This is a genomic window from Streptomyces sp. NPDC001717, from assembly GCF_042892775.1.
Classification (GTDB): Bacteria; Actinomycetota; Actinomycetes; order Streptomycetales; family Streptomycetaceae; genus Streptomyces.
Genome location: NZ_JBIAUK010000001.1, coordinates 274,681 through 598,828, shown reverse-complemented (window position 1 = coordinate 598,828; position 324,148 = coordinate 274,681). Strand labels below are relative to the sequence as shown.

The following is a 324,148-nucleotide window of genomic DNA, read 5'->3' as shown; positions in this document are numbered from 1 at the left end:
CCGCCCCCCGCCCCCGCGGGGGGGGGGGGGCGGGGGGGGGGGCGGGGGGCGGGGGGGGGGGGGGGCGCGCGGCGCGGGGGGGGGGGGGGGCCGCCCCCCCCCCCCCCCCCCCCCCCCCCCCCCCCCCCGGCGGTGGTCAGTCGCTCGTGGCGATCTCGTTCACGATCCACTCGCCGAGCTCTTGGGTCATCGTGGTGTGTCCTTCGTTGCGGCCGGCACACATGAAGGCGTCGAGGGCGCTGTCGTCCCGTGTGATCGGCCGGTAGAGGGCCTTCGGGTCGTTGATGTCACCGGCGGCGACGGCACTGATGGCCGGGATGAAGCAGGACGTGGTGATGACGCCCGGGTCCACGGTGTTGCCGAGGAGCGTCATGAGCAGGGCCGCCAGGCCGAAGCTGCCCGTGTCGCCCGCGGGGGACTGCACGGTGAACAGGCCTCCGGGAGCACCGTCGATGTCGGGCAGTCCGCTCGTACGGACGGACACCGGCTCACCGCCGGTCTTCTGCAGGCGGGCGACCTGCTGGTCTCCCTGCGCCTGCGTCTTGAGCCAGGTGTCGTGCAGCGTCTCGCCGTCACACCTCACCGCGGTCGCGTCGGGCTTGACGCCGTTGCCCGTGCCGGTGTCCACCCCGTTGGCGACACCGATCTTGCGGAGGTTCCGAGGCCATCCCCCGAGCTCGTCGAGCGCCTTGAGGAACGCCACCCGCTCCGACGCCGGCTTCGGGGTCTCGCCGACCTTCCCGATGTGCCACCGCGCCATCTGCTTCGCGGCCGGGCTGTTGAGCAGCCCGGAGAACTGGCGCAGGACGGGCCCCAGGGTGGGAGAGTCACCCCACTCGTCCGTCGCGAAGTGGGTGAACGCCTGGAGCGCGACGGGGAACCACGCGCCCTCGTGCGGGGTGTCGTAGGAGAGGTGGAGGGACGTCTCGTGGTCGGGGAGCGAGGGGTCCTGCTCCATCTTGGCCAGCGCGTAGCGGGTGACCAGTCCGCCCATGCTGAACCCGCCCACGACCAGCTTCGAGCCGCCCACCCGCTCGGCGATGGCCCGGCGGATGCACTCGATGGCGGTGTCGGCGTTGTCCGTGATCGACGCCGTCCGGTCGGTGTAGCCGAGGATGATCACGTCCCGTCCGGTCGCGTGGAGTTCGGAGATGAACCGGAAGTCGTCGTTCTCCTCCAGACCGTGCCAGAGCTGGTCGAGGTCGCTCGACCCGCCGGAGAAGCCGTCGGAGAGGATGACGGGCCGGATGAGCTGCCGGCGGTTCAGCGGGCTGTAGTAGACCCAGGCGTTCCCACCGCCCAGTGCCCATTCGTCATGCGGCTGCGGTGCGGGCGGAAACGAGGAACGGGCCCCGGGGGCAACCGGGCCCCAGATGTCGACGACGGGTGCGGACATGATCAGTTGACTCCTTGCGCAGGTCACAGGCTTGCCGAACGGCTGCCTCGGAACGGACCTTAGGGAGCGCGACATCGATACTCAGAGCGACGGACCGGTGGGTTCACGTAAAGGTGTTCGGCTTCGTCGCGAAAGGTGTAAGTGCCCACGATCACGGGCATACCCCGTCGCCCTCTGCACACGCGAAGACGCCGACGCTCAACCGGACGGCTTCCTGACGCACTTCACCACGATGTGAGCACTAGCCGAACATCACGCTGTGTGGAGTGACCCCGCCGAAGTCGCGCGCCTCGCCCGGCGCCATTGCGACCAGCGGCTCCTCGCAGCCGCGGTCGGAGTAGAGGGTCGCCGTCGCATTGGTGCCGTTGAGCGCGCTGCTCGCGCCATGGAGAAGGAGCCTGCACTCCCCGTTGGCCGGGGAGATGATGTCGAGGCCCCCGGACTCGGGCGAGATGTAGCCGAAGGTACCGGTGGCTGCGCCTGCGGACGTGGGCAGGGTGACGACGAGTGCGGCGGTGGTGAGGACGGCGGCGATGCAGTGACGGAGGCGCATCGCACCAGAGTGTCGTACCGCCACGCCGTGTTGACCGGAGAAACGATCTTCCCTCACCCGTTCGGCGGCTGATGTGGCTGATGCGACTGGTGCGGTGGCTGCGGTAGCTGCGACGGCTGCGGTGGCTGCGACCCATGTGACCGATGGGGCAGCGTGGCCCAGGTGCGGGTCCCACCACCGGGCTCCCGGGAGGGGCCGAGCCCCCAGTCGCCACCGTGGTCGCGCACGAGCGCCGAGAACACCCGGAGGGTGGAGCGCCGGCGGGCCTCGCAGAGCGCGGCGAGACGGGGGTGGGCGTGGGTGGGATGGCCGTCGTAGACGATGACGCGCAGGGCGTCGTCGCGGTAGCGGACGGACAGGTAGAGCTCCCCGTACGGGTCCATCCGCCAGGCGGAGCCGAGGAGTTCGGAGGCGGCCTGCACGGCGGTCGGTTCGAGGGGATCGAGCGCGTAGGCCCGCAACGCGGCCCGCACGGCCTGCCGGGCGATGCCCGCGGAGCGGGGGGAGGCGGGCAGGGTCATGCTGCACGAGAGCTCCGCCTCGTCGGGGGCGGGGCCGGGCCCGGAATCCGGGGCGACGGGGCAGGCGGAGGGGGACGTGTAGGGGTACGGGGTGAGCATCTTCGGCTCCCAAGTCGTCAGCGTGTACGGACGGATTGGCTTCGGAAGCTCGACGCGCACGAGGGCTCACGTGTGTCCGTACGCAGGCGGCAACGCGGCGACCGTGGCTCGTCCCCCGGGCGGGCATGGGGATGCGCTTCGATTCGCCTTACGTGAGCGGTGCGTTACCCACTGTAGAGCAGCGAGGGGGTCTAGTGTCACCACATCCGGGCAATTGCCTCCCCAATGGACCCTCAGCGCCTCCGCGCGGCACACTGGCCCGCATGCCAACCAGAGCGACGCCCACCGTTCGGCAACAGCGCCTCGGCGCCGAGCTGCGCAAGATGCGGACGGCCGCGAACGTGACGACCGACCACGCCGGCGGCCTGCTGGGCTTGGACCGCACGAAGGTCTCCAACATGGAGGCGGGGACGCGGGCCACCTCGCCAGAACGCGTACGCCTGTTGGCCGCCAACTACGCCTGCACTGACGAGCGTTACGTCGGCGCCCTTGCGGAGATGGCCGACCACCGTACGCGCGGGTGGTGGGAGCAGTACCGGGGTGCGCTGCCACAGGGACTGCTCGACGTGGCGGAACTGGAGTGGCACGCGACCCGCCTGCGGACGGTCCAGACAGTGCACCTGCCCGGTCTCTTGCACCTGAGCGGCTACGCCCGTGCCGTGTTCCGCTCGGCCATCCCGGCTCTGCCCACGTCGGAGGTCGAGCTACGGCTCGCCCACCGCATGCAGCGCCAACGGATCCTCGAACGGGACGTCCCGGTGCCGTACACGGGGTACGTCCACGAACTCGCCCTGCGGATGCAGTTCGGCGGACGCCGCGCGACGCGCGAGCAACTGGAGCACTTGTGCCTCATGTCCGAGCGGGACGACATCACCCTGCGCGTCCTGCCCGTCGAGGTCGGGGAGTTCCCCGGAGCGGGCCACGCCGTGATGTACGCGCACGGGCCGGTACCTCAACTGGACACCGTTCAGCTGGACTCGGCCCACGGCCCGGAATTCAGTCATGACCCCGGCCAACTGGCCAAGTACGACGCTCACATGAACTGGATGAGCGAGCATACGCTCGACACGCAGGCCTCCAGAGACCTCATCCACACCATCGCCCGCGAACTCTGAGGAGTCACGCATGCCGGACGTCGTATGGGAAGAGCCGTATTGCGCGGAGGGCAACAACTGCTACCGGATCGGGGTCGACGGGGACGGCAACAGCTACATCGCCATCGCCGGCAGGGAGGACGCCTACCTGACCGACACCACGGACGCCCTCCGCGAACTGATCCGGGCCATCAAGGCCGGCCGGGCGGACCACCTGCTGACCGACTGACCCGGCACCACCACCTCACCGGGCCGCGGCCCGGCCGGCAGGCTGCGCTCGATGTGCACCGCGAGCCGCGAACCGACCTCCCGCCGGGCCGGCCGCTCCCGTACGGCCGCCTCGCGAGCTACCCGGCCGCGCCGGTCGCACCGCGCGGGAAGGTGATTTCGACGCGGCGGTTCTTCTTGCGGCCTTCCTCGGTGCTGTTGTCGGCGATGGGGTAGTCCTCGCTGTAACCGCGGACGTCGAAGACGACGCTGGGGTTGGTGACGGTCTTGGCGAGCTCGGCCTGGACGGCGTCGGCGCGCTGCTTGGAGAGCTCCTTGCCGTGTTCGTAGCTGCCCTGGTCGTCGGTGAAGCCGAAGACTCGGATGCGGGTGGCTTTCTGGGTGTTGATCTCCTGCGCGATGGCCTGGATGCGGGCGGCGGCCTGGGCGTTGAAGACGGCGCTGTTCTCGGGGAAGAGGACCTCGGATTGCAGCGCCATCATGACCGTCTGGTTCGTCTCCTGGCGCCGCTGCTCGCCGCCGAGGTCTTCGACGACTTCGGCGATGTCCAGCACCTTGATGGGCGCGAGGGTGCCGCCCTGGGGCATCTTGAGCCCGGGGGCGTTGGGGTCGATGGGGACGGGTGGGGAGGCCGATGGCTCCGTGCCAGGCGGTACGGAGGGCTTCACATCATCGGCGTGCGCGCTCGTCGCACCGATGAAATGAGCGCCAGCGACGACCAGCCCGACGACGACCGTAGATGCAGTGGCGCGGTGGCGTGTAGTCATGGTGTCACCCAGAGATCTTGACGGTCGCCGTGACAAAGGTCGGGAGGCTGAACTCCATCTCGCTGGTGGTAGCTGGCGGTGCAGGGAACTGGGCAAAGAAGGGGATCGCTTGGCCAGCGTCGACACTGGAAACACCTGTGGTGCACAGGCACCTGGACTCCGTGTCGCGAAGCACGTAGTAGCGCTTCTTGCCGACCTTGTCGACCAAGGTGGCCCCGGCCACCGACTCGCCAGTCCCCTTCAGCTCGATCCCACGCCAGGCAACGGTGTCGTTGTAAGGGGCGCTACCAGTGTTCTTTATCTGTCCGGTGACAGTGAGGAATCCGCCCGGGTCACGCTTCACCGAGTTGATAGCCAGGACCATGCCCGCCTGTCCATTCAACGTGGCAATCGCTTCGGTCGGTTCCGAGCTCTGACTCACGCTCGCCCCAGGTTTCTGAGATCCCGCTCCCTGGAGCTGGGACGCCGAGGAACTTTGCGGCTCACTCGGCTTCTTGCTGTCGTCACCACCGCACCCGGCCAGCGTGACGACCATGACCACTGCACCGGCAGCAGCCATTCCCCCACGGACCTTCACCATGCGCCGAATGCTCATCTATGAACGCTTCCTTGTCTCTCGTTCCATGTCAGCCGACAAGTCGGACGCTGAACAGCTTTCTGGTCAATGCAGTGAGCGAGCCAGGATTCAGGGGGTCGAGCTTCACCAGCTCCTCACCGCATTGGAAGTTCACCGTTGACGTGGTAGGCGTAGGGGCCGGTGAGCCACCCCCACCTGAGGGTGTGGGGGTGGGGCCCGGCGTAGGGGCCGAACCCAGACGGCACTTTGGTTCGATCAAGGCCGTAGCTTTTGCGGTTCCATGCATGTCGCTGGTTCCAGGAATCACCGAGTCCCCCACCGTCCGCTTCGTCTCCACGGTTACAGTGAACCGCGGGAGGGAGGGCTCACACTCTGCCGTTGCGTCGTTCTTCAAGGCGAAGGCTTGGGCTGCGGCACACGCCTCGCCAGCTTTGAAGAACTCGCCATCGACGATCTTCTTCCAGTCTTCGGGCTTAACTTCAGCAAGATCGAGTTTGAAGAGCACTCTGTCTCTAGCCTCGCGCCCAGCCGCCAAGGCCGCAGCATCTGCTGCACCCTGGGCATCGCTGCGCGTGACAGATGCTTGGCCGATGACGAAGAAGGCAAGCGCCGCGAAGAGCAGCCCTGCTACGACCAGCACATAGATCGGGAGGGCCTGACCTCGGTCAGGCCCACGCCTCCCACAGGTATCCACTAGCCAGCTTTGATGTTCGTCACCGCGTCCTTGATCCGCTTGGTGATCTCCGATCCGATGCCCGAGCCGACGATCGCTCCGATGATCACGACGACCACCAGGATGATGCCCAGGTATTCGAATGCGGTCTGGCCACGGTCGACGCCCGCGTACCGCTTGCGGATCCTCGTCACGGCCGTGTCCGTCCAGCCGTTCACCCTGATCCGTGCCTGCACAGCAGTCTTCAGCAGCACGTTCTGTGACATGGGGGTCCCCTCCCGGGCCGGTACCGGTGTCGATTCGCGGACGGTACGGCGAGTTACCTCTCGTAACCAAGGGTCCCGGGACCCAATTACGGACCCACTGCGCACTCTGTCTACCCATGACCGGACACTCCTGGACGAGCGGTTCCCAGCCACCGGGCTATCGCCTCGCTCCGCGTCGCGCTCTGGAGCTTCGCGAAGATCCGGTTGATGTGGTTCTTGACCGTCTTCTCGCTGATGAAGCAGGCGGAGGCGATCTGCTGGTTGTTCATCCCGGACGCGATCAGATCCATGATCTCCTCCTCCCGCGAACTCAAGCCGAACACAACAGAGTTGTTCAGTCGCTCAGTAGACTGTGACACATCTCGTTGCGGATGCGAAGAGGCCCGGAGCTCCGCGAGCAACGCGCTCGCCGCCGTCGGGGTGAAGTGCGGGCGACCCACCGACACGTCTCGAACCGCGCGCAACAGCTCATCAGTGGTGAACTCACCGTGTACGAGATAGCCACCGGCCCCCAACAGCAATGCCTCGCGCACGATTTCGGCCTCTTGGCTGTAAGTCAGCATCAGCACGGGAGCCAACTGCACCAGGTGCGGCAGTGCGGAGATTCCGTCCACACCCGGCATCCGGACATCCAGCAGGACCAGATCCGGCGCGTGCCGGCGCGCCAGGCTCAGCGCCTCTCGACCGTCCGCGGCCTGGGCTGTCACCTCAATGTCCTCGGTCTCGGACAGAATGGACGCCAGGCCCGCCCTGATGACCGGGTCGTCGTCGGCAATCAGCACACTCAGTCGTGCCACGGCTCAGCCACCCCCGAACAGTGCGTCGAAGTCAATGTTCGCGCCGTAGACGAAGCCGCAGACCAGCAGGATCAGCGTCCCCGGCAGCATGAACGTGGTCACCGCGAACGTCGCCTTCGGGACGGCCTTGGCAGCGCGCCTGCGGGCGTTCTGAGCGTCCGTGCGGCGCATGTCCTCTGCGATCGCGATCAGCGTGTCCACGATCGGGGAGCCGAGCTCCTCGCCCTGCTGGAGGGCCGTCACGAACTGCGCGACCTGTTCGCTGTCGTTGCGGCGGCGCAGCTCGTCGAAGGCCTGCCGGCGGCTGACGCCCATGTCCATCTGCTGGAGCGTGATGCGGATTTCGTCCGCCCACGGCCCCTCGTACTTGTCCGCCACCCGATCCAGCGCCTGCCGGAAGCCGATCCCCGCACTGACCACCACGGCGAGCACGTCCAGGAAGTCCGGCAGCGTGCGCTCGATGTGGTCCCGGCGGATCCGGGTCGCCGACCACAGGCCGACTTCCATCCAGAACAGGCCGAAGGCCACCATGAGCAACGCCAGAACCAGCTGCCCGTTGATCAGCATCGAGAAGGCGCCCAGCGCGCCCAGGAAGCCGTACACCGCCCGCCTCGCCGCATAGCGGTCGATCGTCAGGCCGGCCGGGTTGCCCGCCATGTCGATCTGGCGGCGCTTGGCGGCCACCCGGTTCGGTCCCATCGCCTTCAGGACCATCGGCGCCCACCGAATGCCCATGCGGTCGACCAGAGACCCCACCGCCGTCGTACGGGTGGCACCCACCTCCAGGGCGAGCGCGAGGTCCGTCGGGAGCTTCACGTCCGCGCGATAGAGGCGGATGCCGTGGAAGGCCCCGAGGACCGAAAGGGCCACGGCCAGTGCCAGCAGAAGTCCGATCATCGCCCCGCTCCCCTCACACGTCGATCTTCGACAGCCGGCGGATGAGGAGGAAGCCGAGGGTGAACAGACCCAGCGAGATCAGGACCGCCGTCTGCCCGACGAACGCCCCCGTCATCCGGTCCAGCGCCCCCGGCATCATCGTGTCCACCAGCAGCAGCGAGCCGAGGCCGATCGCCGGTACCAGGTACGCCGTCACCGTCACCTGGGAGAGCTGCGTGCGGATCTCGCGGCGCGTCTCCTTCCTCTGCTCCAGCGTCACCGTCAGGTTCCGCAGGCTGTCCACGATCGCGCCGCCCGCACGGGCCGAGAGGACGAGGGTCGAGACGAGGACGACCAGCTCACGGGAGGGAAGGCGTTCCGTCAGTTCGCCCAGGGAGTCCTCGATGGAGTGGCCCACCGCGAGGCGGTTCGCCACGCGCCCGAGTTCCTCCCCAGCCGGGGCCTCCAGTTCCTCCGCCGCGATCCCGATGGCCGTACGCAGGGCCAGGCCGGCCTGAGTCGCGTTGGCGAGGATGCGGGCCAGGTCGGGCAGCTGGTTGATGAAGCGTTCCGTACGACGGCTCCGCTGCCAGTTGAGGAAGGCGTTCGCCGCCCAGACGCCGATCGCGCCCGCCACCGGTCCGAAGAAGGGGGCCAGCAGGGCGGCCGCGATGAGCCAGACGCCCGCGATCGAGGCGAGCATGTAGACGAAGAACTCGCCGGGCGTGAGGTCCAGGCCGGTCGTCGCCAGCTTGAGCTCGATACGGCGGCCGAGCGTGGTCCTGCGCAGCCGACGGTCCACCCCGGGGAACCGGCGGCGTCGGCCGAGGGGCTCCGGGGCTCCGCTCGCGGAGAGTCGTTCGATCAGGGCTGCCCGCTGAGCGCGGCCGGCCGCGTACGCCTGGAGGCCGAGGATCACGAACACGCAGGCCAGCAGCGTGGCGCCGAGGGTGATGAGGATGAGTGGGTTCACAGGGCGGTCCGTGTGATGTGCGGGGTGGTGAGCGGGTCGTCCGGCAGCGCGACCCCGAAGGCCTGCGGGATGGGCTGGTTGTTCATGTAGAGCCGTTCCGCGATGCGTCGCGGCAGCGGGTAGTACTCGAAGTAGCCGTGGATGCGGCCGTCCGCGCCCAGGGGCTGGGCCGCGAAGCGGCAGACCGTCGTGATGCGGAAGGGCTCGCGGCCGTGCGATTCGAGGATGGAGATCTCCGTGATGCGGCGCGAGCCGTCGCCGAAGCGGGTCAGCTGGACGATGACGTTCACGGCGCTGTTGATCTGGTCCTGGAGCGCCTCGAAGGGGATCTCCACCTCCGACATGGAGGCGAGGGTCTGGAGGCGGGTGAGGGCGTCGGAGGAGCTGTTGGCGTGGACGGTCGCCAGGGAGCCGTCGTGGCCGGTGGACATCGCCTGGAGCATGTCGAGTGTCTCGCCGCCTCGGACCTCGCCGACGATGATGCGGTCGGGGCGCATGCGCAGGGAGTTGCGTACGAGGTCGCGGATGGTGATCTGGCCCTTGCCCTCCACGTTCGGCGGGCGGGATTCGAGGCGGATGACATGGGCCTGCTGGAGCTGGAGCTCGGCCGAGTCCTCGATGGTGATGATGCGCTCGCCCTCCGGGATCAGGCCGGAGAGGGCGTTGAGGAGGGTGGTTTTGCCGGTGCCGGTGGCACCGGAGACGATCACGTTCATCTTCGATGCGACGAGGCCGGAGAGCAGGAGCAGCATCTGCTCGTCGAGCGAGCCGAGCGCGATCATCTCGTGCAGGGTGAAGGCGCGCGGGAAGCGTCGGATGGTGAGGGTGGCGCCCGTGAGGGAGAGCGGGGGGATGATGACGTTGACGCGTTCGCCGCTGGGCAGGCGGGCGTCGACCATCGGATTGGCCTCGTCCACACGGCGGTTGACGGTGGAGACGATGCGTTCGATCGTCTGCATCAGTTGTTCGTGCGAGGCGAATCGGATGGGGAGCTGTTCGACCCGGCCGGCGCGCTCGACGAAGATCTGGTCGGGGCCGTTGACCATGATTTCGGAGATCGAGGGGTCTTCGAGGAGCGGTTCGAGGACGCCGAGGCCGAGGGCCTCGTCGACGACCCGGCGGATCAGCTGGGCGCGCTCGACGGTGGAGAGGACCGGGCCCTCGCGGCTGATGATGTGGCCGAGTACGCGTTCCAGGCGCGCCCGGCGCTCCGCGGGCGCGAGCGCGGACATCTCGGCGAGGTCGATCTCCTCCAGCAGCTTGGCCCGGTAGGAGGAGACCAGGCGGCCGTCCTCGCGGGGGCTGTGGCGGTCGTCCGGGGTGTTGACCCGGGAGCGCAGGCTCATGGTCGGGTGCCCTTCGGGTCGTCGTTGGGCATGATCGCCGTGGCCCTGGCATCGTCGAGTTCGAGGCCCGGAACGATGGTGTTGATGTGGATGGTGGCGACGGCGGTGACCGCGTCGGAGTTCTTGGTGACCGTCACCTTCACGCCGATGCCTTCCCTGACGGCCGCCACCCCCGCCGCCTCCCCGCCGCTGCCGTTGCGGGCCTCCACGCGTGCCGCCGTACGGGCCGCGGTGTCCGCCTGCTCGTGGACGTACGCGACCCAGCCCAGCTGGATCCCGCACAGCGCGACGAACAGCAGGATCGGAATGAATCCGATGTATTCCAGGGCCACTTGGCCCCGGTCGGAGCGCCGGTTTCGGTTCCGGATTCGGTTCACGTCACTCCTTCTCCATCGCCGCGCCGCCCGTGCCGTCGATGCCGCCGAAGTTGAGCCCCGGGTAGAAGACCGGGATGGCGAGGGTGACCTTGGCCCGGTAGATGTCCCCGGAGGGCCCGCAGGCGACCTTGAGGTTCCACGCCTCCCCGATGTGCTTGCGCGCCGCCGTCGAGCAGGCCGCGTCCCCCTTCACCGCCCCCGCCCGCGCCGCCTCGTCCGCCGCGTTGCCCGCCAGCGAGAACGCGTACCCGATCAGCACGCACTCCCACACCGCCGCCACGATCAGCAGGATCAGCGGGACCATGCCGACGAACTCGACCGCGACCTGGCCCCGGTCCCACCGGTCCCCCCGGCCCGCTCTCCGTGACGGCATCGCTCAGCCCTCCCGCCCGCGCCGCAGCCGCGCCACCGGCCCCGACGCCCGGACCGCCACCGCCGCGCCCGCCGGAGCCGCACCCGGTCCGGTACCGTCCGGCGCCGACAGGAGCCCCAGCTCGCCCGCCAGTGCCCACAGCGCCTGCTTCACCGTCGAGCGGTTGTCCAGGTCCTGCACGCGCCCCGCGTCCACCACCGCCTGCAGTTCCTTGAAGGCCGCCGGGACGGGGGTCCTCGTCGCGCGGGTCTTGGTGATCTTCTCGATCAGGGCGGGCTGGATCTCCGTGTGCTTGCTCCAGCGGTTGACCACCATCGCGGTGTCCTCCGGCTTGCGCACCTGGAGCCGCTCCCACATCCGGACCATCCGCTTCGCCGCCCGTACCGCGACCACGTCCGGTGTGGTGACGAGCACCGCCACGTCCGCCGTCTCCACCGCGGCCGCGTTCGCGCCCGTCACCTGGGTCCCGCAGTCGATGACGACCAGTTCGTAGCGGGCCCGCAGCGCGCCCACGATGTGGCGGGCCGCCCTCTCGTCGACCTCCTCGCCTCGCTCGCCCTCAGCCGGGGCGAGGAGGAGGGCCAGGCCGGTGCGGTCCTCGTACACCGCGTCCTGGAGGACCCTCGCCGAGATGTCCTGGATGCCGGCGAGGTCGGCGACCGAGCGGCGGAACTGGACGTCCAGGTACGAGCCGACGTCACCCGCCTGGAGGTCCAGGTCGACCAGTGCCGTACGCCGCCCCGACGCGGCCGCCGCCAGGGCGAACTGCACCGCCGTGAAGGTGGTGCCCACGCCCCCCTTGGCCCCGGTGACGGTGACCACGCGGCCGCCCGGGCCGGTGGGGACGTCGCCGCCCGCGCCCCGGCCGCCCAGGTGGCGGCGTACGCCCACCGACCACTGGGCGGCGGCCTGGACGCGGGCCGCGAGTTCCTCGTACGAGAGCGGCAGGCCGATCAGGCCTCGCGCTCCGGAGTCCATCGCGGCGGAGAAGAGGCCGGGGCCGGCGTCGGAGGAGACCAGGACGACGCCCACCGCGGGGAAGCGGAGCGCGACCTCGCGGATGAGTTCCAGGGCGGGCACCGGACCGATGCGCTCGTGGACCAGGACCACCTCGGGGAGTTCGTCGAGGGAGTCGGCGGCGAGGCGGCCCAGGGTGTCGAGGAGGGTCGTCGAGTCGGCGACCGGCGCGGCGGGTTCCGCGGACGGGAGCTGGCTGAGCAGCGTCACGATGACGCGCACGGCGTCCGGGTCGCCGACCGCGGGGAGGATTCGGGTGGTCATCCGGGCCTCACTTGTCCCCTTCGAGGGTGTACATGCGGTCGCCGGGGTTGACCGCCGAATCGGTTCCGGGGGCCACCAGGGACAGCCGCACGTGCTCCGCGAAGGACTCGGCGTAGGCGACGCGCTGGGTGTCCTTGGTGTTCAGGGCGAAGGTGATCGGGACGGCCTCGGCGGGGCCCTTCTTGTCTCCGTCCTTCTCCAGGGGCGTGAGCCGGCCGACGTTGATGACGCGCGCGTTGGCCACCATGACCACCGACACGTCGGGGTCCGTCTGCTTCTTGCCCTTGAAGGTGCCCAGGATGTTGACCTTGGCACCCGGGGTGATCTTGCCCGCCACGCCCGTCGACGCGTCGATCATGATGGCGATCTCCTGCTCGCCGGCCTGGAGCTGCGGCTTGTCGACGAACATGTCGCTCTGGAGCAGCGAGCCCTGCTTCAGCCCGGTGAGCGCGATCTTGTCCTTGAGGGCGCCGAGGTCGGTGACGGCGGTGTCGGACAGCCAGCGCTTGGGGATCTTCACTTCCTCGAACTGCCCTGCCGTGAGCGGGGTGTACGGGGCTATGTCGCCCTTGGCGCGGTAGGCGACGACCTCCGCCCCCACCTTGGAGTTGACGTCGCCGATCACCACCAGGACTCCGGCGAAGGCGGCCAGGGCGCACAGGACCGACAGGATCAGCAGGATGACGCCGCGGCGCTGGCGTGAGTTCATCTCTCGGTGGGTCCTTCGGGTCGGGTGACGTAGGCGTAGCCGTCTGCTCGTTGCAAGAGACGGAAGTACTTGTGACCGATGCCCTGAACAAGTCCGTGTGCGGTCTTGATGTTGAAGCTGCCGGTGGCGCGGACGGCGATCCGCCCGGTGTGAGTGCCGGTCTTCTTGCCACTGGGCACGACCGCCCGGGCGAGGTCTCCGGTCTGGTAGCCGAAGAACTGCTTCTGCCTCGGCAGGCGGAGGCGGGGGAAGCCGTGCTTGTCGGTGCGGGTGCGGGTGTATGCGCCCCGTCCGGTAGCGGTGACGGCGAGGACGCAGGCCGGGGCGCGCGTGATGATGTCGAGTTCGCCGACACACAGCGCGTCGAGGGTGTGAGTCCTAGGCATGCCGGTCCGCTGCCGGTTCCATGTGGTGCGGCCGCCCGATGCGGCACGCACCACGGGGAACTCGGCCACTAGGGCGTGCCACAGTGCCCAGCGGGTGGCATTGACGGCTGCCGCGCCCTGGAGCGGGGCTTTGGCCTGGGCAAGGATGCGGGCCAACTGGCGCGGGGCATTGTTGAGGAAGTCTTCGACAGGCTGGTTGGACTTCTTCTCGTTGCAGGGCACGCACGCGGTGCACAGGTTGGAGATGCGGTCGCTGCCGCCGCGCGAGCGGGGGTGGATGTGATCGATGTTCAACGGCACCCCGGTGATGCCGCAGTAGGCGCAGGTCCGGCCCCACTTGGCCAACAAGTACTCGCGGACTTCCGTGCCGTGCAAGGTGCCGTGCTGGTACTCGGCACCTTGCAACGGCCCACCGTTGGACATGGCGTGCGTGTCGAACGCGACCCGTTCCACATGCACGGCACGGACGGGCGCCCAGCGTGCGAGCCGCGACGCCCACGACATGGTGGTCTCCACGCGGTGGCGCAGCGACGGGGCGAGCCGGCCCTTGGGGCGGGTGCGGTTGGAGAAGCGGGGGGCGCGGTGGCGCAAGTTCCGGGATCGCCTGCCGCGCCGGTAGGAGGCACGAGCGGTGAGCTTGTCCCGGATGACGGCACCCCGGTGGGCGAGCTCGACCGCGTACAAGCCGCGGCGCTCACCGTCCTTCGCGGTGAATACGGCGATGCCTGTGCACTTCGAGCCGGGGTCGATACCGAGCTCCACGCCGTCCACCTGCGATTCGGCGACCGTGCGGTCTTTGAGACGGATCACGAACGGAGTGTGCCGGGCAACGACCGCCCGGCCCCTCTTGAGCAGCCTGCGAGCCCTGGCGGGGCTGGTCGGTTGCAGCGGTGTGCCGTGTACATCCAGGACGAACACGACAGGGTGGCCCTCACGGGCCTTCTCCCCAACCTTGAGGTTGGGGGTGACGCGCCCGGCATCAGGTGAAGCGTCGGGCATCTCCCCTCGCACATGTACCGCGCCGGATGCCTCACGGCCTTCGAGTCCCGTTTCGTCCCCGATCCGGGGGATGTCTGCTGACTCGAATTCGAGAGCGAGCTGCTGAGGAAGCACAGCTCGGTCGGTCTTCTGTCCTACGCGGTACGTAGCCAACTTCGTTCACCTCCAAAATGCGTTGTTGGCTGGTGCTGGTAACGGCGGCCATCAACTGCTACGGCTGACAGCCCCCTCCTTTTGGAGGAAGATCCCGTTACGGGCCTTACTGCCTCGCCGTTCTTCGTTCGTGCGGGCGTGCGGGGGTCAGGGTCTGGATCGGGCGGCCTGGGCCGGCGGCGGTGCGGCCAGGGGTGCCGAACAGAAGCCGCAACGGTCTCCGATGAGTTCGAGCCCGCACCAGCGGCATTGCTCCCGGCGGACCGAGGCGACGAGCTGGTAGAGCACCCCCAGGTCGGGGATGCCGGCGGCGAACTCGACGAGTTTCGCCGTGCCCCAGAAGCCGGGCGACCCGGCCGGCAGCGGGTTCTCCAGTACGCCCTGCACCTGCCAGGCCGGGGCGAGTTCGGTCGTGACCCACTCGGAGGCGAGCTGGCCGCGGGCGAAGGTGAGGTGCGTGGCGAACTCGGGGCCGGGCGGGATGACCTTCACGGCCTTGTCCTGCTTGCCCTGCCTGTCCTGCCTGTCCTGCTTCTCCTGCGTCCCCAGTTTCGCCAGGTGCGGTTTCGGGTGGGCCAGTACGGCGAACTGCGCGCTCGGCGACCACGAGCGGGCGTGTGCCTTGAGGCCGACGGGGATCCGGTCGAGTTTGGCGACGGAGCCCAGCAGCGCGCCCGCGTAGATGTAGTGCGACAGGAGCCGGGCCGCGGAGGCTATGACGCCGGGGCTGAAGTCGCAGACGGTGAGCTGGCGCAGCTGACGGACCAGCAGGGCCGTTCCCAGCGGCGGCAGATCGATGGGCAGGAGGGCGATCCGGTCGGTCTCCAGGATGGCCCGTACGGTGTGCAGCCGCCGGCCGGTCTCGGCGGGCAGCCAGGGCGGTACGACGGCCACGAGGTGGCCGTGCCGTTCCAGGAGCCCACTGGTCTCGGCGAGTGCGCCGTCGAGGTCGAGCTGCCCGGGCGGATGGAGCACGGCGGCTCCGGGCGTGTGCCGGTCGGGGGCCGGAAGTACCAGGTCTGCGCTGGTGACAGCGATGGCGGTCGGCACGCGAATCCCCCCGTTCACCCCGTACTCACCCGGTGCTCGCCCGGTACTCACCCCTGCGCGACCGCAAACGTGCGATGCGCATCCCCCTGGAACCAGCACCATAACCGCGCCACCCCCGGCAGGTCAGGGCCTTGGTGATTCCCGCACCGACAGCACGTGTCACAGGTGGCCGGAAACCCGGACAACAGGGATCGGCGGACCGATCACTTCAGGCCACTTCGCAAAGACTATTGACACGAGGATTGGTCTGGACCAACTTGTGAGCGGGGTGCCCCACTCACCCTGACATCCCTTCACTCCCCCCACGGAGCCCACGTGAACCGCATACGCTCCCTCGTCCTGCCCATGACAGCCGTGCTCGCCGCGGGCGGGCTCACGGCCCTCGCGACCGGTACGGCACAAGCGGCGGACGTCAACGTCGCCCGCAACGGAGGCTTCGAGTCCGGCCTGGCCAACTGGTCCTGCTCCGGCGGAAGCGGCGCCTCCGTCTCCTCCCCCGTCCACACGGGGGCCGGCGCCCTCAAGGCCACTCCGGCGGGCCAGGACAACGCCCGCTGCAGCCAGACCGTCACGGTCAAGCCGAACTCGACGTACACGCTCAGCACGCAGGTCCAGGGCAGTTACGTGTACCTCGGCGCGACCGGCACCGGCACGCAGGACGTGTCCACCTGGACGCCCGGCTCGGGCGCCGGCTGGCAGAAGCTCTCGACCACCTTCACCACCGGCCCGAGCACCACCCAGGTCACCGTCTACACCCACGGCTGGTACGGCCAGCCGGCCTACTTCGTCGACGAGTTCAGCGTCTTCGGCCCCGACGGGGGCGGCGGCACCGACCCCGGCCCGTCCGTCCCGGGCGCCCCGGCGGGGACCGCCGTTTCCGGCCAGACCTCCGACGGGCTCACCCTTTCGTGGGGCGCCGTCAGCGGGGCCACCGGCTATCACGTCTACCAGGACGGCGTCCGGGTCAAGACGGTGAGCGCCGCCTCCGCCCAGATCACCGGGCTGGCCGCGTCGACCTCGTACTCCTTCCAGGTGAGCGCCTACAACGCGGCGGGCGAGGGCCCGAAGTCCGCCCCGGTGACCGGCACCACGACCGGCGGCGGGAACCCGAACCCCAACCCGACGGTGCCCAAGCACGCGCTGACGGGTTATTGGCAGAACTTCGACAACGGGGCGACGGTCCAGAAGATCTCCGACGTCTCGGCCCAGTACGACATCATCGCCGTCTCCTTCGCCGACGCCACGACCACGCCCGGTGCGATCGCCTTCAACCTCGACTCGGCCGGCCTCGGCGGATACACCGTGGCCCAGTTCAAGGCGGACATCGCCGCGAAGAAGGCGGCCGGCAAGTCGGTCATCCTCTCCATCGGGGGCGAGAAGGGCACCATTTCGGTCAACGACTCCACCTCCGCGACCAACCTCGCGAACTCGGCGTACGCGCTGATGCAGGAGTACGGCTTCAGCGGAATCGACATCGACCTGGAGAACGGCCTCAACCCGACCTACATGACGCAGGCGCTGCGCGCCCTGTCCGCGAAGGCCGGCTCCTCGCTGGTCATCACCATGGCCCCGCAGACCATCGACATGCAGTCCACCCAGGGCGGCTACTTCAAGACGGCGCTGAACATCAAGGACATCCTCACCGTCGTCAACATGCAGTACTACAACAGCGGCTCGATGAACGGCTGCGACGGCAAGGTCTACTCGCAGGGCTCGGTGGACTTCCTGACCGCGCTCGCCTGCATCCAGCTGGAGGGCGGCCTCGATCCCTCCCAGGTGGGCATCGGGGTCCCCGCCTCCCCCAGCGGCGCGGGCAGCGGCTACGTCTCCCCGACCATCGTGAACAACGCCCTGGACTGCCTGACCAGGGGAACGAGCTGCGGTTCCTTCAAGCCGTCGAAGACCTACCCGGGGCTGCGCGGCGCGATGACCTGGTCGACGAACTGGGACGCCAAGGCGGGTGGTGCTTGGTCGAACTCGGTGGGTCCCAAGGTCCACGCCCTGCCGTAGGGGGTAGGTGTGGGGGTCGGCCGCGTCGGTCGCGTGGCTGATGGGCCGGGTTGGCCGATTCAAGGCATGCGGTCCTTGACCCGGACATGCCACGAGAGCACGCTGTGCGGCATCCGCACGGCTACCCCCACACTCCCCACCCAGGAGAACGCATGCGGCTCCACACCCGCCGGAGGGCCGCCGTCACGGCGGCCCTGCTGGCGCTCGCGCTGGGCGCACCCGCCTACGGCATGAGCGCGACGGCATCCCCACCACCCACCCCGTCCACCGCCACCCAGGACGAGGCGATCGTCCAGTACGAGATCAAGGGCCCGGCCACCCCGGCCGAGCGCACGGCCCTGCTGCGCACCGGCGCCTCCATCGACGAGGTCGACGCCCGCTCGGTCGTCGTCAGCGCGGACCCGGCGCAGGCCAAGAAGCTGCGCGCGCTCGGCTACACGCTGGAGCCGCTGCCCGGGCCCCCGGACCGCTCGATGCCCGGGATCGCGGCGAGCCCGATGGACTTCCCGTCCGCCGACTCGAAGTACCACAACTACGCCGAGGCGACGGCCGAGATCAACCAGCGCATCGCGCAGTACCCCTCGATCATGAGCAAGCAGGTGATCGGGAAGTCGTACCAGGGTCGCGACATCGTCGCCATCAAGATCAGCGACAACGTCGGGACGGACGAGGCCGAGCCCGAGGTGCTCTTCACGGCCCACCAGCACGCCCGCGAGCACCTCACGGTGGAGATGGCCCTCTACCTCCTCAACGAGTTCGGCTCGAAGTACGGCACCGACGCCCGCGTCACGAACGCCGTCAACAGCCGCGAGATCTGGATCGTCCCGGACCTCAACCCGGACGGCGGCGAGTACGACATCGCGACCGGCTCCTACCGTTCCTGGCGCAAGAACCGCCAGCCCAACGCCGGCTCCTCCAGCGTCGGCACGGACGAGAACCGCAACTGGGACTACAAGTGGGGCTGCTGCGGCGGCTCCAGCGGCAGCAAGGGCTCGGAGACCTACCGCGGCGCGGCGGGCGAGTCGGCGCCCGAGGTGAAGGTGGTCGCGGACTTCGTGCGCAGCCGGGTGGTCGGCGGCAAGCAGCAGATCAAGGCCGCGATCGACTTCCACACGTACAGCGAACTCGTGCTGTGGCCCTTCGGCTGGACGTACAACGACACGGCCCCCGGGCTGACCGCCGACGACCTCGCCGTCTACAAGAAGATCGGCACGAGCATGGCGGCGAGCAACGGCTACACGCCGGAGCAGTCGAGCGACCTGTACATCACGGACGGGACGATCGACGACTGGCTGTGGGGCAACCAGAAGATCTTCGCCTACACCTTCGAGATGTACCCGTCGAGCGGGGGCGGCGGCTTCTACCCGCCGGACGAGGTCATCGACCGCGAGACCGCGCGCAACAAGGACGCGGTGCTCCAGCTCCTGGAGAACGCGGACTGCATGTACCGCTCGATCGGCAAGGAGGCGCAGTACTGCACCGCCTAGCCCGCGCGAACGCGTGACCGGGGCGCCCCACCGCCAGGGGGGCGCCCCTCCGCCTTGCCCGTCTCAGCCCAGGACGGCGAGGGCGTCGATCTCGACGAGCAGCCCGGCGGGCAGCCCGACGTACACGGTGGTGCGGGCGGCGGGGGCCTCCTTCAGGCCCTGCTCCTCGAAGTAGGTGTCGTAGATGCCGTTCATCTCGGCGAAGTGGTCGGTGTCGGTGAGGTAGACGCGGATCATCATCACGTCGTCCCAGCCCGCGCCGCCGGCCTCCAGCACGGAGCGGACGTTCTCCAGGGTCTGGAGCGTCTGCTCGCGCAGCGTGGGCCCGGCGGGGGTGGGCGGCTGCCCGTCCACGTGCGGGAGGAAGCCGACCTGGCCGGCGACCTGGAGGATGTTGCCCTTGCGGACGCCGTGCGAGAACTTCGCGGGCGGGGTGGTGTGGGTGGCGGGCGTGATCCCGACCTTCTCGGTCCTGTCCGTCATGCGGTCTCTCCTGAGTCTCCTGAGTAGTCCCGGCTGATGGCTCCCGCGGTACGGAGCACGAGCGGCAGCAGTTCCAGCAGGCCTTCGGCGTCGATCACCACGTTGGGCGCCGACACGGACAGCGCGGCCACGACCCGCCCGTCCGGCCCGTGCACGGGTGCCCCCAGGCAGTTGAGGGACTCCTCGTGCCCGCCGAGGTCGGTGGCCCAGCCCTGTTCCCGTACGAGGTCCAGCTCGCGGAGGAACGCGGGGGCGTCCGGGGTGGAGCGGGCGGTGTAGCGGGGGTAGTCGATCCGGTCCGCGAGGGCGCGGCGCTCGGCTTCGGGGAGGTCGGCGAGGAGCAGCTTGGCGACGGCGGCGACGGTGAGGGGCACGGGCCGGCCTATGCGGGAGTACATGCGGACCGGGTAGCGGCTGTCGACCTTGTCGATGTAGACGACCTCGTCGTCCTGGTGGAGGGCGAGGTGCACGGTGTGGCCGGTGGCGTGGTTCAGCTCGACGAGGTGGGGGTGCGCGATGTCCCTGACGTCGAGGTTCTCGATGGCCTCGGCGGCCAGGGCGAAGAGCTGTGCGCCGAGGCGGTAGCGGCCGTCGGAGGGCTGGCGGTGGACCAGGCCGTGCGCCTGCAGGGTGCGCAGGAGGCGGAGGGCGGTGCTCTTGTGGACGCCCAGCGCCGCTGCCACCGGGGTGAGGCCGGCGGGGCCCTTCGCGAGCAGCGGCAGCACCGCGAGCGCCCGCTCCACGGACTGACTCATCCCTCGTCCTCCCTCCCCGGGGCTCCGCCCCAGACCCCGAGCGGCCGTTGCCCCGGCAGGGCGCCGCCACGGCCGAGATGCCGCTGCGCGGCACCCTGGGCTCCGCCCAGACCCGCTCCTCAAACGCCGGAGGGGCCGGATTTCGCCGCTGCAGTCCGCCAAGTGCAGCCGGTTTCGGCCCTTCCGACCGCCAGGTGCGACAGGTCTTGGCCCCGGGGGCGAACCCCTGCGGCCAAATCCAGCCCCGCCGGCGATTGAGGCGCCGCCGGAGGCGACACCGGCCGCGCACGCGGGTCGGGGCACAAACCCCCGGCGGCGGTGCGTTGACCCGTCGTCATGCGGGATGTTAGACAGCGTGCAGCGGTACACGCAACGACCGTTGCAGCACGTGCAACCCCCAGCACCCCCCCGGGAGGCCCCCGCATGGACAGCGACCCCGTCAAGCAGCTCGCCGACGAGCCGGTCGACCACCGGTTCAAGGGTCTCCCCCCGGACGCCCAGGCGGCCCGCCTCACCGTCGGGGAGCTCGCGCGGCAGCGGCGCGGGATCCACACCGGCGGGTTCACCACCCCCGTGCTCACCCTCGACGCCGACGCGCTGGAGCACAACCTCGCCGCCCTCGGCGCCTACGCCGCCCGGCACGACCTCGCCTTCGCGCCGCACGGCAAGACCTGCATGTCCCCGCAGCTGTTCAACCGTCAGCTCGACCACGGCGCCTGGGGGATCACCGCCGCCGTCCCCCACCAGGCCCGCGTCTACCGCGCCTTCGGCATCCAGCGGATCTTCCTCGCCAACGAGCTCGTCGATCCCGCCGCCCTGCGCTGGGTCGCCGGTGAGCTCGCCAGCGACCCCGACTTCCGCTTCGTCTGCTACGTCGACTCCGTGCGCGGGGTCCACCTCATGGACCGGGCCCTGCGCGACGCGCCGGCCCGGATCGACGTCGTCGTCGAACTCGGTGCCGGCGAGGGCGCCCGCACCGGGGCCCGCAGCGACAACGACTGCCGGGCCGTCGCCGAGGCCGTCTCCGCCACCCGCACGCTGCGCCTCGTCGGCATGGGCGGCTACGAGGCCGAGGTGCCCGACGCCGACCCCGAGCGCGTGCACGCCTACCTGCGCCGGCTCACCGCCCTCGCCGTCGAGTTCGACAAGGCCGGTCTGTTCGCCGCCGACCTGGACGAGATCGTCGTCAGCGCCGGCGGCTCCTCCTGGTTCGACGCCGTCGCCGACGTGTTCGCCGAGATCCCCGAGCTCTCCCGCCCCGTGCTGAAGTTGCTGCGCTCCGGGGCGTACGTCTCCCACGACCACGGCTGGTACAAGGGCCTGACCCCCTTCAACCGGCACCCCGAAGAGGGCGGGCTGCGCCCCGCGTTCCGGCTGTGGACCCAGGTGGTCTCCCGGCCCTCCCCCACCCAGGCGTTCGTCAACGCCGGCAAGCGCGACATCGCCTACGACCTCGGCCTGCCCGAGGCCGAGCTGGTCCGGGACGAACTCACCGGCGAGGAGCGCCCCGCCACCGGCGTGCGGGTGGTGAAGCTGTCCGACCAGCACGCCTGGTTGGAGACCGCGTCGGCCGACGACGTGCAGGTCGGCGACTGGGTGGCGCTGGGGATGTCCCACCCGTGCACCATCTTCGAGAAGTGGCCGCTGATCCCGGTGGTGGAGGCCGACGGCACCGTCACCGATTTCGTCCGCACCTTCTTCTAGGGGCGCCGGGTGGACCTGGTCATACGCGGGGCCCGCGTCGTCGACGGCACGGGCGGGCCCCCGTACACGGCCGACGTCGGCGTCCACGAGGGGCGGATCGTCGAGATCGGGTCCCTGCCCGGCGGCGGGCGCAGGACCGTCGACGCGTACGGGCTCGCCCTCGCGCCCGGCTTCGTCGACATGCACGCCCACAGCGACCTCGCGCTGCTGCGCGACCCGGATCACAGCGCGAAGGCCGCGCAGGGCGTGACCCTCGAAGTCCTCGGCCAGGACGGCCTGTCGTACGCGCCCGTCGACGACCGCACCCTCGGCGAGGTGCGGGCCGCCATCGCCGGCTGGAACGGGCCCGGGGACGACGTCGACTTCGACTGGCGCACGGTCGGCGGGTACCTCGACCGGCTGGACCGGGCCCACGGCGGTCAGGGCTGCGCGGTCAACGCCGCGTACCTGGTGCCGCAGGGCACCGTCCGCGCCCACGTCCTCGGCTGGGACGACCGCCCGGCGGGCGTGGTGGAACTGGACCGGATGCGCTCGCTGGTCGCCGAGGGCCTCGAACAGGGCGCCGTCGGGATGTCCTCCGGGCTGACCTACACCCCCGGCATGTACGCCTCCGGTGCCGAACTGGCCGAGCTGTGCCGGGTGGTGGCCTCGTACGGCGGCTACTACTGCCCGCACCACCGCTCGTACGGGCACGGCGCGCTCGCCGCCTACGCCGAGATGGTCGCGCTGGCCCGGGAGGCGGGCTGCGCCCTGCACCTCGCGCACGCCACCATGAACTTCGGCGAGAACGAGGGCCGGGCCCCCGAGTTGCTGGCCCTGCTCGACGCGGCCCTGGCCGAGGGCGTCGACATCACCCTCGACAGCTATCCCTACACCCCCGGCTGCACCACCCTCGTGGCGCTGCTGCCGAGCTGGGCGAACGAGGGCGGCCCCGAGGCGGTCCTGGCCCGGCTGCGCGACGACGCCGAGGCCGAACGGATCCGCCGCGCGCTGGAGGTGGAGGGGGCGGACGGCTGCCACGGGGTGCCGGTCGACTGGGCGACGATCGAGATCTCGGGGGTGACCGATCCCGCGCTGGCGGCGGCGTACGTCGGCCGGCGCCTGGACGGCTGGGACGCCGCCCGGCGGCTGCTGCTCGACGACCGGCTCGCGCCGACGATCCTCCAGCACGTGGGCCACGAGGAGAACGTCCGGGCGATCATGCGCCATCGCGCCCACACCGGCGGCTCCGACGGCATCCTCCGGGGCGCGAAACCGCACCCGCGCGCCTACGGCACCTTCCCTCACTACCTCGGCCACTACGTCCGCGAGCTGGGGCTCCTGTCGCTGGAGGAGTGCGTGGCGCACCTGGCCGGGCGCCCGGCGGCGCGCCTGCGGCTGCCCGACCGGGGGCTGGTGCGGGAGGGCTTCCGCGCCGACCTCGTCCTCTTCGACCCGGACACCGTCGCGGCCGGTGCCACCTACGAGAACCCGCGGGTGCTGCCGACCGGCATTCCGCACGTGCTGATCGACGGCCGGTTCGTGATGCGCGACGGGCGCCGCACGGACGTCCTGGCGGGGCGCTCGGTGCGGCGCACGGCCCCGCGCGGCCCGGCCCCGAACCGCTGAAACCCGTACGCATATCTGACATTTACGATGGTCGGCATGGTCGCCTTCGCCCTCGCCGCCGTGTTCTTCCTGGCCTTCGCCATCAGCGCACGGGAGGACCGCCGCCGCTTCCGCAACGCCGTGCTGTTCGGGCTGACCTTCATTTCCCTCTCGCTCGGCCTGCTCCTCCAGGTGGACCGGCTGCCGGGCTGGGTCGCGTACCCCATCGTCCTGATCGTCTTCGCCGTGCCCACGCTCGGCACCCTGGCGCTCGGCGTCTTCCTCGTGGCCAACGGCGTGACCATGATCCGCAGGGAGGGCGGCCGCCCCGCCAACCTGCTCTCGCTGCTCGCCGGGCTCGGGATCTTCGGGATGACCGCGCTGCTGTTCGTCGTCCGCAGGGCCGGCTCGCACGTCCTCGACGGCATCGTGGGCACGCTCACCGTGATCGTCGCCTACGTCGCCTTCCTCTTCCTCTGCTTCCTCGGCTACGCCTTCCTCTACGGCCGCATCACGGTGCGCGGCGACGTCGACCACGTGGTCATGCTCGGCGCGGGGCTGATCTGCGGGGACCGGGTACCGCCGCTGCTCGCCTCGCGGCTGCGCAAGGGACAGGAGATCTACGAGGCCCAGGTGGCCCGGGGCGGCCGCCCGCCGATGATGCTGCCCTCGGGCGGCAAGGGCTCGGACGAGAAGGTCGCCGAGGCGCGGGCGATGGCGGACTGGCTGATCGCGCGGGGCGTCCCGGCGGAGCACGTCACGCCGGAGGACCGGTCCACGACGACCGAGGAGAACATGCGGTTCAGCCGGGAGATCATGGCGGCGCAGGACCCGGCCTACCGGTGCGTGGTGGTCACCAACGACTTCCACGCCTTCCGGGCGGCGATGCTGGCCCGCAAGGCCGGGGTGAACGGGCAGGTCCTGGGCTCGCCCACGGCGAGGTACTACTGGCCGAGCGCGACCATCCGCGAGTTCGTCGCGGTGTTCTGGGAGCACAGGGTCGTGAACCTGGGGATCTGCGGCCTGCTGATCACGCTGGGCGCGGCGGCGACGCTGACGAGCTGACCTGTCGGCCCGGCGGCCCGGCGGCCCGGCGCCACGGCGGCCCGGCGGCCCGGCGCCACGGATCGTCCTTCCGGACCCGGCCCCCCTTTGCGGCCCCCGCACACCCGGCGGCCCCGTGCCCGGGGTTCCGGGACGGGGTCGGCCTGGCTGTGCGGGGCAGCGACCGTGACCGCTGCCGCCGGGACTACGGCAGGTACCGCTCGATGACCTGCGGACCCTCCTTCTCCATGAGCTGGCGCGCCTTCTCGACGCGCTCCGGAGTCGGGTCGTGGCCTGTCGCCATCACGAGGTCTTCGGGGTCGTACGGCCGTTCCCCGCCCGTGAAGAGCCGGTCCGACCGTGTGGGCTGCTCGTCGGGTTCACTGACCATCGCGTACCTCCTACGGGTTCCCCTGGCCCCATACTCCGGCCGACCGTCCATGAACGCACTTCGGACGGGTCGGCCCGGCGCGCGGGCGTGCGGTACGCGCCGACCGCATCCAGAATCGTTACTGCTCGTTAGCCGCCCGGGGGCCGGAATGCTAAGGACAGGTGAATGCACACACTCGACATCGACTGGGACCACCCCTCGGACCCGCCCCCCGGCCCGCGCCTCGACCACGTCCGCGCGTACGTGACGACGGCGGGCATCGACGGGCACCTGTGGCACGGGGTCCCGACCCTCCTGCTCACGACCCTCGACCGCGCCACCGGCCGCACCGCCCGGACCCCGCTGATCTACGGCGAGGACGTGGACCGGCTGATCGTCGTGGCCGCCGGATACGGCGCCCCGGAGCATCCCGCCTGGTACCGGAACCTCACCGCCCACCCGGAGGTCCACGTCCAGGTCGGCGCCATGCTCCTCACGGCCACGGCGCGCACCGCCACGCCAGAGGAGCGCGACACGTACTGGCCGATGATGGCCGGCCTGTGGCCCCCGTACGACGACGACCAGGCACGGACGGCCCGAGAGATCCCGCTGGTGATCCTGGAACGCTAGGCCGCCACTCGTTCGGGTCATTCCTCGGCCGATGGCCGGCGCGACCGTCCCTCCATCCGCTAACAACGGGGCGGTAAGGGGGGATGGTTGAACACGAACACCCGCAGGCAGGAGCAGCAGGGGCGCGGCGGCGACGGCCCGTTCCTCCTCGCCAAGGTCCTGGCCGACGCCCTCGTGACCGTGGTCCGGCAGCCGCAGTCACAGCCACAGCGGGAGGGCCGGCCCGCCGTGTGCCGGCTGTGCGGCGAGGCCGCGTTCTGGCACAGGACGGTCCGGGGCAAGTGGCTCCTCGTGCAGCCCGGCGAGCGGCCCTGCCACCTCGTACCGGCCGGTCGACGCTGGCGCATCGCGGGCGACGGCACCGCCGTGAACCTGGGCGCCTCCCTCCCGTCGGACACCTGCCGGGTCAGTCACTTCGACGTGTGCCCGGCCCGTCGGACGGAATCCGGGTGAAGGAGCGGCGGTAGACGCGGGGCGGCACGCCCCGGCGGCGTACGAACTGCTCGCGCAGCACGGCCGCGCTCCCGAAGCCGACCCGGCGGGCGATCTCCTCCACCGGCAGGTCGGTGGTCTCCAGCAGCTCCTCGGCGCCGCCGAGGCGCAGGTTCAGCAGCCAGGCGTGCGGGGTGGTGCCGGTGGCGGCGGCGAAGCGGCGGGCGAAGGACCGCTTGCTCATCATGGCGCGCCGGGCCAACTCCGCGACGGGCAGCGGCTCGTCGAGGTGCTCGCGGGTCCAGGCCAGCACCTCGGACAGCCGCTCGTCCTGGCAGTCGGCGGGAACGGGGGCGGCCAGGTACTGGGCCTGCCCGCCGTCACGGTGCGAGGGCAGTACGAGGTCGCGCGCGATGGCGTTCGCCGTCGCGGCCCCGTGCTCGCGCCGCAGCAGGTGCAGGCAGAGGTCGAACCCCGCCGCCGCGCCCGCGCCCGTCGCGATCCGGCCCTCGTCGACGTAGAGGGCCTCGGCCTCGACGGCGACGTCCGGGTGGCGGTCGGCCAGCAGCCCGGCGAACCGCCAGTGGGTGGTGGCCCGCCGCCCGTCGAGCAGCCCGGCGGCGGCCAGCGCGAACGCCCCGACGCAGTGGGCGGCGACCAGCGCGCCCCGCGCGTGCGCGGCCGACAGCGCGTCGAGCACGGCGGGAGGGGGCGGCGTACGGAAGTCGGCCCACGGCAGCGCGATCACGAGATCGGCGTCGGCCAGCCGCTCCAGCCCGTGTTCGACGGCGACCGGCACCCCGACGTCGGTGGGCACCGACCCGGGCCGCTCGGTGCACAACCCGAAGTCGAACCGCGGGAACCCCGCCCCGCGCACCCCGAACACCTCGGCGACGATCCCGACGGCGAGCATGCCGACCCCGGGTGGGGCGTAGGCGGCGACGGAGGTGAAGGGGGCCATGCGGGGAGTCTGCCACCGCCGCTCCCGGGCACCGTGACGGGGCTGGCACGATTCCCGCGATCACTGGCAGCAGTGCCACTCGTGAACGGCTCCTCGCCCGACCAGGATCGAGGACATGACGAACACGCAGACCAGCACGCAGACCACCGCGCAGGCCGCCGCAGGGACCGACGCGCCGCTCGGCCGCACCGCGACCTACACGATCCTGACCACCGGCTACACCCTCTCCACCGGCCCCGGGGTGGCCGCCACCGTCTCCTACGTCACCGACGGCGACCGGCACGTGATCGTCGACCCGGGCATGGTGGCGAGCCGCGACCGCATACTCGGCCCGCTCGCGGAACTGGGCCTCGGCCCCGACGACATCACGGACGTCGTCCTCAGCCACCACCACCCGGACAACACCATGAACGTCGGCCTCTTCGGTCGGGCTCGGGTCCACGACCACAAGGCCGTCTACGAGGCCGACCAGTGGACCGACCGCGATGCGGAGGGCCACGAACTCACCCCGTCCCTCCGGCTCATCCGCACCCCCGGCCACAGCCCCGAGGACATCACCCTCCTCGCCGGGACGGCGCAGGGCACCGTCGCCTTCGTGGGCGACCTGTGGTGGCGGCCCAACGGCCCGGTCGACGACCCGGTCGCCCCGGACCACGACGTCCTGCTCGGCTCCCGCCTCCGCGTCCTCGCCGCCACGGACGTGATCGTCCCGGGCCACGGCCCGGCCTTCCCGGCCGACGACACGGCGCCGCGCTAGGCCTGTCGTGACCGGAGACGTTCACGGCACTAGGCGTGGTCGTAGACGGTGACCTCCACGTCCCGCGCGCACAACCGATCGGTGATCAGCGGCTCGATCCGCGCCCACGTGCCGCCGGCGAGCCCGCACCCGATGCGGGGCATGTGCACACTGGCCCCGAGCTCGACGGCATGCTCCGCCAGGGCGGCGAGGCACCGCTCCACGGCGTCGTAACGTATCGGCGGCCCGCCGCTGCCGGTGCGTATCCCGCGCTGCCCGATCATGTTGGCGACCCACACGTCGGGCTTGACCCGCACCAACTGCACGGCCCCCAGCCCGAAGTCGTTCCCGCTGCGCCCCCGGTGCCACGTCCGGAAGGCGTTCTCGGGCTCGGGCCACCGCTTCGAAACGGCGAGCACGAACCCCTTGCCCCACCCTCCGAGGTCGTTGCACACATGGGCAATGATCTTGGGCCCCTTGGCCTGCGGACTGGTCGCGTCCCCGGCGATGATCCTGAGCGGCTTCATCCCCTCACGCTAGCCGCGCCCACTGACAACGGCCGGGGACGGTCTAGCGGGACGCGCGGCAGGCCGAGTTGGCGTCGTTCGCGGAGACGCCGGCCGCCTGGAGGCTCGAAACGCAGCTGGTCTGGTTGCCGATGGAGCCCTCGTAGCACGCCTGCGCGACATCGGCCGTGGCCGGCTTGCCGTGCGACATGACGCTCTGCTCGCACTGCTGGACGTTGGCGGAGGCGGCCGGGGCGGCGAAGAACGCGCCGCCGGCGGCGAGGGCCAGGCCGGCAAGGATGCTGGGGATACGGGCCGACGGACGCATACGGACGCACCTGCTCTCTCGCTCGGTCGCGCGGTCCGCGAGTACGCCGGACCACGGGCGGGGGCGGCGCGGAGCAGGCACTCCTGGGGGCGACCGGCTCGACGCATCGATCACCCCCGCCCTTCCGACGCTAGAACACCACCCCGTCGCCCGCACTCCGATCGAGCCGCCACCGACTCGATCGTCGGAGTGCGGGCCCGCCCCGGCCTGACCTTCCTCCGCGGGGCCTGCCGGACGAGCCGACGATCACCACGGCGCCGGTCCTCATCGGCACGGGCATCCCCTCTTCGGCGAGCTCGTCGGACCCCGAGGTGACGAGCGCAACATCGCGCGCCGCCGCTCCGGCCGCCCACACCCATTCCGCAGGCCGAAACGGGGGCCCGCCCCGGATTCCAAGGGCGGGCGGCACTGCCACCCGCCCATCGCGCGAAATGGGACATATCCCCCCTTCGCGTTCGGCCTAAATGACCCAGCGGGCCGTCGGCGGGACCCCGTAAGCTCCCGTCATGCAGGTGATCCAGTCAACGAAACTCGCCAATGTCTGCTACGAGATCCGCGGACCCGTCCTCGAAGAGGCGATGCGGCTCGAAGCGGCAGGTCATCGCATCCTCAAGCTCAACACCGGCAACCCCGCGGCCTTCGGCTTCGAGTGCCCGCCGGAGATCCTCGAGGACATGCTCCGCAACCTGGGCAGCGCCCACGGCTACGGGGACGCGAAGGGGCTGCTCTCCGCGCGCCGCGCGGTCATGCAGCACTACCAGACCAAGGGCATCGAGCTGGACGTCGAGGACATCTACCTCGGCAACGGGGTCTCCGAGCTGATCCAGATGTCGATGCAGGCGCTGCTCGACGACGGCGACGAGGTCCTCGTCCCCGCCCCGGACTACCCGCTGTGGACCGCCTCCGTCTCGCTGGCCGGCGGCACGGCCGTGCACTACCGGTGCGACGAGCAGTCCGACTGGATGCCCGACCTCGCCGACATCGAGCGCAAGGTCACCGATCGCACGCGCGCGATCGTGATCATCAACCCGAACAACCCGACCGGCGCCGTCTACGACGACGAGATGCTGCGCGGGCTCACGGACATCGCCCGCCGCCACAACCTGGTCGTCTGCTCCGACGAGATCTACGACCGGATCCTGTACGACGGAACCACGCACACGAACACGGCCGCCATCGCGCCGGACCTGCTGTGCCTGACCTTCAACGGGCTCTCCAAGAACTACCGCGTCGCGGGCTACCGGGCCGGCTGGATGGCCGTCTGCGGCCCGAAGAAGCACGCCGCCTCGTACATCGAGGGCCTCACGATCCTGGCGAACATGCGCCTGTGCGCCAACATGCCCTCGCAGCACGCCATCGCCACCGCCCTCGGCGGCCGGCAGTCGATCGAGGACCTGGTGCTGCCGGGCGGGCGGATCCTGGAGCAGCGCAACGTCGCGTACGACCTGCTCACCCAGATCCCGGGCGTGACGTGCGTGAAGCCGAAGGGCGCGCTGTACGCGTTCCCGCGACTGGACCCGTCGGTCTACAAGATCAAGGACGACCGGCAGATGGTCCTGGACCTGCTGCGGGCCGAGAAGATCATGGTCGTGCACGGCACGGGCTTCAACTGGCCCGAGCCCGACCACTTCCGCATCGTGACGCTGCCGAACGCGGTGGACCTGGCGGACGCGGTGACGCGGATCGGGAAGTTCCTCGACGGCTACAGCCAGCCGTAGGGAGAACCGCCGGTCACCGACGGGGGACGGAACGGAGCGGAACGGAACGCACTCAATCGATCAACAGGATTGAGCTCAACTTTAGAACGGATCCAATGTAGGATGGTCTCCTGACAACGCAGGAGGCCACCTCATGTACGAGCCGATCCGCACGAAGTCGTCGGTCGTCCACCGCATGGGCGCCGCCGCCGAAAGCACCACGGACTACCCGCAGCGCAGCCGCTCCGAGGCGCTGGACATCCAGCTCGCCGGACACCTGGCGGCGCTGCTCGCCGTGACCGACGAGCTCGGGCTCGCCGAGAGCGCCGCGGAGATCGCCGCCCAGGTGACGCGGCTGCGCGGCGCCGAGCCGACGCGGGCCCCGCAGGGCGCCGCGGAGGGCTCTTTGGCGCTGCACCAGCGCGCGCACGACCTCGCGGCCCGCGCGCTCCTCGTCGCCGCGTCCCGCGCCGACACCACCGTCGCGATCCTCGCCGCCGAGCGGATGGACGCGCACGCCGCCGTGCTGGAGTCCCAGGACCTGGCCGGCGCCCTCTGACGGCCCCGGTCCGGGGCCGCGGAGGCTCCGGACCGGGCGCCACGCCCCTGCGGGGGGGCTCGGCGGAACCAGCGGGCCCCTGCTGTGCCCGCACCCATACCGCGCGCCCGCACCCGCCCGGGCCCCCTGGGGCTCCGCCCCAGACCCCGCGCCTCAATCGCCGGCGAGGCTGGATTCGGCTGCTGCCGTCAGCCGAGAACGGCCGGATTGCCCGCTCGGCGGGGTCATCTCGCGGCGGTGAACTCCGCGGCGGCGGCCCCGCACCAGGGGGTCGTCGACGGCGGCCAGACCGGGCCCAGGACCTCCGCGTACTCCGTCGCGCCCGGGGCGACCCCCGGGATCTTCACCAGGGACTGCGCCCGACGGCCCCCCGCCTCCGCGGCGGCCCGGTCGCGGAACTCCACCGTGACGACGTACGCGCCCGCCCCCTCCGCGCGGCCCGTGGCCTCCACCGTCGCCGTGACCCTCCGGCCCGCCGGCTCGACGCGGCACCCCGTGACCCGTACGTACTCCAGCGCCGGCCGGGGCGCCGCCTCCCGCTGACCGCCGCCGCCGCTGGCCCACACGTACAACCCCAGCGGGGCGAAAACCAGCAGGCCCGCCAGGGTCACCAGACCCACCAGCCAGCCCTGCCACTTCAACGCGCTCTTGCTCGTGCTCATGCCCACGGCCATGCCCACGATCCTCCTCGGCGACCGGCCCGCCCACCAGCACCACCGGGCCCACACAGCATTTCGAAGTGGGACCGCCCCGTCACCCGACGTTCATTCAACTCGACGCGGAATGTGGGTTTCCGCGAGCACGCTGCACCCGTGAGACGCATCCTGGGAATCATCCTGGGCCTCCTCCTGATCGGCGGCGTCGCAGCCGTCGTCCTCCTCAAGGGACAGGGCCCGGAATCCACGGCAACGAAGACCGTGCGTGGCGTCATCGGCTCGGAGAAGTCCGACTTCTTCCGCGACCCTGACGTCGTCAAAGCCCTTGCCGACAAGGGCTACACCGTGAAGGCGGAATCCTCCGGCTCCTGGGCGATGGACAAACTCGCCCTCAAGGAATTCGATTTCGCCTTCCCCAGCAGCAGTGAGCCCGCCAAGGAGGTCGAGGCCGCCGCAGGGATCCAGGGAGCCCAGGAGGCCAAGCCCTTCTTCTCCCCGCTCGTCGTCATCGCCCGCCCGAGCGCCGCCAAGGTCCTCGCCGACGGCGGCCTCGTGAAGATGTCCGGCAAGAACACCGGGACCCTGCTCATGGGCCCCTTCCTCAAGGCGGCCGAGGAGGACCGCAACTGGCAGCAGCTGCCCGGTGCCGCCGCCCACCCCGAGCTGGCCGGCAGGGTGTTCGTCAAGACGACCGACCCGGCCACCTCCAACTCGGGCGCCCTCTTCCTCGCCCTCGCCTCCAACGTCGCCAACGGCAACACCGTCGTGGCCGACGACGCCGGGATCGAGCGGACCGCGCCGCTGATGCGCAAGCTGATCTCCGTACAGGGCGCCCTGGAACCCAGCACCGACGGCCCGTTCCGGGCCTTCGTCAGCGGCAGCGGCGAACCCCTGATCCTGGCGTACGAGTCCCAGGTGGCCTCGATGCTGCTCCAGCACCAGGACCCGGGCGAGATGGTCGTGCTCTACCCGGACACCACGGTCAACTCGGCGCACACCTTCGTGCCGCTGAACGAGAAGGCCCGTGACCTCGGCGCCCTCCTCACCACCGACCCCAGGCTGCGGGATCTCGTCATGCAGCGCGGGTTCCGCCCGCAGGAGGGCGCGGCCCAGTTCGCCGCCGCCACCGCCCCGTACGCCGACCACCTCAACTCGGGCCTGACCGGCATCCGCCAGGTCGGCACGCCCACCGTCAAGATCCTGATGGCGCTCGCACAGCGCGCCAAGGGCTAGGGGGGAACCACCACATGACACTCACGCCACCCGAGGACGGCACCTTCGTCCTCAGCGCTCCCGAGCCCGTCGCCCCCGTCCGCCGCGAGCAGGCCTCCGGCCTGGTACCGCTCCAGGACGGCGTGCGCGAGGAGATGGCCCGCCGCGCCGACGAGTACGTCGGCCGGCTCGCCGGGATCGACGCCCGCTCCCCCGAGTTCGTGACGCGGATCGGCGAGATCGCCGGGCTCGGCACGGCCGACATCCGCAGCGCCTCCCAGCAGTCCAACCGGATGCTGGAGCGGGCCGTGCGCTCCCTCGGCTCGGACGGCGGCGGCGACGCCCAGGCCCGGGTCGCCGGGTCGCTCGTCGAGCTGCGGCGCACCGTGGAGGACCTCGATCCGCGGGACGCTCCCGCGAAGGGGCTCGGCAAGCTGTTCTCGAAACTGCCGGGCGGCAACCGGTTCCGCGATCACGTGGCGAAGTACGCCTCCTCCCAGGCGACCCTGAACCGGATCGTCGGTGCCCTGCGCGGCGGCCAGGACGAGCTGCGCCGCGACAACGCGGCCCTGCACACCGAGCGGGCCCGGCTGTGGGAGACCATGGGCAAGCTCCAGGAGTACGCGGTGCTCACCGAGGCACTGGACACGGCCGTCGGGCAGCGGATCGCGGACACCGAGCTCACGGATCCGCAAGCGGCCGACGCGATGCGGGCGGACGTGCTGTTCCCCGTACGGCAGAAGCACCAGGACCTGTTGACGCAGCTCGCGGTGTGCGCGCAGGGCTACCTGGCGATGGACGTCGTCCGGCGCAACAACGAGGAACTGATCAAGGGCGTCGACCGGGCCGCGACGACGACGGTGTCGGCGCTGCGGATCGCGGTGATGCTGGCCTCGGCCCTCGACAACCAGAAGAAGGTGATCGAGCAGGTCAACGCGCTGAGGGGGACGACGGAGGAGCTGATCCGGGGGAACGCGGAGATGCTGTCCTCGCAGAGCGGCGAGATCCAGCGGATCGCGGCGGATCCCGCGGTGGGGGCGGAGACCCTGCGGGTGGCGTTCGCGCAGATCTACAAGACGCTGGACGCGATCGACACGTTCAAGGTGCAGGCGACGGAGAGCATGGCGGCGACGGTGGAGTCGCTGACGGACGAGTTGCGGTCCGCGTCCGACCATCTGGCGCGGACGCGGACCGCCTCCGCCCTTGAGGGGGGTGCGTCGCAGTGAGCGGAGCCGAGCCCGGGGGACGGCCGCTGCGCGGGGCTCTCCCCCACCCCGCCCCTTCCCGAGCCAGGGGCTGCGCCCCGGACCCCGCTCCTCCAACGCCGGAGGGGCCGGATGTCGCCCGGCGGAGCTGGAGGAGGCGGCGAAGCCGGATCCGGCGGCGGGCCTTGGTGGCCGCGTTGGCGGTCGTCGGGATGGTGGCCGCAGCCGGGTGCAGTTCCGAGTCGTCCGGGGCGGGCGGCGGGCCGAAGCCCTCCGTCTACAAGGACGGCACGCTGCGGGTGCTGGCCTCCAGCGAGATCGCCGACATGAAGCCCGTGCTGGAGCAGGCCAAGAAGGCCACGGGGGTCACCGTGGAGCTGACCTGGTCCGGGACGCTCGACGCCGTCGAGCAGGTCGCCTCCGGGAAGGCCGACGGGAAGTACGACGCGATCTGGCTGTCCTCCAACGACTACCTGCGGCTGCGCCCCGAAGCCGCCGGGAAGCTCGCCAACGAGACCCCGGTGATGTCCTCGCCCGTCGCCCTCGGCGTCAAGCCGGAGGCGCTGGCGCGGCTCGGCTGGCAGCCCGCCGACGTCACCTGGTCCAAGGTCCACGAGGCCGTCGCCGCCGGGAAGCTGACGTACGGGATGACGGACCCGGTGCGTTCCAACTCCGGTTTCTCCGCGCTGATCTCGGTGGCCTCGGGCCTCTCCGGCGCGCAGGCCGCGCTGACCGACGCGGACGTGAAGGCGGCGCAGCCGAAGCTGAAGGAGTTCTTCTCCGGGCAGAAGCTGACCTCGGGCTCCTCGGGGTGGCTGGCCTCCGCCTACGCCAAGCGCTCGGACGTCGACGCGCTGGTCAACTACGAGTCCGTGCTGCTCTCCATGAACCGGGACTCGAAGACGAACCTGCAGGTCATCCGGCCGGCGGACGGTGTGGTCACCGCGCACTACCCGCTGACCCTGCTGACCTCGGCCCCGGCCGGGGCCCGCGAGTCGGGGCGGGTGCTGACGGACTGGCTGCGCGGGCCCGAGGCGCAGCAGGCGATCACCGCGCAGACGTTCCGCCGGCCGGTCGCGGCCGGGGTGTCCCCGGCGGCCGGGCTGGGCGCGGACAAGCGGCGCGAGCTGCCGTTCCCCGGTTCGCGGCAGGTCGCCGACGGGCTGCTGGCCTCGTACGAGAACGAGCTGCGCCGGCCCTCGCGGACGGTGTACGTGCTCGACACCTCGGGTTCGATGTCGGAGGAGGACCGGATCGGGCGGCTGAAGGCGGCGCTCACCGACCTGACGGGCACGGGGACTTCGGAGACGGGGCACCGGTTCCGGGACCGCGAGGAGGTCACGCTGCTGGCCTTCGGTTCGAAGGTGAAGTCGACCCACCCGTACGTGGTGGAGCCGGGCCGGCAGCAGGCCGCGCTGGACGCGATCCGCGCCGACATCAGCGGCCTGAAGCCGGAAGGGGGTACGGCGATCTACAGCAGTCTGGAGGCGGCGTACGAGCACATCGGCAAGGGCGGGCAGGACGCCTTCACCTCGATCGTGCTGATGACGGACGGGGCGAACACGGAAGGGGTCGGCGCCAAGCACTTCGACTCCTTCTACGCGGGGCTGCCCGAGGAGCGCAAGGCCACGCCGGTCTTCGCGGTGCTCTTCGGGGACTCGGACCGCAAGGAGCTCACCCACATCACCGAACTGACCGGCGGTCGGCTCTTCGACGCCACCGGGGGCAACGGTTCGCTGAACGGAGCGTTCGAGGAGATCCGTGGCTACCAGTAGCGGCAAGGTGCTCCGGTTCCTGGAGTCGAAGAAGAACCTGGCGGGCAGCGCCTGCGGCGTGGCCGGCGTGGGCCTCGCCCTGACGGGGGTGGCCGGCGCGTGGTGGCCGGTGGTGGTGGCGGGGCTGTACGGGGCGGGCGCGCTGATCGCCCCGCCGGAGCGGACGGCGCCGCCGCCCTTCGATCCGAACGCGGAACTCGACGTGCTGCGGGCGGACTTCGGGCTGCTGCGCACGTACCTGTCCGGGGTGGAGCTGCCGCGGGCGGCCGGGGACCGGCTGACCGAGCTGTTGGGCTTCTACGAGGCGCTGCTCGATCCGGGCTGGGTGGCGGAGGTCCTCGTCGCCGATCCGGAGTCGGTGCACGCGGTGTCGCGTGCGGTGCGCCGGGACGTGCCGGAGTGCGTGGACACCTACAACCGGACGCGCTGGTGGGCGCGGCTGACGCCGGGCGGCGAGTCGCCCGAGCGTCAGCTGGAGCGGCAGCTGGACCTGTTGCACGCGGAGGCGGAAAGACTGACGGCCGACCTCCGCGAGGCGGAAGCCGGCCGTCAGCAGTCGCACACGACCTATCTGGAGGAGCGCGGACAACGCTCCTGAAGGAGGCCGGGTGCTGCGGTGGGCGCCGCTTGGTCGGGGGCTCCCACAGCGGTGGGCGCCGCTTGGTCGGGGGCTCCCACGTTCTTCGTCCCGGTGCTACCGGGTTCGGGCTATCGGCCCAGGCGCTCGACGAGCGCGTGGTACTGGTCCCACAGCTCCTTCGGCGTGTGGTCGCCGTAGGTGTTCAGGTGCTCGGGGACCAGGGCGGCCTCCTCGCGCCAGACCTCCTTGTCGACGGTGAGGAGGAAGTCCAGGTCCTCGGCCGGGAGGTCCAGGCCGTCGAGGTCGAGGGAGTCCTTGGTCGGGAGGATGCCGATGGGGGTCTCGGTGCCCTCGGCGGTGCCGTCGAGGCGGCCGACGATCCACTTCAGGACGCGGCTGTTCTCGCCGAAGCCGGGCCACACGAACTTGCCCGCGTCGTTCTTGCGGAACCAGTTCACGTAGTAGATCTTCGGGAGCTTGGACTGGTCCTTGTCCGCGGCCACCTTGACCCAGTGGGCCATGTAGTCGCCCATGTTGTAGCCGCAGAACGGCAGCATGGCGAAGGGGTCGCGGCGCAGCTCGCCGACCTTGCCCTCGGCGGCGGCGGTCTTCTCGGAGGCGATGTTCGAGCCGATGAAGACGCCGTGGTTCCAGTCGAAGGACTCGGTGACCAGCGGCACGGCGGAGGCGCGACGGCCGCCGAAGAGGATCGCGGAGATCGGGACGCCCTTGGGGTCCTCCCACTCGGGGGCGATCGTCGGGCACTGCGAGGCCGGGACGGCGAAGCGGGCGTTGGGGTGGGCGGCGGGGGTCTCCGAGTCCGGAGTCCAGTCGTTGCCCTTCCAGTCGATGAGGTGCGCGGGCGCCTCTTCGGTCATGCCCTCCCACCACACGTCGCCGTCGTCGGTGAGCGCGACGTTGGTGAAGACGGTGTTGGCGTACATCGTCTTCATGGCGTTGGCGTTGGTGTGCTCGCCGGTGCCGGGGGCGACGCCGAAGAAGCCGGCCTCGGGGTTGATCGCGTAGAGGCGACCGTCCTCGCCGAAGCGCATCCAGGCGATGTCGTCGCCGATGGTCTCGACCGTCCAGCCGGGGATGGTCGGCTCCAGCATGGCGAGGTTGGTCTTGCCGCAGGCGGACGGGAAGGCGGCGGCGACGTACTTCGTCTCGCCCTCGCCGGCCGGCGGGGTGAGCTTGAGGATCAGCATGTGCTCGGCGAGCCAGCCCTCGTCGCGGGCCATGACGGACGCGATGCGCAGGGCGTAGCACTTCTTGCCGAGCAGGGCGTTGCCGCCGTAGCCGGATCCGAAGGACCAGATCTCGCGGGTCTCGGGGAAGTGCGAGATGTACTTGGTGGTGTTGCACGGCCACGCGACGTCCGCCTGGCCCTCTTCCAGGGGGGCGCCGAGGGTGTGCACGGCCTTGACGAAGAAGCCGTCGGTGCCGAGCTCGTCGAGGACGGGCTTGCCCATGCGGGTCATGGTGCGCATGGCGACCGCGACGTAGGCGGAGTCGGTGATCTCGACGCCGATCGCGGAGAGCTCGGAGCCGAGGGGGCCCATGCAGAAGGGGACGACGTACATCGTGCGGCCCTTCATGGAGCCGCGGAAGATCCCCTTCTCGCCCGAGAAGAGGTCCTTCATCTCCGCCGGGGCCTTCCAGTGGTTGGTCGGGCCCGCGTCCTCTTCCTTCTCGGAGCAGATGAAGGTCCGGTCCTCGACGCGCGCGACGTCGGACGGGTCGGAGGCGGCGTAGTACGAGTTCGGGCGCTTGGTCTCGTCGAGCTTCTTGAACGTGCCCTTGGCGACGAGCTCCTCGCACAGGCGCTCGTACTCGGCCTCGGAACCGTCGCACCAGACGATGCGGTCGGGCTGGGTCAGGGCAGCGATCTCGTCCACCCAGGAGATCAGTCCTGCGTGGGTCGTCGGGACGGAAGTGGTGGGAGCCGCGTTGTCGCGCGCCACGATTGCTCCTTGTTGAGGGGTTTGTTTGGTGTAGGCCCCGTGGGGGCTGCGACCCGGACGCTTCGCGCTCCGCTCATCCGGTGTCGACCGCACTCATCTGATCATCCGGTGGATGTGCGCATATGTCCAGAGGGCCTCTCACGTGAGCATCGCCACGTCCGTCAATCTTCCGTAAAGAGGACCAAGGGAAAGCTACGGACCCGTAGGTAGCATGTGGCCCATGACTTCTGACGCCGCCGCCGCACCGGCAGAGCCGGAGGCCAAGCCGCTGATGCGCGGCTGGCTGCACACCGGAATGTTCCCCGCCGTGGTCGTCGCGGGCCTGGTGTTGATGGCCTTCACCGACTCGACGAAGGCGCGCGTCGCCTGCGGCGTCTACATCCTCACGGCCTGCCTGCTCTTCGGCGTCAGCGCGGTCTACCACCGCGGTACGTGGGGCCCGCGCGGCGAGGCGATCCTGCGACGGCTCGACCACGCCAACATCTTCCTGATCATCGCGGGCACCTACACGCCGCTGACCGTGCTGCTGCTCCCGCCGTCCACCGGGCGCAGCCTGCTGTGGGCGGTGTGGATCGCGGCCGCGGCCGGCATCGCCTTCCGCGTCTTCTGGGTCGGCGCCCCACGCTGGCTGTACACCCCCTGCTACATCGCCATGGGCTGGGCGGCCGTCTTCTTCCTCCCCGACTTCATGCGCACCGGCGGCATCGCCGTCCTCGTGCTGGTGATCGTCGGCGGCCTGTTGTACAGCGTGGGAGGGGTCATCTACGGGATGAAGCGGCCCAACCCGTCCCCCCGCTTCTTCGGTTTCCACGAGGTCTTCCACTCGCTGACGCTCGCGGCCTTCGTGGCGCACTACGTCGGCATCTCGCTCGCCGCCTACTCGCACTGACCGGCGCCGGTCCGGCCCGACCGCCCGCGGGCGAGGGCGCGGCCGCGGCCGCGTCGGTCAGGGCTTCAGGTCGCGGGCGAGGGCGGTCAGCACCGTCCGGGTCTTGGTCTCACCGGTCTGCGGCAGGGTGAGACCGCGCTCTTCCAAGGCCTCGCCGAGCCGGTCCTGCGCGCCGGCCGCCTCGCCGAGGTCCGCGCGCACCGACACCTCCAGGAACCGCAGCCCGTTGCCGGTGGTCCACTCCTCGATCGCCACGGAGCCGGGCAGGCCGTCCCAGTCCTGCTTCCACTTGACCGCGTGCACCGGGCCGAGCGCCGTCAGGCCGTCGAGGTCGTCCACCGCCGTCCCGGCGGCCTCCAGCAGTTCCAGCTGCGGATCGATGAGCGTGCCGTCGAGCCCGCCCGCCTCCGCTTCGAGGGCCGCCGCGAACTTCCGATCGGCCTCCAGCGAGGCCGACAGCACGGGCGTGAACGCGGGTCCGGCCCTGTCCTCCTCGGCCCGGAATTCCCAGTCCTCCTCTTCCCGCTCCTCCTGCCACTCGCCCGGAAGCGGGGGGCAGGGGCGCAGTTTGACGGTGAGGTCCGCCTTCCGCTTGGAGTCGGGGCCTTCCTCGTCCCGCCGCAGGCGCAGGATGAGCCCCCGGTCCAGCAGGGGCAGCGAGACTCCGGCGCCGGCCGCCTTCTTCGGTCTGTCCCAGAAGTGGATGACGCGGGCGCGCCCCTCGTCCCGGTCGAGCTCCAGGGCGTCGAAGGCCGCCTCCGCCTCCCCTCCGGCAAAGCTGATCTTGATCTCTGCGGCCGTGGCCGTGGGCGACTGCCTCATGATGCCGTTATCGCACGACGGGCCGGGGCCCGCATTCCGGTGGGTCGCCCCGTCGGCGCACCGGAATGCGGGTGACCCGGCTAGGAGCCGTCCCGCAGGACCCGTTCGACCAGTTCCTCCTGTTCCTCGGTGATCTTCGGGTCGGCGAATTCGACCGTGCGGTCGTCGACCGTGACGGAGTACCGGTAACCGTCGGGTACCACCGCCACGGGCCCCGGACCCGTCTGGGTGAGGACCGCGGTCGCGAGGCGCTCCAGCTCGGCCGCGTCGGGCCGACCGGTCGTGTCCAGTTCGGCCTTGACCGGGAACCCGGCGAAGCCGCCGCTCCTGGTCACGCGGATGTGCACGGCTCAGCCATGGTTGTTGCCGTTGACGCCGACGTGGGCCCACGCCTTGAGGACCGCTTCCAGCTCCAGCCCCTGCCCGAAGCGCTTCTTCGTGGACTCGACGGTGGCCTGGGCGAACTGCCGGAAGGTGGCTCGCCTGGGCAGCTCGCCGGAGGTGAGGGTGTCGTACCAGATCCGGCCCGCCTTCTCCCAGGCGAAGCCGCCGATCTGGTTCGCGATCAGGTAGAAGGCGTGGTTCGGGATGCCGGAGTTGATGTGGACACCGCCCTCGTCGAAGTCCACCTCCTGGAACTTGTCCATGTGATCCGGCTGCGGGTCCCCGCCCGGCCAGACCCGGTCGTCGGTGAAGGCGGTACCGGGCGCCCGCATCGAGCGCAGGGCCTGCCCTTGGATCAGGGGGGTGAAGAGGCCGGCGCCGATGAGCCAGTCGGCCTCCTCCGCGGTCTGACCGCGGGTGAACTGCTTGACGAGGCTGCCGAAGACGTCGGAGACCGACTCGTTGAGGGCGCCGGACTGGTCCTCGTAGACCAGGTCGGCGGTGAACTGCGTGACCCCGTGCGTCATCTCGTGGGCGACGACGGCGGGATCGAGCGTGAAGTCGTTCCAGACCAGCCCGTCCCCATCGCCGAAGATCATCGCTTCGCCGTCCCAGAGGGCGTTGTTGAACTTGCGGCGGAAGTGGACGGTGGCGTCCAGCGGCAGGTTGGCGTCGTCGATCGAGCGGCGCCCGTAGACCTCCTTGAAGAAGGTGAAGGTGAGACCGAGGAGGTTGTAGGCCCGGTTGACCGTGCCGTCCAGCACCGGGTCTTCTCCTTCGGCCCTGACCTGATCGCCGGGCAGGTTCCTGGTGTTGTGGGTGTCGAAGACCGTCCGTTGGAGGACGGCCGGCCCCGCCGGGACCGCGCCCTCCACCTCCCTGGGCGCCTCCTTGCGCTTCTGCCGGATCTCGGCGTCGGCGGTGAGGGTCTTCTCGGCGGCCTCACGGATCCTGGGGTCGTCGGCTTCGGTCAGTCTTTCGAGCATGTAGGGCGGGAGGATGCCGCAGACGCAGCGCTCGGATTCCGTCGCTCTGTGTTCCCCGCCGGCGGGGATGTGAGTGGTGTCCACGTCGAACGAAGGTGGCGGCCCCGGAACGCGGAGGTCACGCACCGCCCCGGATTCTCACCCTCACGCGCCGCCCGATTGGTCCGGATGGTCCTGTACGCACGAGGGCCCGGCCGCTGTGTGCGGCCGGGCCCCGGTCATGCGCGTGCTTCGCGGGCCGCTAGCAGGTGTAGCCGTCCCGGTCCTGGTCGAGGCGGAGCGGGTCGCTGCCGTTGACCTTCATCCGCTTCGGGTACTGGTGGGCGGCCAGCCAGTCGCAGCGGGCCTTCGTCGTCTCCTTCACCTCGGCCGGGAAGCGCGTCGGCACGCACACGTTGACCGTGCCGTAGTGCCGGTCGCAGCCCGCCACCGTCGGCGCCACCGGGGCGGAGTCCCGCCGGCCCGGGTTCTCCTTCGCGGGCGCCAGCTCGTTCGCGAAGGTGTGCTCGTGCGCGGTGGGCTGATCGGCGCCGGCCGCCGCCGCGAGCGCGGGCGGGCCGCCCAGGTGCACCCACTGCGCGATGGACGGGACGCCGTTCGCGTCGACCGCGAACAGCATGTACCAGCCGGGCGGCGCCAGGTTCGGGTTGCTGGTGACGTTGAGGTCGATGGTGGTGCCGTTGACGACCGTCATCGGCAGGTCCACGAACCGCTGGTTGGGGTCCGAGGAGTGGGTGACCGCCGCCGGCCGGATCAACTCCGCCTTGGCGACCGCCCTGTTCACGGTGATCCGCTGCGTGTCCCCGTACACCCACTGGTTGTCGATCACCGAAGTGATCTGCGGGCGGGCCCCCTTGAACAGGTAGGGCGGGGTGTAGATCGACACGTTGTGGTTGTAGGTGCCGTTGCCCGGGTTGTCGCCCACCGACATGACCCGGCCGTCCGGCAGCAGGAACGAACCGGAGTGGTAGGTCCGCGGGATCGGGTCGGTGGCCAGGCCCGCCTGGTAGGTGTTGGTGGTCGGGTCGAAGAACGAGGCCTCGTAGACCGGGTCGGCCCGGTCGTGCAGCCCGCCGCCCGTCTCCAGCACCTTGCCGTCCGGGAGCAGCACCGCGGACACGAACATCTTGCCCTCGGCCCCGGTCTGCGGCCGCTTGCCCGCACCCTGGTCGACCTGGCCCTGCGGCAGGTCGGGGCCGGCCGTGTAGGTCGGGCTCGCCGCCTTCAGGTCGATGATGTCGGTGAGGCGGTTGGCCGCCGGGTTGCGCTCGTTGTTGCCGCCGCCGATGGTCAGGACCCGCTGGTCCTGCGCGGGCGGCAGCAGCACGCTCGCGGACTCGTCGCGCTCGTCCTTGTTCCGCAGGCCCGGCACGTCGGTGATGGTGTTGGCGTCGTAGTCGTAGATCGAAGAGCCGGTACCGGGCGTGCCGTTGCCGAAGGTGTGGCTGCCCGAGTAGAAGAGCCGCCCGTCCTGCATGAGGATCATCGACGGGTACAGGCCCCAGTACGACCAGGTCTGGTTGACCTCGTTCATCGGCAGCCACTTGTTCTGCGCGGCCGAGAACTTCTCCGCGGTCACGTTGCCCGTGGAGTCCTCCTTCAGACCGCCGAAGGAGATCACGTCACCGTTGCCGAGGATGGTCGCCGACGGGTACCAGTGGCCGCCGTTCATGTCGTTGGTCTTCGTGTACGTCTCGGTCGTCGGGTCGAAGGTGTACGAGTCCTTCAGCCCCTGGTAGCCGATCTTGCCGTCGGCGGACGGGTACCCCTTGTTGCCGCTCATCACCAGGACCCGGCCGTCGGACAGTTGCACGTGGCCCGAGCAGAACATGTCCACCGGCGTCGGGATCGTCTTGACCGTCCCGTTCACCGGGTCGTAGACGGCGGAGGTGAACGTGCCCGCGTTGAACTGGGAGATGTCGTTGCCCGACCCGGCGATCAGCAGCACCTTGCCGTTCTTCAGGACGACGGCGTGCATCGAGCGCACGGGGTTCTTGGTGGCCATCACCTCCCACTTGCCCTTGGCGCACTCCTCGGCCGTGCCCGTGCAGGACGGCTGCGGCGGGACAGCGCCCACTTCCTCCAGCGCGTAGTCGTCGGTGGTGAGCGTGCCCACCCCGTAGACCGATATGCCCCAGGCGATCTTGTCGGTGTTGGGCGGGACCGCCGGCGTACGGACCTCCGTACGCGCCCACGCCGCGCTGACCGGCGGGTTCTGCAGGTCGGTCCAGTACTGCCAGCCGGCCGTCGTGTCGTGGCGGAACACCGTCACCGACACGTCCGGGGTGTTCGACTTGTACCAGGCGGACAGGTCGTACTGCTTGCCCGGCGTCACCGTCGGCGCGCACGCGGCGTTCTCGGTGACCAGGGCCTTGCGGTCGCCGGAGACCCGGCGGGTGAGCGTGACCTTCATCGCCTTGGTGCCGGTGTGCGCGTCGGCGACGGTCGCGAAGGTGAAGTCGTTGTCGCCCCAGCCGGACTTGTTCCAGCAGGACGGCATGTCGGAGCCGGGCGCACCGGCCGTCTCGAAACCGGGATTGGAGAGCAGATTGGGCGCTCCGGCCGTGGCCTGCTGCGACGCTGTCATCAGCAGGCCCGCGGTCATCGCCCCGACGGTCAGCAGGGCGGCCCGCCGCCCCGCCCTCCGCCGGATCTTCGGACGCATGAAAAGTTCCCTTCTGTGCGGCTCGGCTGGGCTCCTGCGACGCCGCTACGCCTTGGGCGCCTTGCGCGGCAGGTAGACGAGGGCCTCCGTCGCCGCGAACCGCAGCACGAAGGTGGTGACCAGCGCGAGGGCGGTGGCCGGCAGCACCGCCATCCCCAGCTTCGCGACGAACACCGCGATCAGCGGGATCCGCAGCAGCAGGTCCGCGTTGGCGAGCAGCGCGAACCGCCCGACCCGGTCCGCCCAGTGCCGGTGCCGCCTGCGGTCACGGAAGAGCAGCACCTCGATGAGTACGAAGTTCCACAGCACGCCCGCCTGGTTGGCGAGGATCTCCGCCGGGAGGTAGTGCATCCCGGCGTGCGTCAGCAGCCACAGCGCGACCAGGTTCGGCACGAAGCCCGAGAGCCCGATCAGGCCGAAGCCGATCATCCGCGCCAGCGGTGTGGCCGAGCGCAGCGAAGCCAGGTGCGCCAGGAAGCGCATGCCCTCGCGTGCCGTGGACTTGGACTCGCCCGAGAAGCGGTCCTGGAAGACGAACGGCACCTCGGCGACCTTGCCGGGCCGGCAGCGCACCGCCAGCTCCAGCAGGATCTTGTAGCCCAGCGGCTTGAGGGCGTCCGCGGTGACCACCGAGCGGCGCATCGCGAAGAAGCCGCTCATCGGGTCGCTGATCCCGCGCAGGGCGCGCGGGAAGAGGCCCTTGGTCAGCCAGGTCGCGCCCCGCGAGACCGCGATCCGGTAGCTCCCGGCCAGCCCCGCCCGGCTGCCGCCGCTGATGTAGCGGGAGGCCACGACGAGGTCGGCGCCGGTGCGCACTCCCTCGCCGACGAGTTCGGGCACCAGGTGGGGCGGGTGCTGGAGGTCGGCGTCCATGACGACGACCCAGTCGGTGTCCGCCCGCCGGATCCCCTCCACGACGGCGCCGCCGAGGCCGCCTTCGGGCACCTCGCGGTGCAGCACCGACACCCGGAAGGGGTGGTCGACGGCCGCCTTCTCGATGACGGCGGGGGTGTCGTCCGTGGAGTCGTCCACGAACAGCACGTCGCAGGGCAGGTGTTCGGGGAGCGCGTCACCGAGCCGGCGCAGCAACTCCACGATGTTTCCGGCCTCGTTGAAGGTCGGGATGATGAGGGTGACGCTGTCCGTCAGGGTCCCCGGAGCAGTGAACTCCGCTTCGACCGGGGCATGGAGGGACCTCAGGTCCTCGGTCATGTGCGATCAGCTCCCGGTCCGTTGGTCGGCGGAGGTGGCTCCTGCGGCTCGGCCGGCGGCGTCCGTCCGGCGGATCTCGATGCGGTCCTCACCCTCGCCGAAGACGGCCACAACGGTCGAGTGCTCCAGCGCCGCCTTCACGTTGGGCAGGTCCACGGCGTCGCGTCGCACCGTCGGCGAGGACACCACGTAGTCGATGTCCCGCCAGCCGCGCGGCATCGTCCGGGTGACGGCCGGGTCGAGGTCGGCCTTGTAGAACCAGATGGCCCCGGTCCCCGGTTCGAAGCCGTGGTGCACCGCGTCCAGCCACAGCGCGTCGTCGAGGAGCACCCGGGTGTGCGCCGGGTCGGGCACCTCCCGGCCCAGCCAGGCCGCGGCCTGCCGGTACGGGGCGTTCGCGTCGACGGTGAGCGCGGTGCGGTTGCCCTCGTACCAGCGCGGCAGCACGTACACCGCGGCGGACACGGCGAGCACCACCACCAACGCCCGACGCGCCCACAGCAGTGCACGCCGCTCCTCGGGAGCCCGGCGGCGGCGCAGCACGGCGTGCGTGACGCTGGCCGCGCCCCCGGCGAGGACCAGCGCGAGGAACGGCAGCGCCTGGATCACGTACATCGCCGGGAGGTAGCCGGAGCCCCGCATCGCGACGAGCGCCAGGATCACGCAGGCCAGCGCGGGGCCGGCGAGGGCACGCGCGGTCACGGACCAACGGACGGTGACGATCAGCAGCACCGCGCCGGCCAGCCCGCCCAGCGGCAGCACCGCGTCGTAGTACAACCAGGACCGGAACACCCCGTTCGAACCGGTACCCGGGGTCAGGATGAAACCGGAGCCCGGGCGGCTCATCTGGTAGGTGATGCCGTCGATGAGCGAGACGTGCCCGGCACCGGGCAGCAGCTCGCTGTTGAGGAGGGCGTACAGCGGATACGAGAGGCCTATGAGCGCACAGGCGGTGATGGCCCCCGTGACGGCGAACTTGCGGGTGTCGCGGTGGCTGTGGCGCCACATCGTCACCAGCAGCGCCGGCAGCACCACCAGCATCGTCTCCTTGGTGAGGACGGCGGTGGCGGCGGCCAGCCCGGAGGCGAAGTGGTGCCACAGGTGCCGGCTCGGGGACGCGGCCAGGCAGAAGGCCAGCAGCATCCACATCACGGCGATGTTGTCGAGGAAGATCTCGCGCTGGAGCACCACGGAGAGCGGCGACAGCCCGAACAGGCCCATCGCCAGCCCCGCCGCCCAGCGCGGCAGCCACAGCCGGCGCGCCAGCACGTACATCAGCACGGAACTGGCGGCCGACACCGCGAGCATCGCGAACCGCATCGTCGCGACGGTCATCGAGTCGGGCACGAAGAGCGACGGCAGGTACGTCAGCCCGGCGAGCTGGATCCAGCCGAGCGGCGGATGGTCGTACCAGTACGTGTAGTGCGCGAGGCCGTCGCCCTGCTGCACGGCCCAGGCCTGGGCGAGGTAGGTGCCCTCGTCGTCGCTCAGGGTCGGGAAGTGGGTGATGTTCCAGCCCTGTACGAGGACGATCACCAGCAGCAGGGCCCCGCACAGCAGCAGGTCGGGGCGGGAGGAACGGAACCGCACGAGCGGCCGGAGCGGCGCGGGCCGGACCCCGAGGCCGCCCGCCGGGCCGCGCCGCTGTGCGGGGACGGTGGCGGCGGCCGGGGACTGGAGTTCGGTGGCCGTGGGCAGGGTGGCGTTCACTGGCGGCCGTCCTCTCGGATCGCGGTGGCGGTGGCACCGGCGGTGACGCCGCCACCGGCGGTGACCGTGGAGCCGGCTCCGACGCCGGCCCCGACGGCGACCGGGGCGGCGGCACGCTGAACGGCGGGCGCGGCGACCGGGGCGGTGTTCACCGAGGTCGCGACGGCGTCCAGATGCGCGCCGGTGTGGGTCGTCAGCTCCCACTCGTTGCGACCGCGGTGCTCGCGCCAGACCGCGCGGATCGCCGCGCCGGCCAGCATCACCTGGTAGAAGGGCCCGCCGACGACGAGCTTGACGTAGTGCACGAAGCGCACGCGCAGCCCGTACTGGCGGCCGAAGTCGTGCAGCCCGACGACCTCGAAGACGAAGGTCACCATCGCCGCGAGCATCGGGAGGAAGGTGAAGAACGCGATCCCGACCGGCACGTCGAGGAAGACCGCGACGGCGAAGTTGACCGGGATGATCACCCCGGACGCGGCCTGCATGAAGGGGGTCATCAGCGTGTAGCGGGCCAGCCAGCGCTGACCGCGGCCCGGCAGCTGCTTCCAGTCCTTCTTCCGGTAGACCTGGAGGAAGCCCTGGTTCCAGCGGGTGCGCTGCTTGAGCAGGCTCATCAGGGAGCCGGGCGTCTCCTCGCGGGTCACCATGTCGGAGTCGTACGCGACGACCACCTTCTTGCCGACGGACGACAGCCGCACGCCCAGGTCACAGTCCTCGGCGAGGCAGTTCTGGTCCCAGCCGTCGGCCTCGCGCAGCACGTCGGTGCGTACGAAGACGGTGTTGCCGCCGAGCGGGATGAAGCCCTTCTCCGCGTGCAGGTGGAGGCGGGAGCGGAACCAGAAGAAGTACTCCAGGCAGTTGCGCAGGCTGTACCAGCTGGAGTGGAAGTTGATGAGCTGGACCCCGCCCTGGACCACGTCCGCCTCGGTGGAGCGGAAGGCGTGGTCGACGTGGGCGAGCAGCTCGGGGTGGACCTGGTCCTCGGCGTCGAAGACTCCGACGATGTCGCCCCGGCAGTGCGGGAGGGCGGTGTTGAGCGCCTTGGGCTTGTTCTTCGTCTCGTGGTGGTCGACGACGACCCGCACCCGGTCGGGCGCACGGCCCGCGGCGCGTTCGGCGACCGCCGCGGTCTCGGGGTCGTCGTGACCGACGATCACGATGATCTCGTAGTCGGTGTGGCTCGATTCCAGCAGCCGCTCGATGGTGTGCTCCAGCACCGCCTGCTCGTGGCGGGCCGGCAGCAGCAGCGAGAAGGACAGGCCGCCGCCCCCGTCCGGGCGGTTGAAGCGGGTCGAGGCGAGCACCTCGGGGGTGCGCCACGCATGCATCTGCCACCAGAGCGTGAACGCGGCGATCCCGAAGAGCGCAAGCGAAATGACCGTAATGAACACAGCGGTGAACAAGCGTCCCCCCACAGGCGTGCCGCAACCCCGAGCGGCGATCGTCTAACCCCCCGGAAGCTCACGGCGGGCCCCCATGCCCGCCGTCACCGGCTTCCGCTTTCCACCTCGTACGCGCACCCCTCAGCGCGCCGTCACAGTGGCCATTCAAGCCACATTCCGACAACCCTCGAAGCGATGACATTAGGCCGTGAACATGACACTCAGGTGCTCTACGGATAAAAAAGGGGTAACCGAACCCCAGTTCACCTAACCGGAATTGATGCTACTACGGTTGCTTCAGGGGCGAACCGTGCCCAACTGCTCGCCCAACTCGACCGGATCGGTCGTAGGCCGCGCGCAGACGAAGTGGCGACACACATACGCCGTCGGAAGGTCGCGTACAAGTGTGCGCTCGGCCAACAGGGGGAACTCGCCGCCGCTCCCGTCCGCCGCCTGCGGCAGCCCGACCGCCACCACCGCCCCGGGAGCCGTCCCCAGCAACGCCGCGCGGTGCAGGGCGGCCCGGCCCGGGTCCTCCGGATGGCCGACGACCGCCACCTCGCGGGGCCCGTCGAGCAGCGCCTCGGCGACCGACAGCCCGTGCCCGATGAACCGCGGCGCCCGCGGCCCGAGCGCGTGGACCACCGCGAGCGCCCGCTCGGCGGCCGTACGGTGGGCCTCCGAACCCGTGTGGGCGGCGTACGACAGCAGCGCGCCGGCGGCGGCCGTCCAGCCGGACGGAGCGGCGGTGTCGGTCGGGTCCTGGGGGCGGCGGATCAGCTTCTCGGCGTCGTGCGCGGTGTCGTACAGCGACCCGTCCTCGGCGGTGAACCGGTCCAGGACCAGGTCGACGAGGAAACCGGCGAACTCCAGCCACACCCCCTCGCCGGTCACGGACGCCAGCGCCAGGAACCCTTCGGCGACATCGCCGTAGTCCTCCAGCACCCCCGCGTTGACCCCGACCTGCCCGTCCTTGCTGGTCCGCGCCAGCCGCGCCCGGCCGTCCATGTGCACCCGAACGAGCAGATCGGCGGCTTCGGTGGCCCGCTCGACCAGGTCGGGCCGCTCGAAGTACGCGCCGCACTCGGCGAGGGCGGCGATGGCCAGCCCGTTCCAGGCCGCGACGACCTTGTCGTCCCGCCCGGGCGCGGGCCGCAGGTCCCGCGCGGCGAGCAGCCGCCGCTTGATGTCCTCGACCCGGGCGGCATCCACCACGGGCCCGTCCTGCGGGAGTTGCAGCACCGACTTCCCGTGCTCGAAGGTCCCCTCCTCCGTCACCCCGAAGTACGCGGCGGCCAGGTCCCCGTCCTCGTCCCCCAGCACCTCGCGCAACCCGGCGGCGGTCCACGCGTAGTAGGCCCCTTCCACGTGCTCGCCGCTGTCCGGGTCCTCGCTGTCGGCGTCGAGCGCGGAGGCGAAACCGCCCTGCTCCGTCCTCAGCTCCCGCACCATGAAGTCGGCGGTCTCCAGCGCGACGCGACGCGCGAGGTCCGACCCGGTGGCCCGCCACAGATGCGCGTACACCCGACAGAGCAGCGCGTTGTCGTACAACATCTTCTCGAAGTGCGGAACGACCCACTCCCGGTCCACGGAGTACCGCGCGAAACCCCCGCCGAGCTGGTCGTAGATCCCGCCCCGAGCCATGGCCTCGCACGTGTCCGCGGCCATCTGCAGCGCACCCTCGGAGCCGGTGCGCGCGTGGTGCCGCAGCAGGAACTCCAGCACCATGGACGGCGGGAACTTCGGCGCCCCGCCGAAGCCGCCGCGCGCGGCGTCGTACTCCCGCGTCAGCCCGAGCAGCGCCTGCCCGAGCTCCTCGGGCCCGGGCATGCCGGCCTTGCCGTAGTCCAACTGCCTCCCGGCCAGGTCCCGCACGATCTTCTGCGCGACCTCGTCGACCTCCTCCCGCCGCCCCTCCCAGGCGGTGCGCACCCCTTCGAGGACCTGCAGGAAGGAGGGCATCCCGTGCCGGGGCTCGGGCGGGAAGTAGGTCCCGAAGTAGAACGGCTCGGCGTCGGCGGTGAGAAACACGGTCATCGGCCAGCCACCCTGCCCGGTGGCGGCCTGGACGGCCTCCATGTAGACGGCGTCGATGTCGGGACGCTCTTCGCGGTCCACCTTGATGTTGACGAAGTGCTCGTTCATGTACGCGGCGGACGGCTCGTCCTCGAAGGACTCGTGGGCCATCACATGGCACCAATGACAGGAGCTGTACCCGACGCTGAGCAGGACGGGCACACCGCGCTCACGCGCCTCCGCGAATGCCTCGGGCGACCACGGCCACCAGTCGACGGGGTTGTCGGCGTGCTGGAGCAGGTACGGCGAGGTCTCGTTCGCGAGGCGGTTCGACATGGAGCCCATCCTGCCGCACCTGCCCTGGTGGAGCCCCTTCGACTGTCCGACGGGCGGACGTTCCGCCATCCGTGCCCGGAGGTCAGCGGCGCAGCAGTGGGGTCAGGTCTCGGGTCCAGGCGTCGCGGCTCGCGGTCCAGGTCGTGGCGCAGTGGGTGCGGGACGGGGTGGCCAGGTCCGGGTGGCGGGTGGGGGCGGCGCCCTGGACCGCGCAGCGGTGGGATTCGGCCCGGGCGGCCGGTGGGGCGTGTTCGTCCGAGGGGTCCGGGGCGGGGTCGGCCGCGGCGGCGAGGTCGTGGGCGCGGGCCGCGGTCAGGAGGGTGGTCTCGCCCTCGGGGGTGCGCAGGAGCATCAGCTGGGCGAAGCGGTCGGCGGCGTCCTCCTCGGCCCGGTCGTCGAGTGCCAGGTCCAGGGCGTCGGCGAGGGCGTGGCCCGCCTCGTGGTGGACGGTCTCGCGGACGAGTTCGGCGAGGTCGTCGTCCGGGTGCGGGGACCCGGCGCGCTCGAACAGCTCGCGGTCCTCGGCGAGGTCGTCGTAGCAGAGCTCCACCAGGTGTTCGGCCGGGTCGTAGCCGGTGCCGCCGCCCGCGCAGGAGCGGGCGGCGACGGTCACTTGGTACGGGAGGTCGAGGTACGCATTGAGGTCGGCGAGCACCGGCTCGACGAGGTTCCGGTCGCGGAGGAAGCGGGCCCCGGCCGCGTCGGACGGGTCCGGCTCCTCGTAGCGGATCGCGAACTCCGGGGTGGGGGGCTTCTGTCCGGCGCATCCGGTCAGGAGGAGGAGCGCCGTCAGGGCAGTCAGTGCTGTCGTCTTGGTGTCGCGTGCCGCCATCAGGTCCCCCGTTCCTGCCGGTCGGGTCAACGCGGGACGGCCGGGCGAGGGTTCCCGTACTGGCCAACTCCCTCTGATCTAGCTCAAGTTCCCTCGCGCAATCGACCGTACCGGCGGACACTTGTGGCACGTTGCCGGAGCTCTCTTAGGGGGATGCCGATGCGGGACAGCCATCGCGGTGAGGCCGAGCGGCTGTTGGTGCGGGCCGTCGACGAGGAGGCACGGCGGGTGGGCGCGGGTGCGCCGACCGTCGACCGGGCGGCCCTGCTGGCGCGCGGCAAGGAGGCGCTGGACGCGCTCGCCGCGAGTGCGGCGCCCGAGTACGAGGCGTACGTACGGGCCCTGGACGAGGCGGCGGCCGGGGACGAGTCCCTCGGGGAGGCGTTCCGGCGGGGGAACACGTCGACGGCGGTGCTGGTGACGGCCGTTGCCGCCGCCACGGCCGTCGGGACGGACCTCGCCCTCGGGGTCGCGGCCGGTACGGCGCTGACCACCGGGGCCGTCGTCGGCATCGCCGGGGCGGTGGCGGCGGTGGCGAAGGTGACGGCCCTGCACCTGCCGGCCGCGAACCGGCGGGCGGGTGAGCTGGGCCGGCCGGGCGGCCCGGAGCAGCTGCGGCTGCAGTGGCTGTCGGCGCTGGAGGTGCGCGGTATCCGGCCGTTCCTGGAGGCGCAGCGGAAGGTGTCCGCGGCGGCGGCCCGGGTGCCCCGCCCGGCGGCGCCGCAGCTGCGCGGTACGGACCGCAGCGCGGAGGCGCGGCGACGCAGTGCGCTGGAGCAGTCGTTCGGCCAACTCCCTGATCCGTCGGGGGTGTTCGCGGGCCGGCGGGCGGAGATGACCCGGATCGCCCAGTGGGTGCAGGCGGCGCGCGCCAGTACGGAGACCCGGCCGGTGGTCGTGGTGCTGCACGGCGAGCCCGGGGTGGGTCGTACGGCCCTGGCGCTGCGGGCGGCGCACGGGCTGCGGGACCAGTTCAAGGGCGCGTGCGTGGTGGACCTGCGCGGCGGTGGGGCGGCGGGAACGGGAGCGGGCGCGGGCGCGGAGGCTCCGCTGTCGACGCGGGAGGCGCTGCTGCACCTGCTGAACCGGCTGGGCGCGCCCCGTGAGCAGCTGCTGTTCCGCGAGGGGGCTTCGGCGGAGCAGCAGGTACGCCGCCTCGGTGAGCTGTACCACCAGCACCTGCAGGGGCTCGCGGTGACGGTGGTCCTCGACGACGCGGCGGACGCGGAGCAGGTACGGGTGCTCGTGCCGGAGCGTTCCGAGAGCCTGGTGCTGGTGACGGCGCGGGAGCCGCTGGAGCTGCCCGCGGATCTGCCGGCGTGGGTGCATCAGCTGCCGGTGGAGCGGCTGGGGCCGCAGGACGCGGCGGAGCTGGTGCGGGCGGTGCCCGCGGAGCAGGGGGCGGGCGAGGCGGCGCTCGCCCCGGCGCCGGAGGCCGTGGCGGCCGTCGTGCGGCTGAGCGGCGGGCTGCCGCTGGCGCTGCGGATGCTGGGCCCGTCGGCCCGTGCGGGCGTGGTCCCCGGCGCCGACACGGGGGCGGGCGCCGGGGATGCGCATCCCGTCGAGTCCGCGCTGGCGGCCGCCGATGCCCGGCTCGCGGAGCCGGCGCGGCAGTTGCTGCGGCGGCTGCCGTTGGCCGGCCGGGCGTCGCTCGGCGCGGCGGCGGCGGCCGCGCTGGCCGACGTACCCGAGCAGGCGGCGCTGCGTTTGCTGGAGGAACTGTGGGAGGCGGGGCTGATCGAGCGGGTGCGCGGTCAGCGGTTCCGGATGCACGACGTGGTGCGGGCGTACGCGGCGGCGCGGCCGGCGGCGGACGAGGACCGGGAGCCGGCGGTGGCGGCGCACGAGCGGCTGATCCGCGTGTACGCGCAGCTCGCGGACTCGGTGATCCGGATGGTCGACGGGAAGATGTCGACGCGCGCGAACCAGTTCGGGGTGCACGGTTTCACCTCGCTGGACGCGGCGCTGCGGTGGCTGGACGACGAGTCGAGCTTCATCACGGCGGCGCTGCGGCATTCCGAGGGCGTGGACCAGCAGGCGGTACTGGATCTGCTGGGCGCGCTGTGCGATTTCTGTCTGCTGCGCGGGGACCTGTACCGGCTGGGTGAGATCGACGAGCTGACGCAGGCCGTGGCGGCGGGCCGTACCGGGGACGGGGGCGTGGAAGAGGGCGGGTCCGGGGACCGGCAGGGGCGGCTGGTGCGGTCGGTGCAGTGGCGTACCGGTATCGCGGCCCGGCAGCTGGGCGAGCTGGACAAGGCCCGTACGACGCTGACCTCGGTGGTCGACCAGTACATGGAGGCCCATCAGGAGGCGGGGGCGGCGATGGCGCTGGTCTCGCTCGGCATCACGCTGCACCACCAGGGCAACCTTCCCGAGGCGGCGGCCCGCATCCGTGAGGCACTGGTGATGCAGGAGCCGGCGGAGCTGGCGGGTGACCGGGCGTGGGGTCTGCACGCGCTGGCGGCCGTGGAGCGGGACCTGGGTCGGCTGGCGGAGGCGACGGCCCTGTTGGAGCGGTCGCTGGCCCTGCACCGGGAGAGCGAGAGCGTGCACGGCGAGGCGTGGGCGCACTTCCAGCTGGGGCAGGTGCACCTGCGGTTCGGCGACGTGGAGCGGGCGGAGTCGGAGCTGTGGGTGGCGCTGGACCTGTACGGGCGGACCCGCGACGACCGCGGTGAGGCGTGGGCGCTGACCCAGCTGGGCCGGGCCCGGGTGGTGGACGGGGATCCGGGGGCCGCGCTGGAGCGGCTGCGGGACGCGCTGGCGCGGCACCGGGAGGCGGAGGACGCGCGCGGGGAGGCGTGGACGCTGTACCACCTCGGGCAGGCGCTGGAGGAGGCGGGCGAGCGGGACCAGGCGGTGCGGGAGCTGGAGCGGGCCCGCACGATGTTCTCGCGGATGCGGGACGTGTACGGGCTGGCGCACGCGCGCCACCACTCGGGGCGGGTGACGCGGGACCAGCGGGCGGCGCAGACGGGCAACCTGCGCAACTCCGGCTTCGCGCGGCAGCTGCTGGTGGACGCGCGGGCGGACTTCCGGCGGATCGGGCTGGCCCACGGCGAGGCGTGGACCTGCCTGGAGCTGGCGGTGGTGGACGCGGGCAACGGGCGGGTCTCGCAGGCGCTGGGGCTGTGCGAGGAGGCGGTGCGGCTGTTCATCTCGTACGGGGACCGGCGCGGGGAGGACTGGGCCCGGTTCCTGCGCTGCACGATGCTGCCGTACGCGGTGCCGGCCGCCCCGGAGGAGGCGCGGGCGGAGTTGTCCCGCCTGTCGGCGGCGCCGCATCCGGCGCGGGACGGGCGGCTGGAGGACTGCCTGGAGACGTACGGGGTGGTGCTGGGCCGGGGCGCGGACCCGGCGGAGGGCTGGCAGGCGTGGCGCCTGGGCCTGGTGCCGAACCTCCAGGCCCGCGAGGTCATGGGCGTACCGGGGCCGTCCCCGACGTAACGGCCCGACCGGCGCCGGCGGCACGGGCCACCTCAGCCTCGCCGGCGTTTGAGGCGCGGGGTCTGGGGCGGAGCCCCAGGACGGGTCCGGGCGGAGCCCGGGGAACGGTGGAAGGGCGGGTAGGGGACCAGCCCCGCGCAGCGGCACCCCGACCCGAGCCGGGGCCGGGCCGCAGGGTGGGCCGTCGGGGCCGGGCGCGCGCCGGGGCACCTCCTCGGGCGTCGAACCCCATGCGGCACCGGCAAGACCAGCGGGTTTCGTTCGACGCCCTGCGGGGGCGCCCCGCCGCACACCCGACCCCGACGGCGCGGGAGTGCCAAGGGGGGGCCGCCCCCAAGGGCACCGGCGGTCGACGCCCTGCGGGAGCCCACCGCACACCCGACCCCGACGGCGCCGGGGTACACGCAAGGCCCGCCCGCCGAGGCGCCGGCGGACACCCTGCGGGGGCACCCGACCCCGACGACGGGAGGGGCGGGCCGGGGTCCCTACTGGGTCCGGGGGGCTTCCGTGGGCGCGGAGCCCGGCTCCGGGGCCTCCTCGAAGTTCACCCGGCCCATGTGCCGGTTCATCGACTTCATCAGACCCCACGTCCCGAGGGCGAGGACCGCGAACACGATGAACCCCAGGACTCCCGGGGTCACCTTGTTCTTGTCGAAGGTGTCGGCCGCCAGCGGAAGGAACTGGGTGATTGCTGCCTGCGTAGCGCTCATGGCTAAGCATTCTCCCGGATGCCGGCGAAGAGGTCGGACTCGGGGAGGGAAGTGTCCACGAGCGACTTCGCCAGCTCGTACTCCTCCGTCGGCCAGACCTCCTTCTGGATGTCCATCGGGACGCGGAACCAGCCGCCGTCCGGGTCGATCTGCGTGGCGTGCGCGATGAGCGCCTTGTCGCGGATCTCGAAGAAGTCGGCGCAGGGGACGTGCGTGGTCAGGGTCCGCTCCTTGCGCTCGAACTCCTTCCAGCGCTCCAGCCACTCGCCGTAGGGGGACTCCATGCCGCGGGCGAGGAGCGCCTCGTGCAGGGCGACGGTGCGGGGCTTGTTGAAGCCCTGGTTGTAGTAGAGCTTCTGCGGCTGGTACGCCGGGCCGAACTCGGCCTCCGGGTACTTCTCGGTGTCGGCCGCGCCCTCGAAGGCCACCATGGAGATCTTGTGGGTCATGATGTGGTCGGGGTGCGGGTAGCCGCCGTTCTCGTCGTACGTCGTGACGACCTGCGGCTTGAACGCGCGGATCTTCTTGACGAGGCGGCCGGCCGCCTGGTCGACATCCTCCAGGGCGAAGCAGCCCTCGGGCAGCGGCGGCAGCGGGTCGCCCTCCGGGAGGCCGGAGTCCACGTATCCGAGCCATTCCTGCTCGATGCCGAGGATCTCGCGCGCCTCGTCCATCTCCTTGGCGCGTACTTCGTGGATGTTCTCCTCGATGTACTTGTCGCCCTGGAGCTTGGGGTTCAGGACGGACCCGCGCTCGCCACCGGTGCAGGTGACGACCATCACGGGGATCCCCTCGGACACGTACTTGGCCATGGTGGCCGCGCCCTTGCTCGACTCGTCGTCGGGGTGGGCGTGGACGGCCATCAGTCGAAGCTGCTCGGTCAAGACAGGATCCTCTGTGATTCGGCGCGACGGTCGGCTTCTATAGTGACCGAACCGGGGGACGGAAAATTCCGGGGGTGCCTCACCCTTCCCCAGCGAGAGGAAACGATCATGAGCGCGGTGCGCGAGGGGCTGCCCGAGGGCCGGTACGGCCGGTCGGCGGACGAGCGTGCGGACCGGAAGCTCAAGATCGTCGGGTCCGTCCTGGGCGTCGTACTGCTGGGCGTGATCGGCTGGATCGGCTGGGACTACATGGCCGGGCAGAGCGTCAGCGCCGAGGTGATCAAGTTCCAGGTGGTCTCCGACACCGAGGTGAAGGTGCACCTGGAGGTGCGCAAGGACGCCTCGCAGACCGGGGTGTGCACCTTGACCTCGCAGGACAAGCAGCACGGCGAGGTGGGCCGCGCCGACTTCACCTTCGCGCAGTCCTCGACGCGGATCGACGAGGTCGTGTCGCTGAAGACCACCGGGCGCGCGGCGATGATCGAGCTCGTCGGCTGCCAGCCCGCCGCCGGCAGCTGACGGGTCCGCCGGTCGTCCACGGGCGTCGGGTCCGTCACCGGGCTCGTCACCGGGCTCGTCCGTCACGCGGGCTCGTCCGTCACGCGGGCCCGTCCGTCCCACGCGGGCTCGTCCGCCACGCCCGGGTGGTTCATCCTGGAAGGGCGGGAGCCGCCGAGCCGCTCTGCGGGGCGGGCACGGCCCGGCCGGGGCCCTCCCCGGACATCACGGACGGGCTCGGGTCCTCCCCCTTTTCTTCCCGAATTGTTAGGCTCGTGGTTTCGCCCGCGACCGGCGGGCATCTAGTCCCCTGTACCGACGAGGAGCACCCGTGACCCAGACGAGCGAGAGCGTCACCTGGCTGACCCAGGCGGCGTACGACCAGCTGAAGGCCGAGCTGGACTACCTCTCTGGTCCCGCACGCACGGAAATCGCCACGAAGATCGCCGCCGCCCGCGAGGAGGGCGACCTGCGCGAGAACGGCGGTTACCACGCGGCCAAGGAGGAGCAGGGCAAGCAGGAACTGCGCGTCCGCCAGCTCACGCAGCTTCTGGAGAACGCCAAGGTCGGGACGGCGCCTGCCTCCGACGGCGTGGTGGCCCCCGGCACGGTCGTGAAGATCGCCTTCGACGGCGACGAGGACGACACGATGGAGTTCCTGCTGGCGTCGCGCGAGTACGCGTCCGGGGACTTCGAGACCTACTCCCCGCAGTCCCCGCTGGGCAGCGGTGTCATGGGCAAGGCGGTCGGCGAGGACGCCGAGTACGAGCTGCCGAACGGCAAGAAGGCCTCGGTCAAGATCCTCGACGTCAAGCCCTTCACCGGCTGATCACCCCACCTCTTGCGCCGATGCCCGGCCGGACGGCTCACCGTTCCGGCCGGGCATCGGCGTTCGTGCGTGCGGTACGGGGACGGGTACGGGTACGGGTCCCGCCCTATGCCGTCGCCGAGCGGTACTTGCGGACCGCCAACGTGCGGAAGGCCGCGATGATCAGCACCGACCAGAGGATCGAGGCGATCACCGGGTGCTGCATGGGCCAGGCGTCCGGGACCGGGTAGCCCTCCGGGAGGTTGCCGAAGAGCACGCGGGCCGCCTGGACCGTCGCGCTGAAGGGGTTCCACTCCGCGATGGTCTGGAGGAAGGACGGCATGTTCTCGGACGGCACGAAGGCGTTCGAGATGAACGTCAGCGGGAAGAGCCAGATCAGCCCGCCCGAGGTGGCCGCCTCCGGGGTGCGTACGGACAGGCCGATGAGGGCGCCGATCCAGGAGAAGGCGTAGCCGAGCAGGAGCAGCAGGGCGAAGCCGGCGAGGACCTCTCCGAAGCCGGTGTGGGTGCGCCAGCCGACGAGCAGCGCGACGACGGCCAGGACGACCAGGGTGACCGTGGTCTGGACGAGGTCGGCGAGCGTGCGCCCGGTCAGGACCGCGCCGCGTGCCATGGGCAGGGAGCGGAAGCGGTCGATGAGGCCCTTGTGCATGTCGTCCGCGATGCCCGCGCCCGCCCCGGCGGTGGCGAAGGTGACGGTCTGGGCGAAGATGCCCGCCATCAGGAACTCGCGGTAGGCCTGGGGCGAGGTGCTGCCGCCGACGCTGATCGAGCCGCCGAAGACGTAGCTGAAGAGCACGACGAACATGACCGGCTGGATCAGACCGAAGATGATCATCTCGGGGATCCGGGACATGCGGATCAGGTTGCGCTTGGCGATGACCAGGGAGTCGGCCGCGCTCTGGACGACGCCGCCGCGCGGGCGCGGGGCGGACAGCTCCGGCGAACGGGAGGTGAGGGTCACTTCGCCATCTCCTTCCGCGCGGCCGCCTTGCGGCCCTTGGCGCCGGCCTCGGGGGCACCGCCGCTCCCGCCGCTCCCGCCGTCGTCGCCGTGCTCGTCCGCCTCGCGTTCGGCGGCGTGGCCGGTCAGGGATATGAACACGTCGTCGAGGGTGGGGCGGCGCAGGCCGATGTCGTCGATCTCGATGCCCCGTCCGTCGAGTTCGCGGATGACCTCGGCGAGCAGCTTGGCGCCGCCGGAGACCGGCACGGTCAGCTTGCGGGTGTGCTCCTCGACCGTGGTCTCGCCCTTGCCGAAGGCGGCGAGGACCTCGCGGGCGGTGGGGATGTGGTCCCGTTCGTGGACGACGACCTCCACGCGCTCGCCTCCGGTACGGGCCTTGAGCTGGTCGGACGTACCGCGGGCGATGACCTTGCCGTGGTCGACCACGCAGATGTCGTGCGCGAGGTGGTCGGCCTCCTCCAGGTACTGGGTGGTGAGGAGGAGGGTGGTGCCGCCCGCGACCAGTTCCTTGATGATCCCCCACAGCCGCTGCCGGTTGCGGGGGTCGAGGCCGGTGGTCGGCTCGTCCATGAACATCACGGGCGGGCTGACGACGAGGGCGGCGGCGAGGTCGAGCCGCCTGCGCATGCCGCCGGAGTAGGTCTTGGCGGGGCGGTCGGCGGCGTCGGTGAGCTGGAAGCGTTCGAGCAGTTCCTCGGCCCGGGCCTTCGCGGCCTTGGCCCTCATCTGGTAGAGCTGCCCGACCATTTGGAGGTTCTCGCGGCCGGTGAGGTATTCGTCGACGGCGGCGAACTGGCCGGAGAGGCCGATGGCCCGCCGGACCTCGTTGGGGTGTTTGAGTACGTCGATCCCGGCGACGACGGCCTTGCCGCTGTCGGGCCGGAGGAGGGTGGTCAGGACGCGTACGGTCGTGGTCTTGCCCGCGCCGTTCGGGCCGAGCAGACCCAGGACGGTGCCTTCGGGGACATCGAGGTCCACGCCGTCCAGAGCCCGTACATCACCGAAGGTCTTGATGAGACCTTCGGCGTAGATGGCGCCTGGCATACGGATTCTCCCAGTGCGATTCGGGCCAGCAGAATCAGTGCAGTCGGTGCAATCAGCGCATTTCCATGCAGATCATATGGGCGCCGGGCGGCTCTTGCCCGGCCGAACGGGGGAATCTCCGTTCACCCGGGCGCACGCTATCGCGTCATATCGCGTATGGCCAGGGATCGGCCGACGGCAGCGGTGACCGGCCTAGCCCATCACCGTGTAACCGGCGCTGTGCAGCGAGCGCGCGACCTCCGTGCAGTGCTCCGGACCCTTCGTCTCCAGCTGCAGCTCCACCTCCACCTCCGTGAGGCCCAACCGCGGGTCGGTCCGCACGTGGCTCACGTCCAACACGTTCGCATCCACCACCGACAACACCCCCAGGAGCCCGGCCAGGGCCCCCGGCCGGTCGGCCACCCTCAGCCGCAGCGACAGGTACCGGCCCGCCGCGGCCATGCCGTGCCGCAGGATCCGCTGGAGCAGCAGCGGATCCACGTTCCCGCCGGACAGGACGGCCACCACCGGCCCGTCGTCGTACCGTTCGGGTTCGCTCAGCAACGCGGCCACCGGACTGCACCCGGCCGGCTCGACCACCAGCTTCGCCCGCTCCAGGCAGAGCAGCAGCGCACTGGAAAGCGCGTCCTCCGAGACCGTACGCACGTCGTCGAGGAGCTCGCCGATGATTTTGAAAGGGACGTCGCCGGGACGGCCGACCTTGATACCGTCCGCCATCGTCGTCGGGTTGTCGATGGACACCGGGTGCCCGACCAGCAGCGAGGGCGGGTACGCGGCGGCGCCCGCCGCCTGGACGCCGATGACCTTCACATCGGGCCGCAGCGCCTTCACCGCCACCGCGACACCGGCCGCCAGACCGCCGCCCCCGATGCCGACGAGGATGGTCCGCACCTCCGGGCACTGCTCCAGGACCTCCAGGCCCACCGTGCCCTGGCCCGCGATGATGTCGCGGTGGTCGAAGGGGTGGATGAACACCGCCCCCGTACGGTCGGCGTGGTCCTGGGCGGCCGCGAGGGTCTCGTCGACGACCTGCCCGTGCAGGCGCACCTCCGCGCCGTACTCCTGCGTCGCGGCCACCTTGGGCAGCGGCGCCCCGACCGGCATGAACACCGTCGAGCGCACCCCGAGCAGGGAGGAGGCCAGCGCCACGCCCTGCGCGTGGTTGCCCGCGCTGGCCGCCACGACACCGGCCGCCCGCTGCTCGGGGCGCAGGCCCGCGATGCGCACGTACGCACCGCGCAGCTTGAAGGAGCCGGTGCGCTGGAGGTTCTCGCACTTGAGGTGAACCGGGGAGTGCGTGAGGGAGGAGAGGTACCGGCTGCCCTCCATGGGGGTGACCCGGGAGACGCCGGACAGCATCTTCTGGGCTCCGCGGACGTCGTCGAGGATGACCGGCGGAACGGGAAGGGGCACTCGGTAGTTCATGCCGCCAGTCTCCCAGCCCGGGGGCCACCCGGCGCAGGGTGCGCGTGCGGCTCCCGACAAGGGGCGAAATCTCGCCATCCGGGACACCTCCGGGCGGTCGCCGGAGACCGGCCGTATCAGTTCTCGTACGGGGCGTACGAGCCGCCGCACGGCCGCGTACTCTGTCCCCCATCCTTGTCGGACCCACGCGAAGAGAGCCCACGGCCATGCCTTCCTACCCGGCCAATTCCGACCTGCCCGCGGCGCCGGACGCGCCCGCCGGAGCGGGTCTCCTCGACGCGCTCCAGCACCAGGTCGCCGTGTTCGCGCGCCGCGCCGAGCAGACCCGCCTGGGCGGCGTCGGCCAGGCCCGCAACTCCATGGACCGGGCCGCGTACCTGCTGCTGAACCGGCTCGACCTGGAAGGCCCGATGGGCGTCAAGGCGCTCGCCGGGGGCATGGGCATCGACTCCTCCACGGTCACCCGGCAGGTCGCGCCGCTCGTCGACAGCGGCCTGGTCAAGCGGACTTCGCACCCGGAGGACGGGCGGGCCGTGGTCCTCGCGCTGTCCCCGCGGGGGCTGACGCGGCTGGAGGAGGTCCGTTCCTCGCGGCGCGAGCTGATGGCTCGGGTCACGGAGGGTTGGAGCGAGGGGGAGCGCGAGTCGTTCACGACGCTGCTGACGCGCTTCAACCTGTCGCTGTCCGAGCTGATGGCCGCCGTGGCCGACGCCGGCCCGGCCTCCTGAACGCCCTCCCGAACACGCTCGCGACCGGGGTGCGTCAGACCCCTTGACCCGGACGGTCCCGCTGCCCGCACTATGTGAACCATGCGGGCGGTGGAGCAACGCTTGGGCCCCTACGTGGAGTTCGAGGCCTTCGTCGCGGGCGCGGCGGGGCGGCTCCTGCACGTCGCGATCCTGCTGACCGGTGAACCGGAGGCGGCCCGCCGGCTGCTGGCGGGCGCGCTGGCCCGCACGTACGCCGACTGGCGGCGCCTGCGGGGGGACGACCCGTACGACTTCACCCGACGGGAACTGTGCACCGCGTTCGCCCGCACCGGCCGGCGTCACTTCCGTGACGCCGGGCTGCTGGCCCGGCTGAGCCCGCTGGAGCGGCTCGTGGTGGTGCTGCGGATCTACGAAGGGGTCGCGGAGGAGGTCACCGCCGCGCAGCTGGGACTGACCCCGGAACGGGTCCGCTCGCTGTGCAACAGGGCCGTGGCGGAGCTGCGGTGAGCGGCCTCCCCGAACGCAAGGAAGCCCGGGTGCGGCGCCTGCTGGAGGGCCCGTACCCGGCGGTCCCGCCCGGCCTCGCGGCGGGCGCGGCGGCCCGCGGGGGCCGCATCCTGCGCCGCCGGCGCGCCCTGCGGCGCTTCGGCTGGGCCGTGCTGGTGGCGGTGGCCGTCGCGTTCACGATCTGGGCCGCCGTGACCCGCCCGTGGGCCGTCCCGCCGAGTGACATCTCCCCACCCCTGGACGGCTGGTAGAAGATCCGGGGCTCCGCCCCGTACCCCGCTCCTCAAACGCCGGAGGGGCTGGATCTTGGCTGCCGCCGTCCGCGGACTCCGGCCCCTCCGGGCAATCCCAGCCTCGCCGGCGTTTGAGGCGCGGGGCCCGGGGCAGCGCCCCGGCAGCGGCGCCGCACACGACGCCGCGCACACCCCCCGCCGGGCAGCAAGGGCAGGCCCGGCGCGGGGTGCGGGGGTGTCAGCCCAGGGCCTGGGTCAGGTCCGCGAGGAGGTCGTCCGCGTTCTCGATGCCCACCGACAGTCGGACCAGGTCCGCCGGAACCTCAAGGGCCGACCCCGCCACCGACGCGTGCGTCATCCGCCCCGGGTGCTCGATCAGCGACTCGACGCCGCCCAGCGACTCACCCAGCGTGAACAGCTTCGCGCGGTTGCAGACCTCGACCGCCGCTTCCTCGCCGCCGACGACCTGGAAGGACACCATGCCGCCGAAGTTCCGCATCTGCTTGGCCGCCACCTCGTGCCCCGGGTGCTCCGGCAGGCCCGGGTAGAGGACCTTGTGCACCTTCGGGTGCCGGGTCAGCAGCTCGACGACCTTCGCCGCGTTCTCCGCGTGCCGGTCCATCCGCACGGACAGCGTCTTGATGCCGCGCAGCACGATCCACGAGTCGAACGGACCGGCCACCGCGCCCATCGCGTTCTGGTGGTAGGCCAGTTCCTCGCCGAGCGCCGCGTCCGCGGTGACCAGCGCGCCGCCGACGACGTCCGAGTGCCCGCCCATGTACTTCGTCAGCGAGTGCACGACCACGTCCGCGCCGAGCGCGAGGGGCTGCTGGAGGTAGGGGGAGGCGAAGGTGTTGTCCACGACCAGCTTGGCGCCGGCCGTCCGCGCGATGTCGGCGACGACCGCGATGTCGGTGATGCCGAGCAGCGGGTTGGAGGGGGTCTCGACCCAGATGACCTTGGTCTTCGGGGTCAGGGCCGCGCGCACGGACTCCGCGTCGGAGGTGTCGGCCACCGACCACTCCACGCCCCAGCGGGAGACGACCTTCGCGAAGAGGCGGAACGTGCCGCCGTACGCGTCGTTCGGGATGACCACGTGGTCGCCCGGGGAGAGCAGCGTACGCAGCAGGCAGTCCTCGGCGGCCAGTCCGGAGGCGAAGGCGAGCCCGCGCCGGCCGCCCTCCAGCGCCGCGAGGTTCTCCTCCAGCGCCGTGCGGGTCGGGTTGGCGCTGCGGCTGTACTCGTAGCCGCCGCGGAGTCCGCCGACGCCGTCCTGCTTGTACGTGGAAACCTGGTAGATGGGGGGTACGACCGCGCCGGTCAGCGGGTCCGCCGTGTTGCCCGCGTGGATCGCGCGGGTCTCGAAGCTCTGGTGCTCGTGGCTGTCGTCGCTCATGGTCAGATGCTATGCCCCGGCGCCGGGTGCGGCCCGTGGCCAACCCCCTGTTGGCATCTGCCCATGTCGGTCTGGTTCGCTTGTGGCATGGAGATTCTGTGGTTCCTGTTCGCCGTCGGCTGGCTCGCGGTCATCGTCGCTGTGTTCGTACGGCGCAAGCGCGGCAGCGGCTTGCGCCTCGTCGAGCCGGGCAGCCCTGACGCGGCGGACCCGGCGAACTACGGATTCGACCGGCAGGAGGACCTCGACATCCGGATTCCCGGGCCCGACCAGGACCTGATGGACGCCCTGGACAACGTGCAGCGCACCGGCCAGTGGCAGGCGGCCTCCCAGCTGCTCGCCGGGACCCCGGTGGAGGGCGAGCAGCGCTGGCAGCGCGTGCAGTCCTTCGGCGGGGCCGCGGCGCTGGAACTCGCCCAGCAGCCGGGTGTGGGCGCGCAGTGGCTGAAGGCCTGGCGGCTGGAGGCGGAGAAGGACGCGGGCGGCGCTCAGGTGCACGCGGAGCTGCTGGTGCAGCAGGCGTGGCGGGCCTCGGGCGGGGTCGGCTCCGACGACCACCGGATCATCCTGGAGGAGGCCCGCGAGGCGTGCCGCAAGGCCGCGCTGCTGTCGCCGGGCGACCCGGTCCCGTACATCACGGAGCTGGCGATCGCGCGGGGCCTCGGCTACTCGGAGGCCGAGTTCGACGAGCTGTGGGCGAAGGTCATCGACCGGGCGCCGGCGCACATGGGCGCGCACCTGGCGGCGCTGCACTACTGGTGCGAGAAGTGGCACGGCTCGCGGGAGAAGGCGGACGCGTTCGCGCACGCGGCGGCGGCGCGCGCCCCGCAGGGGTCCCTGCTGGCGGCGCTGCCGTTGTTCTCCGTGTACGAGAACCTTCCGGACGTGGTCCTGACCGGCGGTTTCTACCAGAGCGCGGTGGTGACGCGGGCCGTGGAGGGCGCGCTGTACGCGGTGCACACGGCGCGGCCGGACGACCCGATGGCGGCGCACGTACGGCACATGCTGCTGTCGTTCCTGGTGAACATGGAGCGCTGGGCGGAGGCGATGGAGCAGGTCCGGCACGTGGACGGTTACGTCGGCGCCCTCCCGTGGTCGGCCTCGGAGGACCCGGCGGCGCACTACGCGGTCTTCCGCGCGCTGGCGGTGGCGGGCTACGAAGCCAACGGCGGCTCCCCGGCCACGCTCCCCCACTGAGGCCTGTCCGCCCGCGCGGCACCATTGCGCGGGCGCTAGGCACCCCCCACCAGCGAAAACGCCCTGGCAATAAGGTTGCCGTAAGTGACCCCCGGGCCGCATGATGCGGCGGTGGCCGCCTCGTCATCCGGCCACACGCACGACGCACCATCTTCATCCCGTGGGGGGATCTGTCCATATGGGCGCTTCGCTGCGCGCTCTGCGCGCCCTCGTCCTGCTCGCAGGGTTCTACCTGCTCGGCGTGGTCCTGCTGGCCGTCCTGGCCGGCCTGGACTTCCTCGCCGTCCGCGGCGGCCTGCACGGCCCGGCCGCCGTCAAGATCATCATCGTCTCCGTCGTCCTCGCGATCCCGATCGTGCGCGGCCTGTTCATGCTGCGCACCCCCAAGGACGAGCCCCCGGCCGGCATCCCCGTGACCGAGGCCCAGGAGCCCGCGCTGTGGGAGGCCGTGCGCGACATCGCCCGGCAGGTCGGCACCCGCGCGCCCGACCGGATCCTGCTGATCGACGAGGTGAACGCCGCCGTCGACGAGGAGGCCCGGCTGCTGGGCCTCCTCCCCGGCACCCGCCGCCTCTACATCGGCCTGCCCCTGATGAGCGGCATGGACGAGATGCAGCTGCGCGCCGTGCTCGCCCACGAGATGGGCCACTACGCCAATCTCGACACCCGCCTCACCCCGCTGATCGCACGCGGCCGCGCCCAGCTGATCCGTACGATCGGCCACTTCCACGAGCGCGCCGACAACAAGGTCGCCAAGGAGCGCGCGAGGCAGGAGAAGGCCGCCGAGAAGCGGATCGCCAAGGGCAAGAAGGCCAGGGAGATCGACACCTCGGGCGAGGGCGCGATGTACCGGGCCATGGCGAAGCTCTACACGGCGTACGGCAATTTCTACATGCGCGCCACCCTCTCCTCCGCCCGCCGCCAGGAACTCGCCGCCGACCTCGCCTCGGTGCGGGTCGCCGGCCGGGATTCCGCCGCGTCCGCGCTGCGCGAGCTGAACGCCCTCGGCTCGGCGCACGAGTTCTACATGAGCTCGTACGCCACCCTCGGCGTCGGCGCCGGTCTGCTGCCGCCTCCCGGCGAGGTCTTCGGCGGCCTGCGCCGGCTCCTCGAAGCCCGTCCCGACGAGCTGGAGGACATGCGCCGGGAGCTGTCCACCGAGCCCGCGTCCCCGTACGACTCCCACCCCGCGCTCGCCGAACGCGTGGCCCGCATCGAGGCGCTGGCGGACGACGGCCGCGCCGGACAGGCCGCCCGTCCGGCGCTGGAGCTGCTGTCGGACGCCGATGGGGCGCTCGCGGCGCTGGAGCAGGTCGCCCTCACCCCGGAGGCGCTCGGGCTGAAGCGGCTGGACTGGGAGGACCTGGTCCACGAGTCGATGACCCTGTACGTGTCCCAGGGCGCGGAGGAGCTCCGCGAGGCCCTCTCCGCCGAGGGCGCGGGCCCCGAACTGTCGACCCTGCTCGACGCGATCGACGCGGACCCGGCGGTGCGTTGGCGGATCGCGGACCGTTTCCCGAAGTCCGAGCAGGCGGCGGCCGCGACCGGCCGCGCGGCCCGCGAGTTCTCCCGCCCGGTGCTGCGGCGGGTCGTGAACCAGCTGGTCACGGTGGAGCTGACGGCCCGCGGCGCCGCCCGCTGGCAGCTGTCCTGGTCCGAGTCGGCCACCCTGCGTTACCCCGTCGACGGCTTCGAGGAGCGGCTCGGCCTTGCCCTGGACGCGGCCGTCGCGGACCAGCCCGACACCGAATCCCTGCGAAAGCTGGTGCTTGCCCCGTGATCGGCCTCTACGTCCTGGGCGCCGTGCTGCTGTTCGGCGCGTTCAAGGTCCTGCGCGGCGTCTACTTCATCCGCAAGGCGAAGCGGCTGCAAGCCGAGATCGCGTCGCTCGAAGCCGGCACGGCGGCCATCGAAGCCCGCACGGAGGCCACCAAGGCCGAGGAGAAGGCCCGGAAGGCGGCGGCCGTCGTCGCCTTGGGTTTCGTGGCCGAGGCCGACCTCGACACCGAGAACCCCGCCCCGGTGCCGCCGGAGCGGACCGCCGTCCTGGAGGCCGTCCGGTCGGGCGACTGGGAGGCGGGCGCCGCGTACGTCGAGGCGGCCGGGCAGGACTGGCACGAGCGGATGGAGCGGGTGCGTCCGCTGGCCCAGGCGGCCGCCGAGGAGGACTCCTGGCTGCTGGCCTGGCGCGCGGCCCGGCCCGCGGACCCGACGGCGGCCCTGGTCGACGCCGACACCGCGATCATGGTCGCGTGGAACGTGCGCGGGGGCCAGTCGGGCAGCCGCACCACGCAGGAGCAGTTCCGGCTCTTCCGCGAGCTGCTGGTCAAGGCGCGGGAGGTGGCGCACGAGGCCCAGCGCCTCGCCGACCCGGCGGACCCGACCCCGTACATCGTGGAGCAGCCCATCGGGCAGGGCCTGGGCTACTCGCACGAGCAGTACCGGGAGCTGTGGGAGCAGGTCGTCAAACGCGACCCGAAGGTGCTGTGGTCGCACATCGCCGGTCTGCAGTACTGGTGCCAAAAGTGGCGCGGCTCGCACGAGCTGGCGCTCGGCTTCGCCCGGGAGTCGGCGGCCGCCGGGGCGCCGGGTGACCTGCTGTCGCTGCTGCCGCTGATCGCGTACTTCGAGCAGGAGACGCACGAGGACGACCTGGCGGCGGAGACCTTCTTCAAGGAGCCGGAGATCGTCGCCGCGGTGGACGCGGCGCTGCTGGACCTGGCCGCGGCCGGGGACGACCACCCGGGGACGGCGCGCATCCGCCACATGCTGGCGTACCTGCTGTTCTGGCAGGACCGCGACGAGCAGGCGGTCGAGCAGTTCCGCCACATCGACGGCCACATCGGCGCGCTGCCGTGGACGTACGCGGGCTCGCCGAAGCACCGGTACCTGTACGCCCGTGACTGGGCCGTGGGCGTGACGATCCCGGACCTGTGACGGCGACGGCGGGGGCGAGCGGGAATCCCCGCCCGCCCCCGTCCGTTGAGGGGGTACCGAAGGAGGCGACCCATGTTCTCGTACCGCCGCACGCCCGAGCTCCCCACCCGCGAGGAGGCCCTGACGGGCCGCGCGGAGCCGCTGTTCCCGCTCCCCGACCGCCACACGGTGCTCGGCAACCCCCTCGCGGGCCCCTACCCCGCGCACCTGGAGGTCGCCGACTTCGGCCTGGGCTGTTTCTGGGGCGCGGAGCGCAAGTTCTGGCAGACCCCCGGGGTCTGGACCACCCTGGCCGGCTACCAGGGCGGCTTCACCGAGAACCCGACGTACGAAGAGGTCTGCTCGGGCATGACCGGCCACACCGAGGTCGTGCGCGTGGTCTTCGACCCGTCCCAGGTCTCCTACGAGACCCTTCTGAAGCTGTTCTGGGAGTCCCACGACCCCACCCAGGGCTTCCGCCAGGGCAACGACGTCGGCACCCAGTACCGCTCGGCGGTCTACACCCACTCCCCCGCCCACCAGAAGGCGGCCGAAGCCTCCCGCGAGGCCTACCAGCGGGTCCTGACCCGTTCGGGCCACGGCCAGATCACCACGGCCGTCCTCCCGGCCGAGGACCGGCCCTTCTGGCACGCCGAGGCGTACCACCAGCAGTACCTGGACAAGAACCCGGGCGGCTACTGCGGCATCGGCGGCACGGGCGTGAGCTGCCCGATCGGCGTGGCCGCGGCGGAGTGACCGGTCAGACGACCGTCACCCACGGCTGTGCCCACGAGGTGTGGTCGTAGGAGGTACGGGCGTTGGCGTCCTCCACCACCAGGTGGAGGAGGCGGACGCCCGTGACGTCCAGGTCGATGCGGGCCGGGCCGCCCGCGCCCGTGAGGGTGGCCGTCGTGTGCAGGGTGCGGCCGTCGCCGCGGACGATGGCGCGGGTGGCGCCCACCGAGGACTGCTTCGTCGAGAAGTCGTCGATGCCGACGAGCGCCGTGAAGCGGGACGCGCGCCCGCCCAGGTGGTAGACGATCTCCGAGGGGGCGTGCACGCCGAGGCCCTTGGCGTAGGTCACGCCGCCGAAGGCGATGGGGGTGCCGTCGCCCGCCGCCTGCTTGCCGTTGGAGCGGTCGATCTCGACCGGGCCCCAGCCGTTGGCGGCCGAGACCCACGGCAGGTCGCTGAGGTAACCGTCCCGGGTGGGCGGGGCCGGGAGCGGTGCGTAGCGGGTGGGGGCCGTGAAGCGGAGGTCGGACGAGGTCGTGGCCTGCGCGGTGAGCAGCGCGGCCGCCGTCGACGGGGCCGTCACCCGCCAGGTCGTGGTCAGGGCCTCTCCGGGGGCCAGGGAGGCCGCGGTGGCCGGTGTCGTGGCGGTGGCCGTCCAACCCGCCGGGACGGGGAGGGTCGCGCGTACGTCCGGCCAGGGGCGGGGCGTGCCGTTCGAGACGGTCGTGGTGACGGTGCCGGCCGACGCGTCCGCGACCGCCGTCAGGCCCCACGGGCGGCGCACGTACGTGTCCGCCCACGAGGCGCGCAGGAGGGCGGTCAGGGAGGTGACCACCGAGGGGTTGGCCGCCGCGACGTCGTGCTTCTCGGCGAGGTCCGTCGTCAGGTCGTAGAGCTCGAACGCCCACTGCGCGTCCGGCACGGTGCGGTCCCGCGCCGGGGCGAACCGCACGGCCTTCCACCGGTCCTTGCGGATCGCCTCGGCCACCTGCTTCGCGCGGCCGCCGTCCTGGGTGTTGGCGCGGCTGGTGACGCCCTGCTCGTCCCGGTACCAGTACAGGTGGTCGTGGAGCGGCGCCAGATCCGCCCGGCCCGAGAGGACCTGGGCCGCCGACAGGCCGTCGATGTCCGAGGGTGCCGGTGCGCCGCCCGCGAGGTCGGCGAGGGTGGGCAGGACGTCGTACAGCGGGGTGGGGCGGGCGCTGGTGGTGCCCGCCGCGATCCGGCCGGGGGCCCAGGCGATCAGCGGGACGCGCACGCCGCCCTCGTACAGGTTGCGCTTGTAGCCGCGCAGCGGACCGTTGGCGTCGAAGAGGTCGGGGTTGACGCCGCCCTCTTCGTGCGGACCGTTGTCGGAGGCGATCAGGAGCACGGTGCGCTCGGCGATGCCGAGGGCCTTCAACCGGTCGACGACCGCGCCGACCTGTGCGTCGAGGTGGCTGATCTGCGCCGCGTGCGCCTTGTTGGCCTGGGTCCAGGACTGTGCGGCGTACGCGCCGGCGTCGGGGATCTCGCTGGGGGCGTGCGGGAGGTTCGGGGCGAGGAAGAGGAGGAAGGGGTCGGCGCCGGCCGCGTGGGTGTCGATGAAGGCGAGGGCGCGCTCGGCGATGGCGTCGGGGGCGAAGGTGCCCGCCGGGACGGTCTCCTTGGCGCCGTTGTGCCAGAGGTAGGAGGGGTAGTACTCGTGGGCGTGGCTGTGGTCGATGTACCCGTAGAACTCCTCGAAGCCGCGCGCCGCCGGGTGGCTGGGCTGGTCCGCGGCCTCGGGGCCGAAGCCCCACTTGCCGAACAGGCCCGTACGGTAGCCGCGCGCCCGGAGCACCTCCGCGAAGGTGGTGTCCCCGGCGCCGAGACTGCCCTGGCCGCCGCTGGACGGGTTGGCGCGGACGGCGGCGTGCCCGGTGTGCAGGCCGGTCAGGAGTGCGGCGCGGGAGGGTGCGCAGACGGCGGCCGCGGAGTAGGCGTCCGTGAACCTGAGCCCCTCGGCGGCGATCCGGTCGATGCGCGGGGTGGTGATCAGCTTCTGGCCGTACGCGCCCAGGTCTCCGTAGCCCAGGTCGTCGGCCAGGATCACCACGAGGTGGGGCGGACCGGCGGGGGCGGCGTCGGCTGCCGCCGGGGCCGCCGCCGCGAGCTGCGGGAGGGCGGCGAGACCGGCGGCCGCCGCGGATCCGGCCAGGAAGTGACGGCGGCTGGGCATCGGGAACTCCTCGGCTGCGGAAGGGCGTTGCAGAGATCATCCGCAGCGGGCGCCGCCGGGGCCATGCACGGGGCATGAAGAACGTGTGACACCGGCCGGGGCCGCGGCCGGGAGCGCCGCGATCCGGCGGCCGCCGGCTACAACGTGAGCTGGAAGTAGGCCGCGTCGCGTTCGCGCCGGTAGCCCAGGGCCTCGTTCACCCGGCGCATGGGGGTGTTCTCGTCGGCGACCGTCGTGGCGATCTGCCGCAGGGCGGGGTGGCGCCGCGCGGCAAGCGCCCGCATGTGGCGCTTCACGGTCCGGCCGAGGCCGTGGCCCCGGTGGGCGGGGACGACGACGGTGTCGTACTGGAGGGCCCGTTCTCCCGCCGGGTCGGGCAGGACGAGTTCGGTGTAGGCCGCCACCTCGCCGTCCGGGGTCACGGCCGCGACCGTGGTGATCTCGCCGCCGCGGTCGAGGATCAGCTGCTGCGCCGCGTGGAGCTTGTGCGCCGTCCAGGTCTCCATCTGCTCGTCGATGTCGCCCATGGGCGCGTCCTCCATCGCCCCGTGGGCCCGGGCGAGCGGCCCTGTCCAGTCGTCAGGGGTCAGACCGTGCCAGGTCTTCAGCTCGTATCCCGGTGCGGGCTCCTCCTGCGGCTGCGACTGCCGCTCCGTCACGTCCTGTACGTACCAGGCCATCGGCAGGACGTTCTCGAAGCCGAGGGACTCCGCGAACGCCTGGCCCGGGCCCCCGAGGTCCACCAGCGTGGCGACCGAGGTGCGGCCGTCGGCGAGGAGTTCCTCGCGGACCCGCTGCCACAGGGCCGTGCCGACGCCCCGGCGTCGGGCATCGGGGTGTACCGCCAGCACGTCGAGGAACGCGGTGCTCGCGTTGGCCTCGTCGGCGAACAGGACCAGGCCCGCCACGGCGGAACCGTCTTCGGCCGCCCAGCACGCCGCGCGCCCGCGTGCCGGTTCGACGCGCAGCCGGCCGCCGACCTCGACGCGGGACGGCGGCGGCAGCTGCGGCAGGTCGGCGGCCGCGGCGGCGGCCAGGACCGCCAGCCAGGCGTCCACTTCGGGGTCGGTCGGGGGCATGGCGAGGGATCGGATCGTCATGTCGGGACCCTAGACCGGAGTCCGCCCCGCAGGTCAGGGGTTTTCTCGCCGGGGGCGCCGGGGCGCCGGGCGCGCCACCCACGCCGGCCGCGCCGCGCCGGCGCGGCCGGGGGCCGGGGCCGGGTCCGGGTCCGGGTCCGGGTCCGGACCCGGGCAACGGAAAAGGCGGGGACCCCGTCCAGGGTCCCCGCCTTTCTCGGCGCTTCACTTCGGGCACGTCACGGTCGTCAGACCGCGGAACCCGCCTTCCAGTCGGCCCAGCTCATGTTCCAGCCGTTGAGGCCGTTGTCGGGCGTGATGGTCTTGTCCGGGGAGTTGATCACCTTGACCACGTCGCCGATGAGCGAGTTGTCGTAGAACCACGCCGCCGGCTGGTTGGGGTCGTTCGCACCCTTGGCGTCGTTCAGGCCGACACAGCCGTGGCTGGTGTTGACGCTGCCGAAGACCGAGTCCGCACCCCAGTAGTTGCCGTGGATGAAGGTGCCGGAGGTCGACAGCCGCATCGCGTGGGGGACGTCCTTGATGTCGTACTCGCCCTTGCCCTCTTCGTTCTTGAAGCCGACGGTCGAGCCGTCCATCCGGGTCTCCTTGAACTTCTCGGAGATGACCATCTGGCCGTTGTACGTCGGGTTCTGCGGGGAGCCCGCCGAGATCGGAATGGTCTTGAGGACCGCGCCGTCCCGGGTGACCGTCATCTTCTTGGTCTTCGTGTCGACCTCGGAGACCTGGCTCCGGCCGATCTTGAAGGTGACCGTCTTGTTCTGGACGCCCTGGACGCCGGGCGCGCCCTGCACGCCTTCGAGCGCGAGCTTCATCGTGACGGTGGAGTTCGCCTGCCAGTAGTTCTCCGGACGGAAGTCCAGGCGCTGCGGGTTGAACCAGTGGCCGACGACTTCCTGGCCGCTGCTGGAGGAGACGCTGATCGCCGCCTGGACCGCCTTCTTGTCCTTGATCGGCTTGTTGAAGGTGATCGAGACCGGCATGCCGACGCCGACCGTCTGGCCGTCGTCCGGGATGAACGAGCCGACGAAGCTGTTCTCCGGGGAGACCGTGGTGAACGAGGCGTTCTCGTGGGCCTCGCGGCCCGCCTCGTCCTTCGCGGTCGCCGACAGGGCGTACTTCGTCGAGCGCTTCAGCGCGGCGTCGGGCTTCCAGCTCTTGCCGTCGGCGGCGATCTTGCCGGTGACGGCGGTGCCCTCGGAGGTCTTCAGCTCGACCGCGGTGAGCGTGCCGTCACTGACGGCCACGGTGGTCGCGTCGTTGAGGCCGACGTTGGTGGCGCCGTCCTTGGGCGTGATCGTTATCTTGGCCTTGGAGGCGTCCTTGGCCGCCGCGGCGTCGACGTCCGCCTGGGACTTGCTGCTGTCGCTCGCGTTCGGCTTGTCACCGCCCCCGCCGTCGTTGCACGCCGAAAGCACCAGTACGCCACCGAGCACGGCGGATATGGCCATCAGAGACCCTCTCCGCCGCTTGCTGTCCGTCCTCACACGCCACTCCATCGTTGCCGGAAACCCCGGGGCTGCCGTCCCGGGGTTGGGCCGGGCAGGGGGGATCACCCCCTGCCTCGCCCTAGACAACGCGCTAACTCCGCGGATCGGTTCCACATTCCATTCGGATGTGGGCAACCACACGGTCAGACGTTGTCGGGTTGTTCGTCGAAGTCCCCATCTTCCTCGTCGATGTCCCACTCCATCGACTCGGGGTCGTATTCGACCGGCTCGCTGCTCCAGGAGGCCTGGGCGAGCTCCACTCCGGGGATCTCCGCGACCAGGTCGGTGGGGTCGACGAGGTAGGCCAGGGCCTCCGATTCGTCCTCCCGTACGGCGGCTTCGGCGTGGCCGCGTTCCTCGTCCGGCATGAACTCGTCGGCCTCGATGTGGGCGAGCGCGGCTCCGGTGAGTGCCTGGGCGTCCGGCACCTCCAGCACCAAATCGACCCGAAGTCGCACATAGCGTGATGTCTCAGAAGGGTTCATACGACGGAGAGTAAGCCCGCGGAACCCCCGACTTTCCCACGACCCGCCCCTTTCCGTAGCATCACCGCACACGGCCAATTCGCTGCTTCCGCAAGGGGGATCGCACCGTGTCCGCACGTCGTCCGCTGCTCACCGCTCTCGGAGCGACCACCCTCCTCGGCGCCCTGTGGTTCGTACCCTCCGCGGGCGCCACCTCACCCGGGCCCGCGACGGGCCGCTCCGGCGCGCCGGCCGCCGCCAACGCCCCTTCCGCGGCCCCGCCGGTCGCGCGCCGGGATTCCGCTACGGCTCCGCAGACGGAGACCGTCTCGCTCGCCGACACCGGCTCCGTCGACACCACGCCCTACCTCCTGGGGGGCACGCTGCTCCTCGGCATCGGAGCCGGCTTCGTGACCTTCTCCGTACGCGGCTCCCGCACCTACTGAGCCCCTCCCTCGCACACGCCAAGAGCCGCCCGGGCAGCACCCTGGGCGGCTCTCGCGCCTAGTCGTCCCGTACGCGTCCGTACGCGTACGAACGGCCGTCAGGCCAGCGGACCCGTCTCCGTCTCCACGGCGGCGACGAGGGCGCCACTGCGGACGAACGCGTCGGCGGCGGCCAGGTCGGGGGCGAGGAAACGATCCGGCCCGGGACCCTCCACACCGGCCGCACGGGCCGCCGCGATGGCCGCCCGACTGGCCGGGGCCGCGGTGAGCCCGTGGCGCAGCTCGATGGCGCGGGTGGCCGCGTACAGCTCGATGGCGATGATCCGGGTCAGGTTGTCGACGGCGGTGCGGAGCTTGCGCGCGGCCGACCACCCCATCGAGACGTGGTCCTCCTGCATGGCGGAGGAGGGGATCGAGTCGGCGGAGGCCGGCACCGCGAGCCGCTTCATCTCGCTGACCAGGGCGGCCTGCGTGTACTGGGCGATCATCAGACCGGAGTCCACGCCGGCGTCGTCCGCGAGGAACGGCGGCAGGCCGTGGCTGCGGTTCTTGTCCAGCAGCCGGTCCGTGCGACGCTCGGCGATCGACCCGAGGTCCGCGGCGGCGATGGCGAGGAAGTCCAGGACGTACGCCACGGGCGCGCCGTGGAAGTTGCCGTTCGACTCCACGCGGCCGTCGGGCAGCACGACCGGGTTGTCGACGGCCGAGGCCAGCTCGCGGGAGGCCACCAGGGCGGCGTGCGCCATGGTGTCGCGGCCCGCGCCGGCCACCTGCGGGGCGCAGCGCACGGAGTACGCGTCCTGGACGCGCGGGGCGGACTCCTCCTGGAAGTGCCCGGTGAGCCCGGAGCCCTTCAGGACGGCGGCCATGTTGGCGGCGGAGGCACCCTGACCGGGGTGCGGACGGATGGCGTGCAGCTCGGGCTGGAGCACCTTCTCGGTGCCGAGCAGCGCCTCCAGGGTGAGCGCGGCGGTGATGTCGGCGGAGGTGTACAGCTTCCGCAGGTCCGCGAGGGCCATGACCAGCATGCCGAGCATGCCGTCGGTGCCGTTGAGGAGGGCGAGGCCCTCCTTCTCGCGGAGCTCGACCGGCTCGATGCCGGCTTCGGCGAGCAGCTCGCCGGCGGGGCGGACGGTCCCGTCCGGGCCCTCGGCGTCACCCTCGCCCATGAGCGCGAGCGCGCAGTGGGAGAGCGGCGCGAGGTCGCCGGAGCAGCCGAGGGAGCCGTACTCGTGGACGACGGGGGTGATGCCGGCGTTCAGCAGGTCGGCCATGGTCTGGGCGACGGAGGGCCGCACCCCGGTGTGGCCGGAGGCGACGGTCTTGAGCCGGAGGAACATCAGCGCCCGCACGACCTCCCGCTCGACGCGCGGGCCCATGCCGGCGGCGTGCGAACGGACGATGTTGCGCTGGAGCTGGGCGCGCAGCTCGGGGCTGATGTGCCGGGAGGCGAGTGCACCGAACCCGGTGGACACGCCGTAGACGGGCTCGGGCTTGGCGGCGAGGCCCTCGACGATCTCGCGGGCGCGGGCGAGCGCGTCGAGCGCCTCCGCGGACAGCTCGACGCGTGCGTTGCCGCGGGCTACGGCGATGACGTCCTCGGCGGTGGTACCGGACGTCCCCACCACGACAGTGTGCATATCCATATTCAGCAGCGTACGGACTGAATCGCATCATGTCACTAGTGACTTCCGCCAGGACCCCTTACGGCCGCACGCACCCCCTCCCGTACGCCCGGGCATGCCACCGCCCCTGGGGCTCCGCCCCCGCACCCCCACGCCTCGATCGCCGGCGGCCGGTTTGCCTCCCGCGCTTGAGGGGCGGGGTCTGGGGCGGAGCCCCAGGAACCCGGGCGGAACCCGGGCGGAGCCCGGGACGCTCACGCAGCCGCGGCCGCGCACGGAAGACCGTCACCCCGCCCGGGAGGGCTAAGGGCGGCCCCGGAAGCGACGACGTTCACCCGAGGCGGCCTCGGCGGCGGCGTCGGCCATCCGGACCACCGCGCTGTCGCGCCCCGCGACGACCGGCTTCGGGGAGCGCGCCGCCTTCGCCTTGTACTGCGCGGCGTCCGCCAGCCGGAACAGCCTCCGCGAGGACTTCACCGGCCCGATCGGGTCCCCGGTCGAGGCCACCCCGCAGGCCACCCCCTCCCCCAGCTCCAACTCCGCGGCCCGGGCGCAGAGCTCCTCCGTCACCCGTACGACCTCGTCCGCACTCGGCCCGACCCCCACCAGGCAGAACTCGTCGCCGCCGAGCCGCGCCGCCAGCGCGCCGGGGAGTATGGCCCCGCACAGGCTCAGCACCGACCCGAACCGCTCCAGCAGCCGGTCGCCCATCGCGTGGCCCAGGGTGTCGTTGACCTTCTTCAGCCCGTTCAGGTCGCACACGACGAGGCTCACCACCGCCCCCGTGCGCCGGTGCTCCTCAAGCGCCTCGTCGAGCCGCATGTCGACGGCCCGCCGGTTCGCGAGGCCTGTCAGCGGATCCGTGAAGGCGAGGCGCCGGGCCTCCTCCAGCCGCTCGTTCTGGGCGAGGCCGGCCGCCACGACGGCCGCCAGTACGGTCGCGAACTCCGCGTCGTCCGCGTCGAAGTCGGGCAGCCCCTCGTCCCGGGCCACGTACAACTCGCCCCAGGCACGCCCGCTGAGCACGACGGGCGCGACCACGCACGTCCCGCGCCCCCGCCGTCGCAGGGCGGCGCCCCGGCGCCCGGGGCGGTCGCCGACGGCACTCTCGACCCAGGCGTGGGGGCCGCCTCCCCCCGCCCAGCGTTCGTGCAGGAACTCGGTGATCTCGGGGAAGTCGTGCACGGGGTAGGACTCGTCCTCGGGGAACTCCTCCTCCCCCGGCCGCCGCTCCCCCTCGTTCACGAGGACCCGCAGGCGCCCCCGTTCCCGCTCCCAGGCGGAGATCGCGGCGAACGACCCGTCCAGCGCCACCCGCGCGCCCCGCGCGGCCGCCCGCACGCTGTCCCTCGGCGTCGAGGCCGCGGCCATCGCCTGAGCCAGGCCCACCACTGCTCGCAGCCGCCCGTCAACTCCCATCACCACAGGTTAGGGAGTTTTTTCCGATTTAGTGACAAATGGCACGACTTTGGGTGCGCGGAAGATCACGAACGGTGATCATCGCCCGGAAGCCGCAGGCCGCCGGCTCTTCACTCACCCGGCCAGTTCGGCTTGCGCTTCTCGTTGAACGCCGCCACGCCCTCCGCCCGGTCCCCGGAAAAGGCCACCGTCCGCCAGGCCGCGTCCTCGATCTCCAGACCCGCCGACAGGTCCATCCCGTGCCCCAGACGCAGCGCCCGCTTGGCCGCGCGCAGCCCCACAGGAGAGTTCGCCGCCATCCGCGCACCCAGCGCGAGGGCCTCCGCCCGGTCCTGCCCGGCCGCCACGACCGAGTCCACGAGACCCAGGGACAGCGCCTCGGCCGCCTCCACCCGGCGGGCGGTGAAGATCAGCTCGGCCGCCCGCGCCGCGCCGACCCGGCGCGGCAGCAGCTGCGTGCCGCCGCCGCCGGGGATCACGCCCACCGACACCTCGGGCAGGCCCACCACGGCCGTCTCGTCGGCGACGATCACATCGCAGGCGAGGGCCAGCTCGAAGCCGCCGCCCAGCGCGAAGCCGTGCACGGCCGCGATGGTCGGCATGGGCAGCTCCAGCACGCCCCCGTACGCGCCCCGCGTGGTCGGCCGCTGCCGCACCAGCTCGGCGTCCGACAGCGAGTTGCGCTCCTTGAGGTCCGCGCCCACGCAGAAGGCCCGCTCGGCGGTGGAGGTGAGCACGACGACCCGCACCGACGGGTCCGCGGCGAGGGCGGCGCAGGCCGCGCCGATGGACCGAGCCATCTCCGTCGACACCGCGTTCATCGCCTTGGGCCGGTCCATCGCCAGCTCCGCGACGTGCCCGTCGCCTTCCCGACGTACCGCGACGAACTCTCCGAAGCGCTGCTCAGACATGCCTGCGACCCTCCCGGTTAACGAGCGTTATCGGCGCACTGTAGTCCGCGTTCCCGCCACCGGGTCAAGAACCCACCCCCGAAGCCCCCGAGCAAGCCGGCGCTCGCGACCCTGCCGAGTCCGGGCATCCAGCCCGTCCGGCGTTCGAGGCCCCGGGGGTCCGGGGCATCCAGCCCGTCCGGCCTTCGAGGCCCCGGGGGTCCGGGGCATCCAGCCCGTCCGGCCTTCGAGGCCCCGGGGGTCCGGGGGCATCCAGCCCGTCCGGCGTTTGAGGACCGGGGGTCCGGGGGCGGAGCCCCCGCCGGGGCCGGGGCGGAGCCCCGGGAGCGGCGGCCGGGGTCGCAAGCCCCGGTTTCGGGAAGGGGCGGGGTGGGGGCAGCTCCGCGCAGCGGCACCCCGGCCGGGGCCGGGCCGCAGGGTGGGCCGCCGGGGCCGGGCGCGCGCCGGGGCACCTCCTCGGGCGTCGAACCGGGTGCGGCACCGGCAACGCGAACGGGTTTCGTTCGACGCCCTGCGGGGGCGCCCCACCGCACACCCGACCCAGCCGGCGCGGGAGTGTCACGCGGAGCCACGGGGCGGGAGCCGGGGCCGGTACGCGGGGTTCGGGGGGCGGTAAGGCCGCAGGCCAGGGGCCGCTACGCGCAAGCCCGGTAAGCGGGAGCCGGGGGGCGGCACGCGGGAGCCCAGTGCGCCGGGGTCGCGGGGTCCGGGGCGGGGCTCCGGTCCGTCGTGACGCCGCCCAGAGTCCTCAGCCCTGCGTCCGCGGCTTCCTCCGGCTCAAAGACCACGGCTCCACCACACCCAACCCACGCACCGGCCGCTGCCACATCGGCTGGAGCGCGAAGCGGTAGGAGCCGCCGCCCTCCTCGGCCTCGGCCTCCTTCTCGGACACCGGCGCCGCACCGGTGCGGCCCAGTTCCTCGGCCATCGCGCCGTCCACGAGCACCGCGTCCTTCGGCGCTATCGAGGTCAGCCGGCTCGCCAGGTTCACCGTGGTTCCGAAGACGTCGCCCATGCGGGTCGTCACCGTGCCGAAGGCGATCCCGACCCGCAGCTCCGGCATCTGGGGGTCGACTTCCATCGTCTCGATCAGCCGCAGCGCGATCTCCGCGGCCGTCGCCGCGTCGTCGGCGCAGTACAGCACCTCGTCGCCGAGGGTCTTGATCAGCCGGCCGCCGTACGCGGCGACCAGGTCCGCCGAGGTCGTCTCGAAGGACTCGACCAGCTCGCCGAGCTCCTCCTCCTCCAGCCGTCGCGTGAGGCGGGTGAAGCCCACCAGGTCGGCGAAGCCCACCGCGAGGCGCCGGTCGACCATCTCCTCGTCGTCCGCCACCTGCACCACGCGCCCGGTCGCGGCCGCCAGCTGGCGCCGCCACACGTAGACGAGGAACTCCTCCAGCTCCGGCAGCAGCAGCTCGACCAGCGGGTACGTGACCTCCGTACGGGTCATCCCCGGCTCCGGCGGCTCGGTGAGCCCCTCCAGGAAGGAGTCGATCTGCCATTCGGCCAGTCGGGCGGTGGTCTGCCCGGTGGACCGCGCCACCTGCACGGCCATCGGCTCGGACAGCAGTCCGGCCTCCACCAGACCGGCGAGCCGGCGCAGCGCCAGTACGTCCGCCTCCGTCAGGGCCTTGGCCTGGCCGATGTCGGCGAAGCCCATCGCCCGCCAGAAGCGGGAGGCGAGCTCCATGGACACCCCGGCGCTGCGGGCCGCCTGGAAGGGCGTGTACCGGCGCTCGGCGCCCAGGATCAGCTGCTCCAGCCGGATGGCGAGGGGATCCGCCGTCGGCTGGACGGTGTGGTCGACCTCGTGGTGCGGGGTGTGCTGGTCCCGCCCGATCGGGGTGCCGTGGCCCGTGGGCCCGGGGGTGGGCGCGCTGGACGTAGAGTCGTCGACGGTCAAGGGCCGCCTCCTGTCCATTCCGTGCGCACTGCCGTGCCGAACCGGTGGTCACCACGAGTACCGGGATCGCCTAAACCATACGGCAGGTGTGCCGTAGCTCACTCCCCACTCCGCAGGTAAATCGGCCCCGCCCCCGCCGAGGGCCCCGACACCGGGGCCCTGGGCCGCCGCGACCGGGCCCCGACGGCGAGAACCCGGAGGTCAGTGCACGGACCGCAGGTGCACCACGTCGCCCGCGGTGACCGCTTCGTGGCGGTCCTCGGCGGTACGGATGACCAGGCGTCCCTCCGCGTCGACCGCTTCGGCCGTTCCGGTGAGGGTGCGCCCGCCCGGGAGGTCCGCGCGGACGTGCCGGCCGAGGGTGGCGCAGCCCGCCGCGTAGGTCTCCTGGAGCCCGCTGGCCGCCGGGTCGCCGCCGGCGGCGCGCCAGTCCCCGTACCACTGCTCCAGGGAGCGCAGTACGGCCCTCAGCAGCGGGTCGCGGTCGGTGACGGCCGCCTTGGCCAGCGCCAGCGAACCGGCTTCCGGCACCGGCAGCTCGTCCTCGGTCAGCGTCACGTTGAGCCCGATGCCGACGACGACCCCGTCGGCGACCCGCTCGGCGAGGATCCCGGCGGTCTTGCGTTCCTCGCCGTCCACGGTGACGAGCAGGTCGTTGGGCCACTTGAGTGCCGTGTCCACGCCCGCCGCCCGGGCCAGCCCGGTCGCGGTGGCCACCCCGGCGAGCAGGGTCAGCCACCCCCACCGCTCCTGCGGCACCGCGTCACCCGGCTTGAGCAGTACGGAGAAGAAGAGCCCGGACCGGGCCGGCGCGACCCAGCTCCGGTCGAGCCGCCCGCGCCCCGCGGTCTGCTCCTCGGCGACGAGCACGGCCCCGCCGGGCAGCTGCCCCGCCCGGGCCGCGAGATCGGAGTTGGTCGACCCGGTGGCCGCGACCACCTCCAGGGAGGTCCACAGCCCCCCTTCGGTGACGAGGGCCCGCCGCAGGGCCTCTTCGTTCAGCGGCGGCCGGTCGAGGCTCGACCAGCGTCCGCCGGGAGCCCCTGCTGATGCGTCTGAGGGCATGATCGGATTCCTTATGTCGCTGTATGTGATCCCTTGACCCGGGGTTGCGTTCGGATCTTGACCGACCCTAGCTTCCGACCCGTGGGGAATCCTCCGGTAAAGCGGGCCTTCAAGTACCGTTTCTACCCCGACGACACACAGGCGGCGGAACTGTCGCGAACTTTCGGCTGCGTACGGAAGGTCTACAACCTGGCATTGGCCGCCCGCGCCGAGGCCTGGACACGCGGGGAACGGACGAACTACGCCCAGACTTCCGCAATGCTCACCGCGTGGAAGCGGACCGAGGAGCTCGCCTACCTCGCCGATGTGTCCTGCGTGCCCCTGCAACAGGCGCTACGCCATTTACAGAGCGCGTTCGCCTCGTTCTGGGCGAAGAGATCGAAGTATCCGCGGTTCAAATCGAAACGGCGGTCGCGGGCCAGCGCCGAGTACACACGATCCGCTTTCCGCTTCCGGAACGGGGAGCTCACGCTCGCCAAGATGGCCGGCCCACTGCCCGTCGTCTGGTCGCGCCCCCTGCCGGAGGGGGCGGAGCCAACCACGGTGACCGTGACCCGGGACTCGGCCGGCCGCTGGTTCGTCTCCATGCTGATCGAGGACGCACCTGCCCAGCTGCGCCCTGTGACACAGGCCGTGGGATCGACGCCGGGCTGACGGCCCTGGTCACCCTGTCCACCGGAGAGAAGATCGCCAATCCGAAGCACGAACTCAAGAACCGCAACCGGCTCGCGAGAGCCCAACGCGCTCTGTCCCGGAAGGAAAAAGGCAGCAAGAACCGGACCAAGGCCCGCATCCGAGTGGCCCGTATCCACGCCCGGATCGCGGACAACCGCCGGGACCACCTGCACAAACTGACGACTCGGCTCGTGCGCGAAAACCAAACGCTCGTGATCGAGGATCTGACCGTCCGCAACATGCTCAAGAACCACCGCCTCGCCCGAGCCATCACGGACGCGGCTTGGCGTGAGCTGCGGCACATGCTGGAGTACAAGGCGGCCTGGTACGGGCGCGAGCTGATCACCGTCGACCGGTGGTTCCCCAGCACGCACCTGTGCTCGGCCTGCGGTGCCGTCCCCGACAAGATGCCCCTGAACGTCCGCGCATGGACATGCAGGCACTGTGGAAGGACCCACGACCGCGACGACAACGCGGCGATCAACCTTCTGGCCGCCGGGCTGGCGGTCACTGCCTGTGGAGCGGGCATAAGACCTCGCGGGGGCACCCCCCGGCCGGGGCGGCGCGCGTCGAAGCAGGAAGCCCTGCCCGCGAGGGTGGGACCCCCTTCTCCTAGGGAAGGAACCGAGGCCAAGCAAGCCAATGTAGGTGTGTCAAACGCCGCACTGCCGAGCGCCATGCCCGCCGATACGCTACGCACCAGTAGCCAGCAGTAGTCAATCAATTGACCAGGCCGTTGACACCACGCAGGGAGCCGCGACCCCGATGCCAGAACCGTCAGAGCCGATCGACATGCACACCACCGCGGGCAAGATCGCGGATCTGCAGCGCCGCATCGAGGAAGCCACCCATGCCGGTTCCGCCCGCGCGGTGGAGAAGCAGCACGCCAAGGGCAAGCTGACGGCTCGTGAGCGGGTGGCCCTGCTGCTGGACGAAGGGTCCTTCGTCGAGCTGGACGAACTCGCCCGGCACCGCTCCACCAACTTCGGCCTGGAGAAGACCCGTCCGTACGGCGACGGCGTCGTCACCGGCTACGGCACGGTCGACGGGCGCCCGGTGGCCGTGTTCTCGCAGGACTTCACCGTCTTCGGCGGCGCCCTCGGCGAGGTCTACGGCCAGAAGATCATGAAGGTCATGGACTTCGCGCTGAAGACCGGCTGCCCGCTCGTCGGCATCAACGACTCCGGCGGCGCCCGCATCCAGGAGGGCGTCAGCGCGCTCGGCATGTACGGCGAGATCTTCCGCCGCAACGTGCACGCCTCCGGCGTCATCCCGCAGATCAGCCTGGTCGTCGGCCCCTGCGCCGGCGGCGCCGTCTACTCCCCCGCCATCACCGACTTCACGGTCATGGTCGACCAGACCTCGCACATGTTCATCACCGGCCCGGACGTCATCAAGACGGTCACCGGCGAGGACGTCGGCTTCGAGGAGCTCGGCGGGGCCCGGACCCACAACAGCACGTCCGGCGTCGCCCACCACATGGCGGGCGACGAGAAGGACGCCATCGAGTACGTGAAGTCCCTGCTCGCGTACCTTCCGTCGAACAACCTCTCGGAGCCGCCCGCGTTCCCCGAGGAGGCGGACACCGAGGTCGGCGACCTCGACCGCGAGCTCGACGCGCTGATCCCCGACAGTGCGAACCAGCCGTACGACATGCACACTGTCATTGAGCACGTGCTGGACGACGCGGAGTTCCTGGAGACCCAGTCGCTCTTCGCGCCGAACATCCTGACCGGCTTCGGCCGGGTCGAGGGCCACCCGGTGGGTGTCGTCGCCAACCAGCCGATGCAGTTCGCCGGATGCCTGGACATCAACGCCTCCGAGAAGGCCGCGCGCTTCGTGCGGACCTGCGACGCCTTCAACATCCCGGTGCTGACGTTCGTCGACGTGCCGGGCTTCCTCCCGGGCACGGACCAGGAGTACAACGGAATCATCCGGCGCGGCGCGAAGCTGATCTACGCCTACGCCGAGGCCACCGTCCCCCTCATCACCGTCATCACCCGCAAGGCCTTCGGCGGCGCCTACGACGTCATGGGCTCCAAGCACCTCGGCGCGGACATCAACCTGGCCTGGCCGACCGCCCAGATCGCCGTCATGGGCGCGCAGGGCGCGGTCAACATCCTGCACCGCCGGACCATCGCCGAGGCGGAGGCCGCCGGCGAGGACGTCGAGGCCGTCCGGGCCCGGCTGATCGCCGAGTACGAGGACACGCTGCTGAACCCGTACACGGCGGCCGAGCGCGGTTACATCGACGCGGTGACCATGCCGTCCGAGACCCGGGCGCACGTGGTGAAGGGACTGCGGCAGCTGCGCACCAAGCGGGAGTCCCTGCCGCCGAAGAAGCACGGAAACATCCCCCTCTAGGACCGGGAGGCAAGTCCAGTGGTCATCAAGGTCGTCAAGGGGAACCCCACCCCGGAGGAGCTGGCCGCCGCACTGGCGGTGGTCCAAGCGCGCGCGGCGGCGCTGGCTTCGGCACCGTCGGGCGCTCCCCGGGTACCGGACGAGTGGTCGCGGCCGGCCCGCGTGGCGCGCCGCCGCGTGCCGCGCCCGGGGCCGCGCGCCTGGGGTCGTACGTACTGGCCCGCCTGAGCGGATCTGATGCGAACGGACGGTGGCGCCTGAGTACCCGTACTCAGGCGCCCCACCCGTCCCCGGGGCCAGGATCGGGGCATGCTCTGGTCCGATCCTGAGAACGAGCCGCCCAAGGACATGCGCGACGCGCAGGCGATGGTCCGGCGGATGACGGTGGTGCTCCTCCTCGCCATGCTCGTGGCGGTCTACGTCCTGGGCGTAGGGCCTTTCTGAGGGGTGCCCGCGTCGGCCTACGATGGCGGGCATGACGACGCCTTCCCCCCGCAAGCTCGTGCTCGCCTCCGCATCCCCCGCCCGGCTGAACCTGCTGCGCCAGGCGGGCCTCGCCCCGCACGTGATCGTCAGCGGCTTCGACGAGGACACCCTGAACCACGACGAGCCCGCCGCCCTGGCCCTGGCGCTGGCCGAGGCGAAGGCGGCGGTCGTGGCGGGCCTGGACGAGACCGCGGGCGCGCTGGTCATCGGCTGCGACTCCGTGCTGGAGCTGGACGGCGAGGCGCTGGGCAAGCCGGCGGACGCCGAGGAGGCCACCGCGCGCTGGAAGTCGATGCGCGGGCGGTCGGGCGTCCTGCGCACCGGGCACTGCGTGATCGACACGGCGACCGGCCGTCAGGTCTCGGCGACGGCCTCCACGACGGTCCACTTCGGCGAGCCGACGGACGCCGAGGTCGCGGCGTACGTGGCCAGCGGCGAGCCGCTGCACGTGGCGGGGGCGTTCACCCTGGACGGCCTGTCGTCGCCGTTCATCGAGGGCATCGACGGGGACCACGGCAACGTGATCGGGCTGTCCATGCCGATGCTGCGCTCGCTGCTGGGGGAACTGGGCGTGTCCATCACGGATTTGTGGGCTTGAGCTCCCCGGCCGGTCCGGCCTGGTCGGCCTGGTCGGCCTGTCCGCGCGGTCCTGCGGCCGGAGCCCGGTCCCGGTCCTCGTAGAGGAGCAGGGTCAGTACCAGCAGGCACAGGATCAGCATCATCGTCGCGAAGGCGGCCCAGCCGACCAGTACGACGGTGAGGATGCCGAGCACCCCGTGGGTGACGGCGGCGGCGACGATCACGACGCGCGCGAAGCGGCCGGGGCGGCGGTCGCGGATCGCGGCGACGGCGGCGAACACCGCGCACAGCAGGAGGAAGGCGCCCATGCCCGCCCCCAACCCGTAGGTTGCCTTGGACATGACATCCGGATCGCTGCCCGCGATGGACATCGACTGGTTCTCGGTGGTCCGGCCCAACACGAGGTGGACGAGTACCAGCACTGCCGCTTCCGCGACCAGTACGATCGCGGCCAGTCCGGCCACGAGTCTGCGCAGCACCTCGCCCCCACCCCCCACGCGTCACAAGCCCGTTCGACGCCTGGAGGCTACTAACGGGTAAACGTGCGGACAAGGGGTGCGGGTCGCTTCGTTACGCGAGTGCCCCGGCACAGCGATCAAGCAAAGAAAAGATGCACCGTTCGTAGGGACTCGACAAAGAATCACCCGGGGCGGCTGACCCGCATGACAGAGACCTCGGCAACATGACGGGGTTACTGTGCAGTCGGGGATCCCCCTGACCTGGGGCGCCACAAGGGTTCTCCAGCGGGACGCTGCTCGCATCACACTGCGTGTGGGCAAGCTCACCACTGGGGAAGGGTCGAAAGGCCGTGTGGGCTGTCCCTAAACTCAGCTTGTTTCAAGGAGGGAGCCATCGTGCGCAAGGTGCTCATCGCCAACCGTGGCGAAATCGCTGTCCGCGTTGCCCGGGCCTGCCGGGACGCCGGGATCGCGAGCGTAGCCGTCTACGCCGATCCGGACCGGGACGCTCTGCACGTCCGCGCGGCCGACGAAGCGTTCGCGTTGGGCGGTGACACCCCGGCCGCGAGCTACCTGGACATCTCCAAGGTCCTCCAGGCCGCCGCCGACTCCGGTGCGGACGCCATCCATCCCGGATACGGATTCCTGTCCGAGAACGCCGACTTCGCGCAGGCCGTCATCGACGCCGGCCTGACCTGGATCGGCCCGCCCCCGCAGGCCATCCGCGACCTCGGCGACAAGGTCGCCGCCCGCCACATCGCCCAGCGCGCCGGCGCGCCGCTGGTCGCGGGCACCCCGGACCCGGTCTCGGGTGCGGACGAGGTCGTCGCGTTCGCCAAGGAACACGGCCTGCCCATCGCCATCAAGGCCGCCTTCGGCGGTGGCGGACGCGGCCTGAAGGTCGCCCGCACCCTCGAAGAGGTCCCGGAGCTCTACGACTCCGCCGTCCGCGAGGCCGTCGCCGCCTTCGGCCGCGGCGAGTGCTTCGTCGAGCGGTACCTCGACAAGCCCCGCCACGTCGAGACGCAGTGCCTGGCCGACTCCCACGGCAACGTGGTCGTCGTCTCCACCCGTGACTGCTCGCTCCAGCGCCGCCACCAGAAGCTCGTCGAGGAGGCGCCCGCGCCGTTCCTGAGCGAGGCTCAGAACGCCGAGCTGTACGCCGCTTCGAAGGCGATCCTGAAGGAAGCCGGCTACGTCGGCGCCGGCACGGTGGAGTTCCTGGTCTCCGCGGACGGCCTGATCTCCTTCCTCGAGGTCAACACCCGCCTCCAGGTCGAACACCCCGTCACCGAAGAGGTCGCCGGCATCGACCTGGTGCGCGAGATGTTCCGCATCGCCGACGGCGAGGAGCTCGGCTACGGCGACCCGGTCCTGCGCGGTCACTCCTTCGAGTTCCGCATCAACGGCGAGGACCCCGGCCGCGGCTTCCTCCCGGCGCCCGGCACCGTCACCAAGTTCGCCCCGCCCACCGGTCCGGGCGTCCGCCTGGACACGGGCGTGGAGTCCGGCAGCGTCATCGGCCCCGCCTGGGACTCCCTGCTGGCCAAGCTGATCGTCACCGGCGCCACCCGCGAGCAGGCCCTGCAGCGCGCGGCCCGCGCGCTGGCCGAGTTCGAGGTCGAGGGCATGGCCACGGCCATCCCGTTCCACCGCGCGGTCGTCACCGACCCCGCGTTCGCGCCCACCGACGGCAACCCGTTCACGGTCTACACCCGCTGGATCGAGACCGAGTTCGTCAACGAGATCCCGGCGTTCCAGGCCCCGGCCGCGGACGACACCGAGGACGAGCCGGGCCGCGAGACGGTGGTCGTCGAGGTCGGCGGCAAGCGCCTCGAAGTCTCCCTGCCGTCGTCCCTGGGCATGACCCTGGCCCGCACGGCCGCCGCGGGCGGCGCCAAGCCCAAGCGCCGCGCGGCCAAGAAGTCCGGCCCCGCCGCCTCGGGCGACACCCTCGCGTCCCCGATGCAGGGCACGATCGTCAAGGTCGCCGTCGAGGAGGGCCAGCGCGTCGAGGAAGGCGAGCTCATCGTCGTCCTGGAGGCGATGAAGATGGAGCAGCCGCTGAACGCGCACCGCTCCGGCACCATCGTCGGCCTGACGGCCGAGGTCGGCGCGTCCCTCACCTCGGGCGCGACGATCTGCGAGATCAAGGACTGACGTCCTTGCCGGGGCTCCGCCCCGGCAGCGGTACCTCAAACGCCGGCGGGGCAAGTCAGCCCCGCCGGCGTTTGAGGCGCGGGGTCCGGGGCGGAGCCCCGGCAGCGGTGCCGCACCCTCGGCCCCATCGCACCGCGGCTAGCGGCGCCGCATGTCCGCGACCCGCGCCCGCTCCCCCGGCTGCACGTCCGGCAGGACACCCGCGCTGCGCAGCTGGGCCGTCGGCCCGCCCCGCCGCTGGACCGGCAGGGGTGACTCCCGGCGGGGGCGGCGCCCGGGCATGCCGTCACCGGCGCCCCCGGAGGCCGCTCCACCACCGGCCACGGTGATCTGCACGCCCTGGTCCGCCAGCGCCTGCAACTCCGCACCGGCCCGGTCGTCGTGCGGCGGCGGCTCGTCCGTCACCAGGCGGGTCATCACGTCCGTCGGCACCGTCTGGAACATGGTGTCCGTACCGAGCTTCGTGTGGTCCGCGAGGACGACGACCTCCGCCGCGGCCTGGACCAGCGCACGGTCCACGCTCGCGCTCAGCATGTTGGACGTCGACAGGCCGCGTTCGGCCGTCAGGCCGCTGCCCGAGAGGAAGGCCCGGGAGACCCGTAGCCCCTGGAGGGACTGCTCGGCCCCGCTGCCGACCAGCGCGTAGTTCGAGCCGCGCAGGGTGCCGCCGGTCATGACGACCTCCACCCGGTTGGCGTGCGCCAGCGCCTGGGCGACGAGCAGCGAGTTGGTCACGACGGTCAGGCCGGGCACCCGCGCGAGCCGGCGGGCCAGCTCCTGGGTCGTGGTGCCCGCTCCGACGACGACGGCTTCGCCCTCTTCGACGAGGGAGGCCGCGACATCGGCGATGGCGGTCTTCTCCGCCGTCGCGAGATGGGACTTTTGCGGGAAGCCGGATTCACGGGTGAAACCGCCCGGCAGCACCGCACCGCCGTGCCGGCGGTCGAGGAGTCCTTCTGCCTCCAGTGCCCGCACGTCCCGCCGTACGGTCACTTCGGAGGTCTGGACGACACGGGCGAGCTCCCGGAGCGACACCGCTCCGTTGGCCCGCACCATTTCGAGGATCAATTGGCGACGTTCTGCAGCGAACACGAAACTGACAGTAACCCCAACGACCGTCTGCTTTCAGCTCCTTGCGCCGGAATACCGAAGTTGTCCATATGGCGGGGCGACTAGTGGTATACGCGGCACGAGACTTGGGTGAACGTCCGGCCACACCACCGCACCCCGCCCTCAACTCCCTTGCGGTATGGGGCGGTTGGAGGTGAATCAGGCCTCTCCGGCGGCCTTTCGCGTGTGCAGCTGGCGGGCCACCTCGGCGATCGATCCCGACAGCGAGGGGTACACCGTGAACGCGTTTGCGATCTGCTCGACCGTCAGGTTGTTGTCGACCGCGATCGAGATCGGGTGGATCAGCTCGCTGGCCCGCGGCGAGACGACCACGCCGCCCACCACGATCCCGGTGCCCGGACGGCAGAACAGCTTCACGAAGCCGTCCCGGATGCCCTGCATCTTGGCGCGCGGGTTGCGCAGCAGCGGGAGCTTCACCACGCGGGCGTCGATCTTGCCGGCGTCCACGTCCGCCTGCGTGTAGCCGACGGTGGCGATCTCGGGGTCGGTGAAGACGTTCGAGGAGACCGTCTTCAGGTTCAGCGGGGCCACCGCGTCGCCGAGGAAGTGGTACATCGCGATGCGGCCCTGCATGGCCGCCACCGACGCGAGCGCGAAGATGCCGGTCACGTCACCGGCCGCGTACACGCCCGGCGAGGAGGTGCGGGAGACCTTGTCGGTCCAGATGTGCCCGGACTCCTTGAGTCGGACCCCGGACTCCTCCAGGTTCATGTCCTTGGTGTTCGGGATCGCGCCGACCGCCATCAGGCAGTGCGTACCGGTCAGCACGCGGCCGTCCGAGAGCGTGACCTCCACGCGGTCGCCCACCCGCTTGGCGGACTCGGCGCGGGAGCGCCCGACGACGTTCATGCCGCGGCGGCGGAAGACGTCCTCCAGGACGGCGGCCGCGTCGGGGTCCTCGCCCGGCAGCACGCGGTCGCGCGAGGACACCAGCGTCACTCGGGAGCCGAGGGCCTGGTACGCGCCGGCGAACTCGGCGCCGGTGACGCCGGAGCCGACCACGATGAGCTCCTCGGGGAGCTCCTCCAGGTCGTACACCTGGGTCCAGTTCAGGATGCGCTCGCCGTCGGGCATCGCGTCGGGGATCTCGCGCGGGGTGCCGCCGGTCGCGATCAGCACCGCGTCGGCGGTCAGGATCGTCTCGGTGCCGTCGGCGGCGGTGACGATGACGTCACGCGTGCCGTCGATGCCCTGCGGACCGCCGAGCTTGCCGCGGCCGCGCACCACGCGGGCGCCGGCCCGGGTGACGGAGGCGGTGATGTCGTGGGACTGGGCGAGCGCGAGGCGCTTGACGCGCCGGTTCACCTTGCCGAGGTCCACGCCGACGACCCGCGCGGCCTGCTCGATGGGCGGCGTGTCGTCCGCGACGACGATGCCGAGCTCTTCGTACGACGAGTCGAAGGTCGTCATGACCTCGGCGGTCGCGATGAGCGTCTTGGAGGGCACGCAGTCGGTCAGGACCGACGCCCCTCCCAGACCGTCGCAGTCGACGACGGTCACCTCCGCACCGAGCTGGGCCCCCACCAGGGCTGCCTCATACCCGCCGGGTCCGCCGCCGATGATCACGATCCGGGTCACGAAAAGTCCGCCTCACGTCTACCCGGCCGGCTGCCGCCCCGGCCGGTGTTCCGGGGGGTCTCCCCGGGGGATGCATTCCGTGCCCCATTGTCCCGCACGCATCAAGGTGCTTCGCGCCCGGTCCCTTCCCGGGCCGCCGTCCGGGGTACCCCCGGCGGGACGGCAGCCGGAACGCGTCCACCGGTGCCCCTCCCGTACCCTCGGACTCATGTCGCTCTACGCCGCGTACGCCGGCAACCTCGACCCGCGGCTGATGACGCGCCGCGCCCCGCATTCGCCGCTGCGCGGCACGGGCTGGATCAACGACTGGCGGCTGACCTTCGGCGGCGAGCAGATGGGTTGGGAGGGCGCACTCGCCACGATCGTGGAAGCGCCGCGCCAACAGGTCTTCGTCGCCCTGTACGACATCGCGCCACTGGACGAGGACTCGATGGACCGGTGGGAGGGCGTCGGTCTCGACATCTACCGCCGCATGCGCATCCGCGTCCACACGCTGGACGGCGAGGAAGCGGCCTGGTGCTACGTCCTCAACGGCTACGAGGGCGGACTGCCCTCCGCCCGCTACCTGGGAGAGATCGCCGACGCGGCCGAGTCCGCGGGCGCCCCGCACGACTACGTGATGGAACTTCGCAAGCGTCCCTGCTGACGCCCCCGCCCACCCCTCCACCCGCCTGACCAGGCCCCTCAGGGCCGTCCGGGGACGATTCGGCGGAAACGACAAGGCAACGATCCGAACACCGTGAGCTGTGCCATCTACGCGCGTAGGCCGGAAGCGGCTACGCTCGTCAGCGTGAACGCATCTGTTACCGACCCCTTCGCCGCCGCCTCCGCCGCCGCCGCCCGTCTGAGCGAGCTCACCGGCGTGGAATCCCACGATGTCGCCCTCGTCATGGGCTCCGGCTGGGCCCCCGCCGCCGAGGCCCTGGGCGCGCCCGAGGCCGAATTCCCGGTCACCGAGCTGCCCGGCTTCCCGCCCCCCGCCGTCGAGGGCCACGGCGGCAAGATCCGCTCGTACAAGATCGGCGACAAGCGCGCGCTGCTCTTCCTCGGCCGGACCCACTACTACGAGGGCCGCGGCGTCGCCGCCGTCGCCCACGGCGTCCGCACGGCCGTCGCGGCCGGCTGCAAGACCGTCGTCCTGACCAACGGCTGCGGCGGCCTGCGCGAGGGCATGAAGCCCGGCCAGCCGGTCCTGATCAGCGACCACCTGAACCTCACGGCCACCTCGCCGATCGTCGGCGCGAACTTCGTGGATCTCACCGACCTCTACTCGCCCCGCCTGCGCGCGATGTGCAAGGAGATCGACGAGACCCTCGAAGAGGGCGTCTACGTCCAGTTCCCCGGCCCGCACTACGAGACCCCGGCCGAGATCAACATGATCCGCGTGATGGGCGCCGACCTGGTCGGCATGTCCACCGTGCTGGAGGCCATCGCCGCCCGCGAGGCCGGCGCCGAGGTGCTCGGCATCTCCCTGGTCACCAACCTGGCGGCGGGCCTGTCCGGCGAGCCCCTGAACCACGAAGAGGTGCTCCAGGCCGGCCGCGACTCGGCCTCCCGCATGGGCACGCTCCTGACGCAGGTCCTCGCCCGCATCTGATCGACTGATCGACGTACGAGGCCACGCAAGGTCACCAGAGGTAAGGCGGAAGCAGTGCAGGAACAGGACGACCTGATCACCCGGGCCCAGGCCTGGCTGGCGGAGGACCCCGACCCGGAGACCGCGGCCGAGCTCGCCGGGCTCATCGAAGCGTCGGCAGACGCCGAGGTCGCAGCCGAGCTCGCGGACCGGTTCTCCGGCACCCTGCAGTTCGGCACGGCCGGGCTGCGCGGTGAGATCGGCGCGGGTCCGATGCGGATGAACCGCTCGGTGGTCATCCGGGCGGCGGCGGGCCTCGCGGCCTACCTGAAGGCCCAGGGCCACGACGGCGGACTCGTCGTCGTCGGCTACGACGCCCGCTACAAGTCCGAGGACTTCGCCCGCGACACCGCGGCCGTGATGACCGGCGCCGGGCTGCGCGCGGCCATCCTGCCCCGCCCGCTGCCGACGCCCGTCCTCGCCTACGCCATAAGGCACCTGGGCGCCGTCGCCGGCGTCGAGGTCACCGCGAGCCACAACCCTCCCCGGGACAACGGCTACAAGGTCTATCTCGGCGACGGCTCGCAGATCGTCTCCCCCGCGGACGCCGAGATCGCGGGGCACATCGCCCGCGTGACGACGCTCGACTCGGTCGACCGCCCCAAGGACGGCTGGCTGCAGCTCGACGAAGAGGTCCTGGAGGCCTACCTGGCCCGTACGGACGCCGTCCTGACCCCCGGCTCCCCCCGGGGCGTGCGGACCGTCTACACGGCCATGCACGGCGTCGGCAAGGAGGTCGTCCTGGCGGCCTTCGCCCGCGCCGGGTTCCCGGACCCGGTCCTCGTGGCCGAGCAGGCCGAGCCCGACCCGGCGTTCCCCACCGTCGCCTTCCCCAACCCGGAGGAGCCGGGCGCGATGGACCTGGCCTTCGCGAAGGCCGCCGAGGTCAACCCGGACATCGTCATCGCCAACGACCCGGACGCCGACCGCTGCGCGGTCGCCGTGCCGCACGACGGCGGCTGGCGCATGCTGCGCGGCGACGAGGTCGGCGCGCTGCTGGCCGCGCACCTGGTCCACAAGGGGGCGCAGGGCACGTTCGCGGAATCGATCGTCTCCTCGTCCCTCCTCGGCCGGATCGCGGAGGCCGCGGGCCTGCCGTACGAGGAGACCCTCACGGGCTTCAAGTGGATCTCCCGTGTCGAGGGCCTGCGCTACGGCTACGAGGAGGCGCTCGGCTACTGCGTGGACCCCGAGGGCGTCCGCGACAAGGACGGCATCACCGCCGCCCTGCTCGTCGCCGAACTGGCCTCGGAGCTCAAGGAGCAGGGCCGCACCCTGACCGACCTGCTGGACGACCTGGCGATGGCCCACGGCCTGCACGCCACCGACCAGCTCTCGGTCCGCGTCTCGGACCTGTCGGTCATCGCCTCGGCGATGGCGGCGCTGCGCGCCGAGCCCCCGACGTCCCTGGCGGGCCTGCGGGTCGTCTCGGCGGAGGACCTCACCGTCGGCTCGGCGGCCCTCCCGCCCACGGACGGCCTGCGCTATTACCTCGACGGCGACTACAAGGCCCGCGTGATCGTCCGCCCGTCGGGCACCGAGCCGAAGCTCAAGTGCTACCTGGAGGTGGTCGTCCCGGTCGCCGAGGCCTCCGACCTCGCCCCGTCCCGCACGCGCGGCCAGGAAGTCCTGGACGCCATCAAGAAGGACCTGGCGGCCGCAGCGGGCATCTGACCCGTGTGACCCCCGTGCCCCACCGCAGCGGCCCCCCGAGCCTTCGGACTCGGGGGGCCGTCGGCTCGGGGCCGTGCGCCCCTACTTCGCCGTGGCCCCCGGCGAGGCCGAGGGGCGGGCGATTTCGCCCAGGGTGAGGACCGACTCCGGGCGGGAGCGGACGGCGTCGGTGCATTCCCAGGTGCGCGGCGGGTCCGTGTCCGGGCCGCCCAGGGTGACCGGTCGGCCCGGTCCCGCCGAGATCGTCTCGTTGCCCGCCAGCGTGCACACCAGCTGGGACAGCGCCACCGGCGGGAGGTCCTCCGGCTTGCGGCTCAGCCGTACCGTGCCCGCCGGGTCTCCGGTCCTCGGGGCCTCGGCCCTCAGCTGGTCCGGGACACCGGTCGTGAATCCGGCGTCCCGTTCCTGCGCGGACAGCGGCTTCTCCAGCGCCTCCAGCAGCGCCTGTGCGACGAGTGCCACGGGGTCCTTCAGCCCCGCGCGCTTCTCGGGCACCGGGATGACCCGTTCCACGCCGACGAGCTGCGATCCGCAGACCAGTTCCACCGTGGCGCGGAAGCCCTGCACCCCGTTCTGCCCGCTCGGCTGCGCCGGGGTGTCGCAGGACACCCTGGAGGGCGCCGGACCGACGTCCACCGGCACGGTCGTCGCCCGGATCCCGCATCCGGACAGCACCACGGCCGCGAGCAGGGTCGAAGCCGCCGACACCACCGGCAGCGCCCTACGCATCCTGCTCACCCGCCAGTACCTTCCCCACGTCCATAGGCAGCCGCAGCGTGAACAGCGCCCCTCCCCCGGCCACGTTGGCGGCGGTGATGTCGCCGCCGTGGATGTGCGCGTTCTCCACGGCGATCGACAGGCCCAGACCGCTGCCGTCCGACTTCGGGCGGGACGCGCTCGCCTTGTAGAAGCGGTCGAAGACGTGCGGCAGGACTTCCTCGGGGATGCCCGGGCCGTTGTCCTGGACCGCGATGACCAGCCACTCCTCCTCCACCGACACCGACACCCGCACCGGCGAGCCGCCGTGCTTGAGCGCGTTGCCGATGAGGTTGGCCAGGATCACGTCGAGGCGGCGCGGGTCGAGGCGCGCCACGATGTCGCGTCCGGCGTCGAGTTCGACCGCGTCGAGCCAGGCCCGTGCGTCGATGCAGGCCGTGACCTGGTCGGCGACGTTGACGTCGTCCAGGACCAGCTTGGCCGTTCCCGCGTCGAAGCGGGTGACCTCCATCAGGTTCTCGACGAGGTCGTTGAGGCGGCGCGTCTCGCTGACGACCAGCGCCACCGCCGGCGCGATCATCGGGTCGAGGTCGTCGACCTCCTCCTCCAGCACCTCGGCGACGGCGGTCAACGCGGTCAGCGGCGTGCGCAGTTCGTGGGACATGTCCGCGACGAAGCGCCTGCTCGCCTCCTCCCGCGCGCTCATGTCGGCGACCTTCTTCTCCAGCGCCTCCGCCGTCTTGTTGAAGGTGCGGGAGAGGTCGGCGAGTTCGTCCGTGCCGCGCACGTCGAGCCGGTGGTCGAGTTCGCCCTCCCCGAGCCGCCTGGCCGCGTCACCGAGCCGCTGTACCGGCTTGAGCACGGTCCGGGCCGCGGCCTGGGCGAGCAGCGCCGAGCCGAGCAGGGCGAGGCCGGTCGCGATGGTCAGCGACCAGCCGAGCGCGTTGAGGTCGTCCCGTTCCTGCGCGAGGGACTTGTACATGTAGCCGGTGGGCCCGCCGCCCACGATCCGCGTCCCGCCCACCAGGTACGGGTTGCCGTTCGGCTTCGTGCGCTGCCAGTACATGTGGTACTCGGAGTCGTTGGCCGAGGTGGTCTTCTGACGGTCGTTCACCGCGTGCTGGAGGGACTTCGGTACGTCGTCCAGCCCGAAGGACTCGGAGCCGCCGGTGCCGATCACCTGACGGTGGTCCTTGGTCTCGTCGACCAGCAGCACGCTGTAGCCGGGGCTCTTGCCCGCCATGAGTTCGGCGGTGCGCTGGAGTTCCTCCGCCCTGGGGTCGGCGGGCAGGGCCGCGGCCCGGTCCTGCATCTCCCGCCGGAAGTCGCCGAGGGCGGCGTCCTGGGTACGGGTGAGGACCGCCTCGCGGTTGAGCCAGTACGCGATGCCGGAGGCGGAGACCGCGGCGGTCAGTGCGACGAGCGCGAAGACGATGAGGAGCCGCAGCCGCAGGCTGGTCCAGCGCCGGCCCGCGAGCAGCGCGCGGATCACTGCGGGGAGTCCAGGCGGTATCCGACGCCCCGGACCGTGCGGATCAGGGTGGGCGAGGACGGTACGTCCTCGACCTTGGCGCGCAGCCTCTGCACGCAGGCGTCGACGAGCCGCGAGTCACCGAGGTAGTCGTGTTCCCAGACGAGGCGCAGCAGTTGCTGGCGCGACAGCGCCTGGCCGGGCCTGCGGCTCAGTTCGAGCAGCAGCCTCAGCTCGGTCGGGGTGAGTTGGAGGTCCTCGCCGTTCTTGGTGACCGTCATGGCGGCGCGGTCGATGACGAGGGATCCGAAGCTCGCCGAGTCGCTGGACTCGCGCTCGCCGCGGCGCAGCACGGCCCGGATGCGGGCGTCGAGCACCCGTCCCTGGACCGGCTTGACCACGTAGTCGTCGGCACCGGACTCCAGCCCGACGACCACGTCGATGTCGTCGCTGCGCGCGGTGAGCAGGATGATCGGCAGCTGGTCGGTGCGGCGGATCCTCCGGCACACCTCGAAGCCGTCGATCCCGGGCAGCATGACGTCCAGCACGATCAGGTCCGGCCGCTGCTCGCGCAGCAGTTTGAGGCCGTCCTCGCCCGTCGCCGCGGTGGCCACACGGTGGCCCTGGCGTGACAGGGAGAGTTCGAGGGCCGTGCGGATGGCGTCGTCGTCCTCGATCAGCAACAGGAAAGGCACGGGCTCATTCTGTCCCATCGGCCGTCGGGAGTTCGACCGTCGGGGGGACGTGATCCGCGCGGGACCGCTGTGACAGTGCTGTGACAGTCGACGGACACCCCGGTTAAGTCGGCCGGGCAGGCTTCTGTCAACGCACCAAGCACAACGGTCCGAAGCAGACACACTCCACGACGGGGGGCGCGAGATGAACACGCTGCACAGCACCACGACCAGCGCGGTTGTCACGCGGCTGCACGATGTGAACCGCCGGGCGGGTGTCCGTTCGGTGGCGGTCGCCCGTCCTCGACCGGCGCACGTCGTAGCCATTGACGCTCAGAAGTACGAGGCGGTTCCCGCACAGCGCACCCCGTCCTCGACGTCGGAGGCGGAGTTCACGGCGTACGTCCAGGAGCGGCGTGCCGCCCTGTACGCGACGGCCTTCCACCTGACCGGCGACCGGCACGAGGCCGAGGACCTGCTGCAGAGCGCGCTGTTCTCGACGTACCGCGCCTGGGACCGGATCAGTGACAAGGCGGCGGTCGGCGGCTACCTGCGGCGGACCATGACGAACCTGCACATCAGTGCCTGGCGCAGGCGCAAGCTGAACGAGTACCCGACGGAGGAGCTGCCGGAGACGGCCTCCGACACGGACGCGATGCGCGGTACGGAGCTGCGCGCGGTGCTGTGGCAGGCGCTGACCCGGATCCCGGAGCCGCAGCGCACGATGCTGGTGCTGCGCTACTACGAGGGCCGTACGGACCCGGAGATCGCGGAGATCCTCGGGATCAGCGTCGGCACGGTGAAGTCCAGCATCTGGCGCTCGCTGCGGCGCCTGCGCGAGGACGAGGCGCTGAGCTTCGGTGCGGACGAGGCGGAGTCCTTCGAGGAGCTCGTCGCCTGAGAGACCACCGGCCGGGGGGCCGTCCTGCGGGGGTGGGACGGCGGCCATGGGGGGAAAGCGCGGGATCGGTCGGACGGGGGTCCGACCGGTTCCGCGCTTTCATGTGTGCCGGTCCGGTGCCGGTCACGGCACTAGACGGCGGCGGTGCTCGGTGAGCGGTGGCGGCCGGCGGCGGCCGCCGCGAGGCGGCCGAGGGCCTCGTCGGGGCCGCAGGCGTGGGCGCCGAGGGAGGTGTGCCGGGCCACGATGCCGCGCTCGGCGCGCATCAGTCGCCAGCCCCTGCGCAGCAGGAACGGCAGCGACTTGCGGCCCTCGCGCATGTCTCGGGCGAGGCGCCGGCGGAAGGTGGTGGAGGGACGGCCGCGCAGGCAGATCGCGTCGGCGAGGAGGCCGAGTTCCTGACAGCGGGCGGCGATGTCGGCGGCGAAGATGCCCTCCGCTATGAACAGCGGGGTGCGGGAGATGTCCAGGGCCTCGGTGCCGGTGCGGGAGCTGGTCGCGATGTCGTAGACGGGGACCTCGGTGCGACCGGAGCGGCACAGCTCGGCGACGGCTGCGACGGCGACGTCCGCGTCCCACGACTGCGGGGAGTCCCAGTCGATGTCGGAGCTGCCCTCGACGAGCGGCAGCGTCGGGTCGTCGCCTTCCTTGTAGAAGTCGTCCAGACGCAGCACCGGCAGGCCCGAACGGGCGGCCAGCGAGGACTTTCCGGAGCCCGAGGGACCGGTCAGCAGGACGACGCGCGTGGGAAGGGGAGATGAACAGCTCACGGGAGACCAGTGTGAGGCATTGCCCGGCATATCGACACACTGCCGACAGCCCCTGCGACCCGTCTCACACGGCGGGTTGGAATCCGGGAACCCGCCTCGACTACTCTGTGTGCGCACGCGACTACGACCACAGGCGGGAACCATGGCACGTCACGCAGCTTCCGACCCTTCGCCGAAGCGGCTCCGCGCCGCCGGCCTGACCCTCTCGATGGCCGGTGCGGCCCTGGCCATGGCCGCCGGTGGGGCCCAGGCCGGTGAGCTCGACGTCCCGGCGGCGTTGGCCGGGGTCGCGAACCCCGTCTCGAACCTCAAGGTGAACCCGCTCGCCAACACCGGTGTGGACCCGCTCGACAACGGGGTCGCCACGCAGGTCGCGGACTTCCCCGCGGTCGGCACGAGCATGGTCACCGGCAGCCTGACCCGCGGCTCATCGGTCGGCGAGCTGCCGACGGCCGCGGTGTCCTCGCTGCTGGGGCCGGTGCTGCCGAAGGCGTAGGCGGACACGGGAAGGCCCCGGCAGGCGGGGGAACGCTGCCGGGGCCGGTCTCGGGGGGTGCCGTACCAGGAGGACGGTCCTGGTACGGCGGTCCCGGTGGGGCGGTCCTAGTACGAGGATCCGCCCGAGCCCAGCGAACCCGTGGGGTGCCAGACGGTCTTGGTCTCCAGGAAGGCCGTCATGCGCGCCGTGCCCGGGTCCGCGCTCCAGTCGTCCACAGGCTGTGGACGCAGGACGCGCTTGAGGTTGTCCGCGGCGGCGATCTCCAGCTCCTTGGCCAGCGCCGCGTCGGCGCCCGCCAGGTCGATCGCGTTGACGTCCTGGTGGGAGGCCAGGTGCGGGCCCATCTCGGCGGCCTTGCCGGACAGGATGTTGACCACGCCGCCCGGCAGGTCGGAGGTGGCGAGCACCTCGCCCAGGGAGAGCGCGGGGAGCGGGGACTTCTCGCTCGCGATGACGACGGCCGTGTTGCCGGTCGCGATCACCGGGGCGATCACCGAGACCAGGCCCAGGAAGGACGAGGCCTGCGGGGCGACGACGGTGACGACGCCGGTCGGCTCCGGGGTGGAGAGGTTGAAGAACGGGCCCGCGACCGGGTTGGCCCCGCCCACGACCTGGCCGATCTTGTCGGTCCAGCCCGCGTACCAGACCCAGCGGTCGATGGCCGCGTCCACGACCGCGCCGGCCTTCGACTTGGACAGGCCCTCGGCCTCGCCGACCTCGCGGACGAACTGGTCGCGGCGGCCCTCCAGCATCTCGGCGATGCGGTAGAGGATCTGGCCGCGGTTGTACGCGGTCGCGCCCGACCAGCCGCCGAAGGCCTTGCGGGCGGCGACGACGGCGTCACGCGCGTCCTTGCGGGAGGACAGGGGTGCGTTGGCCAGCCAGTTGCCCTTGGAGTCGCTCACCTCGTACACCCGGCCGCTCTCGGAGCGGGGGAACTTGCCCCCGACGTACAGCTTGTAGGTCTTGAAGACGTTCAGACGGGTCGCAGAAGACTCAGACATCGAGGTAGCCCTCCAGGCCGTGGCGACCGCCCTCGCGGCCGAAGCCCGACTCCTTGTAGCCGCCGAACGGCGAGGTCGGGTCGAACTTGTTGAACGTGTTGGCCCAGACGACGCCCGCGCGGAGCTTGCCCGCGACCGCGAGGATGCGGCTGCCCTTCTCCGTCCAGATGCCGGCGGACAGGCCGTACTGGCTGTTGTTGGCCTTGGCGACGGCCTCGTCGGGCGTGCGGAAGGTCAGTACGGACAGCACGGGGCCGAAGATCTCGTCGCGGGCGACGGTGTGCGCCTGGGTGACGTTCGTGAAGAGCGTCGGGGCGAACCAGTAGCCGGCGGACGGCAGCTCGCACGCCGGGGACCAGCGCTCGGCGCCCTCGGCCTCGCCGGTGTCCGCGAGCGCGGTGATCCGGGCGAGCTGCTCGGCGGAGTTGATCGCGCCGATGTCGGTGTTCTTGTCGAGCGGGTCGCCCAGCCGCAGGGTGCTCAGGCGGCGCTTGAGGGAGTCCAGCAGCTCGTCGTGGATCGACTCCTGGACGAGGAGACGGGATCCGGCGCAGCAGACCTGGCCCTGGTTGAAGAAGATGCCGTTGACGATGCCCTCGACGGCCTGGTCGATGGGGGCGTCGTCGAAGACGATGTTGGCGCCCTTGCCGCCCAGTTCGAGGGTGACCTTCTTGTCGGTGCCGGCGACGTGGCGGGCGATCTTCTTGCCCACGGCCGTGGAGCCGGTGAAGGCGACCTTGTCGACGTCCGGGTGCTCGACGAGGGCCGCGCCCGCGTCGCCGTATCCGGTGAGGATGTTGACGACGCCCTTGGGCAGGCCCGCCTGGCGGCAGATGTCCGCGAAGAACAGGGCGGAGAGCGGGGTCGTCTCGGCGGGCTTCAGTACGACCGTGTTGCCGGTGGCGAGCGCCGGGGCGATCTTCCACGCGAGCATGAGGAGCGGGAAGTTCCACGGGATGACCTGGCCGGCCACACCGAGCGGGCGCGGGTTCGGGCCGTAGCCGGCGTGGTCGAGCTTGTCGGCCCAGCCCGCGTAGTAGAAGAAGTGCGCGGCGACCAGCGGGAGGTCCGCGTCGCGGGTCTCCTTGATGGGCTTGCCGTTGTCGAGGGTCTCCAGGACGGCGAGCTCGCGGCTGCGCTCCTGGATGATCCGGGCGATGCGGAAGAGGTACTTGGCGCGCTCGGAGCCGGGCAGCGCGGACCACTTCTCGAAGGCCTTGCGGGCGGCCTTCACGGCGCGGTCGACATCGGCGGAGCCGGCCTGGGCGACCTCGGCGAGGACTTCCTCGGAGGCCGGGGAGACGGTCTTGAAGACCTTGCCGTCGGCGGCGTCGGTGAACTCGCCGTCGATGAAGAGCCCGTAGGAGGGGGCGATGTCGACGACCGAGCGGGACTCGGGTGCCGGTGCGTAGTCGAAAACAGATGCCATGGTGATCAGTCCACCGTCACGTAGTCGGGACCGGAGTAACGGCCGGTGCTCAGCTTCTGGCGCTGCATCAGCAGGTCGTTGAGCAGGCTGGAGGCGCCGAAGCGGAACCAGTGGTTGGTGAGCCAGTCCTCGCCCGCGGTCTCGTTGACCAGGACGAGGAACTTGATCGCGTCCTTGGTGGTGCGGATGCCGCCGGCCGGCTTCACGCCGATCTGGATTCCGGTCTGCGCCCGGAAGTCGCGTACGGCCTCCAGCATGAGCAGGGTGTTCGCCGGGGTGGCGTTGACCCCCACCTTGCCGGTCGACGTCTTGATGAAGTCGGCGCCCGCGAGCATGCCGATCCAGGAGGCGCGGCGGATGTTGTCGTAGGTCGACAGCTCGCCGGTCTCGAAGATGACCTTCAGGCGGGCGGCGCTGCCGTCCTCGCGGACGCAGGCCTCCTTGACCGCCTTGATCAGCTCGTACGTCTCCAGGTAGCGGCCGGCGAGGAAGGCGCCACGGTCGATGACCATGTCGATCTCGTCGGCGCCGGCGGCGACGGCGTCGCGGGTGTCCGCGAGCTTGACCGGCAGCGCGGCGCGACCGGCCGGGAACGCGGTGGCGACGGAGGCGACCTTGACGTCGGCGCCGTTCAGGGCGGCCTTCGCGGTGGCCACCATGTCGGGATAGACGCAGACGGCGGCCGTCATCGGAGTCGTGCGGTCGGTCGGGTCGGGATTGACGGCCTTGGCGGAGAGCGCCCGGACCTTGCCCGGGGTGTCCGCGCCTTCCAGCGTCGTCAGGTCGATCATCGAGATGGCCAGGTCGATGGCGTACGCCTTGGCCGTCGTCTTGATCGAACGGGTCCCGAGCGAGGCCGCGCGGGCCTCCAGACCGACAGGGTCTACGCCGGGCAGCCCGTGCAGGAAGCGGCGCAGCGCACTGTCGGACGTCGTCACGTCGGCGAATGCGGAGAGGGTGGTGGGCATGGTCACCACATGAGCATATCTACGCGCGTAGCGACCTGTCACCCCCTCCCGCTGCACATCCGTGCGCCCCCGGTCGCATCCGGGCGCGGCGAGGATCTCGGCCGGGCCCGCCGGCGGACCGCTGACCTCCGCTTTTCCTGTTACACAGCACGGACAGGAACCTCATCCTCCGATCAAACAAGATCCGTAAATTTCTCTTCAGCAGCCCGCCACACCTGACCCGGTGAACTCGACCGAACAGACTCAACGCGGCATGCGACTCTCCTCCACTTCCTCACCCACGCTTCAGGAGTCGTTATGCGTTCCGCCCTCGCCCTCCGCACCTCGCTCGTCACGGCCGTCGCCGCCGGCATGCTCCTCGCGCCGGCCGCCACCGCGGCCTTCGCCGCCCCGAGCCAGGCGCCGACCTCGACGTTCGCCTCCACCGGTGACAACAGCCGGTACGAGGGACAGCCGGTGTACATCGGCGAGGGCCTGGTCGCGGTGCTGCGCAACAAGGCCGAGGGCCCCGAGGCCTGGATCCGCGCCGTCCCCAAGGACTGGAAGCAGGGCGACGACTACATGACCCGGGTCCTGTCCCTGCTGAACCGCAAGCAGACCAGCGCCACGGTCAACGGCTACCGGCTGGAACTGCTGAGCGCCGCGACGGCCAACCCCGTCCTGAAGGTCACCCACGCCGGCACCTCCCGGTCCTTCCCGCTGCCCAAGGGTGAGGCCGTCCCCACCACCTCGTGCGTCTCGGACGTCAAGAAGGTCCAGGTGGGCGCCGGCATGACCGCCGACCTGACCATGTCCCCGAAGGGCCCGAAGGCCGTCATGCACGACGCCGACCCGGCCTCCGACTGGTCGAAGACGCTGGACCGCACGCACCCCAAGGGCTCGGACGACTACTACCTGCGCATCGTGAACCCGAGCGGCGCCAAGCCGGTCTTCGAGTGGAAGACCCAGGGCGGCGTGGGCGTCCCGGTCGGCAAGACCGCCTTCCCCGCGCTCCCCAAGGGCTGCAAGCTCGACTACAAGGTCGTCGAGGAGGGGTCCGGGAACCCCGAGCCGAAGCCGTCCACCACCCCGGCGGGCACCCCGGCCGCCCCCAAGGCGCAGACCGCGGGTCAGACCAAGGTCGTCCCGCAGGGCGCGGTGGCCGCCGGCGCCGAGCTCCCCGTCGAGACCGTCGCGGACTCCGACGACACCACCACCCTGGCCGCCGGCGCCGGACTGGTCGCGATCTGCGCCGCGCTGGGTGCGACCCTGCTGCGTCGCCGCCGCAACCACGGCTGACCGAACCGCTTCCCTCTGCCTCCCACGGCGGGCCGCCCCATCGGCGGCCCGCCGTACCCGTTTCAGGAGTTCCCCATGGCCCGTCCCGCCCTCCGTGTCGCCCGCGGCCCGGTCCTCGCCGTCGTCGTCACCCTCGCCGCCCTGGCCGGCGCCACCGGCTGCGGGGCCCCGGCGCCCGGGAAGCCCGCGACCCCGGCGCCGTACGTCTCCCCGGCGTCCTCCCCCGCGGCGACCCCGGCACCCGCCGCGACCGCCGCCCCCCTGCCCGCCTCGGAGCCCGTCCGGGTGCGGATCCCCTCGGCCGGGGTGGACGCCTCCCCCGTGCTGAAACTGGGGCTGGCCGGCGACGGCACGGTCGAAGTGCCCTCCGTGGCCGACGGGGACAAGATCGGCTGGTACACGAAGGGCGTCACGCCCGGGGAAACCGGTCCCGCCGTACTGATCGGGCACTTCGACACCGCGCGGGGCCCCGCCGTACTCAAGGACGTCTCCAAGGTCCACACCGGTGACGACATCACCGTCTCCCGTGCGGACGGCAGCACCGCCGTATTCCGCGTCCGGGCATTGGAACAGGTCGACAAGAAGAACTTCCCGACCGCCAAGGTCTACGGCGACACCACCCGCCCCGAGCTGCGCGTCATCACCTGCGGCGGCGAAATCACCGAGGGCCACCGGCCGGACAACATCATCCTGTACGCCGACCTCGTCAACTGACGCGACGAAGGAATTCCCGCGTCCGGATCCGGTTACGCGGCATGCGGCTCTCCGTCCTTTGTCTCATTCTGTTTCCAGGAGTCGTCATGCGTACCGCCGTTCGTTCCGCCATCGCCACCGCCGTCATCGTCGGTGCCCTCCTCGCCCCGGCCGCGGGCGCCGCGTACGCTGCCGGGTCTTCGGCCGCGCCGGCCGCGGCCACCGCCTCGACCGATTTCACCGACGGCCTCGAAGGGGCGGTCCCGGTGGACATCGCCCCGCGCGTGGCCGCTGTCCCGGGGTACTCGGCCAAGGGTCCGGAGGCCCGGATCCTGTCCATCGTCGACGTGCACCTGGCGCTGGTCGACGACGGGAAGGGCGGGGCCGCCCTCACGGTGACCCTGAACGGCCGGACCGGGCGTTTCCCGCTGCCGAAGCGCGCTCCCGCCCCCTGCGTCTCGGAGGTCGAGGAGGTCCAGGTGGGCGCCGGCATGATCGCCGACCTGACCATGTCCCCGAAGGGCCCGAAGGCGGTCGTGCACGGCTCCGCCCCGGGCGACACCTGGTCGCAGACCCTGGACCGTACGCACCCGAAGGGCGGGGACGCCTTCTACGTGCGCATCGTGAACCCGAGCGGCGCCAAGCCGGTCTTCGAGTGGAAGACCCAGGGCGGCGAGGGCGTCCCGGTCGGCAAGACCGCCTTCCCCGCGCTCCCCAAGGGCTGCGAGCTCGACTACGAGGTCGTCGAGGAGCAGTCGCCGGCGCCCGCGCCGAAGCCGTCCGCCACCACCCCGGCCACCACCACCCCGGCCGGCCCCGCCCCCGAGCCGCAGACGGCCGGCCGGACCTCCGTCGTGCCGAAGGGCGGCGTCGCGGCCGGTGCCGAGCTTCCCGTCGAAACCGTCGCGGACACCGCGGACACGGCGGACGCCGCCGACGCCGCCACCGTGGCGGCCGGTGCCGGTCTGCTCGCGGGCCTCGCCGCCATCGGCACGGTCGCCCTGCGCCGGCGCCGCAACCACGGCTGACCTGGTACGACTCTCACGCCAAGCCTTCGGCGGGCCGTCCTCGCGGCGGCCCGCCGTTGCCGTTCCGGGAGCTCACCCCGGCGCCGATCTCGTGGGGTGAGACGGCGTGGGGCAGAATCGACCGCATGAGCAGCCAGCAGCCCCCTGATGAACCGGTGTACGCGGACCGCGTCTACCGCTCCCCCATGTCCGTGGTCACCGGCGTGCTGCTGCTGGCGCTGGCCGTCTGGCTGTGCGTGGACGCGGTGGTCCGCGGCAGGGGGAACACCCCGTGGATCGCGCTCGCCATCGGGCTGCTCGCCGTGCCCCTGATCGTGGCGTTCACGGTCCGCCCGGCCGTCTTCGCCAATGAAGACCGGCTGCGCGTGCGGAACCCCTTCCGGGTCATCGAGCTGCCCTGGGCGTCCGTGGACGCGGTGCGCGCCGGGTACTCGGCGGAGGTGCTGGCCGAGGGATCGAAGTTCCAGCTGTGGTCGGTGCCCGTATCGCTGCGGGAGCGCAAGCGCGCGAACCGGCGTTCGTCCCGTGCCTCCGAGGACAAGACCGCCGCGCCGGCCGCCGCCCCGCAGCGGGCCCGGGCCGACCAGGTCGTCGACGAGCTGCGGGAACTCGCGGAGCGCGGGGCCTCGCGGCCCGGCGCCCAGGGCTCCGTACGGGTGCAGTGGTCGTACGAGATCATCGCGCCGGCCGTGGCCGGAGCGGTCCTGCTGATCGTGCTGATCGCCCTGCGCTGAGCCCGCGCGCCGCGAGCGGCACGTGACGCGCGTTCGTCCGCTCGGATTCTCATACGTTTTCTCATCTGTTCCTCAGCCGGCCCACCCCACCGGCGGAACCGCCCCTGCCGCATGGCGCGTCCTCGCAGGTGTGCAGCGCAATGAGGCCGGCGAAAGCACCGGCACCGCCCCCGCCGTCTCCCTTCGGCTCCGGCTCCTGGCCGCGGCCCTGCTGGCCGCGCACCTCCTGGTCGTCGGCTGGCTGACCCTCCGCCCCCTCGACGTGCCGTGGGCCGCGGCCGCCAATCTGAGCCCCCTGGAGGGGATCAGGGCGGCCTTCGCGGCCGGGCCCCTCGAAGGTGCCCGGCGGCTCGGGGAGGGGCTGGCCCTGCTGGCCCCGCTCGGGGTGCTGTTGCCGCTGGTCAGCGGGCGGCTCGCGCCGTCGGCGCTGTCCGCGTGGTCCTCGCTGGTGCGTACCACCGCGGCGGGCGCGCTGGTCTCGACGAGCATCGTGATGTTCCAGACCGCCGTCCCCGGACAGGTCGTCGACGTGGACTCGGTGCTGCTGAACACGGTCGGCGTGGTGCTGGCGCACCTGGCCGTCGTACCGGCGCTGCGGGCGCGGGCGCGGGTGCGCCGCTCACGCGCCGCTTATCAGGGGGCGACCCCGAAAATTACCAGGGTCGGGCTCGGCCCTTGGACCGACGTCCTGTCGGCGGTTCCCCGGGAGTATTGAGACATCGCAATCGAGCGATCCCGACGAAGGAGAACCCATGAGCGCCATTGTCCGCCCCCGTAACGGCCGAATGATCGGTGGAGTGTGCGCGGGGCTGGCGCGCCGCTTCGGAATCAAGGCGAACACGATGCGCGTCATATTCGTCGTCTCGTGCCTGCTGCCCGGTCCGCAGTTCCTGATCTACCTGGCGCTCTGGCTGCTGCTGCCGAACGAGAAGCCCGCGTCCACCGCCTGGTAGCGGACGCGGGTGGACCCGGGAGGGGTCAGGCGGCGTGCTTGATCTTCTCCAGTTGTTTGTCCGCCACTTCCTGCGGCACCCGCACCTGCTTCTGGCCGGAGGCCACGTCGAGGGCCATCAGCCGCACGATGGTGTCGCCCTCGCGCACGACGACGAGGTGGACCTGGGCGGAGACGCCCTGGCCGGCCGCGGTCGTGGTCCAGCTGACGCTCTCGTCTCCGGCGGTGCGGTAGTCGGCGGCCCGTACGTCGCGGTAGCCGGCCGTCTGCTTCTCGACGGTGGCGGAGAAGCCCGAACCGCAGGCGGCCACGGCGGCCTTGAGCCGGGCGATCAGGGCCTTGGCGTCGCTCTCGGCGTAGGAGCTGACGGAGGCGGAGACGGCGAGTCCGAGCTGCTTCTGGGATCCGATGCCGCGGTTGACGGTCTGGCGCGCGGCCGGGTCCGGCTTGTCGCCCATGATGTCGGCGAGCGGCTGGCAGGGCTTCTTGTCGGCCTGGGGCTGACCGTCCGGGGCGTTCGGGTTCTTGCCCTGGGCGGAGATCTGGTAGCCGGCCAGATCACCCTGTTCCAGCGCGGACCGCTCCAGTCTGCTCCCGCCGCTCTTGGCCGGGGCGGAGCCCGCCGGGGTGGGGGCGGAGGCCGACGCCGCGGGGGACCCCTTCGGGTCCGGGGCCTTGCCGCCCGCGGGGGTGTCCGTACTGCTGCATCCCACGGCCGCGAACAGCAGGGCGGGGAGCAGCGCGACCGTCGTCGCTCGTGCCTTCATGCGCATGATCGGAACCTCATACCCCGTACCTGGGTGGGCAGTTGGCGATGATCGTGGCATACGACGCGGCGTGGCGCCCACCCGCTCGAAGGGGTGTGCGCCACGGGTACGCGCGTACGGAAATCAGGCGCCGAGACCGCTCGTCGGCAGACCGCCGAGCAGGCCGGTCACCGGGCCGAGCGCGGCCGCCGGGTCGCTGGACTGCTGACCTTCCTCCGCGCCCATGTGCTGCTGGCTGGTGAGGCCCTGGACGGCGGTGGTGGCGGTGCCCAGCGTGTCGGTGAGGCCGACGGCCGGCACGGCGGCCGAGGCGGTGCCCGCGGCGACTGCGGCGAAGGCGGCACCGAGGGCGGCGACACCGAGGGTCTTGGCAGCTGACTGCTTCATGAAGAATCGTCCTTGCGACGGGGAATTGGGCGGCTCCGCAAACTAGTCACTTCAAACCCCGGCCCGCAAACATCCTTAAATACGAGAAAGCGCCCGGGAATTGCTCCTCCCGGGCGCTTTCGGTACGTCAAGCCATGGCCTACGCCAGGACGGAACCGCTGGTGGAGGCGGTCTGCTGGAAGAGCCACTCGGACTTCAGCTCCGCGTAGCCCGGCTTGATCACCTCGTTGATCATGGCCAGTCGTTCATCGAAAGGAATGAACGCGGACTTCATGGCATTGACGGTGAACCACTGCATGTCGTCCAGGGAGTACCCGAAGGCGTCGACCAGGTGCTCGAACTCGCGGCTCATGCTGGTGCCGCTCATCAGGCGGTTGTCGGTGTTGACGGTGAGCCTGAAGTGCAGCTTCCGCAGCAGACCGATCGGGTGCTCGCCGTACGAGGCGGCCGCGGCCGTCTGCAGGTTCGAGGTCGGGCACATCTCCAGGGGGATGCGCTTGTCCCGGACGTACGAGGCCAGCCGGCCCAGCGTCACGGAGCCGTCCTCGGCGACCTCGATGTCGTCGATGATCCGCACGCCGTGACCGAGGCGGTCGGCGCCGCACCACTGCAGGGCCTGCCAGATCGACGGCAGGCCGAAGGCCTCGCCCGCGTGGATGGTGAAGTGGTTGTTCTCGCGCTTGAGGTACTCGAAGGCGTCGAGGTGGCGGGTGGGAGGGAACCCGGCCTCGGCACCGGCGATGTCGAAGCCGACCACGCCGTGGTCGCGGTAGCGGTTGGCCAGCTCCGCGATCTCCAGCGCGCGGGCGGCGTGGCGCATCGCGGTGAGCAGGGCGCCGACGCGGATGCGGTGGCCGTTGGCCTTGGCGCGGCGCTCGCCCTCGCGGAAGCCCTCGTTCACGGCCTCGACGACCTCTTCGAGGGTCAGCCCCTTCTCCAGGTGCTGCTCGGGGGCGTAGCGGATCTCGGCGTACACGACGCCGTCCTCGGCCAGGTCCTCGGCGCATTCCGCGGCGACCCGGTAGAGGGCCTCCTTGGTCTGCATGACCGCGCAGGTGTGCGCGAAGGTCTCCAGGTAGCGGGGCAGGGAGCCGGAGTCGGCGGCTTCGCGGAACCAGACGCCGAGCTTGTCGGCGTCGGTCTCCGGCAGGTTCTCGTAGCCGACCTCGCGGGCCAGCTCGATGATGGTCCCGGGGCGCAGGCCTCCGTCGAGGTGATCGTGCAGGAGCACCTTCGGGGAGCGGCGGATCTGGTCCGGGGTCGGCAGGGTGGGGGTCTCGCTCGTCATCTGGGCACTCTAGCTCCTACGCGCGTAGAGCGGGATGCCGACGGCGTCCGCCGATATGTAACAGTGACCGCGCGGACGGATGGCGTACACCTGAAGGTCTGAGACTGTTCCGCCATGGCACAGCATGCGCCGCCGGCGCGCGGGGCCCGTCTGGGACGGGTGGCCGGCGCGAACGGCTCGGTATCGACGGTCAGTGGTGTGGTGCTCCTGCTTCCGGGGGCGTCCAGATTGTTCCCCGGTCCGCTGCGCCCGCTCGCGCGGGCGCTGGCCCGGGCGGGTGCGACGAACGGGCTGGTGGCGCACACCGTCGTACACGGTGGCCAGGCGTCCCGGGAGGAGCAGGCCCGGTGGGCCGCGGACGAGGTGGGGCGACGGTACGGGGACGTGCCGGTGTGCCTGGCCGGATACGACGCGGGAGGGCTGACGGCGCTGCGGGCGGCGGGGCACGAGGCCGTCAACTCCGTTCTGGCGATGGCCCCTTCGTTACACGAGGCGGCCGACACCGACTCCCCTGAACCGGTGAAACAACTGTCGGGGCGGCAGGTCCTGATCGTCCACGGCACCAACGACGCGCGCAGCGATCCGGAGTGTTCGTTCCGGCTGGCGGCGCGGGCGAAGAAGGCGAATCGTTCTACCTGCCGGTTCGAAGTGCACTCGGACGGGCACGGGCTGCGCGAGCACCAGGCGGAGGTGGTGGCGCTGGCCGTGGACTTCGTCCTGGGCGCCCTGGGCCCGGGCCGCTACTCCCGCCCGGTGACGGACGCCCTCGCCGCTCCCCCGCCGCTGGGCCTGCGGATGCCGCTGGCCTCCGGGTTCGGGCGGTCGCTGAGAGGGTGAGCGGGCCGGATGCCCCGGGCGTACCGTGAGGAATGGACTCGGGGTGCTCACCTCTCCCGGAGGGCGATCGACCATGGGCGGATTGCTGCACAAGAACTTCGACGAGCCGGACGAGACTCGACCGTTCGAGGCCAAGACGGGCAGGCTGGACCTGTTCAACACCGAGGGCGGCGCCGTGGGGCGCGCGGTCTTCGAGCCCGGCTGGCGGTGGTCGATGCACGTCAAGCCGATCGCGGGCACGGACAGCTGCCAGTCCGCCCACACCGGGTACGTGGTGAGCGGGCGCATGAAGATCGTCATGGACGACGGGGAGAGCGGCGAGATCGGCCCCGGCGACTTCATCCAAATCGCGCCCGGGCACGACGCGTGGGTACTGGGAGACGAGCCCTGCGTCGCGCTGGACTGGACCGGTTACGTCGACTACGCGAGGCCCGCGTCCGGCTGACGCGTCCGCCGGGTCGGCGGGCCCTGGCTCGGACCCTGGCCGAGGAGCGTGACCGCGCGGTCCAGGGTGCGGGCGAGGCCGTCCGCCGTGGGGCCGGTGGCGAGGACGTACGCGTGGTGCAGCGCGCCCGTCGGGGCGCGGCGCACCACCGTGCCCGGCGGGATCTCCAGCTGCACCCGGACCACGCCGGGCACGCACCGGGCGGCGGCGAGCCCGGGGCGGCCGCCGCCGGGGAGCGGGCCGGGCGGGAAGTCCACGTAACGCAGCCCGGCGTGGGTGGCGCGCGGGCTGTGCGGCGGGGCGGGCAGGCCCAGCCCGGAGGCCAGGGCCAGGCCGAGGACGTCGGTGCCGTTGCCGAGGCGGAGCAGCCGGGCGAGTTCCTCGCCGCCGGGGCGGGCGTGCGCCTCGACGAGGCGGGGGCCGTGCGCGGTGAGGACGACCTCGGTGTGGGAGGGGCCGTCGCGGTGGCCGGCGAGGTCGAGGACCCCGCGTACGAAGGCGCGCACGGCGCGGTCGGTCGCGGGGTCGAGGGCGACGGGCAGGTCGTGGCCGGCGGCGGTCAGGCCCGGGCCCGGGCCGGTGCGGCGGCGGGCCCAGCCGAGGATGCGGTGGCGGCCGCCGCGGGAGAGGGCCTCGACGGTGAGCTCGGGGCCTTCGAGGTACTCCTCGACGAGGAGGTCGGTGACCTCGGGGTAGCCATGGGCGGCGGCGCGGGCCTCGGCCTCGTCGTGGACGAGCCGGACCCCCTCGCCGTCGCTGCCCGCACGGGGCTTGATGACGCAGGGGTAACCGATGAGGGTGGTGACGAAGGGGAGGGTGTCGGAGCGGCCGCAGCGGGCGAAGGAGACGGGCCGGGTCGGGTGCAGGGCATTGGAGCGGGCGCGCAGGGCGGCCTTGTCCATGAGGGTGGTGACGGCCGAGGTGGGAGTGCCGCGCAGTCCGAGGGCCTCGTTGGCGCGGGCGGCGGCGAGGGCCCCGGCGGCGTCGAAGCCGAACACGGCGGCGCGACCGCGGCGGACGGCCTCCATGCGGCCTAAGGCCCCGATGAGGTGGCCGTGGTCGCGCCAGTCCGTCCGTATCCGCCGCTCCGCCCCCTCACGGTCGGTGGACACCGATGGAACCGGCGCGACCACCACGGTGTGCGCACCCGCACGGCGGGCGGCCGCCACCACGGCTGGTCGCGGGCTCAGCAGGACGGCGACGGGCCCCCGTCCCCCGTCGGGCGTCCATTGCTGCCGCATGCCGCGCTCCCCCCTCACGCCGTCCTGCCACTGTGCCTCTTCGGCATATGCCGAATGCGTCGGGACTGGGGTCGTCTTGCCGCCTTGCGGGAACACGAGGGGTTTACAGATCATCGCGTACAGGGACGAATAGGCGTATGCGACCCGATGAAGCCGGAGCGACCGGGGGAGACGGTGAGCCCGGGCCACCCGGGGAGCTCAGCCCCGCCGCGCGGCGCCTGTACGCGTACGCGGTCGAGCGGCACTCCTTTGACGCCGCGGAGGCCACGGGGGCGCTGGGTGTGCGCGCGGCCACCGCGATCACCGAGTTGGCCGCCGCGCACCTGCTCCAGCGCGCCCCGGGCGCCGGCCCCGAGCGGTGGAGCGCGGTGGCTCCCCGGGCGGCGGCGGCCCGGGCGCTGGCCCCGCTGGCACTGCTCGTACGGGAGACCCACGACGAGATGGACCGGCTGCGGGGGCGGTTGGAGGCGCTGGTGCCGGCGTACGAGGCGGGGACCGCGCACCGGGACCTGAGCACTTCCGGGCGCCTGGAGCTGGTCACGGACCTGGGGGCGGTGCGGGGGCTGATCACGGAGCTGGTCGCGGCGTGCGACCGGGAACTGCTGACCTCGCAGCCGGGCGGCGGCCGGCCGTTGGAGACCCTGGAGGAGGCGATCGGGCGGGACGAGTCGCTGCTGGCGCGCGGGGTCCGGATGCGGACGATCTACCAGCACACGGCGCGCTACTCGCGGCCCACGGCGGCGTACGTGGAACGGGTGACGGCGCTGGGCGCGCAGGTGCGGACGCTGGGCGACGGCCTGATGCGGATGTTGGTGTTCGACGGGCACACGGGCCTGATGTCGGTTCCGGAGCGGAGCGGGGCGGCGCTGGTGGTGCGGGAGCCGAACGTCGTCCACTTCATGACGGCGGCGTTCGAGCGGTCGTGGCTGGGCGCGGAGCCGTTCCCGACGTCGGTGAGCCCGGATGCCGCCCGGTCCATCTCGGACGAGCTGCGGCAGACGATCGTACGGCTGCTGTCGGAGGGCCTGGAGGACAAGGTGATCGCGCGCCGGCTGGGCATGTCGGAGCGGACCTGCCAGCGGCACATCGCCGAGATCATGCGAGCGGTGGGCGCCAAGTCCCGCTTCCAGGCCGGGTACTTGCTGGGGCCTCCGGCCGTGCCGGCTGCACCCGCTCCGCCGGATCCGGGGGCCGGGTCGTAGCCGGGCTGCGCCCGGACCCGGGGCTCCGCCCCGGACCCCGCGCCTCAAACGCCGGCGGGGCTGGCTTCCGCTGCCGCCGTCCGCCCGGCGCGGCTGGGCGACGACGCCTGGGCAGGTGGCTCAAGTTCCGGGATCAGGCGGCCCCGGCGGGAGAGCAGGAAGCGTTTGAACTCGGCCACCGGGGGTGTGTCGGGGTGGCCGTCGAGCCAGGCGACGCCGATCTCGCGGACCGCGCGCGGGGCGGTGACCGTCAGTTCTACGACGCCGGGGCGGGCCACGGCCGGCGGGGGCAGGAGGGCCACGCCCAGGCCCGCGGCGACCAGGCCGCGCAGGGTTTCGGCCTCCTCGCCCTCGAAGGCGACCCGGGGGGCGAAGCCGGCTTCCGCACAGAGGTCGTCGGTGATGCGGCGCAGGCCGTAGCCGGGTTCCAGGGTGACGAAGGTTTCCTCCGCGGCCTCGGCCAGGCGGATGCGCTTGCGGCCGGCGAGGCGGTGGTCGTCGGGGACGACGAGGCGCAGGCGCTGTTCGTCGAGGCGGCGGCCGACGAGGTCGGGGGCCTCGGGGACGGGTGAGGTCAGGCAGAGGTCGAGCTCGCCGGAGCGCAGCTTCTCCAGCATGGCCTCGCCGTAGTTCTGGACGAGGGAGAAGCGGATCCGCGGGTGGTCGGCGCGGAAGGCGCGGATGAGGCCGGGTACGGTCTCGGAGCCCAGGGTGTGCAGGAAGCCGAAGGCGACCTTGCCGTAGGTCGGGTCGGCGTCCTGCTGGACGGATTCGGCGGCGCGGGCGATGCCGTCGAGGGCCTGTTCGGCGGAGGCCAGGAAGGTGCGGCCGGCGGTGGTGAGGGCGACGGTGCGGCCCTTGCGGGCGAACAGCGTGACGCCCAGGTCCTGTTCGAGGCGGACCATCGCCCGCGAGAGGGTGGACTGCGGGACGCCCAGTTCGTGGGCGGCGCGGGTGACGTGCTCGTGCCGGGCGACGGCCGCGAAGTACGCGAGGCGCGGGGCCAGCAGTTGTGTCACGGACAAGTCTTCTTCGTAACGGTTCATCGACGTGCGCCGCCCTGAGCTGTGCTGATGCATGAGTGGATTGATTATCGCGATTCTGTGCATTGGACGCATGAAAAGGACGGGCCTACCGTCGAAGCATGCCTCCCGCTCATACCGGGGCATCCGTCACCACGGGTGCCTCCACCCCGTCGTCCCCCGCGCCTCTGGATCAGACGCGCGAAGCCCTCTCCCCCGGCCGGCCCGGCTACCGCCGGATGAGCCTCGCGCTCTTCGCCGCCGGACTCGCGACCTTCGCCCTCCTCTACTCCACCCAGGCACTGCTGCCCGCGATCTCCGCCGGTTTCGGCGTGACGGCGGGTCAGGCCAGCTGGACGGTGTCGGCGGCCACCGGGGCGCTCGCCCTGTTCGTCCTGCCGCTCAGTGCGCTGTCCGAGCGCTTCGGGCGGACCCGGATGATGACCTGCTCGATGGTCGTGGCGGTGGGTGTCGCCCTGCTGATCCCGCTCGCTCCGAACCTGGAGTGGCTGATCGGTCTGCGTGCCGTCCAGGGCGCGGCGATCGCCGGGATCCCGGCCTCCGCGATGGCGTACCTCGCGGAGGAGGTCAAGCCGAAGGCGCTGGTCGCCGCGATCGGCCTGTTCGTGGCGGGCAATTCGATCGGCGGCATGAGCGGCCGCCTCGTCACCGGCTGGGCCGCACAGCTGTGGGGCTGGCGGGCCGGGCTGGGGGCCGTCGCGCTGATGTCGCTGGCCTGCGCGGTGGCGTTCCTGGTGCTGCTGCCGCGGGCACGGTTCTTCCGGCCGGCGTCGCTGAACCCGCGTGCGGTGGGTCGTACGGTCGCCGGCCACCTGCGGGATCCGCTGCTGCTGCGGCTGTACGGGATCGGCGCGCTGTTCATGACCGTCTTCGGCGCGGTGTACACCGTCATCGGCTACCGCCTGGTCGAGGAGCCGTTCTCCCTCGGGCAGGGCGTGATCGGGTCGATCTTCCTGATCTACCTGGTCGGTACGGTCTCCTCGGCGGCCGCCGGGCAGTTGGTGGCCCGGACCGGGCGGCGCGGTGCGCTGTACCTGGCGGTGACCACCACCGCGCTGGGGCTGCTGCTGTCGCTGTCGGATTCGCTGGCCGCGATCCTGGCCGGGCTGGTCCTGATCACGGCGGGCTTCTTCGCGGGCCACGCGGTGGCTTCCTCGGCGGTGAGCCGGACGGCGAAGACGGGCCGGGCGCAGGCCTCCGCCCTGTACCAGTCGGCGTACTACCTGGGCTCCAGCGCGGGCGGCACGCTGGGTGCGCTCGCCTACCACTCGGCGGGCTGGGCGGCCACGGTCGGCATCGCGCTGCTGGCGGTGCTCGGCGTCGTGTCGATCACCCTGTACGGGTCGCACGCGGCCCGCGCCGAGCGGCGCCTGCCGGGAGCCGCGGTCGCCGCGCGCTGAGACGCGTCGAGACGGGTCGGGACACGCCCGAACGGTCCATGGGGCCGTTCGGGCTGCCGTTGTCAGAGCCCTCGGGTAGTTTCCGAAGTACCGGATGCACCAGGGGGAAGACACCATGAGCGAGCTGGCGACGACACCGCAGGACCTCGATCTCGACGCGGCGATGGACCGGTACCGGGTGGAGCTCACCGGCTACTGCTACCGGATGCTGGGGTCCTCCTTCGACGCCGAGGACGCCGTGCAGGACACGTACGTCCGGGCCTGGCGCGGTTACGAGAAGTTCGAGGGCCGCTCGTCGCTGCGGTCGTGGCTGTACCGGATCGCCACGAACGTGTGCCTGGACCTGCTGAACGCGGGGAACAAGCGGGCCCGCCCGATGGATCTGACCGCTCCGCAGCACCAGGCCTCCGCCGTGCTCAACGAGCGCTCCGAGGTGACGTGGCTGGAGCCGGTCCCGGACGGCCGGGTGCTGCCCCAGACCGCCGACCCGGCGGAGATGGCCCTGGCGAAGGAATCCGTGCGCCTGGCGTTCGTCGCGGCGCTGCAGCACCTGCCGGCGAAGCAGCGGGCCGTGCTGATCCTGCGCGAGGTGCTGGCCTGGAAGGCCGACGAGGTCGCCACCCTGCTGGAGACCACGGTGGCCTCGGTGAACAGCGCCCTGCAGCGGGCCCGGGCGACGCTGGCCTCGCACGGGATCCGCGACACCGATCCGGCGGACCCGCTGGACGCGGACCAGGCGAAGCTGCTGGAGCAGTACCTGTCCGCCTTCGAGGCCTACGACATCTCGCGGCTGACCACGCTGCTGCACGAGGACGCGGTGCTGTCGATGCCGCCGTTCGACCTGTGGCTGCGGGGCCACGCCGACATCGCGGCGTGGCACCTGAACCAGGGCATCGGCTGCAAGGGTTCGCGCCTGGTCCCGACGACGGCGAACGGCATGCCGGCCTTCGGCCAGTACCGTCCGGCCGCCTCGGGCACGGGCCACGTGCCGTGGGCGCTCCAGGTCCTGGAGATCTCGGACGGCAAGATCGTCGGCCTCAACGCCTTCCTGGACACCGCCCGCTGGTTCCCGCTGTTCGGCCTTCCGGAGGAGCTCGCGTAGGACGACCGGCCGTGACGTCGTGAGCCCCCTGGTGGTGTGCCAGGGGGCTCACGTGTGTGCGGGGGGTGTCAGACGGTGCAGCCGACTCCGATGGTGGGGTTGGTGCAGGTGTTCCTGCCGGGACCACCGTTGTTGGTGTTGGTACCGGTGCCGCCGTTGAGGGTGTCGTTGCCCGCTTCGCCGAACAGCGAGTCGTTGCCGGCGTTGCCGCTGATGGTGTCCTTGCCGTCGCCACCGAGGAGGGTGTCGTCATTGTCGTTGCCACTGATGGTGTCGTTGCCGTCAGCGCCCTCGATGCGATCGTTGCCGGTGCCGCCCATCAGGAGGTCGTTGCCCGGCCCGCCGCAGATGAGGTCGTCACCACCGAGGCCGTTGACCGTGTCGTTGCCACGGAGAGCGAAGATCACGTCGTTGCCGGGGGTGCCCACGAGGTTGTCCGCGCGGTCGGTGCCGACGATCGTGGGGGTGGCGGTGGCACAGGTCAGCGGGTTCACGACCTGGTTGACGGTGTTGCTGGTGGAGGGCTCGTACGTGGTGTTCCCGCCGTAGACGGCGGTGATGGCGTGGGTGCCCACGGTCAGGGTGCTGACGGGGAGCGAGGCCGTGCCGGTGCCGTCGAGGGCGTCGATGCCCAGGGTGGTCGCGCCGTCCTTGAAGGTGACCGTGCCGGTCGGGGTGCCCGCGCCACCGCTCACCGTGGCGGTGAAGGTCACCGTCTGGCCGACCGTGGACGGGTTGAGCGAGGAGACCAACGCGGTGGTCGAGGGGGCCCTGACCCGCAGCAGCACCGACACGTTGTTGCTGCCGGCGTTCGCGGTGGCCAGGTCGGGGAAGGAGTCGCCGTTCAGGTCTCCCACCGCCAGTCCGGTGGGCTGGATGGCGCCCACCGAGTGGTCCTCGGCAGCGCCGAACGTGCCGCCCCCGGTGTTCGGCAGCACCGACACGGTGCCGCCGCCCTCGTTCGTCACGACGAGATCGGGGTCGCCGACGTTGTCGAGTTGGGCCACCGCCACGGTGAACGGCATGTCACCCACGGCGTGGGGCGATCCGGCAGCCTGGGCGAACGTGCCGGAGCCGTTGTTGAGCAGCACCGTCACGTTGTCGCTGTCGAGGTTCGCAACGGCAAGGTCGGGCCCGTTGACGCCGTCGAGGTTGCCCACCGCCACCGAGAACGGGTTGTCGCCGACGCCGTAGTCCGTGCGTGTTCCGAACGTGCCGCCCCCGGTGTTCGGCAGCACCGAGACACTGTCGCTCCCCGAGTTCGCGGTGGCGAGGTCCGGATTGCCGTCACCGTTGAAGTCGCCCACCGCGACCCAGAACGGGGTGGTGCCCACGGTGTGGTTCACGGCCGCGCCGAACCCGCCGGACCCGTTGTTCAGCAGAACCGACACGTTGTCGCTGCCGGCGTTCGCGACGGCCAGGTCGGGGCCGTTGACGCCGTCGAAGTTGCCCACCGCCACGGAGACCGGTACATCGCCCACCCCGAAGTCCGTACGCGTCGGGAACGAGCCCGTCCCGTCGCCCAGGAGCACCGACACGTCGTCATCAACCGCGTTCGCCACGATGAGGTCGGCCTTGCCGTCACCGTTGACGTCGGCGACGGCCACCCCGACCGGCAACTGGCCCACGGTGAAGTTCGTAGCCGTGCCGTAGGTGCCCGAGCCGCTGTTCAGGAGCACCGACACGTTGTTGCTGTTCGGGTTCGCGGAGACGAGGTCGAGGCCGTTGACGCCGTCGAAGTCGCCCACCGCCACCGACTGCGGGGCGCTGCCGACGGGGTAGGTGACCGGCGGGGCGAAGTCCTGGGCGTGGGCCGCCGGAGCGGCGAGCAGCGCGGTGAGGAACACCGCGCCGGTCACCCCGGCCAGGACGCCCTTGCGTCTGCGGCGAGCGGCAGGATCCCCGCCCCGCCTACCGGACCCGGTGGTTGTGGTTGCACGGCGGACCGACAGCTTCATCACGCGGCACCTTCGCATTCACGGCTGGCCGGCCGGGAACACCGCAGCGTGAGCCACGCCGTGCACCCCGACACATGGACAGAGCGGTGGCGGGCGTGCGGAGGCGGGCGGGCGTGAGCCGTCGCCCCTCCAGCAGCCCGGCAATGCAGCACTCTGACACCACTGCCGATGCGTGCAGGTCGGCGCCACGGCGCCCTGCGCCCGGATCCACTCGGAAGGCCGCCCTACTCCTGGGCCCCGACCGGCGGTTCCCTCTGCTCGGGCTCTCCGAGCAGCTCGACGAGGCCGGCGAGGTCCAGTAGCGCGCGGTAGGCGGACCCCACGCCGGTCACGGTGAGGGTCCCGCCGTGCGTCCGGGCGGTCAGCCCCAGCCGGGCCAGGACCTCCACCGCCGCCAGTCCCGGGGCGGTGACGGCGCCGGCGTCGCACTCCACCGTGCGCGCCCCGTCCTCGTACAGCCGGGCCAGGCGGGCGCACAGCGCGGCCGCGTCACGCTCGTTCGGGCTGGGTCCGGGCAGCGCCAGTCGCATGATCTCCACGAGGGGTTGACCCCCACCCCCGTGGAAACTCATCGGTGCGGACGTCAGTTGTCAAGGCACCGGGAAGTCCGAGGTGTCCAGGTGGAAGTCGAAGGGGGCCGGGATGTGAAACGTCTCGCCGAACTTCCCGGACTCCAAGACCCGGTAGACGCCTTCCTTGGGCTCTCCGTAAAGGGTGATCGTGGGGCCCCCGGGAGCGAAGGCGTCGACAAGCAGGTACAAGGGCACACCAGCAAGCGCGTAGCCCCCGGGCTTGACCATGCGGTCGTGCCTGCTGCTCGACTTCGAGGTGATCTCGGCGACCAGCTCCGCCGCTGCCGCCGGGATGAAGTGCTCATCTTCCGCATCGAGGACGAGCGCGCTGGGCACGACCACCAGGTCGGGAATGTACATGCCGCTCTTGGACGGAATGGCCACCGCCTGTGTCTGGTAGATGTGCCACTCCTCGGGCACCACCCCGTGCAATGCACGATGCACCACAGCTGCGATGTAGTTGTGCCTGTTGGCAGGTGCCGGCGTCACGGTGATGATCCCCTCGATGATCTCCACCTTGCAGCCCTCTGGCCAATCCGTCTCCTTCCAGAGACCGACCAGCCTGTCCCAGTCGTCACCGCTCGGAGGCTGGTGCTCGACTGCGAGTGCGCTCATGGTGTGCTCCTCAGCTGGTTCGTCACCGATCCCAGCATGCCGAACGGGACCGGCGGGGGTCCACCGGTCCCGTTCATCCGAAAGGGAAGCCGCAGGTCAGGCGATGCGGTCCAGCACGATCGGCGTGGCGGAGAACGCCGTGCCGGCCGGGGCGATGTCGTACGTGCCCTCCAGGGAGGCCAGGGCGTACTCGAACTTCTCCGGGGTGTCCGTGTGCAGCGTCATCAGCGGCTGACCGGCGGTCACGGTGTCGCCCGGCTTCGCGTGCAGCTCGATGCCCGCCCCCGCCTGCACCGGGTCCTCCTTGCGCGCGCGGCCGGCGCCCAGGCGCCAGGCGCCGACGCCCACGCCGTAGGCGTCCAGGCGGGTCAGGACGCCCGACTCGGGGGCGGTGACGACGTGCTGCTCGCGGGCGACCGGCAGGGCCGCGTCCGGGTCGCCGCCCTGGGCCGCGATCATCCGGCGCCAGTGGTCCATCGCGGAGCCGTCGGCCAGGGCCTTCGCCGGGTCGGCGTCCTTGATGCCGGCGGCCTCCAGCATCTCCTTGGCCAGGGCGATGGTCAGCTCCACGACGTCCGCGGGGCCGCCGCCGGCCAGGACCTCGACCGACTCGCGGACTTCGAGGGCGTTGCCGGCGGTCAGGCCGAGCGGGGTGGACATGTCGGTGAGCAGGGCGACCGTCTTGACGCCGGAGTCGGTGCCGAGGCCGACCATGGTGCGGGCCAGCTCGCGGGCGTCCTCGATGTTCTTCATGAAGGCGCCGGAGCCGACCTTCACGTCCAGGACGAGGGAGCCCGTGCCCTCGGCGATCTTCTTGGACATGATCGAGGAGGCGATCAGCGGGATGGCCTCGACCGTGCCGGTGACGTCGCGCAGGGCGTAGAGCTTCTTGTCCGCCGGGGCCAGTCCGTCGCCCGCCGCGCAGATGACCGCGCCGGTCGTGTCGAGGACGTGCATCATCTCCTCGTTGGAGAGCAGCGCGCGCCAGCCGGGGATGGACTCCAGCTTGTCGAGGGTGCCGCCGGTGTGGCCGAGGCCGCGGCCGGACAGCTGCGGCACGGCCGCGCCGCAGGCGGCGACGAGCGGGGCCAGCGGCAGGGTGATCTTGTCCCCGACGCCGCCGGTGGAGTGCTTGTCGGCGGTCGGGCGGGACAGCGCGTCGAAGTCCATGCGCTCGCCGGAGGCGATCATCGCGGCGGTCCAGCGGGCGATCTCGGTGCGGTTCATGCCGTTGAGCAGGATGGCCATCGCCAGCGCCGACATCTGCTCGTCGGCGACGATGCCGCGGGTGTACGCGTCGATGACCCAGTCGATCTGCTCGGGGCTCAGCTCGCCGCGGTCCCGCTTGGTACGGATGACGGAGATGACGTCCATGTGGTGCTTCCTTCTACGCGCATAGAGAGAGGGGGTTGCGGAAGTACGACGGCCCTCCGCCCAGGGGGTGGAGGGCCGTCGGCACGGTTATCTCAAGTGATCGGGCCCGAAGGCCTGCGGCAGCATCTCCGCCAGCGGGAGGATCCCCTTCGGGGTTTCCACCAGCAGGTCCGGGCCGCCGAATTCGAAGAGCAGCTGTCGGCAGCGGCCGCACGGGACGAGGATCTCGCCCCGGCCGTCGACGCAGGTGAAGTGCGTCAGCCGGCCGCCGCCGGTCGCCTGGAGGGAGGAGACCAGTCCGCACTCGGCGCACAGGCCGAGGCCGTAGCTCGCGTTCTCCACGTTGCAGCCGACGACCGTCCTGCCGTCGTCGACCCGTGCGGCGACGCCGACCGGGAAGCCCGAGTAGGGGGCGTACGCCCGGGACATGGCGTCCCGGGCGGCCTCGCGCAGGGCGTCCCAGTCGACGGTGGGCGCCGACGTCACTTGCCCTCGCCCTTGCGGTACGGCATGCCGTCCGCCTTGGGCATGCGCAGGCGCTGCGAGGACAGGGCGAGGACCAGCAGCGTGGTCACGTACGGGGCCGCGTCCACGAACTGGCTGGGCACCTGGTCGGTCAGCGCGTACCAGGCGGACAGCCCGCCGGCGCAGGCCAGCGCGATGGCGGCCTGGAAGTGCTTGCGCTTGTACAGCTGCCAGACGCAGACCAGCACCAGCACGATCGCGAGGAGCAGCAGCATCGCGTGGACGTTCGTGGCGCCACCGCGCAGCTTGAGGCCGTCGATGTAGCCGAACATGCCCGCGCCCAGCGCCATGCCGCCCGGCATCCAGTTACCGAAGATCATCGCGGCGAGACCGATGTAGCCGCGGCCGCCGGTCTGGCCCTCCTGGTAGATCGGGCTGGCGACGATCGACAGGAACGCGCCGCCGAGGCCGGCGAGGCCACCGGAGACGATCACGGCGATGTACTTGTACTTGTACACGTTGACGCCGAGGGACTCCGCGGCGGTCGGGTTCTCACCGCAGGAGCGCAGGCGCAGGCCGAAGGCGGTGCGCCACAGGACCCACCAGGTTCCCGGGACCAGCAGCAGGGCGACGACGGTCAGCAGCGACAGCTCGGTGACCAGGCCGCCGATGACGCCGGCGAGGTCCGAGACGAAGAACCAGTGCTTGGCCTGGAGGTCGGACATCCAGTCCGACAACCCCGGCACCGTGATCTTGTAGATCGGCTCGACCTGCGGCGACTGCTTCGAGGAGCCGCCCGGCGCCTCGGCGAAGGTGAAGTTCGACAGGTACTGGGTGAAGCCCAGGGCCAGGATGTTGACCGCCACACCGGAGACGATGTGGTTGACGTTGAAGGTGACCGTGATGATCGCGTGCAGCAGGCCGCCGATGGCGCCGCCGACGATGCCGGCGATGACGCCCGTCCAGGGGCCCCACTGGTAGCCGGCCCAGGCACCGAACCAGGTGCCGAGGATCATCATGCCTTCGAGGCCGATGTTGACGACGCCCGCCCGCTCGGCCCACAGACCGCCGAGGCCGGCGAGGCCGATCGGCACGGCGAGCGAGAGGGCGCCGGAGACCTGACCGACGGAGGTCAGGTCGTTCGCGCCGCTGATCAGGCGGACCACCGAGACCAGCGCGAGGGCGCCGGCGATGATCAGCATGATCCACGGGAGGGTGAGCTTCTTGCGGCCGGCCGACTTCTTCGGGGCGGCGGCCGTCGCGGAAACGGTGCTGGTGCTCACGCCGCGACCTCCTTCTCGGTCTTGATGGCGTGGCCCGCGGCCAGTTCCTCGCCGACCTTCTGCTGCTGGCGGCGGATGCCGTAACGGCGGATGAGCTCGTAGGAGACGACGACCGCGATCACGATCAGGCCCTTCATGATCGTGCCGATCTCCTTCGCGTAACCGGCCTGGTCGAGCGAGGCCGAGGCCTTGTCGATGAAGGCCATCAGGAACGCGGCGAAGAAGATGCCGACCGGGTTGTTGCGGCCGAGCAGCGCGATGGTGATGCCGGTGAAGCCGACACCGGTCGGGAAGGCCAGGTTGTACGTGTGGGTCTCGCCCAGGAGCTGCGGCATGCCCGCGAGGCCGGCGACCGCACCGGAGATGAGCATCGCCGTGATGATCATCTTCTTGGCGTCGACGCCGGAGGCCTGCGCGGCGGACTCGCTGGCGCCGGTGGCGCGCAGGTCGAAGCCGAAGCGGGTCCGGTTGAGCGTGAACCAGTAGACGATGCCGAGGGCGAAGGCCACGAAGGTGAAGCCGTAGATCTCCAGCCCCTCGCCGAGGTCCACGGCCGGGAACCAGCCGGACTGGGCGATGTCGCCGGTCGTCAGGTCGTTGGAGCCCGCCGGCTGGACGCCGAGGTTCTTCGTCAGCATCAGCCAGGCGATCAGGGCGGTCGCGATGGCGTTCAGCATGATCGTCGAGACGACCTCGCTCACGCCGCGCTTGGCCTTGAGGACACCGGCGATGCCGGACCAGAAGGCACCGACGAGCATCGCCACGAGGATGATCAGCAGCAGGTGCAGCGGGCCCGGCAGGGTCACGGCCGCGCCGACCACGGCGGACAGCATCGCCGCGAGGCGGTACTGGCCGTCGACGCCGATGTTGAAGAGGTTCATGCGGAAGCCGATGGCCACGGCCATGGCCGCCAGGTAGTACGTACCGGCCTGGTTGACGATGAGGACCTGGACGTCCTCGTAACCGGCGTTCTCCACCATCAGGCGCAGCGGCTCGATCGGGTCGATGCCCGTCGCGGCCAGCACGATCATGGTCAGGAGGAAGGCGCTGAGGAGCGCCGCCACGGGCCCGGCGATGCCGAGGATCAGCCGGTCCTTGTCGAATTTCTTCATCGGGCCTCGTCCTCCGGGGCATCGGTACCGGCCTCGGTACCGGCGGCGGAGTGGTTGTCGGTTGCTTCCAGGTGGCCGGAGGCGGCACCCGTCATGGCGGTGCCGAGGGCCTCCGGGGTCACGGTCGCCGGGTCGGCCTCCGCCACCAGGCGACCCCGGTAGATCACGCGCAGGGTGTCGGACAGACCGATGAGCTCGTCCAGGTCCGCGGAGATCAGCAGGACGGCCAGACCCTCGCGGCGGGCCTCGCGGATCGCGTCCCAGATCTGCGCCTGCGCGCCGACGTCCACACCGCGGGTGGGGTGGGCGGCGATGAGGAACTTCGGATTGTGGCTCATCTCGCGGCCGACGATCAGCTTCTGCTGGTTGCCGCCGGAGAGCGAGGCCGCGGTCACGTCGATGCCGGGCGTGCGGACGTCGTACTCGACGACGATCCGCGCGGTGTCCTTGCGGGCGGCCTTGGTGTCGAGGATGCCGCGCTTGGAGTTGGGCGCCTCGGTGACGTGGCCGAGGATGCGGTTCTCCCACAGCGGGGCGTCCAGCAGCAGGCCGTGGCGGTGGCGGTCCTCGGGGATGTAGCCGATGCCGTCGACCCGGCGCTTGCGGGTCGGGGCGGTGGAGATGTCCGTCCCGTCCAGAGTGATCGTTCCGCCGTCGGGGATGCTCATGCCCATGAGGGCCTCGATGAGCTCCGTCTGGCCGTTGCCCTCGACGCCGGCGATGCCGAGCACCTCACCCTTGTGGATGGTGAAGTCGATGCCGGCGAGCACCTCGCGGACGATGCCGTCCGGGTCGGTGGCGGCCAGGCGCAGGCCGTCGACCTGGAGCATCGGCGTCGTGGTCACCGTGGACTCGCGGGTCTCGGGCGAGGGCAGCTCGGAGCCGACCATCAGCTCGGCGAGCTGCTTGGTGGTGGCGGTCTTCGGGTCGGCGGTGCCGACGGTGGTGCCGCGCCGGATGACGGTGATGTCGTCGGCGACCTTCAGGACCTCGCCCAGCTTGTGCGAGATGAAGATGACGGTCAGGCCCTCGGCCTTGAGCTCGCGCAGGTTGTCGAAGAGCGCGTCCACTTCCTGCGGCACGAGCACGGCGGTCGGCTCGTCCAGGATGAGGATCTTGGCGCCGCGGTAGAGGACCTTGAGGATCTCCACGCGCTGCCGGTCGGCCACACCGAGGTCCTCGACCAGGGCGTCGGGACGCACGCCGAGGCCGTACGCGTCCGAGATCTCCTTGATCTTCTTGCGGGCCTTGGCGCCGATGCCGTACAGCTTCTCGCCGCCGAGGACCACGTTCTCCAGGACGGTGAGGTTGTCGGCGAGCATGAAGTGCTGGTGCACCATGCCGATGCCGCGGGCGATGGCGTCGCCGGGGCTGGCGAAGGAGACCTGCTCCCCGTCGATGGCGATGGTGCCCTCGTCCGGCTTCTGCATGCCGTAGAGGATCTTCATCAGGGTCGACTTGCCGGCGCCGTTCTCGCCGATCAAGGCATGGACCGTGCCCTTGCGGACGGTGATCGCGATGTCCTTGTTGGCGACGACGCCGGGGAAGCGCTTGGTGATGCCGTGCAGTTCTACGGCGGGGGGCGGGCTGGACGCGTTGATGACGCACTCTCCTTGGCGCGGAAGGAGCGGAAGGCAGGAGGACAGGGCGGGGAGTGAAAGTATCGCGTCCACGATGCTTCTACGCGCGTAGCACTGTCAGAAGTGAAAACTTGCGGCCAACTGGCCACGAGCCCCACAGAACGCGGCTCGGGGCCCGGGAGCGGATGAGACCACTGCCCGGACCCCGGAGACCACGACTACATGTCAGGAACGGCCTTACGGGGCGGTCTTGACGGTGATCTTCTTGGCGATGATGTCGGCCTTGGCCTTCTCCACCGCGGCGACGACGTCCGTCATCTCCTTGTACTTCGGGTTGGAGTCGGCCAGGCCGACGCCGTCCTTGTCCAGGCCGTAGCGGATCTCACCGGTGGTCGGCTTGCCGTCCTTGACCGACTTGATCAGGTTGAAGACGGAGTCCGAGACGTCCTTGGTGACCGAGGTCAGGATGGCGTCCTTGTACTTCGCCAGACCGGCCTGGTTGTACTGGTCGGAGTCGACGCCGATGGCCCACTTGCCCTTGGCCGAAGCGGCCTCGATGGCACCGGAACCCGCGAGACCGGCGGCGGCGTAGACCACGTCGGCGCCCTGGTCGATCTGACCCTGCGCGGCGGCCTTGCCGAGGTCGGGCTTCGAGAAGCCGTCGAAGTTCGGGGGCTGGGTCAGGTACTGGACCAGGACCTTGGCGTTCGGGTTGGTGTCCTTGACGCCCTGCGCGAAGCCCGCCTCGAACTTCTTGATCAGCGGAACCTCGACACCGCCGATGAAGCCGACCGTGCCGGTCTTGGAGGCCTTGGCGGCGGCGACGCCGGCCAGGTAGGAGCCCTGCTCCTCGTTGAAGACGAGGTTGGCGATGTTCGGGCCGGTCACCGAGGTGTCGTCGATGATGCCGAAGGTGGTCTTCGGGAACTTCGGCGCGACCTTCTTGATGGCCGGGGCGTAGGAGAAGCCGACGCCGATGACCGGGTTGTTGCCCTTGCGGGCCAGCTCGGTGAGGCGCTGGACCTTGTCGGCCTCGCCCTCGCCGTCGGTGGGCTCGGCCTCGGAGGTCTTGACCTGGAGGTCGGTCTTCGCCTTCTCCATGCCGGCGAAGGCGGCGTCGTTGAACGACTGGTCGCCGCGGCCGCCGATGTCGTACGCGATGGCGACGCTCTCGGCCTGCGACGTGCTGTCGGAGGAGGTGTCAGACGACTTCTTACCGCCACAGGCGGTGGCCGAGAGGGCCAGCGCCGCGGACGCGATGCCCACGGTGGCGATCCTGGTGATCCGGCGCAAGGGGAGGCTCCTTCAAAACCTGACCGAAGCGCCACGACCGGCGCTGGTTTCGCGGCGATCGTAACGCGCGTAGATGTCAGTTAAAGGCCCGTTCATGAGTCGTTATCGGATCGTCGCGAATCAGACAGTGACCGATCGGTAACGAGTCACACGCCCAACCCTTGTGTACCAAGGGCTGGACGCGTCCGCCGGGAGGCTCGCCGATGGGGTAGGAATTTCGGTTCGGCCCGGCCGTGATCCGGGCCTCACCGGCTACCTCGCGCGTCGGCCGTCGAGCAGGGCGGCGGCCGTGAAGAACTCGACGCCGACCTCGATCGCGGACTCGTCGACGTCGAAATCGCCCCGGTGCAGGTCGCGCTTGGCGAGGTCACCGGGGGTACGGACCCCCAGCCGGGCCATGGCGCCGGGCACGTGCTCCAGGTACCAGGAGAAGTCCTCCCCGCCCAGGCTCTGCTCGGTGTCCTCGACCGACCCGGCGCCGCGGCGGGCCGCCATCGCCTCCCGGAGCAGCTCGGTGACCACCGGGTCGTTGACCACCGGCGGCACCCCGCGCACGTGGTTGATCTCGAACTTCGCCCCGTGCATGGTGGCGACCTCGTCGATGGCCGCGTGGATCATGTCCGGGGCCTCGTGCCAGGCGGCGAGGTCGAGGCACCGCACGGTTCCGGACAGCTCGGCGTGCATCGGGATGACGTTGCAGGCGTGGCCGGCCTCGATCCGGCCCCAGGTGATGGACATGCCGGAGCGGGCGTCCATGCGGCGGGCCAGCAGCGCCGGCACGTCGACGGCCACGCGGGCGGCGGCCGTCACCAGGTCGGTGGTCAGGTGCGGGCGGGCGGTGTGCCCGCCGGGGCCGGAGAGCGAGACCTCCAGCCGGTCGCAGGCCGAGGTGATGGGTCCGGGCCGCAGACCGATCTTCCCGGCGTCGACCCGGGGGTCGCAGTGCACGGCGATGATCCTGCCGACGCCATCCAGCACCCCGGAGTCGATGGCGTCGGTGGCCCCGCCCGGGAGCACCTCCTCGGCGGGCTGGAACAGCAGCCGCACGGGGCGGGGCAGCAGGCCCTGGCGGTCGAGCTCGGCGAGGACCAGGCCGGCGCCGAGGACGACGGAGGTGTGCACGTCATGGCCGCAGGCGTGGGCGCGGTCCGGGAAGGTCGACCGGTACGAGACGTGCGTCTTGGCATCCGGGATGGGCAGGGCGTCGATGTCCGCGCGCAGCGCCAGCATGGGACGAACGCCATCCCAGGTGCCGACGTCGCAGATGAGTCCCGTGCCGGACTTCAGTACCCGTGGTCGCAGGCCGGCTTTCTCCAGTCGGGCCTTGATGGCGGCCGTGGTCCGGAATTCCTGGTGCCCGAGCTCGGGATGCATGTGCAAGTCCCGGCGGAAGGCGATCAGTTCGGCACGCAGGTGGTCCGGAAGCTTGCCGGGCAGCTCGGAGCGATCGGACGCGGCGGGCTGGGCGGTCTGGGACTCGCGGGACATCAACTGGTTCACCCGTTGAAGCCTAGGCGCACGGATGGGTCAACTGGCTGGGTATCGACAAAAGTTCATGCCGTTAGGGGAAAGATTCCCGGCCTCTGGACGCATGACCGGGCGGGCTCGCGGGTACACTCGCACGCTCATCCGGCCGCGGGTGCCGCCTGAGCAGGAAGTCTGTGCACATCACGGGCGGTGTCGGTGACTCCCGCGAGGAATCCGCGGGCCCGCGGCGAGGCGGCGGCGCTCAACCACTCCGGGTCCACATCGCATACGGCAACGGTGACTCCGGTGCCGGCCAGGGCGTACGGCAGCGTGTGCACGACCGTGGAGGGGAAGCTGACGATGGTCCGGCCGACGGGGCCGCGCCGGGCGATCAGCTCCAGCGGCAGGTCCGGCCGTACGATCTCCAGCCCGGTCGCCTCGCTCAGCGCGCGCAGCTTCTCCGCGGATTCCCTGCGGTGGGCGAAGTAACGGGTGGCGCCGTGCTCGCGGGTCAGGACGCGCACCGCCTCCAGGTAGTGGTCCGGGTCCACCACGCCGGTCTCCACCAGGGAGGTGCCGACCAGGTCGGTGCCCTTGGTCAGGCGCGGCGGGCCGAACCGGTCGCGGGTCCAGGCGAAGTCGTTGAGCCGCAGGGCCATGCCGCCGTGCGGGGTGACGGGCATCGAGGTGAACACCTCGACGGTGCGCCCGCTGCCCGCGGACGGGGTGAAGCGGCGCCGGGCGGTCGCCGAGACGGGCGCGTACGCCAGCTCGCGGACGCGGGCCGGCAGTCCGCCGCCGCCGACGCGGTGCCAGCGGACGAGGCGTTCGCCGCGGGCGGTCTGGGCGACGAACTCCATGGTGGCGGTGCCGTCGTCGACCACCACGAGCTCCTCGGCCCGTACGAGGGTGAGCAGCAGCTGCACGTAGCGGGAGAAGGGGTCGCCGACGACGACGGTGCGGGCGGCGCGGACGTCGCCGGCCAGTGCCGCGAGCGCCTTGAAGGGCGCGAGACGGCCGCCGCGCGCCTCCTGCCAGCGGACCTCGTGCCCCTCGTCCCGGGCCAGCGCCGCCATCCGGCGCAGCTGGCCGCGGGACATGGGGTCGGTCGGGGGCAGTACGACGATCCGCAGGCCCCCCTCGGCCCCTGCGGGCGTCTTCGGCGAGGCGGGCGCGGGCGTCGGGTCGGCCGTCCGGGCGCGGCCCGTGCCCTCCCGGCCCGGCTGGTTGGGGATGGCCGCGAGGAGGCGTCCGCCCTCCGGGGCGGCGCCCCGCGCGTGCGCCCACTCCAGCACGTTCAGCAGTTGGACCGGGCTCTCGACAAACGCCAGGGTGGAGGCGGAACGGGGCACGTCGTACTCCTCGTCGGGGGGACGGAACCTCTTCGCGACGGACCGGGCGGAAACCGGATGGACCGGGCCGGCCGGCCGGGCCGGGGTCAGACGGTGGCCAGGTCTCCCTGGACGCGGCGGAGCTTCTTCATGGGCCCGAGCTCGGACTCGTAGACGCGCTTGACGCCGTCGCCGAGGGCGGTCTCGATGGTGCGGATGTCGCGGACCAGGCGGGTGAGGCCGCCGGGCTCCACGGAGGCGGCCTGGTCGGAGCCCCACATCGCGCGGTCGAGGGTGATGTGGCGCTCGATGAAGGTGGCGCCGAGGGCGACGGCGGCGAGGGTGGTCTGCAGGCCCGTCTCGTGGCCGGAGTAGCCGATCGGGACGTTGGGGTACTCCTCGCACAGGGTGTTGATCACCCGCAGGTTGAGCTCTTCGGCCTTGGCCGGGTACGTGGAAGTGGCGTGGCAGAGCAGGATGTTGTCGCTGCCGAGCACCTCGACCGCGTGGCGGATCTGCTTCGGGGTGGACATGCCGGTGGAGAGGACCACGGTGCGGCCGGTGGCGCGCAGGGAGCGCAGCAGTTCGTCGTCGGTGAGGGAGGCGGAGGCCACCTTGTGGGCGGGGACGTCGAACTTCTCCAGGAAGGCGACGGCCTCGGTGTCCCACGGGGAGGCGAACCAGTCGATGCCGCGCTTGGCGCAGTGCTCGTCGATGGCGCGGTACTCGGTCTCGCCGAACTCGACCTTGCGGCGGTAATCGATGTAGGTCATGCGGCCCCAGGGGGTGTCGCGCTCGATGTCCCACTGGTCGCGGGGGGTGCAGATCTCCGGGGTTCGCTTCTGGAACTTGACGGCGTCGCAGCCTGCTTCGGCGGCGGCGTCGATGAGGGCGAAGGCGTTGCCGAGGTCGCCGTTGTGGTTGATGCCGATCTCGCCGACGACGTAGACGGGGCGGCCGGGGCCGGCGGTGCGCGGGCCGAAGCTGCGGTGGCGGGGGTCGGCGAGGGTGGAGGTCATGGCAGGAGGCGTCCTTCGGTGCGGGGATGTCCGGTGCGGGGGTGTCCGGTGCGGGGGTGTCGCGTGCTGCGGGGGTGTGGGCTGCGGGTCGGGTCGTGCCGCGTCCTCGTCGAAGAGGGGTGCGAGGAGGCGGGCACGGGCCAGGTCGTGCGGGTCGTCGATCTCCAGGACCCGGGCCGGGTCGGTGGCGACGGGCAGGGTCCGGCCGAAGAAGCGGTGGCGGGCGACGCGGAAGCCGGCGGCGTCCATCGCGTAGGCGGCGCCGGTCTCCAGCAGGTCCTGCGGGCGGTCCTGGCGGCGGGGGCGGTGCGCCTTGTCGTGGTTGACGCCCGCCGCGGAGCCGTCGGCGTCCGCCCGCCACAGGAATCCGTGGAAGGGGGCGGTGGTGAGGGCCGAGTCGGCGGCTCCCGTGGCCACGGCGGCGGCGACGGACTCCACTTCGCCGGGGGTCAGGAAGGGGCTGGTGCACTGGACGAGGAGGACCACGTCCACGGTGACGGAGTGCAGTTCCTCGAAGGATTCGAGGGCGTGCAGGACGGCGGCCTCGCTGCTCGCGGTGTCGCCGGAGATCGCGGTGGGGCGGGAGATGACGTCGGCGCCGGCCGCGCGGGCGGCGGCGGCGATCGTCTCGGAGTCGGTGGAGACGACCACGTCGGTCACGGTGGGCGCGGAGCGGCAGGCGCCCACGGCGCGGGCCACGAGCGGTACCCCGCCCACGGGGGCGGTGTTCTTCCCGGGGACTCCCTTGGAGCCGCCGCGCGCCGGGATCACGGCGAGGACCCTCACAGCTCCCCCAGCCGGCGGATCGCCGGGGCCACGCGCTGCACCCCGTGCCGGTACGCCCCGCGGGCGGCCTCGCGCAGGTACGAACGGAGCCGGCGGCGCAGCCGGGACTCCCCCGCGGTCTCCCGGACGGCGCCGGGCTGCGGGGTGCCGTCGGGCCGCAGGTGCTGCCGCGCGAGGATCCCGGGCAGGTACCCGGGGGCGGTTTCGAGCGTGTAGTACGGCGCGGGGGCGGGCAGCGCCGGCTCGGCGAGCAGCGCCGCGATCCGGTCCCGCGCGGCGGCGTACGCGTCGTACGGCGCGTCCGAGGCGGGGACGGCCGGGGGGCGGACGCCCTGGGAGCGCAGCCAGTCCGGGTCGCCCTGCGGGAGCAGCCCGGCGTCGAGCTGGTCCCACGAGGCCAGGCAGCCCGAGCCGAGGAAGTGGTGGTTGCCGAGGGCTTCGCGGATGCCCAGGTCGGTGAGGACGGCCGTCGGGACGCCCCGGTGCAGGGATTCGAGGGCTGCGGTGGAGGAGACGGTGACCAGCAGGTCGGTGCCGTCCAGGACCTCGCCCATGTTCCCGTAGACCAGGCGGCAGTTGGCCGGCAGCCCGCCCGGGATCCGCTCCGCGAGCCGCTGGTAGGGCTGTTCCTCCAGGTGCGTGGTGTGTTCGCCGGGCTTGCTGCGCAGCTTGATCAGCACCTCGCGTTCGGGGTGCAGCCGCGCGTGCCCGGCGGCCCGCTCCAGCAGGTACGCGCGGTCGGCGCGGCTGTCGGGGACGGAGGGCTGCACGGCGAAGACCACCGTGTGGGCCCGGCTCCCGGCCCGCTCGTACGGGGCTCCGCCCAGGAAGGGCAGCGCGGTCTCGGTGACGGCGCCGGCGTCCGCGCCGACCCCCTCGTACACGGCGCGGAAGCGCTCCGCGTCGTGGCGGGAGTTGGCCAGTACGAGGTCCGCCCCGTGTCGCAGCAGCAGTCCGTCGGCGAGCTTCTCGTACACGACGCCCACGTACCCGGTGACGAACACGGGCCGCCGCGCCGGGTCCGGCCACAGGGCGCGGGCCCCGTGCAGGACGGCCTGGACGGCCCCGCCGACGAGGGCGAGGACGACCACGTCGTACCGCTCGCGCCCGATCTCCGCGAGGAATTCGGCGCAGGTCACCTCGGACAGCCGGTCGGCCCGTACCCCCACCTCGCCGAGCTGGCGCGCGGTGGGCGTGGCCCGGCCGCGCAGCAGGTATCCGGTGAGGTCGTGGTCGTCGGGCACGAGACGGCGGGCGGTGAGCGCACCCCATTTCCATCGCGTATCGGAATCGGCGAGTACGGCGACGCGTTTGCGGATCGACACGCCGCAGAAGCTATTCCGCGAATTGAGTGATCGGCCCAACGAACGCACAACAGCGGGTTAACAACGCATCGACTGAATGCGAAACCGGGCGGGTTAACACGCCTGCCGTGCGTCGTTCACATGGAATACGCGTCCGGGCCATGATGAATGCCGGGCGCCGCCCTAATGTCTCGGAGGTGCCCAAGCTCTCTGTTGTCGTGCCGTTCTACAACGTGCAGACATACGCACCGGATGCCCTGAAAAGCCTCGCCCTCAACGCCCGGGACGATTTCGAGTTCGTCCTGGTGGACGACTGCTCCACGGACGGGACGCCCGCTCTGCTGGAGCGCGCGGCGCGCGAGCTGCCCGGTGCGGTGCACGTCAGGCACGAGCGGAACGGCGGCCTGGCGACCGCGCGCAACAGCGGTCTGGACGCGGCGCGCGGCGAGTACCTCGCGTTCCTCGACGGGGACGACTGGCTGGCTCCCGGCCACCTGGCCCGGATGCTGGCCGCCATTGAGGCTCTGAGCTGCGATTTCATCCGTACCGACCATGTGAAGTGCACCGGCAGGGCGCGCAGTGTGCAGCGGGTCCCCTACGGGCCGCAGGGGGTGGTCGCCGATCCGCGGACCGCGATCCTGCCGGCGGACCGCGCCACCTCGGTGGACTATCCCTACGCCTGGGCCGGGATGTACCACCGGCGACTGCTGGACAGCGGCCTGCTGCGGTTCACCGACGGGCTGCGGACGGCGGAGGACCGGCCGTGGATCTGGCGGCTGCACCGGGAGGCGGAGTCGTTCGCCGTGGTGGGACTGCCGGGCGTCTTCTACCGGCGCGGAGTTTCCACCTCGCTGACGCAGATCGGCGACGAACGGCAGCTCGATTTCATCAAGGCATTCGACGAAGTCCTGTCCGACGTGCGGGAAGACCGGGAGTCGGAGCTTTTTCTCCCGAAAGCCGTACGAACATATTGCGCCATTATCGCGCACCATTTCGGTTCCATCGGGAGGTTCGAACCGGCCGTGGCCAGGAAACTCCGTTCGATGAGCGCGGCCGCGCTCGGACGCATGCCCCAGGACGTACTGGACCGGGTCCTGGACTCGATGGACGCCGAACGCGCCGCCGTCCTGCGCCGCGTCCGGGGCGGCCGCCGCCGCGCCCTGGCGGGGGCGGCCTCCTGATGCCCACGCAGCTCTTCCTGGCCTCCACCCTCTACGGCGCGGCCACGCTCGTCGCGGGCATCGACGCCGGCTCCTTCCCGCCCGCGGGCCGGCGGATCCTGCTGACCAGCAACCATGCCGTCGCCGCCGAGGTCACCCCCGGGGTCGCCGACGCGCCGGGCTTCGCGGTCCTGCGTTCGCGCTTCGACGAGGTGCTCGACTGGAACGAGGTCATCGCACCTCAGCACCCGAGCTCCTGGGCCCCGCGCCCGGAGGACGTCCCGCTGTGGGAGCGGCAGCTGCGCGCCCTGTGGGGGCTGGGCGAGGACCGCGTCGAACTGATCGTGGAGTCCCTCCAGGTACCGCCCGCGCAGACCCTGTGCCGGCTCTTCCCCGGCGCGGCGGTCGACGTCTACGCCGACGGGCTGATGAGCTACGGGCCCACGCGGTTCCGGCTCGACCCACAGCTGGGGATGCGCGTACGACGGGTGCTCCACCTGGACCTCGTACCGGGGCTGGAGCCGCTGCTGCTGACGGAGTTCGGGGCCCGGGCCGAGCTGGTGCCGACGGAGGCCTTCCACAAGGTCCTGGCCGAGCTGGCGGAGCCCGCGGCGGACGCGCCACCGGGAGCCGCGCCCGCTCTGCTCCTGGGCCAGTACCTCTCGGCGCTCGACCTGATGAGCCCGGACGAGGAGGAGGAGCTGCACGTCTCGATGGTCCGGGGCGCGCACGCGCTGGGCCACACCGAGCTGGTCTTCAAACCGCATCCCGGCGCCCCGGCCGCCTACTCCCGCCGCGCGGAGGCGGAGGCCGAGCGGCTCGGCGCCCGGATCACCGTGGTCGACACCCCGGTCCTGGCCGAGACCCTCTACCGGCGGCTGCGCCCGGCGCTGGTCGTCGGCTGCTTCTCCACCGGACTCCTGACCGCCGCCACGCTGTACGGGCTCCCGGTGGCCCGGACCGGGACGGACGCCATACTGGCCCGGCTGACCCCGTACCCGAACAGCAACCGCGTCCCGCTCGTGCTGGTGGACTCCCTGCTGCCCGACCTCGCGGACGCCGGCGCCGTGCGCTCCTGGACCTTCCCCGCGCCGGAGCGGGTGCGGGAGGAGACGACCGGACTGCTCACGGCCGTCGGCTTCACGATGCAGCCGCAGATGCTGGCCGGGCGCCGGGCCGACGCCGAGGCCTATCTGGCCCGGCACCTGACCCCGCGCACGTGGCGGTACTTCACCCGCCGCCGGCTGACCGGCCTGGGCCTGCCGGGCGGCATCCCCGCCCGACTGGCGTTCCTGCCGCGGAGCCGGGCGGTGCGCCGCGTGGCCCGGCGGCTCAAGCGCGTACTGGGCTGACGGCCCCCGCCCGGGCGGGCTCGGCCCGGCGGGCTCAGCCGGTCGCGAGCTTGGCCGCGAAGCCGAGGAACAGCACGCCCGCCGCCGAGGTGGCCCCGGCCGACAGCCGCTTGCGGCGGCGGAAGGCGTCCGAGAGGCGCGTGCCGCCGAATATCAGCGACGTCAGGTACAGGAAGCTGCCGATCTGCAGCAGGCCGCCCAGCAGCAGGAACGACAGCGCCGGGTAGGCGTAGGACGGGTCCACGAACTGCACGAAGAAGGACATCAGGAAGAGGATGGCCTTCGGGTTGAGCATGCTGATCAGCAGCGCCCGCCGGTAGGGCCGCTCGCGCTCGCCCGCCTCCGCGGGCGCCTCCTCCACCGCCTCGGCCAGCTCCGCGCGCGTGCGCCACAGCGTCCAGGCACCGCGCATCATGCCCACGGCCAGCCACGCCAGGTACCCGGCGCCCAGGACCTTCACCACGGTGAACACCAGCGGGCTCGCCTTGAGCAGCGCCCCGGCGCCCAGGGCCGTCAGCAGCATCAGCACGGCGTCGCCGGTGAACACCCCGGCGGCGGCCTTGTAGCCGGTGCGCACCCCGCGGCGGGCGGCCACGGACAGCACGTAGAGCGAGTTCGGGCCCGGCAACAAAATGATGAGCACCAGGCCGGCGAGATAAGTCGGAAGATCGGTCACACCCAGCATGTGCAGGAGTGTCCCACAGGTACGCACCTGACGGTCCAGTGCCCGCTTTGAATCGTTACGTCACCAAGTGGAATCGACGGGTTCGTACGTACCCCAGACCTCCCGCAGCGCCCCGCACACCTCCCCCACCGTGGCCCGTGCCCGCAGCGCCTCCTTCATCGGGTAGAGCACGTTCTGCGTCCCGGCCGCCGCCTCCCGCAGGGCGGCGAGCGCCGCCCGGACCGCGGACCCGTCCCGCTCCGCCCTCAGCCGCGCCAGGGCCTCGCACTGCCGGGCCTCGATCGCCGGGTCCACGCGCAGCGGCTCGTACGGCTCCTCGCGCTCCAGCGCGAACCGGTTGACCCCGACGACCACGCGCTCCCCGCCCTCGGTCTCCTGCGCGATGCGGTAGGCGTTCTTCTCGATCTCGGCCTTCTGGAAGCCGTTCTCGATCGCGGCCACCGCCCCGCCCTGGTCCTCGACCCGGCGCATCAGCGCGAGCGCCGCCGCCTCCAGTTCGTCCGTCATCCGTTCCACCGCGTACGACCCGGCGAACGGGTCCACGGTGTGCGGCACGTCCGTCTCGTACGCGAGGACCTGCTGGGTGCGCAGCGCGAGGCGGGCGGACTTCTCGGTCGGCAGCGCGATCGCCTCGTCGAAGGAGTTGGTGTGCAGTGACTGGGTGCCGCCGAGGACCGCCGCCAGCGCCTGCACCGCGACCCGTACGAGGTTCAGCTCGGGCTGCTGCGCCGTCAGCTGGACGCCGGCCGTCTGCGTGTGGAAGCGCAGCATCAGCGACTTCGGGTCGCGGGCCCCGAACTCCTCGCGCATGACGCGCGCCCAGATCCGTCGGGCGGCGCGGAACTTCGCGACCTCCTCCAGGAGGGTGGTGCGGGCGACGAAGAAGAAGGAGAGCCGGGGCGCGAACTCGTCGACCGCCATCCCGGCGGCCAGGGCCGTTCGGACGTACGCGATCCCGTCCGCGAGGGTGAAGGCCACTTCCTGCGCGGGCGAGGCCCCCGCTTCGGCCATGTGGTAGCCGGAGATGGAGATGGTGTTCCACTTGGGGATCTCGGCCCGGCAGTAGCGGAAGGTGTCGGCCGTCAACCGGAGCGAGGGCCCGGGCGGGAAGATGTACGTCCCTCGGGCGATGTACTCCTTCAGGACGTCGTTCTGGACCGTCCCCGTCAGTTGCGCGCCCGAGATGCCCTGCTCCTCCGCGACCAGTTGGTAGAGCAGCAGGAGCAGCGCGGCGGGAGCGTTGATGGTCATCGAGGTGGAGACCCGGTCGAGCGGGATCCCGTCGAACAGGACCCGCATGTCGTCGACGGAGTCGACGGCGACGCCGACCTTGCCCACCTCGCCGTGCGCGAGCGGGGCGTCGGAGTCGTGCCCCATCTGGGTCGGCAGGTCGAAGGCGACGGACAGCCCGGTGCCGCCGCCCGCGATGAGCTGCCGGTACCGGGCGTTGGATTCGGCGGCCGTTCCGAAGCCGGCGTACTGCCGCATCGTCCAGGGTCGGCCGGTGTACATGTTCGGGTAGACCCCGCGCGTGTACGGGAACCCGCCGGGCTCCCCGAGGGCCTGGGCGGGGTCCCACCCCGTCAGGTCGCCGGGCCCGTAGACGGGTTCGATGGGGATTCCGCTCTCGGTGTGCGCCGTCACGTGCGACCTCCGTGGAACTACCGGGTCCAGGACTGGTACAACCGTCCCGCACATGTCCTCGAAAGGTTGCGGACGGCTCCTGGTCACAATGGCGCAACATCCCCGGACGCAGTGCAACTCTCCACGCGCGTCAGGCATCACCTACATACACGACCGTAGAAACCGGGGGACCGCTCATGCACCGCCAGAGAGTCATAATCCGCACGCTCGGGATCGCCACCGCCGTCGCGCTCGCCGCGACCGCCTGCGGACCGCAGAAGTCGGAGTCGGCAGGCTCCTCCTCCTCGGTCTCGTCTTCGCCCACGGCGGGTGCCACCCCTGAAGCCTCTCCCTCCACGGACAACAAGCCGGGCGACGCCTCGCCGTCGGCTTCCGCCTCCGCTTCCGCCTCGCCCTCGGCGTCCGCCACGCCCGCGGTGAAGGCGATCATGGCCAACGGCGACGAGAGCGACCAGATCCGCGAGCTCCAGGCGCGGCTGAAGCAGCTCAAGCTGATGTCGGTCGCACCGACCGGTTTCTACGGGTCGAAGACGACGGCCGCGGTCAAGTCCTTCCAGTCGAAGAACGACCTGACCGCCAGCGGTTCGGTCGACGAGGCGACCTGGCAGAAGATCCAGAAGCTGACGAAGAAGCCCACCGAGGACGAACTGCGCCCGCCGACCACCAACGAGGTCGACGCTCCGGACCCGCGCTGCATGACGGGCCGCGTGATGTGCATCAGCAAGGAGAGCCGCACCCTCGCCTGGATGATCGACGGGAAGATCGTCTCCACCATGGACGTGCGCTTCGGCTCGGAGAACACTCCGACCCGCGAGGGCGAGTTCAAGGTGGACCGCAAGGAGAAGGACTGGGTGTCGACGATCTACCACACGCCGATGCCGTACGCGATGTTCTTCAGCGGCGGCCAGGCGGTGCACTACTCGGCGGACTTCGCGGCCCGCGGCTACGCCGGCGCCTCGCACGGCTGTGTGAACGTCCGGGACAAGGGCAAGCTGTCGGCGCTCTTCGCCCAGGTGCAGACCGGCGACAAGGTCGTCGTCTACTGGTGAGTCCCCGTGGCGTCCGGCCGGCCGGACGCCAGGTGGACGCGGCCCTGCCGGGCGGATCCGGCCGGGCCGCTTTTGCGTGCGTGCCGGGCCGTGCGGGCCGGACCGGTGCGTGCCGGGCCGTGCGGGTCGGGAAGTAGAGGGCGCGGGCGGGGCCGGGGGAACGTGCCCCGCCCGCGCCGGTTGCGCAGAGCCCAGGGGTACGGGGGGAACCCCGGCTCATGCGCGGCCGATGACCAGTCGGCTCGTTATGTACTGCGCCGCCGCATCGAAAAGTGTTACAGCGGGCCGGTACGAATTTCAGCCGATGCCGGGAGAGCCGCCGTCGGGGCGGGCCGGGGCCGTGGTCCGGGGCTTCACGGGGCCGTCCTGAGCCGGGGAGTTCCCGCGCGGACCGCCCGGGGTGACCCCGCTCAGCAGCGAATCGCAGTAGACCGGAATCCGGGAGACCCCACGGGCCAGCAGCGAGAGCCGGTCGCGGCGCTCGATGGTGAGGCGGCCCGCCCGGTACTCCCGGCACAGGTCCGCGGCCTTGAGGAGGACGTCGCCCTGCCCCTGGCCCTGCCCGTTGCGGTCCTTGTCCCTGTCCTTGTCCTTGGCGCCGCCCTCGGTGCCGGGGGTCTCCCGACCCCCGGTCGTGCCACCGGTCTCGCCGTCCCGGGTGTCCCGGTTGTCGCGGGTGTCGCGCCCCGGGCCCCCCGTGGCGGAGCCACCCGACGAATTTCCGCCAATCGCGGAGCCGCCCCAGGAAGTGAACCCGTCGGATCCCGGAGCCTGCGTCCCGCCCGAAGGCGTCGCCGGAACGGCGCCGTCGCCCCGGTGCGGGGTGGGCCGGACCTGCGGGGAGTGGGTCGGGGCGCCGGTGCCGATGCCCTTCGCCGCGTCCTCGTCGACGCTGACGGACGCGGCCGGTCCCGGTCCCGCCACGTCGTGCCGGTCCTGGCCCAGCAGTCCCGCGGCCGCGGCGGCGGCCAGTCCGCCGACCGTGACGCTCGCCAGGGCCGCCGCCAGGCCGAAGCGCACGGCCCGGCCGCGCCGGACGGCCTGCGGGCGCTCGTACCGGACGAGTTCGACGAGCGGTTCCACGACGTCGGCCCGCGCCGCGGCGGATCCGATGGCGCCGGCCGTGCCCGCGGCGCGCGCGGCCCGGAAGGCGGCCATCGCCGCGGCTTCACCGACGTGTGCGCCCTCGGGGACCTGCGGCCGGGCGAGGGAATCGAGTGCGGCGCGCAGCCGGGCGGCTTCGGCCCGGGCGCGGAGGTCGGCGGCCGGTCCCAGGGGTTCCAGAGGTTCACCGCGCAGCAGTTTTTCGGCCGCGGCTTCGTCGAGCCACCGCCTGTCGCGCTCGTCGGCCATCACATGTCCTTCTGCGTCCGCCAACGTGAATGCGTCACACCGGTTTGCTCCACGAGGCCCCCACCGCGGCCGCGTTGCGCGGGAACGGCGTCGAGATCCCTCCTGCCCCCGCCGCCCCGTGGCCGGCCACCGGCATTATGGCCGACGGTGATCCCGAGGTCCGCGTCGGGAGGGCCCCCGCCGTCGCCGTCCTGCGCGCCGAGCAGTTCGGCGAGCTTCTTCAGCCCCCGGTGCGCGGCGGTGCGCACGGCGCCGGGGCGCTTGCCCAGGGTCTCGGCGGCGCTCTTGGCGTCGAGTCCGACCACGACCCGCAGCACGACGGCCTCGGCCTGGTCCTGGGGGAGCTGGGCGATCAGGGCCATGGTCGAGCCGGTGGAGAGGGACTCCATGGCGGCGGAGGCGGTGTCGCACTCGGCGGCCCAACCGGTCAGCTCGGTCTCGTCGCCGCCGATGGCGGGGCGGCGTCCACGCATGCGGATGTGGTCGAGGGCCCGGTTGCGCGCGATGCGGGCGGCCCAGCCGCGGAAGCGGTCGGCGTCGCCGGTGAAGGAGTCGAGGTCGCGGGCGATCTGCAGCCAGGCCTCGGAGGTCACGTCCTCCGCGTCGCCGTCCCCGACGAGCGTGCGTACGTATCCGAGCAGGCGTGGGTGCACGGCGCGGTACACAGCACGGAACGCGTTCTCGTCGCCGTCCTGTGCCGCGAGCACCGCGGCGGTCAGCTCCGCGTCGTCCCCCAGCAAAGTCCCCAACCCGTTCAACGTCCTGTCCGTGTGGCGCAAATCAGCACGTTACGGCTTTCCGCACCCCTCGTCCATGTGTTGTACAACCTGCAACCATTCCTGCGCGGAGCGAGGTGTGACACAAAACGCACTCGGGGCGCTGACAGGAGTACGGGCTTGTCGCACGAGCCCGTGACGGATGGCGACCGGGGCCTCTCCTGTGGGGGGTGGCGGCCTCGGTCGTCCTCCACCTCTCCCAGCACGTGAGACGTACGGCCGCCACGGACACCACGTGGGCCACTCTCGCCGCTCCGCTCTCCCACGTCATCCTTTCGGCTCACTTCCTCGCGAAAAGCTCGAATGGGTACGACACTCCCGGCCCGGCGTCGATAGCGTGGCGGGTACACCCGCGTCGCGTCCCGAGGAGCCCCCCGCTGTCCAGCCACCTTCCGGCACAGGCCCGCGGCTGCTCCGATCCTTCCCACGGCTCCGGGCTGGCGCGGTTCAACGCCCTCTCCCCCGACGCCGCCCGGGCCGTGCTGCTGCACTGCTGCGGAAGCCGGCGCTGGGCCCACCGGGTGGCCGCCCACCGCCCGTACCCCGACGTCGACGTCCTGTTGGCCGCCGCGGACGAGGCCTCGTACGACCTCTCGCAGGCGGACCTGACGGAGGCGCTGGCCGTCGAATGCCCGGCCCAGCTCGGGCGCGGCTCCCCGTACGCGGCCCTGCTGGCGCTCGACGCGGCCAACGCGGAGTACGAGCGCAAGTTCGGGCACGCCTTCGTGATCAGCCTCGACGAGCACCCGCCGGAGGAGCAGGCGAACCAGCTGCTGGCCGCGATCCGGCACCGGATGGGGCACGAGGTGGACGAGGAGCGCTCCATCTCCGCCGACGAGCTGCGCCGCCTCGCGCAGACCCGGCTGGCCGAGCTGACACGCCGACTGACCTCTCCCGATGGGGTGGCTGCTGTCGAATTCGGGCTATTTGCTCCTGTGGGATAGCCCGTCCGTGCCTGTTTGATCACACCGGCGGACCCCGGGCGAGGGAACCGACAAAGCGTCGCTACGATGTCCGGGGCCGGTGGACCGTACCCGGCCGGGCCCGACCGACAAAGAAGCCGGCTGGCCCCCGCCCCGCTTCCGGAGGGTTTTCCGTGCCGGCTGGAACGTTGTACCGCGGCCGGGAAGGAATGTGGTCCTGGGTGGCTCATCGAGTCACCGGCGTCCTCATTTTCTTCTTCCTGTTCGTACACGTCCTCGACACCGCTCTCGTCCGCGTCTCCCCCGAGGCGTACGACGATGTCGTGGCTACCTACAAGACTCCGATCGTCGCGCTGCTGGAGTACGGCCTCGTCGCCGCCATCCTGTTCCACGCGCTCAACGGTCTTCGTGTCATCGCCGTGGACTTCTGGTCCAAGGGCCCGCGCTACCAGAAGCAGATGCTCTGGACCGTGGTGAGCGTCTGGATCGTGCTGATGGCCGGGGCCGTGTACCCCGTCCTGAGCCACGCCTACCTCGAACTGTTCGGGAAGTGACACGCATGAGCTCTGACACTTCTTTCGAAAAGGTCGGTTCCGTGGAGGGCGTCTCCCTCTACGACGTCGACAACCCGGCCCCGTACATCGAGGCCCCGCGCAAGCGCACGGGCAAGACCCCGCGCTCGACCCGCGGCAACTTCGAGATGGCCGCATGGCTCTTCATGCGCCTCTCCGGCATCGTCCTCGTCGTCCTGGTCATCGGCCACCTGCTGATCCAGCTGGTGCTCGACGGCGGCGTCTCCAAGATCGGCTTCGCCTTCGTGGCCGGCCGCTGGGCGTCCCCGTTCTGGCAGGTCTGGGACCTGCTGATGCTGTGGCTGGCGATGCTGCACGGCGCCAACGGTCTGCGTACCGTCGTCAACGACTACGCGGAGCGCGCCAACACGCGGCTGTGGCTGAAGGGCCTGCTCTACACCGCCACGGTGTTCACCATCCTTCTGGGCACGCTGGTGATCTTCACCTTCGACCCGAACATCCGCTAGGCAACGGGGCTGAGGCGAAACAGATGAAGATCCACAAGTACGACACCGTCATCGTCGGCGCCGGTGGCGCGGGCATGCGCGCCGCCATCGAGGCGACGAAGCGCAGCCGCACCGCCGTGCTGACGAAGCTCTACCCCACCCGCTCCCACACGGGCGCCGCGCAGGGCGGCATGGCCGCCGCGCTGGCCAACGTGGAGGACGACAACTGGGAGTGGCACACCTTCGACACGGTCAAGGGCGGTGACTACCTGGTCGACCAGGACGCCGCCGAGATCCTGGCGAAGGAGGCCATCGACGCGGTCCTCGACCTGGAGAAGATGGGCCTGCCGTTCAACCGCACCCCGGACGGCACCATCGACCAGCGCCGCTTCGGCGGTCACTCCCGCAACCACGGCGAGGCGCCGGTCCGCCGGTCCTGCTACGCCGCGGACCGCACGGGCCACATGATCCTCCAGACGCTGTACCAGAACTGCGTCAAGGAGGGCGTGGAGTTCTTCAACGAGTTCTACGTCCTGGACCAGCTCCTGGTCGAGGAGGACGGCGTCAAGAAGTCGGCCGGTGTGGTCGCGTACGAGCTCGCCACCGGCGAGATCCACGTGTTCCAGGCCAAGGCCGTCATCTACGCCTCCGGCGGCACCGGCAAGTTCTTCAAGGTGACCTCCAACGCGCACACCCTCACGGGTGACGGCCAGGCGGCCTGCTACCGCCGCGGCCTGCCGCTGGAGGACATGGAGTTCTTCCAGTTCCACCCGACGGGCATCTGGCGCATGGGCATCCTGTTGACGGAGGGCGCCCGCGGTGAGGGCGGCATCCTCCGCAACAAGGACGGCGAGCGCTTCATGGAGAAGTACGCGCCGGTCATGAAGGACCTCGCGTCCCGTGACGTCGTCTCGCGCTCCATCTACACGGAGATCCGTGAGGGCCGCGGCTGCGGTCCCGCCGGTGACCACGTGTACCTGGACCTGACGCACCTTCCGCCGGAGCAGCTCGACGCGAAGCTCCCGGACATCACGGAGTTCGCGCGCACCTACCTGGGCATCGAGCCGTACACGGACCCGATCCCGATCCAGCCCACCGCGCACTACGCCATGGGCGGCATCCCGACCAACGTCGAGGGTGAGGTCCTGGCGGACAACACCACCGTCGTGCCGGGTCTGTACGCGGCCGGCGAGGTCGCGTGCGTGTCGGTGCACGGCGCGAACCGCCTGGGCACCAACTCGCTGCTGGACATCAACGTCTTCGGCAAGCGCTCGGGCATCGCGGCCGCGGCCTACGCCCACGCCAACGACTTCGTCGAGCTGCCGGAGAACCCGGCGCAGCAGGTCGTCGAGCTGGTCGAGCAGCTGCGCAACTCCACGGGCAGCGAGCGGGTCGCGGACCTGCGCCTGGAGCTCCAGGAGACGATGGACGCCTGCGTGATGGTCTTCCGTACGGAGCAGACCATCAAGACCGCGGTCGAGAAGATCGCGGAGCTGCGCGAGCGCTACAAGAACGTGTCCGTCCAGGACAAGGGCAAGCGCTTCAACACGGACCTGCTGGAGGCCATCGAGCTGGGCAACCTGCTCGACCTGGCCGAGGTCATGGCCGTGTCCGCCCTGGCGCGCAAGGAGTCCCGCGGCGGTCACTACCGCGAGGACTACCCGAACCGCGACGACGTCAACTTCATGCGCCACACCATGGCGTACCGCGAGGTCGGCGCCGACGGCAAGGACTCCGTCCGGCTGGACTACAAGCCCGTCGTCGTCACCCGCTACCAGCCGATGGAGCGTAAGTACTGATGGCCACCCCCACCCTGGACAAGGTCGAGGCCGAGGCCGCGGCCTCGCACAACATCACGGTCACCTTCCGGATCCGCCGCTTCAACCCCGAGGTTTCGGACGAGGCGCAGTGGCAGGACTTCCAGATCGAGATCGACCCGAAGGAGCGCGTGCTCGACGGTCTCCACAAGATCAAGTGGGACCTCGACGGCACGCTGACCTTCCGTCGCTCGTGCGCGCACGGCATCTGCGGCTCCGACGCGATGCGGATCAACGGCAAGAACAGGCTCGCCTGCAAGACGCTGATCAAGGACATCAACCCGGAGAAGCCGATCACCGTCGAGGCCATCAAGGGCCTCACGGTGATGAAGGACCTCGTCGTCGACATGGAGCCCTTCTTCCAGGCGTACCGGGACGTCATGCCGTTCCTGGTCACCAAGGGCAACGAGCCGACGCGCGAGCGCCTGCAGTCCGCCGAGGACCGCGAGCGCTTCGACGACACCACCAAGTGCATCCTGTGCGCCGCGTGCACGTCCTCGTGCCCGGTGTTCTGGAACGACGGCCAGTACTTCGGCCCGGCGGCGATCGTCAACGCGCACCGCTTCATCTTCGACTCGCGTGACGAGGCCGGCGAGCAGCGGCTGGAGATCCTGAACGACAAGGACGGCGTGTGGCGCTGCCGCACGACCTTCAACTGCACCGACGCGTGCCCGCGTGGCATCGAGGTCACGAAGGCGATCCAGGAAGTCAAGCGCGCGCTGATCACGCGCCGCTTCTGATCCCCTGACGCGCCGAGGCCCGTACCCCTTCCCGGGGTACGGGCCTTTCGCGTTTCCGGGGTGTTCCGGAGCGCCTCCCACGTTCGCTTGAACTTGTTCAAAAAAGGGCCTACAGTCATCCTCGTCAGCAGTTGAACACGTTCAAAGGGGCTGGGGCTGTGGACCTCAACGTCGTCGCATACGTCATCTACCTGGGCATCAGCATCGGTCTCACGGTCTGGGTGGCCCGCACGCTCAGCCGCAACGGCCGCGTCTTCATCGGCGACGTCCTCGCCGGGAACGAGAAGCTCGCCGATGCCGTCAACCAGCTGCTCGTGGTCGGTTTCTACCTCGTGAACATCGGCTTCGTGACCCTGTTCCTGCGCTCGGACGTCGCCATCGAGACGACCCGCGAGCTCTTCGAGGCACTGTCGTTCAAGCTCGGCATCGTCCTGCTGGTCCTCGGGGTCATGCACCTCGGCAACGTGTACGTGCTCAACAAGATGCGCCGCCGCGGGATCATGGAGCGGCAGCAGACCCCGCCGCTCGCCCCCCAGGGGTGGACCGCGCCGGCCGGGGCCTGACCGGTGGCCGCGCCGGGGGTGGTCCGCCACCTGACCGTGCTCTACGACGCCGACTGCCCCCTCTGCGTGCACATCCGGCACTGGCTGCTCGGGCAGCACTGGCTGGTGCCGCTCCGGCTCGTCCCCGCCGCGTCCGCCGCGGCGCGGCAGCGGTACCCGGAGCTCGACCACGCCTCCACGCTCCGCGAGATCACCGTCGTCGGCGACTCGGGCCAGGTGTGGACCGGTACGGACGCCTTCATCGTCTGCCTGTGGGCGCTCTCCGAGCACCGGCCCCGGGCCAACTGGCTGGCCACCCCGGCCGGCCGGCCCTTCGCCCGGGCCGCCATGTACACGGCCTCGGCATGGCGCCAGGCGGTACGGACCGAGGGGGGTGCGGGCGCCGATGCGGAGTCCGAGGGACCGGCCTGTGACGACCACTGTCCCGTCCCCCGATAGGCTCATCCACCGTGACTGATCAGAAGGCTCCCAAGAGCGAGCAGACCCGCACGCTCATCCTCGAAACCGCGCTCCGGCTCTTCCAGGAGCGCGGCTTCGACAAGACGACGATGCGGGGTATCGCGAAGGAGGCCGGCGTCTCGGTCGGCAACGCCTATTACTACTTCGAATCGAAGGAACACCTGGTCCAGGGGTTCTACGACCGGATCGGCGCCGCACACCAGGCGGCGGTCCGGCCCATCCTGGACAACGAGACCGATCTGCAGAAGCGGATCGCGGGCGTACTGACGACCTGGCTGGACATCGCGGCCCCGTACCACGAGTTCGCCTCGCAGTTCTTCAAGAACGCGGCGGACCCCGAGAGTCCGCTCAGCCCCTTCTCGCCGGAGTCGGAGCCCGCGCGGCAGGCCTGCATCGACATACACCGCGAGGTGCTGGCGGGCGCGAAGACCAAGGTGCCGGCCGAACTGGCCGACGTACTGCCGGAGCTGATGTGGCTCTCGCAGATGGGCCTGGTCCTCTACTGGGTCTTCGACCGTTCACCGGACAGCGAGAAGACCCGGCGGCTCGCCGACCGGGGCGCGCATCTGACCACGCGGGGCATCATCCTCGCCCGGTTCCGGGTGCTGCGGCCGCTGGTGCGGGAACTCCATGAGCTGTTCGCCGACTTCCTGCCCGGCATGGCCGAGACGGCGACGGCGAAGGCCCGCAAGAAGTCCTCGGCCCCGGCTCGGGACGCGGAGCCGGACCCGTCGGACGCCTGATGCCGGGTGCCTGATGCCCGACGTCCGGCGTCGTGCATCCGGCGCCCCACGGCAGGCGTCCCACGGCAGGCGTCCGACGGCGGGCGTTCGGCCGGCCTACAGCCAGTCCAGCTCCCACAGGCGCCAGACCCCGGTGCCGTCGGAGAGGTTCTGGGCGCCGGCCACGGCGTCGCGGGACATCACGTAGTCCTTCTTCTGCCAGATCGGCACCATCGGGGCCTGCTGGGCGACGAGCTTCTGCAGCTCGCGGAAGTCACCCGCGGCCGCGCCCCGGTCCGAGTAGGACTGCGTACGGGTGATCAGCTCGTCCACGTGCTTGTCCGCGAAGCCGCTGTTCATGGAGGAGTCGGCGCCGACGAGCGGGGCGAGGAAGTTGTCCGCGTCCGGGAAGTCGGCGATCCAGCCGATGGTGTAGGCGTCGAACTCCCCCGCCGCGTAGCCCTTCTGGAAGTCGGCCCACTTCTCGATGGGCTTGACCGTCACCTGGAAGAGGCCGGTGGCCTCCATCTGCCGCTTGATCTCCTCGGCCTCGGGGACGTTCGCGCCCTTCGCGTTGACCCCGAGGGAGAGGTTGACGGGAGTGGCGATCCCCGCGTCCTTCAGGATCTTCTTCGAGGTCGCACCGTTGGCCGACGGGTAAAGGTCGAAGAACGGGGTGCTGTGGCTCGCGATGCCCGCCGGGACGAGGGAGTACAACGGCGTGACGGTACCCGAGAAGACGTCACTGGCCAGCTTCGGCCGGTCGAGGGCGGCGGCGACGGCCTGGCGCACGGCGACCGGCGCCGCGGCCGAGCCGGGACGGACGTTGAAGACCACGGAACGGGTCTCGGTGCCGCCGGAGGCCTCGTAGCGGGTGTCCTTCATGCCCGGGTTGAGGCCCGCGAGCACGGCCGGCGGCATCTCCCGGTGGGCCACCTCGATCTCGTGGTCGTTCCAGGCCTTGTCGAGCTGCGCCGAGCCCTCGTAGTACCGGACGGTGACGGCGGTCTGGGCCGGCTTGGCCTGGCCCGCGTACGACTCGTTGGGCTCCAGCTCGGCCCTGGTGCCGGCCTTGTACTCGCCGAGCTTGTACGGGCCGGAGCCGTCGACCTTCGCGTCCTCGCGCAGCGCCTTCGCCGGGTACTTGTCCTTGTCGACGATCGAGGCGGCACCCGTCGCGATCTTGAAGGGGAAGGTGGCGTCCCCCGTTGCCAGGTTGAAGGTGACGGTGCGGCCCTCGGCCTTGACCGACTCCAGCGTGTTGAAGAGCGGGGCCGGGCCCTGGTCGGAGTTGATCGCCTTGATCCGGTCGAAGGAGTGCTTGACGTCCTCGGCGGTGATCTGGCGCCCGTTGGAGAACTTCAGGTCCGAACGCAGCTCGCACTGGTAGGTGGTGAGCTTCTGCCCGATGAACTGGCAGGAGGAGGCCGCGTCCGGCACGGGGGTGGCGGAGCCGGGCTTGATGGTGAGCAGCGACTGGTAGACGTTGCTGAACAGGGCCCAGGAACCGGCGTCGTACGCCCCGGCGGGGTCGAGGGAGGAGACGACGTCACTGGTACCGACCCGGATGGGGCCCCGGCTCTTGCCCTCCCAGGGCACCAGCTGCCAGGCCCCCACCCCGACGACGCCGAGGACCACCCCGGCAATGACGACCTTCGACCCGACAGACGGCATCCCGCTAACCCCACCCCTGTACCGGAGACAGCACCCCACTGTCCGATTACCGGATACCGGCCATCCCATCACGGAATTTCGGCCACCGGAAGGCAGGTGTGTGGTCGATCAGACGCGGGTCGCTGCCGGTTGGGGCGGGTCAGGCCTGGTATGAGGCGAGTTCGACGACTGTGATGTCGGACGGCGCACCGACCCGGACCGGCGGCCCCCAGGCCCCGGCCCCGCGGGACACGTAGAGCTGGGTGTCCCCGTAGCGCTCCAGTCCGGCCACGGTGGGATTGGCGAGCTCCGCAAGGTAGTTGCCGGGCCAGAGCTGACCGCCGTGGGTGTGGCCGGAGAGCTGGAGGTCGACGCCGTGCCGGACGGCGTCGTGGATGACCACCGGCTGGTGGGCGAGGAGCACGGCGGTACGGGTCCGGTCGCGGTCGCCGAGGGCCGCCCCGAAGTCGGGACCCTCGCCCTCGCTCTCGCCCGCGATGTCGTTCACGCCGGCGAGGTCGAAGTACGGCAGGGCGCGACGGGCGTTCTCGAGCGGGGTGAGGCCGAGTTCGCGGACGTGGTCGACCCACTGGCGGGCGCCGGAGAAGTACTCGTGGTTGCCGGTGACGAAGTACGAACCGTGCCGCGCGACGAGCCCGCGCAGCGGCTCGGCGGCGGGCCCGAGGTCGTGGACGTCGCCGTCGACGAGGTCGCCGACGACGGCGATCAGGTCGGGCTGGGTGCGGTTGACGGTGTCGACGATGCGCTGGGTGTGGGCGCGGCCGAGGATCGGCCCGAGGTGGACGTCGCTGACGACCGCGATCCGGAAGCCGTGCGCCGCGCGGGGCAGTTTGGCCAGGGGGACCCGGACCCGCTTGACGCTCGGTCCGCGCAGCACTCCGTACGCCCCGTTCGCGACCGTCCCGAGGGCCACGGCGGCGGCGGCCCCGCCGATCGTCCGCGCGACGAACCGCCGCCGGGTCTGCAGCCCGGCTTCTCGGGCCGGCCCGACGGCCGCGGGCGCACCGCCTTCGGCGTGCCCCGGCGGGGGTGCGGCTGCGCCCCCGTGCCCGCCCGCCTCGTCGGCTTCGGCGGCGGCCACCGGCCGCCCCGCTGCCGGACCGTCGGTGCCGGGGTGCTCCGCCGTACGAGTGGCCGGGCCCGCCGGGGCGGCCGCCCGGGCCGTGCCCGCGGTGGGCCCGGCCGACGCGGAGGCGGCCGGTCGGCCGGGCGCGCCGGCGCCGGCGGCAGGGGCGTCATCCAGCCCCGCCGGCGTTCGAGGCGCGGGGTGCGGGGCGGCGCCCCGTGCCTCCCCGGTGGGAGGCCGCTGGGCCAGTCGGCGGAGCAACAGCGCGCGGATCGGCTCCGCGACCAGCATCGTCAGGCTCAGGTACAGGAGCACCGCGAGCCACAGGAACCCCGGCCAGGCCACCGCCTGCTGGACCGGGAAGGGTGCCCCGCCGCGGCCCGTGGTCAGGGCGGCCACAGACAGGAGGGGCAGGGCGATGAACAGGACCGTACCGACCCGCCGGGGCAGGCCGCCGGGGACGGTGGTGTCGCGCACCAGCCGGATCCAGAGCCAGCGGTGGACGAACACCAGCAGGGCGAGGACCGCCAGGGCGATCAGCGCGAAGATCACGATCTTCATGCGGAGTGGTCCTCGTCCGTGCCCGTGCGTGATGCGCGCCGCAGCGCGAGGACCGCGCGCAACCCGATCACACCGACGGCCGTCCCCAGGAGAAAGGACGTCACCGCGAGCGTCAGGTGCACCCAGAAGTAGGCCGTGGGGTCACCCGCCGCATCGAACGCCAGCCCACTGCCGTTCTTCCACAGGTTCCGGACGAAAGACACCCAGATGAACCAGCTCCAGACGCCGAAGGCGAGCAGGAACCAGGAGGCGGTACGGCTGAGTTTCATGCCCTCAGTATCGGATTCTTCCCCAGGACGGACGCGCCGGGGTGGGCTGTCCCGGGGGAGGTTGCGGCGACTTGGCCGGTCCGCGACGGTGATGAGCTCATCGGGATGTACTTTCACCTGCGTGTCCGCCAAGAAGACCGCGTTGACGGTCCTTATCCCCGCGCTGCTCGTCCCCTCGGTGCTGATGGCCCCCGCGCACGCCGCGCCGTCGCCGCCGGCCGACGGGAAGGGCGGGACCGGCAAGGCGCCGCAGGCCGCGGCGCCGCCCGCGTCGATGTCCACGGTCGGCGGGACGCTGCTGGGCCAGCCGGGGGTCCAGGTCAACCTGCTGCCCGGGGCGCCCGCGCTGCCCACGAGCCTCACGGGCAAGTCCTGGATCGTGGCGGACGCCGAGTCCGGGGAGGTCCTCGCGGCGAACAACGCGCACTGGCGGCTCCCTCCGGCCTCCACGATGAAGATGCTCTTCGCGGACACCCTGCTGCCGGGTCTGCCCAAGGACCAGGTCCACAAGGTCACCGACAAGGACATGGAGGGCGTGGGCCCCGGCAGCAGTCTGGTCGGGGTGAAGGAGGACCACGAGTACAGCGTCCACGACCTGTGGCTCGGGGTGTTCCTGCGGTCGGGGAACGACGCCGTGCACGTGCTTTCGGCCATGAACGGCGGCATCGAGAAGACCGTCAAGGACATGCAGGCGCACGCCGAGGAACTGCAGGCGCTGGACACCCACGTCGTGTCCCCCGACGGTTACGACGCCCCCGACCAGGTGTCGAGCGCGTACGACCTCACGCTCATCGCCCGCTCCGGGCTGCAGAAGCAGGACTTCCGCGAGTACTGCGGCACGGCCGAGGCCAAGTTCCCCGGCAGGCAGGAGCCCGGGAAGCCGCGCGAGTACTTCGAGATCCAGAACACCAACCGACTGATGACGGGCGCCGGCGGCATCTCCCCCTACAAGGGCATCGCCGGGGTGAAGAACGGGAACACCACGATGGCCGGCGCCACCTTCACCGGGGCCGCCCAGCAGGGCTCGCGCAAGCTGCTGGTCACGGTGATGAACCCGGGCTCCGGCGGGGCGAACTCGGTGTACGAGGAGACCGCCGCGCTCTTCGACTGGGGTTTCGCGGCGGCCGGGAAGGTCAAGCCGGTGGGTGAGCTGGTGCCGCCGAAGAGCGCGGACACCTCGCCGCACGGTTCCCCGGCCCAGTCGCACGATCACGACCCGGCGGCTGCCGGTGGGGACTCCTCGGGCGGCATCGGCACCGCGCTGGGCGTGGCGGGCGGGGTGATCGCCCTCTTGGCGGGCGGCGCGTACGTCGTCAACCGGCGCTGGCCGCGGGGTCGTCGCGGGAGGGGCGAGGATCTGGTGTAGCGGCGGCGGCTTCGTCGCCGTCGCCGGCCTCGTCGTCCCGGGTGGCGGTCCAGGCGGCGCAGTACAGCAGCAGCTTCGCCGTGAAGTTGATCCAGAGCAGCAGGGCGATCGGCGTGCCGAAGGCCCCGTACATGCTCTTCGCGGCGACCCCCCGCATATAGCCGCTGAGCAGCAGCTTCAGCAGCTCGAAGCCGACCGCGCCGATCAGGGCCGCCTGGATCAGGCGGCCGCGCGGCGGCTCGACCCCGGGCAGCAGCGTCAGGAGGTAGAGCAGCAGCAGGAAGGCGGCCACGACACCGACGCCGAACGCGGCGGCGCGCAGCAGGCCGCCGCCCGCGCCCTGCTGCGGGATGCCGAGCCACTCCGCGGACCTGCCGACCGCGCTGGCCCCGAAGATCGAGGCCGCGGCGGAGGCCAGACCCACGGCGCCGAGGCCGATGAGGACGAGTCCGTCCTTGCCCTTGCGCAGGACCGGGTTGCCCTCGTCCTCGTCGTCCTTGTCCCACACCGCGCGCAGGCAGTCCCGCATCGCGCCCACCCAGCCGATGCCGGTGAAGAGGAGGATCACGCCGGCGACGAGACCGACCGTGCCGGCGTTCGCGACGAGCCCTTCGATGTCGAGCTGGTCCGAGATCCCGGGGACCTGTTGGGCGAGGTTCTTCTCCAGCCGGTCCAACTGCTCCGGGCTGAGCAGCGCGGCGCCGATCGCGGCGGCCATGGTGATCAGGGGGAAGAGCGCGAGGAAGCTGATGAAGGTGATGGCCGCGGCGAGTCTGGTCCAGTGGGCGCGGTCGAGCCGTTCGTACGAACGCCACGCGTGGGTCCGCATCAGATGGGCCACAAGCGGCCCGATCACCGGGAGTTTCGTCAGCCAGTCCATGACGTCACCGTAATTGGCCTGCCGGAAATAGTCGGGATTGCCGGTTTCGGGTACTACGGTCGTCGATTGTGACTTTTCGCCCGACGACTCATCCGTTCCACACCCTGGTCCTACGGAAGCTGCGATTCGGCGCCCGGCTCACCGTCCGGCTGGGCCGGCGGCCGCTCGGTCAGGAAGGACGTACGGTCGCCCGGGCCGCTTCGGCGGGCGCGCCCGGCTGCGCCGGGACCCCCGTCGGGCCCGTGCCGAAAGGGTATTCACGCAGCTTGCGCCAGACCCCGTCGGAGCCCTGCTCGTAGAGCGCGAAACCCTCGCAGAGCCACTCGGCCGCGTAGTCGGCGAGCGTCGCGAACGCGAGGTCCATCGCCTCCTCGGAGATCCCGTGGGCGACGGTGACGTGCGGGTGGTACGGGAAGGCCAGCTCGCGGTCGAGCGGGCCCTGCGGATCGCGGACCTCGCTCTGGAGACGGGTGCAGCCCGCGCCGCCCTCCACGACCTGGACGAAGACGACCGGCGAGAGCGGCCGGAAGGTCCCCGTGCCGGCCAGCCGCATCCGGAAACCCCGGAAGGCCTCCGCGACCTCGGCCAGGTGGGCCCGGATCGCGGGCAGCCGCTCGGCCTCCACCTCGGTGGGCGGCACGAGGGTGACATGCGTGGGAATACCGTGCGCGGCGACGTCCCCGAAGCCGGCGCGCAGCTCCTGGAGCCGGCTGCCGTACGGCTCCGGGACCGCGATCGAAACGCCGAGCGTTACGGTCCCCACGTATGTCTCCTCCGTCGTCGAATTGCGTGCTGTCGCCCCAGTGTGGGGGCAGCACCCCCTGAACCGCCAGGGCCCTCTTCCGCGAGCGCCCGGGTCGGCGCCCTTCAGTGCTTGGCGGGCAGGAAACCGATCCGGTCGTAGGCCTGCGCGAGGGTCTCGGCGGCGACCGCCCGGGCCTTCTCCGCACCCTTGGCCAGGATGGAGTCCAGCGTCTCCGGGTCGTCCAGGTACTCCTGGGTGCGCTGCCTGAACGGAGTGACGAAGTCGACCATCACGCCGGCCAGGTCCGTCTTCAGCGCGCCGTAGCCCTTGCCCTCGTACTTCGCCTCCAGCTCGGGGATGGTCTCGCCCGTGAGGGTGGAGTAGATCGTGAGCAGGTTGCTGACACCGGGCTTCTTCTCGGTGTCGAAGCGGATCTCGGTCTCGGTGTCGGTGACCGCGCTCTTGACCTTCTTCTCGGTGGCCTTGGGCTCGTCGAGGAGGTTGATCAGACCCTTGGGGGACGACGCCGACTTCGACATCTTGATCGACGGGTCCTGGAGGTCGTAGATCTTCGCGGTCTCCTTGACGATGTGCGCGGCAGGGAGGGTGAAGGTCCGGCCGAAGCGCTGGTTGAAGCGCTCCGCGAGGTCGCGGGTCAGCTCGACGTGCTGGCGCTGGTCCTCGCCCACGGGGACGGAGTGCGCCTGGTAGAGCAGGATGTCGGCGACCTGGAGGATCGGGTAGGTGAACAGGCCGACGCTGGCGCTGCCGACCCCGCCCTTGGCGGACTTGTCCTTGAACTGGGTCATCCGGCTGGCCTCGCCGAAGCCGGTGATGCAGTTCATGACCCAGGCGAGCTGCGCGTGCTCGGGCACGTGGCTCTGGACGAAGAGCGTGCAGCGCTCGGGGTCCAGGCCGGCGGCGAGGAGCTGCGCGGCGGAGAGGCGCGTGTTCGCGCGCAGGGCCGCCGGGTCCTGCGGCATGGTGATCGCGTGCAGGTCGACGACCATGTAGAAGGCGTCGTGCGTCTCCTGCAGGGCGACGTACTGGCGGATGGCTCCGAGGTAGTTCCCGAGGTGGAACGAACCGGAGGTGGGCTGGATGCCGGAGAGCGCGCGAGGACGATCAGAAGCCATGGCTTCATTCTCTCAGGTGCGCGGGCGGGCTCGGGCCCGCCGGTGTCCGGAACCTTGTGCGGCCGCCGGGCCTCGGGACGCCGGGGCCCGGCCGGCTGCCGGATCCGGTACCGGTACCGACCGGTAGCCCGGTGGCCGGATCCCGCCCCTGCCGAGCGACCGCTTTCCGGGGCGGGGGCCGGCCGCTGCGCGGGGATGCCTGGGCTCCGCCCAGACCCGCGCCTCAAACGCCGGCGGGGCTGGATTTTCGGCTGAGCACCGCTTTCGGGCACTGCCCGGCGGCCAAGACGCCAGGGCGAATCCAGCCCCGCCGGCGTTTGAGGCGCGGGTGCGGAGCGCCGTGTTCGAGGCCGCACCCGACGGCTCGGGGCAGCCGAAATCAGCCTCGCCGGCGTTTGAGGCGCGGGGGCTCGGGGGCGGAGCCCCCACAGCGGCGGGGCGGGCGATCGCGGACGCGTCCAGCCCCGCCGGCCATTGAGGCGCGGACCGTCAGGCCAGGGGGAGGCCCGGGGCCGGGTACGCGGACATGAGGGAGGTGACCTCCGCGCGCACCGCGGCAAGGGCCGCCTCGTCGGACTTGGCCGCGGCGTCCACGGCCCGGGAGATCCAGTCCGCGACCACCGGCATGTGCTCGACCCCGAGGCCGCGGGACGTCAGCGACGGCGTGCCGATCCGGATCCCCGAGGGGTCGAACGGCTTGCGCGTGTCGAAGGGGACGGTGTTGTAGTTGACCACGATGCCCGCCCGGTCCAGCGCCTTCGCCGCCACCTTCCCCGGCACCTCCCGCGAGGTGAGGTCCATCAGGATCAGGTGGTTGTCGGTGCCGCCGGAGACCAGGTCGAAGCCCCGCTCCAGCAGCGCCTCCGCCAGCGCCTTCGCGTTGGCGACGACCGCGTGGGCGTACGCCGTGAAGGACGGCTGCGCCGCCTCGTGGAGGGCGACCGCGATGCCGGCCGTCGTCTGGTTGTGCGGGCCACCCTGCAGGCCCGGGAAGACCGCCTTGTCGATGGCCTTCGCGTGCTCCTCCCGGCACATCAGCATCGCGCCGCGCGGACCGCGCAGGGTCTTGTGCGTGGTCGTGGAGATCACGTCGACGTGCCCCGCCGGGGACGGGTGCGCGCCGCCCGCGATCAGGCCCGCGATGTGCGCCACGTCGGCGACCAGGATCGAGCCCGCCTCCTCGGCGATCGACGCGAAGGCCTCGAAGTCGATCGTGCGCGGCAGCGCGGTGCCGCCGCAGAAGAGGATCTTCGGCCGCTCGGCGAGGGCCAGCTCGCGCACCGCGTCGTAGTCGATGCGCCCGTCGTCCGCGCGCACGCCGTACTGGACGCCGCGGAACCACGAGCCCGTCGCCGAGACGCCCCAGCCGTGCGTCAGGTGCCCGCCCATCGGCAGGGCCATGCCCATCACCGTGTCGCCGGGCTTCGCGAAGGCCAGGTACACGGCCAGGTTCGCCGGGGAGCCGGAGTACGGCTGCACGTTCGCGTGGTCCACGCCGAACAGGCCCTTGGCGCGCTCGACGGCGAGGGCCTCGACGCGGTCGATGTTCTGCTGGCCCTCGTAGTAGCGGCGGCCCGGGTAGCCCTCGCTGTACTTGTTCTGCAGCACGGTGCCGGAGGCTTCGAGGACGGCCGCCGAGACGTAGTTCTCGCTCGGGATCAGGCGCAGCGTCTCGGCCTGCAGGGTCTCCTCCGCCGCGACGAAGGACGCCAGCTCGGGGTCGGTCGCGAGAAGGGCGGGATGACGGTGGTTCGCGCTCATGGCGGCTCCTCCGGGGTCGATTTCGTGTCTCGTCCCCGCGAGGCCCAGGCGAGCGGCCCTGATAGCGGTCGTGCGCGCACGACTCCCCCGGAGTTGGTTCTCCGTACGCCAGTCGCCGTGCGTACCGCCCACCATAGCGGGCGCGCCACGAGAAAGGTTTCTCCGCCCGGTATACGAGCGAGGATGGAAAGTGACGCCACCCTCGTCACAGGCCTGACGGACGATCGGAGACCCCGTGTCGACAACTGCTGATGCCATCCGTTCCGCCGACGCGCACAGCGCGCACAACTACCATCCGCTGCCCGTCGTCGTCGCCTCCGCGGAAGGCGCGTGGATGACCGACGTGGAGGGCCGCCGCTACCTCGACATGCTCGCCGGCTATTCGGCGCTCAACTTCGGGCACGGACACCGCCGGCTGCTCGACGCCGCCCACGCGCAGCTGGAGCGGGTCACGCTCACCTCGCGCGCCTTCCACCACGCCCGGTTCGCCGATTTCTGCACCGAACTCGCCGCGCTGTGCGGCAAGGACATGGTGCTGCCGATGAACACGGGCGCGGAGGCCGTGGAGACGGCCGTGAAGACCGCGCGCAAGTGGGGTTATGAGGTCAAGGGCGTCCCGGACGGGCACGCCAAGATCGTGGTCGCGGCCGACAACTTCCACGGCCGGACCACCACCATCGTCTCGTTCTCCACGGACCACGAAGCCCGCGACCACTTCGGCCCCTACACCCCCGGCTTCGAGATCGTCCCGTACGGAGACCTCACCGCGCTCGCGCACGCCGTCACCGAGAACACCGTCGCCGTGCTGCTGGAGCCGATCCAGGGCGAGGCGGGGGTGCTGGTGCCGCCCCCCGGTTACCTCCGGGGCGTACGGGACCTGACGCGCGAGCGGAACGTCCTGTTCATGGCGGACGAGATCCAGTCGGGCCTCGGCCGGACCGGCAGGACCTTCGCCTGCGAGCACGAGGACGTCGTCCCGGACGTGTACGTCCTGGGGAAGGCGCTCGGCGGCGGCGTGGTGCCGGTCTCGGCCGTCGTCGCCGACCGGGACGTGCTCGGGGTGTTCAAGCCGGGCGAGCACGGCTCCACCTTCGGCGGGAACCCGCTCGCCTGCGCCGTCGCCCTGGAGGTGATCGCGATGCTGCGCACCGGCGAGTACCAGCAGCGCGCCGCCGAGCTGGGCGACCACTTGCACCGGGAGCTGAACCTGCTGGTCGGGGGCGGCGCGGTGACCGCCGTGCGCGGGCGCGGGCTGTGGGCGGGCGTCGACATCGACCCCTCGCGCGGGACGGGCCGGGACATCTCCGAGAAGCTGATGGAGCTGGGGGTGCTGGTGAAGGACACCCACGGGTCGACGATCCGCATCGCGCCGCCGCTGGTGATCGGCAAGGAGGACCTGGACTGGGGTCTCGACCAGCTCAGGGCGGTGCTGTCCGCGTAGCCGCCCGGCACTCGCGGGACCGGAGGGCGGGGCCGCCGGGCTCCGCCGGCCGGGAGGCCCGCCGGGCCGGGCCCGCCCTAAAGGATCACGTGCGGCAGGAAGCGGGCGTACTCGTCCGTGACCGGCCCCGCGGATTCGCGGATGCCGAGCCCCGCCGCCTCGTCCTCGACGACCCACGCGCCGAGCACCACCCGGTTGCCGTCGAAGTCCGGCAGCGGGGCCAGGCCCTGGAAGCAGTACCGCTCGCCCTCCTCCGGGGTGAACGGCTCCCCGTCGCCGCCCGCCTCGTGGAGGGTGACGCCGGCGCCCTCGCGGCCCAGCAACGGCTTCGCCACGTAACCGGTGGTGTCGGCGAGCTCGCGCGGACCGTCGAGGTAGGCGGGCAGCAGGTTCGGGTGCTCCGGGAAGAGCTCCCAGAGGATCGCGAGCAGCGCCTTGTTGGAGAGCAGCATCTTCCACAGCGGCTCGATCCAGCAGGTGGTGCCGCTGCCGCCGCCGAGGTCGTAGGTCCCGAGGACCTGCGGGCCGAACTCGTCCGCGGCCAGCCACTCCCACGGGTAGAGCTTGAAGCAGCCGCGTATGAAGCGGAGCTTGTCGTCCACGAACCGGCCGGTGAGGCTGTCCCAGCCGATCTGCTCGACGGACAGGGCGTGGGTCTCGATGCCCGCCTGCTCCGCGGTCTCCTGGAGGTAGGCGACCGTCATCAGGTCCTCGCCGAGCTCGTCGGTCTCGGAGTGCGCGAAGTGCAGCACTCCGGGAGGCAGCAGCTCGGCCTGCCGGCGCCAGGCGTCGACGAGGCGTTCGTGGAGGGAGTTCCACTGGTCGGCGCCGGGGAACCGCTCCTCCATCCAGAACCACTGCGGACTCGCCGCCTCCACGAGGGAGGTAGGGGTGTCCGCGTTGTACTCCAGCAGCTTCGCGGGGCTGCCGGAGCCGTCGTAGCGCAGGTCGAATCGGCCGTAGAGGGAGGGCTGTTCGGCGCGCCGCCGCCAGGAGTCGGCGACGAGCGCGGCGAGCTTCGGGTCGGTGATGCCGAGGTCGGCGAAGCGGTCGTGGTCGACGATGTGCGCGGCCGCCGCCAGGCACATGGCGTGCAGCTCCTCGACGACGTTCTCCAGGGCCTCCACTTCGGGGAGGGAGAAGGAGTAGTACGCGCTCTCGTCCCAGTAAGGGCGCAGGGAGTCGTCGGGGTAGCGGGTCAGGGGGTAGATCAGCCCCTGCTCCTCGACGGTCTTCTGCCAGTCGGGGCGGGGCTCGATGGTGTGCCGCTTCATGTGCCTGGTTCCGTGTTCCTCAGCCGCCGCTGGAGCCGGAGCTGCTGTGTCCGCCGATGCCGCCGCGGGTGACGGCGGACTTGTCGAAGCTGCCGCCGGAGACCTTGCCGGAGGAGACGTAACCGCCGTAGTAGTACGAGCCGCGGCCGCCGCTCTTGCACTCCTTGCTGTTGAGGTGCTCCAGCGTCGAGCGGGACGCGCAGCGCTTGTCCGGCTCGTCGCTGCTGCCGCAGGCCACGAGGGTCGCGGCGAGGAGGCCCATGCCGCCGAGGGCGACCGCGCCGGAGCGCATGCGGCGCCGGTTCGTGTTGCTGCTGTCCATGTCTGCTGCTCCCCCTGGGACCCTGCGTACGTCGGGACAGCGTAGAGCGGTGCCCCCGGGCGATGGAATCCGGCCGTCGCAGAAACCGTGACCTAGAGTCAGTTCGTGCTGATTGGGATGGTTTGTGCGCTCGGGGCGGCGGTCTGCTTCGGTACGGCGTCCGTACTGCAGGCGATGGCGGCCCGGGCCGCGGAGCCCGGGACGGGCTCCGGGGTGGACCCGGCGCTGCTGCTGCGGGCGGCCCGCCAGTGGCGGTACCTGGCCGGCCTCGGCCTGGACGCGGCCGGGTTCGTGCTCCAGATCATCGCGCTGCGCCACGTCCCGATCTACACGGTGGGGGCCGCGCTGGCGGCGAGCCTCGCCGTGACGGCGGTGGCCGCCTCGCGCCTGCTGAAGGTGCGGCTGTCGCGTACGGAGTGGGCCGCGGTGGGGGTGGTGTGCGCGGGGCTGCTGATGCTGGGGCTGGCCTCCGGGGAGGAGGGCTCCGGGGAGGGGTCCCTGGCCCTCAAGCTGGGGCTGCTGGGGGTGTCGGTGATGGTGCCGGCCGTGGGCGCGGCGGCCGGGCGGCTCCCGGACGGGCCGCGGGCCCTGGTCCTGGGCCTGGCCTCGGGGACGGGCTTCGGGGTGGTGGAGGTGTCGGTGCGGCTCATCGACTCCTTCTCGCTGCGGGAGCTGCTGAACCCGGCGCTGTACGCCCTCCTGCTGGGCGGCGGCGCGGCGTTCCTCCTCCTCACCTCGGCACTGGCGCGCGGCTCGGTGACGGCGGCGACGGCCGGGATGGTGCTGGGCGAGACGATCGGTCCGGCGGTGGTGGGCGTGGCCTGGCTCGGCGACCGCACCCGCGAGGGGCTGACGTGGCTCGCGGTGCTGGGCTTCGCCGTGGCCCTTGCGGGCTCCCTGGCCCTGGCCCGCTTCGGCGAGCCCCCGGCCCCGGCGGACCCGGCCCCGGCGTGAACCGGGGGTGCCGTGCCGCTGCGCGGAGCCGCAGCCCGCCGGGACGCGCCGCCACCGCTGCGCGGAGCCTTCCCCCACCCCGCCCCTTCCCGAACCGGGGCTCAAACGCCGGCGGGGCTGGACTTGCCCGGGCCTGGCGGACGGCATCGGCCACATCCAGCCCCGCCGGCGTTTGAGGCGCGGGGGTTCGGGGGCAGCGGCGCCGCACCCTCCCTACGGCAGCACCGCGGACAGGGCTGCCAGCGCCGGGCCCCACGCGCTGTCCGACGGGGTCCCGTATCCGACGACCACCGCCGGCCGCGGCGGGAGGTCCGCCTCCGGGTGGCGGTGGCGGGACAGGCCGTCCAGCGCCAGGTCGTGCCAGGCCGCCGACTGGATCACCGAGCGTTCCGTCGTCCCCTCCGGGAGGTCCAGCACGGCGTGCAGTCCCGCCGCGATCCCGGACACCCCGACCCGGTCGGCCACCACCGCCACCAGCTCGTCCCGCCGCCGCCGGTACCGCAGTCGCATCCCGCGCACGTGCCGGTCGTACGCCCCCGAGGTGATGAACTCCGCGAGCGTGAGCTGCTCCAGCGCGCTGGAGGTCCAGTCGGTCACGCCCTTGACGGCCAGGACCTCGTCCACCAGCCCCGGCGGGACCACCAGCCACCCGATCCGCAGCCCCGGCGCGAGGGACTTGCTGGCCGTGCCCAGGTAGACGACCCGGTCCGGGTCCAGTCCCTGGAGCGCCCCCACCGGCTGGCGGTCGTAGCGGAACTCGCCGTCGTAGTCGTCCTCCAGGATCAGCCCGCCCGTGGTCCGGGCCCAGTCCACGGCGGCCGCCCGCCGGGCCGGGGTCAGCGCGACGCCGGTCGGGAACTGGTGCGCGGGGGTCAGCAGCACCGCGCCCACGCCGGGTCCGCCCGCGCCGAGTTCACCCGTACGGGCCCCCTCCGCGTCCACGCCCAGCGGACGCGTCCGCAGGCCCGCCTTCACCAACAGCTCCCGGTGGATGTCCAGCCCGTACCCCTCCACCGCCACCTCCCGCACCCGCCGCGCCCGCAACGCCGCCGCCAGCAGGGTCAGCCCGTGCACGAACCCGGCGCACAGCACGATCCGTTCGGGGTCCGCGTACACCCCGCGCGCCCGCGCCAGGTACCCGGCGAGGGCTTCCCGCAGTTCGATCCGGCCGCGCACCTCGACCGCGTAACCGAAGGCCTCGTTCGGCGCGTTGGTGAGCGCGCGCCGGGCCGCCGAGAGCCAGGCCGCGCGCGGGAAGCCGCTCAGGTCCGGGGAACCGGGCTGGAGGTCGTGCGAGGGCCCGCCGCGCAGGGGGCGACGGGCCCGGCCGGCGCCGGCGGCCGCGGTCCGGCGCGGCCGGGCCCGTTCGGCGACCCTGGTCCCGGAGCCCTGGCGGGCCGTCAGCCAGCCCTCGGCGACGAGCTCGGCGTACGCCTCCGCGACCGTGTTCCGCGCGATGCCCAGGTCTACGGCGAGCGACCGCGAGGACGGCAGGCGCGTCCCGGCCGCCAGCCGTCCGCTGCGCGCGGCCTCGCGCAGCGCCTCGGTGAGCCCGGCCCGCAGGCCGCGCCCGGCGGAGAGGTCCAGATGCAGGTCGGCACCGAAAATGGCCCACGAATCCGTCATGGATATGGACCATATCCATGGGCCGCCCCAACCCTAGGGTTGATCACATGACCGAGACACAGAACGCACACGAGCACACCCCGCGCATGCAGATGGCCAAGGTCGCCCCCGAGGTCTACAAGGCCGTCCTGGCCCTGGAGATCGCCTCCAAGAAGGGCCTCGACCCGGCCTTGGTCGAACTCGTGAAGATCCGAGCCTCGCAGATCAACCACTGCGCCTTCTGCATCGACATGCACACCAAGGACGCCATCGCGGCGGGCGAGAGCGTCGAACGCATCGTGCTGCTGCCCGCGTGGCAGGAGTCGCGGCACTTCTACACCGAGAAGGAGCTCGCCGCGATCGAGCTCACCGAGGCCGTCACCGTGCTGACCGACGGCTTCGTGCCCGACGAGGTGTACGAGAAGGCGGCCAAGCGGTTCGAGGAGAAGGAGCTGGCCCAGCTGATCGCCGTCATCGCGACGATCAACGTCTGGAACCGCATCGGGGTCACCACGCGCCTGACGCCGGGCCACTACAAGCCGGGCATGTACAAGGCCTGACGCGGCGGTCCGGTGCCGTACGGGGGTTCGCACCGGGACCCGGCCGCGAACGCACGGAACGCCCCGGCGGGCAGACCCGCCGGGGCGTTCCGGTGAAGCGATCCGGTGGAGCGATCCGGGATCAGATCAGGCCGAGCTCGCGCACCGCGTCGCGCTCCTCGACGAGCTCCGCCACGGAGGCGTCGATGCGCTTGCGGGAGAACTCGTTGATGTCCAGACCCTGGACGATCTCGTACTTGCCGTCCTTGGTGGTGACGGGGAAGGAGGAGATGATGCCCTCCGGGACGCCGTAGGAGCCGTCCGACGGGATGCCCATCGAGGTCCAGTCGCCCGCGGCGGTGCCGTTGACCCAGGTGTGCACGTGGTCGATGGCGGCGTTGGCGGCCGAGGCGGCCGAGGAGGCGCCACGGGCGTCGATGATCGCGGCGCCGCGCTTGGCGACGGTCGGGATGAAGGTGTCGGCCAGCCACACCTGGTCGTTCACGACCTCGGCGGCGTTCTTGCCGGCGATCTCCGCGTGGAAGATGTCGGGGTACTGGGTCGCCGAGTGGTTGCCCCAGATGGTGAGGCGCTTGATGTCGGTGACGTCGGAGCCGGTCTTCTGGGCCAGCTGCGTGATCGCGCGGTTGTGGTCCAGGCGGGTCATCGCGGTGAAGCGCTCGGCCGGGACGTCCGGAGCGGCGGCCTGCGCGATGAGCGCGTTGGTGTTGGCCGGGTTGCCCACGACCAGGACCTTGATGTCGTCCGCGGCGTTCGCGTTGATCGCGGCGCCCTGCGGCTTGAAGATGCCACCGTTGGCGGAGAGCAGGTCACCGCGCTCCATGCCCTTGGTGCGCGGGCGGGCGCCCACGAGGAGGGCGACGTTGGCGCCGGCGAAGCCCTGGTTCGGGTCGTCGAAGATGTCGATGCCCTTGAGGAGCGGGAAGGCGCAGTCGTCGAGCTCCATGGCGGTGCCCTCGGCGGCCTTCATGCCCTGGGGGATCTCCAGGAGGCGGAGCTTGACCGGCACGTCCGCGCCGAGCAGGTGGCCGGACGCGATGCGGAAGAGCAGCGCGTAGCCGATCTGGCCGGCGGCGCCGGTGACGGTGACATTCACGGGAGTGCGGGTCATGGCCTTCTCCGTTAGACAGCTGGCGGTTGGGGCGTCCCGCCCCATGTGCTGGAGGACGCCGCTTCCCAGTGAATCTTGATGTGAAGAGACATCCGCGGTCAGGCTATCCGACCTTGGAGCGGCTCGATCCCCCGGTCCCTGTGGTGCATGGCACACGGACCGGAGGGTTCGAAGGCGGGAGGGTGGTTTCCGCCCTGCATCTCGACCCTTTCGGGCTATTGCCGGGCCTCCCTTCGGGGGTCTCAGCGCACGGTGAAGCGGACCGCGTCCTCCAGGAACGGGAGCTCCAGCACCGGCTTGGGTTCTATGACCAGCGCGAGCAGCGTGATCGCCACGCCCAGCAGCCCGTACGTGACCATGTCCGTGAAGCGGGAGCGCACCGCGAGCATCCCCACCGAGGGCAGCAGCCGCCGCATGGCCGAGGCCGCGATGAGGGCGATGCCGATCACCAGGGTGCCGATGCGCGGATGCCCCAGCGCCGTGGCCAGCAGCCCGACCGCCGTCGCGGTGAGCACGCTGAGCATCGGCCACTGCCGCGCGGGCGTGGAGACGGCGCCGGGCACGGCCCGGCCGCTGCCCTCGGGGCGGGCGGTGTCCAGCGTGACGGAGGGGAAGCGGCGGGAGCCGGGCGGGCGTTCCGTGCCCGCCTGCTCGGCGTCGGATTCAGCCTGCACTGGTGCTCCGTTCCGCCGCCTCGACGACGTTGACCAGCAGCTGGGCGCGGGTCATGGGGCCGACACCGCCCGGGTTCGGGGAGATCCAGGCCGCCACCTCGGCGACGCCCGGGTGCACGTCGCCGACGATCTTCCCGTTCTCGTCGCGGCTGACGCCCACGTCGAGCACGGCCGCGCCCGGCTTCACGTCCTCGGGCTTGACCAGGTGCGGGACACCGGCGGCCGCGACGACGATGTCGGCCTGGCGCAGCAGCCCGGACAGGTCGCGCGTACCGGTGTGGCAGAGCGTCACGGTGGCGTTCTCGGACTTGCGGGTCAGCAGCAGGCCGATGGAGCGCCCGACGGTGATGCCGCGGCCGAGGACCACGACGTGGGCGCCGTTGATCTCGACGTCGTGGTGGCGCAGCAGCTCGACGATGCCGTACGGGGTGCACGGCAGCGGGCCCGGCTCGTTCAGCACCAGCCGGCCCAGCGACATGGGGTGCAGGCCGTCCGCGTCCTTGAGCGGGTCCATCAGCTCCAGGACCCGGTTGGTGTCGATGCCCTTGGGGAGCGGGAGTTGGACGATGTAGCCCGTGCACTCCGGGTTGTCGTTGAGCTCCCGTACGACCGCCTCGATGTCCTCCTGGGAGGCCGTCGCGGGCAGTTCGCGCTGGATGGAGGCGATGCCCACCTCGGCGCAGTCCTTGTGCTTGCCGTTGACGTACCAGCGGCTGCCCGGATCGTCGCCGACCAGCAGGGTGCCGAGGCCGGGGGTCGTGCCCCGGGCCTTCAGGGCCGCCACGCGGGCGGTCAGTTCGGACTTGATCGCGGCCGCTGTGGCCTTGCCATCGAGAATCTGGGCGGTCATGCACCCATCCTCCCGGATGGAGTGCCCCCGGTTCCAGTCACGGTGCCGGACGGGCGTTCGCCGCTGCACGCGGTTCATTGCACTTGCACAACAAGTGACGGGGCTGATTGCAACCAACTGGACAAGTACTTGCGTGTCCCACGACGATGCAAGGAAAGAGTGCCGCGGGCAGGGCCGGGGGGCGGACCGCAAGACGCAAGTTCCTCCGTGCGTTTGCCGTGCGTCCCCGCACTTCCACGGAGGAACACCCCAGATGAGCTTCGGCGACCCGAACAACCCGTACGGACAGCAGCCCCCGCAGGGCCAGCCCGGCTACGGCTACCCGCAGCAGGCCCCGCAGGGCGTCCCGCCGCAGGGCGGCTACGCCTACCCGCCGCAGGGTGCGCCCCAGGGCTACCCGGCGTACCCCGGCGGCCCCGGCGGCTACCCGGGCATGCCCATGGAAATGCCCGGTCTGGTGAAGACGGCGCGCGTGCTCCTCTTCGTCGTCGGCGGCCTCCAGATCATCATCGGCCTGCTCGCGTTCCTCGGCGGCGCGGCGCTGTCCAGCACGGACAGCGGCACGGCCGGTGACGTGGTCGGCGGTGTCGTGATCGCCCTCGGACTCTTCGCCCTCGCCCTCGGCGTGCTGGCCGTCGTCCTCGGCGCCAAGTACGGCAAGGGCGGCAACGGCGTCCGCATCACCTCGATCGTCTACGCGGCGCTGACGATCCTCGGCGGCATCATGAACTTCGCCAACACCTCCGCCAACGGCGGGGGCGGTGCGGCCGGCGGCGTGATCAGCCTCGCCATCGGCGGTCTCATCCTCGCGGCGATGGTCTCCGCGCCCGGCGCCGCCTGGTTCAAGCGCCCGCGCTACTGAGCCGCGCACGGCACGCACGGCACGCACGGCACGCACACGGCGAAGGCCGCGACCCGCAGCAATGCGGGTCGCGGCCTTCGCCGTTGTGGGACCGGGGCCGGAGCCCCGGTGCCGGCGTCAGTGGAAGAAGTGGCGGGTGCCGGTGAAGTACATCGTCACGCCGGCCTTCTTCGCGGCCTCGACGACCTGCTCGTCACGGACCGAACCACCCGGCTGGACCACGGCCTTGATGCCCGCGGCCGTCAGGATCTCCAGCCCGTCCGGGAAGGGGAAGAAGGCGTCGGAGGCGGCGTAGGAGCCCTGTGCGCGCTCGGCGCCCGCCCGCTCGACGGCGAGCTTCGCCGAGTCGACGCGGTTGACCTGGCCCATGCCGACGCCGACCGAGGCGCCGTCCTTGGCGAGCAGGATCGCGTTGGACTTGACGGCCCGGCAGGCCTTCCACGCGAAGGCCAGCTCGGCGAGCTCCTCGGCGGAGAGGGCGTCACCGGTGGCGAGCGTCCAGTTGGCCGGGTCGTCGCCCTCGGCCTGGAAGAGGTCGGACTGCTGGAGCAGCGCACCGCCGGAGATCGGCTTCAGGTCGCCCGGCTGGTGCGGGGTGCCGTCCACCTTGAGGACGCGGATGTTCTTCTTCTTCGCCAGGATCTCGACCGCGCCGTCCTCGTAGGCGGGGGCGGCGATGACCTCGGTGAAGATCTCCGCGACCTGCTCGGCGAGCTCGACGGTCACCGGGCGGTTGACGGCGATGACACCGCCGAAGGCCGACAGCGGGTCGCAGGCGTGCGCCTTGCGGTGGGCCGCGGCGACGCCCTCCCGGTCCACGGCGATGCCGCACGGGTTGGCGTGCTTGATGATCGCGACGCAGGGCTCTTCGTGGTCGTAGGCGGCGCGGCGGGCGGCCTCGGTGTCCACGTAGTTGTTGAAGGACATCTCCTTGCCGTGCAGCTGCTCGGCGTTGGCGAGACCGCCCGGCTGACCGTCCGTGTAGAGGGCGGCCGCCTGGTGCGGGTTCTCGCCGTAGCGGAGGGTCGACTTGCGCTCCCAGGCGCCCGCGAGGAACTCGGGCAGGACGGCGCCCTCTTCCGGCGCGTACGCGTTCGTGAACCAGGAGGCCACGGCGACGTCGTAGGCGGCGGTGTGCTGGAAGGCCTCGGCCGCGAGCCGCTTGCGGGCGGTGAGGTCGAAGCCGCCGCCCTGGGCGGCCGCGATGACGTCGGCGTAGCGGGCCGGGCTGGTGACGACCGCGACCGACGGGTGGTTCTTGGCGGCGGCGCGGACCATCGACGGACCGCCGATGTCGATCTGCTCCACGCACTCGTCCGGGGTGGCACCCGACTGGACGGTGGCCAGGAAGGGGTAGAGGTTGACGACCACCAGGTCGAAGGGCTCCACGCCCAGCTCGGCGAGCTGGTTGCGGTGGTCCTCCAGGCGCAGGTCCGCGAGGATGCCGGCGTGCACGCGCGGGTGCAGGGTCTTGACGCGGCCGTCGAGGCACTCGGGGAAGCCGGTGAGCTCCTCGACCTTGGTGACGGGCACCCCGGCGGCGGCGATCTTCGAGGCGGTGGAGCCGGTGGAGACGAGCGAGACGCCCGCCTCGTGCAGGCCGCGGGCCAGGTCTTCCAGTCCCGTCTTGTCGTAGACGCTGATGAGCGCACGCCTGATCGGCCGCTGGTTCGTGGTCGGGTCGTTGCTCGCTGCGGTGTCTGCGGCGGTCACTGGATCGTTACCTTTCGTCCCTCAATGCGGTAGCCGTGCCGGGCCAGGCGCCCCACGACGTCGACGAGCAGCTGGCGCTCGACTTCCTTGATGCGCTCATGGAGAGCGGCTTCGTCGTCCTCGTCCCGCACCTCGACCACACCTTGGGCGATGATCGGACCGGTGTCCACGCCGCCGTCCACGAAGTGGACCGTGCAGCCGGTGACCTTCGCTCCGTAGGCGAGCGCGTCCCGTACGCCGTGCGCACCGGGGAAGGCGGGGAGGAGGGCGGGGTGGGTGTTGATGAACCGGCCGCCGAAGCGGTCGATGAACGTCTTGCCCACGATCTTCATGAACCCGGCGGACACGACGAGGTCCGGGGCGTACGCGTCGGTCGCCGCGGTGAGGGCGACGTCCCACTCCTCGCGGCTCCCGTAGGCCTTGACCGGGCACACGAAGGTGGGGATCCCGGCCTTCTCGGCCCGCTCCAGGCCCGCGATGTTCTCTCGGTCGGCCCCCACGGCGACGACTTCGGCACCGAAGCCCTCGGGTCCGCCGGGGTGGGCGTCGATGGCGTCGAGCAGGGCCTGGAGGTTGGTGCCGGAACCGGAGACCAGCACGACCAGGCGGGAGGCGGCCATGGGAGGCCCTTTCTCGCGGAATTGCGGTGTTCGTCTTGTGCGGTCATACGAAACTTCGGGGTACCGATATACGGGGAACCATACGAAGCCACCGACCGCCTGCAACGATACCGGCACACCGGACGGCCCCCGAGGGACGGGGGGACGGCCGGGCGGTAGCGTCAGGCGTACACGCCTCGACGTCGCCCTGACGTCCTTGACACAGGGGAAGAAACGCACCCGATGCCGGACCGCCGCCAGCCCGACTCCTCCACCCCCTCCACCCCTTCCTCCCCCGACTCCCCCTCCACGGACGACAACCCGTTCGCGGCTCCGCCGGAGGGTCGGCCGGACCAGCCGTGGCAGCCGCGCGCGGGTGCCGACGGCGGACCGGGCCGGGGGTCCGGGGAGGACCCGGGGAACGCGGACGGCCAGGGAGGCCCGGCCCGCTGGGACCCGACGGACCCGATCCAGCGGCGCGCGCGGTACGCGCTGCTGGCCGGCATGTGGGGCTTCTTCTTCGGGATCTTCGGCATCCCGTCGGTCGGCCTCCTGCTGGGCGCGCTGGCCCTCTACTGGGGCATCAGCGCCCTGCGCGGCCGCCCGGCCCAGGCGGCCGGCCCGGACCGGCCCGAGCAGCCCGGCGGCCTGGCGGCCCTGGGCGCGGCGGCCCGCCCGCAGCGCACGGCGGCGGTGAGCGGCCTGATCACGGCTTCACTGGCGATCCTGCTGTCGATGAGCTCGTACGCGGTGCAGCTGGCGTACAAGGACTTCTACGTCTGCCGGGACGACGCCCTCACCCAGTCCGCGGAACTCCAGTGCAACACCCTCCTCCCGAACAACGTGGTGGGCGACATCCTGAAGGTCCGCCAGTAGCCTCGCGGCGCACCACCCGCCCGCGATCCGGCCCGACCGGCACATCCGGCACGTACAGCCCGGGCCGGCACATACAGCCCCGCCGGCACATACAGCCCCGCCGGCGTTTGAGGCGCGGGGTCCGGGGCGGAGCCCCCGGCAGTGGCGCTATGCCGACGGCTTCCGCCGGGCCAACACCCGCGCCCCCACCACCGGCGGCGCCAACGGCGGCTCCGGCGCAGCCACCGGCACGGGCGGCGCAGCCACCGGCACCGTGAGCTCCGGCCCGACGGCGGACACCACGGTCAACGCCCGAGCCGGGACGGCAGCGGCAGGGGCCGGAGCGGGGGCCGGCGCCGGGGCCGGGGCCTCGACGGGAGCGGGCGGCGCCGAGATGTCCGGGATCAAACCACCGGCGGCAGCCCTCAACGCCTCCCACCGAAGCTCCCGCACGCCACTGTCGTGCCACCCGCCCTCTCCGTCCCCGCCGCCGTCCATCCGGCCCAGCGCGAGCGCAACCGGCCGGTTGCGCCACGCGTGCACCGCCACCGCGACCACCACCCCCGGCAGGGTCCACGCGAAGGCCGCCGCCCCCACCGCCCACCACACCGGCCCGAACTCCGCCAACTGCCGCGACCCCATCGGTCCCGACGCGGCAGCGGCCAGCCCGGTCATCACCAGCCCGCACACCACCGCACCCAGCGCCGCCGTGAGCGCCGTCTCCCCGCACGAGACCTCGCGCGCCCGGCGTACCGCGAACCACCCCACCGCCAGCCCGGCCGCCACCGGCACCCCGACCGCCGCCCAGGTCAGCGGGGTCCCGGGCCCTTCGGGCGGAAGCGCGGCGAGCAACGGGAACCTCGGCAGCGAGGGCGACCCGGCGAAGCCGAGCGGAGTGGCGGTCGCGCCGGCGCCGAGGGCGAAGCCGGGGCCGAGCGCGTAGGCCGCCCCCCAGACCATCGCGTTGGGGATCAGCGCGAGCGCCAGCAACAGCACGGCGAACCGCCCCGACCACACCCCGGTCAGCGCCAGGAACGACCCTTGCGCCTCGGCTCCGTGCCACGCGAGCGAGACGCCGACCAGCAGCGCCCCGCCGCCCAGCAGCACCAGGGCCCCGCCCGCCCCTGCACGGAGCGCGAGCGCGTACCGGGGGCGCGCGACAGCCCTCCGTACGCCCTCCGGAAGCCAGGTCGGCAGCGGTCCGTCCGGACGCCCCCGGGCGGCCCACACCCCGCCGGCCGCCGCGAGCACGGCGACCAGCGGCACGTGCCACGCGGCGCTGAGCGGGTCGGCCGGCATCGGCCCCCCGGCGGCGTACACCGTGGCGAGGGCGCCGACCGCGAGGTAGCCGCAGAGCACGGCCGAGAAGACGGCGCCGGCGGGCAGCACCTCCTCGCCGCCGCCCTCGCCGCCCTCCTCACCGCCGTCATCGGACCCGCTCCCCAGCCGGGCGGCACGCCGCATCAGCAGCACGGGCAGCGCCACGAGCAGCAGCGGGGTCACCCCGACGGGCGCGGGCACACCGGACAGGGTGTCGTACCGCACCAACTCCGTACCGTGCGCGAGCAGCCACAGTCCCGCGGCGAGGTGGAGGGCCCCGCCGGGGCCGCTGTCGGGGTAGGGGGAGCTGATCCACAGGACGATGACGAGCACGGCGAGGAAGCCGAGCCCGAGCCCGGCCGCCACGGCGCCGCCCATCACGCATGCGGCGGCGGCCGGCGAGCGGCGCCGCCGGCCGGCTCGCGGGGCCGTCCGCAACGGGGTCCCGCGTTCGGTCACTTGGGTCACCCCGCCATGGTGCCTTCGACACGCGCTATGAGTGCGTAACAGGCGAATGCCCGTGGTGTCGCTCAATATACGTTTATGTACTTTTTCGCCCAGACCGGTCAGATCGCGGGGAGTACGGCATGACACAAAGCGTCGATACGACCTCCGCATCCGACGCGGAGCGGGGCCTCCCGTCCCCGAAGGAGCGCCGCAGACTGCGCGAAGCGGCGGAGCTGACGCACGATGAGGTCGCGGCGGCGGTGGGCGTCACCCCGACCACGGTCCGCTCCTGGGAATCCGGCCGCACGGCCCCGCGCGGCCGCAAACTGGATGTGTACGCGCGCTTTCTGACCCGCCTGCGGACCCGGGCCGAGCCGACGGGCACGCGCACGGACGCGCCTGCGGGGCCGCAACCGGCGGAGCCCCCCGCCACGGGGGGCGAGGCCGCACCGGGCAGGGCCGCCGCCCCCGCGGGCACCCCGGCGGAGCCGGAGGCGGCCGCGCCCGCCGAAGCCGCCCCCCACCCCCGCGACGCTGACGCCGACTCACCCGACACCCCGTCACCCGCGTCGCACGCGCCGGGAGCCGTACGGGCCTTCGCCGATGCCGGGACCCGGCCCGAGGCCACCGTCGCGCGGGCCGCGAAGCCACCCGTCGGGGCGGCCCGCGACAACGCCGAGCACCCGCTGCCGGCCGCGGTCGGCGCCCACCCGCCGCCCCCCACCGGGGCGCCGTCATCCGGAACCACCGAACCCACCGCCGCCGCCAGGCCCGACGGGCAACCGTCACCGCCGGGGACCCGGACGACACCGGGGCCGACCGGGAGCGACGCGCCAACCACCCCGGCCCCGGCCGCAGCCCAGCCGGCCCACGCCGACACTCCGCAGGCCACCACGGCGCCCGACCCCCATCCGGCACCGGCAGCGGCAGCGGCAGCGGCAGGAGCACCGGCGGCCGGGTCCGCAGGGCCCCCTGGGCCGGCCCCCGCAGCCGCGCCGCTGACCACCGCCGAGCCCGAGCAGCAGCCCGACCGAGCGACGCCGCAGGCGACACGGCTGCCCGTCGACGACTTCGACGCCCTGCACGCCCACGCCGCGGCCGCCCTCACCCGGCAGGCGTACCTCCTCACCGGGCGCCGGGGCCTCGCCCTGGAGGCCGTCGACCGTGCCTTCCAGCAGGCCTGGGACCGCTGGCCCGAGGTCGCGACCGACCCGGACCCGGTGGGCTGGGTGCGCGCGGCCGCGTACGAGTACGCGCTCTCGCCCTGGCACCAGCTCCGCCGCGCCCACCGCCATCCCGACAAGCCCCCGGCCGAGCCCGCCGACCGGATCCTCCTCGACGCCATGCTCGCGCTGCCCACCAACCACCGCCGCACCGTGCTGCTCTACGACGGCGTGGGACTCGACCTGCCCGACACCGCCGCCGAGACGGAGGCCAGCACCCCCACCGCCGGCAACCGACTGCTGCACGCGCACGCCACGCTCGCCGCGCGGATCCCCGCGCTGGCCGCCGCGGCGCCCGAGAAGCAGTCCGCGCTGCTGCGCGACCGCTTCACCGCGCTCACTCCGGCCGTGGCGCTCGAACCGCGGCCCGCCGCCGCGGCACGGGCCCATGCCGAGCGGCGCGCCCGGCGGCGGACGCGCGCCGTGGTCGGACTGGCCGCGGTGATCGCCGTGGCCACCGCGTACACGACCGCGACCGCGCCCACCAAGTACGAGCCTCCGAACGCCCCCGGGGCGAGCGTCTCCGGCGTGCCCCCGCACAGCGGGCCCCAGCAACTCACGGAGGCGAGCAAGGCCCTGCACGACAAGCTGCGCTCGGACCCGGCGGCCGGTCCGGCCAGGATCGCCCCGAAGACCGAATGAGCAGCGACTGAGGGGCGTAAGGAAAAGGGCGTGGCCCGCACCCCCCGAGGGGTGCGGGCCACGCCCTTGCGTCCGTACGCGGACTGCTTACTGAGCGGCGTTCAGGATCTCGCGCGCCAGCTTCGCGGTCTCGGTCGGCGTCTTGCCGACCTTCACGCCCGCGGCCTCGAGAGCCTCCTTCTTGGCCTGTGCGGTGCCAGAAGAACCGGAGACGATGGCGCCGGCGTGGCCCATGGTCTTGCCCTCGGGGGCGGTGAAGCCCGCGACGTAACCGACGACCGGCTTGGTGACGTTCTTCGCGATGAAGTCCGCCGCACGCTCCTCGGCGTCGCCGCCGATCTCGCCGATCATGACGATGAGCTCGGTCTCCGGGTCGGCCTCGAAGGCCTCCAGGGCGTCGATGTGCGTGGTGCCGATGACCGGGTCGCCACCGATGCCGACGGCGGAGGTGAAGCCGATGTCGCGCAGCTCGTACATCATCTGGTAGGTCAGCGTGCCGGACTTGGACACGAGACCGATCTTGCCGGGCTTGGTGATGTCGCCCGGGATGATGCCGGCGTTGGACTGGCCGGGGGTGATCAGACCCGGGCAGTTCGGGCCGATGATGCGGGTCTTGTTGCCCTTGGCGGTCGCGTACGCCCAGAAGGCGGCGGAGTCGTGCACCGCGATGCCCTCGGTGATGACGACGGCCAGCGGGATCTCCGCGTCGATCGCCTCGACGACGGCGGCCTTGGCGAAGGCCGGCGGGACGAAGAGGACGGAGACGTTGGCGCCCGTCTTCTCCATCGCCTCGGCGACGGAACCGAAGACCGGGACCTCGGTGCCGTCGAAGTCGACGGTCGTGCCGGCCTTGCGCGGGTTCACGCCGCCGACGATGTTGGTGCCGTCAGCCAGCATCAGCTTGGTGTGCTTCATGCCCGTGGCACCGGTCATGCCCTGGACGATGACCTTGCTGTCCTTGTTGAGGAAGATAGCCATGTGAGTCTGTGACCTCTGCCCTTACTTCGCAGCCGCGAGCTCGGCGGCCTTGTCGGCCGCGCCGTCCATGGTGTCCACGCGCTGCACCAGCGGGTGGTTGGCGTCCGAGAGGATCTTGCGACCCAGCTCGGCGTTGTTGCCGTCGAGACGGACGACGAGCGGCTTGGTGACCGCCTCGCCCTTCTCCTCCAGCAGGGCCAGCGCCTGGACGATGCCGTTGGCGACCTCGTCGCACGCGGTGATGCCACCGAAGACGTTGACGAAGACGGACTTGACGTCCGGGTCGCCGAGGATGATCTCGAGACCGTTGGCCATGACGGCGGCGGAGGCGCCACCGCCGATGTCCAGGAAGTTGGCGGGCTTGACGCCGCCGTGGTTCTCACCGGCGTACGCGACGACGTCGAGGGTGCTCATGACGAGACCCGCGCCGTTGCCGATGATGCCGACCTCACCGTCGAGCTTGACGTAGTTGAGGTTCTTCGCCTTGGCGGCGGCCTCGAGCGGGTTCGCGGCCGCGTGGTCCACGAACTCCTCGTGGCCCGGCTGGCGGAACTCGGCGTTCTCGTCGAGCGAGACCTTGCCGTCGAGGGCGATGACGTCGCCGGAGGCGACCTTCGCGAGCGGGTTGACCTCGACGAGGAGCGCGTCCTCGGCGATGAAGGTCTTCCACAGGGTCACGAGGACCTCGGCGACCTTCTCGGCGACCTCGGCCGGGAACTGCGCCAGCGCGACGATCTCGCGGGCCTTCTCGATGGTCACGCCCTCGTTGGCGTTCACCGGGACCTTGGCGAGCTTCTCGGGGGTCTCCTCGGCGACCTGCTCGATGTCCATGCCGCCCGCGACCGAGGCCATGGCCAGGAAGGTGCGGTTGGTGCGGTCCAGCAGGTACGAGACGTAGTACTCCTCGAGGATCTCGGGAGCGGTCTCGGCGATCATCACCTTGTGGACCGTGTGGCCCTTGATGTCCATGCCCAGGATGTCCGTCGCGCGGGCGACGGCCTCGTCCGGGGTGGCGGCGAGCTTCACGCCACCGGCCTTGCCGCGGCCGCCGACCTTCACCTGCGCCTTGACGACCGACTTGCCGCCCAGCCGCTCGGTGGCCTCGCGAGCCGCCTCAGGCGTGTCGATGACTTCACCGGCCAGCACCGGTACACCGTGCTTGGCGAAGAGGTCCCTCGCCTGGTACTCGAACAGGTCCACGCGCGTCCGTCCCTTGTCTTCAAAGATTCGCAGTGATTCGCGGTTTGTCTGCTATCTGCGTGGGCGTGCCGCGGAGGGCAACGTGACGGCGCTGTCACAAGGAAGGCGCACACGGTGACCGTGGACGCGGCATGTCCGTCCCGCAGGTTATCCCCGTGGGACGTAGGACCCTAAATCGCAGATCACACCTGAGCGGTGATTCCTCTCACAGATCGCCTCACGGTTGAACTGGAAGTTCGTGCGATCTACCGATTCACAGGGTGGCGCTGTCCGGGCCCGTCATGGCATGGGCAGGGGCCTCTTCTCCAGCGCCGCGGCCATGACATCGGGGAACAGGTCCGGGGTGCAGGCGAAGGCCGGAGCGCCGAGCGCGGCGAGGGCGGCGGCGTGCTCGTGGTCGTAGGCCGGGGCGCCCTCGTCGGACAGCGCGAGGAGGGTGACGAACTCGACCCCCGCCGCCTTCATCGCGGCGACCCGCTTCAGCATCTCGTTGCGTATGCCGCCCTCGTAGAGATCGCTGATCAGGACGACGACGGTGTCGGCGGGTCGGGTGATCTTCGACTGGCAGTAGGCCAGGGCCCGGTTGATGTCGGTGCCGCCGCCCAGCTGGGTGCCGAAGAGGACGTCCACGGGGTCGTCGAGCTGATCGGTCAGGTCCACCACTGCCGTGTCGAAGACGACCAGCCGCGTCGCGATCGACCGCATGGAGGCGAGCACCGCGCCGAAGACCGAGGCGTAGACGACCGAGGCCGCCATGGAACCCGACTGGTCGATGCAGAGGATCACCTCCTTCTTCACCGATTGCGCCGCCCGGCCGTAGCCGACGAGCCGCTCGGGGACCACGGTCCGGTACTCGGGCAGGTAGTTCTTCAGATTCGCCCGGATGGTCCGGTCCCAGTCGATGTCGTGGTGCCGGGGCCGACTGATGCGGGCGGACCGGTCGAGGGCTCCGGTCAGCGTGGCCCGCGTGCGCGCCGCGAGCTTCTTCTCCAGCTGTTCGACCACCTTGCGGACCACGGCCCGCGCCGTCTCCTTCGTGGTCTCGGGCATCGCCTTGTTCAGCGAGAGCAGGGTGCCGACCAGATGCACGTCGGGCTCGACGGCCTCCAGCATCTCCGGCTCCAGCAGCAGGGCGGACAGGCCGAGCCGCTCGATCGCGTCGCGCTGCATGACCTGGACCACCGAGGCGGGGAAGTACGTACGGATGTCCCCGAGCCAGCGGGCCACGTTCGGCGCGGAGCCCCCGAGCCCGGCCGACCGCTCCCCGGCGCCCTTCCGACCCGTCCCCGTCCCTCCCCCGTACAGCGCACCGAGCGCGGCATCCATCGCCGCGTCCCGCCCGCCCAGGACGCACCCGGTCCCGTCCCCCTCACCCCCGCCGAGCACCATCCGCCACCGCCGCAACCGCTCGCCTCCGGCGGTGTCGGCGCCGACACCGGCCACGGCCTGGCTCTCAGTCCTGCTCATCCGTCCATCCCCCTGCACTCGTCGTATCGACCGCACGTCACAGCCGGCCCTTCTCCGGGCCGTCTCCCACGCCCGACGCGCAATCCGGCCCCGCCGGGAACATCCAGCCCCGCCGGCGTTTGAGGCGCGGGGTCCGGGGCGGAGCCCCGGCAACGGCGCCGCACCGGCCGGCCTTCAAGCCGCCGCACCGGCCAGCAGCATCCGCACCACGTCCACGACCGCATCCGCCCGAACGGGGTCCAGCTCGGGCGCGAAACCCTCCGGCGCCGCGCCGACGGAACGGACACCGCCCGGCCGCCCGCCAGGGCCCCGGCGGACCAGCTCCCCCAACGTCCGTTTCACCCCCGGCTCGTACGCCCCGAACGTCCGCCTCAGCAGCGGCAGTACGTCGGTGAACGCGCGCTCCGGGACCCCCACCAGCCAGCTGTCGATCAGGCCCAGCAGCCGCTCGTCGTGGACGAGCAGGGTGCCGCCGCCCGAACTCCCGCCCGCGAAGCCCTCGATCCAGCCCGCCGCGTCGGCCGGGTCGGCGGCCGGCGACAGGGCGAGCCCCATCAGCCGGGCCGTCTCCTCGGCCGGCAGCCGCCCGTCGTCGAGCAGCAGCCGGGCCGCCCGGCCGCGGATCACGCCGGGCACGGCGTCCCTCTCGGCCAGCTTCCGCAGGACCGCGGCCCAGCGCTCGCGCAGCCCCTCCTCCGCGTCGGCCAGCAGCCCGACCGCGCCGTGCACCCCGTCCACGTGGCCCCGCAGCTCCGCCGCGGCGTCCGCGTCCAAACCGGCCGCGCACGCCGACGGGAGAGCCACGCATATGCGTTCCGCGAGGCCGGTCGCCACCGTGGCGAGGGCCGCCGCGTCGGTGCCCCGGACGTCCCCGTACCTCAGCGAACGGGCCAGTGCCGGCAGGGCCTTGGCGAGCCGTGCCACGTCGGTGTCCAGCGCGGCCCGGTCCGCCAGGGCCCGCAGCACGGCGGGCAGCGCCTCGGAGAGCCCGGCGAGCAGGCACTGCTCCGCGAGCGCGGTGACCTCCCCGAGCTCCTCCGCCGCGGCCGCCTCCGCCTCGGCCTTGGCGGTGGCCGCGGCCAGGACGGTGGTGCCCCATATGCCCGCCTCGGCGACGCGCACCGACAACTCCGGCTCCCAGCGCAGCCGCCAGGTCTCCCGGAAGGTCCCGGTGCTGCTCCGGGAGGCGGTCGGTCTGCCCCATTCGATCCCGAGCAGCCGCAGCCGGTGCAGCAGCAGCGACTTCGCGGTGTCGGTGTCCTTGCGGAGGTCCAGTTCCAGCTCGCGGTCGGTCGCCTCGACCTTGAGCCGCAGCGAGCGCTGCTGCCGGGTCAGGTCGCGCTGGAGCGGTACGACGGGAGCCCCGTCGGGGACCTCGCCGAGCACGTCGCCGACCACCAGCCGGTCCTCGATGAGCGCGAGCGGCACGTCGGAGCCGTCGCACATCACCGCCCGGACGGCCTCCAGCGTCTCCGTCAGACCCGGCAGCGGCCTCCCCCGCATCGCGGCCAGCGTCTGCGCCAGCCGGACCGCCTCGATCACGTGCGCCGAGGAGACCTGCCGGTCCTCCTCCCGCAGCAGGCCCGCGACCTTGGTCAGCCACCGCTCCACGGGCCGGTCCCGGGCCGCGAAGAGGTGCGCGTACCAGCCGGGCGAGGTGATGCCCGCTCCGTACCCGCCGGCCCGGGCGAGCCTGCGATGGGTCCAGGGCACCCACGTGGTCTCCACCTTGACCTTGGGCAGTCCCGCCAGCAGCGCCTTGTCCGCGGCGACGGTGGTCTTCGCCCGCAGTGCCGGGACGTGCCAGGCCCCGCACACCACCGCGTACCCGTCGCCGAACTCCCGGCGGGCGGCCCGCATCCGCTGCCGCATGTGGGCCTCGCGCACCAGGTCCCGGGCGTCGACTCCGTCGCCGGCGGCCCCGCGCAGGACGTCCATGGCCTCGCCGAGGGCCTCGAACGCGTCCAGGGCGTCGGCCGCACCGGCTCCCCGGTGTTCGACGACGTCCTCCCACCAGCGCTCGGGGTCGTCGTACCCGGCGGTCTCGGCCAGCACGGCGAGGGGGTCCATCCGTGCGGACGGCTCGCATTCCCCCGCCGTCCGCTCTTCCTCCTCCCCTCGGGCGAGCGCGTACGCGGCCGGCAGGTCCATGAACCGCACCGGTACGCCGGACTCCTGCGCCCAGCGGATGGCGACCCATTCCGGGGAGAACTCGGCCAGCGGCCAGAACGCGGCCCGGCCGGGGTCGTCGGCGGCGTGCGCGAGCAGCGCCACGGGCGGCCTCATGCCCGGGTCGGCGGCGAGCGCGAGGAGTGCGTCCCCCTCGGGCGGGCCCTCGACCAGGACGGCCGCCGGCCGGGCCGCCTCCAGGGCGGCCCGCACCGCGCGGGCCGATCCCGGCCCGTGGTGCCGCACCCCCAGGAGCAGGGGGCCCTTCGGGCTCGGACTCATACCGTCACCTCCCGGCAGGCGCGGTAGAAGTCCTTCCAGCCGTCGCGCTCGCGGACCACCGCCTCCAGGTACTCCTGCCAGACGACCTTGTCGGCGGCCGGGTCGCGGACGACGGCGCCGAGGATCCCGGCGGCCACGTCGGAGGGACGCAGCACGCCGTCCCCGAAGTGCGCGGCGAGGGCCAGGCCGCCGGTGACGACGGAGATGGCCTCGGCGGTGGACAGGGTGCCGCTGGGGGACTTCACCTTGGTGCGGCCGTCGTCGGTGACGCCGTCGCGCAGCTCGCGGAAGACGGTGACGACGCGGCGGATCTCCTCGAGGCCCTCGGGCGCGGCCGGCAGGTCCAGGGCGCGGCCCATCTGGTCGACGCGCCGGGCGACGATGTCGACCTCGGCGTCGGCCGTGGCGGGCAGCGGCAGGACCACGGTGTTGAAGCGGCGGCGCAGCGCGCTGGAGAGCTCGTTGACGCCCCGGTCGCGGTCGTTCGCGGTGGCGATGAGGTTGAACCCGCGCACGGCTTGGACCTCTTCGCCGAGTTCCGGTATCGGGAGCGTCTTCTCGGACAGGACGGTGATGAGGGTGTCCTGGACGTCGGCGGGGATGCGGGTGAGCTCCTCGACCCGGGCGGTCATGCCCTCGGCCATGGCCCGCATGACGGGGCTGGGGACGAGTGCTTCGCGGCTGGGGCCGTGGGCCAGGAGGCGGGCGTAGTTCCAGCCGTACCGGATGGCCTCCTCGGGGGTTCCGGCGGTGCCCTGGACGAGGAGGGTGGAGTCGCCGCTGACGGCGGCCGCGAGGTGTTCGGACACCCAGGTCTTGGCGGTGCCGGGGACCCCGAGCAGGAGCAGGGCGCGGTCGGTCGCGAGGGTGGTGACGGCGACTTCGACGATCCGGCGGGGCCCCACGTACTTGGGCGTGATGACCGTGCCGTCCGCGAGCGTGCCGCCCTGCAGGTAGGTGGCGACGGCCCACGGGGAGAGCTTCCAGCGGGCCGGGCGGGGCCGGTCGTCGACCGCTGCCAGGGCTTTCAGTTCGTGTGCGAAGGCGTCTTCTGCGTGCGGTCGCAGCGCCTCGGCTCCGCGGGTGTCCTCGTACTCGGTCATGGTCCCCCTCCAATGCTCGGCAGCCGCTCCCGACTGCTGGATCCAAGGTGCACCACGCCACTGACAACGGGCCTCACTGGAAGCGTTGTTGCAGGTCAGAGCGATTGTCAGTGGCGGTCTCTACGGTTGTTCCCATGACTGAGCAGGGGGTCCGCTGGACGGCGGAACAGGTACTGGCTCTGGCGCCTGACGACGCCTCACGCAAGGCGGGAAGCAGACTCGGCGGGGCGGGGCCGTGGTCGCAGATCGGAGGTTCCGCTTCCGGTTCTGTGTGGGGGTTGTGCAAGGGCAGCGGAAGCACGCCGTACCAGACGGTCGTGGACCTGACGGGACCCGCGTACAAGTGCTCGTGTCCGAGCCGGAAGTTCCCGTGCAAGCACGCGCTGGGGCTGCTGCTGCTCTGGTCGGCCGAGGGGGCGGGCGAGCCCGGGGAGGCTCCCGAGTGGGCCGCCCGGTGGCTGGCGGACCGGGCGGCGAAGGCCGCGCGTCCCGCCGCCGGCGCGGGTGGTCCGGTGGACGCGGAGGGGGCGCGGAAGCGGGCCGAGCGACGGGCGGCCCGGATCGGTGCGGGCGTCACCGAGTTGGAGCAGCGGCTGGCCGATCTCCTGCGCGGCGGTCTCGCGGGTCAGGAGCAGGCCGGTTACGGGGCCTGGGAGGAGACGGCGGCCCGGATGGTGGACGCCCAGGCACCCGGACTGGCGGGGCGGGTACGGGAGTTGGGGACGATACCCAGTTGCGGCCCCGGCTGGCCCGCCCGGATGCTGGAGGAGGCGGCGCTGCTGCACCTGCTGGACCGGGCCTGGCTCGGGGTGGCGGGGCTGCCCGATCAACTGGCCGCGACGGTGCGCAGCCGGGTGGGACTGCCGGCCTCCGGGGAGGGGGAGGCCGTACGGGACCGCTGGCTGGTGCTGGCCCAGTACGACTCGGTGTCACCGGACGGCCGGCTCACCACCCGCCGGATATGGCTGCGCGGGACGGGGAGCGGGCGGCCCGCCCTGGTGCTGGACTTCGGACCGCCCGGGCGGCCACCGGGGCCGGCCCTGCCGGTGGGGCTGGTGCTGGAGGCGGAGATCCGCTTCCGGCCCGGGTCCGCGGGGTTGCGGGGGGACCTCGGGGAGAGGTTCGCGGCGGCCGTGCCGTGCACGGAGGTTCCGGCCGGCGTGAGTACGGGGGCGGCACTGGAGGCGTACGGGGCGGCACTGCGGGACGACCCGTGGCTGGAGTCCTGGCCCGTGGTGCTCGGTCCGGTGGTCCCGATACCGGGAGAACTGGGCTGGCAACTGGCGGATGCGGAGGGAACCTCCGCCCTGCCGGTGCCCCTCACGGGTGCGGGCAGCCGCTCCCGCGGGGGCCTGTGGCAGCTGGCCGCGCTGTCGGGCGGGGGCCCGGTGACGGTGTTCGGCGAATGCGGCCATCGGGGCTTCACCCCGCTGACGGCCTGGCAGCCGGGCTCACCGGAGCCGGTCGCCCTGGCCTGAGCGGGCAGGAAGGAACAACACACATCACCGGGGGCCTGGGGGGTTCTGTGTCCTCTTACGACGACTACGGGAAGTACGCGGCGGCGCGGGGGCGTCGGCGCGAGGTGACGAGGAGCCGGGGGGCTTGCATGAACGACAACCACGCCAGCTGAGCACGGCCGACCGGGTCGGCCGGATCCGACCGGGGCAGGGACCGCTCCGGTCCCGCGGAGGGGGCGGGACCGGAGCGCGGGACACGGAGCGGGAAGAGGCAAGAGGGAGGGGCGCGATGGACAAGGTCGACGAGGGGTACGGGGAGTGGGAGGAGCTGGTCGGGGCCGCCCTGCTGGGCACCGACCGGCGCCGGGGCAGGGGTCCGGCCGGCTCGCCGGAGGCGCTGCTGGACGCGGCGGCCGTGCACGCCGTACGCCGGCGGGCCGGGCTGCGACCGGCCGAGGCGGGCCCGCGCCCGGAGCCCGCGCCGCGGGACCCGCGTCCGGCACCGCCGGAGGCGGCACGGCGGAGGCTCGCGCAGCTGCTGGCGGGCCGTTCGGGCGCGGCGGGCGGCGGCGGGCGGCGGGGGGCCGCTCCGGATCTGACGGAGCTGCTGCCCCAGTGGCTGGCGGCCGCCCGGCGGCACGGCTACCGCTCACCGGCCGCGCTGCTCCCCGCACTTCTGGACGCGGCCCGGGCCCGTACGGACCTGCGGCCGCACGCCCTGGCGCTGGCCGGGGTGCGGGGGCTGTGGCTGGCCCGGCTGAATCCCGACTGGCGGTTCGCCCTGCGGGGCGGGACCGGTGGTGCCGGGGAGCTGCCGGATCCGACGGATACGGCCGGGGTGGAACAGTTGTGGCAGGAGGGGCTGTTCGCGGAGCGGGTGGCGCTGCTGGGCGCCGTACGGGAGACCGATGCGGAGGCCGCGCGTCATCTGCTGGAGACGACCTGGAGCACCGAGCGGGCCGAGGACCGGCTGATGTTCCTCGACTCGCTGAGGGTGGGGCTGTCGGACGGGGACGAGCCGTTCCTGGAGGCGGCCCTCGGCGACCGCAGCCGCAATGTCCGCGCGACGGCCGCCGAACTTCTGTCGGCGCTGCCGCACTCGGCGCTGGCGGGGCGGATGGCGGAGCGCGCCCTGGCCTGTGTCGGCCCCGAGGGGGTGACCCCGCCGGCCGAGTGCGACGCGGGGATGCTCCATGACGGGGTGGTCAAGCGGCCGCCCGCCGGCCGCGGGGAGCGGGCGTGGTGGCTCGGCCAGTTGGTGGAGGCGGCGCCGCTGTCCTGCTGGCGGGAGCGGTTCGGGGGTCTCGGCCCGGCGGAGATAGTGGCGCTGCCGGTCGCCGAGGGCGAGGGCTGGACGGAGGAACTGCACGCGGCGTGGTGCCGGGCGGCGGTGCGCCAGCGCGATGCGGACTGGTCGCGGGCCCTGCTCGGCGCGCCGTCCGCGCCGCCGGCGGCCGGCCCGGGCACGGCCTCGCTGGCCGAGCGGGCGAAGCTGCTGTCGGTCCTGACGGACGGGGAGCGGGCGGACTGGGTCGCGGAGTTCATACGCGCCCACGGGCTCTCCGAGGCGTTCCAACTGCTCGGGGTGTGCGTGGTGCCGTGGGCGGGGGCTCTGGGGCGGGCGGTCGTGGACGCGCTGGACACGGCTCGGGAAGCGGGCAGCTACCCGTGGAGCTTCAGCGGGGTGATGGGGCTCGCCGAGCGCTGCCTCGATCCCGCGGAGGCCTCGCGGCTGGAGGCGCTGACCGCCGCCGTGGCGGAGCCGGAGGATGCGGTGCCGGGTGCTGCCGCGTATTGGGCCGAGGCGTTCCAGCGGCTGGTGGCCACGCTTCGGCTGCGTGACGCCATGCTCATGGAACTGGCCCCGGCCGCCTGACCCCTCCCGGGGCGGGTGCGGGACGGGTCCGGTGCGGCTCAAGGGCCTGGGGGCTCCGCCCCGGACCCCGCGCCTCACACGGCGGCGAGGCTGGATTTTGCCGGCGTCAGCACGCATGTTCGCGGCAGCTCTTGCGCTCGCGGCGGCTGGACTGCCCGCAGGGCAATCCAGCCCCGCCGGCGTTTGAGGCACGGGGGTTCGGGGGCGGAGCCCCCGACAACGGCGCCGCACCCCGCCGGACCGCGGAGCTACTGGCGGACGTTCGCTCGGACCCAGTCCACGATGGCGGTGGTCGTCGCGCCCGGGGTGAAGATCTCGGCCACGCCCTTGTCCTTGAGCGGAGGGATGTCCGCCTCCGGGATGATGCCGCCGCCGAAGACCTTGATGTCCTCCGCGTCGCGCTCCTTGAGCAGTTCGAGGACGCGGGCGAACAGCGTGTTGTGGGCGCCGGAGAGGATCGAGAGGCCGATCGCGTCGGCGTCCTCCTGGATCGCGGTGTCCACGATCTGCTCGGGGGTCTGGTGCAGGCCCGTGTAGATGACCTCCATGCCCGCGTCCCGCAGGGCCCGCGCGATCACCTTGGCCCCGCGGTCGTGGCCGTCGAGACCCGGCTTGGCCACCACCACACGGATCGGACCGGTCACACCCATCGCACTGCCTCCCGAGTGAACGAACGTTAAGTACAGCATCGCGCACGCCACCGTTTCACGGTCAACCACGAGGGGGAAATCACACGTGGGACGGCATCGCGCCACCGTGCCGCCAGCCGCACGGCACGGTGGCGCTTCCGGCCGCGGTCCCAGAGGCTCAGGGGAGGCCAGGGGAGGCCGCGATGGGGCTGTCCATATCCGTGTCGATACCCGCGTCCGGCGCCGCGCTGCGGGCCGGCGCGCTCGAGGTGGTCGTGCTCGGCGGACACCTTCTCCTCTATCCCACCGGAGTCTGCCAGGAGAGGACCGCCCCCGACCCGGCTTCGGTGCGGCCGCCCGTACTGCTCCTCCACGGCTTCACCGACAACCGCTCCGTCTTCGTCCTGCTGCGCCGCGCCCTCGGGGCCGGCGGGTTGCGGCACGTGGAGGCGTACAACTACTCGCCCTTCACCCGCGACCTGCGCGTCACGGCCCGCCACCTCGCCCGGCGCGTGGAAGAGCTGTGCGCGCGCACCGGGCACGACCGGGTGGAGATCGTGGGGCACAGCCTGGGCGGGTTGGTCGGCCGGTACTACGTCCAGCGCCTCGGCGGCGACGCCCGCGTCCGCACGCTCGTCACGCTCGGCACCCCGCACTCCGGCACGGCGGTCGCCCCCTTCATGGACGCGCACCCGCTGGTGCGGCAGATGCGGCCCGACTCCGAGGTGCTGGCCGAACTGGCCCTGCCCGCGCCCGGCTGCACCACGCGATGCGTCGCGTTCTGGAGCGAGTTCGACGCGTTGATGGCCCCCGTCGGGACGGCCAGGATCGACCATCCCGATCTGCGCGTGGAGAACGTCGAGGTCACCGGCATCGGGCACCTCGCGCTGCCAGCGCACCCCACCGTGATCGCCGCGGTCCGGCGGGCCCTCGACGGCCCCGGCCCGATGGCCGTCGAGGGCTCCGGAGCCGCTTCCGTCGCATAGCCACCAGGCGACTTCAAGTCGAACGAATTTCGAACTCAAGGCCAAGGGTGCGTCTTTCGGCGACCGAAAGGCGGCCGAATGCCCGGTTCCGGCGATGCGAAAACCCTCCGAAGATTGTCGATGCCAGTAACCGCCGGGTACAGTCACGCCACTGCTCTCCTCCGGTGGACCTCGTTCCGCCGGCCACCCAGGCCCCCACTGCCGAGGCGAAAGAGAAGTTGGTGAACGACCGCCCCTCGTCGGGCCAGTACCCGGATTACGGGTATGACGGCCTCGGCACCACCACTTTCGCTGGTGACCAGACCTACGTCTCCTATGAAACGCAGGGACAAGGGGTCAACTACGCGGCATACGGCTCCTACGAGACCGGCGCGTACGACACCACGGCGTGGACCTCCCAGGACGGCCAGGACGGCTACCTGTCCACGATCCCCTCGCAGACCGCACCCGCGGACACGACGGGTCAGTGGGATGCGAGCGCCTGGAGCACTCCGAGCACGGACTACTCCGGTTACCAGTCGGCGCCTTCCTTCGGCTACGACACCTCCGCCGAGCAGACCGGCCACTGGGCGATGCCGGGCTACGGCACCGAGACCGGCGCCTACGACGCCACCGCCTGGAACACGGCGGGCACGGTCGGCACGGACGCCACCGACATGACGGACCACTCCTCCTATGCCGGGCAGCAGTCCGCGCAGCAGGAGTACGCGTACGAGGCGACCACCGTCGGCCACGCCTACGAGGTTCCCGTCGTCCCCGTCGCCGCGGAGGCCGACCCCTACGAAGAGACCTCCGTCTTCGAGCCCGTCACCCACGCGGTGACCGACGACGTGGCGCTCGACGAAGCGACCGGGGCACCCGAAACGCTCGACGGGCTGGGCGACCTCGCGGCGTACGAGGCGTACGAGGCGTACGAGATTCCCGACGTGCACCAGGTGCACGACCTCCCCACCCAGGCCATGCCGGCGACGCCCGGGCCGCGCTCGGCGCGCCGCGGCGCCCCCAAGGGCAAGGGTGGTTCCGGCAACGCCAAGGCGGGCAACGGTCGTCGCCGCACCCCGGCGAAGCGTTCCGCCTTGCTGACCGTGGCCGTTCCCTCCGCCTGCGTGATGGGCGTCGCGGGCATCGCGGCCGCCTCCGTCGGCGGGCTCACCGGCACCGAGAAGTCCTCCGACGACACCACGACGATGGCCGCGCCCGACCCGGCCTCCGTGAAGCCGGTCGCGGCGAACACCAAGCTCGACACCCAGCTGACGGCCCTCAGCGCCGACGCGGGCGACTTCGCGGACCGCGCGAGCCGCACGCAGGAGCGCATCGACCTGCGCCTGCGTCAGGAAGAGGAAAAGAAGAAGAAGGCGGAGGAGGCGGCGGCCAAGGAGGCGGCCCGCCCCAAGTTCGCCATCCCCGTCTCGCAGCACGGCCTGAGCGCCATGTTCGGCCAGGCCGGCGGCATGTGGATGTCCGTGCACACCGGCATCGACTTCCCGGTCTCCTACGGGACCCCGGTCATGGCCGCCACCGACGGCACCGTGCGCACCCAGTGGAACAGCGCCTACGGCAACATGGCCATAGTCACCTCGCCCGACGGCACCGAGACCTGGTACTGCCACCTCAGCAGCACCAAGATCCGCTCCGGCAAGGTCCAGGCGGGCGACGTCATCGCGTACTCGGGCAACTCCGGCAACTCCACCGGCCCGCACCTCCACTTCGAGGTACGGCCCGGCGGCGGCAGCGCGGTCGACCCCCTGCCGTGGCTCCGCAGCCACGGCCTGGACCCCCGCTGACGAAGAGTCGCCGAAGGCCCCGCAGTCTCTGCGGGGCCTTCGGTTTCTGCTGCCGCCCCTACAGCTTCTGCACCGGCGCGTAGCGCAGCAGCAGACGCTTCGGCTTGTCGTCCCCGAAGTCGATGGTGGCCTGCGCGTCCGAACCGGCGCCCTTGACCTCCATGACGGTGCCGAGCCCGAACTGGTCGTGCGTGACCCGGTCCCCGACCGCCAGCGCGATGACCGGCTTGTCCGCCGCCCGGCGCGTCGCGAATCCCGACGGGCCCGACTTCGTGCGCGACGAGGACAGGAACGACTCCGGCGAGGTGCCGAACGAGGCCTTGCCGCCGCCCATGCTCCGCATCGGCCCGGCCGGCTTCTGCGCGGCGCCCGTGCGCTTCCACTGCAGGTACTGCGCCGGGATCTCCTCCAGGAACCGTGACGGAGGGTTGTACGAGGGCGTGCCCCACGCGCTGCGCATGCTCGACCGGGTCAGGTACAGCCTCTCGCGGGCGCGCGTGATGCCGACGTAGGCGAGGCGGCGCTCCTCCTCCAGCTCCTTGGTCTGGCCGAGCGCGCGCATGTGCGGGAAGACCCCGTCCTCCATGCCGGTCAGGAAGACCACCGGGAATTCCAGGCCCTTGGCCGTGTGCAGGGTCATCAGCGTGATGACGCCCGTGCCGTCGGTGTCCTCGTCGGGGATCTGGTCGGAGTCGGCGACGAGCGCGACCTGTTCCAGGAACTCGGCGAGGGTGCCGGGGCCGGGGGCCGGGGCGCCGGTCTCGGCCGCCTCGGTGGCCGCCGCTTCCCTGGCCTGCTCGAATTCGAGCGCCACGGCCGCGAGTTCCTGGAGGTTCTCGATGCGCGTCTCGTCCTGCGGGTCGGTGGAGGCCTGGAGCTCGGCGAGGTATCCGGTGCGCTCCAGCACCGCCTCCAGCACCACCGCGGGGCCGGCGCCGGAGTCGACGATGGTGCGCAGTTCCTCCATCAGGACGTTGAACCGCTTGACCGCGTTCGTCGAGCGCGCGGCCATGCCGAAGGCCTCGTCCACGCGCCGCAGCGCCTGCGGGAAGGTGATCTTCTCGCGCATCGCGAGCGCGTCGATCATCGCCTCGGCGCGCTCGCCGATGCCGCGCTTGGGCACGTTCAGGATGCGGCGCAGCGGGACGTTGTCCTCGGGGTTGGCGAGCACGCGCAGGTACGCGAGGACGTCGCGGACCTCCTTGCGCTCGTAGAACCGGACGCCGCCGACGACCTTGTAGGGCAGTCCGACGCGGATGAAGATCTCCTCGAACACGCGCGACTGGGCGTTGGTCCGGTAGAAGATCGCGACGTCGCCCGCCTTGGCGTCCCCGGCGTCCGTCAGCCGGTCGATCTCGTCGGCGACGAACTGGGCCTCGTCGTGTTCGGTGTCCGCGACGTAGCCCGTGATGACGGCGCCGGTGCCGGCCTGGGTCCAGAGGTTCTTCGCGCGGCGGTTCTCGTTGCGCTCGATGACGGCGTTGGCGGCGGAGAGGATCGTCTGCGTGGAGCGGTAGTTCTGCTCCAGCAGGATCGTCGTCGCGTCCTTGTAGTCCTCTTCGAACTGGAGGATGTTGCGGATCGTCGCGCCGCGGAAGGCGTAGATCGACTGGTCGGCGTCACCCACCACGCAGAGCTCGGCCGGGGGCAGGTCCGGGTAGCCGGTGCCGACCAGCTCGCGCACGAGCGTGTACTGGGCGTGGTTGGTGTCCTGGTACTCGTCGACCAGGACGTGGCGGAAGCGGCGCCGGTAGTGCTCGGCCACGTCCGGGAACGCCTGGAGCAGGTGGACCGTGGTCATGATGATGTCGTCGAAGTCGAGGGCGTTGGCCTCGCGCAGCCGGCCCTGGTACATCGCGTACGCCTGGGCCAGGGTCTTCTCGAAGCCGTCCGCGGCCTGGTCGGCGAAGGCCTCTTCGTCGATCAGCTCGTTCTTCAGGTTGGAGATCTTGGCGTTGAAGGCCTTCGGCGGGAACTTCTTCGGGTCCAGGTCCAGGTCGCGGCAGACGAGCGCCATCAGGCGCTTCGAGTCGGCGGCGTCGTAGATCGAGAACGACGAGGTGAAGCCGAGTCGCTTGGACTCGCGGCGCAGGATGCGGACGCACGCGCTGTGGAAGGTGGAGACCCACATGGCGCCCGCGCGCGGGCCGACCAGGCCCTCGACGCGCTCCTTCATCTCACCGGCGGCCTTGTTGGTGAAGGTGATCGCCAGGATCTGGCCGGGGTGGACGTTCCGCGCGGACAGCAGGTGCCCGATGCGGTGCGTGAGCACGCGGGTCTTGCCGGAGCCGGCGCCGGCCACGATGAGCAGCGGGGAGCCCGCGTGGACGACGGCGGCCGCCTGCTGCTCGTTCAGCCCGTCCAGGAGCGTCGCCGGGTCGATGACGGGCCTGGGGGCGCCGTCCCGGTAGTACGCCTCCCCCGTCATGGGCACGTCGAACCTGCCCCCGAAGAGGTCGTCCGCGCCCGGCTCGGGGGCGTGGTCCTCGGGCGGCGGCGGGACCTCGTCGGAGGGGGTGAGGTCGGCCAGGAAGCTGTCGTCAAAGAGGCTGCTCATCGCATTCCGAGTCTAGGGGGCGGGACCGACAGCCGAGCACGAGTTCCAGGAGACCGGGGAAGCACCGGTCCAGGTCGTCCCGGCGCAGCGCGAGGTAGAGCTTTCGGCCGCGGGGCCGCTGGCAGATCACTCCGCTCTCGCGCAGCGTCTTGAGGTGGTGGGTGACGCTCGACCGGGGCAGGTCCGGGACGACCTCGCCGCAGAACGCCTCCTCCCCGGAGGCCAGCTTGCGGACGATCTCCAGTCGGACGGGATGCCCGAGTGCCGCCAGGACCTCGACCAGGTCGATGCGGTCGGTGGCGGGGTGGGTCAGCTCGGCAGGCATGCAGCAACTGTACGCAGATCTCGTACGGACATTGCCAGACCGTTCGAAATTCTCGTACTGTCATAACCGTACGAGATCTTCGTACGGTCATTCCGACGTGAGGACACCCATGCCCGCCACCCCGCCCGCCGCCGTCTCCACCACCCCCTCGACGCCTCCCTCGACGACGGCCTCGACGACATCTCCCTGGCCGCCTCCCTCGACGGCGCCTTCACGAGCCGCCACGCCGAGGTCAACGGCACCCGGCTCCACTACGTGGAAGGCGGCAGCGGCGAACCGCTCGTCCTCCTCGGCGGCTGGCCGCAGACCTGGTGGCAGTGGAACAAGGTGCTGCCCGCGCTGGCCCGCAGCCACCGGGTGATCGCCGTCGACCTGCGCGGCATGGGCGGCTCCGCCAAGCCGGAGGCGGGGTACGACAAGAAGACGATGGCCGCCGACGTCCGCGCCCTCCTCGACCACCTCTCCATCGGTTCCGCGCACCTCGCCGGCCACGACATCGGCGCGATGGTGGCGTACGCCTTCGCCGCGAACCACCCCGAGGCCACCCGACGCATCGCGCTGCTCGACGTCTCGCACCCCGACGAGAGCTGGGCGCGGATGCCGCTGCTGCCCCGGTCCGGCCTGTTCCATCTGTGGTGGTTCGCCTTCAACCAGGTGGAGGGCCTGCCCGAGCAGCTCCTGGAGGGCCGCTTCCACCTGCTGCTGGACCGGCTGCTCTCGGGCATGGCCGTCGATCAGGCCTCGATCGACGCCCGCTCGCGCGCCGTGTACGCCCGGGCGTACGACTCCCCGGACGCGATCCGCGCCGGGAACGCCTGGTACCGCGCCTTCGGCCAGGACATCGCCGACCTCGCCGGCTACGCCCCCGTGACCGCGCCGCTGCTCGCCCTCGGCGGCGAACACGGCAACCACGAGCAGCTGGTCGCCGCGGTCCCGGCGCTCGGCACCGACACCCGGGTCGTCCGCGTCGACGGCAGCGGCCATTACCTGCCGGAGGAACGGCCGGAGTTCGTGGCCGCCGAACTGACCCGGTTCTTCGGCTGACCGACCCGCCCGAAGCGGCACCCGCCGCATGCGCCCGCCTGACCGAATTCCACGAAAAGCCACCCCGTACGCTCGACGCCATGGACGTACTCATCAATGCCTTCGTCGGTCTTCACATCATCGGAATAGCCTCGCTCCTCGGCGGCTTCCTCACCCAGATGAAGGCGATGGGCGCGGGCACCGCGCGCTTCGTGCCGGCGATGCTGCACGGCGCGCTCACCATGCTCGTCACCGGCGTACTGCTGGTCGGCTTCCGCGAAATGGACGGGGGTTCCCTCAACCACGTCAAGATCGGCGTGAAGCTGGCGGTCCTCTTCGTGATCCTCGCCCTCGTCTACGTCAAGCGCGACGAGGAACGCGTCGAGAAGGCACTGTTCGGCGCGGTCGGCGGACTGACCGTGATCAACATCTTTATCGCCGTTCTCTGGCACTGACGAGAAACGATCCACCACATCCGATCAGTTCGGGGCATCTCGTCATCCGCCCGTTACTTTCAGGTTTAGCGTCCTCCCCCAAGACCCAGCCGACAGGGGAAGGACGTGAGGCCCTCGTGGCCAGTCATCGAAAGCCCAGGCAGCGCCCGCTCTCCGGCGGAACGGTACGGACGACCGCCGCCACCCTGGCCCTCGCGGGCGCTGCCACCGCCACCGCCTTCGAAGGCACCTCCCAGGCCGACCCGCAGCCCACCCCCTCCCAGGTCAAGGCCGAGGTGGACCGGCTGTACGAGGAGGCCGAGGCGGCGACCGAGCAGTACAACGGGGCGAAGGAGAGGGCCGACGAGGCCGAGCGGGCGCTGACCGGCCTGCGCGAGGAGACCGCCCGCAAGACCGACCAGCTCAACGCCGCGCGCAGCGCGCTGGGTTCGCTCGCCGCCGGCCAGTACCGCAGCGGCTCCCTGGGCACCGCCGTGCAGCTCGCACTGGCCGCCGACCCGCAGGAGTACCTGTCCCAGGCCTCCTTCATCAGCCGCGCCCAGGAGCGCAACGCCGCCGGGATCAGCGCCGTGCGCCGCCGCCTCGAAGAGGTGGGCGAACTCCGCGAGAAGGCCGCGGGTCAGGTCGCCGACCTCCGCGCCCGGCAGGACGAACTCGCCGCGCGCAAGGCGGAGATCGAGGGCAAGCTCGGCACGGCCAGGCAACTGCTCGCCCGGCTCACCGCCGAGCAGCGGGCCGCGTACGAGGCCCAGTCGGCCGGCGCGGCCCCCGCAGGGCCGCACACCGCGACCCCGCCGCCGCCCTCCGACGGCTCGCGCGCGGCCCGCGCCGTGGCCTTCGCGTACGGGGCGATCGGCAAGCCGTATGTCTGGGGCGCGACGGGCCCGGGCTCCTTCGACTGCTCGGGCCTGACCCAGGCGGCCTGGCGCTCGGCCGGGGTCTCCCTCCCCCGCACCACCTACACCCAGATCAATGCCGGACAGCGGGTCTCGCGCGACCAACTGGCCCCCGGTGACCTGGTGTTCTTCTACTCCGGGGTGACCCATGTCGGGCTCTACATCGGCAACGGTCAGATGATCCACGCCCCGCGCCCCGGGTCCACGGTCCGCATCGCCCCGGTCGACTCGATGCCGTGGGCGGGCGCCTCCCGCCCGGCGTAGCGGCCGCTACGGAGCCTTGACCACGCCGCTCAGCCAGCCGAAGGTCTGCGGCAGCTGCTTGGACCACGCTTCGAGGTTGTGGCCGCCGACCACCTTCTCCGCGTGCACCACCGTCGGCGCCTTCGCCAGTCCCTTGAGGTCCATGCCGGACAGGTAGCCGTCCTGTTCGGCCCCCGACATCCACAGCGAGACCGCCGGCGGCGTGTGCGCCGCCTGGAGCACCGCCTTCAGGTTGTGCGTACGGCGCAGCTCCGGGTCCTGCGCGACCAGCGAGGAGGGCTCCTGGCCCGGGTCGTTGTAGCCGGACAGGGAGACGGCCGCGCTGTAGCGGTCGGGGTGGGCGATGGCGAGCTTGGCGGCGCAGTAGGCGCCCGCCGAGTACCCGGCCACGCCCCAGTGCCTGGGGTCCTCCGAGGTCCGGAAGTTGTCGACGACCATCTTGCGGACGTCGACGCTGAACCAGCTGTCGGCGTTGACCTTGCCGGGGATGTTGGCGCAGCCGGTGTCGCCGTTGCCGACGAGCATGGCGCGCGGCGAGACGAGGATGAACGGCTGCACCTTGCCGCTCTTCATCAGCGGTTCGAGCACCTCGTGGGCGTGCAGCCCCTGGAACCAGGACTTGCCGGTGCCGGGGATGCCCGGGATCAGTTCGACCACGGGGAACTTCTTGTCCTTGAAGGCCGGCTCGTCGTACTGCGGCGGCAGCCACACCATGACGTCGCCCTTGACCCCGGATATCTTCCCGTCGAGTTCGGTCTTCTTGACCCGCCCGCCGAGGCCCTCGACCGGCTGGAAGTCCTGGTGCACCTTCGGGGCCTGCTTGACCTCTTCGGCCTTCTTCCCGCCGAGTCCGTCCGGGCCGAGGTCGGGGGCGGCCTGGACGTACTTGCCGGTGCCGAACAGGTCGCCCCACGAGGCGTAGAAGTTCTCGGCCCGGTTGACCGCGACGAACACCACGGCGACGGCGGTGACCTGGGCGAACACCACCATCAGCGCACGGGTCGCCAGCCGTGCGGCGGCGGGGCCGCGGACCTTGCTCCACAAGGCCAGCGGAAGGACGACGGCGATCGCGGTGAGCACGATCGCCGTCACGAAGAAGGGGGTCCCCGTCAGGCTCATCACGCCACCCAAGAGGGCGGCGTGATGCCGTCCGGTTGCCCTCGCCGACTGCGTCGTGGATCACACCCCGGGGCCCGGCCCCGGGGTGTCACCGCCGGTTCACCCGCAGGTCAGGCGTCAGACGAGACGGCGCGCGGTGGCCCAGCGGGTCAGCTCGTGGCGGTTGGACAGCTGGAGCTTCCTGAGCACCGCGGAGACGTGCGATTCGACCGTCTTCACCGAGATGAACAGCTGCTTGGCGATCTCCTTGTACGCGTACCCGCGCGCGATCAGCCGCAGCACCTCGCGCTCGCGCTGCGTCAGGCGGTCCAGGTCCTCGTCGATCGGCGGGGCGTCCGTCGAGGCGAAGGCGTCGAGCACGAAGCCCGCCAGCCGCGGCGAGAACACCGCGTCCCCGTCCTGCACGCGGAAGACCGAGCCGACCAGTTCGGTGCCGGTGATGGTCTTGGTGACGTATCCGCGGGCGCCGCCGCGGATGACCCCGATGACGTCCTCGGCCGCGTCGGACACCGACAGCGCCAGGAAGCGCACCGGGTTCTCGGCCGCCGCCATCAGCGGGGCGCAGCGCCGCAGCACCTCGACCCCGCCGCCGCCGGGCAGGTGCACGTCGAGGAGGACCACCTCGGGGCGGGTGGCGGTGATGACGGTGACGGCCTGGTCGACGTCGGCCGCCTCGCCGACGACCTCGACCCCGGTCCGGTCGGTCTCGCCGATCTCCGCCTGTACGCCCGCCCGGAACATCCGGTGGTCGTCGACGAGTACCACCCGGACCCTGCGGGTCTCCTTCTCAGCGCTGTCCTCGGTCATGCCGCCTTCGCCGCCCTCTCCATCTCCAGCTCGACTTCCGTGCCGCCGTCGGGCGCGGACCGCAGCCGTGCGGTCCCGCCGTTGCGCTGCATCCGGCCGATGATCGATTCTCGTACGCCCATGCGGTCGTCCGGTACCGCGTCCATGTCGAAGCCCGGCCCCCGGTCGCGTACGGACACGAACACGGTCTGGCCTTCCACTTCGGCGTACACCTGTACCGGCCCGCCCTCGCCACCGTACTTGGCGGCGTTGACCATCGCCTCGCGCGCGGCCTGGATCTGTGCGGCCAGCTTCTCGTCGAGCGGGCAGTCGCCGACGACGACGACCTCGATGGGCACGCCGTGGTGGTCCTCCACCTCGGCGGCGGTCTTCTTCACGGCGTCCGCGAGGGTGGCCGGTTCCTCGGCCTCGTCCTTGCCGGTCCCCTCGGGCTTGTACAGCCAGTTGCGCAGTTCCCGCTCCTGGGCCCGGGCGAGGCGGCGCACCTCGCCGACGTCCTCCGCGTTGCGCTGGATCAGGGTGAGGGTGTGCAGGACGGAGTCGTGGACGTGGGCGGCGACCTCGGCGCGTTCCTGGGCGCGGATGCGCATCAGGCGCTCCTCGGAGAGGTCCTGGGTCATGCGGATCAGCCAGGGCCCGGCGAGCAGGGCGACGCCGATGAGGACGGCGAGGGTGGCGGTCAGCACGTTGCCGAGCTGCGCGGCGGAGCCCCGTACGACGATGAAGACGGTCAGGCCCACGCCGACGAGGGCGACTCCGGCGAGGGCCCGGGCGACCTGGAACAGCCGTCCGCGCCGCCCGGAGGCATCGCCCCAGTGGTCGCGCCGCGCGTTGTCGGCCTGCCGCCACACCAGGACCACGCCCGCGCCGACGAGCAGCGTCGGCCACACGTAGCGGCCGGAGGAGCCGCCGACCTGGAGCTTCGCGATGAAGATCCACACGCCGACGAAGAGGGCTATCAGCGCGAGGACCTGCCCCTTGTCGGGCCGGCGCAGGTGGCGGCTGCCGTCGGTGAGGGTCTCGAAGAAGGAACGGTTCGCGGAGCGGCCGCCGACGCCGAGCGGTACGACGACCCAGAACGCGCCGTACAGCAGCACGCCGAGGCCGTCCCCGAACATGAACAGGCCGAGGAAGGCGAGGCGGACCCAGATCACGGGCAGGCCGAGGTGCCCGGCGAGACCGCGTGCGACCCCGCCGAGCATCCGGCCGTCGGCGCTGCGGTAGAGCTTGCGCGGCGGCGCCTCGTCGATGTCGGGCACGTGGTGGGGAGCGGCTGCTACGGGCATGTCACCAAGGGTCACACGCGCGCGGGCGGGCGGGCATCAGGGCATCCCCCCATTCCGACCGGGGGGATATCAGGGTTGCGCCAGGGTTGGGCCGGATGCCCGGGGCGGCCTCGGCCCGTCACCATGGACGCATGACCGAAGTACACGACGCCCCTCCGGCCGGTGCCGGGGCTCCCCAGCCCCCCGACGCCCGGCCGCCCCTTCGCCGCAGCCGGCGCGACAAGGTCCTCGCGGGCGTGTGCGGCGGCCTGGGCCGGTACTTCGACCTGGATCCGGTGGTCTTCCGGATCGTCCTGGGCGTCCTCACCGTCACCGGCGGCGTCGGCCTGATCTTCTACGGCTTCGCGTGGCTGATGCTCCCGCAGGAGGGCGAGGAGGAGAGCGAGGCGAAGAGGCTGCTGACCGGCCGCGTCGAAGGCGCCACGCTGGCGGCGCTGTTCTCGGCCCTGGTGGGCTGCGCGCTGTTCCTGTCGATGCTGGACAACGGCGGGCTCGCGGTCTTCTCGATCCTGGTGATCCTGGCACTGGGCGGTGCCTCGTACTGGTCCCAGCGGCGCCGGGCCCAGGCACCGGAGGCCGAGACCCCAGCCGCGCACTCCCCGGCCCCGCCCGAGACGCAGGCTCCGCCGGTCCCCGGCAGCCCGTCGTGGTGGCGGGACCCGCTGGTCAAGGACGGCACCACCGGTCCGGTCGGATCCACCGGATACCTGTGGGGTCCCGCGGACGCCGAGGATGCGCCGTCGGGCGGCGGCGGGGTTCCGCGGTCGCCCGAGAAGCCCGCCGCCGAACCGGCCCGCCCGCGCGGCGGGATCGGCGGCCGGATCTTCGTACTGGCACTGCTGGCGGGGATCGCCGGCGCCGCCTCCGTGTGGCGGGGCAGCACCCTCGGCCACGCCTTGGAGATCGGGCTCGCCGCGGCGCTGGCCGTCTTCGGCCTGGGCCTGGCGGTCAGCTCGGTCAAGGGCCGCACCGGCTTCGGCACCGTCCTGCTGGGTCTGGTGACGGCCGGGCTGCTGGCGGGTGCGTCGGCGCTGCCGCCCGAGATCGGCACCGACTTCGAGCGGGTGGAGTGGCGGCCCGCGTCGGTGGCCGACGTAAGGCCCGTGTACGAGGCGGGCACCGGGCTCGCCACCTTGGACCTGAGCCGGCTGGACGTCCCGAAGGGCACCACCGTTTCGGTCCGCGCTTCCCTCGACGCGGGGCGACTGAAGGTGATCGTGCCCCGGGAGGTCACGGCGCGGACGGATGTGTCGATCAAGCTCGGCGACATCCACATGCCCGGGGAGACCAGCCAGGACGTACGCATCAAGAGCGGCGGCGAAACCCAGACGCAGACGCTGCCGCCCACCGCCGGCACCGAGGCCGGCGGAACGATCGATCTGCACCTGCACACGGGTGTCGGACAGGTGGAGGTGGCCCGTGCCGCGTCATGAGTTCCAGCCCGGACGGCTCCTCGCGGGCATCGTGCTGCTGACCGCGGGAGTGATGTACCTGCTCGACGCGGCGGGCGAGGCCGACGTGCCGTGGTTCCTGGTCGTCCCCATGGCCTTCGGCGGGCTCTGCCTCGCCGCCTTCGTGGGGATGGTGACCTATGCGGTGCGCAGGGACCGGCGCGACCGGATCACGGAGTCCAGCGACAGGTAGGGCGCCCCGGCGAGGATCAGCGGGGTCCAGGCCATCAGGTAGACCAGGTCGTTGCCGTAGTAGTACGGGGTCACCGCCCACGACACCGTCAGCCACAGGCTGAGCGAGATCAGCGCTCCGCCGGCGGCGGCGATCCGGGTCAGCAGACCGGCCAGCACCCCGAGGCCGACGAGCAGCTCCCCGACGGCGATGACCGTGCCGAAGGCGACGGGGGCCTTCAGCGCCATGTCCACCATGGCGGGGATCGCGGCGGTGTCGCGCACGCCGTGCATCAGGTCGCCGATGGATCCGCTGCCGGTGGCGGACAGGAAGGCCGAGTCGGTGAGCTTGTCGAGCCCCGCGTAGACGAAGGTCACTCCGAGGAAGATCCGCAGGGGCAGCAGGGCGTGGCGGGAGGCGAGGGGGGCGAGGCGCAGCCCCTCCGCTCTGGACGGGGCGTCAGTTCCGGTTGTGGTCACCCGTCATGTCTACCCCGATCATTCGGCCACGTCGATGACGCAGCGGTTGGATTCCACTCCTGCGGCCGTGACGACCTGGATGTCGATCCGGCCCGGCTCTACTTCGGCGGGCACCGGCACGGTCAGCACCGCGTCGGAGGGATTGGTGAATCCGCCCGCCACCGGAACCAGCGGCACGTGTACGTGGATCGTGCCGATCCGCACCACGAGCCGGGCCAGCATCTCCGGCGTCTGCGCTCCGGGCGGTACGAATCCCACGCCCCGGATCTCGATGTCGTCCCCGGGGCGGACCGCGGCGTCCAGGTCCCCGGGCTCGCGTCTGCGGACCACCGACAGGACGAGGGGGCGGCTGCCCTCCGCGTACTTCGCCGCCAGGTACACCGCGGCCGACAGCGCCACCAGCAGCGCCAGCGCCCACGGCAGCTGCGGGAGCCGTTCGGGGAAGCGGGCCAGCGACACCGCCGCGTAGGCGAGCACGACCGTGGAGACCAGCACGTACTGCGCGTCCGGGAAGCTCCCGCACCCCGCGTCGTCCGTCAGCAGGTCCACCCCGCGCGGCCGGTCCGCGGGGAGTTTCTGCAGCCGCTGGCCCATGATCCGTACGGAGACCACCCGGCGCACCAGCACCGCCACCGCCGAGGTCAGCGACACCACCGCCAGCAGCGGCAGCGCCCGGTCCAGCGCGAGCCCCGCGTAGAGGACCTGGCGCTCGGGGCCCGGCGGGGAGGCCGCGAGCCGCAGCGCGGGCAGCAGGGTCGCGAAGGCCGTCAGCACGACCCAGGCGCCGGCCGCCGCCTTCGAGGTGGACAGCCGGTTGTCCTCGCCGACCAGCGGGGCCAGCAACCCGCCGCGCACCGACTGGGCGCGCGCCGCGACCGTGAGCAGCCCGGCCAGCACCAGGGCGGCCAGGAGTCCGGCGGTGCGGGCGGTGGACCAGCCGGTGCCCAGCGCGGTGCCGACCTGGACCACCAGCAGGACCCCGGCGGCGATCCACACGGCGAGGACGGCCCGCCGGGAGAACAGGTACAGCCAGGAGTTCCCGGCTTCCCGGCCCCGGTCCGCCGCGGCGCGGGCCGACAGGGTCAGCTCGTCGGAGACCCACTGGCGGGAGGCGCCGAGGGAGTGCGCCACCGCGGCCGGCACCCCGTGGCCGGAGGCGAACTCGTCGCGCTTCTCCAGGAACGCGGCGACCGCGCGGCGGTGGCCCTCACGTGCGCACTCGTCGCAGGCACAGGCAGCCGTGTGGGTACCCCCGCGGGACATCTCGGACATCTCTTGGACAGCCACGTGCGTGCCGCCTCTCTGAACTACGGTGCAATGCCAGCGAATTGTGCACCACTGGGGCAGTGTTCCGGATTGCGCACGATGTCAGAGCAGGTGATTAACGGTTCATGATGTTGACGCCACCTCTTCCCTCAGGGGTTGGTAGCTCACCCAGGCGGCCAGATCGGACCCGAACCGCTCGCGCGTCGCGACCGCCGCGCGGTGATCGACGGGCACCGGCTTCCCGGCGGCCCGGGCGGTCAGCTGGACCTGCGCCGCCCGCTCCGCCTCGATGAACCACCACACCGCCGCGTCCACCGAGTCCCCGACCGTCAGCAACCCCCGGTTGCGCAGGATCAGCGCCTTGTACGGGCCCAGGGCCTGCGCGATCCGACCCGGCTCCGCCACCCCGGTGAACTCGTCCAGCAGCGCGTGGTCCTCGTAAAAGGCACAGGCCTCCTCGGTGATCGGGGCCAGCAGCTCGCCCAGCGCCGCGAGCGCCCGTCCGTACGGGGCCCGCACGCGCACCACGGCCACGGCGCCGGGGCGCGCGCGGTGGACGGCTGCGTGCACGGCGAAGGCCAGCTCGTTGACCCGGCGACCGCCCACGAGCACCCGCCCGTCCCCGTCGACCAGCAGCAGGTCGTCGGCGGTGATGCCCGCGAAGGCCCGCCCGAAGGGGTTCACCCAGTAGCAGTCGTCGAACTCCGGGTCCCGGGCGGTGATCTGCCCGCCGACCCCGCCCCCGTGGCCCAGCCGCGCCAGCAGTCGCAGCGCCTCGGCGAGCCGTTCCTTGCGGTGCGCGCGCTCCTCGTCGGCCGTGGCGAAACGGGGCGGCATCTCGTAGGCGAGCCGCTCCAGGGGCACGGGCACGGGCTGGTCCTGCATGGGCGCTCCTTCGACGGCTCGGCTCGCGGCGCAAGGTACCCGCGGCGGGCCGAGGAGACCAGAGCCGCGGCCGGGCCGGGAAACGACGGCGCCGCCGCTCAGCCAGGCTGAACGGCGGCGCCGTCGTACGGGGCGGGGGCCCCTACTCCCACTCGATGGTGCCCGGGGGCTTGCTCGTGCAGTCGAGGACCACGCGGTTGACCTCCGGCACCTCGTTGGTGATGCGGGTGGAGATCCGGGCGAGCACCTCGTACGGCATGCGCGTCCAGTCCGCGGTCATCGCGTCCTCCGAGGAGACGGGGCGCAGGACGATCGGGTGGCCGTAGGTACGGCCGTCGCCCTGGACGCCGACGCTGCGGACGTCGGCCAGCAGCACGACCGGGCACTGCCAGATCTCGCGGTCCAGGCCGGCCGCGGTCAGCTCGTGGCGGGCGATGGCGTCGGCCTCTCGCAGCAGGTCCAGGCGCTCCTTGGTGACCTCGCCGACGATGCGGATGCCGAGGCCGGGGCCGGGGAACGGCTGGCGCTGGACGATCTCCTCGGGCAGGCCGAGCTCCTGGCCGACCATCCGGACCTCGTCCTTGAACAGCTGGCGCAGCGGCTCTACGAGCTCGAACTCGATGTCGTCGGGGAGGCCGCCCACGTTGTGGTGCGACTTGATGTTCGCGGTGCCGGTGCCGCCGCCGGACTCGACGACGTCCGGGTACAGGGTGCCCTGGACCAGGAAGGCGACCGCGGGGCCGTCCTCCTGGAGGATCTCCAGCTGGGCCTGCTCGAAGACGCGGATGAACTCGCGGCCGATGATCTTCCGCTTGGTCTCCGGGTCGGAGACGCCGGCGAGCGCGTTCAGGAAGCGCTCCTGCGCGTCGACGACCTTCAGCTGCACGCCCGTGGCGGCGACGAAGTCCTTCTCGACCTGCTCGGTCTCGCCCTTGCGCATCAGGCCGTGGTCGACGTAGACGCAGGTCAGCTGGGAGCCGATGGCCTTCTGCACGAGGGCCGCGGCGACCGCGGAGTCCACGCCGCCGGAGAGGCCGCAGATGGCGCGCTTGTCGCCGACCTGCGCCTTGATGGCCGCGATCTGCTCCTCGACGATGTTGCCGGTGGTCCAGCTGGGCTCCAGGCCCGCGCCGCGGTAGAGGAAGTGCTCCAGGACCTGCTGGCCGTGCGTGGAGTGCATCACCTCGGGGTGGTACTGCACGCCGTACAGCTTCTTCTCGTCGTTCTCGAAGGCCGCGACGGGGACGACGTTCGTGGACGCGGTGACGGTGAAGCCCTCGGGGGCGGCGGAGCAGGCGTCGCCGTGGGACATCCACACCGACTGGTTCTCCGGGGTGCCCTCGAAGAGGGTGGAGCCGGCCTTGGAGACGGCCAGCGGGGTGCGGCCGTACTCGCGCGCGCCCGTGTTGTCGACCGTCCCGCCCAGGGTGGTCGCCATCAGCTGGAAGCCGTAGCACATGCCGAAGACGGGGATCCCGGCCTCGAAGATCGCGCGGTCGAGCTGCGGTGCGCCCTCTTCGTACACGGAGGACGGGCCGCCGGAGAGGATGATCGCCTTGGGGTTCTTGGCCAGCATCTCGTCGACGGGCATCGAGCTCGGCACGATCTCGCTGTAGACCCGTGCCTCGCGGACGCGGCGGGCGATGAGCTGGGCGTACTGGGCGCCGAAGTCGACGACGAGAACCGTGTCCGGGGCGCTGTCGTGGGCGGCGGAGGGTGCTTCTGGCACGGGGCGGCCTTCCGGCGGAAGAGGTGGTTGTATTTGTCGATTCTAACGGGGGACGTAACCTCCTCTTCGTCTCACCATCCGAGTCAAGGACCACGGCACCGCCCTGTGGCCGCCCCAGTGGCGCGGCAAGCACCGACGGTGAGCATCAAGCACGCACTTCCGCTGTCGGAACGTACATACACGTGCACCACGTGCGGAGCCGTCTGCCCTCGGGACGAGAACTCCGCACACGTGATGCTCGTCCGGGCTGGTCTCACCCCGGCTACCGCCGATCGCGGAAGACCCGACGGACCGCCGGTCCGCCAGGCAGCGTGAGGTGGAAATCCCCTCGTTCGCGAAGGGCAGGATCTCAACATCCGAACCTGCTTGGCCCGGAGGGCCACGAACGGCAATAATCCCTTCCGTGCGCAAGCAGCTGAGCTTCCTCTTTACCTATGGCACCGGCCGGTCCGGTCGCCATGGGTCATCGTGATGCTCGCCTGAGCCACTGACTTCCCAGAGCGCCCCGGTCCGACAGGACCGGGGCGCTCTGCGCTTCTCCGGACCTGCGGGCCACACCCGACAGGAGAGAAGACCATGACCACGATCACCACCACGCCCGAGCAGCTGATCGCCGACTCCCGTGTCCGCATCGACGCGATCGACGACCGGATCATCGGTCTGATCCAGGAGCGGATGGCCGTCTCGACGGTGATCCAGGACGCCCGGATCTCCTCCGGCGGCCGGCGCGTGCACCTGTCGCGCGAGATGGAGGTGCTCTCCCATTGGAGCGACGCCCTCGGCAAGCCCGGCACCGCCCTCGCCATGACGCTGCTGGAGCTGTGCCGCGGCCGGGTGTGACGGCCGGCGGCGGGCGCTGACGCCTGTTCGTCACCCGTCCGGACCGTGACGGGCCCCCGGGGGACCTCGTTGGTGAGGTTGTCCGCGCCGGCCAGGTGCGTGACCGCGACACCGCGCGTGGCTCCGCCGGAGCGATGAGACGGGCGCCCCGTGGAGCGCCCGTCATGGGACCTCGCTCCTTCGCGTGACCGGACGGCAGGGGACAGCAGCCCGGTCACCCCACAGAGGACGGCCGGTTCGGGGGACGCCCCGGACCGGCCGTTCTTTCGTTTCCGCGGCCGCGCGCTTCGCCACGTGATGGACGCCACAGCCCGGCAGGACGGATTCCGGTACAACCATCCGTGCTGACCACCTGTCACTCATGTACCGCGGTGGTTACCGCGCTCGGAGGGGGAGCGCGGTACCCGCCCGGCCATCCGGTTGTCGCCTGTGTCGGCCGTCACAGGACAAAGGGCGCAACTGCGCGGGGAGTTGGCCGGTCTGGCACCCCATGAAGAAGAAGTTGACCTTGCCGGCCGCAGCCGCCCTGATCCTGCTCGGCCCGGCCGCCCCGGCCGGCGCGGCGGACCCCGTGTACCCGCTCGGGAGCCATCCTGCGTCCGTGTCCCTGTACCCCGTGACGGACACGGGGTACGCACAGCCGAAACCGCTCACCGTGGGCTACTTCGACAAGACCAGCTGGCAGGGCAAGCCGGTCACCTACACGATCGACACGAGCGAGGTCGCCGGCTTCGCCGAGGTGGAAGGGCAGAAGTGCACCACTGCGGCGACCACCATGACCTGTGTCGTGCCGGCGCCCAGCCTCGAACTGACCCTCAAGCCCCGCAAGGGCAGCAAGGTGGGCGACCTGGGCGAGCTGGCCGTCACCGCGAAGACGGAGGGCGCCACCTTCACCCCGTACAACGTTCCCGTCCAGGTCGGCGGGCCCAAGTTCGGCGTGGACCTCAAGATATCGTTGCCCATCAAGGCGATCGGTGACCAGACCGCGGTCCCGCTCTCGTTCAAGAACACCGGTCTGGTCGCGACCGAGGGCGCGGTCGTCCGGATGTACACCTCCCGGGGCACCGACATCCTGGAGAAGTACGACAACTGCACGTACGGACCTGCCGGAGCTCAGCACCCCGGCAAGGGCGTCACCCTCATCACCTGCACCTTCGAGGGCTCCTTCGAGGGCGGCACGGCATACGAGCCGGCCGAGCCCCTCACCGTGAAGGCCAACGGGCGGGCCTTGAACGAGCGGCTGGACGTCCACGTCTTCCGGGCGAACGAAGCGCCGAAGCTCCCCGAGGGGCAGACCCGGCCGAGCACGGGCAAGAAGCTGACGGTCAAGCCGCGCACCGCGCCCGGGGGCGACTTCGAGAACGACTCCTACGACGCCCAGTGGTCGGTCGCGAACACCGCCGACTTCGCCGCCATCGGCGCCTCTGCCACGGGGAAGGTCGGTGAGACGGTCAAGGTCGACCTCGGCTTCCACAACCGCGGCCCGGCGGCGGTCACCAAGGACCTCCGCGACTACGCCGCTGTGGCCGAGATCAAGATGCCTCCCGGCACGACCGTCACCAAGGTCCCCGAAGGCTGTATGCAGACGCGCCAGAGCAACAAGGAATACTTCTGCGGCGGCGGGCTCTCGGTGCTGGAGGACGAGAAGGTGCTGCACACCTTCGAGCTCAGGATCGACGAGGTCGTCCCGGACGCCAAGGGCTCCATCAGGGTCGGTTCACCCATCGGCGAGGCCAAGCCGGAGAAGTGGGACCCGGACCACTCGAACAACACGGCCGCCATCGTCCTGAACGCCAAGAACACCAGCCCGTCCCCGTCGCCCACCGCGACGGCGTCGGCCACGCCGACCGGCACGGCCACCCCGAGCGGCACGGCCACTCCGACGGCTTCCGCCTCCGCCTCGGCCACCGCCGCCTCCGGCGGCCTGGCCTCCACCGGCAGTTCCGCGCTGGCGACCGCCGTCGGTGCGGCCGCCGCCCTCGCCGCGGGCACCGTGCTGTTCGTCGTGTTCCGGCGCCGCCGCGGCGACCACGCGTAACGGCGCCGGGCGGCTCAGAGGTCCCGCTTCGGCGGGACCTCCGGGACCGCCAGGAACGGCAGCCGCAGTGCGCCGAAGGCCTCCTTCGGGACCGCCGGGCGCACCGGCTCGACCGCGGCGAGACGTACGTAGGCCGCGCCCTGTTCGGGGCGCCGGTCCTGTTCCCCCTTGTTCGGCCAGTACGACATCGCCCGTTCGGCCTGCGCGGTGATCGTCAGCGACGGGTTGACCCCGAGGTTCGCGGAGACGGCCGCGCCGTCCACCACGGAAATGCCCGGGTGCCCGTAGAGCCGGTGGTACGGGTCCACCACGCCCTCCTCGGCGGAGGCGCCGATCGGGCAGCCGCCGAGGAAGTGCGCGGTCAGCGGGGTCCCCATCAGCTCGCCTATGTTGCTGCCGGGGAAGCCGTTGATCTCCTCGGCGAGCAGGGTGGCGGCCTGCGTGGCCTCCGCGATCTGCACCGGGTTGGGGGCGCCGTGCCCCTGGCGGGCCGTGAGCAGGCCCTTCCCGATGCCGCGGGGCTTGCGGTAGGTGGTCAGGGAGTTGTCCAACGACTGCATGACCAGGCCGATGATGGTCCGCTCCGACCAGCGCCGGTTGGACAGGGAACGCGCCAGCTGCACGGGGTGGCGGGCGGTCCGGGCGAACCAGGCGCGCACCCGGTGCGTGCTGTAGGGGACCTGGAGGACGGTCATGAACCCCATCGCGTTGGAGCCCTTGCCGTAGCGGACGGGCTCGATGTGCGTGTCGGCGTTGGGATGCACGGACGAGGTGATCGCCACACCGCGGGTGAAGTCGGCGCGCCGCTCGTTCCCGTGCCGCCTGCGGTAGCGGCGGTCGTCGGTCTGCGCGCCGACCAGGCCCTCGGAGTTGGTGCGGGTCAGGTCGCCGAGCCGGTCCGAGAGGTGCGGCAGCTCGCCGCGGTCCTTCATCGTGTGCAGCAGGGTCTGGGTGCCGTAGGTGCCGGCCGCGACGACCACGTACCGGGCGCGCAGCACGCTCGCCCTTCCCTTGCGCCGGCCGTCGGTGGGGACGGTGCGGACGCGGTAGCCGCCCTCCGGGTGGTCGGAGAGCGCGGTGACCGTCGTCATGGGGTGGATGACGGCGCCCGCGCGTTCGGCGAGGTACAGGTAGTTCTCGCCCAGGGTGTTCTTCGCGCCGTGCCGGCAGCCGGTCATGCACTCGCCGCATTCGGTGCAGGCCTTGCGGGAGGGGCCGGCGCCACCGAAGTAGGGGTCGGCGACCTCGTCCCCGGGGCGGACCTTCCGCTGCCCTTCGGCGTCGTCGCCGTCCCCGAAGAAGACGCCGACGGGCGCCATGTGGAAGGAGTTCCCGACGCCCATCTTCTCGGCGGCGGCCTTGAGGTGGACGTCGGAGGGGGTCATCGTCGGGTTCAGTCGCACGCCCAGCATCCGCTTGGCCTGGTCGTAGTACGGGGCGAGTTCCTCGCGCCAGTCGGTGATGGACGCCCACTGGCGGTCCTCGAAGAAGGCCGCGGGCGGCACGTAGAGGGTGTTGGCGTAGTTGAGCGAGCCGCCGCCCACACCGGCGCCCGCGAGCACCATCACGTTGCCGAGCAGGTGGATGCGCTGGATCCCGTACAGCCCGAGGGCCGGGGCCCACAGGTAGTTGCGCAGGTCCCAGCTGTTCCTGGGCAGGCTCTCGCGGGTGAAGCGGCGTCCTGCCTCCAGGACGCCGACGCGGTAGCCCTTCTCGGTGAGGCGCAGTGCCGAGACCGACCCCCCGAAGCCCGATCCGATGACGATGACGTCGTAGTCGTACGAGTCAGACACGGTGTTGCTCCTTGGCGGAGTCGGGTCTAGCGGAAACGGAGGGCCTTCATGACCTTGAGGCTGCGGGTCATGAACGCCGCGTACTTCTCGTCGTCCATGCCCAGCGAGGGCGCCATCGGGAGCAGTCGCTGGTGGGCGACGGTCTGGGCCTCGGTGTACTTGAGGATGCCCTCGGAGCCGTGCCGGCGGCCGAGCCCGGAGTCCTTCATGCCGCCCATGGGGGCCTGGGCGCTGCCGTAGGCGGGGGCGTAGCCCTCGTTGATGTTGACGGTGCCGGTGCGCAGGCGGGCGGCGACGGCGTGGCCGCGGCGGGCGTCCTTGGTCCAGACGCTGGAGTTGAGGCCGTAGGCGGTGGCGTTGGCCTCGGCGATGGCCTGGTCCTCGTCGGTGAACCGGTAGATCGAGACGACCGGGCCGAAGGTCTCCTCGCCGCAGACCGCCATGGGGGCCTCGACGCCGTCGAGGATGGTGGGCTCGTAGAAGAGCGGGCCGATGTCGGGGCGGGCGGTGCCGCCGGCGACGAGGGTGGCGCCCTTGGCGACGGCCTCGTCGACGTGCCGGGTCACGGTCTCCAGCTGGCGCTCGCCGACCAGGGAGCCCATGTCGGCGCCGTAGGCGAGGGAGGCGCCGAGTCGCATGGCCTTCGTACGGGCGGCGAACCGCTCGACGAACGCGTCGGCGACGGAGGCGTGGACGTAGAGCCGCTCGATGGAGATGCACAGCTGGCCGGCGGAGGAGAAGCAGGCGCGGACGGCGCCCGCGGCGGCCTTCTCGACGTCGGCGTCGGCGAGGACGAGCATGGCGTTCTTGCCGCCGAGTTCGAGGGTGACGCCGACGAGGCGGTCGGCGGCGCCCCGGGCGACCTCGCGGCCGGTGCGGGTGGAGCCGGTGAAGGAGACGTAGTCCGCGTGCCGGACCACCTCGGGGCCGACGACGGGGCCCTCGCCGAGCACGATCTGGAAGACCTCGGCGGGCAGCCCGGCCTCGATCAGCAGGTCGCGGGCCCACAGGGCGGTCAGCGCGGTCTCGGTGTCGGGCTTCATGACGAGCGCGTTGCCCGCGACGAAGGCGGGCAGGGCGTCGCCGACCGACAGTTCCAGGGGGTAGTTCCAGGGGGCGATCTGACCGACGACCCCGCGGGGCTGGCGCAGCTCGGTGACCTTGGTCAGGGTGGGCATGGCGCCCGTGTGGCCCTTGGGGCGCAGGTAGGCGGGGGCCTTGCGGCCGTAGTGGCGGGCCGCGACGGCGACCGCCTGGACCTCCTCGTGGGCGTGCAGGCGGGCCTTGCCCGTCTCCAGCTGGATGAGGTCGAGGACCTCGGCCTGCCGGGCCAGCACCAGGTCGTGGAAGCGCAGCAGCACCGCGGCCCGCTTGCGCGCGGGGACGGCGGCCCAGGCGGGCTGCGCGGCGCGGGCCCGCTCGAAGGCCTCGGCCACGTCCTCGGGGGTGGCCTCGGGCAGCTCCGCGAGCCGCTCCCCGGTGAAGGGGGTGTGGTTGGCGGTGCGGCCGGAGCCGATCACTCCGCGGGTCAGCCGGGCGACCAGGTCTGCGGTGACCACGTCGGCGGCGGTCCGCGCGCCGGCCGGGGCCGGGGCCACCGGGTTGGTGGGCTGCGGTGCGGTGCGGAGGGGGGCGGCGGGGGCCTGCGAATCCGTCATGGCGGTGAGCGTATTGCGCCCGCGAGCCTTTGGGTACCCGTGGGTAACCGGATTTTGCCATTTCCGCCAGTGATTGCTGGCGGGATGACCCGATCGGCGCGGCCCGCCGCCGCTACTGCTTCTTCTCCGGGGGCTTCCAGCCGCTGAGCACCGTGTCGAACTGCTGCTGGGTGGTCTTCCAGTCGGCGGCGGGGCCCGAGATGTAGATCGCGTACTCGGTTTCGTTCGGAGCGATGTACATCTGCTCCTTGGCGCGGCGCGGCCCGGCCTGCGTCCCCTTCTCGGTCCACGTGAAGTCCCAGATCGCGGCCCGGGTGGTGTCGCGGAAGGTGTTCTGGTTGAGCTTCATCCGCTTGTAGTCCGTCCGAATCGCCACCTGCTTCTCCAGGTCGAGCAGGTGCGCGTACGGGGTGTCGTAGTCCGGGGTGGGGTCGATGGCGATCCGGATGAAGTGCTTGCCGTTGTCAGGGGTGTAGTCGATCTGGTTCCCGTCCATCTGGCGCGTCCAGCCGTTCGGGACGAAGATCCGGAAGCCCTCCGGGTCGACGACCTCGCTCCAGCCGGCGGGCACGGTCGTCGTGTTCCCGCTCGCCGCGTCATCGTCCTTCCCGTCGTCGGCCTTCGCGTCGAGGGAGCTCGTGTTCTTGTCGGAACCGCCGCCGCTGTCCGAGGTCAGTTTGAGCACGCCGAACACGCCGCCGCCGCCGATCAGCGCCGCCACCAGGGCGATCGCCGAGGCCCGCTTGAGCCAGCCGCCCGCCGGCCCCTCGGGAGCGGGCACGGGTGCCGCCGCGGGAGCCGGCTGCTCCGGCAGCGCGGCCGTCTGCGCGGCGGTCTGCGCTGCCGTCCGCGCGGGCTCCGCGGGCGCGGGCGGCTCCTCGACCCGGTCCTGCGCCGGGGCCAGCTCGTCCTGGGTCACCGCGCGGGTCGGGACGTACGCCTGCGCCGCCTTCGGCTCGCGGCCCTCCATCGCCTCCAGCAGCATCCGCTCGGCCTCCTCCGCCGAGGGCCGCTCCGCCGGGTCCTTCTGCAGCAGGGCGGTGATGACCGGGGCCAGGGCGCCGGACTGGCGCAGCGCGGGCGGCTCGTCGTTGACGACGGCCTGGAGGCTGGAGATCGGCGACGTACGGCGGAACGGCGAGCGGGCCTCGACCGCCGTGTAGAGGGTGGCGCCCAGCGACCACAGGTCGGAGGCCGTGCCGGGGGTCCCGCCGGTGACCCGCTCGGGGGCCAGGTAGTCGATGGACCCGACGATCTCGCCGGTGCGCGTGATGGAGGAGTCGCCCTCGATCGCGGCGATCCCGAAGTCCGTGAGCAGGACCCGGCCGTCCTTGGCCAGCAGCACGTTGCCCGGCTTCACGTCCCGGTGCAGCACGCCGACCGCGTGCGCGGCGCGCAGCGCGCCCAGGACGTGCAGGCCGATCCTGGCCGCCTCGCGGGGCTCGATCCGCCCGGCCGCCTTGGCCGCGTCCGCGAGGGACGGGCCGTCGATGTACTCCATGACGATCCAGGGCCGGTCGTCGTGTTCCAGCACGTCGTGGACGGTGACGACCGCGGGGTGCTGGATCCGGGCCGCGGCCCGGGCCTCCTTCTGCGTACGGGCGTGCATGACGTCCCGGTCGGCCTGGGCGACGTACAGACCCGCCGTCAGTTCCTTGACGGCGACGGTCCTGTGCAGCAGCTCGTCATGCGCGCGCCACACCTTGCCCATGCCGCCGCGGCCGATGGGCTCGACGAGCCGGTACCGGCCCGCGAGCACGGTGCCCCCACCTGTCTGCTGTTCCACGAAATCCCGCCGCTCTCCACACTTCAGGCCGCCAGATTACGGAGCCCACGGGCGCTGCCGGTACTACACGGGGCCGGAAAGGCAGCACTGTGACGCAATCGCCGTACTGATCAGTCGTCAGTACGCTCTCAGCCACCGGACTTGTAACTCGCCGTGGCCTTCTCGAAGACCTCGGTGACCTTGCCTTGCTCGTCCTCCGGACCCGTGACCATGACGACGTGGTAGCTGCCCGCGAGCGCGACGACGAAGTTGCGGGCGAAGACGTTGCGGCCGGTGCCGTCGATCCACGTGTAGCGGCCCGTGGCACGGAGTTGTCGGCCGACGGTCGTGGTCTTCACGTCGCCGACGGAGGACCAGGTGGAGGTGCGGTACGGGGTCAACTCCTGCTCCTTGTCCTTCTGGTAGGCGGCGGGGTCGGGGTTGCCCTCGACCTTGTCGCGGCCCGGGACGACGGTCAGCACGAACTGCCCGCTCACGTACCGCACCTGACCGGCCTCGTTGACGCTGCGGCGCTCCCAGCCCTCCGGGACGGCGATCTCGAAGTGTTCGGGGTCCTGCTGGAGGGTGTAGCCGGGCGGCGCCGTCGCCTCCGGGGCGGGTGCGGTCGCGGTCGACTGGGGCGCCGGCTTGGACTCGGGGGTCCCGGTGGGCACCTGGGAGGGGCCCTGGCTCTGCTTCGGGGGTGTCGGCGCGGCCTCCTGCCTTCCCCCGCCGTCCGCCGCCCGGGGCATGAACAGCATCGCGTACGCCACGCCTCCGGCGAGCAGTACGAGGATCCCGAGGAGCAGGGTCCGGCCGAGGGAACGGGGCCTGCGGGTGCGCGGGGCGGACGGATTGCGGTGCCGCCCGTGCATTTCGCCCCGGCGGCGTACGACGGGCAGGCGCGCGGGATCCGGCTCCGTCATCGGAAGCATGGCGAGGCCGGCCTCCGACTCCGGCTCGGGAGCCGACCGCACGAGGGAACGCAGCCAACCGCGCAGCTCCTCGAAGTCGGGCCGCTCGGTGGGGTCCTGGCGCAGCAGCGACTCCACGACCGGGCGCAGCGCGCCGCATTCCTCGGCGAAGGCGGGGGGTTCGGCGCAGACGAGCTCGACGAGCTCGGCCGCGCTGTCCTCCGGGTACGGGGCGTGGCCCTGCACGGCGCGGAACAGCAGCGCGCCGAGCGCCCAGAGGTCGGTGGCGGGCCCGACGGGAGCGGCCAGCTGCCACGGCCCGGAGACGCTGCGGGCCTGCTCGGGGGCCCACCGCTCGGTGACGGCGCCGACGACGGCCATCCGCGTCTGGCGCGCCCGCTCGGCGTCCAGCCGGCTCGCCTGCGGCGGCGCGTATCCGCCCCGAATCCCCCCTCCTCGACCGGCGCCCTGCTGTGCGGGTATCCGGCCACCGGGCCCGGAGAAGCCGTGCACGGGGCCGTGGTCGCCCTGCGGAACGGGCAGCCCGGCCTGCGCGGGGCCGGGGCCGGGGCCGGGGCCGGGGCCCGGCTGTACGGGCACGCGGCCCGTGCCGCCGTACCCGGGTGTGCCCGGTACGCCGTGCGACGGCTGGTCTGGAGCGGGGGGCTCGGCCTGGCGGTACCCCTGCGGCAACGCCAGCTGAGCGGGCAACCCCGCCCGCGCCGGGTCGGCGTGCGGACGCGGCGGGTCGGCCTGCGGGCTCGGCCGGTCGGCCTGCGGGCGCGTCGGGTCGCCGTGCGGGCGCGGCACGGGCTGTGCGGGGTCGCCCTGTGGGGAGTACCCCTGCGCGGATCCCGCCTGCCCGGATCCCGCCTGCGCGGGCAGCTCCGGCCGGGTCGTCCCGTCGGCCCGCGGCGTCGGCCCGGCCGGGGGGAGGGCCTGGCGGCGGGGGGTCGCGCCGTGCCAGGAGGTGGAGGCGCCGGACTGCGGGCCGCCGTAGGGGTACGAGTACCCCTCCGGGAGGTTCGACCCCTCGGGCCTCGGCTCCGGCTCCGGCGCCTGCTCCGGCTCCGGCTCCGGGGTCCCTGCCGCAGCCGCTGCCGCCTCGGCCTCCGCCTTGCGCTGTTCGATGACGCGGGCCGCCGCCGCCCGCGAACCGGCCCGGTACGCGGCGATGGCCCCGGCCCGTGCCGCGGCCTGGAGGTCGGGCCGCTCCTCGGAACGCCCCGGTGTGATGTGGTCGGTGTACCGCGGCCCGGTGTCGTACCCCGGTGCCACCAACGGCGCGTACCGCGCCTGCGCCTCGGGCGACGGAGCCTCCCCGGGCGAGTCCGCCCCCGGCCCCCCGTACCCGAGACCGGCGCCGTCACCGTGGCCGTGGCCGTGGCCGCCGGTGGGCTGCCCGGCCTCCTGGCCTGACGCTCCGCCGGAGGCCTCCCACGGCTCCCGACCGGCATCACCGGAGGCACCCGCGGGGACACGTCCCCACGTCTCGACGCCGAAGGCACCACCCTCGCCACCGCCGGAGGCACCGGCGAGCGCTTCGCTCCGCGCGTCGCCCCCGAAGCCCCCGGGCCCGTGGCCCGACGCACCGTCATCAGCCCGCGCCGCACCGCCGGAGGCAACCGCGCCACCGCCCGTGTCGAAGCCCCCGCCACCCGGCGGCGGCCCCCACGCCTCACCGCCGGAGGCGACCGCACCCGCGTCCCGGGGGACCGGGTCGTACCCGCACAGTGCGTCCTCCGCCGCGCCCGCGGCCAGGCCGGTCAGGACGACGCGGCCGTCCTCGCACACCAGTACCGTCCGCACGGTGATGTTCCGGTGCGTCCACCCGTGCGCGTGCAGCACCCGCAGCGCGGTCAACACGTCCGACGCCACCTCCGCCGCCCGGTACGGGCTCAGCGGTGCGTCGGCGATCAGCGCGGCCAGCGGCCTGGCCGGGACCAGTTCGCTCACTATCCACAGCGAGCCGTCCTCGGCGAACACGTCGAAGACCTGGTCCAGCCGGGGGTGGTCCGGGATCGCTGCCGCGGCCTGCGCCGCCTCGATCGCGCGCCGCACGGCGGGCAGTTCCCCCGCCGGGAGGGTCGGCGGGCGCGGCCCGTCCATCAGCTCGGCGTCCACGACCTCCGGCAACGGCACCTGTCGTACGAGGACTTCCTGCCCGCTGCGCGTGTCGAAGGCGCGGGTCTCGACGAGTTCGTAGTCGGCGTAGTCGGCCGGCGGAAGCGGCAGGCGGTACCGGTGGGCCAGGATCCGGCCCGCGTACTCCTCCACATCGCCTCCCCCGAGTGCGCCGGGTCCCCCGTGGCCCCGCTGACACGATACGTCGCCGGGGCCGCCCGCGTCCCGAGGTCAGCCGAGCGGCTGGAAGGTCTCGAACGCCACGTTGCGCATCTGGGTGCACTCCGCGCCGTCCCACTGGTCCGCCGCGCAGCTGATCATGATGGCGTAGCCGTGCGTCGCGTCCATCTTGAACCCGCGGTTGAGCACACGGACCTTGACGCCGTTCTGCACCCGCTCGAACTCCCAGTCCGCGACGGTCGGGTAGTTGCGGTAGTTCACCACTCGGATGTCGATCAGCTTGTAGCCCTTGCTGCTGCCCGCCACGGCCGGGGCCAACGAGAGCCAGGCCTTGCGCGCGTCGTCGCCCGGGCTGCTGGTGTAGTCGACCTGTATCCGCGGGAAGCCGCCGTCACGGCTGTATATGGCGCCGGAGTTCTCGCCGGCGGTGTCCGTCTGGTGGAAGCCCTGCGGCATGGCCATGGAGAAGTGGAACCCCGGGTCCGTCACCGTGGCGAACCCCGCCGGGAGGCCCCCGGCGCCGCCGCCGGGCGCCGCACCCTGTCCCTGGCTCGTGCTGGTGGTGCCCGAATCACCGCCGGCTCCCGCGTTCGCGGAGGAGGACGGCGTGCCCTGGGGGGTGTTCGGCGAGGCGTTCTGCGGGGTGTTCTTCCCGCTACCGCCCTGGCCCTGGCCCGGGGTCGCGTTGCCGGAGGCGGCCGGGGTGGGCTTGCCGCCGTTCTTGCCCTGCTGCTTGCCGGCGCCCTCGTCGTCGCCGCCGACCGTGTAGGCGATCAGCGAACCGATCGCCGCGAGCACCACCAGTACGGCGGCCACCGCCATCGCGATCGTGCGGCGCGGCAGGACGTCGGTGAGCGGGGCCGCGACGGGCGCGGGCTTGCCGGAGGCCGGGGCCTCGGCCGCGGAGGCGGTCGGCACGGCCGCGGCCGCCGAAGCCGCGGCGGCAGCTGCCGCCGCGGCTTCCTTGCGCGCCGACTTCAGCGCGGCGCGGGCGCGTTCGCGCTGCTCGCGCTCCCGCCGCTCGCGTTCCTTCTTCTCGGCCTTCTCGGCTGCCTTCTCGGCCGCCTTCTCCGCCTTCTCGGCAGCGGCCTTGTCCACGGCCTCCTTGGCGTCGGCCAGCGATATCTGCCGGGTCTCCTCCGCGTTCGGGGCGACGACCGGCGGCGCGACGGGCTCGGGCGCGTTCACCACGGCGGTGAGCATGGCGCGCGCGGCGTCGTCGTCGAGACGCCGCGCGGGGTCCTTGACGAGCAGGCCGTAGATGACGTCGGCCAACGGGCCCGCGTTCTTGGGCGGGTCCACCGGCTCGGTCATCACGGCGGTGAGGGTGGCGAGCGCGGAGCCCTTGTCGTACGGGGGCACGCCCTCGACGGAGGCGTACAGCAGGCCGCCGAGCGACCACATGTCGGCGGGCGGGCCGGGCTTCTGGCCGCGGGCGCGCTCCGGGGAGATGTAGGAGGGGGCGCCGACGAGCATGCCGGTGGAGGTGACGGAGGGGTCGCCCTCGACCTGCGCGATGCCGAAGTCGGTCAGGACGACGCGGCCGTTGGAGGCGATGAGCACGTTGGACGGCTTGACGTCCCGGTGCAGGATCCCCTGGCCGTGGGCGGCGCGCAGTACGTCGAGCACCGCGAGGCCGACCTCGGCGGCGCGGCGCGGGGTCAGCGGGCCGTTCTCCCGCACGAACTCGGCGAGCGAGGGCCCTTCGATGAGTTCCATGACGATCCACGGCCGGCCGTCCTCGTCGACGACGTCGTAGACGGTGACGGCTCCGCCGCTGCGGATCCGGGCAATGGCCTTGGCCTCGCGCAGGGTGCGGGTGATGAGGCGGCGCTTCTCGTCCTCGTCGACGCCGGTGCTGAAGCGGAGCTCCTTGACGGCGACGGTACGGCCCAGGGTCTCGTCCTGGGCCCGCCAGACGGTGCCCATGCCGCCCTTGCCGAGCACGGCTCCGAGCCGGTAGCGCCCGGCCAGCAGCCGCCCTTCGTGCTTCTCGTCCGCGGCGGCCTTGGCAGCCGCGGCCTTGACGGCCGCCGCCATGGCATCGGCCTTCTCGACGACGGGATTGACCGTTTCCCCTCCGGCCTTGCCGGGGGCCGGCTTGGCCCCTTCGCTCCCTGCCGCACCCTTGCCCGGGCCCGGCTTCTCGGCAGTCTTCGCAGCCTCGGCGGGCTTCGCGTCCGCGGGCGCGTCCTTGCCGAGGCTCAACTTGGGGGCGCTCTTCCCGGCCTCGGCCGGCTTCGCGTCCTCGGGCTCGGCAACCGCGGGCGCGGCCTTCCCCTCACCGGTCGCAGCCGGAGACCCGCCCTTGCTCAGGCTCGGCTTGGCGGCACTCTTCCCACCGTCAGCAGCCGCAGGCGCGGCGGGGATCGGCTTGGCGTCCTCCGGCTCCGCCGCAGGCGCGCCGGGGTCCCTCGAGGCCGAACCGGCCTCCGCGGGGTCCGCCGCAGGCGACACGGCGGGGGCGTCGCCCGGAACCGCGCCGCCCTGCTCAGCCGACGGCGACGCCACCTCCTCGGACAACGCCGCAGGCGAGTTGGTGTGCTCCGGCTTCGACATGCGTCCCCTCTGCGTTCCTGCAGCCTGCCCCGGCTGCCCCGCCAGCCGCCGGGGCCCGCTGTAACCCACCCCGGCGGAAACCTCATTGTTCCTCACTCCGCAACTGACGGGCGCCCCGGGTCCGCGGTTCCCCCTTCCGCATCGCGGAGTTACAACGGAACGATGTCCGGCGCGCCCAGCCTCGCCGCGTCCGCCGTCTGGTCGTCCGGCTGGCGCTGCGATTCCCGTTCCGCCTGGACCCTCTTCTCGTAGTGCTCCACTTCCTTCTCGATCTGCTGCTTGTCCCATCCCAGCACCGGCGCCATCAACTCCGCGCACTCCCGCGCCGACCCCGTTCCCCGGTCGAAGGTCTCGATCGAGATCCGCGTCCGCCGCGTCAGCACGTCGTCCAGGTGCCGCGCCCCCTCGTGCGAGGCGGCGTACACGATCTCCGCCCGCAGGTAGTCCTCCGCGCCGGTGACCGGCTGCGCCAGTCCCGGGTCGGCGGCGATCAGGTCGAGCAGTTCCTCCGTCAGCGACCCGTACCGGTTCAACAGGTGCTCCACCCGGACCACATGGAGCCCGGACCGCCCGGCGATCCGCGCCCGCGCGTTCCACAGTGCGTGGTACCCCTCGGCCCCCACCAGCGGTACGTCCTCCGTCACGCAGTCCGCGACCCGCTGGTCCAGTCCGTGTACCGCCTCGTCGACGGCGTCCTTGGCCATGACCCGGTACGTCGTGTACTTGCCGCCCGCGACGACCACCAGCCCCGGCACCGGGTGCGCCACCGTGTGCTCGCGCGAGAGCTTGCTCGTCGCGTCCGACTCCCCGGCCAGCAACGGCCGCAGGCCCGCGTACACGCCCTGGACGTCGTCCCGCGTGAGCGGCACCGCGAGCACCGAGTTCACGTGCTCCAGCAGGTAGTCGATGTCCGCGCTCGACGCCGCCGGGTGCGCCTTGTCCAGGTCCCAGTCGGTGTCCGTGGTCCCGATGATCCAGTGCCGTCCCCACGGGATGACGAACAGCACCGACTTCTCGGTGCGCAGGATCAGTCCGCTGCTGGAGTGGATGCGGTCCTTCGGAACCACCAGATGGATGCCCTTGGACGCCCGTACGTGGAACTGCCCGCGCTCCCCGATCAGTGCCTGGGTGTCGTCCGTCCACACCCCCGTCGCATTGACCACCTGCTTCGCGCGGATCTCGTACTCGCCGCCGCCCTCGACGTCGCGCACCGTCGCCCCGACCACCCGTTCGCCCTCGCGCAGGAAGCCGACCACCCTCGCCCGGTTGGCGCAGTGCGCCCCGTACGCCGCGGCCGTGCGCACCAGCGTGGCGACGTACCGGGCGTCGTCCATCTGGGCGTCGTAGTACTGAAGGGCCCCCACGAGCGCGTCCTTGCGCAGCGCCGGCGCCACCCGCAGGGCGCGCCTGCGCGAGAGGTGGCGGTGGACGGGCAGGCCGCGCCCGTGGCCGCTGGAGACGGACATGGCGTCGTACAGGGCGACGCCCGAGCCCGCGTAGAAGCGCTCCCAGCCCTTGTGCTGCAGCGGGTACAGGAACGGCACCGGCTTCACCAGGTGCGGGGCGAGGCGCCCCAGGAGCAGGCCGCGCTCCTTCAGTGCCTCCCGCACGAGGGCGAAGTCGAGCATCTCCAGGTATCTCAGCCCGCCGTGGATCAGCTTGCTGGACCGGCTGGAGGTGCCGGAGGCCCAGTCACGCGCCTCCACCAGGCCGGTCGACAGGCCCCGGGTCACGGCGTCGAGCGCGGTGCCGGCGCCGACCACGCCCGCGCCCACGACCAGGACGTCCAGTTCCCGTTCGGCCATCCGGGCGAGGGCCTCGGCCCGCTGCGCCGGCCCCAGTGTCGCTGTCCTCACGGCTGCCTCCCGTTGGTGCGGGTGTTCCCGCCTCGTACGGACGTGCCCGCATGGTGCGGGTGATCCCGCTCACATCCCCGTTTTCACGATTCTGACCGGCCGCACGCACATCAGCCACCGCCTGTGGACAACACAACGGCGACCTTCACCCTGGAATGCGACATATCTGTCATATATACGCCTAGTCTGACATTGCGCCGGCTCCCTGCGTGGCCTCCTCGTCCACACGGCTTGCGCGCGCATCAGCCTCGTGTCAGGGAAGGGACGGCACCCCCATGCCCGCAGACCTCGCCGTCATCGGACTCGGCCACCTCGGCCTCCCCCTCGCCCAGGCGGCCGTGGCCGCCGGAATCGAGACCGTCGGCTACGACAGCGGTCCGGTCACGGACTCCACCCTCACAGCCGCCGAGATCCGCCGCATGTCGGCGGCGGGGTTCCGGGTCACCACCAATCCCGCCGAGCTCGGCCGGGTCCGCACCGCCGTCATCTGCGCCCCCACCCACCTCGGCGCCGACCGCGCCCTCGACCTCTCGGCCGTCGGCGAGGCGGGTCGCGCGCTCGCCGCCCGGCTGCGCCCGCACACCACGGTCATCCTCGAATCCGCCGTCCACCCGGGCGTCACCGAGGAGTACCTCCGGCCCATCCTCGAAGAGGGCTCCGGACTCCGGGCCGGCCGGGACTTCCACCTGGCCTACTCCCCCAGCCGGCTCGACCCCGGCAACCGCACCCACGGCATCTCCAACACGCCGAAGGTCATCGGCGGCCTCACCCCCGCCTGCACCGAATCCGCCCACGCCTTCTACGCCCGCCTCGCGGAGAAGGTGGTCCGCGCCCGCGGCCTGCGCGAGGCCGAGACCGTACAACTCCTCGAAACGAACTACCGGCACGTCAACATCGCCCTGATGAACGAGATGGCGGTGCTCTGCCACGACCTCGGCGTCGACCTGTGGGACGTCATCCGCTGCGCCGAGACCAAGCCGTACGGGTTCCAGGCGTTCCGCCCCGGCCCCGGCGTCGGCGGCCACGGCGTCCCCCTCGACCCCAACTACCTCCCCCACACCACCCGCACCCCGGGCCACCCCCTGCGCATGGTCGGCCTGGCGCAGGAGATCAACAACCGCATGCCGCAATACGTCATCCAGCGCTCCGCCACCCTGCTGAACGAGCACGGGAAGTCCGCGCGCGGCGCCCGCGTCCTGCTCCTGGGTGTCACCTACAAGCCCGACCTCGCCGACCAGGAGGGCTCCCCCGCCCGCGAGATCGCCAGCCGCCTCCTCGACCTGGGCGCGCTGATCAGCTACCACGACCCGTACATCGCGGGCTGGCGGGTGCGGGACCAGCCGGTGCCCCGTGCCGAATCGTTGTACGAGGCCGCCGCCAACGCCGATCTGACGATCCTGCTCCAGCACCACCGCACCTACGACCTGCAAGGCCTCGCGGTGAAGGCCCAGTTGCTGCTGGACACCCGCGGCGCCAGCCCGGCGGGCGCCGCACACCGGCTGTGAGTGCCCGGAAAATCCCCCTCACGGATGTCGTAAGCGACTGCTAGCCTGCGGCGTCACTTCTTTATCTCGCACATACGTCCCCCAGGACACGTGTGCCCACGATTCCCTGGGGGGGATCTCCGCATGAGCCAGAACTTCCAGCCGCCGGCGCCCGACTCCTTCACCGAGGCCCCCGCCCCGGCCCCGGCCCGCTCGGGCAACATCGGCGTCGGCATCGCCGCCGCCGTCGTCGCGGCCCTGGTCTCGGCCGTCGCGTACGGCTACATCATGAACGCCATCGACCGCGAGGTCGGCTACGCCGCGGCCGGCGTCGGCCTGCTCGTCGGCCTCGCCGCCGGCAAGCTCGGCGGCCGCAACCCGATCCTCCCGGTGATCGCCGTCCTGCTGTCGGTCGGCGCCGTCTACCTCGGCCAGCTCACCTTCATCGCGCTCGCGCTCGCCGACTACGGCCACGTCGGCGTGGGCGAGGTCATCAGCAAGGCCGGCGTCGGCGGGCTGAACGACATCTGGAAGGAGAGCGTGGACGTGATGTCCTTCGTCTTCTTCGGCATCGGCGGCTTCGTCGCCTTCGGTTCGGCCAAGAAGGTCTCCGACTGACGTCGGCCACCGGCTGACGCCGCACACGCCGGAGGGCCGGCACCCACTCGGGGTGCCGGCCCTCCGGCGTACGTACGGAAGAACGATCAGCGACTGTGCTGCGAGTCCGCGACCGTGACCTCGACCCGCTGGAACTCCTTGAGCTCGCTGTAGCCGGTGGTGGCCATCGAGCGGCGCAGCGCGCCGAAGATGTTCATCGAGCCGTCCGGGGTGTGCGACGGGCCCGTGAGGATCTCCTCGGTGGTGCCGACCGTGCCGAGGTCGACCTTCTTGCCGCGCGGCACGTCCTCGTGGACGGCCTCCATGCCCCAGTGGTTGCCCTTGCCGGGCGCGTCGGTGGCGCGGGCCAGCGGGGATCCCATCATCACGGCGTCGGCGCCGCAGGCGACGGCCTTCGGGATGTCGCCCGACCAGCCCACGCCGCCGTCGGCGATGACGTGCACGTAGCGGCCGCCGGACTCGTCCATGTAGTCGCGGCGGGCCGCGGCCACGTCCGCGACGGCGGTCGCCATCGGGACCTGGATGCCGAGCACGTTGCGCGTGGTGTGCGCCGCGCCGCCGCCGAAGCCGACCAGCACGCCCGCGGCGCCGGTGCGCATCAGGTGCAGGGCCGCCGTGTAGGTGGCGCAGCCGCCCACGATGACCGGGACGTCGAGCTCGTAGATGAACTGCTTCAGGTTCAGCGGCTCGGCGGCGCCGGAGACGTGCTCGGCGGAGACCGTGGTGCCGCGGATGACGAAGATGTCCACGCCCGCGTCGACGACGGCCTTGGAGAACTCGGCGGTGCGCTGCGGCGAGAGCGCCGCGGCGGTGACGACGCCCGAGTCACGGACCTCCTTGATCCGCGCGCGGATCAGGTCGGCCTGGATCGGGGCGGAGTAGATCTCCTGGAGGCGGCGGTTGGCCGTCGCCTCGTCCAGCTCCGCGATCTCGTCGAGCAGCGGCTGCGGGTCCTCGTACCGGGTCCACAGGCCTTCGAGGTTGAGCACACCCAGGCCGCCGAGCTCGCCGATGCGGATCGCGGTCTGCGGGGAGACGACCGAGTCCATGGGGGCGGCCAGGAAGGGGAGCTCGAAGCGGTACGCGTCGATCTGCCAGGCGATCGAGACCTCCTTCGGGTCCCGGGTACGCCGGCTCGGGACGATGGCGATGTCGTCGAACGCGTACGCCCTGCGGCCGCGCTTGCCGCGCCCGATCTCGATCTCAGTCACGTGTGGTGGCCTTTCCTCTGGGTCTGCCCGTCCAGTATCCCCGAACCCCGGGGGCCCGCGTTCCGGTGACCGCTGTACGGACGGCCCCGCTGCTCCGAACGACGTCCGGGCACGCCGAAGGGGCGGGCCCGGACGGGCCCGCCCCTTCGGTGGTGTCGCGATCAGCCCTTGCGGCTGTAGTTGGGAGCCTCGACCGTCATCTGGATGTCGTGCGGGTGGCTCTCCTTGAGGCCCGCCGAGGTGATCCGGACGAAGCGGCCCCGCTCCTGGAGCTCGGGGACCGTGCGGCCGCCGACGTAGAACATCGACTGGCGCAGGCCGCCGACGAGCTGGTGCACGACCGCGGCGAGCGGGCCGCGGTACGGGACCTGGCCTTCGATGCCCTCGGGGATCAGCTTGTCGTCGCCGCCCACGTTCTCCTGGAAGTAGCGGTCCTTGGAGAAGGAGCGCTGCTCGCCGCGGGACTGCATGGCGCCGAGCGAGCCCATGCCGCGGTACGACTTGAACTGCTTGCCGTTGATGAAGAGCAGCTCGCCCGGGGACTCCTCGCAGCCCGCGAGCAGCGAGCCGAGCATCACCGTGTCGGCGCCCGCGACCAGGGCCTTCGCGATGTCGCCGGAGTACTGCAGGCCGCCGTCGCCGATGACCGGGACGCCCGCGGCCTTGGCGGCCAGCGAGGCCTCGTAGATCGCGGTGACCTGCGGGACGCCGATGCCGGCGACGACGCGGGTGGTGCAGATCGAGCCGGGGCCGACGCCCACCTTGATGCCGTCGACACCCGAGTCGATCAGCGACTGCGCGCCGTCGCGGGTGGCGACGTTGCCGCCGATGACGTCGACGGAGGAGTTCGACTTGATCTTGGCGACCATGTCGCCGACCAGGCGGGAGTGGCCGTGCGCGGTGTCGACGACGATGAAGTCGGCGCCCGCCTCGATCAGGGCCTGCGCGCGCTCGTAGGCGTCACCGGCGACGCCGACCGCGGCGCCGACGAGCAGCCGGCCGTCCTTGTCCTTGGCGGCGTTCGGGTACTTCTCCGCCTTGACGAAGTCCTTGACCGTGATGAGGCCCTTGAGGATGCCCGCCTCGTCGACCAGCGGCAGCTTCTCGATCTTGTGGCGGCGCAGCAGCTCCATGGCGTCCACGCCGGAGATGCCGACCTTGCCCGTGACCAGCGGCATCGGGGTCATGACCTCGCGCACCTGGCGGCTGCGGTCCGACTCGAAGGCCATGTCGCGGTTGGTGACGATGCCCAGCAGCTTGCCCGCCGGGTCGGTGACCGGGACGCCGGAGATGCGGAACTTCGCGCAGAGCTCGTCGGCCTCGCGCAGGGTCGCGTCCGGGTGCACCGTGATGGGGTCGGTGACCATGCCGGACTCGGAGCGCTTGACCAGGTCGACCTGGTTGGCCTGGTCGGCGATGGAGAGGTTGCGGTGCAGGACGCCGACGCCGCCCTGGCGGGCCATCGCGATGGCCATCCGGGACTCGGTGACCTTGTCCATGGCCGCGGACAGCAGCGGAACGTTCACTCGCACGTTGCGCGAGATGAGGGAGGAGGTGTCGATCGCATCGGGCGACATGTCCGACGCGCCCGGCAGCAGCAGCACGTCGTCGTAGGTCAGTCCGAGCGTGGCGAATTTGTCGGGCACTCCGTCGGCGGTCATGACACCTTCCCAAATGGTCTTGCTCAGCGCGGATGTCCATGCTAACGGGATCCCGCCGCGTCTCATTCCACGATGAAGATCGATGGCCATTTTCGTAGGTTGATACAAGTTTCGCAGCGGGTTTTTACTGCTCCGCGAGCGCACGGAGCCGGCTGAGCGCCCGGTGCTGGGCCACCCGCACCGCACCGGGGGACATTCCGAGCATCTGCCCGGTCTCCTCCGCGGTCAGCCCGACGGCCACGCGCAGCACGAGCAGCTCGCGCTGGTTCTCCGGCAGGTTCGCCAGGAGCTTCTTGGCCCAGGCGGCGTCGCTGCTCAGCAGCGCCCGCTCCTCCGGCCCCAGCGAGTCGTCGGGGCGCTCCGGCATCTCGTCGGACGGGACGGCCGTGCTGCCCGGGTGGCGCATGGCGGCCCGCTGGAGGTCGGCGACCTTGTGCGCGGCGATGGCGAAGACGAACGCCTCGAAGGGCCGCCCGGTGTCCCGGTAGCGCGGCAGCGCCATGAGGACGGCGACGCAGACCTCCTGCGCCAGGTCCTCGACGAAGTGGCGGGCGTCGCCGGGCAGCCGGGAGAGCCGGGTGCGGCAGTAGCGGATCGCGAGGGGGTGCACGAAGGCGAGCAGGTCGTGGGTGGCCTGTTCGTCGCCCTCGACCGCCCGGCGTACGAGCGCGCTGACGGCCCCGGCGCTTCCGCCCTTGGCGGCGCCGGTGGGGCCTGTGGCCGCGGGTGACCCCAGGGCCTCGTCTTCACGCATCAATCCATGGTGCCTTGGCGCCGGCGGATCCGTGGCACCGCGGCCCGTTTCATGCGTCGAAGCGTTATGAGCGGGTGCGCCTGAACTCATGCTTGCGCCCTCCCCTCCCGCTCGGCCGAATGGTCCCCGAGGACGAGGACCCCACATTTCCCAGAATGCGGCACACCCTCAAGGATGCGGCATCGCGCACGAAGCGACACGTCCCCCGGATTGTGCCCCGCCAATCCCCGGGTGCGCACCGGGTAGGCGGGGCTCACCATCGCCGGGCCGGGTCAGCGCACGAGACCCCAACGGAAACCGAGTGCGACGGCGTGTGCACGGTCCGAGGCGCCGAGCTTCTTGAAGAGACGGCGCGCGTGCGTCTTGACCGTGTCCTCGGAGAGGAAGAGCTCGCGCCCGATCTCCGCGTTGGACCGGCCGTGGCTCATGCCCTCCAGCACCTGGATCTCGCGCGCGGTGAGCGTGGGCGCGGCGCCCATCTCGGCCGAGCGGAGCCGGCGCGGGGCCAGTCGCCAGGTCGGGTCGGCGAGCGCCTGGGTGACCGTGGCCCGCAGTTCGGCGCGCGAGGCGTCCTTGTGCAGGTAGCCGCGGGCGCCGGCGGCGACCGCGAGGGCCACGCCGTCCAGGTCCTCTGCGACCGTCAGCATGATGATGCGGGCCCCGGGGTCGGCAGAGAGCAGGCGGCGGACCGTCTCCACACCGCCGAGCCCGGGCATCCGTACATCCATCAGAATCAGGTCGGAGCGGTCGGCACCCCAGCGGCGGAGGACTTCCTCGCCGTTGGCGGCCGTCGTCACACGCTCGACGCCGGGCACGGTGGCAACCGCGCGACGGAGCGCCTCTCGGGCAAGCGGGGAGTCGTCGCAGACGAGGACGGAAGTCATGACCGCCCTCCGCAGCTGCTGATGCGCGTCACCTTGAGCCTCCAGGCTGGTACGTATCGTCACCTGTGCGGTCGATGCTCTCGGACACCTGTCCGGGAACTTATTGGTTCAACCGCCTTCGCACTCTCAACGATGGTCACTCGAAAGAGTTACGGGTCGGACGGACACCTTCGGCACTCTACGTGAGGAACCGATCACGACACGGACGCCACACGTCATCCGTCCTCCATCTGGAGCTATGCCCTATTTGGCGGCTTTCCTTCCGTTTGGCACATGTCTGAGGCTAGATTCCCAATGAGTCATATTTACATCTACTCCGACAGTAGGTGTGGAGACCCTTGGAGACATGGACCGTATCCGCCTCAGTACCGGCACCAAGAGGACTACCAATGGCAGATTTCTCCCGCCTCCCCGGACCGAACGCCGACCTCTGGGACTGGCAGCTGCTCGCCGCCTGCCGCGGGGTCGACAGCTCCCTCTTCTTCCACCCGGAGGGTGAGCGGGGCGCGGCCAGGAGCGCGCGCGAGGCCTCGGCTAAAGAGGTCTGCATGAGATGCCCGGTGCGTTCGGAATGCGCCGCGCACGCACTCGCCGTCCGTGAGCCCTACGGGGTGTGGGGAGGCCTCACCGAGGACGAACGCGAGGAACTGATGGGACGCGCCAGGCACCGCCTGATCCCCGCGTCGAGTGCGATCGCACCGATCACGCCGCACTGACGGCACACGAGACGAAACGCCCGAAGGAACGTTTCCCCTCCGACGCTCAGACCCTCCGAACCCGAATCCCTCCGAACCACCGCCCGCGCCCGGGCGTGCCGGGCCTTCGGCCCGCACGTCACGCGTTCGGCCGTACGCACGCCACCGTGTGCGTACGGTCGGCGCGCGCGTGCACGCGTGGGGCGCGCGGGCAGGGTCGGTGCGCCCCCTGCGATCAGCGCGTCGCGGCCCGCTCCAGCTCGGCCAGCGTCGCGGCCACGGCCGGCACCCGCGCCAGGTCGGGCAGGGTCAGCGCCACGACCTCCCGCTCCACGGCGGGCTCCACGGCCACGGTGCTCACGCCCTTGGCCCGTACGGACTCCACCGCGAGCTCGGGCAGCACCGCGACGCCCAGCCCGGCGCCGACCAGGCCGACCACCGCCGGGTAGTCGTCGGTGGCGAAGTCGATGCGCGGGGTGAAGCCCGCACCCTCGCACACCTCCACCAGATGGCGGCGGCAGCGCGGACAGCCCGCGATCCAGGGCTCGTCGGCCAGCTCGGCCATGCCCACCCGCTCGGCTCCGGCCAGCCGGTGCCCCTCGGGAACCAGCCCGACGAGCCGATCGGTCAGCAGCGGCCGCACCACGAGGTCCTCCCACTCGGCGGCCGACCCGGCGGACCCCCCGTACCGGAACGCCAGCGCCAGATCGCAGTCGCCCTCGCGCAGCATCTCCACCGAGCGCGGGGGCTCGGCCTCGACCAGGGAGATGCGGGTGCCCGGGTGCTCGGCGCGCATCGCCGCGAGCGCGGTCGGCACCAGGGTCGAGCTGCCGCTGGGGAAGGAGACGAGGCGGACCCGCCCCGCGCGCAGCCCGGCGATCGCCGCGACCTCCTCCTCGGCCGCCGTCAGCCCGGCCAGGATCCCCGCGGCGTGCCGGACCAGGGCCTCACCGGCCTGGGTCAGCCGCATCTCGCGGCCCGTGCGGATGAGCAGCGGGGTGCCGGCCGACTGCTCCAGCGCTTTCATCTGCTGGGAGACGGCCGGCTGGGTGCAGCCCAGTTCGCGGGCGGCGGCGGAGAAGGAACCGGTCCCGGCGACAGCGCGCAGAACCCGGAGATGACGTGCCTCTATCACCCTTCGAGCATAAGCCCCGCTTTGACCATCGCGCGAATATCCCAGTGACGCTTTGGGCCTGCGCGGCTAGCGTGTGCGCATGGGCCCCTCTCATCTCATCTCCGTGAACCTCGGCCGCGCGACGGCCGTCGACTACACCGATGCCGAAGGCGGGGTGACGGGCCACGGCAAGCGCCCCGTCCCCGGGCCGGTCCGCGTCTTCGCCCCCGGCCCCAGGGCCACGGGCCTCGGGAGCGGCGTGGAGGGCGACGCCGTCTGCGACCGGCGCCACCACGGCGGCGACCACCAGGCCGTGTACGCGTACGCCCGCGAGGACCTCGACTGGTGGGAGGGCGAACTGGGCCGCGAACTGCCCGGCGGGATCTTCGGCGAGAACTTCACCACCTCCGGCATCGACGTGAACGGGGCCCTGATCGGCGACCGCTGGCGGGTCGGCCCGGACCTCGTGCTGGAAGTGGCCTCGGCCCGCATCCCGTGCCGGACCTTCCAGGGGGTCCTCGGCGAGCGGGCCTGGGTCAGGCGGTTCACCCAGGGGATGCGGCCGGGCGCGTACCTGCGCGTGATCGAGGGGGGCCACGTCTCCCCCGGCGACCCGGTCGAGATCGTCCACCGCCCCGACCACGACGTGACGGTCTCGCTCTGGTTCCGCGCCTTCACCACCGAGCGGGACCTGATGCCGCGCACCCTGGCGGCCGGCGCCGCGATGGAGCCCGAGGCCCACGAGAGGGTGCGCCTGCACATCGAGAAGTACGGAACGTCCAACGGGGCGCGGTAGCGCCCTCACCCGGGGCCGCTAGGTTGCGCCTATGACGACTGCGTTGATTACGGGATCCACGGCGGGCATCGGCGCCGCCTTCGCCAGGCGGCTCGCCGCCCAGGGGCACAACCTGGTGCTGGTGGCACGCGACACCAAGCGGCTCGGCGAGCAGGCCACCGAACTCCACGACCGGCACGGCATCGAGGCCGAGGTGCTCACCGCCGACCTCTCCACGGAGGAGGGCATCAAGGCCGTCGAGGAGCGACTCGCCGACCGCAAGCACCCGGTCGACCTGCTGGTCAACAACGCGGGTTTCGGCAACAAGGGCCGCTACCTCGAAGTCTCCATGGCCGACGAACTGACGATGCTGAAGGTGCACGTCGAGGCCGTGCTGCGGCTGACTTCGGCGGCGGGCGAATCCATGCGTTCGCGCGGCCGCGGCGGCGTGATCAACGTGGCCTCGGTCGCCGCCTTCGTGCCGCGCGGCACCTACGGGGCGAGCAAGGCGTGGGTCGTGCAGTTCACCCAGGGCGCGGCGAAGGACCTGGCGGGATCCGGGGTGCGGCTGATGGCGCTGTGCCCGGGATTCGTCCGGACCGAGTTCCACCAGCGGGCCGGCATGGGCACCGACAACATCCCCAACTGGATGTGGCTCGACGCCGACAAGCTGGTGGCCGCGGCCCTGGCCGACCTGGCCCGGGGCAAGACGGTCTCCATCCCGGACCCCCGCTACAAGGCGCTGATGGGCGTGGTGAAGATGACCCCGCGCGGGCTGCTGGGCGGGGTGTCCTCGCGCACGGGACGCAAGTACGGGCCCCAGTGATAAACCGGGCCAAATGGGTGGATTCTTCCTAAACTGGATGTGCCCCATCCAGCCCGGGAGAGATCATGACCAGATTCGTACAGATAGTCGATTACGAGACGAAGCAGCCCGAGGCCCTGAACGCCCTCCTCGACAGGTACGTCGCCCAGGGCCAGGGGAAGCGCACGCTGACTCACACCATGCTGGGCAAGGACCGCGAGTCCGAGAACCACTATGTCGACGTGGTCGAGTTCCCTTCGTACGAAGAGGCCATGAAGAACTCGAACCTCCCGGAGACGGACCGGATGTTCAAGGAGATGGTGGCCCTCTGCGACGGCATGCCGACCTTCACCAACCTCGACGTCATCCGCGACGAGCACCTCAACACCATGATGGTGAACCGGATGTTCGACGACATCGCGATGAAGGGCGACATGGGCGCCATCGACGAGATCTTCGCCGAGGACTACATGGACCACGACGTCATGAAGGGCATGGAACCGGAGATCGGCCGCGACGCGATCCGCAAGGACGTGACGGGATGGCGCGACGCCTTCGACTTCACGTTCACGAAGAAGGCGCAGCTCGCCCAGGACGACTGCGTCACCACCGTGTGGACGTGGACGGGCACCCAGAAGGCCGACTTCATGGGCGTCGCCAACACCGGCAAGACCTGTTCGATGGACGGCACCACCACCTTCCGCTGCGAGGACGGCATGATCAAGGAGGGTTTCTGGCACTACGACGCCATGTCCCTCATGCGGCAGCTGGGAGTGATGGAGTAACACGAAGCGGCCGGGAAACGGGAAAAGGGAAAGGCCCCCACCGCACTCGCGTGCGGCAGGGGCCTTTTCCGTTCGCCCGTTCGGCCGGTCAGCCATTCAGCCGATCAGGCTTGGGGGCGTCGCCCGTGGAGGCGTCGCCCGTCGAGGCGCTCGGCCTCAGTGGCTGTGGCCGTGACCGTGGCCGTGACCGGCCTCGGCCTCTTCCTCCGCCGGCTTCTCGACGACCAGGGTCTCGGTCGTGAGCAGCAGGGAGGCGATGGAAGCGGCGTTCTCCAGCGCGGAGCGGGTGACCTTGACCGGGTCGATGACGCCGGCCTTGACCAGGTCGCCGTACTCGCCGGAAGCGGCGTTGAAGCCCTGGCCCTTGTCGAGCTCGGCGACCTTCGAGGTGATGACGTAACCCTCGAGACCGGCGTTCTCGGCAATCCAGCGCAGCGGCTCGACGGCGGCGCGGCGGACGACCGCGACACCCGTGCCCTCGTCGCCGGACAGGCCCAGGTTGTCCTCCAGCACCTTCACGGCGTGGACGAGCGCGGAGCCACCGCCGGAGACGATGCCCTCCTCGACCGCGGCGCGGGTCGCCGAGATGGCGTCCTCGAGGCGGTGCTTCTTCTCCTTGAGCTCCACCTCGGTGGCGGCGCCGACCTTGATGACGCAGACGCCGCCGGCGAGCTTCGCCAGGCGCTCCTGCAGCTTCTCGCGGTCCCAGTCCGAGTCGGTGGACTCGATCTCGGCCTTGATCTGGTTGACGCGGCCGAGGACCTCGTCGGAGGAGCCGGCACCGTCGACGATGGTGGTGTCGTCCTTGGAGATGGTCACGCGGCGGGCGGAGCCCAGCACGTCCAGACCGGCTTGGTCGAGCTTGAGGCCGACCTCCTCGGCGATGACGGTGGCACCGGTGAGGGTGGCCATGTCCTGGAGCATCGCCTTGCGGCGGTCACCGAAGCCGGGGGCCTTGACGGCCACGGCGTTGAAGGTGCCACGGATCTTGTTGACGACGAGGGTGGAGAGCGCCTCGCCCTCGACGTCCTCGGCGATGATCAGCAGCGGCTTGGAGCCACCCGCCTGGATGACCTTCTCCAGCAGCGGCAGCAGGTCCTGGATGGACGAGATCTTGCCCTGGTTGATCAGGATGTACGGGTCGTCGAGGACGGCCTCCATACGCTCCTGGTCGGAGACCATGTACGGCGAGAGGTAGCCCTTGTCGAAGGCCATGCCCTCGGTGAACTCCAGCTCCAGGCCGAAGGTGTTGGACTCCTCGACGGTGATGACACCGTCCTTGCCGACCTTGTCCATCGCCTCGGCGATGAGCTCGCCGACCTGCTGGTCCTGCGCGGAGAGCGCGGCGACGGCAGCGATGTCGGACTTGTCCTCGATCGGGCGGGCGGTCGCGAGGAGCTCCTCGGACACGGCCTTGACCGCGGCGTCGATGCCCTTCTTCAGGGCGGCCGGGGAAGCGCCGGCGGCGACGTTGCGCAGACCCTCGCGGACCAGCGCCTGGGCCAGCACGGTGGCGGTGGTGGTGCCGTCACCCGCGATGTCGTTGGTCTTGGTCGCCACCTCCTTCACGAGCTGGGCGCCCAGGTTCTCGTACGGGTCGTCCAGCTCGACCTCACGAGCGATGGTGACACCGTCGTTGGTGATGGTGGGCGCGCCGAACTTCTTGTCGATGACGACGTTGCGGCCCTTGGGGCCGATCGTCACCTTGACCGTGTCGGCAAGCTTGTTGACGCCGCGCTCGAGGGCGCGACGGGCGTCCTCGTCGAACTTCAGGATCTTCGCCATGGGAGCGGTTCAGCCCTCTCGAAAACTCGGGTTTAACGAACTGCGCCCCTCGCCGCCCGGCAATCAGCGGGGTGACCAGGGGCGCAGCTCAAAGCAGTACTGGTGAAGCGAATTACTTCTCGACGATCGCGAGCACGTCGCGAGCCGAGAGGACGAGGTACTCCTCGCCGCTGTACTTCACTTCGGTGCCGCCGTACTTGCTGTACAGCACGATGTCGCCGACGTTGACGTCCAGCGGGAGACGCTGGCCGTCCTCGAAGCGACCCGGGCCCACGGCGAGGACGACGCCCTCCTGGGGCTTCTCCTTCGCGGTGTCCGGGATGACCAGGCCGGAGGCCGTGGTCTGCTCGGCGTCGAGCGGCTGGACCACGATGCGGTCCTCAAGCGGCTTGATGGCAACCTTGGAGCTGGCGGTCGTCACGATCCGACCTCCCCCTTCGGAGATCCGGGGTTAACTGTCTGAGGTGGCGACCAGGTCGATCCGTCGTCGCGGGTGCCGGACCTGCCTGTCGCTGTGTTGGCACTCACCCGGGGCGAGTGCCAGGTGCGAGACTATTCCGGCGATTAGCACTCGGTCAAGCGGAGTGCCAATTCTCGCCGTACGGCGTTGCGCGATCCCGCCTCCCGAACCGCGAAAACGCGGGCGTACGCACGTTCGGGATCACTACGCTCGCACCATGACCAGGACCAGCGCGGGCGGTTCGCGCATGCCGTGGCGGTGGTGGTTGCGGCGGTCGATCCCGATCACCGTCTGCCTCGCGGTCGGGGTCTACTTCCTGTCGAGCGCCGCGCCCCGGCTGGCGATCCAGCTGACCGGGGTGGAGGGCGCGTTCCGCGCGGAGCACTGCCGGGACGCCCCGTACCAGGCGGGCGAGCGGGCCCTGACCTGCGCGGGGAGCTTCACGGCGACCGACGGCTCGTTCACGCTGGCCGCGGTCGAGGTCGACACCGCGTTCGAGGTGCCGCCGACCGGCCCGGTGGCGGTGACCGTCAGCGGCCCGGCGGCGGACACGGCCGTACGGCGCGACCCCCTGGTCTGGCTCGGCCCGGGCACCGCGGGCGCCCTCGCCCTGATCCACCCGACCCGAACGGCGGCGGCGGCGCTGAGCCGCAGAAGGCGCCCGACCCGCACCCAACAACCATCGGCGCCCACATCCAGCCCCCTCGACACCTGAGGCGAACCCGGCCCCGCCGGCGTTTGAGGCGAATCCGGCCCCGCCGGCGTTCGAGGCGCGGGGTCCGGGGCGGAGCCCCAGGAGTTCGGGCGCAGCCCCTGTACGGAACCGCACACCTCCCGCGAGACTGCGGGACATGACGACCCGGCCGACACACCCGGCACGCCCGGCGCGCAAGCCGATGCACTGGGGCGCCGACCTCGCCCTGGCCCTGCTCACGGCCCTGGCCCTGGGCGCGGCCCTCCTCATCGCCCTCTTCTACGTCACCGTCGAGGAGTTCGGCCTGCTCGAACGCACCGACAGCGCCGCCGGCCAGTGGCAGGGCCTCCCCCTCACCGCCGCGACGTTCACCGTCCTCGGCATCCTGTGCTGCGTCGCCACCCTCACCGCCCTCGGCTTCCACCGCCGGCGCGCACCGCTCTCCACCGCCGTGCACGGCCTGGCTTCCGTACTGCTGCTCGGGCTGCTGCTGATGATGGCGGGCGCCTCGCACGAGACCGGCCACCCGCCGGCGACCAAGCCGGACCCGACCGCCACCGAGCCGAGCCGACAGTGCCGCAGCGGCGGGGACAGCAGCGAGTGCCTCGGCGGCTGAGGAACCACGGGCAGGACATAAACGTCATAGACGACATGAAGATAAAGCGCCTCATTGCCGATCATGTCGGACCGAAGGCTTCCGCGGCCCCGACCGCAGGTGAGGCGGTGTCACACCCATCCCACCCGTCACCCGCCTCCCCCGCACCGAAGGACGTCGGCGGCATACCGTGCGCGAGCTGATCGCGTGCTCGGGCTGAAACCCCTGACCTCGGCCGGCGCCCGCCGCCGCACCGAGGCGCTGCTCCTGCTCTTCGTCATGGCCATCGCGGTCTTCGGCCATGCCGCCGCCGGCCTCGCCATGAACGACGAGCTGCCGCCCAACCTGGCGGGCTTCACGGTCAGCCTGACCCTGCTGTCACTGGTCGGGCACCTGGGCGTGCGACGGTTCGCGGCCTACGCGGATCCGCTGATCCTCCCCCTCGCCATGCTGCTGACGGCACTGGGGTTGGTGTTCCTGCACCGTCTCGACCAGAGCTACATCGAGCGCTGGAAGGCGGAGGCGAACGCGCCCGGGCAGCTGATGTGGACGGTGGTCGGCGTCGCCGCCTGCCTCTTGGTCCTGGCGCTGCTCCGCGACCACCGCCTCCTGCAACGCTTCATCTACATCACGATGGCCGTCTCACTGGTGCTGCTGATCGCACCGGCGTTCTTCGGCGCGGACACCTACGGCGCCAAGCGCTGGATCAAACTCTTCGGCTTCTCCCTGCAGCCCGGCGAATTCGTGAAGATCATGATCGCGGTGTTCTTCGCCGGCTACCTGGTCGTCCACCGCGACTCGCTGGCCCTGACGGGCCGCAAGTTCCTCGGCGTCCGCCTGCCGCCCATGCGCCAGCTCGGCCCGATCATCACGGTGTGGATCGTCTCGATGCTGGTCCTGGTCTTCGAGCGCGACCTCGGCACCTCGCTGATCTTCTTCGGGGTCTTCGTGGTGATGCTCTACGTGGCCACCGAGCGCACGAGCTGGATCGTGTGCGGGCTGCTCATGGCGGCCGTGGGCGCCTTCGTCGTCGGGTCGACCGAACCGCACGTGAAGGCCCGAGTGGCCGCCTGGCTCAACCCGCTGTCCTACTACTGGGAGGTGCGCCCACCCGGTGTCACCTCGGACCAGTCGGCGCAGGCCCTCTTCAGCTTCGGCACGGGCGGCATCACCGGCACGGGCCTCGGCATGGGCCACCCGGATCTCATCGGGTTCGCCGGCCGCAGCGACTTCATCCTCACCACCGTCGGCGAGGAACTCGGCCTGGCCGGGGTCATGGCCGTCCTGCTCCTCTACGCGCTCCTCGTACAGCGCGGCCTGCGCATGGCCCTCGGCGCCCGCGACCCGTTCGGCAAACTCCTGGCGGTGGGCCTGGCCTCGGCCCTGGCGCTCCAGGTCTTCGTGGTGGCGGGCGGCGTCACCGGCCTGATCCCCCTCACGGGCAAGGCCCTGCCCTTCCTGGCGAAGGGCGGCTCGTCCCTGCTGGCCAACTGGATCATGATCGCCCTCCTCCTCCGCATCAGCGACAGCGCGGAACGCCAACGCGAAGCCGACGCCAGAGGCCCGGTGGAAACCACGATCACGCCGGTGGTGGTGGCGTCCTAGGGCGGGCCACCCCTACAGGTAGTCCTCCAGGCGCCCGATGCGGTAGCCCTGTTCCTGGATGCGCTGGAGCATGCGGGTCGTCATCTGGATCTCCGTCGAGCCCTTGAGCTCGGAGGGGCCTCGGAAGTGGGCCAGGATGATGTCGCCCGGTTTGAGGGCGGAGCCCTCGGCGTACTGGAAGTTGTTGATCTGCATCGAGACCTTCCACAGCACCATGGACGAGACTCCGCACTCCGAGGCGGCCCGGAGGGTGTCGTCGTTGTAGTTGCCGAAGGGCGGGCGGAAGAGCGGCGGGCGCTTGCCGAAGCGCTTCTCCAGGCGCTCCTGCTGGCCGCATATCTCGCGCTTCTGCGCCTCGTAGGAGAGGGTCCGCAGATTGGGGTGCGTCAGGGTGTGGTTGTTTATCGTGCTGCCGGAACCGTTGTCGCGGAGCTTCTCGAAGTGGCCGTAGTCCGACGCGGCCACGTTGTCCGTCAGGAACATGCTGATCGGCAGTTTGAGGTCGGCGGCCATCTTGAGGAACTCGGGGTCCTTCTCGGCGCCGTCGTCGAAGGTCAGGAAGACGGTCTTCTCGCCGGCCGGGACGGGTATTCGGTCTATGACCGGGACCTTGCCGGGGGCCGCCTTCGGTATCTGCGGCTTCTGCGCGGGCTTCGGCGCGTACTGGAGGGGTGCGGTCAGGCCCCACTTCTTGTACGCGTCGTCCGAGGCGGTGGTGCCGCCGGAGGCGCTCGGGGACGAAGGGGCTGCCGAGCCGGCGGTCCCCGTCTCCTTCGCCCCCGGCTTCTCCTCCGCCGTCTTGCGGCCGAGCCGCTCGATGGGGTCCACGCTGTCCCCGCACCCCGCAAGGGACAGCGCGAGCGCGCCGGCCGCCAGCGTCCCGGCTACGAACCGGCGCGCGTGCTTCACAGATAATCCTCCAGCCGTGCCACGGCATATCCCTTGTCCGTGACGGTCTTCATGACATGACGGATCATGTCAGGCATCGTGCCCTTCCAGTCCTCCTTACCGCGGAAGTGCGTGAGGATGATGTCACCGGGGTGCAGATCACGGTCCCACTCCCGGTAGTCCATCCGGTTGGTGAACGCCTCGGCGTTCCACAGCGGGACGGCCTTGATGCCGCAGGACTTCGCCGCCTTCAGTGTGTCCTGGTTGTAGTTGCCGTACGGCGGCCGGAAGAGGGACGGGCGCTTGCCGAACTCCTTCTGGATGGTGTCCTGCTGACCGCAGATCTCCTCGCGCTGCTTCTCGTACGAGAGCGCGGGCATGTAGCGGTGGTTGAGCGTGTGGTTGTTCAGCGTGACGCCCGCGGCCTGCATCTGCTTGAAGTACGGGTAGTTGTCGCGCACGAGGTAGTCGCTGAGGAAGGCCGTGTACGGGATCTTCAGCTCCTGCATCATCTTCAGGAACTCGGGGTCCTTCTCCGCGCCGTCGTCGATGGTCAGGAAGACGACCTTGTCCTCCGTCGGGACGGTGGTGAAGACCGGCGGAAGGTTCTCCTGGTCCTCCACCTCGAAGCCGTCGCGGGTGGTGATCTCGGGCTTCGTCTTCGGCGCCGCCGGGGCGGCGAGCGGCGGTTTGGCCAGGTGCCACTTCTTCGCCGCGGCGACGCGTGCCTGCTGGGCCGCCTTGAGCTGTTCCGCCTGCGAGACGATCGCGCCGGCCGCGCCTTCCGCGCCCTTGGCGGTCTTCTTGGCCTTCTCGGCCTTTTCCGCCTCGCCGGAGCCCGTGGAGCCGCACGCCGTCCCGAGGGCGGCGACGAGCAGGGCGGCCAGGGCCACCCCGAACCGGCCGTGCGGGATCGCCGCACGCCGGTGACCGTGTTGCGCCTTATCTTCCTTTTGTCCGACTAGCTGCATAGCTGCGCATACTGGCACCCGCGCAGCAGCCTCCCGGGAAGACACCGCGACGGCCCGGCCACCTTCCATCGAGTGGCCCATACCGGTGGCCCGGACCGGCCGTCGCCGACAATGGAGGCGTGACCCCCGAAGACTTCGCCGCCCTCCTCACCCCCGAGGGCCGCGCCCTCCTCGACTCGCTCCGCGACTACGACCCCGCCCAAGAGCTGGCCGTGGCCACCCGGCTGCGCCGCGAGCACCCCGCCGGGCTGGTCTCGGCAGCCCTCGGGCAGGCCCGGCTGCGGCAGCGCGCGGTGGCGAAGTTCGGCGCGGAGGACGCCTTCCGGATGTACTTCACCTCCGGCGGCGGCGAGATGGCCACCCGCGCCTCCGTGGCCTCGTACCGCGCACAGCGCCTGGCGGACCTCGGCGTGCGCAGCGTCGCCGACCTGTGCTGCGGCATCGGCGGGGACGCGCTCGCGCTGGCGCGGCTCGGGATCCGGGTGCTCGCCGTCGACCGCGACCCGCTGACCTGCGCCGTCGCACGGGCCAACGCCGAGGCGCTGGGGCTGGCGGACCTGATCGAGGTCCGGGAGGCCGATGTGACGGAGGTGGACACGGCCGGCTTCGACGCCGTGTTCATCGACCCGGCCCGGCGGGGCGGCCGGGGAAGGGTCTTCGACCCGGAGTCCTACTCGCCGCCGCTGTCCTGGGCCGTCGGCGCCGCCCGGGCGGCGAAGTGCGCGGCCATCAAGATCGCCCCCGGGATCCCGCACGAGGCCGTGCCCGAGGAGGCCGAGGCCGAGTGGATCTCCGACCAGGGGGACGTGAAGGAGGCCGTGCTCTGGTTCGGCACCGCGCCCGGCACGGTCCGCGCCACCCTGCTGCCCGGGCCGCGCGCGCTGCACACCGCCGATCCGCTGCCGGATCCGGAGGCGGGGCCGGTGGGCCGCTGGCTGTACGAGCCCGACGGCGCGGTGATCCGCGCCCACCTCGTCGCGGAGGTCGCCGAGCAGCTGGGCGGCCGGCTCATCGACCCGACCATCGCGTACGTGACCGCCGACGAGCTGCGCGCGACGCCGTACGCGACGGCGTACGAGATCACCGACGTGCTGCCGTTCGGCCTGAAGAAGCTGAAGGCCCTGCTGCGCGAGCGCGGGGTGGGCGTCCTGACCGTGAAGAAGCGCGGCTCGGCCATCGAGCCCGAGGAGCTGCGCAAGAAGGTCAAGCCGCAGGGGCCGAATTCGGCGACGGTGTTCCTGACGCGGGTGGCGGGCACCCCCTCGATGCTGATCGGCGCACCGGCCGTACCGCCCGTCCCGTGAGCCGCCGGGGCGGTGTCGTACCGGTGTCCTAGCCTCGGTCGTGAGACCCGTACGTCACACCGTCACCGGAAGGCAGCCATCATGGCCCCGGCTCCGCAGAAGATCACCACGTTCCTGATGTTCGAGGGCAGGGCAGAGGAGGCGATGACCTTCTACGCCTCGCTGTTCGACGACGCCGAGGTCATCGACATCAGCCGGTACGACGCCGACGGGCCGGGCGAGGCGGGCACGGTGAAGGTCGCCACGTTCGCGCTCGCCGGGCAGCGGTTCATGTGCATCGACAGCCACGTCGAGCACGGCTTCGGTTTCACGCCGGCGATGTCGCTCTTCGTGGAGTGCGAGAGCGCGGCCGAGCTCGACCGGCTCTACGCGGCCCTCGCCGAGCAGGGCTCGGAGCTGATGCCGGTGGGCTCGTACGGCTTCAGCGCCCGGTTCGGCTGGGTCAACGACCGCTTCGGCGTCTCGTGGCAGCTGAACCTGGCGTCCTGACGGCCTACCGCTTGGGCGGGAAGGTGCGCACCGCCCAGCGGTAGTGGACGACCGCCTTGGCGAGGCCCAGCAGGCCCGTGATCCACAGGATCTGACCCATGCCCATGACGTAGGCGATCTCGCCCGTGGTCGTGCGGCTCGTGCCGGACGCCGAGATCGCGACGCCGAAGGCCATCCACAGCCCGATGGCGCCCAGCGCGAACGAGGCCAGCAGCCAGACCAGGCTCTGCCCGGGCGCCCGGAGCCTGGCGTCCGCGACCGGATCGCGGTCCGATTCCACCCAGGCGTAGAGCAGTTGCCGCACCTCCCGGTCCCGCCGGACGCCCCGGACGAACCAGAACACGGCGGGGATCAGCACGCCCACGCCGAGCACGGCGTAGATGAGGCCGTTGACGTACTCGAAGAGGTCGTGGCGTTCCAGGGCCATCCAGGCCATGCCGACGAAGGTCCAGCCGAGCACGAAGACGGCCGCGACGGTCCACAGCAGCAGCAACCGCACGATGCCCAGATTGCGCCGGCTCAGGTCGTTCAGGAACCGTGCGCGGTCGGCCCGCAGGACGGCGTCGTCCAGCCAGGGGCGCAGGTGCGCGGGCGGCGGCAGGGGTGGCAGTGCGCTGCGGGGCATGCACATGACCATATCCGCAGCGCCCGCGAACCCTACGGCGTGGTCTCGACCGACTCGAAACGCCAGCGGTGGACCGCACGCGTGATCAAGTCGGCGGCGGGTTCGGGAAGTTCCGGCAGTTGGGCCGCCACTCCCTCGGGCGCCTCCCACCAGGTGATGACGAGCACCCGGTCCTGCGGGGCCCGGAACACCTCGCGGCGCACCGGCTCCCGGGCGAGGACCTGGGCGCGCGCCCACTCCAACAGCTCGTTGCCCCGGCCGTCGGCGGCCCGGGCCTCCCACATCAGGGCGACGGTGCTCACGAGTACAGGTTGTCCTTGCTCAGCTCGTGCACGTGGTCGTGGTCATGCCCGTGCGAGTGGGAGTGGGAGTGCGCGTGCCCGGCCCCCGGAACGTGCGGGTCCGTCACCGGGAGGGAGGAGTCCGCCGACAGGTCCCAGTCCGAGGCGGCCCGGTTCCGCTTGACCATCTCCGCGCCCAGCGCGGCGACCATCGCGCCGTTGTCCGTGCACAGCTTCGGCCGCGGCACCCGCAGGATGATCCCCGCGGCGTCGCACCGCTCCTGCGCGAGCGAGCGCAGCCGGGAGTTGGCCGCCACGCCGCCGCCGATCATCAGGTGGTCGACGCCCTCGTCCTTGCACGCCCGAATGGCCTTGCGCGTCAGCACGTCCACCACGGCCTCCTGGAAGGACGCCGCGACATCGCGCACCGGGACCTCCTCGCCCGCGTTCCGCTTCGCCTCGATCCAGCGGGCGACGGCCGTCTTCAGTCCGGAGAAGGAGAAGTCGTACGCCGCGTCGCGCGGCCCGGTCAGCCCGCGCGGGAAGTTGATCGCCTTCGGGTCGCCCTCCTTCGCGAGCCGGTCGATGACCGGGCCGCCGGGGAAGCCCAGCTGCAGCACGCGCGCGATCTTGTCGAAGGCCTCGCCGGCGGCGTCGTCGATGGTCGCGCCGAGCGGCCGGACGTCGGAGGTGATGTCGGGGGCCAGCAGCAGCGAGGAGTGCCCGCCGGAGACCAGCAGGGCCATGGTCGGCTCCGGCAGCGGCCCGTGCTCCAGCTGGTCCACGCAGATGTGGGAGGCGAGGTGGTTCACCCCGTAGAGCGGCTTGCCGAGTGCGTACGCGTACGCCTTGGCCGCCGAGACGCCCACCAGCAGCGCGCCGGCGAGGCCCGGGCCGGCCGTGACCGCGATGCCGTCGAGGTCGCGGGCGCTGACGCCGGCTTCCTTCAGGGCGCGCTCGATGGTGGGGACCATCGCCTCCAGGTGGGCGCGGGAGGCCACCTCGGGTACGACGCCGCCGAAGCGGGCGTGCTCGTCGACGCTCGACGCGATGGCGTCCGCGAGCAGGGTGGTGCCGCGGACGACGCCGACGCCGGTCTCGTCGCAGGACGTCTCGATGCCGAGGACGAGAGGTTCGTCAGCCATTGCTCTCACTGCTCTCAGTTCGTGCTTGTGCGGGGTCGGTCAGTCGCATGACGACAGCGTCGATGTTGCCGGGCTGGTAGTAGCCGCGCCGGAAGCCGATCGGCTCGAAGCCGAAACGCTCGTAGAGCTTCTGGGCGCGGGTGTTGTCGACCCGTACCTCCAGCAGCACCTCGGCGCACTCGAAGGCGGTGGCGGCGCGCAGCAGCTCGGTGAGGAGCCGGGCGCCGAGCCCGGTCCCCCACTGGTCGCGGGCGACGGCGATGGTCTGTACGTCGGCCAGGTCACCGGCCGCGGCCAGTCCTGCGTATCCCACGAGCCGGCCGGAGGGCTCTTCGGCGACGACGTAGCGGCGGGTGGACCGCGGGCCGCGGGCGTGGGCGAGTTCGGACCAGAACATCCCGGCGGACCAGGCGTCGTCGGGGAACAGCTCGTGCTCCAGCTCGAGCACGGGCGCGATGTCCCACCAGCGCATCTCGCGCAGCGTGTGGGAGGCCGCCGGGGTCACTGGGGTCACTGCGGGGTGACCACCTTGTAGTTCTTCGGCACCTGGGCGTCGGGCCGGCGCAGGTAGAGCGGCGTCGGGGGCAGGAACTCCTGCCCGGCCGCCAGTCGTTCCACGGCCAGCGAGGCCAGCGCGGCGGCCGACTGGTGCTCGGGTTCCCGCGCGCCGGTGAAGACGTCCGGGTACAGGAGCGCGCCCTGGCCCACCGCGGGCAGCCCGGCCACCTGGTCGGCGATGTCGGCGGGACGGTCCACCGCGGGCTCCCCGACGCGCGTGCGCGGGTCCTCGTAGCGCGCCCAGTACACCTCCTTGCGCCGCGCGTCGGTGGCGACGGCGAAGGGGCCTTCGATCCCCGCGGCCCCGGCGGCGTACGCGAGCCCGTCGAGGGTGCACAGGCCGTGCACGGGCACGCCCAGCACGGCCGCGAAGGTGGAGGCGGTGACGAGGCCGACGCGCAGGCCCGTGTAAGGGCCCGGGCCGACGCCGACGACGATGCCGGTGACGGCTTCGAGCTTCACCCCGGCCTCGGCGAGGACCTTGTCCACGGAGGGCAGCAGCAGCTCCCCGTGGCGGCGGGCGTCGACCTGGTTCGACTCGGCGAGGACGGACTCGCCGTCGTGCAGGGCGACGGTGACGGCGGGCGTGGCGGTATCTACAGCGAGCAAGAGCACGCGAACAGCCTACGACTCCCGCGGCCCCGGCCCTTGCGGCCGGTCGAACGGCGACCCGGCTGCTACCTTTCGACGCAGGTGTCGGTCCCGTGTTCGGTGCAGTTGGCCGGTCCGGGTGACGGGTCGGATCGGAGAGGTGGAGCAAGGTGGCACGCAGCAGCTCGGGAATCGTGGCCGGGCTCACCGCCGCGGCGATCGCCGCGGTCGGGTTCCTCGGCTACCAGGCCTCGGCGACGGCCCCCGCGCATCCTCCGAAGGCGGCCGCGCAGCAGCCTTCGCCCGCCCCGAGCCCGGCGGCCGCGAAGCAGGACCCGGCGAAGCCGGTCGCCGTTCCCGAGGGTTCGGGGACCGGTACCCGCGTCGTGTACTCGGTGAGCCAGAAGCGGGTGTGGCTGGTGGGACCGGTCGGGCAGGAGCCGAAGTCGTTCGCGGTGATGCCGAGCACGGTGCACCCGAAGGCGGGCAGTTACACGGTCGGCTCGCGCTCGGGCACGGTGACGGGTTCGGACGGGGTGCCGATCGAGCACGTCGTGCGGTTCGCGACCACGGAGGGCGTGGCGATCGGCTTCAGCGCCCGCGTCGACGGTGCGACGCCGGAGCCCGATCCGGGCAAGAAGACCGGGGGCATCCGCATGGCGCGCGCCGACGGCGACGCGATGTGGGGCTTCGCGACGATCGGCTCGAAGGTCGTCGTCATGCCGTGACGGGCCCACCCGCAGGTTCACCCGTACGTGTGACTCAGGCCGCTTCGGACTCCGGAGCGGCCTGTTCGCGTACGTCGTCCTCCGGCCCGTCCCCGCCCGGTGCGCCGGCCCGCGCGGGCGGCGTCGAGACGGCGGTGGCGGCCACTCCCGCGGCGAGCAGTGCCCGCATGGACACTGCGGAGGCGGACGCGGAGGGGCGGGGGTCGCGGGGGTCGCGCGGTGCTCCTGTTGGTGCCGACATGGCTACTGCCTCCTGGGCCCGGGGACGCCGAACTTAGGCATACCTAAGAAACGCTCGATACCATGTCATCACGAGCGCTGCCACGAGCGCAATATCTTGCCGACGGGTTGTCGGTACGTTTGCTCCGAGTCGGTGCGTCTACTCCGAGAGGGCCCCGGCGAGCGCCTCGACCCCGGCGCCGGCGGCCCAGCGCGCCCCGATCCCGCGCACGGACACCTCCCGGACGTCGTCCAGGACCTCCTCGTGGCCGACCGCGCGCGCGATCACCACGTGCAGCCGGTCGTCGGAGAGCTCCTCCACCTTGCCGTCGCCCCACTCCACGACGATCACGGACTCGGGCAGCGAGACGTCGAGGTCCAGGTCCTCCATCTCCTCCAACCCGCCGCCCAGCCGGTACGCGTCCACGTGCACCAGCGCCGGTCCACCGGACAGCGAGGGGTGCACGCGGGCGATGACGAAGGTCGGCGAGGTCACGGCCCCGCGCACGCCCAGGCCCTCGCCGAGCCCGCGCGTCAGGGTGGTCTTGCCTGCGCCCAGCTCGCCGGTCAGCAGGACGAGGTCCCCGGGGCGCAGCAGCCCGGCGATCCTGCGGCCCAGGTCCTGCATGGCGTCCGGGGAGTCGACGGTGATCCGGGCCTGTGTGTCGGCACGCTCCGCGCCCTCGGAGTGCCCGGCCTCAGGTGCCGGTGCTGCCTGGCTGCGCTGTGCTTCCAGCGGTACTTCTTCCATGCGGGCCAACGTTAGTCGCTACGGGGACCGTCACCGCGCCGGTGCGGGCCAGCAGCTCCATGAGCAGCAGGGTCACGGTCTCCGGGCGTTCGAGCATCATCAGGTGCCCGGTGGACTCCAGGAGCACCAGTTCGGCACCGGGCAGCGCCTCCTTGATGGCCGTGCTGTGCGCGGCCGGGGTGATCATGTCCTTGTCCCCGGCCATGACGATGACGGGCAGGCCCTCGAAGTGCCGGAGCGCCTCGGCCTTGTCGTGGGTCTGGAAGGCCGGGTAGAACTCGGCGACCACGTCGATCGGGGTGGCCTCGATCAGCCTCTCCGCGAAGCGCGCGACGCCCGGGTCCACGTCCTTGGAGCCGAACGAGTACATCTTGATCATGCCCGCGAACAGGTCCGCGGTGGCCCGGCGGCCCTTCTCCACCAGCTCGACCTGCGAGCCGAGCGCCTTGAGCACCCCGGGCAACAGCCGGCGTACGGCGCCCACGCCGACGGAGGGCAGCCCGTACGTCACCTCGCCGAGCCGGCCGCTGGAGGTCCCGACCAGGGCCACGCCGACCACCCGCTCCCGCACGAGCTCGGGGTACTGGTCGGCGAGCGCCATGATGGTCATTCCGCCCATCGAGTGACCCACCAGGATCAGCGGGCCCTCGGGGGCGGTCGCGTCGATCACGGCCTTCAGGTCGCGGCCGAGCTGGTCTATGGTCAGCGGCTCGCCGTCCGCCTGGGCGAGGCCCCGGGCGCTGCGGCCGTGGCTGCGCTGGTCCCAGTAGACGGACCGGACCACTCCGCGCAGGGCGGCGCGCTGGAAGTGCCAGGAGTCCTGGGAGAGGCAGTAGCCGTGGCAGAACACGACGGTGGGCCGGGGGGCGGGTTTGCGGCGCAGCCGTGACCGGGGCCGCGCGGCCTCCTCGGGGAGCTCGTCGATCTCGTAGTGCAGCTCGGTGGCGTCCTCGGCCCGGCAGATCCCCTCGGTCCCGCGCAGGGACCCGTAGTCCCCGGCGGCGTCGAGCGCGAGGCGCGCCTTCATGCGCATGCCCCGCCCGACGGTGATCCGTTCGACCGCGACACCGGCCGCGGCGCCCGCGGCCATCACGCCGATCGCGGCCCCGGCCCAGCCGGCCTTGCGCCAGTTCTCGCTCACGCCGCCGCCCTCACTCCGCTCAGCTGCCGAGGTACACCCGGGGCACTCGGCCACCGATACGGGTGACGATCTCATACGCGATCGTGTGTGCCGCCTGAGCCCAGTCCTCGGCGGTGGGTTCACCGCGCTCCGCGTCCCCGAAGACGACGGCCTCGTCGCCGACGCGGACCTGGTCCCCGTCTCCGCCCAAGTCGACCACGAACTGGTCCATGGCGACTCGACCGGCGACCGTGCGGATCTTGCCGCCGACGAGGACCGGGCCGGCCCCGGAGCCGTGCCGCGGAACGCCGTCGGCGTAGCCGGCCGGGATGAGCGCGAGGGAGGTCTCGTGCTCGGTGACGTAGTGGTGGCCGTAGCTGACCCCGTGCCCGGCCGGGACGGTCTTGACCAGCGCGACGCGGGCCTTGAGGGTCATCGCGGGCCGCAGCCCGAGCTCGGCGGGGGTGCCGAGCTCGGGGGCGGGCGACACCCCGTAGACGGCGAGGCCGCAGCGCACCAGGTCGAAGTGGGACTCGGGGAGGGTGAGCGTGGCGGGCGAGTTGGCGATGTGCCGCACCTCGGGCTCGACGCCCTCCTTCTCGGCGTACGCGAGCATGTCGCGGAACGCGGCGAGCTGCAGCTGGATCGACGGGTGGCCGGGCTCGTCGGCGCAGGCGAAGTGCGACCAGACGCCGGTGACGTCGACCGTGCCCTCGGTCTGGGCGGCGACGGCCGCGGTGACCAGCTCCTCCCAGTCGGCGGGCTGGCAGCCGTTGCGACCGAGGCCGGTGTCGGCCTTGAGCTGGATGCGGGCGGTACGGCCGGTGGCGCGGGCGGCCTCGCGGACCTCCTCCAACGCCCACATCCCGCTGACGGAGACGTCGATGTCGGCCTCCACGGCCTCCCGCCAGGGCCCGCCGGGGGTCCAGAGCCAGCACATGATCCGGCCCTCGACGCCGGCCGCGCGCAGTGCGAGCGCCTCGTCGGGGGTGGCGGTGCCGAGCCAGGTCGCACCGGCCTGCCGGGCGGCCCGTGCGCAGGCCAGGGCTCCGTGCCCGTAGGCGTCCGCCTTGACCACGGCCATCACCTCGGCCCGGGGCGCCCGTTCGCGCAGGGCGCGCACGTTCGCCCGTACGGCGTCAAGATCGATCTCGGCGTACACGCGCATCGGTGTCTCGTTCATCGCCCCCAGTCTCTCAGAACCCCTCCCACGACCGACCGCTGGCGCCACCACGATCCGCGGGGCGCCGCCGCGGGCCTGGCGGCGGCCGCTGCGCGGGGCCGTCCCCTCCCCGCCCTTCCACCGTTCCCCGGGTCTCCGCCCCGGACCCCCGCGCCTCGATCGTCGCCGCGGCTCAAAGACCCGGGGCTCCGCCCCGGACCCCGCGCCTCAAACGCCAGCGGGGCTGGATTTCGCTCCCGGCGGGGCCGGATTCGTCCGTGCGGGCTGGACCTGCCCTGCGGGCAATGCAGCCCGCACCTGGCGGACGGCAGCAGCCGAATCCAGCCCCGCCGGCGTTTGAGGCGCCGCCGGAGGCGAACCAGCCCGTCCGGCGTTCGAGGACCGGGGGTCCGGGGGCGACGCCCCCGGCAACGGCGCTGCGCCCGGGCGCGATCCAGCCCCGCCGGCGTTTGAGGCGCGGGGTGCGGGGCGGAGCCCCGGCGGCCCGGCCGGGTCAGGGGCGGCGGACGTTGCGCCACGCCGCGGGAAGGCCCTCCGCGACGTCCTGGGCCAGGAGCGGGCCGCCGCTCAGCCGGGCCGCCAGGCCGTGGAGGTAGGCCGCCACCGAGCCGGCGTCCACCGCCGACAGGCCACCCGCCAGGAGGGACCCGGCCAGTCCGGACAGCACGTCCCCGCTCCCCGCGGTGGCCAGCCACGGCGTCCCCGTCGGGTTCACCCGCACGGGCGAACCGCCGGAGGCGACCAGCGTCGTGGAGCCCTTCAGCAGGACCGCCGCCCCGTAACTCCGCGACAAGTCCCGTACGGCCCCCAGCCGCCCCGCCTCCACCGACTCCCGAGGGACCCCCAGCAGCGCCGCCGCCTCCCCCGCGTGCGGGGTCAGCAGCGTCGGGGCCGTCCGCGCCCGCAGCGCCCCCGCGTCCAGCCCGCGCAGCCCGTCCGCGTCGACCAGTACGGGTACGTCCTCCGCGAGCGCCTGCGCGACCTCCCCGGCGCGCCCCTCCCCCAGCCCCGGCCCGACCACCCACGCCTGCACCCGGCCCCGCCCGATCAGCGTCTCCGGGAAGCGGGCCAGCACCGCGTCCGCGGCCGGCCCCACGTACCGCACCGCGCCCGCGCCGCCGCGCAGCGCCCCCGCGACGGCCAGCACCGCCGCGCCGGGGTACTGCGCGGACCCGGCGACGATCCCGACCACGCCCCGGCGGTACTTGTCGCTCGACGCCGTGGGGACCGGGAGCAGCTCCGCCACGTCCGCGTGCTGCAACGCCTCGACGTCGGGCGACGGCAGCTCCAGGCCGATGTCCACCAGCCGCACCGCGCCCGTCCGCGAGGCCCCGGGGTCGATCAGCAGGCCGGGCTTGTACGCCCCGAAGGTCACGGTGACGTCGGCCGTGACGGCCGCCCCCGCCACCTCACCGGAGTCGGCGTCGACCCCGCTCGGCAGGTCCACGGCCACCACCACCGCACCCGCCGGGATCCGCTCGACCAACGCGGCCGCCGCCGGCCGCAGCCCACCGCGCCCGCCGATGCCGAGGAGACCGTCCAGCACCAGGTCGGCCCGGGCCGGTACGGCCTCCTCGACCCGCCCCCCGGCGGCCCGCAGCGCGGCCAGGCCGCCCGCGTGCATCCGCGCCGGGTCCATCGGCACCGCCGTCACCCCGGCGCCCCTCCGCGCCAGCCTCGCGCCCGCGTACAACGCGTCGCCGCCGTTGTCCCCGGGCCCGACGAGCAGCACCACCCGGGCCCCGTACACCCGCCCGAGCAGCCCCGCGCAGGCGACGGCCAGTCCGGCCGCCGCCCGCTGCATCAGGGCGCCTTCGGGCAGCCGGGCCATCAACTCCCGCTCGGCGCCCCGTACGGTCTCCACGCTGTAAGCAGTACGCATGGATCAACCCTCGGCGATCACCACCGCGGAGGCCACCCCGGCGTCGTGGCTCAGCGAGATGTGCCAGGACTTCACGCCCAGCGCCGCCGCCCTCGCCTCCACGGTGCCCGTGACCCGCAGCCGGGGCCGCCCGCTGTCCTCCACGTACACCTCGGCGTCGGTCCACAGCAGACCGGCGGGCGCGCCCAGGGCCTTGGCCAGGGCCTCCTTCGCGGCGAACCGCGCGGCGAGCGAGGCGATCCCGCGCCGCTCGCCGCTCGGCAGCGTCAACTCGGAGTCGAGGAAGAGGCGCTGCGCCATCCTCGGCGTCCGCTCCATGACCTCGCCGAACCGCTCGATCTCCGCCACGTCGATCCCGACGCCGATAATCACAACCCAGCCCCACTCACTGCTTCTCGCTCACTCCACGGTCACGGACTTCGCGAGGTTACGCGGCTGGTCCACCTCGTTGCCCCGCGCGGTCGCCAGCTCGCACGCGAAGACCTGCAACGGCACCGTGGCCACCAGCGGCTGGAGCAGCGTCGGCGTCGCCGGGATCCGGATCAGGTGGTCGGCGTACGGGACGACCGCCTCGTCGCCGTCCTCCGCGATCACGATGGTCCGCGCCCCGCGCGCCCGGATCTCCTGGATGTTCGACACGATCTTGTCGTGGAGGACGGAACGGCCGCGTGCCGACGGGACGACGACCACGACCGGCAGGTCCTTCTCGATCAGCGCGATCGGCCCGTGCTTGAGCTCGCCCGCCGCGAAGCCCTCGGCGTGCATGTACGCCAGCTCCTTGAGCTTGAGCGCGCCCTCCAGCGCCACCGGGTAGCCGACGTGCCGGCCCAGGAACAGCACGGTGTTCTTGTCGGCGAGGGAGCGCGCGAGCTTCCGTACGGGTTCCATGGTCTCCAGGACCGTGTCCACGGCCGCGGCGATGTCCGACAGCTCCCGGACCACCGCGCGGATCTCGTCGCCCCACTTGGTGCCGCGGACCTGCCCGAGGTACAGCGCGACCAGGTAGCAGGCCACCAGCTGCGTCAGGAACGCCTTGGTCGAGGCGACGGCCACCTCCGGACCGGCGTGCGTGTACAGCACCGCGTCCGATTCGCGCGGGATCGTCGACCCGTTCGTGTTGCAGATGGCCAGCACCTTGGCCCCCTGCTCGCGCGCGTGCCGCAGCGCCATCAGGGTGTCCATGGTCTCGCCGGACTGCGAGATCGCGACGACCAGCGTCCGCTGGTCGAGGATCGGGTCGCGGTAGCGGAACTCGCTCGCCAGCTCCGTCTCGCAGGGGATGCGGGTCCAGTGCTCGATGGCCAGCTTCGCGATCATGCCCGCGTGGTAGGCCGTGCCGCACGCGACGATCACGACCTTGTCGACTTCCCGGAGCACCGAGACGGGGATGCGCACCTCGTCCAGGCTCAGCGAGCCGCTCGCGTCGATCCTGCCCAGGAGGGTGTCGGCGACGGCCTTCGGCTGCTCGGCGATCTCCTTGAGCATGAAGTAGTCGTACCCCCCCTTCTCGGCCGCCGAGGCGTCCCAGTCCACGTGGTACGCCCGCACGGTCGCGTCCGAACCGTCGAAGTTGGTCACCGTGACCCCGTCGCGGCGGAGTTCCACGACCTGGTCCTGGCCCAGCTCGATCGCGGAGCGGGTGTGGGCGATGAACGCGGCGACGTCCGAGGCGAGGAAGTTCTCGTCCTCGCCGACGCCCACCACCAGGGGGGAGTTCCGGCGCGCGCCGACCACCACGTCCGGCACGTCCGCGTGCACGGCGACGAGGGTGAAGGCGCCCTCCAGCCGGCGGCACACCTGCCGCATGGCCTCGGCGAGGTCTCCGGTGGCCGAGAACCGCTCCGCCAGCAGGTGCGCGACGACCTCGGTGTCCGTCTCGGACTCCAGTCGGTGCCCGCGCTCGGCCAGTTCGGCGCGGAGCAGGGCGAAGTTCTCGATGATGCCGTTGTGCACGACGGCGACGCGCCCCGAATTGTCGAGGTGCGGGTGGGCGTTGACGTCGGTGGGCCCGCCGTGGGTCGCCCACCGGGTGTGCCCGAGCCCCGTGGAACCGGCCGGCAGCGGGTGCCCGACCAGCTCCTTCTCCAGATTGACGAGTTTCCCGGCCTTCTTGACGGACGCCAGCTCCCCGTCGGAGAGGACGGCGACCCCGGCCGAGTCGTAGCCGCGGTATTCCAGCCGCTTGAGTCCGGCGATGACCACATCGAGCGCAGACTGCGCTCCCACGTAACCCACAATTCCGCACATAGGCCGCAGCGTACGCCGTCTCCGGCCGTCTGCCCCGTACCCGAACAAGACGAAAACCCCGTTCCGGCGCATGCGCCGGAACGGGGCTGACGGTCAGTCGGGCGGTGCTCAGCCGAGCTTCTTGACCTGCGCGTCGATGACGGCCTTCGGCTGCTCGGCGGCGCCGGCCAGGCTCACGGCCGAGAAGGTCGCCAGGGTGCCGCCCTTGCGGACGACCACGAGCTCCATGCTCATCGGGCTGCCGTCCGCGTCACCCGTCACGGTGTACGCGAGGGCCTCGTCGCCCCCGGTGACGGCGGCACCCGGGGCCACCTTCGTGATCTTCAGCGAGTCGCCGCCCTGGCCGCCCGTGTAACCGCCGGCGCAGGCCGTGCCCGCCGCCTTGAGGGTGGCGAAGGCCTCCGCGGCGCCCTTGCCCTCGTACGAGTGGAGGGAGACCGAGGTGGCGGTGGCGCCCAGGGCGTTCAGGCCGGCCTTGAGCTTCTCCTCGGGGCTGGCGTCGGCGGCCGGCTCCTTGCCCTTGGCGACGGCCTTGGTGCCGGCGGTGCCCACGACGGTGCCGATCGGGGCCATCGACTGCGCGGAGACCAGCGGCTGGCACTCCGGCTTGTCGCTCTTGGTGCCCGACGCGGCGGCGAGCTCGGCCGCGGTGGCCGGCTTGACCACGTGGTCGGGCAGGTCCGCCTGGGCCACGAGCGCGCTGGTCAGCTCGGCGGAGGTCTTCGCCTTGGCGGCCGGGGCCTCCGAGGCCGCGGCGGCGGCGGACGGCTTGGCGTCCGCCTTCTTGTCGTCCGCCTTGTCGGAGCCGCAGGCGGTGGCGAGCAGGGCCAGGGACACGGCGGAAGCGGCCAGGACGGTACGACGGACGAGTGCGGTGCGCACGATGGATCTCCCCCAGGAATTGCGATCAGAGAACAGCAGGAGCGGCGCCCTTCGGCAGGGCCGGGGCGCGCTTCAGAACTGCGGTGTCAGGCAATGTACCGGTAAAAGGATCACCTGCTCGGATCATTTCGCCCTCGCCGTCGATCGTGATCACGACGAGACCGCACGGCGACACAGCCGGTACCCGCCCCCGTACAACCCCTCCCCGTCACGTGACCGACCACACCACCCACAACCGCCTCCGAGCCCCGACAATGGCGGTGTGATCACTTCGCCGCCACGAAGCACGCCTGACAGCGCGATGGAGCGCACCGGCCGGGACGGGTACCCCGCGCGTCCCGCCCACCGCCGGGGCCCCGACGCGTCCCCCTACCTCGACCTCACCCGCGCCGAGTGGAGCGCGCTGCGCGAGAGGACCCCGCTGCCGCTGACGGCCGAGGAAGTGGAGCGGCTGCGCGGCCTCGGTGACGTCATCGACCTCGACGAGGTCCGCGACGTGTACCTGCCGCTCTCGCGCCTGCTGAACCTCTACGTCGGCGCGACCAGCAACCTCCGCGGCACCCTGAACACCTTCCTCGGCGACGCGGGCAACGGCCACGGCTCGCAGGCGGGCACCCCCTTCGTCATAGGCGTGGCCGGTTCGGTCGCCGTCGGCAAGTCGACCGTGGCCCGTCTGCTCCAGGCCCTGCTCGCCCGCTGGCCGGAGCACCCGCGCGTGGAGCTGGTCACCACCGACGGGTTCCTCTACCCGATGAAGGAGCTCCAGCGGCGCGGGCTCACCTCCCGCAAGGGCTTCCCCGAGTCCTACGACCGCCGCGCGCTCACCCGGTTCGTCGCCGACATCAAGGCCGGCAAGGACGAGGTGCGGGCCCCCGTCTACTCGCACCTGATCTACGACATCGTGCCGGGCGAGGAGCTCGTCGTACGGCGCCCGGACATCCTCATCGTCGAGGGCCTGAACGTGCTCCAGCCGGCCCTCCCCGGGACGGACGGCCGCACCCGCGTCGCCCTCGCCGACTACTTCGACTTCAGCGTGTACGTGGACGCGCGGCCCGAGGACATCGAGCGCTGGTACCTGGGCCGCTTCCGGAAGCTGCGCGAGACCGCCTTCCAGAATCCTTTCTCCTACTTCCGCAAGTACACCCAGGTCTCCGAGGAGGAGGCCATGGAGTACGCGCAGACGATGTGGCGCACCGTCAACAAGCCCAACCTGCTGGAGAACGTGGCCCCCACCCGCGGCCGCGCGACCCTGGTCGTGCGCAAGGGGCCGGACCACAAGGTCCAGAAGCTGAGTCTGCGCAAGCTCTAGCGGCCCTCCGGTGGCTAGGGTGCGGGCATGCTGCATCTTCGGATGATCACCCCGCACCACCTCACCGAGCAGGTCGTGGAGCTGATCGACCAGACGGTCGGGACCACCCATCTGGTCGTGCTGCCCGGCGCCGCCCGCGACCCCGAGGGCGATCTCGTGCTGGTCGACGTCGCCCGCGAGGCGGCCGACGAGTTGCTGCAGGAGATGCGCTCGCTCGGCATCGACAGGACCGGTTCGATCGCCGTCGAGAACATCGACCTGTCGATCTCCACGCGCGCCGACGACGCCGAGGAGGAAGCTCCGGGCGAGGCCGCCGACGCGGTGGTCTGGGAACAGCTCTCCGAGTCGACGCACGAGGATTCCACCCTCACCATCACCTACAGCGCCTTCATGATCGTGGCGACGATGATCGCGGCCTGCGGTGTGGTCCTGGACAACGCGATCCTGATCGTGGGCGCGATGGCGGTCGGCCCCGAGTTCGGCCCGCTCGCAGGCATCTGCACGGGCCTGGTGCAACGCAAGCCCAGGCTCGCGGGGCGTTCCCTCATCGCGCTGGCGGTCGGCTTCACCGTCGCGATCGCGGCGACGACGGTCTTCAGCCTGGCGATGACCGCGCTCGGCCTGTTCGAGGAGACCATGCTGGAGAACCCCCGGCCGAACACCAGCTTCATCTGGCAGCCCGACCCGTTCTCCTTCGTCGTGGCGCTGCTCGCCGGGGTGGCCGGCATGCTGTCGCTGACCTCCGCGAAGGCCGGTGCGCTGGTCGGCGTGGCGATCTCCGTGACCACCGTCCCGGCGGGCGCCAACGCGGCCGTCGCCCTCAGCTACGGGGACCTGGCCCAGATGTGGGGCTCGGGCATCCAGCTCGCGGTCAACCTGGGCGGCATCGTCCTCTCGGGCACGCTCACCCTCATCGCCTGGAAAATGCTGTGGCGCACCCAGCACGGCCGGATGGTCCGCAAGCCGGGTGCGCCACGCAGAACGGGCGGGACGGGCTAACCGAGGGCCGACTTCACCACGTCGGCGAGCCGGCCGGCCACCGCGCGGGCCTGCTCGATGTCCGCGGCCTCGACCATCACCCGTACGAGGGGCTCGGTGCCCGACGGACGGAGCAGCACCCGCCCGGTGCTGCCCAGCTCGCGCTCGGCGTCGGTCACCGCCGCGGCCAGCTCGGCCGAGGTCGTGACGCGGGACTTGTCCACGTCGGGGACGTTGATCAGCACCTGCGGCAACCGCTCCATGACCCCGGCGAGCTCCGCCAGGGACTTGCCGGTGGCCGAGACCCGCGCCGCGAGCAGCAGGCCGGTCAGCGTGCCGTCGCCGGTGGTCGCGTGGTCCAGGATGATCACGTGGCCGGACTGCTCGCCGCCCAGCGCGTAGCCGTGCTCCTTCATGGCCTCCAGCACGTACCGGTCGCCGACCCCGGTCTGCACGACCTGGATGCCCGCGGCCTCCATGGCCAGCTTGAAGCCCAGGTTGGACATGACGGTGCCGACCACGGTGTTCTCGCGCAGCTGCCCCGCCTCGCGCATGGCCAGGGCCAGCACCGCGAGGATCTGGTCGCCGTCGACCTCGGCGCCGGTGCCGTCCACGGCCAGGCAGCGGTCGGCGTCACCGTCGTGCGCGATGCCGAAGTCGGCGCCGTGCTCGACGACGGCCGCCTTGAGCAGGTCGAGGTGGGTGGAGCCGCAGCCCTCGTTGATGTTCAGGCCGTCCGGCTCGGCGCCGATCGTGACGATCTCCGCGCCGGCCCGGGCGAAGGCCTCGGGCGAGACGTAGGAGGCCGCGCCGTGCGCCTCGTCCAGGACGATCTTCAGGCCGTCGAGGCGGTTGGGCAGCGCGCCGATCAGGTGGGCGACGTACTTCTCGAAGCCCTCGTTGTAGTCGGAGACCCGGCCGACGCCCGCGCCGGTGGGCCGGTCCCAGGGAGCGCCGGTGCGGTGCTCCTCGTAGACGGACTCGATGCGGTCCTCCAGCTCGTCCGCCAGCTTGTGGCCACCGCGCGCGAAGAACTTGATGCCGTTGTCGGGCATGGCGTTGTGGCTGGCGGAGAGCATCACGCCGAGGTCGGCACCCAGCGCACCGGTGAGATACGCCACCGCCGGGGTGGGCAGCACACCGACGCGCAGGACGTCCACGCCCGCGCTCGCGAGGCCCGCGACGACCGCGGCCTCGAGGAATTCGCCCGAGGCCCGGGGGTCCCGGCCGACGACCGCGGTCGCCCGGTGGCCCGCGAAGGTCCCCGCCTCGGCCAGTACGTGGGCAGCCGCGACGGAGAGACCGAGCGCGAGCTCAGCCGTCAGATCCGCGTTGGCGACGCCGCGTACACCATCCGTCCCGAAGAGTCGTCCCACTGTTGTCCTCCCGAGTTTCCGCTTCGCATGTGACCGGTTGTGACAGGTATTTGCCGCTTGTGGCGGTAAACGAACCGCCCCGGCAGCACGGAGAGTGCTGCCGGGGCGGTTTCGTTGCTGAACAGCAGGCGCAGATTAACGCTTGCTGTACTGCGGAGCCTTACGGGCCTTCTTGAGACCGGCCTTCTTGCGCTCGACCGCACGGTCGTCGCGGGAGAGGAAGCCGGCCTTCTTCAGCGCCGGGCGGTTGTTGTCCACGTCCGCCTCGTTCAGCGCACGGGCCACGCCGAGGCGCAGGGCACCGGCCTGGCCGGAGACGCCGCCACCCGAGATGCGGGCGATGACGTCGTAACGGCCGTCGAGCTCGAGGAGCTTGAAGGGCTCGTTGACTTCCTGCTGGTGCACCTTGTTGGGGAAGTAGTCCTCAAGGGTGCGACCGTTGATCTTCCACTTGCCGGTGCCCGGAACGATCCGGACGCGGGCGATGGCGTTCTTGCGACGGCCCAGGCCGGCGGCCGGCTGGGGGTCACCGAAGCGACCGGCAAGGGACTCGGAGGTGTAGTCGCCCTCGACGACGACCTCGGACTCGGTGGTGTACTCCTCGACGCCCTCGAACTCGTCGACGGGGGTCTCGGCGGTGGTCTCGGCCACGATGCTCCTCAGAATTTTCTACGTCTTAGGGGGTGGCCGGAACTACTGCGCGACCTGGGTGATCTCGAACGGCACCGGCTGCTGCGCAGCGTGCGGGTGCTGGTCGCCCGAGTAGACCTTCAGCTTCGAGAGCATCTGACGGCCCAGGGTGTTCTTGGGGAGCATGCCCTTGACGGCCTTCTCGACGGCCTTCTCCGGGTTGTCACGGAGCAGGTCGTCGTAACGCACGGAGCGGAGACCGCCCGGGAAGCCGGAGTGGCGGTACGCCATCTTCTGCGACGCCTTGTTGCCGGACAGGTGGACCTTGTCGGCGTTGATGACGATGACGAAGTCGCCCATGTCCATGTGGGGGGCGTAGGTCGGCTTGTGCTTGCCCTTGAGGAGGGCAGCGGCCTGGGTCGCCAGACGGCCGAGGACAACGTCCTGGGCGTCGATGACGAGCCACTGGCGCGAGATGTCGCCGGGCTTGGGGCTGAACGTACGCACGCGTATGCCTTCGCTTCTTCAGTGGTGGGTCATCCCATAGGGCACGAGCCCCTCGGGAAGGGTCCTGACAGGGTCACCACGGACGATCACGACAGCCCTCGTTCACATCGGGGACGCACCCGAGTGAAAACCGCTGGTCATCGGTCCGGTGGACCGGCGTAAGGCCCTTTCACGTGAGAATGAGAAAGCCAATACGCATAACAAACCAGCAGGATACCCAAGCAGACCCGTACGGGTCAAAACGCGGTCCGCGATGCCGATTCAGCAGGCGTCGCGGCGCACTCCGGTTCGGTCCTGGGTGGGGACCCCGCAGTTGTTACGGGCTCCAGAGTAACCCGGCTCGGGCGCAGCGCACGACGCGCCAGCAGAAACGCGAGTCCGCAGAGGGTGGCGCAGTCCTTGAAGGCACGCCGCTTGTGGGCCAGCTCCGAGGGCCACGGGAGCAGGGCCACCTGGGGCGTCAGGGCCAGCCAGAACCAGGGCGAGCGGGGCATCGAGCCCTCCCGCACCGCGGACGCCAGCAGCAGCGGCAGCACCACCAGCAGGTAGTGGTCGAAGGACGGGCGGGAGACCAGGAATGCGGCGAGCATCACCATGCAGGCCGTCTCCGCCAGCCGCAGCTCGCCCCCGTCGGCACCGTCCGGCCGCCGCCACCGCACCCAGGCGGCCCACAGCCCCGCCCCGGCCCCCGCGAACGCGACCGCCACGGCCACCGGCTCCGGTACGCCCAGCCGTGGCAGCACCGCGATCGGCGAGGCGTCCCAGGGCAGCGCGTAGGCGTCCTGCCCGCCCAGCAGGAACGGCAGGGTCTTGGTGAAGAACAGCGACGGGCTCGGCATCAGCAGCGCCCCCGCCAGCGAGAAGCCCAGCGGCACCAGCACGGCCGCCGCGAGTCCCCGCCACTGCCGGGCGAAGAGGAACAGCACCCCGAGCGGCACCAGCATCGGCTTGCAGGCGATGGCCAGCCCGATCACCAGACCGGCCGCCCCCCACGCCCGCCGGCGCGCCAGCAGCAGCGCCACCGGCAGGGCGGCCGCCGAGATGGCCGTCCAGTTGCCGATCAGCACGAGGTTCACGTACGGCTTGTAGGCCAGGGCGAAGACGGCGAAGCCGACGACCGCGAACCGGGAGCGCAGCGGCACCGAGAACAGCCGCAGCGCGGCCAGCCAGCCGATCCCCAGCAGCCCCGACATCCCGACGGGCAGCACCCACCGCAGCGCCGCCTGCGGCAGCAGCGCCTCGGGCACCGCCATCAGCACGGCGCTGGGGAGGTACAGGAACCGCTTGTCCTCGTACGGGGACCCGCCGTCCAGCAGCGTCTCGGCCGCCTTCACCACGAAGGCGTTGTCCGAGCCCCAGTTCTCCCGCAGGCTCGTGGAGACGCAGATCCCGAGCACCACGGCGAGCGAGACGAGCCGCCAGGGCAGGGAGGCGGGACGCAGCAGCCAGTCGACCAACCGGCTCCCGGAGTCCCGGACGCGGGCGTCCCACCGTCTCAGCCAGATGCCGGGCCTCAACCCCACAGCGGTATCCCCTAGCGCTTGCGCTCGACTCGACGTTCGTCCCGGACCGGTTCCTGCGCCCGATTCCCGACGCCGCCCTCGCACCCCTCGGCCCCGGGGGGCCTCAGGGGCTTCGGACGGCTGCGCCGGACTCCGTCCGCCGGACGGGCCCTGGCCACGCATCCGCGCCTCAGCGCTTCCGCTCGACCCGCCGCTCGTCCCAGACCGGTTCCTGCGTCTCTCGTACCACGCCGTCCGAACCGAAGACCAGGTAACGGTCGAAAGTCCGGGCGAACCAGCGGTCGTGCGTCACGCACAGCACCGTGCCCTCGTACGCCTCCAGGCCGTCCTGCAGGGCCTCCGCGGACTCCAGGTCCAGGTTGTCCGTCGGCTCGTCCAGCAGCAGCGCCGTGGTGCCCGCGAGCTCCAGCAGCAGGATCTGGAAGCGCGCCTGCTGCCCGCCCGAGAGCTTCTCGAAGGGCTGCTCGGCCTGGCGCTCCAGCTCGTAGCGGCGCAGGGCCCCCATCGCCTGGCCCAGCGGCTTCGCCGCCTCCGTCCACAGGATGTCGACGAGGGTGCGGCCGAAGAGCTCCGGGTGCGCGTGCGTCTGCGCGAAGTGGCCGGGGACCACCCGGGCGCCCAGCTTCCAGTCACCGGTGTGCTTGACGTCCTCACCGGCCAGCAGCCGCAGGAAGTGCGACTTGCCGGAGCCGTTCGAGCCGAGCACCGCGACGCGCTCCCCGTAGAAGACCTCCAGGGAGAACGGCTTCATCAGACCCGTGAGCTCCAGGTTCTCCACGGTCAGCGCGCGCACGCCGGTCCGGCCGCCCTTGAGCCGCATCTTGATGTCCTGCTCGCGCGGCGGCTCCGGCGGCGGGCCGGCCTCCTCGAACTTCTTGAAGCGGGTCTGCATCGCGTGGTACCGCGAGGCCATGTCCGGGCTGATCGCGGCCTGGTTGCGCAGCCGCAGCACGAGGGCCTTCAGGCGCGCGTGCTCCTCGTCCCAGCGCCGCTTGAGCTCCTCGAAGCGCGCGAAGCGCTCCTTGCGTGCCTCGTGGTACGTGCCGAAGCCCGCGCCGTGCACCCAGACGTCCGAGCCCGTGGGGCTCGCCTCCAGGCTGATGATCTTCTCCGCGGCCTGGGTGAGCAGCTCCCGGTCGTGGCTGACGAAGAGCACCGTCTTGCGGGTCGCCGCCAGCTGCTCCTCCAGCCAGCGCTTGCCCGGGACGTCGAGGTAGTTGTCCGGTTCGTCGAGCAGCAGCACCTCGTCCGGCCCGCGCAACAGCGCCTCCAGCACCAGCCGCTTCTGCTCACCGCCCGAGAGCGTGCGCACCTCGCGGAACTGTGCCGAGTCGTACGGGATGGCCAGCGCGGCCATCGTGCAGACGTCCCACAGGGTCTCCGCCTCGTAACCCTGCACGTCGGCCCAGTCGCTGAGCGCCTGCGCGTACGCCATCTGGGCGGCCTCGTCGTCCACCGTCAGGATCAGGTGCTCGGCGCGGTCCACGGCCTTCGCCGCCTCCCGGATCCGCGGCTGGGACACCGACACGAGCAGGTCCCGTACGGTCGTCTCGTCCCGGACCGAGCCCACGAACTGCGACATCACGCCGAGCCCGCCGCTCACGGTGACCGCGCCGCCGTGCGGCTGCAGCTCACCGGAGATCATCTTGAGCAGGGTGGTCTTGCCGGCCCCGTTCGCCCCGACCAGGGCGACGACCGACCCCTCCCCCACCCGGAAGGAGACGTCGGGGAGCAGGACCCGCCCGTCGGGAAGGTAGTACTCCAGGTGGCTGGCTTCGAGATGTCCCATGCGGGCATTCAACAGCCCCGCACGGGACAGGCCCAAACGGATTGCGGGTCAGCAGCAGCCCTTGCCCGGCAGGGTCCGCATGTTGCGCGCTTCCTTGCTGCGGGCGGCCAGCAGCTCGTCCGCCGGGTAGCCGACCTCCTCCAGGGTCAACCCGTGCGGCTTGACCACGTGCACGGAGGAATCCCGTACGGCCGCTTCCAGCACCTGCCCGGGCCACTCCACGGGCCGGTGCCCGTCGCCGACGTGCAGCAGGGCCCCCACGAGCGAGCGGACCATGTTGTGGCAGAAGGCGTCGGCGCGGACGGTCGCGGTCACGATCCCGTCCTCGGCCCGCTCCCAGCTGAGCTGCTGGAGCGTACGGATCGTCGTGGCGCCCTCGCGCTTCTTGCAGTACGCGGCGAAGTCGTGCTCGCCGAGCAGCGGGGCCGCCGCCCGGTTCATGGCGTCCACGTCCAGGGGCCACTGGTGCCACAGCACGTGCCCGCGGCGCAGCGGGTCGACGCCGCCCTGGTGGTCCCCCACGCGATAGGCGTAGCGGCGCCAGATGGCGGAGAAGCGCGCGTTGAAGCCCTCGGGGGCCTCGGCGACCTTCCACACCCGGATGTCGTGCGGCAGACGCCCGGCAAGGCGGCGCAGCAGCTTGTCGTGGTGCTCGGCCCACACCTCGTCGGCGATGTCGAACTGCGCGACCTGTCCGCGGGCGTGCACGCCCGCGTCCGTGCGTCCGGCCACGGTCAGCTCGACCGGGTCCTTCAGCCGCATCACGGTCTGCAGCGCGCTCTCCAGCTCGCCCTGGACGGTGCGCAGCGTGCGCTGCTTCGCCCAGCCCGAGAAGTCCTTGCCGTCGTACGACAGGTCCAGCCGCACCCGGACGTGCCCGGGCTCCACCTCGTCACTCACCCATGAATCCTCTCAGACATGCAGAACGGGCCCGCCCCACGAGGGGGCGGGCCCGTTCAGAGCCTTTTCAGCGTGATCCCGAAGCGGGATCAGGCCTCCTTGGTCTCCTCGGCGGCGGGAGCCTCGGCGGCCTCCGCCTCCTTCACGGCGCGCTTGGTGGCGGCCTCGGCCTCACCAGTGGCCTGCTGGGCGACCGTCAGGGCCTCGACCAGCTCGATCACGGCCATCGGGGCGTTGTCGCCACGACGGTTGCCGATCTTGGTGATGCGCGTGTAACCACCGGGGCGGTTCTCGTAGCGCGGGGCGATCTCGGTGAACAGCGTGTGCACGATGCTCTTGTCCGTGATCGTCTGCAGCACCAGGCGACGGTTGTGGATGTCGCCCTTCTTGGCCTTGGTGACCAGACGCTCGGCGTAGGGACGCAGGCGGCGGGCCTTGGCCTCGGTGGTGGTGATGCGGCCGTGCTCGAAGAGCGCCTTCGCGAGGTTCGCGAGCAGGTGCTTCTCGTGCGCGGCGGAGCCGCCCAGGCGGGCACCCTTAGCGGGACGCGGCATTGTTACTCCTTCAAATCTGCACCGGCCGTGTCAGGTACCGGAGTCAGTTCCCTCAAGCGGTCGCGAGAGGGTGGGTGCGGGGGGCGCGAGCCCCCCGCAAGCTTTCTCAGTACTGCTCGGTCTCGACGAAACCGGCGTCCGCGTCGTCGTCGGCGCCGAAGGCGTCGGCGGCGGCGGTCGGGTCGAATCCGGGCGGGCTGTCCTTGAGGGCCAGGCCCATGCCGGCCAGCTTCGCCTTGACCTCGTCGATCGACTTCGCACCGAAGTTGCGGATGTCGAGCAGGTCGGCCTCGGAGCGGGCGACGAGCTCACCCACGGAGTGGATGCCCTCGCGCTTGAGGCAGTTGTACGACCGAACGGTGAGCTCCAGCTCCTCGATCGGCAGCGCCAGGTCGGCGGCCAGGGCGGCGTCCGTCGGGGACGGGCCCATGTCGATGCCCTCGGCGTCGATGTTGAGCTCGCGGGCCAGACCGAACAGCTCGACCAGGGTCTTGCCGGCGGACGCCATGGCGTCGCGCGGGCGCATGGCCTGCTTGGTCTCGACGTCGACGATGAGCTTGTCGAAGTCGGTGCGCTGCTCGACTCGGGTCGCCTCGACCTTGTAGGTGACCTTGAGGACCGGGCTGTAGATGGAGTCGACCGGGATGCGGCCGATCTCCTGGCCCAGCTGCTTGTTCTGGACGGCGGAGACGTAGCCGCGACCGCGCTCGACGGTCAGCTCCATCTCCAGCTTGCCCTTGCCGTTGAGCGTGGCGAGGACCAGGTCCGGGTTGTGCACCTCGACACCGGCCGGGGGCGCGATGTCGGCGGCGGTGACCAGGCCGGGACCCTGCTTGCGCAGGTACATCACGACCGGCTCGTCGTGCTCCGAGGAGACGACCAGCTGCTTGATGTTCAGGATGATGTCGGTGACGTCTTCCTTCACACCCGGCACGGTCGTGAACTCGTGCAGGACGCCGTCCACGCGGATGCTGGTGACAGCGGCACCCGGGATCGAGGACAGGAGGGTGCGGCGCAGGGAGTTGCCGAGGGTGTAGCCGAAGCCCGGCTCCAGCGGCTCGATCACGAACCGCGAGCGGTACTCGTCGACGACCTCTTCGGTCAGCGAAGGACGCTGAGCGATAAGCATGTCTGTGTTCCTTCATTCGTGGACGCCCACTATTTGACGCCCGACGGGATGCCGTACCGGAGTACGGCTACTGCAAGGGTACGGGCGGCACGGCCCCCGAAGGGGTCGTACCGCCCGGACACTCAAAGACGCACAGGTGCGTCCGCTGCGTCAGACGCGGCGGCGCTTCGGCGGGCGGCAGCCGTTGTGCGGGGTGGGGGTGACGTCCTGGATCGAGCCGACCTCGAGGCCGGTGGCCTGCAGGGAGCGGATCGCGGTCTCGCGGCCGGAGCCCGGACCCTTCACGAAGACGTCGACCTTGCGCATGCCGTGCTCCTGCGCGCGACGGGCGGCCGACTCGGCGGCCATCTGCGCGGCGAAGGGGGTGGACTTGCGCGAGCCCTTGAAGCCGACGTGGCCGGCGGAGGCCCAGGAGATCACGTTGCCGGACGGGTCCGTGATCGAAACGATGGTGTTGTTGAACGTGCTCTTGATGTGGGCGTGCCCGTGAGCGACGTTCTTCTTTTCCTTGCGGCGCACCTTCTTGGCAGCGCCCTGACGACCCTTGGGGGGCATCTAAATCTCCTACGGGAGGTGGTCGGTCCTACAGCGCAAGACCGCTGAACAGGACTACTTCTTGCCCGGCTTCTTCTTACCGGCGATCGCGCGACGCGGGCCCTTGCGGGTACGCGCGTTGGTGCTGGTGCGCTGACCGTGCACCGGGAGGCCGCGACGGTGGCGGATACCCTGGTAGCACTGGATCTCGATCTTGCGGCGGATGTCGCCCTGGATCTCGCGGCGGAGGTCACCCTCGGTACGGAGGTTGGCGTCCACGTACTCGCGGATCTTGACGAGGTCCTCTTCGGCCAGGTCACGAACGCGGGTGTTCGGGTTCACGCCGGTGGAGGCGAGGATCTCCTTGGACCGGGTGCGCCCGATACCGAAGACGTAGGTGAGTGCGATCTCCACGCGCTTTTCGCGCGGGATGTCAACACCGGAAACGCGTGCCATTCAATGGCTCCTGTGTGTTCGGGGGTCTTCCGCAGAACCGATCCCGACCGCCGACCGCCCGAGTGGGTGGTGGTACGTCCGGGTCCCCGGCCCCCGCCGGAGGTGCCGCCGGCCCCGTGAAGGGCTGGGCGGGTTCTGCGTATGTACGTTTTTTCTTACGTCGCGCGAAGAACTGCGGAAGGCAGGTCGGTCGGCGTGCGTCAGCCCTGGCGCTGCTTGTGGCGCAGGTTGTCGCAGATGACCATGACCCGGCCGTGACGGCGGATCACCTTGCACTTGTCGCAGATCTTCTTGACGCTCGGCTTGACCTTCATGTTGGTGAGGTTCTCCGGGTCAGTGCCACCACCCGCACCGGGACGGATGCCCAGGCAGGAGTGAGAGCAAGATCTACTTGTATCGGTAGACGATCCGGCCACGCGTCAGGTCGTACGGAGACAGCTCCACAACGACCCGGTCATCAGGGAGGATGCGGATGTAGTGCATACGCATCTTGCCGCTGATGTGCGCGAGGACCTTGTGACCGTTCTGGAGTTCCACCTTGAACATGGCGTTCGGGAGGGACTCGATCACGGTGCCCTCGATTTCGATGGCACCTTGCTTCTTGGCCACGCTTCGCCTTTCGAATCGGCTACCTTGATCGGCCTCGCGCTTCGCCATGCAGACATGGATGTGCACGAGAGCCGACGAGTCAGTCTACGTCAGGGCACCCAGAAAGACGAATCCGGAAAGTTTGCCCCAGAGTCTAGATCATTAACCGAGGGGGTCCGGAGCGGTCGTCACTCCGTACTCCGCCAGCTTCGCCTTGCCGCAGTCCGGGCTGGTCAGGACGATCGGGCCGTCCTCCGTCAGGGCGATGGAGTGCTCCCAGTGCGAGGACCAGGTGCCGTCCGTGGTGATGACCGTCCAGTCGTCGGACAGCACCTCCGTCTGGGCGGTGCCCAGGGAGACCATCGGCTCGATCGCCAGGCAGAGGCCCGGGACCAGCTTGATCCCCTTGCCCCGCTTGCGCGAGACGTAGTTCAGCAGGTGGGGGTCCATGTGCATCTCGGACCCGATGCCGTGGCCGCCGTAGTCCTCGATGATCCCGAACTTGCCGAGGCTGTGCTCACCGGTGGAGGGGCGGGGCTGGCGCTTGATGTACGACTCGATCGCCTTCGAGATGTCCACGAGGCGGTTGCCGAGCTTCATGGCGGCGATACCGGCCCACATGGACTCCTCGGTCACCCGGGACAGCTCGACCAGCTCCGGAGCGTGACCGGTGCCCACGAAGGCCGTGTAGGCGGCGTCACCGTGCCAGCCGTCCACGATCGCGCCGGCGTCGATCGAGATGATGTCGCCGTCCTTGAGGACGGTCTTGTCGTCGGGGATGCCGTGGACGACGACCTCGTTGACCGAGGTGCAGATCGTCGCGGGGAAACCGCCGTAACCGAGGAAGTTCGACTTCGCACCGGCGTCGGCGATGACCTTGCGGGCCACCATGTCCAGATCCCGCGTCGTGGCGCCCGGCACCGCGGCCTCACGGGTCGCCGCGTGGATCGCGGCGACGACCAGCCCAGCCTCGCGCATCTTCGCGATCTGCTCGGGGGTCTTGATCTGAACCATGAAACGGACCTTCCACCTTCGGAACCTGGACTTCTCAACAGTACGGCCGCGATGCCCTGGGGACATCGCGGCCGTACCTGCACTGCAAGGGGAACTACTTCTTCAGAGCGTCCATGGCGCGCTGGGTGATCTCCTGCACCTCGCCGAGGGCGGAGATGGTGACCAGCAGGCCCTGCTCCTTGTAGTAGTCGATGATCGGCTCGGTCTGCGTGTGGTAGACCTCCAGCCGGTTGCGAACCGTCGACTCGGAGTCGTCGTCGCGCTGGTACAGCTCGCCGCCGCAGGTGTCGCAGACACCGTCGACCTTCGGCGCCGCGTACGTGACGTGGAAGACGTGCGAGGAGTCGTTGCGGCAGATCCGGCGACCGGCGATGCGCTTGACGACCTCGTCCTCCTCGACCTCCAGGTCGAGGACGGCGTCCAGCTTCATGCCCTCGGCCTTCAGCATGACGTCGAGCGCCTCGGCCTGGGAGACGTTGCGCGGGAAGCCGTCGAGCAGGAAGCCGTTGACGGCGTCCGGCTGCTCCATGCGGTCCTTGGCCATGCCGATGGTGATCTCGTCGGGGACGAGGTCACCGGCGTCCATGAACGCCTTGGCGCGGCGGCCCAGCTCGGTGCCCTGGCTGATGTTGGCCCGGAACAGGTCGCCCGTGGAGATGTGCGGGATGGACAGGTTCTTGGCAAGGAACGCGGCCTGCGTTCCCTTGCCGGCACCGGGCGGTCCGACGAGGACGATTCGCATCAGCGGAGGAACCCTTCGTAATTACGCTGCTGGAGCTGGCTCTCGATCTGCTTCACGGTTTCCAGACCCACACCCACGATGATCAGGATGCTCGTTCCACCGAAGGGGAAGTTCTGGTTCGCTCCGAAGCCGGCCAACGCCATCGTCGGCACAAGAGCGATGAGACCCAGGTACAGCGACCCCGGCCAGGTGATCCGGTTGAGCACGTAGCTCAGGTACTCGGCAGTGGGTCGACCCGCACGGATACCCGGGATGAACCCACCATACTTCTTCATGTTGTCTGCAACTTCCTCGGGGTTGAAGGAAATCGCCACGTAGAAGAACGCGAAGAAGACAATCAGGAGGAAGTACGCCGCGATGTAGTACGGGTGGTCGCCCTTGACGAAGTGCTTCTGGATCCAGGTGGCCCAGCCCGCCTGGGATCCGCTGAACTGAACGATCAGTGCGGGGATGTAGAGCAGCGACGAGGCGAAGATGACGGGAATCACACCCGCCTGGTTCACCTTGAGCGGGATGTAGGTGGACGTACCGCCGTACGCGCGGCGACCGATCATGCGCTTCGCGTACTGGACCGGGATCCGGCGCTGGGCCTGCTCGACGAAGACCACCAGGGCCACCATCGCGAGGCCGACGAGGATCACGACACCGAACTCGACCCAACCGTCGGCGATCTTGCCCTGGAGCTTGATCTGCCAGAGGGCGCCGATGAAGCCGGCGGCGATCGAGATGAACATGAGGATCGACATGCCGTTGCCGATGCCGCGGTCGGTGACGAGCTCACCGAGCCACATGACGACACAGGTACCGGCGGTCATCGTGATGACCATGACGATCGTGGTGAAGATGGACCGGTCCGGGACGATCTGGCTGGCGACCTGGCAACCCTGGAACAGGGCGCCGGTGCGGGCGGTGGCGACGAGGCCGGTGCCCTGCAGGATCGCGAGTGCGACCGTCAGATAGCGCGTGTACTGAGTGATCTTCGCCGTGCCGGACTGTCCCTCTTTCTTGAGGTTCTCCAGCTTCGGGATGACCACGGTCAGCAGCTGCAGGATGATGCTCGCCGTGATGTACGGCATGATGCCGAGCGCAAAGATCGTGATCTGCAGCAGCGCGCCGCCGCTGAACATGTTGACGAGACCGAACAGCCCATTGCTGCTGCCGGCCTGCTCAACGCAGATCTGTACGTTCTTGTAGCTCACGCCGGGTACCGGGATGTGGGACCCGAGCCGGAACAGCACGATGATGCCGAGCGTGAAGAGCAGCTTCTTGCGCAGGTCGGGCGTCTTGAACGCCCGGGCGAACGCGGTGAGCACGGTGCCTCCTGCGACCCCCGCGCTACTGCGTCAGAGGTGACGGTCTGAGGGATCGACGTATACGACAAAGCAAAGGTGCACGCCACCTTACCGGCGAGTGTGCCCCCCGTGGAACGACCAACCGGGGATGCCCCATATGTGAGGCATCCCCGGTCGGGTTTCGAGCTATTTAGTCACTTGATCGTCTTAGACGAGCTCGGTGACAGAGCCGCCGGCAGCGGCAATCTTCTCCTTGGCGGAGGCGGAAACGGCGTCAACCGAAACCGTCAGCGCCACGGAGATCTCGCCCTGGCCCAGGACCTTGACGAGGCTGTTCTTGCGAACCGCGCCCTTGGCGACCAGGTCGGCCACCGTGACCTCTCCACCCTCGGGGTAGAGGGCACCGAGCTTGTCCAGGTTGACAACCTGGAACTCGGTGCGGAACGGGTTCTTGAAGCCCTTCAGCTTCGGCAGGCGCATGTGGAGGGGCATCTGCCCACCCTCGAAGCGCTGCGGAACCTGGTAGCGGGCCTTCGTACCCTTGGTACCACGACCAGCCGTCTTACCCTTCGACGCCTCACCGCGACCCACACGGGTCTTCGCGGTCTTGGCACCGGGGGCGGGACGGAGGTTGTGAGCCTTCAGCGGGCTGTTCTCAGCCATGATTAGTCAACCTCCTCAACCGTCACGAGGTGGCGGACGGTGTGCACCATTCCGCGGAACTCGGGGCGGTCCTCCTTGACGACCACGTCGTTCAGGCGCTTGAGCCCGAGCGAACGCAGGGTGTCGCGGTGGTTCTGCTTGCTGCCGATGTACGACTTCGTCTGCGTGATCTTGAGGCGGGCCATTACGCAGCACCCGCCCCGGCACGCGCACGAAGCAGAGCCGCGGGGGCGACGTCCTCGAGGGGCAGACCACGGCGAGCCGCGATCTCCTCGGGACGCTGCAGGCCCTTCAGGGCCTCCACGGTCGCGTGCACGATGTTGATCGCGTTGTCGGAGCCGAGCGACTTCGACAGGATGTCGTGAACGCCGGCGCACTCCAGAACGGCGCGCACCGGGCCACCGGCGATAACACCGGTACCGGGGGAAGCAGGCTTCAGCAGGACGACGCCCGCCGCCTTCTCACCCTGGATCGGGTGCGGGATGGTGCCCTGGATGCGCGGAACCTTGAAGAAGTTCTTCTTGGCTTCCTCGACACCCTTGGCAATGGCCGCGGGAACTTCCTTGGCCTTGCCGTAACCGACACCTACGGTGCCGTCACCGTCACCCACCACGACGAGCGCGGTGAAGCTGAAGCGACGACCACCCTTGACAACCTTGGCGACACGGTTGATCGCGACAACGCGCTCAACGTAAGCGGTCTTCTCGGCGGCAGGGCCACCGTCGCGACCCTTCCGGTCCCGCCGCTCGCCGCCACCGGCACCGCTGCCGCGGCGCTGGGGTCCAGCCATTGGATTACCTCTCTCTGTTACGTCCGTGAGTCCCGGAACCGGGGCTTAGAACTTCAGCCCGGCTTCGCGGGCGGCGTCAGCCAGAGCGGCAATGCGCCCGGCGTATCGGTTGCCACCGCGGTCGAACACGACGGTCTCGACACCCGCAGCCTTGGCACGCTCGGCGACGAGCGCGCCGACAGCCTGGGCCTGGGCGCTCTTGTCGCCTTCGCCACCGCGGATCGAAGCGTCCAGGGTCGACGCGGACGCCAGGGTGTGGCCCTGGAGGTCGTCGATGACCTGAGCAACGATGTTGCGGTTCGAACGCGTCACGACGAGGCGCGGACGCTCCGCCGTACCCGAGACGTTCTTGCGGATGCGGATGTGGCGGCGAGCCTTGGCAGCGCGCTTGTACGCGTCGCCCTTGGCGATCTTCACACCGTATGCCATGGCTACTTACCAGCCTTTCCGACCTTGCGGCGGATGACCTCGCCGGCGTACTTGACACCCTTGGCCTTGTACGGGTCGGGCTTCCGCAGCTTGCGGATGTTGGCGGCGACCTCGCCGACCTTCTGCTTGTCGATGCCCTCGACCGAGAACTTGGTGGGCGACTCGACCTTGAACGAGATGCCCTCGGGCGCCTCGATCAGGATCGGGTGGCTGTAACCAAGCTGGAACTCCAGAGCGGAGCCCTTCGCGGCGACGCGGTAACCGACACCGCTGATCTCGAGAGCCTTGACGTATCCCGTGGTCACACCGGTGATCATGTTCGCCACCAGCGTGCGGGACAGGCCGTGCAGGGCCTTGTTCTGACGCTCGTCGTTCGGGCGGATGACGTTCAGAACGCCTTCCTCACCCTTGGCGACAGCGATGGGCGCAGCGACGGTGTGCGTGAGGGAACCCTTGGGGCCCTTCACGACGACCGTACGGCCATCGATGGTGACGTCCACGCCGGCGGGAACCGGGATGGGGAGCTTGCCGATACGAGACATAGCTTTTCCTCCGTTCCCGACTACCAGACGTAGGCGAGGACTTCCCCACCCACGCCCTTCTTGCCTGCCTGCTGACCGGTCAGGAGACCGTGGGACGTGGAGATGATCGCCACGCCCAGGCCGCCGAGGACCTTCGGCAGGTTGGTGGACTTCGCGTACACGCGCAGACCGGGCTTCGAGATCCGCTTGATGCCCGCGATGGAGCGCTCACGGTTCGGCCCGAACTTCAGCTCGAGGACGAGGTTCTTGCCGACCTCGGCGTCCTCGACCTTCCAGCCGGTGATGAAACCCTCCTGCTTGAGGATCTCCGCGATGTGCGACTTGATCTTGCTGTGCGGCATCACGACGGAGTCGTGGTACGCCGAGTTAGCGTTACGCAGACGCGTGAGCATGTCTGCGATCGGGTCAGTCATGGTCATGAAGTGGCCTTCGGCCTCTCTCGCCGGGGTTTCCTGTATGCGCCATCCCTCTCCCCACTCAGTGGCGGGACGGGTGCGGTGCGGGGACCTACGGCGTAGTAAGTCGATAGGGCGGCGGACGCCCAACCCCACAAGCCTACGGCATGCGGGCAGGGCGGTCCGCCGACCTGATGCTTACCGAGAGCGTCTGAAAAACCTCAACACCCAAAGGGCGGGAGGATTTACCAGGAGCTCTTGGTCACGCCCGGCAGCTCGCCACGGTGAGCCATCTCACGAAGGCAGACGCGGCAGAGGCCGAACTTGCGGTACACGGAGTGGGGACGACCGCAGCGCTGGCAGCGGGTGTACGCACGCACACCGAACTTGGGCTTGCGGGCAGCCTTCGCGATGAGAGCCTTCTTCGCCATCTCGCTTACGCCTCCTTGAAGGGGAAGCCGAGGTGACGGAGGAGCGCGCGGCCCTCAGCGTCGTTGGTCGCCGTGGTGACCACGGTGATGTCCATACCCCGGGTACGGTCGATCTTGTCCTGGTCGATCTCGTGGAACATGACCTGCTCCGTGAGACCGAAGGTGTAGTTGCCACGGCCGTCGAACTGCTTCGGCGACAGACCACGGAAGTCGCGGATACGCGGCAGCGCGAGCGACAGCGTACGGTCCAGGAACTCCCACATGCGGTCACCACGGAGGGTGACGTGGCAGCCGATCGGCTGACCCTCGCGCAGCTTGAACTGCGCGATGGACTTGCGGGCCTTCGTGACGGCCGGCTTCTGACCGGTGATCGTCGTCAGGTCGCGGATGGCACCGTCGATCAGCTTCGAGTCACGGGCGGCGTCGCCGACACCCATGTTCACGACGATCTTGACGAGGCCGGGGATCTGCATGACGTTCTCGTAGGAGAACTCCTCACGCAGCTTGCCCGCGATGTCCTCGCGGTACTTCGTCTTCAGACGCGGAGTGGTAGCCATCAGATGTCCTCACCCGTGCGCTTGGCAACGCGGATCTTGTTGCCTTCGTCGTCGAAGCGGTAACCGACGCGGGTGACGACCTTCTTGCCGTCCTTCTCCACGACCAGCTGCACGTTGCTCACGTGGACCGGGGCCTCGGTGATGACGATGCCACCGGCCTGGTTCTGCGCGGCCTTGGTGTGCTTCTTGACCCGGTTGACACCCTCGACGAGGACGCGGTTCTCAGCGGGGAAGGCAACGATGACCTTGCCCTGCTTGCCCTTGTCCTTACCGGTGATGACCTGGACCAGGTCGCCCTTCTTGATCTTCATGCTTACAGCACCTCCGGCGCGAGCGAGATGATCTTCATGAACTTCTTCTCGCGCAGCTCACGGCCCACGGGGCCGAAGATACGGGTGCCGCGAGGGTCGCCGTCGTTCTTCAGAATGACGGCGGCGTTCTCGTCGAAGCGGATGTACGAGCCGTCCTGGCGGCGGCGCTCCTTGACGGTGCGAACGATGACCGCCTTGACGACGTCACCCTTCTTCACGTTGCCACCGGGGATCGCGTCCTTGACGGTGGCGACGATGACGTCACCGATGCCCGCGTAGCGGCGACCGGAGCCACCGAGAACACGGATGCAAAGGATCTCCTTGGCACCAGTGTTGTCGGCGACACGCAGTCGCGACTCCTGCTGGATCACGTCTATCTCCTGTTTGTCTGCCGGTTCCCGGCGGGGGCCTCACACTCCGAAGAGCGGTGGCCCCCACCGAGCCTGGCGGAACGAATCCGAGGGAAACCCCTCAGATAATTACTTGGCCTTCTCGAGGATCTCGACGATGCGCCAGCGCTTGCTCGCCGACAGCGGACGCGTCTCCATGATGAGGACGCGGTCGCCGACGCCGGCAGCGTTCTGCTCGTCGTGCGCCTTGAGCTTGTTGGTACGGCGGATGACCTTGCCGTACAGCGCGTGCTTCACGCGGTCCTCGACGGCGACGACGACGGTCTTGTCCATCTTGTCGCTGACGACCAGACCCTCACGGGTCTTGCGGAAACCGCGCTCGGTCTTCTCAGTCACGTTGTTCTCGCTCATCAGGCGCTCTCCACCGTCTCGATACCGAGCTCACGCTCGTGCATCAGGGTGTAGATGCGAGCGATGTCCTTACGGACGGACTTGAGCCGGCCGTTGTTCTCCAGCTGACCGGTGGCCGCCTGGAAACGGAGCTTGAACAGCTCCTCCTTGGCCTCGCGCAGCTTGGCAACGAGCTCCTCGTTGCCGAGCTCGCGGAGCTCGGACGCCTTGGTTCCCGTCGCCATCACGACTCACCTGCCTCGCGCTTGACGATGCGGCACTTCATCGGCAGCTTGTGGGCCGCACGAGTGAGAGCCTCACGCGCAATCTTCTCGTTCGGGTAGGACAGCTCGAACATGACCCGACCCGGGTGCACGTTCGCGATCCACCACTCCGGCGAACCCTTACCGGAACCCATGCGGGTCTCGGCAGGCTTCTTCGTGAGCGGACGGTCCGGGTAGATGTTGATCCAGACCTTGCCGCCACGCTTGATGTGACGGGTCATCGCGATACGAGCGGACTCGATCTGACGGTTCGTCACGTAGGCGGGGGTAAGCGCCTGAATGCCGTACTCGCCGAACGAGACCTCGGTACCGCCCTTGGCCATACCGCTGCGCTTCGGGTGGTGCTGCTTGCGGTGCTTGACCCTACGAGGGATCAGCATGACGGTCAGGCCTCCGTTCCGGTGCTCTCGGCCGGAGCGGCGGCGGGAGCCTCGGCCTTGGGGGCCTCGACACCAGCAGCCTGCTGCGGCTTGCGGCCACCACGGCCGCCGCGCTCGCCACCACGGCCACCACGGCCGGCGGGACGGTCGCCAGCGCCGGCACCACGGGCCGGGCGGTTACCCGCACGGGCCGCAGCGTTCTCGGCGCGAACCTCGGCGATGTTCTTGACGTCGCCCTTGTAGATCCAGACCTTCACACCGATACGGCCGAAGGTGGTCTTGGCCTCGAAGAAGCCGTAGTCCACGTTCGCGCGCAGCGTGTGCAGCGGCACACGACCCTCGCGGTAGAACTCGGAGCGGGACATCTCGGCGCCGCCGAGACGGCCGCCACACTGGATCTTGATGCCCTTGGCGCCGGCCTTCATGGTGCCCTGCATGCTCTTGCGCATGGCACGACGGAAGGAGACGCGGGAGGAGAGCTGCTCGGCAACGGCCTGGGCAACGAGCTGAGCGTCGAGCTCGGGGTTCTTGACCTCGAGGATGTTCAGCTGGACCTGCTTGCCCGTGAGCTTCTCGAGGTCACCGCGGATGCGGTCGGCCTCGGCGCCACGGCGGCCGATGACGATGCCGGGACGGGCGGTGTGGATGTCCACACGCACGCGGTCACGGGTGCGCTCGATCTCAACCTTCGAGATGCCGGCGCGCTCCATGCCGGACGTCATCATCCGACGGATGGCGACGTCTTCCTTGACGTAGTCCTTGTACAGCTTGTCGGCGTACCAGCGGGACTTGAAGTCCGTGGTGATGCCGAGTCGGAACCCGTGCGGGTTTACCTTCTGGCCCATTACCGGGAACCTTCCTTGCTGCTGACGACCACGGTGATGTGGCTGGTCCGCTTGCGGATCCGGTAGGCACGGCCCTGGGCACGCGGACGGAACCGCTTCAGGGTCGGGCCCTCGTCCACGTACGCCTCGCTGATGACCAGCGTGGAGGCGTCCGGGTGGTTGTAGTTGTGCGCGGCGTTGGCGATGGCGCTGTCCAGCACCTTGCCGACCGGCACGCTCGCGGCCTGCGGGGCGAAACGCAGGACCGCCTGAGCCTCCGTGGCATCCATGCCACGGATAAGGTCCACCACGCGGCGGGCCTTCATGGGCGTGACGCGGATGTACCGCGCCTGGGCCCTGGCTTCCATGGTTGTCCCTTCGGTGTAAGTCATAGTCGTAACCACCCCGCGATTAGCGGCGCTTCGACTTCCGGTCGTCCTTGACGTGGCCGCGGAAGGTGCGAGTCGGCGAGAACTCGCCGAGCTTGTGGCCGACCATCGACTCGGTGACGAACACCGGGACGTGGGTCTTGCCGTTGTGCACCGCGATGGTGTGACCCAGCATGGCCGGGATGATCATCGAGCGACGGGACCAGGTCTTGATGACGTTCTTGGTACCAGCTTCGTTCTGAGCGTCCACCTTCTTCACGAGGTGGTCGTCGACGAAGGGTCCCTTCTTGAGACTGCGCGGCATCTAAACCCGCTCCTAGCGCTTCTTGTTCGTCTTGCGGCGGCGGACGATGTACTTGCTCGAAGCCTTCTTCGGCGAGCGAGTACGACCCTCCTTCTGACCCCACGGGGAGACCGGGTGGCGACCACCGCTGGTCTTGCCCTCACCACCACCGTGCGGGTGGTCAACCGGGTTCATCGCGACACCGCGGACGGTCGGGCGAACGCCCTTCCAGCGCATGCGGCCGGCCTTGCCCCAGTTGATGTTCGACTGCTCGGCGTTGCCGACCTCGCCGACCGTGGCGCGGCAGCGCGCGTCGACGAGACGGATCTCACCGGACGGCATGCGGAGGTGGGCCATCACGCCCTCCTTCGCGAGCAGCTGCACGGAGGCACCAGCCGAACGCGCGAACTTGGCGCCGCCACCGGGGCGGAGCTCGATCGCGTGGATCGTGGTACCGACCGGGATGTTGCGGAGCGCGAGGTTGTTGCCCGGCTTGATGTCGGCCGTCGGGCCGTTCTCAATCCGGTCACCCTGCTGCAGACCGCGCGGCGCGATGATGTAGCGCTTCTCGCCGTCGGCGTAGTGCAGCAGCGCGATGCGCGCGGTGCGGTTGGGGTCGTACTCGATGTGCGCGACCTTGGCCGGCACGCCGTCCTTGTCGTGACGACGGAAGTCGATCACGCGGTAGGCGCGCTTGTGGCCACCGCCCTGGTGGCGAACGGTCACACGACCGGTGTTGTTACGGCCGCCCTTGCTGTGCAGGGGGCGGACCAGCGACTTCTCCGGCGTGGACCGCGTGATCTCGACAAAGTCGGCGACGCTGGAGCCACGACGGCCCGGGGTCGTCGGCTTGTACTTGCGGATACCCATTTCTCAGTCCTCGTCCGATTCCGGACGACTAGACCTCCGTTAGGAGGCCTGGCCGCCGAAGATGTCGATACGGTTGCCCTCGGCAAGGGTCACGATGGCGCGCTTGGTGTTGGCGCGCTTGCCGAAACCGGTCTTGGTGCGCTTGCGCTTACCCTGACGGTTGATCGTGTTGACCCCGGTGACCTTGACCGAGAAGACCGCCTCGACGGCCTGCTTGATCTGGGTCTTGTTGGCGCCGGGCGCGACGATGAACGTGTACTTGTTCTCGTCCAGCAGCGCGTAGCTCTTCTCCGAGACGACCGGCTTGATCAGCAGGTCGCGCGGGTCGGTGAAGGTCTTGCTGGTAACGGTCGCCTCAGACATCAGGCGTCGCTCCCTTCGGTCTCATCGGCCTTGGGGCCAGACACGAAGGACTCGAAAGCGGCCTGGGTGAAGACCACGTCGTCAGAGACGATCACGTCGTACGTGTTCAGCTGGCCCGGCTCCAGGATGTGAACCTGGGGCAGGTTGCGGGCGGACAGCCACGAGGCCTCTTCGCTGCGGTCGACGACCAGGAGCAGGTTCTTGCGCTCCGAGATCTTGCCGAACAGCGTCTTGGCGGCCTTGGTGGAGGCGGCACCCTCGACCACGCCGGTGACGACGTGGATGCGGGAGTGACGCGCACGGTCCGAGAGGGCACCGCGGAGGGCGGCGGCCTTCATCTTCTTCGGGGTCCGCTGCGAGTAGTCACGCGGCACGGGGCCGTGGACGACGCCACCGCCGGCGAACTGCGGAGCGCGGGTCGAACCCTGACGGGCGCGGCCGGTGCCCTTCTGGCGGTACGGCTTGCGGCCACCACCACGGACTTCGCCACGGGTCTTGGTCTTGTGCGTGCCCTGACGGGCAGCAGCCAGCTGAGCGACGACGACCTGGTGGATCAGCGGAACGCTGGTCTTCGCGTCGAAGATCTCCGCGGGGAGCTCGACGGTACCGGCCTTGTCGCCTGCCGGCGAAAGGATGTCAATGGTGCTCATTACCTCAAGCCCCCTTGGCCGCGGTACGGACCAGGACGAGGCCGCCGTTCGGACCGGGGACCGCACCCTTGATGAGGAGCAGACCCTTCTCCGCGTCAACCGCGTGGATGGTCAGGTTCTGGGTGGTGACGCGCTCGTTACCCATGCGACCGGCCATGCGCATGCCCTTGAAGACACGCCCAGGGGTGGCGCAGCCACCGATCGAACCGGGGGAGCGGTGCTTGCGCTGCACACCGTGACCGGCGCCGAGGCCCCGGAAGTTGTGGCGCTTCATGACACCGGCGAAGCCCTTGCCCTTGCTGTTGCCCGTGACGTCAACCTTGACGCCGGACTCGAACACCTCGGCAGTGATCTCCTGGCCGAGCGTGTACTCGCTGGCGTCGGAGGTGCGGAGCTCCACCAGGTGGCGGCGGGGGGTCACGTCAGCCTTGGCGAAGTGGCCCTTGAGGGGCTTGTTCACCTTGCGCGGGTCGATCTCGCCGAAGGCGATCTGGACCGACTCGTAGCCGTCGATGTCGTTCGTACGGACCTGGGTAACGACGCAGGGTCCGGCCTTGACCACGGTCACCGGGACGACACGGTTGTTCTCGTCCCAGACCTGGGTCATGCCGAGCTTCTCGCCCAGGACGCCCTTGATCTGCTTTGCCATCTTCTCGACGCCTCTCAGAGCTTGATCTCGATGTCGACGCCGGCCGGAAGGTCCAGGCGCATCAGCGAGTCAACGGTCTTGGGCGTCGGGTCGAGGATGTCGATCAGGCGCTTGTGCGTGCGCATCTCGAAGTGCTCGCGCGAGTCCTTGTACTTGTGCGGCGACTTGATGACGCAGTACACGTTCTTCTCAGTGGGCAGCGGCACCGGGCCCGCGACCGACGCACCAGTGCGGGTCACCGTCTCGACGATCTTCTTCGCCGAGGAGTCGATGACCTCGTGGTCGTAGGCCTTGAGCCGGATGCGGATCTTCTGTCCCGCCATGGCTACTCCGTAGTCCTGTCTCTATGTGGAAACGCTCTGGCCCTCGGTCGGCTGCAGGACTGGATCCTGCGGCTTCTCTCCGACCCACGCGGTCGGGCGTGTCGCACACCCTCTACAGAAAATTCCCATACGGAAATTCCCTCGTCCAAGGGGGTGCGGTCCCTGTGACCGCGCTTCGGGGGAGAAACACCCACCGAGTGCCTGGTGGGCACCGTGCTGACACTTCCCAGAAGATTCCCGTACGTCCGCCCTCATTGCTGCCCCGAGAGGCAGATTAAGGACGACGAGTACTGTGGGACTCGCTTCCGGTCCTCCCGGCGGGAGGCGCGCAGCATCGGCACTCAGCCGAGCAACTTGAGTAGTCTGCCATACGAGGCACGTACCTGGCCAATCGGGCCGAAGAGAATACCCCGCCACGCGTACGCGTCAAACTACGCCGCGCGACGGGGCCCCTGGTCAGGACCGGGACAGCGTCCCGCAGCCCTCTTGGCTGTCGGCGCCGATGGCCTTGCTCCTGTCGTACGGGTCCACGGGCGTCCCGGAAGGCGTCGGTCCGCTGCCGACCGGGTCCGAGAAGAACGACGGGTGCACGTAGCCGTCGTACCGGTCACAGGCGTTGTTGCCGATGTCGCGCTGGTAGTGCGTGAGCATCAGCCGGCCGGGGGTCCCCCGCCACTTGCTCAGGTCGGCGATCGAGAAGGTGGCTTCGCGCCGCACGATGGTCCGCGCGACGTCCTCCGGGTTCCCCTTGATCTTCACGAAGGGGTGGACGAAGGAGTAGTCGACCTTGATGTCGGCCATTCCGGGCTTCTGCCCCGCCTCCACCCACATCCGGCCCCGCACCTTGACCACGTCGCCCACGGGCTTCAGCTCGGCCGGGTCGTACCGGGTGAACAGGTTCAGCGGGTCCCGCTCCCGCGTCGGCTTGGCGTATGCCTCGTCCAGCTCCTTCATCAGCTCGTCCTGCTCCGGGTCCAGCAGCTTCAGCGCCGCCTCCGGACGACCGCCGCGCAGGGTCGCGGGATCCAGGTTGGCCGCGACCAGGAACTGCTTCGCCTTCGCCAGCGCGTCCGCGACCTGCTCCTGGGAGAACCCTCCGACGGCCGTCGCCTCCGGGAGCTCGATGCCGGCGGCGCCATCGGCCCACTGGAGCGCCGGGGAGCCGCGGAAAGGTTCCTTCAGGGTCGGGCGGTCGGGGTCCGCCGAGGCCGGCGGGGCGGTCGGGCGCCCGGTCTCCGGGGCCAGTGGGCCCGCGTGATCGGCGTCCTCCCGGGCCCGGGTCTTGCCCGTCACCTTGTCGATCACCAGCTCCGGCCGCATGGCGATCAGCGCGACCCCTGCGATGAGGACGATGGCCAGGGCGGCCTTGAGCCGCCTCCCCCGCCGGCCGCGGCCCCGCATCTCCTGCCACGCCGGGCCGGTGCGCCATCCCGGCGGGTCCTGCCGGCCCCGCAGCCGCTCGGTCACCATCCGCGCCCGCGCGGACGGTTCCTTCGGCGCGTCGCCCTCCCCCGCCGCGGCCTGCTCCATGAACCGGGCCCACTCCTCGTCGGAGGGACTGCGCCCGGCTCGCCCGTCTTCGTCGTTCCTGCTCATTCCCCACCCTGTCCGTGAGCGTGCGAGAGGCTCCACACCTTGCGGTGTGGAGCCTCTCACCTGCTGATTCATCGCATTAGATCACTTGTGGACATAGCCGGTGAGCTGCGCGAGGAGGTCCACGGGACCGGAGTGGTCGCGGAAGCCGGCCTTCAGCCGCGCCGCCAGACCACGTACTCGTTCTTGCCCTCGCGGACGTCCCGGTCGACGTGCCAGCCGGCCGGGGCATTGCGCCAGCTGTCGGTGGCGGGGGCCTTCTTGTCGTAGAGGGCGAGCACGGCCACGTTGGCCTCGGCCGGAGGTGCGTCCTTCGTGAGCAGGAAGCGGGTCCAGACCCGACCGTCGAGCACCATGTAGGACGTCGTCATCCGGATCTCCCACCGGACGTCGTCGTCCATGACCAGTCGGTCTCCCGGGCGGATGCCGGCCTTCTCGATGAATCCGGTGCCGTCGTCCAGCCGGTCCGCCACGAACTCCTTGTTGACGTGGTCGGTCACGGTGACGGTCGCGAAGGCGCCGAACGCCACCAGCACCACACCGACGACGCCGGTGGCGAGACCCGCCCGGCGGTCGCCGCCGAGCAGGCGCAGCAGCATCACCACGGCGAACACGCCCAAGGCGACCGCGGTGACGAACGCCGCGTGGAAGCTGTCCCAGCCCTTCCCGATGAGGCTGGTGAGGAAGGTGGCGTCGGGCAGGCCCCACAGGACGAAGAACCACTCGCCCCACTGCTTGCTCGCCATGTGGAGCAGGGCCGCCGCGAGGGCCAGCACGACGCCGCCCCCGGCCACGGCGAGCGCGATCGTGTTCTTCCGGCCGCGCACGTGGTACAGCGCGGCCACCGCGGCGAGCAGGTACGCCGGGACCAACAGGGAGAGGTAGCGGGCGTAGACGACGGTGTCGATGCGGTGGTCGTTGGGCAGGCCCGCGGCCGCCGCCAGTGCGATGCCGCCCAGCAGCGCGACCATCAGGAAGGCCACCACGCGGTTGGCCGGGGTGAAGCGGGAGCTGAGGACCGCGCAGACGCAGACCACCAGGGCCACCGCACCCAGGCCCCAGGTGGACGTGAGGAAGTACCAGAGGTGGCCGATCATCCGCATGATGGTGCGGCGCAGCAGGTGGGGGTTCCCGAGCGTCTCGAACACGGCGTTGCCGACCTGGCTCGGCGCGGCGCCGTCGATCTGGGAGATCATCCAGGTGGTCATGAGCTGCTTGAGCACGAACATGACGGCCAGCAGGGCGAGCGCCGAGGCGGCGGCGATCCGCGGTGCCCGGCCCAGGACCAGGGCCACGAGCAGCACCAGGCCCGTCAGCGCGACGATCACACCGCCGCGGTCGTGGGTGAGCAGGCAGTATCCGGCGGCGAAGGCGCCCAGCAGCGCGAACAGGACGCGGCGCTTCTTGGCGCCCTCGGAGAACAGGCCGTGCACGCCGATCAGCCACGCCAGGATCAGGACCGGCAGCGGGGTGTCCGCCATGGCGTACTGCGAGTAGAAGACCACCGGGGGGACGACCGTCACCAGGGTGGCACCGATGTACGCGATCGGCCTGGAGACGTCCAGCCGGCGCAGCCCCCAGTACGCCAGGGGCAGCACCAGGCAGCTGATCAGGGCGTTCGTGCCCATGACCAGGTGGTAGGCGAGGACCGGGTCCTGGGTGAGGCGCAGGGCCGGCGAGATGAGCAGGGAGTAGCCGGCGGGGATGACCTGGTCGTTGGGAATCGAGGTGGTCGGCCTGCCGGCCAGGATCCTGGCCATCACCAGGTACATCGACTCGTCGGGGTTGGCCGTCGGGAAGTCCTGCTTGGTGACCAGCGACAGCCGGAACAGCACGTTGAGCACGTAGCCCAGGGCCAGCGCCGACGGCACCACGACCCGGGCTCGCCACCGGCGCGTCACCGGGGGGCCGTCGGCCGAGGACTCCTCGGCCGACAGGTCGCTCTCCGGGCCGGCGGGGGACAGGGGTGCCAGTCGTGTCATGACAGGTCAGACTTCCGTGAGGTGTCCGTTGGGTACCGGTGCGGCGGTGCGGCGCGGCACGGCGCCGCGCAGGGTCAGCAGCATCGTGCCGGCGGTGGCCAGAGAACCGATCGCGTAGGCGAGACCCACGCGCAGCGCGATGTCGCCGGGCACCACCGTGATCCCGATCAGCACGACGGTGCCGAGCACCCAGCACACCAGCTGGGCGCGGTGCTTGTGCAGCACCATCTGGGCCTGGCCGAGCACCATGGCGAGCATGTAGGCGGTCGTCCCGAGGGCGAACCACAGGAAGTCGACGTGGCCGAGCCGGCCGGGCGCGGCGCCGAACAGGACCTCGATCAGCCAGGGTCCGATCAGTACGGCCGGCACGCCGCCGACGACGCCGAGGCCGAGGACCACCGCGCACGCCTTGCGGAGCATCCGGGAGAAGCCCTGGTGGTCACCGCCGGCCACCACGGTGGACAGACCGGAGAGCAGCGAGGCCTGGAGCGAGCCGAAGACGAACAGCGGCACCCGGGCCAGGACCAGGGCGCTGAGCAGAGCGGCGATCAGTTCGGTGCGGGTCGGTTCGAAGAGCTGGGTGCTCATCACCGCCGCGTTGACCACGACCTGGGCGAGCAGGGTGGAAGCGGTCAGCGGGCCGAGGCCGCGGACCAGCTCTCCGGTGGCGATCGGGCCGCCGGGCCGGGCCCCGCGCAGGGTCGGGACCAGCGTGACCAACAGGGCGATGAACGGCGCCACGACGAGGATCAGGCTGAAGGCGAGCGCCGAGTGCAGGCCGGCGGCGGCGCAGGCGAAGGCCATCGCGATCCGCAGGCCGCCGTCCACCGCGAGCTGGGACCCGTACGCGGTGAAGCTGCGGGTGCCGGCCAGGACGCCCCGGGTGAGGTAGCACAACGCCATCGCGGCGAAGGCCGCGCCGAGCACGGCGACCAGTTGGCGGTCGCCCTGGAACAGCCGGTCCGCGATCGGCCCGGCGAAGAGGGCGAGGGCTCCGAGGACCACGGCGAGGATGCCCGCGGTGAGCAGCCCCGCCTTCCGGAGCACCGGCGCGGCTCCCTCGTCGCGGACGGCGCGGGCGGCGACGATCCGGGTGAGCTCCTGCTCGATCGGGAAGAACAGGCCGATCCCGACGGACATCACCAGGGTCCACAGCACGGAGACCCCGGCCATGTGGGCCGTGGTGAGGCTGTGTCCGGCCACCGCGAGGTGGATGTAGGAGGCGGCGCCGAGCACAGCGGTGCCCCCCGCGACCATGGCGGTCCCGGGGGGCAGGGCCTTGAGCAGTTTCGCGATCGGGTTCATACAAGAGCTTTCATAGGCCGCACGCTCAGCGTGTGGCGTGGCGGAGCATGGCGCCGACACCGGGGCGACCGGCGTGCTTGGCGGCTCCGGGCAGCAGCGTGAGTGCGTGCAGCCGTGAGGAGAGGTGCAGTCGGGAGACCTTGGCCGCGCGCGGCCAGCCGTGTCCGTCCAGGCGGTCGGCGGTCTCGACGAAGAAGCGCTTGGCTTCCTCGAAGCGGTGGCCGGTGTAGGCCTTCGCCGAGGACTCGCTCTCGGCGTGCCGGCGGTAGCTGAAGCAGACCTCCGGGGTGGTGGCCAGGGTCTCCCCCGCCACCAGCAGGTCCACGACGAGGGCGAGGTCCTGGATGACGCCCAGGTCCGTGCGGAAGCCGAAGCGCTTGACCGCTTCGGAGCGCCAGCAGATCGAGGGGAAGTACAGCCAGTTGCCGCGCAGCAGGCTGGTGGCGAGTTCCTCGCCGCCGAGCAGGGCCCGGCCCGGGCCCTTGGGCGCGTACAGCTTGCGCTTGGTGCGGTCGCCCAGGGTGTCGTACGGCAGGCCGTCGGAGCCGATCACCCGGACACCCGGCTGGATCATCGCCGCGGTCGGCTCGCGGTCGGCGGCGGCGCGCACGACCTCCAGGTAGTTCGGGTGCATCAGGTCGTCGCAGCCCATGAGCACGAGGTACTCGTACTCGGCGAGCTCGACGCAGCGGTTGAAGTTGCCGGTGACCCCGAGGTTGCGCTCGTTGCGGAAGTACCTGACCCGGGGGTCCGCCAGCTCCTCGAACCACTCGGGGACGCCCGGCTCACGGCCGTCGTCGGCGACGGTCAGGCGCCAGTCGTCGCCGCCCTGGACCAGGACGCTGCGGACCGCGTCCTGCATCAGCGCGACATCGCCGTAGTACGGCAGCAGGATCTCGAAACGCGACATTTTCTCCGCCTAGGCCTTGGTCAGCTCACGGTCGACCAGCTCGGCCGTGCGCTGCTGGAACGCTGCGTACGCCGGGGAGCCGGGCGTGAACGTGGTGAGTTCCTCCGGCATCCGGCGGATCATCGCGAGCAGCAGCACGAGGCCGGCGCGGGTGAGGTAGACCATCGCCTTGAGCGGCGAGGCGCTCGGGCGGCCGGTGGTGCGTTCCCGCATGGCCACCGGGATCTGGCGCACGGTGAAGCCGGAGCGGGCGGCGCCCACCATGGACTCGATGGTGTCGCCGAGGTACTCCACCGGGTACCAACGGGCGAAGAACTCGATGAGGGGCCGGTTGCAGGCGCGGAAGCCCGAGGTGGTGTCGGTGAGCTTGGTCCGGGTGATCCGCGAGAGCACCACGGACAGCAGGGACATCGCCCACTTGCGCGGGCCGCGCACCGAGTAGTCGCCGGCGCCCGCGAACCGGGCGCCTATGACGAGGTCGGCATCGCCGGCGGCGAGGCGCTCCAGGAGGGCCGGCACGTAGGCCGGGTCGTGCTGACCGTCGGCGTCCACCTGGATCGCCACGTCGTAGCCGTGCTGCTGCGCGTAGCGGTAGCCGAGCCGCATCGCGCCGCCGACACCGAGGTTGAACGGCAGCTGGGCGACGGCCGATCCGGCCGCCCGCGCCACCTCGGCGGTGTCGTCCGCCGAGCCGTCGTCGACCACGAGGGTGTCGACGTAGGGCAGTTGCTGCTGGATCTCGCGCAGGACCGAGGGCAGCCCGTCCCGCTCGTTCCAGGCGGGAAGGATGATCAGAACGCGACGGCCGTCGTTCACGACTTCACCTGTGCCTCGAAAGCGCCGGAATCCTCCGTGCGCGGCGACGTATTCGGGTAACCGCCCTGCTGGACGAGATGCGCGCGGATCAGCGCGACGTCCTCCGCCAGGGTGCGCGTCTCCGCTTCCAGCCGGCTGGTCTCCCAGCTGAGGTGCAGACTCACCATCAGGACCAGTACGAAGCCGACGAACAGCACCAGGCTCACACCGGAGGCGACACCGAGGGCTTTGGCCACCGGGTCCAGCAGGTCCGGGACGAATCCGAGCGGGGCGACCAGCAGTCCGATCGCGAGCCATATCGCCGCGTACTTCTCCCGCAGTTGCTGGCGGCGCAGCAGCTCGAGGATGTACCCCAGCACCAGAAGTCCGGTGATGGAGGTCAGAACGGAGAGTCGCACAGCCGACGGCGCCTTTCGGGCGAAGGGGCCAACATCTTTTATAGGGGAAGCATATGGCACTGCGAATGACGCAAACGGGGCTCGGAAGGTTGCCTTCCGAGCCCCGTGGACGGCGTGCGCGTGAAGACGATCAGCCGCGCCGGCTCACCGCTCGGAGGGCAGTCGCAGCAGGTCGGCGAAGGCCGGACGGGTGATCGCCTCGGCGAGCTGGGACCGCCAGTCGGGCAGTGGTTCCAGCCCCGCGGCGGACCAGCCGTCGTGACCAAGGACACTGAAGGCGGGCCGAACGGCGGGACGCACGAAGGCCTCGGACGTGGTGGGCCGGATCCGCTCCGGGTCGAGCCCGCCCAGCCGGTACGCCTCACGGGCCAGCCCCATCCACGTGGTGCGGCCGCTCGCGGTCCCGTGGTAGACCCCGCCCGGCGCCTTGCCGTCCTGCGCGGCGAGGCCGAGCTCCACGAGCCGTCGGGCCAGCGCGTAGGACCAGGTGGGCTGGCCGTGCTGGTCGTCGACGACGTCGAGGGTGTCCCGCTGCGCGGCCAGCTTCAGCATGGTGGCCACGAAGTTCGGACCGTGCTCGCCGTACAGCCAGGCCGTCCGCACCACGTAACCGTCCCGCGGCAGCAGTTCGGCGACGGCGCGCTCCCCGACCAGCTTGGAACGACCGTAGGCGTTGACCGGACCGGTCTCGGCGTCCTCGCGGTACGGCTCCGAAGCGTCGCCGGGCAGCACGTAGTCGGTGGAGACGTGCAGCAGCCGCGCCCCGGCGGCCGCGCAGGCCCCCGCGAGGACCCGTACACCCGTGCCGTTGACGGCGGTGGCGGCCTCCTCGGCCGTCTCCGCTCCGTCGACGTCGGTCCAGGCGGCACAGTTCACGACGACGGCGGCACCGTCGACGGCGGCCCGGACGGCGTCCGGGTCGGTGATGTCGAGGTCGGCGCGGCGCAGGCCCACGGCCTCGATGCCGGCGTCCTTCAGGACGGCCAGGACGTCCTGGCCGAGCATCCCGGCGGCGCCGGTGACGAGCCAGTACCCGGATCGCGTCTCGGTGCTCACTTCTGCAGGGCCGCCTTCGCCTTCAGCGGCTCCCACCAGGCACGGTTCTCGCGGTACCAGTCGATGGTGGCCTTGATGCCGTCCTCGAACGTGACCTGCGGGGCGTAGCCCAGCTCGGCGCCGATCTTGCCGATGTCGATGGAGTAGCGGAGGTCGTGGCCCTTGCGGTCCTCGACCCGCTCGACCATCTCCCAGCCGAGGCCCGCGGCCTCCAGAAGGACGCCGGTGAGCTCCTTGTTGGTGAGCTCGGTGCCGCCGCCGATGTTGTAGACCTCGCCGGCCCGGCCCTTGCGCATGGCCAGGTCGATGCCGCGGCAGTGGTCGGAGACGTGCAGCCAGTCGCGGACGTTGCCGCCGTTGCCGTACAGCGGGACCTTCTTGCCGTCCATCAGGTTGGAGACGAACAGCGGGATGACCTTCTCCGGGAACTGGTAGTGCCCGTAGTTGTTGGAGCAGCGGGTGACCACCACGTCCATGCCGTGCGTGCGGTGGTACGCCAGCGCCAGCAGGTCGGACGACGCCTTGGACGCGGAGTACGGGGAGTTCGGCACCAGCGGCCACTCCTCCGTCCAGGAGCCCTCGTCGATCGAGCCGTAGACCTCGTCGGTGGAGATGTGCACGAAGCGGCCGACGCCGTGCTTGCGGGCGGAGTCCAGCAGGACCTGCGTACCGACGACGTTGGTCATCACGAACGGACCCGCGCCGGCGATCGAGCGGTCCACGTGGGACTCGGCGGCGAAGTGCACGACCACGTCGTGACCGGCCATCACCTGGTCGACGGCCTCGGCGTCGCAGATGTCGCCCTTGACGAAGCGGTATCCGGGGTGGTCCGCGACCGGGGCGAGGTTCGCCTCGACACCGGAGTAGGTCAGCTTGTCGAAGACGGTGATCTGCGCCGTGGCGTCCGCACCGAGCTGCTGGCGAACGAATTCTGAACCGATGAAGCCGGCACCGCCGGTCACGAGGATGCGCATAATACGAAGAGTCTAGCCGCCTGCCGAACGTCACATGCCGTGCGCGCGGCTCCCCCACGGCCTCTCGCATAGGGTTCTCCCCATGCGTGGAATCCTCTTGGCCGGTGGCACCGGATCGCGACTGTGGCCGCTGACGCGGGCAGTCTCGAAGCAGCTGCTCCCCGTCTTCGACAAGCCGATGATCTACTACCCGCTCTCCACTCTGGTGATGGCGGGCATCAGCGAGATCCTGATCATCACGACCCCGGACGACCGGTCCCAGTTCGAGCGACTGCTGGGCGACGGCTCGCAGTTCGGGCTGCGGCTGGAATACGCCGTCCAGGAGCGCCCGGAGGGCATCGCCCAGGCCTTCGTCCTCGGCGCCGACTTCATCGGCGACGAGTCCGTCGCGCTGATCCTCGGCGACAACATCTTCCACGGCAGCGGCCTCGGCACCCGCCTCGCGCAGCACACCGACGCCAAGGGCGGGCGGGTCTTCGCCTACCCGGTGGCGGACCCGACGGCGTACGGCGTCGTCGAGTTCGACGAGAAGGGCCAGGCCATCTCCATCGAGGAGAAGCCGGCCAAGCCGAAGTCCCGCTACGCGGTGCCCGGTCTGTACTTCTACGACAACCAGGTCGTGGAGATAGCCAAGGGCTTGAAGCCCAGCGCCCGCGGCGAGCTGGAGATCACCGCCGTCAACGACGCCTACCTCCAGGCCGGCGAGCTGAACGTGACCATCCTCGACCGGGGTACCGCCTGGCTCGACACCGGCACCTTCGTCTCGATGGTCCAGGCCTCCGAGTTCGTCCGCGTGATCGAGGAACGCCAGGGCTTCAAGATCGGCTGCATCGAGGAGGCGGCCTGGCGGGCCGGCCTGATCGACTCCGCGCAACTGCGCGAACTGGCCGAACCGCTGACCAAGAGCGGCTACGGCGACTACCTGCTGCAGCTGCTCGCCGAGGAGGACGCCCGATGAAGTTCCGTGAGCTCTCCATCGAGGGCGCCTTCGAGATCACCCCGCAGCTGCACGGCGACCCGCGCGGCCTGTTCACCGAGTGGTACCGCTTCGACCGGCTGGCCGAGGTCGTGGGGCACCCGCTGAACCTGGCGCAGGCGAACCTCTCGGTCTCCTCGGCCGGCGTGGTCCGCGGCATCCACTTCGCCGACGTCCCGCGCGGCCAGGCCAAGTACGTGACCTGCGTGCGCGGCGCCGTCCTCGACGTGATCGTGGACCTGCGCGTCGGCTCCCCGACCTTCGGCCGGTGGGAGGGCGTCCGCCTCGACGACGTGGACCGCCGCGCGGTCTACATCCCCGAGGGCCTGGGCCACGGCTTCTGCGCGCTCAGCGACGACGCCACCCTCTCCTACCTCTGCTCGGAGACCTACAACCCGACCGGCGAGCACTCCGTGCACCCGCTCGACGCCGACCTGGGCATCGAGTGGCCGGCCGAGGTCCCGCTGCTCTCCGCCCGTGACGAGGCCGCACCGTCGCTGGCCGACGCGATCGCGACCGGGCTGCTGCCCGACTACGCGGCCTGCAAGGAGTTCACCGAGTCGCTCCGCGTGAGCTGACCCGCGGGCGCACCCGCGCGAAGAGGGCCGCATCCCGTACGCCCGGGATGCGGCCCTCCGTCGTACCACCGCCCGACCGGCCGCCGTCAGTGGACGACGGAGAAGCTGCGCCACGGCAGGCTGCCGGTGGCCGTCACGTTCGAGGTGGCCGTCGGGATGTAGATCCCCGGTGCCTTCTCGCTCTTCTGGCAGTCCGGCGTCCGATACATGACCACGTCGACGAGGGTGTTGTTGTAGACGTGGGACGCGCCGCGCGGGAGCCCGATCTTGTGGCAGCCCTGGACGGGGGTGTTCGAGTAGCTGAGCAGGACCGGGGAGTCCTCGGCCCGGAAGCTGAGCTGGCCCACGGTGGTCTTGCCGGTCGAGCAGGCCGTTGCCGTGAGCAGCAGCGCCGCCCCGGTGATGACGCCGACGTACCGGAGCCTGGCTCCTCCGATTTCACGCATGGTGCTCGGTCCTCGTCTCTGCGGTGGTGTCTGCCTCTACCGCAGCCTCACCCGCCGCGCGCCGTCGGGCATCCGCAGCGCACCCGAAGGGATGACGGCTCGACCGGTGGCGGTCGTTCCCCCCACACGCCGAAGGGCCCCGCCCCACCGCCGAAGCGGTGGGACGGGGCCCTTCAGTGCAACTTGGTGCTCGTCGAACGAGCTACCAGGTCAGAACACGAATTACTTCGTGATCTTGGTGACCTGGCCGGCGCCCACGGTACGACCACCCTCACGGATGGCGAACTTCAGGCCCTCCTCCATGGCGACCGGCTGGATCAGCTGGACCGACATCTCGGTGTTGTCGCCCGGCATGACCATCTCCGTGCCGGCCGGCAGGGTGACGACACCCGTGACGTCCGTGGTACGGAAGTAGAACTGCGGGCGGTAGTTGTTGAAGAACGGGGTGTGACGGCCACCCTCGTCCTTCGACAGGATGTAGGCCTGGGCCTCGAACTCGGTGTGCGGGGTGACCGAACCGGGCTTGATGATGACCTGGCCGCGCTCGACGTCCTCGCGCTTGATGCCACGGAGGAGCAGACCGACGTTCTCACCGGCCTGGCCCTCGTCGAGCAGCTTGCGGAACATCTCGATACCGGTGACCGTGGTGGTGGTCTTGGTCTCCTTGATACCGATGATGTCGACGGTCTCGTTGACCTTCAGGACACCACGCTCGATACGGCCGGTGACGACCGTACCGCGACCGGTGATCGTGAAGACGTCCTCGACGGGCATGAGGAACGGCTTCTCGGTGTCACGCGGCGGGGTCGGGATGGCCTCGTCGACGGCGGACATGAGGCCGAGGAGCTTCTCGCCCCACTCCTTGTCGCCCTCGAGCGCCTTCAGCGCGGAGACGCGGACGACCGGCAGGTCGTCGCCCGGGAACTCGTACTCGGAGAGCAGCTCACGGACCTCGAGCTCGACGAGCTCCAGGATCTCCTCGTCGTCCACCATGTCGGCCTTGTTCAGGGCGACGACGATGTACGGAACGCCGACCTGGCGGGCCAGGAGCACGTGCTCCTTGGTCTGCGGCATCGGGCCGTCGGTGGCGGCGACCACGAGGATCGCGCCGTCCATCTGCGCGGCACCGGTGATCATGTTCTTGATGTAGTCCGCGTGACCCGGGCAGTCGACGTGGGCGTAGTGACGCGCCTCGGTCTGGTACTCGACGTGCGCGATGGAGATGGTGATACCGCGCTGGCGCTCCTCAGGAGCCTTGTCGATCTGGTCGAAGGCCGAGGCCTCGTTCAGGTCCGGGTACGCGTCGTGCAGCACCTTGGTAATGGCGGCCGTGAGGGTCGTCTTACCGTGGTCAATGTGACCGATGGTGCCGATGTTGACGTGCGGCTTAGTCCGCTCGAACTTCGCCTTCGCCACGGGGGTCCTCCTGGAGAGTGGTTCTGTACGCCTTACAGATCGGCGCCAGGTGATCTTTGCTGGAAAGCCGGCCGGTCCCCGGGGCAACGGGAGTGACTCCTGTTGCCCCAGAGGCTGCCGGTGACAAGCCTAAAGCGTGTACTCGGAAGAGTTACTCGCCCTTGGCCTTCGCGATGATCTCCTCGGCGACGTTCCGGGGAACCTCGGCGTAGGAGTCGAACTGCATCGAGTAGCTGGCGCGACCCGAGGTCTTGCTGCGGAGGTCGCCGACGTAGCCGAACATCTCCGAAAGCGGCACGAGGCCCTTGACGATCTTGGCTCCGTGACGGTCCTCCATGGCCTGGATCTGGCCACGGCGGGAGTTGATGTCACCGATGACATCGCCCATGGACTCCTCGGGCGTGGTGACCTCAACGGCCATCATCGGCTCGAGCAGAACGGGCGAAGCCTTGCGCGCGGCCTCCTTGAAGGCCTGCGAGCCGGCGATCTTGAACGCGAGCTCGGAGGAGTCGACCTCGTGGTAGCCACCGTCGAGAAGCGTGACGCGAACGCCCGTCATCTCGTAGCCGGCCAGGATGCCGAACTGCATGGCCTCCTGCGCACCGGCGTCCACCGAAGGGATGTACTCCTTCGGCACGCGGCCACCGGTGACCTTGTTCACGAACTCGTACGCCGGACCGTCGGCCTCGGTGATGGGCTCGATCGCGATCTGCACCTTGGCGAACTGACCGGTACCACCGGTCTGCTTCTTGTGGGTGTAGTCGTGACGCTCGACGGCCTTGCGGATCGTCTCGCGGTAGGCCACCTGCGGCTTGCCGACGTTGGCCTCGACCTTGAACTCGCGCTTCATGCGGTCGACCAGCACCTCGAGGTGCAGCTCGCCCATACCGCCGAGGATGGTCTGGCCGGTCTCCTCGTCCGAGTGAACGTGGAAGGAGGGGTCCTCCTCCGCGAGACGCTGGATGGCGACACCCAGCTTCTCCTGGTCACCCTTGGACTTGGGCTCGATGGCGACCTGGATGACCGGAGCCGGGAAGTCCATGGACTCCAGGATCACGGGCTGCTTGTCGTCACAAAGCGTCTCACCGGTGGTGGTCTGCTTCAGGCCCATCACGGCGACGATGTCGCCGGCGCCCACCGAGTCGATCTCCTCACGCTTGTTCGCGTGCATGCGGTAGATCTTGCCGATGCGCTCCTTCTTGCCCTTGACGGAGTTCAGCACCGCGGTGCCGGCCTCCAGGCGGCCCGAGTAAACCCGGACGAAGGTGAGCTTGCCGAGGTGCGGGTCGCTCATGATCTTGAACGCGAGCGCGGCGAGGGGCTCCTCGTCCGACGGCTTGCGCTTCACGACCGTGTCGGCGTCGCGGACGTCGTGGCCCTCGATGGCCTCGATGTCCAGCGGCGACGGCAGGTAGCGGACGACGGCGTCGAGCAGGGGCTGAACACCCTTGTTCTTGAACGCCGTGCCACAGAACACCGCGGTGATCGTGGGCTCGCCCTTGCCCTTGCCGGAGCCCAGGATGATGCGGCGCACGGCGGCGTGCAGCTGCTCCTCGGTCGGCTCGTCGCCGTTGAGGAAGAGCTCCATGATCTCGTCGTCGTTCTCGGCGACGGTCTCGACCAGCTTGCCGCGCCACTCCTCGGCAACCTCGGTGTGCGAGGCCGGGATGTCGACGATGTCGTACATCTCGCCCTTGGTCGCCTCGGCGGACCAGACGAGCGCCTTCATGCGGACGAGGTCGACGACACCCTGGAAGTCGGCCTCGGCACCGATCGGGAGCTGCATGACGATCGGAACCGCACCGAGGCGGTCCTTGATCATGTCGACGCAGCGGTGGAACTCGGCACCCGTGCGGTCGAGCTTGTTGACGAAGCAGATGCGCGGAACGCCGTAGCGGTCGGCCTGACGCCAAACGGTCTCGGACTGCGGCTCCACACCGGCGACACCGTCGAACACGGTGACGGCGCCGTCGAGGACGCGGAGCGAACGCTCCACCTCGACGGTGAAGTCAACGTGACCCGGGGTGTCGATGATGTTGATGGTGTGGTCGACGTCCTCGAGCGGCCAGTGGCAGGTCGTCGCGGCAGACGTGATCGTGATGCCGCGCTCCTGCTCCTGCTCCATCCAGTCCATCGTGGCAGCGCCGTCGTGGACCTCACCGATCTTGTACGACACACCGGTGTAGAACAGGATGCGCTCGGTGGTGGTCGTCTTGCCCGCGTCGATGTGAGCCATGATGCCGATGTTGCGCACCTTGGCAAGGTCAAGCGAAGTGGTAGCCATATCGGCTCAGTCTTCTCTCGGTCTCGATGTGGGTTCGGACTACCAGCGGTAGTGCGCGAAGGCCTTGTTGGACTCGGCCATCTTGTGCGTGTCCTCGCGCTTCTTGACGGCCGCACCGAGGCCGTTCGAGGCGTCGAGAAGCTCGTTCATCAGGCGCTCGGTCATGGTCTTCTCGCGGCGGGCGCGGGAGTAACCCACGAGCCAGCGGAGGGCCAGGGTCGACTGACGACCCGGCTTGACCTCGACGGGAACCTGGTAGGTCGCGCCACCGACACGGCGGGACTTGACCTCGAGCGACGGCTTGACGTTCTCCAGCGCGCGCTTCAGCGTGATGACCGGGTCGTTGCCGGTCTTCTCGCGGAGGCCTTCCATGGCGCCGTAAACGATGCGCTCGGCGGTGGAGCGCTTGCCGTTCAGGAGGATCTTGTTGATGAGCGAGGTCACCAGAGGAGATGCGTAGACCGGGTCGATGATGACCGGGCGCTTCGGGGCGGGGCCCTTACGAGGCATTCTTACTTCTCCTTCTTGGCGCCGTAGCGGCTGCGGGCCTGCTTGCGGTTCTTGACAGCCTGGGTGTCAAGCGCACCGCGGATGATCTTGTAACGAACACCCGGCAGGTCCTTCACACGGCCACCACGCACGAGCACGATCGAGTGCTCCTGCAGGTTGTGTCCCTCACCCGGAATGTAAGCGGTGACCTCGATGCCGGAGGTCAGACGCACACGCGCGACCTTACGGAGCGCCGAGTTCGGCTTCTTCGGGGTGGTCGTGAACACACGCGTGCAGACGCCACGACGCTGAGGCGAAGCCTCGAGCGCGGGGGTCTTTGTCTTCTCGACCTTGTCCTGCCGGCCCTTACGGACCAGCTGCTGGATCGTAGGCACTACTTCTCCGGTTTCTGTGTGCCGTGTAGTGAAGCTAACCTGGAACTTTGCCGACCCACGCGGTCGGGTGTGTCGGATCCTGCACGCCTTCACCAAGGTGAAGGAGGGCGCGGATCGCGGTGTGGACTTCTCGGCTCACCGTGGCGTCCTAGCGCACGCGGGAGCCCAGGGCACACCCCAGGCACAAGGTCAGAGCGTACCTACCTCACAGAGGTAGGTCAAAACAAATGCCCAGCACGAAAACACACCGGACGCAAGCCGTACGGACCGGCCAGTTCGACGGGACGGCCGGCCGGCGGCCCGACACCCGGACGCCGCAGGTCAGTCCCGGGCACGGCGACGAGCGTCGGCGGCGGGCGCCTGCACGCACGCACTCACGTACGTACGCACGCGCGTCGGCGCGTCGGCGGCGTTTCGCCCTCGGCGTCCTCCGGCTCCACGAAGGCCACCGGGAGGGCGCCCGCGCATGACCGACCCCGCTCCGCTCTCCGTGGCCCTGGAGCCGGAGCGGCTGCGCGGAACCGGGGAGTCAGGCGTCCAACGCAGCGACCAATCCGACCGCCGGCTCGCCGATCACGAGAACCGCCTCCCTCGACGCCCCGGAACGCTCCCGCCGGCCACCCGCCAGTGTGACGGCGCTCGCCGCGGTCTCCGCGGTGGCCGTGACCGCCCGGCAGATCAGCGGGCAGTGACCCGCCCCACCACCCGCAGCGGGGCGGCCCGCCCGGCGGGCCGCCTCCCGCCCGCGACCTAAACTGGCGGCTTGCCGTCGAGGAGCAGGGAGCAGGACATTGGGCACCGTGGCACCGGAGACGACCGCAGTCGAATCTCCTCCCCCCGGCCCGGACGAGCGCTCCCCCCGCCTTTCCTCCCGCCGCGCCGCCCGGGCCCGCGGCCCCCTCCTCGCCTTCCTCGTCACCTCGGCCGCGTTCTGCACGGCCTGGGTGGCGCGCGGCACCTTCCCCTTCGGCACCACCGGCCGGGCCATCAACGACCAGGCCAACCAGTACGTCCCCTTCCACCGGGCGCTGTGGGACCTGGTCCACGGCCAGGCCGCCGGCGACCTGCTCTTCAACTGGCGCGGCGGCTTCGGCCAGCAGTTCCTGTCCGACTACTACACGTACCTCGGCAACCCCTTCTCCTGGCTCGCCGTCCTCGTCCCCCGCGCCCACGTGGACCTGGCGGTCTTCGCGATCACCCCGATCACCATGGGCGCCGCCGCCGCCGTGATGACGGTGTACCTCGGCAAGTTGCACGCCGGCCCGTGGTGGCAGCGGGGCGTGCTCGGAGCCGTGTACGGCCTGTGCGCCTGGGCGCTGAGCGACGCCTCCTACATCCCGATGTGGCTGTGGGGCCTGGTGGCGCTGCCCATGCTCGGCATCGCCGTCGAGTGGTGCCTGGAGCAACGGCGCTGGCCGGGCGTGGCCCTGCTCGTCGCGCTCGCCTGGTTCGGGAACTTCTACACCGCGATGATGGCGACGATGGCCGCCTGCGTCCTGCTCGCCATCCGTCTGATCACCCTCGACATGACGGGTCGGCAGCGGCTGCGGGTCCTGTGGCGCGCCGCGACCGCCGCCGGCACGGGCATCCTCCTCACGCTCCCGCTGCTCCTGCCCTCGTTCCTCTCCAGCGGCTCGGCGCAGCCCACCCAGGCCGGCGCCTTCGATCCGGTCCGGATCGAGCTCTTCCTGGCGGGCATGCTCCCGGCGACCCACCTGTGGGGCGGCCGCCCCCGGCTGTACGTCGCCTCCCTGGGGCTCATCCTGGCGGGCTCGTTCCTCCTCAACACGCGCATCGCGAAGAAGACCCGCCTGGTCTGGGCCGCGGCGACGCTCCTCGTACTCGCCTCGTTCCAGTTCCCGCCCACCCAGTACGTGTGGCACGGCCTGGCCGTCCCGAACGGCAATCCGTACCGCGAGGCCTTCGTCTTCAGCGGCATGGTGGTGATCGCCGCCTGGCTGGCCCTGGCCAACCGGCCGCGCCCGCTCCACCTGGCACTGGTCGCGGCCCTCCTCGTCCTGGCCACGTTCGTCCTGCGCCGCGCCAACGACTTCGGCGGCTGGACCTGGCCCGCCGTCCTGGTCGGCGGCGCGGTCTCCCTCCTGTCCCTCGTCCTCCTCGCCCTGGGCGAGAAGCGCCGCCACCTGATCCCGGTGGCCGCGGTCCTCATGATCGGCGTGGTCTTCGCCGAGTCCGCGGTCGCCGCCTACAACGCGGACGTCCGCCGCGCCCGCGAGCGCTGGGCGACGCCCGTCGCCACCTCGAACCGTTCGATCACCGAGCACTTCGACGCCGTACGGCGCGTGGACGGCTGGCCCGCCTACCGGACCGACTCCGGCGCACCCCGCACCTCGTACAACGACGCACTCGCCCTGCGCTCGGAAGGCCCGCAGTACTACAGCAGCTACCTGCCCGAGGCCACGTACAAGGCCCTGGAGCCCCTCGGCTACGGCTACAAGAACGACGGCCGCACCTTCTTCGGCGCGGACAACCCGGTGCTCGACGCGATCTTCTCCATCGGCGCCCGCGTCCGCCCCGGCACCACCCCCGACACCTGGGAGGGCTCCACGTTCCCCGCGCCCCCACTCGTCACTGTCCGCACCGCCCCCCACACCTCGCCCAATCCCGCGGACAGCGTCTGGGCCCGCCAGGAGAACGTCCTCGGCGCGACCGTCTACCAGGTCCCCGAGGTCACCCGCGGCGGCAGCGCCACGGAGCAGACGTACACCGCCCGGTGCACCCCCGGCTCCGAGGCCTTCTGGTACTCCCCCGCCCTCCACGGCACCCTCACCGCCGGCGGCACCGAGCGGCCCCTGGAGGACCTGATGACCGGGGTCACCCCCCTGGGCCCGGTCCCCGCCTCGGGCCTGCTCGACGTCACCGTCCGCACCCAGACCAAGGACGCCACGGCCGGCACCCACCCCCTCGGCTGCCTGAACCGCGCGGCCCTGGACAAGACGGTCCGCGACCTCACCACCACGGGCGCGACCTCGGTCGACATCAGCGGCCACGGCATCGAGGCGACCCTCCCCCACGGCACCACCGGCACCGCCGTCCTGGCGGTGACGAACGTCCCCGGCTGGCAGTGCTCCGCCCCGATCCGCGACTTCCACGGCCTGATCTCCCTGGACCTCCCCCCGGGCACGGACAGGCTCTCCTGCACCTTCACCCCGAAGGGCCTCACCCCCGGCCTCGCGGCCGCCGCCCTGGCCCTGCTGACCCTGGTCTCGGTGACGATCGCGGCGCGCCGCCGCCGCGCCTGAGCCGCCCGGCGGGGCCCGAAGGCAGGGTCCCGCCGCGAACGGGCGAGCCCCCACAACGAGGAAACCCCCCGCCGCTCCTCTCGGAGCGACGGGGGGTTTCTTCTTACGAGCACTCAGCCGTTGTACGGGCCGTAGTCGTAGTCCTCCAGCGGGACAGCCTGGCCGGAGCCGGTGCCGAAGGGCGAGTAGTCGATGTCGTCGTAGCCGACGGCCGAGTACATCGCGGCCTTCGCCTCCTCGGTGGGCTCCACCCGGATGTTGCGGTAACGGGACAGACCCGTACCGGCCGGGATGAGCTTACCGATGATGACGTTCTCCTTGAGGCCGATCAGGGAGTCGGACTTGGCGTTGATCGCCGCGTCCGTCAGGACCCTGGTCGTCTCCTGGAAGGACGCCGCCGACAGCCACGACTCGGTCGCGAGCGAGGCCTTGGTGATACCCATCAGCTGCGGACGGCCGGAGGCGGGGTGACCGCCCTCGGTGACCACGCGACGGTTCTCGGTCTCGAACTTCGACCGCTCGACCAGCTCGCCCGGCAGGAGCTCCGCGTCGCCGGACTCGATGATCGTCACGCGGCGCAGCATCTGCCGGATGATGATCTCGATGTGCTTGTCGTGGATCGACACGCCCTGCGAGTTGTAGACCTTCTGGACTTCGCCGACCAGGTGGACCTGGACGGCACGCTGGCCGAGGATGCGCAGCACGTCGTGCGGGTTGGTGGCACCCATGGTGAGCTTCTGGCCCACCTCGACGTGGTCGCCCTCGTGCACGATGACCTTGGCGCGCTTCGAGATCGGGAACGCCGTCTCGTCGCTGCCGTCGTCGGGCGTGATGACGATCTTCTTCGTCTTCTCGGTCTCCTCGATCCGCACGCGGCCGGCGGCCTCGGAGATCGGGGCGACACCCTTCGGGGTACGGGCCTCGAAGAGCTCGACGACACGCGGCAGACCCTGCGTGATGTCGTCACCGGCCACACCACCGGTGTGGAAGGTACGCATCGTCAGCTGGGTACCGGGCTCACCGATGGACTGGGCGGCGATGATGCCGACCGCCTCACCGATGTCGACCAGCTTGCCGGTGGCGAGCGAGCGTCCGTAGCAGAAGGCACAGGTGCCGACCGCGGACTCACAGGTCAGGACCGAGCGGGTCTTGACCTCCTCGACGCCGTTGGCGACCAGGGCGTCGATGAGGACGTCACCGAGGTCGACGTTGGCCGGCGCGATGACCTTGCCGTCGATGACGACGTCCTCGGCCAGCATGCGGGCGTAGATCGAGGTCTCGACGTCGTCGGCCTTGCGCAGCACGCCGTCCTCGCCGCGAACGGCGATCTTCAGCTTCAGACCGCGCTCGGTGCCGCAGTCCTCCTCGCGGATGATCACGTCCTGCGAGACGTCCACCAGACGACGGGTCAGGTAACCCGAGTCGGCGGTACGCAGGGCGGTGTCCGCCAGACCCTTACGGGCACCGTGCGTGGAGATGAAGTACTCCAGAACGGTGAGGCCCTCACGGAAGGACGCCTTGATCGGACGCGGGATGGTCTCGTTCTTCGCGTTCGACACCAGACCACGCATACCGGCGATCTGTCGCATCTGCATCATGTTTCCTCGGGCACCCGAGTCAACCATCATGAAGATGGGGTTCGTCTTGGGGAAGTTCGCGTTCATCGCCTCGGCAACCTCGTTGGTCGCCTTGGTCCAGATCGCGATGAGCTCCTGCGTGCGCTCGTCCTTGGTGATCAGACCGCGCTCGTACTGCTTCTGGACCTTCTCGTCCTGCTCCTCGTAGCCCTTGACGATGGCCTTCTTGGCCTCGGGCACGACGACGTCGGAGATGGCCACGGTGACGCCCGAACGGGTCGCCCAGTGGAAGCCGGCCGCCTTCAGGTTGTCGAGCGTCGCCGCCACGATGACCTTGGGGTAGCGCTCCGCCAGGTCGTTGACGATCTCGGAGAGCTGCTTCTTGCCCACCGAGTAGTCGACGAACGGGTAGTCCTCGGGCAGCAGCTCGTTGAAGAGCGCGCGGCCCAGGGTGGTGCGCAGACGGAAGCTGTCGCCCGGCTGGAACTCCTGCTCGCCCTCCTCGGCGACCGGCGGCACCCAGCCACGCGGCGGGATGGTGCCCACCGGGAAGCGGATGTCGACGGCCGACTGCAGCGCGAGCTCGCCGGCGTCGAACGCCATGGTCGCCTCGGCCGTGGAGCCGAACGCGCGGCCCTCGCCCTTGGTGTCACGGAGCTCACCGTCGGTGGTCAGGAAGAACAGACCGAGGACCATGTCCTGGGTCGGCATCGTGACCGGACGGCCGTCGGCCGGCTTGAGGATGTTGTTCGAGGACAGCATCAGGATGCGGGCCTCGGCCTGCGCCTCCGCGGAGAGCGGCAGGTGCACGGCCATCTGGTCACCGTCGAAGTCCGCGTTGAACGCGGTGCAGACGAGCGGGTGGATCTGGATGGCCTTGCCTTCGACCAGCTGGGGCTCGAAGGCCTGGATGCCGAGGCGGTGCAGCGTGGGCGCACGGTTCAGGAGGACCGGGTGCTCGGCGATGACCTCTTCGAGCACGTCGTACACGACCGTGCGGCCGCGCTCGACCATGCGCTTCGCCGACTTGATGTTCTGCGCGTGGTTCAGGTCGACCAGGCGCTTCATCACGAACGGCTTGAAGAGCTCCAGCGCCATGGCCTTGGGCAGACCACACTGGTGCAGCTTCAGCTGGGGACCGACGACGATCACGGAACGCGCGGAGTAGTCCACGCGCTTGCCGAGGAGGTTCTGACGGAATCGACCCTGCTTGCCCTTCAGCATGTCGCTGAGGGACTTCAGGGGACGGTTGCCGGGACCGGTCACCGGACGACCACGACGACCGTTGTCGAAGAGGGCGTCGACGGCCTCCTGGAGCATGCGCTTCTCGTTGTTCACGATGATCTCGGGGGCACCGAGGTCGAGAAGGCGCTTCAGGCGGTTGTTGCGGTTGATCACGCGGCGGTACAGGTCGTTCAGGTCGGAGGTCGCGAAGCGGCCACCGTCCAGCTGCACCATCGGACGAAGGTCCGGCGGGATGACCGGGACGCAGTCCAGAACCATGCCCTTGGGCTTGTTGCTGGTCTGCAGGAACGCGGAGACGACCTTGAGGCGCTTGAGCGCACGGGTCTTCTTCTGGCCCTTGCCGGTACGGATGATCTCGCGGAGGCGCTCGGCCTCCTCCTCGAGGTCGAAGGACTCCAGACGCTTCTGCAGCGCGGCGGCGCCCATGCAGCCGTCGAAGTACGTGCCGAAGCGGTCACGCAGCTCGCGGTACAGGAGCTCGTCGCCCTCCAGGTCCTGGACCTTGAGGTTCTTGAAGCGGGCCCACACCTCGTCGAGGCGGTCGATCTCGCGCTGGGCGCGGTCGCGGAGCTGCTTCATCTCGCGCTCGGCGCCTTCGCGCACCTTGCGGCGCACGTCGGCCTTGGCGCCCTCGGCCTCCAGCTCGGCCAGGTCGCTCTCGAGCTTCTTGGCACGGCCTTCGAGGTCCGCGTCACGGCGGTTCTCGATCTGCTGGCGCTCGACGGAGACGTGGGCCTCCAGCGACGGCAGGTCGCGCTGACGGCGCTCGTCGTCGACGAACGTGATCATGTACGCGGCGAAGTAGATGACCTTCTCGAGGTCCTTCGGCGCGAGGTCCAGCAGGTAGCCCAGGCGCGACGGGACGCCCTTGAAATACCAGATGTGGGTGACGGGAGCGGCGAGCTCGATGTGGCCCATCCGCTCACGGCGCACCTTGGCGCGCGTGACCTCGACGCCACAACGCTCACAGATGATGCCCTTGAAGCGGACACGCTTGTACTTGCCGCAGTAGCACTCCCAGTCCCGGGTGGGACCGAAGATCTTCTCGCAGAAGAGTCCGTCCTTCTCGGGCTTGAGGGTGCGGTAGTTGATGGTCTCCGGCTTCTTGACCTCGCCGTGCGACCAGGTTCGGATGTCGTCCGCGGTGGCAAGGCCGATCCGCAGCTCGTCGAAGAAGTTGACGTCGAGCACTGTGCGTCAATCCCTCTTTCGGGGTCGAGTCTCAATCATGGTCTGAACGGTCCCGGGGCGGCCGGGGGATCACTCGGATCCCCCGGCCAGGCCCGTCAGACCTCTTCGACGCTGCTCGGCTCGCGCCGGGACAGGTCGATACCGAGCTCCTCCGCCGCGCGGAAGACGTCCTCGTCGGTGTCGCGCATCTCGATGGACATGCCGTCCGAGGACAGCACCTCCACGTTGAGGCAGAGCGACTGCATTTCCTTGATGAGCACCTTGAAGGACTCGGGAATGCCCGGCTCGGGGATGTTCTCGCCCTTGACGATGGCCTCGTAGACCTTCACGCGGCCGGTCACGTCGTCGGACTTGATCGTCAGGAGTTCCTGGAGCGCGTACGCGGCGCCGTATGCCTCAAGCGCCCACACCTCCATCTCACCGAAGCGCTGACCACCGAACTGCGCCTTACCACCCAGCGGCTGCTGCGTGATCATCGAGTACGGACCGGTCGAACGGGCGTGGAGCTTGTCGTCGACCAGGTGGTGCAGCTTGAGGATGTACATGTACCCGACCGAGATCGGGTCCGGGAACGGCTCGCCGGAGCGGCCGTCGAACAGGCGCGCCTTACCGGTCGGGAGCACCATGCGCTCGCCGTCGCGGTTCGGGATGGTGTGCTGGAGCAGGCCGGCCAGCTCGTCCTCACGCGCACCGTCGAAGACGGGGGTGGCGACGTTGGTGCCGGGGGCGACCTGGTCGGCGCCGATCGCCTGGAGGCGCTGCGCCCACTCGTCCGCGAGGCCGGAGACGTCCCAGCCGCGGCTGGCGAGCCAGCCGAGGTGGATCTCCAGGACCTGTCCCGGGTTCATTCGGGACGGGACACCCAGCGGGTTGAGGATGATGTCGACCGGGGTGCCGTCCTCGAGGAAGGGCATGTCCTCGATCGGGAGGATCTTGGAGATGACACCCTTGTTGCCGTGACGGCCGGCGAGCTTGTCACCGTCGGTGATCTTGCGCTTCTGGGCGACGTAGACGCGGACCAGCTGGTTCACGCCCGGGGGAAGCTCGTCGCCCTCCTCGCGGTCGAAGACGCGGACACCGATGACCTTGCCGATCTCACCGTGAGGGACCTTGAGCGAGGTGTCACGCACCTCGCGGGCCTTCTCACCGAAGATCGCGCGGAGCAGGCGCTCCTCCGGGGTCAGCTCGGTCTCACCCTTGGGCGTGACCTTGCCGACCAGGATGTCGCCGGCGACGACGTCCGCACCGATGCGGATGATGCCGCGCTCGTCGAGGTCCGCGAGGACCTCCTCGGAGACGTTCGGGATGTCCCGGGTGATCTCCTCGGGGCCGAGCTTGGTGTCACGGGCGTCGACCTCGTGCTCCTCGATGTGGATCGAGGAGAGGACGTCGTCCTGCACGAGGCGCTGCGACAGGATGATCGCGTCCTCGTAGTTGTGACCTTCCCACGGCATGAACGCGACGAGCAGGTTCTTGCCGAGGGCCATCTCGCCCTCTTCGGTCGCCGGTCCGTCGGCGAGGACCTGGGACTCGACGATCCGGTCACCCTCGTTGACGATGACCTTCTGGTTGACCGAGGTGCCCTGGTTCGAGCGGGAGAACTTGGCGACGCGGTACGTGGTGTACGTGCCGTCGTCGTTGGCGACGGTGATGTAGTCGGCCGAGACCTCCTGGACGACACCGTCCTTCTCCGCACGGATCGAGTCACCGGCGTCGACCGCACAGCGGTACTCCATGCCGGTGCCGACGAGCGGGGCCTCCGCCTTGATGAGCGGAACGGCCTGGCGCATCATGTTCGCGCCCATGAGGGCGCGGTTGGCGTCGTCGTGCTCCAGGAAGGGGATCATCGCGGTCGCGACGGACACCATCTGGCGCGGGGAGACGTCCATGTAGTCGACGTCGCCGCCGGCGATGTAGTCGATCTCGCCGCCACGACGGCGGACCAGGACGCGGTTCTCGGTGAAGCGCATCTCATCGTTCAGGGCGGCGTTCGCCTGGGCGATGACGAAGCGGTCTTCCTCGTCGGCGGTCAGGTAGTCGACCTCGTCGGTGACGACACCGTCGACGACCTTGCGGTACGGCGTCTCGACGAAACCGAACGCGTTGACGCGACCGTAGGAGGCGAGCGAGCCGATCAGACCGATGTTCGGGCCTTCGGGGGTCTCGATCGGACACATGCGGCCGTAGTGCGACGGGTGAACGTCACGGACCTCGAAGCCGGCCCGCTCACGGGACAGACCACCGGGACCCAGGGCCGAGAGACGACGCTTGTGCGTCAGACCCGACAGCGGGTTGTTCTGGTCCATGAACTGCGACAGCTGGCTGGTGCCGAAGAACTCCTTGATGGAGGCGACGACCGGCCGGATGTTGATCAGGGTCTGCGGCGTGATCGCCTCGACGTCCTGCGTGGTCATGCGCTCGCGCACGACGCGCTCCATACGAGCCAGACCCGTGCGGACCTGGTTCTGGATGAGCTCGCCGACGTTGCGCAGACGACGGTTGCCGAAGTGGTCGATGTCGTCGGTCTCGACCACGATCGAACGGCCGGACTCGCCGATCGTCTCGGTCTCGCCGGCGTGCAGCTTGACCAGGTACTTGATCGTGGCGATGACGTCGTCGGTGGTGAGCACACCGGCGTCGAGCGGCTCGTCGGCGCCGAGCTTCTTGTTCACCTTGTAGCGGCCGACCTTCGCGAGGTCGTAGCGCTTCGGGTTGAAGTAGAGGTTCTCGAGCAGCGTCTGAGCGGCCTCACGGGTCGGCGGCTCGCCCGGGCGCAGCTTGCGGTAGATGTCGAGCAGCGCGTCGTCCTGGCCCTGGGTGTGGTCCTTCTCCAGGGTGGCGCGCATGGACTCGTACTCGCCGAACTCCTCGAGGATCTGCTCGGTGGTCCAGCCGAGAGCCTTCAGGAGGACGGTGACGGACTGCTTGCGCTTGCGGTCGATGCGGACACCGACCATGTCGCGCTTGTCGATCTCCATCTCCAGCCAGGCACCCCGGGAGGGGATGATCTTGGCGGAGAAGATGTCCTTGTCGGACGTCTTGTCGATGGAGGAGTCGAAGTAGACACCGGGGGAACGGACAAGCTGCGACACGACGACACGCTCGGTGCCGTTGATGACGAAGGTGCCCTTGTTGGTCATGAGCGGGAAGTCGCCCATGAAGACCGTCTGAGACTTGATCTCTCCGGTCTCGTTGTTCGTGAACTCGGCCGTGACGAACAGCGGAGCCGCGTACGTGAAGTCGCGCTCCTTGCACTCGTCGACGGAGTTCTTCGCCGGCTCGAAACGGTGGTCGCGGAAGGTCAGCGACATCGACCCGGAGAAGTCCTCGATCGGCGAGATCTCCTCGAAGATCTCTTCCAGACCGGACTTGGTGGGGACGTCCTGTCCACTCTCAAGCGCCGACTCGACGCGAGACTTCCAGGCGGCATTGCCGAGAAGCCAGTCAAAGCTCTCGGTCTGCAGCGCCAGGAGGTTCGGAACCTCGAGCGGCTCCTTGATCTTTGCAAAGGAGATGCGCAGCGGGGCAGTGCTGGCACCGGTGTTCGTATTGGTCGAGGCGTTGCGCGAGGCGGCCAAGAGGGGGTCCTTCCGAGGGCTCGGACTCACTACGCGCGTACCGGTCCCAGCCGACACATAAGACCAACCACTCCCGATCCGGCTAAAAGGCCAGGTCAGAACGGTTCAACCAAGTGTGCTTCAGCGTGGGCATGTCCCTGGCGACGGGCAGGGGACAGCTAACAGGCAGCGCAAAGGGTCAGTGTAGCCACTCGGCTCACTGATGTCCAGACCAGGTTTCCGGAAACCGGCAACAGGCCTTCCCCATGTCGTAACGTCGCGACCCTCGTACACAGAGTGCGCGTATCAGTACTGCCCTCTCCGGAGCCGATCCATGCCTCGGATCTCGGATCGAGGTGGTCGAGCTGCCGACGGGACTGAGAATTGCGCGCCCGGTCCCGTTCGTCAAGGCCCCCTGCTCCGAGCGGATCATCCTGGGACCCTGGCGCGGAGCAACGATGATCACCCTACTCCCCAACGACGCAGGGGCAAGTCAGGCACTGCGGATACGCCAAAGGGCGACCACCCTTACGGGTGATCGCCCTCGACAGAGGCCTCAGAGGGGCCTCAGAGGTGTTACTTGACCTCGACGGAGGCGCCGGCACCCTTGAGGGCCTCGGCGGCCTTGTCAGCGGCCTCCTTGTTGACCTTCTCCAGGACGGGCTTCGGGGCGCCGTCCACGAGGTCCTTGGCCTCCTTCAGACCCAGGGAGGTCAGCTCGCGCACGACCTTGATGACCTGGATCTTCTTGTCGCCGGCGCCGGCGAGGATGACGTCGAACTCGTCCTTCTCCTCCGGGGCCTCGGCGGCGGGGCCACCGGCGGCGGGACCGGCAACGGCGACGGCCGCGGCGGCGGTGACGTCGAACTTCTCCTCGAAGGCCTTCACGAACTCGGAGAGCTCGATGAGGGTCATCTCCTCGAACTGGGCGAGGAGGTCTTCCTGAGAGAGCTTCGCCATGATGGGCGATCCTTCCACTAATTCGGCAGGTGCCGATATGTCTAGAGAGGCGGGCGTAACGGCCCGCTACGACCCGCGCACTAGGCGGCGCGGATCAATGCGCGAGCCGAATTACTCGGCACCGCCCTGCTCGGCGAGCTTGACGCGAAGCGCTTCCGCGGTGCGGACGAACTTCGACGGCAGCGCCTGGAAGAGCGAGGCAGCCTGAGACTGCTTGCCCTTGAACGCGCCGGCCAGCTTGCTGAGCAGAACCTCGCGGGACTCGAGGTCCGCAAGCTTCTTGATGTCGTCGGCGGAGAGAGCCTTACCGTCAAGGACACCGGCCTTGATGATGAGGTTCGGGTTCTCCTTGGCGAAGTCACGCAGGGCCTTCGCCGACTCCACCGGGTCACCGGTGATGAAGGCGACCGCGGTCGGACCAGCGAAGTGCTCGTCCAGCGCGGTGATCCCGGCCTGGTTGGCCGCAATCTTGGTCAGCGTGTTCTTCACCACGGCGTACTGGGCGTTCTCACCAAGGGAGCGACGCAGCGTCTTGAGCTGCGCGACGGTGAGACCCCGGTACTCGGTCAGCACGGCGGCGTTCGAGCTCTGGAACGCGTCCGTGAGCTCGGCTACCGATGCAGCCTTGTTGGGCGTCGGCATGGTGCGTTCGCCTCCTTCCGGGTGATGAGGACCGCTCAGAAGGGGCTGACAAACAAAAACGCCCCGGCGTAGGCGCCAGGGCGTAGCTCGACCGAAAAGAATTCGGGAGCTTTCCACAGTCACCTGCGCGGGTCGTCCGTAGTCAACGGATCCTTCGGCCACCACACCCTTGCAGGCACGGCAACGACCAGCGGTCTTTGGCTTCTGTGGAAGCGTACGTGAAGGGTTCCAGTCGAGGCAAATCGCCCCCGGGACCGATCGGCTCAGGAGCGGTCGAGGCCTCCCAGCCCCGCGTCCTTCAGCTTCTGGTCGGTCTCCTTGAGCGACTTGTCCACGCCCTTCATCACGTCGTCGAAGTCGACGACCTGCTCGGCCGGGGGCGCGCTCACGGGTTCGGTCGTGCCGTAGCCGGAGAACTTCGCCGAGACCTTCGTCGTGCCGTCCTTGGCCACCCTGGAGGTGTCGACGCGGACCGGGTAGCCGTCCTTGCCGATCCACAGGTCCACCTCGATCGCGCTGTAGTCCTTCAGCGCCTCGCGGAGGGACAGGCGGTTCGCCTCGTCCATGACCTTGGTGGACTCGTCCGCCGCGAGCAGCTCCGCACCGGTGAGGCCGGCCTTGTAGTGCTTGGCCTCCACGCCGTCGGGCTGCTCGGCGCCGACCAGGGTCAGCTTCTGCTGCCCGAGGAGCAGTGCGAGGTATTCGGCCGGGTCGTCGTTGAGCTGGTGGCGGGGCTTCCCGTCCTTGTTCAGGTTCATCCTCATCCAGGACTTGCCCTCCAGGGGCTTGTCCACGGCGGTGTAGACGACGTCGCCCAGCATGACCTGGCGGCCGTCACCCCCGTTGGCGTCGATGCCGGTGGCGGCCGGGTACCAGCCCTTCGTGCCGGTGAGCCGCAGGGGCTTCCCGTCGCTTCCCGTGAACGTCATGTCGAACCGGGCGAACTTGGCGGCCGCCGTCTTCACGTACGACGCCTTCACCGCGTCGGCCGGTGACTCGGTCTTCGGGGCGGCCGAGCCGGCGGGCTTGTCGTCCGACCCTCCGGCCTCGGCTCCCCCACAGGCCGTGAGCCCGCCCACGAGCAGCGCGGCCCCCGCCGCGACGGTTCCCGCCCGGGTCAGGACAGCCTTCTTCATTCGTTCTCCCCCATGGGTGGATCTGCGTGCTTCAGTGGCGCGGGTGGTGGTCAGGCCGAGCCCCCGCCGCTGCCCTTCATCATCTCGGCGAGGTCGACGACCTGGTCCGCCGGCGGAGCGGTCACCTCGACCGGCTTGTTGATGTCCAGGAACTTGACGGTCACGTCCATCTGGCCGGACGTGCCGGTGCCACGGGTCCGGAACTGCTTGGTCTGGTCGGACTCGTCGATCCAGATGTCCATGGTCATTTCCTTGATGCCCTGGTCCTCGATCGCCTTGAGGTTCTTCTCCTGGCGCTTCTTGGTCTCGGGCGTGGAGCCGGCGCTCTGGGCCTTCATCTGGTCCAGCGTGACGGTGCCGGTCAGGTGGGTGGTCTTCTGACCGTCGACGGTCTCCTCGCCGACCACCTTGAGGTCCTTGGCCGCGCTCAGGTCGTTGGCCTTGTCACCCGGGTTCTCCCCCTGCTGCCCCCCGCCGAGCGACTCCAGCTGCGCCGCCTGGTCCGGCGCCAGGGTCTTCAGGTCGAACTTCATCCATTTGCCCTCGCCACCCAGGTACATGGCTCCGTCGAGGAGGCGGATCTCCACCGTCTCACCCGGCTTCTCGGGCGATGCCATCTTCATGGACATGGCCACGGAGGGCTTGATGCGCATGGCGGCCTCGCCGGAGATGTTCGTTCCCGCCGCCGAGCCCGACATCGTGTAGCGCAGGGAGGTGATCTCCTCGGACTTCTTCTTCGTCTTCTCCAGGTACGTCGCAGGCGTGACCTGGGCCGGCGACGGAGCGGCCTGGGAGGGGCTCGCGGGCGCCCCGTCGGCCTTCTTCGCGTCCTTGCCGTTCTCGCACGCCGTGGCGCCCCCCGCGAGCAGTACGGCGGCCAGCACGGCTCCCACGGTCTTCCTGCGGTACGCGTTCACTCGTTCCCCACCCCTGGTCAAATCCGACGATCTGTTCAACGGCGACAGTACGCCGCGTCGCTGACAGTAATCGCACAGGGCTCGCACAGCATGTGAAAAAACGGGCCCTCCGCCCCGGGTAAGGGGGGCGGAGGGCCCGTTCTCAGGTGATCGGCGGGCCGAGGGCCCGGTCAGATCAGACCGCGGCCGGGTCTTCCTCGACGAGGAGGTTCCGGGTGCGGTTCGGGTCCAGCTGGATGCCGGGGCCCATGGTGGTGGAGATCGCGGCCTTCTTGATGTACCGGCCCTTGGCGGCGGACGGCTTCAGACGAAGGATCTCGTCCAGGGCCGCGCCGTAGTTCTCGACCAGCTTGTCATCGGAGAAGGAGACCTTGCCGATGATGAAGTGCAGGTTCGAGTGCTTGTCGACACGGAACTCGATCTTGCCACCCTTGATGTCGGTGACAGCCTTGGCGACGTCCATGGTGACGGTGCCGGTCTTCGGGTTCGGCATCAGGCCACGGGGACCGAGCACGCGGCCGAGGCGGCCGACCTTGCCCATGAGGTCCGGGGTGGCGACAACCGCGTCGAACTCGTTCAGGCGGTTGCCCTTGGCGATCTCGTTGATCAGCTCGTCGTCGCCGACAATGTCGGCGCCGGCGGCTTCCGCGGCCGCAGCACGGTCACCGGTCGCGAAGACCAGGACCCGGGCGGTCTTGCCGGTGCCGTGCGGGAGGTTCACGGTGCCGCGGACCATCTGGTCGGCCTTGCGCGGGTCGACACCCAGGCGGAAGGCGACCTCGACGGTGCCGTCGAACTTGGTCGTGGAGGTCTCCTTGGCGAGACGGACGGCCTCGAGCGGGGCGTACAGCTTCTCCCGGTCGACCTTGGCGTCCGCAGCGCGGAGAGTCTTGCTGCGCTTCACTTCAGCTCCTGTATTTCGGCTTCAGGCATGGAGTCGTGGTGCGGACCAGCGCTTGGCCCTACCACTGGTGGTGCTGGGGGTGGCTGGATCAGCCTTCGACGGTGACGCCCATCGAACGCGCGGTGCCGGAAATGATCTTCACGGCGGCGTCGATGTCGTTGGCGTTCAGGTCGGGCATCTTCAGCTCGGCGATCTCGCGGACCTGGGCAGCCGTGAGCTTGGCGACCTTGGTCTTGTGGGGCTCGCCGGAGCCCTTCTCGATGCCCGCGTGCTTCAGGATGAGGCGCGCGGCCGGCGGAGTCTTGGTGATGAAGGTGAAGGTGCGGTCCTCGTAGACCGTGATCTCCACCGGCACGACCATGCCACGCTGCGACTCGGTCGCGGCGTTGTAGGCCTTGCAGAACTCCATGATGTTGACGCCGTGCTGACCGAGCGCGGGGCCGACCGGCGGAGCCGGGTTGGCCGCACCGGCCTTGATCTGGAGCTTGATAAGCCCCGTGACCTTCTTCTTCTTGGGAGGCATTGCTCTCTCCGGGTCCTAGTGAGAGTTTTCAGCCGCCGATCCGGTCATCCGGATGGAGGCATACCGCACCACGATAACGGGTATCGGTGCGGGGCTAAAAACCGAGCAGGTCAGACCGCCCTTTACGGGGCGATCTGACCTGTCCGGAAGCGTTGGGCCCAGAAGATCCCTAGTTCTTCTGGATCTGGTCGAAGCTGAGCTCGACCGGGGTCTCGCGACCGAAGATCTCGACGAGGCCCTTGACCTTCTTCGAGTCCGGGTTGATCTCGTTGATCGTCGCCTGCAGCGTCGCGAACGGACCGTCGGTGACGGTGACCGAGTCACCGACCTCGAAGTCCAGGACCTCGATGGTGCGCTTGACGGCGGGGGCCGGCAGGCCCGCGGCCTCGGCGGCGGCCTTGTCGGCCTTCTCCTTGGCCTCCGGCGCGAGCATCTTGACGATCTCGTCCAGGGTCAGCGGGTACGGGTCGTACGCGTTGCCGACGAAGCCGGTGACACCGGGCGTGTTGCGCACGACGCCCCAGGACTCGTTCGTCAGATCCATGCGGACGAGAACGTAACCGGGCAGCTTGTTCTGCCGGACGTTCTTGCGCTCGCCGTTCTTGATCTGGACGATCTCTTCCTCGGGCACCTCGGCCTGGTAGATGAACTCCTCGACGTTCAGCGAGACGGCACGCTGCTCCAGGTTCGCCTTCACGCGCTTCTCGTAGCCCGCGTAGGTGTGGATGACGTACCACTCGCCGGGGAGCAGGCGCAGCTCGTCGCGCAGGGCCTGGATCGGGTCGACGGGCTCGGCGGGCTCGACCTCGACGGCCTCGACCTCGACGTCGGCCTCTTCCTCGGCCTCGTCGTCCTCGTCCGCCTCGTCGGCAGCCGGCTCGACCTCGGCGTCGTCCTCGACCTCGGCGTCGACGTCACCCTCGTCCTCGACGTGCAGCGCGGCCTCTTCGGCGGCGACACCCGCCTCGGCGTCGGCGAGCTCGGCCTCGTCGGGGTCCACAGCGTCCGCCGCCTCGACGATGTCGAGCGCGTCCTCGACGGACTCGACGGAGTCGTGGCTCGCGTTCAGGTTCGGGTCAGACACGGTGGCTGCTTCTTCCTGGATACAAAAGGTGGTGGAACATGCGAAAACGGGCGGCACCCATCAAGGCGCCGCCCTCCGCGGGGATCAGCCGAAGACGAACTTGATGGCTTCCTGGAACCCATAGTCAATCACGGTCACCAGACCGATCATGATGACCACGAAGACAATCACCACGGTGGTGTACGTCGTGAGCTGGTTGCGGGTCGGCCAAACAACCTTGCGGAGTTCCGCGATGATCTGGCGGTAGAAAAGCGCGAGCCTGCCCAGGGGGCCCTTCTTGCCGCGCTTGCCGCCCTTGCGGGTCTTCTTCTCGCGCGTCTCGTCCTCGGCGTCAGGCATGTCGATGGAGCCCAGGGCGTCCGTCACGTCTCTCACCTGAATCCGGGTCGTGGCCGTACCGCGCCCGGTTGCGCCGCACGGCGTTGCATCGAAGTACGTACCTGCGCACACACATCCGAAGAATTGGAGTGTGGAGCAGGGCCGGAGGGACTCGAACCCCCAACCGCTGGTTTTGGAGACCAGTGCTCTACCAATTGAGCTACGACCCTTTGCGTCCCCCAACCTACCGCATCCGGGCGAGTGCACGGAGTGCTCACGCTCTGCAGCGGTCGGCGAGGTCCAACGACAGGTGAGTGTACGTGAACCGGGCCCTGACGTCGAACAGCACCGGACGGGAGGTCTTTCGACCCCACCCCGGTCCGGTGACTGAAACGGTGTGCGGCGCCCGTTTGGCGTCTGGGACGATTGCCCGCATGACCTCTGCAACGCCTTCCTCCGAGCGCCGCGTCTCCGCCCGTATCGGCGCCATCTCCGAGTCCGCCACCCTCGCCGTCGACGCCAAGGCCAAGGCCCTCAAGGCCGCCGGGCGCCCGGTGATCGGCTTCGGTGCGGGCGAGCCCGACTTCCCGACCCCGGACTACATCGTCGAGGCCGCGGTCGAGGCCTGCCGCAACCCGAAGTACCACCGCTACACGCCGGCCGGCGGCCTGCCCGAGCTGAAGGCCGCCATCGCCGCCAAGACGCTGCGCGACTCCGGCTACGAGGTCGACGCGTCGCAGGTCCTGGTGACCAACGGTGGCAAGCAGGCGATCTACGAGGCCTTCGCGGCGATCCTCGACCCGGGTGACGAGGTCATCGTCCCGGCCCCGTACTGGACCACCTACCCGGAGTCCATCCGTCTCGCCGGCGGTGTCCCGGTCGAGGTCGTCGCCGACGAGACCACCGGCTACCGCGTCTCCGTCGAGCAGCTCGAAGCGGCCCGCACCGAGCGCACGAAGGTCGTCCTGTTCGTCTCCCCGTCCAACCCGACGGGCGCGGTGTACTCCGAGGCCGACGCGAAGGCGATCGGCGAGTGGGCCGCCGAGCACGGCCTGTGGGTGCTGACCGACGAGATCTACGAGCACCTGATCTACGGCGACGCGAAGTTCACCTCGCTGCCCGTGCTGGTCCCGGCGCTGCGCGACAAGTGCATCATCGTCAACGGCGTCGCCAAGACGTACGCCATGACGGGCTGGCGCGTGGGCTGGGTCATCGCCCCGCAGGACGTGATCAAGGCCGCGACGAACCTGCAGTCCCACGCCACGTCCAACGTCTCCAACGTGGCCCAGGTCGCCGCGCTGGCCGCCGTATCGGGCGACCTCGACGCCGTCGCCGAGATGCGCAAGGCCTTCGACCGCCGCCGCCAGACGATGGTCAAGATGCTCAACGACATCGACGGCGTCTTCTGCCCGACCCCCGAGGGCGCGTTCTACGCGTACCCGTCGGTCAAGGAGCTCCTCGGCAAGGAGATCCGCGGCAAGCGCCCGCAGTCCTCGGTCGAGCTCGCGGCCCTGATCCTGGACGAGGTCGAGGTGGCGGTCGTCCCGGGCGAGGCCTTCGGCACGCCGGGCTACCTGCGCCTGTCGTACGCCCTGGGCGACGAGGACCTGGTGGAAGGCGTCTCCCGCATCCAGAAGCTCCTGGCGGAGGCCAAGTCCTAGCGCGGACGGCAACCCGTCCCTGAGCGGCGTCTCCCCCGGTGGGGAGCCGCCGCTCAGGCGTTTGCGGCCCCGGCTGATGGTGCGCGTCCACCCTGGGCGGTCCGCGCGTGCCACTGCGCGGAGCGTGTCCCCCACCCGCCCTTCCACCGTTCCCCGGGGCTCCGCCCCAGACCCCGCGCATGCGTACGGGCAAGCCCCCAAAAGGTAAAACCACCTCCCGCTCGGCGCGTGCGTACGGCAGGATCGCCAAATGGAGCACGTACGCGATCTCACGCTTCTGCCGAAGGCCCACCTCCACCTGCACTTCACCGGCTCGATGCGCCCATCGACCCTCCTGGAGCTCGCCGACAAGTACGGCGTCCGCCTGCCCGAGGCCCTCACCGCCGGCGAGCCGCCGAAGCTGCGCGCCACCGACGAGCGCGGCTGGTTCCGCTTCCAGCGGCTCTACGACGCCGCCCGCTCCTGCCTCCGCGAGCCCGAGGACATCCACCGCCTCGTGCGCGAGGCCGCGGAGGAGGACGTACGGGACGGCAGCGGATGGCTGGAGATCCAGGTGGATCCCACCTCGTACGCCCCCCTCCTCGGCGGGATGATCCCGGCCGTCGAGCTGATCCTCGACGCCGTCGACTCGGCGTCCCGGGAAACCGGCCTCGGCATGCGGGTCCTGATCGCCGCCAACCGCATGAAGCACCCCCTCGACGCCCGCACCCTCGCCCGCCTGGCCGTCCGCTACGCCGACCGCGGCGTCGTCGGTTTCGGGCTCTCCAACGACGAACGCCGCGGCATGGCACGCGATTTCGACCGCGCCTTCGCGATCGCCCGCGAGGGCGGCCTCCTCGCCGCCCCGCACGGCGGTGAGCTCACCGGCCCGTCCTCGGTCCGGGACTGCATCGACGATCTGCACGCCGCCCGCATCGGGCACGGCGTACGGGCCGCCGAGGACCCCCGGCTCCTCAAGCGGCTCGCGGAGCGGCAGATCACCTGCGAGGTCTGCCCGGCCTCCAACGTGGCGCTCGGGGTGTACGAGCGGCCCGAGGACGTGCCCCTGCGCACCCTGTTCGAGGCGGGCGTGCCCATGGCCCTGGGCGCCGACGACCCGCTCCTGTTCGGGTCCCGGCTCGCGGCCCAGTACGAGATCGCCCGCCGGCACCACGGCTTCACGGACGGGGAGCTCGCCGAGCTGGCCCGCCAGTCGGTGCGCGCTTCGGCCGCGCCGGAGGACGTACAGGCCAAGCTGCTGGCCGGGATCGACCACTGGCTGGCGTCCTGACCAGGAGGGTCACCGGGTGAGCCGCAGGTCCCCCTCGTGGCAGTCGGCGCGCACCCGGCCCCCGTCGGGGAAGCCGATCTCCAGGTGCGTGCGCCCCTGTTCGGGCAGCGCGAACTCGGCGACCGAGGCGACGGTCTCGCCGAGGTGGCGCAGGAAGGGGTGGTACCCGAGGTCCTCGCCGACCTCGATGCGGCCCCACTCCCCCATGTCGTAGGGCTCGTGCGGCGACGCGGACTCCACGATCAGGCACTGGTCGGAGCCGGTCGTGATCCGGATGGAGTCGCCGACGCTGTCGATCAGCCAGACGTCGAGCGGGGCCTCGGAGCGCTCGCCGTCGATGACGTGCCAGGACGCGACGACTCGGCTGAGCGTGCGCCCCACGAGACGAGTGGGGTCCGTACCGGCCCCGTGCAGGGGACAGAGCATGGGCGGCCGGGACTCCTCAGATGCTGACGCCGACCGTCACCGGTTCGTTGACCAGGGTGACGCCGAAGGCCGCGTGGACGCCCGCGACGACCTCGCGGGCCAGGGAGAGGAGGTCCTCGGTGGTGGCCTCGCCGCGGTTGGTCAGGGCGAGGGTGTGCTTGGTGGAGATGCGCGCCGGGCCGGTGCCGTAGCCCTTGGTGAAGCCGGCCTTGTCGATCAGCCAGGCCGCGCTGGTCTTCGTACGGCCCTCACCGGCGGGGTAGGCGGGCGGGGTGGTGTCGGCGCCGAGGCGGTCCTGTACGCGGGCGAGGAAGGCCGCGTAGGCCTCGTCGGTCAGGATCGGGTTGTGGAAGAACGAGCCGGCCGACCAGGTGTCGTGGTCGGCGGGGTCGAGGACCATGCCCTTGCCGGCGCGCAGGCGCAGCACGGTCTCGCGGGCGGTGGCGGCCGGGACGCGGTCCCCGGCCTCGACGCCGAGGGCGCGGGCGGTCTCGGGGTACTTGATCGGCGCGGAGAGCCCGCCGGCGTCCTCCAGGGCAAAGCGGACGCGCAGGACGACGTACCGCTCGGGCTGGTCCTTGAAGGTGCTGTTGCGGTACCGGAAGGCGCACTCGGCGGCGCTCAGCGTGACCGTCTCGCCTCGTGTGCGGTCGTAGGCGACGACCTCGGTGATGGTGTCGCAGACCTCTTGGCCGTACGCCCCGACGTTCTGGATCGGGGTCGCACCGGCGGATCCGGGGATTCCGGCGAGGCATTCGATACCGGCCAGGCCCGCCTCGACGGTGCGGGCGACGGCGTCGCTCCAGTTCTCGCCGGCGGCGAGCTCCAGGGTGGTGCCGTCGAGGGTGAAGCCGGTGGTCGCGATGCGCAGGGCGGTGCCCTCGAAGCCCCGGTCGCCGATGACCAGGTTGCTGCCGCCTCCGATGACCAGGAGCGGGGTGCCGCTCTCGTCCGCGGCACGGACGGCGGCGACCACCTCGGCGTCGGTGGTCGCGGTCACCAGGCGACTGGCGGGGCCACCGAGGCGGAAGGTGGTCAGCGGGGCGAGGGGGGCGTCGTGGAGTTCCTGCACGTGGACAAGAGTACGGTCCGTGTCCCTCGCATCCCTGCGGGGCCACGGACCGCGGCTCAGTGGCGCGACTTCTCCTCGGCGAGGCGGCGTTCCGCCTCCTCCCAGCCGATGGGCAGCTCGCAGGCCCGTACGGTCCAGAAGGTGAAGGCCGATTCCTTCATGTACGCGCCGGCGGCGCGGGAACTGGACCGGTGGGGCTCGCTGCCGGCGAATCGGTAGAGCGCGTCCCGGTCCTCCCAGGCGGAGAGGGTCAGGAAGGTGCGGCGCAAGACCCGGGCCCGGAGGGCGGTGCCGTGGGCTCCGGGGGCCTTGCGGATCTGTCCGATGATGCCGGGCGCCTTGAGGAAGAACTTGAACGCTCCGGCGAGGGTCGCGGTCTCGAAGCGGGAGGCCATGACGTAGACCTCGGCGTCGGGGGCGGCCTGGGTGGGCGTGGACCAGGGGATGTCGGGCATGGCGAACTCCTCCGTGTCGTACGACTGCGCGAACAGCAGGGGCCGGTGCGAAAGCTCAGCTTCCGACGGCGATCCCCTCCGGATCCGGGACCCCGGCGGCGGGCAGGGAGCCGGTCACGACCCCCTTCTCGGCCCTGTTCCCGCGCGGCAGGAGCAGGGCGAGGCCGGCGGCCAGGGCCACGGCGGCCGCGCCGATCCACAGGGCCGGGACGGTGCCGTCGGTGAAGGCCTGCGGGGATTCGTATCCGCCCCGGGCGGAGAAGACCGAGGCCAGGACGGCCACGCCGAGGGCTCCGCCGACCTCGCGCAGGGCGTTGTTGGTGCCGGAGGCCTTGCCCTGGTCGGCGGGGGCCACGGTGGACATCAGGACGTTGGCGGCGGGGGCGAAGTAGAGGGCCATCCCGATCCCGCTGAGGATCAGCGCGGGCAGCTGGGCGGCGTAGGAGACGTCGGCGCTCAGGATCGCGGCGAACCAGCCGAGGCCGAGGGCCTGCAGCGCGAGCCCGGCGGCGACGACGGGGCGGCCGCCGATGCGGTCGGAGAGGATGCCGGCGACGGGGGCGACGATCATCGGCATACCGGTCCAGGGGAGCATCCGCAGCCCGGCCTCGGTCGGCGAGTAGCCCGCGACGCCTTGGAGGAACTGGCTGAGCAGGAAGATCGAGCCGAACATGCCCAGGAACATGAGCAGGCTCGCCACATTGATCCCGAGGAAGCCACGACTGCGGAAGAGCCTCATGGGAAGCATGGCGTTCGGGCTCTTGAAGCCGTGAAGAACGAACCCGCACACCAGCACGGTGCCGGCGATCAGGCCCACGAGCACGGGTGCGCTGGTCCACCCCTTGGAGTTGGCGTTGACCAGGCCGTAGACGATGCCGAAGAGCCCACCGCTGACGAGCAGGGTGCCGGGAACGTCGAGACGGGAGCCGGGGGCGGTCGACTCGGCGAGCCGGAGTCGGGCGAGCGGTATCAGCGCGAGCCCGATCGGCACATTGAGCCAGAAGATCCACTGCCAGGAGATGTGCTCGGTGAGGCTGCCGCCGATGAGGGGCCCGCTGGCGACGGCGAGGCCGGTGACGGCGCCGTAGATCCCGAGGGCCATCCCGCGCCGGGCCGCCGGTACGGCGGCGGTGAGCAGGGTCAGGGTGAGCGGCATCATGATCGCGGCGCCGACACCCTGCACGGCACGGGCGGCGATGAGGGCGTCGATCCCGGACGAGAGCGCGGCCGCCGCGGAGGCGCCGGTGAACACCGTGAGCCCCGCGATGAACAGCTTCCGCCGCCCGAACCGGTCCCCGAGGGCGGAGCCGAACAGCAGCAGGACGGCGAAGGTGAGCGTGTAGGCGTTCACCGTCCACTCCAGGTCCTCCAGCTTGCCGCCGAGGTCGGCGCGGATCGCGGGGAGGGCGGTGGTGACGACGAGGTTGTCGAGGGCGGCCATGAAGCCGGCCACCCCGGTGATGACGAGTGCCCAGACGGCGGGCCCCCGGAGTTTGCTGTCTTGCGCGTTCACGCTTCCCCCTACTTGTTAGTTATCAATGACTAACTTCTGCGGCCGCAACCGAGCCACGCCCCGGGGCCGCAGCCCCGGCGCTACGCCTCCAGGCGACCTTTCTCCCGGGCCTCGGGGTACAACCCCTCCCACACCCGGTGCTCGGGCGGGAAGCCCATGGCGGCCAGCGTGTTGATCAACATCCCGTGCGCCATGAAGGTCGTGGCCTCCTTCGCGTCCCAGCCGAAGGGCACGTGGACCGTGTCCCAGAGCTCCATCCATCCCCTGCGCACGAGCTCGCCGAGCTCGTGGTCACCGGCCGCCTCGGCGGCGGCGACGGTGACGTACATCTGGAGCTGCATCTGGAGCTTGTCCGGATCCTCGGCGATGAGCCGGGTGTACGCATTGGCCATGGCCTGCTTGGCCTCCTCCCCCCGCAACCCCTCGGAAGCGGCGGCGAAGACCTCACGGGTGTCGCGCAGGCAACGCTCGGAGGCGGCGAGGAAGATCGCGAGCTTGTTCGGGAAGAGCCGGAAGAGATACGGCTGCGAAACCCCCACCCGCTTGGCGATCGCCTCGGTGGAGGTCCCGTAGTACCCCCCGCGCGCGAACTCGTGCATCGCCGCACGAATGACGCTCTCACGCCGCTCTTCTGCGCTCATCCTTGCCATGAGTCAAAGTTAGTGCTCAATCACTAACTAAGTCAATGGGAGCGAGCGGCAGACAGCGTGGGTGACTCAAGGCCACCGTGAAGGCAGTGATGGCAGGCACCGCACGCGCGTGAAGCCCGTGCGGTGCCCCCGCCCTCAGCCCAGCGCGACCACCGCGCGCGACATGCCCAGGACCTTCTGGCCCGCGCTCGTCGCCGTCAGGTCCACGCGGACCCGGTTGTCGTCGAGCTTCGCCGCGACCTTGGCCGTGACCTCGATCAGCCCGCCCTGGTCGTCGTTCGGGACGACGACCGGCTTCGTGAAGCGCACGCCGTACTCGACGACCGCGCCCGGGTCGCCGACCCAGTCGGTGACCACGCGGATCGCCTCGGCCATGGTGAACATGCCGTGCGCGATCACGTCCGGCAGTCCGACCTCCTTGGCGAACTTCTCGTTCCAGTGGATCGGGTTGAAGTCACCGGAGGCTCCCGCGTACCGCACCAGCGTGGCGCGCGTCACGGGGAAGGAGGCCGCCGGCAGTTCGGTGCCGACCTCGACGTCGTCGTACTGGATCTGCGCTGCCATGTCAGGCCTCCTCGGGGGCGCGGGAGACGAGCTTGGTCCATGCCGTCACCACGTGCTCACCGGTCTCGTCGTGGACCTCGCCACGGATGTCGATGATGTCGTTGCCCGCCATCGACTTCACGGCCTCGATGGTGGAGGTCACCGAGAGGCGGTCGCCGGCGCGCACCGGGCGGGAGTAGGCGAACTTCTGGTCGCCGTGCACGACGCGGCTGTAGTCCAGCCCCAGCTGCGGGTCCTCGATCACCTGGCTCGCCGCGGCGAACGTGATGGCGAACACAAAGGTCGGCGGAGCGATCACATCGGAGTAGCCGTACGCCTTGGCGGCTTCGGGGTCCGTGTAGACGGGATTGGCGTCACCCACCGCGACCGCGAACTCGCGGATCTTCTCCCGGCCGACCTCATACGGATCGGTGGGCGGGTAGCGCCGCCCCACGAAGGACTGGTCGAGAGCCATGACTCACTACCTCCACAAAGAACAGGTGCATCACAAGGACAAGACGGCGTACGGCCGGCGAGCGGCCGAACCGGCCGACGACCGAGACCGCGAACGGCAGACCGCGGACAACCGAGCCGGACGCTCGGAAACGACACGAGGCCGCCCCCGGTTAAGGGGACGACCTCATGACGTTGCCTGTATTTCGAGACGCCTCTGGGGTCAGCGGGTCTCGCGGTGCGCGGTGTGCGAGTTGCAGCGCGGGCAGTGCTTCTTCATCTCCATGCGGTCCGGGTTGTTACGCCGGTTCTTCTTGGTGATGTAGTTCCGCTCCTTGCACTCCACGCAGGCCAGCGTGATCTTCGGGCGGACGTCGGTGGCAGCCACGTGAGTGCTCCTTGACGGATTGGGACGGATGAACGCATAAAAGAGTAGCCGATCGGGAGACCGACCCCGCAATCGGCTACTGGGTGTAGCGGCGACCGGACTTGAACCGGTGACACAGCGATTATGAGCCGCTTGCTCTACCGACTGAGCTACGCCGCTTTGATGTGATCAGCTCCCCACCCGAGGGTGGGGAACCTCTCTCACCAGAGCCCCAATGCGGAATCGAACCGCAGACCTTCTCCTTACCATGGAGACGCTCTACCGACTGAGCTATTGGGGCGAGCGATGAAGACATTACACGGTTGCCCGCCCATCGCCCAAATCCTTTGCGGGAACAGGGCTCCGAGGGGGTCCGGCCACCTTTCTCGATCGCCCCCGGGGCCACCCCACCCCCCATTTCCGCCCCGAATGTGTCCGAGGTCACCCCGACCCACCACAGCGCCCGGTCGACCGCCCCCGCACCGGCCGCTCCCCCACGCACCGGGCCACCCCCGCACCACACCGGTACGACTATTGCGCTCTTCCCTGAAGCGAGGTGCCCCGCACCCTAGGCTCTGAGCACGCTGCGTGATCTTGGGCCACGGATCTCGAGCCCGGTCCCCGAGTCCGAGCCCGGTCCCCGAGCCGCCGGCCACAGGCCTCAGGCCTCAGGCCCCGGCCGAAGGCCCAGGAACCGCCCGAGCCACCGCAGGAGCGCGATGTCCGACAGCCCGCCGCAGCAGCCGTCCCACTCCCCGCGCAACGGCCGCGGGGAGAGCGGCGGTCTCGGTAACGCGGCCGCCGCCGAAGCCACCACCCTGCTGCTCGCGGGGGCCCGCCTCACCGATGGCCGGACCGTCGACGTCCGCCTCGGCGGCGGCCGCATCCAGGCCGTCGGCACGGCGGGCAGCCTGCCTTCCCCCGCCCTGTCCCGGGTGGACCTCAGCGGCTATCTGCTGCTCCCCGCCCCCGCCGAACCACACGCCCACGGGGACACCGCCCTGACCGCGGACGGCGAGGGACCCGTGTCCTACACGCCCGACGAGGTCCAGCGGCGGGCCACCGAGGCCGCCCTGCTCCAGCTCGGCCACGGCGCCACCGCGGTGCGCTCGCACGTGCGGATCGGCGACGTCCACGGCCTCGGCCCGCTGGAGGCCGTGCTCCAGGCCCGCCGCTCCCTGCGCGGCCTCGCCGACCTGACCGCCGTGGCCGTACCCCGGCTGCTGACCGGGGTGGCCGGCGCGGACGGGCTCGCCATGCTGCGGGACGCGGTCAAGATGGGCGCCTCGGTGATCGGCGGCTGCCCCGACCTGGACCCCGACCCGACCGGCTTCCTCGAAGCCGTCCTCGATCTCGCCGGCGAGCACGGCTGCCCCGTGGACCTGCACACGGACGGTGACGACCCGGCCCGCCTCTCCCGGCTCGCGGCCATGGCCGGCGGACTGCGCCCCGGGGTGACGATCGGCCCCTGCGGCGGCCTGTCCCGACTCCCGCTCGACGCGGCGACCCGCGCCGCCGATCAGCTGGCCGCGGCCGGCGTACGGGTGACCTGCCTCCCCCAGGGCGACTGCGCGGCCCTGGAACGCCGCGGGCTGCGCACCGCGCCCGTGCGGCTGCTGCGGGCCGCCGGGGTGCGGGTCTCGGCCGGCAGCGGGGCGCTGCGGGACGCCGGGAACCCCGTCGGCCGGGGCGACCCGCTGGAGGCCGCGTACCTGCTGGCCTCCCAGGGCGGCCTGCGGGCCGCGGAGGCCTACGACTCGGTCAGCGCCTGCGCCCGCGAGGCGATGGGCCTGCCGGAGGTGCGGGTGGAGGCAGGGTTCCCGGCGGAACTGCTCGCCGTGCGCGGGGACCGGATCGCGGGCGTCCTGTCCCTCGCGTACAGCCGCATCGTGATCCACCGCGGGCGCGTCGTAGCCCGTACGAGTGCCGTACGGGAGTACTGCGACTCCGCCGTCGCGGTCGCCCTGGACCTGCCCCGACAGGGCCGTACGGAGCCCGGACCCTGAGCTTTCCCGCGCCGTCGCGGGCGGGGGCGCCCGGCTCGTCGTACGGTCGGGACATGCGCATCGTCATCGCGGGTGGACACGGTCAGATCGCGCTGCGGCTGGAGCGCCTGCTCGCCGCGGGCGGGTACGAGGTGGCGGGGATCATCCGCGACCCGGCGCAGGGCAACGACCTCAGGGAGGCGGGCGCCGAACCGGTGCTGTGCGATCTGGAGTCGGCGTCGGTCGAGCACGTGGCCGGGATCCTGCACGGCGCGGACGCGGCGGTGTTCGCGGCCGGCGCCGGTCCCGGCAGCGGCATCGAGCGCAAGGACACCGTGGACCGGGCCGCGGCGGTGCTCTTCGCCGACGCGGCCGAACGGGCGGGCGTGCGCCGCTTCCTGATCGTCTCTTCGATGGGCGCCGACGCGTGGCACGAGGGTGACGACGTCTTCGACGCCTACCTGCGGGCCAAGGGCGAGGCCGACGACCACGTCCGTACCCGCCTGGGCCTGGAATGGACGGTGCTGCGCCCCGGCTCGCTCGTCGACGACGCCGGTACGGGCCTGGTCCGTCTGGAGGCGCAGACGGGCCCTGGGACGGTCCCCCGGGACGATGTGGCGGCGGTGCTGGCCGAGCTGATCGAGACTCCGGCGACCGCGGGCCTGACGCTGGAGCTGACCTCCGGCTCGACGCCGGTGGCGGTGGCCGTCAAGGACGTGGCGGGCAACTGAGCACCCGCCACCCGTCCCGTCCGGCGGCTCAGAACTCGGCGTTCACCTTGTCGTCCGACCGCCCGACCGAGTCCTGCCGGAACTGGTCCTCGTAGGCCTTCCGGATCCGCTCGACGCGCGCGTTCCGCTCCTTGGCCTCCTTCTCGGGGTACAGCAGCACCACCTCGTAGGAGGTCTCGCGGACGGCCTTGCCGTCGCTGCCCCGCCATTGGCCGTACCCGTCGTGGACGGTCAGCCCCTCGGGGAAGGCTGGGGTGATCTCCCGGTCCAGGAACCGCATGAACTCCCGCTCCCCGACCGGGCCCTGTCCGTCGGGGCGCGCGGTGCCGAAGTAGAGCCTGGTCTCCTGGTACGGCTTTCCCACGTGGGTGTCGAGCGCCGCCCCCACCAGTGTCGGGAGGCCGGCTCCCAGCAGGGCGATGAGGACCCCGCCGCCGATCTTCCCCCGTGTGTCAGATGTCCATTTCACCCTTGGTGAACGACGGCGCCGGCGCGACGATGCGGTCGGTGACGGGCGGTCCGGACGAAATGCGAAGAAGACCCCCGTTACGAGTAACGGGGGTCTCTCTCGCGTGGCGGCGCCAGGGTTCGAACCTGGGTAGGCTGAGCCGGCAGATTTACAGTCTGCTCCCTTTGGCCACTCGGGCACACCGCCAAGATTTGCTGCCATTTTTTCCGCCTTCCGGCGGCGCTCCCTGGCAACGACGTAAACGATACCTGATGACCGGGGGTGCTTCGCCACCGGATTGATCAGCACCTGGGGTGAGTGCGGTGGCTAGGCTTTGCGGAGCGGGCCGGGGACGTCCGGCCGCGCCCTCCGGGGCCGCCACAACCGACTTCAAGGAGCCACAGCACATGGCCGACTCCAGTTTCGACATCGTCTCGAAGGTCGAGCGGCAGGAGGTCGACAACGCCCTCAACCAGGCCGCCAAGGAACTCTCCCAGCGCTACGACTTCAAGGGCACCGGCGCCACGATCGCCTGGTCCGGCGAGAAGATCCTGATGGAGGCGAACTCCGAGGAGCGCGTGAAGGCCGTCCTGGACGTCTTCGAGACCAAGCTGGTCAAGCGCGGCATCTCGCTGAAGGCGCTGGACGCCGGCGAGCCCCAGCTGTCGGGCAAGGAGTACAAGATCTTCGCCTCGATCGAGGAGGGCATCTCCCAGGAGAACGCCAAGAAGGTCGCGAAGATCATCCGGGACGAGGGCCCCAAGGGCGTCAAGGCCCAGGTGCAGGGCGACGAGCTGCGCGTCAGCTCCAAGAGCCGTGACGACCTGCAGGCCGTCCAGGCGCTCCTCAAGGGCAAGGACCTGGACTTCGCGATCCAGTTCGTGAACTACCGCTGACCCGTATCGGCGGCCTGCCTCCACGCGGCCCGGTGGTCCTCACGGACCGCCGGGCCGCGGCGTTGCGGGGGCCCTCGGGAGTGTGTGCGGGGCGTGTGCGGCGCACGCGCCACCGAGGGCTTCCGTGGCCACTTGGGCGGAGGTGAGTGCGCCCACCACGCTGGGTGACATCCATCACCGCGTGGCAGGGGGTTCTCACATGCCTGGGGCCGGCACGTTTCGCGAGGACTTCGGGGCGTCCGTGGTCGTCGCACTGGTCGCCCTCCCCCTGTGCGTGGGGGTGGCCGTCGCATCGGGGGTGCCGGCCGAGCTGGGGATCGTCACCGGGGTGGTCGGCGGGCTGGTCACCGGGTGGTTCCGCGGGAGCTCCCTCCAGGTGAGCGGGCCCGCGGCGGGGCTCACCGTGCTCGTCTTCGAGGCGGTGCGGTCCTACGGCCTGCCCGCGCTCGGGGTGTTGGTGCTGGCCGCCGGGGTCGTGCAGCTGGGCATGGGGGCGCTGCGGCTCGGACGGTGGTTCCGGGCGATCTCGGTCGCCGTCGTACACGGGATGCTGGCCGGGATCGGGCTCGTGCTGATCTCGGGGCAGTTGTACGCGCTGGGCGGGGTGGAGGCTCCCGGGCACACCCTGGCGAAGCTGGCCGGGGTGCACGAGCTCGGCGCCCGGGCCGACTGGGCGGCAGTGGCGCTCGGGGCGGGGACCATCGCCGTGATGGCCGCCTGGCGGCGGATGCCCGCCCGGTGGCGGCTCGTGCCGGGAGCGCTCGTCGGGGTGGCGGCCGCCACCGCCGCGGCAGCGCTCCTGCGGCTGCCCGTGGAACGCGTACGGGTCACGGGGGTGCTGGACGCGGTGGCCCTGCCGGGGCCGGGCGACTTCGGGGTGCTGGCCTCGGCCGGGGCGCTGGGGACGGTGGTCGCGCTCGCGCTGATCGCCTCCGCCGAAACCCTGTTCAGCGCGGCCGCCGTCGACCGGATGCACGGCGGGCCCAAGACGGACTACGACCGGGAACTGGTCGCCCAGGGCTTCGGGAACGCCGTGTGCGGGCTGCTCGGGTCCCTGCCGATGACCGCGGTGATCGTGCGCAGTGCGGCGAACGTGGAGGCCGGGGCCCGCACCCGGGCGGCCAGGGTGCTGCACGGGGGCTGGTTGCTGCTCTTCGCCGTCGCCTTTCCCCAGGTGCTGGAGGTGGTGCCGCTCGCCGCACTGGCCGGGGTGTTGCTGCACGCGGGCTGGAAGCTGCTGCCCGCCCGGGCGGTGTACGCGTTGTGGCGGACACACCGGGGTGAGGCGGTGGTGCTGGTGGTCACGGCCACCGCGATCGTGGTCACCAACCTCTTCGAGGGGGTGCTGGTGGGGCTGGGGCTCGCCATCGCCAAGGCGGCCTGGGAGACCTCCCACGTGCACGTCGAGCAGGTGCGGGAAGAGACCGGGTTGTGCGTCCGGGTGGTGGGGAACGCCAGTTTCCTGCGGCTGCCGAAGCTGCTCGACGCGCTGGACGCGCTGCCGCCCGGCGAGCCGGTGCGGCTCGATCTGAGCGGGCTGCGCCACCTCGACCACGCCTGTCTGACGGCCCTCGAAGGGTGGGAGCGGGAGCGGACGCCACTCCCCGGCCGTGAAGGCGTCATCTGGCCCGGTTAGCCTCCGCCCGTGACAGACGAGTTGAAGCGCACCCTGGGAGTCTCCGACGCCGTCGTCGTCGGACTCGGCGCGATGATCGGCGCCGGCATCTTCGCCGCCCTCGCCCCGGCGGCCCGGGCGGCGGGAGGCGCGCTCCTCGCCGCCCTCGCGGTGGCGGCCGTCGTCGCCTACTGCAACGCCCACTCCTCGGCGCGGCTCGCCGCCCGGTACCCGGCCTCCGGCGGCACGTACGTCTACGGGCGCGAACGCCTCGGGCCCTTCTGGGGGTACCTGGCCGGGTGGGGCTTCGTGATCGGCAAGACCGCCTCGTGCGCGGCGATGGCGCTGACGGTCGGCGCGTACGTCTGGCCGGGGCGGCAGCACGCCGTGGCCGTCGCGGCGGTCGTGGCGCTGACCGCCGCGAGCTACGGCGGAGTGCAGAAGTCCGCCCGCCTGGCCCGGCTGATCGTGGCGGCGGTACTGGCGGTGTTGGCCGCCGTGGTGGTGGCGTGCCTGACCTCGGACGCCGCCGAGGCTGGGCGGCTGGGCGGCGCGGACTGGGGCGCGGTGGGGCTGTTGCAGGGCGCCGGGCTGCTGTTCTTCGCCTTCGCGGGCTACGCGCGGATCACCACCCTGGGCGAGGAGGTGCGCGACCCGGAGCGGACGATCCCGCGGGCGGTGCCGCTCGCGCTGGGGATCGCGCTGCTGGTGTACGCGGCCGTGGCGGTGGCCGCGCTGTCGGTGCTCGGTGCCGACCGGCTGGCGAGCTCGGCGGCCCCGCTCGCCGATGCGGTCCGGGCGGCCGGCGTGCCCGTGCTGGTCCCGGTCGTCCGGGTGGGTGCGGCTCTGGCGGCGCTGGGCTCTCTGCTGGCGCTGGTGCTCGGGGTTTCGCGGACCACGCTGGCGATGGCCCGGGACGGCCATCTCCCGCGCGCGCTGGCCGCCGTACATCCCCGGCACCAGGTACCGCACCATGCGGAGCTGGCGGTGGGTGCGGTCGTGGCGGTGCTCGCGGCCACCGCCGATCTGCGGGGGGCGATCGGTTTCTCCTCCTTCGGAGTGCTGGCCTATTACGCGATCGCGAACGCTTCTGCCTGGACTCTCGATTCAGGTGTCAAGGGTCGGGCCGTGGCAGTCGTCGGGCTGTCCGGCTGTGTGGTGCTGGCCTGCGCGCTGCCCCTCGCGGCGGCGGTTTCGGGGGCGGCGGTTCTGGCCGTCGGAGCGCTGGCCTACGGGGTGCGCCGGCGGTTCAGATCCGGGATCTGAACTCGGGCCAGGGGGCGGGCTCCAAGTCGAACTCCTCCCCCGGGCCGGACTCGTCGCAGAACCAGGCGGTGCCGTCGAGCCAGCCGCGGAGCCAGCCGGCCAGGCTCGGGGTGTCGATGCTCCAGGCGAGGTCCGGTTCCCCGAGATTCGGGTCGAACAGGAGCACTTGGGCGGTTTCCGAACGGCAGTCGACGCAGGCGTACGTGTCGCAGCCGAAGTCGGCCATCGGCAGCACGCCCTCGGGCCAACGCCATCCCGATGCGCGGCGGGCCGCATATGTCTCCAGGGCCTGACGCAGCGGCAGGAGGCCGCGCCCGGGGCCGAATCCGCCGTCGCCCACCCGGGCATGGAGCTCGGCGAACAGGGGCGGCAGGGCGACGCCGAGTATGTCTTCGGCCCGGGCGATCTCTCCGGCGGCGAGCGGCTTCGGCAGGGGCGCTCCACACCCCTGCGCGGAGTCGCGCACACGGCTTGCGACTTGCTCCAGCAACTGCTCGGTCTCGTTCATGCGTTCATGGTGACGCACACCACCGACAGCCGCCCGACCCTGTGGACAACTCTCAGGCCAGGACGACGTCGACCCCCTCTTCCCGGAGGAAGCCGAGGAGTTCCTCGAAGGTGGCGGGGCGCCACATGAGGGGTTGTACGCCGAGGCAGCGGCGGGCCACTTCGTGGTCGTGCCAGATGAGCGTGAAGGGCTTCGTCGCGCCGAAGTTTCCGCAGAGGGCGTCCGCGACGCCGTCCAGGGAGCGCCCGAAGTATCCGCCGGGGCCGTTGATCGCCTCGCCCAGGGCGCAGAGGAAGCCCTCTTCATCGGTGACGTGCCGTCCGTCGAGGCGGTAGGTGTGCCCGGCCGCCCGGTCCACGCCCCACTTCTGGTGGTCGAGGGCGGGCCCCAGCCAGTGGTCCCGGCCGGTGCGGTCGAACGGTGCCCACAGGTTGGGGGTGACAGGTATGCCGTGCCACCACAGCGGCCAGATCCCGGTGGCGACGGACGGCTGGGGGGCCGTGTGGACGGTCAGGTCGTAGAGGCCCGGACCGCGGGCGGAGGGCTGCCAGTCGACGATGTCGGGG

General features: G+C 71.1%; 314 protein-coding genes, 4 tRNA genes, 2 pseudogenes and 1 riboswitch (1 of these 321 cut by a window edge). Of the genes and pseudogenes, 103 read left to right on the top strand and 217 right to left on the bottom strand.

Going from position 1 to position 324,148, the window contains the following annotated elements; genetic code table 11:
• Positions 1-136: 136 nt before the first annotated feature.
• From ACFYZL_RS02995 to ACFYZL_RS02985, 3 genes are all read right to left on the bottom strand, one after another.
• Positions 137-1,396 (bottom strand): esterase/lipase family protein, encoded by a 1,260-nt coding sequence (locus ACFYZL_RS02995; protein ID WP_384743219.1) that lies wholly within the window; start codon positions 1,394-1,396, stop codon positions 137-139.
• 241 nt (positions 1,397-1,637) lie between these two features.
• Positions 1,638-1,949, bottom strand: coding sequence for a hypothetical protein (locus ACFYZL_RS02990; protein WP_384743221.1), 312 nt, complete (start codon positions 1,947-1,949; stop codon positions 1,638-1,640).
• Positions 1,950-2,002: 53 nt separating this feature from the next.
• On the bottom strand, positions 2,003-2,569 hold the full coding sequence (locus ACFYZL_RS02985) for an ATP-binding protein (RefSeq protein ID WP_388675472.1): 567 nt from the start codon (positions 2,567-2,569) through the stop codon (positions 2,003-2,005).
• A gap of 263 nt (positions 2,570-2,832) precedes the next feature.
• Between ACFYZL_RS02985 and ACFYZL_RS02980 the strand changes: the two genes are divergently transcribed.
• Both ACFYZL_RS02980 and ACFYZL_RS02975 read left to right on the top strand, forming a co-directional pair.
• A complete protein-coding gene (locus ACFYZL_RS02980) occupies positions 2,833-3,684 on the top strand; it encodes a helix-turn-helix domain-containing protein (RefSeq protein ID WP_384743227.1) in 852 nt (283 codons plus the stop codon).
• Between the two features lie 10 nt (positions 3,685-3,694).
• Positions 3,695-3,892 (top strand): hypothetical protein, encoded by a 198-nt coding sequence (locus tag ACFYZL_RS02975; RefSeq protein WP_384743229.1) that lies wholly within the window; start codon positions 3,695-3,697, stop codon positions 3,890-3,892.
• Positions 3,893-4,010: 118 nt separating this feature from the next.
• On the opposite strand, the gene ACFYZL_RS02970 is transcribed toward ACFYZL_RS02975, so the two are convergent.
• From ACFYZL_RS02970 to ACFYZL_RS02905, 14 genes are all read right to left on the bottom strand, one after another.
• On the bottom strand, positions 4,011-4,658 hold the full coding sequence (locus ACFYZL_RS02970) for an OmpA family protein (protein WP_388675468.1): 648 nt from the start codon (positions 4,656-4,658) through the stop codon (positions 4,011-4,013).
• 4 nt (positions 4,659-4,662) lie between these two features.
• Complete coding sequence (locus ACFYZL_RS02965; protein ID WP_388675465.1) at positions 4,663-5,253, bottom strand: hypothetical protein; 591 nt, start codon at positions 5,251-5,253, stop codon at positions 4,663-4,665.
• Positions 5,254-5,284: 31 nt separating this feature from the next.
• Positions 5,285-5,929 carry a pilus assembly protein TadG-related protein gene (locus tag ACFYZL_RS02960; RefSeq protein ID WP_388675462.1) on the bottom strand — a complete coding sequence of 215 codons (645 nt, stop codon included), beginning with the start codon at positions 5,927-5,929 and terminating at the stop codon, positions 5,285-5,287.
• Entirely contained in the window at positions 5,929-6,174 is a 246-nt protein-coding gene (locus tag ACFYZL_RS02955; protein ID WP_388675459.1) for a hypothetical protein, read from the bottom strand. The genes ACFYZL_RS02960 and ACFYZL_RS02955 overlap by 1 nt, the downstream gene beginning before the upstream one ends.
• Positions 6,175-6,284: 110 nt before the next feature.
• Complete coding sequence (locus ACFYZL_RS02950; protein WP_388675456.1) at positions 6,285-6,971, bottom strand: response regulator; 687 nt, start codon at positions 6,969-6,971, stop codon at positions 6,285-6,287.
• 3 nt (positions 6,972-6,974) lie between these two features.
• Complete coding sequence (locus ACFYZL_RS02945) at positions 6,975-7,865, bottom strand: DUF5936 domain-containing protein (protein ID WP_388675865.1); 891 nt, start codon at positions 7,863-7,865, stop codon at positions 6,975-6,977.
• 16 nt (positions 7,866-7,881) lie between these two features.
• Positions 7,882-8,820 (bottom strand): type II secretion system F family protein, encoded by a 939-nt coding sequence (locus tag ACFYZL_RS02940; RefSeq protein ID WP_384743242.1) that lies wholly within the window; start codon positions 8,818-8,820, stop codon positions 7,882-7,884.
• Positions 8,817-10,166, bottom strand: coding sequence for a CpaF family protein (locus tag ACFYZL_RS02935; RefSeq protein WP_384743245.1), 1,350 nt, complete (start codon positions 10,164-10,166; stop codon positions 8,817-8,819). The genes ACFYZL_RS02940 and ACFYZL_RS02935 overlap by 4 nt, the downstream gene beginning before the upstream one ends.
• Positions 10,163-10,543 (bottom strand): TadE/TadG family type IV pilus assembly protein, encoded by a 381-nt coding sequence (locus ACFYZL_RS02930; protein ID WP_384743247.1) that lies wholly within the window; start codon positions 10,541-10,543, stop codon positions 10,163-10,165. The genes ACFYZL_RS02935 and ACFYZL_RS02930 overlap by 4 nt, the downstream gene beginning before the upstream one ends.
• Position 10,544: 1 nt before the next feature.
• Complete coding sequence (locus tag ACFYZL_RS02925; RefSeq protein ID WP_384743250.1) at positions 10,545-10,916, bottom strand: TadE/TadG family type IV pilus assembly protein; 372 nt, start codon at positions 10,914-10,916, stop codon at positions 10,545-10,547.
• A gap of 3 nt (positions 10,917-10,919) precedes the next feature.
• Positions 10,920-12,197: a CpaE family protein gene (locus tag ACFYZL_RS02920; RefSeq protein ID WP_388675451.1), complete on the bottom strand. Its 1,278-nt coding sequence runs from the start codon at positions 12,195-12,197 to the stop codon at positions 10,920-10,922.
• A gap of 7 nt (positions 12,198-12,204) precedes the next feature.
• Entirely contained in the window at positions 12,205-12,906 is a 702-nt protein-coding gene (gene cpaB / locus ACFYZL_RS02915; RefSeq protein ID WP_384743258.1) for a Flp pilus assembly protein CpaB, read from the bottom strand.
• A complete protein-coding gene (gene iscB, locus ACFYZL_RS02910; protein ID WP_388675448.1) occupies positions 12,903-14,291 on the bottom strand; it encodes an RNA-guided endonuclease IscB in 1,389 nt (462 codons plus the stop codon). Before iscB ends, cpaB begins: the two co-directional genes overlap by 4 nt.
• Positions 14,292-14,591: 300 nt before the next feature.
• Positions 14,592-15,494, bottom strand: a complete 903-nt coding sequence (locus ACFYZL_RS02905; protein WP_384743260.1) for a hypothetical protein — start codon at positions 15,492-15,494, stop codon at positions 14,592-14,594.
• 345 nt (positions 15,495-15,839) lie between these two features.
• Here ACFYZL_RS02905 and ACFYZL_RS02900 point away from each other — a divergent pair, with 345 nt between their 5' ends.
• Together ACFYZL_RS02900 and ACFYZL_RS02895 are read left to right on the top strand one after the other, a co-directional pair.
• Positions 15,840-17,504 carry a chitinase gene (locus ACFYZL_RS02900; protein WP_388675862.1) on the top strand — a complete coding sequence of 555 codons (1,665 nt, stop codon included), beginning with the start codon at positions 15,840-15,842 and terminating at the stop codon, positions 17,502-17,504.
• A 152-nt stretch (positions 17,505-17,656) separates the two neighbouring features.
• A complete protein-coding gene (locus ACFYZL_RS02895; protein ID WP_384743263.1) occupies positions 17,657-18,991 on the top strand; it encodes a M14 family metallopeptidase in 1,335 nt (444 codons plus the stop codon).
• Positions 18,992-19,054: 63 nt separating this feature from the next.
• Here the strand turns inward: ACFYZL_RS02895 and ACFYZL_RS02890 are convergent, their stop codons facing one another.
• Complete coding sequence (locus ACFYZL_RS02890; protein WP_384743266.1) at positions 19,055-19,474, bottom strand: RidA family protein; 420 nt, start codon at positions 19,472-19,474, stop codon at positions 19,055-19,057.
• A complete protein-coding gene (locus ACFYZL_RS02885; RefSeq protein ID WP_384743268.1) occupies positions 19,471-20,229 on the bottom strand; it encodes an IclR family transcriptional regulator in 759 nt (252 codons plus the stop codon). Before ACFYZL_RS02885 ends, ACFYZL_RS02890 begins: the two co-directional genes overlap by 4 nt.
• Positions 20,230-20,652: 423 nt before the next feature.
• On the opposite strand from ACFYZL_RS02885, the gene ACFYZL_RS02880 reads away from it, so the two are divergent.
• The 3 genes from ACFYZL_RS02880 to ACFYZL_RS02870 are packed head-to-tail and all read left to right on the top strand — an operon-like array spanning position 20,653 to position 24,585.
• Positions 20,653-21,933, top strand: coding sequence for an amino acid deaminase (locus tag ACFYZL_RS02880; protein WP_388675442.1), 1,281 nt, complete (start codon positions 20,653-20,655; stop codon positions 21,931-21,933).
• Positions 21,934-21,942: 9 nt separating this feature from the next.
• On the top strand, positions 21,943-23,541 hold the full coding sequence (locus ACFYZL_RS02875; RefSeq protein ID WP_388675439.1) for an amidohydrolase family protein: 1,599 nt from the start codon (positions 21,943-21,945) through the stop codon (positions 23,539-23,541).
• Positions 23,542-23,577: 36 nt separating this feature from the next.
• Entirely contained in the window at positions 23,578-24,585 is a 1,008-nt protein-coding gene (locus ACFYZL_RS02870) for a YdcF family protein (protein ID WP_384743276.1), read from the top strand.
• A gap of 184 nt (positions 24,586-24,769) precedes the next feature.
• Here the strand turns inward: ACFYZL_RS02870 and ACFYZL_RS02865 are convergent, their stop codons facing one another.
• Positions 24,770-24,955 (bottom strand): hypothetical protein, encoded by a 186-nt coding sequence (locus ACFYZL_RS02865; protein WP_384587624.1) that lies wholly within the window; start codon positions 24,953-24,955, stop codon positions 24,770-24,772.
• Between the two features lie 165 nt (positions 24,956-25,120).
• Here ACFYZL_RS02865 and ACFYZL_RS02860 point away from each other — a divergent pair, with 165 nt between their 5' ends.
• Both ACFYZL_RS02860 and ACFYZL_RS02855 read left to right on the top strand, forming a co-directional pair.
• Positions 25,121-25,564 (top strand): nitroreductase family deazaflavin-dependent oxidoreductase, encoded by a 444-nt coding sequence (locus ACFYZL_RS02860; protein WP_384743278.1) that lies wholly within the window; start codon positions 25,121-25,123, stop codon positions 25,562-25,564.
• A gap of 87 nt (positions 25,565-25,651) precedes the next feature.
• Positions 25,652-26,017 carry a DUF6083 domain-containing protein gene (locus ACFYZL_RS02855; RefSeq protein ID WP_384743280.1) on the top strand — a complete coding sequence of 122 codons (366 nt, stop codon included), beginning with the start codon at positions 25,652-25,654 and terminating at the stop codon, positions 26,015-26,017.
• Here ACFYZL_RS02855 and ACFYZL_RS02850 read toward each other — a convergent pair.
• Positions 25,971-26,957: a GlxA family transcriptional regulator gene (locus ACFYZL_RS02850; RefSeq protein WP_384743283.1), complete on the bottom strand. Its 987-nt coding sequence runs from the start codon at positions 26,955-26,957 to the stop codon at positions 25,971-25,973. The two genes, ACFYZL_RS02855 and ACFYZL_RS02850, sit on opposite strands and share 47 nt — an antisense overlap.
• A gap of 115 nt (positions 26,958-27,072) precedes the next feature.
• Here ACFYZL_RS02850 and ACFYZL_RS02845 point away from each other — a divergent pair, with 115 nt between their 5' ends.
• Positions 27,073-27,714 carry an MBL fold metallo-hydrolase gene (locus tag ACFYZL_RS02845; RefSeq protein WP_384743285.1) on the top strand — a complete coding sequence of 214 codons (642 nt, stop codon included), beginning with the start codon at positions 27,073-27,075 and terminating at the stop codon, positions 27,712-27,714.
• 29 nt (positions 27,715-27,743) lie between these two features.
• Here ACFYZL_RS02845 and ACFYZL_RS02840 read toward each other — a convergent pair whose 3' ends face one another.
• The gene (locus tag ACFYZL_RS02840) at positions 27,744-28,220 is read right to left on the bottom strand and encodes a macro domain-containing protein (protein WP_384743288.1); all 477 of its coding nucleotides are present in this window, start codon (positions 28,218-28,220) and stop codon (positions 27,744-27,746) included.
• 43 nt (positions 28,221-28,263) lie between these two features.
• A complete protein-coding gene (locus ACFYZL_RS02835; protein ID WP_384743290.1) occupies positions 28,264-28,527 on the bottom strand; it encodes a hypothetical protein in 264 nt (87 codons plus the stop codon).
• A gap of 506 nt (positions 28,528-29,033) precedes the next feature.
• Here ACFYZL_RS02835 and ACFYZL_RS02830 point away from each other — a divergent pair.
• Both ACFYZL_RS02830 and ACFYZL_RS02825 read left to right on the top strand, forming a co-directional pair.
• Entirely contained in the window at positions 29,034-30,245 is a 1,212-nt protein-coding gene (locus tag ACFYZL_RS02830; protein ID WP_384587597.1) for a pyridoxal phosphate-dependent aminotransferase, read from the top strand.
• A gap of 133 nt (positions 30,246-30,378) precedes the next feature.
• Positions 30,379-30,783: a hypothetical protein gene (locus tag ACFYZL_RS02825; RefSeq protein ID WP_388675431.1), complete on the top strand. Its 405-nt coding sequence runs from the start codon at positions 30,379-30,381 to the stop codon at positions 30,781-30,783.
• Between the two features lie 224 nt (positions 30,784-31,007).
• On the opposite strand, the gene ACFYZL_RS02820 is transcribed toward ACFYZL_RS02825, so the two are convergent.
• On the bottom strand, positions 31,008-31,445 hold the full coding sequence (locus ACFYZL_RS02820) for a hypothetical protein (protein ID WP_384751167.1): 438 nt from the start codon (positions 31,443-31,445) through the stop codon (positions 31,008-31,010).
• 150 nt (positions 31,446-31,595) lie between these two features.
• Between ACFYZL_RS02820 and ACFYZL_RS02815 the strand changes: the two genes are divergently transcribed.
• The 4 genes from ACFYZL_RS02815 (at position 31,596) to ACFYZL_RS02800 (ending at position 36,229) form a co-directional block, all read left to right on the top strand.
• A complete protein-coding gene (locus ACFYZL_RS02815; protein ID WP_384751170.1) occupies positions 31,596-32,672 on the top strand; it encodes a hypothetical protein in 1,077 nt (358 codons plus the stop codon).
• A 14-nt stretch (positions 32,673-32,686) separates the two neighbouring features.
• Positions 32,687-33,877, top strand: a complete 1,191-nt coding sequence (locus tag ACFYZL_RS02810) for a toxic anion resistance protein (RefSeq protein ID WP_384751171.1) — start codon at positions 32,687-32,689, stop codon at positions 33,875-33,877.
• A 191-nt stretch (positions 33,878-34,068) separates the two neighbouring features.
• Positions 34,069-35,631 (top strand): substrate-binding domain-containing protein, encoded by a 1,563-nt coding sequence (locus tag ACFYZL_RS02805; RefSeq protein ID WP_388675859.1) that lies wholly within the window; start codon positions 34,069-34,071, stop codon positions 35,629-35,631.
• Complete coding sequence (locus ACFYZL_RS02800) at positions 35,618-36,229, top strand: hypothetical protein (RefSeq protein WP_384751174.1); 612 nt, start codon at positions 35,618-35,620, stop codon at positions 36,227-36,229. The genes ACFYZL_RS02805 and ACFYZL_RS02800 overlap by 14 nt, the downstream gene beginning before the upstream one ends.
• Positions 36,230-36,339: 110 nt before the next feature.
• On the opposite strand, the gene ACFYZL_RS02795 is transcribed toward ACFYZL_RS02800, so the two are convergent.
• Positions 36,340-38,175 (bottom strand): phosphoenolpyruvate carboxykinase (GTP), encoded by a 1,836-nt coding sequence (locus ACFYZL_RS02795; RefSeq protein WP_384751176.1) that lies wholly within the window; start codon positions 38,173-38,175, stop codon positions 36,340-36,342.
• A gap of 220 nt (positions 38,176-38,395) precedes the next feature.
• On the opposite strand from ACFYZL_RS02795, the gene ACFYZL_RS02790 reads away from it, so the two are divergent.
• Entirely contained in the window at positions 38,396-39,064 is a 669-nt protein-coding gene (locus ACFYZL_RS02790; RefSeq protein ID WP_384751179.1) for a hemolysin III family protein, read from the top strand.
• 57 nt (positions 39,065-39,121) lie between these two features.
• Here ACFYZL_RS02790 and ACFYZL_RS02785 read toward each other — a convergent pair whose 3' ends face one another.
• The 9 genes from ACFYZL_RS02785 to ACFYZL_RS02745 form a co-directional block, all read right to left on the bottom strand.
• Positions 39,122-39,886 carry a hypothetical protein gene (locus ACFYZL_RS02785; protein WP_388675425.1) on the bottom strand — a complete coding sequence of 255 codons (765 nt, stop codon included), beginning with the start codon at positions 39,884-39,886 and terminating at the stop codon, positions 39,122-39,124.
• 80 nt (positions 39,887-39,966) lie between these two features.
• Positions 39,967-40,233, bottom strand: a complete 267-nt coding sequence (locus tag ACFYZL_RS02780) for a protealysin inhibitor emfourin (protein ID WP_384751185.1) — start codon at positions 40,231-40,233, stop codon at positions 39,967-39,969.
• 3 nt (positions 40,234-40,236) lie between these two features.
• On the bottom strand, positions 40,237-41,256 hold the full coding sequence (locus ACFYZL_RS02775) for a M4 family metallopeptidase (RefSeq protein ID WP_384751226.1): 1,020 nt from the start codon (positions 41,254-41,256) through the stop codon (positions 40,237-40,239).
• Between the two features lie 241 nt (positions 41,257-41,497).
• The gene (locus ACFYZL_RS02770) at positions 41,498-43,921 is read right to left on the bottom strand and encodes a galactose oxidase-like domain-containing protein (RefSeq protein ID WP_384751196.1); all 2,424 of its coding nucleotides are present in this window, start codon (positions 43,919-43,921) and stop codon (positions 41,498-41,500) included.
• A 45-nt stretch (positions 43,922-43,966) separates the two neighbouring features.
• Complete coding sequence (locus ACFYZL_RS02765) at positions 43,967-45,133, bottom strand: glycosyltransferase (RefSeq protein ID WP_384751199.1); 1,167 nt, start codon at positions 45,131-45,133, stop codon at positions 43,967-43,969.
• A 6-nt stretch (positions 45,134-45,139) separates the two neighbouring features.
• Entirely contained in the window at positions 45,140-46,843 is a 1,704-nt protein-coding gene (locus ACFYZL_RS02760; RefSeq protein ID WP_388675420.1) for an ArnT family glycosyltransferase, read from the bottom strand.
• Positions 46,840-48,171: a glycosyltransferase gene (locus tag ACFYZL_RS02755; protein ID WP_388675417.1), complete on the bottom strand. Its 1,332-nt coding sequence runs from the start codon at positions 48,169-48,171 to the stop codon at positions 46,840-46,842. Before ACFYZL_RS02755 ends, ACFYZL_RS02760 begins: the two co-directional genes overlap by 4 nt.
• 351 nt (positions 48,172-48,522) lie before the next feature.
• Entirely contained in the window at positions 48,523-50,577 is a 2,055-nt protein-coding gene (locus tag ACFYZL_RS02750; protein ID WP_388675414.1) for a thioredoxin domain-containing protein, read from the bottom strand.
• A gap of 82 nt (positions 50,578-50,659) precedes the next feature.
• A complete protein-coding gene (locus tag ACFYZL_RS02745) occupies positions 50,660-51,409 on the bottom strand; it encodes a DUF4344 domain-containing metallopeptidase (protein WP_388675411.1) in 750 nt (249 codons plus the stop codon).
• Between the two features lie 159 nt (positions 51,410-51,568).
• Here ACFYZL_RS02745 and ACFYZL_RS02740 point away from each other — a divergent pair, with 159 nt between their 5' ends.
• Positions 51,569-54,859 carry a tetratricopeptide repeat protein gene (locus ACFYZL_RS02740; protein ID WP_388675408.1) on the top strand — a complete coding sequence of 1,097 codons (3,291 nt, stop codon included), beginning with the start codon at positions 51,569-51,571 and terminating at the stop codon, positions 54,857-54,859.
• A gap of 485 nt (positions 54,860-55,344) precedes the next feature.
• Here the strand turns inward: ACFYZL_RS02740 and ACFYZL_RS02735 are convergent, their stop codons facing one another.
• Both ACFYZL_RS02735 and mca read right to left on the bottom strand, forming a co-directional pair.
• Positions 55,345-55,569 carry a hypothetical protein gene (locus ACFYZL_RS02735; RefSeq protein WP_384757314.1) on the bottom strand — a complete coding sequence of 75 codons (225 nt, stop codon included), beginning with the start codon at positions 55,567-55,569 and terminating at the stop codon, positions 55,345-55,347.
• Between the two features lie 2 nt (positions 55,570-55,571).
• Positions 55,572-56,453 carry a mycothiol conjugate amidase Mca gene (gene mca, locus ACFYZL_RS02730; protein WP_384591720.1) on the bottom strand — a complete coding sequence of 294 codons (882 nt, stop codon included), beginning with the start codon at positions 56,451-56,453 and terminating at the stop codon, positions 55,572-55,574.
• A gap of 108 nt (positions 56,454-56,561) precedes the next feature.
• On the opposite strand from mca, the gene ACFYZL_RS02725 reads away from it, so the two are divergent.
• Complete coding sequence (locus ACFYZL_RS02725; RefSeq protein WP_384757310.1) at positions 56,562-56,972, top strand: DUF4307 domain-containing protein; 411 nt, start codon at positions 56,562-56,564, stop codon at positions 56,970-56,972.
• Positions 56,973-57,282: 310 nt separating this feature from the next.
• Positions 57,283-57,780, top strand: coding sequence for a transcription elongation factor GreA (gene greA, locus ACFYZL_RS02720; RefSeq protein WP_384591714.1), 498 nt, complete (start codon positions 57,283-57,285; stop codon positions 57,778-57,780).
• 106 nt (positions 57,781-57,886) lie between these two features.
• Here the strand turns inward: greA and ACFYZL_RS02715 are convergent, their stop codons facing one another.
• From ACFYZL_RS02715 to ilvA, 3 genes are all read right to left on the bottom strand, one after another.
• Positions 57,887-58,744, bottom strand: a complete 858-nt coding sequence (locus tag ACFYZL_RS02715; RefSeq protein WP_384757308.1) for an ABC transporter permease — start codon at positions 58,742-58,744, stop codon at positions 57,887-57,889.
• Positions 58,741-59,790, bottom strand: coding sequence for an ATP-binding cassette domain-containing protein (locus tag ACFYZL_RS02710; protein WP_388675402.1), 1,050 nt, complete (start codon positions 59,788-59,790; stop codon positions 58,741-58,743). Before ACFYZL_RS02710 ends, ACFYZL_RS02715 begins: the two co-directional genes overlap by 4 nt.
• A 192-nt stretch (positions 59,791-59,982) precedes the next feature.
• Positions 59,983-61,215 carry a threonine ammonia-lyase gene (gene ilvA / locus ACFYZL_RS02705; protein WP_384735895.1) on the bottom strand — a complete coding sequence of 411 codons (1,233 nt, stop codon included), beginning with the start codon at positions 61,213-61,215 and terminating at the stop codon, positions 59,983-59,985.
• Between the two features lie 206 nt (positions 61,216-61,421).
• Between ilvA and ACFYZL_RS02700 the strand changes: the two genes are divergently transcribed.
• The 3 genes from ACFYZL_RS02700 to ACFYZL_RS02690 all read left to right on the top strand — a co-directional run bounded on the left by ACFYZL_RS02700 (position 61,422) and on the right by ACFYZL_RS02690 (position 62,683).
• Positions 61,422-61,943, top strand: a complete 522-nt coding sequence (locus ACFYZL_RS02700) for a MarR family winged helix-turn-helix transcriptional regulator (RefSeq protein ID WP_384591702.1) — start codon at positions 61,422-61,424, stop codon at positions 61,941-61,943.
• Between the two features lie 81 nt (positions 61,944-62,024).
• Positions 62,025-62,432, top strand: a complete 408-nt coding sequence (locus ACFYZL_RS02695; protein ID WP_384757302.1) for a sigma factor-like helix-turn-helix DNA-binding protein — start codon at positions 62,025-62,027, stop codon at positions 62,430-62,432.
• Entirely contained in the window at positions 62,429-62,683 is a 255-nt protein-coding gene (locus ACFYZL_RS02690; protein WP_384757301.1) for a hypothetical protein, read from the top strand. Before ACFYZL_RS02695 ends, ACFYZL_RS02690 begins: the two co-directional genes overlap by 4 nt.
• Before the next feature lie 220 nt (positions 62,684-62,903).
• Here the strand turns inward: ACFYZL_RS02690 and ACFYZL_RS02685 are convergent, their stop codons facing one another.
• Positions 62,904-64,061 (bottom strand): cystathionine gamma-synthase, encoded by a 1,158-nt coding sequence (locus ACFYZL_RS02685; RefSeq protein WP_384757298.1) that lies wholly within the window; start codon positions 64,059-64,061, stop codon positions 62,904-62,906.
• 87 nt (positions 64,062-64,148) lie between these two features.
• On the opposite strand from ACFYZL_RS02685, the gene ACFYZL_RS02680 reads away from it, so the two are divergent.
• From ACFYZL_RS02680 to msrA, 4 genes are all read left to right on the top strand, one after another.
• A complete protein-coding gene (locus ACFYZL_RS02680; RefSeq protein WP_388675396.1) occupies positions 64,149-65,258 on the top strand; it encodes a hypothetical protein in 1,110 nt (369 codons plus the stop codon).
• Between the two features lie 178 nt (positions 65,259-65,436).
• The gene (locus ACFYZL_RS02675) at positions 65,437-67,038 is read left to right on the top strand and encodes a M48 family metallopeptidase (RefSeq protein ID WP_384755771.1); all 1,602 of its coding nucleotides are present in this window, start codon (positions 65,437-65,439) and stop codon (positions 67,036-67,038) included.
• Positions 67,035-68,195, top strand: coding sequence for a hypothetical protein (locus ACFYZL_RS02670; RefSeq protein WP_388675393.1), 1,161 nt, complete (start codon positions 67,035-67,037; stop codon positions 68,193-68,195). The genes ACFYZL_RS02675 and ACFYZL_RS02670 overlap by 4 nt, the downstream gene beginning before the upstream one ends.
• Before the next feature lie 72 nt (positions 68,196-68,267).
• Positions 68,268-68,930, top strand: a complete 663-nt coding sequence (msrA, locus tag ACFYZL_RS02665) for a peptide-methionine (S)-S-oxide reductase MsrA (RefSeq protein WP_384755765.1) — start codon at positions 68,268-68,270, stop codon at positions 68,928-68,930.
• Positions 68,931-68,934: 4 nt separating this feature from the next.
• On the opposite strand, the gene ACFYZL_RS02660 is transcribed toward msrA, so the two are convergent.
• The 4 genes from ACFYZL_RS02660 to ACFYZL_RS02645 form a co-directional block, all read right to left on the bottom strand.
• A complete protein-coding gene (locus ACFYZL_RS02660) occupies positions 68,935-71,109 on the bottom strand; it encodes a sulfatase-like hydrolase/transferase (protein ID WP_384755762.1) in 2,175 nt (724 codons plus the stop codon).
• Positions 71,110-71,246: 137 nt separating this feature from the next.
• Entirely contained in the window at positions 71,247-72,209 is a 963-nt protein-coding gene (locus ACFYZL_RS02655) for a GNAT family N-acetyltransferase (protein ID WP_384755759.1), read from the bottom strand.
• Between the two features lie 227 nt (positions 72,210-72,436).
• On the bottom strand, positions 72,437-73,708 hold the full coding sequence (locus tag ACFYZL_RS02650; RefSeq protein ID WP_388675388.1) for an Ig-like domain-containing protein: 1,272 nt from the start codon (positions 73,706-73,708) through the stop codon (positions 72,437-72,439).
• Between the two features lie 134 nt (positions 73,709-73,842).
• Positions 73,843-74,184 carry a hypothetical protein gene (locus ACFYZL_RS02645; RefSeq protein WP_388675386.1) on the bottom strand — a complete coding sequence of 114 codons (342 nt, stop codon included), beginning with the start codon at positions 74,182-74,184 and terminating at the stop codon, positions 73,843-73,845.
• Positions 74,185-74,291: 107 nt separating this feature from the next.
• Here ACFYZL_RS02645 and ACFYZL_RS02640 point away from each other — a divergent pair, with 107 nt between their 5' ends.
• On the top strand, positions 74,292-74,609 hold the full coding sequence (locus ACFYZL_RS02640) for a hypothetical protein (protein WP_384755753.1): 318 nt from the start codon (positions 74,292-74,294) through the stop codon (positions 74,607-74,609).
• A gap of 98 nt (positions 74,610-74,707) precedes the next feature.
• Here ACFYZL_RS02640 and hutH read toward each other — a convergent pair whose 3' ends face one another.
• The 5 genes from hutH to ACFYZL_RS02615 all read right to left on the bottom strand — a co-directional run bounded on the left by hutH (position 74,708) and on the right by ACFYZL_RS02615 (position 81,532).
• The gene (hutH, locus tag ACFYZL_RS02635) at positions 74,708-76,249 is read right to left on the bottom strand and encodes a histidine ammonia-lyase (protein WP_384755773.1); all 1,542 of its coding nucleotides are present in this window, start codon (positions 76,247-76,249) and stop codon (positions 74,708-74,710) included.
• A 288-nt stretch (positions 76,250-76,537) separates the two neighbouring features.
• Positions 76,538-77,653: a diguanylate cyclase domain-containing protein gene (locus tag ACFYZL_RS02630; RefSeq protein ID WP_384755750.1), complete on the bottom strand. Its 1,116-nt coding sequence runs from the start codon at positions 77,651-77,653 to the stop codon at positions 76,538-76,540.
• A 110-nt stretch (positions 77,654-77,763) separates the two neighbouring features.
• A complete protein-coding gene (locus ACFYZL_RS02625; RefSeq protein ID WP_384755748.1) occupies positions 77,764-78,564 on the bottom strand; it encodes an enoyl-CoA hydratase/isomerase family protein in 801 nt (266 codons plus the stop codon).
• A gap of 748 nt (positions 78,565-79,312) precedes the next feature.
• Complete coding sequence (locus ACFYZL_RS02620; protein WP_384744712.1) at positions 79,313-80,467, bottom strand: adenylate/guanylate cyclase domain-containing protein; 1,155 nt, start codon at positions 80,465-80,467, stop codon at positions 79,313-79,315.
• A gap of 201 nt (positions 80,468-80,668) precedes the next feature.
• Positions 80,669-81,532 (bottom strand): biotin--[acetyl-CoA-carboxylase] ligase, encoded by an 864-nt coding sequence (locus ACFYZL_RS02615; RefSeq protein WP_388675381.1) that lies wholly within the window; start codon positions 81,530-81,532, stop codon positions 80,669-80,671.
• Between the two features lie 81 nt (positions 81,533-81,613).
• Here ACFYZL_RS02615 and ACFYZL_RS02610 point away from each other — a divergent pair.
• The 5 genes and pseudogenes from ACFYZL_RS02610 (at position 81,614) to ACFYZL_RS02590 (ending at position 85,655) form a co-directional block, all read left to right on the top strand.
• Positions 81,614-82,923 (top strand): annotated as a pseudogene (locus tag ACFYZL_RS02610) (RNA-guided endonuclease InsQ/TnpB family protein).
• Between the two features lie 49 nt (positions 82,924-82,972).
• The gene (locus tag ACFYZL_RS02605; RefSeq protein ID WP_384744709.1) at positions 82,973-84,571 is read left to right on the top strand and encodes an acyl-CoA carboxylase subunit beta; all 1,599 of its coding nucleotides are present in this window, start codon (positions 82,973-82,975) and stop codon (positions 84,569-84,571) included.
• An 18-nt stretch (positions 84,572-84,589) separates the two neighbouring features.
• Positions 84,590-84,799: an acyl-CoA carboxylase epsilon subunit gene (locus ACFYZL_RS02600; protein WP_384595773.1), complete on the top strand. Its 210-nt coding sequence runs from the start codon at positions 84,590-84,592 to the stop codon at positions 84,797-84,799.
• A gap of 81 nt (positions 84,800-84,880) precedes the next feature.
• Positions 84,881-85,015, top strand: coding sequence for a morphogenic membrane protein MmpB (mmpB, locus tag ACFYZL_RS02595; RefSeq protein WP_376661733.1), 135 nt, complete (start codon positions 84,881-84,883; stop codon positions 85,013-85,015).
• A gap of 22 nt (positions 85,016-85,037) precedes the next feature.
• Positions 85,038-85,655 carry a Maf family protein gene (locus tag ACFYZL_RS02590; protein ID WP_384595776.1) on the top strand — a complete coding sequence of 206 codons (618 nt, stop codon included), beginning with the start codon at positions 85,038-85,040 and terminating at the stop codon, positions 85,653-85,655.
• Here the strand turns inward: ACFYZL_RS02590 and ACFYZL_RS02585 are convergent.
• The gene (locus tag ACFYZL_RS02585) at positions 85,636-86,115 is read right to left on the bottom strand and encodes a hypothetical protein (RefSeq protein WP_384744706.1); all 480 of its coding nucleotides are present in this window, start codon (positions 86,113-86,115) and stop codon (positions 85,636-85,638) included. The two genes, ACFYZL_RS02590 and ACFYZL_RS02585, sit on opposite strands and share 20 nt — an antisense overlap.
• Before the next feature lie 375 nt (positions 86,116-86,490).
• On the opposite strand from ACFYZL_RS02585, the gene ACFYZL_RS02580 reads away from it, so the two are divergent.
• The gene (locus ACFYZL_RS02580) at positions 86,491-88,254 is read left to right on the top strand and encodes an acetyl/propionyl/methylcrotonyl-CoA carboxylase subunit alpha (protein WP_388675375.1); all 1,764 of its coding nucleotides are present in this window, start codon (positions 86,491-86,493) and stop codon (positions 88,252-88,254) included.
• Positions 88,255-88,392: 138 nt separating this feature from the next.
• On the opposite strand, the gene ACFYZL_RS02575 is transcribed toward ACFYZL_RS02580, so the two are convergent.
• Together ACFYZL_RS02575 and ACFYZL_RS02570 are read right to left on the bottom strand one after the other, a co-directional pair.
• Positions 88,393-89,346, bottom strand: coding sequence for a DeoR/GlpR family DNA-binding transcription regulator (locus tag ACFYZL_RS02575; protein ID WP_384744703.1), 954 nt, complete (start codon positions 89,344-89,346; stop codon positions 88,393-88,395).
• Positions 89,347-89,523: 177 nt separating this feature from the next.
• Positions 89,524-90,963, bottom strand: coding sequence for an NAD(P)H-quinone dehydrogenase (locus ACFYZL_RS02570; RefSeq protein WP_384744702.1), 1,440 nt, complete (start codon positions 90,961-90,963; stop codon positions 89,524-89,526).
• Between the two features lie 208 nt (positions 90,964-91,171).
• Here ACFYZL_RS02570 and ACFYZL_RS02565 point away from each other — a divergent pair, with 208 nt between their 5' ends.
• From ACFYZL_RS02565 to ACFYZL_RS02555, 3 genes are all read left to right on the top strand, one after another.
• Entirely contained in the window at positions 91,172-91,609 is a 438-nt protein-coding gene (locus ACFYZL_RS02565; protein ID WP_007266087.1) for a gamma-glutamylcyclotransferase, read from the top strand.
• 144 nt (positions 91,610-91,753) lie between these two features.
• A complete protein-coding gene (locus tag ACFYZL_RS02560) occupies positions 91,754-92,560 on the top strand; it encodes a purine-nucleoside phosphorylase (RefSeq protein ID WP_384744700.1) in 807 nt (268 codons plus the stop codon).
• A gap of 54 nt (positions 92,561-92,614) precedes the next feature.
• A complete protein-coding gene (locus tag ACFYZL_RS02555) occupies positions 92,615-94,273 on the top strand; it encodes a phospho-sugar mutase (RefSeq protein ID WP_384744699.1) in 1,659 nt (552 codons plus the stop codon).
• A gap of 81 nt (positions 94,274-94,354) precedes the next feature.
• On the opposite strand, the gene ACFYZL_RS02550 is transcribed toward ACFYZL_RS02555, so the two are convergent.
• From ACFYZL_RS02550 to afsQ1, 3 genes are read right to left on the bottom strand one after another with little or no spacing between them, the layout of a single operon-like run.
• A complete protein-coding gene (locus ACFYZL_RS02550) occupies positions 94,355-95,002 on the bottom strand; it encodes a hypothetical protein (RefSeq protein WP_388675855.1) in 648 nt (215 codons plus the stop codon).
• Positions 94,995-96,482: an ATP-binding protein gene (locus tag ACFYZL_RS02545; RefSeq protein WP_384744698.1), complete on the bottom strand. Its 1,488-nt coding sequence runs from the start codon at positions 96,480-96,482 to the stop codon at positions 94,995-94,997. The genes ACFYZL_RS02550 and ACFYZL_RS02545 overlap by 8 nt, the downstream gene beginning before the upstream one ends.
• Positions 96,479-97,156 carry a two-component system response regulator AfsQ1 gene (afsQ1, locus tag ACFYZL_RS02540; protein ID WP_063754818.1) on the bottom strand — a complete coding sequence of 226 codons (678 nt, stop codon included), beginning with the start codon at positions 97,154-97,156 and terminating at the stop codon, positions 96,479-96,481. The genes ACFYZL_RS02545 and afsQ1 overlap by 4 nt, the downstream gene beginning before the upstream one ends.
• A gap of 184 nt (positions 97,157-97,340) precedes the next feature.
• Between afsQ1 and ACFYZL_RS02535 the strand changes: the two genes are divergently transcribed.
• The gene (locus tag ACFYZL_RS02535) at positions 97,341-98,036 is read left to right on the top strand and encodes a SigE family RNA polymerase sigma factor (protein WP_384744697.1); all 696 of its coding nucleotides are present in this window, start codon (positions 97,341-97,343) and stop codon (positions 98,034-98,036) included.
• Positions 98,037-98,167: 131 nt separating this feature from the next.
• Here ACFYZL_RS02535 and ACFYZL_RS02530 read toward each other — a convergent pair whose 3' ends face one another.
• Positions 98,168-98,836, bottom strand: coding sequence for a uridine kinase (locus ACFYZL_RS02530; RefSeq protein WP_384744695.1), 669 nt, complete (start codon positions 98,834-98,836; stop codon positions 98,168-98,170).
• A gap of 112 nt (positions 98,837-98,948) precedes the next feature.
• Between ACFYZL_RS02530 and ACFYZL_RS02525 the strand changes: the two genes are divergently transcribed.
• On the top strand, positions 98,949-99,302 hold the full coding sequence (locus ACFYZL_RS02525; RefSeq protein ID WP_384744694.1) for a hypothetical protein: 354 nt from the start codon (positions 98,949-98,951) through the stop codon (positions 99,300-99,302).
• Positions 99,303-99,409: 107 nt separating this feature from the next.
• Here ACFYZL_RS02525 and ACFYZL_RS02520 read toward each other — a convergent pair whose 3' ends face one another.
• Genes ACFYZL_RS02520 through deoC form a run of 3 tightly spaced genes read right to left on the bottom strand, consistent with a single transcriptional unit; the run spans position 99,410 to position 102,706 of the window.
• Positions 99,410-100,309: an aldehyde dehydrogenase family protein gene (locus ACFYZL_RS02520; protein WP_384744692.1), complete on the bottom strand. Its 900-nt coding sequence runs from the start codon at positions 100,307-100,309 to the stop codon at positions 99,410-99,412.
• Positions 100,302-101,738, bottom strand: a complete 1,437-nt coding sequence (locus ACFYZL_RS02515) for an aldehyde dehydrogenase family protein (RefSeq protein ID WP_384744690.1) — start codon at positions 101,736-101,738, stop codon at positions 100,302-100,304. Before ACFYZL_RS02515 ends, ACFYZL_RS02520 begins: the two co-directional genes overlap by 8 nt.
• Positions 101,739-101,743: 5 nt before the next feature.
• On the bottom strand, positions 101,744-102,706 hold the full coding sequence (gene deoC, locus ACFYZL_RS02510; protein ID WP_384744722.1) for a deoxyribose-phosphate aldolase: 963 nt from the start codon (positions 102,704-102,706) through the stop codon (positions 101,744-101,746).
• Positions 102,707-103,003: 297 nt separating this feature from the next.
• Between deoC and ACFYZL_RS02505 the strand changes: the two genes are divergently transcribed.
• The 6 genes from ACFYZL_RS02505 to ACFYZL_RS02480 all read left to right on the top strand — a co-directional run bounded on the left by ACFYZL_RS02505 (position 103,004) and on the right by ACFYZL_RS02480 (position 107,392).
• Complete coding sequence (locus ACFYZL_RS02505; protein WP_384744689.1) at positions 103,004-103,984, top strand: hypothetical protein; 981 nt, start codon at positions 103,004-103,006, stop codon at positions 103,982-103,984.
• Positions 103,985-104,059: 75 nt separating this feature from the next.
• Positions 104,060-104,698 (top strand): class F sortase, encoded by a 639-nt coding sequence (locus ACFYZL_RS02500; RefSeq protein ID WP_384744688.1) that lies wholly within the window; start codon positions 104,060-104,062, stop codon positions 104,696-104,698.
• 86 nt (positions 104,699-104,784) lie between these two features.
• Positions 104,785-105,705, top strand: coding sequence for a hypothetical protein (locus ACFYZL_RS02495; protein ID WP_384744687.1), 921 nt, complete (start codon positions 104,785-104,787; stop codon positions 105,703-105,705).
• 125 nt (positions 105,706-105,830) lie between these two features.
• Positions 105,831-106,439, top strand: a complete 609-nt coding sequence (locus ACFYZL_RS02490) for a PH domain-containing protein (protein ID WP_384744686.1) — start codon at positions 105,831-105,833, stop codon at positions 106,437-106,439.
• Positions 106,440-106,569: 130 nt separating this feature from the next.
• Positions 106,570-107,154, top strand: a complete 585-nt coding sequence (locus tag ACFYZL_RS02485; protein WP_384744685.1) for a VanZ family protein — start codon at positions 106,570-106,572, stop codon at positions 107,152-107,154.
• Between the two features lie 37 nt (positions 107,155-107,191).
• Positions 107,192-107,392: a PspC domain-containing protein gene (locus ACFYZL_RS02480; protein ID WP_384744684.1), complete on the top strand. Its 201-nt coding sequence runs from the start codon at positions 107,192-107,194 to the stop codon at positions 107,390-107,392.
• 25 nt (positions 107,393-107,417) lie between these two features.
• Here ACFYZL_RS02480 and ACFYZL_RS02475 read toward each other — a convergent pair whose 3' ends face one another.
• From ACFYZL_RS02475 to ACFYZL_RS02465, 3 genes are all read right to left on the bottom strand, one after another.
• Entirely contained in the window at positions 107,418-108,158 is a 741-nt protein-coding gene (locus ACFYZL_RS02475) for a hypothetical protein (RefSeq protein ID WP_384744682.1), read from the bottom strand.
• A 123-nt stretch (positions 108,159-108,281) separates the two neighbouring features.
• Positions 108,282-108,545 carry a hypothetical protein gene (locus tag ACFYZL_RS02470; protein WP_376657552.1) on the bottom strand — a complete coding sequence of 88 codons (264 nt, stop codon included), beginning with the start codon at positions 108,543-108,545 and terminating at the stop codon, positions 108,282-108,284.
• A 139-nt stretch (positions 108,546-108,684) separates the two neighbouring features.
• Positions 108,685-109,833: an adenosine deaminase gene (locus tag ACFYZL_RS02465; protein WP_384744681.1), complete on the bottom strand. Its 1,149-nt coding sequence runs from the start codon at positions 109,831-109,833 to the stop codon at positions 108,685-108,687.
• A 114-nt stretch (positions 109,834-109,947) separates the two neighbouring features.
• Between ACFYZL_RS02465 and ACFYZL_RS02460 the strand changes: the two genes are divergently transcribed.
• Entirely contained in the window at positions 109,948-110,670 is a 723-nt protein-coding gene (locus tag ACFYZL_RS02460; RefSeq protein ID WP_384744679.1) for an alpha/beta hydrolase, read from the top strand.
• Between the two features lie 73 nt (positions 110,671-110,743).
• The gene (locus ACFYZL_RS02455; protein ID WP_384744677.1) at positions 110,744-111,115 is read left to right on the top strand and encodes a cupin domain-containing protein; all 372 of its coding nucleotides are present in this window, start codon (positions 110,744-110,746) and stop codon (positions 111,113-111,115) included.
• Here ACFYZL_RS02455 and ACFYZL_RS02450 read toward each other — a convergent pair.
• On the bottom strand, positions 111,091-112,356 hold the full coding sequence (locus ACFYZL_RS02450) for an ATP-grasp domain-containing protein (RefSeq protein ID WP_388675361.1): 1,266 nt from the start codon (positions 112,354-112,356) through the stop codon (positions 111,091-111,093). The two genes, ACFYZL_RS02455 and ACFYZL_RS02450, sit on opposite strands and share 25 nt — an antisense overlap.
• 137 nt (positions 112,357-112,493) lie before the next feature.
• Here ACFYZL_RS02450 and ACFYZL_RS02445 point away from each other — a divergent pair, with 137 nt between their 5' ends.
• Positions 112,494-113,558 carry a LuxR C-terminal-related transcriptional regulator gene (locus tag ACFYZL_RS02445; RefSeq protein ID WP_388675358.1) on the top strand — a complete coding sequence of 355 codons (1,065 nt, stop codon included), beginning with the start codon at positions 112,494-112,496 and terminating at the stop codon, positions 113,556-113,558.
• A gap of 44 nt (positions 113,559-113,602) precedes the next feature.
• On the opposite strand, the gene ACFYZL_RS02440 is transcribed toward ACFYZL_RS02445, so the two are convergent.
• A complete protein-coding gene (locus tag ACFYZL_RS02440) occupies positions 113,603-114,604 on the bottom strand; it encodes a LysR family transcriptional regulator (protein ID WP_388675355.1) in 1,002 nt (333 codons plus the stop codon).
• Positions 114,605-114,702: 98 nt separating this feature from the next.
• Between ACFYZL_RS02440 and ACFYZL_RS02435 the strand changes: the two genes are divergently transcribed.
• Together ACFYZL_RS02435 and ACFYZL_RS02430 are read left to right on the top strand one after the other, a co-directional pair.
• The gene (locus ACFYZL_RS02435) at positions 114,703-116,001 is read left to right on the top strand and encodes an MFS transporter (RefSeq protein ID WP_384744671.1); all 1,299 of its coding nucleotides are present in this window, start codon (positions 114,703-114,705) and stop codon (positions 115,999-116,001) included.
• A gap of 115 nt (positions 116,002-116,116) precedes the next feature.
• Positions 116,117-117,103: a sigma-70 family RNA polymerase sigma factor gene (locus ACFYZL_RS02430; RefSeq protein ID WP_384744669.1), complete on the top strand. Its 987-nt coding sequence runs from the start codon at positions 116,117-116,119 to the stop codon at positions 117,101-117,103.
• A 68-nt stretch (positions 117,104-117,171) separates the two neighbouring features.
• Here the strand turns inward: ACFYZL_RS02430 and ACFYZL_RS02425 are convergent, their stop codons facing one another.
• The 14 genes and pseudogenes from ACFYZL_RS02425 to ACFYZL_RS02360 form a co-directional block, all read right to left on the bottom strand.
• The gene (locus ACFYZL_RS02425; protein WP_388675351.1) at positions 117,172-118,962 is read right to left on the bottom strand and encodes an FG-GAP-like repeat-containing protein; all 1,791 of its coding nucleotides are present in this window, start codon (positions 118,960-118,962) and stop codon (positions 117,172-117,174) included.
• A gap of 323 nt (positions 118,963-119,285) precedes the next feature.
• Positions 119,286-119,591 carry an STAS domain-containing protein gene (locus ACFYZL_RS02420; RefSeq protein WP_384744720.1) on the bottom strand — a complete coding sequence of 102 codons (306 nt, stop codon included), beginning with the start codon at positions 119,589-119,591 and terminating at the stop codon, positions 119,286-119,288.
• Positions 119,592-119,651: 60 nt separating this feature from the next.
• Positions 119,652-120,248 carry a Uma2 family endonuclease gene (locus ACFYZL_RS02415; RefSeq protein ID WP_388675348.1) on the bottom strand — a complete coding sequence of 199 codons (597 nt, stop codon included), beginning with the start codon at positions 120,246-120,248 and terminating at the stop codon, positions 119,652-119,654.
• Positions 120,249-120,344: 96 nt separating this feature from the next.
• On the bottom strand, positions 120,345-121,622 hold the full coding sequence (locus tag ACFYZL_RS02410) for a thymidine phosphorylase (protein WP_388675345.1): 1,278 nt from the start codon (positions 121,620-121,622) through the stop codon (positions 120,345-120,347).
• Between the two features lie 87 nt (positions 121,623-121,709).
• Positions 121,710-122,108: a cytidine deaminase gene (locus tag ACFYZL_RS02405; RefSeq protein ID WP_384744664.1), complete on the bottom strand. Its 399-nt coding sequence runs from the start codon at positions 122,106-122,108 to the stop codon at positions 121,710-121,712.
• Entirely contained in the window at positions 122,105-123,370 is a 1,266-nt protein-coding gene (locus ACFYZL_RS02400) for an ABC transporter permease (protein ID WP_384744662.1), read from the bottom strand. The genes ACFYZL_RS02405 and ACFYZL_RS02400 overlap by 4 nt, the downstream gene beginning before the upstream one ends.
• Complete coding sequence (locus ACFYZL_RS02395; protein ID WP_384744660.1) at positions 123,367-124,482, bottom strand: ABC transporter permease; 1,116 nt, start codon at positions 124,480-124,482, stop codon at positions 123,367-123,369. Before ACFYZL_RS02395 ends, ACFYZL_RS02400 begins: the two co-directional genes overlap by 4 nt.
• On the bottom strand, positions 124,479-126,083 hold the full coding sequence (locus ACFYZL_RS02390; RefSeq protein ID WP_384744719.1) for an ABC transporter ATP-binding protein: 1,605 nt from the start codon (positions 126,081-126,083) through the stop codon (positions 124,479-124,481). Before ACFYZL_RS02390 ends, ACFYZL_RS02395 begins: the two co-directional genes overlap by 4 nt.
• Before the next feature lie 216 nt (positions 126,084-126,299).
• Positions 126,300-127,355 carry a BMP family protein gene (locus tag ACFYZL_RS02385; protein WP_384744658.1) on the bottom strand — a complete coding sequence of 352 codons (1,056 nt, stop codon included), beginning with the start codon at positions 127,353-127,355 and terminating at the stop codon, positions 126,300-126,302.
• 252 nt (positions 127,356-127,607) lie between these two features.
• Complete coding sequence (locus ACFYZL_RS02380; RefSeq protein WP_384744717.1) at positions 127,608-128,843, bottom strand: amidohydrolase; 1,236 nt, start codon at positions 128,841-128,843, stop codon at positions 127,608-127,610.
• 137 nt (positions 128,844-128,980) lie between these two features.
• Entirely contained in the window at positions 128,981-130,174 is a 1,194-nt protein-coding gene (locus tag ACFYZL_RS02375; protein WP_388675338.1) for a hypothetical protein, read from the bottom strand.
• 86 nt (positions 130,175-130,260) lie between these two features.
• The gene (locus ACFYZL_RS02370; RefSeq protein ID WP_388675850.1) at positions 130,261-131,172 is read right to left on the bottom strand and encodes an N-acetylneuraminate synthase family protein; all 912 of its coding nucleotides are present in this window, start codon (positions 131,170-131,172) and stop codon (positions 130,261-130,263) included.
• Between the two features lie 417 nt (positions 131,173-131,589).
• Positions 131,590-131,943 (bottom strand): annotated as a pseudogene (locus tag ACFYZL_RS02365) (cytidylyltransferase domain-containing protein); the annotation flags it as partial.
• 11 nt (positions 131,944-131,954) lie between these two features.
• Positions 131,955-133,283 (bottom strand): DUF6716 putative glycosyltransferase, encoded by a 1,329-nt coding sequence (locus tag ACFYZL_RS02360; protein ID WP_388675335.1) that lies wholly within the window; start codon positions 133,281-133,283, stop codon positions 131,955-131,957.
• A 176-nt stretch (positions 133,284-133,459) separates the two neighbouring features.
• On the opposite strand from ACFYZL_RS02360, the gene ACFYZL_RS02355 reads away from it, so the two are divergent.
• Positions 133,460-134,443 (top strand): glycosyltransferase family 2 protein, encoded by a 984-nt coding sequence (locus ACFYZL_RS02355; RefSeq protein WP_388675332.1) that lies wholly within the window; start codon positions 133,460-133,462, stop codon positions 134,441-134,443.
• Positions 134,443-135,774: a polysialyltransferase family glycosyltransferase gene (locus ACFYZL_RS02350; RefSeq protein ID WP_388675329.1), complete on the top strand. Its 1,332-nt coding sequence runs from the start codon at positions 134,443-134,445 to the stop codon at positions 135,772-135,774. The genes ACFYZL_RS02355 and ACFYZL_RS02350 overlap by 1 nt, the downstream gene beginning before the upstream one ends.
• Positions 135,775-135,808: 34 nt before the next feature.
• Here the strand turns inward: ACFYZL_RS02350 and leuE are convergent, their stop codons facing one another.
• Positions 135,809-136,459 carry a leucine efflux protein LeuE gene (gene leuE / locus ACFYZL_RS02345; RefSeq protein ID WP_384744650.1) on the bottom strand — a complete coding sequence of 217 codons (651 nt, stop codon included), beginning with the start codon at positions 136,457-136,459 and terminating at the stop codon, positions 135,809-135,811.
• Between the two features lie 60 nt (positions 136,460-136,519).
• A complete protein-coding gene (locus tag ACFYZL_RS02340) occupies positions 136,520-138,103 on the bottom strand; it encodes a methylmalonyl-CoA mutase (RefSeq protein ID WP_384744648.1) in 1,584 nt (527 codons plus the stop codon).
• 176 nt (positions 138,104-138,279) lie between these two features.
• Here ACFYZL_RS02340 and ACFYZL_RS02335 point away from each other — a divergent pair, with 176 nt between their 5' ends.
• Positions 138,280-139,152, top strand: a complete 873-nt coding sequence (locus ACFYZL_RS02335; RefSeq protein WP_384744647.1) for a peptidoglycan-binding protein — start codon at positions 138,280-138,282, stop codon at positions 139,150-139,152.
• A gap of 297 nt (positions 139,153-139,449) precedes the next feature.
• On the opposite strand, the gene ACFYZL_RS02330 is transcribed toward ACFYZL_RS02335, so the two are convergent.
• Together ACFYZL_RS02330 and ACFYZL_RS02325 are read right to left on the bottom strand one after the other, a co-directional pair.
• A complete protein-coding gene (locus ACFYZL_RS02330) occupies positions 139,450-140,505 on the bottom strand; it encodes a hypothetical protein (RefSeq protein WP_384744645.1) in 1,056 nt (351 codons plus the stop codon).
• On the bottom strand, positions 140,505-141,245 hold the full coding sequence (locus ACFYZL_RS02325) for an RNA polymerase sigma factor (RefSeq protein WP_384744714.1): 741 nt from the start codon (positions 141,243-141,245) through the stop codon (positions 140,505-140,507). The genes ACFYZL_RS02330 and ACFYZL_RS02325 overlap by 1 nt, the downstream gene beginning before the upstream one ends.
• 206 nt (positions 141,246-141,451) lie before the next feature.
• On the opposite strand from ACFYZL_RS02325, the gene ACFYZL_RS02320 reads away from it, so the two are divergent.
• The 8 genes from ACFYZL_RS02320 to ACFYZL_RS02285 all read left to right on the top strand — a co-directional run bounded on the left by ACFYZL_RS02320 (position 141,452) and on the right by ACFYZL_RS02285 (position 147,544).
• Positions 141,452-142,225: a 2-oxo-4-hydroxy-4-carboxy-5-ureidoimidazoline decarboxylase gene (locus ACFYZL_RS02320; protein WP_388675324.1), complete on the top strand. Its 774-nt coding sequence runs from the start codon at positions 141,452-141,454 to the stop codon at positions 142,223-142,225.
• 152 nt (positions 142,226-142,377) lie between these two features.
• Positions 142,378-142,758 (top strand): succinate dehydrogenase, cytochrome b556 subunit, encoded by a 381-nt coding sequence (gene sdhC / locus ACFYZL_RS02315; RefSeq protein ID WP_376661267.1) that lies wholly within the window; start codon positions 142,378-142,380, stop codon positions 142,756-142,758.
• A gap of 5 nt (positions 142,759-142,763) precedes the next feature.
• Positions 142,764-143,243, top strand: coding sequence for a succinate dehydrogenase hydrophobic membrane anchor subunit (locus tag ACFYZL_RS02310; RefSeq protein ID WP_384744643.1), 480 nt, complete (start codon positions 142,764-142,766; stop codon positions 143,241-143,243).
• Between the two features lie 23 nt (positions 143,244-143,266).
• The gene (gene sdhA / locus ACFYZL_RS02305) at positions 143,267-145,021 is read left to right on the top strand and encodes a succinate dehydrogenase flavoprotein subunit (protein WP_384744641.1); all 1,755 of its coding nucleotides are present in this window, start codon (positions 143,267-143,269) and stop codon (positions 145,019-145,021) included.
• Positions 145,021-145,779, top strand: a complete 759-nt coding sequence (locus tag ACFYZL_RS02300) for a succinate dehydrogenase iron-sulfur subunit (RefSeq protein ID WP_384744640.1) — start codon at positions 145,021-145,023, stop codon at positions 145,777-145,779. Before sdhA ends, ACFYZL_RS02300 begins: the two co-directional genes overlap by 1 nt.
• A gap of 158 nt (positions 145,780-145,937) precedes the next feature.
• Positions 145,938-146,342, top strand: a complete 405-nt coding sequence (locus tag ACFYZL_RS02295; RefSeq protein ID WP_384744638.1) for a hypothetical protein — start codon at positions 145,938-145,940, stop codon at positions 146,340-146,342.
• Between the two features lie 3 nt (positions 146,343-146,345).
• Complete coding sequence (locus ACFYZL_RS02290; protein WP_384744637.1) at positions 146,346-146,780, top strand: thiol-disulfide oxidoreductase DCC family protein; 435 nt, start codon at positions 146,346-146,348, stop codon at positions 146,778-146,780.
• Between the two features lie 11 nt (positions 146,781-146,791).
• Entirely contained in the window at positions 146,792-147,544 is a 753-nt protein-coding gene (locus ACFYZL_RS02285; RefSeq protein WP_384744636.1) for a TetR/AcrR family transcriptional regulator, read from the top strand.
• Positions 147,545-147,640: 96 nt separating this feature from the next.
• Here ACFYZL_RS02285 and ACFYZL_RS02280 read toward each other — a convergent pair whose 3' ends face one another.
• The 3 genes from ACFYZL_RS02280 to ACFYZL_RS02270 all read right to left on the bottom strand — a co-directional run bounded on the left by ACFYZL_RS02280 (position 147,641) and on the right by ACFYZL_RS02270 (position 151,093).
• Complete coding sequence (locus ACFYZL_RS02280; RefSeq protein ID WP_384744634.1) at positions 147,641-149,197, bottom strand: ABC transporter substrate-binding protein; 1,557 nt, start codon at positions 149,195-149,197, stop codon at positions 147,641-147,643.
• Between the two features lie 139 nt (positions 149,198-149,336).
• The gene (locus tag ACFYZL_RS02275) at positions 149,337-150,824 is read right to left on the bottom strand and encodes a metallophosphoesterase (protein ID WP_388675316.1); all 1,488 of its coding nucleotides are present in this window, start codon (positions 150,822-150,824) and stop codon (positions 149,337-149,339) included.
• Positions 150,821-151,093, bottom strand: coding sequence for an SCO4848 family membrane protein (locus tag ACFYZL_RS02270; protein ID WP_384758733.1), 273 nt, complete (start codon positions 151,091-151,093; stop codon positions 150,821-150,823). The genes ACFYZL_RS02275 and ACFYZL_RS02270 overlap by 4 nt, the downstream gene beginning before the upstream one ends.
• Before the next feature lie 121 nt (positions 151,094-151,214).
• Here ACFYZL_RS02270 and ACFYZL_RS02265 point away from each other — a divergent pair, with 121 nt between their 5' ends.
• Positions 151,215-152,459, top strand: coding sequence for a D-alanyl-D-alanine carboxypeptidase family protein (locus ACFYZL_RS02265; protein WP_384758730.1), 1,245 nt, complete (start codon positions 151,215-151,217; stop codon positions 152,457-152,459).
• Here ACFYZL_RS02265 and ACFYZL_RS02260 read toward each other — a convergent pair.
• The 4 genes from ACFYZL_RS02260 to glyA all read right to left on the bottom strand — a co-directional run bounded on the left by ACFYZL_RS02260 (position 152,407) and on the right by glyA (position 156,981).
• Positions 152,407-153,339, bottom strand: a complete 933-nt coding sequence (locus tag ACFYZL_RS02260; protein ID WP_388675311.1) for a YihY/virulence factor BrkB family protein — start codon at positions 153,337-153,339, stop codon at positions 152,407-152,409. The genes ACFYZL_RS02265 and ACFYZL_RS02260 overlap by 53 nt on opposite strands.
• A gap of 169 nt (positions 153,340-153,508) precedes the next feature.
• Entirely contained in the window at positions 153,509-154,102 is a 594-nt protein-coding gene (locus ACFYZL_RS02255) for a 2'-5' RNA ligase family protein (RefSeq protein WP_384758725.1), read from the bottom strand.
• Positions 154,103-154,206: 104 nt separating this feature from the next.
• On the bottom strand, positions 154,207-155,220 hold the full coding sequence (gene trpS, locus ACFYZL_RS02250) for a tryptophan--tRNA ligase (RefSeq protein ID WP_384758723.1): 1,014 nt from the start codon (positions 155,218-155,220) through the stop codon (positions 154,207-154,209).
• Between the two features lie 489 nt (positions 155,221-155,709).
• On the bottom strand, positions 155,710-156,981 hold the full coding sequence (gene glyA, locus ACFYZL_RS02245; RefSeq protein WP_384758500.1) for a serine hydroxymethyltransferase: 1,272 nt from the start codon (positions 156,979-156,981) through the stop codon (positions 155,710-155,712).
• A gap of 35 nt (positions 156,982-157,016) precedes the next feature.
• A riboswitch (ZMP/ZTP riboswitch) is annotated at positions 157,017-157,107 on the bottom strand.
• 109 nt (positions 157,108-157,216) lie between these two features.
• Here glyA and rocD point away from each other — a divergent pair.
• Entirely contained in the window at positions 157,217-158,422 is a 1,206-nt protein-coding gene (gene rocD, locus ACFYZL_RS02240) for an ornithine--oxo-acid transaminase (RefSeq protein ID WP_388675306.1), read from the top strand.
• 77 nt (positions 158,423-158,499) lie between these two features.
• Here the strand turns inward: rocD and ACFYZL_RS02235 are convergent, their stop codons facing one another.
• Entirely contained in the window at positions 158,500-159,696 is a 1,197-nt protein-coding gene (locus ACFYZL_RS02235) for a glutathionylspermidine synthase family protein (protein WP_384758506.1), read from the bottom strand.
• A 19-nt stretch (positions 159,697-159,715) separates the two neighbouring features.
• Entirely contained in the window at positions 159,716-160,018 is a 303-nt protein-coding gene (locus ACFYZL_RS02230; RefSeq protein ID WP_384758508.1) for a hypothetical protein, read from the bottom strand.
• A gap of 117 nt (positions 160,019-160,135) precedes the next feature.
• On the opposite strand from ACFYZL_RS02230, the gene ACFYZL_RS02225 reads away from it, so the two are divergent.
• Positions 160,136-160,972: a hypothetical protein gene (locus tag ACFYZL_RS02225; RefSeq protein WP_384758511.1), complete on the top strand. Its 837-nt coding sequence runs from the start codon at positions 160,136-160,138 to the stop codon at positions 160,970-160,972.
• Between the two features lie 213 nt (positions 160,973-161,185).
• Here ACFYZL_RS02225 and ACFYZL_RS02220 read toward each other — a convergent pair whose 3' ends face one another.
• Positions 161,186-162,598 (bottom strand): PLP-dependent aminotransferase family protein, encoded by a 1,413-nt coding sequence (locus ACFYZL_RS02220; protein WP_388675301.1) that lies wholly within the window; start codon positions 162,596-162,598, stop codon positions 161,186-161,188.
• A gap of 47 nt (positions 162,599-162,645) precedes the next feature.
• Between ACFYZL_RS02220 and ACFYZL_RS02215 the strand changes: the two genes are divergently transcribed.
• Positions 162,646-163,137, top strand: coding sequence for a carboxymuconolactone decarboxylase family protein (locus tag ACFYZL_RS02215; protein ID WP_384757682.1), 492 nt, complete (start codon positions 162,646-162,648; stop codon positions 163,135-163,137).
• 121 nt (positions 163,138-163,258) lie between these two features.
• Here the strand turns inward: ACFYZL_RS02215 and ACFYZL_RS02210 are convergent, their stop codons facing one another.
• The 3 genes from ACFYZL_RS02210 to ACFYZL_RS02200 all read right to left on the bottom strand — a co-directional run bounded on the left by ACFYZL_RS02210 (position 163,259) and on the right by ACFYZL_RS02200 (position 165,772).
• Positions 163,259-164,248, bottom strand: coding sequence for a malate dehydrogenase (locus tag ACFYZL_RS02210; RefSeq protein ID WP_384757685.1), 990 nt, complete (start codon positions 164,246-164,248; stop codon positions 163,259-163,261).
• 242 nt (positions 164,249-164,490) lie between these two features.
• Positions 164,491-164,922, bottom strand: coding sequence for a DUF3017 domain-containing protein (locus ACFYZL_RS02205; protein ID WP_384757688.1), 432 nt, complete (start codon positions 164,920-164,922; stop codon positions 164,491-164,493).
• Entirely contained in the window at positions 164,912-165,772 is an 861-nt protein-coding gene (locus ACFYZL_RS02200) for a bifunctional methylenetetrahydrofolate dehydrogenase/methenyltetrahydrofolate cyclohydrolase (RefSeq protein WP_384596208.1), read from the bottom strand. Before ACFYZL_RS02200 ends, ACFYZL_RS02205 begins: the two co-directional genes overlap by 11 nt.
• A 253-nt stretch (positions 165,773-166,025) precedes the next feature.
• On the opposite strand from ACFYZL_RS02200, the gene ACFYZL_RS02195 reads away from it, so the two are divergent.
• The gene (locus ACFYZL_RS02195; protein ID WP_388675296.1) at positions 166,026-166,634 is read left to right on the top strand and encodes a hypothetical protein; all 609 of its coding nucleotides are present in this window, start codon (positions 166,026-166,028) and stop codon (positions 166,632-166,634) included.
• A 117-nt stretch (positions 166,635-166,751) separates the two neighbouring features.
• Here the strand turns inward: ACFYZL_RS02195 and purH are convergent, their stop codons facing one another.
• Together purH and purN are read right to left on the bottom strand one after the other, a co-directional pair.
• Positions 166,752-168,347: a bifunctional phosphoribosylaminoimidazolecarboxamide formyltransferase/IMP cyclohydrolase gene (gene purH / locus ACFYZL_RS02190; RefSeq protein ID WP_384757693.1), complete on the bottom strand. Its 1,596-nt coding sequence runs from the start codon at positions 168,345-168,347 to the stop codon at positions 166,752-166,754.
• Complete coding sequence (gene purN / locus ACFYZL_RS02185) at positions 168,344-168,967, bottom strand: phosphoribosylglycinamide formyltransferase (protein ID WP_384595429.1); 624 nt, start codon at positions 168,965-168,967, stop codon at positions 168,344-168,346. Before purN ends, purH begins: the two co-directional genes overlap by 4 nt.
• 222 nt (positions 168,968-169,189) lie before the next feature.
• Between purN and ACFYZL_RS02180 the strand changes: the two genes are divergently transcribed.
• Positions 169,190-169,822 (top strand): hypothetical protein, encoded by a 633-nt coding sequence (locus tag ACFYZL_RS02180; protein ID WP_384757696.1) that lies wholly within the window; start codon positions 169,190-169,192, stop codon positions 169,820-169,822.
• Between the two features lie 147 nt (positions 169,823-169,969).
• Here the strand turns inward: ACFYZL_RS02180 and ACFYZL_RS02175 are convergent, their stop codons facing one another.
• The gene (locus ACFYZL_RS02175; protein ID WP_388675291.1) at positions 169,970-171,589 is read right to left on the bottom strand and encodes a DUF6350 family protein; all 1,620 of its coding nucleotides are present in this window, start codon (positions 171,587-171,589) and stop codon (positions 169,970-169,972) included.
• Positions 171,590-171,708: 119 nt separating this feature from the next.
• Here ACFYZL_RS02175 and ACFYZL_RS02170 point away from each other — a divergent pair, with 119 nt between their 5' ends.
• Positions 171,709-173,433, top strand: a complete 1,725-nt coding sequence (locus ACFYZL_RS02170) for a helix-turn-helix domain-containing protein (protein WP_388675288.1) — start codon at positions 171,709-171,711, stop codon at positions 173,431-173,433.
• An 87-nt stretch (positions 173,434-173,520) separates the two neighbouring features.
• On the opposite strand, the gene sucD is transcribed toward ACFYZL_RS02170, so the two are convergent.
• From sucD to ACFYZL_RS02145, 5 genes are all read right to left on the bottom strand, one after another.
• A complete protein-coding gene (gene sucD, locus ACFYZL_RS02165) occupies positions 173,521-174,411 on the bottom strand; it encodes a succinate--CoA ligase subunit alpha (protein ID WP_030710487.1) in 891 nt (296 codons plus the stop codon).
• Between the two features lie 21 nt (positions 174,412-174,432).
• Positions 174,433-175,611 carry an ADP-forming succinate--CoA ligase subunit beta gene (gene sucC, locus ACFYZL_RS02160; RefSeq protein ID WP_362598192.1) on the bottom strand — a complete coding sequence of 393 codons (1,179 nt, stop codon included), beginning with the start codon at positions 175,609-175,611 and terminating at the stop codon, positions 174,433-174,435.
• Between the two features lie 279 nt (positions 175,612-175,890).
• Positions 175,891-177,078 (bottom strand): VWA domain-containing protein, encoded by a 1,188-nt coding sequence (locus ACFYZL_RS02155; RefSeq protein WP_388675284.1) that lies wholly within the window; start codon positions 177,076-177,078, stop codon positions 175,891-175,893.
• Positions 177,079-177,252: 174 nt separating this feature from the next.
• Positions 177,253-179,529, bottom strand: coding sequence for a DUF5682 family protein (locus ACFYZL_RS02150; protein WP_384757590.1), 2,277 nt, complete (start codon positions 179,527-179,529; stop codon positions 177,253-177,255).
• Positions 179,526-180,632, bottom strand: a complete 1,107-nt coding sequence (locus ACFYZL_RS02145) for an AAA family ATPase (protein WP_388675282.1) — start codon at positions 180,630-180,632, stop codon at positions 179,526-179,528. The genes ACFYZL_RS02150 and ACFYZL_RS02145 overlap by 4 nt, the downstream gene beginning before the upstream one ends.
• A 134-nt stretch (positions 180,633-180,766) precedes the next feature.
• On the opposite strand from ACFYZL_RS02145, the gene ACFYZL_RS02140 reads away from it, so the two are divergent.
• Together ACFYZL_RS02140 and ACFYZL_RS02135 are read left to right on the top strand one after the other, a co-directional pair.
• Entirely contained in the window at positions 180,767-182,110 is a 1,344-nt protein-coding gene (locus tag ACFYZL_RS02140; RefSeq protein ID WP_384757584.1) for an SWIM zinc finger family protein, read from the top strand.
• Between the two features lie 268 nt (positions 182,111-182,378).
• A complete protein-coding gene (locus ACFYZL_RS02135) occupies positions 182,379-183,965 on the top strand; it encodes a DUF5691 domain-containing protein (RefSeq protein WP_388675280.1) in 1,587 nt (528 codons plus the stop codon).
• Positions 183,966-184,213: 248 nt separating this feature from the next.
• Here the strand turns inward: ACFYZL_RS02135 and ACFYZL_RS02130 are convergent, their stop codons facing one another.
• Positions 184,214-184,615, bottom strand: coding sequence for a cobalamin B12-binding domain-containing protein (locus tag ACFYZL_RS02130; RefSeq protein WP_384584705.1), 402 nt, complete (start codon positions 184,613-184,615; stop codon positions 184,214-184,216).
• A gap of 182 nt (positions 184,616-184,797) precedes the next feature.
• On the opposite strand from ACFYZL_RS02130, the gene ACFYZL_RS02125 reads away from it, so the two are divergent.
• Positions 184,798-185,580, top strand: a complete 783-nt coding sequence (locus ACFYZL_RS02125; protein ID WP_388675277.1) for an esterase/lipase family protein — start codon at positions 184,798-184,800, stop codon at positions 185,578-185,580.
• A 221-nt stretch (positions 185,581-185,801) separates the two neighbouring features.
• A complete protein-coding gene (locus tag ACFYZL_RS02120; RefSeq protein ID WP_388675274.1) occupies positions 185,802-187,364 on the top strand; it encodes a M23 family metallopeptidase in 1,563 nt (520 codons plus the stop codon).
• 58 nt (positions 187,365-187,422) lie between these two features.
• Here the strand turns inward: ACFYZL_RS02120 and pcrA are convergent, their stop codons facing one another.
• The 3 genes from pcrA to ACFYZL_RS02105 all read right to left on the bottom strand — a co-directional run bounded on the left by pcrA (position 187,423) and on the right by ACFYZL_RS02105 (position 190,471).
• Entirely contained in the window at positions 187,423-189,921 is a 2,499-nt protein-coding gene (gene pcrA, locus ACFYZL_RS02115; protein ID WP_384757352.1) for a DNA helicase PcrA, read from the bottom strand.
• Complete coding sequence (locus tag ACFYZL_RS02110) at positions 189,905-190,246, bottom strand: ArsR/SmtB family transcription factor (protein WP_384584693.1); 342 nt, start codon at positions 190,244-190,246, stop codon at positions 189,905-189,907. The genes pcrA and ACFYZL_RS02110 overlap by 17 nt, the downstream gene beginning before the upstream one ends.
• An 87-nt stretch (positions 190,247-190,333) precedes the next feature.
• Positions 190,334-190,471, bottom strand: coding sequence for a hypothetical protein (locus ACFYZL_RS02105; RefSeq protein WP_388675270.1), 138 nt, complete (start codon positions 190,469-190,471; stop codon positions 190,334-190,336).
• A 30-nt stretch (positions 190,472-190,501) separates the two neighbouring features.
• Here ACFYZL_RS02105 and ACFYZL_RS02100 point away from each other — a divergent pair, with 30 nt between their 5' ends.
• From ACFYZL_RS02100 to ACFYZL_RS02090, 3 genes are all read left to right on the top strand, one after another.
• On the top strand, positions 190,502-191,290 hold the full coding sequence (locus ACFYZL_RS02100) for an alpha/beta fold hydrolase (RefSeq protein ID WP_388675267.1): 789 nt from the start codon (positions 190,502-190,504) through the stop codon (positions 191,288-191,290).
• A gap of 80 nt (positions 191,291-191,370) precedes the next feature.
• Positions 191,371-191,724: a hypothetical protein gene (locus tag ACFYZL_RS02095; protein ID WP_384584689.1), complete on the top strand. Its 354-nt coding sequence runs from the start codon at positions 191,371-191,373 to the stop codon at positions 191,722-191,724.
• Between the two features lie 116 nt (positions 191,725-191,840).
• On the top strand, positions 191,841-192,884 hold the full coding sequence (locus ACFYZL_RS02090) for an NlpC/P60 family protein (RefSeq protein ID WP_384757347.1): 1,044 nt from the start codon (positions 191,841-191,843) through the stop codon (positions 192,882-192,884).
• 6 nt (positions 192,885-192,890) lie between these two features.
• Here ACFYZL_RS02090 and ACFYZL_RS02085 read toward each other — a convergent pair whose 3' ends face one another.
• From ACFYZL_RS02085 to ACFYZL_RS02075, 3 genes are all read right to left on the bottom strand, one after another.
• Positions 192,891-194,003: an alpha/beta hydrolase gene (locus ACFYZL_RS02085; RefSeq protein ID WP_384757344.1), complete on the bottom strand. Its 1,113-nt coding sequence runs from the start codon at positions 194,001-194,003 to the stop codon at positions 192,891-192,893.
• 117 nt (positions 194,004-194,120) lie between these two features.
• Positions 194,121-194,810 carry a LuxR C-terminal-related transcriptional regulator gene (locus tag ACFYZL_RS02080; protein ID WP_384751330.1) on the bottom strand — a complete coding sequence of 230 codons (690 nt, stop codon included), beginning with the start codon at positions 194,808-194,810 and terminating at the stop codon, positions 194,121-194,123.
• Positions 194,807-196,096: a PspC domain-containing protein gene (locus tag ACFYZL_RS02075; RefSeq protein WP_388675262.1), complete on the bottom strand. Its 1,290-nt coding sequence runs from the start codon at positions 196,094-196,096 to the stop codon at positions 194,807-194,809. The genes ACFYZL_RS02080 and ACFYZL_RS02075 overlap by 4 nt, the downstream gene beginning before the upstream one ends.
• A gap of 131 nt (positions 196,097-196,227) precedes the next feature.
• Between ACFYZL_RS02075 and ACFYZL_RS02070 the strand changes: the two genes are divergently transcribed.
• Both ACFYZL_RS02070 and ACFYZL_RS02065 read left to right on the top strand, forming a co-directional pair.
• Entirely contained in the window at positions 196,228-197,529 is a 1,302-nt protein-coding gene (locus ACFYZL_RS02070; protein WP_388675259.1) for a PspC domain-containing protein, read from the top strand.
• The gene (locus ACFYZL_RS02065) at positions 197,516-197,740 is read left to right on the top strand and encodes a hypothetical protein (RefSeq protein ID WP_384751321.1); all 225 of its coding nucleotides are present in this window, start codon (positions 197,516-197,518) and stop codon (positions 197,738-197,740) included. The genes ACFYZL_RS02070 and ACFYZL_RS02065 overlap by 14 nt, the downstream gene beginning before the upstream one ends.
• Here ACFYZL_RS02065 and ACFYZL_RS02060 read toward each other — a convergent pair.
• The 4 genes from ACFYZL_RS02060 to guaA form a co-directional block, all read right to left on the bottom strand.
• Positions 197,686-198,198, bottom strand: coding sequence for a DoxX family protein (locus ACFYZL_RS02060; protein ID WP_384751319.1), 513 nt, complete (start codon positions 198,196-198,198; stop codon positions 197,686-197,688). The genes ACFYZL_RS02065 and ACFYZL_RS02060 overlap by 55 nt on opposite strands.
• Before the next feature lie 18 nt (positions 198,199-198,216).
• On the bottom strand, positions 198,217-199,470 hold the full coding sequence (locus ACFYZL_RS02055; protein ID WP_384751333.1) for a hypothetical protein: 1,254 nt from the start codon (positions 199,468-199,470) through the stop codon (positions 198,217-198,219).
• 117 nt (positions 199,471-199,587) lie between these two features.
• Positions 199,588-200,349, bottom strand: coding sequence for a class II aldolase/adducin family protein (locus ACFYZL_RS02050; protein ID WP_384751316.1), 762 nt, complete (start codon positions 200,347-200,349; stop codon positions 199,588-199,590).
• 142 nt (positions 200,350-200,491) lie between these two features.
• Positions 200,492-202,078, bottom strand: a complete 1,587-nt coding sequence (gene guaA, locus ACFYZL_RS02045) for a glutamine-hydrolyzing GMP synthase (RefSeq protein WP_384751314.1) — start codon at positions 202,076-202,078, stop codon at positions 200,492-200,494.
• A 576-nt stretch (positions 202,079-202,654) separates the two neighbouring features.
• On the opposite strand from guaA, the gene ACFYZL_RS02040 reads away from it, so the two are divergent.
• Complete coding sequence (locus tag ACFYZL_RS02040) at positions 202,655-202,918, top strand: chorismate mutase (protein ID WP_384751311.1); 264 nt, start codon at positions 202,655-202,657, stop codon at positions 202,916-202,918.
• Between the two features lie 490 nt (positions 202,919-203,408).
• A complete protein-coding gene (locus ACFYZL_RS02035; protein WP_384751308.1) occupies positions 203,409-204,956 on the top strand; it encodes a hypothetical protein in 1,548 nt (515 codons plus the stop codon).
• A gap of 14 nt (positions 204,957-204,970) precedes the next feature.
• On the opposite strand, the gene ACFYZL_RS02030 is transcribed toward ACFYZL_RS02035, so the two are convergent.
• From ACFYZL_RS02030 to ACFYZL_RS02005, 6 genes are all read right to left on the bottom strand, one after another.
• Positions 204,971-206,749, bottom strand: coding sequence for a GMC oxidoreductase (locus tag ACFYZL_RS02030; protein ID WP_384751305.1), 1,779 nt, complete (start codon positions 206,747-206,749; stop codon positions 204,971-204,973).
• Between the two features lie 26 nt (positions 206,750-206,775).
• Positions 206,776-208,407: a succinic semialdehyde dehydrogenase gene (locus ACFYZL_RS02025; RefSeq protein WP_388675253.1), complete on the bottom strand. Its 1,632-nt coding sequence runs from the start codon at positions 208,405-208,407 to the stop codon at positions 206,776-206,778.
• Between the two features lie 112 nt (positions 208,408-208,519).
• A complete protein-coding gene (locus ACFYZL_RS02020; RefSeq protein WP_384751299.1) occupies positions 208,520-210,193 on the bottom strand; it encodes a serine/threonine-protein kinase in 1,674 nt (557 codons plus the stop codon).
• A gap of 128 nt (positions 210,194-210,321) precedes the next feature.
• Positions 210,322-213,363: a protein kinase gene (locus tag ACFYZL_RS02015; protein WP_388675250.1), complete on the bottom strand. Its 3,042-nt coding sequence runs from the start codon at positions 213,361-213,363 to the stop codon at positions 210,322-210,324.
• A 78-nt stretch (positions 213,364-213,441) separates the two neighbouring features.
• Complete coding sequence (locus ACFYZL_RS02010; RefSeq protein ID WP_388675247.1) at positions 213,442-215,949, bottom strand: protein kinase; 2,508 nt, start codon at positions 215,947-215,949, stop codon at positions 213,442-213,444.
• Positions 215,950-216,098: 149 nt separating this feature from the next.
• Positions 216,099-217,805 (bottom strand): glycerol-3-phosphate dehydrogenase/oxidase, encoded by a 1,707-nt coding sequence (locus ACFYZL_RS02005; RefSeq protein ID WP_384751290.1) that lies wholly within the window; start codon positions 217,803-217,805, stop codon positions 216,099-216,101.
• A 275-nt stretch (positions 217,806-218,080) separates the two neighbouring features.
• On the opposite strand from ACFYZL_RS02005, the gene ACFYZL_RS02000 reads away from it, so the two are divergent.
• Positions 218,081-219,310 carry a nucleotide sugar dehydrogenase gene (locus ACFYZL_RS02000; protein ID WP_384751288.1) on the top strand — a complete coding sequence of 410 codons (1,230 nt, stop codon included), beginning with the start codon at positions 218,081-218,083 and terminating at the stop codon, positions 219,308-219,310.
• Between the two features lie 123 nt (positions 219,311-219,433).
• Positions 219,434-219,907, top strand: a complete 474-nt coding sequence (locus tag ACFYZL_RS01995; RefSeq protein WP_388675243.1) for a hypothetical protein — start codon at positions 219,434-219,436, stop codon at positions 219,905-219,907.
• 86 nt (positions 219,908-219,993) lie between these two features.
• Here the strand turns inward: ACFYZL_RS01995 and ACFYZL_RS01990 are convergent, their stop codons facing one another.
• The 4 genes from ACFYZL_RS01990 to ACFYZL_RS01975 form a co-directional block, all read right to left on the bottom strand.
• Positions 219,994-221,118, bottom strand: coding sequence for a GuaB3 family IMP dehydrogenase-related protein (locus ACFYZL_RS01990; RefSeq protein ID WP_384584629.1), 1,125 nt, complete (start codon positions 221,116-221,118; stop codon positions 219,994-219,996).
• A 161-nt stretch (positions 221,119-221,279) separates the two neighbouring features.
• Positions 221,280-222,779, bottom strand: coding sequence for an IMP dehydrogenase (gene guaB / locus ACFYZL_RS01985; protein ID WP_384751821.1), 1,500 nt, complete (start codon positions 222,777-222,779; stop codon positions 221,280-221,282).
• Positions 222,780-222,903: 124 nt separating this feature from the next.
• A complete protein-coding gene (locus tag ACFYZL_RS01980) occupies positions 222,904-223,533 on the bottom strand; it encodes a sigma-70 family RNA polymerase sigma factor (protein ID WP_384751824.1) in 630 nt (209 codons plus the stop codon).
• Between the two features lie 272 nt (positions 223,534-223,805).
• Positions 223,806-224,417 (bottom strand): response regulator transcription factor, encoded by a 612-nt coding sequence (locus ACFYZL_RS01975; protein WP_003948568.1) that lies wholly within the window; start codon positions 224,415-224,417, stop codon positions 223,806-223,808.
• 389 nt (positions 224,418-224,806) lie between these two features.
• On the opposite strand from ACFYZL_RS01975, the gene ACFYZL_RS01970 reads away from it, so the two are divergent.
• Positions 224,807-225,133 (top strand): WhiB family transcriptional regulator, encoded by a 327-nt coding sequence (locus ACFYZL_RS01970; RefSeq protein ID WP_376661599.1) that lies wholly within the window; start codon positions 224,807-224,809, stop codon positions 225,131-225,133.
• Between the two features lie 214 nt (positions 225,134-225,347).
• Here ACFYZL_RS01970 and ACFYZL_RS01965 read toward each other — a convergent pair whose 3' ends face one another.
• A complete protein-coding gene (locus ACFYZL_RS01965; RefSeq protein WP_384751827.1) occupies positions 225,348-226,247 on the bottom strand; it encodes a LysR family transcriptional regulator in 900 nt (299 codons plus the stop codon).
• Positions 226,248-226,326: 79 nt separating this feature from the next.
• On the opposite strand from ACFYZL_RS01965, the gene ACFYZL_RS01960 reads away from it, so the two are divergent.
• The 3 genes from ACFYZL_RS01960 (at position 226,327) to ACFYZL_RS01950 (ending at position 228,591) form a co-directional block, all read left to right on the top strand.
• Positions 226,327-227,022 carry an MOSC domain-containing protein gene (locus ACFYZL_RS01960; RefSeq protein WP_388675237.1) on the top strand — a complete coding sequence of 232 codons (696 nt, stop codon included), beginning with the start codon at positions 226,327-226,329 and terminating at the stop codon, positions 227,020-227,022.
• A gap of 31 nt (positions 227,023-227,053) precedes the next feature.
• The gene (locus tag ACFYZL_RS01955; RefSeq protein WP_384751833.1) at positions 227,054-227,827 is read left to right on the top strand and encodes an SDR family NAD(P)-dependent oxidoreductase; all 774 of its coding nucleotides are present in this window, start codon (positions 227,054-227,056) and stop codon (positions 227,825-227,827) included.
• A gap of 65 nt (positions 227,828-227,892) precedes the next feature.
• Positions 227,893-228,591: an ester cyclase gene (locus ACFYZL_RS01950; protein WP_384751837.1), complete on the top strand. Its 699-nt coding sequence runs from the start codon at positions 227,893-227,895 to the stop codon at positions 228,589-228,591.
• A 156-nt stretch (positions 228,592-228,747) separates the two neighbouring features.
• Here ACFYZL_RS01950 and groL read toward each other — a convergent pair whose 3' ends face one another.
• Both groL and groES read right to left on the bottom strand, forming a co-directional pair.
• Positions 228,748-230,376 carry a chaperonin GroEL gene (gene groL / locus ACFYZL_RS01945; RefSeq protein ID WP_376661595.1) on the bottom strand — a complete coding sequence of 543 codons (1,629 nt, stop codon included), beginning with the start codon at positions 230,374-230,376 and terminating at the stop codon, positions 228,748-228,750.
• A 112-nt stretch (positions 230,377-230,488) separates the two neighbouring features.
• Complete coding sequence (groES, locus tag ACFYZL_RS01940; RefSeq protein ID WP_007265952.1) at positions 230,489-230,797, bottom strand: co-chaperone GroES; 309 nt, start codon at positions 230,795-230,797, stop codon at positions 230,489-230,491.
• 256 nt (positions 230,798-231,053) lie between these two features.
• Here groES and ACFYZL_RS01935 point away from each other — a divergent pair, with 256 nt between their 5' ends.
• The 3 genes from ACFYZL_RS01935 (at position 231,054) to ACFYZL_RS01925 (ending at position 233,730) form a co-directional block, all read left to right on the top strand.
• Entirely contained in the window at positions 231,054-231,551 is a 498-nt protein-coding gene (locus ACFYZL_RS01935) for a hypothetical protein (protein WP_388675233.1), read from the top strand.
• Between the two features lie 136 nt (positions 231,552-231,687).
• Entirely contained in the window at positions 231,688-232,146 is a 459-nt protein-coding gene (locus ACFYZL_RS01930) for a DUF6234 family protein (protein ID WP_388675230.1), read from the top strand.
• A gap of 186 nt (positions 232,147-232,332) precedes the next feature.
• The gene (locus tag ACFYZL_RS01925; protein ID WP_384751846.1) at positions 232,333-233,730 is read left to right on the top strand and encodes an FtsW/RodA/SpoVE family cell cycle protein; all 1,398 of its coding nucleotides are present in this window, start codon (positions 232,333-232,335) and stop codon (positions 233,728-233,730) included.
• A 12-nt stretch (positions 233,731-233,742) separates the two neighbouring features.
• Here the strand turns inward: ACFYZL_RS01925 and ACFYZL_RS01920 are convergent, their stop codons facing one another.
• Positions 233,743-234,639, bottom strand: coding sequence for a polysaccharide deacetylase family protein (locus tag ACFYZL_RS01920; protein WP_384751849.1), 897 nt, complete (start codon positions 234,637-234,639; stop codon positions 233,743-233,745).
• Entirely contained in the window at positions 234,636-235,511 is an 876-nt protein-coding gene (locus tag ACFYZL_RS01915; protein ID WP_384751852.1) for a polysaccharide deacetylase family protein, read from the bottom strand. Before ACFYZL_RS01915 ends, ACFYZL_RS01920 begins: the two co-directional genes overlap by 4 nt.
• 197 nt (positions 235,512-235,708) lie before the next feature.
• Here ACFYZL_RS01915 and ACFYZL_RS01910 point away from each other — a divergent pair, with 197 nt between their 5' ends.
• Both ACFYZL_RS01910 and ACFYZL_RS01905 read left to right on the top strand, forming a co-directional pair.
• The gene (locus ACFYZL_RS01910) at positions 235,709-236,893 is read left to right on the top strand and encodes a methyltransferase domain-containing protein (protein WP_388675225.1); all 1,185 of its coding nucleotides are present in this window, start codon (positions 235,709-235,711) and stop codon (positions 236,891-236,893) included.
• 81 nt (positions 236,894-236,974) lie between these two features.
• Positions 236,975-237,382 (top strand): VOC family protein, encoded by a 408-nt coding sequence (locus ACFYZL_RS01905; protein ID WP_384751858.1) that lies wholly within the window; start codon positions 236,975-236,977, stop codon positions 237,380-237,382.
• A 4-nt stretch (positions 237,383-237,386) separates the two neighbouring features.
• Here ACFYZL_RS01905 and ACFYZL_RS01900 read toward each other — a convergent pair whose 3' ends face one another.
• Genes ACFYZL_RS01900 through tsaB form a run of 5 tightly spaced genes read right to left on the bottom strand, consistent with a single transcriptional unit; the run spans position 237,387 to position 240,606 of the window.
• Positions 237,387-238,007, bottom strand: coding sequence for a hypothetical protein (locus ACFYZL_RS01900; protein WP_384751860.1), 621 nt, complete (start codon positions 238,005-238,007; stop codon positions 237,387-237,389).
• Between the two features lie 32 nt (positions 238,008-238,039).
• Positions 238,040-238,309, bottom strand: a complete 270-nt coding sequence (locus ACFYZL_RS01895) for a hypothetical protein (protein ID WP_376660874.1) — start codon at positions 238,307-238,309, stop codon at positions 238,040-238,042.
• Positions 238,306-239,433 carry a tRNA (adenosine(37)-N6)-threonylcarbamoyltransferase complex transferase subunit TsaD gene (gene tsaD, locus ACFYZL_RS01890; protein ID WP_384751862.1) on the bottom strand — a complete coding sequence of 376 codons (1,128 nt, stop codon included), beginning with the start codon at positions 239,431-239,433 and terminating at the stop codon, positions 238,306-238,308. The genes ACFYZL_RS01895 and tsaD overlap by 4 nt, the downstream gene beginning before the upstream one ends.
• The gene (gene rimI / locus ACFYZL_RS01885) at positions 239,426-239,905 is read right to left on the bottom strand and encodes a ribosomal protein S18-alanine N-acetyltransferase (protein ID WP_384751880.1); all 480 of its coding nucleotides are present in this window, start codon (positions 239,903-239,905) and stop codon (positions 239,426-239,428) included. The genes tsaD and rimI overlap by 8 nt, the downstream gene beginning before the upstream one ends.
• A gap of 38 nt (positions 239,906-239,943) precedes the next feature.
• Entirely contained in the window at positions 239,944-240,606 is a 663-nt protein-coding gene (gene tsaB, locus ACFYZL_RS01880; RefSeq protein ID WP_384751865.1) for a tRNA (adenosine(37)-N6)-threonylcarbamoyltransferase complex dimerization subunit type 1 TsaB, read from the bottom strand.
• A 146-nt stretch (positions 240,607-240,752) separates the two neighbouring features.
• Here tsaB and ACFYZL_RS01875 point away from each other — a divergent pair, with 146 nt between their 5' ends.
• Entirely contained in the window at positions 240,753-241,310 is a 558-nt protein-coding gene (locus tag ACFYZL_RS01875) for a hypothetical protein (RefSeq protein ID WP_388675219.1), read from the top strand.
• Positions 241,311-241,344: 34 nt separating this feature from the next.
• On the opposite strand, the gene ACFYZL_RS01870 is transcribed toward ACFYZL_RS01875, so the two are convergent.
• The 9 genes from ACFYZL_RS01870 to ACFYZL_RS01830 form a co-directional block, all read right to left on the bottom strand.
• The gene (locus tag ACFYZL_RS01870; protein WP_388675216.1) at positions 241,345-241,551 is read right to left on the bottom strand and encodes a hypothetical protein; all 207 of its coding nucleotides are present in this window, start codon (positions 241,549-241,551) and stop codon (positions 241,345-241,347) included.
• 138 nt (positions 241,552-241,689) lie between these two features.
• Positions 241,690-242,280, bottom strand: coding sequence for a tRNA (adenosine(37)-N6)-threonylcarbamoyltransferase complex ATPase subunit type 1 TsaE (tsaE, locus tag ACFYZL_RS01865; RefSeq protein WP_384751873.1), 591 nt, complete (start codon positions 242,278-242,280; stop codon positions 241,690-241,692).
• Complete coding sequence (locus tag ACFYZL_RS01860) at positions 242,228-243,496, bottom strand: alpha/beta fold hydrolase (RefSeq protein WP_388675213.1); 1,269 nt, start codon at positions 243,494-243,496, stop codon at positions 242,228-242,230. Before ACFYZL_RS01860 ends, tsaE begins: the two co-directional genes overlap by 53 nt.
• The gene (alr, locus tag ACFYZL_RS01855) at positions 243,441-244,583 is read right to left on the bottom strand and encodes an alanine racemase (RefSeq protein ID WP_388675210.1); all 1,143 of its coding nucleotides are present in this window, start codon (positions 244,581-244,583) and stop codon (positions 243,441-243,443) included. The genes ACFYZL_RS01860 and alr overlap by 56 nt, the downstream gene beginning before the upstream one ends.
• Positions 244,584-245,076: 493 nt before the next feature.
• On the bottom strand, positions 245,077-246,465 hold the full coding sequence (locus ACFYZL_RS01850; RefSeq protein ID WP_388675207.1) for an NAD(P)H-hydrate dehydratase: 1,389 nt from the start codon (positions 246,463-246,465) through the stop codon (positions 245,077-245,079).
• Between the two features lie 3 nt (positions 246,466-246,468).
• Positions 246,469-246,837, bottom strand: coding sequence for a holo-ACP synthase (locus ACFYZL_RS01845; protein ID WP_384745051.1), 369 nt, complete (start codon positions 246,835-246,837; stop codon positions 246,469-246,471).
• A 27-nt stretch (positions 246,838-246,864) separates the two neighbouring features.
• On the bottom strand, positions 246,865-248,712 hold the full coding sequence (glmS, locus tag ACFYZL_RS01840; protein WP_388675203.1) for a glutamine--fructose-6-phosphate transaminase (isomerizing): 1,848 nt from the start codon (positions 248,710-248,712) through the stop codon (positions 246,865-246,867).
• 108 nt (positions 248,713-248,820) lie between these two features.
• Positions 248,821-249,594 carry a hypothetical protein gene (locus ACFYZL_RS01835; protein ID WP_388675201.1) on the bottom strand — a complete coding sequence of 258 codons (774 nt, stop codon included), beginning with the start codon at positions 249,592-249,594 and terminating at the stop codon, positions 248,821-248,823.
• Between the two features lie 25 nt (positions 249,595-249,619).
• The gene (locus ACFYZL_RS01830) at positions 249,620-249,748 is read right to left on the bottom strand and encodes a hypothetical protein (protein ID WP_384745046.1); all 129 of its coding nucleotides are present in this window, start codon (positions 249,746-249,748) and stop codon (positions 249,620-249,622) included.
• Between the two features lie 147 nt (positions 249,749-249,895).
• On the opposite strand from ACFYZL_RS01830, the gene coaA reads away from it, so the two are divergent.
• Positions 249,896-250,903, top strand: coding sequence for a type I pantothenate kinase (coaA, locus tag ACFYZL_RS01825; protein WP_384745053.1), 1,008 nt, complete (start codon positions 249,896-249,898; stop codon positions 250,901-250,903).
• Positions 250,904-250,930: 27 nt separating this feature from the next.
• A complete protein-coding gene (locus ACFYZL_RS01820) occupies positions 250,931-251,902 on the top strand; it encodes a DUF389 domain-containing protein (protein WP_384745044.1) in 972 nt (323 codons plus the stop codon).
• Here ACFYZL_RS01820 and glmM read toward each other — a convergent pair.
• The 44 genes from glmM to rfbB form a co-directional block, all read right to left on the bottom strand.
• Positions 251,899-253,257 (bottom strand): phosphoglucosamine mutase, encoded by a 1,359-nt coding sequence (glmM, locus tag ACFYZL_RS01815; RefSeq protein ID WP_384745042.1) that lies wholly within the window; start codon positions 253,255-253,257, stop codon positions 251,899-251,901. The genes ACFYZL_RS01820 and glmM overlap by 4 nt on opposite strands.
• Before the next feature lie 135 nt (positions 253,258-253,392).
• Positions 253,393-253,908 (bottom strand): 30S ribosomal protein S9, encoded by a 516-nt coding sequence (rpsI, locus tag ACFYZL_RS01810; protein WP_030773858.1) that lies wholly within the window; start codon positions 253,906-253,908, stop codon positions 253,393-253,395.
• Positions 253,909-253,950: 42 nt separating this feature from the next.
• Positions 253,951-254,394, bottom strand: coding sequence for a 50S ribosomal protein L13 (gene rplM, locus ACFYZL_RS01805; protein WP_384585710.1), 444 nt, complete (start codon positions 254,392-254,394; stop codon positions 253,951-253,953).
• 236 nt (positions 254,395-254,630) lie between these two features.
• Complete coding sequence (locus ACFYZL_RS01800) at positions 254,631-255,917, bottom strand: glycosyltransferase family 87 protein (RefSeq protein WP_388675196.1); 1,287 nt, start codon at positions 255,915-255,917, stop codon at positions 254,631-254,633.
• A 169-nt stretch (positions 255,918-256,086) separates the two neighbouring features.
• A complete protein-coding gene (locus tag ACFYZL_RS01795; RefSeq protein WP_384745039.1) occupies positions 256,087-257,706 on the bottom strand; it encodes an ABC-F family ATP-binding cassette domain-containing protein in 1,620 nt (539 codons plus the stop codon).
• Between the two features lie 48 nt (positions 257,707-257,754).
• The gene (truA, locus tag ACFYZL_RS01790) at positions 257,755-258,606 is read right to left on the bottom strand and encodes a tRNA pseudouridine(38-40) synthase TruA (RefSeq protein WP_384585716.1); all 852 of its coding nucleotides are present in this window, start codon (positions 258,604-258,606) and stop codon (positions 257,755-257,757) included.
• Positions 258,607-258,695: 89 nt separating this feature from the next.
• Positions 258,696-259,160: a 50S ribosomal protein L17 gene (rplQ, locus tag ACFYZL_RS01785; RefSeq protein ID WP_215023458.1), complete on the bottom strand. Its 465-nt coding sequence runs from the start codon at positions 259,158-259,160 to the stop codon at positions 258,696-258,698.
• 106 nt (positions 259,161-259,266) lie between these two features.
• The gene (locus tag ACFYZL_RS01780) at positions 259,267-260,289 is read right to left on the bottom strand and encodes a DNA-directed RNA polymerase subunit alpha (protein ID WP_007265920.1); all 1,023 of its coding nucleotides are present in this window, start codon (positions 260,287-260,289) and stop codon (positions 259,267-259,269) included.
• A gap of 150 nt (positions 260,290-260,439) precedes the next feature.
• A complete protein-coding gene (gene rpsK, locus ACFYZL_RS01775) occupies positions 260,440-260,844 on the bottom strand; it encodes a 30S ribosomal protein S11 (RefSeq protein WP_003956432.1) in 405 nt (134 codons plus the stop codon).
• A 54-nt stretch (positions 260,845-260,898) separates the two neighbouring features.
• Positions 260,899-261,279, bottom strand: coding sequence for a 30S ribosomal protein S13 (gene rpsM, locus ACFYZL_RS01770; protein WP_007265919.1), 381 nt, complete (start codon positions 261,277-261,279; stop codon positions 260,899-260,901).
• Positions 261,280-261,479: 200 nt separating this feature from the next.
• Positions 261,480-261,593, bottom strand: coding sequence for a 50S ribosomal protein L36 (gene rpmJ, locus ACFYZL_RS01765; protein WP_003956441.1), 114 nt, complete (start codon positions 261,591-261,593; stop codon positions 261,480-261,482).
• 73 nt (positions 261,594-261,666) lie between these two features.
• A complete protein-coding gene (gene infA / locus ACFYZL_RS01760; RefSeq protein WP_003956442.1) occupies positions 261,667-261,888 on the bottom strand; it encodes a translation initiation factor IF-1 in 222 nt (73 codons plus the stop codon).
• Positions 261,889-262,029: 141 nt separating this feature from the next.
• Positions 262,030-262,881, bottom strand: a complete 852-nt coding sequence (map, locus tag ACFYZL_RS01755; protein WP_384585721.1) for a type I methionyl aminopeptidase — start codon at positions 262,879-262,881, stop codon at positions 262,030-262,032.
• A 94-nt stretch (positions 262,882-262,975) separates the two neighbouring features.
• Entirely contained in the window at positions 262,976-263,623 is a 648-nt protein-coding gene (locus tag ACFYZL_RS01750; protein WP_388675192.1) for an adenylate kinase, read from the bottom strand.
• Positions 263,623-264,936 carry a preprotein translocase subunit SecY gene (gene secY, locus ACFYZL_RS01745; protein ID WP_384745033.1) on the bottom strand — a complete coding sequence of 438 codons (1,314 nt, stop codon included), beginning with the start codon at positions 264,934-264,936 and terminating at the stop codon, positions 263,623-263,625. Before secY ends, ACFYZL_RS01750 begins: the two co-directional genes overlap by 1 nt.
• Positions 264,937-265,122: 186 nt before the next feature.
• Complete coding sequence (rplO, locus tag ACFYZL_RS01740) at positions 265,123-265,578, bottom strand: 50S ribosomal protein L15 (RefSeq protein WP_042812339.1); 456 nt, start codon at positions 265,576-265,578, stop codon at positions 265,123-265,125.
• Between the two features lie 2 nt (positions 265,579-265,580).
• Positions 265,581-265,763, bottom strand: a complete 183-nt coding sequence (rpmD, locus tag ACFYZL_RS01735; protein ID WP_005313525.1) for a 50S ribosomal protein L30 — start codon at positions 265,761-265,763, stop codon at positions 265,581-265,583.
• On the bottom strand, positions 265,763-266,368 hold the full coding sequence (gene rpsE, locus ACFYZL_RS01730) for a 30S ribosomal protein S5 (RefSeq protein WP_384745032.1): 606 nt from the start codon (positions 266,366-266,368) through the stop codon (positions 265,763-265,765). The genes rpmD and rpsE overlap by 1 nt, the downstream gene beginning before the upstream one ends.
• A 45-nt stretch (positions 266,369-266,413) precedes the next feature.
• Entirely contained in the window at positions 266,414-266,797 is a 384-nt protein-coding gene (rplR, locus tag ACFYZL_RS01725; RefSeq protein ID WP_030026334.1) for a 50S ribosomal protein L18, read from the bottom strand.
• Positions 266,798-266,799: 2 nt separating this feature from the next.
• Entirely contained in the window at positions 266,800-267,339 is a 540-nt protein-coding gene (gene rplF, locus ACFYZL_RS01720) for a 50S ribosomal protein L6 (protein WP_384745030.1), read from the bottom strand.
• A 20-nt stretch (positions 267,340-267,359) separates the two neighbouring features.
• Positions 267,360-267,758, bottom strand: coding sequence for a 30S ribosomal protein S8 (rpsH, locus tag ACFYZL_RS01715; RefSeq protein ID WP_008739698.1), 399 nt, complete (start codon positions 267,756-267,758; stop codon positions 267,360-267,362).
• A 221-nt stretch (positions 267,759-267,979) separates the two neighbouring features.
• Positions 267,980-268,165: a type Z 30S ribosomal protein S14 gene (locus ACFYZL_RS01710; protein WP_003956452.1), complete on the bottom strand. Its 186-nt coding sequence runs from the start codon at positions 268,163-268,165 to the stop codon at positions 267,980-267,982.
• Between the two features lie 5 nt (positions 268,166-268,170).
• On the bottom strand, positions 268,171-268,722 hold the full coding sequence (gene rplE / locus ACFYZL_RS01705; protein WP_030154702.1) for a 50S ribosomal protein L5: 552 nt from the start codon (positions 268,720-268,722) through the stop codon (positions 268,171-268,173).
• Positions 268,722-269,033, bottom strand: a complete 312-nt coding sequence (gene rplX, locus ACFYZL_RS01700) for a 50S ribosomal protein L24 (protein ID WP_150258782.1) — start codon at positions 269,031-269,033, stop codon at positions 268,722-268,724. Before rplX ends, rplE begins: the two co-directional genes overlap by 1 nt.
• A 2-nt stretch (positions 269,034-269,035) precedes the next feature.
• The gene (rplN, locus tag ACFYZL_RS01695; RefSeq protein WP_003956455.1) at positions 269,036-269,404 is read right to left on the bottom strand and encodes a 50S ribosomal protein L14; all 369 of its coding nucleotides are present in this window, start codon (positions 269,402-269,404) and stop codon (positions 269,036-269,038) included.
• Between the two features lie 108 nt (positions 269,405-269,512).
• Positions 269,513-269,794 (bottom strand): 30S ribosomal protein S17, encoded by a 282-nt coding sequence (gene rpsQ, locus ACFYZL_RS01690; protein WP_030008467.1) that lies wholly within the window; start codon positions 269,792-269,794, stop codon positions 269,513-269,515.
• On the bottom strand, positions 269,794-270,018 hold the full coding sequence (gene rpmC, locus ACFYZL_RS01685) for a 50S ribosomal protein L29 (RefSeq protein WP_079429299.1): 225 nt from the start codon (positions 270,016-270,018) through the stop codon (positions 269,794-269,796). Before rpmC ends, rpsQ begins: the two co-directional genes overlap by 1 nt.
• Positions 270,018-270,437 (bottom strand): 50S ribosomal protein L16, encoded by a 420-nt coding sequence (gene rplP, locus ACFYZL_RS01680; protein WP_150258780.1) that lies wholly within the window; start codon positions 270,435-270,437, stop codon positions 270,018-270,020. The genes rpmC and rplP overlap by 1 nt, the downstream gene beginning before the upstream one ends.
• Positions 270,438-270,442: 5 nt before the next feature.
• Positions 270,443-271,282 (bottom strand): 30S ribosomal protein S3, encoded by an 840-nt coding sequence (gene rpsC / locus ACFYZL_RS01675; RefSeq protein ID WP_363060139.1) that lies wholly within the window; start codon positions 271,280-271,282, stop codon positions 270,443-270,445.
• Positions 271,282-271,629 (bottom strand): 50S ribosomal protein L22, encoded by a 348-nt coding sequence (rplV, locus tag ACFYZL_RS01670; RefSeq protein ID WP_007265904.1) that lies wholly within the window; start codon positions 271,627-271,629, stop codon positions 271,282-271,284. Before rplV ends, rpsC begins: the two co-directional genes overlap by 1 nt.
• A 43-nt stretch (positions 271,630-271,672) precedes the next feature.
• Entirely contained in the window at positions 271,673-271,954 is a 282-nt protein-coding gene (gene rpsS, locus ACFYZL_RS01665; RefSeq protein WP_249767356.1) for a 30S ribosomal protein S19, read from the bottom strand.
• 12 nt (positions 271,955-271,966) lie between these two features.
• Positions 271,967-272,803, bottom strand: coding sequence for a 50S ribosomal protein L2 (rplB, locus tag ACFYZL_RS01660; protein WP_007265902.1), 837 nt, complete (start codon positions 272,801-272,803; stop codon positions 271,967-271,969).
• A 39-nt stretch (positions 272,804-272,842) separates the two neighbouring features.
• Complete coding sequence (gene rplW, locus ACFYZL_RS01655; protein ID WP_007265901.1) at positions 272,843-273,166, bottom strand: 50S ribosomal protein L23; 324 nt, start codon at positions 273,164-273,166, stop codon at positions 272,843-272,845.
• Positions 273,166-273,816, bottom strand: a complete 651-nt coding sequence (rplD, locus tag ACFYZL_RS01650; RefSeq protein WP_384745026.1) for a 50S ribosomal protein L4 — start codon at positions 273,814-273,816, stop codon at positions 273,166-273,168. The genes rplW and rplD overlap by 1 nt, the downstream gene beginning before the upstream one ends.
• 4 nt (positions 273,817-273,820) lie before the next feature.
• Positions 273,821-274,465 carry a 50S ribosomal protein L3 gene (gene rplC / locus ACFYZL_RS01645; RefSeq protein ID WP_007265899.1) on the bottom strand — a complete coding sequence of 215 codons (645 nt, stop codon included), beginning with the start codon at positions 274,463-274,465 and terminating at the stop codon, positions 273,821-273,823.
• A 14-nt stretch (positions 274,466-274,479) separates the two neighbouring features.
• Positions 274,480-274,788 carry a 30S ribosomal protein S10 gene (gene rpsJ / locus ACFYZL_RS01640; protein WP_003948644.1) on the bottom strand — a complete coding sequence of 103 codons (309 nt, stop codon included), beginning with the start codon at positions 274,786-274,788 and terminating at the stop codon, positions 274,480-274,482.
• Positions 274,789-275,244: 456 nt separating this feature from the next.
• Entirely contained in the window at positions 275,245-276,384 is a 1,140-nt protein-coding gene (locus ACFYZL_RS01635; RefSeq protein ID WP_388675182.1) for a hypothetical protein, read from the bottom strand.
• 152 nt (positions 276,385-276,536) lie between these two features.
• Positions 276,537-278,363, bottom strand: a complete 1,827-nt coding sequence (locus ACFYZL_RS01630) for a phospholipid carrier-dependent glycosyltransferase (RefSeq protein ID WP_384745022.1) — start codon at positions 278,361-278,363, stop codon at positions 276,537-276,539.
• Positions 278,364-278,369: 6 nt separating this feature from the next.
• Positions 278,370-279,668 carry a lipopolysaccharide biosynthesis protein gene (locus ACFYZL_RS01625; protein ID WP_384745021.1) on the bottom strand — a complete coding sequence of 433 codons (1,299 nt, stop codon included), beginning with the start codon at positions 279,666-279,668 and terminating at the stop codon, positions 278,370-278,372.
• Between the two features lie 25 nt (positions 279,669-279,693).
• Complete coding sequence (locus tag ACFYZL_RS01620) at positions 279,694-280,578, bottom strand: glycosyltransferase family 2 protein (protein WP_388675177.1); 885 nt, start codon at positions 280,576-280,578, stop codon at positions 279,694-279,696.
• A gap of 9 nt (positions 280,579-280,587) precedes the next feature.
• A complete protein-coding gene (locus ACFYZL_RS01615) occupies positions 280,588-281,394 on the bottom strand; it encodes a glycosyltransferase family 2 protein (RefSeq protein ID WP_384745020.1) in 807 nt (268 codons plus the stop codon).
• The gene (locus ACFYZL_RS01610) at positions 281,391-281,792 is read right to left on the bottom strand and encodes a DUF2304 domain-containing protein (protein ID WP_388675174.1); all 402 of its coding nucleotides are present in this window, start codon (positions 281,790-281,792) and stop codon (positions 281,391-281,393) included. Before ACFYZL_RS01610 ends, ACFYZL_RS01615 begins: the two co-directional genes overlap by 4 nt.
• A 144-nt stretch (positions 281,793-281,936) precedes the next feature.
• Complete coding sequence (gene rfbD / locus ACFYZL_RS01605; RefSeq protein WP_388675171.1) at positions 281,937-282,848, bottom strand: dTDP-4-dehydrorhamnose reductase; 912 nt, start codon at positions 282,846-282,848, stop codon at positions 281,937-281,939.
• Positions 282,845-283,822: a dTDP-glucose 4,6-dehydratase gene (rfbB, locus tag ACFYZL_RS01600; protein WP_384745016.1), complete on the bottom strand. Its 978-nt coding sequence runs from the start codon at positions 283,820-283,822 to the stop codon at positions 282,845-282,847. Before rfbB ends, rfbD begins: the two co-directional genes overlap by 4 nt.
• Positions 283,823-283,904: 82 nt before the next feature.
• Here rfbB and rfbA point away from each other — a divergent pair, with 82 nt between their 5' ends.
• On the top strand, positions 283,905-284,780 hold the full coding sequence (gene rfbA / locus ACFYZL_RS01595; RefSeq protein WP_384745014.1) for a glucose-1-phosphate thymidylyltransferase RfbA: 876 nt from the start codon (positions 283,905-283,907) through the stop codon (positions 284,778-284,780).
• A complete protein-coding gene (gene rfbC, locus ACFYZL_RS01590; protein ID WP_388675167.1) occupies positions 284,777-285,376 on the top strand; it encodes a dTDP-4-dehydrorhamnose 3,5-epimerase in 600 nt (199 codons plus the stop codon). The genes rfbA and rfbC overlap by 4 nt, the downstream gene beginning before the upstream one ends.
• Positions 285,377-285,462: 86 nt before the next feature.
• Here rfbC and ACFYZL_RS01585 read toward each other — a convergent pair whose 3' ends face one another.
• The 5 genes from ACFYZL_RS01585 to rpsL form a co-directional block, all read right to left on the bottom strand.
• Entirely contained in the window at positions 285,463-285,822 is a 360-nt protein-coding gene (locus tag ACFYZL_RS01585; RefSeq protein ID WP_384745011.1) for a hypothetical protein, read from the bottom strand.
• 222 nt (positions 285,823-286,044) lie between these two features.
• Positions 286,045-287,238 (bottom strand): elongation factor Tu, encoded by a 1,194-nt coding sequence (gene tuf, locus ACFYZL_RS01580; protein WP_384745009.1) that lies wholly within the window; start codon positions 287,236-287,238, stop codon positions 286,045-286,047.
• A gap of 151 nt (positions 287,239-287,389) precedes the next feature.
• A complete protein-coding gene (gene fusA, locus ACFYZL_RS01575; protein ID WP_384745008.1) occupies positions 287,390-289,522 on the bottom strand; it encodes an elongation factor G in 2,133 nt (710 codons plus the stop codon).
• 39 nt (positions 289,523-289,561) lie between these two features.
• The gene (rpsG, locus tag ACFYZL_RS01570; RefSeq protein ID WP_007265894.1) at positions 289,562-290,032 is read right to left on the bottom strand and encodes a 30S ribosomal protein S7; all 471 of its coding nucleotides are present in this window, start codon (positions 290,030-290,032) and stop codon (positions 289,562-289,564) included.
• A gap of 2 nt (positions 290,033-290,034) precedes the next feature.
• Positions 290,035-290,406: a 30S ribosomal protein S12 gene (rpsL, locus tag ACFYZL_RS01565; RefSeq protein ID WP_007265893.1), complete on the bottom strand. Its 372-nt coding sequence runs from the start codon at positions 290,404-290,406 to the stop codon at positions 290,035-290,037.
• An 800-nt stretch (positions 290,407-291,206) separates the two neighbouring features.
• Between rpsL and ACFYZL_RS01560 the strand changes: the two genes are divergently transcribed.
• Positions 291,207-293,669 (top strand): YfhO family protein, encoded by a 2,463-nt coding sequence (locus ACFYZL_RS01560; protein WP_388675163.1) that lies wholly within the window; start codon positions 291,207-291,209, stop codon positions 293,667-293,669.
• Between the two features lie 113 nt (positions 293,670-293,782).
• Here ACFYZL_RS01560 and ACFYZL_RS01555 read toward each other — a convergent pair whose 3' ends face one another.
• The 11 genes from ACFYZL_RS01555 to ACFYZL_RS01505 all read right to left on the bottom strand — a co-directional run bounded on the left by ACFYZL_RS01555 (position 293,783) and on the right by ACFYZL_RS01505 (position 307,953).
• Entirely contained in the window at positions 293,783-297,682 is a 3,900-nt protein-coding gene (locus tag ACFYZL_RS01555) for a DNA-directed RNA polymerase subunit beta' (RefSeq protein ID WP_384588166.1), read from the bottom strand.
• A 95-nt stretch (positions 297,683-297,777) separates the two neighbouring features.
• Positions 297,778-301,260 (bottom strand): DNA-directed RNA polymerase subunit beta, encoded by a 3,483-nt coding sequence (gene rpoB, locus ACFYZL_RS01550; protein ID WP_376658099.1) that lies wholly within the window; start codon positions 301,258-301,260, stop codon positions 297,778-297,780.
• Between the two features lie 555 nt (positions 301,261-301,815).
• Positions 301,816-302,199, bottom strand: coding sequence for a 50S ribosomal protein L7/L12 (gene rplL / locus ACFYZL_RS01545; protein ID WP_384588162.1), 384 nt, complete (start codon positions 302,197-302,199; stop codon positions 301,816-301,818).
• Between the two features lie 111 nt (positions 302,200-302,310).
• Positions 302,311-302,841: a 50S ribosomal protein L10 gene (rplJ, locus tag ACFYZL_RS01540; protein WP_030026650.1), complete on the bottom strand. Its 531-nt coding sequence runs from the start codon at positions 302,839-302,841 to the stop codon at positions 302,311-302,313.
• Positions 302,842-303,104: 263 nt separating this feature from the next.
• Positions 303,105-303,977: a hypothetical protein gene (locus ACFYZL_RS01535; protein ID WP_384745006.1), complete on the bottom strand. Its 873-nt coding sequence runs from the start codon at positions 303,975-303,977 to the stop codon at positions 303,105-303,107.
• A 50-nt stretch (positions 303,978-304,027) separates the two neighbouring features.
• A complete protein-coding gene (locus tag ACFYZL_RS01530; RefSeq protein ID WP_384745005.1) occupies positions 304,028-304,894 on the bottom strand; it encodes an LppX_LprAFG lipoprotein in 867 nt (288 codons plus the stop codon).
• Between the two features lie 175 nt (positions 304,895-305,069).
• On the bottom strand, positions 305,070-305,798 hold the full coding sequence (gene rplA, locus ACFYZL_RS01525) for a 50S ribosomal protein L1 (RefSeq protein ID WP_384745004.1): 729 nt from the start codon (positions 305,796-305,798) through the stop codon (positions 305,070-305,072).
• An 88-nt stretch (positions 305,799-305,886) separates the two neighbouring features.
• Positions 305,887-306,321 carry a 50S ribosomal protein L11 gene (gene rplK, locus ACFYZL_RS01520; protein WP_030773771.1) on the bottom strand — a complete coding sequence of 145 codons (435 nt, stop codon included), beginning with the start codon at positions 306,319-306,321 and terminating at the stop codon, positions 305,887-305,889.
• Between the two features lie 169 nt (positions 306,322-306,490).
• Positions 306,491-307,405 carry a transcription termination/antitermination protein NusG gene (nusG, locus tag ACFYZL_RS01515; protein ID WP_384745002.1) on the bottom strand — a complete coding sequence of 305 codons (915 nt, stop codon included), beginning with the start codon at positions 307,403-307,405 and terminating at the stop codon, positions 306,491-306,493.
• A gap of 84 nt (positions 307,406-307,489) precedes the next feature.
• The gene (secE, locus tag ACFYZL_RS01510) at positions 307,490-307,771 is read right to left on the bottom strand and encodes a preprotein translocase subunit SecE (protein WP_384745000.1); all 282 of its coding nucleotides are present in this window, start codon (positions 307,769-307,771) and stop codon (positions 307,490-307,492) included.
• Positions 307,772-307,880: 109 nt separating this feature from the next.
• Positions 307,881-307,953: transfer RNA gene (locus tag ACFYZL_RS01505), tRNA-Trp, on the bottom strand.
• A 204-nt stretch (positions 307,954-308,157) separates the two neighbouring features.
• On the opposite strand from ACFYZL_RS01505, the gene ACFYZL_RS01500 reads away from it, so the two are divergent.
• Both ACFYZL_RS01500 and ACFYZL_RS01495 read left to right on the top strand, forming a co-directional pair.
• On the top strand, positions 308,158-309,384 hold the full coding sequence (locus ACFYZL_RS01500; RefSeq protein WP_384744999.1) for a pyridoxal phosphate-dependent aminotransferase: 1,227 nt from the start codon (positions 308,158-308,160) through the stop codon (positions 309,382-309,384).
• Positions 309,385-309,634: 250 nt separating this feature from the next.
• Entirely contained in the window at positions 309,635-310,654 is a 1,020-nt protein-coding gene (locus ACFYZL_RS01495; protein ID WP_384754619.1) for an adenosine deaminase, read from the top strand.
• Positions 310,655-310,663: 9 nt separating this feature from the next.
• On the opposite strand, the gene ACFYZL_RS01490 is transcribed toward ACFYZL_RS01495, so the two are convergent.
• The 10 genes from ACFYZL_RS01490 to ACFYZL_RS01445 form a co-directional block, all read right to left on the bottom strand.
• Positions 310,664-311,080: a hypothetical protein gene (locus ACFYZL_RS01490; RefSeq protein ID WP_384754617.1), complete on the bottom strand. Its 417-nt coding sequence runs from the start codon at positions 311,078-311,080 to the stop codon at positions 310,664-310,666.
• A 16-nt stretch (positions 311,081-311,096) separates the two neighbouring features.
• Entirely contained in the window at positions 311,097-312,212 is a 1,116-nt protein-coding gene (locus ACFYZL_RS01485; protein WP_384754621.1) for a UDP-N-acetylmuramate dehydrogenase, read from the bottom strand.
• Positions 312,209-312,607: a DUF3291 domain-containing protein gene (locus ACFYZL_RS01480; RefSeq protein WP_384754614.1), complete on the bottom strand. Its 399-nt coding sequence runs from the start codon at positions 312,605-312,607 to the stop codon at positions 312,209-312,211. The genes ACFYZL_RS01485 and ACFYZL_RS01480 overlap by 4 nt, the downstream gene beginning before the upstream one ends.
• A 55-nt stretch (positions 312,608-312,662) precedes the next feature.
• Entirely contained in the window at positions 312,663-314,120 is a 1,458-nt protein-coding gene (locus ACFYZL_RS01475; RefSeq protein ID WP_388675152.1) for a DHA2 family efflux MFS transporter permease subunit, read from the bottom strand.
• 80 nt (positions 314,121-314,200) lie between these two features.
• A complete protein-coding gene (locus ACFYZL_RS01470) occupies positions 314,201-314,770 on the bottom strand; it encodes a TetR/AcrR family transcriptional regulator (protein WP_384754609.1) in 570 nt (189 codons plus the stop codon).
• A 135-nt stretch (positions 314,771-314,905) separates the two neighbouring features.
• Complete coding sequence (locus ACFYZL_RS01465; protein WP_384590689.1) at positions 314,906-315,334, bottom strand: MaoC family dehydratase; 429 nt, start codon at positions 315,332-315,334, stop codon at positions 314,906-314,908.
• 1 nt (position 315,335) lies between these two features.
• Entirely contained in the window at positions 315,336-315,788 is a 453-nt protein-coding gene (locus ACFYZL_RS01460) for a MaoC family dehydratase N-terminal domain-containing protein (RefSeq protein WP_388675148.1), read from the bottom strand.
• A gap of 201 nt (positions 315,789-315,989) precedes the next feature.
• Positions 315,990-316,154 carry a 50S ribosomal protein L33 gene (gene rpmG / locus ACFYZL_RS01455; RefSeq protein ID WP_007265873.1) on the bottom strand — a complete coding sequence of 55 codons (165 nt, stop codon included), beginning with the start codon at positions 316,152-316,154 and terminating at the stop codon, positions 315,990-315,992.
• An 86-nt stretch (positions 316,155-316,240) separates the two neighbouring features.
• Positions 316,241-316,313 (bottom strand) — tRNA-Met (locus ACFYZL_RS01450).
• Between the two features lie 48 nt (positions 316,314-316,361).
• Positions 316,362-316,434, bottom strand: a tRNA-Thr gene (locus tag ACFYZL_RS01445).
• Positions 316,435-316,852: 418 nt separating this feature from the next.
• Here ACFYZL_RS01445 and ACFYZL_RS01440 point away from each other — a divergent pair.
• Complete coding sequence (locus ACFYZL_RS01440; protein WP_388675145.1) at positions 316,853-318,139, top strand: amidohydrolase family protein; 1,287 nt, start codon at positions 316,853-316,855, stop codon at positions 318,137-318,139.
• Between the two features lie 53 nt (positions 318,140-318,192).
• A complete protein-coding gene (locus ACFYZL_RS01435) occupies positions 318,193-318,849 on the top strand; it encodes an SDR family oxidoreductase (protein WP_384754602.1) in 657 nt (218 codons plus the stop codon).
• A gap of 28 nt (positions 318,850-318,877) precedes the next feature.
• Here ACFYZL_RS01435 and ACFYZL_RS01430 read toward each other — a convergent pair whose 3' ends face one another.
• Positions 318,878-319,318: a DUF3574 domain-containing protein gene (locus ACFYZL_RS01430; protein ID WP_384754599.1), complete on the bottom strand. Its 441-nt coding sequence runs from the start codon at positions 319,316-319,318 to the stop codon at positions 318,878-318,880.
• Between the two features lie 104 nt (positions 319,319-319,422).
• Positions 319,423-319,504 (bottom strand) — tRNA-Tyr (locus ACFYZL_RS01425).
• 200 nt (positions 319,505-319,704) lie between these two features.
• Between ACFYZL_RS01425 and ACFYZL_RS01420 the strand changes: the two genes are divergently transcribed.
• The 3 genes from ACFYZL_RS01420 (at position 319,705) to ACFYZL_RS01410 (ending at position 323,074) form a co-directional block, all read left to right on the top strand.
• Positions 319,705-320,193 (top strand): YajQ family cyclic di-GMP-binding protein, encoded by a 489-nt coding sequence (locus ACFYZL_RS01420; RefSeq protein WP_150209206.1) that lies wholly within the window; start codon positions 319,705-319,707, stop codon positions 320,191-320,193.
• 199 nt (positions 320,194-320,392) lie between these two features.
• Complete coding sequence (locus tag ACFYZL_RS01415; protein ID WP_384754596.1) at positions 320,393-321,829, top strand: SulP family inorganic anion transporter; 1,437 nt, start codon at positions 320,393-320,395, stop codon at positions 321,827-321,829.
• Positions 321,830-321,838: 9 nt separating this feature from the next.
• The gene (locus ACFYZL_RS01410) at positions 321,839-323,074 is read left to right on the top strand and encodes an APC family permease (protein ID WP_384754593.1); all 1,236 of its coding nucleotides are present in this window, start codon (positions 321,839-321,841) and stop codon (positions 323,072-323,074) included.
• Here ACFYZL_RS01410 and ACFYZL_RS01405 read toward each other — a convergent pair.
• Both ACFYZL_RS01405 and ACFYZL_RS01400 read right to left on the bottom strand, forming a co-directional pair.
• Positions 323,058-323,582, bottom strand: coding sequence for an SMI1/KNR4 family protein (locus ACFYZL_RS01405; RefSeq protein WP_384754590.1), 525 nt, complete (start codon positions 323,580-323,582; stop codon positions 323,058-323,060). The genes ACFYZL_RS01410 and ACFYZL_RS01405 overlap by 17 nt on opposite strands.
• 52 nt (positions 323,583-323,634) lie before the next feature.
• On the bottom strand, positions 323,635-324,148 hold the end of the coding sequence (locus ACFYZL_RS01400) for a barstar family protein (protein ID WP_388675138.1). 581 nt of this gene lie beyond the right edge of the window; 514 of the gene's 1,095 nt are visible here — the last part of the coding sequence; its start codon lies off the right edge, out of view; it ends in the stop codon at positions 323,635-323,637.

Excerpts from the sequence above, each read along its gene's own strand:
- ACFYZL_RS02860 (WP_384743278.1), top strand. The coding sequence starts at position 25,121 with ATGCACACACTCGACATCGACTGGGACCACCCCTCGGACCCGCCCCCC.
- ACFYZL_RS02990 (WP_384743221.1), bottom strand. The coding sequence starts at position 1,949 with ATGCGCCTCCGTCACTGCATCGCCGCCGTCCTCACCACCGCCGCACTC.
- ACFYZL_RS02685 (WP_384757298.1), bottom strand. The coding sequence starts at position 64,061 with ATGAGCGACGACAGCCACGAGCACCAGAGCTTCGAGACCCGCGCGATC.
- ACFYZL_RS02280 (WP_384744634.1), bottom strand. The coding sequence starts at position 149,197 with ATGCCGTCTGTCGGGTCGAAGGTCGTCATTGCCGGGGTGGTCCTCGGC.
- rpmD (WP_005313525.1), bottom strand. The coding sequence starts at position 265,763 with ATGGCCCGCCTCAAGATCACGCAGACGAAGTCGTACATCGGCAGCAAG.
- ACFYZL_RS02530 (WP_384744695.1), bottom strand. The coding sequence starts at position 98,836 with ATGCCGGGCAATGCCTCACACTGGTCTCCCGTGAGCTGTTCATCTCCC.
- ACFYZL_RS02455 (WP_384744677.1), top strand. The coding sequence starts at position 110,744 with ATGGGCGGATTGCTGCACAAGAACTTCGACGAGCCGGACGAGACTCGA.
- rplE (WP_030154702.1), bottom strand. The coding sequence starts at position 268,722 with ATGGCTACCACTCCGCGTCTGAAGACGAAGTACCGCGAGGACATCGCG.
- rplL (WP_384588162.1), bottom strand. The coding sequence starts at position 302,199 with ATGGCGAAGCTCTCTCAGGAAGACCTCCTCGCCCAGTTCGAGGAGATG.
- ACFYZL_RS01960 (WP_388675237.1), top strand. The coding sequence starts at position 226,327 with ATGGGCCCCTCTCATCTCATCTCCGTGAACCTCGGCCGCGCGACGGCC.
- ACFYZL_RS02155 (WP_388675284.1), bottom strand. The coding sequence starts at position 177,078 with ATGAGCAGGACTGAGAGCCAGGCCGTGGCCGGTGTCGGCGCCGACACC.
- ACFYZL_RS01780 (WP_007265920.1), bottom strand. The coding sequence starts at position 260,289 with ATGCTTATCGCTCAGCGTCCTTCGCTGACCGAAGAGGTCGTCGACGAG.
- ACFYZL_RS01420 (WP_150209206.1), top strand. The coding sequence starts at position 319,705 with ATGGCCGACTCCAGTTTCGACATCGTCTCGAAGGTCGAGCGGCAGGAG.
- hutH (WP_384755773.1), bottom strand. The coding sequence starts at position 76,249 with ATGCACACTGTCGTGGTGGGGACGTCCGGTACCACCGCCGAGGACGTC.
- ACFYZL_RS02490 (WP_384744686.1), top strand. The coding sequence starts at position 105,831 with ATGAGCAGCCAGCAGCCCCCTGATGAACCGGTGTACGCGGACCGCGTC.
- rplW (WP_007265901.1), bottom strand. The coding sequence starts at position 273,166 with ATGTCTGAGGCGACCGTTACCAGCAAGACCTTCACCGACCCGCGCGAC.
- ACFYZL_RS02085 (WP_384757344.1), bottom strand. The coding sequence starts at position 194,003 with ATGAGCCTGACGGGGACCCCCTTCTTCGTGACGGCGATCGTGCTCACC.
- iscB (WP_388675448.1), bottom strand. The coding sequence starts at position 14,291 with ATGCCCGACGCTTCACCTGATGCCGGGCGCGTCACCCCCAACCTCAAG.
- ACFYZL_RS02900 (WP_388675862.1), top strand. The coding sequence starts at position 15,840 with ATGACAGCCGTGCTCGCCGCGGGCGGGCTCACGGCCCTCGCGACCGGT.
- ACFYZL_RS02430 (WP_384744669.1), top strand. The coding sequence starts at position 116,117 with ATGAGCGAGCTGGCGACGACACCGCAGGACCTCGATCTCGACGCGGCG.
- glyA (WP_384758500.1), bottom strand. The coding sequence starts at position 156,981 with ATGAGCGCGAACCACCGTCATCCCGCCCTTCTCGCGACCGACCCCGAG.
- ACFYZL_RS02615 (WP_388675381.1), bottom strand. The coding sequence starts at position 81,532 with ATGCCCTCAGACGCATCAGCAGGGGCTCCCGGCGGACGCTGGTCGAGC.
- ACFYZL_RS02770 (WP_384751196.1), bottom strand. The coding sequence starts at position 43,921 with ATGCGTCCGAAGATCCGGCGGAGGGCGGGGCGGCGGGCCGCCCTGCTG.
- ACFYZL_RS01500 (WP_384744999.1), top strand. The coding sequence starts at position 308,158 with ATGACCTCTGCAACGCCTTCCTCCGAGCGCCGCGTCTCCGCCCGTATC.
- rpsE (WP_384745032.1), bottom strand. The coding sequence starts at position 266,368 with ATGGCTGGACCCCAGCGCCGCGGCAGCGGTGCCGGTGGCGGCGAGCGG.
- ilvA (WP_384735895.1), bottom strand. The coding sequence starts at position 61,215 with ATGAACTACCGAGTGCCCCTTCCCGTTCCGCCGGTCATCCTCGACGAC.
- glmS (WP_388675203.1), bottom strand. The coding sequence starts at position 248,712 with ATGTGCGGAATTGTGGGTTACGTGGGAGCGCAGTCTGCGCTCGATGTG.
- rpsM (WP_007265919.1), bottom strand. The coding sequence starts at position 261,279 with ATGGCACGCGTTTCCGGTGTTGACATCCCGCGCGAAAAGCGCGTGGAG.
- ACFYZL_RS02010 (WP_388675247.1), bottom strand. The coding sequence starts at position 215,949 with ATGTCGAAGCCGGAGCACACCAACTCGCCTGCGGCGTTGTCCGAGGAG.
- rplP (WP_150258780.1), bottom strand. The coding sequence starts at position 270,437 with ATGCTGATCCCTCGTAGGGTCAAGCACCGCAAGCAGCACCACCCGAAG.
- ACFYZL_RS02985 (WP_388675472.1), bottom strand. The coding sequence starts at position 2,569 with ATGCTCACCCCGTACCCCTACACGTCCCCCTCCGCCTGCCCCGTCGCC.
- rplB (WP_007265902.1), bottom strand. The coding sequence starts at position 272,803 with ATGGGTATCCGCAAGTACAAGCCGACGACCCCGGGCCGTCGTGGCTCC.
- ACFYZL_RS02645 (WP_388675386.1), bottom strand. The coding sequence starts at position 74,184 with ATGAACCCTTCTGAGACATCACGCTATGTGCGACTTCGGGTCGATTTG.
- ACFYZL_RS01490 (WP_384754617.1), bottom strand. The coding sequence starts at position 311,080 with ATGCTCTGTCCCCTGCACGGGGCCGGTACGGACCCCACTCGTCTCGTG.
- ACFYZL_RS02700 (WP_384591702.1), top strand. The coding sequence starts at position 61,422 with ATGCCTTCCTACCCGGCCAATTCCGACCTGCCCGCGGCGCCGGACGCG.
- ACFYZL_RS02410 (WP_388675345.1), bottom strand. The coding sequence starts at position 121,622 with ATGGACGTCATCTCCGTCATCCGTACCAAGCGGGACCGCGGCGAGCTG.
- rfbA (WP_384745014.1), top strand. The coding sequence starts at position 283,905 with ATGCGTGGAATCCTCTTGGCCGGTGGCACCGGATCGCGACTGTGGCCG.
- ACFYZL_RS02470 (WP_376657552.1), bottom strand. The coding sequence starts at position 108,545 with ATGAAGCAGTCAGCTGCCAAGACCCTCGGTGTCGCCGCCCTCGGTGCC.
- rplQ (WP_215023458.1), bottom strand. The coding sequence starts at position 259,160 with ATGCCGCGTCCCGCTAAGGGTGCCCGCCTGGGCGGCTCCGCCGCGCAC.
- ACFYZL_RS02070 (WP_388675259.1), top strand. The coding sequence starts at position 196,228 with ATGACCGAAGTACACGACGCCCCTCCGGCCGGTGCCGGGGCTCCCCAG.
- ACFYZL_RS02695 (WP_384757302.1), top strand. The coding sequence starts at position 62,025 with ATGCGGGCGGTGGAGCAACGCTTGGGCCCCTACGTGGAGTTCGAGGCC.
- ACFYZL_RS02200 (WP_384596208.1), bottom strand. The coding sequence starts at position 165,772 with ATGACCGCCCAGATTCTCGATGGCAAGGCCACAGCGGCCGCGATCAAG.
- ACFYZL_RS02550 (WP_388675855.1), bottom strand. The coding sequence starts at position 95,002 with ATGCGTAGGGCGCTGCCGGTGGTGTCGGCGGCTTCGACCCTGCTCGCG.
- ACFYZL_RS02840 (WP_384743288.1), bottom strand. The coding sequence starts at position 28,220 with ATGAAGCCGCTCAGGATCATCGCCGGGGACGCGACCAGTCCGCAGGCC.
- ACFYZL_RS02370 (WP_388675850.1), bottom strand. The coding sequence starts at position 131,172 with ATGACCTCCACCCTCGCCGACCCCCGCCACCGCAGCTTCGGCCCGCGC.
- ACFYZL_RS01635 (WP_388675182.1), bottom strand. The coding sequence starts at position 276,384 with ATGAGCAGGAACGACGAAGACGGGCGAGCCGGGCGCAGTCCCTCCGAC.
- ACFYZL_RS02835 (WP_384743290.1), bottom strand. The coding sequence starts at position 28,527 with ATGCGTCCGTCGGCCCGTATCCCCAGCATCCTTGCCGGCCTGGCCCTC.
- ACFYZL_RS01850 (WP_388675207.1), bottom strand. The coding sequence starts at position 246,465 with ATGCGTACTGCTTACAGCGTGGAGACCGTACGGGGCGCCGAGCGGGAG.
- ACFYZL_RS02500 (WP_384744688.1), top strand. The coding sequence starts at position 104,060 with ATGGCCCGTCCCGCCCTCCGTGTCGCCCGCGGCCCGGTCCTCGCCGTC.
- ACFYZL_RS02170 (WP_388675288.1), top strand. The coding sequence starts at position 171,709 with ATGACACAAAGCGTCGATACGACCTCCGCATCCGACGCGGAGCGGGGC.
- ACFYZL_RS02725 (WP_384757310.1), top strand. The coding sequence starts at position 56,562 with ATGAGCGCGGTGCGCGAGGGGCTGCCCGAGGGCCGGTACGGCCGGTCG.
- ACFYZL_RS02630 (WP_384755750.1), bottom strand. The coding sequence starts at position 77,653 with ATGGGAGTTGACGGGCGGCTGCGAGCAGTGGTGGGCCTGGCTCAGGCG.
- ACFYZL_RS02830 (WP_384587597.1), top strand. The coding sequence starts at position 29,034 with ATGCAGGTGATCCAGTCAACGAAACTCGCCAATGTCTGCTACGAGATC.
- ACFYZL_RS01535 (WP_384745006.1), bottom strand. The coding sequence starts at position 303,977 with ATGAAGAAGGCTGTCCTGACCCGGGCGGGAACCGTCGCGGCGGGGGCC.
- ACFYZL_RS02775 (WP_384751226.1), bottom strand. The coding sequence starts at position 41,256 with ATGCTCGAAAGACTGACCGAAGCCGACGACCCCAGGATCCGTGAGGCC.
- rplV (WP_007265904.1), bottom strand. The coding sequence starts at position 271,629 with ATGGAAGCCAGGGCCCAGGCGCGGTACATCCGCGTCACGCCCATGAAG.
- ACFYZL_RS02520 (WP_384744692.1), bottom strand. The coding sequence starts at position 100,309 with ATGTCTGAGTCTTCTGCGACCCGTCTGAACGTCTTCAAGACCTACAAG.
- rplJ (WP_030026650.1), bottom strand. The coding sequence starts at position 302,841 with ATGCCGACGCCCAACAAGGCTGCATCGGTAGCCGAGCTCACGGACGCG.
- tsaD (WP_384751862.1), bottom strand. The coding sequence starts at position 239,433 with ATGGCTGACGAACCTCTCGTCCTCGGCATCGAGACGTCCTGCGACGAG.
- rplR (WP_030026334.1), bottom strand. The coding sequence starts at position 266,797 with ATGGCATACGGTGTGAAGATCGCCAAGGGCGACGCGTACAAGCGCGCT.
- fusA (WP_384745008.1), bottom strand. The coding sequence starts at position 289,522 with ATGGCTACCACTTCGCTTGACCTTGCCAAGGTGCGCAACATCGGCATC.
- rfbC (WP_388675167.1), top strand. The coding sequence starts at position 284,777 with ATGAAGTTCCGTGAGCTCTCCATCGAGGGCGCCTTCGAGATCACCCCG.
- mmpB (WP_376661733.1), top strand. The coding sequence starts at position 84,881 with ATGCTCTGGTCCGATCCTGAGAACGAGCCGCCCAAGGACATGCGCGAC.
- ACFYZL_RS01405 (WP_384754590.1), bottom strand. The coding sequence starts at position 323,582 with ATGAACGAGACCGAGCAGTTGCTGGAGCAAGTCGCAAGCCGTGTGCGC.
- ACFYZL_RS02420 (WP_384744720.1), bottom strand. The coding sequence starts at position 119,591 with ATGCGACTGGCGCTGCCCGGACCCAGCCCGAACGAGCGTGACGCGGCC.
- ACFYZL_RS02750 (WP_388675414.1), bottom strand. The coding sequence starts at position 50,577 with ATGTCGAACCGCCTCGCGAACGAGACCTCGCCGTACCTGCTCCAGCAC.
- ACFYZL_RS02810 (WP_384751171.1), top strand. The coding sequence starts at position 32,687 with ATGACACTCACGCCACCCGAGGACGGCACCTTCGTCCTCAGCGCTCCC.
- ACFYZL_RS02820 (WP_384751167.1), bottom strand. The coding sequence starts at position 31,445 with ATGAGCACGAGCAAGAGCGCGTTGAAGTGGCAGGGCTGGCTGGTGGGT.
- pcrA (WP_384757352.1), bottom strand. The coding sequence starts at position 189,921 with ATGAGCAGCCTCTTTGACGACAGCTTCCTGGCCGACCTCACCCCCTCC.
- ACFYZL_RS02735 (WP_384757314.1), bottom strand. The coding sequence starts at position 55,569 with ATGAGCGCTACGCAGGCAGCAATCACCCAGTTCCTTCCGCTGGCGGCC.
- ACFYZL_RS01870 (WP_388675216.1), bottom strand. The coding sequence starts at position 241,551 with ATGTCGGCACCAACAGGAGCACCGCGCGACCCCCGCGACCCCCGCCCC.
- ACFYZL_RS01970 (WP_376661599.1), top strand. The coding sequence starts at position 224,807 with ATGGCAGATTTCTCCCGCCTCCCCGGACCGAACGCCGACCTCTGGGAC.
- coaA (WP_384745053.1), top strand. The coding sequence starts at position 249,896 with ATGGAGCGCACCGGCCGGGACGGGTACCCCGCGCGTCCCGCCCACCGC.
- rpsC (WP_363060139.1), bottom strand. The coding sequence starts at position 271,282 with ATGGGCCAGAAGGTAAACCCGCACGGGTTCCGACTCGGCATCACCACG.
- ACFYZL_RS02445 (WP_388675358.1), top strand. The coding sequence starts at position 112,494 with ATGCGACCCGATGAAGCCGGAGCGACCGGGGGAGACGGTGAGCCCGGG.
- ACFYZL_RS01750 (WP_388675192.1), bottom strand. The coding sequence starts at position 263,623 with ATGCGAATCGTCCTCGTCGGACCGCCCGGTGCCGGCAAGGGAACGCAG.
- ACFYZL_RS02110 (WP_384584693.1), bottom strand. The coding sequence starts at position 190,246 with ATGCCTGCCGAGCTGACCCACCCCGCCACCGACCGCATCGACCTGGTC.
- ACFYZL_RS02980 (WP_384743227.1), top strand. The coding sequence starts at position 2,833 with ATGCCAACCAGAGCGACGCCCACCGTTCGGCAACAGCGCCTCGGCGCC.
- ACFYZL_RS02450 (WP_388675361.1), bottom strand. The coding sequence starts at position 112,356 with ATGCGGCAGCAATGGACGCCCGACGGGGGACGGGGGCCCGTCGCCGTC.
- ACFYZL_RS01950 (WP_384751837.1), top strand. The coding sequence starts at position 227,893 with ATGACCAGATTCGTACAGATAGTCGATTACGAGACGAAGCAGCCCGAG.
- ACFYZL_RS02210 (WP_384757685.1), bottom strand. The coding sequence starts at position 164,248 with ATGACCCGCACTCCCGTGAATGTCACCGTCACCGGCGCCGCCGGCCAG.
- ACFYZL_RS01860 (WP_388675213.1), bottom strand. The coding sequence starts at position 243,496 with ATGAGATCGTCACCCGTATCGGTGGCCGAGTGCCCCGGGTGTACCTCG.
- ACFYZL_RS01995 (WP_388675243.1), top strand. The coding sequence starts at position 219,434 with ATGAGCCAGAACTTCCAGCCGCCGGCGCCCGACTCCTTCACCGAGGCC.
- ACFYZL_RS01980 (WP_384751824.1), bottom strand. The coding sequence starts at position 223,533 with ATGCGTGAAGACGAGGCCCTGGGGTCACCCGCGGCCACAGGCCCCACC.
- ACFYZL_RS02765 (WP_384751199.1), bottom strand. The coding sequence starts at position 45,133 with ATGACCGAGGACCTGAGGTCCCTCCATGCCCCGGTCGAAGCGGAGTTC.
- ACFYZL_RS02150 (WP_384757590.1), bottom strand. The coding sequence starts at position 179,529 with ATGAGTCCGAGCCCGAAGGGCCCCCTGCTCCTGGGGGTGCGGCACCAC.
- rpmJ (WP_003956441.1), bottom strand. The coding sequence starts at position 261,593 with ATGAAGGTCAAGCCGAGCGTCAAGAAGATCTGCGACAAGTGCAAGGTG.
- ACFYZL_RS02135 (WP_388675280.1), top strand. The coding sequence starts at position 182,379 with ATGGACAAGGTCGACGAGGGGTACGGGGAGTGGGAGGAGCTGGTCGGG.
- rplO (WP_042812339.1), bottom strand. The coding sequence starts at position 265,578 with ATGGCTGAGAACAGCCCGCTGAAGGCTCACAACCTCCGTCCCGCCCCC.
- ACFYZL_RS02995 (WP_384743219.1), bottom strand. The coding sequence starts at position 1,396 with ATGTCCGCACCCGTCGTCGACATCTGGGGCCCGGTTGCCCCCGGGGCC.
- rpsG (WP_007265894.1), bottom strand. The coding sequence starts at position 290,032 with ATGCCTCGTAAGGGCCCCGCCCCGAAGCGCCCGGTCATCATCGACCCG.
- ACFYZL_RS02885 (WP_384743268.1), bottom strand. The coding sequence starts at position 20,229 with ATGAGTCAGTCCGTGGAGCGGGCGCTCGCGGTGCTGCCGCTGCTCGCG.
- ACFYZL_RS02330 (WP_384744645.1), bottom strand. The coding sequence starts at position 140,505 with ATGGCCGACGAGCGCGACAGGCGGTGGCTCGACGAAGCCGCGGCCGAA.
- rplF (WP_384745030.1), bottom strand. The coding sequence starts at position 267,339 with ATGTCTCGTATCGGCAAGCTCCCCATCCCGGTTCCCGCCGGCGTGGAC.
- alr (WP_388675210.1), bottom strand. The coding sequence starts at position 244,583 with ATGAACGAGACACCGATGCGCGTGTACGCCGAGATCGATCTTGACGCC.
- tsaE (WP_384751873.1), bottom strand. The coding sequence starts at position 242,280 with ATGGAAGAAGTACCGCTGGAAGCACAGCGCAGCCAGGCAGCACCGGCA.
- ACFYZL_RS02275 (WP_388675316.1), bottom strand. The coding sequence starts at position 150,824 with ATGAAGATCGTGATCTTCGCGCTGATCGCCCTGGCGGTCCTCGCCCTG.
- ACFYZL_RS01465 (WP_384590689.1), bottom strand. The coding sequence starts at position 315,334 with ATGGCAGCGCAGATCCAGTACGACGACGTCGAGGTCGGCACCGAACTG.
- ACFYZL_RS02745 (WP_388675411.1), bottom strand. The coding sequence starts at position 51,409 with ATGGCGGCACGCGACACCAAGACGACAGCACTGACTGCCCTGACGGCG.
- ACFYZL_RS02790 (WP_384751179.1), top strand. The coding sequence starts at position 38,396 with ATGACTTCTGACGCCGCCGCCGCACCGGCAGAGCCGGAGGCCAAGCCG.
- msrA (WP_384755765.1), top strand. The coding sequence starts at position 68,268 with ATGTTCTCGTACCGCCGCACGCCCGAGCTCCCCACCCGCGAGGAGGCC.
- ACFYZL_RS02035 (WP_384751308.1), top strand. The coding sequence starts at position 203,409 with ATGAAGAAGAAGTTGACCTTGCCGGCCGCAGCCGCCCTGATCCTGCTC.
- ACFYZL_RS02865 (WP_384587624.1), bottom strand. The coding sequence starts at position 24,955 with ATGGTCAGTGAACCCGACGAGCAGCCCACACGGTCGGACCGGCTCTTC.
- ACFYZL_RS02260 (WP_388675311.1), bottom strand. The coding sequence starts at position 153,339 with ATGGACTGGCTGACGAAACTCCCGGTGATCGGGCCGCTTGTGGCCCAT.
- ACFYZL_RS02055 (WP_384751333.1), bottom strand. The coding sequence starts at position 199,470 with ATGTCCGAGATGTCCCGCGGGGGTACCCACACGGCTGCCTGTGCCTGC.
- rplX (WP_150258782.1), bottom strand. The coding sequence starts at position 269,033 with ATGAAGATCAAGAAGGGCGACCTGGTCCAGGTCATCACCGGTAAGGAC.
- ACFYZL_RS02935 (WP_384743245.1), bottom strand. The coding sequence starts at position 10,166 with ATGAGCCTGCGCTCCCGGGTCAACACCCCGGACGACCGCCACAGCCCC.
- ACFYZL_RS02680 (WP_388675396.1), top strand. The coding sequence starts at position 64,149 with ATGGAGATTCTGTGGTTCCTGTTCGCCGTCGGCTGGCTCGCGGTCATC.
- rpsQ (WP_030008467.1), bottom strand. The coding sequence starts at position 269,794 with ATGAGCGAGAACAACGTGACTGAGAAGACCGAGCGCGGTTTCCGCAAG.
- ACFYZL_RS01900 (WP_384751860.1), bottom strand. The coding sequence starts at position 238,007 with ATGCCCCGCAGCGCACTGCCACCCCTGCCGCCGCCCGCGCACCTGCGC.
- ACFYZL_RS02805 (WP_388675859.1), top strand. The coding sequence starts at position 34,069 with ATGGTGGCCGCAGCCGGGTGCAGTTCCGAGTCGTCCGGGGCGGGCGGC.
- ACFYZL_RS02870 (WP_384743276.1), top strand. The coding sequence starts at position 23,578 with ATGGTCGCCTTCGCCCTCGCCGCCGTGTTCTTCCTGGCCTTCGCCATC.
- ACFYZL_RS02130 (WP_384584705.1), bottom strand. The coding sequence starts at position 184,615 with ATGGGTGTGACCGGTCCGATCCGTGTGGTGGTGGCCAAGCCGGGTCTC.
- ACFYZL_RS02710 (WP_388675402.1), bottom strand. The coding sequence starts at position 59,790 with ATGCCAGGCGCCATCTACGCCGAAGGTCTCATCAAGACCTTCGGTGAT.
- ACFYZL_RS02675 (WP_384755771.1), top strand. The coding sequence starts at position 65,437 with ATGGGCGCTTCGCTGCGCGCTCTGCGCGCCCTCGTCCTGCTCGCAGGG.
- ACFYZL_RS01495 (WP_384754619.1), top strand. The coding sequence starts at position 309,635 with ATGGAGCACGTACGCGATCTCACGCTTCTGCCGAAGGCCCACCTCCAC.
- ACFYZL_RS02440 (WP_388675355.1), bottom strand. The coding sequence starts at position 114,604 with ATGAACCGTTACGAAGAAGACTTGTCCGTGACACAACTGCTGGCCCCG.
- ACFYZL_RS02380 (WP_384744717.1), bottom strand. The coding sequence starts at position 128,843 with ATGTCCCGCGAGTCCCAGACCGCCCAGCCCGCCGCGTCCGATCGCTCC.
- ACFYZL_RS02465 (WP_384744681.1), bottom strand. The coding sequence starts at position 109,833 with ATGACGAGCGAGACCCCCACCCTGCCGACCCCGGACCAGATCCGCCGC.
- ACFYZL_RS02270 (WP_384758733.1), bottom strand. The coding sequence starts at position 151,093 with ATGAAACTCAGCCGTACCGCCTCCTGGTTCCTGCTCGCCTTCGGCGTC.
- ACFYZL_RS01480 (WP_384754614.1), bottom strand. The coding sequence starts at position 312,607 with ATGCCCGACATCCCCTGGTCCACGCCCACCCAGGCCGCCCCCGACGCC.
- ACFYZL_RS02435 (WP_384744671.1), top strand. The coding sequence starts at position 114,703 with ATGCCTCCCGCTCATACCGGGGCATCCGTCACCACGGGTGCCTCCACC.
- ACFYZL_RS01795 (WP_384745039.1), bottom strand. The coding sequence starts at position 257,706 with ATGGGACATCTCGAAGCCAGCCACCTGGAGTACTACCTTCCCGACGGG.
- ACFYZL_RS02605 (WP_384744709.1), top strand. The coding sequence starts at position 82,973 with ATGCCAGAACCGTCAGAGCCGATCGACATGCACACCACCGCGGGCAAG.
- ACFYZL_RS02590 (WP_384595776.1), top strand. The coding sequence starts at position 85,038 with ATGGCGGGCATGACGACGCCTTCCCCCCGCAAGCTCGTGCTCGCCTCC.
- ACFYZL_RS02335 (WP_384744647.1), top strand. The coding sequence starts at position 138,280 with ATGCACCGCCAGAGAGTCATAATCCGCACGCTCGGGATCGCCACCGCC.
- ACFYZL_RS02975 (WP_384743229.1), top strand. The coding sequence starts at position 3,695 with ATGCCGGACGTCGTATGGGAAGAGCCGTATTGCGCGGAGGGCAACAAC.
- ACFYZL_RS01620 (WP_388675177.1), bottom strand. The coding sequence starts at position 280,578 with ATGTCGCGTTTCGAGATCCTGCTGCCGTACTACGGCGATGTCGCGCTG.
- rpmC (WP_079429299.1), bottom strand. The coding sequence starts at position 270,018 with ATGGCGACGGGAACCAAGGCGTCCGAGCTCCGCGAGCTCGGCAACGAG.
- ACFYZL_RS02625 (WP_384755748.1), bottom strand. The coding sequence starts at position 78,564 with ATGTCTGAGCAGCGCTTCGGAGAGTTCGTCGCGGTACGTCGGGAAGGC.
- rpsJ (WP_003948644.1), bottom strand. The coding sequence starts at position 274,788 with ATGGCGGGACAGAAGATCCGCATCCGGCTCAAGGCCTACGACCACGAG.
- ACFYZL_RS02515 (WP_384744690.1), bottom strand. The coding sequence starts at position 101,738 with ATGGCATCTGTTTTCGACTACGCACCGGCACCCGAGTCCCGCTCGGTC.
- ACFYZL_RS02180 (WP_384757696.1), top strand. The coding sequence starts at position 169,190 with ATGCCGGACCGCCGCCAGCCCGACTCCTCCACCCCCTCCACCCCTTCC.
- ACFYZL_RS02300 (WP_384744640.1), top strand. The coding sequence starts at position 145,021 with ATGGCCACCCCCACCCTGGACAAGGTCGAGGCCGAGGCCGCGGCCTCG.
- ACFYZL_RS01975 (WP_003948568.1), bottom strand. The coding sequence starts at position 224,417 with ATGACTTCCGTCCTCGTCTGCGACGACTCCCCGCTTGCCCGAGAGGCG.
- ACFYZL_RS01415 (WP_384754596.1), top strand. The coding sequence starts at position 320,393 with ATGCCTGGGGCCGGCACGTTTCGCGAGGACTTCGGGGCGTCCGTGGTC.
- ACFYZL_RS02475 (WP_384744682.1), bottom strand. The coding sequence starts at position 108,158 with ATGAAGGCACGAGCGACGACGGTCGCGCTGCTCCCCGCCCTGCTGTTC.
- ACFYZL_RS02880 (WP_388675442.1), top strand. The coding sequence starts at position 20,653 with ATGGACAGCGACCCCGTCAAGCAGCTCGCCGACGAGCCGGTCGACCAC.
- rpsH (WP_008739698.1), bottom strand. The coding sequence starts at position 267,758 with ATGACCATGACTGACCCGATCGCAGACATGCTCACGCGTCTGCGTAAC.
- ACFYZL_RS02850 (WP_384743283.1), bottom strand. The coding sequence starts at position 26,957 with ATGGCCCCCTTCACCTCCGTCGCCGCCTACGCCCCACCCGGGGTCGGC.
- ACFYZL_RS02535 (WP_384744697.1), top strand. The coding sequence starts at position 97,341 with ATGAACACGCTGCACAGCACCACGACCAGCGCGGTTGTCACGCGGCTG.
- rplK (WP_030773771.1), bottom strand. The coding sequence starts at position 306,321 with ATGCCTCCCAAGAAGAAGAAGGTCACGGGGCTTATCAAGCTCCAGATC.
- ACFYZL_RS01435 (WP_384754602.1), top strand. The coding sequence starts at position 318,193 with ATGCGCATCGTCATCGCGGGTGGACACGGTCAGATCGCGCTGCGGCTG.
- ACFYZL_RS02480 (WP_384744684.1), top strand. The coding sequence starts at position 107,192 with ATGAGCGCCATTGTCCGCCCCCGTAACGGCCGAATGATCGGTGGAGTG.
- ACFYZL_RS01625 (WP_384745021.1), bottom strand. The coding sequence starts at position 279,668 with ATGAACCCGATCGCGAAACTGCTCAAGGCCCTGCCCCCCGGGACCGCC.
- rplD (WP_384745026.1), bottom strand. The coding sequence starts at position 273,816 with ATGAGCACCATTGACATCCTTTCGCCGGCAGGCGACAAGGCCGGTACC.
- ACFYZL_RS01930 (WP_388675230.1), top strand. The coding sequence starts at position 231,688 with ATGACGACCCGGCCGACACACCCGGCACGCCCGGCGCGCAAGCCGATG.
- leuE (WP_384744650.1), bottom strand. The coding sequence starts at position 136,459 with ATGCTGGGTGTGACCGATCTTCCGACTTATCTCGCCGGCCTGGTGCTC.
- rimI (WP_384751880.1), bottom strand. The coding sequence starts at position 239,905 with ATGCGCTGGTGGGACATCGCGCCCGTGCTCGAGCTGGAGCACGAGCTG.
- ACFYZL_RS02125 (WP_388675277.1), top strand. The coding sequence starts at position 184,798 with ATGGGGCTGTCCATATCCGTGTCGATACCCGCGTCCGGCGCCGCGCTG.
- trpS (WP_384758723.1), bottom strand. The coding sequence starts at position 155,220 with ATGGCTTCTGATCGTCCTCGCGCGCTCTCCGGCATCCAGCCCACCTCC.
- groL (WP_376661595.1), bottom strand. The coding sequence starts at position 230,376 with ATGGCGAAGATCCTGAAGTTCGACGAGGACGCCCGTCGCGCCCTCGAG.
- ACFYZL_RS02025 (WP_388675253.1), bottom strand. The coding sequence starts at position 208,407 with ATGACGGATTCGCAGGCCCCCGCCGCCCCCCTCCGCACCGCACCGCAG.
- ACFYZL_RS02890 (WP_384743266.1), bottom strand. The coding sequence starts at position 19,474 with ATGACGGACAGGACCGAGAAGGTCGGGATCACGCCCGCCACCCACACC.
- ACFYZL_RS02075 (WP_388675262.1), bottom strand. The coding sequence starts at position 196,096 with ATGCCCGTAGCAGCCGCTCCCCACCACGTGCCCGACATCGACGAGGCG.
- ACFYZL_RS02235 (WP_384758506.1), bottom strand. The coding sequence starts at position 159,696 with ATGAAGCGGCACACCATCGAGCCCCGCCCCGACTGGCAGAAGACCGTC.
- ACFYZL_RS01905 (WP_384751858.1), top strand. The coding sequence starts at position 236,975 with ATGGCCCCGGCTCCGCAGAAGATCACCACGTTCCTGATGTTCGAGGGC.
- ACFYZL_RS02215 (WP_384757682.1), top strand. The coding sequence starts at position 162,646 with ATGACCGAGACACAGAACGCACACGAGCACACCCCGCGCATGCAGATG.
- ACFYZL_RS02080 (WP_384751330.1), bottom strand. The coding sequence starts at position 194,810 with ATGACCGAGGACAGCGCTGAGAAGGAGACCCGCAGGGTCCGGGTGGTA.
- ACFYZL_RS02525 (WP_384744694.1), top strand. The coding sequence starts at position 98,949 with ATGGCACGTCACGCAGCTTCCGACCCTTCGCCGAAGCGGCTCCGCGCC.
- ACFYZL_RS01710 (WP_003956452.1), bottom strand. The coding sequence starts at position 268,165 with ATGGCGAAGAAGGCTCTCATCGCGAAGGCTGCCCGCAAGCCCAAGTTC.
- ACFYZL_RS01630 (WP_384745022.1), bottom strand. The coding sequence starts at position 278,363 with ATGACACGACTGGCACCCCTGTCCCCCGCCGGCCCGGAGAGCGACCTG.
- rpsK (WP_003956432.1), bottom strand. The coding sequence starts at position 260,844 with ATGCCCCCCAAGGGTCGTCAGGGCGCTGCCAAGAAGGTGCGCCGCAAG.
- ACFYZL_RS02925 (WP_384743250.1), bottom strand. The coding sequence starts at position 10,916 with ATGCCGTCACGGAGAGCGGGCCGGGGGGACCGGTGGGACCGGGGCCAG.
- ACFYZL_RS02145 (WP_388675282.1), bottom strand. The coding sequence starts at position 180,632 with ATGACCGAGTACGAGGACACCCGCGGAGCCGAGGCGCTGCGACCGCAC.
- ACFYZL_RS02415 (WP_388675348.1), bottom strand. The coding sequence starts at position 120,248 with ATGAGCGCACTCGCAGTCGAGCACCAGCCTCCGAGCGGTGACGACTGG.
- ACFYZL_RS01440 (WP_388675145.1), top strand. The coding sequence starts at position 316,853 with ATGTCCGACAGCCCGCCGCAGCAGCCGTCCCACTCCCCGCGCAACGGC.
- ACFYZL_RS02845 (WP_384743285.1), top strand. The coding sequence starts at position 27,073 with ATGACGAACACGCAGACCAGCACGCAGACCACCGCGCAGGCCGCCGCA.
- ACFYZL_RS02955 (WP_388675459.1), bottom strand. The coding sequence starts at position 6,174 with ATGTCACAGAACGTGCTGCTGAAGACTGCTGTGCAGGCACGGATCAGG.
- ACFYZL_RS02220 (WP_388675301.1), bottom strand. The coding sequence starts at position 162,598 with ATGACGGATTCGTGGGCCATTTTCGGTGCCGACCTGCATCTGGACCTC.
- ACFYZL_RS02460 (WP_384744679.1), top strand. The coding sequence starts at position 109,948 with ATGGCACAGCATGCGCCGCCGGCGCGCGGGGCCCGTCTGGGACGGGTG.
- rfbB (WP_384745016.1), bottom strand. The coding sequence starts at position 283,822 with ATGCGCATCCTCGTGACCGGCGGTGCCGGCTTCATCGGTTCAGAATTC.
- ACFYZL_RS01935 (WP_388675233.1), top strand. The coding sequence starts at position 231,054 with ATGACCAGGACCAGCGCGGGCGGTTCGCGCATGCCGTGGCGGTGGTGG.
- ACFYZL_RS02785 (WP_388675425.1), bottom strand. The coding sequence starts at position 39,886 with ATGAGGCAGTCGCCCACGGCCACGGCCGCAGAGATCAAGATCAGCTTT.
- rpsS (WP_249767356.1), bottom strand. The coding sequence starts at position 271,954 with ATGCCGCGCAGTCTCAAGAAGGGACCCTTCGTCGACGACCACCTCGTG.
- ACFYZL_RS02230 (WP_384758508.1), bottom strand. The coding sequence starts at position 160,018 with ATGGACAGCAGCAACACGAACCGGCGCCGCATGCGCTCCGGCGCGGTC.
- guaB (WP_384751821.1), bottom strand. The coding sequence starts at position 222,779 with ATGACCGCCGACGGAGTGCCCGACAAATTCGCCACGCTCGGACTGACC.
- map (WP_384585721.1), bottom strand. The coding sequence starts at position 262,881 with ATGGTTCAGATCAAGACCCCCGAGCAGATCGCGAAGATGCGCGAGGCT.
- ACFYZL_RS02140 (WP_384757584.1), top strand. The coding sequence starts at position 180,767 with ATGACTGAGCAGGGGGTCCGCTGGACGGCGGAACAGGTACTGGCTCTG.
- ACFYZL_RS02740 (WP_388675408.1), top strand. The coding sequence starts at position 51,569 with ATGCGGGACAGCCATCGCGGTGAGGCCGAGCGGCTGTTGGTGCGGGCC.
- sdhA (WP_384744641.1), top strand. The coding sequence starts at position 143,267 with ATGAAGATCCACAAGTACGACACCGTCATCGTCGGCGCCGGTGGCGCG.
- ACFYZL_RS02095 (WP_384584689.1), top strand. The coding sequence starts at position 191,371 with ATGGACGTACTCATCAATGCCTTCGTCGGTCTTCACATCATCGGAATA.
- sucD (WP_030710487.1), bottom strand. The coding sequence starts at position 174,411 with ATGGCTATCTTCCTCAACAAGGACAGCAAGGTCATCGTCCAGGGCATG.
- ACFYZL_RS02895 (WP_384743263.1), top strand. The coding sequence starts at position 17,657 with ATGCGGCTCCACACCCGCCGGAGGGCCGCCGTCACGGCGGCCCTGCTG.
- cpaB (WP_384743258.1), bottom strand. The coding sequence starts at position 12,906 with ATGAACTCACGCCAGCGCCGCGGCGTCATCCTGCTGATCCTGTCGGTC.
- ACFYZL_RS02195 (WP_388675296.1), top strand. The coding sequence starts at position 166,026 with ATGAGCTTCGGCGACCCGAACAACCCGTACGGACAGCAGCCCCCGCAG.
- rplC (WP_007265899.1), bottom strand. The coding sequence starts at position 274,465 with ATGGCAAAGCAGATCAAGGGCGTCCTGGGCGAGAAGCTCGGCATGACC.
- ACFYZL_RS02970 (WP_388675468.1), bottom strand. The coding sequence starts at position 4,658 with ATGACTACACGCCACCGCGCCACTGCATCTACGGTCGTCGTCGGGCTG.
- ACFYZL_RS02650 (WP_388675388.1), bottom strand. The coding sequence starts at position 73,708 with ATGGAGTGGCGTGTGAGGACGGACAGCAAGCGGCGGAGAGGGTCTCTG.
- ACFYZL_RS02655 (WP_384755759.1), bottom strand. The coding sequence starts at position 72,209 with ATGACGATCCGATCCCTCGCCATGCCCCCGACCGACCCCGAAGTGGAC.
- ACFYZL_RS02825 (WP_388675431.1), top strand. The coding sequence starts at position 30,379 with ATGTACGAGCCGATCCGCACGAAGTCGTCGGTCGTCCACCGCATGGGC.
- ACFYZL_RS02965 (WP_388675465.1), bottom strand. The coding sequence starts at position 5,253 with ATGAGCATTCGGCGCATGGTGAAGGTCCGTGGGGGAATGGCTGCTGCC.
- ACFYZL_RS01820 (WP_384745044.1), top strand. The coding sequence starts at position 250,931 with ATGCTGCATCTTCGGATGATCACCCCGCACCACCTCACCGAGCAGGTC.
- deoC (WP_384744722.1), bottom strand. The coding sequence starts at position 102,706 with ATGCCCACCACCCTCTCCGCATTCGCCGACGTGACGACGTCCGACAGT.
- purN (WP_384595429.1), bottom strand. The coding sequence starts at position 168,967 with ATGGCCGCCTCCCGCCTGGTCGTGCTGGTCTCCGGTTCCGGCACCAAC.
- ACFYZL_RS02395 (WP_384744660.1), bottom strand. The coding sequence starts at position 124,482 with ATGAAGAAATTCGACAAGGACCGGCTGATCCTCGGCATCGCCGGGCCC.
- ACFYZL_RS02755 (WP_388675417.1), bottom strand. The coding sequence starts at position 48,171 with ATGCATGCGTGGCGCACCCCCGAGGTGCTCGCCTCGACCCGCTTCAAC.
- ACFYZL_RS02040 (WP_384751311.1), top strand. The coding sequence starts at position 202,655 with ATGACCACGATCACCACCACGCCCGAGCAGCTGATCGCCGACTCCCGT.
- ACFYZL_RS02350 (WP_388675329.1), top strand. The coding sequence starts at position 134,443 with ATGCCCACGCAGCTCTTCCTGGCCTCCACCCTCTACGGCGCGGCCACG.
- ACFYZL_RS02495 (WP_384744687.1), top strand. The coding sequence starts at position 104,785 with ATGCGTACCGCCGTTCGTTCCGCCATCGCCACCGCCGTCATCGTCGGT.
- ACFYZL_RS02505 (WP_384744689.1), top strand. The coding sequence starts at position 103,004 with ATGCGTTCCGCCCTCGCCCTCCGCACCTCGCTCGTCACGGCCGTCGCC.
- ACFYZL_RS02050 (WP_384751316.1), bottom strand. The coding sequence starts at position 200,349 with ATGCAGGACCAGCCCGTGCCCGTGCCCCTGGAGCGGCTCGCCTACGAG.
- ACFYZL_RS02225 (WP_384758511.1), top strand. The coding sequence starts at position 160,136 with ATGGTTTGTGCGCTCGGGGCGGCGGTCTGCTTCGGTACGGCGTCCGTA.
- ACFYZL_RS02000 (WP_384751288.1), top strand. The coding sequence starts at position 218,081 with ATGCCCGCAGACCTCGCCGTCATCGGACTCGGCCACCTCGGCCTCCCC.
- ACFYZL_RS01460 (WP_388675148.1), bottom strand. The coding sequence starts at position 315,788 with ATGGCTCTCGACCAGTCCTTCGTGGGGCGGCGCTACCCGCCCACCGAT.
- ACFYZL_RS01585 (WP_384745011.1), bottom strand. The coding sequence starts at position 285,822 with ATGCGTGAAATCGGAGGAGCCAGGCTCCGGTACGTCGGCGTCATCACC.
- ACFYZL_RS02920 (WP_388675451.1), bottom strand. The coding sequence starts at position 12,197 with ATGACCACCCGAATCCTCCCCGCGGTCGGCGACCCGGACGCCGTGCGC.
- ACFYZL_RS02310 (WP_384744643.1), top strand. The coding sequence starts at position 142,764 with ATGAGCTCTGACACTTCTTTCGAAAAGGTCGGTTCCGTGGAGGGCGTC.
- ACFYZL_RS01955 (WP_384751833.1), top strand. The coding sequence starts at position 227,054 with ATGACGACTGCGTTGATTACGGGATCCACGGCGGGCATCGGCGCCGCC.
- ACFYZL_RS02660 (WP_384755762.1), bottom strand. The coding sequence starts at position 71,109 with ATGCCCAGCCGCCGTCACTTCCTGGCCGGATCCGCGGCGGCCGCCGGT.
- ACFYZL_RS02565 (WP_007266087.1), top strand. The coding sequence starts at position 91,172 with ATGTCGCTCTACGCCGCGTACGCCGGCAACCTCGACCCGCGGCTGATG.
- ACFYZL_RS01470 (WP_384754609.1), bottom strand. The coding sequence starts at position 314,770 with ATGGCAAGGATGAGCGCAGAAGAGCGGCGTGAGAGCGTCATTCGTGCG.